This window comes from Pseudomonas sp. SK3(2021) (genome assembly GCF_016772375.1).
GTDB classification, from domain to species: Bacteria; Pseudomonadota; Gammaproteobacteria; order Pseudomonadales; family Pseudomonadaceae; genus Aquipseudomonas; species Aquipseudomonas chlororaphis_I.
This window is the reverse complement of record NZ_CP061943.1, coordinates 4,208,131-4,669,503: the sequence shown is the minus strand read 5'-3', so window position 1 is coordinate 4,669,503 and position 461,373 is coordinate 4,208,131. Positions and strand designations below refer to the sequence as shown.

The window sequence follows — 461,373 nt, the reverse complement described above, 5'->3', positions numbered from 1 at the left end:
GGTGTCCGGCGCCAGGCCGGTGCGGTTGCGCAGGTAGTTGAGCAGGATGCCGAACAACAGGCAGTAGCCGAACAGGCTGCCGTACGGGCCGGTGTAGGGTTCGCCGAGCAGAATGCCGATGGCCACGCCGGTCAGGGCCGCGTGGCCCACCGCTTCGGAGAAAAAGGCGAAGCGCTTGACCACCACCAGGGTGCCCAACCCGCCCAGCACCGGGCCGATCAACAGCCCGGCGAGCAGGGCGTTGACCACAAAACCATAGGCCAGGGCTTCCGGCAGATAACCGGAGGAGGCCCAGCCCTGGATCATCAGGCGAAAGGCTTCGTAGCTCATCAGGCAACACTCCCGTTGACGATGTCCGCGCTGCGCGGGTGGGTGGAAAACAGCGTCAGCAGGCGTTCCGGGGTCAACGCCTGCTGCGGCTGGGCGTCGAACAGCACCCGGCGATGCAGGCCGGTGACCCGGTCCGCCAGGCGGCCGACCGCTTCCAGGTCGTGTTCGATCCACAGCAGGGTGATGCCGGCCTGGCGCCAGTCGCCGAGCAGGCGTTCGAAGACCTGGATGCCGGCTTCGTCGAGGGCCGACATCGGTTCGTCCAGCACCAGCAGTTGCGGCGCCGGGATCAGCCCCTGGGCCAGCAGCACCCGCTGGCGTTCGCCGCCGGACAGGGCGCCCATGCGCCGCTTGCGTTTGTCCTGCATGCCGACCCGTTCCAGGGCTTCGCCTATGGCCGCGGCGTAATGCCGGCTGAGGCCGAGGAAGGCCGGGCGGCGCTGGCACATGGCGGCCATGAAGTCGTCGACGGTCATCGGCAGGCCGCGATCGAATTCCAGGGCTTGCGGCACATAGCCGATCACCCCCGGTTCGCCCGGCCAGTGCAGGCTCAACCGGCCCTGGTGGGGCATCTGCCCGAGCAGGGTCTTGATCAGCGAGCTCTTGCCACCGCCGTTGGGCCCGACCAGCGCATGCAGGGTGCCGGGCTGCACCTTGAAGCTGACGTTGTCGAGGATGGTGGTGCGGCCCAGGGTCAGGCTGACCTGGTCGAACTCGATGGACGGGCCGCGGGCCAGGCTGTGCAGGGCGGTCATGCGCCGGCCTCCTGGATCGCCCGGACCACGGTGTCGAGGTTGCCGGCCATTTCCTTCTCGTATTTCTCGGCGCTGTAGTCGCCGTAGGAAATGTGCGACAGCGGGTACAGCTTGACCCCGGACTCGCGCTGGATGGTGTCGACGTAGGTGGACGGGAAATCCATCTCGGAGAAGATCACCTTGACGTCCAGCTCACGCAGCTGGTCGATGGTCTTTTTCAACTGGCTCGGGCTGGGCTCGATGCCATGGGCCGGCTCGACCACGGCGGTGACTTCCAGGCCGAACTCGCGCAGCAGGTAATCGTAGGCGGCGTGCACCGTGGCCACCCGCAGGTCGGCGTTGGGCGCCTGGGTCAGCTTGGCCAGGGCGTCGGCGCGCATCTGCCGCAGGCGCTTGCCGTAGGCGCGGGCGTTCTGGGTGTAGGCCTTGGCGTTGGCCGGGTCCATCTTGCCCAGCTCGCGGGCGATGTTGTTGACCTGGGCGATGGAGGCGCTGATGGACAGGAAGGTGTGCGGGTTGACCACCTTGCCGGCGCCGCGTGCGGCGATGCCGGTGGCGGCCAGCAGCGGCACGTTCTGGTTGGCCTCGATCACCGGGATGTCCGGGCGTTCGCTGGCCTCGATCATGCGGTCGGCAAAGTCGTCGTGGCCGACGCCGTTGAGCACGATCACGTCCAGGGTGCCGATGCGCTTGATGTCTTCGGCGCGCGGCTCATAGGCGTGGGGGTTGAAGCCGGCGGGAATCAGCGGCACGACCTCGGCCTTGTCGCCGACGATGTTGGCCACGTAGCTGTAGTAGGGGTGCAGGGTGATGCCGATACGCAGGCGCTTGGCCGGGTCGGCCGTGGCGAGAGGGCTGAGCAACAGGGTGAACAGGCTGACCAGCAGCACCCGCAGGAGCGGGCGGCGTTGAGATGAAATAGGCATGGGCTAGCGGTCTTCTCTCGGGTGAATGCGTGGGTTCAGTGGCGATGCTGGCGGGTCACTCCGGCATCGAATTGCGCGACCACCTGCTGCCAGCCGGCACTGGCCAGGGCGGCGTCGCCGAGGTCGTCGGGGGCGGCGAGGGACGGACCGCGGTTGAGCCAGATGTCCGGGGCGGCGGCCGGATCGGCGGCGATGCGCATCAGCAAGGAGCCGGCCACTGCGTTGTTCCGGCTGAGGCCGACATAGGCCTGTTGCCGCAACTGCCAGACATGCCCGCCGCGGCTCACCGAGCTGGCGTCCTGGGCGAAGGGCGCGAAGCCTTCCTCGGCCAGTTGCTCGGGCGTCGGCAGGGCCTGGGCTTCTTCGCGCAGCAGGCGGATTTCGTCGAGGGTCACCCGCAGGTCGGCGTACAGGCCCTGTTCGCCGGCGGTGAGGTCGCGGCGGGCGTCCAGTTGGTGGCTGTCGACGCTCGCCACTTCACGGGTTTCGCCGCGCCACAGCACCACGGCACCGGCCACGCTGAGGATCAGCAGGCACAGCAGCAGGACGTAGAGGGTTTCATGGCCGGCGCCGGCCGGGCGCACGACTTGAGGAGTGGCGGTGCTCATGGGGCCTCGATGTCGGCTTGGTCGATCTCGACCACGTGGCCGGGGCCGGCGTCGAACAGTACATAGAACTCGGCGTCGGGTTTCTTGAAGGTCAGGGTGGAATCGGCGCCCAGCTTGCCGGGCACCAGGATGGTTTCGTCGTAGCCGATCACGTCCAGGGTCACCCCTGGGGCGCCGCTGCCGTCGGAGAAGCCGCCGGTGCAGCGGATCTGCTCGCCGTCGATCTGCTTGCATTCGCACATCGGGTTGTGGGCCAGGGCGCTGCCACTGAACACGGCGCTGGCGAGCAGGAGTACGCCGACACCGAGCAGGCGCAGGCGGGCGGTGGGTAGAGCAATCATGGTTTGCCTCCTTGTCGGTTCAGCCAGGCGAGGGTGGCCGGGGAGGCCTGGGCCAGGGGGATGGCCGCCTGGTGCAGGCTGCCGTCCCAGCCTTCCAGGGTGATCCACAGCTCGGCGTCGGCCTTGGTCTTTTCCGCAACGGGCAGGCTGGCCCCCATGCGGTACGGGGTGCCGAAGAAAATCACCCCGGCGGTGCGCAGGCTGCGGGGTTTGCCGATGCGCAGGTAGGTGGCCTTGACCTGGTCGATGCAGGCCTCGCACAACGCGGCGTTGAAGTCCTTCATATAACCGGCCGCTCCCTGGAGTTGCGGCGCTTCGTTACGCAACTCGGCCAGGCGCAGGCTCCAGGGCCCGACCTGCACCTCGCCCACCTCGCGTTCGCCCAGGCCGCTGTCGCCACGGGCCAGCGCGGCGTCGGCGAAGTACTTGGGCATGAAGCCGAGGGGGATCAGCAACAGCAGGATGTTCAGGTGGAAACGCCCTTTCAGCCAGAACTGGCGCAGGGGCGAAACCGGCATTGCGCTGTCTGTCTTGCTCACAGGTTGCCCTCCGGCGTGTCGGTGTGCAGGGCCGCAACCGGGCGTTGGGCGAGGGCGGGGCGCGGTGTCTTGTGGCTGCGCTTGAGGGCCGCGGCGGTGGCCAGGGCGGTGCGCTTGGTCCAGATCAGCAGGCCGCTGAGCACCATCATGCTCAGCAGCAGGCCGAAGAAGCACCAGATCAGCTTGATCCAGAGGCCGCCGAAGTCACCGGTGTGCAGCGGACGCATGGACTCGGTGACGAACTCCAGGGCCGAGCGATCGGACAGCAGGTGCGTGGTATCGATGGAGCCGGTGTACGGGTTGAGGTTGGCGGTCTGGTACATCAACGGGTACCCGCCGCGACCCCCGATGAACAGGTGGCTGTAGGCGTTGGCTGGCAGCCGGACGAAGCCGACCTCGAAGCCTGGAATCTTCTGGGTGGTGAGGCGGATGGCTTCATCGATACCGATCATCGGTGCCGGGCTGCCGTTGGTGGAGGTTGGCACGCTTTCGCGGGCGATCACCGGCACTATGGGTTCGCTGGACAGGGTGATCTGGTTGTCGCCGAGAATCGCCTCGATCAGGAACCAGGTGCCGGTGATGGAGATCACCGCGATGAACCAGATCGACCAGATGCCGCTCAGGCGATGGAAGTCGCCCCAGAAAATCCGCGCGCCGTGGCGCAGGCGCAGGGTCGGCTTGAGAAAACCCTTCCAGAACTTCTTGTAGACCACCAGGCCCGTGATCAGCGAGGCCAGCATCGGCAGGCCGAGTAGCGATACCAGGTACCAGCCCCAGCTGTAGCCATTGGTGAAAGGCACCAGCCACCAGCCGTGCAGGGCGCGGGTGAAGGCCTGGAAGTTGAACGGCGGGCTGACGCCCTGGATGACCCCGGTGTATGGATTGACATAGACCTCGACAGAACGGCCATCGGGGTAATTGACGCCCACGGTCAGGGCGAAATGTGCTTCGTCGGGGGTGCTGATGCTATCGACCAGGGTCTGCGGTTCGGCCTGCCTGATGGCCTTGACGATCTGGTCATGGCTCAGCGGCTGGGCGTCGTCGGAAGGTTTGCTGGCCCGGATGTCGGGGTTGGCCAGCCAGACGATTTCCTGGCTGACCACGGCCAGGGTGCCGGTGACGCAAACGATCAGCACAAAGAACCAGATGGGTAGCGCCAGCCAGCTGTGAACGAGAAACCAGATTTTCGAGCGGGACTTCTTCGACATTGAACACGCGTCTTGATTCGAGGAGTGGAGCCGCGGGGCGTCTGCCGAGCCCGGAGAGAAACCCGCGGCGTAGCCTTCGCCAACGCGACCTGCTGCATCTCATTAAGACGAATGAGAATCGTAAATCCCGAAAGACGATATGAAAGTAAATGTTTCCGCGCGACCAATGGCGCGCACAAGGCCCGCGCCGTGGGGCGTTGGGGGGCGCTATCGCGGGCCAGCCTCGCGCGCTTCTTCTGTAGGAACTGGGGGGGACGCCCAGTCCTGGCCCGCGATCAACGGTTTTCAGGCACAGCGCTTATCCCTGCTGTTTAAACATCTCCATGGCCCGCTGCTTGATCTGCTCTTCGCTCAGGTCTTCCTTGTGGGTAGCGAGAAACCACAGGTGGCCGAACGGGTCCTTGAGGGTGCCGCTGCGGTCGCCGTAGAACTGGTCCTTGACCTCGGACACCACCTGGCCGCCGGCAGCGATGGCCTGGGCGAACTGCTTGTCGACATCGTTGACGTACAGGTGCAGGCCGACGGAAGGCGATTGGTCGGGATTGCTCAATGGCCCTTGGTCGCAGGGCGTTCCCAGCATGATCGGACAGTCGCCGATGCGCAGTTCGGCATGGCCGACACTGCCGTCGGGCATGTCCAGGCGCATGACCTGGGTGGCGTCGAAGGCATTCTTGTAGAACTCGATAGCCTCGGCAGCCTGCGTGATCCCCAGGTAGGGGGTGATGCTGGGGTAACCCTCGGGGATGGGTTTGACGCTCATCTCGGTTCTCCTTTTTTGTCTGGGGGTTCGTCGAAGTGAACCTGGCCGGTCTTCCGGTCGGTTCACTATAGGCCCGGGTGGCCCGCAGGCCGGATCGGGCTGACGAGGTGTCGGCCTGGAAACAGTTCAGGGCGTTCAGCGGCCAACAGCGATCCAGCCATTGGCCCCTGGCTTCTTAACGGTCTTTTCTGTAGGGGCTGGCTTGCTGGCGATGGGTCTATCAGCACGCCATTGCGAGTTGGCGCTTATTAAGGAAGGAGGCATTGCGGAGTCAGTCGGTTTCCAGCAATTGCGCACCCGGGCCGTGTTCGCTCAACTTATCGCCCTGGTTGCGCAGCGGGCAGTCTTGCATCGACAGGCAGCCGCAGCCGATGCAGCCATTGAGGCGGTCGCGCAGCAGGGTCAGTTGCTTGATCCGCTCATCCAGCTCATGGCTCCACTGCTCGGACAGCCGCCTCCAGTCGGCGGCCGTCGGTGCGCGGTGGTCCGGCAGGCTGCGCAGGGCCTGGCCGATCTCGGCCAGGGGAATGCCCAGGCGCTGCGCCACCTTGATCAGCGCCACCCGGCGCAGCACTTCCCGCGGATAACGGCGCTGGTTGCCGGCGTTGCGGTTGCTCTTGATCAGCCCCTTGCTTTCATAGAAATGCAGGGCGGTGACCGCTACGCCGCTGCGGGCGGCCACTTGGCCGACGGTGAGTTCCTTGTGCACGGTTTCGGGGGTGAGCATGCAGCGCTCCTGCGGGTGGGGATGGGCAAAAGTCGCTTGACCTTTACTTAACTGGAGGTTTTACCCTGCAGGCTTTCGAATCACAAGATTCCGTTTATCCGTCAGTGGGGACTTGCCATGCACGCGTTTGCGCAAAACCGCAGCTTTACGCAATTGATCGAATTCGAAATCGAACCCCATCAACAATCCGGCCTGGTGTCGGCGCTGTCCGAGCAGACCGAACACCTGGCCCAGGGGTACCCGGGTTTTCTGAGTGGCAGCGTGCAGGCCAGCGAGGACGGCCGGCGGGTGCTCAACTACCTGCAATGGCAAACCCGGGAAGCCGGCGAGGCGGCCTTCCAGAGTTTCGAGAAGGGCGAACAGGACTTCTGGCAACTGATCCGCGCCTACCAGGCCAAGACCGTGACCTTCGGCTCGTTCCAGGTGGTGCGCAGCATCGAGCGCGGCCCGGACAACGCGCTGCATTGTCGCTTGGCCAGCTAGATCGACAGTTGCAGGGTGCGTTCGTGCTGGCCGGGGTTTTCCAGCGGACGGCGCTTGTTCACCGTCAGTTCGCCGATCTTGATCAGCCGGGTGCGGGTGACGTTGCGGCTCAGGCCCAGCAGGTTGGCGGTGTGCACCTGGTTGCAGTGACTGAAGCGGTAGGCCGCGCGCAGCAGCGCATCCTCGACCTTTTCATGCAGGGCACCGGCCTGTTCTTCGAAGAGTTTGTGAAAGGCCCGCTCCAGCAGGGCTTCGGCTGAGTCGTCGTGGCTGTGGTGGCTGTCGTCCTGGCGCTCGATGCGCATGTTCGACAGGCGCAGGTCGTCGCGCTCGATCACGCCGTCGCGGCAGATCAGCAGGGTGTGGTGGATGACGTTTTCCAGTTCGCGGATATTGCCCGGCCAGCTGTAGCTGCGCAGCTTGTGCTCGGCCTCGCTGCTGAGGGTCACGGCGCCGTAGCCCAGGCGCTGGCTGTAGGCTTCGATGAAGTGCCGGGTCAGCGGCAGGATGTCGCCGGGGCGTTCGCGCAGCGGGCTCAGTTCCAGGCTGACCACGTCGAGGCGGTAGTACAGGTCCTCGCGGAAATGCCCGGCGTTGATGGCTTTCTCCAGTTGCACGTTGGTCGCCGCCAGCACCCGCACATCGATGGGAATGCTTTTGCGCGAACCCAGGCGCACCACTTCGCGTTCCTGCAGCACCCGCAGCAACTTCACCTGGATCGCCATCGGCAGGTCGCCGATCTCGTCGAGGAACAGGGTCCCGCCATTGGCCTCTTCGAACCAGCCGGCCTTGGCGCTCAGGGCGCCGGTGAAGGCGCCTTTTTCATGGCCGAACAGCTCGGCCTCCACCAGCGACTCGGAGAACGCCCCGCAGTTCACCGCCACGAACGGTCGGTTGCGCCGGGCGCTGAGGTTGTGGATATGGCGCGCCACCAGCTCCTTGCCGGTACCAGTCTCGCCGATGATCAGCACGCTGGCCTCGCTCGGCGCGACCTGCTGCAGGTGCGCCAGCAAGGCCTGGGATTTCGGGTCTTCGAATACCTGGGCGGTGGCCCGGATCGAGGTGGCCAGGGCAGGCGAGGGCGGTAAGGTCAAAAGCTGCATGGACAAGCTCCGGGAACAGAAGGCTAGGAATAGAAAGTCGGGGTCGGCAGGGACTGGTTCAGGGCCCAGTCACCCAACTCATGGAGTTTGTAATCCACCGGGTCGTGCAGGGTTTGCGTGCGCAGGTTGCGCCAATGCCGGTCCAGGCGCAGGGAGGCGTGGGTGGAGCGGGCACCGGTGACCTCGAACAGGCGGCTGCACAGCTCCAGGCCCTGGCGCGTGGTGGCGACCTTGGCGGTGGCGATGGCCGCGGCCAGGTGGCCGCGTTCCTCGGCGCTCAGCTTCGATCCCTTGGCCCAGGCCTTGTCCAGCCGCTCCGCGGCGCGTTCCACCAACAGGCGCATGCCTTCCAGGGCCACCCAGAAATCGCCGTAATGGCCCAGCACGTAAGGGTCCTGATAGGCCTCCTGGGCGCTGGACTTATGCCAGGGTCGGGTTTCGGTGAGGGTGTACTGGCGGGCTTCTTCAAAGGCGCCTTCGGCGATGCCGAGGAACATGTGGGTGAAGGTCAACTGGGCAATCAGTGGGCGCAGACAGGCAAAGGGCGTGCTCAAGGGCCCCGGGTCCAGTAGCAACTCCGATTCCTCGACCCGCACCCGCTCGAAGCTGGCGCTGCCGCTGTCGGTCTGGCGCTGGCCCATGTTGTTCCAGTCGTTGTGCAGGGTGATGCCGCTGCGGCCGCTGGGGATGGCGGCGATCAGCAGCTTGCCGCCGTTGCTTTCGTCGACCGCCGAGGCAATGAGCATTTGCGAATCGCTGGCGCCGGAGCAGAAGCTTTTCTTGCCGGAGAATTCGCGCCAGCCGCCAAGGTCCTTCGCTACGGTACGGGTGTCCAGCGGGTTGAGGGCGTTGCCCCAGAACCAGTTCTTGCGCGCGGTTTGTTCGAACCAGGGTTGCCATTGTTCCGGGCGGGCGAACAGGCGCACGGTGGCCAGCATCAGGTGATGGAAGCCGAAGACGTGGGCGATGGAACTGTCGACCTTGGCGAACTCGCGGACGATGTTCAGGGTCTCGCTCCAGCTGGCGCCGAGGCCGCCGTACTGGGTGGGAATGCTCAGGGCCAGCAGGCCGCTCTGGCGCAGGGCGTCGCGCTGGGCTTTCGGGGTCCCGCCGCGTTCGTCGCGTTCGACGGCGGTCAGGGCAAACTCGGCCGCCAGCTGGCGGGCGGTCTGCAAGGGGGACAACAGGGCGCTTTGCGGCTTGGCAGTCACGCGGTGTTCCTCGTTCGGGGCCGGGTGCGCGGCCGTGAAATCGGTAGGGCTGTGGCGCGCGCGTGGGGCGCTCGATCGCGAGCTCGCTCCTACACAGGGCGCAGGTGCAATCTGTAGGCGCGAGCTTGCTCGCGATCGCGTTCTATCAGGCAATAAATACCCTCAAGCCCCAGCCGCTTTTTTGCTCGGCAACAGGTCATTGGCGATCATTTCGCCGAACGGCCCGGTGAGGTTGGTCACGCCACGTCCGGCCAGGCGGGCGTAGGGTTCCGGCAGCAGCGGGAACACCAGTTCGGCGAAGCGATAGGCTTCTTCCAGGTGCGGGTAGCCGGAGAAAATGAAGCTCTCGATCCCCAGGTCCGCGTATTCCTTGATCCGCGCTGCCACCTGCTCGGGGTTGCCCACCAGCGCGGTGCCGGCGCCGCCACGCACCAGGCCGACGCCGGCCCAGAGGTTGGGGGCGATTTCCAGGTTGTCGCGCCGCCCGTCGTGCAAGGCAGCCATGCGCCGCTGGCCCTCGGAGTCGAAACGCGAGAAGGATTGCTGCGCGGCGGCGATGGTCTCGTCGCTGATGTGTTCGATCAGCTTGTCCGCGGCCTTCCAGGCCTCTTCCGCGGTTTCGCGCACGATCACATGCAGGCGGATGCCGAACTTCACCGTGCGGCCATGGCGGGCGGCCCGCTCGCGCACATCGGCGAGTTTCACGGCGACCGCGGCCGGTGGTTCGCCCCAAGTCAGGTAGACGTCCACCTGTTCGGCGGCGAGGTCATGGGCGGCGTCCGAGGAACCGCCGAAATACAGCGGCGGATAGGGCTTCTGCACCGGTGGGTAGAGGGCCTTGGCGTTCTGTACATGCAGATGCTTGCCTTCGAAGTCCACGGCTTCGCCTTGCAGCACCCGGCGCCAGATCCTCAGGAATTCGTCGGTGACTGCGTAGCGCTCGCTGTGGCTGAGGAAACTGCCGTCGCCGCGGTTCTCGTCGGGGTCGCCGCCGGTCACCACATTGATCAGCAGGCGGCCGTTGGACAACCGGTCGAGGGTCGCGGCCATGCGCGCCGAGACGGTCGGCGAGATGACCCCCGGACGGATCGCCACCAGGTAGCGCAGGCGTTCGGTCAGCGGTACCAGCGCCGAGGCGATCACCCAGGAGTCTTCGCACGAACGCCCGGTAGGGATCAGTACGCCGTGATAACCCAGGCTGTCCGCGGCCTGGGCCACTTGCTTGAGGTAGTTGAGGGTGACCGGGCGCGCGCCCTGGGTGGTGCCCAGGTAATGGCCGTCGCCGTGAGTCGGAAGAAACCAGAAAACATCCATGACAGGTCCTTAAGCGATTTTCAGCAGATTTTGCGGATGCACGCCGAACAGGGGCGCGGCGCGTTCTGCCGCAAGGCGAATACGGGCCTTCAAGGGCTCGCTGGTTATCTGGTAATTGGCGAAGTCGGCCTCGGTGGCATAGACCCCGATCGGCAGGGTCAGGGCCTGGAAGAAACTGAACAGCGGCCGCAGTTGGTGATCCAGCATCAGGGCGTGACGCTCGCTGCCACCGGTGGCGGCCAGCAGCACGGGGGTGTCGATCAGGGCGTTGAGGTCGATCAGGTCGAACAGGTGCTTGAGCAGGCCTGGGTAGGATCCGCGATACACGGGCGCTGCGACGATCAGCAGGTCGGCGTTTTCGATGGCCTGCAACTCGGCTTCGACTTCCGCCACCAACTCCTGGCGGGACAAGGCCGCGCCCAATGGACGGGCGATGTCGCCCAGTTCAATGAGCTTGCTCTCGATCGGCAATTGCCCCGCCAGTTCGGCGAGCAGCGCCTGGGTCAGCACCAGGGTGCGCGAGGGGCGCCAGGTTCCACCGGACAGGGCAACGACTTTTAATGGACGCGACATGATCAGTTCCTTTGTTGAACAGGGCTCAACGAGCAGTGAGTAGTCCCAGGGCTTGAGCAAGAGCTGTACCAGCGAGGCAAAGCCTTGAGCGGCGTGGCTTGTGGCGCTGTTACAGGATCAGGCTGTTGTTGTGCAGACACTGTTTTGTTGATTGGCTGTTGCCTGGCGAACAGTTGCCCAGGCAACAGCAGGCGGTGTGATGGGCCTGTTATAAAGGCTTACCGATATTCCTAAAAAATACTTTATTTCCATATTTATAGGTCTTTTAGAGATAAGCGAGGGCGCTATGGGCCGCGATAGGAGTGGTCGATAGCCACTATCGAGCGTGATGATTTCTGCCCCGGGAAGGGCGACGGTAGCCTGTGTCCATTGCCTCGCAGCCCAGATCCAGGAGCCTTTGCCATGAACCGTTCGCTCGTCTTTTCCCTGCTTGTCGTCACCTCGGTCCTGGCCGGTTGTACCAGCCGGCCGGGCCCGGAATCGCGTCCTTATACCGCCGAGGAAACCCGCGAGCTGGCGCTGGAAGCCCTGAACCGGCGCGGGTTGTCCTTTGACGAATACCAGCAGAAAAAGGCCGAGTTGCTTGCCCCGCAACGGACCTTCGGTTTCGACCAGCAGGGCGAAATGAACGCCGAACACAGCGTGCCCCTGCATGGCCGTGCCAGCTGATTTGTCGATCTGCCTAAGCCTTGCTTGCAGAGGCTGACGGACTGCCGGGGACCGTCGGCAAAACCTTGTGATGATTTCCCCGCCTCTCGCCCTGTTCTTCGGCCCCATGGCCGAACCTCGCTTAACCCGGCTCCCGGAGCCTGTTAAGCTGCCCCTCGGGAGCGTTCCTACGCACTTTTAAATGAAGTTGTCCTTCTTTAACTGCATCCGATCGGGTATTGCTGACGGTCTGCCGTTTTTGCGTTGCCCAAAGGGCGCGTATCAGCGTTCGGCACCGAGCGAACCTTGATCCTGGAACAGGCTCTGCGGGTATTTTTGCGATGAATAAACGTCCTCTCTATTTCGACTACGCCGCCACCACGCCGGTGGATGAGCGAGTCATTCAGGTAATGGTGGAATGCCTGGGGTTCAACGGTAACTTCGGCAATCCGGCGTCCAGTTCCCACGCCTTCGGCCAACAGGCCCGGCGCAGCGTCGAGCTGGCGCGGCAGCAGGTCGCCCAGCTGGTGGGCGCGGCGCCCGAGCAGATCGTCTGGACCTCCGGCGCCACCGAATCCAACAACCTGGCGCTCAAGGGCGTGGCTCAGGCCCGGGGCGTATCCGGCGGGCACATCATTACCAGCCAGATCGAACACAAGGCCATTCTCGATACCGCCAGCCAGCTGCAAGCCGCCGGCGTGGCAGTGACTTACCTGGTACCGGACCGCGACGGGCTGATCACGCCAGAGGCGGTGAGCGAAGCCCTGCGCGACGACACCTTCCTGGTGTCGCTGATGCTGGTCAACAACGAGCTGGGTACGCTCAACGATATCCCGGGCATTGGCCGCGTGGTCCGCGAGCGCGGGGCGCTGCTGCATGTCGACGCGGCCCAGGGCGCGGGCAAGGTGGCGATCGACCTGGCACAGTGGCCGGTGGACCTGATGTCCTTTTCCGCCCACAAGATTTACGGCCCCAAGGGCATCGGTGCGCTCTACGTCGGCCCTCGCGCGCAGCAGCGCTTGCAGGCGCAGATCCACGGCGGCGGCCATGAAGGCGGCTTGCGCTCCGGGACGCTCGCGACCCATCAGATTGCCGCCATGGGCGCCGCCTTTGCCCTGGCCGCCGAACACTTCGACGAAGAAGCGGCGACCATCGTTCGTCTGCGCGAGCGCCTGCTCGAGCAACTGGCCGACATGCCGGGGCTGTGCCTGAACGGCAGCCCGGCCCAGCGCATTCCCCATACCTTGAGCCTCACCTTCGGTGGAGGGGCGTTCGATCCGGCGGCCCTGAGTGCCTCCATCGCGTTTTCCGCGACTTCGGCCTGCAACTCGGCGAGCAATGCGCCGTCCCATGTGTTGCTGGCGCTGGGGCTCGACGCCCGGGCGGCGGGGCGGACCATCCGCTTGAGCCTGGGCCGCTTCACCACCGAGCAGGACATCGATCAGGCCGTCCAGCTGATCAAGGCTTCATCCGCCAGTGCACCGGCGTTCTGGGCGGTTGCCCAACCCTGAGGGTCAATGCCCTCGGTATCCAATAACAATGATTCACCTGGTAGCAGGAGACACAATGAGTACGCAGCCCTTGACCAATGGAGTGGTCCCCCAGCGCCTGGCGCGCACCCGTGAGCTGATGAGCCGCGAGGGCATTCATGCCCTGCTGGTGCCGTCGGCCGACCCGCACCTGTCGGAGTACCTGCCCGGTTACTGGCAAGGCCGGCAATGGCTGTCGGGTTTTCACGGTTCGGTCGGCACCCTGATCGTGACGGCGGATTTCGCCGGGGTCTGGGCCGATAGTCGTTATTGGGAGCAGGCGACCAAGGAACTCAAGGGCAGTGGCATCGAACTGGTCAAACTGTTGCCGGGCCAGCCCGGTCCACTGGACTGGCTGGCCGAGCAGACCCCGGAAGGGGGCGTGGTCGCGGTCGACGGCGCGGTGATGGCGGTGGCCTCGGCGCGTACCCTGGGCAACAAGCTGCAGGAGCGTGGCGCTCGCCTGCGCACCGATATCGATCTGCTGAACGAAGTCTGGAGCGATCGCCCGAGCCTGCCGGATCAGCCGATCTATCAGCATTTGCCACCCCAGGCCACGGTCAGCCGGGTCGAGAAACTCGGCAAGTTGCGCGAAACCCTGAAAGAGCGAGGCGCGGACTGGCATTTCATCGCCACCCTCGACGACATCGCCTGGCTGTTCAACCTGCGCGGTGGCGACGTCTCGTTCAACCCGGTATTCGTCTCCTTCGCCCTGATCAGCCAGCAGCAGGCGACGCTGTTCGTGGCGCTGAGCAAAGTCGATGACGCCTTGCGTGCCGTGCTGGAACAGGATGGCATCACCCTGCGTGACTACAGCGAAGTGGCCGCGGCCCTGAGTGCGATCTCCGCCGGGGCCAGCCTGCTGGTGGATCCGGCGCGGGTTACCGCCGGTTTGCTGGACAACCTCGGGAGTGGCGTGAAGCTGCTGGAAGGCTTGAACCCGACGACGTTGGCCAAGTCCCGGAAAAGCCTGGCCGATGCCGAGCATATCCGCCAGGCCATGGAGCAGGATGGTGCGGCGCTCTGCGAATTCTTCGCCTGGCTGGAGTCGGCCTGGGGCCATGAGCGCATCACCGAGCTGACCATCGACGAGCACCTGACCGCGGCCCGGGCTCGTCGCCCCGGTTATGTGTCCCTGAGTTTCAACACCATCGCCGCGTTCAACGCCAATGGCGCGATGCCGCATTACCACGCCACCGAAGAAGAGCATGCGGTGATCGAAGGCGATGGCCTGCTGCTGATCGACTCTGGCGGCCAATACCTGGGCGGCACCACGGACATTACCCGCATGGTTCCGGTTGGTACCCCGAGCGCCGAGCAGAAGCGCGATTGCACGCGGGTGCTCAAGGGCGTGATCGCCTTGTCCCGGGCGCAGTTCCCGCGGGGCATCCTGTCACCGCTGCTGGACGCCATCGCCCGCGCGCCGATCTGGGCCGAAGGTGTGGACTATGGGCACGGTACCGGCCATGGCGTGGGGTACTTTCTCAATGTCCACGAAGGCCCGCAGGTGATCGCCTATCAGGCGGCGCCGGCACCGCAAACCGCGATGCAGCCAGGGATGATCACCTCGATCGAGCCGGGGACCTATCGTCCGGGTCGTTGGGGCGTGCGCATCGAAAACCTGGCGATGAACCGCGAGGCGGGCACCACCGAGTTCGGCGAGTTCCTCAAGTTCGAAACCCTGACCCTGTGCCCGATCGACAGCCGCTGCCTGGAGCCGTCGTTGCTGACCCAGGACGAGCGTGAGTGGCTCAATGCCTATCACGCCGAAGTGCGTCGGCGCTTGCGTCCGCTGTTGCAGGGCGCGGCGCTGGAATGGCTGAATACCCGTACCGCAACTCTTTGAACGTGAATCGCGCTGCCGGCTTTGGGCCGGCAGCGCGAATTGCGTTGCTTGTCGTGTCGGAGCCTTGGCTTAGCTCAGGGCTTCGAGGACAAAGTCCAGGCGATCCTGGCCGAAAAACAGCTGGTTATCGACGAACATGCTCGGCGCGCCAAACACGCCGCGCTGCAAGGCTTGTTCGGTCTTGTCCTTGAGGGTGTTCTTGACCTCTTCATCATTGGCCAGGGCCAGCACCTCCAGCGGATCGAATCCCCCCTCACTGAGTACCGCCGCCACGGTGGCCTGATCGTTCAGGTTGCGCTTCTCGACCCAGAGTGCGCGGAACAGGCAGTCGATAAAGGCAATAAAACGCTGTGGATGTCGCAGCTGCATACCGGTCACCGCGCGCATCAGCGGCAGGGTGTTGATCGGGAAGTGCGGGTTGAACGCCAGCGGCACTTCATAACGCCTGGCACAACGCGCCAGGTCCTGAAGCATGTAGCGCCCTTTGGCGGGGATGCTGATTGGCGAGGCGTTGCCAGTGACCTTGAACACGCCACCGAGCAACATGGGTTGGTAAATCAGTTGGCTGCCCGTCTGGGCACAGATCTTCGGCAGTTGGGTGTAGGCCAGGTAAGAGGTCGGGCTGCCCAGGTCGAAAAAGAACTCGACGGTTTTACTCATCGGTGCTGCTCCTTTTTTGTTGTTATGGGGGAGGGGCTACCAGCGTTCGCTCCAGGGCCGCAGATCCAGTTCGAAGGTCCAGGCATCCCGGGGCTGGCTGTGCAGATGCCAATAGTTATCGGCGATGTGTTCGGGGTTGAGGATGCCGTCTTCATCCTTGAGTGCGTATTTTTCCGGGAAGCTGTTGCGGATGAAGTCAGTGTCGATGGCGCCATCGACCACCACATGAGCCACGTGGATATTCAACGGTCCCAGCTCCCGGGCCATGCTTTGCGCCAGTGCGCGAATGCCATGCTTGGCTCCGGCAAAGGCGGCAAACCCCGCAGCGCCACGCAAGCCCGCGGTGGCGCCGGTGAACAGGATGGTTCCGCGTTTGCGAGTGACCATGCGCTTGGCCACTTCCCGCGCATTGAGGAAACCCGAGAAGCAGGCCATCTCCCAGATCTTGAAGTACTTGCGCGCTGTTTCCTCAAGGATGCTGCACGGCACGTTGGCGCCAATATTGAACACCAGGGCTTCGATCGGGCCGATTTCGCTTTCGATCTGTTCGATCAAGGCAATCACTTCTTCCTCTTTTCGAGCATCGCAGGCGAACCCGTGGGCTTCGCCTCCCGATTGCCGGATGGCCTCCACCAGTGGCTGCAACTTGTCCGCGCTGCGTCGGGTGACACAGGCCACAAGACCTTCCCGGGCAAAACGCTTGGCGATGGCACCGCCCGTGGCATCGCCAGCCCCGACGACCAATACGACTTTCTTGTTCTCTGTAGCTGTAGTCATGGTGGGATCGCTCTATTGGTAAACGTTCGTTAACTGAACGAACGTTATGCTACGATTCGCCGAGCGTCAAGGCGAAGGAAAGAGAGGAGAGTCATGCGTTATTCAGCCAGTCACAAGCAGGAAACCAGGGAGCGGTTGCTGCAGAGCAGCGCGGTGTCAGCGAAAAAAGAAGGGTTTTCGACCGTGGGGGTCGATGGCCTGATGAAAGCGATCGGACTGAGTGGTGGGGCGTTCTACAGCCACTTTTCGTCCAAGGATGAGCTGTTCGGTTCGATTGTCGAACGGGAACTGAGCCAGAGCCTTGAGCGCTTGGGCGCCGATGGTGAGCAAAGCCGGATGCGGTTTGAGCGCTGCCTCAAGCACTATTTGAGCATGGCGCACGTCGAGAGCCCGGAAACGGGCTGTGCGCTGCCGGCCTTGGGCGCGGAAATTTCACGGGCGGACGAGGTGGTTCGACAGCAGGCGGAAGACTGGATTTGCCGTTTGCAGCAGAGCTGGGCGCGCACCCTGGGCAGCGAGAGCCTGGCCTGGTCGATCCTGTCGCAATGTGTAGGGGCGTTGGTGGTGGCGCGAATGCTGGTCAGCCCGGACATTCAGCGCCAGGTCCTGAAATCGAGCCATGACGAAATTGTTCGTCAGTTGCCAGCGCAGGATATGCAGTAGGCAGCTGCTGCCTACTTGCAGATGACGATCATGCTGCGGCTGGTGTAACCCGCGGGGTTCAGGCCGAAGGGGTAATCACCCGGATCCTCCACCGTATCGCCAGACTTGGCGATCACTTTGTAGCCTTTGGGGCCACAGGAGGTAGCAGCGCTGGCGTAGCATTTGTCCCAGGAGGAGGACAGGCCGGAGCAGTTGATATGCAGGCCCTTTTTTCCGCGCTTGACCTCGGTTTTCGAAGTTGCGGCGCAACCTGCGATGGCAAGTACGGCTAACAGAATCAAAAAACGTTTCATTCCTGTCCCTATTGCTGATCCCGGATCTGCTGTCCGGGTTCGACTGCGTTAGCGTCTGTGCGGTCCTTGCCCGAAAAATCCATGACTGGCGCTGAGTTACAGCGCCTAAACATGGCCTAATTGAGCGGCAAATGCCAGAGCTATGTACAGCCGCGAATCAATCCGCCGCTACCAAAGGTTTCGATTCGCTGCGCATGGTCAGGGTCGCGCCCACTGACGCCAGGATGATGCAGGCAATTGCCAGCCACTGCGCGAGAGACAGGTACTCGTGGAGGAACAGTAGCCCGGATAGAGCCCCGAAAGCTGGCTCGATACTCATCAGCGTGCCGAAGGTTCTCGCCGGCATTCGGGTCAGGGCGACCATCTCCAGGCTATAGGGTAGGGCGGTGGACAGAATGGCCACGCCGATGGCGATGGGAATCAGGCCGGGTGTCAGCAAGGCAGCCCCGGCATGCACGATACCGATTGGGGCAACGAACAAAGCGGCGATCATTACGCCCAGTGCTGCGGTTTGGACGCCGTTATCGGCTCCGGCTTTTTGCCCGAACAGAATGTAAAGCGCCCAGCACACACCAGCCCCCAAGGCATAGCTTGCGCCGATCAGGTCGATGCCGGCGCTGGTATCGCTGGTAGGGATCAACAGTAGAAGGCCGATAACCGCCAGGAGGATCCAGAGAAAGTCGATGGCTTTTCGCGAAGCATAAATGGCCACGGCAAGTGGGCCGGTGAACTCCAGGGCCACGGCGATTCCCAGAGGAACGCTGCGTAGCGACATATAGAAGAGGAAGTTCATTCCACCCAGCGCCATGCCGTAGACGATGACGGTACGCAGGGACTTGGCGGTGAGCTTCGCGCGCCACGGGCGCAATAGCAGCAGCATGATGATGCTGGCGAAGATCAGGCGCAGTGTGGTGGTGCCTTGTGCGCCCACGATCGGGAACATGCTTTTGGCCAGTGAGGCGCCGGACTGGATGGACGCCATGGCAATAAGCAGCAGTCCCACCGGGAACAGGGTCGAGGCTAGTCTGTGGGGCTGGTCATTCATGGCAAGGCATCATCCGGATCAGAGGGCGGTAGGTTCGGTGCGCCGACATGATGCTTAACTAAGAACGCTTGAGCAATATATTGCTCATGGTGTTTCTGCTCTTCTTATATAGAGGAGAATTCATCTGTTTTTGCAGGTTATTGATAGAAAAGAAAAATTAGGGGTTGACGGCAGATTCTGGAAGTCTATAATTCGCCCCACTTCCGGCGCAGTCGAAACGGAAAACTCCTTGAGATTCAACGAGTTACGAGGTTTTCGGCAGCGGCACGCTTCAGTTCATCGAAGCCCGAAGGAGTCGGTTCGGCAGCGTGTTTTCGCCGAATTGACGGTTCGATCTTCTCGGTCGAAAGCGGAGAAAAAGAGGTGTTGACAGCAGCGTGTAACGCTGTAGAATTCGCCTCCCGCTGACGAGAGATCGGAAGCGCAAGTGGTTGAAGTTGCAAAGGAAACTTTGAAAACTTCTTAAAATAACCGCTTGACAGATGCAGAGGCTGCTGTAGAATGCGCGCCTCGGTTGAGACGAAAGACTTAACCAACCGCTCTTTAACAACTGAATCAAGCAATTCGTGTGGGTGCTTGTGGAGTCAGACTGATAGTCAGAAAGATTATCAGCATCACAAGTTGCTCCGCGAGAAATCAAAGATGTAACCAACGATTGCTGAGCCAAGTTTAGGGTTTTCTCAAAACCCAAAGATGTTTGAACTGAAGAGTTTGATCATGGCTCAGATTGAACGCTGGCGGCAGGCCTAACACATGCAAGTCGAGCGGTAGAGAGGTGCTTGCACCTCTTGAGAGCGGCGGACGGGTGAGTAATGCCTAGGAATCTGCCTGGTAGTGGGGGATAACGTCCGGAAACGGACGCTAATACCGCATACGTCCTACGGGAGAAAGCAGGGGACCTTCGGGCCTTGCGCTATCAGATGAGCCTAGGTCGGATTAGCTAGTTGGTGAGGTAATGGCTCACCAAGGCGACGATCCGTAACTGGTCTGAGAGGATGATCAGTCACACTGGAACTGAGACACGGTCCAGACTCCTACGGGAGGCAGCAGTGGGGAATATTGGACAATGGGCGAAAGCCTGATCCAGCCATGCCGCGTGTGTGAAGAAGGTCTTCGGATTGTAAAGCACTTTAAGTTGGGAGGAAGGGTACTTACCTAATACGTGAGTATTTTGACGTTACCGACAGAATAAGCACCGGCTAACTCTGTGCCAGCAGCCGCGGTAATACAGAGGGTGCAAGCGTTAATCGGAATTACTGGGCGTAAAGCGCGCGTAGGTGGTTCGTTAAGTTGGATGTGAAATCCCCGGGCTCAACCTGGGAACTGCATCCAAAACTGGCGAGCTAGAGTATGGTAGAGGGTGGTGGAATTTCCTGTGTAGCGGTGAAATGCGTAGATATAGGAAGGAACACCAGTGGCGAAGGCGACCACCTGGACTGATACTGACACTGAGGTGCGAAAGCGTGGGGAGCAAACAGGATTAGATACCCTGGTAGTCCACGCCGTAAACGATGTCAACTAGCCGTTGGGAGCCTTGAGCTCTTAGTGGCGCAGCTAACGCATTAAGTTGACCGCCTGGGGAGTACGGCCGCAAGGTTAAAACTCAAATGAATTGACGGGGGCCCGCACAAGCGGTGGAGCATGTGGTTTAATTCGAAGCAACGCGAAGAACCTTACCAGGCCTTGACATCCAATGAACTTTCCAGAGATGGATTGGTGCCTTCGGGAGCATTGAGACAGGTGCTGCATGGCTGTCGTCAGCTCGTGTCGTGAGATGTTGGGTTAAGTCCCGTAACGAGCGCAACCCTTGTCCTTAGTTACCAGCACGTTATGGTGGGCACTCTAAGGAGACTGCCGGTGACAAACCGGAGGAAGGTGGGGATGACGTCAAGTCATCATGGCCCTTACGGCCTGGGCTACACACGTGCTACAATGGTCGGTACAGAGGGTTGCCAAGCCGCGAGGTGGAGCTAATCCCACAAAACCGATCGTAGTCCGGATCGCAGTCTGCAACTCGACTGCGTGAAGTCGGAATCGCTAGTAATCGCGAATCAGAATGTCGCGGTGAATACGTTCCCGGGCCTTGTACACACCGCCCGTCACACCATGGGAGTGGGTTGCACCAGAAGTAGCTAGTCTAACCTTCGGGAGGACGGTTACCACGGTGTGATTCATGACTGGGGTGAAGTCGTAACAAGGTAGCCGTAGGGGAACCTGCGGCTGGATCACCTCCTTAATCGACGACATCAGCTGCTTCATAAGCTCCCACACGAATTGCTTGATTCATTGAAGAAGACGATTGGGTCTGTAGCTCAGTTGGTTAGAGCGCACCCCTGATAAGGGTGAGGTCGGCAGTTCGAATCTGCCCAGACCCACCAATTACTGGTGCACCCTGTAGCGATACGGGGCCATAGCTCAGCTGGGAGAGCGCCTGCCTTGCACGCAGGAGGTCAGCGGTTCGATCCCGCTTGGCTCCACCATTACAGATTGGTGTCCATCGTTTAAAGCTTAGAAATGAGCATTCCGCTGATAGGCGATGAATGTTGATTTCTGATCTTTATCAGAATCGTTCTTTAAAAATTTGGGTATGTGATAGAAAGATAGACTGAATGGCACTTTCACTGGTGTTTATTCAGGCTAAGGTAAAATTTGTGAGTTTAATCGCGAATTTTCGGCGAATGTCGTCTTCACAGTATAACCAGATTGCTTGGGGTTATATGGTCAAGTGAAGAAGCGCATACGGTGGATGCCTTGGCAGTCAGAGGCGATGAAAGACGTGGTAGCCTGCGAAAAGCTTCGGGGAGTCGGCAAACAGACTTTGATCCGGAGATGTCTGAATGGGGGAACCCAGCCATCATAAGATGGTTATCTTGTACTGAATACATAGGTGCAAGAAGCGAACCAGGGGAACTGAAACATCTAAGTACCCTGAGGAAAAGAAATCAACCGAGATTCCCTTAGTAGTGGCGAGCGAACGGGGACTAGCCCTTAAGTGGCTTTGAGATTAGCGGAACGCTCTGGAAAGTGCGGCCATAGTGGGTGATAGCCCTGTACGCGAAAGTCTCTTAGTCATGAAATCGAGTAGGACGGAGCACGAGAAACTTTGTCTGAATATGGGGGGACCATCCTCCAAGGCTAAATACTACTGACTGACCGATAGTGAACTAGTACCGTGAGGGAAAGGCGAAAAGAACCCCGGAGAGGGGAGTGAAATAGATCCTGAAACCGTATGCGTACAAGCAGTGGGAGCAGACTTTGTTCTGTGACTGCGTACCTTTTGTATAATGGGTCAGCGACTTATATTCAGTGGCGAGCTTAACCGAATAGGGGAGGCGTAGCGAAAGCGAGTCTTAATAGGGCGTTTAGTCGCTGGGTATAGACCCGAAACCGGGCGATCTATCCATGGGCAGGTTGAAGGTTAGGTAACACTGACTGGAGGACCGAACCGACTACCGTTGAAAAGTTAGCGGATGACCTGTGGATCGGAGTGAAAGGCTAATCAAGCTCGGAGATAGCTGGTTCTCCTCGAAAGCTATTTAGGTAGCGCCTCATGTATCACTGTAGGGGGTAGAGCACTGTTTCGGCTAGGGGGTCATCCCGACTTACCAAACCGATGCAAACTCCGAATACCTACAAGTGCCGAGCATGGGAGACACACGGCGGGTGCTAACGTCCGTCGTGAAAAGGGAAACAACCCAGACCGTCAGCTAAGGTCCCAAAGTTATGGTTAAGTGGGAAACGATGTGGGAAGGCTTAGACAGCTAGGAGGTTGGCTTAGAAGCAGCCACCCTTTAAAGAAAGCGTAATAGCTCACTAGTCGAGTCGGCCTGCGCGGAAGATGTAACGGGGCTCAAACCATACACCGAAGCTACGGGTATCACGTAAGTGATGCGGTAGAGGAGCGTTCTGTAAGCCTGTGAAGGTGAGTTGAGAAGCTTGCTGGAGGTATCAGAAGTGCGAATGCTGACATGAGTAACGACAATGGGTGTGAAAAACACCCACGCCGAAAGACCAAGGTTTCCTGCGCAACGTTAATCGACGCAGGGTTAGTCGGTCCCTAAGGCGAGGCTGAAAAGCGTAGTCGATGGAAAACAGGTTAATATTCCTGTACTTCTAGTTATTGCGATGGAGGGACGGAGAAGGCTAGGCCAGCTTGGCGTTGGTTGTCCAAGTTTAAGGTGGTAGGCTGGAATCTTAGGTAAATCCGGGGTTCCAAGGCCGAGAGCTGATGACGAGTTACCTTTCAGGTGACGAAGTGGTTGATGCCATGCTTCCAAGAAAAGCTTCTAAGCTTCAGATAACTAGGAACCGTACCCCAAACCGACACAGGTGGTTGGGTAGAGAATACCAAGGCGCTTGAGAGAACTCGGGTGAAGGAACTAGGCAAAATGGCACCGTAACTTCGGGAGAAGGTGCGCCGGTGAGGGTGAAGGACTTGCTCCGTAAGCCCATGCCGGTCGAAGATACCAGGCCGCTGCGACTGTTTATTAAAAACACAGCACTCTGCAAACACGAAAGTGGACGTATAGGGTGTGACGCCTGCCCGGTGCCGGAAGGTTAATTGATGGGGTTAGCTAACGCGAAGCTCTTGATCGAAGCCCCGGTAAACGGCGGCCGTAACTATAACGGTCCTAAGGTAGCGAAATTCCTTGTCGGGTAAGTTCCGACCTGCACGAATGGCGTAACGATGGCGGCGCTGTCTCCACCCGAGACTCAGTGAAATTGAAATCGCTGTGAAGATGCAGTGTATCCGCGGCTAGACGGAAAGACCCCGTGAACCTTTACTATAGCTTTGCACTGGACTTTGAATTTGCTTGTGTAGGATAGGTGGGAGGCTTTGAAGCGTGGACGCCAGTTCGCGTGGAGCCATCCTTGAAATACCACCCTGGCAACTTTGAGGTTCTAACTCAGGTCCGTCATCCGGATCGAGGACAGTGTATGGTGGGTAGTTTGACTGGGGCGGTCTCCTCCTAAAGAGTAACGGAGGAGTACGAAGGTGCGCTCAGACCGGTCGGAAATCGGTCGTAGAGTATAAAGGCAAAAGCGCGCTTGACTGCGAGACAGACACGTCGAGCAGGTACGAAAGTAGGTCTTAGTGATCCGGTGGTTCTGTATGGAAGGGCCATCGCTCAACGGATAAAAGGTACTCCGGGGATAACAGGCTGATACCGCCCAAGAGTTCATATCGACGGCGGTGTTTGGCACCTCGATGTCGGCTCATCACATCCTGGGGCTGAAGCCGGTCCCAAGGGTATGGCTGTTCGCCATTTAAAGTGGTACGCGAGCTGGGTTTAGAACGTCGTGAGACAGTTCGGTCCCTATCTGCCGTGGACGTTTGAGATTTGAGAGGGGCTGCTCCTAGTACGAGAGGACCGGAGTGGACGAACCTCTGGTGTTCCGGTTGTCACGCCAGTGGCATTGCCGGGTAGCTATGTTCGGAAAAGATAACCGCTGAAAGCATCTAAGCGGGAAACTTGCCTCAAGATGAGATCTCACTGGAACCTTGAGTTCCCTAAAGGGCCGTCGAAGACTACGACGTTGATAGGTTGGGTGTGTAAGCGCTGTGAGGCGTTGAGCTAACCAATACTAATTGCCCGTGAGGCTTGACCATATAACACCCAAGCAATTTGCTTAAACAGCGGATTGCGGTGTGTGAAGACGAAACGAACCGAAAGTTTGCACGACTCACAACAGCACCATAAAGCTATTACATACCCAATTTGCCGAAGCGTCGAAAGACGAGTTGGCACACCGAATTTCTTGACGACCATAGAGCATTGGAACCACCTGATCCCATCCCGAACTCAGAAGTGAAACGATGCATCGCCGATGGTAGTGTGGGGTTTCCCCATGTGAGAGTAGGTCATCGTCAAGATTAAATTCCGAAACCCCAATTGCGAAAGCAGTTGGGGTTTTGTCTTTTGCGCGTAGAAAAACCGGAGAGCAGCGCCCTTCGACTCAAGCACTATCTCAAGCCGAAGGCACCCTTGACCGGCGTTAACGTACCAGGCTGCTGTGTGTTAGGCGGGCTACCCACTTGCCATGCTGCTCAGCACTCTTCAATGCCCGCAGTTTCTCCGGCAATTGGTTGAAGTCGAATTCAATCAGCGGTGCAGGTTGCAGAAGACCCGACACGGTTTGGCTCATCAGTTGTTCGGCGTACTGACGTAGCTGTTGCCAGTCGGCCCGGCTGCCATAAGCGTGAATGCTGTTGAGAGCCACCTCGTGGAGTGAGATCGCGGTGCTGAACGCCGGCAATGGCGCCGTCTCCTGACGATCCTGAATGCACACCAGGTGCCCGTTATAGCCCAGCAGCGCTGCCAGGCTGCGCGCATGAGCGCCGCTGACGGTATCGAACAGCGCATGCAGGCGACGTTCCCCCAACCGTGATTGCAGTTCGGTTTGCCAAGTGTCTGCCTGATAGTCGAAGACCCCGACCGCGCCCTGCGCCAGCAAGCGCGCATGATGCTTGGCGGACGCCGTCGCCCACACTCGCAAACCGCGTTGTGCCGCCAATTGAACCAGCAGTGAACCCACTGCTCCGCCGGCCCCCACCACCAGCACATCAGAGGCACCCATGACGGGGACTTTATCCAGCGCCTGCAAGGCGGTCAGGCCGGGGCAGGGCAGGCTGGCGGCAACCGCGTCATCCAGTGAGTCAGGAATCGGCAGCGCCGCATCGGCATCGAGCAGGCAATACTCGGCGAAGCTACCATCACGGCTCAGCGACTGGTGATAAGCCACCCGCGTCCCGACCTTCAGCGTCACTGCGGCTCCCACGGCCACCACCACACCGATACCATCGACACCAGGCACCCGGCCGCTATGCCAATCGGCATGCCCCCACTCGATGATCTTCCAGTCCACCGGGTTGAGAGCGATCGCGGTATTGGCGATCAACACTTCCTTGGGCCCCGGTTGTGGCAATACCTTGCGGATCAGTTGAAGGCCTTCCAGGCCGGCCCCTGCGGTCCAGCCCCAGGCGTTGTATTCAGTTGACATGGTGAAACCTCGGCAGTACGAATTCGGCAATTTCCTCGATGACCTCGGCCACCGGGCGTTCGCTGCGCCGCAGATGCAGGCCGACATGCTGCACGCCCGCTTCTCGCAGGGCCTGCAACTCGTCGATCAGCGCCAGGCGCCCACAAAGCCCACCAAAACGCAGGCGCTGCATGGGCGCATGCGGATCGGCGGCGAGGTCCAGATGGATGAAGCTGATATAGGGCTTGTCCCCACCGACCTCCCGCCAGAGTGCGGCGCGTCGCCGGTGTTCTTCCGGGGTGCCCGGGTAGGCCAGCCAGCCGTCCATGTGCTCGCCGATCCAGGCCGGCGATTGCTGGCCCAGCCCGGCCACCAGCAGCGGTGCGGCTTCAGGACGCTGTGGCAGCAGGTGCGCGCCCTCGGGCAGCCGATCCTGCCCCTGGCTGTGCAGCAGCTCGACAGCATCGCGGAAGAGCTCCCCCCGCTGGGCGTAATCGACGCCGAACAGCGGATACTCCATCGGCCGGTCGCCACTGGCGACCCCCAGCAGCAAGCGACCATCGCTCAGCTCGTCGATGCTGTTGGCCGCCTTGAGGGTCAGCCACGGCTGACGCAGCGGTAGGACCACCGCGGCGGTCCCGAGCATGATGTTCTGCGTGATACCGGTCAGGTAGCCGAGGTAGGAAAAGGTTTCGAAGACCTGAGCGGCATCGCCGAAATTCGGGTCGTACACCGGCACGTCACGTACCCACAGCGCGCGAAAGCCGGCCTGGTCCGCCAGGCGGGCGAGGGTTGCATGGTGCTTGAGGTCTGGCACGCCGAAAGGGCGACCTTCGATCTGGCGCAGGCGCTGGCCATCGCTCGACCAGTCATTGTCCAGGGGCAGTTCCAGGCCGATGGAAAAATTGTTCCTGCCAAGCAGGCGTTGAAAACGAGGGTGCATGAAGGGCTCCAGCGTCTCGCCCGTGGCAAGACGGTCATAGGGATCACAGGGCAGCAGTATCCCCAGGCCCGGCCCACGGAAAAATGCATGAATCGGAACAACAATCTTGAGCGGGCATCACGAATCGGCCGAATTCTTCATGAAAGCGCCGGGGCGCTTTTTGGTATGGTGCAGCTCGCTTTTCAAGGGACCGACAGTCACCCGCACGGACCAGCGTTCACTATTCCACGAGAAGCTGTAGCAATGCCTGAACCGATACCGATCAAAGACCACGAAAAAGAGACGCAGCTGGTCAACAAAAGACTGTTGGCCTGTGCCCTGTTGGTGGTCGCGATCACCTGTACCCTGATCGGGCGCCTGTACTTCCTGCAGGTGGTCGAGTTCGACTATCACTCGACCATTTCCGAAAACAATCGTGTGCACGTGCTGCCCATCACCCCGACTCGCGGCCTGATCTACGATCGCAACGGCGTGCTGCTGGCCGACAACCGCCCCAGTTTCAACCTGACCCTCACCCGCGAGCGCACCACCGACCTCAAAGGCGAGCTGGACCAGGTGGTCAGCCTGCTGCACCTGCCCGCCGAAGACCGCGTCCTGTTCGACAAGGCACTGAAGCAGTCACGCCATCCATTCGTGCCGGTCACCCTGTTCTATGAACTGACCGAAGAGCAGATCGCCGTACTGGCGGTCAACGAGTACCGCTTGCCGGGGCTGGAGGTCGAGGCGCAGTTTGTGCGGCACTACCCGATGGGCGCGCACTTCGCCCATTCCATCGGCTATGTCGGGCGCATCAACGAGAAGGAAGCCAAGGTCCTGGACTCGGTGGAATACCGCGGCACCCAGTCGATCGGCAAGACCGGGATCGAGCGGTTCTACGAGTCCGAGCTGCATGGCCATGTCGGCTATGAAGAGGTGGAAACCAACGCCCAGGGCCGGGTCATGCGGGTGCTCAAGCACACCGATCCGATCCCTGGGAAAAACATCGTGCTCAGCCTCGACGTGAAGTTGCAGGAAGCGGCCGAGGCGGCCCTGGGCGACCGTCGCGGATCGGTGGTGGCCCTCGATCCGCAGACCGGCGAAGTGCTGGCCATGGTCAGCAAGCCGAGCTTCGACCCGAACCTGTTCGTCACCGGCATCAGCTTCAAGGAGTACAGCGCGTTACGCGACTCCATCGACCGGCCGCTGTTCAACCGCGTGCTGCGCGGCCTGTATGCGCCAGGCTCGACCATCAAGCCGGAAGTGGCGATCGCCGGGCTGGATTCCGGGGTGGTCAACGCCTCGACCCGGGTGTTCGATCCGGGTTACTACCAACTGCCGGACGTCGACCACAAATACCGCAACTGGAACCACAGTGGCGACGGTTGGGTAGACCTGGACGCGGCGATCATGCGTTCCAACGACACCTACTTCTACGACCTGGCGCACAAGCTCGGTATCGATCGCCTGCACGATTACCTGGCGATGTTCGGCCTGGGCGAGAAAGTCTCCCTGGACATGTTCGAGGAAGCGCCGGGACTGATGCCATCCCAGGCCTGGAAGCGCGCCACTCGGCGCCAGCCGTGGTTCCCCGGCGAGACGGTGATCCTCGGTATCGGCCAAGGCTACATGCAGGTCACGCCGCTGCAACTGGCCCAGGCGACGGCGCTGATCGCCAACAAGGGCGTGTGGAACCGTCCTCACCTGGCCAAGACCGTCGATGGCGTGGCACCGGTGGACGAACACCCGATGCCGAACATCCGGCTCAAGGATCCGGCCGACTGGGACCAGGTCAGCCACGGCATGCAGATGGTGATGCACGCGCCCCGGGGCACCGCGCGCGACGCAGCGGCCGGCGCGCAATACCGCATCGCCGGCAAGAGCGGTACGGCGCAGGTGGTGGCGATCAAGCAGGGCGAGCGTTACAACCGGCTCAAGACCCGCGAGCGTCATCGGGACAATGCCTTGTTCGTCGGTTTCGCCCCGGCCGAGCACCCACAGATCGTGGTGGCGGTGATGATCGAAAACGGCGAGGCCGGTGGTCGGGTCGCGGGCCCTGTGGTGCGTCAGGTCATGGATGCCTGGCTGCTCGATCAGCAAGGCCACCTGAAGCCGCAATACGCCAGCCCCGGCAAGGGGCCGGACGTTCCCCACGCCTGAGTCATTTGAGCATCAGGCTGTCCGGCACCTGCTCACGGATACTGAGCATGTGCTGGATGCTGTCCAGGAACAGGGTTTCGGCCTGGCTCATCTTCTGTTCCCGGTGCCACAGCAGCTGGATATCGAAATCCACCACGCCCTCGTCCGGCGGCAAACGCCAGAGCAGCCCTTGTTCGACATCTCGTTTGACCAGGTGGATCGGCAGGCAGCCGATACCGAACCCTGCGCAGACCAGGCGATAAATTTCTTCGAAACTGGTGGAGGAGGCGACGATCTTGCCGGTAAAGCCCTGCTGGTCGCGAAACAGCGTCAGCGGTGACAGGTTGCCCCCCAGCTGGTCGCTGGTGAAGCTGACGAAGTTCTCGTTGGCCAGTTGTTGCAGGCTCAGGCCCTGCTGGCCGAACAGGTGGTGACGCTGGCCGCAGAAGTAGGCATAGCGCTCGCGAAACAGCACCCGCTGTTCCAGCCTGGGTTGCGGCAGACGGCACAACCCGACCCCCAGGGTCGCGGTCTTTTGCAGCAATGAACTGATGATGTCCGAGCTGCCCATCACCTCGACTTCCAGCTCGATTTTCGGGTGGGCTTCATGGAAATCGGCGAGGAACTCGTCATAGTGCGGCGCCTGCACGCCGCTGACGGTGAGGATGCGGATCTTGCCCACCACGTCGTCGTTGCGGCTCTCCACGACGGTGCCCAGGCGGGAAATATCGCCGTAGATATCGGTGGCGATGCGCAGCACTTCTTCCCCGGTTTCCGTCAACTCGAAGCGCCGTCCGCTACGGGCGATCAACACGCAATCGAGCTGTTCCTCCAGGCGCTTGAGGGCCTGGCTGACCGCCGACTGGGTGATGTGCAGGCGCGCGGCGGCGCGGCTCATGCTGCCTTCCTGGCCGATCACCAGGTAGGTGCGCAGCAGGTTCCAGTCCAGGCGATCGTTGAGGAAACGCCGGCCGACCCAGGGGTTGGACGTGGAGAGAGGGGTGGGCATGCTGGCTCCATCTAGTAGCTGTGCTAATAGCAAGGATAAGGATTTGAAAATTGACTAATCCTGGCACGCCGGCGATAAAGCCCACAAGCGCCAAAGAGCGTCGTGATCCAAGCCTTCCGCACCTGCCCAAAACTACAAATACACAGGGTCCTTGCATGCACACCACCCCTCAACCGCGCCGAGCCGCGGCGGCGGCCTTTATTGGCACGACCATCGAGTTCTACGACTTCTACATCTACGCCACGGCGGCGGCCCTGGTCCTCGGTCAGGTGTTCTTTCCCAGCAGCGACCCGGTGATGAGCACCCTGGCAGCCTTCGGCAGCTTCGCCGTGGGCTTCATCGCCCGGCCCATGGCGGGCATGGTGTTCGGCCACCTGGGCGATCGCCTCGGGCGCAAGAAAATGCTGCTGGTGACCATGGCGCTGATGGGCCTGGCCACCACCGGCATCGGCCTGCTGCCCAGCTATGCCAGCATCGGCATCTGGGCACCCATCGGCCTGATCGTGCTACGCATCGTCCAGGGCATTTCCGTGGGCGGCGAGTGGGGCGGGGCGGTGCTGATGGCCAGCGAACATGCCCCGGCCAGGCGCAAGACCTTCTACGCCTCCTTCGCCCAACTCGGCAGCCCGGCCGGCCTGCTGCTGGCGTTGATCGCCTTCCGCCTGGTGACCGGCCTGGACCAGCGGGACTTCCTCGACTGGGGGTGGCGCCTGCCGTTCCTCGCCAGCGGCGTGCTGATGATGTTCGGCCTGATGATCCGCTCCGGCGTGCACGAGTCGCCGGAGTTCGCCAAGGCCCGGGACAATCACGAAACCGCCCAGTACCCGGTAATGGAGGTGCTGCGCAGTTGCTGGAAGCAGATCCTGTTCGCCGCCGCCGCGGTGACCATCGGCTCGGCCGGTTTCTTCTTCACCAACACCTTCATGATCACCTACGTCACCCAGTACCAGGGCATTTCCCGGGCGACCATTCTCGATTGCCTGTTCCTGGTGACGATCGTCCAGCTGCTGTCGCAGCCGATCTCCGCGCTGCTGGCCGAGCGTATCGGCGAAGGGCGTTTCCTCAAGTGGGTGGCGCTGCTGTGCATGGCCACGCCGTACCCGATGTTCCTGTTGGTCGGCACCCAGGACATTGTGCTGATGACCCTCGGCATCGCCCTGGCGGTGGTGATCCTCTCGGCGCTGTACGCGGTGATCGCCGGCTACATGACTCAGGCCTTCCCGGTGCACCTGCGCTACTCGGGGATCTCCATCGCCTATCAACTGGCCTGCGCGGTCGCCGGTGGCAGCACGCCGCTGATCGGCACCTTGCTGGCCAGCCAGTTCTCCGGGCAGTGGCTGCCGCTGGCGGTGTTCTTCAGCCTGTTGTCGGCCCTGTCATTGATCGGCGTCTGCGGCCTGGCCCGGCTGCGCGCCAACCCGACTGTCCACCACGCTGCCCAAGAGGTGTATTCGTGAGCAAACCCGAACACATGAGCCCGATTGAATGGCAGGCCCGCTGCGAGCTGGCGGCCCTGTATCGACTGGTCGCGCACTTTCGCATGACCGACCTGATCGACACCCACATCACCCTGCGCATTCCAGGGCCGGAACATCACTTTTTGATCAACCGCTACGGGGTCATCTTCGACCGCATGCGTGCCAGCGACCTGGTGCGCATCGACCCGCAAGGGCGCATCGTCGACCCGCACTACGCCGGGCATCGGGTCAACGCCGCCGGCTTCGTCATTCACTCGGCGATCCACATGGCGCGCCCGGACCTCAACTGCGTGATCCACACCCACACCGCCGCCGGCATGGCGGTGGCCGCGCAGAAGCAGGGGCTGTTGCCCATCAGCCAGCATGCGCTGAAGTTCTACGGCAAGCTGGCGTACCACACCTATGAAGGCATCGCCCTGTCCCTGGACGAGCGCGAGCGCTTGATCGCCGACCTCGGTCCGCACAAGGCGATGATCCTGCGCAACCACGGCCTGCTGGTGGGCGGTGCCAGCGTCGCCCATGCCTTCCAGGAGATCCATTTCCTCGAACGCGCCTGCCAGGCCCAGGTCCAGGCGCTGGCCGGCGGTTGCGAGCTGAACTACCCGTCGCCGGAGGTCTGCGCCCACACCGCCGAGCAGTTCGAGCGCGACGACGCCGACAACATCATCGAACTGGCCTGGGAGGCCGCCCTGACCCTGATCGAATCCCAGCGCGAGTCCTATCTGTCATGAGCATCGTGGTGCTGCTGTCCCGCGACAGCCTGTTGCTCAAGCCATTGCAGGTCGCTTTCGCCCGCTGTGCGCCACAGGTGCAGGCGGTGCTGGCCGACGATCCGCGTGCCGCCCAGGCGCAGGTCGCCGCTTGCTGGTTTCCACCCGCCGGCAGCCTGGGGCGCTTGCCCAACCTGCAAGTGATTCACTCGGTGGCCGCGGGCATCGACCACCTGGAGCACGACCCTTCATGCCCGGACCTGCCGATCTGCCGGGTGGTGGACCCGGGGCACCGCCAGGGCATGACCGAATACCTGCGCTGGGCGGTGATCCACTATCACCGCGGCTTCGACCGGGTGCTGGAGCAACAGCGCGAACGGCACTGGGAGCGACCGCTGCAACGGCCGGCGCGGCAGTTCAAGGTCGGGGTCATGGGCCTGGGTTCCCTGGGCAGCGCCATCGCCCTCGACCTGGCCGCCGCCGGCTACGATGTGCGCGGCTGGGCCCGCAGTGCCAAGAGCCTGACGGGGGTGCAGACCTTCGTCGGGCCGGGGCAACTGCAGCCCTTTCTCGATGAAGTGGAACTGCTGATCAACCTGTTGCCGCTGACTGCCGAGACCCGCGGCATTCTCGGGCGAGACAGCTTCGCCCGGCTGGCCCGCGGCGCGGCGCTGGTCAATGTCGGCCGGGGCGGCCACCTCAACCTCGGCGACTTGCGCCAGGCCCTGGCCAGCGGCCAACTGCGCGGCGCCTTGCTCGACGTGTTCGAGCAGGAACCACTGCCGGCCGATGATCCGCTGTGGACCACGCCCGGGGTCACCCTCACTCCGCACATGGCCTCGGCGGCCTCCCACGATTGCATCGCCGAGCAAGTGGCGGACAACCTGCGGCGCCTGCAAGCTGGCGAGCCGTTGCTGAACGAGGTGGACCGGGCCCAGGGTTACTGAGCGCCCAGGCAGGCCTGCAAGGCTTCGATAAAGACCGTCTCGGCGCGGCTCATGCGCTGTTCGCGGTTCCACAGCAGATGGATGTCGACGTCGGCGATGCCTTCGTCGGGCGGCAGGCGCCACAGCAGCCCGGCTTCGACGTCGGCCGCCACCACATGCTCGGGCAGGCAGCCGATGCCATAGCCGGCGATCACCAGGCGCCGCACTTCCTCCAGGCTTGGCGACGAGGCGACGATACGCCCGCTGAAGCCCTGCTGGTCGCGAAAGATGGTCAGTGGCGAGAGCATGCCGCCGATCTGGTCGCTGGTGAAACTGACGAAGTTCTCCCGCTGCAAATCCCCTTCGGCCACATTGTGCTGGCCGAACAGGGCATGGTGCTTGCCACAGAAAAACGCATAGCGCTGGCGCAGGAACAACCGCTGTTCCAGGCGTGGCTGGGGCCGGCGGTTGAGGCTCAGGCCGAGGGTCGCGGTTTTTTCCTGCAGGGCGCTGACGATGTCCGAGCTGCGCATCACCTCGATCTCCAGGTCGACCCGCGGATGCTGGCGGTGGAAGTCGGCGAGGAAGTCATCGAAACGCTCGGAAAAGATCCGGCTGATCATCAGCAGGCGCACCTTGCCGATCACCTCGTCGGCCGGCTGCTCCAGCACGCCGCTGACCTGGGACATCTGCCCGTAGATCTCGCCGGCCAGGTGGAAGATCTGCTCGCCGATTTCGGTCAGGGCAAAACGTGGCCCGCGCCGGGCAATCAACTGGCGGCCCAATTGTTCCTCCAGGCGCTTGAGGGCCTGGCTCACCGCCGGCTGGGTCAGGTGCAGGCGGGCGGCCGCGCGGCTGATGCTCAGCTCCTGGCCGATCACCCGGAAGGTGCGCAGCAGGTTCCAGTCCAGGCGGTCGTTGAGCAGGCGGTCGGGCAGGCGATTGGACATGGTACAGGGCTCTGGGTCGAAGTACAGGGCTGATAATAAGCAGCAGTAATAATCAGCATAATAAATAGAAAATTGACTAATTATAGGCCCGCGACGATAAATCCCTCCCAGACAGGCGCCGCCAGAGCGCCTCTGCCGATCCCGTTCTCTCCTGCCAGAAAAATAATCAAAGGAGCACGATCCATGAAGCCTTCCGCTTCGCCCCAGCCGCGCCGTGCGGCGGCCGCCGCCTTTATCGGCACCATGATCGAGTGGTACGACTTCTACATCTACGCCACCGCCGCGGCGCTGGTGTTCGGCGCCTTGTTCTTCCCTTCCGACGACACCCTGTTCAGCACCATGGCGGCCTTCGGCACCTTCGCCGTGGGCTTCTTCGCCCGGCCCTTGGGCGGCATCGTGTTCGGCCATATCGGCGATCGCATCGGGCGCAAGAAATCCCTGGTGATCACCCTGCTGATGATGGGCGTGGTCACGGTGTGCATCGGCCTGCTGCCGACTTATGCACAGATCGGCACGGCGGCGCCGGTGCTGTTGATCCTGCTGCGCATCGTCCAGGGCATCGCCGTCGGTGGCGAGTGGGGCGGGGCAGTGTTGATGGCCGGCGAGCATGCGCCCAAGGGCCGGCGCAACTTCTTCGCCTCCTTCGCCCAACTGGGCAGCCCGGCCGGGCTGATCCTGTCGCTGCTGGCTTTCAGCGCGGTCACCCGCCTGCCCGAAGAAGACCTGATGAGCTGGGGCTGGCGGCTGCCGTTCCTCGCCAGTGCGCTGTTGCTGGTGGTGGGCCTGGCGATTCGCCTGGGGGTCAATGAGTCGCCGGAATTCCTCGCCAGCCGCGAGCAGGCGCACCAGGCCCAGCGCAAGGAGCAGGCGCCGGTGATGGAGGTGCTGCAAGGCGCCTGGCGCCCGCTGCTGCTGTGCATCGGCGCCAATACCCTGGGCATCGCCGGGGTGTATTTCACCAACACCTTCATGATTGCCTACAGCACCCAGCAACTGGGGTTGCCGCGCTCGCTGATCCTGGAATGCCTGTTCGTGGTGGCGATCATCCAGTTCTGCATCCAGCCACTGGCGGCCTGGAGCGCCGAGAGGCTCGGCGCCACGCGTTTCCTGTGCCTGGTGTCGTTGCTGGCCATGGCATCGCCGTACCCGATGTTCGTACTGGTGAGCAGCGGCCAGGCGCCGCTGATCATCCTCGGCATCGCCCTGGCGGTGGTGTGCATGGCGTCCTTCTATGCGGTGATCGCCGGCTACGTCAGCGGCATGTTCGAGACCCGCGTGCGCTACACCGCGATCTCCCTGGCCTATCAGGTCTGCGGCGCCGTGGCCGGTGGCCTGACGCCGCTGATCGGCACCTGGCTGGCCCACCGGTTCGCCGGCCAGTGGTGGCCGATGGCGCTGTTCTACAGCCTGATCGCGACTGTCTCGCTGCTCTGCGTGCTGGCCCTGGCTCGCCGCCACGCAGCCGCCCACCGTTTGGAAATGGCTTGAGCCTTTAGCGAATCCGGAGAACCCAAGCATGTTGAAGATCAACGGCGAACGCCTGTGGGCGAGCCTGATGGCCATGGCCGAAATCGGCGCGACCGCTCGTGGCGGCAGCTGCCGCCTGGCCCTGAGCGAGGACGACCAGGCCGGGCGCGAACTGTTCGCCCGCTGGTGCCTGGAGGCCGGCATGAGCCTGAGCGTCGACCCCATCGGCAACCTGTTTGCCCGTCGTCCGGGCAGCGACCCCGACGCCGCCCCGGTGATGATGGGCAGCCACCTCGACACCCAGCCCGAAGGCGGGCGCTTCGATGGCGTGTACGGCGTGCTCGCCGGCCTGGAGGTGGTGCGCCGCCTCAACGACCTGCAAATCCAGACCCGCAAGCCGCTGGAGGTGGCGGTGTGGACCAACGAGGAAGGCGCGCGCTTCACCCCGGCCATGTTCGGCTCGGCGGTGTTCACCGGGATCATGGACCTGGAGACCGCCCTGGCGGTGCGCGACGCCGACGGCATCAGCGTCGCCGAGGCCCTGCACGCCACCGGCTACGGCGGCACGCGGCCGTTGGGCGGGGCAGTGGATGCCTATTTCGAGGCGCATATCGAACAGGGGCCGATCCTCGAAGACAACGCCAAGAGCATCGGCGTGGTCAGCGGCGGCCAGGCGATCCGCTGGCTCGACGTGCAGGTCGAAGGCATGGCCGCCCACGCCGGCACCACGCCCATGCCGCTGCGCAAGGACGCGCTCTACGGCGCCGCGCAGATGATCCTGGCGATTGAAACCCTGGCCGCGGATTTCGCCCCCGAGGGCCTGACCACCGTCGGTGAGCTGAGCATCGCCAAGTCCTCGCGCAACACCATTCCCGGCTTGTTGCAGTTCACCGTCGATTTGCGCCACCCCCGTGACAGCGCCATCGCCGCCATGGAGCAGGAGGTGCGCGCACGCCTGGCCGCCATCGCCGAGCAGCGCCAGCTGAAGGTGACCATCAACCCGCACTGGATCAGCCCGGCCACGCCCTTCGATGCCGACTGCGTGGCGGCGGTGCAGCAGGCGGTGGACGGCCTGGGCTACGCTCAACAATCGATCGTCAGCGGCGCCGGCCACGACGCGATCCATCTGGCGCGGTTCTGCCCGACGGCCATGGTCTTCATCCCTTGCGTCGGCGGCCTGAGCCACAACGAAGCCGAAGACGTCTTGCCCGAGGACGTGCGCCAGGGCACCGACGTCTTGCTCAACGCCGTGCTGGCCCGTGCCGGCCAGGTTGCCTAAGGAGAAGGTCATGCGCAGTTTTTTCCACCCCGAACAGCTGCTGCACCATCCACGCAGCTATTACTCCCGCGGCCAGATGCGCACGCCCCAGGAAGTGCCCGAGCGCGCCCAGCGCCTGGTGCAGGCCGCGCACTCCCTGGGCTTTGAAGTGCGCCAGCCGGAGGATGCCGGCCTGGAGCCGCTGCTGGCGGTGCACGGTGCGGCGTACCTGCAGTTCCTCAAGGAAGCCCACCAGCGCTGGAAGGAAATTCCCGAGGACTGGGGCGAGGAGGTGATGTCGAACATCTTCGTCCGCGAGCCCAACGCCCTGCGTGGCATCCTCGCCCAGGCCGCGCGTTACCTGGCCGATGGCAGCTGCCCGGTGGGCGAGCTGACCTGGCGTTCGGCCTACTGGTCGGCGCAAAGCGCGATTGCCGGCGCCCGGGCCCTGCTCGACGGCGAACCGGCGGCCTACGCCCTGTGCCGCCCGCCGGGCCACCACGCGCGAGCCGAAGCCGCCGGCGGTTTCTGCTACCTGAACAACGCGGCGATCGCCGCCCAGGTGCTGCGCGAGCAATTCGCCCGGGTCGCGGTGCTGGACACCGATATGCACCATGGCCAGGGGATCCAGGAAATCTTCTACGAGCGCAACGACGTGCTGTACGTCTCGGTGCACGGCGACCCGACCAACTTCTACCCGGGCGTCGCCGGGTTCGCCGACGAGCGCGGCAGCGGCGCGGGGTTGGGCTACAACCTCAACCTGCCAATGGCCCACGGCTCAAGCGAAGCCGATTTCCTTACCCAACTGGATATCGCCCTGGCGGCGGTAAAGACCTTCGACGCGCAAGTGCTGGTGCTGTCCCTGGGCTTCGACATCTACGAACTCGACCCGCAAAGCAAAGTCGCGGTGACCCGCACAGGTTTCGCCCACCTTGGCGAACGCATCCGCAGCCTCGGCCTGCCATGCCTGATTGTGCAGGAGGGCGGCTATCACCTGGAAAGCCTGGAAGACAACGCACGGGCGTTTTTTGCCGAGGCTGGGGCCTGGAAGCGCTGATCGCGGTGGCTGTGCGATTTTTCGCGAGCAAGCTCGCTACAGAATGGCGATGGCCGGGCTTCTGTAGGAGCGAGCTTGCTCGCGATGGACGTCAACGATAACGCGCCGCCTCTGGACACCCCTCATGCCAAAGCCCCCGAATCAAAAGATCCAGGGGCTTTTAATGCCTGCAACAGGCTGTCGTTGAGGAGGTCGGGAGAGGCCTCAAGCGCTTAGAGACTCTGCCTGCGCCCCGTGCATCGCCTTGCCCTGGGCAACATCCAGCAACGCCACGCCATCGCTCAGCAGCAGCGAGGCGATATCGGCGATCTGGAATAAATCGCTTTCATCCGCGGTACGCGCGGTCATGCAAGACAGGCTGTTCATCAGTTTTTGAAACGGCTTTATTTTCGGCCACGGAAAGCGGCCGAAGACAGGCTGTGGCAAATTGCCAATGCCTTGTAAGTGCCCGGGCCTGAACTTATGCGGCCCTGCTTCGTCGTACAGAGGCCCGTCGTAAAGGGGCTCGTCATAAAGGCGCATGAACAAGGAGATGTGCAGTGAAGATTTCAACGATCCTGGGAACCACCTTGCTGCTGGCGCCGTTGTTCGCCCAGGCCGCGGCGACTGCGGCCGAGCCGCAGCAGCCGGGGTACCAGAGCAGCCTGGCCAGCTACCGCTGCGAGGGTGGGGTAGAGGTGCAGGCGGCGTACCTGAACATCGATAACGGCGCCTCGTTCGCCACCCTGTATTACAAGGGCCAGCTGATACCGATGCATATCGCCCGCTCAGGCTCCGGGGCGCTGTATGTCGCCGACGACGAGCAGAATAGCTACCGCTGGCACACCAAGGGCGACAGCGGCCTGTTGAGTTTCCTGGAGGCCGACCACACCGCCAAGGAACAGCAGCTGCTCAAGGACTGCAAGGAGCAGAAGGCCGAGGCGCAGTAACGCCCGCAACCGCGATTGTCCAGCCGGCGAGGGCCCAGGCTATTGCGTTGTTCCTCCATCCGTCATCGCGAGCAAGCTCGCTCCTGCAGGCGTTGCGCATCATTCGTAGGAGCGGGCTTGCTCGCGATGGACCGGCACAAGCGCCGCAGATCTAACGGTTGAAACGCTCCACCAGCGAGTACTGGGTGGTGGCGGTCTGGGTCAATTCCTTGCTCAGTTCGGCCGAGAGATGGGCCTGCTCCGAGGTCTGGTCGGCCAGTTGCGCGATGGTGCTGATGTTGCGGCTGATTTCCTCGGCGACGGCGCTCTGCTCCTCGGTGGCGGCGGCGATCTGGGTGGTCATGTCGGTGATGTTGGCCACCGCTTCACTGATGCCCAGCAGCGCCTGGTCGGCTTCCAGCACCCGGGCCACACCTTCCTCGGCCTGGCGCTGGCCGTTTTGCATACTCTGCACGGCGTTCTGCGAGGAGCTCTGCAACTGAGTGATCAGGTCATGGATCTGCTGGGTCGATTGCGCGGTGCGCTGGGCCAGCTGGCGCACTTCGTCGGCCACCACGGCGAAACCGCGACCCATGTCCCCGGCGCGGGCCGCCTCGATGGCGGCGTTGAGCGCCAGCAGGTTGGTCTGGTCGGCGATGCCCTTGATCACATCGACCACGGTGCCGATTTCGTTGCTGTCCCTGGCCAGCTGCGCGACGTTCTGCCCGGTTTCGCCGACCACCTGGGACAGGCGTTCGATGGCCTCGCGGGTATCGCGCGCCACTTCGCGCCCACGGCCGGTCAACTGGTTGGCGGCCTGGGTGGCATCGGCGGTGCGCTGCACATGGCTGGCCACTTCCTGGGTGGTGGCGGCCATCTGGTTGACGGCGGCGGACACCTGCTCGGTTTCCACCCGCTGGCGGTCCAGGCCGCGGGAGCTGTCGCCGGCCAGGGTATCGGAGCGGCTGGCCAGGGCATTGAGCTGCTCGGCGCTGTCTTGCAGGCGGGTGAGGCAGGTTTTCAGCCGCGCATCCTGGCTGACGAAGGCGGTTTCCAGGCACGCCTGGGGGCCGTGGGCGTCGCTGTACATCTGCGCGATCAACGGGTCGCAGGTGGACGAGTCGGCCAGTTGCAGCAGGCGCCGGGCGGCATGATTCTGGCGCTGCATCGCCAGCAGCGCCAGGGGCACGGAGACCCCGGCGGCCACCGCCAGCGCCAAGGATGATGGCAGCCAGATGCCGCTCAGGCCACCGGCCAGGCCCGTGGCCAGGAAGGGTGCCCAGCCCAGCAGGGCCGGTTGCCAGCGATGCCGGCGGGGAATGGCCGGCTGCTGGCGGTTGAGGCGCTGGTAGAGGTCTTGCGCGCGACGGATCTGTTCGGCGCTGGGTTTGACCCGGACCGATTCGTAGCCGACGATCCGGCTGCCCTCGAAAATCGGCGTGACGTAGGCGTTGACCCAGTAGTGGTCGCCGTTTTTCGAGCGGTTCTTGACGATGCCCATCCACGGCTGGCCCTGTTTCAGCGCCGCCCACATATGGGCAAATACCGCAGGGGGGACATCCGGGTGCCGGACGATGTTCTGTGGAGCGCCGATCAGGTCATCGCGGTCGAAACCGCTGATGTCCACGAAGGCGTCGTTGCAGTAGCTGATGACGCCATGGGCATCGGTGGTGGAGATGAGTTTCTGGTGTGTTCCCAAAGCCACTTCACGTTGTGTAACAGGCTGATTGTTTCTCATTTCCAGATTGCTCCTTTTGTCCTACAAAAAGCATCGGCACGAGCCAGAACAATCTTAGCTAAATGTTAGAAAATTCCTTACATAACAATTAGTTGCATTACCATCTGCGAAAAATTCCGAATACCGCCGAGCGAGTTGCAGGTCGTTGAATCTGTTGAGAAAAGCCTGGCGCCAGAGCGAGCCGGTGGCGACGTTCAACGGGCAGGAACCCGCTTCAGTTGTCGTGGGCGCCGAGGGCGTATTGCAGGACTTGCAGGGCGTGGGTGAGCCGTGCCTTGCGCTTGTCGATGATGCGCGGGTCGCCATAACGCTGCGCGGCCTCGAGCTCCATCTGGCGCAATATCACCTGGTACTCGGCCTGGCGCAGGGGCGGGTTGTGCTCGAAGTGCAGGCCGTCGCAATAGCGGCTGAGGGGTTCCAGCGCCCGTTGCAGGCCACTCAGTTGGCGGTACTCAGGGTCGGGCAGGAGTTTTTCCAGGCTGTTCTTGATGGTCTCGCCGCGGGTCAGGCAACTGCTGGTGGCTTCCGGCGGGGCCGGTTCGGGGGCTTCCTGGGCATGGCTCGTGCTGACGGCAAGGCCCAGCAGGGCCAGCAGGGAGAAGGAGGTGAGGGCGTTCATGAAGGTCCTTGATACGACAGGCGTGCGGGCCGCTATCTTCAAGAGCCCATGCACGCCGGACCATCAGACACAACTGAAAAAGCCTTGGGTTATTTCTGAGTTTTCCTATCAGACCGTTGGGCGCAGCTTCAGCGCGAGCCGAGCATCCGCTCGATCACCGCCCACAATTGCGGGTCGTTGAAGTCCTCGACCACCAGATGCGCACCGGCGGCTAGCAGGGCCTCGGGGCTCTGGCTGGTGGCCAGGCCGACGGTGAAGATCCCGGCCCCGACCGCGGCGGTCAGGCCGGGGATCGAATCCTCGAAGGCCATCCCGGCCTCGGCGCTGGCACCCAGGCATTCCAGGCCGGTGAGGTAGGGCAGCGGGTCGGGCTTGGCCCGCGGCAGTTCCTCGGCCACCAGCACGGTATCGAAGCGATCGCCCAGCCCCAGCACGGCCAGCATGTGCTCGGCGTTGGCCCGTGGCGCATTGGTCACCACGCACATGCCGATGCCGCGTTCCCGGGCGAAATCCAGCAGGCGCAGCAGGCCCTGCATCGGCGTCAGCTGCGGCGACAACTGACGAAAACGCGCTTCCTTGCGATCGGCAAAGGCCTCGTGCTCGGCCACCGAGCGCTGCGGAAATAGGTAGCGGCACATGTTGGCATTGGCCTGGCCACTGACATGGGCCTCGAACTCTTGATGGGTGAACACCCGGCCATCTTCCTCCAGCAACAACTGCTGCAACGCCAGCAGGTGCAATTGGTCAGTGTCGGTCAGGGTGCCGTCGAGATCGAAAAGCAGGGCATTGAGCATGGCGCGATTCCTGTCAGGGCCGGTGGCTGAAGCGGTTAAGCCAGGCATCGTAGCAGCTGTCGGGGAGAGCGCTACAGCCATTTCTCGGGGCGATTCAGAAGGCAGTTTCGCTGCCAGCCACCTCTTCCTTTCTTTGCTGGCTCTCAAGATCCCTCTGCTTTCGCGGGGCGTGGCTGGTCTCGTCTCAGAGTGGAACAGCTGTCGCGAAATTAAACGCGACCGGCCGGCGATTGCCTGGGAGGTGCGTCCTGGAACTTCAGCAAGCCACCGTCGGCACACTGAAAGGCCCGACGCTGTCGGTCTACAGCACAATCGCCGAAGTCAAGGTCGTGCCTGAATTCTCGGTGGCGCGGGGCGGTGATGGCGGTGGTTCGACGCCGAAAGCCAGCGTCCCGGCGCCACGGCAGCTGACCATCATGCAGAGCGGCGGCGACGGCTCGCTGTATGTGGCCGGGGCGGACGTGTACAAGGTCGACGTCAAGACCGGCAAGTTCGATGTGCTGATCCCCAGCCGCCACTGGCAGCGCCCGAACTACAGTGAGTGCGCCGGACGTGCTCTCTGTGTGGAACCAGCAGTGTCGGGGAGAACCCATTCCCTGGCAGGAGCGAGGGGACGCCCAGTTCTTGCTCGCGAAAAATCTCAAGACCACCGCGACTTCAATTCCCTGGCACCGGGCAGCTCAGGTCGCCTTCCTGGCATTCGAGGTAGGTCTTGAACGCCTCGACCCGGGCCTTGGTCAGGTCGGTGGTGCAGTGGCTGTAGATCAACGGATAGACGCTGCCACCGGCAACACCCGAGGCGGCGAACCCGCACTCCGCATCCCGAAAAGCCACCCAGGCGCGCTGGGCGCTGACCAGCAGCTTCTTGCCGTCCGGGTTGTCCTTCAGGCGCTGGGTGATGCGCTGGTAGAGCGTGTTCAGTTCCTTGTCCGCGGCCTGGTGCTGCTCGGCGGCGCACTGGTTCATGGCGGTCTGGGTGGTGGCGTTGGCACAGTCGGCGGCCTGCGCCAGCGGGGTGAGCAGCAGTGGCGCCAGGGTCAGCAGAAAACGTGGGTTCATAGGGATTCTCGCAAGGGACAATTAAGGAGTACCAAGGGACGTTTTGCGGATCGCCGGGTTCCGGCAGGCGACGGGTGTTTGGCCTGCATCCTAGTCCTGGTGACGACCGCATGTCCGTCTTTGTGGAAAAATGCAACTTAAAGGTTGCTCTTCTGCGAGGGCGAGCTAGGGTTTGATCACTGGAGGTGACCCATGAACTCATCAGATCGCATCGAAAGAAAGATCCTGCTCAAGGCGCCGCGTGCTCGTGTCTGGGCCGCGCTGGCCGATGCCGAGGCGTTCGGCAGCTGGTTCGGCGTGGCGCTCGCGGGCCAGCGTTTTGTCGTCGGGCAACGCACCCGGGGGCAGATTACCTACCCCGGGTATGAACACCTGGTCTGGGATGTGCTGGTGGAGCGGCTGGAGCCCGAACACCTGTTCGCCTTCAGCTGGCACCCGTACGCGGTGGAGCCTGGAGTCGACTATTCCGGCGAGCCCTGCACCCTGGTGCAATTCGAACTCGAAGACGTGGACGGCGGCACCTTGCTGCGGGTGGTCGAGTCGGGGTTCGACGGCATTCCACCCGAGCGGCGGCTCAAGGCGTTTCGCATGAACAGCCGTGGCTGGGACGAGCAGATGACCAATATCGAGACCTACCTTGGCCCCTGATACCACTTCCCCATCCCTGTTGCCGGTGGCGGCATCGCTGGACGGCTCGGCCATGATCTTCGCGGCACTGGGCGACGAGACCCGCTTGCGGCTCGTCGCCATCCTGTGTGGCGGTGGCGCCATGTCGATCACCCGGTTGACCCTCGGCACCGACATCAGCCGCCAGGCGGTGACCAAGCACCTGCAGGTGCTGGCGCAGGCCGGGCTGGTGCGTGATGCCAAGCTGGGGCGCGAGCGCCTGTGGGCATTAGAGCCGGGCCGGCTGGCCGAAGCCCGGCGCTCGCTGGAGGTGATCAGCCAGCAGTGGGATCAGGCCCTGGGTCAATTGCAGGCCTTTGTCGAGTCATAACGGAAAACGTCACGGATGTTCGAGTTTTACCTGAAACGCTGGAACCTGCGGGTCGATGGCGAGCCTATCGTCACCCCTGGCAGCCACCTGTTGCCGGTGCGCCTGGATGACGCGCCGGCGATGCTGAAAATTGCCCGCGACGACGAGGAGAAATACGGCAACCGCCTGATGGTCTGGTGGGCCGGGGAGGGCGCCGCCCGGGTCTACGCGCACCACGGCGATGCCTTGCTGATGGAGCGGGCCATGGGCCGGCGCTCGTTGATGCAGATGGCCCTGGCCGGCGAAGACGACGAGGTCAGCTGGATCGTCTGCGCCAGCCTGGCACGCCTGCATGCACCACGCCGGGCGCCCTTGCCGCCATTGTTGACCCTGCCGGAATGGTTCAAGGCCCTGCGCCCGGCCGCCCGGCGCGAGGGCGGGATGTTCCTGCGCTGCCTGGCCACGGCCGACGAATTGCTGGCATCCCCTCGGGAGCAGGTGGTGCTGCACGGCGATATCCATCACGACAATGTGCTGGATTTCGAGGAGCGCGGCTGGTTGGTGATCGATCCCAAGCGGGTCATGGGCGAGCGCGGCTTCGACTTCGCCAACCTGATCTGCAACCCGGACCTGCCGACCAGCGGCGATCCTCGGCGTTTCACCCGCCAGGTCGAGGTCATCGCCCAGGCCGCGGGGCTGGAGCGCAAGCGCCTGCTGCAATGGGTGCTGGCCTATACCGGGCTGTCCGCGGCATGGTTCCTGGAGGATGGCGACATCACCAGCATGGAACACGAACTGCAGGTGGCGGAGTTGGCCATCCGGGCCCTGGAAGGTGCGGCCTAGGGGTTTTGGTCAGTCGTTTTATGGCGAAAGTCTTACATGCACTGGCTGCTATTTCTCCTGTTGCCGATTGGGCGGCAGGCTTAATCTTCACCTACCAACTGCAGCGCAGGACGCGCTCAGGGTCATGGATGACCGACCATGTGCAAGGATGCAGCGACAGGATGTCGTAATGGTCTTGAAAAAAACCCGCTTCGGCGGGTTTTTTTTCGCCTGTGGAAAAGCTAGAGGTGACGGATCTCCTCCGGCACATGCCCCCAGTTGTCGTGGCGACCGTCGGCATAATGCACCGGGGCCGCAAGCAGCTCCTGCAGGTCGATGTCATCCAGGGTCATCACCCGCACCGCGACATAGCCGCCGCCGATCTCCTGCACATGACCGCGCCCGAAGGGGCGCACGCCACAATGCTTGCAGAACAGGTGATGGGTATTGCCGCTGTTGAACCGATAGTCGCTCAGCGCCTGTTCGCCGCTGAGCAGGCGAAAGGCCTTGGGGGCGATGATCGCGTTCCAGTTGCGGGTCTTGCTGCAGATCGAGCCATTGCACTTGTGGGTGCCCTGGCTCCAGTCGATCTCGGCTTCATAGCGCACGGCGCCGCAATGACAACTGCCGGTGTAAGTCTTGTGCATGGCAAGGCTCCTGAGGGAAGGCCGGGCCAGGGTGTAGAGGCAGCCTGAACACTTTGTCGGTTTCGCGGGAAAACTTTTTGATTAAGGCCAGTAGCCAGTATTGAGTGTGCCCCGCTTGCATAAAAAGTTTTGATAAGAGCCTGTAAGGCCATTCGTTGGTTCGCGCGAAAGACCTACCAGAGTTGGTAGGTTTACAAGCATCCGATTGCAGATAGAGTTTCAGCCAGCAGACGGATTTTGTCTCATTACAAATACGTTTTGTCAAAAAGCAGGCAGAAAGTATTTGTAATACGGGGTGGGCGATTTCCGCGTTCAGTTCGTCACCAGGCCGCGGCTCCGGGTGTTGCTGTTTTGTCGTTCATTATGTTTTGCCATTAAGTTCGACCAGCCACAAATAAATATAGCGCGTCTCTTTGTCGTGCCCAACTTATAAAAACTGCCTTTCATGCTGAAGTTCATTTCAAGTGATCTCTGGCGTGTCTGTGTGGTTGAAAAACAAAAGGTCCCCGCACTTATGAAACATGTTCTTGTGGTTCGTTATTCGCAAAGCGGTCAGTTGAGCGAAGTGGTCGAAAGCCTGGTCTCGCCCCTGCGTTCGACACAGGAGGTCAAGGTGCATGAAGTGGTGCTCAAGCCCCGGGTCGCCTATCCGTTTCCCTGGCCGGTGGGCAAGTTTTTCGACGTGTTTCCCGAGACCGTCCAGCTCAGCCCGCCGGCCATCGAACCGGTGCATACGGATCACCCCGGGCCCTTCGACCTGGTGATCCTGGCGTATCAGGTCTGGTTCCTCTCGCCATCGCCGCTGATCACCGCTTTTCTCCAGAGCGCGGAAGGCCAGCGCCTGCTGGCCGGGCGCCCGGTGGTCACGGTGATCGCCTGCCGCAACATGTGGCTGATGGCCCAGGAGGTGGTCAAGCGTCTGCTGGACAAGGCTGGCGCGCAGTTGCGCGACAACGTGGTGCTGACCGACCGGGGCAATACCTTCGCCACCCTGATTACCACGCCGCGCTGGATGTTCACCGGCAGGCGCGAGTCATTCCTCGGCCTGCCCAAGGCCGGGATCAGCGCCGAGGATGTCCAGGGCGCCGCACGTTTCGGGCGGGCATTGAAGGTCGCCCTGTCTGCCAATAAAGAGAAAGCCGGAGGGCCGATGCTGGCCGGGCTGGGGGCGGCGCCCGTCAACCCCGGGCTGATCCTCAGCGAGCGTGCGGCCTATAAAGGCTTCAAGTTCTGGTCGGGAATAATTTGCCGTTTCGGCAAGTATGGGCAATGGCTACGGCGACTCTTGTTGTGCTTGTTCATTGTTTATCTATTGCTGGTCATCATGACTGTCCTGCCTATTTCACTGGTGTTACGTCGTTTGCTTAATCCCTTTATCCGGACGCGCCTCTATGAGTTACAGCGTTATTACGAACAGCCGTCCGGTTCGCAACTCAATATTGAATCTGAAGGGTGAAATCATCATGAGCGAATTATTTGTCTATATTACGAAAACATCCGCTTATATGCCGGGAGAGGCAGTGGATAACGATACCATGGAGAGCATTCTCGGCTATGTGGGCGGGCGACCTTCACGGTCTCGGCAAGTAGTGCTGCGTAATAACGGCATCAAGCAACGCTATTATGTGCTGGACCCGCAAACCGGTATTCCCCGCTTCACTAACGCGCAGATAACCGCCGAGGCGATCAAGGGCCTGGTGGGCGACGGTTTTACCCTGGACTCCATGGAGTGCCTGTCCACCGGCACCACCATGCCGGACCAACTGATGCCCAACCATGGCGTGATGGTGCATGGCGAGTTGGGCAACAAGCCTTGCGAAGTGGTGTCCACGGCGGGTATCTGCCTGGCGGGCCTGACCGCGTTGAAATACGCCTACCTGTCGGTGCTTTCGGGGACCAGCGGCAATGCCGTGGCCACCGCCTCCGAGGTGCCTTCGCCGGTGCTGCATGCGCGCAATTTCGATGCGGAAAACGAGGTGCTGGTGGCGCAGATGGCGGCGCGCCCGGAAATCGCTTTCGATAAAGACTTCCTGCGCTGGATGCTGTCCGACGGCGCCGGGGCCTTCCTGCTCGAGAACCGGCCACGGGCCGGCGGCCTGTCGCTGCGTATCGACTGGATCGACATCTTCTCCTATGCCAACGAATTGCCGACCTGCATGTACGCCGGCGCGGAAAAGGCCGAGGACGACAGCCTGGTCGGCTGGAAGCTGCTGACCCCGGAGGAGTGGGCCTCGCGCTCGATCTTCGCGATCAAGCAGGACGTGCGGCTGCTGAACGAGAACGTGGTGAAGTACTCCCTCGGCAAGCCGCTCAAGGAGGTGATGATCAAGCGCAACCTGTCGGCCGAGGCCATCGACTGGTTCCTGCCGCACATGTCGTCGGAGTACTTCCGCCAGCCGATTGCCGAGTGCCTGGAAAGCACCGAACTGGCGATTCCCCAGGAGCGCTGGTTCACCAACCTGTCCGAGCGCGGCAACACTGGCTCGGCGTCGATCTACATCATGATCCACGAGCTGCTGGAGTCCGGGCGCCTGCACAAGGGGCAGCGCGTGCTGTGTTTCGTCCCGGAAAGCGGGCGCTTCTCCGGTGGCTTCATGCACCTGACGGTGGTCTGACGCGCCTCGCCATGGCGCGATAACCCGGTGGCCGGCGCGGGCCGGCCACTGTTTCTCGGTACGCATCCAACTGCAAGGGAATGACGATGGAAACCCTCGAGCAACGTGTGAAAAGAGTGGTGGCGAACGAATTGGCCGTCGACCCGGCGCGGATCGGCAACCAGGACTCGTTCGTCGGGAACCTGGGAGCGGACTCGCTGGCCCGGGTGGAACTGGTGACGGCCCTGGAGACCGAGTTCGAACTCACCATCCCGGACGAGCAAGCCGATGGCCTGCAGACTGTGCAGCAGGTGATCGACTACCTCCGACAGGCCAGTGAGCAAGCAGTCCAGGCCTGATGTCGGTCAAGCGAAGAGGCGGCCAGGGCTCGGCTGGCCGATAAGGTGGCTCTGGCCTAATGCCGATCAGTTAAGGCTTTTTGTAGGAGCGGCCGGTCGACGCTCGATTGCTCGCGAAGAACTCCAGCACAGCGCGTTAAACCAGGCAGTACGCGTTATCGTTGACGTTTTTCGCGAGCAATCGAGCGTCGACCGGCCGCTCCTACAGTCGAGCCAATCGCTTAACTGATCGGCATTAGGCTCTGGCCCGCCTCTTTCTTTCCCCCGGGCGTGCGCAGGTCTCAGGCCTGCCGCCACTGCGCCACGACCCTGCCGACTATCTCGGCGCGCTGTTCGATGGAGTTCGCCGCGAGCCGCTGGGCCTCTTCCAGCACCGCTTTGGGCGCTGTCCGTGGGCTACCCGCCGCGAAAGGCGGGGCCGGGGCGTACTCCAGTTGCAACTGCACCCGCTGCGCCGTTGCCTCGCCGAACAGTTCGCCGGCCAGGGTCAGGGCAAAATCGATCCCGGCGGTAATCCCGCCACCGCTCAACAGGTTGCCGTCGCGCACCACGCGTTCCTGCACCGCGATCGCCCCCAGCGCCTCCAGCAGGGGGTGGTAGGCCCAATGGGTGGTGGCGCGCTTGCCACGCAGCAGCCCGGCCGCGCCGAGCACCAGGGAGCCGGTGCACACCGAGGTAACGTAGCGCGCCTGTGCCGCCTGCTGGCGGATGAAGTCGAGGGTCTGCGGGTCTTCCATCAACGGCCCGACACCGGCGCCACCGGGGATGCAGATCACGTCCAGCGGCGGGCAGTCGGCGAAGCGGGTGGTCGCCTGCAGCACCAGGCCGGTGCTGGCGGTGACCGGCCCGAGTGCCTTCCAGACCAGATGCAGCTGCACGTCCGGCAGCGACGCGAGCACATCGTAGGGGCCGGTCAGGTCGAGTTGCTGGACGTTGGGGAACAACAGGAAACCGATCTGCAGCGTCATGGGGTATCTCCCTGGCAAAGTTCGAAGGTGTCCGCTCTCATGCGGCTGGACGGTTCGACTCTAGCGCCCTAGGCTTTGGCGAATACGCCAACCTGCCCACGATTTACGCCAACCATGCCGCAGACCGCCAGAACCGTTCATGTACTGACCTTCGCCAATGCCCAGGTGCTCGACGTCACGGGCCCGCTGCAGGTGTTCGCTTCGGCCAACGACCTGGCGCGGCATAAAGGCCTGCCGCTGCCCTATGCGGTGAACGTGATCGCCGCGGGCGACGGGCCGGTGACCACCTCGGCCGGGCTGGCGCTGCTGGCCGAGCCCTTGCCGGCGCCGGGCACGCCTTGCGACACCCTGATCATCGCCGGCGGCTGGGGCGTGTACGCCGCGGCCGAAGACCCGGCGCTGGTCGCCTGGGTCCGCCAGCAGGCGGCGCTGGCGCGGCGGGTGGCGTCGGTGTGCACCGGGGCCTTCCTGCTGGCCGCCAGCGGCTGGCTCGACGGGCGCCGGGTGGTCACCCACTGGACCCGCTGCGAGCAGCTGGCGCGGCAATATCCACGCTTGCGGGTGGAAGCCAACCCGATCTTCATCAACGAGGGGCCGGTCTGGACCTCGGCCGGCGTCACCGCCGGCATCGACCTGGCCCTGGCGCTGGTGGAGGCGGACCTGGGGCACGCCATGGCGCTGGACGTGGCCCGGCAACTGGTGGTGTTCCTCAAGCGTCCGGGTGGCCAGTCGCAGTTCAGCGCGACCCTGGCCCTGCAAAGGCAGGGCAGCCGCTTCGACGACCTGCACGCCTGGATCGCCGAAAACCTCGGTGGCGACCTGAGCCTCCCGATCCTGGCCGAACGGGCGGGTATGAGCGAGCGCAGCTTTGTCCGCCACTACCGCGCCGACACCGGCCAGACCCCGGCCCGGGCCATCGAACAGATCCGTGTGGAAAGCGCCCGGCGCCTGCTCGGCGACAGCGGCGTACCGATCAAGCGCATCGCCGTGCAGTGCGGTTTCGGCAGCGAAGAAACCCTGCGCCGCAGCTTCCTGCGGCTCGTCGGCGTGACGCCGCAGGCCTATCGGGAGCGGTTTTCGCCGGAGGGGGCGTCAGGCTTCCAGTAGTTCCAGCAGCGCCTGCAAGGTGGCCCGCGGCGCTTCCTGCGGCACGTTGTGGCCGACCCCGGGCAAGATCCGGCGTTGGTAAGGGCCGGTGAACAGGCCGATGTCTTCATCCTCTTCGCTCGCCGGGCCGACCCCGTCAGCACCGCCGCACAGCGAGATGGTCGGTACGCGGATCGGCGGCTGTTGTGCCAGGGCCTGTTCGATGTGTTCCAGGCTCGGGTCGCCCGGCGCATACATGAAGCGATGCCGGTAGGAGTGGATCACCACCTCGACGAAGTCCGGGTTGTCGAACGACGGCGCGCTCAGGTCGTAGCGTTCACGGCCACGCTCCCAGGTCGGCGACCACAGTTGCCACAGCAGTGCGCACAGTTCGCGGCGGTTGGCGGTCAGGCCGTCGACCCCGCGCTGGGTGTGGAAATAATACTGATACCAGAGCCGGTGCTCGGTCTCGGGTGGCCGCGGTTGGGTCGAGCGGGCGATGTCCTGGATGTTGTAGCCGTCGGCGCTCACCAGGCAACGCACCCGCTCCGGCCACAGGGCCGCGACGATGCAGGCGGCGCGACCACCCCAGTCGAAACCGGCGAGGGCGGCCTGGCGGATCTCCAGGGCGTCCATCAGGTCCAGCAGGTCCTGGGCCAGCGCCGCCTGTTGCCCGGAGCGCAGGATGTCCGGGCCGGCGAAGCGGCTCGGCCCATAGCCGCGCAGGTACGGCACCAGCACCCGGTAACCACGCGCCGCCAGCTCGGGGGCGATCTCGTCGTAGCTGCGCGGGTCGTAGGGAAAGCCATGCAGCAAGATCACCGGCGCGCCGTCGGCGGGGCCGTGGTGTTCGTAGGCGAGGTGCAGGCGCGGAGTAAGCACGTGTTCGAGCGAAGGCGAATTTTTCATTCCAGGCACCATCGTTGACCAAGATTCGAACTCTAGCTCATCGGTAGCGGCCTTCTACCCGGCAAATGGCCAACCTGTGTTTTTCAGAGAGCCAGAGGAAGTTCGTATTGTCGTCGTACTGGCTGACGAGCGCGTCATAGTCCTCCAGCATCGTGCGTCCCGGCCACCAATTGAACGCATCGGCATAGTCACCGGACGCCCGCATGAGCATGGTCAGCGCGATGTCGAAGGTTTTCAGCGTGATGTAGCCCCCGTGCTCGGCAATCAGCTCGGCGATGGTGACGTCTTCGACTATCCGCACATGCGTGCCTTCATCCGACTGGACAATGAAGTAGTCGCCCAGGGGCGAGTAGGGCGCACCCTGCCGATAGTCCCTTTGCACCTTGTTGAAATCGGATAGCGTGAAGCTGCCGTGGACAAAATCCGAGAGGGGCGCGTAGGACTTCTGGTACTCGTCGCCCCAGCCGAGATTCGCGGCGGACATCATTTTTTGCACGCCAGGGCACTGTCCCTGAGAAAATCTTTCGAGGCGTTCATCGAAGTTTTCGGCAAGCCAGGAGAATCGCGTGGTCAGGTCAAGTGCGGTGCGAAGGGTCGCCAGCGCGGGCCTGATCAAGCCCTGTTTCAACACATGCTCGATGGTCTGGATCAGTTCGATCTGAAATTCCGCGGTTCTTTTGAACACCAGGTTGGCGTGCTCGTGATACCCCAGCCGCTCCGCGGTTCCTTCGGTATGTGCCGCCAGGAGCAGCATCTTGCGGGCTGCTGCGAAATAGTGGTCGAGGTCGATTTTCGGGTCCACGTTTAACGTCCCTATTGTGTGTTCATGGGGCGCGGACGATAGCCGCCCGCGCCGTGGAGGAGGTGAGTGATATCCAGGGGATGACCTGCCTTGCGCTGTTTTTTTCAGTGACCGGTCGCGCCATGCACAAGCTCGCTGCTTGTCACCAGGTGCTTGAAATGGTGCTGCCACAACCGCACTCCCAACTGCCCGCTGCGGTCCAGTGACGAACCCAGGGTCAGGTCGGTGATCAGGGTCGGTTGCAGGCCGGCGTCGAACAGGGCGAAGCCGGCGGCGAGCACACAGGTGTCGGTCTGGATGCCGCAGACCAGCACGCGTTCGGGGGCCAGGCTGCGCAGGTAGTCGATGGTCTCTGGCGTGGGGGCGTAGCCGTGCTTGATGAAGATGCGGTCGGCGGCGACCAGGCTGTGGTCATCGGCGGCGGGGCGCCAGCCGAGCTGGCGGACGAAGGGCGTGCGGCTTTCGTCATGGCGTTCGACGGTGGCCACCGAGGGCAGCTGGCCGAGCAGGGTATTGATGCCGTTCACCAGCCAGTCCGGCGGGTTGAACGTGGGTTGCACATCGATGATCAGCAGCACCTGGCGCATGGGAATCCTTGAGGAGGCCGGGCGGCCTATTCTGCCTGCAAATCGCCGTTGCCGCGAACCGCTCGCGCGGGTAAAACACGCCGCCTCTGTAGCCGCTGCCGAGCCCGCGAGGCTGCGATCGGCCCGCAGGGCCGCTAAGCCTGACACCTCGTAGGATCTGGGGAAACGCGGTGCCTGCCTGGCGAGTCCTTCGGCCTCGATCGCAGCCTCGCTGCGCTCGGTAGCGGCTACAGCGGCCGCGCGTTGCGGCAGGCACCCTGGTCTTCTTCCGTAGGAGCGCAGCTTGCGCGCGATGAAGGATAACGCGGTGGGCCTGGCATTCCGCGTCGTCCCTATCGCGGGCCAGCCTCGCTCCCGCGGGGGCAAGCTCAGCGCACCCGCAAGCCCTGCAGCAGCACCTCCAGGCCGACCAGTGCCTGCTGCAAGCGTTGCCCCGGATGCTCGTCCCGGGCGATCCACAGCGAGGCGTCGAGCAGGCTGCCGTTGATCAGCCGTGCCAGGGCTTCGCTGGGGGCGTTGACCACCAGGCCGGCCTGCATCAGCTCATCCAGCAGCGTGCTCAAGGACGCCACGCACCGTTCCTCGCTGGCCTCGGTCAGGTCCCCGAGCACCGCGCGCGCATCCTGCAGGACGATGCGCTGGATCTCCGCTTCCTGGGCCATTTCCAGGTAGGTGCGGCAGCGCTGGACGAAGGCGCCCCAGAGGTCGTCGGTGTCGCGCGAGATCGCCTCCAGGCGCTGGTCCATTTCCCCGTCGAGCTGTTCGACCACCGCCGCCAGCAGGCCTTTCTTGTCGCCGAAATGGTGATACAAGGCCCCTCGGGTCAGGCCCGCCTCGGCCGTCAGGTCGTCCATCGAGGTGTTGGCATACCCCAGGCTGCCAAAGGCCTGGCGGGCACTGGCGATGAGTTTGCTGCGGGTTTCTTCGATCATCTCGGCGCGTTGACGCGGGCTCATGGCGGGCACTCACATAGCTGACAGGTGGATTGACATACGCCGCGTATGTTCTCATGCTTTCTCACATACGCGCCGTATGTATTTTTGTCTTGCGGCGCATTTCTGGCAAGCCTCAGACAAGGTGTAATGACGATGGCAAACCCTTACCGCGAACTGTTCAAGGCCCCCGGCAGTCGCGCTTTCGTGGTGGCGGGGATGATTGCGCGGATGCCGATGTCGATGACCGGCATCGGCCTGATCACCATGCTGGCCCAGCTCAAGGGCGGTTACGCGCTGGCCGGTGCGGTGGCGGCGACCTTCGCCCTGGCCACGGCCTTCTGCGCGCCCCAGGTGTCGCGCCTGGTCGACCGTTTCGGCCAGGGCCGGGTGCTGCCGATCGCCGCCGGCCTGGGTGGCGGGGCGCTGCTGGCGTTGCTGCTGTGCAGCCGTTTGCAGGCGCCGCACTGGACGCTGTTCCTGTTCGCCACCCTGGCCGGCTGCATGCCGAGCATACCGGCGATGATCCGTGCCCGCTGGACCGAGCTGTACCGCGGCCAGCCACAGTTGCAGACCGCCTACGCCCTGGAATCGGTGCTCGATGAGGTGTGCTTTATCGTCGGCCCGCCGTTGTCGGTGGGGTTGTGCGTGGCGGCCTTCCCCGAGGCCGGGCCGCTGGCGGCGCTGTTGCTGCTGGCGATCGGCGTCAGCGTGCTGGTGGCGCAACGGGCGACCGAGCCACCGGTGCATCCCCATGAGGCCGGGCGCGACGGGTCGATCATCCGTTCGCTGGAGTTACAGTTGCTGGTGCTGCTGATGATCGCCATGGGCATGATCGTCGGCGTGGTGGATGTGGTCAGCGTGGCGTTCGCCCAGCAGCAGGGGCAACCCGCGGCGGCGAGCATCGTGCTGTCGGTGTACGCCATCGGTTCCTGCCTGGCGGGCATTGCCTTTGGTGCGCTGAAACTGAGTATCCCGCTGCCGCGCCTGTTCATGTACGGCGGCATCGCCACCGCCGTGACCACCCTGCCATTGCTGCTGGCGAGCAATATCCTCGGCCTGTCCCTGGCGGTATTCGTCTCCGGCCTGTTCTTCGCCCCGACCCTGATCGTCGCCATGGCCCTGGTGGAAAACATCGTGCCGCCGGCCAAGCTCACCGAGGGCCTGACCTGGCTGGTCACCGGGGTGAGCATCGGCGTGGCCATCGGCGCCGCCAGTTCCGGCTGGCTGGTGGATGCCTTTGGCGCGCGCAGCGGCTTCTGGGTGGCGCAGGCGGCGGGGGTCGTGGTGCTGGGGGCGGCGGTACAGAGCTGTCGCCGGCTGACCCGCGATCAGCCGGCGGTCGCCTGAGCCTTACCAGCCGCGCCCGGAGTTGACCCAGAAATTCACCGAGAGCGAGGTGGACACCGACTCCACCTGGTGGAACCAGCCCTCGGGCAGGAACAGCAGGTCGCCGGCTTCCAGGGTGAGGCGCAGGAAGGTCACGTCCCGCGAGGCCGGAAAACGCTCATAGTCCGGTGCGTCCGGGTTGACCTCGCAGCCGTCGAGCCCGCCCTCGGGGGCGGTCGACCAGGTGCCCAGGGCCTCACGGTGGTGGGGCGCGGCGAGGATGAAGGACTTCTGCCCCCAGACCTGGGCGAACAGGTTATCGGTATCGTCGCGGTGCAGCGGGGTCAGGGTGCCCTTGGGGCCGATCCAGATCCGCGGCGGGATGAACAGCGAGCGGTCGAAGTAGGGCGGGTACTGGATCTGCTCCAGCAACTGCGCCGGCAGGATGTTGTTGCCCATATAGGCGGGCGGTTCGCCGTCGGCGCTTTGCACCGTGGGGTTGTCCAGCGCGGCGATGAACCCGGCCATGGAGGTGGAGCGGAAGTCGCGCTCGGTGGAAAAGGTCTTTTTCACGTAGTCGCCGTGGCGGGTGATGCCTTGCAGCTCGGCGAAATGCACCAGCGATTCTTCGCGGCTGAGCTTGAACAGCGGCCAGTCCTGCAGGGCATCGCTGATCACCAGGGGAATGCCCTGGGGCAGGTAGCGCGTCCTGAACTCCTCTACCGACAGCCCGCTGCGCGGACGCCGCTCCACCGTGCGCTGGGTCGGCAGGCTGGCCGAGACTTGCTCGCTGTAGCGCGGCGGGGTGGGGTAGCGGGTGTTCATCGCGACTTGCTTTTCCACCGCGCCGCCATGGCGGGCATGCTCGATGATCTGCGGCAGCAGCGTCGCCAGGCCCATGTTGCCGCCGATTTTCAGGCGCCCGCTGGCGAACAGTTCCTCGACGTTGGCGCTGCCGCCCATGATCCCGAGAAAGTCGGCCTGGGCGACCTCGATGGTGACATCGGGCGCCGGATGCCGGCCGGCTTCGGTCCGGCTGTGCGCCTTGACCTCTGACCAGAATGCCAGCTGTGGAGCGAACACGAACTGAAAGGTGCCTTCGATTCCCACGGCCCCGGCATTGGCGAACAGCTTTGACAGAATGGTCTGCAAGTCCACGGCGATCTCTCTTGTTTGCGGTTTGATCTGCAACAGGGAACGAAGGCTGTGGCGGGAAATTTATGGTGATGACGGGCGGATCAACTGTAGGAGCGAAGCTTGCTCGCGATGGTCGTTAACGATGACGCGTATCGGCCAGGTAGACGCGGCGCCCTTGCGTTCATCGCGAGCAAGCTCCGCTCCTACAGGTCGGTGGCGGTGTCGCGACTAATTTGCCGGCCAGGTGGCACGTCCAGTCTTTACCATCATTTTTTTCAAGGGGAACACCGTGACCCAGTTGACGCTGCTGTGCCTGCCGTATTCCGGCGCCAGCGCCATGGTCTATAGCCGCTGGCGGCGCAAACTGCCCGACTGGCTGACGTTGCAGCCGGTGGAACTGCCGGGGCGGGGCGCGCGTTTTGGCGAAGCCTTGCAAACCGATCTGGCGGGGTTGGCGCAGCAGCTGGCCAGGGAGCATTTGCCGGCATTGCAGGCGCCCTATGCCTTGTTCGGCCACAGCCTGGGGGCGTTGCTGGCGTGCGAGATGGCCCATGCCCTGCGCCAGCTGGGCGGCCCGGAGCCGGTGGCGCTGTTCGCCTCGGGCACCGCGGCGCCGAGCGAGCGCAGCGAATACGACCGCGACCTGGCCGAGCCGAAAACCGATGCCCAGCTGATCGAACAACTGCGCACCTTCAATGGCACCAGCGAGGAGGTGCTGGCCAACCAGGAACTGATGAGCCTGACCCTGCCGGTGCTGCGCGCCGACTTCCTGCTGTGCGGCAGTTTCCGTCCGCGGCAGCGAGCCCTGCTCAAGTGCCCGGTGCATGTGCTGGGCGGCAAGGACGACCGGGCCAGCACCGAGCAACTGATGGCCTGGCGCCGGGAAACCAGCGGCAGCTTCTCCGTGGACATGCTGCCCGGTGGGCACTTCTTCATTCATGAGCACGAGCCCAAGGTGCTGCGCATGATCAAGGATCACCTTGAACCCCATCGGCGTCGGCATGCCCTGCGGGTGGCGCTGACGGGTTGAAGGGGGGCTGCGACTGTGCAGACCCAGCGCCTGGCGTTGGGTCTTTTTTTGCGGGAGGCCGAGGGGCGACCTTCATTCCAGCGAGCGGCCCAGGCGCCAGTAGCCCATCAGCGCCAGGTTGCGACGTTCCAGGCCGCGCTCGTTGATCAGGTGCCGGCGGATCTTCATGACCGTGCCCGACTCGCCGGCGATCCAGGCATAAAAGTGGTTGTCCGCAGGTTTCGCCGAATCCCAGGGGCGCAGGTCGTCGACGTTCTCCTGGGGTTTCAGGGGGCGCGGGTGCTTGCCCGGCGCGGGCAGCTCGGCCAGTTCCCGGGCGGCATGCAACAACGCCTCGCCGTGGCTGGCGCCCAGCACGTCGCGGGGCAGCCAGCTCAGGCGGGTCTGGTGGTTGTGGCGCAGCGCCAGGCAGTCGCTTTCGTGGGGCACCTCGATGAACGCCTGGACATCGGGCGGCGTCGGGTACTCCATCAGGTCTTCGAGAATCCCGGCGATGGCCGGCAGCGCGGTTTCGTCGCCGATCAGCAGGACCTTGCGGATTCCCGCCGGCGGCTGCCATTCGTAGCCGCCGGGGTCGCCGCCGAAGGCTTTGTCGGGCACGGCCATTTGCAGGCGGTCGCCGACCTTGGCGTGAGTCGCCCAGCGCGACGCCGGGCCGGTGACCCCGTGCAGCACGAAGTCCACGTCCAGCTCCGCGGGCTCGGCGCGCAGGGCGCGGATGGTGTAGGTGCGCATCGGTGGCTGTTGCGCCGCCGGCAGCTTGCGCCGGGCCGCGTGCCAGTCACCGCTGCACGGCAGCTCGGGCGGCAGGCCGTCGGCAGCGGGGAACAGCAGCTTGATGCGCTGGTCCGGCGCCAGGGTGCGGGTGTGGGCGACGTCCTCGCCGGTAAACACGAAGCGCGCCATGCAGGGGCTGAGGCTGATCCGTTGCTTGAGTTGGACATTGATCAGGCGGTAGGCGCGCGGCTGCCGGTTGCCCGCGCCGACCAGTTTGCGCAAGCCGCTCGCCAGGGAGCTGTTTGACAGGAAGTGGGCTAGAGAGGTTGCAGAGGACATGATCGCGACCTTGTGTGGAAAGTGATGGTCCTCTTTTGACGAGTCGCCATCCGTGGAATTTAACGGCGGGCCGCGGTCTGGCGCGCTGCCGCGGGGGTTAATTTTTCCTCCTGCCCATCCGTTCCGTAGGGATAGCCGAGCCTTTGCTCGATACCCAACAGCTCTCGATACCCAATACTTATGGATGAAGCCAGATGAATGCTGAAAAGTCCCTGAAACTCGCCAGTCGATTTATCGAGCTGCCGCTGGAAAAGCGGCGGGTGTTCCTCGATGGTCTGCGAGCGGAAAACATCGACTTTTCGTTGTTGCCGATTCCCGCCGGGATCGCCGCCGAGGATCGCCAGGCGCTGTCCTATGCCCAGCGGCGGATGTGGTTCCTCTGGCAGATGGACCCCCACAGCGGCGCCTATAACCTGCCGGGCGCGGTGCGCCTGCGTGGCGCCCTGAACCTGGCGGCCCTGGAGCAGGCGTTCGCCAGCCTGGTGGCGCGCCACGAAACCCTGCGCACGGTGTTCAAGCGCCATGCCGACGAGCGCCTGGAACAAGTGGCGGTCGAGACCGCGGTGCCCGTGGAGTCGCTGGACCTCAGCGCCCTGGCGCCCGACGCGCGCGAGCAGGCGGTCGCGGACCAGGCGCAGCGCCAGTCGCTGCAACCCTTCGACCTGGGCAGCGGGCCGCTGCTGCGGGTCAAGCTGCTGAAGCTGGCGGACGAGGAGCATGTGCTGCTGTTGACCTTGCACCACATCGTTGCCGACGGCTGGTCGATGAATGTGCTGATCGACGAATTCATCCGTTGCTACGACGCCCATGAGCGCCAGGAAACGCCGCAACTGCCGCCCTTGCCGATCCAGTACAGCGACTACGCCCTGTGGCAGCGCCGCTGGCTGGAAGCCGGGGAGCAGGCACGGCAACTGGAGTACTGGCGGGCACAATTGGGCGACGAGCACCCGGTGCTGGAGTTGCCCACCGACCATCCGCGCCCGGCAATGCCCAGCTATCGCGGCACCCGCTATGACTTCGCCATCGAACCGGCCCTGGCCGAGCAACTGCGCGCCACCGCCAGGCAGCACAACGTGACCCTGTTCATGCTGTTGCTCGGGGCCTTCAACGTCCTGCTGCACCGCTACACCGGGCAGGGCGACATCCGCGTCGGCGTGCCGATCGCCAACCGCAACCGCGCGGAAGTCGAAGGGCTGATCGGTTTCTTCGTCAACACCCAGGTGCTGCGTACCCGGCTGGACGGGCAGACGCCGGTCAGCCAGTTACTGCAACAGGTCAAGGAAGCGGCCCTCGGCGCCCAGGCCCATCAGGACCTGCCGTTCGAGCAACTGGTGGAAGCGCTCAAGCTGGAGCGCAGCCTGAGCCATACCCCGCTGTTCCAGGTGATGTACAACCACCAGCCGCAGGTCGCCGACATCAGCGCGGTCAGCACCGCCTCGGGCCTGGAGCTGGGCCTGGTGGAGTGGCAAAGCCGCACCACCCAGTTCGACCTCACCCTGGACACCTTCGAGCAGTCCGGCAAGCTGCAGGCCGCGCTGACCTACGCCAACGACCTGTTCGACGCCGCCACCATCGAGCGCATGGCGCAGCACTGGACCCGCCTGTTGCAGGCGATGGTCGCCGATACCGCGCAGCGGGTCGGCGAGCTGCCGATGCTGGCCGCCGCCGAACGCCAGCAACTGCTGCTGGAATGGAACCGCACCGAAGTCAGCTACCCGGTCGAGCGCTGCCTTCATCAATTGATCGAAGAACAGGTGCAACGCACGCCGCAGGCGCCGGCCCTGGTGTTCGCCGAGCGCGAACTGAGCTACGCCCAGCTCGACGCCCGCGCCAATCAGCTGGCCCGCCTGTTGCGCGAGCAGGGTGTGGGTCCGGACGTGCTGGTGGGCGTCTGCGTCGAGCGTTCGATCGAAATGGTGGTCGGCCTGCTGGCGATTCTCAAGGCTGGCGGCGCCTATGTGCCGCTGGACTCGGAGTACCCGCTGGAGCGCCTGGCCTACATGATCGAAGACAGCGGCATCGCCCTGCTGCTCACGCAGAGCGCGTTGTTGCCGCTGCTGCCGACCGAGGCGGTCAAGGTCATGATCCTCGATCAGGACCAGGACTGGCTGGACGGCTACAGCGAAGCGCCGCTGGCGTTGACCACCGGGCCGCAGAACCTGGCCTACGTGATCTACACCTCGGGTTCCACCGGCAAGCCCAAGGGCGCCGGCAACAGCCACGCCGCGCTGGTCAACCGCCTGTGCTGGATGCAGGACGCCTATGGGCTTAACGGCAGCGACTCGGTGCTGCAAAAGACCCCGTTCAGCTTCGACGTGTCGGTCTGGGAATTCTTCTGGCCGCTGCTGACCGGCGCGCGCCTGGTGGTGGCCGCGCCGGGCGCCCATCGCGAGCCGGCGCGGCTGATCGAGACCATAACCAAGCACGGCATCAGCACCCTGCATTTTGTGCCGTCGATGCTCCAGGCGTTCATCCACGAGCCGGGCGTGCAGGCCTGCGCCAGCCTCAAGCGCATTGTCTGCAGCGGCGAAGCCTTGCCCCTGGACGCCCAGCAGCAGGTGTTCGCCAAGCTGCCTGCTGCCGGCCTGTACAACCTCTATGGGCCGACGGAAGCGGCCATCGACGTCACCCACTGGACCTGTGTCGACGAAGGCGCGCAGAGCGTGCCGATCGGCCGGCCGATCGGCAACCTGCGCACCTACGTGCTGGACGCCGAGCTGTCGCCGGTGCCGGCCGGTGTCGCCGGCGAGCTGTACCTGGGCGGCGCCGGCCTGGCCCGCAGTTACCATCGCCGGCCGGGGCTGACGGCCGAGCGTTTCGTCACCAGCCCGTTCGAGGCCGGCGCGCGCCTGTATCGCACCGGCGACCGGGTGCGCCAGCGCGCCGACGGGGTCATCGAATACCTCGGTCGCCTCGATCACCAGGTCAAGTTGCGCGGGCTGCGCATCGAGCTGGGCGAAATCGAGACCCGCCTGCTGCAGCACCCGCGGGTACGCGAAGCGGTGGTGCTGGTGCAGGGCGGCAAGCAGCTGGTGGGTTACCTGGTGCTGGAAGACGCCGAGCCGGCCGCCGACTGGCAGCAGGAACTCAAGGCCTGGCTACTGGGCAGCCTGCCGGAATACATGGTGCCGGCCTGCCTGATGCCCTTGGCGAAACTGCCGGTCACCGCCAACGGCAAGCTCGACCGCAAGGCGTTGCCGCTGCCCGAGGCCGCCTCGCAGCAGGCCTTCATTGCCCCCGAGGACGCCATGCAGAAAGCCTTGGCGGCGATCTGGTGCGACGTCCTGGGCCTGGAGCAGGTCGGCCTGGAAGACAATTTCTTCGAACTGGGCGGCGATTCGATCATCTCGATCCAGGTGGTCAGCCGCGCCCGCCAGGCCGGCATCCGCCTCAGCCCGCGGGACCTGTTCCAGTACCAGACGGTGCGCAGCCTGGCGCTGGCGGCGGTGTTCGAGAGCCCGAGCGTGATCGACCAGGGGCCGGTCAGCGGCGAGGCGATCCTGACCCCGGCCCAGCAGTATTTCTTCGAGCAGGCGATTGCCGAGCGTGGCCACTGGAACCAGTCGCTGCTCCTGACCCCGCGCCAGAAGCTGCAAGCGCAGTGGCTGGAAGGCGCGCTGACGGCAGTGCTCAATCATCACGATGCCCTGCGCCTGCGTTTTCTCCAGGGCGCCGACGGCTGGCAGCAAAACCACGCGGCACCGCTGGGCGAGAGCGGCCTGTGGCAGTGCCAGGCGCAAAACACCGAAGCCCTGGCCGCACTCTGCGACGAGGCCCAGCGCAGCCTGGACCTGCAAAACGGACCGCTGCTGCGGGCCGCGCTGGTGGATCTGGCCGATGGCAGCCAGCGCCTGTTGCTGGTCATCCACCACCTGGTGGTGGACGGCGTGTCCTGGCGCATCGTGCTCGAAGACCTGCAGCAGGCCTACGGGCAACTGGCGGCGGGTAACGCCGTGGCCTTGCCGGCCAAGACCAGCGCCTACCAGGCCTGGGCCGAACAGCTGCAAAGCCATGCCCGGCAACTGCAGGCGCAACTGCCTTACTGGCAGGCGCAGCAACAGGCCGGGCTCGACCTGCCGTGCGATAACCCGCAAGGCGGCCTGCACAATCGCCTGGAGCGCAAGATCGAATCGCGGCTGGACAGCGAGCAGACCCGGCAACTGCTGCAAAGCGCGCCGGCGGCCTATCGCACCCAGGTCAACGACCTGCTGCTGACCGCGCTGGCCCGTGTGGTCTGCCGCTGGAGCGGCCAGGAGGCGGCGCTGATCCAGCTCGAAGGCCATGGCCGTGAAGAACTGTCCGCCGACCTCGACCTGAGCCGTACCGTCGGCTGGTTCACCAGCCTGTTCCCGGTCCGCCTGCAACCCCAGGACGAACTGGCGAGCGCGATCAAGGCGATCAAGGAACAACTGCGCGCCGTGCCGGGCAAAGGCCTGGGCTACGGCCTGCTGCGCTACCTGGGCGAACCGGGCAGCCGCGAGCTGCTGCAGGCGCTGCCGGCGCCGCGCATCACCTTCAACTACCTGGGGCAGTTCGACCGTCAGTTCGACGACACGGCGCTGCTGGTTCCCGCCGTGGAAAGCAGCGGCCGCGCCCAGGACCCGGATGCGCCGCTGGCCAACTGGCTGACCCTGGAAGGGCAGGTCTACGGTGGCGAGCTGGCATTGCAATGGGGCTTCAGCCACGAGATGTTCGACGACGCCACCGTGCAGCGTCTGGCCGATGCCTATGTCTTGGAACTCAAGGCGCTGATCGAGCATTGCTGCAGCGTCCCGGCCGGCCAGGCCACACCGTCGGACTTCCCGCTGGCGACCGTCAGCCAGGCTCAGCTGGATGCGCTGGCGCCGGACAGCAGCGCCATCGAAGACCTCTATCCGCTGTCGCCGATGCAGCAGGGCATGCTGTTCCATACCCTGTACGAACCCCAGGCCGAGGCCTATATCAATCAGTTGCGCCTGGATATCCGCGGCCTCGATCTGCAGGCCTTCGGTCGCGCCTGGCAAGCCGCGCTGGACCGCCACGCGATCCTGCGCAGCAGCTTCCACTGGCTGGGGCTTTCGGTCGCGCACCAGGTGGTGCACCGTCACGTCGATCTGCCATGGCAGGTCATCGAAGACGCCGCCGCGGACCCCGAAGCCCTGGCGAGCGCCGAGCGCAAGCGTGGTTTCGAGCTCGGCGGCGCGCCGCTGCTGCGCCTGCAACTGGTCCGCCGCGGCGACGATGCCTGGCACCTGATCTACACCAGCCACCACATCCTGATGGACGGCTGGAGCAACGCGCAGCTGCTCGCCGAAGTGCTGCAGGACTATGCCGGGCAGGCGCCGGGCAAGCCGTTGGGCCAATACCGGGACTACCTGGGCTGGTTGCAGCAGCAGTCGAGCGCCGCTGGCGAGCAGTTCTGGAAGGCCGCGCTGGCGCCGCTGCAAACCCCGACCTTGCTGGCCGAGGCCCTGCGCCCGCCGGTCGACGGCAGCGGCAGCGCCGAGTACCGAGTGGCGCTGGACGCAGCCGCGACCCAGCGGCTGGCGGACTTCGCCCGGCAGCACAAGGTCACCCTCAACACCCTGCTGCAAGCGGCCTGGGGCCTGCTGCTGCAACGCTATACCGGGCAGGCTTGCGTGGTCTTCGGCGCCACGGTGGCCGGGCGTTCGGCGGCCTTGCCGGGTATCGAGCAGCAACTGGGGCTGTTCATCAACACCCTGCCGCTGGTCTGCGCGGCGCCGCCGGACCAGCCGCTGAACCAATGGCTGGCCGCGCTGCAGAACCTCAACCTGAGCATGCGCGAGTACGAACATATACCGCTCTACGATATCCAGGGCTGGGCGGGGCAGCAGGGCACGGCGCTGTTCGACAGCCTGCTGGTGTTCGAGAACTTCCCGGTGGCCGAGGCCCTCAAGGGCGGCGCGCCGGCCGGACTGGCGTTCGGTGAGCTGCACAACCACGAGCGCACCCACTATCCGCTGACCCTGGGCATCGAGCTCGGCGCCGGGCTGAGCCTGGAGTTCAGCCATGACCTGGCGCGCTTCAGTCAGGCCCAGGTGGCGCAGTTGGGCGCCGACCTGGTGCACCTGCTGGAGCAGATGGTCGCCCTGCCGCAGGCGCCGCTGGGTGAACTGCGCCTGCTGGATGGCGCCGGGCAGGCCGCGGTCCTCGCCGTGAGCCAGCCCCAGGCGTTGCACCTGCACAGCGAACAGCTGGTGCACCAGCGTTTTGCCGCGCAGGCCGCCGCCACCCCGGACGCGCTGGCGCTGCAAGCCGGCGACCAGTGCCTGAGCTATGGCCAGTTGAATGCCCTGGCCAACCGCCTGGCGCACCGCCTGCTGGAACAGGGCGTGGCGCCCGGCCAGCGGATCGGCCTGGCCATGGGCCGCGGCCCGCAGTTGATCGTCAGCCTGCTGGCCGTGCTCAAAAGCGGCGCGGCCTATGTGCCGCTCGACGCGAAATACCCGGCCGAACGCCTGGCCTACATGCTCGAGGACAGCCGCCTGGACCTGCTGCTGTGCGCAGCCGGGCTGCTGGAGGACCTGGCATTGCCGGCCTCACTACAGCGGCTGAGCCTGGGCGATTTGCACGCCGACCTGGCGGCCTATGCCGACAGCGATCCGCACAACTGCGCCAGCGCCAGCGACCTGGCGTATGTGATCTACACCTCCGGTTCCACCGGCCAGCCCAAGGGCGTGGCCATCGCCCATGGCGCCCTGCGCGAGTTCTGCCAGACCGCCGCCGGATATTCGCAGTTGACTGCTGAAGATCGAGTGCTGCAGTTCGCCACCGCGAGCTTCGACGGTTTTGTCGAGCAGTGCTATCCACCGCTCTGTGTCGGCGCGGCCCTGGTGATGCGCGGCGACGAGCCGTGGGACGTGGGCCAGTTGGCGGACGAGGTGGTCCGCCATGGCGTGACCCTGGCCGACTTGCCGGCGGCTTACTGGTACCTGCTGGCCCGCGAGTGCGCGATCGACACCAAGCGTTCCCTGGGCCGCCTGCGCCAGGTGCATGTGGGCGGCGAAGCCATGTCGGTGGAGGGCCTGCGCCTGTGGCACGAGGCTGGCCTGGGGCACGTGCGCCTGCTCAATACCTACGGCCCGACCGAGGCCACGGTGGTCTCCAGCGTGCATGAGTGCCGCCTGGAAGACGCCAGCGATGCCTTTGGCGTGCCGATCGGCCGGGCCATTGGCGGACGCGCGCTTTATGTGCTCGACAGCGCCGGCCAGTTGTTGCCAGCCGGTGCTGTCGGCGAGCTGTGCATTGGCGCGTCGTCCGGCCTGGCGCAGCAGTATTTCGATCGCCCGGGCCTGACCGCCGAGCGTTTCCTGCCCGACCCCTTCGCCGCCGAGCCGGGCGCGCGGCTGTACCGCAGTGGCGACCTGGCCCGCTACCACGGCGCGGACCTGGAGTACGTCGGGCGTATCGACCATCAGGTGAAGATTCGCGGTTTCCGTATCGAGATGGGCGAGATCGAAGCCTGCCTGCAAGCCCAGGCACAGGTGCGCGAGGCGGCGGTGATCGCCCAGGACAGCCCGGCGGGCGCGCAACTGGTGGCGTATGTGGTGGCCAGCGAGCCGGCCCTGGCGACCCCGCCAGCGCAGGACGCTTACCGCGCGCAACTGATGCAGGCGCTGGCCCGTTCGTTGCCGGACTACATGCTGCCGAGCCACCTGCTGTTGCTCGACCGCCTGCCGCTGAACCACAACGGCAAGCTCGATCGCAAGGCTTTGCCCAAACCCGACCCGGCCCGGGGCGGCGAGGCTTATCAAGCGCCACAAACCCGCTTGCAGCGCCAGCTCGCGGCGATCTGGGAAGACGTCCTGCAGAGCGCGCCTGTCGGCCTGGGCGAGCACTTCTTCGAGCGCGGCGGGCACTCGCTGATGGCCACCCAGGTCATCTCTCGGGTCCGTCATGAGCTGCAGCTGGAAGTGCCGCTGCGCACCTTGTTCGAGCAGCCGACCCTGGGCGCTTTCGCCGCCGCCTGCGCCGAGGTGCAAGGGGCCGGCACGCCGCCGATGCAGGTCCTGGAACGTGGCCAGCCGCTGGCGTTGTCCTATGCCCAGGAACGCCAATGGTTCCTCTGGCAGCTGGAGCCCGCCAGCGCCGCCTACCATGTGCCCAGCGCCCTGCGCCTGAAAGGCACGCTGGACCTGGACGCCTTGCAGCGCAGTTTCGATGCCCTGGTGGCGCGTCACGAAAGCCTGCGCACCCGCCTGTTGCAGGACGGCGAACGCAGCGTGCAGGTGATCGACGCCGAAGGGGCCATCGCGATCCGCCGGGTCGATGCCGACGAAGCCCGGCTGCAAAGCCTGGTGGACGAGGAAATCGCCCGGCCGTTCGACCTGGAACAGGGCCCGCTGTTGCGGGTCAGCCTGCTGCGCTTGGCCGAGGACGAACATGTGCTGGTGCTGGTGCAGCACCATATCGTCTCCGACGGCTGGTCGATGCAGATCATGGTCGATGAGCTGGTGCAGCTGTACGCCGCTTACCGCGAGGGCCAGGACCTGCAACTGCCGGCGCTGCCGATCCAGTACGCCGACTACGCCCAGTGGCAGCGCAACTGGATGGAAGCGGGGGAGAAGGCACGCCAGCTGGATTACTGGCAAACCTTGCTGGGGGGCGAACAGCCGGTGCTGGAATTGCCCCTGGACCGTCCACGCCCGGCTGTGCAGAGCCATCGTGGCGCGCGCCTGGACCTGGCGCTGGAGCCGGAACGGGTACAGCAGCTCAAGGCCCTGGCCCAGCGCGAAGGCGTGACGATGTTCATGCTGTTGCTGGCCGCGTTCCAGACCCTGCTGTACCGCTACAGCGGCCAGGCGGATATCCGCATCGGCGTGCCGATCGCCAACCGCAACCGGGTGGAAACCGAACATCTGCTCGGCTTCTTCGTCAACACCCAGGTGCTCAAGGCCGATATCGACGCCCAGATGACCTTTGCCGGGCTGTTGCAGCAGGTCAGGCAGCGTGCGCTGCAAGCGCAGAGCCATCAGGACCTGCCGTTCGAGCAACTGGTGGAGGCGCTGCAACCCGAGCGCAGCCTGAGCCACAACCCGCTGTTCCAGGTGATGTTCAACCATCAGAGCGACGCGCGTAACGCCCGGCAACTGCCCGGCCTGCTGATGGAAGGCTTGCAGTGGAACAGCCACACCGCGCAGTTCGACCTCAACCTGGACACCCAGGAGACCGCCGAAGGGCTCTGGGCCTCCTTGACCTACGCCACCGACCTGTTCGAAGCGGCCACCGTGGAACGCCTGATGCAGCATTGGCAGAACCTGCTGCGGGCGGTGACCACCCAGGCCTCGGCGCGGCTGGACGACCTGCCGTTGCTCAGCGAAGCGCAGTGGCAGCAGATCGTGCATCAGTGGAACGCCACGGCGACCGCTTATCCACAGGACCAGGGCGTGCATCGGTTATTCGAAGCCCAGGCGCTGGCGCAACCGCAGGCCATTGCCCTGCAATTCAACGGCGAAGCGCTGAGCTATGGCGAACTGAACCGCCGCGCCAACCGCCTGGCCCATCGCCTGATGGACGCCGGGGTCGGTCCGGACGTGCTGGTGGCGGTGGCGCTGGAGCGTTCGCTGGAGATGGTGGTCGGCCTGCTGGCCACCCTCAAGGCCGGCGGCGCCTATGTGCCGCTCGATCCGCAATACCCGGCCGAGCGCCTGGCCTTCATGCTCGAAGACAGCCGCGCCCAGGTGCTGCTGACCCAGGAGCGTCTGCGCGAGCGCTTGCAACTGCCGAGCGGCCCGCGGCTGCTGCTGGTGGACGGGCAGGGCGCCGACGCCGGGTTCAGCGCCGAGAACCCGAACCGGGCGCTGTCGCCGGAGCATCTGGCGTATGTGATCTACACCTCCGGCTCCACCGGCAAGCCCAAGGGCGTGATGATCCGTCATCAGGCGCTGAGCAGCTTCACCAGCGGCATGGCCACGACCCTGGAGATCGGCCGTGACGAGCGGATGCTGTCGCTGACCACCTTCTCCTTCGACATCTTCGCCCTGGAACTCTATCTACCGCTGAGCGTAGGCGCGACCGTGGTGCTGGGCGACAAGGAGCTGGCGCTGGACCCGGAAGCGATCCTCGACCTGCTGCAGGCCCAGGCGGCCAGCGTGGTCCAGGCCACGCCATCGACCTGGCGCATGCTACTCGACAGCGAGCGGCGTTCCCTGCTGTGCGGCATCCAGTGCCTGTGCGGCGGCGAGGCGCTGCCGAGCGACCTGGCCCAGCGCATGCTCGACCTGCAAGGCACGGTGTGGAACCTCTACGGCCCGACTGAAACCACCATCTGGTCGGCGGCCTATCGGCTGTGCGACGCCCAGCCCTTTGTCGGTCGGCCGATTGCCAATACCTCGCTATTGATCCTCAGTGCCGACCTGGCGCCGTGCCCGGTGGGGGCCGCCGGCGAGCTGCTGATCGGTGGTGTCGGCCTGGCCCGCGGTTACCACGGCCGGGCGGCGCTGACCGCCGAGCGCTTCGTGCCCGATCCGTTCTCCAATCGCGGCGAGCGGCTGTACCGCACCGGCGACCTGGCGCGTTATCGCGCCGACGGCGTGGTCGAGTACATCGGCCGCGTCGACCACCAGGTGAAGGTGCGCGGTTTCCGTATCGAGCTGGGTGAAATCGAAAGCTGCCTGCGTGACCAGGCCGAGGTCCGCGAAGCGGCGGTGCTGGCCGAGAACGATCGACTGCTCGCCTACCTGGTGACCCACGACGCGACCACCGAGGCGGATCAGGCCGTGCTGCGCGAGCGCTTCAAGGCGGCCCTGCGCGAATCGTTGCCGGACTACATGGTGCCGGCCTACCTGCTGTTCCTTGAGCGCATGCCGCTGACGCCGAACGGCAAGCTGGACCGCAAGGCCCTGCCAAAACCGGACGCCAGCCTGTTGCAGAAACGCCATGTGCCGGCGGTCAGCGAGACAGAGCAACAGGTCGCGGCGATCTGGGCCGAGGTGCTGGGTGTGCAACAGGTCGGCCTGGAGGACCACTTCTTCGAACTGGGCGGCCACTCGCTGCTGGCCACCCGGGTGGTGTCGCGGGTGCGCCAGGCGCTGGGCATCGAGGTCGCGCTGAAGACCCTGTTCGAGCAACCGCTGCTGGGGGCTTTCGTCAACGCGCTGGGCAACGTGGCCAGCGAGGTTCCGGCGATCCACACGGTCAGCCGCGACCTGCCGTTGCCGCTGTCCTTCGCCCAGGAGCGCCAGTGGTTCCTCTGGCAGCTGGAGCCGCAGAGCGCGGCCTACCATATCCCGAGTGCCCTGCGCCTGAAGGGCCGGCTGGACCAGGCCGCGCTGCAGCGCAGCTTCGATACCCTGGTGGCGCGCCATGAAAGCCTGCGCACCCATCTGCAACAGGACGGCCAGCGCACGGTGCAGGTGATTCGCGCCGAGGCGACTATCAACATCGCGCTGGCGACAACTGACGAGGCCAGCCTCAAGGCCCGGGTCGTGGAGGAGATTGCCCGGCCGTTCGATTTGCAGCAGGGGCCGCTGTTGCGGGTCAAGCTGCTGCGCCTGGCCGAGGACGAACACGTGCTGGTGTTGGTGCAGCACCACATCGTCTCCGATGGCTGGTCGATGCAGCTCATGGTCGACGAGCTGGTGCAGCTGTACGGCGCCTACAGCCAAGGCCGGGACCTGCACTTGCCGGCGCTGCCGATCCAGTACGCGGACTATGCCGCATGGCAACGCCAGTGGATGGAAGCCGGCGAGAAACAGCGCCAGCTGGACTATTGGATGAAGCAGTTGGGCGGCGAACAGCCAGTGCTGGAATTGCCGTTCGATCACCCGCGTCCGGCGTTGCAGAGCCACCGTGGCGCGCGCCTGGACCTGCGGCTGGATGCACAGTTGCTGGCCGGCCTCCAGACCCTGGCCCAGGGCGAGGGCGTGACCCTGTTCATGCTGTTGCTGGCTTCGTTCCAGGCCCTGCTGCACCGTTACAGCGGCCAGGAAGATATTCGCGTCGGCGTGCCGATTGCCAACCGCAACCGGGTCGAGACCGAGCAACTGATCGGCTTCTTCGTCAACACCCAGGTGCTCAAGGCCGATATCGACGGGCAGATGACCGTTGCCCAGCTGTTGCAACAGGTCAAGCAGTGCGCGCTGCAAGCCCAGGCCCATCAGGACCTGCCGTTCGAGCAACTGGTGGAGGCGCTGCAACCCGAGCGCAGCCTGAGCCTCAGCCCGCTGTTCCAGGTGATGTTCAACCACCGGGTGACCGCGGCCGACCGCCAGTTGCAATCGCTGGCGCAGCTGGATATCGAAGTGGTGACCTGGGAGGAGGGCGTGGCCCAGTTCGACCTGGCCCTGGATATCGAGGAAGCGCCGGCCGAGCTGCGCGCGTCCCTGAGTTACGCCACCGACCTGTTCGAAGCGGCGACCATCGAGCGCATGGCGCGGCATTGGCAGAACCTGCTGGCGGCCATGGTCGCCGACCGGCAGCAGAGCATTGGCCAGGTGGTGCTGCTCGACGATGCCGAACAGCAGCAGATCCTCAGCCTGTGGGATCGCACCGATTCCGGCTTCCCGTCTCAGCGCCTGGTGCACGAGTTGGTGGCCGACCGCGCCCGGGAAAACCCCGAGGCGGTGGCGGTGATCTTCGGCGAGCGGCAACTGACCTACGGCGAGCTGGAGCGCAGCGCCAACCGCCTGGCCCGTGCGCTGATTGCCCGTGGCGTCGGCCCGGAAGTGCGGGTGGCGATTGCCATGCCGCGCAGCGCGGAAATCATGGTGGCGTTCCTGGCGGTGTTGAAGGCGGGTGGTGTGTATGTGCCGCTGGATGTGGAATACCCCCGCGACCGCCTGCTGTACATGATGCAGGACAGCCGCGCCAAGCTGCTGCTGACCCACACGGCGGTGTCGCAGCAGCTGCCGATCCCGGACGGGCTGGACAGCCTGGCCGTGGACCGCACCCAGGATTGGGCCGGTTACAGCGACACCGCGCCTGAAGTGGCACTGGACGGCGACAACCTGGCCTATGTGATCTACACCTCCGGTTCTACTGGCATGCCGAAAGGCGTGGCGGTGTCTCACGGGCCATTGGTGGCGCATATCATCGCCACCGGCGAGCGCTATGAAATGACCGCGGCGGATTGCGAACTGCATTTCATGTCTTTTGCCTTCGACGGTTCCCACGAAGGCTGGATGCACCCGCTGATCAACGGCGCCCGGGTGCTGATCCGCGACGACAGCCTGTGGCTGCCGGAATACACCTACGAGCAGATGAAGCGCCATGGCGTGACTGTCGGCGTATTCCCGCCGGTGTACCTGCAACAGCTGGCGGAGCACGCCGAGCGCGACGGCAACCCGCCGGCAGTGCGGGTGTACTGCTTCGGCGGCGACGCGGTGGCGCAGTCCAGTTATGACCTGGCCTGGCGCGCGCTGCGCCCGACCTACCTGTTCAACGGCTACGGCCCGACCGAAACCGTGGTCACCCCGCTGTTGTGGAAAGCCCGCAAAGGCGACCCGTGCGGCGCGGCCTATGCGCCGATTGGCGAACTGTTGGGCAATCGCAGCGGCTACGTGCTGGATGCGCAACTGAACCTGCAACCGATCGGTGTGGCCGGTGAGTTGTACCTCGGCGGTGAGGGCGTGGCCCGCGGTTACCTGGAGCGTCCGGCCATGACCGCCGAGCGTTTTGTCCCGGACCCGTTCGGCAAACCGGGCAGCCGCGCGTATCGCAGCGGCGACCTGACCCGTGGCCGGCCGGACGGTGTGGTGGATTACCTGGGGCGGGTCGACCATCAGGTGAAAGTCCGTGGTTTCCGTATCGAACTGGGCGAGATCGAAGCGCGCCTGCGCGAGCAGGATGCGGTACGCGAAGCGGTGGTGGTGGCCCAGGACGGACCGAGCGGCAAGCAACTGGTGGGCTACATCGTCACCCTGGACCCGACAGTGGCCGCGGATGCTGCCGCCCAGGCGACGTGCCGCGAGAACCTGCGCCGGGCGCTGAAGGCCCGCTTGCCGGACTACATGGTGCCGGCGCACCTGATGTTCCTCGAACAGATGCCGCTGACCCCCAACGGCAAGCTGGACCGCAAGGGCCTGCCGCTGCCGGATGCCAGCCTGTTGCAACAGGAATACGTGGCCCCCGAAAGCGAACTGGAACAACAGATCGCGGCCATCTGGGCCGAGGTCCTGGGCTTGCCGCGGGTCGGCCTGAACGACCACTTCTTCGAGCTGGGCGGCCATTCCCTGCTGGCGACCCAGATCACTTCGCGGGTGCAGGCCGAGCTGGGGCTTGAAGTGCCGTTGGCCGCGCTGTTCCACACCGAATCACTGCAGGCCTATGCCAGGGCCGCCGGCGATTGCCGGTCGGGCAGTGCTGCCGATTTTGATGATCTTAGAGATTTCTTGAGCGAACTTGAGGCGATTTGAACAATGCTTTCCAATGAAAATATCGATCTGGTGTCTCGCTTCGTTCGCCTGCCCCTGGAACAACGCAAGCTGTTTTACAAACGGCTGCAAAGCCGTGGCATGAGCTTCGCCCAGTTGCCGATTGCCCCGACCCGCATGGCGGTCGACCGCCTGCCGCTGTCCTATGCCCAGGAACGCCAGTGGTTCCTCTGGCAACTGGAACCGGACAGCGTCACCTACCACATCCCCAGCGCTCTGCGCCTGAAAGGCCGGCTGGACCAGGCCGCGTTGCAGCGCAGTTTCGATGCCCTGGTGGCGCGCCATGAAAGCCTGCGCACCCGTTTGCAGCAGGACACCGAGCGCACGCTGCAGGTGGTCGACGCCCAGGCCCGGGTCGAGATCGTGCGGGTCGAGGCCGAGGGCGCCGACGACGCCCGGCTCAAGGCCCTGGTGGAAGCGGAAATTGCCCGGCCCTTCGACTTGCAGCAGGGCCCGCTGCTGCGGGTCAGGCTGCTGCGCCTGGCCGAGGATGAACATGTGCTGGTGCTGGTGCAGCACCATATCGTTTCCGATGGCTGGTCGATGCAGGTGATGGTGGCCGAGCTGGTGCAGCTGTATGCCGCCTACGTCCAAGGCCAGGACCTGCACTTGCCGGCGCTGCCGATCCAGTACGCCGACTACGCGCTGTGGCAACGCAGCTGGATGGAAGCGGGGGAGAAGGAGCGCCAGCTGGAGTACTGGTGCGCCCTGCTGGGGGGCGGGCAGCCGGTGCTGGAGCTGCCCCTGGACCGTCCGCGCCCGGCGCTGCAGAGCCAGCGCGGCGCGCGTCTCGACCTGAAGCTGGAGGCGCCGCTGGCGGCGGGCCTCAAAGGCCTGGCGCAGCGCGAAGGCGTGACAATGTTCATGCTCCTGCTGGCCTCGTTCCAGGCCCTGCTGTACCGCTACAGCGGTCAGTCGGATATCCGCGTCGGCGTGCCGATCGCCAACCGCAACCGGGTCGAGACCGAGCACCTGATCGGCTTTTTCGTCAACACCCAGGTGCTCAAGGCCGATCTCGACGGGCAGATGACCGTTGCCCAATTGTTGCAACAGACCAAGCAGCGCGCGCTGGAGGCCCAGGCCCACCAGGACCTGCCGTTCGAACAACTGGTCGAAGCGCTGCAACCCGAGCGCAGCCTGAGCCACAACCCGCTGTTCCAGGTGATGTTCAACCACCAGGCCGACGCCCGTGGCGCCCGCGCCGAACAGCAGTTGCCCGGCCTGCGCGTGGAAGGCCTGGAGTGGGACAGCCACACCACCCACTTCGACCTGAGCCTGGACACCCAGGAGTCCGGCGACGACCTCTGGGCGTCCCTGACCTACGCCACCGACCTGTTCGAGGCGGCGACCGTGGAGCGCCTGGCGCAGCACTGGCAAGGGCTGCTGCGCGGCATGCTTGATAGCTCGCAGAAACTGATCGGCGAACTGCCGCTGCTGAGCGCGGACGAACAGCGGCGCAGGGTCCTGGAGTGGAATGCCGGCGCCACCGTCACGGCGCAAGAGCCGGTGCATCGGTTGTTCGAGGCGCAGGCCCGGCAGCGTCCCGATGCCGTGGCCCTGCTGCTGGACGAGCAGCGCATGAGCTATGCCGAACTGAACCGCCAGGCCAACCGCCTGGCGCATTACCTGATCGGCCAGGGCGTTGGCCCGGAAGTGCTGGTGGGGGTCGCGGTCGAGCGTTCCTTCGCCATGGTGGTCAGCCTGCTGGCGGTGCTCAAGGCCGGCGGCGCCTATGTGCCGCTGGACCCGGAATATCCCCGCGAGCGCCTGGCGCACATGCTCGAAGACAGCGCCGTGCGCCTGGTGCTGACCCAGTCCCACCTGCGCCAGCGCCTGCCCTTGCCGGCCGACCTGGCGGCCCTGGATATCGATCTGGCGGACGGGCAACTGGCGCCGTGCGCCGAGAGCGATCCAGGGCTGGCGGTCGACCCGCACAACCTGGCGTATGTGATCTACACCTCCGGTTCCACCGGCAAGCCCAAGGGCGTGGCCATCGATCACGCCGCCCTGGGCGAGTTCGCCGGGATCGCCGCGGCTTATTCGCGGCTGTCCCAGGATGACCGCGTCCTGCAATTCGCCACCCTGAACTTCGACGGTTTCGTCGAGCAGCTGTACCCGGCCCTGACCCAGGGCGCCAGCGTGGTCCTGCGCGGTCCCGAGCTGTGGGACAGCGCCCGCCTGTACCGCGAAATCATCCGCCAGGGCATTACCCTGGCCGACTTGCCGACCGCCTACTGGAACCTGTTCCTGCTCGATTGCCTGGCGGCGGGGCCGAGGTCCTATGGCGCCCTGCGGCAGATTCATATCGGTGGCGAAGCCATGCCACTGGATGGCCCGGCGCAATGGTTGCGGGCCGGCCTGGGGCATGTGCGCCTGCTCAATACCTATGGCCCGACCGAGGCCACCGTGGTCTCCAGCGTGCTGGACTGCTCCGCGGCCGACCCGGTCACGGGCGCCACGGCCAGCCCGATCGGCCGCTCGTTGCCGGGGCGCGCCCTGTATGTGCTGGACCGCGACCTCAACCTGTTGCCGGTGGGCGCCGTGGGCGAACTCTATATCGGCAGCGCCAGCGGCCTGGCACGGGCCTACTTGCAGCGTCCGGCGCTGACCGCCGAGCGCTTCCTGCCCGATCCGTTCGGCGCGGCGGGCGAGCGCCTGTACCGCACCGGCGACCTGGCGCGCTACCGCGCCGACGGGGTGATCGAGTACGTCGGCCGGGTCGACCATCAGGTGAAGATTCGTGGTTTCCGTATCGAGCTGGGGGAAATCGAAGCCTTGCTGCTGGCCCAGGCCGAGGTGCGCGAAGCCGTGCTGCTGGCGGCCGACAGCCAACTGATCGGCTATGTGGTGGCCACCCGGCCGCTGGCATCGCCAGAGCAGCAACAGGCCCTGGGCGAACAGCTCAAGGCTGTGCTGCGCGAGCAGTTGCCGGACTACATGGTGCCCGCGCACCTGCTGTGCCTCGAGCGCATGCCGCTCAACCCCAACGGCAAGCTGGACCGTCAGGCCCTGCCCAAACCCGACGCCAGCCAGGCGCAGCAGGCCTGGATCGCACCGGTGAGCGCGCTGGAGCAACAGGTGGCGGCGATCTGGGCGGATATCCTCGGCGCCGAGCGCGTCGGCCTGACCGACCACTTTTTCGAGCTGGGCGGCCACTCCCTGCTGGCCATGCAGGTGGTTTCGCGCCTGCGCCATAGCCTGGGGCTGGAAGTGCCGCTCAGGACCCTGTTCGAGCAGCCGCGCCTGGAAGGTTTCGTCCGCGCCTTGCCGGCCGGCGAGGCTGAGGGCGCCCAGGCGCCGGCCCTGTTGCCGGTCGAGCGTAGCCAGCCCCTGGCCCTGTCCTATGCCCAGGAGCGCCAGTGGTTCCTCTGGCAGCTGGAACCCGACAGCGCCGCCTACCATGTGCCCAGCGCCCTGCGCCTGAAAGGCCGGCTGGACCGCGCCGCGCTGCAACGCAGCTTCGACAGCCTGGTGGCGCGTCATGAAAGCCTGCGCACTCATTTGCAACAAGACGGCCAGCGCACGGTGCAGGTGATTCGCGCCGAGGCGTCTGTCGATATCGCGCTGGTCGATGCCGAGGGCGTCGATGAGGCCCAGCTTAAAACCCTGGTCGAAGCGGAAATCGCCCGGCCGTTCGACCTGGAACGGGGCCCGCTGTTGCGGGTCAAGCTGCTGCGCTTGAGCGAGGAGGAGCATGTGCTGGTGCTGGTGCAGCACCACATCGTCTCCGATGGCTGGTCGATGCAGATCATGGTCGACGAGCTGGTGCAGTTGTACGGCGCCTACAGCCAGGGCCAGGACCTGCAGTTGCCGGTCTTGCCGATCCAGTATGCGGACTACGCCGCATGGCAGCGCGGGTGGATGGACGCTGGCGAAAGAGAACGCCAGCTGGACTACTGGATGGGCCAGCTGGGCGGCGAGCAGCCGGTGCTGGAATTGCCATTCGATCACCCGCGCCCGGCGCTGCAAAGCCATCGCGGCGCGCGCCTGGGCATCGCCCTGGACCCGCTGCTGGCCACCCAGCTCAAGGCCATGGCCCAGCAGCAGGGCGTGACCCTGTTCATGCTGTTGCTGGCTTCGTTCCAGACCCTGTTGCACCGCTACAGCGGCCAGGAGGATGTACGCGTCGGTATCCCGATCGCCAACCGCAACCGGGTCGAGACCGAGCGCCTGATCGGCTTCTTCGTCAACACCCAGGTGCTCAAGGCCGATATCGATGGGCAAATGAGCGTCACGGCGTTGCTGGCCCAGGTCAAGCAACGCGCCCTGCAAGCGCAGAGCCATCAGGACCTGCCGTTCGAACAGTTGGTCGAGGCCTTGCAGCCCGAGCGCAGCCTGAGCCACAACCCGCTGTTCCAGGTGATGTTCAACCACCAGGCCGACGCCCGTGGCGCTCGCGCCGAGCAACAGTTGCCGGGCCTGCGGGTCGAGGGCCTGGAGTGGGACAGCCGCACCGCGCACTTCGATCTGGACCTGGATATCCAGGAAGCCGAGGAGGGCATCTGGGCCTCCCTGGGTTATGCCCTGGACCTGTTCGAGCCGGCCACCGTGGAACGCATGGCCCGGCACTGGCAGAACCTGTTGCAGGCCATGGTCGCCGATCCGCGGCAGAGCATCGGCCAGTTGAACTTGCTCGACGATGCCGAACGGCAGCAGATCCTGGCGTTGTGGGATCGCACCGACTCCGGCTTCCCGTCTCAGCGCCTGGTGCATGAATTGGTGGCCGACCGCGCCCGGGAAAACCCCGAGGCGGTGGCGGTGATCTTTGGCGAGCGGCAACTGACCTACGGCGAGCTGGAGCGCAGCGCCAACCGCCTGGCCCGTGCGCTGATTGCCCGTGGCGTCGGCCCGGAAGTGCGGGTGGCGATTGCCATGCCGCGCAGCGCCGAGATCATGGTGGCCTTCCTCGCGGTGCTAAAGGCTGGCGGCGTATATGTGCCGCTGGATGTGGAATACCCCCGCGACCGCCTGCTGTACATGATGCAGGACAGTCGCGCCAAGCTGCTGCTGACCCACAGCGCAGTGTCGCAGCAGCTGCCGATCCCGGACGGGCTGGACAGCCTGGCGGTGGACCGCTGCGAGGATTGGGCAGGGGAGGACGACAGCGCGCCGCACGTGGCGCTGGACGGCGACAACCTGGCCTACGTGATCTACACCTCCGGTTCTACTGGCATGCCGAAAGGCGTGGCGGTGTCTCACGGGCCATTGGTGGCGCATATCATCGCCACCGGCGAGCGCTATGAAATGACCCCGGCGGATTGCGAGCTGCATTTCATGTCTTTTGCCTTCGACGGCTCCCACGAAGGCTGGATGCACCCGCTGATCAACGGTGCCCGGGTGCTGATCCGCGATGACAGCCTGTGGCTGCCGGAATACACCTACGAGCAGATGAAGCGCCATGGCGTGACTGTCGGCGTATTCCCGCCGGTGTACCTGCAACAGCTGGCGGAGCACGCCGAGCGCGACGGCAACCCGCCGGCAGTGCGGGTGTACTGCTTCGGCGGCGACGCGGTGGCGCAGTCCAGTTATGACCTGGCCTGGCGCGCGCTGCGCCCGACCTACCTGTTCAACGGCTACGGCCCGACCGAAACCGTGGTCACGCCACTGTTGTGGAAGGCGCGCAAGGGCGACCCGTGTGGTGCAGCTTATGCGCCGATCGGCGAACTGCTGGGCAACCGCAGCGGCTACGTGCTGGATGCGCAACTGAACCTGCAACCGATTGGCGTGGCCGGTGAGCTGTACCTCGGCGGCGAAGGCGTGGCCCGGGGTTACCTGGAGCGTCCGGCCATGACCGCCGAGCGTTTTGTCCCGGACCCGTTCGGCAAACCGGGCAGCCGCGCCTACCGCAGCGGCGACCTGACCCGTGGCCGGCCGGATGGCGTGGTGGATTACCTGGGTCGGGTCGACCATCAGGTGAAGATCCGCGGTTTCCGTATCGAGCTGGGCGAGATCGAAGCGCGTCTGCGCGAGCAGGAATCGGTGCGCGAAGCGGTGGTGGTGGCCCAGGCCGGACCGAGCGGCAAGCAACTGGTGGGCTACATCGTCACCCTGGACCCGACAGTGGCCGCGGATGCTGCCGCCCAGGCGACGTGCCGCGAGAACCTGCGCCGGGCGCTGAAGGCCCGCTTGCCGGACTACATGGTGCCGGCGCACCTGATGTTCCTGGAAAGCATGCCGCTGACCCCCAACGGCAAGCTGGACCGCAAGGGCCTGCCACTGCCGGACGCCAGCCTGTTGCAACAGGAGTACGTGGCGCCGCAGAGCGAACTGGAACAACGGATCGCCGCGATCTGGGCCGAAGTCCTGCGCCTGCCCCAGGTCGGCCTGAACGACAACTTCTTCGAACTGGGCGGCGACTCGATCATCTCGATCCAGGTGGTCAGCCGCGCCCGTCAGGCGGGCATCCGCTTCACGCCCAAGGACCTGTTCCAGCACCAGACCGTGCACAGCCTGGCCGCGGTCGCGCGCCAGGGGGGAGAGGGGTTGTCGATCGATCAGGCCGCGCTGAGCGGCGAGCTGTTGCTGCTGCCGATCCAGCAGGCGTTCTTCGAGGACGAGATCGCCGAGCGTCATCACTGGAACCAGTCGGTGGTGCTGCAAAGCCATGAACGCCTGGACCCGGCGATCCTCACCCAGGCCCTGCAAGCGCTGATCGTGCAGCACGACGCGCTGCGTTCGCAGTTCGTCGCCGATGCCTCTGGCTGGCACGCGGCCTATCGCCCGGCCGAGCAGCATCAGGCCGACCAGGTGCTGTGGCAGAGCGCGCTGCAAGGCGTCGAGGAACTCGCCGCCCTTGGCGAAGAAGCCCAGCGCAGCCTGGACCTCGGCGCGGGCCCGCTGGTGCGCGCGGTCCTCGCCGAGCTGGCCGACGGTTCCCAGCGCTTGCTGCTGGTGATCCATCACCTGGTGGTGGACGGGGTGTCGTGGCGCATCCTGCTGGAGGACTTGCAGAGCGCCTATCGCCAGCTGGCCCGTGGCGCCGCCGTGGTGCTGCCGGCCAAGACCAGTTCGACCCGCGACTGGGCCCTGCGCCTGCAGGGTTATGCCCAGGGTGCGGCCCTGGAACGCGAGCTGGCCTGGTGGCAGGCGCAATTGCAGGGGGCCCGGGCCGAGCTGCCGTGCGCCAACCCGGACGCCAGCCTGAGCAACCGCCATGCCCTGAGCGTGACCACCCACCTGGACCAGGCCTTGACCCGCCAGCTGTTGCAGGATGCGCCGGCGGCCTATCGCACCCAGATCAACGATCTGCTGCTGACCGCCCTGGCGCGGGTCATCGGGCGCTGGAGCGGCCACGAGTCGACCCTGATCCGCCTGGAAGGCCACGGTCGCGAAGCGCTGTTCGACGACATCGACCTGACCCGCACCGTGGGCTGGTTCACCAGTCTCTATCCGGTGAAGCTGGTGCCGGCGCCGACCCTGGCCGGCTCGCTCAAGGCGATCAAGGAGCAACTGCGGGCGATTCCCGACAAGGGCATCGGTTTCGGCGCCCTGCGTTACCTGGGCAGCCCGCGGATCCGCGAAGCGCTGGGCCAGCTGCCACGGCCGCGGATCACCTTCAACTACCTCGGCCAGTTCGATGCCAGCTTCGAGGGTGGCGAGGCCGAAGGGCTGTTCGCGCCGTCCGGCGACTCCGCCGGCGCCGAGCAGAGCCCGGAGGCGGCGCTGGGCAACTGGCTGGAAATCAACGGTCAGGTCTACGGCGGCGAGCTGAACCTGAACTGGAGCTTCAGCCAGGCAATGTTCGATGAGGCGACTATCCAGCAACTGGCCGACGACTACGCCGAGGAACTCAAGGCGCTGATCGAGCATTGTTGCCAGGGCGAGAACCGTGGCGCCACGCCGTCGGACTTCCCGCTGGCCAGGCTGGGCCAGGAGCAGCTTGATGGCCTGGGGTTGCCGATGCAGCAGGTGGAGGACATCTACCCGTTGTCGCCGATGCAGCAGGGCATGCTGTTCCAGTCCCTGTACGGGCAGGGCTCGGGCGACTACATCAACCAGCTGCGGGTCGATGTGCAGGGCCTGGACGTCGGGCGCTTCCGGGCGGCCTGGCAGGCGGCCCTGGAGCACCACGATATCCTGCGCAGCGGTTTTCTCTGGCAGGCGGAGCTTACGCAGCCGCTGCAAGTGGTCTACAAGCAGCGCCCAGTGCCCCTGGTCGAACATGACTGGCAGCACCGCGCGGACCAGGCGCAAGCCCTCGACAACCTGGCCGAAGCGGCCAGGACCCGGGGCTTCGTCCTGGAGCAGGCGCCCCTGCTGAGCCTGGTGGTGGTGCGCACCGGCGCCGACAGCCATCACCTGATCTACACCAACCATCACATCCTGATGGACGGCTGGAGCGGTTCGCAGCTGTTCGGCGAGGTGTTGCAACACTATGCCGGCGAGACCCTGCGCGCGCCTGTCGGGCGTTATCGCGACTACATCGCCTGGCTGCAGGCGCAGGACCGTTCGATCAGCGAAACCTTCTGGAAAGGCCAGCTGGCCGGCCTCGAGGAGCCGACGCGGCTGGCCCGTGGCGTGGCCCAGGACGCGGCTGTCGCGCTGGTCAACGGCGCCCACCGCCTGAGCCTCGACCGTGACCAGACCGAGCGCCTCAAGGCCTTCGCCCAGGGCAGCAAGGTCACCCTCAACACCCTGGTGCAAAGTGCCTGGCTGTTGCTGCTGCAACGCCATACCGGCCAGCGCACCGTGGCCTTCGGCGCGACGGTGGCCGGGCGTCCGGCGGAATTGCAGGGGATCGAGCAACAGGTCGGCCTGTTCATCAACACCCTGCCGGTGGTGGCCACGCCAAGCCCGCAGATGTGGGTGGGCGAATGGCTGCAACAGCTGCAGGAACAGAACCTGCGCCTGCGCGAGCAGGAACATACGCCGCTGTTCGAGATCCAGCGCTGGGCCGGGCTGGGTGGCGAAGCACTGTTCGACAGCATCCTGGTGTTCGAGAACTACCCGGTGTCCGAGGCGCTGGAGCAGGGCTCGCCAGCGGGCCTGCGTTTTGGCGCGATCGAGAGCCTGGAGCAGACCCACTATCCATTGACCGTGTTGCTGGCCATCGGCGAAACCCTGGCGCTGGAATTCAACTATGACCGCCAGGCCTTCGGTGTGCAGGACATCGAGCAACTGGCCGAGCACTTCCAGCAACTGCTGCTGGCCCTGGCCACGCCTGAGCCGCAGCGCCTCGCGGACCTGCCGTCGTTGCCGGTCGCGCAGCGCCAGCGGATGGTCCATGACTGGAACGCCACGGCCCGCGATTACCCGCTGCAACGGGGCGTGCACCAGCTGATCGAGGATCAGGTGCTGCGCAGCCCGGATGCGCCGGCGCTGGCCTTCGGCGAGCAACAGCTGAGTTATACCCAGCTGAACCGCCGCGCCAACCGCCTGGCCCATCGCCTGATGGCCGCCGGTGTCGGTCCCGATGTGCTGGTGGGGCTGGCGCTGGAGCGTTCCATCGAAATGGTGGTCGGCTTGCTGGCGGTGCTCAAGGCCGGTGGCGCCTATGTGCCGCTGGACCCGGAATACCCGCGCGAACGCCTGGCCTACATGCTCGAAGACAGCGCGGTGAAGCTGCTGCTGACCCAGGATCACCTGCTGCAACGCCTGCCGATCCCGCACGGCCTGGAGTGCCTGGTGCTGGATCAGGGGCAGGTGCAAAGCAGCCTCGAAGGCTACAGCGAGGACAATCCGCAGGTGGCGCTGGATGGGGAAAACCTTGCCTATGTGATCTACACCTCCGGTTCCACCGGGCAACCCAAGGGCGCCGGCAACCGTCATTCGGCACTGACCAACCGCCTGTGCTGGATGCAGGAGGCCTATGGCCTGGACGCGCGCGACACGGTCTTGCAGAAGACCCCGTTCAGCTTCGATGTCTCGGTGTGGGAGTTCTTCTGGCCGCTGATGAGCGGCGCGCGCCTGGTGGTGGCGGCGCCGGGGGATCACCGTGATCCGGAAAAGCTGGTGCGCCTGATCAACCGGCAGCAGGTCACGACCCTGCACTTCGTGCCTTCGATGCTGCAGGCGTTTCTTCAGTTCCTTTCACAGGAGCAGGCTGTAGCCTCGTGCCACAGCCTGCAACGGATTATCTGCAGCGGCGAAGCCTTGCCGGTGGATGCCCAGCAGCAGGTCTTCGCCAAGTTGCCGGCTGCCGGCCTGTACAACCTCTACGGTCCGACCGAGGCGGCGATCGACGTCACCCACTGGACCTGCGTCGACGAGGGCCGGGACGCGGTGCCCATAGGGGTACCGATCGCCAACCTGGGCTGCTACGTGCTGGACAGCAACCTCGAACCGGTGCCGGTGGGCGTGCTGGGCGAGCTGTACCTGGGCGGGGTCGGCCTGGCCCGTGGTTACCATCGGCGCCCGAGCCTGAGCGCCGAGCGTTTCGTGGCCCATCCGTTCGTCAGCGGCGAGCGCCTGTACCGCACCGGCGACCTGGCCCGCTACCGCGCCGACGGGGTGATCGAATACGCCGGGCGTATCGACCATCAGGTCAAGCTGCGCGGCTTGCGCATCGAGCTGGGCGAGATCGAGGCGCGCCTGCTGGAACACGCCCTGGTGCGTGAGGCCGCGGTGCTGGCGGTGGACGGCAAGCATCTGCTGGGCTACCTGGTGCTGCAGGAACACCCTGACGGCTGGCGCGACACCCTGGCCGCGCACCTGGCGGACCAGCTGCCGGACTACATGGTGCCGGCGCAATGGGTGGTGCTGGAGCAGATGCCCCTGAGCCCCAACGGCAAGCTCGACCGCAAGGCGCTGCCGAAACCCGACGCGCAGCAAAGCACGCAGGACTACGAAGCGCCGCAGGGCGAGCTGGAGCAACAGCTCGCGGCGATCTGGAGCGAGGTGCTGGGCGTGGAGCGTATCGGCCGGAGCGACAACTTCTTCGAGCTGGGCGGCCACTCGCTGTTGGTGTTGATGCTCAAGGAACGGATTCGCAAGGCCAGCGGCATCGGCCTGTCGGTCAGCCAGCTGATGCTCAACCCGACCGTGCGCGGCCAGGTCAATTGCCTGCAAGGCAACGCGCGCAGCTCGTTGATCGTCAAGCTCAACAGCCAGACCCAGGGCACTCCGTTGTACCTGTTCCACCCCAGCTACGGCTCGGTGCATTGCTACAAGGCCATCGCCCTGGCGTTGCGCGAGCAGCGGCCGGTGATGGGCGTGATCTGCCGGGCCCTGGCCGAACAGGGGGCCGCAGTGCCGAGCTGGGAAGCCATGGTCGAGGACTACAGCAGGCAACTGCTGGACGCCCAGCCACAGGGCGCCTTCCGCCTGGCCGGATGGTCCCTGGGCGGCAACCTGGCGCTGGCAGTCGCCTATGCCCTGGAGCAGGCGGGCCGGCAGGTCGAGATGGTCGGCTGGATCGACTCCGCGCCGCCTTTCTGGCTCAAGCAGTACTGGGACGCGGCGGTGATCAGCGAGGAGCGCGAGGTTTCGGCCAACGAACGGCGGGTGGCCTTGCTCGGGGTGATGTTCGGCGAATTCGCCGAGCCGATCCGCCAGTCCTGGCTGGATTGCCAGGCGGGGTCGGCGGACGAGGCCGAGCAATGGAGCCGTTTCTGCGCCTGGGCCGAACAGACCCTGGGCGACGCCTTCCGCGAGATCAAGGAAGAATTGCTGCGAGGCAACGAGGCCGAAATCTCCTGGGAAGTCGACCGGACCCTGACCGAGCGCCTGGAGCAGGCCGACTTCAAGCCGATTAAGGCGCCGATCAGTTGCTGGTGGGCGGGCCTGAGCCGGGCCGGCCAGCACAAGGAACTGATCGAGTCGAGCATGCGCCAGGTCATCGGCCAGTCCTGCGTGGCACGCTCGCTGGTGATCGATACCGACCATGACCGGATCATCGACAATGCCGAGTTCGTGGAGAGCTTTGTCGCTGCGATGGAGTAAACGTCCGTCAGGATAAAAAACGCCCCCGGTCGCTGTGGTGACCGGGGGCGTTTTTGTTTGTGCGGCGGGGCAGCGGCTACGGGGGGGGTAGCCGCTGTCGAGCGCCAGCGAGGCTGCGATCGACTGCGTAGAGGTCGCCAGGGCAGGCGACAGTGCGGGTCAGGTATACCGCGTCGTCAGGTTTTACGGGGCTGCGCCCCGATCGCAGCCTCGCCAAGGCTCGGCAGCGGCTACGGGGACGGGTGTAGCCGCTGTCGAGCGCCAGCGAGGCTACGATCGACTGCGCAGCGGTCGCCAGGTCAGGCAACCGTGTGGGGCAGGCACACCGCGTCGTCAGGTTTTACGGGGCTGCGCCCCGATCGCAGCCTCGCCAGGGCTCGGCAGGGCTCGGCAGCGGCTACGGGGGACGGGGGTAGCCGCTGTCGAGCGCCAGCGAGGCTGCGATCGACTGCGTAGCGGTCGCCAGGCCAGGCGACAGTGCGGGTCAGGCATACCGCGTCGCCAGGTTTTACGGGGCTGCACCCCGATCGCAGCCTCGCCAGGGCTCGGCAGCGGTTACGGGGGGCGGGTGTAGCCGCTGTCGAGCGCCAGCGAGGCTGTGATCGACTGCGCAGCGGTCGCCAGGCTAGGCGACAGTGCGGGTCAGGCACACCGCGTCGTCAGGTTTTACGGGGCTGCGCCCCGATCGCAGCCTCGCCAGGGCTCGGCAGCGGCTACGGGGGGCGGGTGTAGCCGCTGTCGAGCGCCAGCGAGGCTGTGATCGACTGCGCAGCGGTCGCCAGGCCAGGCGACAGTGCGGGTCAGGCATACCGCGTCGTCAGGGTTTACGGGGCTGCGCCCCGGTCGCAGCCTCGCCAAGGCTCGGCAGCGGCTACGGGGGGCGGGTGTAGCCGCTGTCGAGCGCCAGCGAGGCTGCGATCGACTGCGTAGCGGTCGCCAGGCCTGGCGACAGTGCGGGTCAGGCATACCGCGTCGTCAGGTTTTACGGGGCTGCGCCCCGGTCGCAGCCTCGCCAGGGCTCGGCAGCGGCTACGGGGGGAGGAGTCCTGGGCGAATGAAAACGCCCCGGGGAGGCAGGGCCTTCCCGGGGCGTGGGGACGCGGGGGTGTCGGAGGTCAGAAGTCCCAGCGGGTGGTGACCATGACGTTGCGTGGCTCGCCGTAGATGGCCGAGTTATAGAAGCCGACGTTGGTGTAGTAGTACTTGTCGAAGATGTTGTTGACGTTGAGTGTCGCCGACAGGTTCTTGGTGAGCTGGTAGCGGGTCATCAGGTCCACCACCCAGTAGGATTCCTGGGTGATGTCTTCATTCACGCCCTTGGGGCTGTTCCAGATCTGTTGCCAGGCCTTGTTCTGCCAGCGCGCGCCGCCGCCGACGGTCATCTTGTCCAGGTCGCCGGTGAGCTTGTAGGTGGTGTAGAGGCTGAACTGGTCTTCGGGCTCGAAGGTCGAGAGCTTCACATCGTTGTCGTCGCGCACCACCTTGTGGGTGTAGCCGCCCTGCACCTGCCAGCCCGGAGCCAGTTCGCCGGACACTTCCAGCTCGTAGCCCTTGGTGGTCGCCTTGCTGCCCTTGAACGCGTAGTTGGGTGGCGTCGGCGTCTGGTTGTTGTAGGCGTCGTCCGGCACCGGACGGTTGGTTTCCTTGACTTCGAAGTAGGCCAGGCTGGCGTTCAGGCGACCGTCGAAGAATTCGCTCTTGATGCCGATTTCGTAGTTCTCGCCTTCATCCGGCTCGATCAACTTGTTGTCGCGGTCGCGGTTGAAGTTCTCCTGGGGCATGAACACGTCGGTGTAGCTGGCGTAGACCGAGAAGTTCTCGTTCAGGTCGTAGATTGCCCCGGCGTAGGGAATGAAGCGCCCGGATTCGGTGTAGGTCGGGGTCAGGCCGGTCAGGCTGTAGTTGACCACGCGCCCGCCCAGCAGGACTTTCAGGTCGTCGGTCACGTTCAGGCGGGTGGTCATGTAGACGCCGGTCTGGCGGATCACGTCGTCGGTGCGTTGCGACACCGGGCCCCAGTCGGGCTTGGGCAGGTTGCCGTGCCAGTTGTTGTAGTCCACGCGGTTGGGGACCGAGAAGGTTTCGTCCCAGTAACCCTTGCCTTTCCAGTGGGCCTTGCTGATCGAGCCACCGAGCACCAGGTCGTGGTCGCGGCCCAGCAGGCTGAACGGACCGCTGACATAGAGGTCGGCCGAGTCGCTGGTGGTGTCGCCTTTGTAGCGCTGGGCGTTGATTTCGGCGCTGCCGTCGGGCAGCGGCTGGTCGAACTGGATGGAGCCCATCTGGGCGTCGTAGCCGTTGTACTTGTGGTCCAGTTGCAGCTTGGTCACCCAGCCGTCGCCCAGGTCGTGTTCCAGGGTGGCGAAGACCGTGCGGGTGTACTGCTGCCAGCTGCTCCAGTCGGTGGCGTTGCTGAACGAGCGCTTGGCGCTGTTGCGCTCGCCCTTGGAGTTGATCAGCGGGAAGCTGCCGGACCAGGTGGAACCCTTGGGGTCGTTGTCCTGATAGTCGGCGCCCACGGTCAGCAGGGTATCGGGCGACAGGTCGAATTCGACGATGCCGTAGAACACCGAGTTCTTGGTCGAGTAGCGGTCGATGAACGAGTTCTTGTCCTGGTAGGCGGCCACGGCCCGGCCGCGGACGTTGCCGGTCTCGGTCAGCGGGCCGCTGACATCCAGTTCGCTGCGGTAGTTGTCCCAGGAACCCGCGCCCAGGGTGGCGTGGCCCTGGAAGTCGGCGGTGGGCTTCTTGCGCACCAGGTTGATGGTGCCGCCCAGGGAGCCGGCGCCGCTGAGCAGGCCGGATGCGCCCTTGAGCACTTCGATGCGGTCGTAGATCGCCATGTCGCTCAGGGTGTTGCCCGCCGAATAGGCGACGTTGCGCACGGCGGAGGGAATGCCGTCGTACTGAAAGTTGTTGATCGAGAAGCCGCGGGAGTAATAGTTGGTCCGGTCGGTGTCGAACGCCGACACGGTGATGCCCGGGGTATGGCGCATGACGGCGTCGACGCTGTTGAGGGCAAAGTCATCCATGTGCTGGCGGGTGACCACGCTGATCGACTGCGGGGTTTCGCGCAGGGTCAGCGGCAGGCGGGTGGCGGTGGCGATGGTGCCCGGGGTGTAGGAGCCGGTGCCTTCGGTCACGTTGCCCAACTGGTTGGCGGTCACTTGCGTCGGGCTCAGCTCGAGGCCCTCGGCGCCGGCACTGGTGGCGCTGAGGGTCAGCGAGCTGCCCTGCAGGCTGTAGCGGATGCCGCTGCCGGTCAGCAGGAGGGCGATGGCCCGTTGCGCGTCCATCTTGCCCTTCACCGCGGTGCTCTGTTTGCCTTGCACGTCCTGCGGGCTATAGAGCACCTGCAGGCTGGTCTGCCGCCCGAACTCCTGCAGGGCATTGCCCAGGGATTGCGCGGGAATGTCCAGCTCGATCTCCTGGGCCTGTACATAGCCGGCTACCGGCAGCGCCACCGCAAGGGCCAGTGCGCTGGGGAGAAGCTTGATGTTCAGGGCCTTGCGCATGGATAGCGCTTTACTCAGGGGACTGAGACCGAGTACTGCTGGCATGGATGCGTTCTCTTCTATGTATAGGTTGGCAGGTGCTGGTATTTGTTGCGGTTAATTCTCATTAACGATAGTGAGACGTTCCTCCCTGAACAAACCGGAAAAAAAGATTCAGGCCGGCTGCATTTCGCGCACCACCTGGCCGGCGCGCAGACGCACCAGTTGGTCGGCGATATCGAAGTAGCGATCGTCATGGCTGATGACGATGATGGTCTTGCCCAGGCGCTTGAGGTCCGGCAGCAGCTCGGTGTAGAAGATCCGCCGGAAGGCCGGGTCCTGGTCCGCCGCCCATTCGTCGAACACCAGCACCGGGCGCCCTTCGAGCCAGGCGTTGACCAGGGCCAGGCGCTTGCGCTGGCCGGTGGAGAGGTCGGTGGTGGTGAAGGCGCCGTCCTTGATGCTGACCTTGTGCGCGATTTCCAGGCGGTCCAGGTATTGGCTGGCGCTGTCCAGTGACTGCTGGCCGCCGCCCTGGACCAGGTCGTCGAACAGGTAGTAGTCGGCGAACACGGTGGTGAACAGTTGGCGGTAGTCGTCCCGGGCCGGGTCGGTCACGGCCTCGCCGTTCAGGCGTATTTCCCCGGCCTGGGGTGGGTACAGCCCCAGCAGCAGCTTGATCAGGGTGGTCTTGCCGCAGCCGTTCTCGCCGACGATGAAGACGATGTCGCCCTGCTTGATGTCCAGGTCGATCGGCCCCAGGTGGAACGGCTCGCTGCCTTCCACCGGTGGCGGGCTGTAGCTCACGCCACGCAGTTCGAGGCTGTGCACCACGGGTTTCGGCGCCTCGGTAGCATCCAGCAGCAGATGGGGTTCGGGGGAAGAGAACCGCTCGGACAACTCGCTGATACGGCCGAAGGCAATCTTCGCCTTGCCCACCACCGGCAGGTAGGCCACCAGGTTTTCCAACGGGCCCTTCATGTACAGCAGCACCAGCACGAAGCCGGTGATCACGCTCGGGTCCGGGTCCGGGTTGTAGGCCTGCATGGCCAGGGCCAGGCCGATGACCACGAAGAACAGCATCGAGCCGAAGGTCTTGGCGAGGATATAGATGTTCACCGAACGCACCTGGATCGAGGCGATGCGGTCCGCGGTTTCCTGGATGCGGTGGGTGTTCATCCGGTAGCGGCGCGGGCGGTGCATGCGCAGTTCCTTGGCGCCCGAGGCAATGGCGTTGTAGTAGCGCTGCAGCTCGTCTTCCTGGTCGCGGGCCAGGTCGAAGCCGCGGATCCCCTTGCCGCCGGCCACGTACTGCACGCTGGTGCCGATGAGGATGGCGACCACCATCATCAGGAACATCGGCACCGACAGGTACGCCAGGTAGCCCAGGCAACCCAGGGTGACGGTGGCGGCGATGGCCAGCGGGGTGAAGGCGAAGGAGAAGTCGCTGATGGTGTCGACGTCGTGGGTCAGCACCGGGATCAGGCGGTGGGAGCGGTAGCGCTCGATCTGGGTGATCGGCGCCGAGAGCACTTTCTCCCCCAGGTCCTTGCGCAGGGCGGCGATGATGCGCTGGCCCACATAATTGGTGCCGATGTCCGAGACGATCGAGCTGGTCAGCGCCAGCAGGCACAGGGCGGCGAAGGTCAGGACCACGCCCTGGGTCATGCCGGTCTGCGAGTGCAGGGCGTTGTTGATGGTGGCCAGCAGCAGGGTGATGGCCAGGCCGCCGACCATGCCCAGGGCAACGGAAATCACGACAGTGGCACGAAAGGGTCTGAGCAGGGCGAGCAGTCCGTGGAAGGCTCCGCGCTTGGGGTCGGTCATAAGGGGTTCCCGGCAGTGGATGAAGGGTCGAGGCAGAAAGACCCGTACCCATGACAGACGAACCGTTGGCGGCAGTATTTAGCGTGGCCGCGGGCGCGGATAAATTGCCCGGCGCCTGTTTCGTTCTTGTTCTGGAGGTGCACGCGTAACGACGTCGTGCCTGGCCCATTCAGCGAGAGCGAGCAAATGACGAAAAAGAATCTGGTGTATGTCTGGTCCCTGAGGAACGCGGCGGCCGACAAGGCCGGGCAGCCGGTGGCCTACAAGGATCACGAACGCTACATGAAGTCGGTGCTGGAGTTCCTGGTGGAGTCGCTGAACCAGACGCCCCTGGGCGAGGCCTACAACCTGGTCGGGGTGGTGTATGACGATGACGAGCAGTCGCCACGCGACCAGCAGCTGGTGAGCGACTACGGCTTTGCCTATCAGCCTGGCCGGCAGTGGCTGTACCCGGCGGACCTGCGCGTGCAGGGGCGCCTGGTCAACGACCTGCTGCTCAGCGTGCCGTCCACCTATCGCCGCCATCCACGGGGCTCGGCCGAGCATATCGCCGGCAAGCAGGATTTCGAGCGTCGCCTGCACGACACCCTGGTGGAGCTCAAGGCCGATATCGTGGTGCTCGACGGCCTGCTGGTGATCCTCGACGAGCTGGTGCGCCCGGGCGCGCCTTTCGCGCGGCGGATCATGAATATCCATCCGGGGATTACCCGCCTCGAGTCGCCCTACGAGCGTCGCGGTGCCTACGCCACCTGGAATGCGCTGTACGGTGCCCGTGGGCAGAAGGTGGTGGACTGGACCACGCGGGAAACCGAGCCGGTCGAGCCGCTGTACATGACCGGTGCCTCGTTCCACTACGTGGACAACGGCATCGATTCCGGCGAGGTGTTCCACGACGTGCTCAACACCACCATCGCCCCCGAGGACAGCATCCTCGAACTGCGCTGGAACAACTTCAACAACAGCCTGTTCCCGGCCTTGCATGAAGGCCTGGCGCTGTTGGCCAAGCAGGGTTGAACCCTTTAGCGGGCGCCGGAGCTGGCGCCTGTTGTCTCGCCATGCTGCTCCTGATCGATCACCCCTTGTAGCCGCTGCCGCAGGCTGCGACCGGGGCGCAGCCCCGTGAAACCTGACGACGCGGTGTGCCTGGCTTGTGGTGTTGTCTGGCCTGGCACCCGCTGCGCGGGCGATCGCAGCCTCGCTATGGCTCGACAGCGGCTACAGGGATATCGGTAGCCGCTGCCGCAGGCTGCGACCGGGGCGCAGCCCCGTGAAACCTGACGACGCGGTGTGCCTGGCTTGTGGTGGTGTCTGGCCTGGCGCCCGCTGCGCGGGCGATCGCAGCCTCGCTATGGCTCGACAGCGGCTACAGGGATATCGGTAGCCGCTGCCGCAGGCTGCGACCGGGGCGCAGCCCCGTGAAACCTGACGACGCGGTGTGCCTGGCTTGTGGTGGTGTCTGGCCTGGCACCCGCTGCGCGGGCGATCGCAGCCTCGCCCTGGCTCGGCAGCGGCTACAGGGATATTTGTAGCCGCTGCCGCAGGCTGCGATCGGGGCGCAGCCCCGCAAGCCTGACGACGCGGTGTGCCTGGCTTGTGGTGGTGTCTGGCCTGGCGCCCGCTGCGCGGGCGATCGCAGCCTCGCTATGGCTCGGCAGCGGCTACAGGGATATTGGTAGCCGCTGCCGCAGGCTGCGATCGGGGCGCAGCCCCGTGAAACCTGACGACGCGGTGTGCCTGGCTTGTGGTGTTGTCTGGCCTGGCGCCCGCTGCGCGGGCGAGCGCAGCCTCGCCCTGGCTCGGCAGCGGCTACAGGGATATCGGTAGCCGCTGCCGCAGGCTGCGACCGGGGCGCAGCCCCGTGAAACCTGACGACGCGGTGTGCCTGGCTTGTGGTGGTGTCTGGCCTGGCGCCCGCTGCGCGGGCGAGCGCAGCCTCGCTATGGCTCGGCAGCGGCTACAGGGATATTTGTAGCCGCTGCCGCAGGCTGCGACCGGGGCGCAGCCCCGCAAGCCTGACGACGCGGGTGCGGGGTTACAGTTCGCGCACGACGCGAAAGCCGATCCAGTCGCCACGGGTGCTCGGGTAGATATTGTTGCGATTGCCCGAGCGCGAGAACACCGGGGCTTCGCCCCAGTCGTTGCCACGGATCTGCAGCGATTCGCAGCCCGGCTCTACCCAGGCACTGCCATCGGTAGGCGCGCCCACATAGTTGGCGTGTTCGCAGTCGGCGATCCATTCATAGACATTGCCGTGCATGTCGTACATGCCGAAGGCATTGGGCGGGTAGCTGCCCACCGGCGAGCTGAAGCTGTAGCCATCGGCCGGGCCATAGGTGTTGGCGTGCTTGGCGATGCTGTAGCCCTTGCCTTCATCGAACGGAAACGGGAAGGGCCCCTTGGAGCCCGCGCGGGCGGCGTATTCGCGCTGGGCCTCGCTGACCATCGAATAGGTGTGCCCGGTCTTTTTCGACAGCCAGGCGACATAGGCCTTCACGTCGGCGAAGTCCATGCACACCGCCGGCTGACGCGGACCTTGCCGGTAGCGCGGCTTGCTGGCGACGCATTCGCGGCCGGGGCGGGTGTCGCCATTGGCGATGACCACGCCGGTCTGCTTGAGGTAGCTGTCCCATTCGCCGGCGGTGATCTGGAAGCGGCTCATGGCAAAGGGCTTGGCGAAGGTCACGTCATGCATCGGGCCTTCGTCGGGTTCGCGGCCGACCTCGTCGTCCGGAGTGCCCATGGTGAAGGTGCCGGCGGGCAACACGACCATTTCCGGGCAGTCCTTGCAGTCCTTGAACACCTGGCCCGGTTGCGGCGTGGCGGCTTGTGCGCCTTGGCACAGCAGGCCGCCGAACAGGGCGAGCAGGGAGGTGGTACAGAGTTTTTTCAGGGCCAGTGGTGGGGTGGCGGGGCGGGTCGGTTCAGTGGTCATGAGTCATCTCAAGGGTTGGCAGGGGGATCTGCGGCGCCGGTGGCGCGCGCTCAGAGGGCGCGTGCCAGCAGGTCCATGAAGCGGTCGATCTGTGCTTCGTCGTTGAGCAGCCCGGGCGCGGTGCGGATCACCGGGCCGACGTCGCGGTCCACGGCATCGGCCACCACGCGGTTTTTCATCAGGTAGGCGGCGATCGCGTCGCTGTCCTTGCCCTTGACCCGGAAGAAGGTGAAGCCGGCGGACAGCCCGCTGCTCAGCGGCGTCACCAGCTCGATCTGCGGATGTTGCTGCAGGCGTCGTTTCAGGTAGCTGTTGAGGCTGTGGATGCGCGCCTGGACCTCGGCCTTGCCCAGTTCCAGGTGCAGCTTGAAGGCTTCGTCCAGCGCCCAGCGGTGCTCGAAGGCGTGGTAGCCGCCGGGCGACATGGAGGTGGCGAAATTGTTGTCTTCGGAGAAGGTCGGCGTCATCGGGGTGACGTCCTTGAGCTCCTCGGAGCGGGCACAGACGATGCCCGTGCCGCGCGGGCCGAACATCCACTTGTGGGTGCCGGCGATGAAGAAGTCGCAATGCATGTCCGGAAAGCTCAGGTCTTCCACGCCGAAACCGTGCACGCCATCGATCACGTAGAGGATGCGCTCCTGCTCGGCGCGCTCGCGGTTGAGTTCCTCCACCAGCTGGCCGATCTGGCCGATCGGCAGTTTCACGCCGCTGCCGGACTGTACCCAGGTCATGCCCAGCACCCGGGTGTTGGGACGGATACTGCGCTTGATCGAGCCCAGCACTTCGTCCGCCGACACCGTATGGGCGTTCTCGAACAGCTTGATCTTGCGCACCTGGGTGCCTTGTTTTTTCGCCCGGAAGGCCAGGCTGTACTCGGTGGAATAGTGCTCGTGGACGGTGGTGAGGATCTCCTGGTCCGGGCGCACATGGAGGCCGCCGTAGATCATCGCCAGGCCTTCGCTGGTGCTGCCGGTCAGGGCGATCTGCCCGGGCTTGGCGTCCAGGTAGCGCCCGGCCCATTTGCGCACCTCGGCTTCGCGTTTCCAGGTTTCCTCCAGGTCCCAGTCCATGGCCAGGCCGGGGTTGCGGTCGAGGCTCGCGCGGTGGCGCTCGATGGCATCGCGCACCGGCTTGGGGTGGGAGGTCACCAGGAAGTTGGAGAAGTGCAGGTAGTCCGGGTCCTGGTCGAACAATTGGCGCAGTTGCAGCCATTTGTCCCCGGACGCCAGCGCGCTGTCGCGGGCTGCGTCGGCCGGGGCCAGGGCGGCGAGGGCGGCATTGCCCAGCGGCAGGCCGGCGGCGAGGACACCGGCCTGCTTGAGAAAGGTACGACGGTCAGTCATGGGTCGGTTTCACTTGTCGGCAAAAGAGGTTCAACGGTTGGCTACCGGGCGCGCGGCCTTTTGCACCTGGTCCCAGACCCGCAGGAAGTTGCCGCCCCAGAGCTTGGCGATGTCCGCCTCGGAGTAGCCGCGCGACAGCAGCTCGGCGGTGACGTTGCGGATCTCGCCGACGTTCTCCCAGCCCTTGACCCCGCCGCCCTCGTTGAAGTCCGAGCTGATGCCGACATGGTCGATGCCGATCTTGCGCACGCTGTAGTCGATGGCGTCGCCCAGGTCCTTGAGGGTCGCCTTGGGTTCTTCCTCGAGGATGGCGTACAGCTCGCTGGCGTACTGGCCGAACTTCTGTTCCGGCCAGGCCGAGATGATCGGGTCGCCCGGCATCAGGGCCATGGCCAGGTTCGGCAGCGGCGGCAGGTCGAAGCGCGCGCGCAGGGCGTTGAGCTTGTCCTGGGTGGCCTGGGTCAGCGGGCGCAGGTACTGCGAGAAGCCGACCACCTGGACCACGCCGCCGCTGTTCTTGATCAGCTGCATTTCCTTGTCGCTGAGGTTGCGCGGGATATCCACCGAGGCCCGTGGCGCCGAGTGCGAGGCCACCATCGGCGTGCGGCTTAGCTGCGCCACCTGCTCCAGGGCCTTGGTCGACATCTGCGAGACATCGATGATCACCCCCAGGTCGTTGAGGCGGTGCACCGCCTGCTTGCCGGTCTCCGACAGGCCATCGAGGGCGTCCGGCGAGTCGTTGAAGAACGGCAGCGGCCGCGAGGAGTCGGCCCAGGCGTTGTTGCCGATGTAGCTGAAGCCGAACATGCGCATGCCACGGGCGGCCCACAGGTCCAGCAGGTCCAGGTCGTTACCCAGGGGGTAGGCGTTGAGCATGCTGATGAAGATCGCGAACTTGCCTTCGCCGTGCAGGCGGCGGAAATCGTCCGGGGTGTAGGCGATACCGACCTGGTTGGGGAAGTCGCGGACCATGCCGGAGATGATCTTGTAGCGCACCTCCTGCTGGTTGCGCGCTTCCTCGACAAAGCCCTCGGTGGGGCGGTGCGGTGCGTTGGGGCCATTCCACATTTCCGGCCAGCCGAAGATGGTCAGGGCCGCGCCGGACAGGCGCCCGCGGTTGGCCTTGACCAGGTCGAACTGGCCACCGCCGTCCTTGTCGAACTCGTTGCCGGCGGCGCCGAAATCCAGCGGCAGGCTGATGTGGCTGTCGAACGACAGGATGCGCTCCTGCAATTCATCGGCCTGCTTGAGCACCTTGACCGGGTAGCCGGGGTTGCCACGCAAGCCGTAGTCCCAGGCCAGCAAGCCTGCTCCGGCGCCGATGGCCAGGGCCAGCGGCAGACCGATGTAAAGAGCCTTTTTCGAACGTGGTTTTGTCATTGCCATCTCAGTCGGGTTCGCCGTCGGGGGTAAGCATCAGGGTGCAGGCGTGCCGGTACAGGTGCAGCGCCTTTGCTATCTGGGAAGAACGAGCGAGGCCGGTGGAAAATTAGGCCCCGCGGCCGGCCTGCGCGGCGGGCGCGGGCCTTTGTTGGCGCCGCTTAAATTTCCCCACTCTGCAAACGTCCTAGCTGGGATAAAGCCTGCTTCAGGGCTGACACAGGTAGGGCAATGACGATTTCTCGACGAGGGTTTATCGCAGGCTTGGCGCTCACTGGAGCTGCGGTGCCCGCGGCCATTTATGCGCACCGTGAGCTGACGCGTGAGGAGGCGCTGGAAACCCCCGGCGAAGCGACGGTCGATCTGGCGGACACCGCCGGCCAGCAATTGGCGGACAAGCTGCGCGGGGTCTGGACCCTGCGCTTCGAGGGGGCGGACGCCGGCCTGGCGGGCCTGCCGCGCGAGGGGCTGGAACTGTTTCTCGACATTGCCCAGCGCGGGCGCGGCCTGCGCGGCTACCTGGACCGTGCCGAGGTATTGCGTGGCGAGGCCGAGCCGCGTTACCGGGTGGTCGGCGATCTGCTGGCACCCGATCCGCAGCGGCTCTACTGGCGCCTGGTAAGCGCCGATGCCCGCGACGGTGCGCCTTGTTATGAGTTCAGCGTGGTGCTCGACGAGGTCTGGGCCGATTTCGGCAACGCCGGCAGCGGCACGCTCAGCGGGCGTATCCTGCGCCTGGACCGGCCGCTGGCGCTGCCCGAGCAAGACAATCGCTTCGTTGCCACCAAGCAATTGTTCCCCGAAGCCCGCCAGCGCATCGGCCTGAATCCGACGTTGCTGGCCTGGCTGGTTTCCCCCGAGCACCGGCTGTTTCACCAGCTGTGGCACGCCTCGCGGGACAAGTGGCACACCCTGTCCGAAGACAAGCGCGACGCCCTGCGCGGCATCGGCTGGCAGCCCGGCCCGCGTGGCCAGGAGCGTGACGCCCGGGGCAAGCGCAAGGACCGCAACGGCTCGGGCATCGATTTCTTTTTCATGCACCGGCACATGCTCGGCACCGCGCGTTCCATGCAGGACCTGCCGTCCTGGCTGAACTTCCCGAGCCCGCAGCCGGAACTGGAACGCGATCGCCAGGGGTTTGCCCGTTATTTCGACAATCACGACGGCTTCGCCTTGCCGCCGACCTGGCTGGCCAGCGACGACGCCGAGTACACCCAGTGGGTCAGCGACATCAAGACCGCCGAGACCTACCACAGCAATTTCCAGGTCTGGGAATCGCGTTATCGCGACCCGCGCTACCTGTCGACGCTGACCCTGGGGCAGTTCGGTTCCGAGCTGGAACTGGGCCTGCACGACTGGCTGCACATGCGCTGGGCCTCGGTGCCGCGCGATCCCTCCAACGGCGCGCCGGTGCCGTTCGCCCGCGATCCGGCGGACTTTTCGGCGCGCTGGTACGCCGCGGAAAACGACTTCCTCGGCGATCCGTTTTCTTCCCATGTGAGCCCGGTGTTCTGGTATTTCCACGGCTGGATCGACGACCGCGTGGAAGACTGGTTCCGCGCCCACGAGCGCTTCCATCCGGGTGAAGTCAGCCGCCTTGAAGTCAATGGCGTGCCCTGGTTCGCCCCCGGGCGCTGGGTCGAGGTCGACGACCCCTGGCTGGGCCCGGACACCCACGGTTGCAGCACCACCCCCGGCCTGCAACTGGGGCGCTCGGTGGAGATGGACCCGGAAACCATGAAGCTGGCTTTGCGCATCACCTTCGCCGAGGACGACAAGCTGGCCGGGCTGTTGCGCAAAGTGCCCAGGCGGCCGTGGTATGCCCGCCACCTGAAGGTGCGCGAGCGACAGTTGTAAGCAGCAGTCGGTCGAGATTATTCGCGAAAAACGATGACGCGGTTTGACAGGTGCACCGCGTCGTCTTTATCGCGAGCAAGCTTCGCTCCTACAGAATCCGAAAGCCTTGCACCTGTCCCTGTAGGAGCGAGCTGGCTCGCGATAGCCGCGCAGCGGCGCTCCATCGGCTATCGCGCATCTGGCTTCAGAGCGCTTGCCAACCCCCACCCAACGCCTTGTACAGGGCCACGCTGGCCTGCAGCCGCGACAGACGCAGCTGCACGTTCTGGTCCTGGGCGGCGTACAGGGTGCGCTGGGTTTCCAGGACCGTGAGCAGGTCGGCGGCGCCGGCCTGGTAGCGGCTCTGGGCGATGTCGAAGGCGATCTGCGCCTGGCGCAGTTCTTCGCTCTACAGAATCCGAAAGCCTTGCACCTGTCCCTGTAGGAGCGAGCTGGCTCGCGATAGCCGCGCAGCGGCGCTCCATCGGCTATCGCGCATCTGGCTTCAGAGCGCTTGCCAACCCCCACCCAACGCCTTGTACAGGGCCACGCTGGCCTGCAGCCGCGACAGACGCAGCTGCACGTTCTGGTCCTGGGCGGCGTACAGGGTGCGCTGGGTTTCCAGGACCGTGAGCAGGTCGGCGGCGCCGGCCTGGTAGCGGCTCTGGGCGATGTCGAAGGCGATCTGCGCCTGGCGCAGTTCTTCGCTCTGCCATTGCCGCTGCTGGTCCAGGCCGCGAATGCTGTTGAGGGCCTTTTCCACATCGGCGAAGCCGTTGACGATCGCCCCGCGATAGCTTTCCAGCAGCTCTGCCTGGCGCGCCCGGGCCCGGTCGCGCTCGGCGCTCAGGCGGCCGGCGTTGAAGATCGGTGCGACCAAGGCGCTGGTCAGGTTATAGAACGGGCTGCGCAGGATATCCGAGGCGGTATCGGCGCCCGAACCGAGGCTGGCGCTCAGGGTGACGCTGGGTAGCATTGCCGCCCGCGCCACCGTGACGTCGGCCTGGGCGGCGGCGAGCCTGGCTTCGGCGCTGGCGATGTCCGGGCGGCGGATCAACAGGTCGCTGGGCACGCCGGCGTCGATGTCTGGCCAGGTCAGTTGGGCGAAAGGCTGCTGGCCGAGATCGAGGCTCTGCACCGGCTGGCCAAGCAGGGCGGCGAGGGTGATCCGCGCGTCCTCGGCCTGTTGCCGCAGCAAGGGCAACTGGCGCTGCTGGGCGGCCACCAGGCTCTTCTGCTGGGCCAGTTCCAGGGCGGTGGCCGAGCCCGAGTCGTAGCGGGTCTGCACCAGCCTGAGCACGCTTTGCGCATTGGCCAGGTTGAGTTCGGCGATGCGGCTCTGCTCGCGCAGCGACAGCACCTGGGTGTAGCTGTTGGCCACGCCGCCGAGCAGGGTCAGCTCGACGGTGGCCTGGTCGAATTCGCTGGCCCGCAGGCTTTCCACGGCGCTGTCGCGGGCTGCGCGCTTGCCGCCCCAGAAGTCGATTTCATAGCTGGCACTGAGGCTGGCGTTGAAGTAGTCCACGGCCTTGTTGCTGCTGTCGGCGTCCAGTTGGCTGTAGCCGTTGCCGCGCAGCAGCTTCTGCCGGTTGGCGTTGAGCGCGCCCTTGAGTTCCGGCAGCAACGGCGCGCCGGCGACCACCGCCGTGGCTTGCGCCTGGCGCACCCGGGCCATGGCGGCGGCCAGGTCGTGGCTGCCCAGGCGGGCCTGTTCGATCAGGCGCTGCAGTTCCGGGCTGCCGAAGCGGGTCCACCATTGCCGGTTGTCTTGCTGCGCGGCCGCGGTATGGGGCGAGTGCCAGGCGGGCGGGGCCTGCAAGCCACTGTCCGGGCGCGGCGCGGGGCCGCTGCAGGCCGCCAGCAACAGGCTGGCGGCGATAAGGCTGAGGGACGCTTTCATAGGTCGATCATTCACTGGTGAGGGCCGTGACCGGGTCGAGTCGGGCTGCTTTGCGGGCCGGCATGAAGCCGAAGACGACGCCGGTGACCAGGGCGCAGGCGAAGGCGCCCAGGACCGCCACCAGGGAGAAGGCCACCGCCACTTCGCTGAGGATCAGGATGCCGCCGATGATCAGCGCCACGCCGATCCCGGCCAGGCCGCCGACCACCGAGAGCATCACCGCCTCGGTGAGGAACTGGCGCAGGATGTCGCGCTGGCGGGCGCCGGTGGCCATGCGGATGCCGATCTCGCGGGTGCGTTCGCGCACGGTCATGAGCATGATGTTCATCACCCCGATGCCGCCCACCAGCAGCGAGATCGCGGCGATGGCGCCGAGCATCAGCGACAGGGTGTTCTGGGTCCGGGCCTCGGCCTGGATCATCGCCGCGTTGTTGGTCAGCTCGAAGTCGCGCTTGCCGCCGTGCATGCGCAGCATCAACTGGTCGATGGCCTGTTCGGCCTCCTTGACCTTGCGCGCATCGCTGGTGGCGATCGCCACGTACTCCGGGTTGTGGCTGCCGAACAGGCGGATGCTCGCGGCGGAGTAGGGGATGGCGATGCGGTCGTCGCTGTCCTGGTCGCCGGAGCTGGCGCCTTTTTCCGCCAGCACGCCGACCACCTGGAACGGCACGTTCTCGATCAGGATGTACTGGCCGATGGGGTTGGCCACGTCCTTGAGCAGCTTGTCGCGGACTTTCTTGCCGATCACCGCCACGGCCGCCGCGCCGCGCTCGTCGGCCTCGGTGAAATAGCTGCCCTCGACCACCGGCCAGTTGAAGATGGCCGGGAAGTGGGTGTCGTTGCCGCCGACGTAGCTGGTGTGGTCGACATTGCCGAAGCGCACGCCGGCCTCGGCGCCATTGACCGGCATGATGCGCTTGACCTGCGGCAGGGCGGCCAGGGCGGCGACGTCGTCGAGGGTGATGATGCCGGGCGGGGTGCGCGGGTTGGGCATGTAGCCGCTCAAGTAAATGATGTTCGAGCCAAAGGCGCCCATCTGCGCCATGACCTGGCGCTTGCTGCCTTCGCCCACCGCCAGCATCACCACCACCGAGGCCACGCCGATGACGATCCCCAAGAGGGTCAGGGCGGTGCGGAAACGGTTGATCCACATCACCCGCCAGGCCGCCTGCACGGCGTCCAGCAGTTCGCCTTTCCAGGCGCCATTGTGTTCGCTGCCGTCGGCCAGGCGCTGGCGCAGGTCCACCGCCTGCAGGGCACCGCCGCTGGCGCTGGCCTGGACCTCGGGGTGGTCGTCGGCGGTGTCGCTGACGATCTCGCCGTCGCGGATTTCGATGAGGCGCTTGGCCCGGGCCGCGACTTCGCGGTCGTGGGTGATGAGGATCACCACGTGGCCCTGGCTGGCCAGTTCGTCGAGCAGCGCCATGACCTCGGCGCCGCTGTGGCTGTCGAGGGCGCCGGTGGGTTCGTCGGCGAGGATGATGTGGCCGCCGTTCATCAGCGCGCGGGCGATCGACACCCGCTGCTGCTGGCCGCCGGACAACTGGTGCGGGCGGTTGCCGGTGCGGCTGGCCAGGCCCAGGCGCTCGAGCAGGGCGGCGGCGCGGGCGTGGCGCTCGGCCGCCGGGGTGCCGGCATAGATCGCCGGCATCTCGACGTTTTCCTGGGCCGAGCCGGACGGGATCAGGTGGTAGCCCTGGAACACGAAGCCGAAGGCTTCGCGGCGCAGCCAGGCCAGTTCGTCGCTGCCCAGCCGGGCGACGTTTTCCCCGGCGAACAGGTATTCGCCCGAGGTCGGGCGGTCGAGGCAGCCGAGGATGTTCATCAGCGTCGATTTGCCGGAGCCGGAAGCACCGACGATGGCGACGAATTCGCCGGCATGGATCGACAGGTCGATGCCACGCAGCACGTCCACTTGCGGCGTGTCACCGCCGCCGTAGGATTTGCGGATGCCCTTGAGGTCGATCAGCGGGGTCTGCATTCAGCCTCCGCTGCCTTGTGCGGGACCGATCAGCAGGTGATCGCCTTCGACGAGGCCGTCCAGGACCTGGATACGCAAGCGGTCACTGATGCCGACCCGTACCTTGCGCTCCTCGATCGAACCGTTTTTCGCCACCACCCGGGCCAGCTGCACGCCGCTGTCGGCGCCGCTTTGCAAGGCGGCAATCGGCGCGGTGAGAACGTCCTGGGCGCGGTCGGCGACAAAAAACACCTGGGCGGTCATTTCGGCCATCAACGCATTGTCGGCGTTATCCACATCCAGCAGTACGGTGTAGAGCACCACCCGGCCGCTGCCGCTCTTGCTCGAACTGTTGGGGCTGCCGCTGCCCTGGCTGCTTTCGTTCAGCGGCTTGGGCGGGATCGGCAGGATCTGCCGCACGGTGCTGGTCCAGCGCCGGGCGCCGCCGCTCAAGGTGGTGAAGTAGGCGCTCATGCCCGGTTTGACGTGGCCGATATCGGCTTCGGAGACTTCGGCCCAGACCGTCATCGGCGACAGCCGGGCGATGCGCAGGATCAACGGCGTCTGCTGCTGGGCGTTGAGGGTCTGGCCTTCGCGGGCGTCCACCGCGACCACGGTGCCGGACATCGGCGCGTAGATCCGCGTATAGCCCAGCTCGGCCTGGTCGCTGCGCAGGCTGGCCTGGGCCTGGCGGATCTGCGCCTGGATCATGTCGATCCGCGCCTGGGTGGCCTTGAGTTCGGCGCGGGCGGTCTGCACGTCTTCGTCGCGGGTCGCGCCGCCGGCGGCGAGGTTCTGCTGGCGCCGGTACTTCTGCCGGGCCAGCTCGTTCTGCGCCCGCTGCTCTTGCAGCTGGGCCTGCAGGTTCTCGATGGAGAAGCGGCTGGCGTCGAGCTTGGCCTGCTGGGTGGCGGGGTCGATCTCCACCAGCAGCTGGCCCTGCTTGACCGGGTCGCCGGCTTCGACGTGGATCTTGCGGATCTGCCCGGACGCCTGGGCGCCGACGTCGACATAACGCCGCGGTTGCAGGGTGCCCAGGGCGGTCACGCTGCTTTCGATGGTGCCGCGGCTGACCTGCACGGTGGCGAACTGGTCGCGCCCCGGCGGCAGGATCTGCCAGGCGGCGAGGGCGACGATGGGAATCAGACACAGGGTGACAAGCAGGGCGCGTCGGGGATGACGGGGACGTTTCATGCAGGGTTCCGGCCAATGGAAGTCGGCCCGTCGACCGGCCGGGCCCAGGGGCGTGGGCAGGGCAGGAGGCTGTCGATGGCGCGACAGATACGGGGAGCTGTCAGGTAGACGAGAAGCGCCGGGGGGAATTTAAGCCATGACACATGGCGTTACAGGTGCAGGGGATTACAGGTCAGGCGACGAAAATAAATCCGCCTGACCGACGCAGCACTTTAAATCTATATGAGAATTACTATAAATTACGCCACTTCTAAACTGCCATCATCGAATCGCCTGCCCAGGGGCGGGGCGCCGGTTGTGCTCAAGGACAAAGCCGCGTATCGCGGTCGGGAGTCGTGTTGGAAAACTACTATCGCGAGCTGGTGTGTTTCCTCAACGCCAAGCTGGGCAACCTGCAGGTGGCCGAAGATGTGGTGCATGACGCTTACGTGCGGGTGCTGGAGCGCTCCAGCGACACGCCGATCGAGCAACCGCGGGCCTTCCTCTATCGCACCGCGCTGAACCTGGTGATCGACGGCCATCGGCGCAACGCCTTGCGCCAGGTCGAGCCGCTGGATGTGCTCGACAATGAAGAGCGCTTCTTCAGCCCGTCGCCACAAACCAGCATCGACCACGGCCAGCGCCTGGACATGCTGCAACGGGCACTGGCGGAGCTGCCGGTGCTGTGCCGGGAAAGCTTCCTGCTGCGCAAGCTCGAAGGCCTGTCCCACCCCGAGATCGCCGAGCGCCTGGGGATTTCCCGCAGCCTGGTGGAGAAGCACATCGTCAACGCGATGAAACATTGCCGGGTGCGGGTCCGGCAGTGGGACGCCCATTGATCCTTCCTGGTTAAATTTTTTTTCACTGTCCTCGTTCCTACTCAACAGACGACCTGCTGCCTCGCCATGGGCCGATCAGGTCACCGTCGATTTCTCCCCGCGTTGAGGGATTTATCCAGAGGACACTGGAAATGACACAGGCAATTGCATCGACCATCGTTCACGACCTGATCGGTATCGGTTTCGGCCCCTCGAACCTGGCGCTGGCTATCGCGCTGGAAGAACGTGGCCAGATCCAGGGGCCGCTGGACGCGCTGTTTCTCGACAAGCAGGCCGATTACCGCTGGCACGGCAACACCCTGGTGGCCCAGAGCGACCTGCAGATTTCCTTTCTCAAGGACCTGGTGACCCTGCGCAACCCGACCAGCCCGTACTCCTTCGTCAACTACCTCAAGCACCACGGCCGCCTGGTGGACTTCATCAACCTGGGCACCTTCTATCCGTGCCGCATGGAGTTCAACGACTACCTGCGCTGGGTCGCCGGGCACTTCCAGGAGCAGAGCCGCTACGGCGAAGAAGTGCTGGCCGTCGAGCCGGTGCTGCACAACCAGCAGGTCGAGGCGCTGCGGGTGATTTCCTGTGACAGCCAGGGCCAGGAATTCGTCCGTACCAGCCGTTCGGTGGTGGTCAGCCCTGGCGGCACGCCGCTGACCCCGGATACCTTCAAGGCGCTCAAGGACGACGGCCGGGTGTTCCACCACGCGCACTACCTGGAGCGCATGGCCAACCAGCCGTGCACCCGCGGCAAGCCGATGAACGTGGCGATCATCGGTGGCGGGCAGAGCGCGGCGGAGGCCTTCATCGACCTCAACGACAGCTTCCCGTCGGTGCAGGTGGACATGCTGATGCGCGGTTCGGCGCTGAAGCCGGCGGACGACAGCCCGTTCGTCAACGAAGTGTTCTCGCCGGCCTTCACCGACCGGGTGTTCCAGAAGCCCAGGGGCGAGCGCGAGCGCCTGGTCCACGAGTACCAGAACACCAACTATTCGGTGGTGGACGTCGACCTGATCGAACGCATCTACGGGATTCTCTATCGGCAGAAAGTCTCCGGCATCGCGCGCCATGCCTTCCGCACCCTGACCACCGTGGAGAAGGCCACCGCCACTGAACAGGGCATCGAACTGCTGCTGCGCGACACTTCCACCGGCGAGCTGAGCCCCCGGCTCTACGACGCGGTGATCCTGGCCACCGGCTACGAGCGCCAGACCCACCGCGCATTGCTGGCGCCGCTGGAAGCCTACCTGGGCGATTTCGAAGTGGACCGCAACTACCGGGTCATCACCGACGAGCGCTGCAAGGCCGGCATCTACACCCAGGGCTTCAGCCAGGCCAGCCATGGCCTGAGCGACACCTTGCTGTCGGTGTTGCCAATCCGTGCCGAGGAAATCGCCGCCTCGCTGTACGAGCACGACAAGGGCCGCCACAGCCGTTCGGTGCGCGACCTGTTGCTGGCCACCGCCAGCTGATTGTCCGGGTAACGGTGTAGGAGCGAGCTTGCTCGCGAAAAAATGGTCCGGCTTGCAGGCTCCATTGGCGGGTCCGACGCTTCGCGAGCAATCGAGCGTCGACCGGCTGCTCCTACAGGTCCAACGTCTTCGATCCCCCCGTATTTCCTAGCGCTTGGCCTTCTCTGTCGGCCCCTTCCTGAACCTTCGCTGAAGAACTTTTCGATTCCCCCGCCCGGGCCTTTTCCATCGATTTACTCGGCAAAAACCGCGGCGTAAGCTGCGCGCGTTTTCCATCAAGGGCAGATCCACAGTGGGTACTTGTTCGAGTGACAGTAGTCGGCCGGTTTCGATAACCGGCGCCTTCCCGGCAAGATAACGCGCCCGCTTTTTTTGCGCCGTTGTCTCGCCATGACAGCGAGCGGCGGCTTCCCGATCGTGGCCTTCAGGGCCCGTTCCCGATGTCCTTCTCATCGACACTGCAACAGTGGGTGATGCCTGGCCTGGCGCCGCATCGCCGCGCTACGGCTGCGCCTGCTTGCGCGGTCGGCGGACCATACCCGGCTGTGAGTCTCCCGGCGCCGACCGTTAGGGGACACACCATGAACCTCACCCTGCTCAAAGAGTTTTTTGCCGGCTTCCTGCGGACCCGGCATTTCGCCCGGCACTTTCGCCGCCTGGCCTTGCTGGAAAGCTTCAGCGACGCCAGCGTCAGCCGCGACCTGCCGCCCAGCCTGGCGCAGACCCTGGTGGCCGCGGCCAACGACGAGGCCGCGCAGCTGCTGCAACGCTTCGGCAGCCACACCGATGGCCTGAGCGAGGCCGAGGCCCGGGCCCTGCGCGAACGGCATGGCCTCAACGAGGTCGAGCACGAGCAGCCGCTGCCCTGGTGGACGCACCTGTGGCATTGCTACAAGAACCCCTTCAACCTGCTGCTGACCCTGCTGGCGGTGATCTCCTGGCTGACCGAAGACATGAAGGCGGCCACGGTGATCTTGTCCATGGTGGTGCTCTCCACGTTGCTGCGTTTCTGGCAGGAGGCCAAGTCGAACAAGGCCGCCGACGCCCTCAAGGCGATGGTCGGCAACACCGCCACTGTACTGCGGCGCGATGTGGTCGATAGCGCGCCGTCGGTGTTCGCCAGGCTGCCTGGCGCGGCGGTGGCGCACCAGGGCCTGCAACGCCTGGAGCTGCCGATCCGGCTACTGGTGCCGGGCGACCTGATCCAGCTTTCGGCCGGCGACATGATCCCCGCCGATTGCCGGGTGCTCAGCGCCAAGGACCTGTTCGTCAGCCAGGCGGCGATGACCGGCGAATCGCTGCCGGTGGAGAAATTCCCGCGCCAGCAGGACGCCGCCACCCTCAACCCGCTGGAGCTGGACAACATCCTGTTCATGGGCACCAACGTGGTGTCCGGCGCGGCCACCGCGCTGGTCCTGGCCACCGGCAACGCCACCTATTTCGGCGCCCTGGCCCAGCGGGTCGGGGCCACCGACCGGGCGCCGACTTCGTTCCAGAACGGGGTGAACAAGGTCAGCTGGCTGCTGATCCGCTTCATGTTCGTCATGGCGCCGCTGGTGCTGTTCATCAACGGCTTCACCAAAGGCGACTGGATGGAGGCGCTGCTGTTCGCGCTGTCCATCGCCGTGGGCCTGACCCCGGAAATGCTGCCGATGATCGTCACCTCGACCCTGGCCAAGGGCGCGGTGTTCCTGTCGCGCAAGAAGGTCATCGTCAAGCGCCTGGACGCGATCCAGAACTTCGGCGCCATGGACGTGCTGTGCACCGACAAGACCGGCACCCTGACCCAGGACAAGATCTTCCTCGCCCGGCATGTGGATGTCTGGGGGGAAGAGTCCGAGGACGTGCTGGAAATGGCCTACCTGAACAGCTACTACCAGACGGGCCTGAAGAACCTGCTGGACGTGGCGGTGCTGGAGCATGTCGAAGTGCAGCGCGAGCTGCGGGTCGGCACGGCGTTCCAGAAGGTCGACGAGATTCCCTTCGACTTCAACCGGCGGCGCATGTCGGTGGTGGTTGCCGAGAAGGAGCATGCACACCTGCTGATCTGCAAGGGCGCGGTGGAGGAAGTGCTGGCGGTGTGCACCCGGGTGCGCCATGGCGCCGCCGAGGAAATGCTCAGCGACGAGTTGCTGGCGCGGATTCGCCAGGTCACCGCCGGGTTCAACGGCGAGGGCCTGCGGGTGGTGGCCGTGGCCGCCCGGCCGATGCCGCGGGGCCGCGACCGCTACAGCCTGGCGGACGAGCAGGGGCTGACCCTGATCGGCTACGTGGCGTTCCTCGACCCGCCCAAGGAAAGCACCGCGCCGGCGCTCCAGGCCCTGGCCGCCCATGGCGTGGCGGTGAAGGTGCTGACCGGCGACAACGAGCTGGTGACGGCGAAGATCTGTCGCGAAGTCGGCCTGGAGCAACAGGGCCTGCTGCTGGGCAACGACATCGAGCGCATGAGCGACGAACAACTGGCCAAGGCCGTGGAAACCACCAACGTCTTCGCCCGGCTCACGCCCTCGCACAAGGAGCGTATCGTCCGCCTGCTCAAGGACAATGGCCACGTGGTCGGCTTCATGGGCGACGGCATCAACGACGCACCGGCATTGCGCACCGCGGACATCGGCATTTCGGTGGACAGCGCCGTGGACATCGCCAAGGAGGCGGCGGACATCATCCTCCTGGAAAAAAGCCTGATGGTACTGGAGGAGGGCGTGCTGGAAGGGCGGCGGACCTTCGCCAACATGCTCAAGTACATCAAGATGACCGCCAGCTCGAACTTCGGCAACGTGTTCTCGGTACTGGTGGCCAGCGCCTTCATTCCATTCCTGCCGATGCTGCCGATGCACCTGCTGGTGCAGAACCTGCTGTACGACATTTCCCAGATCGCCATCCCGTTCGACAACGTCGATGACGACATGCTGGCCCGGCCCCAGCGCTGGCAACCAGCGGACGTCGGGCGCTTCATGCTGTTTTTCGGGCCGATCAGCTCGATCTTCGACATCGGCACTTTCGCCCTGATGTGGTACGTGTTCGACGCCAATACTCCGGACCACCAGGCGCTGTTCCAGTCCGGCTGGTTCGTGGTCGGGCTGCTGACCCAGACCCTGATCGTGCACATGATCCGCACGCCGAAGATCCCCTTCCTGCAAAGCCGCGCGGCCATGCCGCTGCTGGTGATGACAGGAGTGATCATGGCCATCGGCATCTTCCTGCCCATGGGCCCGCTGGCGCACTACTTCAAGCTGCAGGCGCTGCCGTCGCTGTACTTCGTGTTCCTGCCGGCGATCCTGCTGGCGTACATGGCGCTGACCCAGGCGGTGAAGGGCTTTTATATCCGCCGGTTCGGCTGGCAATGAGCGCAACGCCGCACCCAATCCTGTAGCCGCTGCCGCAGGCTGCGCCAGGACCGCAGGTCCTCCGGCGTTGGCACGATCGCCACGGCCCTGCGGGCCGATCGCAGCCTGCGGCAGCGGCTACAGGGTTAACCGGCAATCGCCATCTGCTCGTAATACCTGCCGGTGCAAGATACCCGGCACCCTGGCCGTTCTCATCGCGGGCGGTCGGGGCCCGTCTGCTCGCTCCGGCAAAGTGCACCTATCCTGTAGGGGCAGCCGACCGTCGCGTACTCAAGGACTTGATGCATGCAAGCACTCCAGAACATCAACCTGACCTCCCTGGTGGACACCCTGGTCAGCCTCAGCGCGGCCTTTATCCTCGGCGGCCTGATCGGTTTCGAGCGCCAATACCGGCAGCGCACCGCCGGCCTGCGCACCAACGTGCTGGTGGCGGTGGGCGCGGCGATTTTCGTCGACATGGCCAACCGCCTCGGCGGCGCCGAAGGCGCGGTGCGGGTGGTGGCCTACGTGGTGTCCGGCATCGGTTTTCTCGGTGCCGGGGTGATCATGCGCGAGGAGGGCAACGTGCGTGGCCTGAACACCGCGGCCACCCTCTGGGCCTCGGCGGCGGTGGGTGCCTGCGCCGGTGCCGACCTGATCCTCGAGGCCTTTCTCGGCACGCTGTTCGTGCTGGCGGCCAATACCTTGCTGCGGCCGATCGTCAACAACATCAACCGCCAGCCGCTGGACGTGGTCTCCGCCGAGGTCACCAATATCGTCTATGTCATCGCCCATCGTTCCAAGCAGAAGGCTGTGTTCGCCCTGCTCGAAGCGGAGCTGGAGCGCAGCAACTACCCGGCCAGCGATATCGACGTCCATGCCTTCGGCAACGACGACGTGGAGATCGAAGCCACCCTGGCCACCACCTCGGTGGACGGCGACGAACTCGACGCGCTGGTGGCGCGCCTGTCCACCTCGGCCCTGGTGGAGCAGGCATTCTGGAGCCCCAGTACCACCGAATAGACCGCTCAATCGCTGGGTCGAGGCGCCTGTAAACGGCAGGCCTGTGCCGAGGGGAAAAAATGTCTGTCCACAGCGATTTTTGGGAATCGTCTTAAAGAGTCGGCCCGGGGCCATCGGATAGTCTGTCGAACCTCTGTGTTCAACCGAGAGTTGCCACGCCGATGCCCGACAAACGCTTGAGAATATTGATTGCCGACGCGTCCCGGGAGCAGTGTGGGCGCATCCAGCGTTTGTTGAGTGGCCTGGGGTATTTCCGTGTCGCGGCGGTGGGGTCTTTCCGCGAACTGGTGACCCTGACTCACTATTCCTGCGAGCCCTTCGAGAACTTCGACCTGTTGCTGCTCAGCGGCGAGCTGGCGCTTGCCGCCGGGGTGGACGCCGGTGTGTTCTGCCAGGGCAACCCGCAGATCCGCCATGCCATGATCTATGGCGGTCGCAGCGAACATGCATTGCCGGTGGTCCTCGGTGCCTCTGCGCTACAGGAGGTTCTCTGGGTGCGTGGCGCAACGCAGGAGATCCTCCAGCGCTTCATTGCCCATATCAATCCTCCCGCCTCCTCGGGCAAAGACCGAGCCTTCTGAATGCCGGAATGGCCCCCGGCAGTCGAACAGGGTTTGCGTCGTGCTACTGCAGGCGCATTACTGCCCGTCCTGTGGTTTTCCGATGGCCGCTGCCGGGGCCGGGCAGGTCTTTTGTCTCCATCCGGACCGGGCAGGAAACAGGACCCAAGGCCGCCCGTCGATACCCGTTGTGTACCGCCGATGCGGGCGGATATCCCGGGGAAACGAACATTTCGGGCTCAAGAAGTAGGGGAAAGGCTAATGCCGATCAGTTAAGGCTTTTTGTAGGAGCGGCCGGTCGAGCCCATCGCTTAACTGACTGGCATTAGGGGAAAGGCGCATTTTAGTCATGCGGAGTAGGGCTTTTCAGAAATCCCTTAGAGAAAACACTCGGCTGCTCCCCTAGCCTTTGTTCGTAGGCTTGGAGCCTGTCCTCTCAGACTTTTTTCATGGTCGCAAAAATGCCGAATAAAACGTTACGAATCCTGATTGCCGATGAACAGCATTTTCATCGAATGAAGATCGAGCGGGTGCTGAACCAACTGGGCTATTACCGGATCGCACCGATCCATCGACTCATCGAGGTGTTGAACATCGTGGAATATGGCAGTGAGCCAATGGACCTGCTGATCATCAACGCCTCGCTGGGGGGGCAGGCCCGGCTCGATATCGTGGCGTTCTGCATGGATAACCCGCAGATCCGTCATGTGCTGGTCTATGACTGCGAGCTTCTTGGTGTGCCTTCGATTCCACTCGGTCCGCAGCGCAAGATGTATATCAGCAGCCTGCCGGTGCCGGACCAGGAGACCATCAGCCGTTTGATGGGCACCATCGACACCGGCCGCCGGAGCAAGACCCTGGCGGCCGGAAAGTTTCCCAGCAGTTCCAATGAGGAAGAGATCGCATCCGATGGCATCAGGTTGAATGCCGTGGTGCGCTAGGACCTCAGTCCCACGCCGGCGCAATGCCGGCGGGGCTGGTCAGGCGATGACCGCGCTCCAGACTGGCGATGCGTTGCATCTCTGCCTCGCCCAGGGTCAGGGCACAGGCCTTGAGGTTGCTTTCCAGGTTCGCGCGCCTGGTCGAGGAGGGAATCACCGCATAACCCGATTGCATGGCCCAGGCCAGGGTCACTTGAGCCGGCGTCGCCCGATGCTGCTCGGCGATCTGCTGGATGATCGGGTCCTTGAGCACTTCACCGTAGGCCAGCGTCATGTACGAGGTGATGTGAATCCCCTGGCTTTGCGCGAACTCCACGACCTTGCGGTTCTGCAGGTAAGGATGCAGTTCGATCTGGTGGGTGGCGATGTGTTCGGCGCCGACCGCGGCGATGGCCTGTTTCATCAGGTCGTTGGTGAAGTTGGAAACACCGATCTGCCGGGTCAGCCCCAGTTGCCTGGCTTCCAGCAGCGCCGCCATGAACTCTTCGACCGGCACCTGGTTATCCGGGGACGGCCAGTGGATCAGGGTCAGGTCAAGGTAGTCGGTCCGCAGCTTGCGCAGGCTGTCCTTGAGGCTGGGGATCAGCTTGTCGCGGGCGAAATTGGCGACCCAGATCTTGCTGGTGACGAACAGCTCGTCGCGGGGGATGCCGCTGTCGGCGATGGCCTGGCCGACCTCGGCTTCGTTCTCGTAGATCTGTGCGGTGTCGATCGCCCGGTAGCCCAGCTCGAGCGCGGCGCTGACCGAGTCGATGACGACCTGGCCTTGCAGGCGAAAGGTGCCGAGGCCGAAAGCAGGTACAGACATGGATGACTCCAGATGGCAGTGGAAAGGCCACGAGTATCCCGGTCCGCACCTTTGAGAAAAACCGCCGGACAGGCAAAGGAATCTTTACCGCGAATCACGAATATCCCCGGCTGCCACAGAGACGGCGCACGCCCCCTCAGGAGCCGCCGGGCGACCCCGATCGATCCCCCGACTCCACACGCGACGGGTTCAGCCACGAGCTTGGAGAATCATGCAGGTAGTTGAACCGGTGGCGTACAGGCGACCATCGACGTCGTAGATCCGACCTTCGGCCAGGGCGGTGGAGCGGCCCAGGTGGACGATCTTGCCTTCGGCGCGGATCGGCCCGCTGCTGCCGGTCAGGGCCCGTACATAGCTGATGCGCAGGTCCAGGGTGGTGTAGCCCTGGCCCTTGTCCAGCCGGGTGTGGATCGCGCAGCCCATGCAGGAGTCCAGCAAGGTCGCGGCATAACCGCCGTGCACGCTGCCCAGCGGGTTGTAATGCCGGGCATCCGGGGTGCCCTGGAACACGAAGTGCCCGGCGGACCATTCGATGGGGATGAAGTCCATCAGCGTGCCGATGGGCGGCGAGGGCAATTCGCCGTTGCCGATCCCTGCGAAGAATTCGCTGGGGGACAGGGCGCTGACTTCGGCCAGGGACAGGCTGCCTGGGCCGGCCAGGCGCGCGCGGATGGCCTGTTCCTGGGCAATCCACTGGGCCAGGGTGGCCTCGCGTGATGGGCTGTGCATGGGCGTTTCCTCGCTGGGCGGAATAAGCTGACGAGCAAAATATTATGCTCGAAATATTATCCGGGCCAGTGTCAAAAACGCCATAGGTCGGAAGATCCGGCCTGGCTTCACCTCGAGCGCATCCTCAGGTCATATCGCTACGGCTGAACTCCTCGCCGAGAAAGTCGATCAGGGTGCGCACCGACGGCAGCAGGCCACGGCGCGACGGGAAGATCGCATGGACGATCCCGCACTTGGGCGCCCAGTCCGGTACCAACTGCACCAGGCGCCCGGCGGCCACATTGTCGCGCACCACCACGCTGGGCAGGTGGACGATGCCGATCCCCGCCAGGGCCGCCTGGCGCAGGGCGATCAGGTCGTCGGTGACCATCCGCGGCTTGTAGCGAATCTGCGCCAGGGCCTCGTTCGGGCCGAACAGCTCCCACTGGTATTCGCGCTGCGCCGAGCCCCAGTGCAGGCTCGGCAGGCCGCTGAGGTCGGCGGGCGAGGCGGGGCTCGACAGCCGCGCGAGAAAGTCCGGGTGGCCGACCAGGCACTGGGTGCTGTTGCCCAGCACCTTCATCACCAGGTCGCTGCTTTCCAGCGGCGGGAAGCGCACCCGCAGGGCGATGTCGAAACCTTCGTGGATCACGTCGACCCGGCGGTTGGTGCTCTCGATGAACAGTTCCACCAGCGGGTACTTGAGCATGTAGCGGGTCAGCATCGGCCCGACCCAGGAATTGAGCAGCGCGGTCGGGCAACTGATGCGCACCAGGCCCTGGGGTTCGGAACGGTTGCGCTCGATGACCTCCGCGGCGCTTTCCGCTTCCACGCGCATCGCCAGGCAACGCTGGTAGTACTCATGGCCGATCTCGGTGAGCGAACAGTGGCGGCTGGTGCGGTGAATCAGGCGCACGCCGAGGCGTTCCTCGAGCTGGGCGATGCGCCGGCTGAGCTTGGACTTGGGCATGTCGAGGGCGCGCCCGGCGGCGGCGAAACCACGGTGTTCGACGACCTGGGTGAAGTAATAGAGGGTGTTGAGGTCTTCCACCATCGTTCTCCAGATAGAACGCTAAGGGCGATTTTTGCAGTCTAGTGCATCAAAGGTATGGGTTTTAAGGTGTATCCAACGAAATAACTCACCCATTTCGGAGACACCCACATGAAAAACATCATCGGTATCTACACCAGCCCACGGGCCCATTGGGTGGGCGACGGCTTTCCGGTACGTACGCTGTTTTCCTACGACAACCTGGGCAAGCACATCAGCCCGTTCCTGCTGCTCGACCATGCCGGCCCGGCTGAATTCACTCCGACCCAGGGGCGCCGTGGCGTGGGCCAGCATCCCCATCGCGGCTTCGAAACCGTGACCATCGTCTACAAGGGCGAAGTGGAGCACCGCGACTCCACCGGCAGCGGCGGCAAGATCGGCCCTGGCGACGTGCAATGGATGACTGCGGCCTCGGGGATTCTCCATGAGGAGTTCCACTCCGCAGCGTTCGCCAAGTCCGGCGGCACCCTGGAGATGGTCCAGCTGTGGGTCAACCTGCCGGCGCGGGACAAGATGGCCGCCCCCGGTTACCAGACCATCCTCGATGGCGACATTCCGGCCATCGCCCTGAAGGGCAAGGCCGGCACCCTGCGGCTGATCGCCGGCGAGTTCGACGGCGTCAAGGGCCCGGCGCGTACCTTCACCCCGATCGACGTCTGGGACATCCGCCTGAATGCCGGCAAGCCCCTGAGCCTCGACCTGCACCAGGGGCGCAACACCGCCCTGGTGCTGCTGCGCGGCACGGTCCAGGTCAATGGCCAGGAACTGGTGCGCGAAGGCCAGCTGGTGCTGTTCGAACGCGATGGCGACCAGCTCAGCCTGGAAGCCAACAACGACGCGGCGGTGCTGTTGCTCAGCGGCGAACCGATCGACGAGCCCATCGTCGGCCACGGCCCGTTCGTGATGAACAGCGAGGCCGAGATCCACCAGGCATTCGTCGACTTCCAGTCCGGCCGTTTCGGCCAGATGCCCGGCTGACACCGACTTGCACGGGACGCGTAGGCCGGTTCCAGGCCCGCCGGTCCCGGAAATTCACCAGGAAGCGCCTCTGACCATTGCCCGCCCGGCCCTGGCCGGGCGGTGCCGATCGGCATCATGGCTACGCTTTCCGAACTGCAGGGTTCGTGGAACCGCCCGGATGCCGAGCGGTGGGCCGCGGTCTAGGCCCAGGCCATGCCGCACTGTCAGTTGCTGATCGAGAGCTACCTCAAGGCCCGGCAAGTGGCGAATGAGCACGCAGTGCTGGCTTCCCGGCGCTGAACGAACACCCCCACGCCGACTTCCAGTCGGCATCTACCAAGAAGCGAGGACTACACCATGACCACTACCTACAAGCGTCTCGACAAAAACAACGCCGCCGTGCTGCTGGTCGACCACCAGGCCGGCCTGCTGTCCCTGGTGCGTGATATCGACCCGGACAAGTTCAAGAACAACGTGCTGGCCCTGGCCGACCTGGCCAAGTACTTCAAGTTGCCGACCGTCCTCACCACCAGCTTCGAGACCGGCCCCAACGGCCCGCTGGTGCCCGAGCTCAAGGCGCTGTTCCCGGACGCGCCGTACATCGCCCGGCCTGGGCAGATCAACGCCTGGGACAACGAAGACTTCGTCAAGGCGGTCAAGGCCACCGGCAAGAAGCAACTGATCATCGCCGGCGTGGTGACCGAGGTCTGCGTGGCGTTCCCGGCGCTGTCGGCCCTGGAAGAAGGCTTCGAGGTGTTCGTGGTGACCGATGCCTCCGGCACCTTCAATGAACTGACGCGCGATTCGGCATGGAACCGCATGTCCACCGCCGGCGCGCAGTTGATGACCTGGTTCGGCCTGGCCTGCGAGCTGCACCGCGACTGGCGCAACGACATCGAGGGCCTGGGCACCTTGTTCTCCAACCACATTCCGGACTACCGCAACCTGATCACCAGCTACACCACCCTGACCACCGGCAAATGACCTGCTGGTAGCTGTTGGCGAAGGCTGCGATCGGGGCGTAGCCCGTAAACCTGGCAACGCGATGAGCCTGGACTGCGCTGGCGTCGGGTTTGGCGACTGCTACGCAGTCGATCGCAGCCTCGCCAAGGCTCGGCAGCGGCTACACGGTGACCATACCTGTAGCCGCTGCCGAAGGCTGCGATCGCTTGCGCAGCAAGCGTGAGCCAGGGCATGCGGTCCGCCTGTCGAACCGCGTGCTCGGCCTTGACGACGGCTACGCCGCCGAACGCAGGCTGCGCCAGCGGCTACAGAGGTGAATGAAGGCGTTGCAGGCAGGGGCCTCCCATGAGGCCCCTGTTTTTGTTTTGCCGGCTATACCTGCAAGGTCGCTTCTGTGAGATTGTCGCGCCTCTGACTGTGCTGGAGTTGCTTGATGTCGATTCTGTTCGCCGACCACCCGCTGTTCGCCGCGCTGGTCCTGATCCTGCTGGACATGCTGCTGTGGCGCTTGATCGGTGCGCGGGGCGGTTACTGGAAGCTGCTGGTGCGGGTGCTGATCTTCACCCTGTACAGCGTACTGCTGTTCAACCAGGGCCTGAACCCGATGCAGGCGGCGCCCTGGCCGGAGGACGTGCCGCTGCACCTGGCCGCCACCGGGTTGCAGATCGGTTGGTGGCTGTTCGGCGCGCGGACCCTGACGGTGCTGCTCGGCACCCTGATGATGCAACGGGTCGGGCATACCGGGCGGCTGCTGCAGGACCTGATGGGCGCGGTGATTTTCCTGATCGCCATCATCGCCGCCATGGCCTATGTGCTGGAGCTGCCGGTCAAGGGCGTGCTGGCCACCTCGGGCGCGGTGGCGATCATTGTCGGCCTGGCGCTGCAAAGCACCCTCAGCGATGTGTTCTCCGGCATCGTGCTGAACACCACCAAGCCTTATCAGCTCGATGACTGGATCTCCATCGACGGCACCGAAGGCCGGGTGACCGACATCGACTGGCGCGCCACCCGGCTGCAGACCTCCCAGGGCAGCATGGCGGTGATCCCCAACTCCCTGGCGGCCAAGGCCAAGATCATCAACTTCAGCCGTCCCGCCGATATGCACGGGCTGTCCATCAGCCTCCAGGTCAGCCCCCATGCGCGGCCGCAAACGGTGATCGAGGCGCTGGAGCGGGCTATGCTCGGTTGCCGCTTCCTGCTCCCCAAGCCGGCCCCCAGCGTGGCCTTGAAAAGCTCGGGCAATGCCGGGGTGGAATATGAAATCAGCGGCTTCGTGGCCTCCATGGGCCAGAAGCGCGAAGTGCGCAACCAGTTGTTCGACCTGGCCTTCCGTCACCTGCAGGCGTCCGGCGTGAGCCTGCTGTCCACCGGTGAAAGCAGCGTGGCGGCCAACCTGTCGCGACCGCGGGCGCTGCTGGACAGCTCGAGCATCTTCTCCACCCTGCGCCAGGAGGAGAAGGAAACCTTCAGCCAGAACATGACCCTGCAAACCTTCCGCGCCGGCGAGACCATCCTGCCGGCGGGCGAGGTCAGCGATCACCTGCTGATCATCGAGTCGGGGGTGGTCTCGGTCAGCCTGATCCGCGATGGCAAGCCGTTCGAGGCCGGGCGCATGGGGCCGGGCGAAGTGATAGGCGAGGCGGGCATCGCCGATCAGGCGAACGCGGCGGACTTCTCGGCCAAGACCTTCTGCACCCTGTACCGCATCGAAAACGAGTACCTCAAGCCGTGCCTGGACGCGCGGCGCGATATCAACGAGGCGATGAAAAACCTCCTGGATTTCCGCCAGCACATCGCCCAGACCCTGACCCAGGAAACCCCGCGGCCAGTGCTGAAAAAAGGCTTCATGCAGTGGCTGCGCCGGCGCGCCTGACCCCCACCCGATCTTGTAGGAGCGCAGCTTGCTCGCGATGACGCCAGCCCAGGCACTACGGTGAATGGCCGCTGCGCGGATCGCGAGCAAGCTGCGCTCCTACAGAAGATCGTCGTTGGGCCGGGGGCGATTGGTCACCCGGTCTTCGGCGGAATTGGTCATTGGTCCGGGCCCGGCCCAAGCTTAATCTGGCTTCACATTCACTGTGACCTGGAGCCACCCCATGCAATCGCGTATCGACTTCTACACCGCTTCGCCGGACGCCCTCAAAGCCATGATCGCGCTGGAAACCGCGGTCTCGAAACTGCCCCTGGAAAAGTCGCTGATCGAGCTGGTGAAGTTGCGCGCCTCGCAGATCAACGGTTGTGCCTTCTGCGTCGACATGCACACCGCCGACGCGCGCAAGAGCGGGGAAACCGAGCGTCGCCTGTACGCGGTCTCGGTCTGGCGCGAAGCACCGTTCTTCACCGACCGCGAACGCGCCGCCCTGGCCTGGACCGAGTCGCTGACCCGGGTCAGCGAGACCCACGCCCCGGATGCCGACTACGAGCTGCTGAGCAGCCAGTTCAGCCCCAGCGAACAGGTCGACCTGAGCCTGGCCATCGCCACCATCAACAGCTGGAACCGCCTGGCCGTGGGCTTCCGCAAAATGCCCCAGGCCTGATGCCGAGGTTCAATGGCCGTCGGCTGGCGGCGCCGGCGGCGGGGTGACCTTGCGCATCAGGGGCACCATGGCCGTGGCGACGATAAAGCAGACCATGATCATCAGGAACGCATCGCCGTAGGTTTGCGTCTGCGCCTCGCGGTAGGTCAGTTGCCAGAGCTGGCGCAGGCTGGCGCTGATGCCTTCGTCACCGCTCTGGCCCAGCGCCGCGAAGTTGCCGCCGACCCGCGCCAGCCATTGGTTGAGCGCTTCGTTGCTGCTGTTGAGGTGTTCGGCCAGGCGGGTGAAGTGCAGGTTGGTGCGGTCGTTGAGAATGGTGGCACAGGCAGCGATGCCGATGGCGCCGCCGAGGTTGCGCATCAGGTTGAACAGCCCCGAGGCATGCTTGAGCCGCGCCGGCGCCAGCCCGCCCAGGGTCAGGGTCACCGCCGGCGGCACCGCCAGCTGCTGGGCGATGCCGCGCAAGGCTTGCGGCAGCAGCAGTTCCCTGGCCCCCCAGTCATGGGTGATGGGGCTGAAATCCCACATCGACAAGGCGAACAGTCCCAGGCCCGCCATCATGATCCAGCGCAGGTCGACGCGGTTGGCGAGGAACGCATACAGCGGGATCGCCAGCACCTGGAACACCCCGGTGGAAAACACCGCCATGCCGATATCCAGTGCGCTGTAGCCACGCACCCGACCGAGAAACAGCGGCGTCAGGTAGATGGTGGCGAACAGGCCGATGCCGGTGATGAAGGAGAAGAAACAGCCGAGGGCGAAATTGCGGTCCTTCAGGGCGCGCAGGTCGACGATCGGGTTGGCCACGTGCAGGGTGCGGCCGATAAAGGCCAGGCCGGCCAATCCAGAAACCCAGGCGGTGGCGAGGAGGGTGCTGTCGCTGAACCAGTTCCAGCGCGGGCCTTCTTCCAGGGTGTATTCCAGGCAGCCGAGAAACACCGCGAGCAACAGCATGCTCAGGTAGTCGGCGCCCTTGAGCAGCGCCAGTTCCGGCTGGTCGATCCGGACCAGCATAGGCACCGCCACGGCGACGAAAATTCCCGGCAGCAGGTTGATGTAGAACAGCCAGTGCCAGCTCGACACCTCGGTGATCCAGCCGCCGATCACCGGGCCCAGGGTCGGTGCCAGGGACGCCACCGCGCCGATGGTTGCCGCGGCGATCACCCGCTGCTTGCCGGTAAAGAAAAAGAACGCGGTGGTGAACACCAGGGGGATCATCGAGCCGCCGAGAAACCCCTGCAGGGCGCGGAACACGATCATGCTCTGGATGTTCCAGGCCACGCCGCACAGCAGGCTGGCCAGGGTGAAGCCGACCGCCGAGGCGCAGAACAGCCAGCGCGTGGAGAACACCCGGGACAACCAGCCCGACAGCGGGATGACGATGATTTCGGCGATCAGGTAACTGGTCTGCACCCAGGCGGTTTCATCGGTGCCGGCCGACAGCCCGCCGCCGATGTCGCGCAAAGAGGCCGAGACGATCTGGATATCCAGCAGGGCGATGAACATGCCCATGCACATAGTGGCGAAGGCGAAGACCTTGGTCGCCGTGGCCATGCTGGCCGGATTCACGGGCTGGGCCGGGGCGGCGAGGGCGCGGCTCATGGCGCGCTGGCCACGGCGGGTTCAGGCGCTGCCGGTTCGCTGCGGGTGTTGACCGCGGCCGTCACCGACAGGCCGGGGCGCAGTTGGCCGAGTACCGCGTCCTGTGGGTCGAGGATCACCCGCACCGGCACCCGCTGGACGATCTTGGTGAAGTTGCCGGTGGCGTTTTCCGGTGGCAGCACGCTGAACTGCGAGCCAGTGGCCGGCGCCAGGCTGTCGAGGTGGCCGTGGAATGTCCGGCCTGGCAGCACGTCGGCGCGGATCACCACGCGCTGGCCCGGGGTCATGTGTTGCAACTGGTCTTCCTTGAAGTTGGCGTCCACCCACAGGCCGCTGGCCGGCACCAGCGACAGCAGTTGCGCGCCGGCCTGGGTGTAGGCGCCATTGCGCGCCCGGCGGTTGCCGATCACCCCGTCCATGGGCGCGCGGATTTCCGTGTAGCCCAGGTTCAGTTGCGCCAGGTCGCGCTCGGCGCGGGCCTGGAGCAAGGCGGCCTTGGCTTGCAGTTTCTGGGTGGCGATCACTTGCAGTTGGCGCTGGGTCGCCAGCAGTTCGGCCTGGGCCCGGGTGTTGAGGGCCTGGGCGGTCTTGAAGCCGGCCTCGGCCCGCTGCGCGCTTTCCACCGACACCGCCGAGCTGCCCACCAGGCGTTTGTAGCGGGCATTGTCGTCGCGCGAGCGGGTCATTTCCGCGGCGGTGGCGTCGACCCCGGCGCGGGCCTGGCTGATCACCGCGTGCTGCAGCTGTTCGGTGGCATCCAGGTTGGCCAGCAGCGCTTCCTCGGCGGCCACCGCGCCTTCGGCCTTGGCCAGGCTGGCGCGGTAATCCCGCGAGTCGAGGCGGATCAGCAGGTCGCCGGCCTTGACCCGTTGGTTGTCGCTGACCAGCACCTGCTCGATGTAGCCGGACACCTTGGGTCCGATCACTGTCACGTCGCCGCCTATATAAGCGTCGTCGGTCTGTTCGATAAAACGCCCGCTGGTCCACCAGTGCAGGCCGTAGAACCCCAGTGCCGCCAGGGCCACCAGCGCCAGGGTGGCGAGTAGCAGGCGCTTGAGCAAAGGTGGCCTGACCGCGGCCGGGAGGGTGGCGACAGTGACAGGGTCGATGGCGGGCAGGCTGGTCATGGCAGGTACCTTGGGTGAAAATATTATGGTTGAAATATGATGTCTGTAATATTTTATTGCAACTCAATCGTTGTACCGATCGTCAGGTGCGACCTGGGGGGGGCGGATGACGCGGGCGTTTGGCGAGCCGGGGCAGGGCCCAAGCGGAAGCAGTTGGCGCAATCCGTGGCGAAGACTATTGTGGGCAGTCTGAATAACTGCCCGAAGAGAGCGATGCCATGAACACCAGTGATTTGCTTGAACAGTTGCTGCGCGCCGGCCAGGCCTCGATGACGCAGCAGGGTGGCGGGGCCTCGGCACCGCAGGGCGGCCTGGGAGGCCTGGGTGGCTTGCTGGGTGGCCTGTTGGGCGGTAACAGCGGCGGCGGTGCCCCGGCCGGTGGCCTGGGCGGGCTGGGTGGTCTGCTGGGCGGCCTGCTGGGTGGTTCCGGATTGGGCGGCGCGGCCTCCGGCGGCGTCCCTCAGGGCCGCTCCGGCGGCGGCATGAACTACGCGGCGCTGGCGTCCCTGGGGATGATGGCGTTCCAGGCTTACCAAGCCTGGCAACAACAGCAGCAATCGGCGGCCCCGCAACAGGCGTTGCGTACCGTCGACCAGTTGGCCGGCCCGGAAGTCGAGGAACACAGCCATGCGATCCTCCGTGCGCTGATCGCCGCGGCCAAGGCCGATGGCCGCATCGACGAGCAGGAAAAACAACTGATCAGCGCCGAGATCGGTCGTCACACCGATGACCCGCAATTGCAGCAATGGCTCGACGACGAAGTCGCACGTCCCCTGGACGCCGCCGATGTCGCCCAGTCGGCCGCGGGCGAACCGGGCATGGCGGCGGAAATGTACCTGGCCAGCGTGATGCTGGTGGACGACCAGCAGGACGCCGAGCGCAGTTACCTGGACGAGCTGGCGGCGGCGCTGCGGATCGACCCCGAGCTGCAACTGCACCTGGAGCAACAGGCCAAGGGCGGGGTGGCCTGACCCACAAGAGCCGGCCCCCGCAGGGGCCGGTTCATGGACCGTGCCGGGCGTTGCCATTCGACACCCGGCAATCGCGCATCCGTATCACTCCCTGTCCCTGAATCGTTTCGACAGTGCGGCCACCCAGGACCGAGGTGGATTGTCGCAGCGCGGATTTATTCGCTATCTCCTGGTGCGGGCAGGGTGATAATGCCGGCCTGTTCATCATGCGAGCGCACCGTCGCCATGTTCGAGATCCAGCCGCAGAACCCCGAGCTTTTTCGCCAGCAGACCCGTCGCAGCACTCTGTTTATCGCCCTGATCTTCCTGTCCCTGGCCATGCTGCTGTCCAGTGCCGCGGTGCTGCTGCTCGGCACGCCTGGCGGCGACAACTTCCACCTGAATGTCGCCGGCGTGCTGGCCGCTCTGGTGGTGAGCATGGTGCTGATGCGCGTGCGTTTCTGGTCGCAACCGTGGATGGCCGCTGCGGTCTACGGCTGGCAGCTCAAGCGCAGCCTGATGAGCGTGACCAACGTCATGCACCATGTCACTGCGGGCGTCGAGGCCGCAGACCCGACAGCGATGAAACTGCTGCGCTTCTACCACCTGGGCCTGACCCAGATGCACCAGCTGGACGCCAACTCCAGCGCGCTGAGCCAGGTGGTGCATGAGATCGACCGGCACAAGGAGCGGATGCAAGCCCTGGCCATGGACACCGAGCAGAACCGCCTGAATCCGGACTGGATCGAAGCGGTGAAGCGGATCCCGGTAAAAAAATGAGCGGCAAGGGGACCGCCTGGAAGGTTATCCCGGGCCGACTTTGCGCGCATTTCGACATGTATTCAGCGCATGCCATCCTAGGGCTGCATGCGCTGAATACATGGAAAAAAGGCAAAGAGTTATAACGTTAGATTTTATTTATATAAATGGACATAAGCATTAGCGCTATGCTGCCGCCAGTTTTTTACCTGGCCGCGGTTGATGCGTAGGGCTTATTGATGGATGTGGGCAATTTTGGTTTTGTAATCGCGGGCCTGTTGGTGGGGTTCATCGTGGGGATGACAGGGGTGGGGGGCGGTTCGCTGATGACCCCGATCCTGTTGTGGTTTGGGATCAACCCGGCGACCGCTGTGGGGACCGACCTGCTGTATGCCGCCATCACCAAGTCCGGTGGTGTGCTGGTCCATCAGAAAAACCGAAACATCGACTGGAAGATCACCGGCTGGCTGACCCTGGGCAGCGTGCCCGCGGTATTGGCCACCCTGTGGTTCCTCAAGAGCCTGGACACCGACCCGCAAGCGCTGAACAGCGTGATCAAGCAGGCCCTGGGATTTGTGCTGCTGCTTACCGCGCTGGCGATCCTGTTCAAGAAAAAGCTCCTGGCGTTTGCCCAGAAGCATGCCGGCGATCACTACCATCTGCAGGACTCCAGCCTTAACGGGCTGACGGTGGTCACCGGCGTGGTCCTCGGCACCATGGTCGCCCTGACCTCCATCGGCGCCGGTGCCCTGGGCACCGTGGCGCTGTTCATCCTGTACCCGTTCCTGGCCACCAAGCGCCTGGTCGGCACTGAAATCGCCCACGCCGTGCCCCTGACCCTGGTCGCCGGCCTGGGGCACGCGAGCATGGGCAACATGGACTGGCAACTGCTGGGCTTTCTGCTGATGGGCTCGCTACCGGGGATCTGGCTCGGCAGCCACATGACCGGCCGCGTCTCGGACGAACTGCTGCGGCCGTTCCTGGCGCTCATGCTGTTTTCCATCGGTTACAAGCTGGCGTTCTGAACCCGCGCTGGCGGGGCACCACCCACGAAATTGACGTTGAAGAGTCTCCCCGGCATCTAGCGCAAAGGATGCAGCGATCCCAGCGCAGAACCGTCCCGCAGGCCTTTATTGGTGATGTGCATCTCGGCGGCTTTGATGATCTGGCGAGCCTGGATCAGAAGGGCGACCTTGCCCGCATCGCGACTGTTCCAGCCGTCCTCGGCCAGCCGGCCTTTCACAATGGCAGTCTCGCGGGTGAAGGGTGGAAGCGGTTGACGGACTTCAGACATGGCGCTTGCTCCTGTTGGCGAAGGTGAGTGGGGCCGAGTTCAGGATTACCTGGCTCGGGCCACTGGCTGGCCAATGTTCGTGCGCAGCGCTCGCCACAGACTTGCCAGGCGGTTGGCCGACGTGCCGGCGCAAGGATGTTCAAGCGCCGCGGCCATCTGCGGCAGCAACAGGTTCGACTCCCACTCCATGGGCGCAGGATCCGGCGACGCGGACCTGCGCGAGTCGCTCCACAGCGGATGCCGATCCGTGTCCCAGCTGCGCACATCGGTTGTGTTCATGTCACGGCCTCCTCGTCAGAGATCAAGCACCAGGGGTAGCGGGTTGCCGTCGGCTTGCGCCGGCACGGCACAGCAGATGAGTACCTTGTCGCCCTCCGGCAACTGCGCCGGTGGATGGGGGTAATGCACGGCGCCGCTGACCAACCTGGCGGCACAGGTGCCACACGAGCCGCCACGGCAGCTGAACTCGGGCGTAAGACCGCGACTTTCGGCCAGCTCCAGCAGGCTGCCGCTCTCGGGTTTCCAGCGTGCCTCGGTGGCCGAAGCAGAGAAGTACACCGGCACGGGAGCCGTGGCCGCCGGAGGCTGCTCCAGGGTCGGCGGCTGCTCGGTCTGCGAGCGGCGCAGGGCCGAGGGACCGAAGGCCTCGGCGTGGATGCGTTGGTCGGGGATGTTGAGGCCGCGCAGGCCGTCGTACATGTCCTGGAGAAAGCCGCTGGGGCCGCACAGGTAGAAGTCATAGTCATCCAGCGGCAGCCGTGCCTTGACCTGGGCGAAACTCAGGCGACCGGCCAGCTGATAGTCGCGTTCGAGTTGCGCGTCGGCGCCGGGACTGCTCAGGGCGCGGTGGATGTGCAGCAGCCCGGCAGCCTGCCGTTGCAGCGCCGTCAGCTCCTCGCAAAAAGGCAGGTCGGCGAGGCTGCGGGCGCTGTGGAACAGATGAATAGGGCGCGCACGCCGATACTGCCGGTTCTGTGCCACCAACTCCCGGGCCATCGAGACCATCGGCGTGATGCCGACACCCGCACCGATCAATACCACCGGCCTGGCGATGTCATCGACCAGTGTGAAGCTGCCCAGCGGAGCGCGCACCTCCAGCAGGTCGCCCACCTGTACGTTTTCGTGAAGGTGGCGCGAGGCCTTGCCCTGCAGTTTTACGCTGATGCGGATGTACCCGTCGGACGGCGCGCTGGAGACGCTGTAGGTCCTGACCAGCGCTTGCGCCTCGCCGGTCACAATGCGCATCGGCAGGTGCTGGCCGGGGGCGAAAGGCACGGCAGCGCTGTCCAGTGGTTCGAGGAACAGCGAGCGGATGTCGCGGCTTTCCTGCTGGGCTCGCGCCACGCGCCATTGCTGCCATTGCCGGCGTTGCTCGTACTGGCGTACGCGCTCGTCGGTCTCCGCCCAGGTGCCGGTCGCCAGGCTGGTGGGGGCGTAGTCGTGGAACTGCCAGCGAATGCCCGCCGCCGCCGGACGCAGCACCACGTGCTCGACCTCGACCGCCCACAGCCGCTCCGCACCCTCGAAGGCCTTGATCAGGGGGCTGTCGAGCAGCAGCTCGGTGCGTCCGCTGAGTTGCAGCATGTCGCCGGTGGTGAAGTCGACGAAGAGCAGGCCGGCGATCGGGTTGCTCTGCAGGTTACCCAGGGTGTTGAAGAACAGGTTGCCGGCGTAGTCGGGAATGGTCAGGCGGTTGCCTTCGACCTTGACGAAGCCGGCACGGCCGCCGCGATGGGAGACGTCCACCGAGCGGCGGTAATCGTCATGCTCGACGTAGCTGGCCACGAAGAAGGTGTCGGCGGCGCGGATCAGGGCGCTGCTGCGCTCGTCCAGGCCGGCGAAGTCCAGGCGCGGCGCCTTGTCGATCGCCGGCTCGGTGATACGGGTGTAGGAACGTTCCTGGATGTACTTGGGGCAGTTTCCGTAGGAATGCTCGACCTCCACCGCGAAGCCCGCGGCCGAGGCCTGCTGGATCACGCCGTTGATGCGGTTGCGTCGGCGCGTATGCAGCTCGATGCCGAGCATGCCGATGGCGCTGCCGGTCTGCAGGCCGGCGGCAGCCGGGTCCTGCGGGTCGGGTTGGCTGGCGAGGAACAGGTGCTGCGGGTCGGCCGACGTGACGAAGCCTTCCGGCCCTTCGAGCAGGGTGGCCCAGGGGCGGCCGCCTGCATCCACCGCGCCGACCACCATGAACGGCAGCTGCTGATAGAACTCGCGGTGCTGATCGGGCATGTAGTCGCGGATGACCTTCTGCCCGATCACTTCCATGCGTTCGATGACATGCACGCTTTCCTGCAGTTGGCGTTCACCGGCATGCCAGGGCGATTTGCGGTGCTTGGGCAGATGGTCCATGACTGTGCTCCTTGAGAGGGCGGCCGAAGCCCGGCAGCCTGGTCGACACTCAGTTGGCTTGCAGGCCCGCGGCGGTACGTTGCATCGGCACGAAGCCAGGCAGGGCCTCGATGCGCTGCAGCCAGGCACGCATGTTCGGGTAGGCCTCCAGCGAGACGTTGCCCTCTGGGGCATGGGCGATGTAACTGTAATTGGCGACATCGGCGATGCTCGGCTCGTTGCCGGCGAGGAACGGGCTGGTCGCCAGCTCGGTCTCCATCACCTTGAGCAGGGTATGGGCCCGGGCGATGACTTCGTCGGCATTGAAGGCCGCACCGAACACCGTGATCAGCCGCGCGGCGGCCGGGCCGTAGGCGACCTGGCCAGCGGCTACCGACAACCAGCGCTGCACGCGCGCCTCGGTGAGCGGGTCGTTCAACTGCCAGTTGTCGCTGCCATATTTCTTCGCCAGGTAGACCAGGATCGCGTTGGAGTCGCTGAGCAGGGTGCCGTTGTCATCGATCACCGGCACCTGGCCGAAGGCGTTGATGGCCAGGTACTCGGCCTTTTTGTGCGCACCGTTGGCCAGGTCGACGAACACCAGCTCGGTGGGCAGGTTGAGCAGCGAGAGCATCAGCTCGACGCGGTGGGCGTGACCGGACAGCGGGTGGCGATAGAGTTTGATGGCGTTGGTCATGATCGTGGCTCCGTAACTGGGGGGGTGGCCAGCGCGGCATTCAGGGGGCTTGCGCTGTTGGAGCCATGCTGCGCCCATACAGGGGCAAGTAGAATCACCACGCCGGGCAATCCATAATTCCATCTTCTGAAAGAGTGGCGGGCGCGTCCTGATTGGTCGCACTGCATGCAGGCGGTTGCTCGACACCAATGCAAACGCATGGTCGGTAGGGATGCAATCAGGTGGTCAAGTCGGTGCAATTACGCATCTATCTGTATGGGAGATATACCCGCATGGATGAGATGCCTGGCTCGTTGGCCTGGAGCCTGGGGCAGGCGAGTGACCGACCCTCACACCCCGCTCAGCGTTGCGCCAACCAGTAATCGTGCAGCCCACGCGCTGCCTGTTCGACGCTGGCTACCGTCTGGCGATGCCGAAGCAGATCGAGGTCGGCCGGCAGTTCGAAGTTGTCCTGTTCGGCGCAGGTGACGATGGCTTGCAGTTGGGCGGCCTGGGTGGCGGGCAGTTCGGGCCAGTTGCTTACGGCCATGGCGCGCAGGTAGCCGAAACACCATTCTTCCGCCAGCATCAGCGGCTGGTCCTGATGCTCGGTCTGTTCGAAGCGTGGCTGAAAGTTCGCCGAGTCGCTCGCCAGCGTGGTGGCGAGGGCGTTCAGGTGGCGCACGCTCAGTTCGATGAAGCGCTTGCACTCCTCGGGATCCTGCCAGTCCGGGTTCTGCCCGCCCCAGATAGCCGGGAACCATTCGGCGATGTCCACCTGGGTCGGGCCGGACACCAGGGCGGTACAGAAACCGTCGAGCTCGGCCAGGTTGAGCACGGAATGGTCGTCACCGTACTTGAGCAGGGTGTCTTCGATGAATTCGAACTCGGCGGCGCTGAGCGGCGGGTTGTGCATGGACGGCTTCCTTGGAAAAACGTGCGCCCCAGGGGCGCACGGAAAAAAGACGCGGAGGATGGCGCGTTCCGCGGCTTTTATCCAGCGCCGATCATCGTCGCGCAATGGGTTGTTATGGCCGCGACGGACCCGTTAACCGACCCGGTCGCTGTTTGCCTCAGGGTTGCGCGTCATCCAGTGCCTTGAGCAGGGCATGGGCGACCTTCACCCGTTCGGCGTTGGGGTAGTTCTTGTTCGCCAGCAGCACCAGGCCGATGTCCTTGCCGGGTACGAACAGCACATAGCTGCCGAAGCCGTTGGTGGAACCGGTCTTGTTCAGCAGGGTATTGGCCCGCGGCGCCTGGGGCGGGGTCAGCCAGCGGGTCGGGTGCGGTTCGAAGGCCATCTGCGACGAGTTGCCAGCCAGCAGGGCGTCGAGGCTGAGCGGGTAGGGGTAGAGCTCCCAGCCCAGGCCCTGGGTCATGCCCTCGACCTGGTAGTAGCCGGTGTGGGTGATGGCGATTGCCTGCGGCCAGGGTTGCGGCAGCGACTCGGGCTTGAGGTTGGCCTGGACGAAGCGCAGCAGGTCGGCGGCGCTGGTCTTTACCCCGTAGGCTTCGGCAGCCAGGGCGCCGGGACCGAGTCGTACCGGCTTGCCGTCCTTGCCATAGCCCTGGGCGTAATTGCCCATCTGCGACTTCGGCACCTGGAGATAGCTGTGCTGCAGGCCCAGTTGCGGGAACAGCTTCTGCTCCATCAATTGCTCGAAGGGCTGCCCCAGGCTTTGCGCGGCCAGGTAGCCGAACAGGCCGATACTCGGGTTCGAATACAGGCGCTGGGCGCCGGGGGCAAAGGCCGGCTTCCAGTCCTGGTAGTAGCCGAGCATCTTGTCCTGGCTGTCCCACTGCGCCGGGAACTGCAACGGCAGGCCGCCGGCGCTGTAGGTCCCCAGTTGCAACAGGCTGATGTGCTCGAAAGCGCTGCCGTTCAATGCCGGCAGGTAGCGGCTGGCCGGGTCGCTCAGGGACAGTTTGCCGCTGGCCTGGGCATAGGCCCCCAGGGTCGCGGTGAAGAGTTTGCTCACCGAACCGACCTCGAACAGCGTGTCGGCGTCGACGGCTTTTTGCCCCTCTTTGGAGGCCAGGCCGTAGTTAAAGTAATGGGCCTGGCCCTTGAGGGTGATGGCCACCGCCATGCCGGCGATGTCCTGTTGTTGCATCAACGGGCGGATCGCCGCGTCGACCAGCGGCTTGAGCGTGCTGTCCGGCTGGCCGGCGGCCAGGCAGGCACTGGTGCCGGACAGCAGCAGGGAAACGGCGAAAATTCCAGATAGGGCTAGGTTTTTGTTGTGCATGATGGGCTGACATTCCATGATTTTGCAGGGTGATGGCCGCTACACTCCGAGCGGCTTTTGCCAGCGCCTGCACCTGCTGCCAGGGGGCAGGGCGCTGCGAGCCGGCTCAATGTAGGCGGCCGGCGAAGGATCGACAAACGACGATATTTCGCAGGAGCCATTAGAAAAACTAGGGAGTGGTCATGATCCGACCCCATTTGCCGCTGAATGCCCTGCGGGCCTTCGAGGCCTCGGCGCGGCATTTGAGTTTTACCCGCGCGGCTATCGAGCTGTGCGTGACCCAGGCGGCGGTCAGTCATCAGGTGAAAAGCCTCGAGGCCCAGCTCAACGTCACCCTGTTCAAGCGCCTGCCCCGCGGGCTGATGCTGACCAGCGAGGGCGAAACCCTGCTGCCGGTGCTGTGCGAGTGCTTCGACCGCATCGCCGAGACCCTCGGCCGCTTCCAAGGCGGGCACTACCGCGAAATGCTCAGCGTCGGCGCGGTCGGTACCTTTGCCGTCGGTTGGTTGCTGCCGCGCCTGGAGGACTTCCAGGCCCGCCACCCGTTTATCGACCTGCGCTTGTCGACCCACAACAACCGGGTCGATGTCGCCGCCGAAGGCCTGGACTATGCCATCCGTTTCGGCAGCGGCGCCTGGCACGGCACCGATGCCGTCCAGCTACTGCAGGCACCGCTGTCAGTGCTCTGCGTGCCGGAGCTGGCGCGACAGTTGCGCAGCCCCGCCGACCTGCTCGGCCAGACCCTGCTGCGCTCCTACCGCACCGACGAATGGCCGGAATGGTTCAGCGCCGCCGGCCTGCCGGCCAGCACCCTGCCTGCGCGCAGCATCGTCTTCGACTCGTCCCTGGGCATGATGGAAGCCGCGCAGCAGGGCATAGGCGTGGCCCTGGCGCCGCCGCTGATGTTCGCCCGGCAGTTGCACGCCGGCAGCATCGTCCAGCCGTTCGCGGTGGGCATCACCACCGGCAGTTATTGGCTGACCCGCTTGCAATCACGGGCGCAGAGCCCGGCGATGCTGGCGTTCAAGGAGTGGCTGTTGGGGAGCGTACAAGAAGGCTGAATGGCTTTAATAAACATAAAGTTGAATATTCAACTGTGTGTTGATATTTTCGCTCGATTCTTTTTGCGCGAAACCGCCATGAACCGCCCCGACAGCCGTTTATCCCCCGAGAGTGCCGCCGAGCGCCAGCTGGTGTTCAAGGTGCTGCACAGCACCCTGAACATGCTCGGCAATGTGGTTGGCCGGCACACCGAAATCGTCCTGCATGACCTGAGCCGGCCCGAATCCTCCATCGTCGCCATCGCCAATGGCCATGTCACCGGTCGCCGGGTCGGAAGCCCGGTGCTGGCCGGGCCGCGCGAGGACCTGGGCTTCATCGCCGTGCGCCGGGCCATGGAGGATCGCTCCGGCAGCGAGCCGGTGCTGGTGGAGAACTACCCGACCACCGCCCCCGACGGTCGCCCGTTGCGCAGCTCGACGGTGGTGTATCGCGACAGCAGCGGCCAGCCCTTCGCCACCCTGTGCACCAACGCCGACCTCAGCGGCATCGCCGCCGCCCATGCCTGCCTCGGCGAGTTGCTGGGCCTGGGCGCGGCCCCCGAACCGCGCCACGACGAGCCCCAGGACATGGAGCAGTTGATGGCGCAGGTCATTCAGCAAGCCTGCCCCGGCGGCCGGGCGTTGATGAAGAAAGCCCAGAAGCTCGAAGCCGTGCGCCAGATGCAGGACCGCGGGCTGTTCATCGTCAAGGGCGGTATCGAGAAGGCCGCCGCGGCCCTGGGCGTCACCCGCTACACCATCTACAACTACCTGGACCAGATCCGGGTTACCGACCACGCCAATCGACCCGAGTGAACCCAGGAATGAAGCCGATGCAGCTCGATATCTTTCAGGTGGACGCCTTTTCCTCCACGCCTTTCGGCGGCAACCCGGCGGCGGTCTGCCCGCTGGACGCGTGGTTGCCCGATGCCACGCTGCAACGGATCGCCGAAGAGAACAACCTGTCGGAAACCGCCTACTTCGTGCGCAATGGCGAGCTGTTCGAATTGCGCTGGTTCACCCCGACCGTGGAAGTCGATCTCTGCGGCCACGCCACCCTGGCGGCGGCCTGGGTGCTGTTCGAACAGTTGAACGAGCCCAGCGAACGGCTGCGCTTCAGCACCCGCAGCGGCGAGTTGCGCGTGCGCCGTGACGGCGAGCGGCTGTCCATGGACTTCCCGGCCAGGCAGCCGGCGGCCGTGGAGATTCCACCGAGCCTGCTGCACGCCCTCGGCCTGCCTCGCGCACAAGCCCTGTACCGCACCGACGACTACTTGCTGGTGGTCGAGGACGAAGCGATCGTCGCCGGCCTCAAGCCCGACTTCGCCGCCCTGGCCAGGTTCGATGTGCGCGGCATCGCCGTCACTGCGCCGGGCCAGCAGTTCGATTTCGTCTCCCGCTGGTTCGGCCCGAACGTCGGGGTCAACGAAGACCCGGTCACCGGCTCGGCCCACACCTCCCTGGCCCCGTACTGGGCCCAACGCCTGGGCAAAACCCGCTTGAGCGCGGAGCAGGGCGGGGCGCGCAAGGGCCAGCTGTGGTGCGAGGTGCTGGATAACGGACGGGTGCTGATCAGCGGCCAGGGCGCGTTGTATCTCAAGGGCACGATCTTTATCTGAGGTTATCGACAGCGCAGGCATGCTCCAGCGCCTGAGGGTCGATCTGGAGCATCGCCGTACAGGTGCAAGGCAGATCGCCGACATTTTGTCGAGCGAGCGTCATGACCGTTGTCGACCCACGCAAACATCGACGAGTAATCACCATCGGCTGGAAGCCGACGGTGGGGCTCAGTGCCGGCATGGATAACGTTACCTATACTGCTTCCGGACCTGGAAGCCGCAGGGTTTATCGTCACCCTTTTCATGCTTCCCTCCGGGCCATGTCACCCCATAACAGTCACGTAAGGAAGGCGTTCGTACCATGACCGAAGAGGCAAAAATAAAAGGGCCAGCGTCGTACTTTCCCTCAATTGAAAAAAAGTATGGGCACCCGATCACTCACTGGCTAAACCTTCTCGAAACAGTCAGCGGCAAGAAGCATATGGAGATGGTGGCCTTGCTCAAAACGGAGCACGGCATGGGCCATGGTCACGCTAACGCTTTAGTTGCGTACTATTTGGCTCCGGCTAAAAGCGACTGACGATACGGATTCGGCGCAGCACGCTCGCCCCTCGATTTACCCTCCGGCGTTCGCTGTTGCAGGATGCTCGCCGAGGGGGAGAAAGCGAATGTCGGTCGTCGCCCGGGCACTGCCGGGCAAGCCCTCCAGGGACCTGTCAATCTGCCGAGCGCCGCAAAAGCGGACCACGGCAGCCTGCGCCCCGATGGCCTGGCGGGGGATTGGCGCTGGCCAGGCCCAATCCCGCCGCCTGCTGTTTACCCGCTGATTATTTGCCGGCCACCAACTTACCTGCCACCAATGCCGGAGTCCGCGGCGGGATCAGGCGTTTGCTGCCGGTGGACTCGTAGGCCGCCGCCAGGCGCAGCAGGTTCGAGTCGTCGTAGGCGCGGCCGGCGAAGGTCAGGCCAACGGGCATGCCGATGTCCGGCATGACGCCCATCGGCACAGTGACCGTGGGCACGCCCAGGTGGCGGATGGCAAGGTTGCCGTTGGCCACCCAGACGCCGTTGCTCCAGGCGATATCCGCGGACGCCGGGTCGACATCGGCATTGGCCGGGCCGACGTCGGCCACGGTCGGGAAGATCACCGCATCGAGGCCCAGCGTGTCCATCCAGTCCTCGAGGTCGATCTTGCGGGTTCGCTCCAGGCCGCGCAGGCCGTCGGGCACGGTGGGGATCCGATCCCAGGGGGTGATGCCGCGCTCGGCCATCTTCACGTACTCGTCCATGCCGGCGGCGAGGTCGCCTTCGCGGTTGGGCAGGGTGCCGGGGTCGTGAGGGAAAATCAGCGGGCCATCGACGTCCACCAGTCGATTGAGTTTCGGGTCGCCGTTGGCCCGCAGGAAGTCATCGAAGGCCCAGGCGGTCAGGTCCCACAATTCATGGTGCAGGAACTCCTTGGACACCAGGCCACGGTTGAACACCGTCGGCGCGCCGGGGCGATCGCCCTCGCAATTGGACACCAGGGGGAAATCCACTTCGAGCACTTCGGCGCCCGCGGCTTCGAGCGCCTGGCGCGCCTGCTGCCAGAGGTCGATCACCGAAGGGCGGGTGTGGATGCGTTGTCCGGTCGGGCCACCGATCCCCGGCGCCTCGCTGGTGCCCGCCTCGGGGTCGGCATTGATGTACATGCGCGGTACGCCGAAGCGCTTGCCGGCCAGGGCGCTGCCGGTGGCGGCCAGTTCCCGATAGGACGCCGGGCGCACCGAGGCCACGCTGGGGATCGGCACCCAGGGTTGCAGGCGCCACAGATCGCCACGGGTGTCCGGGTCTTCGGCGACCACCACGTCGAGCACTTCGAGCAGGTCGGCCATGGTCCGGGCATAGGGCACTACCACGTCCATGGTCGGGGTCAGCGGCCAGTTGCCGCGCACCGAGATCACCCCGCGCGAAGGGGTGTAGGCACACAAGCCATTGTTCGAGGCCGGGCCGCGGCCGCTCGACCAGGTTTCTTCCGCCAGGCCGAAGGCGGCGAAGCTGGCGGCGGTGGCGGTACCCGCGCCGTTCGACGAGCCCGAAGCGAAGGGGGCGGTGAGGTAGTCGGCGTTGTACGGGCTTTCCGCGCGGCCATAGACCCCGCGTTGCATGCCGCCGTTGGCCATCGGCGGCATATTGGTCTTGCCCAGGCAGATCGCCCCGGCGGCGCGCAGCCGTTCGATGGTGAAGGCATCGCGATAGGCGATCAGGTTGGCGAAGGCAGGGCTGCCGGAGGCCGCGGTGAGGCCCTTGACCAGGTAGCTGTCCTTGGCCGTGTAGGGAATGCCATCGAGCGGACCCAGGGTTTCGCCCCTGGCCCGGCGGGCATCGGAGGCCTGGGCTTCCTTGAGGGCGTCGGGGTTGCGCACCACCACCGCGTTGAGGGCGGTGGGGGTGTCGGGGCCGTCGTAGGCATCGATCCTGGCCAGATAGGCCTGGACCAGTTCGACCGCGGTGGTCTGGCCAGATTCGAGCGCGGCGCGCAGTTGGGCAATGGAAACCTCGGTGACTTCGATCATGCGGTTACCGCCGGCGGCTGATGGGTGATGTGGTGAAGGTTGCCATCACACTGGCGCTGGGGTCTGGGCGGCTTGGGCACATCGCTTATCTCACAATGGGTTTTCATATCGGTTCTCGTTGCGCGGCACGACGCGACTGGGGCTGGGCTACAATCTGAGCGGGGTATTTTGCACCAAGTTGCCGGCGGGGGAATCGCTGAACGCTTCGCCGTCGTTGTTGGCTACTGATCGGCAGCTGGCGCCCGTTGTACAACGGTTGCCTGGTATCGAGCGTTTTTACCTCAGTCCTGGCCTAAAAAGTAAGTAGCTGTTTTAAAAACAAATTTATGCATTTGTGGCTTCACAGGCGACGAAAAAGTTGATAAATTTCCGCGCGTTCTTGCAGAGGTCCCCCGCGGGCCTTGCAGCAAGGGCAGGCAATATCAGAGATAGGGGCGTCGCCAAGCGGTAAGGCAGCAGGTTTTGATCCTGCCATGCGTTGGTTCGAATCCAGCCGCCCCTGCCATCTCTTACCCATCCAGGTACCCCTCAGCCGCCAGGCATGAGGCGAGTCCTCCCGAAACACCCCTTTTCTGTTTTATCAAAGGCTTCCGTCATGCCCCGCCATCCGCGTGGATGCTCGAGCGGCCGGTTTTCCTGTGCCTGGATCACTCCATCACCGCGCTCTTGCCCGACTGCTGGCGAAAGCGCTGTGGGATGGCCTCGGCATACGGGTAATGGACAAAGTAGGGCCGGGCTTCGTCGATGACCCGTTGGAACGAGGGACGCTGTATCAGCCGCTCGAAATAGGCGCTCAGGTGGCGATGGTCGTCGGTAAAGGCCACGAGCGTGCTGGCATAGAACAGGGCCGGGGCGGCGGCGCAGTCGGCCAGGCTGAAGTCCGGGCTGGCTACCCAGATTCGCGACGCCAGGCGCTGCTCGAGCACGGCGTATGCGTTCAGCAGGGCTGCGCGTTCCCGGCTCAGGTCGCCGTGGGTGCCATACAGGCGATCGGCGACTATGCGCTGCATCGGCCCCTGGACGTAGCTGTCGAAGAAACGGTCCCACAGCCGGACCTCCAGCGCACTCTCCCAATCCTTGGGAATCAACGGCTGCTGGCGGCCATGGAACCGGTCCAGGTACTCGATGATCACACTCGATTCCGGCACGTCGCGCTGCCGGGCGTGATCGCGGATGACCGGGAACTTGCCCAGCGGCCACAGGCTTTGCAGCTCGGCCCGGTCGGCGTCGTTGGCCAGATCGATGATGCGCTTTTCAAAGGCGACGCCCCGTTCGTACAGGGCGATCAGCACCTTGTGGCAGAACGACGACAGCGGATGGAAATACAGGGTCAGCGGCATTTTCCGGTTCCTCGGCGAAGTGTGGAACGCACCATTTGCCAGCAGGGAAACCCACACAGTATCGGCCTGCCTGGGTGGCCACGCGCTGGCAGGCGACGAGCCGGGCTACAGCCCCCCTGAATATTTCACCGCCGCCGCGGCCCGCGACGGTACGTTGAGGGTGCGCAGCAGCGAAGACACATGGATGCGCACGGTGAAGGGCGAGATCTCCAGTTCGCGGGCGATTTCCTTGTTGGTCTTGCCCTGGGCGATCAGGCGCAGCACTTCGAGCTGGCGCGTGGTCAGGGTGGCGCCGGTGCCCAGGGGCAGCAGCCCGGAAGGCGCGAACTTGACCAGCACCTCGCCTTCGCGAATGGCCAGGACGGCCTGGCCAATCTCGTCCGGGGCGATATTCTTGCCGATAAAACCATCGACGCCGGCGGCCATGACTTCGCCGATCAGCGCCTGGTCATCGACCATCGACACCACGATCAGGGTGGTGCGCGGCAATTGCTGGCGCAACTCGGCCAGCTGGCTGACGCAGGTCAGGCCCGGAAAGCGCAGGTCGAGGATCAGCGTGTCCAGTTCGTCGCCGGCCCGGGTCAGGGCGAGTACCCTGTCCAGGTCGCCGGCCTGCTCGATCAGCGCCTCCGGCAGCAGGCGCTGGACCGTGCGCAACATGCCCTCGCGAAACAGCGGGTGATCGTCGGCTATGATAATCCGGCATGCCATGGGGTGACTCTCCTTGGGTCGAGCTTTCCTAGGCTCTGTACGATAAGTGGCTGCGCGCTGGGCGCCTTCGGCGCTACGCAGGCTATGCTGCGTTAAAAACAGGCTTGGAATGCTCATTTAGGCCCCTAAAGTCGGATGCGACCCCAGCCGTTCCTCGCCTGTTTTGATTCGCTGCGCTCACCCTCCGGGCCAGCCTTCGGCTGTTACTCCCGTTGGTCGTTGCGCCTTGCCTGACCTTCGCTCGCCGACTTTTCGTACAGACCCTGAGGCAGCTACTTTAGCAGTGGGCCAGGCAACTGCCTGGTTCGTGCTGGATACGACGACTGCCGCACAAGGATGTTCCCCATGAAATTCGAGAAAAACACCGAGCTCGCCCAGGCCAACCTGCGCATCATCGTGGGCAGCTGCGCCCTGGCCTATATCAGCGTGCTCGGTTTCCTGCCCGGGCAGCGGGTCGATACCTACCTGCCGATCGTGATCTACATCTGCCTGTTCCTGCTGCTGTCGATTGTCCTGCGCCAGGCCATCGTGCGCTGGCCCGGGCATTATCCGGCGCGACGGGTCCTGGGCATGGTCTATGACTACACCGGGACTGCGTTCGGCCTGGTGGTCGGCGGGGAAGCGGCGCTGCCGCTGTACGCGGTGATGGTCTGGGTCAACCTGGGCAACGGCATGCGCTTCGGTTCGCGTTACCTGGCGATCGCCACGGTCCTGGCGTTGTTGGCGCTGCTGGCCATCTACCGCCTGACGCCGCTATGGCAGGCGCAACCCTTCATGGTGCTGATGCTGTTGATCACCAGCACGGTGATCCCGATCTACGCCCATATCTTGCTGGAACGCACGCGCAAGGCTTCGCAAGAGGCGATTGCCGCCAACCTGGAAAAGTCGCGTTTTCTCGCCCAGGCCAGCCATGACCTGCGCCAGCCGATCCACTCCATCGGCCTGTTCACCGCTTGCCTGCGCGAGGCGCGCCTGGGCGACGAGGAGCGGCGCCTGGTGGACAACATCGACCGCTCGCTGCTCAACGTCTCGCAGCTGTTCCGCTCGATTCTCGACCTCTACACCCTGGACAACGGACGGGTGCAACCCAGTTACCAGGCCCTGCACCTGGGGGAATTCCTCGCCGACCAGCTGCGGCAGAACGCCGAGGCCGCGCGCTGGGCCGGGGTCGAGTTGCGCCTGCGCCCCTGTTCGCACTGGGTCCGGGCGGACCCGGCGCTGCTCGCCACCATGGTCCAGAACGTGCTGTCCAACTGCTTCAAGTACGCGGCGCGGCGACCGGTGCTGATCGGCGTGCGCAAGCGCGGCGCGGGGCTGGCCATCGTCATCTATGACCAGGGCCGGGGGATTGCCGAAGAACACCTGCCGAACCTGTTCGAAGAGTTCTATCGGGTGCGCGAGCAACGGGACAAGGACGTCGAAGGCGTGGGCCTGGGCCTGTCCATCGTCAAGCGCCTGGGGCAGTTGATGGGGCTCGAGGTGGCGATCCGTTCGCGGCTTGGCCACGGCACCGCGGTGAGCCTGTACGGGTTGCCCCTGGCGCCACCGCAGCCGCAGGCGGCGAGCCTCGACGAGGCTCGGCAGGCGGGGCTGCTGACCGGCTTGAAGGTGTGCCTGGTGGAGGATGATCGCAATGTGCTGCTGGCCACCTCGGCCTTGCTCGAGCGCTGGGGCTGTGTGGTCCAGGCCGAGCTTTGCGCTAAGGACCTGGTCAGCGACTGCGACATCATCGTCGCCGACTATGACCTGGGCAACCACGCCACGGGCATCGAGTGCATCGACAGCCTGCGCCGGCAGCGCGGCTGGGCGGTGCCGGCGCTGATCCTCACCGGGCACGAAGTCGAGAAGATCCAGGCCGCGTTGCACGACCGCAATATCGCCATCCTGTCCAAGCCGGTGCGGCCGGCCGAACTGCGCGGCAGCTTGCGTGCGCTGCGTCAGCATTGCGCGCCGGCAGCGCTGGCGCGGGTCATGCCCGAGGCGTGATGGAGCCCGTTTCCTTTACCTGGACAAGGAGAGCGGCCGCAGGCGCGGGGCTTATCGCTTGCAGAGGAAGTCTTGGGTCACGGTGGTTTGCAGACAGTTGTACTGGCCCATGGTCCGGCAGACGGACTTTTCCGAGCCCGATTGTTCGGCGCGCTTGAAACCCCAGACCTGGCAACGCGCCGTGGCCACGGCCAAGCCCTGGGCGGCATCGCTTTGGCCGTTTTCGAACTGGCCCTGTTCATAGGAAATCTGCACTACGCCATCGGTTTTGCTGCCTCCGGTGGCCTCCCACTGTTTAGGGGTGGCGCAGCCCGCCAGGACTAGCGTGGCGAGGGCAAGAATCGTCATTGAAGTGAATTTCATAGGGGGCTTCCTTGGTGTTGTTCTTTTTCACGCACAACCATCCCTCGCGCCGCAAAACCGCGGCGCTGGGGGACACTGGGGGTTGCCGGGGAATATAGCCCCGGAAGAAGGAGGGGTCGATTAGCACGGATGTGCTAGGGCGGGCTGGCGTTTGCCAAATCGCTTCACTCCCCGCAGACCTCCCGCACGCAGTCGCGCAGCCAGCGATGCGCCGGGTCGCTGTTCATTCGCGGGTGCCAGAGCATGGACACGGTGATTTCCGGTATGGCCACCGGCAGGGCGAAGTTGTGCAGGCCGCTGCGCAGGTTGTGGGTATGGCGCTCGGGGACGGCGGCGATCAGGTCCGAGGCGCGGACCAGTGCCAGGGCGACAGAGAAACCGCCAACGACGGTAGCGATATCGCGCGCCAGGCCCACCGCCTGCAACGCATCGTCCACCAGCCCGCGATCCGGGCCCTGGCGCGATACCAGCACATGCTCGCCGGCGGCGTAACGGGCGGCGCCGATCGGCCCGCTGCTCAGCGGATGGCCGTTGCGCACCACACCGATAAAGCGATCGCGGAACAGCTCGCGGGTGTGGATTTCCGGGCTGGTGTTGGCGTCCACCACGCCGGTGTCGAGGTCGACCGTGCCGTCGCGCAGGAGCGTGCTGTCCTTGCCGGTTTTCTGCAGGAAATGCAGGCGCACCCCAGGGGCTTCGGCGCGCAGGCGATCTCACCACGGCAAGCGCCGGGGCCATCGCCAGCGGCATGGGTTTCACCTTTGCCCTGGCGGCGGGATGGGCGGCGATGGCGTTGCTGACCAGCAGCGTCGATGGCGGACGTTGGATTCAATGGCTTAGCACATCGCCATGGCGGGACGTGGCGGCAAGACACCCCAGCCTCTGGAGCGAGGCTTGTCCGCGATAACCTAATGTCATTCGAAGCAGGAGGTCGGGCCCTGTCGCGAGCCATCGACCGGCCGCTCCTATCGATAGGCCGTTTGATCCTGAGCGCTTTCCCCCGCCAGCAACGCACTGTAGGCCCGCAGCCGCTGCACGAACTCATTCACCGAGCCCTGGGGCGCATAGGCCTGCTTGAGGAAGAACGCGGCGTATTCGGCCATCCCCGGTTCGGCCGCCGTCAGCAGCTGCGCGTGCTCCTCCAGGGTGGTCGGCCAGCCGCGTTCCTGCTCGCCGCGCAGCAGGTTGGCCGAGCGCAGCGCCTTGCGCGCCGCGGCCCGTTGCAGGCGTTGTTGCTGCAAAGGTTCGCGGCTTTGCTCCAACTGTTGCGCGTAGCCTTCCAGCACCTGGGGGAAATCGCCATTCAGCGCCAGGGCGATGGTCCGGCTCGGGCGGAAGGGCTCGAAGCGCAGCCCCAGGTCATTGCCCCAGATGCAACGGCACTGATGCTTGAGCCAGAACCCCCAGCGGTAGCGATTGTCGGGCGCCAGCACCTCGCTGAGCACACCGATGTCGAAATCGATCTTCGACACCTCGGGGTGGCGCGCCTCCAGCGCTTGCCGAGTCTCTTCCAGCCGCTGGCGTTCCGCGGGGCTCGGCACCCAGGCCAGGACCAGGGTCACATCCAGGTCGGAAGTGCCCGGCCGCGCATCGCCACGGGCCACGCTGCCGTACAGGTACAGGCCATCGAGCAGCGCGGGAAAACGCCGCGAGAGCATCGCGCACAACTCATTCACCAGAGGGCTGAACGCCGGTTGCAACGGCTGGTCGGGCAGGGACTGGATAAAACCTTCGGCGTCGACGCCTGGGTACTGCGACATGGTGATCTCGATGGGGCAATGGCGATGAAAACAGCCCGGGCCAAGCGGGCGGTTGGCAGACAGTCTGGCTGACTTCACGGATCGCGCAAGCCGGCGCGGTTCAGCGCCACGCCGTCACGGGTCGAGGCTCGCCAGATCGTTACCGAGCGGCGTCGGCGACTCGCCGCTGATCGCGCACAGCAATGCGCTGATGGTTTGCCCCTCGACCGTGCCGCGCTCTTGCAGCAGGTCCGCCAGCGCGCCGACCGCCGGCCAGTAGCGATGCACCAGGCAGCTGGCGCGGGCCATGGCCCGGGATTCGGCGTCGAGCAGCTTGCGCGGCGGCAGCAGGCTGATCAGCTCGTGGCCGCGGCTCAGGTCGCCGCGGCCGCTGCCTTTTATCAGCCTGTCGGATCGGCCATGGCGGTAGATCGCCTCGGCCACCGGGCCGGCAAAGCAATGCAGCAGGTCGCGCTCGATGGACTCGACCATCGACGGCAGGTACTCGGCAATTCCAGGGGCATCGAAGGCGGGGCGCGGGACCAGGTAATCGGCCTCCACCAACCCCTCTACATAGCGCAGGTTGCCGCGCAGATCGAGCATCGGCCCCGCGGCGGCTTCGGCCCTGGTGCGCACGCTGACGCGGGCGATCGGCTGACCGTTCCACCAAAAGGCCAGGGCGTGGCCGGCTTCGTGGATGGCCGTGCAACGCGGGCGCTGGTTCATGCTCTTCTCCCGTGCCCGGTACGCGTCGGGCGGACGAAAAGGCGGGGCAGTCGGGAAAAAAAACGCCTGTGGCGCCCCCCCGCGGGCGCTGTCCCTGGCATCGGCTTCGGCCTTGGGGGCCGGGTAAAAGATTGTCCCTATCAACAACCAATAGTCCGGCTATTAGCGATCCGCCACAGAGGGTCTAGCCTTAATTCAGCGCTGGCGTGAGCCGGCCGGATGAGACCTGATCGAGAGATAACGAAGAACGAGTCAGAAACGTACCGGGCTTACCGTGGGCCACCGTCCTGGCAACTCGCTTGCCGCTCTGCAGCATGCCCTGTGGCCACACCCATCAGTTGAGCGAACTGTGAGCCCCGCAACCTATGTCATTGCTTTCGCCTGTCGCTATCGAGTGCCCCACCGGGCCAGATAGCTGGATGAACACGACCAAAGGTAGCTCCTCATGGCAAACGAATCGAAATGCCCGTTCAACCACGCCGCCGGCGGTGGCACGACCAACCGCGACTGGTGGCCGAACCAACTGAACCTGAAGATCCTGCACCAGCACTCGTCCCTGTCCGACCCCATGGGCGAGGACTTCAACTACGCCGAAGCCTTCAAACGCCTGGATTTCCAGGCCCTGAAACAAGACCTGCATGCGCTGATGACCGACTCCCAGGACTGGTGGCCCGCCGACTTCGGCCACTATGGGCCGCTGTTCATCCGCATGGCCTGGCACAGCGCCGGCACCTACCGCACCGGTGACGGGCGCGGCGGCGCCGGTTCCGGCCAGCAGCGTTTCGCACCGCTCAACAGCTGGCCGGACAACGTCAGCCTGGACAAGGCGCGCCGCCTGCTGTGGCCGATCAAGCAGAAGTACGGCCGCAACATCTCCTGGGCCGACTTGATCGTCCTTGCCGGCAACGTCGCCCTGGAATCCATGGGCTTCAAGACCTTCGGTTTTTCCGGTGGTCGCCCGGATGCCTGGGAGCCGGATGAAGACGTCTACTGGGGCGCCGAAAATACCTGGCTGGGGGGCGATACGCGCTATGGCAAGCCGGACAAAGCCGCCATGCAAGAGGCCGGTGAGGGCCAGTTGGTGGCCGAGCCGGGCAATGAAGAAAGCCGCACCGACCAGGGGCGCCACCTGGAGAACCCGTTGGCCGCGGTGCAGATGGGCCTGATCTATGTGAACCCGGAAGGCCCCGAGGGCAACCCGGACCCGGTCGCGGCGGCGGTGGATATCCGCGAGACCTTCGCCCGCATGGCGATGAACGATGAAGAAACCGTGGCCCTGATCGCCGGTGGCCACGCCTTCGGCAAGACCCACGGCGCCGGGCCCGCCAGCCATGTCGGCCCCGAGCCCGAAGCCGCCGGCCTGGAGCTGCAGGGCCTGGGCTGGAAGAGCAGCTTCGGCACCGGCAAGGGCGCCGACGCCATCACCAGCGGCCTGGAAGTGACCTGGACCACCACGCCCACCCGCTGGAGCAACAACTACCTGGAAAACCTGTTCGGCTACGAGTGGGAACTGACCAAGAGCCCGGCGGGGGCGCACCAGTGGACGCCAGAAAACGGCGCGGGCGCTGGCACCATCCCGGATGCCCACGACCCGTCCAAGCGGCGCAGCCCGACCATGCTGACCACCGACCTGTCGCTGCGCTTCGACCCGGTCTACGAAAAGATTTCGCGGCGCTTCCTGGAGAACCCGGACCAGCTGGCCGACGCCTTCGCCCGCGCCTGGTACAAGCTGATCCACCGCGACATGGGCCCGCTCTCGCGTTACCTCGGCCCGGAAATGCCCAACGAAGAATTGCTCTGGCAAGACCCGATCCCCGCGGTGGACCATGCCCTGGTCAATGACAGCGACATCGCGTCCCTCAAGGCCAGGCTGCTGGCCTCGGGCCTGTCGGTTGCGCAACTGGTGTCCACTGCCTGGGCAGCGGCGGCAAGCTTCCGCGGCTCCGACAAACGCGGTGGTGCCAACGGCGGGCGCCTGCGCCTGGCCCCGCAGAAGGACTGGCCGGCCAACCAGCCCGAGCAACTGGCCAAGGTGCTGGCGACCCTCGAAGGGATCCAGAAGGACTTCAACAGTGCGCAGTCCGGCGGCAAGAAAATCTCCCTGGCCGACCTGATCGTGCTGGGCGGCAGCGCTGGCATCGAACAGGCGGCGAAAAACGCCGGCCGCGACATCTCAGTGCCATTCTCCCCAGGGCGCATGGACGCGAGCCAGGAGCAGACGGACGTCCAGTCCTTCGCGCACCTCGAACCCATCGCCGATGGCTTCCGTAATTACCTCAAGGGCCGCTACCGCGTCCCCGCCGAGGCCCTGCTGGTGGACAAGGCGCAACTGCTGACCCTCACCGCGCCGGAAATGACCGTGCTGATCGGCGGCCTGCGGGTGCTCGACATCAACGTCGGCCACGCCCCCCACGGCGTCTTCACCCTGCGCCCGGGCGCACTGACCAACGACTTCTTCGTCAACCTGCTGGACATGGGCGTGGAATGGAAACCGCTGTCCGACGCCCAGCAAGAGTTCGAAGCCCGCGACCGCAAGACCGGCCAGGTCAAATGGACCGGCACCCGCGTCGACCTGGTCTTCGGCTCCAACGCCCAGTTGCGGGCCTTGGCCGAGGTCTATGCCAGCGCCGATGCGCAGGAGCAGTTTGTGCAGGACTTCGTCGCGGCCTGGGTCAAGGTGATGAATCTGGATCGGTTTGATTTGAGGTGAGGGCGGTTTTGAGGCCTAGAAATGAAACCCCGACCTGAGTGTTCAGGTTGGGGCTTCAGGCTCGGAGTAGACGCTGCATAAGCCATTCGGTGCGCCTGAAAAACCGTAATGAGCTGGTCAAGTCATTCTGGACACCGGTTCAGGTTCTACTCAGCCAGCCTCTCCATCGCGACGGGCGACCGATAGTCCTTGTAACTGTGGGGCGCGACTGTAGGAGCGAGCTCGCGATGAACTCAAGAGCACCGCGCTTACCCACCAAGTACGCACTATCGCTAACGACCATCGCGAGCAATCGAGCATCGACCGGCTGCCCCTACCGCGCGCTGACTGACCGGCATTAGGGCAAAGGGCCGCAAAAATGCTGCTCGATATTTCTACAAGACTGAAACGCCTTCCTGTGGGGAGGCGTTTTTTTGCCGGGCCGAAAGGCTATAGCGCCGTGGATGCGGGCCGAGAGGGCGCACCGACAGGGGCAGGCGAGTGGCGGGGTGTTCGAGGGGCAGGGCATGGACATAAACAGCGACGGTTTAGCGGTTGTTCCTTGGCGGCCACAGACCTAGTCTGCCCCTGTCGCTGCAAAATCAGCGATCGGGTCTGATAACCCGGTAAGATGCAGGCGCACAAGCGCCCGTTACTACGATTGCAGGCGCATTTTTGTGTCCGTCTTCTCGTGTAATGGCGGCTGTGCGTGGGAGACCTTCGGGTCTGCCGGATTCCTGTATCTCCGGTTTATCAGCCTACGCACAGCTGCCACCCTTTCGCCTGATAACGAACATGGCAGCTCTCTTTTTGATATGGGAGGTTCAACCATGTACGCCCGTAAGCTGTCTGTATTTTGCTGCCTTTCGCTTCGCCTTCATCCGCTCAATAAGACCCGCTTCCTGGCTGTCGCAGGAGGTGATCTATGAGCACTTCAACCCCCATCAAAACCCTGGGTTTCGTCACCTTCGGCAGTTGCGCCGATCCTGAGCAAACCCTGTTCCGCGTCAACGCCGATGTGCCTTTGCAGCAAGCCCTGGAACACGCCTCGACCCTGCTGTACTACGCCAAGAAGCTCGCCCTGGACGCCGCCATGGAAGAGCAGGGCGAGCGCTACGCCTGGGCGTCGCATTTTCTGGCGGAGATGGGGAAGGCGGTGATTGATGATGTTTGTTTGGGGTTGAAGGGGGGAGAAGTGCGGTGAGTTGGTTTTGATTTGAGGCTTTTTTGCGTGAACCAAGAAAAACGCCGCTTATCGTGGGTGATGAGTGGCGTTTTATTGTATGGAGGGTTGCTTTTGGCCAAAAGCCGACGTTTAGAGTAGGGAAAAATGAATCTGCGCCTTCTAAACATGATTTCGGTACTCCTTGCTGGCGGTCATTTCAGCCAGCTAAGCTCAACGTGAGTCGCTATCGGCAGAGACCTACCTCCTGCCCATCGTGGTGCAGAGGCTGGTATATTCCACTTTTGGGAAAGCTGTCTGCACCAGAGAAGCGGCACGCTTTCTCGACAGGTTTGCCTAAGCGTGCGCTTAAACTGACATAGAGCAGACTTGGAGATGATGAACATGGTCGTAGACTGCAGCAATAACAGTGTGTGAGGCTAATAGATTGTTAACCACTAGGGATGCAGCAAGGCTTTTCTCAAGCAAGCGTATTGCTGAGATTGCATCTGGAGATTTTTCCTATCTATTGGACATTGCAACACTCTACCGAGACTCGCTTAAAGACAGTTTCACGGTGGCCGAAGTTATTGACCATGCATATTCCGAGCTTTCAAGAGATTACAGAAGCGAGTATTTTTATAAAAATACCGTCGCTGAAAGGCTTTTGCTCGGGCGGCATTCCGTTAACACTGCAACAGTTTTACCAGAGTTCAGAGTTGGACGTAGCAAGGCCGATTGCGTGATATTAAATGGCAGCTCTACTTGCTACGAAATAAAGTCAGACTTCGATAATTTAGATAGATTACCAGAGCAGCTCTCCTTCTATCGAAAGGTTTTTGATAAAACATATGTTGTTGTAGGTAAAACCCACCTGGATAAAGTGCAGAATCTTTGTTGGGATGACATTGGTATAATTGAGCTAACGTCTAAAAAAAGCCTGCGCGTAATTCGAGAGGCAGAGGTGTCTAAGGATCCGGTCGATGTTCCGGTATTAATGCGATCTTTACGGGTAAACGAGTACAAGGAAATTGCTTCAAGAGTTTCCGGGGCGAACATCGACTATCCAAACACAGAAATCTTTTCCGCTTGTGAGGAAATTCTCAAAAGTTCTCCGTCTGAGGATGTTCGAGAAGCATTTTGCTCTACTTTGAAGCAGAGCAGGAAAGTTGAGAAGAGCTATGTGCTTTCACTTCCGCGTTCATTATTAATGGCAGGAATAGGATTTAAGCTGCGAACCGATCAAAGGCGTGGTCTTGTAGAGAACTTAAACAAAATCTTTAGTAAGGATGCTTTATGTACTACCCGATTCTACGAGGCAAGCAATTTGAGCTAATAGCTCTAAGAGAGCTAGCAGGGCATATTCAATCTGACGTAATTCGTCCTGTGATTGAGCCCGTGAGAGGTAATCTCACCCCCCTTATCAAGACAGTAGAAGTGCTATCCGAATCAGGAATAGTTCCTTTAGTTGTAATAAATCCAGCCATAGGTGATTTTGCCAAGGGTTCTGAGGGATTGTTTGAACTCATAAAAACCACCGCAAAATTCACTCCGTGCATAAAAGCAAAAAATGCTGAAGATCTATCTTTGTTAGCCAAGTATGGACTTTCTCTGTCTGATAGCGCGGTCTTTATAGAGAGTGGAATAGATAAAGCGTTATTAGACCAGTTACAAGAAGCGAGCTGTGTTCTTGTAAATAAAGATAGAGCCCACTCAGGTGCGATATCCCGCTTAAAGAACGTTGTGCTTTTCGGCGATTTTTTTGAAAAAAAGGTCAGAAATGCTGACTATAAAGAAAAATCTTTTTATTCCTCCCTTCATACTGAGTGGAGAACTTATAAGAACGCAATAGGGTTTGGTGACTATACTATCTTGAGTGAGGAGTATAGTGAGGCGGGTGGCCCAGCGTATGTAGTAACCATACATCTTAGTTATGTTGATGATGATGAATTTGATGCGATGTATGTTCGGCACTTTTCGTCTTTCAATGACGACTCGCCTGCAAACCCCGGGGGGAAATTCAAGTCGGCGCTTGATAAAGTCTCCGACTATATAGTTGAAAATCCGGGAGTATTTATTGAGACGCGAGGCCTTAACGAGCTATTGAGTCTTCGTGGAAATCCATTCCCTGGATTAGGGCAAGTAAAGAAATACTCAATGAAACATCACATTGAGACTACCTGCGAATTTGTTCGGGGTGAGTGATGCCTAGATGCTGCGTTCGATGCTTTCAAGACTCAGTAATTGTGGCGAAGATCATTTCCGAAGGGGAGATCAGCCGTTGCAGTTACTGCGGTTCAAATCAAGTGTCCTGTATAGACCCGGCGACTTTGACCGACAAACTCGAACTGTTTACCTACGGTTTATCTGCAGATGAAAATGGGCATAAATTTTCTCAAGTCCTAGAGTTTTACGGGCTCTTTAGCGAGCAAGTTCGTCAACCAACTGCATTAATCAACGATATCTTTGGGGAAGGCGCGGCTGATCGGCGATTCCAGTTCGAGTTTAACGTCGCTACATATACGGAGCAGTGGGAGGAATTTAAGTTTGAGCTCAAACATAAGAATCGCTTCTTCCCAAAGGCTACTATCCACTCATCACTGTTCAGTAGGTCAACTACCGACGGCACGGAGGGAGTTCTATTTCAGCTTCTGGAACAGCTAAAAACTCCTGTTAATGAGAGAGAGAGTTTCTTCAGAGCCAGAATATCGGAAGCCCCGTTGGGCGCCAACCAAATGGGCTGCCCACCACGCGAGCGAGTTACAGGCGGAAGGGCTAATCCACTGGGAATTCCTTACCTTTATGTTGCAGATACGTTACAAACTTGCATTAGTGAAGTAAGGCCTAGCAATTCAAGCTGTATATATGTATCTGAGATTACACCAGTCCGGGAGCTCTCTGTTCTAGACTTAACCTCTCCCCGAAAGCTGTGCTCCGCCTCTGCTTTCGGAGAGGAGCAGTTATCCGTTGCGTTAGGATTCCTTGGGCTACTTGAACTGTTCTCCGAAGAACTATCCAAACCCGTCAGGCCGGAAAATGGGAATCTGGACTATATCCCTACTCAGTTTCTTTGCGAATTCATCAAGAGTGAAGCAAAGTTCGATGGACTCATTTTCAACAGCTCATTCGGAAACGGGAAAAACTTCGTATTCTTTGATGGCGACACTTTAGTTCTTACGGAGCCGAAAATGTATATAGTTAACAGGACAGTTCACGAATACGAACTTGGCTAAAAAGGCTGTTTTTTTCAACCCAGGAGCAAAGGGGACAGATTTATTTTCCCTGCTCTAAAACGGCCGCTTTTGGCCGAAAACCGCCATTCACGAGAAGTCCATCGGACGACCAAAGCCCCCGCCAACCCCGCCCATCCAACCCCCGAACTATAATTAACAAGCACCCCATTTGCCCGGTGAGCACCGCCACGCCCGTCCGCTACCCATCAGGCTCACCCGCCAGGCAGGGGGCAGTCCCACCAATGGGACGGGACGCCCAACTGATTACGCGAGAGGAGGCCCGCCATGAAACTTCATTCCTTCCAGCATTACTCCCATGGCCTGGAGATGGCCGTTCACGATGCCTGGATCACCACCAAAGTTAAGTCGGCCCTGGCCTTTGCCGAACCGACCCGCGGCCTGCATATCAATGTCAAAACCCATGCGGGCATCGTTACCTTGAGCGGTCGGCTCAACACCCATAAGCAGTGTGAACAGGCCGTCAGCCTGACCCGTGCCGTGCATGGCGTCGTCGACATCGAGGCCAGCGACTTGCTGACCCATATGTTCACGCCGGGCAGCCTGCCTGAAGCGCCCAACGCTGAAGAGAGCAGCGAATACTCTTCGCCGTCGTCGACGAAGAAGGACGACAACAAATGATGAAGGTGATTGCTTGAGCGTCGTGCCAGGAACACTGGTCGGCGCGGGGTTCGATAGCCCTTTTGGCAGGAGCTCAGGAGGATCATCGGCACGCTGAAAGCCCCACCGTAAAAGACTTGTACCCTAACGGCACATAGTTATGTGAGTGGGTACAGGAGATCTAGCAGGCATAAGCTTCCGAGCATCAATGGCTTGCGATGTAAAAAGTACATCGCAAGCCATTGCAACGCCTAAGTGCCGACAGTTCAGTAACTGGCCATTCTGAATAATAGCCCAAAGACTTATTGCAATTGCGAAGCCGGTGAGGGCTATTGGCGGTGGTTTGAGAGCGTTACAAGTAATTTATAGTAAAGGTTACGGATACGTTGGCGGAGCCAGCCTCTAACTGAGTGTCGGCCAGGCGGTAATAGGCGGCAGAAAGGGGTATTTGGAAGTTTTTACCTGTTGGGTCGAACTCGTTGAACGTATAACTAGTATCCAGGGCGATAGGTTGCCCAATATCGTTCATCAGTTTCAAACCAATACCTTTAGCCGTGGATTCAGAGCTGAGCGCTACGAGCCCTTTTTCTTTATCGAGGACCTGAGAGGTGGCATGCAGGGAATAGGTGACCTTTTTTATACCGCCCTGACATTCATTGAGAGCAATGTTGAATTTTTTCACACGAGGTGCATCACCGGCGGTACCGAACTCTTCTAAACGGTAGTCGTTCCCCATCCTCACCTGAACTGATGGGGAGCGGCAAGATGCCGAATTCAAAGTTATCGGTTTGAGCAGGTTGACTTTTACCAAGGTAAGGTTGCCCCATATATGTGCTCCCAGATAGCCGGCGGGGATTGTACTTTGCGATGAAAGGTCACTGGATTTTATAATTTCAATAGTGTAAATCCTGGCGGGGTCCGTATATATATAAGCCGGCAATATTCGAGCTGCATTTAAATAGCCATTTATATCGTTCTTGATTTTAAATGAGAGGCCTGTTTTGCCCAGGGGGAAAGTATTACCTCTATCAACACTGCCTAGCTTCGGATCTAAAGAAAAAATAAAAGGTGCCGAGGCGTCGCATTGAAAGGCCTGGGCCGGGACCATTATGGTTTCCCTGTAGACCACCGTTCCAATGGGCGCATCTGCGGGAATAGACAGGGCACTGGACCTGCCGGCGTAGTTGGCTGTGAACTCCCCACCCGTCAAGAATGAGCAGTTCGCGGCCAAAGTACTCGAAGAGTGCGCAAGCGCTACTATGACTATAAAGTCAAGCAGCGAGCGTAACCGGGTTGGTTTTTTAAGGTCCATGTGGTGTCGATAGAAGTGACAGTATAGGTAAGGAGGGTGAAATATAAAGAGTAAATAGAGCGAGGAACATAGGACAAACCTTAAATTTCTTCCTGGCCTATTGTGCAGCTTGAAAGAAGAATCTCCTATGCAACTGGCGGGACATTGAAACCATTTTTTATAAGCACATCTCTCCACGCTAGTGACAGCCGGCCAAGCTCTGCTACGCGCACCCTGTAGTAGTAACCTTCTGAAGTTCCTGTGCGAGTCCAGGCAACAACGCGCCGCACAGAATTATCAACAATAATTATGCTTGCACCACAAAACATATTCTTTACCGGATACTTCGTAAACGTACCCGTTTCTTCATTGTAGTCAGCGTTTACCACATGGCTGACGTCGGGCTGATCAGCAATTATCGTGCACCCACCACTTCTGACGCAGGCGCCACTCTCGTCATAGTATGGATTAGGTTTATCTTCATCAAAAACATCAACCCCCCACTCCAACTCATTAACACTCTTGGAAAATCCTGGGATATCACTGTCCATGGTGCCTTTTTTGGGGCCTTCAAGCCACTTCATTAACTTTGACTTAAATTGAATCATGTGGGCATTTTCAGACCTGATCGTAAATTTAATTCCATCTGACAGATCTGCCTGGCTATTGCCAATGGCCATGTCACTTATATCTACATTGATTTCAACAGTAATCAGATCGTCTCGATATGCTATTGTCATAAATAAGGTTCCTTCCAATAAAAGTCCTTATAGCGTTTCGGAACAACATCTGCCTCAACAACTGAATCTCAGAATTTTTTGGGTATGGAATTAACAAAGCATAGGTTAGAAAACGCCCTAATTGTGGATTTTGCAAAAAGGACCCGATCCAGATGCGATTTTTTCATTCCGCCGAATACCATCTTCATGACGCCCGCCCCAAGCACGATGCAGTCAACTAATAGGACTTAGCCTATCTTTGTAGAGCTTGCCACCCGTGAGCCTCCTGCTTTTACCCTCCACGACTTGATCTGTAGCCCTCCACTGAGAAGGTCTTTTGCTTTAGGTCGAAGCGTTGACTACCTATAAGCCCGGCCAAGTGCCGGGCTTTTCGCATCTGGCTTAAGGCTTTTCGGCATTGGCCTTCTCAAGCAAGCCTCGGAGTGGTTCGCCCTGGGCGGACAGCAGCCCACGGCGCGCATCCAGCTCAACTACAACGATGCGATCAAGAGCCTGGTGGCCGCCGGTTATGGCGCTACCTTGCTGCCCCGCGAAGCCGCCGCGCCGCTGCCCGACCCGCGGATAGCCATGCGTCCGTTGCAGCCACCGCTGTGGCGCCAACTGGGCATTGCCCACCGGGACGGCGAGGTGGAGCGCTCGACCCAGCATGTGCTGGAGGTGTTGTGGGGCTTGAGCGCTGATTGACGCCCCGGCGTCCTAGCCCAGCAGATGCCTGGAAATGTGCTTGGAGATTTCCACCATCGAAGTCTTGCCGGTGAATTCGAACTTCACCTGGCCCAGCGATGAAAAGTAGATCTCCAGCTCGGAGTCCAGGTCGAAGGTGCCGGAGGTTTCCACCGAGTAGGCGACGATGTTTTTGTAGGGCAGGGAGGTGAAGTCCTTTTTGCTGCCGGTGATGCCCTGCACATTGACCGCGATGATGCGTTTGTTGGTAAACACCACGCCGTCGCGCATGGCTTTATAGGCATCGATCACCTGCTCGCCTTCCAGCAGCAGGGCGCTGACCCGCTCGGCGTATTCGTCGTTTTGCTTGAGCTTGAAGAAGCCTTTGTTGTTGAAGTCGATCATGGGGGAGTCCTTATTCTTGAAGTGAGCTGCCAGGGTTTTTGCCGATTGTATTGTCGGGCTTGACCTTTGGCACGGCGCTCGGAGCGGCAGGGAGCGCGAGCCTGTATCCCTTTTCTGCACACGCGTTTTTGCCGATCGGAACGCCGGCGCAATCGCCAACCGCTTGCGCGCACGCAGGAGCCAGGCTTGCCGGCGATAGCGGACGCTGGCGCCGACAAGCATTCAAAAGGGACGGGCTCAGGCGTCGGGATATTTCGCGCGCAGTTCGTCGATCATCCGCAGGCAGTGGCTGAGCCCGGCCGATACGTCGCCGACCCGGCGGCTGATGATGATCGGCGAGGTGGCGTTGGCTTCCAGCAGCGGGCTGAAGCCGATGTCGTCGCGGTGCAGCAATTGCACCGAGGCCGGCACCAGGGTGATGCCGATGCCGGCGCCTACCAGGCCGATGGCGGTCTGCAGTTCGTTGGTCCACTGCACGATGCGGATGTTCAGGCCGTGGGTGTTGAACAGCGCGATCACGTGGTCGGCGTAGCTCGGGCGCGGGTTGCCGGGGTAGAGCACGAAGGGTTCGTCGGCCAGTTGCGCCAGGCTCACCGGCTGGCCGATCAGCGGATGGCCGGCGGGCAGGGCGGCCACCAGGCGATCCTCGGCCTGTACCTTCTGCACGATGGCCGGATCGTCGATGCGGATCCGCCCGAAGCCGATGTCGATGCGCCCGGCCTTGAGGGCTTCCACCTGTTGCAGGGTGGTCATTTCCGACAGCCCCAGTTCCAGGGCCAGGGTCTCGTGGCTGCGCAGGCGGCGGATCAGTTCCGGCAGCAGGCCGTACAGGGTCGAGGGGGCAAAACCGATGCCGAGCCAGGTCTTTTCGCCGTGGCCGATGCGCCGGGTGTTGTCGCAGACCTTGGCCAGTTGCTCCAGCAGCACGCTGGAGTGCTCATAGAAAAACCGCCCGGCTTCGGTCAGGCGCAATGGCCGGCCGCGCTCCAGCAGCAACACCCCGAGTTCCTCTTCCAGTTGCTGGATCTGCCGGCTCAGGGGCGGCTGGGCGATGTGCAGGCGCTCGGCGGCCTTGGTGAAGTTGAGGGTCTGGCCCAGCACCTGGAAGTAACGCAGATGACGCAGTTCCATAAGGCCTCCGCAGGCAAAGGTTTGATACCTTCAAGGTATCGAGCCAGACCAATTCTATATTGGAACCCCGGAAAAAGCCGTACGAGAATCGGGTTCATAACTTCGAGAACCTGATGGGTATGGAAATGCTTTCAAGTGCCATTGAATCGATCGAAACGATCATTGTCGATCTGCCGACCATCCGCCCGCACAAGCTGGCGATGCACACCCTGCAGAACCAGACCCTGGTGCTGATCCGCCTGCGCAGCATCGACGGCATCGAAGGCCTGGGCGAAGCCACCACCATCGGCGGCCTGGCCTATGGCAATGAAAGCCCGGACAGCATCAAGACCAATATCGACCGCTTCTTCACGCCGCTGCTGCTTGGCCAGGACGGTGCCAATATCAATGCCGCCATGCAGCGCCTGGAACGCAGCATCCGCGGCAACACCTTCGCCAAGTCCGGTATCGAAAGCGCCTTGCTCGACGCCCAGGGCAAGCGCCTGGGGCTGCCGGTCAGCGAGCTGCTCGGTGGCCGGGTGCGCGACGCCTTGCCGGTGGCCTGGACCCTGGCCAGCGGCGACACCGCCAAGGACATCGCCGAAGCGCAAAAGATGCTCGACCTGCGTCGCCACCGCATCTTCAAGCTGAAGATCGGCGCCGACGAGGTGGACCGCGACCTGGCCCACGTGATCGCGATCAAGAAGGCCCTGGGCGACCGCGCCAGCGTGCGGGTCGACGTCAACCAGGCCTGGGACGAAGCGGTGGCGGTGCGCGCCTGCCGGGTCTTGGGCGGCAACGGCATCGACCTGATCGAACAGCCGATCTCGCGCAACAACCGCGCCGGCATGGTGCGCCTGAATGCCATCAGCCCGGCGCCGATCATGGCTGACGAATCCATCGAATGCGTGGCAGACGCCTTCAACCTGGCCCGCGAAGGCGCGGCCTCGGTGTTTGCCCTGAAGATCGCCAAGAACGGCGGCCCGCGCGCGGTATTGCGCACCGCGGCGATCGCCGAGGCGGCGGGCATCGGCCTGTATGGCGGCACCATGCTCGAAGGCGGCATCGGCACCCTGGCCTCGGCCCATGCCTTCCTGACCCTCAATACCTTGAGCTGGGACACCGAACTGTTCGGCCCGCTGCTGCTGACCGAGGACATCCTCGCCGAGCCGCCGCTGTACCGCGATTTCCAGTTGCACGTATCCCGGGCGCCGGGCCTCGGCCTGAGCCTGGACGAGGAGCGCCTGGCGTTCTTTCGCCGCGACAAAGCCTGAACTGCCATTCATCACGTCTTAAGGAGAGCACCATGCTGTTCCACGTCAAAATGACCGTGAACCTGCCGGTCGACATGAACCCCGAGCGCGCCGCCCAGCTCAAGGCCGACGAAAAGGCCCTGGCCCAGCGCCTGCAGGAGCAGGGCACGTGGCGGCACCTGTGGCGCATCGCCGGCCTGTATGCCAACTACAGCGTGTTCGACGTCGACAGCGCGCAGGAACTGCATGACCTGCTGATGCAACTGCCGCTGTACCCCTACATGGCCATCGAAGTGAACGCGTTGTGCAGGCATCCTTCGTCCATTCGTGCGGATGACCGCTGAGCCCCCGCCGGCTCGCTCCACACTCTAATAAATACAAGATGAGGAATAACCATGAACGTCCGAATTTCCCACACGGCCAGTGCCCAGAAATTTCTCGAAGAAGTCAGCGGCCAGTTCAACGACCAGGGCAACCCGCGCACCAAGGCCCTGGTGTACCGCATCCTGCGTGACACGGTGAACATCATCGAAGACCTCGACGTGACCCCGGAAGAATTCTGGAAGGCGGTCAACTACCTCAACGTGCTCGGCGCCCGCCAGGAAGCCGGGCTGCTGGTGGCCGGCCTGGGCCTGGAGCACTACCTGGACCTGCTGATGGACGCCGCCGACGAACAGGCCGGCAAGACCGGTGGCACCCCGCGCACCATCGAAGGCCCGCTGTACGTGGCCGGTGCGCCGCTGAGCCAGGGCGAGGCACGCCTCGACGATGGTCGCGATCCGGGCGTGGTGCTGTTCATGCAGGGCCAGGTGCGCAACACCGCCGGCCAGCCGCTGGCCGGGGCCATTGTCGACGTCTGGCACGCCAACACCGGCGGCACCTATTCCTACTTCGATAGCGCCCAGTCGGCGTTCAACCTGCGCCGCCGCATCGTCACCGATGCCGAAGGCCGCTACCGTTTGCGCAGCATCGTGCCTTCGGGCTACGGCTGCCCAGCGGACGGTCCGACCCAGCAGCTGCTCGACCAGCTGGGCCGCCACGGCCAGCGTCCGGCCCATATCCACTTCTTCATCTCGGCCGACGGCCACCGTCACTTGACCACCCAGATCAACCTCGATGGCGACGAATACCTGCATGACGATTTCGCCTACGCCACCCGCGACGAGCTGATCGCCAAGATCACTTTCAGCGACGATCAGCAGCGTGCGGCGCAGCATGGGGTCAGCGGGCGTTTCGCCGAGATCGACTTCGACTTCACCCTGCAGCCGTCCGCCCAGCCCGAGGAGCAGCAGCGCCTGGAGCGGGTACGAGCGCTGGAGAACTGAGGCGACGGCAGAGCCCGAATCGGGGCCACGGGATGACTTGACGGTTGTCCCGTGGTTTTTGCCGTTGTGGGGCGTGGTCGATGTTTTGCGTGATGGGCCGCGGGGACGAACGAGCACCGCCCGATACGAACGCTCCCAAGCATAAGAACCGAGAGTGACCCGCTTATGGAAACGCATCTGTTGAGTGAGCGCAGCAGGGTATTCGTCCAGGCCGATCCCTACGCTGTGTCCGGTTATGTCAACCAGCATGTGGGCAGCCACTGCATCCGTTTGCCCAGGGCCGGCAGTCCCCAGGCCAGCCTCAATCATCGGCAGTTCGCCAGCCTCGACCTGTGCTCGATCAGCTACGGCGCCAGCGTGCGCGTCACCTCGCCGGCGCTGGAAACCATCTACCACCTGCAAGTGCTGCTGCGCGGCCACTGCCTGTGGCGCGGCCATCGCCAGGAACATTACTTCGCCCCGGGCGAGCTGCTGCTGATCAACCCCGACGATCCGGTGGACCTGACCTATTCCGACGATTGCGAGAAATTCATCATCAAGGTGCCCATCCGCTTGCTGGAGTCGGTGTGCCAGGAGCAGCGCTGGCTGTATCCGGGGCAGGGCGTGCGTTTTGTCGGCAACCGCTACCAGCTCGATGAGCTGGAAGGTTTTATCAACCTGTTGAGCGTGGTCTGCCGCGAAGCCGAAGCCGTCGAGTGCATCCCCCGAGTGCAGGAGCATTACGCGCAGATCGTCGCGAGCAAGATGCTCAGCCTGATGAAGACCAACATCCGGCGCGTGGGCCTGGGTTCGTCGTCGGCGACCTTCGAGACGATTGCCGACTACATCGAGCGCAACCTCAAGCAGGACATCGGCTGCGAGGCGCTGGCGCAACAGGCGCAGATGAGCCTGCGTTCGCTCTATGCGCTGTTCGAGCGCAATGCCCGGACCACGCCCATGCGCTACATCCGGCAGAAAAAACTGGAACGGATCCATGCCTGCCTTCGCACCCCCAGCTGCAACGTGCGCAACATCACCGAACTGGCCATGGACTTCGGCTTCCTGCACCTGGGACGCTTCTCGGAAAGCTACCGCAAACAGTTCGGTGAATTGCCGTCCGATACCTTGCGGCGCCGGCATTGATCCACGCTGCCTGCTGGCGCCCTCCACGATTTCTTCTGTAGCCGTGTAGCCGTGTAGCCGTGTAGCCGTGTAGCCGTGTAGCCGCTGCCGAGCGCTAGCGAGGCTGCGATCGACTGCGCAGCAGTCGCCAAACCTGAGTACGCGGAGGACCTGAATAACCGCGTTAGTCCCGTTGCGGCCGCTTCGCGCCCGATCGCAGCCTCGCTGCGGCTCGGCAGCGGCTACAGGGCTACAGGGTTGCCCTTGCAGAAAGCGGATAGTGGTCTGCACGCAACGGATATTGCCCCTGCACACTCGGCCCTAGCATGAGCCTTGCCTAATAAAAACAACGGAGGCGGCGGCCATGACCCTGCGACCCGAATACCTTCACTCCCTGCTTGAAGAAGACCGTGACCGGGGTGTCTACCGCTGCAAGCGGGAGATGTTCACCGACCCCCGGCTGTTCGACCTGGAAATGCAGCACATCTTCGAGGGCAACTGGCTGTACCTCGCCCACGAGAGCCAGATCCCCAACAAGAACGACTACTACACCACCACCATGGGCCGGCAGTCGGTCTTCATCGTGCGTAACAAGGACGGCGAACTCAATGCCTTCCTCAATGCCTGTAGCCACCGTGGCGCCATGCTCTGCCGGCACAAGACCGGCAACAAGGCGTCCTACACCTGCCCGTTCCACGGCTGGACCTTCAACAACTCCGGCAAGCTGCTCAAGGTCAAGGACCCGGCCGCCGCGGGTTACCCCTCGAGCTTCAACTGCGAAGGCTCCCACGACCTGACCAGGGTCGCGCGCTTCGAGTCCTATCGCGGCTTCCTGTTCGGCAGCCTCAACCCCGACGTGCTGCCCCTGGTGGAGCACCTGGGCGAGTCGGCGAAGATCATCGACATGATCGTCGACCAGTCCGCCGACGGCCTGGAAGTGCTGCGCGGATCCTCGAGCTACATCTACGAAGGCAACTGGAAGCTCACCGCGGAAAACGGCGCCGACGGCTACCACGTCAGCTCAGTGCACTGGAACTACGCGGCCACCCAGAGCCAGCGCAAGCAGCGCGAGGCCGGCGAAGAGATCAAGACCATGAGCGCCGGCAGCTGGGCCAGGCAGGGCGGTGGTTTCTACTCCTTCGACAAGGGCCACATGCTGCTCTGGACCCGCTGGTCCAACCCCGAGGACCGCCCGCTCTACGAGCGCCGCTTTGATCTGGCCCGGGACTTCGGCCAGGCCCGCGCCGACTGGATGATCGAGAACTCGCGCAACCTGTGCCTGTACCCCAACGTCTACCTGATGGACCAGTTCAGCTCGCAGATCCGCATCGCCCGGCCGATCTCGGTGGACCGCACCGAGATCACCATCTACTGCATCGCGCCCAGGGGCGAGAGCGACGAAGCCCGGGCCACGCGCATCCGCCAGTACGAGGACTTCTTCAACGTCAGCGGCATGGCCACCCCGGACGACCTGGAGGAATTCCGTTCCTGCCAGATGGGCTACCAGGGCAGCCACACTGCCTGGAACGACATGTCCCGCGGCGCCGAACACTGGGTCGAGGGCGCGGACGACGCGGCCCGGGAAATCGACCTGCAACCGATCCTCAGCGGCGTGCGCACCGAAGACGAAGGCCTGTTCGTGATGCAGCACAAGTACTGGCAGCAAACCATGCTCCAGGCGGTGGCCGCCCAAGCGGCGCGAACCATTGCCGTGGAGGCTGTGCGATGAGCATTTCCCATGACACCGTGCGCGACTTTCTCTACCGCGAAGCGCGCTACCTGGACGACAAGGACTGGGACCGCTGGCTGGCGCTCTACGCTCCCGACGCGACTTTCTGGATGCCGTCCTGGGACGACAACGACGAGCTCACCGAAGACCCGCAGCGGGAAATCTCGCTGATCTGGTACGGCAGCCGCTGCGGCCTGGAAGACCGGGTGTTCCGGATCAAGACCGAGCGCTCCAGCGCGAGCATTCCCGATACCCGCACCTCGCACAACCTGAGCAACATCGAGGTGCTGGAACAGGCCGACGGCCTGTGCCAGGTGCGCTTGAACTGGCACACCCTGAGCTTTCGCTACAAGACCGTCGACAGCTACTTCGGCACCAGCTTCTACACCCTCGATGTGCGGGGCGAGAACCCGCTGATCCTGGCCAAGAAAGTCATCCTGAAGAACGATTACGTTCGTCAGGTCGTCGATGTCTACCACCTCTGAGGCGACCGCCATGACTCATCAAATCGCACTCAATTTCGAAGACGGGGTGACCCGCTTCATAGCCGCCGACGCCGGCGAAACCGTGGCCGATGCCGCCTACCGCCAGGGCATCAACATCCCCCTGGACTGCCGCGACGGCGCCTGTGGCACCTGCAAGTGTTTCGCCGAAGCCGGGCGTTACGACCTCGGCGAGGAATACGTCGACGACGCGCTGACCGCGGATGAAGCCGGGCAGGGCTTCGTGCTGACCTGCCAGATGCGCGCCTTGAGCGATTGCGTGGTGCGGGTGCCGGCCTCCTCGCAAGTCTGCCGTACCGCCCAGGCCACCTTCGATGCCACCATCAGCGCGGTGCGCCAGCTGTCCGACAGCACCATCGCCCTGTCGATCAAGGGCGAGGCCCTGGGCAAGCTGGCGTTTCTGCCGGGGCAGTACGTCAACCTCGGCGTGCCCGGCAGCGAGCAGACCCGCGCCTACTCCTTCAGCTCGCTGCAGCGCGACGGCGAGGTCAGCTTCCTGATCCGCAACGTGCCGGGCGGCCTGATGAGCAGCTTCCTCACCGGCCTGGCGAAAGCCGGCGACCCCATGAGCCTGGCCGGCCCATTGGGCAGCTTCTACCTGCGGGACATTCGCCGGCCGTTGTTGCTGCTGGCCGGTGGCACCGGGCTGGCGCCGTTCATCGCGATGCTGGAGAAAATCGCCGAGCAGGGCAGCGCGCATCCGTTGCACCTGATCTACGGGGTGACCCATGACTTCGACCTGGTGGAAATCGACCGCCTGGAAGCCTTCGCCGCGCGCATCCCCAACTTCAGCTTCAGCGCCTGCGTGGCCAACCCCGAGAGCCGCCACCCGCTCAAGGGCTACGTGACCCAGCATATCGAGCCCAGGCACCTGAACGACGGCGATGTGGACGTGTACCTGTGCGGCCCGCCGCCGATGGTCGAGGCGGTGAGCCAGTTCATCCGCGACCAGGGCATTGCCCCGGCCAATTTCTACTATGAAAAATTCGCCGCCAGCGCGGCCTGACGCGCCCCCCAAAAACGCCACCGTACCTGTAGGAGCGAAGCTTGCTCGCGATAGCGATAGTGCGTGCACCGCCGACCTTTCAGCCTATCGGCTGATCGCGAGCAAGCTCGCTCCTACAAAGGGCTGTGGTGGATCGGGCCTATCGGAATGAGGTTTTGAGATGAGCAGATTCAAGCAGAAAGTCGCCCTGGTCACCGGCGCGGCGCAGGGCATCGGCCGGCGGGTCGCCGAGCGCCTGGCCGAGGAGGGCGCGCGGCTGGTGCTGGTGGACCGCTCCGAGCGGGTGTTCGAGTTGCAGGCCGAGCTGGCCCCCGGCTTCGAGGGGCTGGCGCTGACCGCCGACCTTGAGCAGTACGCCGAATGCAGCCGGGTGATGGCCGCCGCCATCGAGCGTTTCGGGCGCATCGACGTGCTGGTCAACAACGTCGGCGGCACCCTCTGGGCCAAGCCGTTCGAGCACTATGAAGAGCGGCAGATCGAAGCCGAAGTGCGCCGCTCGCTGTTCCCCACCTTGTGGTGTTGCCACGCGGCGCTGCCGTACATGCTGGAGCAGGGCAGCGGCGCCATCGTCAACGTGTCGTCCATCGCCACCCGCAGCATCAACCGCGTGCCGTACGGCGCGGCCAAGGGCGGGGTGAATGCCCTGACCGCCTGCCTGGCGTTCGAGACTGCCGGGCGCGGGGTGCGGGTCAACGCCACTGCCCCCGGTGGCACCGAAGCGCCGCCACGACGCATTCCGCGCAACAGCGCCGAGCAGAGCGCCGAGGAAAAGGTCTGGTACCAGCAGATCGTCGACCAGACCGTCGACAGCACCCTGATGAAACGCTACGGCACCATCGACGAGCAGGCCGCGGCGATCCTGTTCCTGGCCTCCGACGAGGCGTCCTACATCACCGGCCTGGTCATGCCGGTAGGCGGTGGCGACCAGGGTTGACCCTCCCACGGCCCCGTAGGAGCGCGCTTGCTCGCGAAAAATCACCAAGGGTGACGCGCAGCGTCAGCGACACCCTGCCGGCCCTATCGCGAGCAAGCGCGCTCCAGGAAGCGTAGCGATCCCGGTGCCATCTGAGCCCGGGGGTACCCCCAAGTCCTATACTCAATCCAGGCACGGTCGGGCGGTATCCGGTTCAAGCCTGCCCGGTCGTGGGCGGGTGGCGGTGGCCGAGGCTGTGCGAGGGTTGCCATCTTGTACCTGCGTGCGCTGATCGTCGTGATGCTGCTGGTGCTGGCCGGATGCACCGCGACCCAGCGTGTCCGCGAGGCGGTGGCGCCGGTGGTGATTTCCCCCGGCACCTGGCGCCAGGTGGACCGGGAGATCGCCCAGGCTTCGCAACAGGCGGTGCTCCAGGTCAAGGTGTTTGCCCGCGGCTCCATGGAGCACTGGCGGGTGCGGGTCTATGCGGTCACCGAAGAGACCTTCATCCCCTGGTTCAGCAGTTACTGGACCCAGGAATGGATGGCCATGAAAGTCAGTTGGTACAGCCTCACCGCCGGCGACGAGAAGGACGCGGCGGCGGTGCGCCTGGCGGAGTACCTCAAGGAGCAGTATCAGGAGCAGGTGCTGGCACCGGTGGCGGTGGAGATCGACCCGGATGCGATTCTCAACCAGGCCACGGAGTTCTATGTCGAACTGCTGGACAAGCAGGTACAGGTTATCGCCCAGCGTTATCGGGTGCCGCCCAAGCAGCTCGCTCAACGGCTCAACGGCATCCAGGCGATCCGCCTGGGGCCGCCGCCGGCACGCGATGCGTCGTTGTACCAGGTGCTGCACGCCAAGCCCTTGATCTCGCTGCCGGCCTACTCGGCGCTGTACCAGCAGATCCATAGCGCCCCCGCGGGCACCGGCGAGGTGTCGTCCGAGGCCGGGATTGTCTCGGTGGCCAGGCAGGCCAGCGAAAAATTCGAAGCACAGATGGCCGGCCGTGGCATTGCCGGCGCCGCGTCGGCGGTGGCCGGCAAGGTCGCCGGCGCGGTGATCTCCCTGGGCGCCGCGGGGTTTCGCGCAATCGCCCATGAGAGCGACCGGGCCGAGACCGAGGCGCAGATTCGCCAGAGCCTGGGCAAGGCGTTCGACCAGGCCTGGTTCAAGCTGTTGAACAACACCGGCAACGGGGTGATGGCCGGGGTGTATTACCTGGCCGGGCAGGTCGAGGGCGAGTTGGGCAAGAGCGCGGTGCCGAACCCTCCGCTGGAGACCGTACCGGGCTCCGTGCATCCGCTTGCCACGCCGGGCCTGAGTGCCCCGGAAACCGGTTGGCAGCCGGAGCCATGAAGCCCGTCGGTCGGCCGCCCCGGTTTTTTCCGCGCCGGCCTGTCGATTGTCGGCGACGCGGATCGACCAGCTCACAGAGGGGCCCGACACCCGGTTCGGCCCCGGATGCTCAACCCCAATCAGCAGGAGCAGGATCATGTCTTATGTCGATGGTTGTGTCCTGGCGGTACCCACCGCCAACCTTGAAGCCTTCAAGCAGCATGCGCAGACCGCGGCGAAGGTGTTCAAGGGTTACGGCGCCCTGAGCGTCGTCGATTGCTGGGGCGACGATGTGCCCGAGGGCAAGCTGACCTCGTTTCCCATGGCGGTCAAGCTCAAGGCGGACGAGACGGTGGTGTTCAGCTGGATCATCTGGCCGTCCCGCGAAATCCGCGACGCGGGCATGCACAAGGCCATGGAAGACCCGCGGCTCAAGCCCGACGTCTGCCCGATGCCATTCGACGGCCAGCGCATGATTTATGGCGGGTTCAAGATGCTGGTGAATGCCTGAGGTATCACCAGCGAAACATCGGCAGTGGCCGCAGCGGCCTCAGTGGCAACCCTGGTCGGGTTAGTGTGCCTGGACCTTGCAGATACAGATTCAACGGCAGGAACAAGGGCGGACCAGAGGCTGGCCCGCCCTTTTTTCATTGCGCCGTTCGCTGGCGGTATTCGGTGGTGGTCAGGCCGGCGTAGCCCCAGTTGTCGGTGTCGACTTCCTCGATGACGATGTGGGTCAGTTCCGGGGCCTTGTTCAGCACCCGTTGCAGGGTTTCGGTGATCTCGCGGATCACCTGGGCTTTCTGTTCGCGGGTCACGCCGTCACGGGTGATGCGGACGTTGACGAAAGGCATGGTTGTACTCCTGGGGAAAGGGTGGGGCATGCAAGAGACGGGAGACACGCGGGCCTCTCGCCGGGTTTACCATTTGCCGCTGCTCATGCCGCCGTCCACCGGCAGCACCACGCCGGTGGTGAAGCCGGCGCCGGACAGGTAGAGCACCGCGTCGGCGATTTCCTCGATGCGTCCGACCCGTCCGGCCGGTTGCAGGCCGTCGAGGAAGGCGCGGTGCGCCGGGTCGTGCATCGGCGTGTCGATGATCCCCGGGGCCACCGCGTTGACCTGGATGTTGAACGGCGACAGCTCCAGGGCCAGGGCGCGGGTCATCTGGTTCACGCCGCCCTTGATCAGCACCGGCAACGCCGCCGGGACCGCCAGGTTCGGTTGCAGCGCGACGCTGGCGCTGATGTTGATGATGCGGCCCTGGCGCCGCTCGATCATGTGCCGCGCGGCGGCCTGGGAAGCGTAGACCACGCCCTTGAGGTTGGTCTGCAGCAGGTTTTCCAGCTCTTCGGGGCTGTAGTCGACAAACGGCTTGGGCAGGAAGAAGCCGGCGTTGTTGACCAGTACATCGACCTGGCCGAAGCGGTCGACGGCGCGCTCGACCAGTTGCGTGGCGGTGGCCGGGTCGGCGATGTCGCCCTCGACCCCGAGAAAGCGCGCGCTGTGGCCCAGGGTTTCGGCCGCCGCGGCCAGCCGCTGTGCCGAGCGGGCGTTGCCGACCACGTTGTAGCCGCGGGCCAGGTAGGCCTGGGCCAGGCCGAGGCCGATGCCGCTGGAGGCGCCGGTGATGATGACGGTGCCGTTGGGGTTCAGGTTGAGGCTCATGGGGATAGTCCTGTTCTGGGTTGAGAGAGGTTCCAGCGCTGTTGGGCAGCACTATATTTGTGTGCAGAATGCTGATAAATAGCGCTTCAGGTACTTCACTTGATACATGGTGTAATCAATGGGCCGGCAATTCGACGATGTGCTGCTGGGCAGCATCGAGCTGTTCTGCATGGCGGCGGAGATCGGCAGCTTTACCGGCGCGGCACTGGCGGCCGGGGTCACGCCGGCGGCGGTCAGCCGCTCGGTGTCGCGCCTGGAGGAGCGGCTCGGCGTCCGCCTGTTCGTGCGCACCACCCGCAGCATCCGCCTGACCGACGGCGGGCGCGACTATCACCAACAATGCCGCAGCGCGCTGAACCAGATGCTCGAAGCCGAGCGCCAGTTGACCGGGCAGCAGTTGGCGCCTTCCGGCACCTTGCGCATCAGCCTGCCGACCACCTACGGCCATCTGCGCATCCTGCCGCTGCTGCCGGAGTTTCGCCGGCGTTATCCGCAGATGCGGGTGGAGGTCAACCTGAGCAACCGCAATATCGACTTCGTCGAAGGGGGCTACGATATGGCGATCCGGGTGCGCGCGCAGCCGGATTCCGGGTTGGTCGCGCGGCTGCTGGAGGACGCCGAACTGGTGGTGTTCGCCGCCCCGGATTATCTGGCGCGGGCCGGTACGCCGCAGCGGCTCGACGACCTGGCGCAACATGAGTGCATCCAGTTCGAGTTGCCCAGCAGCGGCCGGCGCATCGCCTGGCTGTTCAACGGCGCCGACGGCCCCTGCGAAGTGCTCGCCGAGGGGGCCTACGTGTGCTCCGAGGACTTGCTGGGGGGCGTGACCCTGGCCAGGCACGGCGCCGGCCTGTTCCAGACCTACCGTTTCATGGTCGAGCGCGAGCTGGAGGTGCTGCAGCCTTACGGCGGCCGTTCGCGGCCCTTCAGCCTGCTGTATCCCCACAGCCGGCACGTGCCGTTGCGCCTGCGCGCCTTTATCGATTTCCTGCTGGAGAAACAGCAGGGCTGGCAGGCCTGAAGCGGGGGTGGGCAGCCCGGGATGGATTGGTTAGTATGGCGGCCGGGCTTCCTGGGCGCCCACCTCGCGAAAGCGCAAGCACCTTCAATTCCCGCAAGCACTACGCTTGCATACCCCCTCCGGGCCAATAGCGAGCAGGCCGATTCTCTTGGAGTTGGTATGCCTATCAACAAATCCGTTCCCCGTTCACCCGCCAGTCAGGCCGCCAGCCTGGTACTGCGCGAAGCCAAACGCCTGCATCGCACCGCCACCAGCGGTTCGCTGGCCAGTGCCTTGCCGATCCTGCGGCGCTTGCTGGCGAGCAACAGTTTGCCTGGCCTGTCGTTGCCTCAGCTGTATCGGCAGCGCGACAAGGTGCAGCGCAAACACCTGCTGCGCACCCTGGCCAGCGAGGCCGGCTTTGCCCATTGGGAGACCTATCGCCAGGTCCTCGACGAGCTGGCGCCCGAGCAGTTGCAGCACTTCGAACTGCTCTACCGCCAGGCGGGGCACCTCAACTGCTGGTTCTCGTCAGCGGCCGAAGCCGAGGGCTATGTGGCCAGCCACGGCGGGCGGCTGCTGTGCGTAGGGCAACAGGCGGTGGTGCTGGTCGATCTGCCGGCGGCGTAAGGCGCTATCCATCGTTGTACAGAAGCACGGCACCCGGGATCTTCCCGGGTGCCGTTTTTTATTGGCATGCAACATCTGAATCAACAACACGCATCCGTAGGCGCGAAGCTTGCTCGCGATGGTCGTTAACGATGACGCGTATCGACCGGGTAAGCGCGCCGCCCTCAAGTTCATCGCGAGCCAGCTTCGTTCCTACAGGACTGCGTTTTTATTTACGCGCTTCGAGAATCAGGTTGAACGGCGTCTCTGCGGCCCGGCGGAACTGGCTGAAGCCGGCTTCGCTGAAGACCTGGCGCAGGCGCGCTTCGCCGGCCTGGGCACCGAGCCCCAGGCCGACTTCCTGGGACAGCGAGTTGGGCGTGCAGATAAAGGTCGAGGCGGCATAGAACAGCCGGCCGACCGGGGTGATGTTCTGGTCCAGCTGGTCGTTGGCGAACGGCTCGACCAGCAGCACGCTGCCGTCGTCTTTCAGCGCCTGGAAGGCATGTTGTGCGGCGCCCACCGGGTCGCCCATATCGTGCAGGCAATCGAAGAAGCAGATCAGGTCGTAGCCGTTGCCGGGGTAGGTCTTGGCGCTGGCCTGGGAGAACTGCACACGACCGGTCACGCCGGCTTCCTCGGCCCGTTGTGTCGCGGTAGTGACTGAGGGCTGGTGGTAGTCGAAGCCGAAAAACCGCGAGGCGGGAAAGGCCTGGGCCATGATCACCGTCGACGCGCCATGCCCGCAGCCAACGTCCGCGACCTTGGCCCCGGCCTGCAGTTTCTCCACCACGCCGTCCAGGGCCGGCAGCCATTCGGCCACCAGGTGCGCCCGATAGCCGGGACGGAAGAAGCGCTCGGTGCCGCTGAACATGCACGGGTGGTGATCGCCCCAGGCCAGGGCGCCGTCGCCGCGCATCGCCGCCAGCAGTTTGTCCTTGTCGTGAAACAGCGCGGAGACCACCACGGCGCCACCGGCCACGTACACCGGCGAATCCTCGATGGCCAGCGCCTGGGCCTGTTCTTCCGGCAGGCGGAACTCGCCGTTCAGGTGTTCCATGTAGCCGGACGCGGCATGGGCGCTCAGCCACTCGCGCAGCAACCGCGCGTTGCAGCCGGTCTTGGCGGCCAGCGCCTCGGGGCTGACGAAGCGACTGTCGGCCATGGCCCGGTACAGGCCCAGTTCTTCGCCGAGAATCATATTGGCGAGCATGGCCGCGCCGCCCATGTCTGACACCAGTTTGCCCATGAAATCGTTGAGCTTGGCTTCGTCCATGGCCTTGTCCTCCGCTGTGAGGGGCACTGCCGCAGATGGCCCGGCAGTGGCCGGATGGAGATACGCGGCACGCGCGGGGAGGCCATGTCCCGGCACTGCCGAAGGAGCGGGCCCGGCAGGGCAGGCCCGTGCTTTGAAGCACTGACGCACGGACACCTCCGCGTGCGGCGGGGGGCGTGCCTACCGTTCAGGAAGGTCGGGCTGGCCATCGGGCCTGGGCATCGAACCCGTGGCGGCAGGCGGGGCTGCGCGCGGGTTTCGGGGACGCCCGGAACAAGCGATTCCTGGCCGGTAGAGGCGTCAGTTTAGTTCCCCGGCGGGGGCGTCGCGGGGTTGGCCGATGAGGGGGCAGGGCGTCGCCGACGACGCCCTTGGGCAAGGTCGGTCAGGCCTTCAAGGGGTGCCGAACATGGCGGTCCAGTAGATGCCGGCATCGCTTTTCGGATCGACCGCATAGGCCGCGCCCAGCTCGCGATACTGCGGGTTCATCAGGTTGGCGCAATGGCCGGGGCTGGCCAGCCAGCCATCGACCACCTTGCGTACGCTGTCCTGGCCGGCGGCGATGTTCTCGCCGATCTGCTGGCCGGCATAACCCGCCAGTTCGGCGCGGTCGCCGGGGGTGCGGCCGTCGCGGTCCTTGTGATCGAAAAAGTTGTGATTGGCCATGTCCCGGGTATGGTCCTGGGCCGCGCTGGCCAGGGTGGCGTTCCAGGCCAGCGGGGTGGCGGCGGCGAAGATCCGGTCGCCGCACTGGCGCGGCTGCGCGCGAGCGCTGTTGAGGGTTTCCAGGAGCTTCTGGCCCTCCGCCTGCCAGTCGCCGAGGCGCGCGGTCAGCAGCGGCCGGGCGAGGACGATGCGCCAATCCTGGCCGGTGCGGCTGACGCCGATATCGACGAACTGCGGGTCCAGCACCACCTGGCAGAAACTCTCCCGCACCGCCTTCATGGCCGCCTGGGCATCGCGCGGCCCGGACAGGCTGATGGCCTGCACATTGACCATCGGGTAGGCGCTGCTGGCCAGGGCCTGCTGCAGGTTGCCGATGCCGTTGGCGGGCAGCACCAGGCGCGGGTCGGCGGCCAGCGGCGGCAATTCCTGGGACACTTGGCCGGCGCAGCGCTGGACCTGGCTGCGGTAACTATTGATCGATGTCACCAGTTGCGTCTCGTCGCTCGCCACGGCGCTGGTGGCGAAGGCCATGCTCATCGACAACAGGGGGGGCGACAGCAGGGTCAGCGGCAGAGTGGAGGATAGGCGGCGCATGGAGGTCTCCCTTGAGCGAATTGCGCCCATGATGCGCGATTTCGCCCCGGTCGGCGCAAGGTCTTTTTGCCGCAAACGAGCACCGTTATCCGTCCTTCCTGTTGCCGGTACGGCGCCGGTCATGGGCGGACGGTGGCGAACTACACTCAACTCCAGCCGCCGCCGGCCGGTGGGCTGGCGGCGGCTTTCCCGTGCCCGGATCGGGCTTTTGGCGAAGGTGCGAGCATGCGCCCGACAGCGATTGCCGGCGGTCTCCTGATCCTCCTGTGCGGGGGGCTGGCGATGGCCGCGGGTGAAAGAGCGAACCCCGAAGTGGCTCAGGACAAGGCCCAGGTCCTGGAGCAGAAAGCCGCGGACCAAGAGCCGGCGCCCCGCAGCGAAACCCTTACCCCGCCCGAGGCCCAGGCGGTGGACCCGGCCGGCGCCGCGCCGCTGGACGATGCCATCACCTGCCTGGCGCGCTCCATCTACTGGGAGGCCAAGGGCGGGGCCGCCGCCGACATGGAAGCCGTGGCCAGCGTGGTGCTCAACCGGGTCGGCCACGAGGGGTTTCCGGATACGGTGTGCGCGGTGGTCAAGCAGGGTTCGCAGCAGCGTGCCTGCCAGTTTTCCTGGTGGTGCGACGGGCGTGCGGACCAGGTGAAGGAAGACGGGCCTTACATCGCGGCCAAGGAAGTCGCGCGCAAGGCGCTCAACCAGCAACTCCCGGACCGGACCCACGGCGCCCTGTATTTCCATGACCGGCGCGTGCGGCCCGATTGGGCCAGGCAATACCGCAAGACCGCCGAGACCGGCAAGTTTCTGTTCTACAAGCCGCCAGGCGACAGCGCGCGTTAGCCGGTTTTACCCAGGCCATCCGTGGGAGCGAGCTTGCTCGCGATGCGGTGTGTCAGAACGGACGCTATCGCGAGCAAGCTCGCTCCTACAGGGACTGCGTTATCATGCGCGACCAGCCGTCACCGGCGTGCCTCAACCTTTGGAGCCTCCGCGCAATGCCCACCATCAGCCACTTCCAGGCCCCGTGCCCGGAAGCCGTCAACAGCCAGATCCTGCAGATGGTGGTCGACTACCTGACCGACATCAGCGCGGCAGCGATCCCGCCCAGCAACCTGCTGTACAACCTCTACCAGTACGCCATCGGCTTTGAGGTGCATCTGTACCTGCAGGCCCTGGACGGCTCCCGGGGCATCGCCGTGGAGCTGCTGGTGGCCAGCGACGATGACGACCCAGAACAGGTGCTGGGTTTTGTGCTGTACCTGCCGGCCAAGGACGCTCCCGAGGCGTGCGGCGTGGCCTATATGGCGGTGCGTGCCAGCCATCGCCGGCAGGGGATCGCGCGGGCGCTGCTGGCACGGATGCGCGAGCGCTACCCCCACGCCGAACTGACCTGCGCGGCGGGCAAGGTGGCCTGGTTCGAAGCGCTGGGCTTCCAGGTGCTGGGCGTGCGCGGTCCGCAGGTGCTGATGAACACCCGCGATCACGCCACCGACGGCTTGATGGGCCTGCTGGACACGGCGCCGATCTATCGCTCGCTGGAGGTGCGGCAGATTCACAGCTACCTGCTGCAAAAGCATGGCAAGCGGGCGATGCTCGATGCCGAAAAACAGCGCGACCGCCACCTGGACCAGATGACCCGCAATGCCCAGGCGCTGGTCCGCGAGCGCCTGGGGCAGGGCTGAGGCCGCTCGGTCGCTCAGCCCTTGAGCCGCACGCTCAGCCCGGCTTGTGCTGGTCGGCGGCCATGATCGAGGGGGCCAGGGAAATGCCCGCCATCTGGCAGATGTCCGCCAGCGTCGCCTTCTGCTTCTGGAAGGCCTTGGCCAGGTCCAGGGCGGCTTCCTGGACGTCGAGGCCGAACTCCTTGATCACCTCGCTCTGATCGAACAGGAAGCCATAGGCCAACAGTTCCGGGGCCCGTGATTCGTCCTTGGGCACGATGACGATTTTCCAGAAGCGGGTCGGGTAATGCACCGGGCCCTTGCCGAAGTCCTGCTCGACGCAGGAGTCCCCCAGCACCGGGCCGGCAAAGATGATGGCCTGGCCACCCCCGGCCTCGATCTGTTCGGCCAGCTCGCCCTCGAAGTAACCCCAGATGCCTTTGCGATTGCGGTACTGGGCGCCGTCGGGCGATTCCTGGTTGAACAGTTCGTGCTGCGGCGTGCAGTTGGTCCAGTGGTAGGTGTCGGCGTTGGCGTACTCGGTGTCGATTCCCGGCCGGCCCCAGCAGCTGTCTTCGCGGCGCACGATATGGCCGCGATCGAAGTTGCCGGCCGGCGCGTAGATGTCGCTGTTGGTCAGCTGGTAGCGGCTCGGCACCCGGCGGTCGAGGCGCCAGCTTTCACCGCCGAAGCCCCGGCGCCCCCGCGCATCGCCACGGACTTCGGGCCGGTAGTCGGCATTGGAGGCGGCCCACATCGGCATGCGGTACTGCTTGTTCATCACCAGCGAATAGCGGTGATAGGGCAGTTCCAGCGGGGCGTCGTCGTCCAGGTTGGAGAGCCTCATGGCCGGCACATTGCGCGCCGAGGCGGCATGTTCGCGGTAGTCGCCGACGCGGTAGAGCTGGGCCAGCAGGGCGCCCTCGACGAAGGGCGGCGGGACCGGCACCCCGAGAAAGTCCGGGTCGTAGCCGGGGCGGGCCTCGTAGTCGAGGTCGAAGGTCAGGGTCTTTTCCAGGGCCGCGGCCGGCGGCGCAGGCTCGGTCGATGGCGCCGTGGCCGGCGCCACGCCCAGGCTGGAGGCAAGGCTTGCCGGACTGTCCGCGGCATGGCCGAGGATGTTGATGGTGGTGGGGCCGCAGATATGAAAGATGTTCTGCGACCTGTCGGGCAGGCCTGGGCGGTGCGGCGTAACGGTCACCGCTTCGTTGACACTGAGCGCGGCCAGCGGATCGGCGGTCTGCTCCATGAGCTGGGCCAGCAGTTCGGCCGGCCGGCCGCTCAGTTGCAGGGCCTTGAGCGCGCCGACGATGCTGCTGACCCGGGTGCCCTCGTTGGCCACCCAGTCCACCGTGCTTTCCTCGTCCCCCTCGGGGTTCCAGATGCTGTGGTCGGTCTTGAGGATGTTGCCGGCTTCGTCGGTCCGGGGAATGCCGCAGTGGTGCAGGGCGATCAGCTCCCAGTTGTCGCTGAACACCGGGGAGCCGGAGGCGCCTTCGGCGGTGTCGGTTTCGTAGTGCAGGAAGCCCTGGTCGAGAATGTCCAGCAGCCGGTTGTGGGTGGTGGCGTACTGGCGCGGGCCGCCATCGGGGTGCTGGATGATGTTCATCGGGCGGCCACGCAGGGTCTTGCCGGTGGCTTCGATCAGGCGGATGCAGCCGTAGTCCGCGAGCGCCTCGCCGCGCGTGCCCTGCGCGGAAATGGCTACCAGGCAGAAGTCCAGTGCCTCGTCGGCAAAGTAGAACTGGTCCGGCTGCAGGTTGAAGTAGGTGCCTTCGTTGATGCCACGCTCCTGCCTTTCATAGAGAAAGTTGGCGGCGCAGTCCACGGCATCCACATACCGGGGAAACACATGCTGGTTGGTCAGCAACAGGCTGGGCGAGACCAGGAAACCGGTGGCGAAACCCTCGACCACTGTGCCCGGGCGTGGCGCATTGACCAGCCGCGCCACCGGCCTTGCCGCCTGGCGGGCGGTCTCGCTGGGGGCGAAGAAGGTCGGGTCCCAGGTGCCGATCCGGCGTTCCAGCCCGGCCCGGGTCAACATGGCACGGGCGTTCTCGCGGGCGACCCATTTGGCCAATTGCTGCGGTGAGTCGCCGGCGCCCGGGCCCAGTTCGCGGATGCGCGACAGCGATGCGCTGCGGGTGCCGGCTTGCTGGTTCCAGCGTTCCAGGGCTTTGGCCATGTTGCTTCTGCGGGCAGTGGCAACGGCATCTGGCGTCTTGCTCATGGGCACCTCCTGGCGGGTACGGGATTCCTTTCGGGCTGTCGCTTTGAGCGTAGACAACAAGTGCGGCGGCAGACGGCTGGCGTCATACCTGCTCGTCGGGTCCACCGCTCTTGATGCGCCTTTTATGCGCCTTTGCCGGCGCGCTCCTGCAAGCGCTCGAGCAATACCTTGGCCACGCCCTGGGCCGAGCCCGGGTTCTGCCCGGTCACCAGCTCGCGGTCGATCACCACGTTTTCGCTCCACGGCGAGCGGTTGCTGCGGTACAGGCCGCCGGCCTGCTCCAGGGCGGTTTGCGGATAGAAGCGCATGGCGCCGCCGCCCAGCAGGCCCTTGGCCAACTCCTCTTCCTGGTTGCTGATCACCGTGAACTGGTAGCCGGCGTAGATCCAGCCCGGGGCGCTGGCCTTGCCGCCGCTGGCCAGTTGCCGAGTGAAGTCCTGCGCCTGGGGCAGGGTCGACAGCAGGGCGATCGGGCCGTGGCAGACCAGGGCAGTGGTCTTGTGGTTCTGGTGGAAGTTGTTCAGCAGCCTGCCCAGCTCGGGGCTGTGCAGCAGGTCCTGCATCGGTGCGTGGCCACCGGGTATGTACAGGGCATCGAAATGCTCGTAGCCGATCTGCTCGACCCGGGCCAGGCTGATCACCGGCGATTCGCCGGGGGAGGTGATTTTCAACTGGTCGAGCAGTGCCTGGTGCGCCTGCAGCGCGGCGGCATCGTTGTTGAAGTACATCGTGTCGGTGGAGGAGCGGTCCAGGGTCGGCGCCTTGCCCTGCGGGGTGGCGAAGGTTACCGAGTGGCCGGCGTCGAGCAGCTGTTTGACCGGTTGCATCAGTTCGTTGAGGTAGAAGCCGGTGGAAAACACCTTGCCGTCCTTGAGGTCGAGGTGGTCGGCGTCCGAGAGCACCACCAGGACGTTTCCGGCCTGGGCGTTGAAGGCGGCGGCGGTGATGCTCATGGCAAGAGCGAGGGTGCTGAGTGGGCGCATGTGGGTTTCCAGGGTGTGAGGTCAAGGAGCCGGCGGTGGCCGACGGGTGACTCACTGTATTCATGCCGCTGTGGGCGATAAACTCGCGCTACTGGAAATCACTTGTTCCCTGGAGGTTAAGGTGAGTCGCCGATTCGATTATCTGGCTGATGTCGAGGTGTTCGTCAGCGTGGTGGAGAAGGGCTCGTTGAGCGCTGGCGCGGTGGCGCTGGGCACCACCCCGTCGGTGGTCAGCCGGGCGATTTCCCGGCTGGAGGCGCGCCTGGGCGTGCAACTGCTGCGCCGCACCACAAGGCGCCTGAGCCTGACCGAGGCCGGCCTGTTGTACCTGGAACAGTCGCGGGCGGCGTTCGAGTTGATCGACGGCGCGGAGCGTAGCATCCAGGGCCAGGACGGCGAGCTGAACGGGCGGGTGCGCCTGAGCGTGCCGACCACCTACGGGCATTACCGGCTGCCGGCGCTGCTCGGCGACTTTGTCCGGCAATACCCGCAGGTGCGCATCGAGCTGAGCATCAGTAACCGCAATGTCGACCTGGTGGCCGAAGGTTACGACCTGGCGATCCGCCTCGGCCAGTTGCCAGACAGCGGCCTGATCGGGCGCAAGCTGGAGGACGCGCCGTTGTGCCTGGTGGCGTCCCCCGACTATCTGCGACGCGCCGGCACGCCACGGCGCCTGGAGGACCTGGCGACCCATGCCTGCCTGCCGTTCATCATGCCCAGCAGCGGCCGGGTCGGCGCCTGGCTGCTGCGCGAGCAGGGGCGGGACCTGGAGTGGACGCCCCAGGCGAATATCCAGGTGGCCGACGATGTGCTGGGCATCGTGTCCCTGGCCGAGCACGGCATGGGCATCTGCCAGACCTACCAATTCATCGTCCGCGAACGGATCGCCAGTGGCCGCCTGGTGGCGCTGCTGCCGGAAGCGGGCGGGCGTTCGCGACCCTTCTCGGTGATCTACCCGCCGCATCGCCAGCTGTCGGCGGCGGCGCGGGCCCTGATCGATCACCTGACCCAGGCCGTGGCGCAGTGACAGGCTGAATGACCATCAGTCCCGGCGTTGCTCGGGAGGAGGATTAAAAAAACGCCGACTCCCGCGGGCAAGGGGATTTACTGAGAATCGGGCGCTGATTACAATGATAATCATTGCTATTCATGTCCTTCCCTCCCTTGAGTGCCCACCTTGAAGCCTTCCTGTCCGCGTGCCCGTCGTAACACCCTGATCAAACGCCTGTTGCCGACACTGTCCTGCTGTCTGGTCGCCAGCCCGCTGTGGGCACAGGAGGCGGTCGAACTGCCGGCCACCGATATCCAGGCCGATCGCCTCAGCCAGGACACCGGCTACACCACCTCGCAAGCCAGCACGGCGAGCAAAAGCACTGTGCCGATCAAGGAGGAGGCGCAGTCGATCAACGTGGTGACCCAGCAGACCCTGGCCGACTATCAGGTGCGCTCGCTGAGCGACGCCATGAAGTTCGTCAGCGGTGTCAGCCAGGGCAACACCTTGGGCGGTTCCCGGGACTCGCTGGTCAAGCGCGGTTTCGGCACTAACGACGACGGCTCGATCCTGCGCGATGGCGTGCGCTCCAACCTGGGGCAGAACTTCAGCGCCACCACCGAGCGGGTCGAAGTGCTCAAGGGCCCGGCGTCGATGCTCTACGGCGCGCTGGAGCCCGGCGGCCTGGTGAACATCATCAGCAAGCAGCCGCAGTATTCCCAGAGCACCACCCTCAGCGGCTCGGCCTACAGCGAAGGCGGCGGCACCCTGGCCCTGGACACCACCGGGCCGCTGGGCGACACCGGCCTGGCCTACCGCCTGATCGCCGAGCGCGGCCATGAGGATTACTGGCGCAACTACGGGGTCAACGAGCACACCCTGGTGGCGCCGTCGCTGACCTGGACCGGCGAGCGCGCCAGCCTGACCCTGAACTACGAATACAACGACTACTCCAGCCCCTTCGACCGCGGCACCGTGTTCACCAACGGGCATCCGGCGGACATCGACTACGACAAGCGCCTGGACGAACGCTGGGCGAAAAGCGTCGGCATCCGCGAAGTGGCCAGCGCGCGCTTCGAGTACCAGCTCAGCGATGCCTGGAAAACCCGCGTCACCTACGGCTGGAACAACGACCGCTACAGCCTGTCGATCGCCCAGCCCAGCAGCCTGACCGGCAACACCCTGCGCCGGGCCGCCAACGGCGCCCACTACGACGATGAAACCCGCTACGCCAGCTGGGACTTCATCGGCCAGCAGGAGCTGTTCGGCCAGCGCCATGACCTGCTGGTGGGCGTCGACAGCGAGCACTCCGACCAGTACCGCGGCAAGACCTACCGCAACACCGCCCAGGGCGGTTTCAACATCGCCTCGCCGGTCTACGGCAAGCTGGCCGAGCCGAGCCTGGTCAGCGCCACCCAGAGCAACCTGCGCAACCAGCTGACCTCGAGCTCGGTGTATTTCAAGGACAACTGGCATTTAAGTGAACAGTGGATCCTGGTGTTCGGCGGTCGCCAGCAGCATTACGACCAGTACAGCGACCAGGGCCTGGGCCGCAGCTACAAGGTCAACCGCGACAGCAACGGCGACACCTTCGTGCCGTTCCTCGGCCTGGTGTTCAAGGCCACCGACAGCCTGTCGCTGTACGGCAACTACAGCCGTTCGTTCAAGCCCAATACCGATGTCGACGACACCGGCAAGACCTTCGATCCGGAAGAGGGCCGCAGCTACGAGGTGGGGGCCAAGTACGATCCGCTGCCGGGCCTGAACATCAACCTGGCGCTGTACGACATCGAGAAGAAGAACGTGGTGACCACTACCACCGTCAATGGCGTGAGCCTCTCGGAAGCCGCCGGCAAGGTCGGTTCCCAGGGTGTGGAGCTGGACGTCACCGGGCGTATCGCCGAGCGTTGGGACCTGATCGGCACCTACGCCTACAACCACACGGAAATCCTCGACGACCCGAGCAATGAAGGTCACCGCCTGGCCAACGCTCCCAAGCACACCGCCAGCCTGTACCTGAGCCACCACCTCAACGTGCCCGCGGAATTCGGCGCCTGGCACGCGGGCGGCGGCGCCCGTTATGTCGGCGAGCGCGCGGCCAACAACGCCAATGATTTCTGGCTCAGCAGCTACACCGTGGCCGATGCTTTCGTGCGCTGGGAATCGCCGTTGTTCGGTTATAAAACCAGTTTGCAGTTCAATGTCGACAACCTGTTCGACAAGCAGTACTACCCGTCGTCCACTGGCAGCCAGCTGCAGGTCAACGTCGGCGAACCACGCACCGCACGCCTGAGCGCCAGCGTGACCTTCTGACACCCCCCGGACCGCTACGCGTCGCCCTATAGGGTGGCGCGTCGGCGGGATCCGTCTCGCCGCTGTCGCTCCTGCCCCGCCGATTCCGCCCTTCATGGCATTCCCGCCAATCTCCCGACTGTGTCTACCCATGGCTCGATTTCCCGTGGCCATGTCGATAGTTGAAAAGGCGAACTTGGCCATTTGCCACTATCGTTGCTGACTGAACCGCCCGCCGAAGGCGGTCACCCCGTTTTGCCCTCTGCCGTTTTTCTTCCCGTCACCTACATGGAGTAAGAGTGCATGGCTTTCCCCCCGCGTTTTCTCGAGCATTACCGTAAAGCCGACCGCATCATGATGGGCCTGATCTGGCTGATGTTTGCCTATGCGCTGGGCCTGGCGTTCTGGCACGACACCTTCACCCAGGCGCTGCTGGTGGGCGGCGGCACCAGCCTGGCGCTGAGCCTGCTGTACCGCGCCATCAGCGGCACGCGCCTGATGCGCTGCTGCATCGCCATCGGCTTCATGCTGATGGCGGCGCTGCACATCAACCAGGCCAAGGGCCTGATCGAAGCGCACTTCGGCATTTTCGTGCTGCTGGCGGTGCTGACCTTCTATCGCGACTGGCTGCCGATTCTGCTGGCGGCGGTGACCATCGCCCTGCATCACGTGGTGTTTCATGTGCTGCAGCACCAGGGTTTTCCGGTCTACGTCATGGCCCATCACGGCGGTTTCGGCATGGTGGCGGTGCACGCCTTCTATGTGGTGGTGGAGACGGTGATCCTGCTGTACCTGGCGGTGCACAGCCATGCCGACGCGGTGGAGAGCCAGGACATGCTGGACAAGATGCTCGCCGCCACGTCCCAGTTGACCGTCGAGGTTCATCAGGGCGAAAGCGGCAAGGTGCATGTGTCGCTGGCCCAGCGTTTCGACCACTTCATGCAGCAGATCACTGCATTGGTGGACGGTGTGGTACGCGACACTCACGGCCTGCGCGAGCTGGGCCAGGACCTGGCGAAAACCAGCCGGACCCTGGAGCAGGGGGCCCAGCACCAGCTGACGGAAATCACCCAGATGACCGGCTCCATGCAGCGCATGGGCGATGCCATGGGCGACATCGCGGTGCACGTCGAGCAGGCGGTCGAGCGCGCCGGCCAGGCCAGCGAGCAAATCAGCCGCGGCCAGCAAAGCGTCGATCGCGCCCAGGCGGAAATCACCCAGTTGGCGTCACGCATCAACGGCACCAACGAAACCGTGCAGCGCCTGGCAGGGCAGGCGCAGCAGATCGGCAACGTGCTGGAAGTGATCGGCAGCATCGCCGCCCAGACCAACCTGCTGGCCCTCAACGCCGCCATCGAGGCCGCCCGCGCCGGCGAGCAGGGCCGCGGTTTCGCCGTGGTCGCCGATGAGGTGCGCAACCTGGCCCAGCGCACCGCGCTGTCCACCCAGGAAATCAAGACCATCATCGAAGCCCTGCAACAGGGCAGCCGCGAGGCCGCCGAAGCCATGCACGACAGCCACGAAGGCGCCCAGCGCTGCGTCGAGGACAGCCGCCAGGCCTCCGCGATGTTCCAGGCCGTCGGCGCCGACATCTCGCATATCGACCAGCTCAACGGCCGCATCGTCAGCACCACCCGCGAACAATCCAGCGCCAGCCTCGACATAGTCGGCCGCCTGCACTCGGTCCAGGCCATCGCCCAGAACACCGCCGACGACATGGGCAACCTGGCCCTGAGCAGCCAGCGCCTGCCGCCGATCGCGATCCGCCTGGAGGCGTTGGGGCAGACGTTTCATAAGTAACGGGGGAGGGGCGCCTGCTTGCCGATAGGCCGCGGGCGCCATCACTGCTGCTGGTCCGCAGGCCCTGACCGGAATCCGGACTACAGGTCATTCAGACCGGTCGACGTCAATCTCGGAGTTCTCCAGGTTTCCAGAAACCACCCGATTCGCCAACTTGGAAAGCTTGGGCGTGACACTCCACCTTGTTGAGCACCCAACAGAAACGATAAAAAGCCCCGCTCATGCGGGTAATGCCCCGGTGTAGGAGCGAGCTTGCTCGCGATGGACTCAAGAGCACCGCGTTTATCCAAGTAAAGACGCGGTATCGTTCACCACCATCGCGAGCAAGCTCGCTCCTGCAAGGGGTATTACGCACATGCGGGGCTTTTTCGTGGTCGGGAGCGGTCAGCCGGGAGGCAGGGTCGCGCGTATCTCTCCCACCCGTTGTTTCACGTGTTTCCAGGGCGCCTGGCCCGCCAGGTCCTGGCGCAGGAAGTTCAGCAGGTCGGCGATCTGCCGGTCGTCGAGGCTGTGGCGGAACGCGGGCATGTAGCCCAGTTCCGGGCTGGCCGGTTGGGCGATGCCTTCGAGGATTACGCGGATGGCGTTGTCGGGGTTGTCGGCGTAGAGGTTGCTGTTGAGGGCCAGGGAGGGGCGCACGCCAGTCAGGGTCGGGCCTTTTTCCTGGGCGTGGCAGGCCATGCAGGCCCCGGAGAACAGGCGGGCGCCGGAGGAGGCGAGGGGCTCGGTGCGTTGCTCGGCCCGCTGGTTCAGGGTGGCGGCGCTGGCTTGGGTGGCGCTGGTCGGCTGCAGGCTGGACAGGTAATGGGCGATGGCCTGCAGGTCGGCCTCCGGCAGTTGCGCCAGGCCTTGGTGGATCACCGGGGCCATGGGGCCGGCGGCGACGCCATGGCGCGGGCTGTAGCCGTGGCGCAGGAAATCCAGCAGGTCCTGTTCGGTCCAGGCCAGCGGCGCCTTGCCGCCGACCAGGGCATGGGCGCTCCAGTCTTCGGCAACGCCGCCGCTCAGGTGGCGCCGGCCGCCGCGTTCGGCAAACAGCGGGTCGCGGGGCGAGTGGCAGGCGCTGCAGTGTCCCAGCCCCTCGCTCAGGTAGGCGCCACGGTTCCACTGGGCGCTGCGCCCGGGATCGTCGGCCATGGCGCCGGGGCTGAGGTAGAGCCAGTTCCAGGCGCGGATGCCCGGGCGGATGTTGAAGGGGAAATGCAGGTCGGTCTGCGGTGGCTGGTGGCGGACCGGTGGTTGGCTCATCAGGTAGGCGTAGAGCGCCTTGAGGTCCTCGTCGCGGGTCTTGGTGAAGGCGGTGTAGGGGAACGCCGGGTACAGGTAACGCCCGCCGCGGTCGATGCCATGGCGCATGGCGCGCTCGAAGGCCGGATAGGACCAGTTGCCGATCCCGGTTTGCGGATCGGGGGTGATGTTGCTGCTGTACAGGGTGCCGAACGGGATGCGCATGGCCAGGCCGCCGGCGTTGCGCGCGCCGCCCGGCGCGGTATGGCAGACCGCGCAATCGCCCAGGGCCGCGAGTTGCTCGCCCTTGGCGACTTGCGCATGGCTGAAGTACTGGGTGTCGTGATGGTCCAGCGGAGCGATCGCCGGCTGCCAACTGAGGAACACGCCCGCGGTGACGGCCAGGCTCAAGGCGGCCAGGCTCCAGCCGGCGAGGGTCTTGAGTGTGCTCATGGGCGAGTCTCCTGGCCGGGGTGGTCGGCGTCAGGGGCTTGCTGCAAGGCGTGCAACAGCCTTTCCGGGGTGAAGGGCACGTGCCGCAGGCGCACGCCGAGCGCGTCGAAAATCGCATTGGCGATGGCCGCCGCGCTGGGTACCGAGGCCGACTCGCCGGCGCCCATGGACGGTTCTTCCGGGCGGTCGAGCAGTTGCACATCCACTTCGGGCAACTCGTCGAAGCGCAGGATCGGATAGCCGCCCCATTCCAGGGAGGTGCTGCCACAGCGGTCGAAGCTGACATATTCCTTGAGCACCCGGCTGCACGACTGGACGATATTGCCGTGCACCTGGTGACGGACGCCGGCCGGGTTGACCATGCGCCCGCAGTCGTGGCTGACGAAGACCTTGTCCAGGCGGATCTGCCCGGTGCGCCGGTTGACGCTTAGGTCGCAGACCCACGCGGCCCAGGCGGCGCCGTAGCCGGGGAACGTGCTGTGGAAATACCGGGCATAGGCAAAGCCCCGGCCCTTGACCCATTCCTGCGACGGCGGCGCTGGGTGGCGGTGGGCGCTACCGTCCTGCCAGTCGGCCTGCTTTTTCAGCGCTTCGATCAGCGCCAGGGCGCGCGGGTCGTCCAGGTAGCGCAGGCGGAAGGCGATCGGGTCCTGCTGGGCGATGTAGGCCAGCTCATCGATCCAGGATTCGTGGGCGAAGACATTGGGCAGCGCGGATACGCCGCGCATCCACGAGGCGCGGACGATCGGCGCGGCGTCCTGGCAGACGATGCGCATCTGCGGGAAGCGGTATTGCGGGATCGCCGTGCGGTCGCCCATCTGCTGGATGTCGGGGCGGTTGGCGACGCGCCCGGTGAGCAGCAGCGCCAGGGTCCGGGCGTTGTTCGAGGGGTAGCAGGTCTTCAATTCGTAGGCGGCCACGTCGCGTTTGCCGTCCAGGCCACCGCGGACCTGCATCAGCTGCGCGGTGCCCTTGGGTTCCCAGCCGGCCTCCTGCTCGCGCATCAGTTGCACCCGTACCGGCCGCCCGACCGCCTGGGAGAGCAGGGCGGCGTCGGCGGCCACATCGTCGGCACAGTTGCGTCCGTAACAGCCCGAGGCTTCCAGGCGATTGACCTGCACCTGTTGCGGTGTGCGCCCCAGCAGCAGGGCGATGTCCTTGCGCAGGTCGTGGGGGTTCTGGCTGCCGGTCCAGACCTCGGCGCGTTCGGCGTCGATCATCGCCACCGCGCAGGACGGGCCGATGGAGGCATGCAGGTGATAGGGCCAGACATAGTCGACATTGAGCGGGCTATTGAGCGTGCCCAGGCGGCTGTCGATACCGGCATCGTCGCGCAGCACGCGGTCCTGCTTGGGATGGGCCAGGAGGGTTTTGCGCAGCGCATCCGGTCGCAGGTCGGGCAGCGCGTCCCAGGTTTTCCACTGGACCTTGAGCTGGCGCATGGCGTCGATGGCCTGCTCCTCGCGTTCGGCGACGATGCCGACAAAGTCACCGATCACCACCAGTTTGACGATGCCCGGCAAATGCGCGATGGACGCCGCATCCACCGCGATCAGCGCATGGCCCAGGGGCGCGCTGGCATCGGCACCGGGGTAGGGCGGGCGTACCACGCGACCGTGGAGCATGCCGTCCAGGCGCAGGTCGTGGACATAGGTCAACTGGCCGCTGACCTTGGCCGGGATGTCCACGCGCGGGGTGGACTGGCCGACATAACGGCCGGCACCGACAGCCTTGAGTTCGACGCGCGGGTCCAGGGGCAGATGCAGGTCCTGTCCGCGGGCCAGTTCGGCGTAGCCCAGGCGCCGTCCGGGGCGAGCGCTGGCGTAGATCTGCCCGCGTTCGACCCGCAACCCGGCAAGGGGCTGGTCGAGGATTTCCGCCGCGCCTTCCAGCAGCCACTGGCGCAACTGGGCGGCGGCCTGGCGCAGGGGCAGGGCGCTGACTTGAAGGGTCGCGCTGGCGATGGTCGGGCCCTGGTCCGGGGTCCTGGCGGTATCGCCGAGAATCATCCGCACCTGCTCGAAATCGACATCCAGTTCGTCGGCGACGAGCTGCGCCAGCGCCGTGCGCACCCCGGTGCCGAGATCGACATGACCGCAGAACGCGGTGACGTGGCCGTCGGCGCCCAGGGCGATAAAACTGTCGACATGGTCCGGCGTCGGGGCCGCTGGCAATGGGCTCGTAGTACGGGGTTCGGCCATGGCCCGCAGCGGTTTGGGCAGCAGGGTGCTGATCATGACCAGGCCGCCGGCCTGGAGCAGGCGGCGACGGGTCAACGGCAGGTCGTTCATGGCCGACCCCGCTCTGCCAGCAACTGGCGGGCCCTGGCCGCGGCTTGCAGGATCTCGAAATGCGCGCCGCAGCGGCAGAGGTTGTAGGCCAGCTCGTTCTTGATCCGTTGCTCGTCGGCTTCGGGCTCGCGCTCGAACAGCGCCACCAGGGTCATGATCATGCCGTTGCTGCAATAGCCGCATTGCACAGCCTGCTCATCGATGAAGGCTTGCTGTACCGGGTGCAGGCGCTCTTCCTGCTCCAGGCCTTCCAGGGTGGTGACCTGTTTGCCCTGCACGCTGGACAGCGGCAGGGTGCAGGAGCGGGCGGCAACGCCGTCCACCAGCACCGTACAGGCGCCGCATTGGCCCAGGCCGCAGCCGTACTTGGGGCCATTGAGGTCAAAGTCGTTGCGCAGGGCATACAGCAAGGGAGTGTCCGGCGGCAGTTGATTCAGTAAAAGGCGGCGGCCGTTGAGGATAAAAGTCATGGCAGCTTGGGTCCTGTGAGTGAGTGGCATGGCGCGTGGAGAACGCGACAGCGGTCAGGGCAGGTGTGAAGTCCCGGTCAGAGACTGGACATCAAGGTTGCGCTCAGGTGCTGGGAAGATTGGCGGGGGCGAAGCATGCGGGGTTTGAGGTGGGGCGATAAATAAGATGATTCTGGTTTTTTTGTAGGCCGAAGCCAGGGAGTGATTTGGTTTTATCTTGGCCGATTTCTGAGGAAGTGATGGCTAGTAGCCATAATTGTCGCTTGTGACAGCCTTGGCCACGGCGTAGGATGCGCGCCCTGATCAGCCTGGCTGAACCGTTTTACCCGAATGCGACATGGATTGTTATGACCCACTCCCCCCGTTTTTTCTCGCCGTTGCTCATCCTGGCAATGGTGACGGTCCCGGCTTTCGCCGATCCAGGTGCCCAGCGCGCCGAACTCCTGCAGGTTTACCGCCAGGCCGTCGAGCATGACGCCCAGCTCTCCGCGGCGCGCCACGAGTACCAGGCCCAGCGCGAAAGCATCCCCCAGGCCCGGGCCGGGTTACTGCCCACGCTCAATGCCGGCAGCACCGTGGAATCGGTGCGTCTGGAACGGGACGAGCCGGGCCTGACCCGAACCCGCAGTACCACGGTGTTCCAGGCCAATCTCAACCAGCCGCTGTTCCGTGCCGATCGCTGGTTTCAACTGGAAGCCGCCCACGCCAGCACCGCCCAGGCCGAACTTGAATTGGGCGCGAAGGAGCAGGGGCTAGTGCTGACCACGGCCCAGGCCTATTTCGAAACCTTGCGTGCCCTGGACTTGCTCGCCGCCTCCAAGGCCGAGGAAGCGGCGCTCAAGCGTCAGCAGCAACAGGCCCGGGCCCGCCTGGAGAATGGCGCCTCGAGCATCACCGATGTGCTCGACGCCCAGGCCGCGCATGACAATGCCGGTGCCAATCGCAAACTCGCCGAGCGCAAGGTCGACGATGCCTTTGAGGCCTTGTCTCGCTTGACCCAGCAGGATTACTCGACGATCGAGGGCATTCAACATCAGTTGCCGGTGGAGCTGCCGGTGCCCAACGATGCCAACGAATGGGTCAGCCGCGCGGTGCGCCAGAACCTGGCGTTGCAGGCCAGCCGCTACGCGGTGATTGCCGCCGAACAAACCCATCGCCAGCGCAAGGCTGGTTATGCGCCGACCGTCGATGCGGTGGCGTCCTGGCGCAAAGGTGAAAACGACAGCTTCGGCTACAGCAACCCCACCGACTTCGGACGGGATGGCTATCGAGGCAATGTCACGCAAAACAGCATCGGCCTGGAACTGAATATTCCGCTGTACTCCGGCGGCATGACCCGTTCCCAGGTGCGCGAGGCGACCAAGCGGCTGGCCCAGAGTGAAGACGAACGCGAGGACCGCCGCCGTGAAGTGGTGCAGAACACGCGCAATTTCTACCGCGCGGTGAACTCCGATATCGAGCAGGTCATCGCCCGTCGGCAGACGATCCGTTCCGGCCAGGCTTCGGTCAAGGCCAACCAGGTCGGGCGCGACCTGGGCTCGCGTAACACCGCGGATGTGCTCAATGCCCAGCGCCAGCTGTACAGCGCGGTGCGTGAGTACAACAACGCGCGCTACGACTACATCATCGACACCCTCAAGCTCAAGCAGGCGGCGGGAACCCTGAGCCCGAAAGACCTGAGCGACCTGGCGATGTACCTGACGAAAGACTACGACGCCGACCGGGATTTCCTGCCACCGCAGGAGCGCAAGGCGCTCTGACGGGGATTCATACAATCGAGTGAAATAAATCTCAATCGATGATGTCGTATTGATACTAATTGCTTCATGTTTGATGTAACATCTTGAAATATTAGGACTTTACGGCCGCAATGCGGCATGCATGGAAGCTTATGAGCGAACAAGGAAGGGGCGCCGAGTCGCCCACACCAGACACTGGCCTGGTCTGTCTGGTGATGCTGGCCCGGTTTCATTCGGTGGCGGCATCCGCCGAGCAACTGGCCCACGAATTCGCTCCAGAGAAGCAGCCGTTCACCCAGCGCGAACTGCTGCTTGCCGCCCGCAAGCTGGGGCTCAAGGCCAAGTCGGTCAACACTTCTATCTCCCGCCTGGAGCGCACGCCATTGCCGGCAATCGCGGCCGATGGCGACGGCACATTCTTCATCATTGCCAAGCTCGACCAAGGCCAGGCGCTGATCCAGGACCCGCGTTCGGACCGGCCTGAAGTCATTCCCTTCGAGGCCCTGGCCGCGCGCTGGACCAGCGAGCTGGTGCTGCTGCGCTCCGAAGCCGGGTTGCCGGGGGAAACCTCGCGGTTCGACTTCACCTGGTTCATTCCCGCCATTGTCAAATACCGCAAGTTGCTCGGTGAAGTGTTGCTGGTGTCCTTTGCCCTGCAGCTGTTTGCCCTGGTGACGCCGCTGTTTTTCCAGGTGGTGATGGACAAGGTGCTGGTGCACCACGGGCTGACCACCCTGGATGTCATCGCCGCAGGGTTGCTGGGCATCATGCTGTTCGAATCGGCCTTGAGCGGTTTGCGCAGTTACGTGTTCGCCCATACCGCCAGCCGGATCGATGTGGAGCTGGGCTCGCGCTTGTTCCGTCATCTGATCAACCTGCCGCTGGCGTATTTCCAGGCGCGCCGGGTCGGCGATTCGGTGGCCAGGGTGCGCGAACTGGAGAACATCCGCAGCTTCCTGACCGGCAACGCCATTACCTTGTTGCTGGATGTGCTGTTCTCGCTGGTGTTCATTCTGGTGATGTTCTACTACAGCGGCTGGCTGACCCTGGTGGTGCTGTTGTCGCTGCCCCTGTACGTGCTGGTCTCGCTGTTTGTCACCCCGCTGCTGCGCGCCCGCTTGCAGGACAGTTTCACCCGCGGCGCGGAGAACCAGGCGTTCCTGGTGGAGACGGTGAACGGCATCGACACGGTGAAATCCATGGCCGTCGAGCCCCAGGCGATCCGCAAGTGGGACAACCAGATGGCGGCTTATGTGGCGGCCGGGTTCAAGACCCAGACCTTGTCCACCATCGCCAACGAGAGCGTGTCGCTGATCGGCAAGCTGGTCACGGTGGCGACCCTCTGGCTGGGCGCGCGGCTGGTGATCGACGGGCAGCTTTCGGTGGGCGAACTGATCGCCTTCAACATGCTGGCCGGCCGGGTCAGCGGCCCGATCATGCGCCTGGCGCAGTTGTGGACCAGCTTCCAGCAGACCGGCGTTTCCGTGCAGCGCCTGGGCGATATCCTCAACACCCGCACCGAGCTGTCCCAGGCCACCCGCAGCGCCTTGCCGCCCCTCAGGGGGCAGATCGAATTCGACCAGGTGCATTTCCGTTATCGCGCCGACGGCTCGGAGATCCTGCGTGGGATCAACCTGCAGATCGCCGCCGGCGAAGTGATTGGCGTGGTGGGGCGTTCCGGCTCGGGTAAAAGCACGCTGACCCGCCTGCTCCAGCGCCTGTACGTGCCCGAGCGTGGGCGGGTGCTGGTGGACGGCATGGACCTGGCGCTGGCGGACGTTTCCTCCCTGCGCCGGCAGATCGGCGTGGTGTTGCAGGACAACATGCTGTTCAACCGCAGCATCCGGGAAAACATCGCCCTGAGCGATCCGGGCGCGCCGCTGGAAACGGTGATGCATGCCGCCAGCATGGCCGGGGCCCACGAATTCATCCTGGAGCTGCCCGAAGGCTACGACACCCTGGTCGGGGAGCATGGCACCTCGCTGTCCGGCGGCCAGCGGCAACGCATCGCCATCGCCCGGGCCCTGATCGGCAACCCGCGGATCCTGATTTTCGACGAGGCCACCAGTGCGCTGGACTACGAGTCCGAACGGATCATCCAGCAGAACATGCAAAGCATCTGCGCCGGGCGCACGGTGATCATCATCGCTCACCGCTTGTCGGCGGTACGCGATGCCAATCGCATCCTGGTGGTCGACCGCGGGCAGATCGTCGAGCAGGGCAACCATGCCGAACTGCTGGCGCACCAGGCCGGCCACTATTCGCGCCTGCACCGTATGCAGCAGGGCTGAGCGCCGCCCGATTCACAGGTTATTTGTTCGGCCGCCGCCCCCGCCGCAGGGGGGCGGGGCTGGATGCCATCCGGATTCAAGGACCGATTGCCCATGAGCGCCACTCCTTCGTTATTGCAGCGCTACCGCGACGCCTGGCAACACGCCTGGCGCCAGCGCAAAAGCATGGACAGCGTGCAGCGCCTGCCCCATGAGGCGCAGTTCCTGCCCGCCGCCCTGGAGTTGCAGGACACCCCGGTACACCCGGCGCCGCGGATTTTTGTCTGGAGCATCCTCGGTTTTGCCGTGCTGGCCTTGCTGTGGGCCTGTCTCGGCAAGATCGAAGTGGTGGCGGTGGCGCCGGGCAAGATCGTGCCCAATGGCAAGACCAAGCTGATTCAATCCAGCGAAACCGCGGTGGTCAGGGCGATCCATGTCAGCGACGGCCAGGCGGTGAAAGTCGGCGAGCTGCTGGTGGAACTCGACCCGACGGCGGCGGATGCCGACGTCAGGCGGATTCAGAACGAGCTGCTGGCGGCCCGGGTCGACAGCGCCCGTGGCGCGGCGATGCTCGATGCGATCAACCAGCAACAGCCGCCGGCGTCATTGATCGGCGCGATTGCCAATGCCAACCCGGAGCAGGTGCTCGGCGCCCAGCGCTGGTTGCAGGGGCAGTATCAGGAGTACCGCAGCAACCTGGAGCTGGTGGACGCGGAAATCCTCCAGCGCAGCGCCGAAATCCAGTCGGCCCAGGCCCAGGTGGCCAGCCTGGGGCAAACCGTGCCGATCGCCACGCAATTGGCCGAGGACTACCGGCGGCTGCTGGAGCAACAGTACGTGGCGCGCCACGAGTACCTGGAAAAGGAACAGGCGCGCCTCGACCTGCTGCGCCAGTTGAGCGTGCAGCAGGCCAGTGTCTTGCAGTCCACCGCCGCCCAGGCTGAGGCGCGGCGCCGGCGCGAAGGCGTGGTCGCGCAGAACCGCCGGGCCATGCTCGACCTGCAACAGGAAGCCAACCAGAAAGCCGCGAGCCTGGTCCAGGAATTGGCCAAGGCTCGTTACCAGGAAACCCTGACCAGCCTCAAGGCCCCGGTGGACGGCACCGTCCAGCAACTGGCGATCCACACCGTTGGCGGCGTGGTCACCCCGGCCCAGCCGCTGATGGTCATAGTCCCCGCCGACCAACCAGTCGAAGTGGAAGCGATGCTGGAAAACAAGGACGTGGGCTTCGTCCGCGCCGGCCAGCCGGTCACGGTCAAGGTGGAAACCTTCACCTTCACCCAATACGGCACCGTCGACGGCGAAGTGCTCAGCGTCTCGAACGACGCCATCGAAGATGAAAAACGCGGGCTGATCTACAGCAGCCGCATTCGCCTGAAGTCCGACCACCTGATGGTCAACGGCCAACGCGTGGCGTTGTCGCCGGGCATGTCGATCACCGCGGAAGTGAAGACCGACCAGCGCCGGGTGATCGACTACTTCCTGAGCCCGTTGCAACAGCATGTGGATGAGAGTTTGCGGGAGCGCTAGGGCTGTTGAAGTGAAGTTCCCAGCGTATCGCCAGGCATCAATGATTCTTTCAACGTGGGGGGAATGACCGGTATGGCCAGATCTGTAAGCCGAAGCCTGTATTGGCTTGGGGCGGGAGCGGCACTCGTGCTGCTTGTGTACTACTTGCTGCCCACCACGCCAGACAGTCCCTATATGAAACTTCATTCAACCGGGGATGGCAGTGTTTTTACCGGGTGTGAGTTTTCACCCATCAAGCAGGACCTGCCTGCCTTTCGATTTGCCATGAGCCCGCAGGCCTGTCGCCTGGTGCGTTATGACGGCAGCAGCGGCATTGAATTCACCCTCGAGTATCCAACGGCAGAGGTGCTCAGCGACGACGCCAAGGGCAGCCGTTACCCGATAGCCTTGTTTATCGAACGCATTTCCATGGAAGGCTTCGACGCCGACAGGCACCTGCGCGGGAAGCATCCCGTGGCGCAGGCGGACGGGGTCGAGCGTTATGAGGTCGGTGGTTTTCAGGAGCGCAAGTTCACAGGGAAAGACGGTGTCTCGGTGTATGTCTCGGACTACCTGGCGACGGTCCGGGCGAACCGCCTGTATGGCAGCGGATTATGGGTTTTCTACCAATACCCAAAGGAACTTACGGATGTAAGGGCCGTGGACGATTTTGTTCTCGATGCCCTCGGTAAGGTAATAGTGAAATAAGGAAATAGAGCGTGGCACTGGTAACCTTTAATGAAGCTCAGTTACAAGAATTGCAGCGTCTTTCGGATAAGAAAGATTATCCGGGGGCCTATGGCTATATGCGCGATGTGGTCGCGGCAGAGATTGCCAAAGGCAACAGGCCCGAGGACATGGCCGACCTGCAGGCGGTGGCGACATGGTTGACGACGGCCAAGGCCATCAACTCGAATGATCGCAGCAACTTTCTGACCGACCTGGTTCGCGGGTCGATCCAGTACTCGGTGGCAAAAACCGGGCGCCCACTCAGTGATGACGCCTTCCAGGTTGTCTCCGACAAGCTTGCCATCGACACCATCAGCAATGTGCTGAAAGGCGGTGGTGTGACCTCGGCCAACATCGTCACGGTTCTTGAAACCAAAGGCATGGTCAAGGAGCTGAAGCTGGAAGCCTGGCAATGGCCCGGTGCAATTGCCGATATGCTGCCGCCACCTTTTGGCATGGGCCGCGACTTCATCGAGGTTTCGGGCCAGACCAAAACCGAAACCGCGCTGAATATCATGAGCTCCATGGTGTCCAACATGGCCGGCCTGGAGCGGGTGATCAACAGGGATTCGGTGCTCGATGCCAGCCCAACCTGGAAGCTCTGGCGTGAACTCAACAGCTTTATGGCGGATAACCGCTACCGGCTGTACGAAGGTGGCACAGGGGCAACGCCGGAAAAGGATCTGATCAATATCACGATCAACCCATCCCCCCAGCCTCAACAACACATCCAGGGCGAAAGCAAAGCCCAGCAGGACGTCGCCAACGGCTTCATTCAGAACTCGGCGACCAACAGCATTTTTGCCGTCGGCGGCATTCTCAACAAAACCGATTTTACCTCGACCCAGATGGCCAGCCTGGCCTCGGGTGGCATTCGCCCGGGCGAAATGCAGCTCGACCCCAATGCGCGTCCCAACACCTACCTGACCCAGTTCTACCAGCCGTCCAGCCCGAACAAGCCGGACTTCAGCCTGCGTAATGCGGTAACGCTGAACGGCCTGTCGGCCATGACCACCTTCAACACCTACGTTGACCCGTTGTTGCTGGACCTGACCGGCAACGGCGTGCACATGACCGACATCCGTGACGGCGTGCTGTTCGACACCGACCACAGTGGCACGCTCAAGCGCAGCGGCTGGGCGGATCGCAGCACCGGTATGCTGGTGATCGACGATGGCAGCGGCCAGATCAAGGACGTCAGCCAGATGTTCTCCGAATACTACGGCGGCAAGGCCGGGGTGAACGGCGCGGCGGGCGAGACGAAATTCAAGGACGGTTTCGCCGCCCTGGCCAGCGAGGATGGCAACAAGGATGGTGTGATCGACCAGCGCGACCCGATCTGGAGCAAGCTACGGGTCTGGGTCGACGGCACCCATGACGCGAAAGTCGATGCCGGCGAACTCAAGACCCTGGCCGAGCTGGGCATCACCCAGATCAACGTGCGGGCGGCGACGTCCACTCAAACCGAAGTGCGTGACGGCAACCGGGTGCTCGCCACCGGTTCGTTCACTATCAATGGCAAGAGCCAGGAAGCGCTGGCGGTGGATTTCCTCGGTGACCCGGTCAGCAACACCCTGACTGCCCAGGGCGCGGGTACCAAGGTGACCTCGACCACCAATGGCATCACCACCACCGCCTATGCCAGCCAGAGCACCACCGGTGAAACCCTGGATGCGGCGCAGCTGGGCGTGGGCAACCTGTACGGCGGCAACGGCAACGACACGCTGATTGCTGCGCCGGCCGGTGGTTGGCTGGTGGGTGGCGGTGGCAGCAACACCTATGTCGGCGGCAAGGGCGACGACGTCTTTGTGATCAGCGCCTCGGACGACACTAAAAACATCCACGGCAATGGCGGCCACGACACGGCGATCATCGTTGGCGACAAAGGCGTGGTGCTGAACATGGCCCAGGCCGGCCTGACCATTGCCCAGGGCGGCAGTGGCGACGACACCCTGATCAGCGGCGGCACCGGCAGCGCCTTCATCAAGGGCGGCTCCGGCAATTCGACCCTGGTGGGTGGGGCGGGCAGCGACGTGCTGGTCGGCGGCAGCGGCCACAACACCATCATCGGCGGCAGCGGCAAGGCGGTGATCTACGCCGGGCCCCAGGGCGACGTGATTTACGCCGCCGAAGGCGGCAGCATCATTCACGCCGGTGGCGGTGCCGACCGGATTTTCGGCGGTGCCGGCAATGACGTGATCGAAGTCGGCCATGGCAACGCGACCATCGACGGCGACGGCGGGATCAACCTGGTGACGCTGCATGGCAACCATGGCGATTACCGCATCACCCGCACTGCCAGCGGCTATGAAGTGGCCGACAAGGTGGCCGGGCGCGACGGCACGGTGACCCTGAAGAATATCCAGAAGCTGAATTTCTCGGATATCTCGGCGGTCGATCTGCAGACCCCCAACGCCATGCCGGTGGCCGACGTGCTGACCCTCGACAAGGACGGCAAGGCCTTCAACCGGACCCAGGCCCACCTGATTTCCGCGCAGAGCCTGCTGGCCAACGATCAACACCTCAACAGCCAGGGCGCGCTGCGCATCGCCAACGTCGGCGACGCGGTCGGCGGCACCGTCAGCCTCACGGCCCAGGGCGACGTGCTCTTTACCCCGGATGCGCGCTACACCGGCCTGCTCAGCTTCAAGTACGGCGTGGTCGATGCCGCCGGCAACCTGTCGGCTTCGGTGGTCGACCTGAGCAGCGGGCAGACCGCGCCGATGCGTGCCGGGGTGACCTTGCTGACCCCGGAAGTGCCGCTGGACCCATTGGCGGCCCAGGAGTGGTACCTGAGCGACACCAATGTGCTGCCGGTCTGGCAGGACTACACCGGCAAGGGCGTGCGTATCGGCCAGTTCGAGCCGGGCGGCCAGTTCGCTACCGCGCCCGAGATCTTCGACATCGCCCACCCGGACCTTGCCGCCAACGTCGATAAGGCCTGGCTGCAGACCCAACAGAGCAACGGCAGCTTGCCGGGCCTGGTGTCCAACCACGCCACCATGGTGGCGGGGGTGATGGTCGCCGCCAAGAATGGCACGGGCGGGGTAGGGGTGGCCTACGGCGCGACGCTGGGCGGCTACTACCTGGCCAACAGCGGCGCCGACCTCGCCGGGCTGGGGCACATGGTCAGCTTCGACATCGCCAACAACAGCTGGGGCTTCACCAACGACTTTGCCCTCAGCAGTTTCCAGGACGGCTTCGTCAACACCGCCACGGCGCTGAGCATGAATGCCCAGTACGCCGCGAGTAACGGTCGCGGTGGCCTGGGTACGATCATTGTCGCGGCCGGCGGCAACAGCCGCGCAACCGGCGGCAATGCCCAGGGCTCCTTGACCAACAACAACCGCTTCTCGGTGGAAGTCGGCGCGATCAATGCCCAGGGCGACTTGTCGACCCTGCAGATCGGCTCCTCGCCGTTCTCCAACCCGGGGGCCAGCCTGCTGGTGTCGGCGCCGGGCAGCAACGTGGTGTCCACCAGCCATATGCTGGAAACCGATCGTGGCTCGACCTTCGGCAACGACTACACCAGCATGCAGGGCACCAGCTTCGCCGCGCCAATCGTCTCCGGCATCGTGGCGCTGATGCTCGAGGCCAACCCGAACCTGGGCTATCGTGATGTGCAGCAGATCCTCGCGCTGTCCGCGCGCCAGATCAACGACCCGTCCACCCAGTGGAGCGACAACGGCGCCCACGGCTGGAACGGTGGCGGCATGCACACCAGCAACGACTACGGCTTCGGCGAAGTCGACGCGCGGGCCGCGGTACGCCTGGCCGAAGCCTGGATGACCCAGAGCACCGGGGCCAACGAGTATGTCTACAGCGCCTCCAGCGGCGCACTCGGCAAGAGCCTGGCGGCGGGGGGCACGCTGACTTCGTCCATTGCGATGAATGCCGGCCTCAATGTCGAACACGTCGAGATCGACTTCGACGCCCAGGTGGGCCGCCTTGGCGACCTGACGCTCAAGCTGATCTCGCCCGACGGCACCCAGAGCATTCTGCTCAACCGCCAGGGCAAGGTGCCGGACGGCATGACCGGCGCGAGTGCCAGCGATGTCGGTAGCACGCAGTCGGGGTCGTTCAAGTACACCTTCATGACCACCCATGACTTCGGCGAGCGCTCGGCGGGCAACTGGACCTTGCAGGTGAGCGATGCGGCTTCCGGCCAGCCGGTCACGCTCAATGCCTGGTCGCTGCGTTTGTACGGCAGCAAGAGCACCCCGGACGACACCTATTTCTACACCGACGAATACCTCAAGTCGGTGGTCGGGCATGCCAACCGCGCAGTCCTGGACGATGCGGTCAATGGTGTCGCGGGCGGGCGCAATACCCTCAACGCGGCGGCCGTTTCCGGGGATAGCTCGGTCAACCTGTTGACTGGTATCGCCAGCATTGGCGGCGCGGCGTTGACGGTGAAGAACCCGGGCAGCATTCAGAACATCGTCACCGGCGACGGCAACGATGTGCTGGTCGCCGGCAAGGCCGATGCCTTGCTCGACGGCGGGCGTGGCAACAACAGCCTGACGGGCGGGGCGGGCAAGGACTTCTTCGTGGTCCATCGCCGGGAGGGTGGCAGCGATGTCATCAGCAACTTCGAGGCTGCCCGGGGCGAGATCATCGACCTGGTGGGCTTTGCCGGGAAGAAGTTCAGCGACCTGGTGCTCAGCCAGCAAGGCGTGGACGTCAAGATCGACCTGGCCAAGGGGCAGAGCATCGTCCTGAAGAACCAGCTGCTGGCCGGGATCGGCGCGGCGAACTTCAAGTTCCAGGACACCTTTGTCGCCCCGACGGCCTACGTCAACAGCGACGCCTCGGCGGTCCAGCCGCAGGAAGGCCTGGGCACCGTGTTGCTCAACGGTGGCGGCAAGGGCGTGATGTACAGCAGCGACGCCCAGGGCAAGATGGTGGCTTCGTTGAGCGGTACGATCTACAGCCATGACAGCGCGACCTCGGATGTGTTCGTGGTGGCGGCCCAGTCGGGCGTCAAGGACTACAACAACGCCCTGCGCGGCTTCCGCCACGGGATCGACAAGATCGACCTGCGCCAGACCGGAGTGACCGATTTCAGCCAGCTGACCATCGAGCACAAGAATCGCGCCACCCTCAACGGCCTGACGCAGATTCATGGGGTGTACGTGACGCGTAACGGCGCCCAGGGCGCCGACTCGAACGTCAACCTGGTGTATCTGGATGCGCTGGATGTGGCGCAGGTCAGCGCTTCGGACTTCATCTTCGCCGAGCATGCGCCGCAGGTGGTGCCGACCGTTGGCCCGGTGCCTGTGGTGACCGAGCAGCCGACGGTGACTGTGCCGGGTACGCTGGCCCCGATTGTCGAGCGTCCTGGCGTGGACCAGCCTACGGTGCCGCCGCTGCCGTCGGTTGATCTGCACCCGACTGTCAGCGTTCCAGTGGTCGACCCGGTGTTGCGACCTACGGTCACGATTCCGGACATCACCCTGCCGGAACACAAGACGATCGATCAGATCCTCGCCGAACGCGGCGTCGACCTGAATCCGAAAGTGCCGGAACACAAGACCGTCGACCAGATCCTGGCCGAACGTGGCGGCAACCAGGGGCCGACGCTTCCCGAGCATAAGACCCTCGAGCAGATTCTCGCCGAGCGCGGCATCGGTTCGCTGGAGCCTTCGAAGGTGCCGGATATCGGGCCGGTCGGGCGTGAAGTGGGACGTACCCCGGTGGACGTACCGAGCCCAAGGCCGATCGTGATTCCCGATATCCCGATGGTCGATATCGCGCACCGCGACCTGGATATCCCGAGTCGTCCGCGGGTCACTGTGCCGGATCTCCCTGTAGCGTCGGATCCACGGCTGAAGTTCGACGATCCGCTGCCAGCGGTGACCGACACCGATGATTTCTCGTTCGCATCGATCCGCGACAGAATCCGTACGCGCCCGACACCGACCACCGTGGACCCAGTAACGAGCTCGTCACGCGACCCGCTCACGCTGAGCCCGTTGCCGACGGTCGATCCCGCGCCCGTGGCCAGCGATCCCAACACCATGACGGTCAAGGGTTTCTTCGCCAATGTCACCCTGGGCGACGAGAGCAAGACCATCAACGTCGAGGCCACAGGCGCCAAGCTGTTGGCCGGCAACGGTGACAACAAGGTCAACGTGACGGGCCGCCGGGCCGAGATCACCCTGGGCAACGGCAACAACGTGATTGCCGGCGACATCAACAAGCTCACGGTCGGCCATGGCAACAACAGCATCACCGACAGCGGCTCCTTCGCCACGGTGAAGCTGGGCGATGGCAACAACAAGGTGCTGGTCAGCGGCAGCATGCCCACCGTGGAAGTCGGGCACGGGGTCAACGACCTCGAGTTCAGCGGGAGCATGGGCCAGTTGGTGTTCGGTCAGGACATCAGCCCCGAGCGCCTGTGGTTCCAGCATGAAGGGGCGGACCTGCAGATCTCGGTGATCGGCAGCCAGCAGGAGGTCACGCTGCATAACTGGTATGCCGCAACCCCGGAGCGTCCACGGGACATCATGGCCGGCGACCGTCACCGGTTGCTGGGCAGCGATGTGGAAAACCTGGTCCAGGCCATGGCGGCGTTTGCGCCGGCAGCACCGGCGACCATGACCTTCGGCGCTGCCGAGCAGCAGGCCTTGCAACCTGTGCTGGCGGCCAACTGGACATGACCGCGCAAGCTTGATCGGTAACAGGGCCCGCGATGCTTATCGCGGGCTTGTGCCGCTCTCGTTCGGGAGCGGCACTTTTTTATCCCTCCGGATTCCTCCAATTGCCCATCGGACTGCGTCGGGTTTCCCGATATCCCCGTTGCTCAGCCGACATGGGTGGCAGGACCTGCCCGAACATTTCATGTCAGGCACAGCTGGACACAGCTTTATTGACGCCAGGATAGTGGCCATTTAGTATCGCGGCATTCCGGGTGATGTCAAAGTGCTATCTCAAGGAAGCTGAGAATTGTCTGTGCTCAAAGTCGGGCTGTTGTTGCTCGCTATCCTCCCTGCTATTTCGCTTGCCACTCCGACACCGGGTGAGCAGGACCTGTCCGCTGGCCACTTGAAGGTACTGGTGGTCGAGGGCCGGCTCGAAGGCTTGAAAGGCGCCGCCGACAGCCAGCTGTCCGCGCGTGAGCTGGCCATGGCCTTTCCCGGCCAGCTCAACCGCCTGCCGTCGAACCAGGCGCAAATGGAGCTGGCTCCCGGCAAGGAGGTCGGTGGCAGCAAGGTGCTGGTCAAGAACACCGTGCAGAAGCTCTGGCGGGCCGGGCTGTCGCGCAGCAACGACGGCCAGCGCAGCACCGGCGAGCAGCAGTGGGGCACCCCCTTCGACCGGGACAGCCCGCCCCTTGCAAGGAACTACCCGAAAACCCTTATACAAGCAGAATTAACCTCGGAGTCTTGGGAAAGCTCCCACAGACTTTCCAAAAAACGACCCATAACATCCTTTCCGACTCCAGGGTCGGGACTGTCTGGATGATGCTCTCTTGCGCCGCAGGCGTTGACCCATAGGCCCGAGCGGTACTCATTTCCGACTGTGTCTCATGTTCTCGAAGGATCGAAGATGTCTCGGCTCATTTTCTGGATGCGTTCAGGTTTGTCCCTGCTCGCAGGGTTGTTGCTACTCAGTGTATTCAGTCCGCTGTATGCCGCCCCCAGCCCCGGTGACACCGACCTGATCCGCGAACGCCAGGACCGCCTGCTCGAAGAGCAGCGCCGGCGCCTGGAAGAACTCAAGGACCTGCCCGGTAAAGAGGCTGCCCCCACGGCGCCGACGGCACCTGCCGACACCCGCTGTTTCCCGATCCAGGACATCGAACTCAAGGGCGCCGACAGCCTGTCCGCCAGCGAGCAGGCGCGCCTGCTCAAGCCCTATATCGGTCAATGCCTGGGCGTCAGCCAGCTCAACGAGCTGCTCAAGGTCATCACCGACTACTACCTGGAGAAGGGCCTGGTGACCAGCCGCGCCTACCTGCCGCAGCAGGACCTGTCCGGCGGCCACTTGAAGGTGCTGGTGGTCGAGGGCCGGCTCGAAGGCTTGAAAGGCGCCGCCGACAGCCAGCTGTCCGCGCGCGAACTGGCCATGGCCTTTCCCGGCCAGGTCGGCGCGCTGGTCAACCTGCGGGAAATCGAACAACTGGTGGACCAGCTCAACCGCCTGCCGTCGAACCAGGCGCAAATGGAGCTGGCCCCCGGCAAGGAGGTCGGTGGCAGCGAGGTGCTGGTCAAGAACAGCGCGCAGAAGCCCTGGCGGGCCGGGCTGTCGCGCAGCAACGACGGCCAGCGCAGCACCGGCGAGCAGCAGTGGGGCACCACCTTCGACTGGGACAGCCCGCTGGGGCTGGCCGACCAGCTGATGTTGCGCGGTGGCCACGATGCCATGAGCGACCACCAGCACACCTCCAACAACGCCATGCTCTCTTACAACCTGCCCTGGGGCTGGTGGAACTTCAGTTACACCTACAGCCAGAGCGAGTACCGCTCCCAGGCCCAGGCCAACGGTTTCAACTTCAAGCAGAGCGGCGACAGCCAGAACCACCAGCTGCTCGCCGAGCGGGTGATCCTGCGCGATGCGCTGAGCAAGACCTCGCTGAATGCCGGCCTGGCCTACCTGCGCACCAACAACTTCATCGAAGACAGCAAGCTGGCCCTGAGCAGCAATCGCCTCAGCGAAGCCCAGTTCGGCATCAACCACGGCCGGCGCATCGGCGGGGCCTTCGTCAACCTCGACCTCGGCCTGCAGCACGGCATCGGTGCCTTCGACGCCCAAGGCAATGGCCACCCCGGGCCCGGCGAGCCGAATGCGCGCTACCGCAAATACACCGCCACCCTCAGTTACCTGCAGCCGTTCAAGCTGTGGGGCGAGTCGTTCAGCTTCAGCAGCCTGATGACCGGCCAGCGCAGCGAAGACGTGCTGTTCAGCCCACAGCGCACCAGCCTGGGCGGGCAGTCGTCGATCCGTGGCTACAAGGACCAGTCGCTGTCCGGCGACAGCGGCGGTTACTGGCGCAACGACCTGCGCTGGAGCCGCCCGGTGACCTGGGCCTGGCTACAGCCCCTGTTTGCCGAGTACGGCAGCAGCCTGGGCTACGACCAGGGGGTGATCCGTGGCGACCGCTACAACGGCGAGCAGCACGGACGTATGTCGAGCAACTCCCTGGAACTGTTCGCCCGCGGTCAGCACCTGGCCACCAGCGTGACCTTTGCCCATTCCCTTGAGCGTCCGGATGTCCTGACCGAGCGCGAAGCGCCGATCTACTTCCGCCTGGACTTTTTCCTCTAAATCGCGTTTTTCCGAGACTTCGACATGGACGTTCGCCATTTTGCCTTCCTGGCCCGCCAGCCTTCGGCTGCCCTGAAAACCCGCGCGCACTTCTGCGGTATGCCCAAGCGCGGCCTGGCGTTCATCCTGGCCAACGCCATGTTCTGGCAACCGCTGTGGGCCCAGGCGGAAGGCATCGTGGTCAGCGCGCCGGGCACCAGCCTGGGGCAGGCGGGCAACGGCGTGCCCATCGTCAATATCGCCACGCCCAATGGCAGCGGCCTGTCGCATAACCAGTTCCACGACTACAACGTCGGCCAGCAGGGGCTGATCCTCAACAACGCCACCGACCGCACGCAAAGCACCCAACTGGGCGGGATCATCGTCGGCAACCCGAACCTCAAGGGCGCTGCGGCGCAAACCATCCTCAACGAAGTCAACGGCGGCAGCCCCAGCCAACTGCGCGGTTACACCGAGGTGGCGGGGCAGTCGGCCCATGTGATCGTCGCCAACCCCTATGGCATCAGCTGCAACGGCTGCGGCTTCATCAACACCCCGAAAGCTACCCTGACCACCGGCAAGCCGGTGATCGAAAACGGCCAGCTCAGCCGTTATCAGGTCGACCAGGGGCAGGTGAGCATCGAGGGCGCGACGCTCAACGCCAGCAACGTCGACCGCTTCGAGATCATCACCCGCAGCGCCAAGATCAACGCCGAGATCCAGGCGCAAAACCTGAGCATCGTCACCGGCCGTAACGATGTCGACGCCCGCACCCTGAACGCCACCGCCCGCGCCGACGACGGCAGCGCCAAGCCGGAACTGGCGATCGACTCTTCGGCCCTGGGCGGGATGTATGCCGGGGCGATCAAGCTGGTGGGCACCGAGGCCGGGGTCGGGGTGAAACTCGACGGCAAGCTGATCGCCAGCGGCGGCGATATCCAGCTCGATGCCAACGGGCAGTTGCGCATGGTCGACGCCTCGGCGGCCAACGGCGCGGTCAAGGTCAAGGCCGCCAGCCTCGACGCCCAAGGTCCGGTCTACGCCGGCACCGCCCTGAACGTCCAGACCCAGGGCGACCTGAACAACCGGCAAACCCTGGCCGCGCGCGACAGCATCAGCCTCAGCGCCGGTGGCCGCCTGAGCAACGGCGGCATCGTCGAAGCCGGGGTCAATGCCGATAACAGTCGCAATGCCGGCGGTGATCTCACCGTCAATGCGCAGACCCTCAATAACAATGGCAACAGCCTGGTTGCCAGCCGCAATCTGACGGTGACCGCGGCGCAAGCCCTGAACAATCAGGGCGGTACCTTGAGTGCGGGGCAGAGCGCCAACATCCGCGCCGGGATCCTGGATAACCAGAGCAAGGGCCGGGTGCTGAGCAGCGGTAGCCTGAATCTGAATGCCAACCAGTTGCTCAATAGCCAAGGCGGGCTGGTGAGCAGCAATGGTGAACTGGTCGCCAACCTGGCCGGGCTGGGTAACGCGGGTGCTGAAATTTCCAGCCTCGCCGGGCTGACCTTGAATGTTGCCTCCCTGGATAACGTGGCCGGCCTGATCGCGGCCGGTAGCGCTCTGAATATCAATGCCAGCGGTGCTTTCAACAACCAGGGCGGCCGCTTGACCGCTGGTGCCAGCCTGACAGTGAACAGTCAGGGAGCGATCGACAATGCCTCTGGTTCGATGACTGCCGGCCAAGTGTTGAAGGTACAAGGCATCAGTCTCGACAACACCGATGGCACGTTGTCCAGCGCCGGCCTGTCGAGCCTTAAAGCGACCAGTCTGAATAACGCCCAAGGTCGACTGACCGGGGATCTCGGGCTGAGCATCGAGCTGAGCGGGGCACTGAATAACCAGGGCGGGATGCTCGGTTCCGGCAAGGCACTGACGCTGAACGCTGGCAGTCTCGACAACCGCGCCGAGGGCGTGTTGCTGGCGGTCGATGGCTCCCTGACGGGCACGGTCGTTGGCGCTTTCGATAACCGTGAACTGGGAAAACTCAGGGCCGGCGGTGGTATCGAGTTGACCACCGGTAGCCTGGATAACCGTGGCGGTAGCCTGTCCGGCAAGGATCGGCTGACCCTGCGCAGCGACCTGGCGGATAACCGGGGAGGGCTGATCCAGGCCGATAAGGACCTGAAATTACTGGTCGGACAGCTGGATAACCGCGATAAGGGCGTGGTGAGCGGCAAGGCGGCGATTGACTACGAAGGCTCGCGGCTGGACAACAGCGGTGGCCTGCTCAGTGCGGTCGGCCCGGTGACGCTCAAGGCCCAGGAAGTCACCAACAGCAAAGGTCGGATTGCCAGTCAGGTCGACCTGACCGCTACTGTCGATACCCTGAACCAGCAGGGTGGTGCGCTGGTAGCCCAAGGCAGTCTGTTGCTGACGGGCAAGGCGCTCGACAACCGTAACGGCGGCCTGGTGGGCAGCACCAACGCACTGACCCTGAATGTCGATCAGGTCGACAACCGCGCCGGGGAAATCTCCAGCACCGAAAACAGCCTGAGCTACACCGGTCTGCGCCTGGACAACAGCGATGGCGGCAAGCTGCTGTCCGCAACCGACTTGCAGTTGACGGTGGCGCAGTTGATCAACCAGAGCAAAGGCCGACTGTTCGCCAAGGGCCGCGCTGGCCTGACGGGTACCCGGCTCGACAACAGCAGTGGCAGTTTTTCCGGTCTCAAGGGGCTGGATATTCGTCTCGATGGGGCTCTGCTCAATAACGCCGGGGTGCTCAGCAGCGAAGCGGGATTGACCCTCAATGTCGCCACTCTGGATAACACCCAAGGCAAGCTCGGCAGTGCCGGTGCCTTGTCGATCACCAGCCTGGGTGCGTTGCTCAACCAGGGCGGCTCGGTCCTCACCGACCAGGGGCTGACCCTGGCCAGTTCCAGTCTCGATAACAGTCAGGGCGGGGTGATCAACGGCAAGGGCGCGACCCATGTCACCACCGGCCTCTTGAACAACAGCCAGGGTGGCCACCTGACCAGCGACGATACGCTGGACCTCAGGGCAACCCAGGTCGACAACGGCGCCAGCGGCCGCATTGCCAGTGAAAAAGCCCTGACGGCCAACGTCACCGGCCTGGACCAACAAGGTGGCGAACTCTTCAGCAAAACCCAACTGAACCTGGACCTGAACAACGGCCGGCTCGACAACCGCAAGGGTCTGATCAATGGTCCGGTGCTGGTGCTCAGCAACCTCAAGGACGTCGCCAACCAGAACGGCGAAATCTCCAGCGCCCAGGCCTTCACACTCGCCGCGCAAGACCTCGACAACAGCGCTGGCAAGCTGCTGAGCAAGCAGGGCCTGACCTTGCGTATCGCTCAGGCCTTGAACAATCGGAACGGGTTGATTTCCGCAACGTCCCTCAACAGCCGAAGCGCCAGCCTGGACAACAGTCATGGCCTGATCAGCAGCCGCGGCGACGTCGACCTGGGCGTGACTCAAGCCTTCACCAATCAGAGCGGCACCCTGATCGGCGACGGGGCCGTGCTGCTGGCCGCCAACAGCCTCGACAACCGCGACGGCTCGGTCGCTGGCAAGGCCGACGTTACGGCCACCATCGGCAGCCTCGACAACCAGAACGGACAACTCATCGCCAGCGGTGCCCTGGGCCTGAGCGGCAGCGTGCTCGACAACCGCCAGAGTGGCCTGGTCGGCGCCACCAAAGCGCTGAAACTCGAGGTGGGCAGTATCGACAACCGGGGTGGCGAGCTTTCCAGCAGCGCCGGCATTGGCCTGACCGGCAAGCGCCTGGACAACAGCGACAGTGGCCAGATCATTGCGGCCATGGGCTTGACCATGACCCTGGATCAAGTGTTGAACCGCAATCAGGGCCTGATCAATGGCAAGAGCGGCCTGACCCTGGATGGCCAGACCCTGGACAACTCCGCGGGTCAATTGCGCAGTGGGCAGGATGTGCGCTTGGGCCTGGGCGGCGACCTGACGAACAGCCAGGGTTTGATCAGCAGCGAAGGCACACTCGACATCACCAGCGCCAACCTGAGCAACGCCGCTGGCAGCCTGTCGAGTGCCGGTGCGTTGAAGGTCAAGGCCAGCGCAGCGCTAGGCAACCAGGGCGGGCAGCTGGTCAGTGACAGTAGCATCGAGCTGAGCAGCGCCAGTCTCGACAACCGTCAACAAGGCGTGATCAGCAGCAAAGGCTCGATGGGGGTGACCACCGGTGCTTTTGATAACAGCCAGAACGGCCGCCTGAACAGTGGCGACAGCCTGACCCTGGCGGCCGCTCAGGTCACCAACCGCAACGGTGGCGTCATCGGCAGCACCAAGGCACTGACAGCCAGCGTCACCGGCCTCGACCAGGCGGGCGGCAAGCTGTTCAGCAACACCAGCCTCACCCTGGACCTGAACCAAGGTCAGTTGAACAACCAGACGGGCCTGATCAATGCCCCGTCGCTGCTGCTGCGTAACCTCAAGGGCATTGACAACCAGGGCGGTGAGATCTCCAGTGCCCAGGCGTTCAGCCTCACCGCTGACAGCCTCGACAACAGCAACGGCAAACTCCTCAGCAACCAGGCTGTGACCCTGCGAGTCAACCAGGCCCTGACCAACCTCAAGGGGCAGATCGCCGCGGCTGCCCTCGATGTACGGGCTGACAGCCTGGACAACGCTGAGGGTAGCGTTAGCAGCCGCAGCGATCTGCACCTGACTGTCGCGGGGCGGCTGAGCAACCAGAATAAAGGCCTGATCAACGCAACACAGAACCTGACGCTTGGCAGCGCTGACCTGAATAACCAGGGCGGTACCCTGCTCGGCGGCAGTGCCGTGACCCTGAATGCGATGGCGCTGAACAACAGCGCCAACGGTCTGATCAACAGCCAGGGCGGTCTGGCCCTGACCGCCAGCAGCCTGGACTCCAGCAACGGCGGTGAGGTCTCGGCCAAAGGCGATATCACGCTGAACCTGGGGGCGTTGACCCAGAATGGCGGGCGGCTGCTGGGCGACAGTGGCGTGCGTCTCGACCTGGCCAACGCTGACCTCGACAATCGCAATGGCCTGCTGATCGCCAAAGGTCCGCTGAGCATCAGCCGACTGCGCGACCTGAACAATCAGAATGGGGAGATTTCCAGCAGCCTGAGCACTCACCTGGTTGGTCGCGTGCTGAACAATAACGGCGGCAAGCTGATCAGCAACAATCAACTGGGGCTGACCGGCGAGACCTTGCTCAACCAGGGTGGCCTGATCTCTGGCTGGCAGGGGCTGACCGTGAGTGGCGACAGCCTCGACAACCGCAACGACGGCACGTTGTCCAGCCGCAGTGGCGACCTGAATGCAAACATCAGCGGTGCGTTGCTCAACAGCAGCGCCGGCGCACTGGTCAGCCAGAAAACGCTGAACGTCAATGCGGCCAGCCTGGATAACAGCGCCGGCATTCTGTCCAGCGGCGCTGCTCAGCAACTGATCGTTGGCGGTCTGTTGAACAATGCCCTGGGCGGCTCGATCGACAGCGGCGCTGCCTTGACGTTGCAAGCCATGGCCTTGAACAACGGCGGGACCATCAGTGCCCAACAGGCCCTGAGTGTTACCGGCACCACCCTGGATAACACCGGCGGCAGCCTGCTCGGCAACGGCGCGGTGAACCTCGACCTGCTCGGCAGCCTGACTAACACCAACGGCAAGCTCGCCAGTGGCGGGCCGCTGGTGATCAGCCGTAGCAGCCAGATCAACAACCAGGGCGGCCAACTGGTCAGCCAGGGCTTGATGAGCCTACTCACCGGCAGTCTCGACAACCGCAACCGCGGCACCCTGGCGGCCAACGGCAACCTGGCCGCCAGCGTATCCGGTGCGGTGCAGAACAATGGCGACGGTCTGATCTACAGCCAGAACGGCACCCTGCAACTGAGCGCCGCGAGCCTGGGCAATGCCAGGGGCACCCTGCAAAGCCAGGGCGCGATGGACCTGGCCGTGACGGGGGATATCGATAACCAGAGCGGTCGTCTCCTGGCCCAGAACGGTGACCTCAAGGTCAGCGCCAGCAACCTCGATAACCGCGGCGGGACCCTCGCCAGCCTCAAGGGCGCGCTGGAAGCCCGTATCGTCGGCGTGTTGAAAAACGGTTACGACCTGAACAACAACCGCCAGGGCGGCATCGCTCAGGCCGAGCGTCTGAACCTCAGCGTATGGGGTGGTATCGATAACTACGGTGGGCGTATTTCGGCCCAGAGCGGCGATGCTCTGATCACCACCGCCAACTTCGACAACCGTAACGGCGGCCTGTATGCCAAAGGCCTGGTCAAAGTCAGCGGCAACAATTTCGACAACAGCGGTGACAACGACGGCCAGATCGCCGGTAACCGGATCGACCTCAGCCTCAATGGTCATTTGAACAACCGCATGGGCATCATCGAGAGCGACAGCACCCTCAGCGTGCGCGCCGCCAGTCTCGACAACCAGACCGGCCAGCTGCGGGCCCTGGGTGCCGGTGGCAAGACCAACTTCCAGATCGGCGGTTTGTTCGACAACCGCAACGGCAAACTGGAAAGCGCCAACAGTGACCTGACCCTCAATGCCGCGAGCTTCCAGAACCAGGGCGGCAGCTTGTTGCATGTGGGCAACGGCACCTTCGATATCTCCACGGCCAACATCACCCAGGCCGGCGGCAGCCTCGTCACCCGTGGCGGGCTGACGCTCGCCGCCGACAGCTGGACCAACAGCAGCGTGATCCAGGCCGGGCGCCTGACCATCAACGTCAACAACCTGATCCAGACCGGCAGTGGGCAATTGCTGGCCTCCACCAGCCTGGTCGGCAGCGGCGGCAACTGGATCAACGATGGCCTGATTGCCAGTGACGGGACGGCCAGCCTTACGCTGGGCGGCGGTTATAGCGGTAATGGGCGCTACAGCAGCCTGGGCGGCCTGGGGCTGACGGCGGCTTCGATGAGCCTGGGCAGTGCGGGTAGTGTGGCTGGGGGTGGGGACTCGACGATCAGAATCAGCGGACCGTTGAGCAACGCTGGGCGGCTGACCTCCAATGCCGGTCTGACCGTCGAGGCTGGCAGCCTTGTCAACTCCGGGACCCTGGGGGCCGCGCAGAACCTCAATCTGCAAACCCCGTCGCTGCTCAATGATCGCGGCCTGATTTTCAGCGGCGCGGACATGGCGTTGGGTGTCGGCAATTTCACCAACCAGAACGCTGACCTGTACGGCCTCGGTAACGTAGCTATCGGTGGTTACGGCGGTGCCGCCCGGGCCGCGGGTCTCTACAACGTTTCCGGTTCCATGGAGAGCGGCGGGGCATTCGCGCTTAACGCCGATGTGTTCCAGAACCGCACCGATGGTGCGGTAGCGTCGGGCGGGCGCAAGCTGGTGTCGGGGTTTATCGCCAACATGTGTAACGACTGCAAGGGGGACAATTACACCTTCACCCTGGCGGCCCGTGAGGTCTACGAAAGTGTCGACAACGACACCAGTGCCTCGGCGCTACTGACATCCGGCAAGGATTTCACTTTCCAGGGCGGCAGCTTTCTCAATAGCAAAAGCACGGTGAGTGCCGGCGGCAATATCAATATCACCGCCGACAGCCTGCAGAACATCGGTGCGCAGAACGGGACCATCGAGCGCACGCGCCTGTACAAGGTCTACGACATGGGTGCGGGCGCTACCGGGCGCTATTTCTCCGATGTCCTGACGCCCTACAACCAGCGCAACAACCCTGATTTCCCTAATGTCTACTACCTCGACCTGGCAGACAACATCCACAAGGCCATACCTAAATCGGTTCGCGGCAGAGGGCCGGGGCGAGATGGCGAAATGAGTTCCGGGGTAGCGCTCAAAGACAGTGAAACGGGTAAAAACGTCGATACCAGCAGTGCTTATAACATCGTATTTTCCGGCCTGAAGTACGGCTTCGAAAACACGACGCTATCCCAATACGACCCGAACAACCTGCTTGAACTGCCGAGCCAGCTGGCGCAGCACACGCTGCTCAGCGACGTCGAGGTCGCCAAGGACAGCAGCGGTGCCGTCAGTACGGCAGGCAGCCGCAATGCGGTGATCCAGGCCGGTGGTAACGTCTCGATCACGGCCGCCAAGGATCTGCAGAACAGCGTCATCCATCAGGACTACAGCGCTGGCGGCGGTATGAACAAGGTTGCCGATACCCGGGCCAGCGGTACCGGCACCACCACGGTTGTAAGGCTCAACAGTCAGCTGCCTCCGGATGTGGCCCAGCAACAGGTCAACCCGCTGAGCCTGCCCGGCTTCGCATTGCCGGCAGGGCAAAACGGCCTGTTTCGCTTGAGCGGGCAAGGCGGGTCGGCTCAACAGGCGACCCAGGCCAATATCGGGCCGCAAAGCTGGACCCTGGGCAGCGCCTCGGTCAGCAGTGCTCAGCGTCAACAGAACCTGCCGGATATCCAGGCGCGCAGCTTCCAGATCGATGATGTCGCCCCAGTGGCCTCCAGCGATCGGCAGTTGGTCCGGGTCACCCGTCAGGCCACCGACAGCAACCTGAGCGCCAGCACGATCGATGTCAGCGCCCCTGTCGACAATGGCGGCACCCTGGCGTTGTCGGGGCATGAAGGCAATGCTGGCGCGATCACCCCGGTGGCCAGCCAGGCCGTGGCCCGTGTCCAAGGCCTGCCGGACAGCTCGTTCAAGCCGAACCCGCAGAAATACCTGATCGAAACCAACCCGGTGCTCACCGACCTCAAGCAGTTCATGAGTTCGGATTACCTGCTGGCGGGCCTCGGTTACGACCCGGACATCAGCGCCAAGCGCCTGGGTGATGGCTTCTACGAACAGCGTCTGGTGCAGCAAGCCATTACCGCGCGCACCGGCCAGGCGTTTCTCGCTGGGCAGACCTCCAACGAGGCCCAGTTCAAGTACCTGATGAACAACGCCATCGCCAGCAAGGAGCAACTCAACCTGTCGGTCGGGGTATCCCTTACTTCGCAACAGGTGGCTGCGCTCACCCACGACATCGTCTGGCTCGAAGAGCACGAAGTGAACGGCGAGAAAGTGTTGGTGCCGGTGCTGTACATGGCCCAGGCCAATGGTCGGCTCGGCCCGACCGGCGCACTGATCGCCGGTAACGACGTGAGCCTGATCGCCGGCCAGAACCTCAACAACGTCGGGACCTTGCGTGCCACCCACAACTTGTCGGCCGTAGCGGGCAAGGACCTGGTCAACAGCGGGCTGATCGAAGCCGGCAATCGCCTGGACCTGCTGGCGGCCAACGACATCGTCAACAAGGCGGGCGGCATCATCGCCGGGCGTGACGTGACGATGACCACGATCAGCGGCGATGTGCTCAACGAGCGCAGCGTCACCGCGGTGGACAGCGTGGCAAAGGGCTATTCGCACAAGGACTATGCCAACAGCGCCGCGCGTATCGAGGCCGCCAACGACCTGAGCCTGTCGGCCGGTCGTGACATCACTAACTCCGGCGGCGTGCTGCAAAGCGGGCGGGACACGGACCTGGATGCGGGACGCGACGTCAATCTGCTGTCCACCCAGCTCAGCAACAGCCTGGTGCTGGGCAAAAACCACTACAGCAGCGCTATCACCCAGATCGGCTCCGAAGCCAGCACCGGCCGCGACCTGAGCGTGAAGGCCGGTCGCGATATCACGGCCATCGCCAGCGAGATCGAAGCCAAACGCAACATCGCCATGGCCGCCACCGAGAACCTGACGCTGTCCTCGGCGGCGGACGAGCAGCACTCCTACGAAAAAACCAAGAAAGTCACCCGCCAGGAAGACCACGTCAGCCAGGTCGCCACGACCCTCAGCGCCGGTGGCGATGTGGACCTCAGTGCCGGCAAGGACATGGCCCTGATCTCCAGCCGCATCACCGCCGGCGATGAAGCCTACCTGGTGGCCGGCGACAAGCTCGAACTGCTGGCAGCGCAAGACAGTGACTATTCGCTGTACGACAAGAAGAAAAAGGGCAGTTGGGGCAGCAAGCAAACCAAACGTGACGAAGTCACCAAGATCACCCACGTCGGCAGCGAGATCTCGACCGGAGGCGACCTGACCCTGGTCAGTGGTGGGGACCAGAAGTACCAGGCGGCGAAGCTGGAGAGTGGCCAGGACATCACGCTGCAAAGCGGTGGGGAGATCACCTTCGAAGGGGTGAAGGACCTGCATCAGGAGAGTCACGAGAAGACTAACAACAATGCGGCCTGGGTTTCTTCCAAGGGCAAGGGTAATACCGACGAAACCCTGCGCCAGACGCAGATGCTGGCTGCCGGCGAGATCGCGATCAAAGCCGTTGATGGCCTGAAGATCGACGTCAAACAGGTGAACCAGCAAACCGTCAGCCAGAGCATCGATGCGATGGTGAAAGCCGATCCGCAACTGGCCTGGCTGAAACAGGCTGAAGCCCGTGGCGATGTGGATTGGCGGCAAGTGAAGGAGATTCACGAATCCTTCAAATACAGCAACTCCGGCCTGGGGCCTGCTTCGCAGATCATTATTGCGATTGTGATGGCGGCGGTTGTCGGGCCTATGGCGGCAGGAGCAATGGGGGGCGCTACTGGCGGGGCGGTCGCGGCTGGGACAATTTCGTCGACTACTGCGGGTGGTCTGTCAGCTGCAGCAGGGGCTGTCGCGGCAGGTGCAGCGACCAATGCCTCCGTCAGCGCTATCAATAATCGCGGCAACCTTGGTGCGGTATTCAAGGATGTAACCTCTTCCGATGCGATGAAGGGGTATGTGATTTCAGGCGTCACGGCGGGTTTGACGGCGGCTTATTTCGATGGGTGGACGGGAACCAAGACTGATGCGATCACTGGCAAGGTAACGGGGCCGGTGTTAAGTACCTGGAAGGGTGTAGGTCAGTTTGCGAGTAATCAGGTCCTCCAGGGAGGAGCATCCACCCTTTTGAGTAAAGCTCTAGGGCAGGGCGGTGGTGCGAGTGACGCTCTGAAAAATGCCTTGTTCAATACCTTGGCGGCTGCAAGTTTCAACGCGGTGGGTGATTACACCAAAGGGGTTGTTGCTGATGGTTCCCTGCCTAAGATCGCAATTCACGCGATGGTGGGTGGCTTGCTGTCCAAGGCGACTGGAGGTGATTTCAAGACGGGTGCATTGGCGGCGGGGGCGAATGAGGCTCTGGTCGTCCATTTGGACAAATTGGTGGGCGGGAATGAAAACCTGCTGACTATGAGTTCGCAAATCGTTGGGGTACTGGCGGCAGCCGCGCAGACAGATGCTGATGCGGCCAAGATGGAGAAGGGGAGTTGGATTGCGAAGAATGCGACGCAGTACAACTTCCTGAATCATCAGGATGTGAAAGACCTGGAAAAGGCCCTGAAGGATTGTCAGGCAAAAGGGAGTTGCGATCAGGTACGAGAAGAGTTCCGGCGCCGCGACGCGGCCAATAGCGCTCGGCTAGCAGCTTGCACCACTGACTGCGCGGCAATCCGGGATGAACTGGACGCGGGTTCTCCCGCCTTGAAACAACTGTGGGAAAGCGACACTACCGGTGTTACTGATGAATTCCTGCGCAACAATATCAACGAATGGTCCAGTTCGGGCCCGCGCGTTGCCAACCAAGTAGCTGAGGCTGCATGGCATGGTGACTCGACTACCCTACTGCAGCTTGGCCAGTATCTGGACCAGCAAGGGTTTAACCCGTTTGGTATCAATGCAGCCGGGCTGATTGGCTTGGGCGGCGGGGCCAAGGCTGGCGCCAATGGCGAAGCGGGCAGCACTGCGAGTACAGTTAGAGCGTTTGGCGAGGAGATTGTCGGAAAGGTTGAGGCTAAACTGCCGGAGCAGGTCAAAGCTGGGAAAGAGATTTCTGCTACCTCACCAATAGCCAAGGAGGGTTTGAGAAATGATCTTGCTGCACAGGCAGGGATTCCTCGGAATATCGCTGAATCACCTTCCAGCATGTGGGGTAAGTCGATTGATGACATTAAACAATCGCTGGTTTTGGACGGCGCAACTCTCACACCAAAGCCGCCGTTGGCTGGTACTTCAGGTAAGGCGCAAGTGTTTATAGTTGAGGGGCATCCAGCAATGAAGGAAATTGAATATCATCCAGGTGGCGGTACTCATGGCGATAATCCCTACTATAAATTTGTTAGTACCGATAAGATTGGTAATAAAAATATAGAGGTAAGGGTCATGGATCCGTCATCTGACTTCAGTCCGGGGACCATTACGCGTTATCAGAAATATTATGATACCCAAGGGAATCGATTGAAGTATGAGGGTGGTCAGTGGAAGGTTTGGGAGTGACTCATGAATAATATATTTCCTAATTTGGATTCCGAGCTTATTCCTGGCAAATCAGCTGCAGGATTTTTTATAGGTGAGTCGTTTTCCTATGTCAGTGAAAATATAGGGGAGGTTGAATGGTACGGCCCAGAAGTTCATGTTAGAGATATTCTTCTTAAGAACGATTCTTGGGTGGGGGTCAAAAGAAGAATTGGGTTTGGTGATGAGTTTGTATTGTCCTATCGTTACAAGAATGAGGTGGTTTCACTGTATTTTGAGGCGAGTGAAAAGCTCTATCGAATTGCAGTTGGGAAAGAATATCGAGGGGGGTTTCAAGGGGTCGGTGTAGGGGATGATATTCGGTGCCTAGAAAAGAACTTCAAAATTTTGTTCAATGATATGGATGATGACTTTCTTCTTGAGAGGGATGGGGAGGTATTAACGGGAATTAGTTTTGTTACAGACTATAGAGCCTCTTTGGATTACGCGCCCGAGCAAATCATTCAATTTATTTCCATACATGACTGGTCACTTCGTTAGATAGGATATTCCTGGTATTTTAGTTGGGGTGATTTAGCATTTGATAATGCGTTTGGTAATGGCGGATTTGTCTGTATTAGAGTGATTGGTTCTGAATCTTTCTTTGTCAAAGAATTATGCGTGAAGTCTTTGTCTGGTTGATATAGGTTAATTATCCTAAAAAATATTCTGCCCCTAAGCTGAGTTGCAAGAGTGATGGGGTGAGAGAGTCTCCATTCCGAGGGGGCATTCGTTTTGGTGATGACTGGGATGCACTCATAGTGTGCTCGGATCTTTCAGTTGTGCGGGCTATATTTAGAGCCTTTCAATTGTGATGATCTGCGTACAGGATTACTACATATACGTTCTCAGTGGGACCCAAAACCTTAACTATTAAATGAAATAAGTATCCCCCAGCATTGCTGGGGGATATTTGCTGTCTAGACTAAAATTATTCTTGCAACCGTCGTCCAGTCACATCCATCAAAGGCGGCAGCGCCAGTGATGCCTTGAAGAATATTTTGTTCAGCACCTTGGCTGCAGCGAGTTTCAATGCGGTGGGTGATTACACAAAAGGGGTTGTTGCTGATGGTTCCCTACCCAAGATCGCTATCCATGCGATGGTGGGTGGATTGCTGGCTAAGGCAACCGGAGGTGACTTCAAAACTGGGGCCTTGGCTGCTGGCGCCAACGAAGCGCTGGTGGTGCAGTTGGACAAGCTGGTTAAGGGGAATGGCAACCTGCTGACTATGAGTTCGCAGATCGTTGGGGGGCTGGCGGCTGCAGGCCAGAATGATGCTGATGCAGCCCAGATAGAGAAAGGGGCTTGGATTGCAAAAAATGCGAGTCAGTACAATCGTCAGTTGCATCCTGATGATAAAGAGTTAGCTAAGCGTCTAGCGGCAGTGAGTGGAAATAAATATACGGTCGAACAAATTGAGGCCCAACTCAGATTGTCCTCTGTCAATGGTACAGATATTGTTGCAGGGACTGATATCGTAGCTAGTGGGATTGGAAGGTATGATACGGGGGGGAATTGGATCGCTTTAGGGAATGGCCAATATGTGCAAAATTTTGAAGCTGCGGACAAGAATATAATTGCTTTTATTAAAGAAAATACTAGTGCGTACTCTTGGACGCTTACGGCTCAAACCGGTTTTGGGTCTATCAATGATCAGCCTGACTGGACCAAAGCATCAAGTGCTCCTGGCCTAAGAGACCGCTTAACTGGTTACCCAATGGATGATAAAGGGGGATACCGGGTCCCGGTTGCGATAGATGGGGTTGCTTATATACCTAGGTATCTTCCATGCGGAAACTCTGAGTGTTTAGCAAGTGGTGCAAATATTGACTTTGCCGATTCTGGAACTCTGAAGTGGCTTAAAGCCGCAGACGCTAAAGCAATTAATGATGTGGGTTGGTTTATGGGGGTGGCCGCCATACCAGCAAATGGCACTGCTGCTGCTCTTTTATCCAATGGCTCGACCGCAGCATCCATCTTGTCCGCTTATTTGAAAGATGATGTGCCGTCCAGTTTGGGAAGTAGTGCCTTAAGCGCTTCTTTTGAGAAGTTTGCGGTTGCGAACGGTGTTTCAGAAACAGTTGCAAGTCAAATTTCGAATGGGTTGGGTGCAGCAGGGGTCTGGGACTCTATCACTGAAAAAGCGGCAGAAATTTTTAAGGGGAATTGAATGTTGAAAATATTGAAGCCATACAGTCATGTTATTGGTTTTTTCTTGCTGGTTGTGGCCGTTGTCGGAGGGGTTGTAAGATTCGATGGTAGTTGGCATCGATTCTTCTCGATGGTATTGGCACAGTTGTGGTTTGGTCAGGCCGTTTATAATTACTTACGAGGTGGGCGGGTGACTATAGGTCCAGGAGGAATGGGGCCTGATGCAGATCCAGTTCTTAGAGGTAGTCTTGCGGCTTTTGCACTATTCGTATATGTAATTGTTTTTTTCTTTTTTAAGTGTGGCAACTTTTTCACTCAATAGAATAAATCTTGTGTGTCCAGCGATAATGTTGCAATTGTTGGAGTGGAATTGTCAGATTGCTTGGCTTGATTGTGGGGCTGTGAATGAATAGGGGTATATAACTAGCAGAATGGAGGCGGATTAATTGTAAATTGCCCTGGTAAGGCTTACATCAAAATTGAGTTGTTGCGGACATCACCCAGGTCGACAAACTGCTGCACGGCGAGGAAAACGAATGCTGCGCAGATGGTGATGCTGTTTGCCCTATCGAATCATTTGCTGGCCAGCGCAGGAGAGGTGCGCCTGTGATACGGGAAGTGGCCGCCGAGGGGGGCTCGCGACGGCTGAAAACACCGAGATGAGCGAGTGATTCGATCATGTTTGATCGGCTCGCCTCTTTCAAAGTCGGCGGTGGATGAAGTCAGCCCAAATACATGGCTACTTCAGATCATCCTTAGCAGCGGACTGATTATGCGCAAATAATCACGCAAAAACCCTCTTTATATACCAAATACCTTTGAATTTTAGAATGTTAATTCGGAAACGGAATTTGCATCGCTTTTCCAGCAGGCTAGAGTCTCTACTCTAACAAGCACATTGATGTGCCTCTTGCATGGATTGCACGAAGACTGACGGCCTCTCCCCTCGTCACAGGCAGTCCGTCTTGAAACAAGGAGTGTTATGAACAAGCCGATCAAGAATATCGTCATCGTGGGCGGTGGCACTGCGGGCTGGATGGCCGCCTCGTACCTCGTCCGGGCGCTCCAACAGCAGGCGAACATTACGCTCATCGAGTCTGCGGCGATCCCCCGGATCGGCGTGGGCGAGGCGACCATCCCGAGTTTGCAGAAGGTGTTCTTCGACTTCCTCGGGATACCGGAGCGGGAATGGATGCCCCAAGTGAACGGTGCGTTCAAGGCCGCGATCAAGTTCGTGAATTGGAGAAAGTCTCCCGAGCACTCGCGCGACGATTACTTCTACCATTTGTTCGGCAGCGTGCCGAACTGCGACGGCGTGCCGCTTACCCACTACTGGCTGCGCAAGCGCGAACAGGGTTTCCAGCAACCGATGGCGTACGCGTGCTACCCGCAGCCCGGGGCGCTCGACGGCAAGCTGGCACCGTGCCTGGCCGACGGCACTCGCCAGATGTCCCATGCGTGGCACTTCGATGCGCACCTGGTGGCCGACTTCTTGAAGCGCTGGGCCGTCGAGCGCGGGGTGAACCGAGTGGTCGACGAGGTCGTGGATGTTCGCCTGAACGACCGCGGCTACATCTCCAACCTGTTCACCAAGGAAGGGCGGACGCTGGAGGCGGACCTGTTCATCGACTGCTCCGGCATGCGGGGGCTCCTGATCAATCAGGCCCTGAAGGAACCCTTCATCGACATGTCCGACTACCTGCTGTGCGACAGCGCGGTCGCCAGCGCCGTGCCCAACGACGACGCGCGCGAGGGGGTCGAACCGTACACCTCCGCGATCGCCATGAACTCGGGGTGGACCTGGAAGATTCCAATGCTGGGCCGGTTCGGCAGCGGCTACGTCTTCTCGAGCAAGTTCACCTCGCGCGACCAGGCCACCGCCGACTTCCTCAACCTCTGGGGCCTTTCGGACAACCAGCCGCTCAACCAGATCAAGTTCCGGGTCGGGCGCAACAAGCGGGCATGGGTCAACAACTGCGTCTCGATCGGGCTGTCGTCGTGCTTTCTGGAGCCCCTGGAATCGACGGGGATCTACTTCATCTACGCGGCGCTGTACCAGCTCGTGAAGCACTTCCCCGACACCTCGTTCGACCCGCGGTTGAGCGACGCATTCAACGCCGAGATCGTCTACATGTTTGACGACTGCCGGGATTTCGTCCAGGCGCACTATTTCACCACGTCGCGCGACGACACCCCGTTCTGGCTGGCGAACCGGCACGAGCTGCGGCTCTCGGATGCCATCAAAGAGAAGGTTCAGCGCTACAAGGCGGGGCTGCCGCTGACCACCACGTCGTTCGACGATTCCACGTACTACGAGACCTTCGACTACGAATTCAAGAACTTCTGGTTGAACGGCAACTACTACTGCATCTTTGCCGGCCTGGGCATGCTGCCCGACCGGTCGCTGCCGCTCTTGCAGCACCGACCGGAGTCGATCGAGAAGGCCGAGGCGATGTTCGCCAGCATCCAGCGCGAGGCCGAGCGCCTGCGCACGAGCCTGCCGACGAACTACGACTACTTGCGGTCGCTGCGTGACGGCGACGCGGGGCTGTCTCGCAGCCAGCACGGGCCAACGCTCGCGGCGCGGGAAATCCTCTAGTGGAACGCACCTTGGACCGGGTGTCCGCATTCGCGGCCACGCACGCTGCCGTGGCGGCCTGCGATCCGCTGCAGGCGCGCTCGCTCGTTCTGCAACTGCCGGGCCTGAACCGTAACAAGGACGTGCCCGGCATCGTCGGCCTGCTGCGCGAGTTCCTCCCGGCGCGCGGCGTGCCCTCCGGTTGGGGCTTCGTCGAAGCCGCCGCCGCGATGCGGGACATCGGGTTCTTCCTGGGGTCGCTCAAGCGGCATGGACATGAGCCCGCGGAGGTGGTGCCCGGCCTTGAGCCGCTGCTGCTCGACTTGGCACGCGCGACCGACCTGCCGCCGCGCGAGACGCTCCTGCATGTGACGGTCTGGAACCCCGCGGCGGCCGACGCGCAGCGGAGCTACACCGGGCTGCGCGACGAAACGCACCTGCTCGAGAGCGTGCGCATCTCGATGGCTGCCCTCGAAGCGGCCATCGCGGTGACCGTCGAGCTGTCCGATGTGCCCCTGCGGTCGCCCGCGTTCGTGCCAGGGTGCGACGAGCTGGCAGCCTATCTGGAGAAAATGGTCGAATCGATCGTCTATGCGTACCGCCTCATCTCGCCGCAGGTCTTCTACGATGAACTCCGCCCCTTCTACGAACCGATTCGAGTCGGGGGCCAGAGTTACCTCGGCCCCGGTGCCGTAGAAATGCCCCTCTTCGTGCTGGAGCACGTCCTGTGGGGCTCGCAATCGGACGACCAGGCTTATCGAGAATTCAAAGAGACGTACCTGCCCTACGTGCTTCCCGCGTACAGGGCGGTCTACGCTCGGTTCGCCGGGGGCCCGGCGCTCCTCGACCGCGCGCTCGGCGAGGCGCGAGCGGTCGGTGCGCGGGGCGAGCCCGTCCGGGCCGGGCTGACAGCCCTCGAGCGGGTCTTCAAGGTCCTGCTGCGCTTCCGCGCGCCTCACCTCAAATTGGCGGAGCGGGCGTACGAAGTCGGGCGAAGCGGCCCCGAAATCGGCAGCGGGGGGTACGCGCCCAGCATGCTCGGCGATCTACTCACGCTCACGTGTGCCGCGCGGTCCCGCATCCGCGCCGCGCTCGACGAATCCTGACACACACAGCCAGGTGTTATCTCACAAGGAGAGTTTGCCCCCATGACTCAGAAGAGCCCCGCGAACGGGCGTGATAGCAACCACTTCGACGTGATCATCCTCGGCTCGGGCATGTCCGGCACCCAGATGGGGGCCATCCTGGCCAAACAACAGTTTCGCGTGCTGATCATCGAGGAGTCGTCGCACCCGCGGTTCACGATCGGCGAATCGTCGATCCCCGAGACGTCTCTCATGAACCGCATCATCGCCGATCGCTACGGCATTCCGGAGCTCGACCACATCACGTCGTTCTACTCGACGCAACGTTATGTCGCGTCGAGCACGGGCATCAAGCGCAACTTCGGCTTCGTGTTCCACAAGCCCGGCCAGGAGCACGACCCGAAGGAGTTCACGCAGTGCGTCATTCCCGAGCTGCCGTGGGGGCCGGAGAGCCATTATTACCGGCAAGACGTCGACGCCTACCTGTTGCAGGCCGCCATCAAATACGGCTGCACGGTCCGCCAGAAGACGAGCGTGACCGAATACCACGCCGATAAAGACGGCGTCGCGGTGACCACCGCCCAGGGTGAACGGTTCACCGGCCGGTACATGATCGACTGCGGAGGTCCGCGCGCGCCGCTCGCGACCCAGTTCAAGCTCCGCGAAGAACCGTGTCGCTTCAAGACGCACTCGCGCAGCCTCTACACGCACATGCTCGGGGTCAAGCCGTTCGACGACATCTTCAAGGTCAAGGGGCAGCGCTGGCGCTGGCACGAAGGGACCTTGCACCACATGTTCACGGGTGGCTGGCTCTGGGTGATTCCGTTCAACAACCACCCGCGGTCGACCAACAACCTGGTGAGCGTCGGCCTGCAGCTCGACCCGCGTGTCTACCCGAAAACGGACATCTCGGCGCAGCAGGAATTCGATGAGTTCCTTGCGCGGTTCCCGAGCATCGGGGCGCAGTTCCGGGACGCCGTGCCGGTGCGCGACTGGGTCAAGACCGACCGCCTGCAGTTCTCGTCGAACGCCTGCGTCGGCGACCGCTACTGCCTGATGCTGCACGCGAACGGGTTCATCGACCCGCTCTTCTCCCGGGGGCTGGAGAACACCGCGGTGACCATCCACGCGCTCGCGGCGCGCCTCATCAAGGCGCTGCGCGACGACGACTTCTCCCCCGAGCGCTTCGAGTACATCGAGCGCCTGCAGCAAAAGCTTCTGGACCACAACGACGACTTCGTCAGCTGCTGCTACACGGCGTTCTCGGACTTCCGCCTGTGGGACGCGTTCCACAGGCTGTGGGCGGTCGGCACAATCCTCGGGCAGTTCCGGCTCGTGCAGGCCCACGCGAGGTTCCGCGCGTCGCGCGACGAGGGCGACCTCGATCACCTCGACAACGACCCCCCGTACCTCGGGTACCTGTGCGCGGACATGGAGGAGTACTACCAGTTGTTCAACGACGCCAAGGCCGAGGTCGAGGCCGTGAGCGCCGGGCGCAAGCCGGCCGAGGAGGCCGCGGCGCGGATTCACGCCCTCATCGACGAACGCGACTTCGCCAAGCCGATGTTCGGCTTCGGGTACTGCATCACCGGGGCCAGGCCGCAGCTCAACAACTCGAAGTACAGCCTGCTGCCGGCGATGAAGCTGATGTACTGGACGCAAACCCGCGCGCCGGCAGAGGTGAAGAAGTACTTCGACTACAACCCGATGTTCGCGCTGCTCAAGGCGTACATCACGACCCGCATCGGCTTGGCAATGAAGAAGTAGTCGGCCGACGACGACAGAAAAGCGATGAACGACATTCAATTGGATCAAGCGAGCATCAAGAAGCGTCCCCCGGGGGCGTACGACGCGACTACGCGCCTGGCCGCGAGCTGGTACGTCGCGATGCGCTCGGACGCCCTCAAGGACAAGCCGACGGAGTTGACGCTCTTCGGCCGTCCCTGCGTGGCGTGGCGCGGAGCGACGGGGCGGGCTGTGGTGATGGACCGCCACTGCTCGCACCTGGGTGCGAACCTGGCTGACGGGCGGGTCAAGGACGGCTGCATCCAGTGCCCGTTTCACCACTGGCGGTACGACGAGCAGGGCCAGTGCGTTCACATCCCCGGCCACAACCAGGCGGTGCTCCGGCTGGAGCCCGTGCCGCGCGCGGCGCGCCAGCCGACGCTGGTCACCGTCGAGCGATACGGCTACGTGTGGGTCTGGTACGGCTCCCCGCAGCCGCTGCACCCGCTGCCCGAAATCGCCGCGGCCGACGTCGACAACGGCGACTTCATGCACCTGCACTTCGCGTTCGAGACGACGACGGCGGTCTTGCGGATCGTCGAGAACTTCTACGACGCGCAGCACGCGACCCCCGTGCACGCGCTCCCGATCTCGGCCTTCGAGCTCAAGCTCTTCGACGATTGGCGCCGGTGGCCGGAGGTTGAGTCGCTGGCCCGGGCGGGCGCGTGGTTCGGTGCGGGGATCGACTTCACCGTGAACCGGTACTTCGGCCCCCTCGGCATGCTGTCGCGCGCGCTCGGCCTGAACATGTCGCAGATGAACCTGCACTTCGATGGCTACCCCGGCGGGTGCGTCATGACCGTCGCCCTGGACGGAAACGTCAAATACAAGCTGCTCCAGTGCGTGACGCCGGTGAGCGACGGCAAGAACGTCATGCACATGCTCATCTCGATCAAGAAGGTGGGCGGTGCCCTGCGCCGCGCGACCGACTTCGTGCTGTTCGGGCTGCAGACCAGGCAGGCAGCGGGGTACGACGTCAAAATCTGGAACGGGATGAAGCCGGACGGCGGCGGCGCGTACAGCAAGTACGACAAGCTCGTGCTCAGGTACCGTGCGTTCTACCGGGGCTGGGTCGACCGCGTCGCGAGTGAGCGGTGATGCGTGAAGCCGAGCCGGTCTCGGCCGCGTCGCTCCGCCAGGCGCTCGCGAACCTGGCGAGCGGGGTCACGGTCATCACGGCGTACGGCGCGGCGGGCCCGCCTGGGCCCGCGGCCACCCGCTTCGGGTCGGCGAGGTATTCATGACTATCTGGCTGTTGCAACTCGTGCTGGTGATCGCGCTCTGCAACGTCTGCGGCCGCATTGCCGAACGGCTCGGCCAGTGCGCGGTCGTCGGCGAGATCGCGGCCGGTTTGCTCTTGGGGCCTTCGCTGTTCGGCGTGATCGCACCGGGTTTCTACGACCTGTTGTTCGGTCCACATGTGCTGTCAGCGATGGCGCAAGTCAGCGAAGTCGGCCTGATACTGCTGATGTTCCAGGTCGGTCTGCATATGGAGTTGGGCGAGACGCTGCGCGGCAAGCGCTGGCGCATGCCCGTCGCGATCGCAGCGGGCGGGCTCGTCGCACCGGCCGCGATCGGCATGATCGTCGCCATCGTCTCGAAAGACACGCTCGCCAGCGACGCGCCGGCGCTGCCCTATGTGCTCTTCTGCGGTGTCGCACTGGCGGTATCGGCGGTGCCGGTGATGGCGCGCATCATCGACGACCTGGCGCTCAGCGCCATGGTGGGCGCACGGCACGCACTGTCTGCCGCGATGCTGACGGATGCGCTCGGATGGATGCTGCTTGCAACGATTGCCTCGCTATCGAGTGGGCCTGGCTGGGCATTTGCGCGCATGCTCCTCAGCCTGCTCGCGTACCTGGTGCTGTGCGCGCTCCTGGTGCGCTTCGTGGTTCGACCGACGCTTGCGCGACTCGCAGTGACTGAGCATGCGGTGCGCGACCGCTTGGCCGTGTTGTTCTGCTTTGTAATGGTGTCGGCACTCGCGACGTCGCTGATCGGATTCCATAGCGCATTTGGCGCACTGGCGGCGGCGCTGTTCGTGCGGCGCGTGCCTGGCGTCGCGAAGGAGTGGCGCGACAACGTCGAAGGTTTCGTCAAGCTTGTGCTGATGCCGGTGTTTTTTGCCTATGCGGGGCTGCATGCGTCAATCGGCACGATCGACGACGCGGCATCATGGATGTGGTTCGGTGTATTCCTCGCGGGCGGATTCATCGGCAAGTTCGGCGGCAGCTATCTGGGCGCGCGTACCACCGGGCTTGCGCCACACGATGCGATGCTGGTGAGCTCGTTGATGAATACGCGCGGCTTGATGGAGCTGATCGTCCTGTCCATCGGCCTGCAGATGCAGATCCTTCCGCCAAAGGTCTACACGATCCTCGTGGTGTTCGCGCTGGTGACGACGGCGCTGACCGCACCGCTGGTTCGATTCACGCTGCGCATGCAATCGCGCGCAATGAGCCAACAGGCCGCCTGAGCCAGCTTGAGGGGAGAGACCGCCATGAATGCCGCCACCGAAACCAAGGCTCACGATTTGCTCGATGCCGAGGGCCGCGATGTCCGCGAACTGCGCAACTTGCTGGGGCAGTTCGCTACCGGTGTGACCGTGATCACCACGCGCATCGCTGGCGGCCGCAACGTCGGTGTGACCGTCAACTCGTTCTCCTCACTGTCGCTGTCGCCGGCGCTAGTGCTCTGGAGCCTGGCACGCACGGCACCGAGCCTGAAGGATTTTTGCTCGGCGAGCCACTTCGCCATCAACGTGCTGGGCGCGCACCAGCACCACTTGTCGGAGCAGTTCGCACGGGCAGCCGCTGACAAGTTCGCCGGTGTAGCTCATTCCTATGGCAAGGCGGGAGCCCCGGTGCTGGACGATGTGGTGGCGGTGCTGGTGTGCCGCAACGTCACCCAGTACGAGGGCGGTGACCACCTGATTTTCATTGGCGAGATCGAACAATACCGATACAGCGGCGCAGAACCGCTGGTCTTCCATGCAGGCCAGTACCGGGTTGCCGCCGCGCATCCGGCACTGGCGAGCTGACACTGCCGATCGTTTGCCGCAAAAGGGGGAGAACACCATGAAAATACGTTCGTCGGTAGCGCTGCAGGGAGCCTGCTTGTTGGCCGCACGGTTAACCCGGGTGACCAGCTTTCTGGACGGTGGCTTGCCGGCAGGGCCTGGCGGGTGCCGGCAGGAGTAATTCCAGAACACCCTTGCTCTCGATCCGAAGCATTTGCTGCCTTTAATAAGAAGCATTACTATTCACGCCTCCCCACCCCTCAGCACACTGCAATGACCCCCAAGCCTCCCGGCCGCCCAGGCTTTTTCGAGCACTACGAAGAGTTGATCGGTACCTGGACGCGTCGGCTGAAGAGCCGTTCGCAGGCGGAAGACCTGGCCCATGACACCTTTGTCCGGGTGCTGGAGTCGGATGCGGCGGTGGTGCAGCAGCCGCGGGCGTATCTGCACCAGACGGCGCGCAATATTGCGGTGGATGCCTATCGCCGTGAGGATCGGCGCGGTGCCATGGAGCTGGAGGCGGTGTATCAAGGCGCGTCGCCCAGCGGCGACCCGGAGCATTTCATGCATGCGATCCAGCTGGCTGACTCCATCGAACGGGCCCTTGGCGAGCTGCCGTTGAACTGCCGCAAGGTGTTCGTCTGGCAGAAGCTCGAAGGGCTGACCCAGGCCGAGATAGCCCAGCGCCTGGGGCTGTCAAAAAACATGGTGGAAAAGTATATGATCCGCACCCTGCGGCATCTGCGCGAGCGCGTGGACGGGCCGCGGTGATGAATGCCATGACTTTTTCACCCCCAGCCCAACAGGATGTTCCATGACGCAGACTCGTGAGTGCGCGTGCGGGCAGGCGACGGTTCGCGATGAGGCGGCGCTGTGGTTTGTGCGCCTGCAAGAACCGGCGATCGATGCCGAGGAGCGGCAGCGTTTCGACGCCTGGCTGGCGGAACACGACGCGCATCGGGATGAATTCCAACTGCTGCAAAGGCTATGGACGGCCACCGACCTGGTGCCCAAGGCGCGTTTGCAGGCGCTGTGCGAAGCCCCGAACCCGACCATCAAGCGCCGGCCGCTGTTGCGTTACGCGGTGGCGGCCAGTGTGCTGGCGGTGGCCGTGGGCCTGGGGTTGTTCAGTGGCCTGAACCAGTCCGCGCTATACAGCGCCGAGTTCGCCACGGCCCTGGGCGAGCGCCGCCATGTGGCCTTGCCCGATGGTTCCCAGGTGGACCTGAACAGCCGCAGCCGTTTGCGGGTGCGTTATGAACAAGGCCGGCGCAGCGTCCAGTTGAGCGAAGGCGAGGCGATGTTCAGTGTCGAGCACGACAGCAGCCGGCCCTTTGTGGTGGTGGCCGGGGCCGGCAAGGTCACGGTCACCGGCACCCGTTTCGATGTGCGCCGTGATGCCAGCCAGACCCGGGTCGTGGTGGAGCAGGGCACGGTGCGGGTGCAGGGGCGGGACGCCGCGGACAGTGACTTCGTCAACCTGACCGCGGGCCTGGGCACGGCGGTCGATGCCCAGGGCAAGGTGGCCGCGGCCCATGCGGTCGATCCCCAGGCGCTGACCGCCTGGCGCAGTGGCAAGCTGGTGTTCAACAACGCCAGCCTCAACGAGGTGGCCGCCGAGGTGTCGCGTTATCGCGAGCAGCCGCTGCAGGTCGGCAGCGAGGCGGTGGGCAGGCTGCGCCTGACCAGCGTGTTCAAGGCCGACGATACCGATGCGCTGCTCAAGGCCTTGCCGAGCATCCTGCCGGTGGCGGTGAAGGCCCACGCCGACGGTAGCCAGGAAATAATTGCGCGCTAGATTCAGGTTTTTTTCGAGTTCTTCGTCTTCTAGTCCAACTGCAACTGGTTTGCATTAACAGACGCATCTTCTTGCGATCAACAGGACTGCTCGAACTTGAAACGCCTCGACCTGAATAACAACAATCCTTGCTCGCCCTCCACCTGCTGGCTGCCGCTGGCCCTGGCCCTGGCGGTCAGTGCCGCGCTGCCCCAGGCCCATGCCGAGCAAGCGCCGAGCGCCATCCATATCCAGGCCCAGCCGTTGGGCCAGGCCCTGAGCCAGCTGGGGCTGCAAAGCTCGCTGCAAGTTTTTTTCAGCCCTGAGCTGGTGGCCGGCAAGCAGGCCCCGGCGGTGGACGGCAACCTGTCGCCGGAGCAGGCGCTGCGCCAGTTGCTGCAAGGCAGCGGCCTGCAATACCAGATCGAGGGCGGTTCGGTGACCCTCAGCCCGGCGCCGTCGGCGGCGGGTGACGGCCCTTTGGAACTGGGCGCCACCAGCATCAGCGTGGTGGGTGACTGGCTGGGCGATGCCAACGCGGCGGTGGTGCAGAACCACCCAGGCGCGCGCACGGTGATCCGCCGTGAAGCCATGCTCGAGCAGGGCGCGATGAACGTCGGCGACGTGCTGCGCCGGGTACCGGGCGTGCAGGTGCAGGACGCCAACGGCACCGGCGGCAGCGATATTTCCCTCAACGTCGGCGTGCGCGGCCTGACGTCGCGCCTGTCGCCACGCTCCACGGTGCTGATCGACGGCGTGCCGGCGGCCTTCGCCCCTTATGGCCAGCCACAGTTGTCGATGGCGCCGATCTCCTCGGGCAACCTCGACAGCATCGACGTGGTGCGCGGTGCCGGTTCCGTGCGTTACGGGCCACAGAACGTCGGCGGGGTGATCAACTTCGTGACCCGGGCCATCCCGGAAAAGGCCACCGGGGAAATCGGCAGCACCCTGGAGACCTCCCAGCGCGGCGGCTGGAAGCACATCGACACGGCCTTCCTCGGCGGCACCGCGGACAACGGCATCGGCGCCGCGCTGCTGTACTCCGGGGTCAACGGCAACGGTTATCGCCGCAGCAACAACGGCAACGACATCGACGACGTGATCCTCAAGACTCACTGGGCGCCCACCGACCAGGACGATTTCAGCCTCAACTTCCACTACTACGACGCCACGGCCGACATGCCCGGCGGCCTGACCCAGAAGCAGTACGACGCCGACCCCTACCAGTCGGACCGCGACTGGGACAACTTCCGCGGCCGGCGCAAGGATGTGTCGTTCAAGTACCTGCGCCAGATCGACGACCGCACCCAGTTCGAAGTGCTGACCTACTATTCCGACAGCTTCCGTGGCAGTACCATCGCCGCCCGCGACCAGAAGACCATCAGCTCTTATCCGCGCACCTACTACACCTTCGGCATCGAACCGCGGGTGTCCCATGTGTTCGACCTCGGCCCGACCACCCAGGAAGCCAGCGTCGGCATGCGCTACCTGAAAGAAGGCATGCACGAAGAGGCCAGCCGCCTGGCCCTGGTCAACAATCAGCCGGTGGTGCGCCCGGGCTCCGACGGCCATGTGTACCAGGACCGCACCGGCGGCACCGAGGCCACGGCCTTCTACATCGATGACAAGATCGATGTCGGCAACTGGACCATCACCCCGGGTATCCGCTTCGAGAATATCCGCACCGAATGGCACGACCGCCCGGTACTCGGCACCAATGGCGTGCGGGTCCAGGAGAAGCGCCGCGAGATCAACAGCAACGAGCCGCTGCCGGCGCTGAGCGTGATGTACCACCTTTCCGATGCGTGGAAGCTGTTCGCCAACTACGAGACGTCGTTCGGCAGCCTGCAGTACTTCCAGCTGGGCCAGGGCGGGGTAGGCGACCAGACCGCCAATGGCCTGAACCCGGAGAAGGCCAAGACCTACGAGATCGGTACGCGCTACAACGATGAAGTGTGGGGCGGCGAGCTGACGGCGTTCTACATCGACTTCTCGGACGAGCTGCAATACATCAGCAACGATGTCGGCTGGACCAACCTCGGCGCGACCAAGCACCAGGGGATCGAGGCGTCGGTGCACTACGACCTGGCCGCGCTGGACCCGCGCCTCGACGGCCTGACCGCCAATGCCGGTTTCACCTACACCCGCGCGACCTATGAAGGTGGCAGTTCGGCGTTCAAGGACCGTGACCTGCCGTTCTACTCACGCCAGGTGGCGACGCTCGGCCTGCGTTACGACATCAACCGCTGGACCTACAACATCGATGCCTTCGCCCAGTCCAAGCAGCGCTCGCCGGGCAGCATGGTCAACGCCGACGGCAGCTTCAACGACAACTACATCACCGAAGGCACGGCCGACGGCCAGTACGGCGACATGCCCGGCTACGTCACCTGGAACGTGCGTGGCGGTTATGGCTTCGGTTCGCAGCTGTCGAACCTCAAGCTCGGCGCCGGGGTGAAAAACCTCTTCGACAAGCAGTACTTCACCCGCTCCAGCGACAACAACTCCGGCATCTACGTCGGCGCGCCACGGACCTTCTTCGTCCAGGCCAGCGTCGGGTTCTGACCGGGCCTTTTTGCGATTGTGAACGCGCAGCAGGGTGCATGGACGTGCGCGTTGGCCGGGCGGGCTTATCGCGAGCAAGCTCGCTCCTACAGGGGGAGTGCGTGGTCTGTTGGCGATTTTATGCCTGGTATGTCGCTGCCGCAGGCTGCGCCAAGGCCCGCAGGGCCTTTTTGCGATTGTGAACGCGCAGCAGGGTGTATGGACGTGCGCGTTGGCCGGGTGGGCTTATCGCGAGCCAGCTTGCTCCCATAGAAACAAGGCCGGACAGGCTTGCCCGCGATAAGGCTCACACCTTCAACACTTTGCCGCTGGCCGCCACGCCGATCAGCATCACCGCGATCAGGCCAAAGGCGATGCTCAGGCTGCTGCCATGGGCGATAAAACCGATCAGCGCCGGGCCGGCGAGGATGCCGGCGTAACCCAGGGTGGTGATGGCCGGCACGGCGATGGCTTCGGGCATCACGGTCTGTTTGCCCACCGCGGTGTAGAGCACCGGCACGATGTTCGAGCAGCCGACCCCCACCAGCGCATAGCCCACCAGCGCCGCTTCCCAGGCCGGTGCCAGGGTCGCCAGCAGCAGGCCCGCGGCGGCCACCGAACCGCCCATGACGATCACTCGCCTGGCCCCCAGCTTGTGCACGATGGCGTCGCCGGTCAGGCGGCCGACGGTCATGGTCAGGGCGAAGGCCGCGTAACCCAGGCCGGCATAGGCGGCATCCACCCGGCGTTCGGCGCTGAGGAACACTGCGCTCCAGTCCAGCACCGCGCCTTCTGCAAGGAACACCACGAAGCACAGGCAGCCAATGAACAGCACCACGCCGTGGGGCACGGCAAAGGCCGGGCCCGAACTCTGGCTGCCGTACGGCAACATGTGCGGCGCCGCCTTGAGCAGGGCGACGACCAGCAAGGCCACCACCACCAGGGTCGCGCCCAGCGGCGACAGGCCCAGGCCGAGCATCGCGCTGACCCCGGCCGCGCCGACGATGCCGCCGAGGCTGAACAAGCCATGGAAGCCCGACATCATCGGCCGGCCGCTGGCCCGTTCGACGATCACCGCCTGCAGGTTCACCGTGGAATCCACCGTGCCCAGCCCGGCGCCGAACATGAATAGCCCGGCGATCAGCAGCGGCACCGTGCTCACCGTGGCCAGCAGCGGCAGCGCCAGGCAGATCAGCAGGCTGCCGGCAGCCATCACCCGCCGGCAACCGAAGCGCCCGGCCAAGGCCCCGGCGATCGGCATCGCCAGGATCGATCCGCCCCCCAGGCACAGCAGCAACAGGCCCAATGTGCCTTCATCGAGCCCGGCCCGGGCCTTGGCGTAGGGCACCAGCGGCGCCCAGGCGGCGATGCCGAAACCGGCGATGAAAAAGGCGATGCGCGTGGCCATCTGTTCCAGGCGGCCGGGGCTGATCTGTTGCTGCGGAGTGTGGGTGTTGAGGGCTGTCATAAAAATCCTTGGTGGTCGCCCCGGGCGCCTGTCAGGCAATGGACGCTTGGCGCCATTGCTGCTGCCGCTGGAGGACCGAGTCTGCCGTTTCACCGACCCGTTGTTGATACACCGCCGGCGACGTGGAGCCTTCGGCGTGGATAAGCAAGACGCGCAAGTCGGCGTCGAGGGGCGCGACTTTGCGCCGCGCCATCCTTGCACATCAGGCTCGGTCCCGCGAGGCCCGCGGCGCCGGATTCGCCGGCCAGCAGCGGAATGCCCCGGGGGCTACCGGCTGCCAATTGGCGCCAGCGGCGAGCGCGTGGGGGAGTGTAACCAGGCAATCGTTCGAAGGTTGCAGGAAGCACCGAGGCCAACCAGCGGCGAGTCTTCCACGCTACTGGCCTGTCCCCGGCTCGCGGCCCTGGAAATAATATTGCGTGGTTGGCGAATTTGTTTCGCATAATCGCCAGCCTTTGCACAATTTCATTTCATTGACTGCCCATCACCGATTGCCCACCACTGATAGCCCGCCCACGGATTGCCCGCATGACCACCAGCCTGGATGCCTACGACCTGAAACTACTCGCCGAACTGCAACGCGATGCGCGCACCCCGCAAAGCGAGCTGGGATTGCGGGTGAACCTGTCCACCGCGGCGGTCAACCGGCGCCTCAAGCGCTTGAGCGATGAAGGGGTGATCGAGCGCTACAGCGCGGTCATCGCCCCCGAGGCCCTGGGTTATGAGCTGAGCATCATTGTCGAGGTGGCGGTGGAGAGCGAACGCATCGATCAGCTCGATGCGCTCAAGCGCAGCTTCCAGGCCTGCCCGCAGGTGCAGCAGTGCTACTACGTGGCGGGCGAGTGCGATTTCGTGCTGATCTTCGCCGTGCGCAACATGGCCCAGTACAACGCACTGACCCGCGAGCTGTTCTTCGAGAACGACAACGTCAAGCGCTTCAAGACCCTGGTGGCCATGAGCCGGGTCAAGGTCGGGCTGGAGGTGCCGACCGCCCCTTGATACACCTTGATCCCCTGTGGGAGCGAGCTTGCTCGCGATCAGCCGCCAGGCTGAAAGACATGGCGGTGCAGGCGGGATTTTTATCGCGAGCAAGTTCGCGCCTGCAGGTGGGCAAGGGGCTCTTGTCACGAAACAAAACGACAACGCGGCGCCCGGGGGCGCCGCGTTGTCGTGGTGGTTGGGGCCAATCAACCCTGGCGACGGGCATCCAGGCTGAAGCGACCGGCGCCGAAGGCCACCACTTGCAGCAGGCCACCGGCCATGGCGATGTTCTTGAAGAAGTGGATGAACTGGTTCTGGTCGCCCAGGTTGTTGTGGAAGGCCAGGGCGGTAGCCACGCTGAACACGGCCAGGCCCAGGGCTACCAGGCGGGTGCGGTAGCCGGCGATCAGCAGCAGGCCGCCGCCCAGTTCCACGGCGATGGCGATGCCCAGGGCCAGTGGCGGGAAGGGCAGGCCGACCGATTGGATGTAACCGACCATGGCGGCCGGCGCGGCGATTTTCGAGAAGCCGGACAGGATGAAGATGGCGCTGAGCAGGACGCGCCCGATCAGGCTGATGCTGGCGTTGGTGTTCGAGGTAGCGGACAGGCTGTTGGTCAGTGTGGACATGCTGGATTCTCTCAGTGGGTTCGGCCTCACCCCCTTGGTGAGCCGTGATGGAGAGAAGTTTGCCACTGGCGTTATGAACGTAATAGCCGAATAATTTCGAGCGTCAGGTTCGATTTTTTAGAACACAGCCTTTGCGAGTACAGCACCATGTCCAGCAACCCCGGCACCCCCACCCTCGATCAATTGCGCATCTTCCTCACCATCGTCGAAGTCGGCAGCTTTGCCGGCGCGGCGCGCAAGCTGCATCGCGCCACCTCGGTGATCAGCTATTCCATGGCCAACCTGGAGCTGCAACTGGGGGTCAGCCTGTTCGACCGCAAGACCACCCGCAAACCCCAGCTGACCGAGGCCGGGCGCACGGTGCTGGCCGAGGCGCGCAGTATCTACAACGGCATCGACGGCCTGCGGGCCAAGGTCAAGGGGCTGTTGCAGGGGCTGGAGGCGGAGCTCCACCTGGTGATCGACGTGATGTTCCCGGCGGCGCGCATCGTCGACGCGCTGAAGAGCTTTCGCGCCGAATTCCCCACGGTGCAGTTGCACCTGCATATGGAGGCGCTGGGCGCGGTGACCCAGATGGTCCTGGAGGGGCGTGCAGGGGTGGGCGTCAGCGGCATGATGCATCGCAACATTCCCGGGATCGAACGGCTGGAGGCGGGGTTCGTCCAGCTGATCCCGGTGGCGGCCCCCGGGCATCCGCTGGCCCTTGGGCCCAACCTGCCGGGGGCCGGCCGCGAGCATGTGCAGCTGGTGCTGTCGGACCGTTCGCAACTGACGCGCAACCAGGATTTCGGCGTGGTCGGTACCCACAGCTGGCGCCTGGCGGACCTGGGTTCCAAGCACATGCTGCTCAGGGAAGGCATCGGCTGGGGCAACATGCCGGCGCCGATGGTCGAGGAAGACCTGGCCAGCGGGCGCCTGGTGCAACTCGATCTGCCGGGGAGCCAGGGCCTGCCTTACGGTTTCGACGCCATCTACCGCCTCGACACGCCACCGGGGCCGGCGGCGTCCTGGTTGATCGAACGGCTGGCGGCCCAGGTTCAGCCCGCCGACTCGGGCGCTGCCTGATCGGCCTCCTGGCCGGGGCCGAGGGCCTGGGCCAGGAAGTCGACGAAGAAGCGGATCTTCTGCGACACATGGCGATTGCTGGCATACAGCGCGTAGATGGTCCGGCGCGGCATGGAGTGACAAGGCAGGACCCGCTGCAACTGGCCGCTGTCGAGCAGCGGCTGGGCGATGAACGAGGGCAGGGCGCCAATGCCCAGCCCGGCCTGGAGCATGTCGCTGAGCATCAGGCTGTTGTCCACGGCGAAACGCACCGGCAGTTCCAGGCGGCTGCTGCCTTGCGGGCCTTCCAGCTGCCAGTGGCCGGGATGCTCGGCCAGGCGATAGGCCAGGCAGCTGTGGTCGCGCAGCTCATCGACGGTCTGCGGGCTGCCCTTGGCTTGCAGGTAGGCCGGGGCGGCGCAGATCACCTGCTCGATTTCCCCCAGGCGCCGGGCGATCAGCGACGAGTCGCTCAACTGCCGGCGGATCCGCAGCGACACGTCGAAACCTTCGCTCACCACATCCCGCAGGCGGTCGTCGAGGGTCAGGTCGATGTGAAACTGCGGGTAGCGCTGCATGAAGTCGGCAAGGATCGGCGACAGCACCTTGAGGCCGAACGACAGCGGCGCGTTGACTCGCAGGCGGCCACCCGGCTCACGAGTGCCGGCGCGGGTCGCGCACTCCAGGGCCGCCAGTTCGTCGAGCAGGTGGCAGCACTCGCTGAAGTAGGCCTGGCCGGCGTCCGACAGGCTCATGCGGCGGGTGGTGCGCAGCAGCAACAGGCTGCCCAGGTGTTCCTCCAGCTGGCGTACCTGTTTGCTGACGGCGGCGGTGGATTGCCCCAGGTCGTTGGCCGCCAGGCTGAAGCTGGCGCGTTCCACCACTCGGCGAAAGGTGCGCATGGCTGCCAGCACATCCATATTGTTTCTCCCGGGTTGAATATGTCTTAACGAAACACCTGATTATCGCCCAATTGTTAATCCATACCATGGGCACTTCATTTCACAGGAGTGTCGTCATGGTTGTTTCCCGTTTGTTGCGTGTCATCCCCGGCCTGGCCGCCTTGTCGCTGTTCAGTGCCCTGTCCAGTGCACAGTGCAGCGCCGCGCCCCAGGCCGAGGTGGGCGTCAGCCCCTGGGGGCCGAAGGACGAGATCGGTCGCCTGAACCTGATCACCGAGCAGTCGCGGGCGGCGATCATGGCCCGGGTCAGCGGCAGCCAGGCCTACGACCTGGCGGTCGAGTATTACGTCGGCATGCCCAGCTGGCAGGCGGCGGGCGATCCGCCTTACCAGATGTGGATGACCCACACCCCCCACGGCAACGTGATCGCCGACCCGATGCAGGTCGGCGAGCCAATGAACCGGCATGTCAGCTATACCGGCTCGGCGGTGTCGATGTACGCCCACATGGGCACCCATATCGATGCGCTCAACCACTTCGGCCTGGACGGCAAGATCTGGAACGGCTTTCGCGCCGACCAGCACCTGGGCGACCGCGGCTGGAACGTCACCGGCGCGGAAAAGCTGCCGCCGATCGTCGCCCGTGGGGTGCTGATCGATGTCGCGGCGGCCAAGGGCGTGGACATGCTGGCGGACCATTACCGGGTGACCCGGGCCGACCTGCAACAGGCGCTGAAGGCGCAGAAGGTCAGCCTGGAAAAGGGCGACGTGGTGCTGATCCGCACCGGGCGCATGCGCGACTATGAAAAGGCCCAGGCCTATATGGCCAACCCGCCGGGCATGAGCCTGGACGCGGCGAAGTTCCTGGTGGAAGAGGGCGGCGCCATGGTGGTGGGCGCCGATAACCTGAGTTTCGAGACCTTCCCGTCGGAGGTGGAAGGCAACTACCTGCCGTTGCACACCTACCTGCTGGCGATGCAGGGCGCGCCGATCCTGGAACTGGTCAACCTCGAAGGCCTGTCGCGGGACCGGGTGTACCAGTTCGCCTTTATCGGCGCGTCGCTGAAGTTCCGCGGCGCCGATGCCGCGCCGATTCGGCCGATCGCCTTGCCGATTCGCTAGGCGCTTGCCGCATGACCTGTAGCCGCTGCCGCAGGAGTCCGGCCGGGCCCGATGTTTGTGTAGCCGCTGCCGCAGGCTGCGATCGAGCGGCACGCTCGCGGGGATCTTGCGGGCGTTGAGACCCTGCGGGTCTCTCGCAGCCTCGCGGGCTCGGCAGCGGCTACAGGGAACGGTGACGCCCTCGATATTCCGGCCGGGCCCGATGTTTGTGTAGCCGCTGCCGCGGGCTGCGATCGGGCGGCACGCTCGCGGGGATCTTGCGGGCGCTGGAGACCCTGCGGGTCTATCGCAGCCTCGCGGGCTCGGCAGCGGCTACAGGGGGCTGTCGGCGTTAGTCTTGTTCGCATAACGCCCGCAGAGCCGGGTCGCGTAATTGCATCAGCTCGAACAGCCCCAGGGCCTGGAGCGCCGGCAGGGCGGCCAGCAGATCTTCCTCGGCCACGCGCCGCTGCTGCGCCGAGGTGCCCGGATCGGCCCACAGCCGGGCATTGATCAGGAACGCCCCCACCGTGCCCTTGCGCACCCGGGTGCCGTTGAAATCGCCATGGTTGAGTCGGTCGGGTAACAGGTCTTCGGCGCGCATGGAGCAATCCTCGTGTGAATGGGTGTTCAGTCTGCGGCCTGAGAGTTGGCTAAACTGCCTGATTCTTGCCATTGAATAACGTGAAATAGCCAATGTCCCAACCTTTGGTTTCCCCCTTGCTCGCTCAAGCCCAGGGCGGCCCGCTGCTGGTCGCGGCCGGGCAACACAGCCCGATCGAGCGGCAGACCGCCGCCCACAGCCACGCCCGCGGCCAACTGCTCGGCGCCCGGCGCGGCCTGCTGTCGGTGATGGCGGCCGACAGCCAGTGGGTGGTGCCGGCGACCCACGCGGTGTGGGTGCCGCCGCGCTGTGAGCACGCCCTGCGTTCCCATGGCCCGTTCGATGGCTGGAGTGTCTATATCGAGCCCGACGCCTGCCACGCACTGCCGGCGCAACCACGGATCATTGCCACCTCCGGGCTGTTGCGGGAGGCGGTGATGCGCGCGGCAGGCTGGCCACAAGGCGCGCTGGATGAGCCGCAATTGCGCATCGCCCGGGTGATTCTCGATGAGTTGGGCAGCCTGCCAGTGGAACCCTTCGGCCTGCCATTGCCTGTGGAGCCGCGGCTGCGGCGGATCTGCCAGGCGCTGGCCGATGATTTGGCGGACAACCGCGGCCTGGAAGCCTGGGCCCGGTGGGCGGGGATCTCACCGCGAACCCTGGCCCGGCGTTTTGTCGGCGAGACCGGTTTTGCCTTCAGCCAGTGGCGACAGCGGGCGCGCTTGCTGCGGGCCCTGGAGCGCCTGGCGGCGGGCGACGCGGTGACCCGGGTGGCGCTGGACCTGGGCTACGACAATGTCAGCGCCTTTATCGCCATGTTTCGCCGTCAGTTCGGGGTGACGCCGGGGCGCTACTTTGTGGGGCGGGAAAAGGGCTGATTGATTTGCAGCTTTTCCTTCGGTGCTTTCTGTACCTCGTCACGCCAGTGAAAACCGCTCCCGGTTGTTGCTCAAATGGCCAGCGCCCGGCGCATCTGCAACACGTTGTCGTGGCGGGTGCGCTGAGCTGGGCGCGGGGCTTGGCCGGGCCGCTGCATTCACAGTAATGTCAGCGGCCCGTCTGCTTTTGGAATCCCGGCAATGACCTCTTTCTACGATGCCCGCGGCAATCTTTATGGTGTGGTGGCCCCCGCTGAGGTACGCCGGTTGGGAATCGCCTTGCCGGCCAGTGCGGCCGAGGCGGCGCTGGCCCGGGCCCGTTGGAGCGAACAGGCCATCGAGGCCCTGTGCGGCTGGGCGCCCGGCACCCGGCCGGAAGGGGCCAAGGCCCATCGCAGCGACGGCTTGCTGGTCGGGCCGTTCCAGGACGCGCCGCCGTTCGACCTGCTGATCGTCAACACCGACGGCACCCTGGCCGAGCGCAGTGGCAACGGCCTGACGATCTTTTCCCAGGCCTTGACCGAGCAAGGGCTGCTGCCGGCCCAGGGGCCTGCGCAGTTGCGGGTGCATCACGACAAACCGGATGGGGTGTCGCCGGTGCCGACCCTGGTCGAGCCGGCCCGGGTGGCCGGGGTGTCCGGCTTCTGGCTGGATCTCGGGCAACCGGCGTTCGGTGCACATGCCGTGGGTGCGCAACAAGGGGTCGAGCATGACGGTTCGAGCTGCGTCGACCTGAGCCGGGTGCGCGGGCTGGCGCGGTTGCGCCCGGAATGGAGCCGCAGCCAGTTCGTGCGCATCGGCAACCCCCATTGCGTGACCCTGGTCAGCGACGCCAGTGCCTTGCCGAGCAACCGGCAGATGAGCGAGGCGCCCCTGGTCGAGGCCCTGACGCGCATTGCCTACGCTATGCCCACCGGCAGCGGCGAACCCTGCCCGGCGGGAGTGAACCTGCAATGGGCGTGGCTGGAAGGCCCGCAGCGCATTGCCGCGCGGGTGTTCGAGCGCGGCGAAGGCCCCACCGCATCCTCCGGCACCAGCGCCAGCGCGGTGGCCAGCGCGGCGTGGCGGGTCGGCTGGGTCAAGGCCGGCGAAGTCGCGGTGGTGATGCCCGGCGGCACCGCGCCACTGCGCCTGGAGGCGCGGGGTGGGGAGTTGGTGCGGGTCAGCCTGTTCGGTACGGCGCACCTGATCCCGTAGCCGCTGCCGCAGGCTGCGATCGACCGGAACGGTCGCAGCGATCTCAGGGACGCCGGAAGATCCTGCGGATCTTTGCGCAGCCTGCGGCAGCGGCTACAGGGCCCGCATTGCTTCTGTAGGAACGGCCGGTCGACGCTCGATTGCCCGCGATGGCGTCAGCGGCCGTTACACAAACCCCGCGTCGCCCGGCAGCTCGACCTGGGCCATCTGCCGTTTCATCAGCACCTTGCCGTCGCGGATCGAGTACAGCGCCAAGCCCTGGCTGCGGATCATCTCGTAGTCGCTGTCGGCCGAGAGGATCAGCAGGTTGGCCGGCCGGCCTTCCTCCAGGCCGTAGCGCTCGCCCAGGGCCAGGGCCTTGGCGCTGTTGTCGGTGACCAGGTCGAGGGCGCTCTGCAGGTTGCGGTAGCCGAGCATGTGGCAGATGTGCAGGCCGGCTTCCAGCACCCGCAGGATGTTGCCGTTACCCAGGGGGTACCAGGGATCGACGATCGAGTCCTGGCCGAAACACACGTTCATCCCGGCTTCCAGAAGCTCGTTGACCCGGGTCACGCCGCGGCGTTTCGGGAAGCTGTCGAAGCGCCCCTGCAGGTGGATACTTTCGGTAGGGCAGGAGACGAAGCTGATGCCCGAGTGGCCGAGCAGGCGGAACAGCTTGGCGCAGTAGGCGTTGTCGTAGGAGCCCATGGCGGTGGTGTGGCTGGCGGTCACTCGCGCACCCATGTCGCGGCTGCGGGCTTCCTCGGCCAGCACTTCGAGAAAGCGCGAATGCGGGTCGTCGGTCTCGTCGCAATGCACGTCCACCAGGCAGCCGGTGCGTTCGGCCAGGTCCATGAGGAACTTCACCGAGCTCACGCCCTGGTCGCGGGTGTACTCGAAGTGCGGGATGCCACCCACCACGTCGGCACCCAGGCGGATTGCCTCTTCCATCAGCTCGCGGCCGTTGCGGTAGCTTTCGATGCCTTCCTGGGGGAAGGCGACGATCTGCATGTCGACCAGGTGCGCGCTTTGCTCGCGCACTTCGAGCATGGCCTTGAGCGCGGTCAGCTCCGGGTCGGTGACGTCGACATGGGTGCGCACATGCTGGATGCCGTGGGCGGCGAGGGCGCGCAGGGTTTTCCGGGCGCGGGCCTTGGTGTCTTCCTGGGTGATGGTGACCTTGCGCTCGCCCCAGCATTCGATGCCTTCGAACAGGGTGCCGCTCATGTTCCAGCGCGGTTCGCCGGCGGTGAGGGTGGCGTCCAGGTGGATGTGCGGCTCGACGAAGGGTGGCACCACCAGGTTGCCAGCGGCGTCGAGGTCGTCGGGGCCCAGGGTCTGGGCTTCGGTCTGCCGGGCGATGCTGGCGATGCGACCGTTCTCCAGGTGCAGTTCGTGCAGGCCTTCACGGTTGCGCAGGCGGGCGTTGATGATGAGCATCGGAGCGATTCCTCTTTCAATCCAGGCGGTCAGGGTACGGCGCTCGGGCCGGCGGCCGCAACGTCGCGTGGCCCGGGCTCATGCCTGGATGTCCGCCGCGGTTGCGCTGCGTGAGCCGAACAGACTGCTCAGCAGCATGTAGCTCAGGGCGGCGGCCGCGATGCCCACCAGTGGCGCCACCCAGGGCGAGCCGAAGGCCGCCACGGTGCCGATGGCATAGGCGCCCAGGCCGGCCCAGTTGAACGCCGGCAGTTTGCTGTCGGCCAGGCGCGGGTACTGGCCACGGTGGCGATAGAAGAAGTCGGCCATGATCACCCCGCCAATCGGCGGGATCACCGTGCCGAGCAGAATCAGGTAGGGCACCAGCATGTCGTACATGCCCAGCAGCGCCAGCAGGGTGCCGATCGCCGCGCCGACCAGGGTCACGGTCTTGCGCCGGCCGGTGCGCAGCAGGTTGCAGCCGGCGACGGCGAAGTTGTAGATGGTGTTGTCCTGGGTGCTCCAGATATTCAGCAGGAGCATGGCCATGGCGGCCATGGCGAACCCCTGCAACAGCAGCACTTCGACCACATCCGGCTGTTGGTAGACGATGGCGCCGTAGGCACCGATCAGCACCATCAGGCCGTTGCCGATAAAAAAGCCGATCAGGCTGGCCAGCACCGCGACCCTGGCCGAGCGCGAAAAGCGCGTCCAGTTGGTGGCCTGGGTGGCGCCGCTGACAAAGGTGCCGAACACCAGGGTGATGGCCGTGGACAGGTCGAGACTGGCGCTCGGCACCACGGCCAGCAACCCATCGAGGCCGCCGACCTTGACCGTGGCCACCCACATCGACAGCAACAGCAGCAGGGCCATGGCCGGCACCGCGATCCAGGAGAGGATTTCCAGGCCGCGATAACCGACGTAGGCGGTGGCGCAGAACGCCAGGCCGAACAGCACCATCAGCCCCAGCACCGTGCCCTGGCCCAGTTCGAAATACTTGCCCAGCACCACCGCGGCCGTGGCGGTGCCCCAGGCGTACCAGCCGATCTGGGTGAAACCGAGGATCAGGTCGCTGAGCTTGCTGCCCACCTCGCCGAAACAGAAGCGCCCCATCAGCACCGAGTTCAGGCCGCTCTTGAAGGCGATATAGCCCAGGCCCGCCGCGTACAGGCCCAGCAGCAGATTGCCGAGGGCGATCACCCCGAGCATCTGGCCAAAGCTGAAGGCCACGCCGAGCTTGCCGCCGGCGAACATGGTGGCGGTGAAAAAGGTGAAGCCCAGCAGCACCATGGCCGTGGAGGCCAGGCCCTTGCGCGCGTGCATCGGGACTTCGCTGAGCGGGTAGTCGTTGCCTGGATCGTTTTGCGTCATGTGCCTTCCCCTGATTGGCCCAGGCCTGGCCTGGTGCGTAAGCGACGCAGGCCCATTGCAGTCGCCGTGCCAACGCCCCAAGGCTCCGGGGCGCCCCGTCGGCGTTGCGCAACCTGCAGGAGATTTATAGACAAGCAGCGGATTTTTGCTTACTGGCGTATTCGACTGGCCGGCTTAGGCGCGAAAGCGGTGCGCCGGTGAGACAAATTGGACCACTGGCGCCAGATCAATCGAACAGGGTCAGGCGGGTTTCGCCGCGGTGGAAGGCAAAGGCCGCTTCGATATCGCCTTCCACGGTGCGGCCGCGGGACAGTTCGGGCAGGGCGTCGAGGGTGAAGAAGCCGGCGTCGCTGACTTCCGAGCCGGCCACCGGGGCGCTGCGTTCGTTGCGTTCGCAGAGAAAATACAGCTTGTAGAAGTCCCGGGTGTCGGGGGTGAAGGGGCCCTTGGCCTTGTGCCGGACGCTGTAGAGAGCGTGGGCCGAGACGCTGAGCCCGGCTTCTTCGTGGATCTCCTTGACGATGTTTTCGGCGGCCGACAGGCCGATATCGGCATAACCGCCGGGCAGGGCCCAGCGCCCGTCGGTCCGCTCGCGGACCAGGAGGATGCGGTCGTCTTCGATCAAGGCGCCGCGCACATCCACCAGGGGTGTCGAGTAGCGTTTGGCGAAATCCGACACCAGGCCGGCGATGCGTTCCAGGGGCACGTCGGCCAGTTGCGCGAGCATGTCGTGGGCGATATCGGCGACTTCCTGGTAACGCTCGCGGTCGAACGGGTCCTTGCAGAAATGCAGCCCGGTGGAGGCGAGGGCCTGCAAGCGTTTGGCGTGGGTGAGCCAGGTGTTTTCCATGGTGCGTGTCCTCAAGTAATCGCTGGGGCTGAATCCGTCACTGTCGGAGCCAGCTTGCTCGCGATGAGGCCCCTGAGCATTGCATCGGCCTTGAAGACTTATCGCGAGCACGCTCGCTCCTACAGGGGGCGTGCCGGCCGTTGTTGGGCGAGGTAAGCGGCCAGGCGCGGCACGGCCTCTTCGGCGCTGCGGCTGTGGCCGGCCCAGGTGCAGGCCAGCATCAGGTTGCGCGGCAGCTTGAAGTCCTCCACCAGGAAACCTTCGGCGTCGCGGCCCTCGGCGTCATGGGGCACTTGTTCGCGCAGGGTTGCAGGGGCATCGAACCAGGCCCACACAGGTTTGCCCAGGGCGATGGCCATGCCCACCTCGAAGGCGGTGCCGGAGTCCGGCTCCAGGCCGCGAAAGGCGTTGAGGTTGGCCAGCACCGCGTCGCAGTCGCGGATCATCTGCAGGTTCTGCTGGCAGATCAGTTGGGCGCTCTGTTCCGGCGTCGGCTGGGCGGGCACCTGATGGTCGAAGGGGTAGAGGCCTTGCAGGCCCTGGGCCTGGCACAGTTTCTTGAGGTATTCGCCACGGGCGATGGCGTCGTGGCGAAACACATCGAAGCCGGCGAGGTAGATGCGTGGGTTCATGCCTTGCTCCCGGCCTGGGGTAGAAAACGCAACAGCGCGGCGATGATGGCTTCCGGTGCGTCTTCCTGCAGCAGGTGGCCGGCGTTGGGCACGGCCTGGAACCGCGAGCCGGGGATCAGCTGGTGCAGCTGGCGCCCGCGCTCGATGGGGATCCACTGGTCGTCCTCGCCCCAGAGGATCTGGGTCGGGCAACGAATGCTCGGATAGAGCCCGGCCACTTCGCTGGTATAGCACTCGTCCATCTGCGCGATCTGCCGGTAGAAGGCAGCCTGGCCGCTGGCGCCGAGCCAGGGTCGGACGTAGGGCGCCAGCTCCTGGTCGGGGATCTCGCGCTGGATCGCCCCACGGATGTAGGCCGGCACTATGGCGCGCTGGATGTAGTCCGGCACGCCGCTGAAGGCTTGTTCATGCTGGCGCACGTGCTGCACGAACGGCGAGCCCCAGGGCGACAGCGCCACCGGGTCGATCAGGGTCAGGCTGCGGTAGTCCTTGCCGTTGAGCAGGTGGGCGCGCAGGGCGGTGGCGCCGCCGAAGTCGTGTGCCACCACGTCCGGGCGCTCCAGGCCCCAGTGTTCCAGCAGTTCGGCCAGCAGTTGGTTCTGCACGCCGAGGGACACATCCTGGCCGGCGGCCTGTTCCGACTGGCCGTAGCCCAGCAGGTCGAAATAGTGCACCCGGTGGCTGGCGCTGAAGTGCGGGGCGATGCGGTGCCAGACGTAGGAAGAAAAGGGCGTGCCGTGCACCAATACCAAGGGCGGGCCGTCGCCGTGAATGGCGTAGCGCACGCGGTATCCGTTGAAGCGATATTCCTGATCCAGAAGCCAGTCGCTCATGGCGATGTTCCTCTTGGCGAGAGAGGCCAGATCATAGGGCAAAACGAGCGGTCATGCGGTATCGGCAGGGGGCGGCGTGCTGCTCTGTAGCCGCGGCCGCGGGCTGGGCGAACGCCCGCCTGCCGTGCACAGGTGGGGATTATTCGCCGCGATAGATGCAGCCGCTGGTGCAGGTCTCGTGGATGCGGATCGCACTCAGTTCGGGCAACAGGGGTTTGAGCTCGTTCCAGATCCACTTGGCCAGCACTTCGCTGGTAGGGTTTTCCAGGCCGGGGATGTCGTTCAGGTAGTTGTGGTCCAGGCGCTCGTAGAGCGGCTTGAAGATCTCCTTGATTTCGGAGAAATCACGAATCCAGCCGGTGTGCGGATCGAGGTCGCCGCTCAGGTGGATGGCCACCTTGAACGAGTGGCCGTGCAGGCGTCCGCACTTGTGGCCTTCAGGTACGTGGGGCAGGCGGTGGGCGGATTCGAAGGTAAATTCTTTGAAGATTTCCACAGTGTCGGTCAGCTCGGTCAGGTGGCTATCGCCGCGGGCGATGTAAGGCAGGCAGCGAGTTTACCAGCTTGGTTGTGCGGGTGCGGGAAAACACTGACTAAAGGGTCAACAGGCGCTCGCCGATACGCCCGCTTCCGGCCAGTTCGAGGAACTCGTCGCCCAGGCGCCGGCTTTGGTCCATCGCGCTGTGCCAGTATTTCTGGCGGCTGGCGTCGTCGCCCATGAAGCGCTTGAAGTCGTTGCGGTCCGGCAGTTTGCCGTAGGGCAGGCGTGCCAGGTACTCCTTCGACGGTGCCAGTAGCAATACGTCCTGCAGGCGGCCCGGGTTGCCGCGGCGCCAGGGCAGGGTCTTGTCGAACCAGCCGGGAATCACCCGGTCGGTGAAGTGCGGGTAGAGCACGATATCGTCGCCGCTGTAGGGCAGGTCGAGGTGGTAGTCCAGCAGGCCGCCGTCGCGGAAGGTGCCGGCCCCGGCGCCGGGCAGGTCGCGCACGCCTTGCATGACCATCGGGATCGAACCCGAGGCAAGCAGGGCTTGGCGCAGGTTGCCAAGGCCCAGTGGCACGAAGCGCGAAGGGAAGTCGTCGAGGGCACGCAGCGGTGGCGCCAGGCGCGGGTCGTGCAGTACCAGGCGTTCGAAATGCCGCGCCAGGCGCGCGCGGCCACGCAGGTTGTCGGCGATCACCGAGGACAATCCCAGGCCCAGCCGTCCGCGATGGTCATCGGCGAGCAGGCCGTGGCTTTTCACCACCATGATGTTCAGCCGGTAGTGCGGGTTGTCGAGAATGCTGGCGTCGCGGCCGTCGAGCAGCTCGTGCAGCATGCGCTGCGAGCTCTGGCTGATCTGCGCCATGGTCACGCCCTTGGCGAAAGTCTGGGCGTTGTACAACCGGCCCAGGCGGCGGATGCCTTCGGCGGCGTCCGACAGGCAGGCGCTGGCGAAGCGCCAGGAGCCCACCGAGGCACCGATCAGCGAACGCTCCCGTGGCGCCGCTGGCAGCCATTCGCCGAACAGCGCCAGGTCCAGCCCCTGGATGCCTAAGGCTTTCGGCCCGCCGGCGGCGCCGGGCAAGGTACCGACTTCGGCCGCGCTCAGGCCGTTGGCGCGGATGCGCGCCAGGGCGCGCGGGCCGGCCTTGAGGGTCAGGGCGGGAAACTTGATGTGGATAGCGGTCATACCGGCCTCAATCTCGAGCGACAGGTGAGTATAAAAGCTCAGGTCAGCGGCGCCGAATGAAACCTGTGCGCCGCCGATGATGGCCATTCAGTTTCAATTAAGTTCGACCCGCTATCGTGAGCCGCGTAGCAACACATAACGAGAAAGCCGGAGACACCCCATGAAAACCCTGACTGCCCTGTTCGCCGCGATCATCATCGGCATGACCGCCAGCCTGGCCCATGCCCGCGACCTGGGCCCCGACGAGGCCCTGAGACTGCGCGACGCTGGTACCATTGTGTCCTTTGAAAAACTCAATGCCACGGCATTGGCCAAGCACCCGGGCGCGACCATCACCGAAACCGAGCTGGAAGAGGAGTACGGCAAGTACATCTACCAGATCGAGATGCGCGACCCCCAAGGGGTTGAGTGGGACCTGGAATTGGACGCGGTGAGCGGCCAGGTGCTCAAGGATCATCAGGATACGTAATGAAGGTGAATCTACGCGCCGGCAGCAGGGTGGCCCTGGCGCTTCTGGCTTTTTGCTCGGTGGCGCCGGCCCGCGACCTGGACCAGGACGAAGCCCTGCGCCTGCGCCAGCAAGGGGTGATCCTGCCGCTGGAGCAGCTGCTGCAACAGGCCCTGGACCGTTACCCCGGGGCCAAGCTGCTGGAAGCCGAGCTGGAAGAAAAACACGACGTGTACATCTATGAAGTCGAGCTACTGACCGCCGAGGGCGTGGTCCGCGAGCTGGACCTCGAGGCCACCACCGGCCGCTTACTGAAAGACAAGGAAGATGACTGATGCGCCTGCTCCTGGTGGAAGACCACGTCTCCCTGGCCGACGAACTGCTGGCCGGGCTCAACCGCCAGGGCTATGCCGTGGACTGGCTGGCCGACGGCCGTGACGCGCTGTACCAGGGCGCCAGCGAGCCTTACGACCTGATCGTGCTCGACCTCGGCCTGCCGGGGGTTCCGGGCCTGGAGGTGCTGGCCAAGTGGCGCGCCGGCGGCCTGGCGACCCCGGTGCTGATCCTCACCGCCCGCGGTTCCTGGGCCGAGCGCATCGAAGGCCTGAAGGCCGGTGCCGACGACTACCTGACCAAACCCTTCCACCCGGAAGAATTGCATCTGCGCATCCAGGCGCTGTTGCGCCGTTCCCACGGCCAGGCCAACCAGCCGACGCTGCAGGCCGCCGGGCTGCACCTCGACGAAGGCCGCCAGTGTGTGGTGCGCGACGGCGTGGATATCCCGCTGACCGCCGCCGAGTTCCGCCTGCTGCGCTACTTCATGCTGCACCCGGAGCAGATCCTCTCGAAGAGCCATTTGGCCGAGCACCTCTACGACGGTGAGACCGAGCGCGACTCCAACGTGCTGGAAGTCCACGTCAACCACCTGCGGCGCAAGCTCGGGCGCAGCGTGATCGAAACCCGACGCGGCCAGGGCTACCTGTTCGGTGGGAACGCCCAGTGAGGTCGATCCAGCGCCGCCTGAGCCTGGGCCTGATCAGCGTGATGGTGATTGTCGGCCTGGTGCTGGCGCAGACCAGCCTGTGGCTGTTCGAGATGGGCTTGCAACGCTACCTGGAAGCCGGCCTGCGCAATGACAGCGAGAGCCTGCTGGTGGCGCTGGTGCGTGGCCCCCAGGGTTTGCAGCTGGACGAGCGGCGTCTGTCGCCGGCCTATCAGCGGCCGTTTTCCGGGCATTACTTTCGCATCGACTTCGATGACGTGCATTGGCGCTCCCGCTCATTGTGGGACCAGGACTTGCCTGCACTTGCACAGACCGGCCTGCACAGCAACCTGCAACTGGGGCCGGAAGGCCAGCGCCTGCTGGTGCTGCGCACCGATTACCGACGCCTCGGGCAGTCGATTTCCATCAGCGTGGCCCAGGACTACACCCCGGTGCGCGAGAGCTTCCTGCGCATGCAACAGGTTGGCCTGGGCCTGGGCCTGGCCGGCCTGCTGCTGATCCTGATCCTGCAGCGGCTTACCGTGCGCCGCGCCTTGCGTCCTTTGGAACAGGCCCGCGAGCAGATCGCCCAATTGCAACGCGGCCAGCGTTCGCAACTGGACGAGCAGGTGCCGCTGGAGCTGGAGCCGCTGGTGGCGCAGATCAACCATCTGCTGGCCCATACCGAAGACAGCCTGAAGCGTTCGCGCAATGCCCTGGGCAACCTCGGGCATGCGCTGAAGACCCCGTTGGCGGTGCTGCTGAGCCTGGCTTCCAACCCCAAGTTGCAGGCGCACCCGGAATTGCGCCAGTTGCTCGAGGAGCAGCTGGAACAGGTGCAGCAGCGGCTCAATCGCGAGCTGAACCGCGCGCGCCTGGCCGGCGATGCCTTGCCCGGCGCGCTGTTCGATTGCGACGCCGAACTGCCGGGGCTGCTGGCGACCCTGAACATGATCCATGGCGAGCACCTGGACCTGAGCTATCAGGCGGCCCCCGGCCTGCAACTGCCCTGGGACCGGGAAGACCTGCTGGAGCTGCTGGGCAACCTGCTGGACAACGCCTGCAAGTGGGCCGATGCCGAAGTGGTGTTGAGCGTCTGGCAGACCTCCCAGGGGTACGGCCTGGCGGTGGACGACGATGGGCCGGGGATTCCCGAGGAACAGCGCAACCAGGTGTTCAGCCGTGGCACGCGCCTGGACGAACAGACCGATGGCCACGGCCTCGGCCTGGGCATCGTGCGCGACATCGTCGAGAGCTGGGGCGGGGCGTTGCGCTTGCTGGAAAGCCCGCAGGGCGGCCTGCGGGTGTTGATCGAGTTGCCCAACCGCTAGCGCTGTAGCCGCTGCCGAGGCACGAAGCTGCGATCGGGTTGGGCGGCATTCCGACGAAGCGCCCGTCAAGCCTGTGCCTTCGGTGTATCTGACATGCCGAGTTGCCAGGGTTACGGCCGCTTCGCAGCCGTTCGCAGCCTCGTGCCTCGGCAGCGGCTACAAAACCACCCCCTCCCCATTGGGAGGGGGTTGTGAGATCAGACCCGGAACTGATCCATCAGGCTCTGTTGCTGGTTGGCCAGGCTGTTCAGCGACTGGCTGACCCGGGCCGATTCGTTGGCCTGCTCCGACAGCGACTCGGTGACGTCGCGAATGGTCGCCACGTTGTGGTTGATCTCCTCGGCCACCGCGCTTTGCTCTTCGGCGGCGCTGGCGATCTGCAGGTTCATGTCGCTGATCACCGTCACCGCATCGCCGATCTGGCGCAGGGCGGTGACCGCCTGGCCGACCTGCTCGACGCTGCCCTGGGCCTGGCGATGGCTGTTGCCCATCGAGCCGACCACTTCCTGGGTGCCGCTTTGCAGCTCCTCGATGACCTGGCGGGTTTCCTCCACCGATTCCTGGGTGCGGCGGGCGAGGTTGCGCACTTCATCGGCGACCACCGCGAAACCACGCCCGGCCTCGCCGGCGCGGGCGGCCTCGATGGCGGCATTGAGGGCCAGCAGGTTGGTCTGCTCGGCGATGGCGCGGATCACTTCCAGCACCGTACCGATCTTCTCGCTGTTGGCGGCCAGGCCTTCGACCTGGGTCATGGCGGTGCTCATGTCGGCCGCCAGGTGGTCGATGCTGGTGGTGGTGCGGTCGATCACGTTCAGCCCCTGGCGCGTGGCCTGGTCGGCATCGCGGGCGGCCTGCGCAGCCTGGGCCGCGCTGCGGGCCACGTCCTGGGCAGTGGCGCTCATCTCGTGGGAGGCGGTGGCTACCTGGTCGACCTGGCGGTACTGCTGCTCCATGCCGGCGCTGGTCTGGGTGGCGATGGCCGAGGACTGGTCGGCGGTGCCGCGGGCGTCCTGCACCGAGCGTTTCACCTCGGCGATGATCGGTTGCAGCTTGTCGAGGAAGCGGTTGAACCAGCCGGCCAACTGGCCCAGTTCATCTTTTTTGTCGTAGGCCAGGCGCCGGGTCAGGTCGCCTTCGCCGCTGGCGATGTCTTCCAGCATGTGCGCCACGCCGAGGATCGGCCGGGTCACGCTGCGCGCCATCAGCCACACCAGCAGCAGGCCGAGCACCGCGGCCAGCAGGCCCAGGCCCAGTTCGACCAGGGTGCCGGCCTTGTTGCTCCGGTCCAGCTGGTTTTTCAAGGCTTCGGCCGGGCCTACCAGGACCCGCTCCGGCACTTGCAGCAGTACGCCCCAGGGCTTGCCATCGGGAATCGGGGTGAAGGGCGCGAGCACTTTCAGTTCGTTGTCGTCGTGCAGGCTCTGGGTCTGGGGGCTGGCCGACAGCAGGCGGATCAGTTCGCCACCGTTGGCCTGGTCCAGCTGGTCCAGGCGCTGGCTGAGCTTGCTGGCGTCGGCGCTGTAGCCAGCGAGCAGGCCGACCGGGCTGATGATGCTGACCGTGGTCTGGCCGTCATAGAGCGCCTTGCTGGCTTGCTGGCTGACCGATTGCAGGCTGTTGAGGTTGATGTCCACCGACAGCGAGGCGATGACTTTGCCGTTCACCAGCAGCGGGAACACGATGCTGGTCATCAGCACGTTCTGGCCGTCGATCACATAGAAGTAGGGCTCGATCACGCAGGGCTTGAGGGTGCTGCGCGGGCAGGTGAACCAGGCATTGGCCGGCTGGCCGCTGGGGCCGGTGGTGGTGTCGCTCATGTCGCTTTCCGGCAGCGCCATGGAAGTCAGCTTGCCCGGGGTCGGCTGCGACCAGTACAGGGCGAAGCGGCCCTTGTCGTTGCTGCCCAGTTCGCCCTGGCCGCTGAAGAGCTCGTCCTTGCCGTCCAGCGCATTGGCCTCGAACACCAGCGACAGGCCAAGCAGGTCGGGGTTGGCTTGCAATGCGGACTTCACCTGGCGGGTCAGGTCCTCGCGCAGGTCGAAGGCATCGAGGAAGCGCTTCTCGGCCTGTTCGCGCAGGAACAGCACCTGGCGCGAGAAGCCGTGGCCGTATTGATAGGCGTCCATGAATTGCTGGCGGATGCCCAGCGCCTGGACCTCGCCCTGGGCCTCGATGCGGGCCTGGGCGGCTTCGTTGAGCATCTCCATGCTGGAGGCCTTCACCAGTGCGGAGCTGTGCTCCATGCGGTACAGCGAAAGCCCCACCAGCAGGGTCACGATGCCGGCCAGGCAGAGTCCGGCGAGCAAGGTGATTTTCCACTGGATGGAAAGTTGTCTGAGCGACATGGAGGCGTCCTTATTCGATATTTATCTGAGACTTTGCAGCGTATCGGCCGAAGAACGGCCTTCTTTAAACGCTCGTTCGAATTTTCCCTGGGGGCTGGCTCGCTGCGGATTCGCCCCTTGTAGCCGCTGGCGTAGCCTGCGCTCGGGCGCGGAGCGGCCGCCACTCCAGGTGCCTCGGGAGTACCAGGCATACCGCGGCGTCCGCCCTGGCCAGCGCGTTGCGCTGGATCGCAGGCTGCGCCAGCGGCTACAGGAAACGTGTTGGCAGGGGGGCGGGTTTTGACAAGCGTTGCCCGCTGCTGCAAAGTGCGCGCCCTCTAATAAGACCCTCCTTTTTCAATCCGGCGGCGGCAGCCATGCCCTCTGGCCGGACTCATTCCTTTTGCGGCGTTTTCCCGTCGCAGTGCCGTGAGGTAACGATGATTAATGCAGTAATTGCCGCGGTTGGCGTCATGCTGGTCCTCAGCCTGTCCCGCGTGCATGTGGTGATCGCGCTGATCGTAGGCGCGCTGGTGGGAGGGTTGACCGGTGGCCTGGGCATCGAGGCGACCCTCAAGGCCTTCAACAACGGCCTTGGCGGTGGGGCGACGGTGGCCCTGTCCTACGCCTTGCTCGGTGCCTTTGCGGTGGCGATCGCCAAGTCCGGCCTGGCCCACGCCCTGGCGGACAAGATCCTGCTGCTGGTGGACCGCCAGGACGCCAATGGCGGCGGCAACGTCAAATGGCTGCTGATCGGCCTGTTGTGGGGGGTGGCGATCGCTTCGCAGAACATCCTGCCGATCCATATCGCCTTCATCCCGTTGCTGGTGCCGCCACTGTTGTATGTGCTGAGCAAACTGCAACTGGACCGGCGGCTGATCGCCTGCGTCATTACCTTCGGCCTGATCACCCCGTACATGTTCCTGCCGGTGGGGTTCGGCAACATTTTCCTCAACGAGATCCTGCTGGCCAATGTCGCCCGCAGCGGTGTGGACATCAGTAACATCAACGTCACCCACGCCATGGGCATTCCGGCCCTGGGCATGGTCTTCGGCCTGCTGCTGGCCTTTGTCAGCTACCGCAAGAAGCGCGTGTATGACCTGCAGCTGATCGAGAAAGTCGAGCAGGTGACGGTGCAATACAACCCGCGCACGCTGCTGGTGGCGGGCCTGGCGATTGTCGCGGCCTTTGTCATCCAGCTGTTGCTGGATTCGATGATTATCGGCGCGCTGTCCGGCTTCCTGATCTTCTCGGTGTCGGGCATCGTGCGCTGGCGCGAGACCGACGACCTGTTCACCGAAGGCATGAAGATGATGGCGATGATCGGCTTCATCATGATCGCCGCCGCCGGTTTCGCCGAAGTGATGAAGGCCACCGGCGAGGTGCAGAGCCTGGTGCAGGCCTCGGCCAGCTGGATTGGCCACAGCAAGGGCGTCGGCGCCTTGTTGATGCTGCTGGTGGGGCTGTTGGTGACCATGGGCATCGGCTCGTCGTTCTCCACCGTGCCGATCCTGGCGACCATCTTCGTGCCGCTGTGCGTGCAACTGGGCTTCAGCCCGCTGGCGATCGTCTGCATCGTCGGCACCGCCGGCGCCCTGGGCGACGCCGGCTCGCCGGCCTCGGACTCGACCCTGGGCCCGACCTCCGGCCTGAATATCGACGGCCAGCACCACCACATCTGGGACACCGTGGTCCCGACCTTCCTGCACTACAACCTGCCGCTGCTGGCGTTCGGCTGGGTGGCGGCGATGGTGCTCTGAGCCTGCATTGCGAGCAAGCTCGCTACAGAGGCATCAGATATCTGTAGGAGCGAGCTTGCTCGCGAAAATTCTCAAGGGCGCTGCGTGGCCGCAGATTCAGCGCATCGTCCCGCGCGGCTCAACTTTTGTTCCGGCGTGCCGTTAAGGCTGTATCACGCCAACAAAATCAAGAGTGAACCTCCTATGCGCTTAAGTCTGAAGGGCAAAGTCCTGTCCCTCGCGGTCCTCCCGGTGCTGTTGTTTGCGCTGGTGATCAGCCTGACCACGGTCGTCATGCTCAAGGAGCAGGCGCAGAATGAGGTGGACGAGACCCGGCAGCGCCTGCTCGGCGAGGCCAAGACTACACTGCAGAGCTATGTGGCGGTGGCCCTGAGCACCGTCAAGCCGCTCTACGACGCGGCGGCGCCCGGCGATACCGCGACCCGCGCCGAGGTGGTGAAGCTGCTGTCGAACATCACCTACGGCAAGGACGGTTATTTCTTCGGCTACGACTCCGAGACGGTGCGCCTGTTCAAGGGCAACAGCCCGGACGGCGTCGGCAAGAGCTTCAAGGACAACCGCGACCCCAACGGCGTGTACGTCAACCGCGAGTTGGTCAAGGTCGGCAAGGATGGCACGCACTATGTGCAGTACAGCTCGACCCAGCCGGGCAGCGACGTGCTGGTGCCGAAACTGGGGTACACCGAATACCTGCCCAAGTGGGACCTGATCGTCGGTTCCTCGGTGAACCTGGACGGCATCGACGCCCAGGTGGCCGAGGTCGAAGCCAGCGTCAACCAGCGTATGCAGGGCATGGTCCTGAGCATCATCGGCATCGCCGTGGTGGTGCTGCTGGTGATCGCCGCCATCGGCATGCTGGTGGCCAATACCATCCTGCGACCGCTGAACCTGATGAAGCTCAACCTCGACGATATCGCCGCCGGCGAAGGCGACCTGACCCGCCGCCTGGCCATCACCAGCCAGGACGAGCTGGGCGACCTGGCCGGCTCCTTCAACCGCTTCGTCGACAAGATCCACGGCCTGGTGCGGCAGATCACCGAGATGACCGGCCAGCTCACCGGCCTGGTGACCCAGGTGTCCGAACAGGCCCAGCGTTCCGAGCAAGCCATGGAACGCCAGCGCCACGAGACCGATCAGGTGGCCACGGCGATCAATGAGATGTCGTCGGCGGCCCAGGAAGTGGCGCGCAGTGCCCAGGGCGCGGCGGTGGCGGCGCAGCAGACCGACGAGGAAGGCCAGGCGGCCAAGCGCGTGGTAGACGGCAGCATCCAGCAGATTCATGCGCTGGTCAGCGATATCCGCAGCAGCGGCACCTCCCTGGACAGCCTGCAGAAAGACGTGGCGTCGATTGTCAGTGTGCTCGACGTGATCCGTTCCATCGCCGAACAGACCAACCTGCTGGCCCTCAACGCGGCCATCGAGGCGGCGCGGGCCGGTGAAGCCGGGCGTGGCTTCGCGGTGGTGGCCGACGAGGTCAGGGCACTGGCCAGCCGTACCCAGCAGAGCACCCAGGAAATCCAGGGCATGATCGACCGCCTGCAACAGGGCACGCGCACCGCCGTGGAGGCCATGCGCCGCTCCAGCGACGCCGGCGACGGCACCTCGCACCAGGCCAACGAAGCGGGGGCTTCGCTGGATGCCATGGCGCAACTGATCGGCACCATCAACTCGATGAACGCGCAGATCGCCAGCGCCGCGGAAGAACAGACCGCGGTGGCCGAAGAGATCAACCGCAGCGTGCACCAGATTGCCGTGGCGGTGGACAGCGTCGCCGACGAAACCCAGCTCGGCGCCCAGACCTCACGCAGCCTGGCCGACCTCGGCCAGCGCCTGGGCAAGCTGGTGGGGCAGTTCCGTATCTAGGCAGTCATTGCGGGCAACCTCGCGCCTGCGGAGGACAACGACATCCTGCAGGGGCGGCCGGTCGACGCTCGATTGCCCGCGATGGTGTCATCGGCGACGCCACCGCAATCAGGATCACACCGCGCTGTTCGGCGTCACATCGCGCATCAGCAAGGCAAAACGCAGATCCACCGCGTCCGGGATCGGCAGGTACACCGTATGCCCATCCCCCGGCGCGACCTCGATCGGCTCGCCGCCCACGTTCTGCAACTGGTTCAGGTCGAAGTGGAAGTTGCCCTTGGGGGTCATCAGTTCCATATGGTCGCCCAGGGCAAAGCGGTTCTTCACCTTCACTTCCGCCAGCCGGTCCCGGCGTTCGCCGGTGAGTTCGCCGACGAACTGCTGGCGTTCCGATACCGAGCTGCCGTTCAGGTAGTTCTGGTATTCGTCGTGCACGTGGCGGCGCAGGAAACCTTCGGTGTAGCCACGCTGGGCCAGGGACTCCAGGTCGTTCATCAGGCTGCGGTCGAACTCGCGGCCAGCCACCGCGTCGTCGATGGCCCGGCGATAGACCTGGGTGGTACGGGCGCAATAGAAGTGCGACTTGGTGCGGCCCTCGATCTTCAACGAGTGCACGCCCATGCGCGTCAGGCGCTCGACATGCTGCACCGCGCGCAGGTCCTTGGCGTTCATGATGTAGGTGCCGTGCTCGTCCTCGAAGGCCGGCATCGCTTCGTCCGGGCGATTGGCCTCGCGCAGCAGGAACACCTGCCCGGTCGGCGCGCCCAGGCCCAGGGTCGGCTCCGGCTGGAACTGCTGGACGATCTCGCCGAGGATGTTCTGCGTAGCCTCCTGGGCCTGGTATTTCCAGCGGCAGGCATTGGTGCAGGTGCCCTGGTTGGCATCGCGCTTGTTCATGTAGCCCGACAGCAGGCAGCGCCCGGAGTAGGCCATGCACAGGGCGCCGTGGACGAATACCTCGAGTTCCATGCCAGGCACCTGCTGGCGGATTTCCTCGATCTCTTCCAGGGACAGCTCGCGGGACAGGATGATCCGGCTCAAGCCCTGTCGCTGCCAGAACTCGACGCTGGCCCAGTTCACTGTATTGGCCTGCACCGACAGGTGGATCGGCATCTGCGGGAAGTGCCGGCGTACCAGCATGATCAGCCCGGGGTCGGACATGATCAGTGCGTCCGGGGCCATGGCGATCACCGGCTCCAGGTCCTTGAGGAAGGTCTTGAGCTTGGCATTGTGCGGGGCGATGTTGACCACCACGTAGAAGCGCTTGCCCTGGGCCTGGGCCTCGCGAATGCCGAGGGCCAGGTTGGCGTGGTCGAATTCGTTGTTGCGCACCCGCAGGCTGTAGCGCGGCTGGCCGGCGTATACCGCATCGGCGCCATAGGCGAAGGCATAGCGCATGTTTTTCAGGGTGCCGGCGGGGGCGAGCAGTTCAGGGCGGGTCAGGGGCGTCATGGCGATTGTCGATGGCAAAAGGTCGCGAGGGTAGGGCCTGGGCCAACAGACTTCATTGATCTGGATCTATGCTCGATGAATAAAACGGGGACTTGGGCGAACGCCGGCGGACTAAGGTTTCAGGTGCTTTGCGGCGTCCTGGACCTTATTGACAGGGAGCGGACATGAACCAGAACCTCATGCAACACAAAAGCCTGGTGCTTCTGCTGACCCTGGTGACCGTCGCCTTCATCTGGATCCTGCTGCCCTTCTATGGCGCGGTGTTCTGGGCGGTGATTCTCGGCATCCTGTTCGACCCGCTGCAACGGCGCCTGCTAATCAAGTTCGGTTGGCCACGCAACCTGACGGCCTTTTGTACCCTGAGCATCTGCCTGGTGTGCGCCATTCTGCCGGTAGCCGTCATCAGCACCCTGTTGGTGCAGGAGGGTGCCAACCTCTACCAAAGCATCGAAAGCGGCGAGTTGGATATCGCCGGTCAGCTGGACCGGTTCAAGCACAGCCTGCCGCCGTACTTCCAGCAACTGCTGGACCGCTTCGGCCTGGGGGAGCTGGAGAGCTTGCGCGAGAAGATCGTCAAGGCTGCGCTGCAAGGCAGCCAGTTCTTCGCCACCCAGGCTTTCAGCGTCGGCCAGGGCACCTTCAAGTTCGTGGTGAGCTTTTTCGTGATGCTGTACCTGTTGTTCTTCTTTTTGCGCGATGGCGCCGAACTGGTACGCAAGGTGCGCATCGCGGTGCCGTTGGCCGATTACCAGAAGCGCCGGCTGCAGCTCAAGTTCAATCGGGTGGTGCGGGCCACGGTGAAGGGCAACGTGCTGGTGGCGGTCAGCCAGGGGCTGCTGGGCGGGCTGATTTTCTGGTTTCTGGAGATTCCCAGCCCGCTGCTGTGGGCGGTCCTGATGACCTTGCTGTCGTTGTTGCCAGCGGTGGGAGCGGGGATCGTCTGGGGGCCGGTGGCCCTGTATTTCCTGTTCAGCGGGGCGATCTGGCAAGGCGTGCTGCTGGGCTTGTACGGGGTGTTCGTGATCGGCCTGGTGGACAACGTGTTGCGCCCGATCCTGGTGGGCAAGGACACCAGGATGCCGGATTACCTGATTCTGATTTCGACCCTGGGGGGCCTGGCGATCTTCGGCCTGAACGGCTTTGTCATCGGACCCTTGATCGCCGCGCTGTTCATCTCGTGCTGGGACCTGTTCGTCGATACCCGGCCACAGCTGCCGTTGCCTTAGGCATGCAGGACGCGCTGCTCGATCTTTTGCGACAGGGCCTGGGCGGCGGTCAGCGAAGTGAGCGGGCCGCTGACCGGCTCGCCGTCGCGCACCAGGTACCAACACGCCAGCAACCCCAGCTCCCTGAGCGAGGTGGGAACGGCGCTACCGATAACGGACATGATCTGAACCTTGGGCATAAGTACCTCCATCAATCGATGGGGCTACCTTACGGACCGAGAGGTTCTACGAAAAATCACCGCGCTCGATAGTGGACATCGATACCGGCGAAAAAGCGCCAACCCGCTCAGTCGACGACCTGATCGAGCATGTAGACCACTTCCGGGTCGTGCAGCAGGCCCTTGCGCACCAGGTGCTCGGCCAGCAAGGCCAGGAACTTGGCGCTGCGGTGGCCTTCCAGGTGCTTGAGTTCGGTCAGGGCGCTGTACACCTTGCTCGCGGTGCCCAGGGTGGGGGAGTGATGGGGGTTCTGTGTCGGCATGGGCGTCGTCCTTGTTGTTATGGGGCTGTTTTGTGGACAGATCCGATCTTGCGGACCTGGCATGACATAAATATGACAGCCGTGGGCTCGTACATACGGGCTGTCTTTGGCAACACTATTGCCGGATTGAATCGCAAAAGCTGTTCCGGCTGCGACCTCTGCAAGATTTATTCAGACGTTTCAGGGCTGTTTCAAACGCAACAGGCCCCACTTGCAAAAGCGGGGCCTGTCGGTGGCTGTCTGGCTTACCAACGGCCAGGGCCGTAATAGTAGTGGCGAGGCGGGCCGTAATAGCCACGAGGCGGGCCGTAGTACACCGGGGCCGGACGGTAATAGACCGGCGGGCCTTCCACGTACACCGGTTGTGGCTGGTAGTAGACCGGCGGCGCGGCGTAGACCGGTTGCGGCTGAACGTAGACCGGCTGTTGCACGTAGACCGGGCGGCTATGGCTGGCGATCACCGAACCCACCACCGCTGCGCCGACCACCGCACCGACTACCGCCGGGCCACCCCAACCACCGCCACCGTGGGCGGACGCTTGACCGGCGACAGCAAGTGCACCAATGAGCAAGGCGATCTTGGGGACTTTACGCATCATGGCTATTCCTCGGTTCCGACCCCAGCGCTCGGTCTGCAATAGACGCGAGAACTGTCGCGGGGATACTTCTAAGACAGCTTTTTTCTGAAAAACTGCACAGCCGCCGGGTAAATTTTGTGTAAGGTCTGTACCGGCTTCTTTACCCTCGTCCATGGGCGGCAGGCCCGTCTTTCAGGCACTGTCGATATGATCGGGCAGAACCCGATGACGGGCTAATCCCGTCTATCCGAAAGTGCGTTCCAAGGAGATCAACATGCAGATGAACCCCAACAAAGACACCCAGTTGTGTATGTCGCTGTCAGGGCGTCCGGGGAATTTCGGCTTGCGCTTTCACAATCATTTGTATGAACAGCTGGGCTTGAACTTCTACTACAAGGCGTTCAGCAGCCAGGACCTGCCGGGCGCCGTCGGCGGGATCCGCGCCCTGGGCATTCGCGGCTGTGGCGTGTCCATGCCGTTCAAGGAGGCCTGCATTGCCCTGGTGGACGAACTGGACGCCTCGGCCAGCGCGATCCAGTCGATCAACACCATCGTCAATACCAACGGCCACCTCAAGGCCTACAACACCGATTACATTGCCGTCGCCCAGTTGCTCGACAGCCACCGGATCCCCAAGGACACCCGCTTTGCCCTGCGCGGCAGCGGCGGCATGGCCAAGGCGGTGGCCAGTGCCTTGCGCGATGGTGGCTACCACGATGGCGTGATAGTTGCCCGCGATGCACAAGCCGGGCAGGCCCTCGCCGATTCCCTGGGCTATGCCTGGCAGGCGGAGCTGGGCGAGTTGCGCCCGCAGATGCTGATCAACGTCACTCCGATCGGCATGAGTGGCGGGCCCGAGGCCGACCAACTGGCGTTCCCGGTCGAGGCGATCCAGGCCGCGCGCACGGTGTTCGACGTGGTGGCGGTGCCGGCGGAAACCCCGCTGATCCTGCGCGCCCGGATGGAGGGCAAGCAGGTGATCACCGGCCTGGAAGTGATCGCCATCCAGGCCCTGGAGCAATTCGTGCTGTACACCGGCGTGCGCCCCAGCACCGAGCAATTCCAGCGGGCGGTGGCCTTCGCCCGGGCCTGATCGGCGGGTGGAACGGGGCAGGTCGGTGGGGCGCGGAACCCTGCCTATACTGATCGCCAGCAAGCCAAGACTTGCCCCTGTTCCACGCCACCGTGATCGAGGACCGTCATGTCACCTGCCATTCTCAATCTGGATCAGGCGGACCTTCAGCCGCTGCCTGAAGCCCTGGCCCCCACCGGCGACACCGCCGGCCGTTATGTCCAACGCATCGCCCGTATCGGCCAGCAACTGGGCGCACAGAAGCTCGGCTACCGGCTGATTGCCCTGGGCCCGGGGATGCGCGCCAGCCCCTTCCATAACCATCGCGTCAACGAAGAGATGTTCTACATCGTGGCCGGCAAGGGCGAGATCCGCCTCGGCGCCGAGCGTTTTGCCATCCGCGCCGGCGATGTGATTGCCTGCCCGCCGGGCGACATGGACACCGCGCACCAGATCATCAACACCAGCCAGGGCGAGCTGCGCTACCTGGCGATCAGCACCCAGGAGGCGCCGGATATCTGCGAGTACCCGGATTCCGGTAAATATGTGGTGATGAAGGACTTCAAGATCGACGATCAGGGCAATGCCTCGGGGTTCGTCGCCGTGGCGCGGCATGCGGACGGGGTGGGTTACTGGGACGGGGAGTAGGGGCTTTTGTGGCCTTCGAGACATTGCACCGACTGCGGCAGCGGCTACCAGGCGCTGCCGCAGGGGCGGGGGCATCAGCCTTCGAGTTTCGCCAGGCGCTCTTCGAGGGCGGCGATGCGCGCTTCCAGCTCTTCGATGCGCTCCGCCGATACGCCGCTGCCTGAACTGCGTTCCACCGGGTTCTGCCGGGCGGCGAGGATCGCCTCGATATCCGCCGGGTCTCCCAGGGCATGCATGTAGCGATCTTCGCGCTGGCCGGCCTGGCGCGGAATCAGCAACGCCAGGCCGCGGGCGATCAGGCGCTCCAGTTGATGCACCACCTGTTCGCTGTCTTCAAAGTCGTGCATGCGGCTGCTGCGGGTCAGCAGCTCGTTGACCGTCTGTGGGCCACGCAAGAACAGCAGGCCGGCCAGTGCCACCTGCGCCGGCACCAGTTCCAGCGCCTTGTCCAGGCGATGCTCCCAGCGGTCGGCGCGGCTGCCCATCACCAGGCGGGCGAATCCACTGTTTTCCAGGGCGCGCAGGCTCTGGCCGACCTGGCCCTGGGTGAGGTTCATCACCGGTTCGCGGCTGGTTTTCTGGTTGCAGGCGATGACCAGGGCATTGAGGGTCAGCGGATAGGTTTCCGGGCTGGTTGCCTGCTTCTCGATCAGCGACCCGAGAATGCGCAGTTCGGTGCTGGTCAGTTGCAATTGCTCGCTGGAGGTTTCTTGCTCGATGCTCATCGCCCTTTCCCTATGCTGTCGAAGGCGACTAGCCTAATCCTTGCTGGATAAAAGACAAGCCGCCGGCGAGGCTCAGGCAGGTCTATAATCGCGCCACCTTTATTTCCGCTTTTTTTCCGTCAGCCTGTCGAGATCGCCATGACCATTTCCCTGTACGCCGCCTCCGTTCCTGTCTTCAAGCAAATGCTCAACGCCCTGAGCGATGTCCTGAACAAGGCCGAAGCCCACGCCACGGCGAAGAACATCGACCCGAATGCCTTCCTGCAGGCCCGCCTGTACCCGGACATGTTCCCGCTGACCCGCCAGGTACAGATCGCCGTCGATTTCGCCAAGGGCGTTTCCGCCCGCCTGGCCGAAGTCGAAGTGCCGAAGTACGACGACACTGAAACCACCTTTGCCGAGCTGCAGGCGCTGCTGGCCAAGGTCCTGGCCTTTATCGACGGCATCCAGCCGGCGCAGATCGATGGCAAGGAAGGCATCGAGATCGTTACTCGTCCGGGCACCCCGAAAGAGAAGCGCTTCAGCGGCCAGTCCTACCTGCTGACCTACGGTTTGCCGCAGTTCTTCTTCCATGTCACCACCACCTACGCGATCCTGCGCCACAACGGCGTGGAAATCGGCAAGCGCGACTACATGGGCGCTTTCTGAAATAGCCGCCTTCTGATGTAGCTGGGTGTCAAGCCCATGAAAAAGCCCGGCAAGGTGGGAGCCTTGCCGGGCTTTTTAGTGCGCGCTGTTCGTGCCGTCTCAGGCGACCTGGCGGACCTTCTCTTCCTGGGCCATGCACGCGGCGGCGGTGAAGATCACATCGGTGGAGGAGTTCAGCGCGGTTTCCGCCGAGTCCTGCAGCACGCCGATGATGAAGCCGACGGCGACCACCTGCATGGCAATCTCGCTGGGGATGCCGAACAGGCTGCAGGCCAGCGGAATCAACAGCAGCGAACCGCCGGCGACGCCGGAGGCACCGCAGGCACAGATGGCGGCGACCACGCTGAGCAGCACGGCGGTGGGCAGGTCGACGGCGATACCCAGGGTATGCACGGCGGCCAGGGTCAGCACGGTGATGGTGATGGCGGCGCCGGCCATGTTGATGGTGGCCCCCAGTGGGATCGACACCGAATAGGTATCTTCATGCAGGCCCAGGCGCTTGCTCAGCTCCAGGTTGACCGGAATGTTGGCCGCCGAACTGCGGGTGAAGAACGCGGTGATGCCGCTTTCGCGCAGGCACATGAGCACCAGCGGGAACGGGTTGCGGCGGATCTTCCAGAACACGATCAGCGGGTTCATCACCAGCGCGACGAACAGCATGCAGCCGATCAGCACCGCCAGCAGGTGCGCATAACCGAGCAGGGCGCCGAAGCCCGAGGTGGCCAGGGTCGAGGCCACCAGGCCGAAGATACCCAGCGGGGCGAAACGGATCACCACTCGGACGATCAGGGTCACGCCATTGGACAGGTCGTCCAGCACGGCGCGGGTGGTGGGCGCTGCGTGGCGGATGGCCACGCCCATGCCGATGGCCCAGGCCAGGATGCCGATGAAGTTGGCGTTCATCAGCGCGCTGACTGGGTTGTCCACCACGCTCAGCAGCAGGCTTTGCAGGACTTCGCTGATGCCGCCGGGCGCGGAGATGGCGACGTCATGGGTACTCAGCACCAGGGAGGAGGGGAACAGGCTGCTGGCGACCACCGCGACCACCGCTGCGGCAAAAGTGCCCAGCAGGTAGAGCCAGAGGATCGGGCGGATATGGGTTTCCTGGCCGTGCTTGTGGTTGGCGATGGAGGCCATCACCAGCACGAACACCAGGATCGGCGCGACGGCTTTCAGCGCCGAGACAAAGACCTTGCCGATAAAAGCGGTGGATTTCGCCAGTTCGGGGGCCAGCAGCGCCAGGGCGATACCGGCGATCAGGCCGATGACGATCTGCGTGACCAGGCTGGTGCGTTTGAGTGTTTCCAGGAGCGACGGGGGCGAAGCAGTCATAGCGGTATCTCTGATTTTTTTAATATGCCGTGCGTCAACGGGGGACGCCGTGCTGATGAGTTGCTGGAGGTACGGGGTGTTGCGGCAGGGGGCGGACTTTATCACACAGGGTTCGCCCACGGATGTGACGATCTGCCACCTGAGCCCTCTAGAGTAGCCTGCGGTTTTTTTGCCGCTACCCCGGACACGCGCGGAAACATTCTGTTAGGATTCGCCATCCTCTTCTCATCTCCAGTCAGCGGGCCCCCAGGCCATCGCTGATGTCGTCGTTTCCGGAGTTTTCCATGCTGTTGCCCATTCTGCTGTTGTCAGCCGCCGGTTTTACCGTGCTGACGACGGAGTTCATCATTGTCGGCCTGCTGCCTTCGATTGCCCGGGATCTTGCGGTCAGCGTGCCGCAGGCCGGCCTGCTGGTGACCTTGTTCGCCTTCACCGTGGCGGCATTCGGGCCGTTCCTGACGGCCTATTGCGCCCGTTTCCAGCGCAAGCGCTTGTTCATTTCGGTGCTGGTGATGTTCGGCCTGGCCAACACCCTGGCGGCGCTGGCACCGAATATCTGGGTGATGGCGGTGGCTCGCTTGATTCCAGCGTTGGGGCTGCCGGTGTTCTGGGCCCTGGCCAGCGAAACCGCGGTGGATATCGTCGGCCCCGATTATGCCGGGCGAGCCATCGCCAAGATCGGCTTCGGTATCGTTTGCGCCACGGTGTTCGGCATTCCAGTGGGTACGCTGATTTCCGATGCCTTCGGTTGGCGCAGCGCGTTCGGCATCCTGGCGCTGGTGGCCTTTGCCAAGGCGTTGCTGCTGTATGTCTACCTGCCGCAGACCCGCGTGCACAACGAGCAGGCCAGCCTGCGTGCGCAGTTCGGCATCCTGCGCAGCCCCTTGATGCAGGGGCATGTGCTGCTGTCGATCCTGGTGTTCAGCGGCATGTTCACCGCCTACACCTACCTGGCGGACATCCTTGAGCGCCTGGCCGGCTTCAACGGCACGTTGGTCGGCTGGTGCCTGATGGGCTTCGGCGCGGTAGGGCTGATCGGCAACTCGCTGGGTGGCCGTGCGGTGGACCGTCATCCGTTGCTGGCGTCCATGGGCTTCTGCGCCTTGATGATCGGCGGCATGGTGGCGTTGGTGCCGAGCATTCACTCGCCGCTGGGCCTGGCCGCGGCCATGGGTATCTGGGGCGTGACCCAGGCGGCGCTGTTCCTGGTCAGCCATGTCCGCCTGATCAAGGCCGCGCCCCAGGCGCCGGCGTTTGCCGCGTCGTTGAACATCGCCGGGGCCAATCTGGGGATCGGCCTGGGCGCGATGGTCGGCGGCCGGGTAATCGACACCCTGGGGCTGGGCAGCCTGGGGTTTGCCGCCGCCGGTTTTATCCTGGTGTCGATCCTGCTGGCCCTGCTGTTGATGACCCTCAAGCCGCAGGCCAGTTGCGCCTGATTCTCTTCAGGCTCCCATGGCGGTGAACAGCTCGCGGCGGGCGCCTTCGGTAATCGCCACGATGCCGGGGTGCTTGACCTTGCGTTCGACCGAAATGGCGTAGAACGACTCGCTGACCGCGTCGGTCTGGCCGATCAGTTGCACGCCGTATTGGCGCCGCACTTCGTCGGCGATCACGCTGGGGCTGATAAAGATCCCGCTGCCTGACTGGCCGAATGCCTGCATCAAGGCGCTGTCGTCGAACTCACCGATGATCCTGGGTTGTATCTGCTGCTCGGCCAGCCAGCGCAGCAGGCGGCTGCGCACCACGGTTTCCTGTCCGGGAATCAGCAGCGGAGCGCCATGCAGGCTATGGGGAAAGTTCGTTCCATAGCGCTCGGCCAGTTCCTCGGTGGCGAAAAAGCTGATGCCGCATTCGCCGAGTTTCTGGCTGTAGCCCTTGATGTCCAGGTGCGAGGGCATGGGGCTGTCGGAGATCACCAGGTCCAGACGCTGGATGGCCAGGTCGGCCAGCAGGCGTTCGAGCTTGTCCTCGCGGCAGGTGATGCGGATCGGTTCGTTCAGTTCCATGGTCGGGGCGATCAGGCGGTAGACGATCGATTTGGGCACCACATCGGCCACGCCGACCCGGAACAGGATCTGCTGCTCGTTGGGCTGGGCCTGGAGCATGGCTTCCAGTTCTCCGCCCAGCTGGAACATCTGCTCGGCGTAGGGCAGGGTCTGGCGCCCGGCTTCGGTCAACTCCAGTTGCCGGCCGACCCGGCGAAACAACTCGATGCCGTAGGTCTGCTCGAGCAGGGTGATCTGGCCGCTGATGGTTTGCGGGGTCAGGTTCAGTTGCTCGCAGGCCCGGACGATGCTGCCGGTCTTGGCGACGACCCAGAAATAGTGCAGTTGACGGTAATTGAGCATGACTGGCTTTTGTTCGTAAAAATCGAAGTATAGCTGTTAAAAATACGAATTTTCCTGAAGTGTCACTCTCCATAGAATGCCTCGCTATTGACGGGCCATCATCTCGGCCCGGTCCGTTCTAACGAGGAAAGCGCAATGACCTATAAAACCATCGCCGCATCGTTGCTGGCGTTGTCGTTGATCACCCTTGCCGGTTGCGAGCAGGCGGAAAAAAGCGCGCAGCAGCTATTGGGCAAGGCCGCGGAAAACGCCAAGCAGGCGATCGATGACACGCACAAGGCTGCCGAACAAGCGATCAGCGACGCGACCCAAGGCTTGATCGGCAAGCAGGAAAAGCCGGCGGACGAGGCCAAAGCAGCCACCTCGTCGTCCCAGGAAATCTGATTCCCCCATACCCCCCGACTCAGGACTGAGCCATGGAATACCTTTTACAACTCGCCGCCAGCCCCACCGCCTGGGTCGCCCTGGCAACCCTGGTGGTCATGGAAATCGTGCTCGGCATCGATAACCTGATCTTCATTTCGATCCTGACCAACAAGCTGCCCGAACAGCACCGGGCCAAGGCTCGTCGGATTGGTATCGGCATGGCCCTGATCCTGCGTCTGGCACTGCTCAGCACCATCGCCTTCATCGTGCAATTGACCGAGCCGGTGATCGATGTCTTCGGCCAGGTCTTCTCCTGGAAGGACATGATCCTGATTGCCGGCGGCCTGTTCCTGCTGTGGAAGGCCACCACGGAAATCCATCACAGCATGGACCCGGAACCGCAGGATGCAAAAAGCGAGACCGCCGGCGTGTCCCTGGGCTTTGCCGCGGCGATCGGCCAGATCCTGATGCTGGACATGGTGTTCTCCATCGACAGCATCATCACCGCCGTCGGCATGACCGAGCACTTGCCGATCATGATCATCGCGGTAGTGGTGTCGGTGCTGGTGATGCTGCTGGCGGCCGAGCCTCTGGCCAAGTTCATCAATGACAACCCGACGGTGGTCATGCTGGCCCTGGGCTTCCTGATCATGATCGGCATGACGCTGATCGCCGAAGGTTTCGGTGCCCATGTGCCAAAAGGTTATGTGTACGCGGCCATGGCCTTCTCGGCGGCTATCGAGGGGCTGAACATGTTGGCCCGTCGCGCCCGGCAGAAGCGGGTGGCGGCGGAGGCGGAAGTCGAAGCCTGATTCGCGGCAACAATCGACGGCGGCCTGTGTTCAAGGACACAGGCCGCCGTTTTTTATTGGGTAGGAGAAAAGACGCCAGTCAGTGCGCGGTGGCATGATGCCGGGCCGGTTTTGCGGTTTTCGCGGCGGGAGTCGGCAAACGCGGATGATGGTGTCGGCGAGCGATCCGCAGGACGCCCCAGAGCATGGCAGCGGCGACGGCCAACCAGCCGCCGATCAGCATCAGGATTGTCGTTGTCAGGCTCATACATGCCTCCTTTTTGCCCTGTCCGGGGCGCACACTCGTTGCAATGGACAGTCTAGTCGCGGATGTGTTTCAAGCCATTGACCAATAGTCGAGTGTCATCAAACTGTTTGCTCTATGGGGTGCAAATTACTGCGGCTTGACGCTATACCCCTGCATCGCGGCGTCCTATGATCAGCGTTTCGGCCGGGGCTCCTGGCTTGGCGTTTGCACAAGAGAGTCATGATGGAACGGATGTTTCTGCGATTTCGAACACTGTTGTTGGCGGGCGCCTGCGCCCTGACGCTGGCCGGTTGCGCCAGCAGCATGCAGCCGGAGATTCAGCGTCTGCCCGAGCGGGTGGAACTCAACGGCGTGGCGTTTTTCCGCGGCGAAACCTATCAGAGCGGCCCGGGCACCCTGGCCAGCATGCTGTCCCAGCAAGGCATCGCGATCACTCCAGGTCTGCTGGACAAGCCGCTGCACCTGCCAGGCGCCGAGGCGAAGTTGCAGCAGAACATGCTGACCCTGGCGCGTGAGTACGGGATGGTGGTCTATCCGCTGGATGACAATCTGACGGCGTTGCTGACCCAGGTTGCGGCGGGATACCCGGTGATGGTGCGTTACACCGAAGGCTCGGCGTTCTGGGCCGAACCTCGCTATGCCGTGCTGGCGGGCTATAACCGGCACAAGCAGACGGTGTTGCTGCGAGCGGGAATGAATCGTCGCCTATTGATGGACTTTGCCAAGTTCGAATCGGCCTGGAGCAGTGCGGGGCGCTGGGCGGTGCTGATTCAGGGGCCGACCCAGGTACCCGCCCAGGTCGATCGCCAGCGTTGGTTGAAGGCGGCCGACGAGTTGGCTCGGGCCGGGCAGGAGAACGCGGCAGCGCGGGCGACCAAGGCGTTGAGCGCCAACTGAGGTTGCAGAAACGCTGACGGCGCCCTGGGGCGCCGTCTTTGAACAGGGCTGCGATCGACGGATCTGCAGCCCTTTTTGTGTCTGCCCGGTTCTATTCGGCGGTCTGGGCGACGCCGTTCTGACGACTTTTCAGGTTTTTGCTGGCCTTGTAGCTCAAGGCGGCACCTGGTACCGAGCTGCTTTTGCCGGTTTCCAGCCACTGGCGGATGCGGCTGGCATCGGCGAAGTGCGTGTATTTGCCAAAGGCGTCGAGAATCACCAGGGCGACCGGGCGGTTGCTCATGCTGGTCACCAGTACCAGGCAGTGGCCTGCTTCATCGGTAAAGCCGGTCTTGGTCAGCTTGATGTCCCAGTTGGGCCTGTTGACCAGGTGATCGGTGTTGCGAAAGCCCAGGGTGTAGTTGGGTTTGCGGAACGCCACGGTCTTTTCCTTGGTGGTGCTCAGCTCGCTCAGCAGCGGGTATTTGCGCGCCGCCAGCAACAGTTTGCTCAGGTCGCGGGCGGTGGACACGTTATGGACCGACAGGCCGGTCGGCTCGACATAGTGCGTGCTGGTCATGCCCAGTGCCTTGGCCTTGGCGTTCATGGCGGCAATAAAGGCTGCGTACCCGCCCGGGTAGTGGTGGGCGAGGCTGGCGGCGGCACGGTTTTCCGACGACATCAGGGCGATCAGCAGCATCTCCTTGCGCGGCAGCTCGCTCTTGAGCTTGACCCGGGAAAACACGCCTTTCATTTCCGGGGTGTTGCTGATGTCCACGGAAATGTACTCATCCAGCGGTTGTTTGGCGTCGAGTACGATCAGGCCGGTCATCAGCTTGGTCACCGACGCGATGGGCACGACCACGTCGGGATTGCTGGAATAGATGACCTTGTTGGTCTGCAGGTCCAGCAGCAGGGCGCTGCCGGAGGCAATATGCAGTTGGGAGGGATCGCGCGGCGCTTCGGTGGTTTCGCGAGCGACGGCGCTCTGCGTGATAAGGGTGCCTGTAAATGCAAAAAATAGGCTCAGAATAGAAAGACGGATTTTCACGCGGGCGGACTCATGAAGTGGATATGCCGTTCTGCAACGGGCTGCTTTCAGAAAAACGTTACATTTTATGAGTATGTGCCAGGAAAGAGCTACACGCCCGCAGGTAAAGGGCTTCAGGTAAATTAAATTTCATCCTGTATCAGTTTTGTGTCAGTTCGATCCCCCCATTCTGATGAGTGGATCGTCACTGCAAGCGGAGGGTGTTCGCTTCAGCGTTGCGGCGAGCGGAAACAAAGAACCCCGCCAGTGGCGGGGTTCTTTGTTTCGGGCTATTTCCTGGCGTCAGTCGTGCAGTGTTTCTGCCGCATACAAGGTGTTTTCCAGCAGGCAGGCACGCGTCATCGGGCCGACGCCGCCCGGTACCGGAGTGATCCAGCTAGCGCGGGGCAGGGCGGTCTCGTAGACCACGTCGCCCACCAGCTTGCCGTCTTCCTGGCGGTTGATGCCGACGTCGATGACGATGGCGCCTTCCTTGATCCACTCACCCTTGACCAGGCCTGGCTTGCCGGCGGCCACGACCACCAGGTCGGCACGCCCGACGTGGCCGGCCAGATCCTTGGTGAAGCGGTGGGTGACGGTAACGGTGCAGCCGGCCAGTAGCAGCTCCATTGCCATCGGACGCCCAACAATGTTGGATGCGCCGACGACCACTGCATCCATGCCGTACAGATCGGCACCGGTGCTTTCCAGCAGGGTCATGATGCCTTTCGGCGTGCATGGACGCAGCAGAGGGATGCGCTGGGCCAGGCGGCCGACGTTATAAGGATGGAAACCATCCACGTCTTTATCCGGGCGGATGCGCTCCAACAGCTTGGAGGCATCGAGGTGTTCGGGCAGTGGCAGCTGCAGCAGGACGCCATCGATGTTCGGGTCATCGTTGAGGCGGTCGATCAGGCCGGCCAGTTCTTCTTGAGTGGTGCCTGTAGGCAAGTCATAGGCTTGTGAAAGAAAGCCGACCTCTTCGCAGTCTTTACGCTTGTGCGAGACATAAACCTGAGAGGCCGGGTCGCTGCCGACCAGGATCACCGCGAGGCCTGGAGTACGCAGGCCTTGCTGGCGACGCTCGGCGACACGTTTGGCGATCTGCTGGCGCAGGCTAGCGGCGATCGCTTTGCCGTCGATTAGTTGTGCAGTCATGACGCGTGATTAACCATCGAGAGGGAGAGAAAAAGAGGGGGCATTCTCGCATGCCAGGACGTGAGGGCAAAGGCGCTTGGTCAGCAAATTCCCCTAACTCCTTTAATTAAATGAATTTTTTTCAAAAAAGAGTTGACGACCTAACGGCTCGTCTATAACATTCGTCGCACTTGTCGGGCACAGCCTAGCACTGGTTAAGAAGGTCGGGCAGAGTTGATGTTTAACTCGTAACGACTGAAAGCACTTAGTTTGTAATCATTAAAGAATACAGATTAATAAGGCGCCCGTAGCTCAGCTGGATAGAGCATCCGCCTTCTAAGCGGATGGTCGCAGGTTCGAGTCCTGCCGGGTGCGCCATTAGGCAGCTTTGGCACAAGTAACGCAACAACGCAATATGGTGGGCGTAGCTCAGTTGGTAGAGCACAGGATTGTGACTCCTGTTGTCGTGGGTTCGATCCCCATCGTCCACCCCATATTCCGAAAGGCGCCAGATTAATAGTCTGGCGCCTTTGCTTTAAAAGCTTGATACGCGGACGTGGTGGAATTGGTAGACACACTGGATTTAGGTTCCAGCGCCGCAAGGTGTAAGAGTTCGAGTCTCTTCGTCCGCACCAATTAAGTAGCTATTTATATAGCAGATAACGGCGCAGCACCTGAAAAGGGCTGCGCCGTTTTCGTTTCAGAAGTCTGTATTTCCAGCGGGTCGCAGGTGGTGGGCCAGGGAAGCGACGAAACACTCGTCCTTTTGTCGCTGGAATGCTGAAGGTTAACCGGTCGGGCTGTGGTTTGGTCTGGCTATCGGGGATGTGATGCGCCGTTCCTTCTATATATAGAAGCGTTGGTGCAGAGGCCCTGGTTTGATTTGCTGTATTTGCTCTCAGGGCGAGGCTCAACCGTTGGTCCCCGCCTTTAAATCGCCAGCTGTTTTTTTACCCGTTTTCAGTAGGGTGACTTCTTGAGTTTGACCCACTAGAATGCATGCCCTTGATTCTGGGGTCGGAAACGGCCGGCTAACGTCTGTGCAACGAGGAATATCCATGCAAGTTTCTGTTGAAAATACTTCTGCTCTTGAGCGCCGCATGAGCATCACCGTGCCGGCTGAGCGCATCGAGACACAGGTCAACAAGCGTCTGCAGCAGACTGCCCAAAAGGCCAAGATTCCAGGCTTCCGTCCTGGCAAAGTCCCAATGAGCGTGATCCGCCAGCGTTATGAAGCTGATGCGCGTCAAGAGGCTGTGGGTGACGTGATCCAGGCTTCCTTCTACGAAGCTGTTGTCGAGCAGAAGCTGAACCCGGCTGGCGCTCCTTCGGTTGAACCAAAGGTTCTGGAAAAAGGCAAGGATCTGGAATACGTTGCAACGTTCGAAGTGTTCCCTGAGTTCACCGTTGCCGGTTTCGAGTCCATCGCCGTTGAGCGCCTGAGCGCTGACGTGGCTGATGCCGACCTGGACAACATGCTGGAAATCCTGCGCAAGCAGAACATTCGCTTTGAAGTGGCCGACCGTGCCGCTCAAAACGAAGACCAACTGAACATCGATTTCGTCGGCAAGGTCGACGGTGAAGTGTTCGCTGGCGGTTCCGCCAAGGGTACTCAGTTGGTGCTGGGTTCCGGCCGCATGATTCCGGGTTTCGAAGAAGGCCTGGTCGGCGCCAAGGCGGGTGAAGAGCGCGTTCTGAACCTGACTTTCCCTGAGAACTACCAGAACCTGGACCTGGCTAACAAAGCCGCCGAGTTCACCGTGACCGTCAACACCGTTTCCGAGCCTAAGCTGCCAGAACTGACCGAAGAGTTCTTCGCTCAATTCGGCATCAAGGAAGCCGGTCTGGAAGGTTTCCGCGCCGAAGTTCGCAAGAACATGGAGCGCGAACTGCGTCAGGCCATCAAGTCCAAGGTCAAGAACCAGGTAATGGACGGCCTGCTGGCTGCCAACCCGATCGAAGTGCCTAAGGCTCTGCTGGACAACGAAGTGAACCGTCTGCGCGTTCAGGCCGTTCAACAGTTCGGTGGCAACATCAAGCCTGATCAACTGCCGGCCGAGCTGTTCGAAGAACAAGCCAAGCGTCGCGTTGTCCTAGGTCTGATCGTGGCTGAAGTGGTCAAGCAATTCGACCTCAAGCCTGACGAAGCCCGCGTGCGTGAGCTGATCCAGGAAATGGCTTCTGCTTACCAAGAGCCGGAGCAGGTCGTGTCCTGGTACTACAAGAACGAGCAGCAACTGAACGAAGTCCGTTCGGTTGTGCTGGAAGAACAAGTTGTGGATACTGTTCTGCAGAAAGCTAGCGTGACCGACAAATCGGTCTCTTACGAAGAAGCGGTCAAGCCGGTAGAAGCACCACAAGCCGACTGATTTTTTACTCGTTCGAAAATACACACCATAAGCCAGCCTTCGTGCTGGCTTATGCGTATTCAAGACATGACTATTTGGGAGTGACTGCAGGACATGTCCCGCAATTCTTATTATCAGCAGAGCTCTGACATCCAGGCCGCAGGCGGCCTGGTCCCGATGGTTATCGAGCAGTCCGCCCGTGGCGAACGCGCCTATGACATCTACTCGCGCCTCCTCAAGGAGCGGGTGATCTTCCTGATTGGCCCGGTAGAAGACTACATGGCCAACCTGGTCGCGGCACAATTGCTCTTCCTTGAAGCGGAAAACCCGGACAAGGACATCCATCTCTACATCAACTCGCCAGGCGGTTCGGTGACTGCAGGCATGTCGATCTACGACACCATGCAATTCATCAAGCCGGACGTTTCCACCATCTGCATCGGCCAGGCCTGCAGCATGGGGGCCTTCCTGCTCGCCGGTGGCGCAGCGGGCAAGCGTCATTGCCTGCCTAACTCGCGGATGATGATTCACCAGCCATTGGGCGGTTTCCAGGGCCAGGCTTCGGATATCGACATCCATGCCAAGGAAATCCTGCACATCCGTTCGCGTCTGAACTCGCTGCTGGCTCATCACACCGGTCAGAGCCTCGAGACCATCGAGCGCGACACCGAGCGCGACAACTTCATGAGTGCAGAGCGTGCGGCTGAATACGGCCTGATTGACTCTGTGATCACCAAGCGTCAAATGCCCGCCTAAGCAACTCAAATGTAGGTGGTTGGTTTAACCGGCCACCTGCGGACTTGAAAAAGCCCGCAATTGCCTTCATCTTGTGTTGCAAGCCTATCGGATTTGGATCGATCGAATGACTGACACCCGCAACGGCGAGGACAACGGCAAACTGCTTTATTGCTCCTTCTGTGGCAAAAGCCAGCATGAAGTACGCAAATTGATTGCCGGCCCCTCGGTCTTTATCTGCGACGAGTGCGTCGACCTGTGCAATGACATCATCCGTGAGGAGGTGCAGGAAGCACAGGCCGAGAGCAGCGCGCATAAATTGCCTTCGCCTAAAGAAATCAGCGGCATCCTTGATCAGTATGTGATTGGTCAGGAACGTGCGAAAAAGGTTCTGGCAGTAGCGGTATACAACCACTACAAGCGCCTCAACCAGCGTGACAAAAAGAATGACGAGGTCGAACTGGGCAAGAGCAACATCTTGCTGATCGGCCCTACAGGTTCGGGCAAGACTCTGCTGGCAGAGACCCTGGCGCGCCTGTTGAATGTACCGTTCACCATTGCCGATGCCACTACCCTGACCGAAGCCGGTTATGTGGGTGAGGACGTCGAGAACATCATTCAGAAACTGCTGCAGAAGTGCGATTACGATGTAGAGAAAGCTCAAATGGGCATCGTCTATATCGATGAAATCGACAAGATTTCCCGCAAGTCTGACAACCCTTCGATTACCCGTGATGTTTCGGGCGAAGGCGTGCAGCAGGCTCTGTTGAAACTGATCGAGGGCACTGTGGCTTCCGTTCCGCCTCAAGGTGGTCGCAAGCATCCGCAGCAAGAGTTCCTGCAGGTCGATACGCGTAACATCCTGTTCATCTGCGGTGGTGCGTTCTCGGGTCTGGAAAAGGTTATTCAGAACCGTTCGACTCGTGGCGGCATCGGCTTCAATGCTGAAGTACGCAGCAAGGAAGAGGGCAAGAAGGTCGGCGAATCCCTGCGTGAAGTCGAACCGGACGATCTGGTCAAGTTCGGCCTGATTCCGGAGTTCGTGGGGCGTCTGCCGGTTCTGGCGACCCTGGACGAACTGGATGAGGCTGCGTTGATCCAGATCCTCACCGAGCCGAAGAACGCCTTGACCAAGCAGTATGCCAAGTTGTTCGAGATGGAAGGCGTCGACCTGGAATTCCGTACCGATGCCCTCAAGTCGGTCGCCAAGCGTGCGCTTGAGCGCAAGACTGGTGCTCGCGGATTGCGTTCGATTCTCGAAGGCGTGTTGCTCGACACTATGTACGAAATCCCCTCGCAGTCCGAGGTAAGTAAAGTAGTGATCGACGAAAGCGTTATAGAAGGTAAGTCCAAGCCACTGTATATCTATGAAAACAGTGAGCCGACTGCCAAGGCCGCCCCGGACGTCTAAGCGCCGGACTGCTGGTTTGACAGAAGGGGCCTTCGGGCCCCTTTGCTTTTACTGCCTTTAAAGTACTGTCTTTGAGCTTGTTTTTTTTCGAGGCAGCCCCCATCTTGGTTTCAAGCTTACTTCCATCTGTTTACGGCCTTATGGCCGCCGTAGAGGCGAAATCATGAAGACAACCATCGAATTGCCTCTCTTGCCATTGCGTGATGTCGTGGTTTATCCGCACATGGTTATCCCGCTGTTCGTGGGGCGCGAGAAGTCTATCGAAGCCCTCGAGGCCGCGATGACGGGCGACAAGCAGATTCTTCTGTTGGCTCAGAAAAATCCTGCTGATGATGATCCCGGTGAAGATGCACTCTATCGCGTAGGTACCATTGCCACTGTTCTGCAATTGCTCAAGTTGCCTGATGGCACCGTCAAAGTACTGGTCGAGGGCGAGCAGCGGGGCGCTGTGGAGCGTTTCAGCGAAGTGGATGGCCACTGCCGTGCCGAAGTCTCCCTGATTGACGAGGTGGATGCTCCTGAGCGCGAGTCGGAAGTCTTTGTCCGTAGCCTGCTGTCCCAGTTCGAGCAATACGTGCAACTGGGTAAGAAAGTTCCTGCCGAAGTGCTGTCGTCCCTCAACAGCATCGATGAGCCGAGCCGCCTGGTAGACACCATGGCCGCGCACATGGCGCTGAAAATCGAGCAGAAGCAGGAAATTCTCGAAATCATCGACCTGTCGGCGCGTGTCGAACACGTGCTGGCGTTGCTGGATGCGGAAATCGATCTGTTGCAGGTCGAGAAGCGCATTCGCGGTCGCGTGAAGAAACAAATGGAACGCAGCCAGCGCGAGTACTACCTGAATGAGCAGATGAAGGCCATTCAGAAAGAGCTGGGCGACGGTGACGAAGGTCACAACGAAGTCGAAGAGCTGAAAAAACGCATCGATGCCGCAGGCTTGCCAAAGGACGCCCTGGCCAAGGCTCAGGCCGAGCTGAACAAGCTCAAGCAAATGTCGCCGATGTCGGCCGAAGCCACAGTGGTGCGTTCGTACATCGACTGGCTGGTTCAGGTGCCGTGGAAGGCGCAAAGCAAGGTTCGCCTGGACCTGGCGCGCGCCGAGGATATCCTCGATGCCGATCACTATGGCCTGGAAGAGGTCAAAGAGCGGATTCTCGAATACCTCGCCGTGCAAAAGCGCGTGAAGAAGATTCGTGGCCCGGTACTGTGCCTGGTCGGGCCTCCTGGGGTCGGTAAAACCTCCCTGGCTGAGTCGATTGCCCACGCCACCAACCGTAAATTCGTGCGCATGGCCCTCGGTGGCGTACGCGATGAAGCGGAAATTCGTGGCCATCGTCGTACCTACATCGGTTCGATGCCGGGAAGATTGATTCAAAAGATGACGAAAGTGGGGGTTCGCAACCCGCTGTTCTTGCTCGATGAAATCGACAAGATGGGCAGCGACATGCGTGGCGATCCGGCCTCGGCATTGCTCGAAGTGCTCGACCCCGAGCAGAACCACAACTTCAACGACCACTACCTGGAAGTCGATTACGACCTCTCCGATGTGATGTTCCTTTGCACCTCCAACTCGATGAATATTCCGCCAGCGTTGCTGGACCGGATGGAGGTGATTCGTCTGCCGGGTTACACCGAGGACGAGAAGATCAACATTGCGGTCAAATACCTGTCGCCGAAGCAGATCCAGGCCAACGGCCTGAAGAAAGGCGAGTTGGAATTCGACGAAGAAGCCATTCGCGACATCATTCGCTACTACACCCGCGAAGCCGGTGTGCGTGGGCTGGAGCGCCAGATTGCCAAGGTTTGCCGCAAGGCGGTCAAGGAACATGCGCTAGAAAAACGCTTCTCGGTGAAGGTCACTTCCGATCTGCTGGAGCATTTCCTCGGCGTGCGCAAATTCCGCTACGGCCTTGCCGAGCAGCAGGATCAGATCGGTCAGGTAACGGGCCTGGCCTGGACCCAGGTCGGTGGCGAGCTACTGACCATCGAAGCCGCCGTGGTACCTGGCAAAGGTCAGTTGATCAAGACTGGCTCGCTGGGCGACGTGATGGTCGAGTCGATTACTGCGGCGCTGACGGTGGTGCGTAGCCGTGCGAAGAGCCTGGGGATCCCCCTGGACTTCCACGAGAAGCGCGACACCCATATCCATATGCCGGAAGGGGCTACCCCGAAAGACGGCCCTAGTGCTGGCGTAGGCATGTGCACGGCCTTGGTTTCGGCACTGACCGGCATCCCGGTGCGGGCTGACGTGGCGATGACCGGGGAAATTACCCTGCGTGGTCAAGTGTTGGCGATCGGAGGTTTGAAAGAGAAACTTCTTGCAGCACATCGCGGCGGAATCAAGACGGTCATCATTCCAGAAGAAAATGTGCGCGATTTGAAGGAAATTCCTGACAATATCAAGCAGGATCTGCAAATTAAGCCAGTTAAATGGATTGACGAAGTCCTCCAAATTGCGCTGCAATACGCGCCGGAGCCCTTGCCGGATGTGGCTCCCGAGATAGTTGCAAAGGATGAAAAACGCGAGTCTGACTCTAAGGAAAGAATTAGCACGCATTAGTACGCATTAGCCTGGGGGGCTTCCTTGACAGCTTTTTAGAGCCCTTGTTATAAAGCGGCTCTTAAGTGTCTGTAGGCCATTCAGCACTGGTTTTTGCTTTCACCAAAAAACTTAGAATCATACTCAAATAGATATATAAGGGGACTTAGAGTGAACAAGTCGGAACTGATTGATGCTATCGCTGCATCTGCTGATATCCCGAAAGCTGCTGCTGGCCGTGCGCTGGATGCAGTAATCGAATCCGTCACTGGCGCTCTTAAGGCTGGCGACTCCGTTGTACTGGTTGGTTTCGGTACTTTCTCTGTTACCGATCGTCCTGCTCGCATTGGTCGTAACCCACAGACCGGTAAGACGCTGGAAATCGCTGCAGCCAAAAAACCAGGTTTCAAAGCGGGTAAAGCACTGAAAGAAGCCGTTAACTAAGCTTCCTTCAAGCCTTTGCCTACCCGGGTCGGGGTCTTTCCTGACCTGGCAGCGGAGCGGTAGGGCAGCCGGTTAGAAATCCGGTTTGTCACATCGGGGATCGAAGGTTCGAACCCCTGTCCGTTCCGTCAGTTACGAGAAAGGCGCATCCTCGGATGCGCCTTTCTTCTATCCGGATTCTACCCACGCTCCACGGTTGCTTAATTTGAAGTACAACCGTTTCTGGGGGACGCATGCTGCAGAATATCAGGGACAATTCACAAGGCTGGATTGCCAAGACCATTATCGGGGTCATCGTTGCACTGATGGCGCTGACCGGTTTCGATGCCATTTTTCAAGCCACTTCCACCAGTCAGGACGCGGCCAAGGTCAATGGCGAAGAAATCACCCAGAATGAGCTGAGCCAGGCGGTAGATATGCAACGCCGTCAGCTCATGCAACAACTGGGCAAGGATTTCGACGCTTCCTTGCTCGACGAGAAGCTGCTGCGTGAAGCCGCTCTCAAAGGTCTGATCGACCGCAAGCTGCTGCTGCAAGGCGCGGAAAATTCCAAGTTCGCCTTCTCTGACGCCGCTCTGGACCAGGTGATCCTGCAAACTCCGGAATTCCTGGTGGACGGCAAGTTCAGCCCTGAGCGTTTCGACCAGGTGATCCGTCAGCTGGGCTATAGCCGGATGCAGTTCCGTCAGATGCTGGCTCAGGAAATGCTGATCGGCCAGGTGCGCGCCGGTCTGGCTGGCAGCGGTTTTGTCACCGATGCCCAGGTGCTGGCATTCGCTCGCCTGGAAAAGCAGACCCGCGATTACGCTTCCCTGACCATCAAGGCCGACCCGGCGGCAGTCAAGCTGACCGACGATGAGGTCAAGGCTTACTACGACGAACACGCCAAGGAATTCATGTCGCCGGACCAGGTGGTCATCGACTACCTGGAGTTGAAGAAGGCTTCCTTCTTCGATCAGGTCAGCGTCAAGGACGAAGATCTGCAGGCGCTGTATCAGAAAGAAACCGCCAACCTGTCCGAGCAGCGTCGTGCCGCGCACATCCTGATCGAAGTGAACGACAAGGTGAACGAAGCACAGGCCAAGGCCAAGATCGAAGAGATCCAGGCACGCCTGGCCAAGGGCGAAAGCTTCGAGGCGCTGGCCAAGGAGTTCTCCCAGGACCCGGGTTCGGCGAACAATGGTGGTGACCTCGGTTATGCCGGCCCTGGCGTCTATGACCCGGCCTTTGAGGAAGCGTTGTACGCCTTGAACAAGGATCAGGTTTCGGCGCCGGTACGCACCGGTTTCGGTTTCCACCTGATCAAGCTGCTGGGCGTCGAGGCACCTGAAGTACCGAGCTTCGCCAGCCTGAAAGACAAGCTGACCCGCGAGCTGAAAACCCAGCAGGTCGAGCAGCGTTTTGTCGAGGCGACCAAGCAATTGGAAGACTCCTCGTTCGAAGCCTCGGATCTGGCCCAGCCGGCTCAAGAGCTGAAACTGACCGTGCACACTTCCGCTCCATTCGGGCGTGAAGGAGGCGAGGGCATTGCTGCCAATCGCGCTGTGATTCAGGCTGCTTTCAGCCCTGAAGTGCTGGATGAAGGTGCCAACAGCACCGCCATCGAACTGGATCCGGAAACCGTAGTGGTCCTGCGCGCCAAAGAGCACCGCAAGCCAGAGCAGTTGCCGCTGGAAAGCGTCGCCAGCAGCATCCGCACGCAATTGGCCAAGGAACACGCCAGTGCTGCCGCCAAGGCCAAGGCCGATGCCTTGATTGCCAGCCTGCGGGAAGGCAAGACTGCGCTGAAGGCGCCTGTCGATGGCCAGAACTGGAAGGTTTCCGAAGCCGTGACCCGCGGCCAGGAAGGCGTCGATCCGATTGTGTTGCAGGCCCTGTTCCGCATGGCCAAGCCAGCGGCCAAGGACAAGCCGACCTTCAGCAGCGTGACCCTGCCGAATGGCAACCTGGTGGTCCTGCAACTCAATGGTGTGAACGAAGCCGCTGCGCCGACCGATGAAGAAAAGGCTCAATACCGCCGCTTCCTCGCCTCGCGTATGGGGCAGCAAGACTTCGCGGCCTACCGCAAGCAGTTGGAAAACCAGGCAGACATCAAGCGCTTCTGATGCCTGACTGAAGTAACAAACAGAGACCCCGGCCAGCGCGCCGGGGTTTTTGTTTTTAGCGTGCGGCGGGAAAGCCGTGATGCCGGGCATTCACGGCGACCAACAGACAAACCAGCAGCAGGCCGATGATCACCCAGGGAAACGACAGAATGCCCGGGCCTTCCAGCAGTACGCCACCCACCAGTCCGCCACCGGCGATTGCCAGGTTCCATGCAGTCACCAGCATCGACTGTGCGGCGTCGGCGGAGGAGCCGGAGGTCTTCGCCAGGGCTGTCTGCAGCAGGGTACCGAGGCCACCGTATGACAAGCCCCAGAGGACCATCGAGGCGTAGACCGCGGCAGGCGCGTCAGGGCGGAACGCCAGCAGCAGTGCGCAGAGACCGAACAAGGTGCAACTGACGAGTACCAGCCGCCGCAACCAGCGATCGATCAGCAGGCCGACGATCCAGATACTCAGCACCGCGGTCAACCCGAATACCAGCAACACCCGGTCGATCTGCCCGGTGATACCGGCCGGCTCCAGGAGCGGCGCGATATAGGTGTAGAGGATGTTGTGGCCCAGGACATAAGCGAAGGTCACGAACAGCACCGGCTTGACCCCGGGCAAGGCAAACACGCTCTTCAGCGACAGGCGCTTGTCGCTGCGCAGGCCGGGAAAGTCCGGTACCTGCCAGCGCACCCAGCCGAGCAGAACCAGAGTCAGCACCGTCATCAAGGCAAAGCTGGCCCGCCAGCCGACCAATGCACCCAGCAGTGTGCCAGCCGGAACTCCCAGGGACAGAGCCAGCGGCGCGCCAAGCATAGCGACGGCGATGGCCCGGCCCTGCAAGTGCGGTGCGACCATGCGGCTGGCATATCCGGCCAGCAGGGCCCAGAGCAGCCCGGCGAATATCCCGGCAAAAAAACGCGCGACCAGGATCAGGCTGTAGTTGGTGGAGAGGGCCGTGACGCTGTTGACCATGGCAAAACCGCCTATGGCGATCATCAGCAAGGGTCGACGGCGCCAGCCTTGGGTGAGGATCACCAAGGGAATCGCCGCCAGTAGCGAACCAATGGCATACAGCGTGACTAACTGGCCGACTAGCGCCGGGGACACCGCCAGGTCCTGGCTCATTTGTGGCAGCAGGCCGGCTGGCATGGCTTCGGTAAGGATGGTGATGAAACCGGCGGTCGCCAGCGCCAGCAGGCCGCCCAGTGGAAGTCGGTCGCGACGCCTGGACTCGATGTCCAGCAGGTCGACAGTGGCAAGAGGTTCGGTCATGGTCTCAGGCTCGCTACAGGTTTCAGGAAGTAGGGAGGCTGAGGGTAGGGCGCTGTGATAAAGAGAAAAATAGGCTAAGGTTCCGAACTTATCGGACATCCATGTCCGCAATAACGAGGTCGGCGATGGACTGGTTGAGCAATATCTCGGTCTTTCTGCATGTGGCGAAAACTCGCAGTTTTACCGAGGCGGGGCGGTTGTTGGGGGTATCGTCGTCGGCTGTCGGCAAGAGCATCGCGCGGCTCGAGGAGCGCCTGGAGACCCAGCTGTTCCATCGCAGTACCCGCAGTATCACCCTGACCGCCGAAGGCGCGAGTTTTCTCGAGCGCTGCCGCCGGATTGTCGCCGAAGTCGAGGCGGCCGAATTCGATCTGTGCAAGTCTTACAATGTTCCGCGGGGCAAGCTGCGGGTCAGCCTGCCGCAGGTTCATGCCCTGGTGATGCCGGTGTTGGTGGAGTTCATGCAGCGTTATCCGCAGATCGAGCTGGATATCGAGCTGACGGACCGCATAGTGGATGTCGTGGAGGAGGGTTTCGATGCCGTGATACGCACCGGCAGCCCCGGCGATTCACGGCTGGTGGCCCGGTCGTTGGGGCAGTTTCGCCTGGTGCTGGTGGGCACGCCTGAGTACTTTCGCGAGCATGGCGTTCCGCAGACCCCCGCCGACCTGGCGAACCACGGATGCTTGCGGCATACCTTCCACAACACGGGCAAACTCGAACACTGGCCATTGCGACGAGCGGTCGACGCCCCGGAACCGCTGCTGCCGACACGTTTTGTCAGTACCTCTATCGAAGCCGTGGACCATGCGGTACGGCGTGGCCTGGGGATCGCCTGCCTACCCGATTTCATGGTGCACGAGGCGCTCGTGCGAGGAGAGTTGCAGCCAGTGCTCGACGAGCATCTCGAATACGACGGTACCTTCTGGCTGCTCTGGCCGGCGAGCCGGCACACCGCCGCCAAGCTGCGGGTATTCATCGATCATCTGTGCGCACGACTTTTTCCGGCAAACCGTGGTCAGTAACCTTGTATTAACCTTAAGACACTAATCCGCGAGCCCTGTAGCCTCGAACTGTTGCACAATACGCCCCGGACCGTTTTCCTCAGGATTTTCGATGCATAGATCATTTCACCTGCGTGCCGCCGGGTTGACGCTGCTGCTGGCGGCCGTCGCCGGTTGTTCGTCGCAGAAGACCGCCATTTACGAGCATGAAAACTTCGATGACTCCGGCACCTTTTCGCGCAATTACCCGGTGAGTGACACGGCGTCCTGCGAGGCCGCTCGTCGCGCCTTGCTCAGCCAGGGCTACATCATCACCAGCAGCGATCCGAAACTGGTCAGTGGCCACAAGAGCTTCCAGCAGACGGGCGAAACCCACATGGAGATCAGCTTCAGCGTGGTCTGCGCCCAGGACGGCAGCACCAATCACCGCTCCACGGTGTTCGCCAACGCCCTGCAGGACCGTTATGCGCTGAAGAAGGTCAACAACTCGGCGAGCCTGGGGGTGGGTGTGCTGGGCTCGGTGTCGATGCCGATCGGCTCGACCGACGACTCGATGGTCAAGGTCGCCAGCGAGACGGTTTCCTCGGCGAAGTTCTACGAGCGTTATTTCGCCCTGGTGGAGCTGTTCCTGCCACAGGAAGCGAAAAAGGCCGCGCATATCATCGAGAAACCGAAGACCGATCTGGGTGTGCCCGAACCCAAGCCCGCCGAGCCTGCCGCAGCGCCAGCCCCGGCACCCGTCGCGCCGCCTGCTGTACCGGCTGCCGAGCCGACCCCGGCCACTCCGTTCGTTGCACCACCTGCCTCGAACCTCTCGGAACCGTTAGCGCCCCCTGCGGAAGCGGCGCCCATCGCACCGGGCACATCCGCCGAGCCTGCGCCGTCCAGCGAAAGCGTGACCCCGCCTCCTGCCAGCACCTTGCCGGCCCCGTCAGAGCCGATTCCGGCGCTGCCACAATAGGTATCTGCGGATAGCCGGGAGATCGACCCAGGTGGTGTCGATCCCACGGTTGCCGAGCCTCTCTGAAGATTTCTTTGCCAGCTCGCAGGTAAATCCATTGCCCGCTGCTACGTTCCATTTGAAGGACGGAGATTGCGCGCAGAATTTTTTCTGTCACACCGGCACTTTATGCTGGTGGCCAAGTCAGTAAGAAGACTACTCAGCAAGCAGGTTACCTACACCCCACACACAAGGAGTCCGCCATGGACGAATACCAAGAAGAACTGCTGGAATTCCAGGCCTTTGAACTGGACCCGCTGGAACCCGCAGAAGACGCCACCGAGCTGTAACGCCGGTGGCGTTTTTTTTCAGGCGGACTGCCGGTGGCTGCGACGAAACTCCCCCGGTGTCTGGCCGCTCCAGCGCTTGAAGGCGCGTTGAAAGGCCTCGGCTGAGGCAAATCCCAACAGATAGGCAATTTCCCCGAAGGCCAGTTCGGTATCGCGAATGTAGGTCATGGCCAGATCGCGGCGGGTGTCGTTGAGAATGGCGCGAAACTGCGTCCCTTCCTCGGCGAGTTTGCGGCGCAGGGTCCAGGTTGGCAGCTTCAGGCGTGCCGCCACTTCTTCCAGGTCGGGCTCCCGGCCACCATTGAGCAAAGGCCCCAGCAACTGAGTGATGCGTTCACGCAGGCTGCGGGTGCGGGTCAGTTGCTCCAGTTCCCGTTCACAGAGTTGCAGCAGATGGCGCCAGGTACTGGGGCAGTGTTCGACATTGCGCTGGGCCAGGGTGGCCTGGCTCAGGCGCAGCTGATTGTGCTCGGCGCCGAACAGGATCGGGCAATCCCCCAGGCTGTTGTAACGTTCGCGGTAGTCGGTCTGGGCAAACTCGATCTCGATGCGTTCGGCCTTGACCGGCGAGCCGAGGCTGCCCAGTTGCTGGAGCCAGCCGGCCAGGATCGAATCCACCACGAAGCGGTTGTAGGCGTTGTAGGGGCTGATGGAATAGAAGCGCAGCCAGGCGCCGTCGGCGTCTTCATGGAAGCTCGACTGGCCGCGATAGTTCGAGCCGTACAGGGCTTCGAAGCGGGTCAGGCAGCGCGCGGCCTCGCGTACGGTCGGCGCCTGGGCGGCGGTGACGCCCGCCAGCCCGGCCTGGCTCAGGCGGCTGAGCTGGCCCATGCGCAGCCCCAGCGCCGGATCGCCGGTCAGTTGAATTGCCGCGTGGCCCAGGCGCATGTAACGGGGAATCGACAACCGCGCCCCGGCCTCGGCCAGGCGCGCGGCATCCAGTCCGTATTGTTCCAGTAGCGGCTGCGGGTCGAGGCCATGGCTGCGCACGGCGTCGGCCAGGCTATGGACGAAGCCCACCGACAAGTCTCCGAGGCGCATCGGCTGGGGCTTCATGGATTTACAACCAGATATTCAACAAGCGCGCGCCACGGGCATCGCCATCGGCGAAATGCTCGCCGTTGCTGTTGATGAAGCTTTGCCCGGCGCTGCCCTGATCCCAGAACTGGCCGCGCAGAAACACGCTGACGCCGGCGCTGGCCAGGCTGCTGGGCGCGCGGCTGGTCAGGGTCAGGCGGCGCCAGGCTTCGCCTTCGCTGACTTCTTCAGGCTTGAGGCTGACCTCGCTCGGGGTCGAGAGGTTCTTGTCGCCGCGCCATGGCCTGTCCCAGGCGCCACGGCCCATGACGAAGGCCGGGACCGCCACCAGTTGCGCGCCCTGGGCGTTGAGCTTGCGGTAGTTGTCCGGGTACCAGCTGTCGCTGCCGATCAGCACGCCCAGGCGGCCGGCAGGGGTGTCGATGACCTGGACAGCCTGGTCGGCGCTGGCCTGGATAAAGCCGCGCTCGTCGAAGGTCGGGTACAGCTGGCGTTGCGGCTGGCCAATCGGCAGGCCATCGCTGCCGAAGACCAGGGTGGTGTTGTACAGCGCGCCGCTGCCGATGCGCAGGTTGCTGCCTTCGATCACCGGTTCCGGCAGGACAATGGAGCCCGCCACCAGGGTGATGCCAAATTCCTTGGCCAGGCCGCCGAACAGCCGCTGGTACTGCTCGGCCATGCTCCTGGCCTTCATCCGCAGGTGCGCGTCGTTCAGGCGATTGTCACCCTTGGCGGTGATCAGGGCGCGCAGGAAGGGCAGGGGGTTGCTCACCGCCAGCCAGTTCATCGCCTCCTTCAGGCTGGCGGCCTGGTACAGCTCGTTTTTCTCGCCGCTGACCATCAGCCAGGTGCCGATGTGCTCTGGCAGCACCACCACGGTCTTTTCGTTCAGCAACCCCTGGTCCCGGGCCTGTTGCAGGTAGGCCGCGAGCTTGCGGTGCAGGCGCTCGGGGCTCTGGTAATCGGTGGGGAACAGTTCGGGCTGGATGCCCAGCAGGTTGCCGTGGTCGGCGGGGGTGCCCTGGTCCACCGCGAGCTGGATGCGCAGGTCGGACAGGTAATGACCGATCGGCCGCTCGCGGGTCCACAGGGTGTAGCTGGTCAGGGCGGCAATCAGGGCCAGGGTGAAGGTGAAATAAAGAAGTTTGCGCATGGGAAGACAGTCGGCAGCCGTGTGCGGGATTCGCTGACTAGGGTAGGGCCCATGTCCGCGATTGCCAAGGGCGGGCTGCGCATTTGGATCAATAAGTTGTCAGTTACGGTCATTGAGCGCCTTGGGGGCTGCTCTTAGTCTGTCGAACATGACCGACGGGAGCCGCAGAGCTTCCGCATTTTTTCCGTGATCGTTCGATGTGGAGTTACCGATGGCCGCCGCTCACTACCCGCATTTGCTGGCCCCGCTGGACCTGGGCTTTACCACCCTGCGCAACCGCACCCTGATGGGCTCGATGCACACCGGCCTGGAAGAAAAGCCCAGCGGTTTCGAACGCATGGCCGCCTACTTCGCCGAGCGGGCCCGCGGTGGCGTGGGCCTGATGGTGACGGGCGGCATCGGCCCCAACGACGAAGGCGGCGTGTACTCCGGCGCGGCCAAGCTGACCACCGAGGAAGAAGCGCTCAAGCACCGTATCGTCACGCGCGCGGTCCACGAGGCGGGCGGCAAGATCTGCATGCAGATCCTCCATGCCGGGCGTTATGCCTACAGCCCGAAACAGGTGGCGCCGAGCGCGATCCAGGCGCCGATCAACCCGTTCAAGCCCAAGGAGCTGGACGAAGAGGGCATCGAGAAGCAGATCCGCGACTTCGTTACCTGCTCCACCCTGGCACAGCAGGCCGAGTACGACGGCGTCGAGATCATGGGGTCCGAGGGCTACTTCATTAACCAGTTCCTCGCCGCGCACACCAACCACCGTACCGACCGCTGGGGCGGCAGTTACGAAAACCGCATGCGCCTGCCGGTGGAAATCGTCCGCCGCGTGCGCCAAGCGGTAGGTCCGAACTTCATCATCATCTTCCGCCTGTCGATGCTCGACCTGGTGGAAGGCGGCAGCACCTGGGAAGAAATCGTGCAACTGGCCAAGGCCATCGAGCAGGCCGGCGCGACCCTCATCAACACCGGTATCGGCTGGCACGAAGCGCGGATCCCGACCATCGCCACCAAGGTGCCGCGTGCCGCCTTCAGCAAGGTCACGGCCAAGCTGCGCGGGGAGGTAGGAATCCCGCTGATCACCACCAACCGTATCAACACCCCGGAAGTGGCCGAGCAGATTCTCGCCGAAGGCGACGCCGACATGGTCTCCATGGCGCGGCCGTTCCTCGCCGACCCGGAGTTCGTCAACAAGGCGGCCGCGGGGCGTGGCGATGAAATCAACACCTGCATCGGCTGCAACCAGGCCTGCCTGGACCACACCTTCGGCGGCAAGCTCACCAGTTGCCTGGTCAACCCGCGGGCCTGCTACGAAACCGAGCTCAACTACCTGCCGGTGCAGCAGATCAAGAAGATCGCCGTGGTCGGCGCCGGCCCGGCCGGGCTGTCCGCCGCGACCGTGGCGGCCGAGCGCGGCCATCAGGTGACGCTGTTCGATTCGGCCAGCGAAATCGGCGGCCAGTTCAATGTCGCCAAACGTGTGCCGGGCAAGGAGGAGTTCTTCGAGACCCTGCGCTACTTCAAGCGCAAGCTGCAGACCACCCACGTCGAGCTGTGCCTGAACCGCCGGGTCGATGTCGAGCAACTGGTGGCCGGCGGTTATGACGAAATCATCCTGGCCACCGGTATCGCCCCGCGCACGCCGGCGATCCCGGGCGTCGACCACGCCAAGGTCCTGAGCTACCTGGACGTGCTGCTGCAACGCAAGCCGGTGGGCCAGACAGTGGCGGTGATCGGGGCCGGCGGCATCGGCTTCGACGTTTCCGAATTCCTCGTGCATCAGGGCGTGGCCACCAGCCAGGACCGTGAGGCGTTCTGGAAGGAATGGGGCATCGACACGCACCTGGAGGCCCGTGGCGGTGTCGCTGGCATCAAGCCCGAGCGTCATGCCCCGGCGCGCCAGGTGTTCCTGTTGCAGCGCAAGACCTCCAAGGTCGGCGACGGCCTGGGCAAGACCACCGGCTGGATTCACCGCACCGGCCTGAAGAACAAGCAGGTGCAGATGCTCAACAGCGTCGAGTACCTGAAGATCGACGACACCGGCTTGCATATCCGCATCGGCGAGAGCGGCGAGCCGCAGGTATTGCCGGTGGACAATATCGTGATCTGCGCCGGCCAGGACCCGCTGCGCGAACTGCACGAAGGCCTGGTGGCCGCCGGGCAGAACGTGCACCTGATCGGTGGCGCCGACGTGGCCGCCGAGCTGGACGCCAAGCGCGCGATCAACCAGGGCTCGCGTTTGGCTGCGGAACTCTGATCCACCGGTAATCGAGGCCACCGCGATTCTGCGAAGAGTCCGGTGGCTTTTTTATGCCTGTTCCGACTTGCCGCGATAGGTCCCCTGAGGCTGGTAGACTTCCCGCCTTGACCATCCAGAACCCGCCCGCGATGCATTGCCTTCCCGCTGTCGTTCCAGCCCGCCCATGAGCCTCGGACCTTTCCACTGGCTGCCGAGCGCGCCCCTGCAACCCCTGTCCCTCGACTGGCTGTCCCGCGCCGGGGTGGAGGTGGCGGTCCTGCGCCTGGACCAGATCGACCCGCTGATCTGCGGCAACAAGTGGTTCAAGCTCGCCCCGCATCTGGCGGCGGCTGGCGCAGCCGGTGCCCGGGGCATCATCAGCCTGGGCGGCGCTCACTCCAATCACCTGCATGCATTGGCGGCCGCCGGCAAACGTTTCGGTTTCGCCACCGTGGGGCTGCTGCGCGGCCATCCGCAGGACACGCCCACGGTGCTCGACCTGCAAGGCTTCGGCATGCACCTGCACTGGCTGGGTTATGGCGGTTACCGGGCGCGGCATGAGCCAGGGTTCTGGCAGCCCTGGCAGGCGCAGTACCCCGGGCTGTTCCCGGTGGCGGAGGGCGGTGGCGGCCTGCTTGGGGCGACCGGCTGCATGCCGCTGGTGAACCAGGTGCGCAGCCAGTTGAATGCCCTGGGCTGGGATGACTATCACGGCTGGTGGCTGGCCGCCGGCACCGGCACCACCCTGGCCGGGCTGGTGCTGGGGGAGGCCGGCGCGCACCCGGTGTATGGCGCCCTGGCGGTGCCGGACGATCACGGTGTCGCGCGACAGGTGGTGGCGATTGTGCGGGAGGCGGGGCAGCAGGCTACGGGTTATGAACTGCTCGACAGCAGTCGCGGCGGTTTCGCCAAGGTCGACCCGCTGCTGCTGGCGTTTATCGAGGAGACCGAGCGACACAGCGGCATCCCCCTGGAGCCGCTGTACACCGGCAAGGCCTTGCTGGCCCTCAAGCAACAGGTGGAGGCCGGGCGGTTTGCCGCCGGCAGCCGCCTGGTCTTCGTGCACACCGGCGGCTTGCAGGGCCGCCGCGGTTTCGCCGCGCCGGCGCAGCCTTAGCCGCGCTTGGGCAGCATGCGTTGCAGGGTGTTGTCGCGCATGAAGTAGTGGTGGTAAAGCCCGGCCACCGCATGCAGCCCGATCAGCCAGTAACCGACAGTGCCCAGCAGCCCGTGCCAGCCTTCGACCTGCTTGGCGAACTGTTTGTCTTCAGCCACCAGCAATGGCAAGTCGATGCCGTAGAACATCACCTGATGGCCTTCGGCGCTGGTGATCAGCCAGCCGAGGATCGGCATGGCGATCATGAATAGGTACAAGGCCCAGTGCATCAGCTTGGCCAGGAGCGTCTGCCAGCTCGGCGGCGTCGGCAGGATCTTCGGCGCCACCCCCAGGCTGCGGGCCAGCAGGCGCAGCCAGACCAGTACGAACACGGTCAGGCCGAGCATGAAGTGCGCTTCCTTGATCAGCGTCCGGCCGCCGCTGCCCTTGGGGAAAATGCCGCGTAATTCGATGCAGGCGTAGACCGCGATCAACAACACCAGCATCAGCCAATGCAATGCAATCGACACCGTGCTGTAACGGTTGTCGGAGTTCTTCCAGGGCATAGATCCTTCCTCGTTCATCAGGTCAGTAGCCTCCGTTCTTAACGACGGAGTGCTGTAACTGTAATCCTGTTTGCGAGGCTCTGCCCGGGGCAAATACGCGGTTTGCGCGAGTGCCGGTAAAAAGACGGCAGCTCCATGTCGGGCTGCCGTTCGGGGGAGGCCAATGGCCGATCAACTGCTTTGTGGCATCTCGCCGTTGGCCAGGCGCTGGTTGATGTCGGCGATCACCTGCGGCAAATCGCTGATGGTGTCGATCATGTAGTGCGGGCGCGAACCCTCGAATAGCGCGTGGATGCGCTGGCGCTCGCCGGCCAGGGTGTCGCTGCCGAGGGCGCGATAAGCCTCGTAGGTCAGGCCCAGGGCGTTGCCGGAGCAGATCAGGGCCACGGTCCACATGCCGGCGCGGCGGCCTTCGAGAATGCCCGGCACGGTGTCGTCGATCTTCACGCAGGCGGCGACATCGGCGATCCCCAGGGCGATTACGTTGGCCAGGGCCTGGGCCGGCCAAGGGCGACCGTTCGGCACTTCATCGGTGGCCACCACATGGTCGGCGACGTAGCCATGGGTCGCCGCCAGTTCCACCACCTTGTCCATGACCTGCTTCGGGTAGCCGGAGCAGGAGCCGATCCTGATGCCTTGCCGGCGCAGGTTGGCGATGGTTTCCAGGGCGCCGGGAATCAGCGCCGAATGTTCGGCGATCTTGTCGATCTGCAGCGGCATGAAGCGCTGGTAGATGGCGGTGACATCGTCGTCGGTCGGGGTGCGGCCGAACACTTGGCGATAACGCTCGGCGACCTGCGGCAGGTCGCACAGGGCGCGGATGTGGTCCCACTTGCCCATGCCCATCGGGCCGCGGGCTTCTTCGATGGAGACCTGGACATCGAACTCGGCGAAAGCCTCGACGAAGATCTGGGTCGGCGCGAAGGAGCCGAAGTCGACCACGGTGCCGGCCCAGTCGAGGATGGCGGCTTGCAACTGGTTGGGGGTGTTGTAGTTCATGTCTGGAAAACCCGTGTAGGAGCGAGCTTGCTCGCGAAAAAAGTTGGGGGGCTGCACCGTCTGTATCGCGAGCAAGCTCGCTCCTACAGGGCGGTGGTTGTGGCAATCAGATATCCAGCACTTGCATTTCCCGCAGCACATCGGCGATGGCCTGGACCGCGGCGCGCATCCCGGCCGGGTCGACATGGCCGATGCAGCCGACGCGGAAGGTTTCAACCCGGGTCAGCTTGCCGGGGTAGAGGATGAAACCCTTGGCCTTGACCCGTTCGTAGAAGTCCTTGAACCGGTAGCGCGGATCGTTCGGCGCGTGGAAGGTGACGATGATCGGCGCCTGGATCGCTGCCGGCAGGAAGCTGCGCAGGCCCAGTTGCGTCATGCCGTCGAGCAGCGCCTGGCAGTTGGCGGCATACCGCTGGTGGCGTGCCGGCAGGCCGCCTTCTTCGTGGTATTGCAGCAGGGCTTCGTGCAGGGCTGCGACGACGTGGGTCGGCGGCGTGAAGCGCCATTGCCCGGTCTTGGTCATGTAGCTGTGCTGGTCGTGCAAGTCCATGGCCAGCGAGTGCGAATTGCCGGCGGCCGCAGCCAGGGCTTCCTTGCGGGCGAAGACGAAGCCCATGCCGGGGACGCCTTCCAGGCATTTGCCGGACGCGGCGATCAGCGCGTCGAACGGCACGTGCCGGGCATCGATCGGCAGCGCGCCGAAGGAGCTCATGGCGTCGATGATCAGGTGCTTGCCATGGTCGGCCACCACCTGGGCGATGTCCGGCAGCGGATTGAGGATGCCGGTGCTGGTTTCGCAATGGATCAACGCCACATGGCTGATGGCCGCATCGGCACGCAGCAGGCGATCGACGTCGGCGGCGGTGGTCGGCTGGTCCTCGGCGGTTTCGAAGGTGCTGAAATCGCGGCCCAGCACTTCGCAGATCTTTGCCAGGCGCTTGCCGTAGGCGCCGTTGATCAGCACCAGCACCTTGCCGCCCTGTGGCACCAGGGTGCCGATGGCGGCTTCCACGGCGAAGGTGCCGCTGCCTTGCAGGGGCACGCAGTGGTGGCTGGCGGCGCCGTTGACGATGACCAGCAATTGTTCGCAGACGCTGGCGGTCAGCTGGTTGAAGCGGTCATCCCATGAACCCCAGTCCAGCAGCATCGCCTGGCGGGTACGGGCCGAAGTGGTCAGGGGGCCGGGAGTGAGCAGGATGGGCGCGGCAGTACTCAATTCGGGTGTCCTCGCAAAAGCGTTACGGGATGCGCTTGGGATAAAAACTACGGGGTTTAAATTGCAGTTTGGCTCTCTATCAATCAAATTGTTTGTTGTTATGCCAGTCATAAGTGAGACCGATAGATATGAACCTGTTCCAACTGCGCGCGTTCGATGCCGTGGCCCGTGAAGGCAGCTTCACCCGGGCCGCTGCGCGGCTGTTCATCAGCCAGCCGGCGGTCACCGGGCATATCAAGGCGCTGGAGGAGAACTACCAGATCACCCTGCTGCGGCGTACCGCGCGCCGGGTCGAACTGACGGAAGAGGGCACCAGGCTGGCGGCGATCACCCGCGCCATGTTCGGCCTGGCCGAAGAGGCCCAGGCCATGCTCGAAGCCAACCGGCAACTGCTCACCGGGCGCCTGGAGGTGGCGGCGGACGGCCCGCACTTGGTGATGCCGATGCTCGCCAGCCTGCGCGAATGCTATCCGGGGATTACCGTCAACCTGCGCCTGGGCAATGCCCAGGAAACCCTGGCGGCGCTGCTTTCGGAGCACGCCGACGTGGCGGTGCTGACCGAGGTCGAACCGCGCAAGGGCCTGCACCTGCAAAGCCTTGGCCAGTCGCGGATCTGCGCGCTGGTGCCGCAGGGCCATCCATGGCTGGCCGAACCCGAGGGCGTGCGGCTGGAGCGCCTGGACCAGGTGATCATGGTCCTGCGCGAACCCGGCTCGATTACCCGCCGCACCTTTGATGCGGCCTGCGCCGAGGCCGGGGTCAACCCCAAGGTGCTGCTGGAACTGGACAGCCGCGAGGCGGTGACCGAGGCGGTGGCGGCGCAGTTGGGGGTGGGCGTGGTGTCGTCGCTGGAACTCAGCCCCGACCCTCGGGTGCGGGCGCTGCCGATCATCGGCGAGGGGCTGCTGAACCGGCACATGCTCGGCTGCCTGGAGCGGCGTCGGGAGTTGCGCTTGATCCAGGCCTTCCTGGAGCTGGCGCCCACGAGTTGATACCCGGCTACAGGTCGCGGATCTGACTTTTTGGTCGATTGGTGCCTTCAGGCCGTATAAACTTGCCCATCGCGTCGGCCAAATCCAACTCGACGCCACAGATCAAAGAGAGTGAGTAATGGGCGCACAGTGGAAGGTTAAACACAAAGAAGCAGCAGCCAACGCCAAGGGCAAGATCTTCGGCAAGCTGGTCAAAGAGATCACCATTGCTGCCCGCAACGGCGCTGACGTCGCCACCAACGCACACCTGCGTCTGGTGGTGGAGCAGGCGAAAAAGGCCTCGATGCCCCGCGAGACCCTGGAACGTGCGATCAAGAAAGGTTCGGGCCAGCTCGGCGAGATGGTGCAATACCACCGCGTGACCTACGAGGGTTTCGCGCCGCACCAGGTGCCGCTGATCGTCGAATGCGTGACTGACAACATCAACCGTACCGTCGCGGAAATCCGCGTGGCTTTCCGCAAGGGCCAGCTGGGCGCCTCCGGTTCGGTGTCCTGGGACTTCAACCATGTCGGCATGATCGAAGCCACCCCGGACAGCCCGGACGCCGATCCGGAACTGGCGGCCATCGAAGCCGGGGCCCAGGATTTCGAGCCGGGCGAAGAGGGCGCGACCCTGTTCCTGACCGAGCCTGCGGACCTTGACGCGGTGCAGAAAGCCCTGCCCGAGCAAGGCTTCACCGTGCTCTCGGCCAAGCTGGGCTACCAGCCGAAGAACCCGGTCAGCGGCCTGTCCGACGAGCAGATGGCGGAAGTCGAAGCCTTCCTCGAAGGCCTGGACAACCATGACGACGTGCAGGACATGTTCGTCGGCCTGGCGGGTTAAGCCCGGCCCTGGAAGTCGCGTTGTCTGAGCGCTCTTTTCGCGAGCAATCGAGCGTTGACCGGCTGCTCCTGCAGGGACTGCATAATCCCTGCAGGAGCGAGCTTGCTCGCGATGCTCTTGTTCAAATCCCCTGCAACACCTCTAGCACTTCAGCAAACCCCGGCCGCGCCAGCACCTGCGGCTGACAGCAGTCGCTGACCAGCGTTTGCAGGCGTTCATGCTGCCGCGGGCCCAGGCCCGACTCGATCCTTGCCAGCAACTCCTCCAGCAGAATGCCGAAGGCCCGTACTTCGATGCGTTGCAGTGCGCGGGTTTCCTCGGTGTCGGCCAGCGCATGGAAGGACGCCGCGCCAAAATCCCCCAGCAGGCACTCGCCCTCTGGGTTCCACAGAATGTTATGGCCGTACAGGTCGCCGTGGGTGATGCCCTGGTGGTGCAGGTGCGCGCCGACCGAGGCGATGCCACGGGCCATGCGCAAGGCCGTGTCGGCGCCGAACCGGGTGCTCTCGTCGTAGATGTCGCGGGTGCAGGAGGCCAGGCTCGGCAAGGCCGCCAGGTTGCGGTAGCTCGGCTCGATCAACTGCATCACCAGGCCGTTCTGCCCTTGGGGATGATCGCTGATCCGGCCTTCGACCCGGATCAGGTTCGGGTGGCGGCCGGCGCTGATGCAGGCATTCATTTCATGCAGTGGCGAGCCGTCGCTGGTCATGCTGCCCTTGTACAGCTTGACCGCCACCTCGCTTGGCGCTTGCCCGGGGCGCTGCCAGCGGGCCTGGTGAATCACCCCGGAGGCGCCTTCGCCCAGGCGCTGCTGCACATCCAGCTCGGCCCAGGGAATCTGCGCCACCGACTCCAGCGCCACCGCGTCGGCTTCGGATTCCAGCGGGTTGCCGGCATAGGCCAGCCAAGTCAGGCGTGGCAGGCCCAGCAGGAAGGCGGGCAATGCGCTGAGACGGTTGGCGGCGATGCGGATCAGCTCCAGTTGGTGGCATTGGCCGAGGCTCTGGGGCAGCCGGGTCAGGCGGTTGCCGGAGAGCATCAGCTTTTGCAGGTGCGGGCGCCGGCCCAGCTCGTCCGGCAGTTCCTCGATGCGGTTGTCGGTGAGGATCAGCCAGCGCAACAGCGGCGGCAGGGCGGCGGCGGGCACCCGCTCGATCTGGTTGGCCTTGAAGCCGACCATGCTCAGTCGTGCGCACTGGCCGACGCAGGCCGGCATTTGCGTGAAGCGGTTATCGGAGCAGAACAGCACCCGCAGGCGGGTCAGGCGGTGCAGGTCGTCCGGCAGGCTGCTCAGGGCGTTGCCGCTGAGGTTGAGGACTTCCAGCGAGTCCGCCAGGTCGAAGATTTCCCGGGGGAATTCGGTCAGCCCGCAAGACAGGTCCAGACGCTTGAGCCCGGCCAATTGGCCGGCCCGCAGTTGGGCAAGGGTATCCATGAACAGGTTCGACACTCAGGCAGGAGGAGGGCGCACGGCCCTGGAAATGGCCGCCATGATAGCGGCGTGGAACGGTGGGTGGCGACCGTCGGTTCAGCTCGGCGGCGTATCCGCGCTGATTTCCTGCAGCTGGCCCAGGCGGCTGCGGGTGCGCGCCAGGTCGATGGCGTTGCCGCCCAGGCTTTCGCGCAGGGAGCGTTCGCCGATCAGGGTCAGGTGCTTGTCCTGGTCGTACAGCACGTCGATCAGGTTGATAAAGCGTTGCTGCACGGCGATCGGGCATTCGCCCAGTTCGGGCAGTTCGTCGATGATCCAGTGGTCGAAACGCCGGCTCAGCTCCAGATAGTCCATGACCGCGGTCGGCTGTTCGCACAGGTCACTGAAGGCAAAACCCACGCTGTGCCGTTCGCACAGCCGTGCCTGGAGCTGGCGCGCGCCGACCATCAGTGGCGAGGTCGGGCTGTTGCGTGGTGGCAGGCCCAGGCTCAGGCGCTGCTGCTCACTGCCGGGCCACAGGTAACGGCCCTGGGTGAACACCTGCTGCGAATGGCTGCGGGGCTGGCTGCGATAGTCGTGGGGGCCGCCGACCTCCATCACCTGCATGCGGCTGGCGATCAGTTCGATCACCGGTTTGAAGCGCGCATGGTAGAGCGGGTTGGGCAGCAAGCCCTGGGGGGCGTAGTTGGACGTCACCAGCAGTAGGATGCCGCGCTGGAACAGGGCCTTGAACAGCCGCGTGATCAGCATCGCGTCGCCGATGTCGTGGACGTGGAACTCGTCGAAGCACAGCACACGGCAATGGCTGAGCAGTTCGTCGAGGGTGGCCTCCAGGGCGTCGGGCTGCTCGCGGTGACGGAACATGCCCTGATGCAGCTGGGCGAAGAAGTCGTGGAAGTGCAGGCGCTGTTTTTCCGCCAGCGGGATGGCGCGGAAGAAGCCGTCCAGCAGCCAGCTCTTGCCCCGTCCCACCGCGCCATAAAGATACAGGCTGCGGCTGGCGTTTGGCCTGGCGTCTGGCTGGAGCAGGGCGTTGGCCTGCTGGGCCATGTAGTCGATCACCCGCTGCTGGCTGTGGCTCAGGGTGTAGCCCTGGTCGTGGGCCTTGTGCCGGAAATACTCGTGAATCACTCGGCCGTGGCTGGTGTTGGCGGCGGGCCGGGCGAAGGCCTTGCCGAAGAACGCGCGCAGCCTGGGCCAGCGCGATGGGCGTAGCGAGCGGTTTGGCGGTAAAGCGGCCAATGGTGTCACCCCGATGGTTCCAGGCCCGCTCCCCCCTGGAACCGGCGCGGTAATTTAACCAATCCCCGGCCCGGCATCCAGCGCTGTCCGAAGGCGCCGGTCTGTTCTACGAAAGGCTCGGGTCGGTACAGCTTTTTGCCCGTGTCACTGTGTTCGATCACGGTGCACCGGGTGCTCAAGGGGCTGTTTTATTGGCGCGCGGCTTGCCCCCGGCGCTGGCGATTTCCCCGACGCTGGCTAACCTGAGCTGTACCTATCGTTCCTCAAAAGGATTGAGGCGTTGAATGGCAAGTTGGTTTTCGCAGTCATGAGCATGTTGCTCGGCGCGACGGCATGGGCCGTGGAGCTCCAGGTGGAGGTCCGGGTCAACGTGCAGCGTGGCTGCCTGCTGGTGGGGCAGCAGCGCGATGCCGGCATCGAGCAACTGGGCGTGCTGGATTTCGGCAGCAGCCCGCGCCTCGACAACCCCACCGGCCCCCTCAGCGCGGCGTTGCTCGACGCCCGCCTGCCCAGGCTCGAATGCAACCCGGACACCCCTTATCAATTGCGCGTCGACGGCGGACAACACGGAGGCGTCGGCGAAGTGCGCTACCTGGCCGGCAGTGCCGAACACAGCAAACCCATTCCCTATCGCCTGTACCAGGATCCGGCCCGGCGCATTCCGCTGCCGGTGAATGTGCCGGTGAGCGGCCGGGTGCCGGACTCGGGGTCGGTGGACCTGCCGTTGTACGGGCGGATCGAACCGCTGGCCGAGATCCCGCGGGTCAGTCGTTATTCCGACCTGCTGAAAGTGACGGTCACCTGGTAGTGATCGTGAAGGAGCCGTCCAGTGGATCCGGGCAGTACAGGGAGGTCGCTCGCCATGAGCGGTCAAGGGAGAGATCCTGATGGATCTGGGATGGATGCGCTATGACAAGTAGACGCTGGACGCTGGCGGCCCTGGGTTCCGTGCTACTGCTGGCTGACCACGCGCAAGCGGCGATCAGCGGGCAGATCCATGCGCGGCTGACCATCATCGCCGGCTGCGAAGTGACCAATGGCGCTACCAGCACGCCCGAAAACCCGCTCAGCGACTTCGGCCTGCTGGACTTCGGCCAGCACGGCCCGACCTGGGCCAATCCCCTGAATGCCAGCCTCAGCGGCGCTGGCAATGGCCGCCTGGGAGTCGCCTGCAACCCTTCGGTGACCGGTTTCACCGTGACCATCGACGGCGGCCGCAATGGCGACGGCAGCACCCGGCGCCTGAGCAATGGCCGCCAGACCATTGCCTATCGGCTGTTCCTCGATGCCTCCGGCAGCGACAGCTACAGCATCGGTCAACAACACAATTTCGCCGTTACCAGTGGAGCCCAGGTACCGATCCCGGTGTTTGGCTCGGTGGTCGCGAATAGCCGCGCGTTGCCGGCAGGGGTCTACACCGACACCCTGACGGTGACGCTGGATTGGTAAACCCACAGAGGACGAATGTCATGCACATGTTTGTATCCCGGCTCGCCCTGGCCCTGCTTGGCTTCGCGATCTTCTCCAGCGCCCAGGCCGCGACGGTCACCGGCCAGATCACGTCCAGCCTGATTCTCACCAGCAGTTGCCAGGTCAACGGGGCGGGCGGCAGCAGTGGCCTGAACTTCGGCACCCTGAACTTCGGCACCACCGACAGCCTGTTCACCCAGGCCACGGCCCAGGTGCTCGGTGGTGGCGGCGGGGCCTTGTCGATCCTCTGTTCCAGCGGCACCAGCCCGGTGGTGAAAGTCCGCGCGGGCGCCCACGACGGCCAGTCTGCCGGCGGCACCCGGGCCCTGGCCGATGGCAGCGGCAACTTCGTGCCTTACGACTTGTACAGCGACTCTGGCCACTCGCAGCTCCTGGCCATCGACGATGTCATCAACCTGGCCACAAGCACCGGCGTGGCGCAGACCGTCAACATCTACGGCAAGGCGCTTGGCAAGGCCGGCCTGCCGGCGGGGACCTACACCGACACCGTCGCCGTCGAACTGACCTTCTGACGCCATGGCCCGTCAAGCCTGCGCGGCATTGGTGCTGCTCGCTGCCAGCAGCCTGCCGCTACCCCTGGTGGCAGTGACCAGCCAGAGCTTCCAGGTCAGCGCCACGGTGGTCGCCGGCTGCCTGGTGGTGGGCGGGGGGAGCAACTACGGCAGCCTGGACTTCGGCAGCCAGTCGGCGTTGTCCACCAGCACGCTGCAGGTCGCCCTGGCGGGCAGCGTGCAGCTGCAATGCACGCCGGGGGTGACCCTGAACATGAGTGTCGACGGCGGCCAGTACAACAGCAGTGGACGGCACATGCAGCTCGATGGCGGCAGTGCACGGGTGGCTTATCAGCTGTTTCGCGACGCGGCGTTCAGCCAGAGCCTGGGCATTGGCCAGAGCGTGGCGGTGGCCTATAGCGACGCGAACGACATCAGCCTGCCGATCTACGGCCAGGTGCAATTACCGGGCAACCAGCCTGGGGGAACGTACAGCGATGTGCTGCAGGTGCAGCTGTCGTGGTGATAGAGCAAGACCATAAGGAGTGGCGGTATGTATTCGACTTCCCGGCGGTTGCAGGTCGTTGGTTGTGCCGTGCTGGCCATGGCGTTGCTGGGGGTGGCCCAGGCCAGGGCCGCCAGCTCGGTGCTGATCTGGCCGATCGACCCGGTACTGGAGGCCGACCAACAGGCCAGCGCCTTGTGGCTGGAGAACCGCGGCACGGAAACCGCCAACTTGCAGATCCGCGTCTTTGCCTGGAGTCAGAGTGGCTTCGAGGACCAGTACCAGAACCAGCGGGAGGTGATCGGCAGCCCGCCGGTGGCGAAGATCGCGCCCGGGCAGAAGCAACTGGTGCGCCTGACCCGGACCCGCGAAGTCCCGCCCGGCCAGGAGCTGGCCTACCGGATCATCATCGATGAAATCCCCTCGGTGCAGGCGCCGATTGCCGAAGGCGAGGGCAAGACGGCGGCGGCCATCCGTTTCCAGATGCGCTATTCGGTGCCGCTGTTCGCCTACGGGGTCGGGCTCTGGAGCAAGGAAGACACTACCCGCCAGCGTGATCCGAAAAGCGCCGGCGTGCCCGAGCTGAGCTGGCGCAAGGTGGCGGTGGACGGCCGCAATTACGTGGAGGTGCGCAACCAGGGCGCGGTGCATGCGCGCCTGACCGATGTGGCGTTCAAGCAGGCGGGGCAGACCCGGCCGCTGGTGGAAGGACTGCTGGGCTACGTGCTGCCGGGGGCGATCATGCGTTGGCCGCTGCCCGCTGCGCCGACCACGGACGCGGTGCTGCAGGTGCGGGTCAATGGCGCGCCACAGGTGCAGAGCGTTGCGCCGGCCCGCTAAAGCCGCTTGCCGCCGAGGACAGGTGGGGTTGCAGAGCTGCCGCTCGGGCTGACCGGTAGCGGGTGCCACGGCTGACCATGGAAGAAAGGTCTCCATCGATGGACGAAAAGCCACAATGAGCCTCGGCGCGGCTCGTCGTTTCTGGCGCCCGGGGTGGGCGGCGAGCGGGCTGTGTTGCTGGGTGTTCGCCTCCGCCAGCTTGAGTGGCGAACTGCCGCCGCCGCCCAGCGGCATGGAAGCGATCAGCGATGCCCAGCTGTTCCTGGAACTGGTGGTCAATCAGATGAATACCGGGCGAGTGATCGCCGTCGAGCAACGTGCCGGGCGCCTGTTCGTGCCCGCCCAGGCCCTGCGGGAAAGCGGCATGAAACTGCCCGAGGGGCTCGACGCGCAGGTCGCCCTCGACAGCCTGCAAGGGCTGCACAGCGACTACGACGACCAGGGCCAGCGCCTGTTGCTGGAGGTGCCGTCGGACTGGCTGCCGGAGCAACGGATCGGCAGCCGCCAGGCCTATCCACGAACCCCGGCGCTGAGCAGTTTCGGCGCCTTGCTCAATTACGATCTGTACCTCAACGACACCGACGATGCCGGCACCTACCTGGCCGCCTGGAACGAGGTGCGGCTGTTCGACAGCTGGGGCACCCTGTCCAACACCGGCCAGTACCGGCGGACCTTTTCCGGCCTCGGCGAGGGCACGCTGAACAACGGCTACCGGCGCTACGACACGACCTGGCGTTACTCCGATGACGAACGCCTGCTGACCTACGAGGCCGGCGACCTGGTCAGCGGCGCCTTGCCCTGGAGCAACGCGGTGCGCCTGGGCGGCGTGCAACTGTCCCGCGACTTTGCCGTACGCCCGGACCTGGTGACCTACCCCTTGCCGCAGTTCGCCGGGGAGGCGGCGGTGCCGTCCTCGGTGGACCTGTTTATCAACGGCTACAAGTCCAGCAGCGCCGACCTGCGGCCGGGGCCCTACACCCTGACCAATATCCCGTTCATCAACGGTGCCGGCGAAGCGGTGGTGGTGACCACCGATGCCCTGGGGCGACAGGTGTCCACCACCGTGCCGTTCTATGTCACCAGCAGCCTGCTGCAACAAGGCCTGAGCGATTTCTCGGTGGCCGCCGGGACCCTGCGCCGCGACTACACGCTAAAGGATTTCAGCTATGGCCCAGGCGTCACTTCCGGCAGCCTGCGCTACGGCCTGAGCGATAACCTGACCCTGGAAGGCCACGCCGAAGCGGCGGAATCCCTGACCCTCGGCGGCTTCGGCGGCAACCTGCGCCTGGGCAACTTCGGTGTGCTCAACAGCGCCATCAGCCAGAGCCGCTTCGACGGCCAGGGCGGGCAGCAGATCAGCCTCGGTTACCAGTACAGCAGCCAACGCTACAGCCTGTCCTACCAGCACATGCAGCGCCGCGACGGCTATGCCGACCTGACGGTGGTGGACAGTCCCTACGCCAGCCTCAGCCAGCGCAGCGAACAGCTGACCTTGAGCCTCAACCTCGAGCGCTACGGCAGCCTCGGCGCCGGCTATTTCGATGTGCGCGCCGCGGATGACTCGCGCACCCGCCTGCTCAACCTGACCTGGAGCAAGCCGCTGTGGCGCAGCAGCAGTTTCTACCTGTCGGCCAACCGCGAGATCGGCGACAGCAACTGGGCGGTCCAGGCCCAACTGGTGATTCCGTTCGACCTCCACGGCAGCCTCAGCCTGAGCAGCGAGCGCAGCAAGGACGGGCAGAACCGGCAGCGGGTCAACTACAGCCGGGCGGTGCCCAGCGAGGGCGGCTTCGGCTTCAATCTCGGATATGCCCAGGGCGATGCACCGGCCTACCGCCAGGCCGACCTGACCTGGCGTTTGCAGTCGGTGCAATTGCAGGCCGGGGTCTATGGTTCCAGCGAGGCGCAAACCCGCTGGGCCGATGCCAGCGGTTCGCTGGTGTGGATGGACCGCCAGGTGTTCGCCGCCAACCGCATCGACGATGCCTTCGTGGTGGTCAGCACCGACGGTTACCGGGGTATTCCAGTGCGCTACGAAAACCAGCTGGTGGGGCGCACCGATAAGAACGGCCATCTGCTGGTGCCCTGGAGCAGTGCCTATTACCGCGGCAAATACGAGATCGACCCGCTGAACCTGCCGGCCAACGTGCAGAGCCCGCTGGTCGAACAGCGGGTCGCGGTGCGTCGTGGCAGCGGTTACCTGGTGGAGTTCCCCTTGACCCGCATTCTCGCCGCCAGCGTGGTCCTGGTGGACGCCCGGCACCATGAGCTGCCCCTGGGTAGCCTGGTGACCCACGAGCAGAGCGGCGCCCAGACGGTGGTGGGCTGGGACGGCCTGGTGTACCTGGAAAACCTGAAGCCGAACAACAACCTGCGGGTCAGCCTCGCCGATGGCAGCAGCTGCCAGGTGAGCTTTGCCCTGGAGCCGGAGCAGGAACAGGTGCCGTTGATTGGGCCGCTGGTGTGTCAGTTAGGATCCATGAACGGAATCGGGAGTCAGTGAACATGGACAGGTTGCGTCGTTATTGGGGGCTGGGGTTGTTGCTGTTGGCGTTGTTGCCCGGGGCGGCCCAGGCCCTGTGCTCGGTGGTCAGTACCTCGCCGGCGAGTTTCGGCACCCTCAGTTCGATCCTGGTGCGCACCACCTCGCAACCTGCTTCCAGCACCAACGCCGGCCTGGCCTGCACCGGCTCGTTGGCGACCCTGCTGGCCAGTAACGACCATTTCTACGCCACCATCACCTCCTCGCAGAGCGGGCTGCTGGGCCCCACCGGCGATGTCATCGGCTATACGATCTACGCCAACAACAGCACCAGCTATCCCATCACCCGCGGCGTGCAGTTCGACTTCGCGCGCAACTCCATCGTCGACGCCCTGGGGCTGCTAGGCAGCCCGACCGTGGCCAAGGCCATTCCGGTCTACCTGGGCAGCATCACCGGCAGCAACGTCGCCGCCGGCATCTACACCGAGACCCTGAGCATTGCCTGGAGCTGGGACTACTGCGCGGGGATCGGTGTGCTGGGCGCATGCCTGGGGCGCGATATCGGCAGCGGTGTCGCCAGCCTGACGGTCAACCTGACGGTGGCCAACGACTGCGTGATCACCGCGCCCAACATCAGCTTCGGCAGCGCGCCGGTGATCAGCGCCTTCGCCACTGTCAGCGGGCAGACCATCAACCTCGCCTGTACCAAGGGCAGTGCCTACACCGTGGGCCTGGACGATGGCCAGCAGCCCGTCAGCGTCGGCGGGCGGCGGCGAATGGTCTCGGGGGGCAACTACCTGGCCTACGACATCTTCAAAAGCGCCGGCACCACCCGCTGGGGCAGCGTGGGCGCGGAGCGGCGGGCCAGTTCCGACGCCGAGGTGAACCCCGGCAACGGCCTGGGCACCGGCAGCCAGGTGTTCAACTACAACGCCCGGATCTACACCGACCAGGCTACGCCGCCGGCGGGGACTTATATCGATAATGTGGTGCTGGATGTGGGGTTTTAAGGGGGGAGTGACCCTATTGTGCTGGTCGCAGGTGTTTGTGGTCTGGTGCAGATCCTGCGGCTGCTTCGCCGCCTATCGCAGCCTTCGGCAGCGGCTACAGGAGAAGGTGATGGACCAGATGACGGGGTCGATGTAGCCGCTGCCGCAGGCTGCGATAGGTCCGAAGGACCTCTGGCGGTCTCAAGGCTGGCCCACCGGGTGCGGGCGCTGTGGCTCAGAACTTCTGGGTGTCCTGCAGCCGCTGTGCCACCGCCGAACCGCTGGGGCTGACCATGGCGTAGTTGTAGCCGCTGTCGGACCAGTAGTCGGCCTGCAGTTCGCCATCGCTGCGGCTGCCCCGGGGCAGCAGGTAGTTCTTCGGTCCCGGCGGGCGGATATAGAAACTGATCCTGTGCCCGCCCTGGTCCTCGTACAGCACCATCGCCGCCGGTCCTTGATCGGTGCTCAGCAGGCGCCCGCTGACCGCCTGGAACCCGGCCTCGCGCAGGTCCGGCAGGCGCTCGGCCTGGGTGAAGTAGCGGTCGAGCCAGGCCTGCAGGGCGCCGTTGCCCCGGACCTCGAGGTCGGCCGGGAGGACGCCTTGCTGGGCGAACAGGCGATAGGCCTGCAGGGCGTCGGTCATTGGCAGCGGCAGAGCACCGGCCAGGGTCATTTCCCGCGCCTGCCAGCCACTCAGGCCGCCGACGCCGAGGGCGATCAACAGCAGCGCGGCGCTGGCCAAGTGGCGGCGCGACTGACGCTTGAGGCGCTGGCGAATCAGCGCCGGGTCCAGGGCGGGGTTGGCCGGTTGTTGCAAGGCGCCGCCGAGGGCCGCGCGCAGCTGCTGGGCGTCCTGTTGCCAGGCCTGGACCTGGGCGGCGAGCTGCGGGTGGCTGCTCAGGTAGCTTTCCAGCAGGCGCCGGTCGCTCTCGCTGAGCTGATGGTCGACGTAGGCGTGCAGGTCGCGTTCGCTGGGGGGCAGGCTGATCATTTGAGTATCCGCAAAGAAGGGCTGCTGATTTCGCCGTCGCTGAGCTGGCGCAGGGCCTGGCGCGCCCGGGACAGGCGGGACATCACGGTGCCGGTGGGCACGGCGAGGATAGTGGCGACTTCCTTGTAGCTCAGGCCTTCCACCGAGACCCAGAGCAGCAGCGCGCGTTGCTCGGCGGGCAGGCGGTCGAAGGCTTCCAGGGTCGATTGCGCGACCACGCTGCGTTCCACCGAAGGCTGGGCGTCGTCGTGTCCGCTGAAGAGTTCCAGCATGCGCGCATAACGCCGTGAGCGGCGGTGCGCGTCGAGAAACTGGCGGTAGAGAATGGCGAACAGCCAGGCCCGCAGATCGCCCTCGGGGCGTTTTTCGCTCCAGCTCGACAGCGCCCGTTCCAGGCACGCCTGCACCAGGTCGTCGGCGCTGCTGGGCTGACGGCTCAGGGACAGGGCGAAGCGCCGCAACCGGGGGATGATTTCACGCAGCTGTTCGTCGATATCGTTCATGGGTTCCTGCAGGTTGTTGGCCAGTCGCTACGCTTGCAACAGCACACTTCAGCCAGACGCCTGGCCGTGCAGGTTATTCCAGTGCCCGGAAAATAAATATCGGCGGCGGGAATAAAGCCTGCCGGGGTACGTCTGACCTGTCCTTTCCACCTGTGGCCCGAGGCCCTGGAGATATTCATGGTAGATCGTCCATCACCCCCTGATCGTCCGCCCTTGAGCGCGGCCAGCCTGAGCTTGCGTCTGGCCGGGATCGCCCTGGTGGTCGCGGCCCTGGCCGGCGCCATGGCTTATGTAAACGGCACTTTCGATCCGCAGCGCCTGACCCCCAAGGCCCTGGTGGATGTGCTGGAGAAAAACAACGGCGTGCATCCGGGCTTTCGCCGCAACCACGCCAAGGGCGTATGCGTGGCCGGTTATTTCGAGAGCAGCGGCGAGGCCCGCAGCTATTCCAGCGCCCAGGTGTTCAACGAAGCGCGGACCCCGGTGGTCGGGCGTTTCGCCTTGCCGGCCGGCAACCCCTATGCGCCTGACGGCAGCGTACCGATCCGCAGCCTGGCGCTGCGTTTCACCCAGGCCAACGGCCAGCAATGGCGCACCGGGATGAACAGCATGCCGGTGTTCCCGGTGGGCACTCCCGAGGCGTTTTACCAGTTGCAGCAGGCCAGTGCGCCAGACCCGGCGACCGGCAAGCCGAACCCGGCCAGCGTGCCGGCGTTTTTCGCCGCCCACCCGGAAGCCATGCCGTTCCTGCAATGGATCAAAAGCGCCAAGCCCTCGGCCAGCTATGCCACCGAAACCTACAACGGCATCAACGCGTTTTACCTGGTGAGCGCCAGCGGGCAACGCCAGGCGGTGCGCTGGGGCGTGGTGCCGCTGACCCAGGACCCGCCCGGAGCGGTAGTGCCTGAGGGTAACGACTTCCTCGAAAAAGACCTGGTGCAGCGCCTGGCCGCGGGGCCGTTGCGCTGGCGCTTGAACATCACCCTGGCCAACCCGGGCGACCCGACCGACGACGCCAGCAAGGCCTGGCCCAGCGAGCGCAAGGTGCTGAATGCCGGGACCCTGGTGCTGGAGCGCAGCCAGCCGCAGAACGAAGGCGAATGCCGCGACATCAACTACGACCCGCTGGTGCTGCCGAGCGGCATTGCCGCCTCCGACGACCCGCTGCTGGCGGCCCGTTCGGCGGCCTACGCCAGTTCCTATCTGCGCCGCACCAGTGAAGTCGATCAATTGTCCCGCGCTGCCCAGGAGTCCCGCCCATGAGCGCCCAACCGAACCACTTCGCGCCACTGGCGCGCCTGCTGCACTGGCTGATGGCGCTGATGATCATCGCCATGCTGTTTATTGGCGTCGGCATGGTGGCCTCGGTGTCCGAGCGCCATCAGTGGCTGATCCACCTGCACAAGCCGCTGGGCATTGCCATTCTGCTGCTGGTGATCGTGCGTCTGGTCGTGCGCTTTTCCACCCGGCAACCGCCCTTGCCGGCGGACCTGCCGGGCTGGCAGGCGTTGGCGGCCAAGGCCTCCCATGTGCTGCTGTACGCGCTGATGCTGATCCTGCCGCTGCTGGGCTGGGCGATGATTTCGGCGGCCGGCGACCCGGTGATGCTTGGCAGTTCGCTGCAGCTGCCGTCGATCCTGCCGGCCAATGCCCAGCTGTTCGCCTTGCTGCGCAAGGCCCACGGCTTTCTCGCCTACCTGCTGTTCCTGACGGTGCTGCTGCATCTGGCGGCGGCGCTGTTCCATGGCTGGGTGCGCCGCGACGGAGTGCTGGAAAGCATGCTGCGCGGCAAGGATTGAGCCGCATCCAATGCGAGCAGCCGGGCCTTGACCGGCTGCTCTTGCGGGAGCGAGCTTGCTCGCGATGCGCCCGTCCAGACACCACGACTCATCAGGATTGTGCGCTCCACCACCAATACACCAGCGCCACGGCATTGATCGCCGCACCCAGCAGGCACACCCCGGTCCAGCCGGCCCAGGCGTACATGGCGGTGGCGCCGATCGAGCCGCTGGCGCTGCCGATCGAATAGAACAGCATGTAGCCCGCCGCCAGGCGGCTCTGGGCCTCGGGGCGGGTGCTGTAGATCAGGCTCTGGCTGGTGACATGCACCGCCTGCAAACCCAGGTCGAAGACGATCACTCCCAGCAGCAGGGCCCAGAGCGACGACTGGGTGTAGGCGATCGGCAACCAGGAGGCCAGCATCAGGCTCAGGGCCAGGCCGCTGGTCCATTGGCCCAGGCCTCGGTCGGCCAAGCGTCCGGCGCGCGAAGCACCCAGGGCTCCGGCCGCCCCGGCGAGGCCGAACAGGCCGATCTCAGTGTGCGACAGCGACAGCGGCGGGGCGCTCAGGGGCAGCACCAGCGGGGTCCACAGCACGGTGCCGGCGCCGAAGATCAGCATCGCCAGCACCGCTCGATCGCGCAGGCGCTTTTCTTCGCGGAACAGATCGAACAGCGAGCGGATCAATTGACTGTAACCGCGCATTGCCGCCGGCTGCTCGACCTTGGGCAGCACCCGCCACAACAGCAGCGCCATCAGCAGGGTCAGCCCGGCCGACAGCAGGTACACCGAACGCCAGCCGGCCAGGTCGGCCATGGTTCCCGACACCGTGCGCGCCAGCAGGATCCCGAGCACGATGCCGCTGGTCACGCTGCCCACCACCTGGCCACGTTCGCCCGGCGCGGCCAGGTTGGCGGCATAGGCCACCAGCACCTGGGTCACCACCGCGAGCAGCCCGGTCAGGGCCATGCCCAGTAACAGCCAGGTGCTGTCCGCGGCCAATGCCACCATCAACAGGGCCGCGACCGACAAGCTCGTCTGGCCGACGATCAGGCGTCGGCGGTTCAACAGGTCGCCCAGTGGCACCAGGAACAGCAGGCCGAGGCCGTAGCCGACCTGGGTCAGGGTGATGACCAGGCCGATGGTCGCCGGCGGCATGTCCAGGCTGTGGGCCATGGCATCGAGCAGGGGTTGGGCGTAATAGACATTGCCCACCGCCAGCCCGCAGGCAATGGCGAAGAGCAGCACCACCGACGCCGGGAGGGTGGCGGATGGCAGAGGGGCGATTGCGGCTGTCATGCTCGGCTCCGTGAGTTCTGGTTGCGTTATGAAACCAGTTGTACGGTAGAGAGACGGGTTTTATATTGCAACCACTTTCCTGTCGCGAGCCTGCATCATGGTCAAACGTACAAGCCTGGAGGGCGCCGAATGCCCGGTGGCCCGTTCGCTGGACGCTATCGGCGACTGGTGGTCGCTGCTGATCATTCGTGATGCCTTCGACGGTATCCGCCGCTTCAGCGAGTTCCAGCGCAACCTGGGGATGGCCAAGAACATCCTCGCCGCCCGCCTGCGGACCCTGGTGGCCCACGGCATCTTCGAAGTGCTGCCGGCGTCGGATGGCAGTGCCTATCAGGAGTACGTGCTGACGCCGAAGGGCAACGGCCTGTTCAACCTGATCATTGGTCTGCGGCAGTGGGGCGAGGCGTATTTCTATGAGGCGGGGGAAGCGCATTCGCTGATGGTCGACCGCGAGCAGGGGCTGCCGCTGCGACCGCTGGAGTTGCGCTCGGCGGATGGGCGCTTGCTCGGGCCCGAGGATTGCCGGCGGGTGCCGGTGCAATAGGCGCTGGCCGCGGTTCGAGCCGCGGCCAGCGCAACCGGATCAGCGCAGGATGCCGACCATGTCGGCCACGGTGCTGAGGACGTCCTTGCCCAACTGCATCGAACGTTTGCCCGACCAGCCGGTGAGCGGGTTGGGGTTGTCGTCGTGGTCCTTGAACGGCATTTCCAGGGTCAGCGACAGGCAATCGAACTTCTCGCCGACGCTGTTGCAGGCCAGGGTCATGTTGGCTTCGCCGGGCTTGTCCCTGGTGTAGCCGTGGGTGGTCTGGAAGTCCCGGGTCTGGTGTTTCAGGTGGCTGCGGAAATGCTCCTCGAGCTTGGCCAGGCGTGGCGTGTAGCCCGGGTTGCCTTCGCAACCGGCAGTGAACACATGGGGGATTTCTTCGTCGCCGTGCACGTCGAGGAACAGGTCGACCCCGTACTGCTCCATCTGCTGCTGGACGAACAGCACTTCCGGGCTGAGTTCCTGGCTGGCGCTCTGCCAGGCGCGGTTCAGGTCCTGGCCCATGGCGTTGGTGCGCAAGTGGCCATGGAAGGCGCCGTCGGGGTTCATGTTCGGCACCAGGTACAGATCGGCGCTGGCCAGCAACCTGTTCAGCTCGGCATCGTCACGGTGCTGCAGGCGCTCGATCACACCCTCCATGAACCATTCGGCCATGTGCTCGCCAGGGTGCTGCTGGGCGATGATCCAGACCTTGCGCCGGCCTTCGCCGCCGCTGCCTTTGCGCAGCAGCTGGATATCGCGACCCTCGACGCTTTTGCCGGTGGCCAGCAGTTCGGCGCCGGCCTTGCTCAACGCCTGCTCGATCAACCAGTCATGCCGGCCACGGCTGTAGGGTTCGAAATAGGCGAACCAGGCGTGAGTCTGGGTGGCCTCCAGGCAGAAGCGCAGGGTATCGCCTTCAAAAATCGTCGGGATGCGGAACCAGTTGACGTGGTCGTAGGACGCCACCGCCTGATAACCGGTCCAGGCCTTGTTATACGAGGATTTGCTGGCGTTGCTCAGGCGGAACCAGTGTTCCTGGCCGACATGCAGGCCGCTGGCCTTGAAGTGAAACCACTGGAAATGCGCGCTGCGAGTGTCGGGCTTGATAGCCAGCAGGACTTGGGAAGGGTTGCTGGCATCCAGTACTTCGATATTGCCGCTGTCGAAGTTGGCAGAGATTTGAAACGAGCTTTGGGCCACGGTCATGGTCGATTCCTGAACAGGATTTTTTATGGCCGTTACTTTAGCAAGGCAGGGAAATACCGGGGGTAATTTCCGCGGGGGAGGGGGGGCGTCGTCCTTGACGCGAAAGCAGCTTAGAAGCTATGCGATTGATTCTCAAGCGCTGTTTTTGCATTTGCGAGCCGTTGCGGCGGGCGTCGGCTTGCAATGAGGCATTCTTTTGCTATCATCGCCGCCAATTTAGCGGTACCCAGTCTTCATTAGCCTGAAGCCAAGCCAGAAAAACTGGCAGAAAAAAAAGACCCGGCAAAAAGCCGGGTCAAAAACCGTGATTAGCCTGATGAGGAGATAATCCAGGAGTCCGACCTAAGGTCTCTTGGGTTATCGACTGATCTCGCGACCAGTTGCTTGCAATAATAATCATTATCATTTGCAAGTCAAATGTTTTTCCCCGCCTTTTAGAAAAAAATGTCCTGTCCCTGTTGCCAGCCCTGTTCATCGGCCGGATCAGCCGTGGGCGAATTCTGTCGTGCCGCTCATTCCTGGTGCTGGCTGTCCAGCGAGCGATCCACCAGCGCCTTGGCCATGTCGATCATGTGCACCACGGAAAACGCCAGGTCCCGTCGGGTTCCCCGCAGATGGTCGGCGGCCTCGTAGGCACTGGCCGCGGCGCAACGCAGCAGGTCGGAAGCGTGGATCATCGCTTCCTCGCTGCTGATGCTGTGTCTGACCTCGAAGAACTTCTTGTCGATCGCTGCTTCTGCAATAGCCGGTTTCAAGTAGTAGTCCATGGCCCGGCGGGCGGCCTCGCTGTCCTTGAGGGCGTTGAAGCCGACATCGGTTTCCAGTTCCGGTGCATCTTTGCTGGTTGTGCTCATGAGGGGTTCCATCCTTTGACGTGGAATAAGAGGGGCTGAGGAATGGTAATACTTAATGTATTTGTGACTTGGTTTAAAATACTACAACTTGTGTGTTGAGGGCCGGAATACACAACGTATTGTTCCGGTCCATGGACAAATGGATCGAGTTGGTTAAATCCAACATGAAGGACCGCAAGGTCACCCAAGAAAAGCTCGCGGAGCGCCTGGGCATGTCCCAAGGCGGCATCGGCCACTGGCTGAGCAAACGCCGCCAGCCGAAGATCGAAGACATGAACCGGGTGCTGGAAGAAATCGGCCTGGGTTTTCTCGAAGTCGCGCTGGTGATCCGCGAAAAACCACAGGTGGATGACGAGGGCCAGTTGCTGCTGGAAGGGCCGTCACTGGTGCAGAAGTACAACCCGTACTTCCGCTACCCGGTCAGCGACTGGCGGGGCGTTGGCGAGGTGCGCGAGGCCGGTGGCGCGGGCTACGCCGGCGAGCGTTACGAGCTCTCCGACTACCAGGCCGAGGGCTCGGCTTTCTGGCTGGTCGTGGTGGGCGACGCGATGATTGCCCCCAGCGGCCTGAGCATCGCCCAGGACATGCTGATCCTGGTGGATCCGGCGGTGGAGGCGGTTCCCGGCAAGCTGGTGATCGTGCAATGCCCGGGCAGTACCGAAGCGATTTTCCGCAAGCTGGTGGAAGAGGGTGGGCAACGTTATCTGGTGCCGCTGAATCCGACGTATCCGAAGACGCTTTACAGCGATGAGTGTCGGATTATTGGTGTGGTAGTGCAGGCTACCGCTAAATTCTGACGTAAAAATACGATCGTTCCCGCAAGGCTGCGGGAACGATCTTCTGCCTCAGGAGCTTATTCCAGCTCCACCAGGGCACTTCCCTCACTGACCATCTCACCTTCCTGGCAATACAGCGCCTTGACCACCCCGGCTTGCGGTGCGCGGATGCTGTGTTCCATCTTCATCGCTTCCAGGACCACCAGTTGCGCGCCGGCTTCGACACTCTGCCCGGCCTGCACCAGGACCCGCACGATGCTGCCGTTCATGGGGGCGGTCAGGCCGCCATGATGACTGTGGCTGGCCTCCACCGCGGCAATCGGGTCATAGGCCGTGACCCGGTGCATCTCGCCCTGCCACTGCAGGTACAGGCTGTCGCCCTGGCGAATCGCCCGGTGTTGCTGGCGCAACCCCTTGTGTTCGATCGACAGCTGTTCGCCGCGCAAGGCCATGGCCGCGTTGCCGGTGTCCAGCTTGATCGCCCGCTCCTGCCCTTCGCAGTCGAGGTGCAGCACGATTTCCCGCGGCAGGCCGATGCGCAGGCCGCTGGCCTTGGCCCAGGGGGAATGACGGTCGTCGACGCGCACCTGGTCCGGCTGGCTCTGGGCGAACGCCTGGGCGGCGGCTTGCCAGAACTCGTCGCTCAGGGCGGTGGCCGGTGGCAGCAACTGATCCTGGTAGCGCGGGATAAAGCCGGTATCCAGCTCGGCGGCGGTGAAGGCCGGATGGGCGATGATGCGCCGCAGGAACGCCAGGTTGGTTTTCAGCCCGCCGATGGCGAACTCGTCGAGCATCCCCAGCAGGCGCAAGCGGGCCTGCTCGCGGTTCTCGCCCCAGGCGATCAGCTTGCCGAGCATCGGGTCGTAGAACGGTGACACGCTGTCGCCTTCCTCGACGCCGCTGTCCACTCGCCGTCCAGGACCCGCAGCCGATTCGCGGTACAGCGCCAGGCGCCCGGTGGCCGGGAGGAAGTCGTGGCCCGGGTCCTCGGCGTACAACCGCACTTCGATCGCATGCCCGATCAGCGGCACCTGCTCCTGGGTGATCGGCAGCGCTTCGCCCTGGGCCACGCGGATTTGCCAGGCCACCAGGTCCAGCCCGGTGATGGCCTCGGTGACCGGGTGCTCCACCTGCAGGCGGGTGTTCATTTCCATGAAGAAGAATTCGCCGCGGGCATCCAGCAAGAATTCCACGGTGCCGGCGCCGACATAGCCGATGGCCTGGGCCGCACGCACCGCGGCTTCGCCCATGGCCTTGCGCTGCTCGGCGCTCAGGCCGGGGGCCGGGGCTTCTTCGACGACTTTCTGGTGGCGCCGCTGGATCGAGCAGTCGCGCTCGTTGAGGTACAGGCAGTTGCCGTGCTGGTCGGCGAACACCTGGATCTCCACGTGGCGCGGCTTGAGCACGTACTTTTCCACCAGCATCCGCGAGTCGCCGAAGGACGATTGCGCCTCCCGCTGGGCCGAGGCCAGGGCTTCGGCCAGCTGGCTGACGTCCTCCACCACTTTCATGCCCTTGCCGCCACCGCCGGCGGTGGCCTTGAGCAGCACCGGGTAGCCGATGCGTTCGGCGGCGACGCGGAAGGTTTCCAGGTCCTGGGCTTCGCCGTGGTAACCGGGGACCAGGGGCACGCCGGCGGTTTCCATCAGCGCCTTGGCCGCCGACTTGCTGCCCATGGCATCGATGGCCGACGCTGGCGGGCCGAGGAAGATCAGGCCGGCGGCTTCGATGGCGCGGGCGAAGCCGGCATTTTCCGAGAGAAAGCCGTAGCCGGGGTGAATCGCCTGGGCGCCGCTGGCCTTGGCGGCGGCGATCAGTTTGTCGATCTGCAGGTAGCTGTCGGCGGCCTTGCTGCCGCCCAGGTCGACGCGCAGGTCGGCTTCGCGGCTGTGGCGGGCGTCACGGTCGGTGGCGCTGTGCACGGCCACGGTGGTCAGGCCCAGGGCCTTGGCGGTGCGCATCACGCGGCAGGCGATCTCGCCGCGATTGGCCACCAGCAGGGTGGTCAGGACAGGGGCGCTCATCAACGCGACTCCTTGGTGGTCGGGGCGGGCTGCCAGCTGGGCGGGCGTTTTTGCAGAAAGGCGCGCAGGCCTTCCTGGCCTTCGGGGCTGACGCGGATGCGGGCAATGGCGTTCTCGCAGTAGCGACGCAGGGCCGGGGTCAGGGCGCCGTTGCCGACTTCGCGCAGCAGGTCCTTGCTGGCGCGCATGGCGCACGGGCTGTTGAGCAGCAGGTTGTCGATCCACGATGCCACCTGCTGTTCCAGCTCGGCCACCGGGTAGCTTTCCGACAGCAGGCCGATTTCCCGGGCGCGCTGGCCGCTGAAGCGCTCGGCGGTCAGGGCGTAGCGCCGTGCCGCGCGTTCGCCGATGGCCTGCACCACGAACGGGCTGATCACCGCCGGGGCCAGGCCGATGCGGACTTCCGAGAGGCAGAACTGCGCGTCGTCGGCGCCGATCGCCATGTCGCAGCAACTGATCAGGCCCAGCGCACCGCCAAAGGCCGCGCCTTGCACCACGGCCAGGGTCGGGATCTTCAGCTTGGCCAGGTTGTACATCAGCTCGGCCAGCTCGCGGGCGTCGTCGAGGTTGGTGTGGTAATCGAGTTCGGCCGACTGCTGCATCCAGGCCAGGTCGGCACCGGCGCTGAAGTGCTTGCCGCGGCCGCGCACCAGCAAGAAACGCAGGGCCGGGTCGCTTTGCACCTGATCCAGGGCGAGGATCAGCTCGCGGATCATTTCGGCGTTGAAGGCGTTGTTCTTTGCTTCACGGCTGAGCCACAGGGTGGCAAAACCACGCGGGTCCTTCAGCAGTTCCAGGGTGTTGAAGTCGTTCATGTCGGTCTCGCGCAGGGTTACATGCGGAACACGCCGAAGCGGCTCTGTTCGATAGGGGCGTTGAGGGACGCGGACAAGGCCAGCGCCAGGACGTCGCGGGTCTGCGCCGGGTCGATGACGCCGTCGTCCCACAGCCGGGCGCTGGAGTAATACGGATGGCCCTGGTGCTCGTACTGATCGAGGATCGGCTGCTTGATCTCGGCTTCCTGGGCGGCGCTGAAAGTCTGTCCGCCACGTTCGGCCTGCTCGCGCTTGACCTGCACCAGCACCCCGGCGGCCTGCTCGGCGCCCATCACGCCGATCCGCGCGTTGGGCCACATCCACAGGAAACGTGGGTCGTAGGCGCGGCCGCACATGCCGTAGTTACCGGCGCCGAAGCTGCCGCCGATGATCACCGTGAACTTCGGCACCTTGGCGCAGGCCACCGCGGTCACCAGCTTGGCGCCGTGCTTGGCGATGCCGCCGGCTTCGTATTTCTGCCCGACCATGAAGCCGGTGATGTTCTGCAGGAACAGCAGCGGGATGCCGCGCTGGCAGGCCAGTTCGATAAAGTGCGCGCCTTTCTGCGCGGCCTCGGCGAACAGGATGCCGTTGTTGGCGAGGATGGCGATCGGATAGCCGTGCAGGTGGGCGAAGCCGCACACCAGGGTGGTGCCGAACAGCGCCTTGAACTCATCGAAGACCGAACCGTCCACCAGCCGCGCAATGACTTCGCGCACATCGAAGGGCTGCTTGGCGTCCGCCGGAATTACCCCGTACAGCTCGTCGCTGGCATACAGCGGGGCGATCGGTGCGCGTTGCTGCAACTCGCCCTGCTTGCGCCAGTTGAGGTTGGCGATGCTGCGCCGGGCCAGGGCCAGGGCGTGTTCGTCGCTGTCGGCGTAATGGTCGGCGACACCGGAGATCTTGCAGTGCACATCGGCGCCGCCAAGGTCTTCGGCGCTGACCACTTCGCCGGTGGCGGCCTTCACCAACGGCGGGCCGGCGAGGAAGATGGTGGCCTGTTCGCGGACCATGATCGCTTCGTCGGCCATGGCCGGCACGTAGGCGCCGCCGGCGGTGCAGGAGCCCATGACCACGGCGATCTGCGGGATGCCCTGGGCGCTCATGTTGGCCTGGTTGAAGAAGATCCGCCCGAAGTGCTCGCGGTCGGGGAACACCTCGTCCTGGCGCGGCAGGTTGGCGCCGCCGGAGTCCACCAGGTAGATGCAGGGCAGGCGGTTCTGCTGGGCGATGGCCTGGGCGCGCAGGTGTTTTTTCACGGTCAACGGGTAGTAGGAGCCGCCTTTCACCGTGGCGTCGTTGGCCACGATCATGCATTCGACGCCTTCCACCCGGCCGATGCCGGCAATCACCCCGGCGGCCGGCACGTCTTCGCCATACACCTGGTACGCCGCCAGCTGGCTGACTTCGAGGAAGGGCGAGCCGGGGTCGAGCAGGCGGTTGATGCGCTCGCGCGGCAGCAGCTTGCCGCGCGAGGTGTGCCGTTCCTGGGCCTTGGCGCCCCCACCTTGCTGGACCTGGGCGAGCAGGGTGTGCAGGGCATCGACCTGTTTGAGCATCGCTTCACTGTTGGCGACGAACTCCGCCGAACGGGGGTTGAGCTGGGTATGCAGGATAGCCATGGACAGCTCCGTTAGCGGGTTTCGTTGAACAGTTCGCGACCGATCAGCATGCGGCGGATCTCGCTGGTGCCGGCGCCGATCTCATACAGCTTGGCGTCGCGCAGCAGGCGGCCGGCGGGGAACTCGTTGATGTAGCCGTTGCCGCCGAGGATCTGGATCGCATCCAGGGCCATCTGGGTGGCGCGTTCGGCGCTGTAGAGGATCACCCCGGCGGCGTCCTTGCGCGTGGTCTCGCCACGTTCGCAGGCCTGGGCCACGGCATACAGGTAGGCACGGCTGGCGTTGAGCTGGGTGTACATGTCGGCGACCTTGCCCTGGATCAGCTGGAACTCGCCGATGCTCTGGCCGAACTGCTTGCGGTCGTGGATGTAGGGCACCACCAGGTCCATGCAGGCCTGCATGATCCCGGTCGGGCCGCCGGAGAGCACCACGCGCTCGTAGTCCAGGCCGCTCATCAGTACCTTCACGCCGCCATTGAGGATGCCGAGGATGTTTTCTTCCGGCACTTGCACGTCATCGAAGAACAGCTCGCAAGTGTTGGAGCCGCGCATGCCCAGCTTGTCGAACTTGTTGCTGCGGCTGAAGCCTTTCCAGTCGCGCTCGACGATGAACGCGGTGATGCCGTGCGGGCCCTTTTCCAGGTCGGTCTTGGCGTAGATCACGTAGGTGTTGGCGTCGGGACCGTTGGTGATCCAGGTCTTGCTGCCGTTGAGCACGTAGTGGTCGCCGCGCTTGTCGGCGCGCAGCTTCATCGAGACCACGTCGGAGCCGGCGTTGGGTTCGCTCATGGCCAGGGCGCCGATGTGTTCGCCGCTGATCAGCTTGGGCAGGTATTGGCTCTTCTGTGCGTGGTTGCCGTTGCGGTTGATCTGGTTGACGCAGAGGTTGGAGTGGGCACCGTAGGAGAGGGCGACCGAGGCCGAGCCGCGGCTGATTTCTTCCATGGCCACCACGTGGGCCAGGTAGCCCAGGCCGGCACCGCCGTATTCTTCCGGCACGGTGATGCCCAAGAGGCCCATGTCGCCGAACTTGCGCCACATGTCGGCGGGGAACAGGTTGTCGACGTCGATCTGTGCCGCCCGTGGCGCCAGCTCGGCCTTGACGAAGGCCTGCACCTGGTCGCGGAGCATGTCGATGGTTTCGCCGAGGGCAAAGTTCAGGGTCGGATAGCTCATGGGGGCACCTTCAAACTTGTTTTTATGTAAGGGAGTCGGGCTGTGGAGAGCGGCTGATCCGGCTCTCACCTTTACGTTAACGTAAGCCTGCGGCGAGTGACTGTCAATCACCCTTTACGTAAACGTCAACTTGCGCGAATCTGTCGGCGCCGAGCTTGCTGGCGATGAAGGATAACGCGGTCGTATAGCGACACCGCGGCGCCCCAATCGCGGGAAAGCCTCGCTCCTACAATAAAGACAATAGGGGTCATCATGGATCAACCCGCATCCGCGCCGGGGCGCAGCTACACTCGCGGCACGCAGGACAAAGCCTTGCTGGCGCTGACCATCGGCCAGGCGTTCGATCGCACGGTGGCGTCATACCCTCGGGGCGAAGCCCTGGTGGTACGTCACCAGCAACTGCGCTACAGCTGGCAGCAACTGGCCGAAATCGTCGACTTGCATGCCCGGGCGCTGCTGGCCCTGGGGCTCAAGACCGGCGACCGACTAGGCATCTGGGCCCCCAACTGTGCCCAGTGGTGCATCAGCCAGTTCGCCAGCGCCAAGATCGGCGCGATCCTGGTGAACATCAACCCGGCCTATCGCAGTTCCGAGTTGGAATACGTGCTCAAGCAGTCCGGTTGCCAGTGGCTGGTGTGCGCCGGTGCGTTCAAGACCTCCGACTACCACGCCATGTTGCAGGGCCTCGCACCCGAGCTGGCGCAGCAGTCCATCGGCCAGCTACAGAGCGAACGCCTGCCGGATTTGCGCGGTGTGATCAGCCTTGACGCGCAGCCGCCGTCGGGCTTTCTGCCCTGGTCGCAGCTGGCCGACCTGGGGGCCGGCGTCAGCGTCGAAGCGCTGCGCGAACGCCAGGACAGCCTGGACCCCGACCAGGCGGTGAATATCCAGTACACCTCCGGCACCACCGGTTTCCCCAAGGGCGCGACCCTCAGCCACTACAACATCCTCAACAACGGCTATATGGTCGGCGAGAGCCTGGGCCTGGGCCACGAGGACCGCCTGGTGATCCCGGTGCCGCTGTACCACTGCTTCGGCATGGTCATGGGCAACCTGGGCTGCGTGACCCACGGCACCACCATGATCTACCCCAACGATGCCTTCGATCCGCTGCTGACCCTGAGCGCCGTGGCCGAGGAACAGGCCACCGGGCTGTACGGCGTGCCGACCATGTTCATCGCCCTGCTCGACCAGCCACGGCGGGCCGAGTTCGACCTGTCGAGCCTGCGCACCGGGATCATGGCCGGGGCCACCTGTCCGATCGAGGTGATGCGCCGGGTGATCGGCGAGATGCACATGAGCGAAGTGCAGATCGCCTACGGCATGACCGAAACCAGCCCGGTGTCGTTGCAGACCGGCCCGGCGGACGACCTCGAGCTGCGCGTGACCACGGTCGGTCGCACCCAGCCGCAGCTGGAAAGCAAGATCATCGACGAGGCGGGCAATATCGTGCCGCACGGCACCATCGGTGAGTTGTGCACCCGCGGTTACAGCGTGATGCTGGGCTACTGGAACAACCCCCAGGGCACGGCCGAAGCCATCGACCAGGCCGGCTGGATGCACACCGGCGACCTGGCGACCATGAACGAGCAGGGTTATGTGTGCATCGCCGGGCGCAACAAGGACATGATCATCCGCGGCGGCGAGAACATTTATCCGCGCGAGCTGGAGGAGTTTTTCTTCACCCATCCGGCGGTGGCCGACGTGCAGGTGATCGGCATCCCGTGCTCGAAGTACGGTGAAGAGATTGTCGCCTGGATCAAGTTCCACCCCGGCCACAGCGCCAGCGAGGAGGAGTTGCAGGCCTGGTGCAAGGAGCGCATTGCCCACTTCAAGACGCCGCGTTACTTCAAGTTCGTCGAGGAGTTCCCGATGACCGTGACCGGCAAGATCCAGAAGTTCAGGATGCGCGAGATCAGTATCGAGGAGTTGCGCGGGCGTTCCTGATGTCATCGCGAGCAAGCTGGCTCTTTGTAGGAGCGAGCTTGCTCGCGATAGCGACCTCAAGGTCGCCGCCGAACCAGGGAAGGAAACGGGAAGGCCGGAAAGCACAAAGGGGAGCCGAAGCTCCCCTTTAATTTTGTCGTTGCGTGCTCTTTTTTTATTATTAAGGGGCGGTCTGTTGTTGTTTTTGGCAACCGTTACCCTTTACCGCTGTTTTTGGCGATCCCCATCCGGGATCAAGAGCAAACGTATTTTTTTGAGCGCTGATCTATTTCCTCGCTTGAACGACCAACCAGTTCGGGAGCTACCTTGGGGTAGTTTTATTGTTCTCTGCCCGGTTGCGGATGCCTTTTGTTGTTAAGGACACCCTGGAAAACACATCCTCTCCAAAAAAATCTGTTAGCTGCGTCTCTGCCGTGTTGTTTTTGTTATGTCAGAGTCGTTTCGTTTTGTTTTTATTAGCTTTGCTGCTTTTTATTCTTGTTATGCCAGAGATATAGCAGAAGCCATGCCAACTTTTTAAAATCCTTTAAAATCAATGGTTTGATAAAAATGGCATTTCATCTGTACCGCTAGAAAATCGACAAACTGTTTCCGTGTTACCCGTTTCGAGCGTGCGCCAGAGCAGTCGGTAACACCCTGAAACAGGCAACCCCCTCAACCTGGGTAACGGGCCTTGGCGACGCGCGAGCCGGTGGGCCGCCCCAGCACGGAGCAGATCTGCTGGCCGGCGAGGATCAGGCGCTCCATGTCGATACCGGTTTCGATGCCCAGCCCATTGAGCAGGTACAGCACGTCTTCGCTGGCGACGTTACCGCTGGCGCCCTTGGCGTAGGGGCAGCCGCCGAGCCCGGCGATGGAGCTGTCGAACACCGCGATGCCTTCCAGCAGGCTGGCGTAGATATTGGCCAGGGCCTGGCCATAGGTGTCGTGGAAGTGCCCGGCGAGCTTGTCCCGCGGAACGTGGGCGGCCACCACCTCGAACATGCGACGGGTAGCGCCGGCGGTGCCGGTGCCGATGGTGTCGCCCAGGGACACTTCGTAGCAGCCCATGCTGTACAGCTCGCGGGCGACCACGGCGACCTGTTCCGGCGCCACCTCGCCTTCGTAAGGGCAGCCCAGCACGCAGGACACGTAACCGCGCACGGTAACGCCCTGCTGTTTCGCCGCCTCCATGATCGGCACGAAGCGCTCCAGGCTCTGGCTGATGGAGCAATTGATGTTGCGCTGGGAGAACGCCTCGGAGGCGGCGGCGAACACCGCGACTTCCTTGACCCCGGCGGCCAGGGCGTCTTCGAAGCCACGCAGGTTCGGGGCGAGGGCGCCGTAGGTCACCCCCGGCTTGCGCTGGATCTGCGCGAACACCTCGGCGGACCCGGCCATCTGCGGCACCCATTTGGGCGAGACGAAACTGCCGACTTCTATATAGCCGAGCCCGGCCGCGCTCAGGGCATCCACCAGTTGTACCTTGTCGGCGACGCTGATGGGTTGGGCTTCGTTCTGCAAACCGTCGCGAGGACCGACTTCGACCAGGCGCACATGGGGGGGGAGGGACATGAGAGCTTTACCTATATTAAGTGGGCACTAATGTAGCCGCTGCCGCAGGCTGCGATCGACGACGAAGTCGACGCAAAACCAGGCGCTACGGTCTGTCTGGCAGATTGTCTGTGCTGCTGGGGCGGTTACTGCACGGCGCTTTTCTGATTCTGGATGGTCTGCTCCAGCGCCTGGGTGCAGCGCTCTTCCGCGGTGTCCAGCTCCAGCTTCATCTGTTCGATGTCCAGCAGCTGCTGCTCCAGCTGTTCGCGGCGCTCGGCGATTTTCGCCAGCATGCTGTGCAATTGCTTCAGGTTGCCGCTGCTGGGGTCGTAGAGTTCGATCAACTCGCGGCACTCGGCCAGGGAGAAGCCGATGCGCTTGCCGCGCAGGATCAGCTTCAGGCTGACCTTGTCCCGTGGCGAGTAGATGCGTTCCTGGCCACGGCGTTCGGGGGCGAGCAGGCCTTGTTCTTCATAAAAACGGATGGCCCGGGTGGTGATGTCGAGCTCGCGGGCGAGGTCGGAAATGCTGTAGGTCTGGCTGCTCATGGGGGCACTCGAAAAAGGTCTTGGCGTTAAGCTAATTCGAGGTTGACGTATACGTCAAGCAGGATGCAGATCCATCCATGGATTGAGGCTTGCCGAGGAGGGCGGGAACGCAGTGGTTCAGGCGTCACGCAGCGTTCTTATCATGGGCAAGCCTCGCGCCTAGCGGTCACTTTTCGAGTTTTTTCTCATGGGCCGTCACCTGCTGGCACAGCTCGATCATCTGCTCGCGCATCCAGCGGTTGGCCGGGTCCTGGTCGGTGCTTTCGTGCCAGTAGAGGTGGGTTTCCAGTGGCGGCACGTCGTTGACCGGCAGGTTGAACGCCTGCAGGTCATGGCGTCGGGCGAAGCGCTCGGGCACGGTCATGACCATGTCGGTCTGTTGCAGCACTTGCGAGGCCATCAGGTAATGCTGGGAGCGCAGGGCGATCTTGCGCTGGATGCCCATCTTGCCCAGGGCCAGGTCGACATAACCCAGGCCGCTGCGGCGGCTGGAGATATGGATATGGGTCAGCGACAGGTAGTCGTCGAGGCTGAGTTTTTCCTTGTTCGCCAGCGGGTGGCTCTTGCGCATGGCACAGACGTAGCGGTCTTCCATCAGCTTGACGTGGCGGACCTGCGGGTCGGTGTTGAGCGGGGCATCGACGGCGAAGTCCAGGCGGCCGGCGGCCAGTTCCTTGGTGGTTTCCCGGCGCTTGGACAGGAAGCTCTCGATGATCACCGTGGGGGCCAGGCGCCGCAGGCGCTGGAACAGCGGCGGCAGGATCACCGCCTCGGTCAGGTCGGTCATGCTGATGCGGTAGGTCTTGACCGCCTGCAAGGGGTTGAAGATGCGGCTTTCCTGCACCGACACCCGCAGCAGCGAAAGGGCGTTGCGCACCGGGCCGATGATGTTCTGCGCCATGGGCGTGGGCACCATGCCCTGGGCGGTTCGCACGAACAGCGGGTCGTTGAAGGTTTCGCGCAGGCGAGCCAGGGCGTTGGAGACAGCGGGCTGAGTGATGCCGACGATCTGCCCGGCGCGGGTCAGGTTGGCTTCGGTGTAGATCGCGTCGAAGACGATGAAAAGGTTGAGGTCGACCTTGCTCAGATTCATTGCGCTGCACTCTTATTGTTAGGGTCGGGAGGGATGGACTGATGGCCTGCCCGATCAGTCAATCATATATCGGTGATGAATGTTAATACACGCCGAGAATAGGCTAGGTAAATTTTCGTAAGCTGTTCTAGCATCGGTCCCATGCCCTCAACCACCTTGCCAAGAAGGTAGCTGCCCATGGATTTCGCCTATTCACCCAAGGTTCAGGAACTGCGTGAGCGCGTGACCGCGTTCATGGACACTTATGTCTATCCGGCTGAAGCCGTGTTCGAGCGCCAGGTCGCCGAAGGCGATCGCTGGCAGCCGACGGCGATCATGGAAGAACTCAAACTCAAGGCCAAGGCCGAGGGGTTGTGGAATCTGTTCTTGCCCGAGTCGGAACTTGGCGCCGGCCTGACCAATCTCGAATATGCACCGTTGGCGGAAATCATGGGCCGCTCCCTGCTGGGGCCGGAACCCTTCAACTGCTCGGCACCGGACACCGGCAACATGGAAGTGCTGGTGCGCTACGCCAATGAAGAGCAGAAGCAACGCTGGCTGGAGCCGCTGCTGCGCGGCGAGATCCGCTCCGCCTTCGCCATGACCGAGCCGGACGTGGCGTCGTCCGACGCCACCAACATGGCCGCCCGCGCCGTGCGAGACGGCGACGAATGGGTGATCAACGGCAAGAAGTGGTGGACCTCGGGGGCCTGCGACCCGCGCTGCAAGATCCTGATCTTCATGGGCCTGAGCAACCCGGACGCGCCGCGCCACCAGCAGCACTCGATGATCCTGGTGCCGGTCGACACCCCCGGGGTGAAGATTGTCCGGCCGCTGCCGGTGTTCGGTTACGACGACGCCCCTCACGGCCATGCCGAAGTGCTGTTCGACAACGTGCGGGTGCCGTACGAGAACGTGCTGCTGGGCGAGGGTCGTGGCTTCGAGATCGCCCAGGGCCGCCTTGGCCCGGGCCGGATTCACCACTGCATGCGTTCGATCGGCATGGCCGAGCGCGCGCTGGAACTGATGTGCAAGCGTGCGGTGAGCCGCACCGCCTTCGGCAAGCCGCTGGCGCGCCTGGGCGGCAATGTCGACAAGATCGCCGATTCGCGGATGGAGATCGACATGGCGCGCCTGCTGACCCTGAAGGCGGCGTACATGATGGACACCGTCGGCAACAAGGTGGCGAAAAGCGAAATCGCCCAGATCAAGGTGGTGGCGCCGAACGTGGCCTTGAAGGTGATCGACCGGGCCATCCAGATGCATGGCGGGGCCGGGGTCTCCAACGATTTCCCGCTGGCCTACATGTACGCCATGCAACGCACCCTGCGCCTGGCCGACGGCCCGGACGAAGTGCACCGCGCGGCCATCGGCAAGTTCGAAATCGGCAAGTACGTACCCAGGGAAATGCTGCGCAGCGGGCATTAAAAGCGATCGCGGGCAAGCCTCGTTCCTGCAGAATCTTCCGTAGGCGCGAGGCTTGCCCGCGATAACGTCCCCGGTTACACCGCGAACTTCCCCTTCAATACACCCAGACTTCCACCCGCCGATTCTTGATCCGTCCCTCGTCCGCGGTATTGGCCGCGACCGGCATCTGCGCACCGAAGCCGCGAATGCCCCGCAGCACCACACCGTTTCTCACCAGTTCCCGGCGCACGGTCATGGCCCTTAGCTTGGACAGCAGCGCCGCGCGCGCCGGATCGTTCTTGGCGTCGCCGAAGCCCACCAGGGTCACGCGCTTGGCCAGCTTGTCGTGGCGCTTGAGAAAGTCCAGGACCCGCGCCAGATCCTGGCGCGCCTTGTTGTCGAGGGTGGCGCTGCCTTCTTCGAAACGAAAGTTCACGGTCAGGCGCTGCGCCTGCCGGGCGATGGCCTGGTACCCCTCGGGCATCTGCGGGGCAGGGGCGACGTTCATGGCCAGCACCGTCTGCGCGATAAAACCGTTGGCCGCGACTATGGCCTGGCCCCTGGCGCTCTGGGCGAAACGCACCAGGGCGTGGGCCCAAGGGTTTTGCTCATCGGCTGGCAGGTAGAAGTACAGGCGCCGTGACAATGGGTAGTCCTCGGTGGCGATCAGGCTATCGAGGGGCAGCATCGGTTGCGAACCGCCGTCGACGAGCGCCACGGCCTTGGCCTGGCGCACATAAGGCAGGCCGATAAAACCGATGCCCTGGGGATCGTGGCTAACCGCGTCGGAGAGCTGTTCGCTGGACTCGAAGCGTTGCGCCATAGCGCTGAGGTTCTTGCCGCGACGGGCCAGCACCAGTTCCTTGAAGGTGTCGTAGGTGCCGGATCGGTCATCGCGGGCGTACAGGTGAATGGCGCCGCCGACTCCGCCCAATTCTTCCCAGGTTTTCACCTCGCCGCTGAAGACCCGCGCCAGTTGCTCGGTGTCCAGCCGTGCGAGTGGGTTTTGCGGGTGGAGGATGATCGCCAGGCCGTCGATGGCGATCACTTGTTCGGCCTCGGGGGCCTTCATGTCGCCGAGGGCTTCCAGTCCCACCCGTTCGCTGTCCTTGATCGGTCGTGACGCGGCGGCGAGGTCGGCGCTGGCGTTCTTCAACGCGGCAAAGCCGGTACTGGAACCATGGGCGGCGATCTCGACGACAACGCGCCGGCCCTGGGCATTCTGGCCGGTCACCCGACGCTCATTGTCTGTGCCCGACGCTTCGATCCGTATGTCGAGCAACCCTTGTTCTTGCATCAGGCCCTTGACCAGGGCCGGGCCCAGCGCGGCACCGATGGTGTTGGAACCCTGGATGCGCAGTACCGGCTGGTTGTCGCCGGCCAGGGGCTGGGCGGCGAACACCGACCAGGGCAGGGCGTAGCAGACGAATCCGACCAGCAGCAGGCAGAGGGTGCGGCACCAGAGGTCCCGTTCACTGACAGTACAAACGCGTGACATGCGGCAATGGCCTTCTATGGCGGGAGCGAGTGCGGCGAGATTAAGTCAGGGAGGTGACGGGGATGTGACGGTTTGCGGGGGTAATCGGAGCCTCCCCTGGATTTTCAGAATGCTCTTAAAGACCCGGCACGGCTGGCTCAGTAGAGTTGAAAACTTTGTCTGGAGGGGAGTTGGTGCACGCCGACTCCCGTCGTCACCAGGTGTCGATGCAGCCCTGGCTGTAATTTGCTTGTGTCAAAGGAGTATGAAATGAGTGGCTGGTTCGAGCTGAAGCAATATGGCAGCGGAGGTTTCAGGTTCTTGCTGAAGTCCAAGGACACGCAGACCATGCTTCAAAGCGACCGTTACCCTTGTCGTGAGAGTGTCGAGGCAGCCATTGCGCTGTTCCGCAAGCACTGCACGTCCCCGGGGAGTTACGAAAAGAAGATCGCCCCTGGTGGCAAATCCTACTTCAATCTCAAGGCCGGCAAGGAGGTGATCCTGGTCAGCCACTTGTATGACTCGGAGCCGACCCGTGAGTCCGCCATCGAGGCCATCATGCAGGCCGGCACCAGCCCCCGGGTCGAGTTGTGTTGAGACGCTGAGGCAATAAAAAAGCCCATCTCAGGATGGGCTTTTTTGTGCCTGGCGATCAGCTCAGTTCGAGCCAGATCGGTGCGTGGTCGGAAGGTTTCTCCATGCCGCGCAGGTCGTAGTCGACCCCGGCATCCTTGATCCGTGGCAGCAGGCCGCGGGAGGCCATGATCAGGTCGATGCGCAGGCCGCGCTTGGGCTCGTCCTCGAAACCGCGGCTGCGGTAGTCGAACCAGCTGAAGCGATCGGCCACCTCGGGGTTGAGGTGGCGGAAACTGTCCACCAGGCCCCAGTTCTTCAAGCGGGCCATCCACTCGCGTTCTTCCGGCAGGAAGCTGCACTTGCCGGTTTTCAGCCAGCGCTTCATGTTGTCCGGGCCGATGCCGATGTCGCAGTCTTCCGGTGAAATGTTCACGTCGCCCATGACCACCAGCGGTTGCTCGTTGCTGAAACGGGTTTCCAGCAGGTGCTGCAGGTCGCTGTAGAAACGCTGCTTGGCCGGGAACTTGGTGGGGTGGTCGCGGCTTTCGCCCTGGGGGAAGTAGCCGTTCATGATGATCACCGGAGTGCCGTCGACATCGGCGAAGGTGCCCCAGATAAAACGCCGCTGGGCATCTTCATCGTCGCCATCGAAGCCTTTGTACAGGTCCAGCGGCGCCTGGCGCGAGAGCAGGGCGACGCCGTAGTGGCCTTTCTGCCCGTGGTAATGCACGTGATAGCCCAGCGCCTGGACTTCGGCCAGGGGGAACTGGTCGTCCGACACCTTGGTTTCCTGCAGGCCGATGATGTCCGGTTGATGCTTTTCGATCAGCGCCGCCAACTGATGGGGGCGGGCGCGCAGCCCATTGATGTTGAACGAGACGATCTTCATGGTCGGCAGTCCTGGCAAAACTGCGATGCTAGCCGACAAGTCGCGCGGCGGCCAGCGTGGCGGCGTGGCGGCTGCGCTGCTAAGGTCCATGGGCAGCGCATAGTGGAACGATCGCGGGCCTGGAAGGCTCGTAGCTATGAAGCGCACCAAGAACTGGCACATGTTTGCCGCCATTCAGCGCGACCACTTCAAGCCGGCCCCAGGGGGGAGACCCATCGCCATGCCCGAAACCTCGACTGCCATCGCCGACATTCATATGCTCGACAGCGGCTACGCGCGCGAAGCCCGTTCCCTGCTGTACCAGGCTTATCGCCACGAGCCGACCTTCGCCTATCTGTTCGAGTCCGAACGCCCGGGTTACGAGCAGCGAGTGCGAGCCACGGTGCGCGAGCTGGTCAAGCAGCACTTCATTCAGGACTTGCCGGCCATCGGCCTGCTGGTCAACGACCGGCTGATCGGCATCGCCCTGATCGCGCCACCCCAGCGTCGCCTGGGCATTACCGAGAGCTGGGCCTGGCGCTTGCGCATGGTGCTCAGTACCGGTTTCCGTTGCACCCGGCGTTACCTGGACTATCACGCGGCAGTGTTGGGTTGCCTGCCCACCGATTCGGTGCACGTCCTGCCATTGCTGGGCGTCCACCCGCAGTTCCAGGGCAAGCATTTCGGTGAGCAGTTGTTGCAGGCGGTGCACAACTGGTGCGCGGTGGACGAGCATTCCCAGGGTGTGGTGCTGGACACCGGCAACCCGCGTTACCTGGCGTTTTATGAGCGCCAGGGCTACGAAGAGATTGGCGAGATCGCCGTGGGTCCGGTCCGTGAGCACGTTTTCTTTCACGCCAACCCACAGGTTCTGCAGAACGCAACCGGCTGAACAGAACTTTCCTCACATTTGTGCGCTCTATCGGGCTCCCAGCTCGTGATAGCATTCGCGCCTATGAAGTTTTCAGGAAGATTCACCAGCGGCTTGTTGCTGCTGTTCACCAGCTGTGCGGCACTGGCGCAAAGCGAATTGGACGTCAGGGTCAAACCCTCCAACGATGAACTCAAGGCCAATGTGGAGGGCTACATTGGTGGGGTTGGCGATCGTGACGAGGAGGCGCTGCAGCGTTTCAGCCGTGGCGCCGAGGAGCAGGCCCGCAAGGCCGCCCAGGCCCTGGGCTATTACCAGCCGCAGATCAGCAGCGAAGTCAAAGGCGGCGAAAAGCCGCGTTTGGTGTTGAATATCGATCCTGGCGAGCCGGTACACCTGCGCAATGTCACCATCCGGGTCGACGGCCCGGCGGCCTCCCTCAAGGGCTTTCGGGTGCCCAGGAGCGATCAGCTGAAAAGTGGCGCGGTCCTCAATCACGGTCATTACGAAGACGCCAAGCGGCTGATCCAGAACCAGGCGTCGCGCTACGGCTTTTTCAGCGGGCGTTTCACCCGGCAGAAGCTGGCCGTGGACCCCCAGGCCGGGGTGGCGGATATCGAGCTGGTGTACGAAAGCGGTCCGCGCTACGCCCTGGGCAAGGTCAGTTTTGCCGGCGATACGCCGTTCGACGAAGACCTGCTGCAACGCATGGTGCCGTTCAAGGCCGGCACGCCCTATGATTCCGAACTGATCGCCGAACTCAACCAGGCGCTGCAATCGAGTGGCTACTTCGAAGGTGTGCGGGTCGATGCGGCGCCGACCGCGGCCGCCGCCGAGGTGATTCCGGTGGCGGTCCGGCTGGAAACCCGCAAGCCGCGCACCATGGGCCTGGGCCTGGGTTTTTCCACCGACGTCGGGCCGCGGGCCAAGGCCAACTGGACCCGGCACTGGGTCAACGCCCAAGGCCACAGTTATGGCTGGGAGGCGGAGGTCTCCGCGCCGCGGCAGAACGTCGGCCTGTTCTACGACATACCGCTGGACCCGCCGCTGACCGACAAGCTGCGTTTTGCCGGCGGCTACCAGAACGAAGAAATCTCCAATACCGACACCCTGAGTAAGCTGCTCACCCTTGGCCCCGAGTGGCACAGCAAGTTGCCCAGCGGCTGGCAGCGGGTCATCTCGCTGAAATGGCAGCGCGAGGAATACCGCCTTGGCGACGACTCGGGCCTGAGCACCCTGTTGATGCCCGGTGTCAGTTACTCCTACCTGCGCAGCGATCACCGCATCGACCCGCACAACGGCTATCGCCTGCAATTCGACAGCAAGGTGGCCAAGGAAGGGCTGGGTTCGGACACCAACCTGTTATATGGCACCGTGTTGCTCAAGGGCCTGACCACGGTGTGGGACAACCACCGGTTTCTCGGCCGGGTGCAGTTCGGTGGCAGCGCCACCAACGGTTACAAGAAGGTCCCGCCGTCGCTGCGCTTTTTCGCCGGTGGCGACCAGAGCGTGCGTGGTTACGATTACCAGAGCCTGTCGCCGGAGAATTCCGACGGCGACCGGATCGGCGGGCGCTACATGGTGGCCGGCAGTGTCGAATACCAGTACTCCATCGCGGAAAAATGGCGCCTGGCGACCTTTGTCGACCAGGGCAACTCCTTCGACAAACTTGAATTGCCGAACCTCAAGACCGGGGTCGGCGTCGGTGTGCGCTGGGTGTCCCCGGTGGGGCCGATCCGCCTCGACCTGGCCCATGCGCTGGACGATGACGGCGGCATTCGCTTGCACTTTTCCATGGGGCCAGAGCTGTGAAGCGTGGTTTGAAGATCGCAGCGCTGGCGCTGCTGGTGTTGGTGGCGGTGCTGGTACTGGCGCTGGCTTCGATGCTCGGCACCCAGGCCGGCAGTCGCTGGGCCCTGGTCCTGGTGCCGGGCCTGACGGTGGAGAACTTCGCCGGCCGCCTGGGCGGGCAGTGGAGCGCCGATCACCTGTTGTGGCAACAGGACAGCAGCCGGGTCGAACTCCTGGCGCCGAAATTCGCCTGGTCGCCGGCGTGCCTGATGCGCATGACCCTGTGCATCGAACAACTGGACGTGGAGCAGGTCAGCCTGCAATTCCCGCCGGGTGCGGAAGAACAAAGCAGCGGCCCGATCAGCCTGCCGGATTTGCAGCTGCCCCTGGCTATCGAACTGGGCCAGGTGCGGGTCGGCAGCCTGCAGTTCAACGGCGCCGAGGAACTCAAGGGCCTGCAACTGGCGGCGCAGTGGACGGCAAAGGGCTTGCAGATCGACTCGGTGAGCCTGCAACGCGACGACCTCAGCCTCAATCTTTCGGGTTTGTTGTCGCCCAGCGGCGACTGGCCATTGAGCGCGGCCGGGACCTTGACCCTGCCGGCGCCCGGCGGCGAACCCTGGGCGCTGGCGCTGAAGGTCGATGGCGACCTGTTGAAGACCCTCAAGCTTGCGGCCGACAGCAGCGGTTATCTGCAAGGCAGGTTGAGCGGCGAGCTGCAACCGCTGGCGCAGAACCTGCCGGCCGAGGTGCGGATCACCGCCGATGGCTTCAAGGCCAGCGCCGGTCTGCCCGACACCCTGATGCTCAACCAGCTGGAACTGACCGGCAAAGGTGACCTCAAGGCGGGCTACCAACTGCTGGGCAAGGCTACCTTGCCGGCCGAGCAGGGGCCGGTGGCACTGGTGCTGCAAGGCAAGGTCGACGCCAAGGGCGCGCAGATCGCCGCGCTGGACCTGACCGCCAACGACAAGCAAAACCTCAAGCTGACCGGCCAGCTGGACTGGAGCCAGGGCCTGAACGCCGAAGCCAAGCTCGACTGGCTGGATTTCCCCTGGCATCGCCTGTACCCGCTGATCGAAGAGCCCGCGGTGGCGATGCGCCGTTTCAATGCTGAAGTCGCCTACCGCGACGGCAACTACCTGGGCAACTTCAAGGGCGACCTCGATGGTCCGGCGGGGGCGTTCAGCCTCAGCAGCCCGTTCAGCGGCGACCTGACAAAAATCTTCCTGCCCCAGTTCAAGCTCGTTGCCGGCCAGGGCAAGGCCGAAGGCCACCTGAACCTGCAATTCGCCGACGGCATCGCCTGGGATACCGCCCTGGACCTGTCGGCGATCGACCCGGCGTACTGGGTCGCCGAGCTGCCGGGTACGTTAGCTGGACCGCTGCGCAGCCAGGGCGAAATGAAGAACGAGCAACTCAAGCTCAACGCCGACCTCGACCTCAAGGGCAAGTTGCGCGGCCAGCCCGCGGTGCTGCAGGCCAAGGCCGATGGCGCTGGCGAGCAGTGGAACCTGAGCGCCCTGGACATCCGCCTGGGCGACAACCGCATCAACGGTTCCGGCCGCTTGCAACAACGCCTGGCCGGGCAGCTCGATATCAAGTTGCCACGCCTCGGCCAGCTGTGGCCTGAGCTGCGTGGCCAACTCAACGGACGCCTCGACGTCGCCGGCACCCTGAAGGCGCCGCAGGGCAAGCTCGACCTGCAAGGCCAGCAGTTGGTATTCACCGACAATCGCCTGCAGAGCCTCAAGCTCGATGCCAACCTGGACAGCGCGCAACGGGCGCGGATCGACCTCAAGGGGACCGGCATCCAGGTCGGCGAAACCTCGCTGGGTACACTGACGGCCAGCGGCCAGGGCGATATCAAGAACCAGAAGTTGCAACTGGACCTGCAAGGTCCGCAGCTCAAGCTGGCGCTGGGCCTGGACGGCAGGCTGGAGCAGGGCAACTGGCGCGGACGCCTGGCCAGCGGCGATATCCAGACCGGTGGCCAGGACTGGAGGCTGCAAGCCCCGGCGAAGCTCGAATACCTGGCCGACGGCAAGCTCAACTTCGGCACCCATTGCTGGGCCAGCGGCGATGCCAGCCTGTGTGGCGAGGATCAGCGGCTGATGCCCGAACCCAAGTTGCGCTACCACCTCAAGCAGTTCCCGATCGACAGCCTCGCGCAGTGGTTGCCCAAGGATTTTGCCTGGAAGGGCCGGCTCAATGCCGATATCCAGCTGGACGTACCGGCCGGCGGCCCGCAGGGGCGGATCCTGCTGGACGCCAGCGGCGGCACCTTGCGGGTCAAGGAAAAGCAGCAGTGGCTGGACTTCCCGTACCAGACGCTGAAACTCGACACCACCCTCAACCCCAAGCGCATCGACACGCAGCTGGCGTTTAGCGGCGGCAGGCTCGGTGAGCTGATGCTGCAGGCGCAGATCAATCCGTTGCCGAAAAACAAGCCGCTGTCCGGCGAGTTTCGCCTCAGCGGCCTGGACCTGGCGGTGGCGCGACCGTTCGTGCCGATGGTCGAGAAGCTCGCCGGCAGCCTCAATGGCAGCGGGCGCATCTCCGGTGGCCTGCTGGCGCCGCAGGTCAACGGCAGCCTGGCGCTCAGCGGCGGCGAAGTTTCTGGTCCGGAATTGCCCATCAGCCTCCAGGACCTGCAATTGCAGGCGCTGATCGCCGGTGAAAACCTGCAGTTGAGCGGTGGCTGGAAGAGCGGCAAGGCCGGGCAGGGCAGCCTGAACGGCAATATCGCCTGGGGCCAGGCGCTGGTGGTGGACTTGAACCTCAAGGGTTCGCAGCTGCCGGTCACCGTCGAGCCCTATGCGGTGCTGGACGTGGCGCCGGACCTGAAGATCTCGATGAAGGACGACAGGCTGGCGATCGCCGGCAAGGTCCAGGTGCCCAAGGGCGAAATCACCATTCGCGAATTGCCGCCGTCGACGGTCAAGGTGTCGGACGATACGGTGATCGTCGGCCACCAGACCGAGGAGGGCAAAGCACCGATGGCCATGGCGATGGACATCGACGTGGTGGTCGGCGAGGACAAGCTCAGCTTCACCGGTTTCGGCCTGACCGCCAACCTGCAAGGCCACGTGCACATCGGCGACAACATGGACACCCGTGGCGAACTGTGGCTCAACGACGGTCGCTACCGTGCCTATGGCCAGCGCCTGACCGTGCGCCGGGCGCGCCTGCTGTTCGCCGGGCCGATCGACCAGCCCTACCTGGACATCGAGGCGATCCGCCAGACCGATGACGTGATCGCCGGTATCCGCCTCAGTGGCAGCGCCGAACAGCCGGCCACGCAGATCTTCTCGGAGCCGGCGATGAGCCAGGAGCAGGCGCTGTCCTACCTGGTGCTCGGGCGTCCCTTGAGCACCACCGGCGAGGACAACAACATGCTGGCGCAAGCCGCCCTGGGCCTTGGCCTGATGGGCAGCTCGAACATCACCGGCGGGCTGGCCAAGAACCTGGGGATCGAAGACTTCCAGCTCGACACCCAGGGCAGCGGCAACACCACCAGCGTGGTGGCCAGCGGCAATATCTCCGAGCGCCTCAGCCTGCGGTACGGGGTAGGGGTCTTCGAACCGGCCAACACCATCGCCCTGCGCTACAAACTGAGCAAAAAGGTCTACCTGGAAGCGGCCAGCGGCGTCGCCAGCTCGCTGGACATCTTCTACAAACGCGACTTCTGATAGCCGTCGGTAAGCCAGTCCCTTTGGCAGGGGCTGGCTTTCGCCCCCCCTCCAGGCGGTATTTCTCCCTCCGATTTTCGACGTCAAGGCTTTCCCATTAATTAGCTTGATAATAAGCATGCTAATTATTGTTTGGATATTGGCTGCCTAGGCAGTAACATCTCGACATACTTTCGCTGCCTAGGCAGCTAACAGGTGGTCAGATGAAGCACTTCACCCCAGACGATTTCCACAATTGCCACCTCGGGCTCTTGCTGGGCCGCGCGGCCCTGCTCAAGGACCGGATCATCGACAGCCACATGGAACCCCACGGCATCACCGCCGCGCAGTTCAAGGTGCTGATCATCATGGCCCAGTTCGGCGTCGATACCCCGGCCGAGCTGTGCCGCCACCTGTCCCTCGACAGCGGTTCCATGACCCGCATGCTCGATCGCCTGGAGCAGAAGGACTTCCTCGCCCGCCAACGTTCGGAGCACGACCGCCGTCAGGTGCGCCTGGTGCTCACCGAGGAGGGCCAGAAGCTCGCCGACTGCCTGCCGCACATCGGTGCCAATGCCATGAACGAACTGGCCGGCGCCATTACCCCCGAAGAGTTGAAAACCCTGGAACAGATCCTCAAGAAAATTTTGCTGGCGGCCGGTGACCCGATCACCGTGTTGCGGGTAGGTGATAAGTAAATGAGCAGTCGAACCTTGCGTACCCGTTTGAGCCTGATGCTGCTGGCCATGAGCCTGGCCGGTTGTGCCAACTACAGCGGCCTGACAACCGAAGGGGTGAGCCTCGATGCCAAATCCCTCAAGGCCGGACAATCCCTGGGTGGCGTGACCCTGTCGCCGGCGGCCTGGCCGAAGAGCGACTGGTGGAAGAGCCTGGGCGATCCACAGCTCGACGGCCTGATCCGCGAAGCCCTGCACGACAGCCCCGACATGCAGATCGCCAGCGCCCGGGCCCACCAGGCCAGCGCGGCGGCCTATGCCGCGGACGCGGCGCGCATGCCGACCCTGGATGCCAGCGGCAGTGCCAGCCGCTCGCGGCTGTCTCGCTCGCAGGACCCGAGGGGGCAGGGCGACAACTACAGCACCCTGCGCAGCCTGACGGGCAACTTCAATTACACCTTCGACCTCTGGGGCGGCCAGCGCGATACCTGGGAAGCCGCCCTGGGCCAGGCCCGCGCCGCCGAGATCGATCGCCAGGCCGCGCAACTGACCCTGGCCGCCGACGTGGCCAGGGCCTACAGCGACCTGGGCCAGGCGCATATCGTCCATGACCTGGCCACTGAAGACCTCAAGCGCACCCGGCAGATGCTCGACCTGGGCCAGAAACGCCTGAGTTCGGGTATCGACAGCCAGTATCAGTACCAGCAGACCGAAAGCCTGGAGGCCAGCTCCGAAGCCTCGCTGATCGACGCCGAGAAAAACCTGCAGAGTGCCAAGATCGCCCTCGCGGTATTGCTCGGCAAAGGCCCGGACCGGGGCAACGAAATCGCCCGGCCGAAAGTCCTGCAGGCCAGCGCGGTGGCGCTGCCGTCAGTGCTGCCGGCGGAATTGCTGGGCCGCCGCCCGGACCTGGTGGCCGCGCGCTGGCGGGTCGAGGCGGCGAGCAAGAGCATCGATGCCGGCAAGACCAACTTCTACCCCAACCTCAACCTGAGCGCCGTCGCCGGCACTCAGTCGCTGCTGGGGGATGCGATGTTCGGATCGGCCAGCCGCTTCTTCAATATCGCCCCGACCGTGTCGCTGCCGATCTTCGACGGTGGCCGCCTGCGCGCCGACCTGGATGCCCGGGACGCCGACTACGACCTGGCCGTGGCGCAGTACAACAAGAGCCTGGTGAATGCCCTGGGGGATGTCAGCGACACCCTCTCCCAGCTGCGTGACATCGGTCGGCAGATCGCCGCCCAGCAACATGCCACCGACATCGCCCAGGACTCCTACGACACCGTGGTCCAGCGCTACGGCTCGGGGATCGGCAACTACCTGGACGTGCTCAGCATCGAGCAGCAATTGCTGCAGGCCCAGCGCCAGCTGGCGACCCTGAATGCCCAGCAGATCGACCTGTCGATCCAACTGATGCAAGCCTTGGGCGGTGGTTTCCAGACCGACAATCTGGCCGCGGCCACCCCGACTCCAGCCTCGCGCAATCAATAATTCAAGGTACTCATCATGGCCACTGCCGAAACCAACAACGCTCCCGAAAACACTCCGGACACCGCCAATCCACGCAAGCGCAAGCTCATGTTGCTGGGCCTGGTGGCGCTGATCGTCCTGGGCGGGCTGGGGGTCTTTGCCTGGTATGAGCTCTACGGACGCTGGAATGAAGGCACCGACGACGCCTATGTGAACGGCAACGTGGTGGAAATCACCCCGCTGGTCACCGGCACGGTGGTCAGCATCGGCGCCGACGATGGCGACCTGGTCCACGAAGGCCAGGTGCTGATCAACTTCGACCCCAACGATGCCGAGGTCGGCCTGCAAAGCGCCGAGGCCAACCTGGCCCGCACCGTGCGCCAGGTGCGCGGGCTGTACAGCAATGTCGACGGCATGCGCGCCCAGGTGGCGGCGCAGAAGGCCGAAGTGCAGAAAGCCCAGGACAACTTCAGCCGCCGCCGGACCCTCGCCAGCAGCGGGGCGATTTCCCAGGAAGAACTGTCCCACGCACGCGATGACCTGACCTCGGCGCAGAACGCCCTGGCCAATGCCCAGCAGCAGCTCAACACCACCAACGCGTTGGTGGATGACACTGTGGTCTCCAACCATCCGGACGTGCAGGCGGCCGCCGCGCAACTGCGCCAGGCCTACCTGACCAACGCCCGCAGCACGCTGATCGCCCCGGTGACCGGTTATGTCGCCAAGCGCACCGTGCAGCTGGGCCAGCGGGTACAGCCGGGCACCGCATTGATGGCGGTGATCCCGCTCGACCAGTTGTGGATCGACGCCAACTTCAAGGAAACCCAGCTGCGTGACATGCGTATCGGCCAGCCGGTGGACATCGAGGCCGATATCTACGGCAGCGAGGTCAAATACAGCGGCACCATCGACAGCCTGGGCGCCGGTACCGGCAGTGCCTTCGCCCTGTTGCCGGCGCAGAACGCTACTGGCAACTGGATCAAGATCGTGCAGCGGGTACCGGTGCGCATCCACGTGAATGCCGAAGAGCTGGCCAAGCACCCGCTGCGGGTCGGCCTGTCGACGGTGGTCAACGTCGACCTGCACGATCAGAGCGGCCCGGTGCTGGCCCAGCAGCCGCCACAAAAGGCGTCGTTCAGTACCAGCGTCTACGACCGCCAATTGAGCGAGGCCGATGCCCTGATCGCCCGCCTGATCCACGACAACAGCGCCGCCATCGGCAAGACCGCGCAGCGCTGATTCGCCGATTCCTCTGCTGCGGCCGCTAGCGGTCGCGGCACCTGCCTCGCTTCATAGGATTCGCGATGAGCAATAACGCCTCTTTCACACCGCCCAGCCTGTTGCTCAGCACCATCGGCCTGTCGCTGGCGACCTTCATGCAGGTGCTCGACACCACCATCGCCAACGTGGCCTTGCCGACCATCTCCGGCAACCTCGGGGTGAGTTCGGAGCAGGGCACCTGGGTGATCACCTCGTTTGCCGTGAGCAACGCCATCGCCTTGCCACTGACCGGTTGGCTGAGCCGGCGCTTCGGCGAAGTGAAGCTGTTTATCTGGGCCACCCTGCTGTTCGTGCTGGCCTCGTTCCTCTGCGGGATTTCCACCTCCATGCCCGAGCTGGTGGGCTTTCGTGTGTTGCAAGGGGTGGTGGCCGGGCCGCTGTACCCGATGACCCAGACCCTGCTGATCGCGGTCTACCCGCCGGCGAAAAGGGGCATGGCCCTGGCGCTGCTGGCGATGGTCACGGTGGTGGCGCCGATTGCCGGGCCGATTCTCGGCGGTTGGATCACCGATAGTTACAGCTGGCCGTGGATCTTCTTCATCAACGTACCGATCGGCCTGTTCGCCGCCTGGGTGGTCAAGCAGCAGTTGAAGGCACGGCCGGTAGTGACCAGCCGCCAGCCGATGGACTACATCGGCCTGCTGAGCCTGATCGTCGGCGTCGGGGCCTTGCAGATTGTGCTCGACAAGGGCAACGACCTGGATTGGTTCGAATCCAGCTTCATCATCATCGGTACGCTGATTTCGCTGATTGCCCTGGCGGTGTTCGTGATCTGGGAAATGACCGACCGCCATCCGGTGGTCAACCTGCGGCTGTTCGCCCACCGCAACTTCCGCATCGGCACCATTGTGCTGGTGGGCGGTTATGCCGGTTTCTTCGGCATCAACCTGATCCTGCCGCAGTGGTTGCAGACCCAGATGGGCTATACCGCGACCTGGGCCGGCCTGGCGGTGGCGCCGATCGGCATCCTGCCGGTGTTGATGTCGCCTTTCGTCGGCAAGTACGCGCACAAGTTCGACCTGCGCTTGCTGGCCGGGCTGGCGTTCCTGGCGATCGGCCTGAGCTGCTTCATGCGCGCCGGGTTCACCAACGAGGTGGACTTCCAGCACATTGCCCTGGTGCAGCTGTTCATGGGCATCGGCGTGGCGCTGTTCTTCATGCCGACCCTGAGCATCCTGATGTCGGACCTGCCGCCGCACCAGATCGCCGATGGCGCCGGCCTGGCCACTTTCCTGCGGACCCTGGGCGGCAGCTTCGCCGCTTCGCTGACCACCTGGATCTGGATCCGCCGGGCGAACGAGCACCATGCCTACATGAGTGAACACATCAGCACCTTCGAGCCGGCCACCCGCGATGCCCTGGGCGCCCTGGGCGGTGCCAGCAACCAGGCCTACGCGCAGCTGGACCAGGTGCTGACCGGCCAGGCGTACATGATGTCCACCGTGGACTACTTCACGCTGCTGGGCTGGAGCTTCATGGGCCTGATTCTGCTGGTGTGGCTGGCCAAGCCGCCGTTCACGGCCAAGGCCGGGCCGGCGTCGGCGGGGCACTGATATCGCGCTGGGACAGAGGCGTTATCGCGAGCAGGCTCGCTCCTTATCTGTTCTAGATCTGCCAGATTGGGTGTCGAGAGTCGGCATGGACGATCGCTAGCTCCTAGATTCAAACGATCGTGCTGTAGCAAGGTCTCCATGCCGATCTCTCCTCAACTACGCCCGTACAGTTGCTCGAGCCGACACTCGAAGATAAGGCTGGGCTGCCGAGGAGAACTCTCGACGTCTCAAGACTAGAGGAGATCATCATGGGTTGCATAGGCGCCGGTATCGATGTGAGCAAGGACACTTTGGATGTGAAGGTGGACAAACATGGACCACAACTACACACCTCCAATGATTCGGCAGGATGGCAGCAGGTGATTGCTTGGCTAACGCCATTCGCTCCTCAGCAAGTGGTCCTGGAAGCAACCGGTGGCTATGAGCTGCAAGCGTTGAAGGCGCTCTATGCCGCTGGCTTGCCCATGGTCAGAGTCAATCCTCGACAGGCTCGGGACTTTGCTCGTTCAACAGGCCAGTTGGCGAAAACCGACCGCCTGGATGCTTGCGTCCTTGCCCATATGGCAAGCGTCCTCAAGCTCAATCGCTATCAGCCCCCAAACGAAGAAACTCAGTTTCTGCACGCTTGTCATCGCCGCCGCCAGCAAGTGGTGCAAATGCTGGCGGCAGAAAAGCAGCGGCGACGTCTGACTGAGCAACCGGCCATGCGTTTAATGCTTGAACGCAATATCCAGCGCCTGGAAGCCGACCGAGACGAGCTGGACATGCACATTAGCGAGCAGCTCAAGGGGTCGGTACAGGCCAAGGTGGCCTCGGCGATCAAAGGTGTTGGCCCTGTTGTTCTTTCGACTCTTGTTTGTGACATGCCTGAGCTAGGCCATTTGAATCGCAAGGCGATTGCCAAGCTCTACGGTGTAGCGCCACTTGCCAAAGATAGCGGCAGGTCCCATGGGCGACGGATTACCTGGGGTGGTCGGGCCAATCCGCGAGCGATGATCTACATGGCGGCTTTGAGTGCGGTTCGCTATGACCCGGTGCTCAAAACGTTTTACGAGGGGCTGGTTGGTCGGGGCAAACCAAAGAAGCTGGCGCTGGTCGCTGCCATGCGCAAGCTCATCACAATTCTGAACGCGCGAATGCGCGAAGCCTTCCAGGTTTCCGCGCAAGTCACGTGAGAAACACAGTTGCTACAGGGGGACGTACCTTTTTTGTAGGAGCGAGCTTGCTCGCGATAGAACGTGCAGCGTTGGCCTGGAAGGCCCCGGAAGACCCTTCGGGCCTTATCGCAGCCTGCGGCAGCGGCTACAGGCGGGGCAATGCCTGCTGCGACGGCACGAAGTCGAAAGCCGCCAGCTGGAAACCCTGTTCATCCACCTGCAAGGCCCAGCCTTGACGGTCCCAATCGCCCAGCACGATGCGCTTGGCGGCCTGGTCGCCGATCTGCAACTTGTGGATGGCCGGGCGGTGGGTGTGGCCATGAACCAGGGTCCGCACCTTGAATTCCTGCATGATCCGCGGCACTTCGTCCGGGGTCACGTCGACGATGTCATTGGCCTTCATGCGGGTTTGCGCGCGGCTTTCGTTGCGCAGCTTGCGCGCCAGCTTGTGCCGGGTGCGCAGCGGCAGGTGCCTGAGGATCCACAGCGAAACCGGGTTGCGCAGGTAACTGCGCATGCGCATATAGGCTTCGTCACGGGTGCACAGGCTGTCGCCGTGCATCAGCAGCACCGGCTCGCCGTAGAAATCGACCACGCTCGGGTCCTTGAGCAGGGTCGCGCCCGCGGCCTTGCAGAAGGCCTTGCCGAGCATGAAGTCGCGGTTGCCATGCATCAGGAAAACCTGCGTGCCGCTGTCGCTGAGCTCGCGCAGTGCCTGGCAAATGGAAAGCTGGTAGGGGGTCATGGCGTCGTCGCCGATCCAGACCTCGAAGAAATCTCCCAGGATGTACAGCGCTTGCGCCGAGCGGGCACGCCCGCCCAGTAAATCCAGAAACGCCCGGGTAATGTCCGGGCGTTCCTCTTCCAGATGCAAATCTGAAATCAGCAGTATCACTCAACGATCTCGGCTTTCTCGATGATCACGTCTTCTGCCGGTACGTCCTGGTGACCGGCCTTCATGGTAGTGGCTACGCCTTTGATCTTGTCGACCACCTCGGTGCCGGCGACCACTTTGCCGAATACCGCGTAGCCCCAGCCCTGGACGGTCTTGCCGCTGTGGTTGAGGAAGCTGTTGTCCGCGACGTTGATGAAGAACTGCGCGGAAGCCGAATGCGGCTCCATGGTGCGGGCCATGGCGACGGTGTACTTGTCGTTGGAAAGACCGTTGTCGGCTTCGTTCTGGATGCTTGGACGCTTGTCTTTCTTCTCTTTCATGCCTGGCTCGAAACCGCCGCCCTGGATCATGAAGTTACCGATGACGCGGTGGAATACGGTGTTTTCGTAATGACCGGCTTTAACGTATTCGATGAAGTTGGCCACGGTGACCGGGGCTTTCTCGGCGTTCAGTTCCAGCACGATGTCGCCGTGGTTGGTGGTCAGTTTGACTTGAGTCATGATCGGTACTCTTTATAAGGAGGAGCGTTTTCAAGGAATTCCCGGGTTCCGGGAAGCAGGCGTGGGGCCCGCGGGCCGGAACCGCGCTGGCAAAAATCCGCCAAGGTGCGCAGTTTAGCGTGCCGGGCGTGAAATTCGAGGCTGTTTTTTCATTTGCGACGGATTAATCGCGGTAGATTTAAAGCCCGCTCTGTCAGGGGCTTGACCGCATCGGCTATGATATCCGTTTTGATTTATCAGGCCGCACCGGCCGCGCACTTGTACGTTCAAGGATCCTATGAGCAAGCCCACTGTCGACCCTACCTCGAATTCCAAGACCGGACCGGCCGTGCCGGTCAACTTCCTGCGCCCGATCATCCAGGCGGACCTGGACTCGGGTAAGCACACACAGATCGTGACCCGCTTCCCGCCGGAGCCCAACGGCTACCTGCACATCGGTCACGCCAAGTCGATCTGCGTGAACTTCGGGTTGGCCCAGGAATTCGGCGGTGTCACCCACCTGCGTTTCGATGACACCAACCCGGCCAAGGAAGACCAGGAATACATCGACGCCATCGAAAGCGACGTCAAGTGGCTGGGTTTCGAGTGGGCCGGTGAAGTGCGCTATGCCTCGCAATACTTCGACCAGTTGCACGAGTGGGCGGTGGAGCTGATCAAGGCGGGCAAGGCCTATGTCGACGACCTGACCCCCGAGCAGGCCAAGGAATACCGTGGCAGCCTGACCGAACCGGGCAAGAACAGCCCGTTCCGCGACCGTTCGGTGGAAGAGAACCTGGACCTGTTCGCGCGCATGAAGGCGGGTGAATTCCCGGATGGCGCACGCGTACTGCGGGCCAAGATCGACATGGCCTCGCCGAACATGAACCTGCGCGACCCGATCATGTACCGCATCCGCCATGCGCATCACCACCAGACCGGCGACAAGTGGTGCATCTACCCGAACTACGACTTCACCCACGGCCAGTCGGACGCCATCGAAGGCATTACCCACTCGATCTGCACCCTGGAGTTCGAAAGCCATCGCCCGCTGTACGAGTGGTTCCTCGAGAACCTGCCGGTGCCGGCGCAGCCGCGCCAGTACGAGTTCAGCCGCCTGAACCTGAACTACACCATCACCAGCAAGCGCAAGCTCAAGCAACTGGTGGACGAGCAGCACGTCAACGGCTGGGACGACCCGCGCATGTCCACCCTGTCGGGCTTCCGCCGCCGTGGCTACACACCGAAATCGATCCGCAATTTCTGCGAAATGATCGGCACCAACCGTTCCGACGGCGTCGTCGACTTCGGCATGCTCGAATTCAGCATCCGTGACGACCTCGACCACAGCGCCCCGCGTGCCATGTGCGTGCTGCGTCCGCTGAAGGTGGTGATCACCAACTACCCGCAAGGCCAGGTCGAGAACCTCGAACTGCCGCGCCACCCGAAAGAAGACATGGGCGCGCGCGTCCTGCCGTTCACCCGTGAAATCTACATCGACCGCGACGACTTCATGGAAGAGCCGCCAAAGGGCTACAAGCGCCTGGAGCCTGCTGGCGAAGTGCGCCTGCGTGGCAGCTATGTGATCCGCGCCGACGAGGCGATCAAGGATGCCGACGGCAACATTGTCGAGCTGCGTTGCTCGTACGACCCGGACACCCTGGGCAAGAACCCGGAAGGGCGCAAGGTCAAGGGCGTGATCCACTGGGTGCCGGCCGCCGCTAGCGTCGAGTGCGAAGTGCGTCTGTACGATCGCCTGTTCCGTTCGCCGAACCCGGAGAAGGCCGAGGACAGCGCGAGTTTCCTGGACAACATCAACCCGAATTCACTGCAAGTGCTGACCGGTTGTCGTGCCGAACCCTCGCTGGGCAACGCACAGCCGGAAGACCGTTTCCAGTTCGAGCGCGAAGGCTACTTCGTCGCGGATATCAAGGACTCGAAACCGGGCCAGCCGGTATTCAACCGTACCGTGACCCTGCGTGATTCGTGGGGCCAGTGATTCAAGGGATTTAACGTGCTTACGATCTACAACACGCTCACCAAGAGCAAAGAAGTCTTCAAGCCGCTCGATGGCAACAAGGTGCGCATGTACGTGTGCGGCATGACCGTGTACGACTACTGCCACCTGGGCCATGGACGCAGCATGGTCGCGTTCGACCTGGTGACCCGCTGGTTGCGGTTCAGCGGTTACGACCTGACCTACGTGCGCAATATCACCGACATCGACGACAAGATCATCAATCGGGCCAACGAGAACGGCGAGTCGTTCGAGGCGCTGACCGAACGCATGATCGCGGCGATGCACGAAGACGAAGCGCGCCTGAACATCAAGAAGCCGGACATGGAGCCGCGTGCCACCGACCATATCGCCGGCATGCACGCGATGATCCAGACCCTGATCGACAAGGGCTACGCCTACGCGCCGGGCAACGGCGACGTGTACTACCGGGTCGGCAAGTTCCTTGGCTACGGTAAGCTGTCGCGCAAGAAGATCGAAGACCTGCGCATCGGCGCGCGCATCGAAGTCGACGAGTCGAAACAGGACCCGCTGGACTTCGTGCTGTGGAAAGCCGCCAAGCCGGGCGAGCCGAGCTGGGAATCGCCGTGGGGCGCCGGGCGTCCGGGCTGGCATATCGAGTGCTCGGTGATGTCGACCTGCTGCCTGGGCGAGACCTTCGACATTCATGGCGGCGGCAGCGACCTCGAGTTCCCGCACCATGAAAACGAGATCGCCCAGAGCGAGGCGGCCACCGGCAAGACCTACGCCAATGCCTGGATGCACTGCGGCATGATCCGCATCAATGGCGAGAAGATGTCCAAGTCCTTGAACAACTTCTTCACCATCCGCGACGTGCTCGACAAGTACCATCCGGAAGTCGTGCGTTACCTGCTGGTGTCGAGCCACTACCGCAGCGCGATCAACTATTCGGAAGACAACCTCAAGGACGCCAAGGGTGCCCTGGAGCGTTTCTATCACGCCCTCAAGGGCCTGCCGAGCGTGCCGGCTGCTGGCGGCGAAGCCTTCGTCGAGCGTTTCACCGAGGTGATGAACGACGATTTCGGTACGCCGGAAGCCTGTGCGGTGCTGTTCGAGATGGTGCGCGAGATCAACCGCCTGCGCGAGAGCGATCTTGACGCGGCGGCCGGTCTGGCGGCGCGCCTGCGGGAACTGGCGGATGTGCTGGGTGTGCTGCAGCTGGAAGCCGACGACTTCCTGCAGGCCGGTGCCGCCGGCCGGGTCGACGCGGCGCAGGTCGAAGCGCTGATCCAGGCGCGCCTGGCCGCCCGTGCCAACAAGGACTGGGCCGAGTCCGACCGCATCCGCGACCAGATCACCGCCATGGGCGTGGTGCTGGAAGATGGCAAGGGCGGGACGACCTGGCGCCTGGCTGACTGATCGCGGTACTGGCTACAAACAGAAACCCGCCTTGTGCGGGTTTTTGTTTGCCTGCCATTTGGGGGTGGAGGGGGCGGGGGATCAATCCTCCTGCTGACGCAATCTTTTATAGAGGGTATTGCGACTCACCCCCAGCCGCCGCGCGAGCTGGGAGATGTTGCCGCCCACGGCCTTGAGCTGGCGGTGCAGGTCGGCGCTGTCTTCCAGGGCGATGTCGCCGGGCGGTTCGTGGCTGGCGGCCGGCTCCATGTCCAGGTCGACAAAAAAGTCGTCCGGCAGGTGTTCGGCGCGGATCGGTTGTTCTTCGGCCATGGCCAGCGCCACCTGCATCACGCTGCTGACCTGGCGCAGATTGCCTGGCCAGGGGTGGCGCTCGAACAGGTCCTGGACTTCACGGCTGAGCCCGGCCCATTGGCCGGACTCGCGGTGCTGCTCCCAGATGCGCTTGAACAGCGCCTGCTTGTCGCTGCGTTCGCGCAGGGGCGGCAACTCCAGGGTCAGGCCGCCGATGCGGTAATACAGATCCTCGCGGAAGCGCCCGAGTTGCACCTGTTCGCGCAGCGAACGGTTGGTCGCGGAGATGATGCGGATGTCCACCGGGAACAGTTCGCTGCTGCCCACCGGCTGCACGCAGCGCTCCTGCAGCACCCGCAACAGGCGGGCCTGGGTCGGTAGAGGCATGTCACCGATTTCGTCGAGGAACAGCGTGCCTTTGTCGGCCTTGCGGATCAGCCCGATGCTGCCTTTCTGGTTGGCGCCGGTGAAGGCGCCTTTTTCATAGCCGAACAACTCGGACTCCACCAGCTCGGCGGGGATCGCTGCGCAGTTGACGGCGATGAACGCCTGTTTGCTCCGCGAGCTGGCCTGGTGCAGCGCCTTGACGAAGACTTCCTTGCCGACGCCGGTTTCGCCGTGGATCAACAGCGGAATGTCCTTTTCCAGCAGCCGTTCGGCCTGGCGCACGGCCTTCTCCACCCGGCTGTCGCCGAAGTGCAGGGTGTTCAGGCTGATGGCATCGGCGTTGGCGGGGGCCGGGCGGGCAGGCGACTCGGCGAAGACCCGGGCCTGGATCGGCACCTGCCTTGGACGCTTGAGCAGGCAATGGAAGCGGTTGCGTCCGGCGGCCTGCAAGGCAAAGGGCAGGCCTTCCGGTTGGTTGAGCAATTCCAGCAGGGACACCTTGAACAGGCTGTCGATGCCGACTCGCGACAGGCTGATGCCCAGCAGGTTGTCGGCGCGACGGTTGGCCGACAGCACCTGGCCGCTTTCATCGAAGATCAACAAACCGGCCCACTGGCTGTCGAGGTTGTTCAGGCCAGTGTTGAAGGTCAGCTGGAAATGCCGGCCTTCGAACAGGTTGAGGATCAGTCGGTTTTCCACCGTCTGGCTCATCATCTTGACCATGCCCAGGGTGTGGGAGGGCGGCAGGTAGCTGTCGCTGGAGACGTCCAGCACCGCGATCACCCGGCGCTCGGCATCGAAGATCGGCGCGGCCGAGCCGGTCATGAAGCGATTGGCCTTGAGGAAGTGTTCATCGTGCTCGATATGCACCGCCTGCTCGCAGGCCAGGGCGGTGCCGATGGCGTTGGTCCCGCTGCAGTGTTCCAGCCAACTGGCGCCGGCACTGAAACCATGGGCCAGGCTCGGTTCGATAAAACGCTGGGTGCCCCAGGACGTCAGCACCTGGCCCTGGTTGTCGGCGAGCATGATCAGGCAATTGGAGTTGCTGAGGATGTTCTCGTAGTAGGGCAGGACTTCCTGGTGGGTGGTCTGCACCAGGGCATGCTGGCTTTCCAGCAACTGGGCGATGCGCTCGGCGGGCAGTTGATCGAAGGCGGGCGCGCTCTGGTGGTTGAGGCCAAAGGCCCGGCAACGACTCCAGGAGTCCTTGATGATGGTCTCGTGAGACAGCGGTGAGGCAGGTGCGCTCATGGCGGTAGGTCCCTGAAAACGCTTTTATTGTTGTTATGGGTGTACGGCCCGGACCCTGTAGGGACCGCGGTGCCCATGTAGCCGCTGCCGAGCGTGCGAGGCTGCGATCGGCAACGCAGTTGCCGCAAAACCTGCCTCCGCGATCGGCCTGGAAAAACGCGTCGGCCGGTCTGCCACGGCTGTGCCACCGATCGCAGCCTGCGCCAGCGGTTACATAAAGCAGTCCTGGCCACGAAAACGTCCATCCAGTGTTGTTCACTCTTGTTCATTGTCAACCGCCGGACTGTTCAGTTGTTCAGTGCGGGTTGTTCATTTCTGTTCAGCTGTGAACCCTCGGACCGCCTGCCTTTGCATAAATACCAGGCTTATCAGTGGCTTGGTTGGCTGTCGCGGTTCTGGCACGAAAGTCGCTCTGTTGCTCCGGTCGCTTGACTCCAATAATAAAAAAGGCCGAGCCATGTCATTAACGCTGGAGCACGTCAGCCGTGTCGTCGAGGGCCAGACCTGGATCGATGACATCTCGCTGCGCTTTGAACCCGGTTCCTTCAATGTCCTGCTGGGGCGCACGCTGTCCGGCAAGACCAGCCTGATGCGCTTGATCGCCGGGCTCGACAAGCCCGCCAGCGGGCGCATCCTGATGAACGGCGTGGACGTCACCGGGCGCCCGGTGCGGCTGCGCAATGTGTCGATGGTCTATCAGCAGTTCATCAACTACCCGACCATGACCGTGTTCGAGAACATCGCCTCGCCGCTGCGCCAGGCTGGCGTTTCGGCGCAACTGATCGAGAGCAAGGTGCTGGAGACGGCGAAGATGCTGCGGATCGAGAAGTTCCTGCGGCGCCATCCGCTGGAGCTGTCCGGCGGCCAGCAGCAGCGTACGGCCATGGCCCGGGCGCTGGTCAAGGATGCCGAGCTGATCCTGTTCGACGAGCCGCTGGTCAACCTCGACTACAAGTTGCGCGAGGAACTGCGCCAGGAGATGCGCGAGCTGTTCCAGGCCCGCCACACGATCGCCATCTACGCCACCACCGAACCCAACGAGGCGCTGGCCCTGGGCGGCACCACCACCATCCTCCACGAGGGGCGCCTGGTGCAGAGCGGCAGGACCGCCGAGGTCTATCATCAGCCGCAGATGGTGCTGGCCGCCGAGCTGTTCTCCGAACCGCCGATCAACCTGATGCCGGGGCGCATCGCCGGCAATGAGGTGAGCTTCGCCAATTTCGTGCACTTTCCGCTGAACGTCGATCTGCGCCCGGTCGGCGAGGGCGAGTTCCGCTTCGGCGTGCGGCCCAGCCATATCTCCCTGGTGCCGAGCAACGACGACGACCTGGAGCTGGCGGTGACCGTCGAGGTCGCGGAAATCAGCGGCTCGGAAACCTTCCTGCATGTGCGCAACGAACAATTCCTGTTGGTGCTGCACCTGCCCGGCGTGCACGAATACGACGTCGATGCGCCGATCCGGATTTATATCCCCACCCACAAACTGTTCGTCTTCGATGCCCAGGGCCGTCTGGTCCAGGCACCGGGGCGGCGCGTCGCGAGGGTTGCCTGATGGCCGAGATCCGTTTGCACAACCTCGCCCACAGTTACACCAGCACCCCGGCCGGGCCCGAGGACTATGCGATCCGGGAGATGAACCATATCTGGGAGCAGGGCGGCGCCTATGCCTTGCTCGGGCCGTCCGGCTGCGGCAAGTCGACCTTGCTCAATATCATTTCCGGGCTGCTCAGCCCGTCCCAGGGGCAGGTGCTGTTCGATACCCAAGTGGTCAACGAGCTGACTCCCGAGAAGCGTAATATCGCCCAGGTTTTCCAGTTCCCGGTGGTCTACGACACCATGACGGTGTTCGACAACCTGGCCTTCCCGCTGCGCAACCAGGGCATGGCCGAGGCCAAGGTGCACAGCAAGGTGCAGGAGATCGCCGAGGTCCTCGACCTGCAGGCGCTGCTGAACAGGAAGGCGCGCAACCTCAGCGCCGACGAGAAGCAGAAGGTCTCCATGGGTCGCGGCCTGGTGCGCGACGACGTGTCGGCGATCCTGTTCGACGAGCCGCTGACGGTGATCGACCCGCACCTGAAGTGGAAGCTGCGGCGCAAGCTCAAGCAGATCCACGAGCAGTTCAACATCACCATGGTCTACGTTACCCACGACCAGCTCGAAGCCTCGACCTTCGCCGACAAGATCGCAGTGATGTACGGCGGCCAGATCGTCCAGTTCGGCACCCCGCGGGAGCTGTTCGAGCGGCCGAGCCATACCTTTGTCGGCTACTTCATCGGCAGCCCGGGGATGAACCTGATCGAGGTCAGGGCAGAGGCTGGCGGTGTCAGGTTCGCCGGGACCCATCTGGCCTTGCCCGAGGCCTTGCGGCAGCGGATCGCCGAGACCGATTACCAGAGCCTGAAAGTCGGCATCCGCCCGGAATTCATCCATGTCTGGGACGAGCCTTACGAGGAGGCGCTGCAGGCCGACGTGGTTCACATCGAGGACCTGGGTACCTACAAGATCATGACCCTGAACCTCGACGGCGCGATCTTGAAGGTGCGCCTGGCCGAAGACAAGCCGGTGCCGCAGGGCAGGGCCTGCATCAGCTTCCCCGCACAGTGGCTGATGGTCTATGCCGACGAATACCTGCTGGAGGCTCACGCCACGAACGAGGTGCAGCCATGAACAAAGTGCAGAACAACAAGGCCTGGTGGCTGGTACTGCCGGTGTTCCTGCTGGTGGCCTTCAGTGCGGTGATCCCGATGATGACCGTGGTCAACTATTCGGTGCAGGACATCTTCGACCAGTCCAGCCGCTATTTCGTCGGCGCCGACTGGTATCGCCAGGTGCTGCTCGACCCGCGCCTGCACGATTCGTTGCTGCGCCAGTTCATCTATTCGGCCTGCGTGCTGCTGATCGAGATTCCCCTAGGCATTGCCATCGCCCTGACCATGCCGAGCAAGGGGCGCTGGTCGTCGATGGTGCTGATCATCCTCGCCATTCCGTTGCTGATCCCGTGGAACGTGGTGGGCACCATCTGGCAGATCTTCGGCCGCGCCGACATCGGCCTGATGGGCTCGGCGCTGAATGCCCTGGGCATCGATTACAACTACGCGGCCAACACCATGGATGCCTGGGTCACGGTGCTGGTGATGGACGTGTGGCACTGGACCTCGCTGGTGGCGCTGCTCTGCTACTCGGGGCTGCGGGCGATCCCGGACGTGTACTACCAGGCGGCGCGTATCGACCGGGCATCGAACTGGGCGGTGTTCCGCCACATCCAGTTGCCGAAGATGAAAAGCGTGCTGCTGATCGCGGTGATGCTGCGCTTCATGGACAGCTTCATGATCTATACCGAGCCGTTCGTGCTCACGGGCGGCGGGCCGGGCAACGCCACGACCTTCCTCAGCCAGACCCTGACCCAGATGGCGATCGGTCAGTTCGACCTGGGCCCGGCCGCGGCGTTCTCCCTGGTGTACTTCCTGATCATCCTGCTGGTGTCCTGGCTGTTCTACACCGCCATGACCCACTCCGACGCCAATCGCTGAGGACGGCCGCCATGACCAAGCGCAAGCTGATACCGCTGCTGATCTACATCCTGTTCCTGCTGGTGCCGATCTACTGGTTGCTGAACATGTCGTTCAAGAGCAACAACGAGATTCTCGGCAGCCTGACCCTGTGGCCCCAGGACTTCACCTGGCACAACTACAAGGTGATCTTCACCGACCCCAGCTGGTACACCGGCTACCTCAACTCGTTGTATTACGTCAGCCTGAACACGGTGATTTCCCTGAGCGTGGCGTTGCCGGCGGCCTATGCGTTCTCACGCTACCGCTTCCTCGGCGACAAGCACCTGTTCTTCTGGCTGCTGACCAACCGCATGGCGCCGCCGGCGGTGTTCCTGCTGCCGTTCTTCCAGTTGTATTCGTCCATCGGCCTGTTCGATACGCACATTGCCGTGGCCCTGGCCCACTGCCTGTTCAACGTGCCGCTGGCGGTGTGGATTCTCGAAGGCTTCATGTCCGGGGTGCCGAAGGAAATCGACGAGACCGCCTACATCGACGGCTACAGCTTTCCCAAGTTCTTCGTGAAGATCTTCGTCCCGCTGATCGGCTCGGGGATCGGCGTGACGGCGTTCTTCTGCTTCATGTTTTCCTGGGTCGAGCTGCTGCTGGCGCGGACCCTGACTTCGGTGAACGCCAAGCCGATCGCCGCGGTGATGACCCGCACCGTGTCCGCCTCCGGTATCGACTGGGGCGTGCTGGCGGCAGCCGGGGTGCTGACCATTCTGCCGGGCATGCTGGTGATCTGGTTTGTTCGCAACCATGTGGCCAAGGGCTTCGCCCTGGGCCGGGTATGAGGATCCGTTGATGGAATGGATGAACTGGACCGCCCCGACGGCGGCATTCTTCGGTGTCATTGCCTTGATCCTGCTGGGCATGACCACATGGGAATTGCGTTCGCCGAGCATCCCTCGGCGCGGCTTCCTGCCGATTGCCACCACCCGTGGCGATCGTCTGTTTATCGGTCTTCTCGGCAGCGCCTACCTGCATCTGCTGGTAATCGGCGTCACCGACTGGAGCATCTGGGTGGCGTTCGTGCTGTCCCTGGTGTGGCTGTTGGCTGTGATGCGTTGGGGCTAGCCGGGCGCGTGCGCGGTGGTCCTGCTTCGAAATTCAACCGGGAGGTCTCTATGTTCGACAAAAACAATAAGCTGCGACATAGCGTTTCATTGGCGGCCATGCTGGCTCTGAGCGGCTTGAGCGCGACGGCCTGGGCCGACGCCTATGAGGACGCCGCGAAAAAATGGATCGGCAGCGAGTTCAAGCCATCCACCCTGACTGCGGAACAACAGCTGGAAGAGTTGAAGTGGTTTATCAAGGCGTCCGAGCCGTTTCGCGGCATGAAGATCAACGTGGTCTCGGAAACCATCGCCACCCATGAATACGAGTCCAAGGTGCTGGCCAAGGCCTTCAGTGAAATCACCGGGATCAAGCTGACCCACGACCTGCTGCAGGAAGGCGACGTGGTGGAAAAGCTGCAGACCCAGATGCAGTCGGACAAGAACATCTATGACGGCTGGGTCAACGACTCCGACCTGATCGGCACGCACTTTCGTTATGGCAAGACCGAATCCATCACCGACCTGATGGCCAACGAGGGCAAGGACTACACCTCGCCGACCCTGGATATCAAGGACTTCATCGGCATCTCCTTCACCACCGCGCCGGACGGCAAGATCTACCAATTGCCCGACCAGCAGTTCGCCAACCTGTACTGGTTCCGCGCCGACTGGTTCGAGCGGGCCGACCTGAAAGCCAAGTTCAAGGAGAAGTACGGCTACGAGCTGGGGGTGCCGGTGAACTGGTCGGCCTATGAGGACATCGCCAAGTTCTTCAGCGAGGACGTCAAGGAGATCGACGGCAAGCGGGTCTACGGGCATATGGACTACGGCAAGAAGGACCCGTCCCTGGGCTGGCGCTTCACCGATGCCTGGTTTTCCATGGCCGGTGGCGGCGACAAGGGCTTGCCCAACGGTTTGCCGGTGGACGAGTGGGGGATCCGCGTCGAGGATTGCCATCCGGTGGGCTCCAGCGTGACCCGCGGCGGCGATACCAACGGCCCGGCGGCGGTGTTCGCCACCACCAAGTACGTCGACTGGATGAAAAAATACGCGCCACCGGAAGCGGCGGGCATGACCTTCTCCGAATCCGGGCCGGTGCCGTCCCAGGGCAATATCGCCCAGCAGATCTTCTGGTACACCGCCTTCACCGCCGACATGACCAAGCCGGGCCTGCCGGTGATGAACGCCGACGGCACGCCGAAATGGCGCATGGCGCCGTCGCCCAAGGGACCGTACTGGGAGGAGGGCATGAAGCTGGGGTATCAGGACGCCGGCTCCTGGACCTTCCTCAAGTCCACCCCGGAGAAACAGAAACTCGCGGCCTGGCTCTATGCCCAGTTCGTGACCTCGAAAACCGTGTCGCTGAAGAAAACCATCGTCGGCCTGACACCGATCCGCGAGTCGGACATCAACTCCCAGGCGATGACCGACCTGGCGCCGAAGCTCGGTGGCTTGGTGGAGTTCTATCGCAGCCCGGCCCGTGTGCAGTGGACGCCGACCGGCACCAACGTGCCGGACTATCCACGCCTGGCGCAGTTGTGGTGGAGCCATATCGCCGAGGCGGCCAGCGGCGAGAAAACCCCGCAACAGGCACTCGATGGCCTGGCCAAGGACCAGGACGCGATCATGACCCGGCTCGAGCGCTCGAAAGCCCAGGCCACCTGCGCCCCGAAAATGAACCCCGAGCGCGACGCGCAATACTGGTTCGACCAACCGGGCGCACCGAAACCGAAACTGGCCAACGAGAAACCCCAGGGCGAGACCGTGAGCTACAACGAACTGCTCAAGTCGTGGGAGGCGGCGCGCAAGTAAGGTTGTGGATCGGTAATGCGCAACGGCACCTTCGGGTGCCGTTTTGTTTTGGGACTGATTGTTGTGGTGCCAGAGCCATCGCTGTCGCGGCCAGACCAGTTGTCGAAGGATTGGGTAACGCCCTTCTTCTGCAGGAGCGAGGCTTGCCCGCGATGACGTCCTTCGAACCAGTGCAGAGCTTCAGGCCAGTGCTGCCAGCCGCTCCACCGTATCGGGAAAACGCTGTACCAGGCGGATCAGGGTGGTGGCCTGAGCATTGGGTTTTGCCCGTCCTTGCTCCCAGTTTTCCAGGGTTCGAGTATGGGTGCGCAGGTACATGGCAAATACCGATCTGGACAGGTTCAGCTGCTCGCGCACGGCCAGTACTTCTTCGGCGGTGATTGGAAGCAATGCGTTCAGCTTGACCTTGTGGGTGCGCAGCGTGACCTTGCCTTGGCGCTCTTTGGCCAGGGCATCGAAACCTTCGACCAGTTCGGAAAAGATGTCACGTTTCATGATGGGTTCTCGCCTCGACTTCTCTGTTCAGCAGTTGCTTGAGCAGTTTTTTCTGATGGGGTGTCAGGTCGTTCTGCTCGTTCTTTGCGTAAAGGGTGAAGAGCCAGAATTGGGCGCCTCCGGACCACCAGTAATAAATCACCCGGATCCCGCCGCGTTTGCCCTTGTGCCGTCGCTCATCGACAAAGCGGATCTTGCGCAAGCCACCGGTTCCCTCGATGAGATCTCCGGCTTCGGGGGCTTTCAGCAATTCAAGCTGCAAGCTACGAAAAAGCTCGTCGTCCAGGTAGTCCTGTCGATGGCGTTGGAACGGGGGTAACTCAATAAAAAGTGCGTCCATGCTCTGTACGTAATCTGCGTATATTTTTGATTGGATGGGTCGAGAGGTCAAGACGTTGCGCATGGCGCTCGTCGCTTTTTAATGACCTTAGACTTGGCAATCAGGATGAGATGTAGGGCGCGTCTTTAAAGCCTGAAAGGCAATTCCTATCAGGTGGCAGGAGGAAGGGCAGGGCGGTTTTTCTTTGGAAAACAAAACGGCGCCCGAAGGCGCCGTCTTGTTTTACCGCGGATCGTGCTTGAGCGATCAGCCCGCCAGACCGGATTGCTGGACCAGGGTCAGCAGCGGTTGTGGGTAGACGCCGAGGAAGAACGCCAGGACCGCGATGGCCAGCAGCATCACGCCGCCGGCTTTCTGTTCCCAGTGCAGCTGGGCGTCGACGCGGCGCAGGTTCGGCTCGATCAGGTACAGGGTGACCATGACGCGCAGGTAGTAGAACACGCCGATGGCACTGCCCAGGACCAGGGAACCGACCAGCCACCATTGGTGCGCTTCGACACCGGTGGCAATGATGTAGAACTTGCCGATGAAGCCCGCGGTCAGTGGGATACCGGCCAGGGACAGCATCATCACGGTCAGTACGGCGGTCAGGTACGGACGACGCCAGAACAGGCCGCGGTACTCGTACAGGGCATCCGCGTCGCGACCCTTGTAAGGCGAGGACATCAGGGTGATCACGCCGAAGGCTCCGAGGCTGGTGATCACGTAGGTGACCAGGTAGACGCCGATGGCTTCCATCGCCAGGCCCTTGCTCGCCACCAGGGCGATCAGCAGGTAACCGAAGTGGGCGATGGACGAGTAACCCAGCAGACGCTTGAGGTTGCTCTGGGTCAGCGCCAGCAGGTTACCGAACAGGATCGAGGCAATCGCGATCAGGGTCAGCACGGTGTTCAGGACACCGCTGCTGGCCACCGGCGAGATCTGGAACAGACGCACCATCACCGCGAATACCGCCACCTTGCTCGCGGTGGCCAGGAAGGCCGCCACAGGTGCTGGAGCCCCTTCGTAGACGTCCGGAGTCCACAGGTGGAAGGGCACCAGCGACAGCTTGAACGCCAGGCCGATCAGCATCATGCCCAGGCCCAGCTGGGCCAGCGGGCTAGGCAGGCCGGTCGCGGCCAGGGCCTGACCGATGCCGTTGAAGCTCAGGCTGCCGGCTTCGGCGTAGAGCAGGGCCATGCCGAACAGCAGGAACGCGGAACCGGCGGCCGACAGCACCATGTACTTGATGCCGGCTTCCAGCGAACGCTTGTTGAAGAAGGCATAAGCCACCAGGCCGTAGACCGGTACCGAAAGCAGCTCCAGGCCGATGAACAAGCCGGCCAGGTGTTGCGCGCTGACCAGGACCAGGCCACCGGCGGCGGCCATCAGGATCAGCAGGTACAGCTCTTCGCGGTTGCCCGGGTAACCGGTGCCGCCATCGCCCAGGTAGGCATGGGCAAGGGTGACGCAGGCCAGGGTGGCCACCAGGATCAGTGCCATGTACAGGCAGGCGAATTGGTCGATCTGCAGCAATGGAGTCACCGCCAGAGGGGTGACTTTCAGGGCCGGCAGGATCGACAGCAACGCCAGGTTCAGGCCGGCGACCGACAGCAGGAAGGTTTGCGAGTGGTTGCGACGCCAGGCGATAGCCAGCATCACCACAATGATGGTGAGGCTGGTGATCAACAGCGGCGCAAGCGCGATAAAGTGTTGAATCGTAAAGTCCATAGCGCTCTTACCGGGCCGAAGCGAGTTGAGTGAAGGCGGTGCCGAGCCATTGCTGCACGCCACTCATCGTGGCGGCAGAGGTATCGAGGAACGGTTGCGGGTAGATGCCGATGTAGATCAGCAGCGCCGCCAGGCCGACCACCATGATCAGTTCGCGAGCGTCCATGCCGTGCAGGACCGCGTCCGACTTGGCCGGGCCGAAGTAGGCGCGGTGAATCATGATCAGCGAGTAGACCGAACCGAACACCAGGCCGGAAGTCGCGAGCACGGTGACCCATGGCGCGCTGGCGAAGGTACCGATCAGGATCAGGAACTCGCCGACGAAGTTACCGGTCGCCGGCAAGCCCAGCGAGGCCGCGGCGAAGAACAGGCTGATGGCTGGCAGGTAGGCGATCTTCGACCACAGGCCGCCCATTTCACGCATGTCGCGGGTGTGGGTGCGTTCGTACAGCTGGCCGCACAGGATAAAGAGTGCCGCCGCCGACAGGCCGTGCGCCAGCATCTGGATCACCGCGCCCTGCAAGGCCAGCTGGCTGCCGGAGTAGATGCCGATCAGCACGAAGCCCATGTGCGAAACGCTGGAGAATGCCACCAGGCGCTTGATGTCGGTCTGGGCGAAGGCCAGGAAGGCACCGTAGAAGATCCCGATCAGACCCAGGGTCATGGCGATCGGCGCGAACTCGGCCGAGGCGTTCGGGAACAGCGGCAGGGCAAAGCGCAGCAGGCCGTAGGCCGCGGTCTTCAGCAGGATCCCCGCCAGGTCCACGGAGCCCGCGGTCGGTGCCTGGGCGTGGGCATCGGGCAGCCAGGAGTGGAACGGCACCACTGGCAGCTTCACCGCGAAGGCGATGAAGAAGCCGAGCATCAGCACGTACTCGGTGGTGGTCGACATCTTGGTCTTCAACAGGTCGGCGTAGTTGAAGGTAATCACGCCGGTGTCGTTGAAGTTGACCAGCACCAGACCGAGGATCGCCACCAGCATGATCAGGCCGGAAGCCTGAGTGAAGATGAAGAACTTGGTCGCGGCGTAGATCCGGGTTTTCTTGCCGTCCGAAGAACTGTGACCCCAGAGCGCGATGAGGAAGTACATCGGCACCAGCATCATTTCCCAGAAGAAGAAGAACATGAACAGGTCGAGGGCGAGGAACACGCCGACGACACCGCCCAGGATCCACATCAGGTTCAGGTGGAAGAAGCCCACGTGACGCTGGATCTCTTTCCAGGAACAGAGGACAGAAAGCACGCCCAGGAGGCCGGTCAGCAGGATCATCAACAGCGACAGGCCGTCGAGGGCCAGGTGCACATTGATGCCGAAGCGCTCGATCCAGACGTGCTTGAACTCCAGGGTCCAGGTCGGATCGGCGCCAGGCGCCGGAGCGAGTGAATAGTCGCCGTGGGCCCACAGCCAGAGGCCGAGGGCGAGCAACAGGGACATGGTGATCAGCGCAATCCAGCGGGGGAGGGTGGCGCCGAAGCGCTCACCCATCCAGCACAGCAGGCCGCCGATGAAGGGGATCAGGATTAGCCAAGGCAGAATCATGACGGGCTCAATTCCTTTCGCAAGTTCGCAAGGTTCATATCAGACCGCTACCAGCACGACGGCGCCGATAACCAGCACGGCACCAGCAGCCATCGAGGCGGCGTACCAACGCAGTTGACCGGTTTCCGTACGGCTCAGGGAGTTATGGCCCCCTTTGGCCAGGCGCGGGATCAGACCGATGGTCTGGTCGAGCGGGTCTTTGCGCAGTACATGGCTGATCGCCAGATATGGCTTGACGAACAGTTTGTCGTAGATCCAGTCGAAGCCCCAGGCAGCGAACCACCAGGCCGAGAGGAGGCGGCCGATGCCGCTGTTGGCAATGGCGGTAACGAAGCGACGCTTGCCGAGGAACAGCAGCGCGGCCAGCAGGATACCGGCGATGGCGATGGCGCCGGACGCGAGTTCCAGGCTGTGCTTGGCTTCGCCGCCGGCATGGCCGACGCTGAGCGGCAGCACACCGTGCAGCGGTGGGGTGATCATGGCGCCGACGGCGGTCGACAGAATGATCAGCACCGACAGCGGCAGCCAGTGGCTGATGCCGTGGCCGGCGTGGGCTTCGGTCTTGGCTTCACCGTGGAAGGTGATGAAGATCAGGCGGAAGGTGTACAGCGAGGTCATGAAGGCGCCCACCAGGCCGGCATACAGCAGGCCATGGTTACCGCTGGCGAAGGCTTCCCAGAGGATCTCGTCCTTGGAGTAGAAACCGGCGGTGACCAGTGGCAGGGCCGCCAGGGCCGCGCCGCCAACGATGAAGCTGGCGTAGGCCAGCGGCAGTTTCTTCCACAGGCCGCCCATCTTGAAGATGTTCTGCTCGTGGTGGCAGGCAACGATCACCGCACCGGAGGCAAGGAACAGCAGGGCCTTGAAGAAGGCGTGGGTCATCAGGTGGAAGATCGCGCCGTCCCAGGCGCCAACGCCCAGGGCCAGGAACATGTAGCCGATCTGGCTCATGGTCGAGTAGGCGAGGATCCGCTTGATGTCGGTCTGTACCAGCGCGGCGAAGCCGGCCAGCACCAGGGTCACGCCACCGACGACGCCCACCAGGTGCAGGATGTCCGGCGCCAGGGCGAACAGGCCGTGGGTACGGGCGATCAGGTAGACACCGGCGGTCACCATGGTCGCGGCGTGGATCAGTGCCGAAACCGGGGTAGGACCGGCCATCGCATCCGCCAGCCAGGTCTGCAGCGGCAGCTGGGCGGATTTACCGACCGCGCCACCCAGCAGCATCAGGGTCGCCAGGACGATCCAGAAGTCGCCGGCCTGGAACTTCGCAGGCGCCGCGACCAGCAGTTGCTGGATGTTCAGCGTACCCAGTTGCTGGAACAGGATGAACAGGCCGATGGCCATGAACACGTCGCCGATGCGGGTGACGATGAAGGCCTTGAGTGCGGCGTTACCGTTGTTGCGGTTGCTGTAGTAGAAACCGATCAGCAGGTACGAACACAGGCCCACGCCTTCCCAGCCGAAGTACAGGAACAACAGGTCGTCGCCGAGCACCAGGAACAGCATGCTGGCGATGAACAGGTTGGTGTAGGCGAAGAAGCGCGAGTAACCGTCTTCACCGCGCATGTACCAGGACGCGAACAGGTGGATCAGGAAACCCACGCCGACCACCACGCCGAGCATGGTCACGGACAGGCCGTCCAGGTACAGGGCGAAGGTTGGCTTGAAGTCGCCAACAGTCATCCACTGCCACAGCACCTGGGTGTAGTGGCCACCTTCCGGCGGGGCGACATTGAATTGCCAGATCACATAAGCCGCGACAATCGCCGACAGGCCAACGGAGCCGACACCGATCAGGGCGGCGAGGTTTTCCGAGAGGCGTCCACGGGAGAACGACAGCAGCAGGAAACCGATCAGGGGGAACAGGAAAGTCAGATAGAGAAGGTTCATCCGCGCATCTCGCTGGCAGCGTCGATATCGAGAGTGTGGAAGCGGCGATACAGCTGCAACAGGATCGCCAGGCCGATACTGGCCTCGGCGGCTGCCAGGCTGATCACCAGGATGAACATGACCTGTCCATCCGGCTGCGCCCAGCGGCTACCGGCGACGATGAAGGCCAGGGCGGAGGCGTTCATCATCACCTCCAGGCTCATCAGCACGAAGAGAATGTTGCGGCGCACCATCAGGCCGACCAGGCCGAGACAGAACAGGATGCCGGCAACGGCCATGCCGTGCTCCAGAGGGATAGTTCCGATAGTAGGCATGGTCTTACTCCTTTGCCTCGTTGCGGCCCAGGTGGAACGCCGTGACGGCTGCGGCGAGCAGCAGCATCGAGGCGAGTTCGACCACCAGCAGGTAAGGACCGAACAGGCTGATGCCCACGGCCTTGGCGTCCACGGTGGTGTGGCCGATACCGGTACCGCTCTGGTGGCTGAACAGCACGTACAGCAGTTCCACCAGCAGCAGGGCGGCGAGCACCACCGGCCCGAGCCAGATCCCCGGCTTGAGCCAGATGCGTTCCTGCTGAACCGAGGCAGGCCCCAGGTTCAGCATCATCACCACGAACACGAACAGCACCATGATGGCGCCGGCATAGGCGATCACTTCCAGCACACCGGCGAACGGTGCGCCGAGGCTGAAGAAAGTCATCGCCACGGCGATCAGCGAAATGATCAGGTAGAGCAGGGCGTGCACAGGGTTGGTGTTGGTCACCACGCGTAGCGTGGAGACAACGGCGACACCTGACGCGAAATAGAAAGCGAATTCCATCTTTCTTCCTTAAGGCAGCAAGCTCTTCACGTTGATCGGCTCGGCTTCGTTTTGCGCGGAGCCTTTTGGCTTACCGGCAATGGCCATGCCTGCAACACGATAGAAGTTGTAATCAGGGTTCTTTCCGGGACCGGAGATCAGCAGATCCTCTTTCTCGTAAACCAGGTCCTGACGTTTGAACTCGGCCATCTCGAAATCCGGGGTCAGCTGGATCGCGGTGGTCGGGCAGGCTTCCTCGCAGAGGCCGCAGAAGATGCAACGCGAGAAGTTGATGCGGAAGAAGTCCGGGTACCAGCGACCGTCTTCGGTTTCAGCTTTCTGCAGCGAGATGCAACCCACCGGGCACGCCACGGCGCACAGGTTGCAAGCTACGCAACGCTCTTCGCCATCGGGGTCGCGGGTCAGTACGATGCGGCCGCGGTAGCGGGGCGGCAGGTAGACCGGCTCTTCCGGGTATTGCAGGGTGTCGCGCTTGCGAAAGCCATGGCCAAAGACCATCACCAGGCTGCGCAGTTGGGTACCAGTACCCTTAACGATGTCGCCAATATATTTGAACATGGGTCAAATCCTCACTGAACCGCGCCCGCTGGCGTGTTCAACAACACAAGCGCAGCAGTCACCAGCAAATTGATCAGGGTCAGCGGCAGGCAGAATTTCCAGCTGAAGTCCATCACCTGGTCATAACGCGGACGCGGGATGGAAGCACGCAGCAGGATGAACAGCATGATGAAGAACGCGGTCTTCAGGGCGAACCAGACGAAGGACAGTTGCGGCAGGATGCCGAACGGACCGTGCCAGCCACCGAAGAACAGGGTGACCAGCAGTGCCGAGATCAGGATGATGCCGATGTACTCGCCAACGAAGAACATGCCCCATTTCATGCCGGCGTATTCAATGTGGTAACCGTCGGCCAGTTCCTGTTCCGCTTCCGGCTGGTCGAACGGGTGACGGTGAGTCACGGCCACGCCAGCGATGAAGAAGGTACAGAAGCCGAAGAACTGCGGAATGATGAACCACAGGTTCTGCGCCTGGTAGTCGACGATGTCGCGCATGTTGAACGAACCGACCTGGGCCACGATGCCCATCAGCGCCAGGCCCATGAACACTTCATAGGACACGGTCTGGGCCGAGGCCCGCAGGCTGCCGAGCAGGGCGAACTTGTTGTTGCTCGACCAGCCGGCGAACAGCACCGCGTAGACCGACAGGCCAGCCATGGCGAAGAAGAACAGCAGGCCGATGTTCAGGTCCGCCACGCCCCAGGTCGGGGTGATCGGGATGATCGCGAACGCGATCAGCAAGGCGCTCATGGCCACGACCGGCGCCAGGGTGAAGATCACCTTGTCGGCAAACGGCGGGGTCCAGTCTTCCTTGAAGAACATCTTCAGCATGTCGGCGGCGATCTGGAACATGCCGAACGGGCCAACGCGGTTCGGACCGTAACGGTCCTGCCACCAGCCCAGCAGGCGACGCTCGACAAAGCTGAGCAAGGCACCTGCGACCACCACGGCCAGCATGATGACCAGGGCTTTGACGACCGCCAGGATCACATCGATCACTTCAGGGGTGAACCAGGTCATTGCGCTGCCTCCTGCAGACCGTCAACGGATTTGCCAAAGAACGCCGGTGGAATGCCCGCCAGGCCGGCCGGCAGGGCCACCAGGCCAGCGCCCAGCTCGTCGTTGATGCGCAGCGGCAGGCGCAGGGTCTGGCCCGCCACGTTCACGGCGAGCAGCGCGCCATCGTTGACACCCAGGCGGTCGGCTTCGGACTTGGCCAGGGAAACGTAGGCGGCCGGGATGCGTTCCTGGACCGGAGCGGCTTTCGAAGAGTTCTCTTCGCTGCCGAACAGGTGGTAGAACGGCACCGCCTGCCAGGTGCCCTGGGCCGGGGAGAAGGCGCGTGGCACGCTGGCGAACCAGCCGAGGCTGTCGCCCTGGCTTTCGATCAGACGGGTGCCCGGATCGCCAGCACGCAGGTGACCACCGACTTCGTCCTGGAACTTGTTCCAGGCTTGCGGCGAGTTCCAGCCCGGCGACCAGGCGAACGGCACCTGGGAGCGCGGCTCCACGGAGCCCGAGTAACCTTCCATGGAGAAGGAAAACGCAGTGTCCTGGTCCTGCGGGGTACGTGGCTCGTGCACGCTGATGTCGGCGCGCATGGCGGTACGGCCGCTGTAGCGCAGCGGTTCGCGGGCCAGCTTCAGGCCCTTGATGCGGAACGACGCCGATGGCGCGGCATCGACGATGCGCGCCAGTTGCGGGTTGCTCTGGGCGCAGGCGGCGGTCACGTGGTCCAGCTGGGTCCAGTCCACCGGCTTGTTCAGCAGGGTAGAGCGCAAGGCATGCAGCCAGCGCCAGCCTTCGTGAACCAGGATGCTGGCATCCATATAGGTTGGATCGAACACCTGGAAGAAGCGCTGGGCACGGCCTTCCTGGCTGATCAGGGTGCCGTCGCCCTCGGCGAAGCTGGCCGCTGGCAGGACCAGGTGCGCGCGATCGCTGGTGGCGGTCTTCTGGTGGTCGGCGACGATCAGCACTTTCGCGGTGTTCAGCGCGGCATCGACCTTGGCGGCGTCGGTGCGGGTGTACAGATCGTTTTCCAGCACGACCAGGGCGTCGGCCTTACCGTCGATCACCGCTTGCAGGGCGGCGTCCACCGATTCGCCACCGAGCATGGCCAGGCCGAGGCTGTTGGCTTCAGGCACGATCAGGCTGATGGAGCCGTTCTTCTCGCGCAGCTTCAGGGCCTTGGCGATGTTCGCCGCGGCTTCGATCAGCGCCTTGGAACCCAGGGAGGTACCGGCAATGATCAGTGGGCGCTTGGCCGCGAGGAGGGCGTCGGCGATGCGCTTGGCCAGCTCCTGGGCTTCGGTGTCCAGGCCTTCGACGGCCGGGGCACTGGCGTCCAGGGCATGGGCCACGGCGAAACCGATGCGCGCCAGGTCGTCGGGAGCGGCGTGTACACACTCCTCGGCAACGTCGTCGAGCTTGGTTTCCGCCAGGCTGGCGATGAACAGCGGGTTCAGCGCGTGCTGGCCGATGTTTTTCACCGCGGCGTCGAGCCATGGCTGGACGCGCATGGCGTCGGCCATTTCTTCGGCCTTGCCCTTGACCGACTGGCGCAGGGCCAGGGCCATGCGGGCGGCGGTCTGGGTCAGGTCTTCGCCGAGGACGAATACCGCATCGTGGTCTTCGATGTCGCGCATGGTCGGCACGGGCAGCGGGCTGCTTCTCAGCACTTGCAGGGCCAGGCGGATGCGCTCCAGTTCGGCGGCTTCGATACCGCTGTAGAAGTGCTCGGCGCCTACCAGCTCACGCAGGGCGTAGTTGCTTTCCAGACTGGCGCGAGGCGAACCGATACCGACGATATTGCGGCCGCGCAGCAGGTCGGCGGCCTTGTCCAGCGCCTGGTCCAGGTTCAGCTTGGTGCCGTCGTTCAGCTGCGGCTGGCGTGGACGGTCTTCGCGGTTGACGTAGCCATAGCCGAAACGGCCGCGGTCGCACAGGAAGTACTGGTTCACCGAACCGTTGTAGCGGTTCTCGATGCGCCGCAGTTCGCCGTAGCGCTCGCCGGGGGAGATGTTGCAACCGCTGGAGCAGCCATGGCAGATGCTCGGCGAGAACTGCATGTCCCATTTGCGGTTGTAGCGCTCGGAGTGAGTCTTGTCGGTGAACACACCGGTCGGGCAGACCTCGGTGAGGTTGCCGGAGAACTCGCTTTCCAGGGTGCCGTCTTCAACGCGACCGAAGTACACGTTGTCGTGGGCGCCGAACACGCCAAGGTCGGTGCCGCCGGCATAGTCCTTGTAGAAACGCACGCAACGGTAGCAGGCGATGCAGCGGTTCATCTCGTGAGCGATGAACGGGCCGAGTTCCTGGTTCTGGTGGGTACGCTTGGTGAAGCGATAACGGCGCTCGTTGTGGCCGGTCATCACGGTCATGTCTTGCAGGTGGCAGTGACCGCCTTCCTCGCAGACCGGGCAGTCGTGCGGGTGGTTGGTCATCAGCCATTCGACGACACTGGCGCGGAACGCCTTGGATTCTTCATCGTCGATGGAGATCCAGGTGTTGTCGGTGGCGGGTGTCATGCAGGACATGACGATGCGACCACGGGTGTCGTTCTCGTCGGTGTACTGCTTGACCGCGCACTGGCGACAGGCACCGACGCTGCCGAGAGCGGGGTGCCAGCAGAAATAAGGGATGTCGAGGCCTAGTGACAGACATGCCTGTAACAGGTTGTCCGCCCCATCGACTTCGAGCGCTTTGCCGTCTACGTGGATAGTGGCCATGGTTCAAAGTTCTTCGTTGGCCCGGTGTCAGCGGGCGTGGCTAATGGAATCTTGGTGCTCGCCTGGCGCGTCGCGGCGTCTTCAGGCGATACGAGGGCGGCACGGACCCCCCTCGTTCGATACGTTTACGCGCCGACTACGATCGGCCGGGCCAGGGGCGGGACGACGGCAGCACGGGTGGTTGCGATGCCGGCCTCGAACTCTGGACGGAAATACTTGATGGCACTGCCCAATGGCTCCACGGCACCCGGTGCGTGAGCGCAGAAGGTCTTGCCTGGGCCGAGGAAACCGACCAGCCCCAGCAGGGTCTCGATATCGCCGGCTTGCCCTTCGCCTTTCTCGAGGGCGCGCAGCAGCTTGACGCTCCACGGCAGGCCATCGCGGCAAGGGGTGCAGAAGCCGCAGGATTCGCGGGCAAAGAACTCTTCCATGTTGCGCAGCAGCGACACCATGTTGATGCTGTCGTCGACCGCCATGGCCAGGCCGGTCCCCATGCGGGTGCCTACCTTGGCGATGCCGCCGGCGTACATCTGCGCATCCAGGTGCTCGGGCAGCAGGAAACCGGTGCCGGCGCCGCCTGGCTGCCAGCACTTGAGCTTGAAGCCGTCGCGCATGCCGCCGGCGTAGTCTTCGAACAGCTCGCGCGCGGTCACGCCGAACGGCAGTTCCCACAGGCCAGGGTTCTTCACTTTGCCGGAGAAGCCCATCAGCTTGGTGCCATGGTCTTCACTGCCTTCGCGCGCGAGGGATTTGTACCATTCCACGCCGTCGCCGATGATCGCCGGCACGTTGCACAGGGTCTCGACGTTGTTCACGCAGGTCGGCTTGCCCCAGACGCCGACGGCGGCAGGGAAGGGCGGCTTGGAGCGCGGGTTGGCGCGGCGGCCTTCGAGGGAGTTGATCAGCGCGGTCTCTTCACCGCAGATGTAGCGCCCGGCGCCGGTGTGGACGAACAGCTCGAAGTCGAAGCCGCTGCCCAGGATGTTCTTGCCCAGCAGGCCCGCGGCCTTGGCTTCTTCCACGGCACGGTTGAGGTGCCTGGCGGCGGTGGTGTACTCGCCCCGCAGGAAGATGTAGCCACGGTAGGTTTTCAGCGCGCGGGCGCTGATCAGCATGCCTTCGATCAGCAGATGGGGCAGTTGCTCCATCAGCATGCGGTCTTTCCAGGTATTGGGCTCCATTTCATCCGCGTTGCACAGCAGGTAGCGGATGTTCATGGATTCGTCTTTGGGCATCAGGCCCCACTTCACGCCAGTGGGGAAGCCCGCGCCGCCACGACCCTTGAGGCCGGCGTCCTTGACGGTCTGGACGATGTCGTCCTGGGACAGGTCGGCGAAAGCCTTGCGCGCAGCGGCGTAGCCGTTCTTGGCCTGGTATTCGTCGAGCCATACCGGCTCGCCGTCGTCGCGCAGGCGCCAGGTCAGCGGATGGGTTTGCGGGCTGCGCTGGATGCGGTTGGCAGGGCCGAAGGATGTCAGGGTCATACGTAGCCCTCCAACAGTTTGGCCACGCCAGCAGGCTGCACGTCGCCGAAAGTGTCGTCGTCGATCATCAGTGCCGGGGCCTTGTCGCAGTTGCCCAGGCAGCACACCGGCAGCAGGGTGAAGCGGCCGTCGGCGGTGGTCTGGCCGAGGCCGATGCCCAGCTCGCTCTGGATCTGGCTGACCACGGACTCGTGGCCGCCGATGTAGCAGACCATGCTGTCGCAGACACGGATGATGTGACGGCCGACCGGCTGACGGAAGATCTGGCTGTAGAACGTCGCCACGCCTTCTACGTCGCTGGCCGGGATGCCGAGGATCTCGCCGATGGCGTAGAGGGCGCCATCAGGCACCCAGCCACGTTCCTTCTGGACGATCTTCAGGGCTTCGATAGACGCCGCGCGCGGGTCTTCGTAATGATGCAGCTCGTGCTCGATGGCCGAGCGCTCGGTTTCGCTCAGGGCGAAACGGTCTGTCTGGATAAGCGGGCTGTTCATGCTTAGCGGTCCACGTCGGCCATAACGAAGTCGATACTACCCAGGTACGCGATCAAGTCCGCGACCATGCTGCCGCGGATCACCGAAGGGATCTGCTGCAGGTGGGCGAAGCTCGGGGTGCGGATCCGGGTGCGGTAGCTCATGGTGCCGCCATCGCTCGTCAGGTAATAACTGTTGATGCCCTTGGTCGCTTCGATCATCTGGAAGGACTCGTTGGCCGGCATGACCGGGCCCCACGAAACCTGCAGGAAGTGCGTGATCAGGGTCTCGATGTGCTGCAGCGTGCGCTCTTTCGGCGGCGGCGTGGTCAGCGGGTGGTCCGCTTTGTACGGGCCTTCCGGCATGTTGCGCAGGCACTGGTCGATGATCTTGATGCTCTGGCGCATTTCTTCGACGCGGACCATGCAGCGGTCGTAGGCATCGCCGTTGGCCGCCAGCGGGACTTCGAATTCGAAGTTCTCGTAGCCGGAGTAGGGGCGCGCTTTACGCAGGTCGAAATCGCAACCGGTGGAACGCAGGCCGGCACCGGTGACGCCCCATTCCAGGGCCTGCTTGGTGTTGTAGGCGGCGACGCCGATGGTGCGACCCTTGAGGATGCTGTTCTGCAGGGCGGCCTTGGTGTATTCGTCGAGGCGCTTGGGCAGCCAGTCGACGAAGTCTTTCACCAGTTTTTCCCAGCCGCGTGGCAGGTCGTGGGCGACGCCGCCGATGCGGTACCAGGCCGGGTGCAGGCGGAAACCGGTGATGGCTTCGATCACGGTGTAGGCGCGCTGACGGTCGGTAAAGGTAAAGAACACCGGGGTCATGGCGCCGACGTCCTGGATGTAGGTACCCAGGAACAGCAGGTGGCTGGTGATCCGGAAGAACTCGGCCAGCATGATGCGGATGACGTCGACCTTCTCCGGCACCTTGATCCCGGCCAGCTTCTCGACCGAGAGCACGTACGGCAGGTTGTTCATCACGCCGCCGAGGTAGTCGATACGGTCGGTGTACGGAATGAAGCTGTGCCAGGACTGACGCTCGGCCATTTTCTCGGCACCACGGTGGTGGTAGCCGATGTCCGGTACGCAGTCGACGATCTCTTCGCCGTCCAGCTGCAGGATGATACGGAAGGCACCGTGGGCCGAAGGGTGGTTCGGGCCCAGGTTGAGGAACATGTAGTCCTCGTTGGCGCCGGAACGCTTCATGCCCCAGTCTTCCGGCTTGAAGCGCGCGGCTTCTTCTTCCAGCTGTTGCTTGGCCAGGGTCAGGCTGAACGGATCGAATTCGGTGGCGCGCGCCGGGAAGTCCTTGCGCAGCGGGTGACCTTCCCAGGTCGGCGGCATCATGATGCGCGACAGGTGAGGGTGGCCGGCGAAGTCGATGCCGAACATGTCCCAGACTTCACGCTCGTACCAGTTGGCGTTCGGCCAGATACCGGTCACGGTCGGCAAGCTGAGGTCGCTCTCGGACAAGGCGACCTTGATCATCACGTCACTATTACGTTCGATCGACAGCAGGTGGTAGAACACGCTGAAGTCGGCGCCTGGCAGCCCTTGGCGCTTGGTGCGCAGACGCTCGTCCACGCCGTGCAGGTCATAGAGCATGACGTACGGCTTGGGCAGGTTGCGCAGGAAGGTCAGGACTTCGACGAGTTTGGCACGGGTAACCCACAGCACCGGCATGCCGGTGCGGGTGGCCTGGGCGGTGAACGCCTCAGGGCCAAAACGGTTATTGAGTTCGACGACCACATCCTGGTCGTCTGCCTTATAAGGCGGGATGTACAGAGCACTGCCTGTAGTCATGGTTTTTTATCGCTTTCGGTCAACGTAAAGAATGAAGCCAGTTTTTCGTTCTTTGTAAGAAGCGCTCTGGAATCAGACTTCGTCGGGGCTGCGCAGGTTGGTTACCTGAATACGCTGTTCGCGGCGCGCATCCTTTTGCGACGGCATTTCGGCGCGATACACGCCTTGGTCACCGACGACCCAGGAAAGTGGGCGACGCTCCTGGCCAATCGACTCCTGCAAGAGCATCAGGCCTTGCAGAAAAGCTTCAGGGCGGGGCGGGCAGCCAGGCACGTAGACGTCCACGGGCAGGAACTTGTCCACCCCTTGAACGACGGAATAGATGTCGTACATGCCACCGGAGTTGGCGCACGAACCCATGGAGATGACCCACTTCGGTTCGAGCATTTGCTCGTAGAGACGCTGAATGATCGGCGCCATCTTGATGAAGCAGGTTCCGGCAATAACCATGAAATCCGCCTGGCGCGGTGATGCCCGGATGACTTCGGCGCCGAAGCGCGCGATGTCGTGGGGCGCCGTGAAGGCGGTGGTCATTTCCACGTAGCAGCAGGACAGGCCGAAGTTGTACGGCCACAGGGAGTTCTTGCGCCCCCAGTTGACCGCGCCGCTCAGCACGTCTTCCAGCTTGCCCATGAAGATGTTTTTGTGGACTTGATCTTCTAACGGATCGGAAACGGTTTCCCGTTCGCCGATCGGGTACTGCTCGTTAGGAGCATCGGGGTCGATCCTGGTGAGATTGTATTGCATCGCCAAAGCCTCATTGTTTTAGCTTCGCCTGCCGCTTACGGCGACCTTCCGGAGCCCAATCAAGAGCCCCCACCCGCCAAAGGTAGACAAGACCTGCCAACAGAATTGCTATGAAAACGAGAGCTTCGACGAATCCGGTCCAGCCGCTTTCGCGGACGGACACAGACCAGGCAAAGAGAAAGAGGGCTTCGATATCGAAGATCACGAAGAGCATCGCGACCAGATAGAATTTGGCTGAGAGCCGCAAGCGGGCGCCACCGGTAGGTAGCATGCCGGACTCGAACGGTTCGTTTTTGCTGCGGCCCCAGGCTTTTGACCCGAGGAGGCTGGAGACGCCGAGCATGAAGGCGCAGAGGCCGCCTACACCCAGAAGGAAAATGGCAAAGCCCCAGTTGTGGGCCATGAGTCCTGTCGCTTCGGGCATGCTGGTAATCCTTAACAGAGAGCAAAGGTCTCTGAGCTTGATAAAGAAATAAAGCAGTGACGATATGTCGCAGTGCAATCAATCGCCGTGATTTTATGGCTAAACACCGGGCAAGTAAATTTTCATGGCGAAATTATTTGGCGGAATAAGGACATGGCTCCCCTTGCAAGCGCCGTAAGCCACGGCCTGTGGGCATTAGCGGGTGTTTTGTTAATTATGTTTTGTCCTTGCTGTAACGAATACCGTCGCCAATGAATGATAATCAATATTATTTGGCGTCGCTTTTAAACAATGGCTGCCATGAGGAGCCGCTAAGTTGTCTTTTATATGCTCGTTACTGCAAGTTGCGAGCGAGCCCCTTTTACCCGCTTTTTTCTCCACGCATACCGCTCTGGATCAATATCTTGCTTGATTGGTAGGGGGGCGGGCGACGTCATTGCGAGCTGGCTCGTTCCTGCTGGAGCTTGGGGTTTGCCGGTGGCGCTTGCAAAAGTTGCAGGCAAAAAAACGCCCCGAACCAGTCGGGGCGTCAGATGTGCGGCACTGCAGTTAGCTTTTACCGGGTCTGCAATGGCCGTTTTTCAGCGCGAAGTCGAATCAGTGGAACTGTTCTTCTTCGGTGGAGCCGGTCAGTGCGGTGACCGAAGACGAGCCACCCTGGATCACGGTGGTCATGTCGTCGAAGTAGCCGGTGCCCACTTCCTGCTGGTGAGCCACGAAGGTGTAGCCCTTGGCGGCGTCAGCGAATTCCTGCTCCTGCAGCTTCACGTAGGCGGTCATGTCGTTGCGGGCGTAGTCGTGCGCCAGGTTGAACATGCTGTGCCACATGTTGTGAATGCCGGCCAGGGTGATGAATTGGTGCTTGTAGCCCATGGCGGACAGTTCACGCTGGAACTTGGCGATGGTCGCGTCGTCCAGGTTCTTCTTCCAGTTGAAGGAAGGCGAGCAGTTGTACGACAGGATCTGGTCCGGGTATTCCTTCTTGATCGCTTCGGCGAAGCGGCGGGCTTCGTCCAGGTCCGGCTTGGCGGTTTCGCACCAGATCAGGTCGGCATACGGCGCGTAGGCCAGGCCGCGAGCGATGGCCTGGTCGAGGCCGGCGCGCACTTTATAGAAGCCTTCCTGGGTGCGGGTGCCAGTCACGAACGGCTGGTCGTACGGGTCGCAGTCGGAAGTCAGCAGGTCGGCTGCGTTGGCGTCGGTACGGGCCAGGATGATGGTCGGTACGCCGGCAACGTCGGCTGCCAGGCGGGCAGCGGTCAGCTTCTGTACGGCTTCCTGGGTCGGAACCAGTACCTTGCCGCCCATGTGGCCGCATTTCTTCACGGAAGCCAGCTGGTCTTCGAAGTGAACGCCGGCAGCGCCTGCTTCGATCATGCTCTTCATCAGCTCGTAGGCGTTCAGCACGCCGCCGAAACCGGCTTCGGCGTCAGCCACGATCGGCGCGAAGTAATCGATGTAGCCTTCGTCGCCCGGGTTCTTGCCGGATTTCCACTGGATCTGATCGGCACGACGGAACGAGTTGTTGATGCGCTTGACCACGGTCGGCACCGAGTCCACCGGATACAGCGACTGGTCCGGGTACATCGATTCGGCGGAGTTGTTGTCCGCGGCAACCTGCCAGCCCGACAGGTAGATCGCCTGGATGCCGGCTTTGACTTGCTGTACCGCCTGGCCGCCGGTCAGGGCGCCCATGCAGTTGACGAAATCTTTCTCAGGGCGGAAGGACGGTTTGGCACCCTGGGTCACCAGGTTCCAGAGCTTCTCGGCGCCCATGCGTGCCAGGGTGTGCTCAGGTTGAACCGAGCCACGCAGACGGACAACGTCGGCAGCGGAATAAGTGCGAGTCACGCCTTTCCAGCGCGGGTTTTCAGCCCAGTCTTTTTCAAGGGCTGCAATTTGCTGTTCGCGTGTCAGTGCCATGGAGATAAACCTCGTCGCATCTTGTGTGAAAAGTCGTTCTGGGGTGGAAAATCTCGCTCCACCAGATACGCAGGATCAAAAGTGCGTAATTGGCTGCTCGCTGACCAGAAGTCTAGGCGGTCAAGTCGGCTATGGCGCAGATGGCGACGGGTGAACGATGGGCTCAAGGGGAAAGTGAGCAGGTGAGGGCCATCTGTCGGGCGCATTCGGGCGTCGTGGGCCTTCATACGAACCATCAGTGTGTTGCCGATCTACCTAATTAGCTTCCGTCCCTCGGGACAACCTCGTTCCAGTCGCAATCTCGTCAAACACACCTTGTGGGCGGTACAGACACGAATCGGCTCAGGTGGGTAGGTTAGAGCGGCGATCCGAAGGCCCTTGCCAGGGCCCCTGATTAGCGGGAGCGAGGCCATCATGCCTTCGGTTTTTTGCCCCGTCAAACGTTTTGTAGTGCTTTTTTTCTATCACTACATCTTTGGTCTAATACGACTAATCAGTCAGTTTTCGGTGCTTTAGTCCAAGGCGTCGACTTTCACTCGCAAGGTCATGTCATCCCGGCCCTGAGTCGAGTAGCTGCGGGTTCCAGCCTGTTTGTCAGACTGGTTCTGGCGATTGACGCCGGCCAGGGTGATCCACTCGCCAAGACGGCCGCTGACAGTTGTGTCGGTACTTTGCACGTTCACTACATCGGGACGTTCCTGGCTCATGCGGTCACGGTTGGTACTGATGCTCAGGTGGACGGTTTCGCCGGTGACGCTGGCCGTGACGTAGAAGCCCTGGGTGACATTGCGATACTGGGTCTGGTTCTGCAGGCGTCCGTAAGGGTCGGTCTGGGTGGTGGTCAGCGGTACGCTCTGGCCGACCTGGATCAGGGCCGGTATGCCTTCGCTGGCCTGGATCTGCTGTATGCCGCCATCGCGGCTGACGGTGCTGCGGGTGATGGTGCGGGTCTGTGGCGCGCCGTTGGCCGAATAACCCTGGTTGTTCTGGGTGTTGTTTTCGTTGGTGTCGACCGTGATCAGCAGGCGTTTGGCGGCGGTATCCAGTTGCGCGATGAAGGCGCGCAGTTCCTCGATCTTCTCCGGTTCAGCGTTGACGATCAGTTGGTTGCCGTAGGCGCTGACCCGGCCTTCCTTGCCGAGGAAGTTCTGCGCGACGGGCAGCAGGTCGGCGCTGGTGCGGTTGTTCAGGGGCACGATCTCGGTCGCGGCCGTGACTGCAAAGCTCGCAGTCAGCAGCAGCGTCGTGAGCAGGGTGCGTAGGGACATGTCCGTTATCTCCGCTAGGGGTGGAAGCCTTGAGTTTGACAGTTTGTCGGCTTGCGGTGGGGCAAGTTGAATCGCCGATGGCAAAACGCCCCGGCCTCCAGGGAGCCAGCTTAGCTTGCTGGATCCGGGGAGGGCGGGGCGTTTTGTGACGGCTGGCAGGATATTGCCAGCAGGCTCGCTGTTGCGCAGGGCTCGCTCAGGCGCTGCCGCGGACCATGTCGACGTGAGGAATACCTGCTTCCAGGAACTCCTCGCTGACGATGCTGAAGCCCAGGCGCTCATAGAAGGCAGTTGCCTGAACCTGGGCGCTGAGCATCAGTTGCTTGAGGCCGCGTTTCTCAGCCTCGCCGATCACTGCCTGCATCAGCGCGTCGCCGACCTTCAGGCCGCGCCAGTCCTTGAGGACCGATACCCGGCCAACCTGCCCGTCGGGCAGCAGGCGGGCGGTGCCGATCGGAAAGTCGCCTTCGAGCGCGAGGAAATGCACCGCGCTGTCGTCGTCGGCGTCCCACTCCAGTTCGGGCGGGACGGATTGCTCGATGATGAACACCGCTTCACGAATGCGCCGGATCTCGGCGTTATCCTTTTGCCAGTCTGCGACACGTACGCGAATCTTATTCATCGGCAAATCCCAGGCTTCCTTGCTTGACCAGTTCGCACAGCAGGCCGCGCCCATCGTCGTCCGCCAGCCATGGGCCGAGGTTGTCGAGGTGCAGCGCGTCGGCGGCGCAAATCATCTTCAGCAGTTCGCGCAGCTTGCCCGGCAGGTAGCGGCTCTGGCCGCTGGCGAACAGCAGCAGGTCGTCGTCGACCTCGGACCAGGCCAGGCGCGCGCTCGGGTTGCGGATCAGTATGGCGCCCTGTTCGAGGCTGCCGAGCAGGTCTTCTTCTTCCAGCTCGGGGCCGACCACCAGTTCCGGGTAGCGCGGCTCGGTCATGAACTGGCCGAACCAGGTCAGCAGCATGCGCTCGTCGCTCATGTGCTCGGCCAGCAGGCCCTTGAGGCGATCGAGGGCGTCGTGCTGGATCTGGTGCGGATCGCTGACAGGTTGCACGTCGGCGTCGGTATAGCGCTCTTCATCCGGCAGGTACTGACTGAGGAAGTCGGTGAAGTGGGTCAGCACTTCGGCGGCGCTCGGGGCGCGGAAGCCCACCGAGTAGGTCATGCAGTCGTTCACCGCGACGCCGTAGTGGGCCAGGCGCGGCGGCAGGTAGAGCATGTCGCCGGGTTCCAGGACCCAGCTCTCGGTTTCTTCGAACTCGGCGAGGATGCGCAGGTCCGCATGCTGCAGCAGTGGGCTCTCGGCGTCGCACATCTGGCCGATCTTCCAGTTGCGCTTGCCGTGGCCTTGCAGCAGGAACACATCGTAGTTGTCGAAGTGCGGACCGACATTGCCGCCGGGAGCGGCGAAGCTGATCATCACGTCATCGATGCGCCAGCTCGGCAGGAAGCGGAAATGCTCCAGCAGTTCGGCGACTTCCGGCACGAACTGGTCGACGGCCTGGACCAGCAGGGTCCAGTCACGCTCCGGCAGCTTGCTGAACTCGTCTTCGGCGAACGGGCCGCGGCGCAGTTCCCAAGGGCGTTCGCCGTGCTCGATGACCAGGCGCGACTCGACCTCTTCTTCCAGCGCCAGGCCGGCCAGTTCGTCGGCGTCGATCGGGCTTTCGAAGTCGGGCAGGGCCTGACGGATCAGCAGGGGCTTTTTCTGCCAGTAGTCACGCAGGAATTCCCGTGCGCTGATGCCGCCCAGAAGTTGAAGAGGAATGTCAGGATTCATGTGTAACCTATTGAAAAAATGCACTTTTCATACGGGAATAAAAACGCCCGGCGCTGCCGGGCGTCAAAGGTCTTGCTATCGATCAGATGCGTTTGGCTTGGGCCGCGGCATTGCCGATGTAGCTGGCCGGGGTGAGCTTTTTCAGCTCGGCCTTGGCGGCTTCGGGCATTTCCAGCGCGTCGATGAAGGTCTGCAGCGCTTCAGGGCTGATGCCCTTGCCGCGAGTCAGTTCCTTGAGTTTTTCGTACGGGTTTTCGATGTTGTAGCGACGCATCACGGTCTGGATCGGTTCGGCCAGGACTTCCCAGCAGGCGTCCAGGTCTTCGGCGATCTTCTGGGCGTTGAGTTCCAGTTTGCTGATGCCTTTGAGGCTGGCTTCGTAAGCGATCACGCTGTGGGCGAAACCGACACCCAGGTTGCGCAGGACGGTGGAGTCGGTCAGGTCGCGCTGCCAGCGGGAGATCGGCAGTTTGCTCGCCAGGTGCTGGAACAGCGCGTTGGCGATGCCCAGGTTGCCTTCGGAGTTTTCGAAGTCGATCGGGTTGACCTTGTGCGGCATGGTCGAGGAACCGATTTCGCCGGCGATGGTGCGCTGCTTGAAGTAGCCCAGGGAGATATAGCCCCAGATATCGCGATCGAAGTCGATCAGGATGGTGTTGAAGCGGGCGATGGCGTCGAACAGCTCGGCGATGTAGTCGTGCGGCTCGATCTGCGTGGTGTACGGGTTGAAGCTCAGGCCCAGCTCGTCTTCGATGAAGGCGCGGGCGTTGGCTTCCCAGTCGATTTCCGGGTAGGCCGACAGGTGTGCGTTGTAGTTGCCCACGGCGCCATTGATCTTGCCCAGCAGCGGCACGGCGGCGACCTGGGCGATCTGGCGCTCCAGGCGGTACACCACGTTAGCCAGCTCTTTGCCCAGGGTGGTCGGCGAGGCCGGCTGACCGTGGGTGCGCGACAGCATTGGCACGTCGGCGAAGCGCAGCGCCAGCTCGCGGATAGCCCCGGCGGTCTGGCGCATCAGTGGCAGCATCACCGCGTCGCGGCCTTCGCGCAGCATCAGGGCGTGGGACAGGTTGTTGATGTCCTCGCTGGTGCAGGCGAAGTGGATGAATTCGCTGACGTTGGCCAGTTCAGGCAGCTTGGCGGCCTGTTCCTTGAGCAGGTACTCGATCGCCTTGACGTCGTGGTTGGTGGTGCGTTCGATCTCTTTGACACGCTCGGCGTGTTCCAGAGAGAAGTTTTCCGCCAGGGCGTTCAGTACGGCGTTGGCCTCGGCGGAGAACGCCGGTACTTCGCTGATGGCGGAATGGGCGGCCAGGCGCTGGAGCCAGCGCACTTCGACCAGGACGCGAGCACGGATCAGGCCGTATTCGCTGAAAATGGGGCGCAGGGCCTGGGTTTTGCCGGCGTAGCGGCCGTCAACAGGGGAAACCGCAGTGAGCGAAGAGAGCTGCATGGGGTGTTCTCGGACAGTCGGGCAACGAAATGGGGCGCGTATCATACATGAAAATATCCGCCGGTCCGTTGCCAACTGACCAGCGTCTTACGCGTTACTGACTACAAAAGGTCTTGCGGGCGCAGTTCAGCTGCTGCGCATCAGCGGATAAAGCTCTTTGAGCAGTTTGCGGCGGCTGATCACCAGCTGCCAGCGATGGCCACCCAACTGGCGCCACAGGCGCGCCGAACGGATGCCGGCCAACAACAGGGCGCGGATCTTCGAGGCGTTGCTCGGCTGCTGCAGGTTGCGCATGTCGCCATGCACCTGGATCCGCTGGCGCAGGGTGCTCAGGGTGTCCTGGTACAGCGAGCCGCAGGCGGCAATCACGTTTTCGTGGGCCGGGCCGAAATGTTCGACCTGGGATTGAATCTGCGGCAGGCGCTTGCCGATGACTTCCAGCAGGTCGTCGCGCTTGGCCAGTTGGCGCTCGAGCCCGAGCATCGACAGGGCGTAGCGCAACGGTTCGCGCTGCAGGGTGCTGGGGTCGCGTTCCAGGGCGCCGATCAGGGCGCGATAACCTTCACGCAGGTTGATGTCGTCGCCACCGTAGACTTCCAGGGTGTCTTTCGGGTCGCGGATCAGCAGGCTGCCGAGCATGCAACTCAAGGCCGCTTCGCTGACCTGGCCGGTCTTGGCGATCTTGTCCACCAGGACGGCGGCGAGAAACACGCCGCCCAATGCCGTCAGTTGTTCCTGAATCGGGCTCATGCCTTGCTGCTCCAGGGCTCTGCGACTTCGATCACGCCGCCGCCCAGGCAGATTTCGCCGTCATAGAACACCACCGATTGACCGGGAGTGACTGCGCGTTGCGGGTCATCGAAGGTGGCGCGGTAGCCGCTGGCGGTCTTTTCCAGGGTGCAAGGCTGGTCGCTCTGGCGATAACGCACTTTCGCGGTGAGGCGGCGCGGTTCGCTCAGGTCGATCGGGTTGACCCAATAGATGTCGGAGGCGAGCAGGGCGCGGGAGAACAGCCATGGGTGATCGTTGCCCTGGCCGACGATCAGCTCGTTGTGTTCCAGGTCCTTGATCAGTACGTACCACGGCTCATCGCCGGCGTCCTTGAGGCCACCGATGCCCAGGCCCTGGCGCTGGCCGATGGTGTGGTACATCAGGCCATGGTGGCGTCCGATCACTTCACCTGAGGGGGTCTTGATCTCGCCGGGCTGGGCCGGCAGGTACTGCTTGAGGAAGTCGCTGAAGCGTCGTTCACCGATAAAACAGATGCCAGTGGAGTCCTTCTTCTTGGCGGTGGCCAGGTCGTGTTTCTCGGCGATCGCACGGACTTCGGGCTTTTCCAGCTCGCCGACCGGGAACAGGGTCTTGGCGATCTGCTCACCGCCGACGGCGTGCAGGAAGTAACTCTGGTCCTTGTTCGGGTCCAGGCCCTTGAGCAGCTCGGTGCGCCCGTCGATGTCGCGGCGGCGCACATAGTGGCCAGTGGCGATCAGGTCGGCGCCGAGCATCATGGCGTAGTCGAGGAACGCCTTGAACTTGATTTCACGGTTGCACAGGATGTCCGGGTTCGGCGTGCGGCCGGCCTTGTATTCGGCCAGAAAGTGCTCGAACACGTTGTCCCAGTACTCGGCGGCGAAGTTGGCGGTGTGCAGCTTGATGCCAATCTTGTCGCACACGGCCTGGGCGTCCGCGAGGTCGTCCATGGCGGTGCAGTACTCGGTTCCGTCGTCTTCCTCCCAGTTCTTCATGAACAGGCCTTCCACCTGGTAACCCTGCTCCATCAGCAGGAGGGCGGAAACGGAAGAGTCCACGCCGCCGGACATGCCGACGATGACGCGCTTCTTTTGGGTGTCAGAAGGGGCTGGATCACGCATAGGAATTCAACGGGTGTCTTGAAAAAGGACGCGATTCTAACAGGCTGAGGCCTGCAAGGCTAAAACTGCGGTTAAAGCGACGGACGGATCAGCTCGAGGCTGTGCAGTTGTCCGGCCAGATAGTCGTCAACGCAGCGGATGATCAGCTCGCTGCGCCATTGTGGGCGCAAGGCCAGCAGTTCGTCGCGGCTCAACCAGCGCGGGCCGATGATGCCGTCGTCCAGTGGGTAATCGGGGTGGTGCCTGAGCGGTTTGCCGGCAAAGCAGACACGCTGGTAGGTCACGCCATTGCTGGGGGCGGTGTACAGGTAGATGCCGACCACGCCGGTCAGCTCGATGTCCCAGCCGGTTTCTTCCAGGGTTTCGCGAATGGCGGCCTGGAGCAGGCTTTCGTCCGGGTCCAGGTGCCCGGCCGGCTGGTTGAATACCGCCTGGTCGCCCTGGAGTTCCTCGACGAACAGAAAACGTCCCTGGTCCTCAACGATGGTGGCGACGGTGATGTGGGGCTGCCATTCCATATATAAAGCTCTGTCTTGAGTGGGTGGTCATCATAAGGTGAACGCTGGTCCTGTAGGAGCGAGCTTGCTCGCGATAGGTGGGTGCGGTCAGTCAGTCCAGCCGCATCGTTTTTATCGCGAGCACGCTCGTTCCTGCCGAAGGCGCATGCTGCAAAAAGAACAAACCCCGGCACCTGGCCGGGGTTTGTATTACAGCGGTATTGCTTAAACCAGCGCAGCGATAGCCGCGTTGAGGGTGGCGCTTGGGCGCATGGCCTTGCTCACCAGCTCAGGGTTGGCGCTGTAGTAGCCACCGATGTCCACTGGCTTGCCTTGAACGCCGTTGAGCTCGGCGACGATGGTCGCTTCGTTCTCGGCCAGGGTCTTGGCCAGGGTGCTGAACTGCGCTTGCAGGGCGGTATCTTCGGTCTGGGCGGCCAGGGCCTGGGCCCAGTACAGCGCCAGGTAGAAGTGGCTGCCGCGGTTGTCGATGTTGCCGACTTTGCGCGATGGCGACTTGTTGTTGTCCAGGAACTGACCGGTTGCCTGGTCGAGGGTCTTGGCCAATACCAGCGCTTTCGGGTTGTTGTAGGTGTTACCCAGGTGCTCCAGGGAAGCGGCCAGGGCCAGGAACTCACCCAGGGAGTCCCAGCGCAGGAAGTTTTCTTCCAGCAGTTGCTGCACGTGCTTCGGCGCCGAGCCACCGGCGCCGGTTTCGAACAGGCCGCCACCGTTCATCAGCGGCACGATCGATAGCATCTTGGCGCTGGTGCCCAGTTCCATGATCGGGAACAGGTCGGTCAGGTAGTCGCGCAGCACGTTACCGGTGACGGAGATGGTGTCCTTGCCTTCGCGGGTACGGGCCAGGGTGAACTTCATGGCATCGACTGGCGACATCACGCGGATGTCCAGGCCGGCGGTGTCGTGATCCTTCAGGTACGCCTGGACCTTCTCGATCATCACGCCATCGTGGGCGCGCATCGGGTCCAGCCAGAAAATCGCTGGAGTGCTGCTTGCGCGAGCACGGTTGACAGCCAGTTTGACCCAGTCCTGGATCGGCGCGTCCTTGGTCTGGCACATGCGGAAGATGTCGCCGGCCTCGACGGCTTGTTCCAGCAGCAGGTTGCCCTTGCTGTCGGTGACGCGTACGACGCCGTCAGCCTTGATCTGGAAGGTCTTGTCGTGGGAACCGTACTCTTCGGCTTTCTTCGCCATCAGGCCAACGTTCGGCACGCTGCCCATGGTGGTCGGGTCGAAGGCGCCGTTGGCCTTGCAGTCTTCGATCACTGCCTGGTAGATGGTGGCGTAGCAGCGATCCGGGATCAGCGCCTTGGTGTCGTGCAGCTGGCCGTCGGTGCCCCACATCTTGCCGGAGTCACGGATCATGGCCGGCATCGAGGCGTCGACGATCACGTCGCTCGGTACGTGCAGGTTGGTGATGCCTTTGTCGGAGTTGACCATGGCCAGGGCAGGGCGCACGGCGTAGACGGCCTGGATGTCGGCTTCGATCGCAGCTTGCTGCTCCGCAGGCAGAGCCTTGATGCGGGCGTACAGGTCGCCGATGCCGTTGTTCAGGTTGAAGCCGATCTGGCTCAGCACGTCAGCGTGCTTGCTCAGGGCGTCCTGATAGAACTCGGCAACGATCTGGCCGAACATGATCGGGTCGGAAACCTTCATCATGGTGGCTTTCAGGTGTACCGACAGCAGTACGCCTTGCTTCTTGGCGTCTTCGATCTCGGCGGCAACGAACGCGCGCAGGGCCTTCTTGCTCATGACTGCGCAATCGAGGATCTCGCCGGCTTGTACGGCGGTTTTTTCCTTCAGGACAGTAGCGCTACCGTCTTGAGCGATCAGCTCGATCTTCACGTTGTCCTGGGCGTCGATCAGGGCGGCTTTTTCGCTGCCGTAGAAATCGCCCTGGTTCATGTGAGCAACGTGGGACTTGGAGTCTTTGGCCCAGGCGCCCATTTTGTGCGGGTGCTTGCGCGCGTAGTTCTTGACTGACAGCGGAGCGCGGCGGTCGGAGTTGCCTTCGCGCAGGACCGGGTTCACGGCGCTGCCCTTGACCTTGTCATAGCGCGCCTTGGCGTCTTTGTCGGCGTCGCTGGTCACGGTTTCCGGGTAGTCCGGCAGGGCGTAGCCCTTGGCTTGCAGCTCTTTGATCGCGGCCTGAAGCTGCGGTACCGAAGCACTGATGTTCGGCAGCTTGATGATGTTGGCTTCAGGGGTTACAGCCAGGTCGCCGAGTTCGGCCAGGTGGTCCGGTACGGCTTTGTCGCCCAGCAGCTCCGGGAAGCTGGCAAGAATACGCCCTGCGAGAGAGATATCGCGGGTTTCCACGGCAATATCAGCGAAAGCGGTGAAGGCTTCGACAATAGGGAGCAGCGAGTAGGTGGCGAGGGCGGGGGCTTCGTCGGTGAAGGTATAGATGATCTTCGAGCGGGTGGGCATATTCGGATTAACTCTCTTCTTTGCTAAAGCGTGCGCAGAAACTCGAGGGGCGCCGGGTAAGCGCGTTCGTTCAAAGTCATCCATGAACCGAATATCGAGGTTTCTTCGCGGTGATGTTGGGTGCATCAGTCGAGCGTCAAGCGGGTGGGTTGCGGTAACAACCCGGTTTTGGGCGGAAAGTCTCGGCTCCTTTTTCCAGTAGCAGAGCGCTCAGCCGTCGTGACTCTGTGGTCAGCGGCGGCATTATACATAGGTGGCTGGCAAAACGCCGACGGTTCATATGCAACCGCTCTCGTCCATTGGTCTAAAGGTCGCAGGCGGGGCGGCGGCGTAGAGTCCTGCGCAGTGCTCAAGTTTGGCGCTTTTCCCTTTGCTTTCAGGCTTGTAGGCCACGAACTGCGCAGCCTTCACGGCATATGCGTGGAACATGAGGTTCCCGTCCAGATTCAACTGGGGTACGCTCGAACGCAGCCAGATGTTCAATCCACACAACGGAGTTCAGCATGGGATACAAGAAGATTCAGGTTCCAGCAGTCGGCGACAAAATCACCGTCAACGCAGACCATTCTCTCAATGTTCCTAACAACCCGATTATCCCTTTCATCGAAGGCGATGGTATTGGCGTTGATATCAGCCCGGTCATGATCAAGGTTGTCGATGCTGCTGTTAAGAAGGCCTACGGCGGCGAGCGCAAAATCTCCTGGATGGAAGTCTATGCCGGCGAGAAAGCAACTCAAGTGTACGACCAGGACACCTGGCTCCCTCAGGAAACCCTGGACGCAGTCAAGGATTACGTGGTTTCCATCAAGGGCCCGCTGACCACTCCGGTAGGTGGCGGTATCCGTTCCCTGAACGTGGCCCTGCGTCAGCAGCTTGACCTGTATGTGTGCCTGCGCCCGGTGCGCTGGTTCGAAGGCGTGCCGAGCCCGGTGAAGAAGCCTGGCGATGTCGACATGACCATTTTCCGTGAGAACTCGGAAGACATTTACGCCGGTATCGAATGGAAGGCCGGCTCCGCCGAAGCCACCAAGGTCATCAAGTTCCTCAAGGAAGAAATGGGCGTCACCAAGATCCGTTTCGACGAAAACTGCGGTATCGGCGTCAAGCCGGTTTCCCTGCAGGGCACCAAGCGTCTGGCGCGCAAGGCGCTGCAATATGTGGTCGACAACGATCGCGATTCGCTGACCATCGTGCATAAAGGCAACATCATGAAGTTCACCGAAGGTGCCTTCAAAGAGTGGGCCTATGAAGTGGCCGCGGAGGAATTCGGCGCGACGCTGCTCGATGGCGGCCCGTGGATGCAGTTCAAGAACCCGAAAACTGGCAAGAACGTGATCGTCAAGGACGCCATCGCCGATGCGATGCTCCAGCAGATCCTGCTGCGTCCGGCCGAATATGACGTGATCGCGACCCTCAACCTGAACGGCGACTACCTGTCTGATGCTCTGGCGGCTGAAGTGGGCGGGATCGGTATCGCTCCGGGTGCCAACCTGTCCGACACCGTGGCCATGTTCGAGGCGACCCACGGTACGGCGCCGAAATACGCGGGCAAGGACCAGGTGAACCCGGGTTCGCTGATCCTCTCCGCGGAAATGATGCTGCGTCACATGGGTTGGACCGAGGCGGCCGACCTGATCATCAAGGGCACCAACGGCGCCATTGGTGCCAAGACCGTGACCTACGACTTCGAGCGCCTGATGGAAGGTGCCACGTTGTTGTCGTCTTCGGCCTTTGGCGATGCGCTGATCTCCCATATGTGAATTGACATGCGGTAAATGAAGCGGCCGGTTCAATTGATTGAACCGGCCGTTTTTTTATGACTGTTTTTTATGACTGGATGCTGAAGATTTTCAGCTCAGGGCCGTTTCCTGGTAGGAAGGGGCTACGACGGGGGCGTTCTGGGTCTTGATGGAATGGATTTTCACAGCGTGCAGGCCCTTGGGGCCTTGAGTGATCTCAAAGCTCACGGCCTGACCGGCTTTCAAGGTTTTGTAGCCTTCCATCTCGATGGCCGAGTAGTGGGCGAAAAGGTCGTCGCTTTTGCCCTCCTCATTAATGAAGCCATAACCCTTGGCGTTGTTGAACCACTTGACCTTGCCGCTTGCCATGCTCATATCCCTCTGCAACAGACTCCATCACTGGAGTATCATCCAGTTCATCCGTACCGGAATCCGAAAATATAGGATTGGCGGTACGGACCTTTATTACCCAACGTGGGCTCTATTGGTTGTAACACCGTTTTGCCGATAGTCAAGGTGACCCGGCGGTCGGAGTTGAAATCCCCCCGGAGCGCCCCCACCACTGTATTTGCTCAACTAACGAACCTTTCTTTCCATGCATGCAATCAGCCAGATTCGACTAACATTCAATCAGGATCGCCCGGATTTCCAAGACGACGATTCCGCTGGCTTGGCTGTACAGGAAGCTAAGCCGACGTTGCAGGCTCCGCCGATGTACAAGGTGGTTTTGTTCAATGATGACTACACACCGATGGATTTCGTCGTCGAAGTGCTCGAGGTGTTTTTTAACCTGAATCGCGAGCTGGCGACCAAGGTAATGCTGGCCGTCCATACAGAAGGACGGGCAGTATGTGGATTGTTTACCCGCGACATCGCCGAGACCAAGGCCATGCAGGTCAACCAGTACGCCAGGGAAAGCCAGCATCCGCTACTCTGTGAAATCGAGAAGGACGGTTAATCGCCGACCACTTGGGTATGAGGTGAAGCTATGTTAAACCGCGAGCTCGAAGTCACCCTCAATCTCGCCTTCAAAGAGGCTCGTTCGAAGCGTCATGAGTTCATGACCGTCGAGCACCTCTTGTTGGCTCTTTTGGATAATGAGGCCGCCGCCACCGTTTTGCGTGCCTGCGGAGCAAACCTCGACAAACTCAAGCACGACCTGCAGGAGTTCATCGACTCCACCACGCCGCTGATTCCCGTGCACGACGAGGATCGCGAAACCCAGCCAACCCTGGGCTTCCAGCGTGTACTGCAACGTGCTGTCTTCCATGTGCAGAGCTCGGGCAAGCGCGAAGTGACCGGCGCCAATGTGCTGGTTGCAATCTTCAGTGAGCAAGAGAGTCAGGCAGTGTTCCTGCTGAAACAGCAGAGCGTTGCCCGCATCGATGTCGTCAACTACATCGCCCATGGCATCTCCAAGGTGCCGGGGCATGGCGATCATTCCGAAGGTGAGCAGGATATGCAGGACGATGAAGGCGGTGAGTCTTCCTCTTCAGGTAATCCGCTGGATGCTTATGCCAGCAATCTCAATGAGTTGGCACGCCAGGGGCGTATCGACCCGTTGGTCGGTCGTGAGCAGGAAGTCGAGCGTGTAGCGCAGATTCTTGCGCGCCGGCGCAAGAACAACCCGCTGCTGGTGGGCGAGGCCGGTGTAGGTAAAACCGCCATCGCCGAAGGTCTGGCCAAGCGCATCGTCGACAGTCAGGTGCCTGACCTGCTGGCCAGCAGCGTGGTGTATTCCCTGGATCTCGGCGCGTTGCTGGCGGGTACCAAATACCGCGGCGATTTCGAGAAGCGCTTCAAGGCGTTGCTGGGCGAGTTGAAAAAACGTCCGCAGGCAATCCTGTTCATCGACGAGATTCACACCATCATTGGCGCCGGCGCGGCGTCCGGTGGGGTGATGGATGCCTCGAACCTGCTCAAGCCGCTGCTTTCTTCGGGCGACATCCGTTGCATCGGTTCGACCACCTTCCAGGAGTTCCGTGGGATTTTCGAGAAGGACCGGGCGTTGGCCCGCCGTTTCCAGAAGGTCGATGTATCCGAGCCTTCGGTAGAGGACACCATTGGCATTCTGCGCGGTCTCAAGGGGCGTTTCGAGCTGCATCACAGCATCGAGTACAGCGATGAGGCGTTGCGCGCCGCCGCCGAACTGGCCTCGCGTTATATCAACGACCGGCATATGCCCGACAAGGCGATCGATGTGATCGACGAGGCGGGCGCCTATCAGCGTCTGCAGCCGTCCGACAAGCGCGTCAAGCGCATCGAGGTGGCTCAGGTCGAGGATATCGTGGCGAAAATCGCACGGATTCCGCCGAAACATGTCACCAGTTCCGACAAGGAGCTGTTGCGTAACCTCGAGCGCGACCTGAAGCTGACAGTATTCGGCCAGGATGCGGCGATCGACTCGCTGTCGACTGCGATCAAGCTGTCCCGTGCCGGCCTGAAGTCGCCAGACAAGCCTGTCGGTTCGTTCCTGTTCGCCGGGCCTACCGGTGTCGGTAAGACCGAGGCTGCGCGGCAGTTAGCCAAGGCGCTGGGTATCGAGCTGGTGCGTTTCGACATGTCCGAGTACATGGAGCGCCACACTGTATCGCGTCTGATCGGTGCGCCTCCGGGTTATGTCGGTTTCGACCAGGGTGGTTTGCTGACCGAGGCGATTACCAAGCAGCCTCATTGCGTACTGCTGCTCGATGAAATCGAAAAGGCGCACCCGGAAGTCTTCAACCTGCTGCTGCAGGTGATGGACCACGGTACCTTGACCGATAACAACGGGCGCAAGGCGGATTTCCGCAACGTGATCGTGATCATGACCACCAACGCGGGTGCCGAAACCGCGGCGCGGGCTTCCATCGGCTTCACTCATCAGGATCACTCTTCCGATGCCATGGAAGTGATCAAGAAGAGCTTCACGCCGGAATTCCGTAACCGTCTGGACACCATTATCCAGTTTGGTCGCCTCAGTCATGAGGTCATCAAGAGTGTGGTGGACAAGTTCCTTACCGAACTGCAGGCGCAGCTGGAGGACAAGCGCGTTCAGCTGGAAGTCACCGATGCGGCCCGCAGTTGGCTGGCGGCAGGTGGTTACGATGTGACCATGGGCGCTCGCCCTATGGCGCGCCTGATCCAGGACAAGATCAAGCGTCCGCTGGCGGAGGAGATACTCTTTGGCGAACTGGCCGAACATGGCGGTGTGGTGCACATCGACATCAAGGATGGCGAGCTGACCTTCGAGTTCGAGACCACCGCAGAAATGGCCTGACCGGCCGTAATGAAAAAGGCGCCGCAAGGCTAATGCCAGTCAGTTAAGCTGACTGGCATTTTTATTTTTGATCGGATACTTCGGCGATTTGAGCCGGATGGCCCGTGGATAAGCACGCTCTTCCCGGCGATGTGGCAAGACATAGTGCGGGGTCGAGGCATGCAATTCGGCGAGATATTTGGGGATGTTCCCTGAGCGATCCGCAGAAACCCCGTTGATAAACCCCAGGATCGCCCAGGTGCAGGCGGTGAAGCTCAGTTCGCACGGATGGATGCCCGGACAATGGCGGCTCATTTCCACCATCTGATAACGCAACAGGTTGTAGCCCAGCAACACACCCCACAACTCTTGTTCGATCATCTCGGGCGTCTTGCTACGCAGCGTGTAGCTGCTGTTGAGCAGTGTCTGTTTCATCTCCCTGAACCCTAATTCGATCTCCCAGCGATGGCTGTACAGGTCGACGATTTCATCGGATGGGAAGCGCAGCGGGTCGGCCATTGACGTCAAAATCTGACAGACCTTGCCCTTGACGGTTTTGCTCAGGAGCCTTGCAGTCAGGCGCTCCGGCAATCCCGGCCATTGCTTGCGGGCCTGCGGCGAAGTGTTTAACGAGACCACCGCATCCTGACGGCCCAACCGCTGAATCACTTCGTACTGCGCCCCTTTGCGTAACGGCATCAGCCAATGCCGCTCGGTGCCGGCCTGTTGCCACTGATGCAGCAACCCCAGGGAGTAAAAACCGCGATCGAACAGCGTCAGCGAGTGATCCGGCGTGGTGTCGATCAGTTGCTCTGCCAGCTTCATTTCGTTGCTGCGATAGCCGTCAAAGGCACTGCCGATCAACAAATGACTGGTCAGCTCCATTTGGCAAACCATGCGTACCTGAGGAAAACCGGTATCGCCATGTTGATTGCTGGCGGAGTCGTAACGCGCACGGTTTTCGGGTGTATCGGGCGTTCGCCAGACGACGCCATCGACCCCCAGCAAACGCAACCCGGCCCAGGTCGGATGGCCGGCCGCTTCATGCCAGCTTTTCTGTGTCAGATCGAAGACTTGTCGTACGGCCTCGCTGCCCAATCGCCGACGGGCCTGGACTACGGCGCTGGGCGCGACCAGCGGACGTTGCCCAGGCAGCATGATGTTCATGCGACTGACCACATCCCACGCCGACATGCGCCGAAAAAACGCCATGGAGATGACGCACCAAAGCATCATCTCCAAGGGCAAACGGCGCTTGCGCAGAGTGGCCACACCAGCCTGTTCCAGGGCCTGCTCGACCAGAGAGGGGTCAAGCAACGAGTCCAATCCCTCAAGCGAATTGGGGGTTGAGACGATGTTGTGGGTCAGTTCCAGTGCCCGAGCCAGACGCATAAAAAAATCCGATGCCTATTCAGGCATCGGATTTTGATTTCTTGCGGCCAAAGGTCAAGCAGAAGGGCTTAACTGATCGGCATTAGCCGCAAGGCGCCTTTTTTATATCTGTTTTGTAGGCAGCAAGAGCAAATCGCAGGCAAACAAAAACGCCCGGTATGAGCCGGGCGTCTTGTATTGACTTGTTTAGCGAGCGCGGTAAGTGATGCGCCCTTTGCTCAAGTCATAGGGCGTCAGTTCGACGCGCACTTTGTCACCGGTAAGAATACGAATGTAGTTCTTGCGCATCTTGCCGGAGATATGCGCGGTTACGACGTGCCCATTTTCCAACTCCACACGAAACATGGTGTTGGGCAGGGTGTCGACGACAGTGCCTTCCATTTCGAAGCTGTCTTCTTTCGACATGCAGTAAAGCCCTCGGTGTCCAGTGAATGGCCCGGTGCAACTGCGCCAGGCAAAAGCGGCGTGCATTGTGCCCGAAAAGTGGGGTTCAAGCCAAGGGCTTCTAGTTCAGGATGACCCATCTCTGGTTGATCAGCAGCTCGATGGGCCGATATTGGGTCTTGTAGTTCATCTTTTTGCAGTTCTTGATCCAGTATCCGAGGTAGACCGCGTCCAGGCTCAGGCGCAAGGCTTCGCCGATTTGCCACAGAATGGCGTAGCGACCGAGGCTGCGGCGCTCTTCATCGGGCTCGTAGAAGGTGTAGACCGCGGACAGGCCATTGGGCAACAGGTCGGTGACGGCCACGGCAAGCAGGCGCTCATCGAGACGGAACTCGTAGAACCTGGAGAAGGGCAAGTCGCGAACCAGAAAGGTCGAGAACTGATCGCGGCTGGGCGGGTACATGTCGCCATCGGCGTGGCGTTGCTCGATGTAGCGCTGGTAAAGGTCGAAATACTCTTCGCTGAACCCCGGTTTGACAGGCTGGACCTTCAGGTCGGCATTGCGTTTGAGAATGCGCTTTTGCTGACGATTGGGTACAAACTGCGCTGCAGGAATACGTGCCGGAACACAGGCATTGCAGTTCTGGCAATGCGGCCGGTACAGGTGGTCGCCACTGCGACGAAAGCCCATTTCTGACAGATCTGCGTAGACATGCACATCCATGGGCTGACTAGGGTCGAGGAACAGCGTGGTCGCCTGTTCTTCGGGCAGGTAGCTGCAAGAGTGGGGCTGAGTGGCATAGAACTTCAAACGCGCCAACTCGGTCATGAATCAACCCTCGGGATTAGCTTTGAATTAAGTGTAAGCCACACCGGCAAAACCCGCCTAGGAAACCCATATGGCGCGGCTGGGCTGGTCCAGGTGGTGCTGCAGATAGCCGGCGAACTCCTGGCGTGGGATGGCGCGGGCGCCCAGGCTGTGCAGGTGGTCGGTGGGCATCTGGCAGTCGATCAGGGCGAAGCCCCATGCCTGTAAATGTTGGACCAGCGTGACGAAGCCGAATTTCGACGCATTGTCGGCCCGGCTGAACATCGACTCGCCGAAAAACAGCTGGCCCATTGCTAGTCCATACAGTCCACCCACAAGCAAGCCCTGATCCCAGACCTCGACCGAATGGGCATGGCCGCGCCTGTGCAACTCGAGGTAGGCATTCTGCATCGATTCGGTGATCCAGGTGCCGTCGGCATAAGGGCGTGGCGCCGCACAAGCGCTGATGACCGCGGCAAAATCCTGATCGAAGGTGACCTGGTAGCGTTGCTGGCGCAGCAGCTTGCCCAGGCTGCGGGATACATGCAGTTCGTCTGGAAATAACACTGTACGCGGGTCGGGCGACCACCAGAGGATGGGCTGGCCTTCGGAAAACCAGGGAAAGCAGCCGTGGCGATAGGCCTGGATCAACCGGTCGGCCGACAGGTCGCCGCCGGCGGCCAGCAGGCCGTTGGGGTCGCGTAGGGCCTTTTCCAGCGGAGGGAAGTCGAAGTTGTTGCGTTGTAACCAGGTCAGCATGGCATTCAGACTTGCGGAAGGGGAGGGCGGTGGCGGGCCCTGCAAGGCCCGCCGCAAGCGTAGGTCGGGAGGTCAGTTGTCGTCGAGGAATTTCTCCGCATCCAGGGCCGCCATGCAGCCCGCGCCCGCGGAAGTGACGGCCTGGCGATACACAGGGTCGGCCACATCGCCCGCGGCGAACACGCCCGGGATGCCGGTGGCCGTGGCGTCGCCTTCGCTGCCGCCCTTGACCAGCAGATAGCCGTCGCGCATTTCCAGCTGGCCCTTGAACAGGTCCGTATTGGGCTTGTGGCCGATGGCGATGAATACGCCGGTCAGCGCCAATTCCCGGGTTTCTCCGCTGAGGCTATCGCGCAGGCGGGCACCGGTGACGCCGCTGGCGTCGCCCAGCACTTCATCGAGGTTCTGGTTCCAGTGCAGGCGGATATTGCCCTTGGCGGCTTTCTCGAACAGCTTGTCCTGGAGGATTTTTTCTGCGCGCAGCTTGTCGCGCCGGTGCACCAGGTGCACCTCTTTGGCGATGTTGGAGAGGTACAGGGCTTCCTCCACGGCGGTATTGCCACCACCGACCACGGCAACCACTTGATCGCGATAGAAGAAGCCGTCGCAGGTGGCGCAGGCCGACACACCCTTGCCGGCGAAGGTTTCTTCGGAGGGCAGGCCCAGGTATTGGGCCGATGCGCCGGTGGCGATGATCAGTGCATCGCAGCTGTAGACGCCGCTGTCACCCTTGAGGACAAAGGGGCGCTGCTGCAACTCCGCGGTATGGATGTGGTCGTAGACGATCTCGGTGTCGAAGCGTTCAGCGTGTTTTTGCATGCGTTCCATCAGCACCGGGCCGGTCAGGCCCTCGACATCGCCAGGCCAGTTGTCGACTTCGACGGTGGTGGTCAACTGGCCGCCGGCTTGCAGGCCGGTGATGACGGTCGGTTTGAGGTTGGCGCGGGCGGCATAAACGGCAGCGCTGTAACCGGCGGGGCCGGAGCCCAGAATGATCAGGCGTGAATGCTTCGCTTCTGTCATAAAAACACCTCATAAGCCTTTGTCACAAAAGAGAATGCGTGCTCAAATTGAATACTGCGTGAAGTGTTCCTGGCTTATGCTACACCCAGTATTGAGCAGCGTGGCACGGCGCTTACAAACCCGTACAATGCGGGTTTGCAGGCCTATATGGAATACATCGGCATTGCACGCGGCAGCTCTTACAGTTTCGCAATGCGTGGGCAGAATGTTAAAAGTAGCCCCAGTTATGCTCGTCAACTTTTTTACCTGCCTGGATTGGGCAGTATTTTTTAGTCGATCAACAGTTGGACGCGCCCATGGCGCAGGAAAAGACGCGTTTTGAAGAAATCCACCGCAGCACCTAAAACAGTAGTCCCACTCTGGCGCCAGCAATTGCACTACCGCCTCAAGGAAGGTGCGTTGATCGCCATTGGGGCCTTGTGCCTGTTCCTGATGATGGCATTGCTGACATATGGCAAAGACGATCCGGGCTGGAGCCATAACAGCAAGATCGAAGATGTGCAGAACTTCGGCGGTCCTGCCGGTTCTTACAGCGCCGATATCCTGTTTATGGTGTTGGGTTACTTCGCCTATATCTTCCCGTTGTTATTGGCGATCAAGACTTATCAGATCTTCCGTCAACGCCATGAGCCATGGCAGTGGAGCGGCTGGCTGTTTTCCTGGCGCCTGATCGGCCTGGTATTCCTGGTGCTGTCCGGTGCCGCGTTGGCGCATATCCATTTTCATGCGGCGACCGGCCTGCCGGCCGGCGCGGGCGGGGCGCTGGGTGAAAGCCTGGGCGACCTGGCCAAGAATGCGCTGAACATCCAGGGCAGTACGCTGATGTTTATCGCGCTGTTCCTGTTCGGCCTGACCGTGTTTACCGATCTTTCCTGGTTCAAGGTCATGGATGTGACCGGCAAGATCACCCTCGACCTGTTCGAACTGTTCCAGGGCGCCGCCAACCGCTGGTGGGCGGCCCGTACCGAGCGCAAGCAACTGGTCGCCCAGTTGCGTGAAGTGGATGCCCGGGTCGACGAAGTGGTCGCTCCGACCGTGACCGACAAACGTGAGCAGGCCAAGGTCAAGGAGCGCCTGATCGAGCGCGAGCAGGCCCTGAGCAAGCACATGTCCGATCGTGAGAAGCAGGTCCCGCCGGTGATCGCCCCGGTCCCGGCAAAGGCGCCCGAGCCAAGCAAGCGCGTGCAGAAAGAGAAACAGGTCCCGCTGTTCATCGACAGCGCGGTCGAAGGCACATTGCCGCCTATCTCGATTCTCGATCCGGCGGAAAAGAAACAGCTCAACTATTCCCCCGAATCGCTGGCCGCCGTCGGCCATTTGCTGGAAATCAAGCTCAAGGAGTTCGGGGTCGAGGTATCGGTGGACTCCATCCACCCGGGCCCAGTGATTACCCGTTACGAAATCCAGCCGGCCGCCGGTGTGAAAGTCAGTCGCATCGCCAACCTGGCCAAGGACCTGGCGCGTTCGCTGGCGGTGACCAGCGTGCGGGTGGTGGAAGTGATTCCCGGCAAGACCACCGTGGGTATCGAGATTCCCAACGAAGACCGGCAGATCGTGCGCTTCTCCGAAGTGCTGTCGACCCCGGAATACGATAACTTCAAATCCCCGGTCACCCTGGCCCTGGGCCACGATATCGGCGGCAAGCCGATCATCACCGACCTGGCCAAGATGCCTCACCTGCTGGTGGCCGGTACCACCGGTTCCGGTAAGTCGGTGGGGGTGAACGCGATGATCCTGTCGATCCTGTTCAAGTCCGGCCCGGAAGACGCCAAGCTGATCATGATCGACCCGAAAATGCTCGAGCTGTCGATCTACGAAGGCATCCCGCACTTGCTGTGCCCGGTGGTGACCGACATGAAGGACGCCGCCAACGCCCTGCGCTGGAGCGTGGCCGAGATGGAGCGGCGCTACAAGCTGATGGCCAAGATGGGCGTGCGTAACCTGTCGGGCTTCAACGCCAAGGTCAAGGAAGCCATCGAAGCCGGTACGCCGCTGACCGACCCGCTGTACAACCGCGAAAGCATCCACGACGAAGCGCCGCTGCTGACCAAGCTGCCGACCATCGTCGTGGTGGTCGACGAATTCGCCGACATGATGATGATCGTCGGCAAGAAGGTCGAAGAACTGATCGCGCGGATCGCCCAGAAAGCCCGTGCCGCGGGGATCCACCTGATCCTGGCGACCCAGCGACCGTCGGTGGACGTGATCACCGGCCTGATCAAGGCCAACATCCCGACCCGCATGGCGTTCCAGGTATCGAGCAAGATCGACTCGCGGACCATCATCGACCAGGGCGGCGCCGAACAACTGCTGGGCCACGGTGACATGCTCTACATGCCGCCGGGCACCAGCCTGCCGATCCGCGTCCATGGCGCCTTCGTCTCCGACGATGAAGTGCACCGTGTGGTGGAAGCCTGGAAGCTGCGTGGCGCACCGGAGTACAACGACGACATCCTCAACGGTGTCGAAGAAGCCGGCAGCGGCTTCGACGGTGGCAGCGGCGGTGGCGACGGTGACGACGCCGAGACCGACGCGCTGTACGACGAAGCGGTGCAGTTCGTCCTCGAGAGTCGCCGGGCGTCGATCTCCGCGGTTCAGCGCAAGCTCAAGATCGGCTACAACCGCGCGGCCCGCATGATCGAAGCCATGGAAATGGCCGGTGTGGTGACCGCCATGAACACCAACGGCTCCCGCGAAGTGATAGCGCCGGGTCCGATGCGCGACTGACAATGACCCGATACAGGCGGCGTGACCCTGCGCCGCCGGTTTTTTCCACGAATCTAATGAGGACTCCCATGCGTCTTATCCGCATGTTGCTGGTACCGGTACTGGCTTTAACGACGCTGTCGGCCCATGCCGATCAGAAAGACGTGGCGCGCCTGACCCAGTTGCTCGAAAAGTCCCAGACCCTGACCGCACGGTTTTCGCAACTGACCCTCGACGGCAGCGGCACCCAGCTGCAGGAAACCGCTGGGGACATGGCGCTGAAGCGCCCGGGCCTGTTCTATTGGCACACCGATGCGCCGCAGGAGCAACTGATGGTCTCCGACGGCAAGAAGGTTTCCCTGTGGGACCCGGACCTGGAGCAGGTCACCATCAAGACCCTGGACCAGCGCCTGACCCAGACCCCGGCCTTGTTGTTGTCGGGCGATGTGTCGAAAATCAGCGAAAGCTTCGACATCAGCGCCAAGGAAGCCGGTGGCGTGGTCGACTTCATCCTCAAGCCGAAAACCAAGGACACCCTGTTCGACAGCCTGCGCCTGTCGTTCCGCAATGGCCTGGTGAATGACATGCAACTGATCGACAGCGTTGGCCAGCGCACCAATATCCTGTTCACCGGGGTCAAGGCCAACGAGCCGATCGCCGCTTCCAAGTTCAAGTTCGACATCCCCAAGGGTGCCGACGTGATTCAAGAATAAGTCGACGCCAAGAGGTTTCAATCGTCCGCCATGGATCTGTTTCGCAGTGACCCGATCGCCCAACCCCTGGCCGCGCGCTTGCGCCCGGCCAACCTGGACGAGTACGTCGGTCAGGAGCATGTGCTCGCCCGCGGCAAGCCTCTGCGCGAAGCGCTGGAGCAGGGGGCCTTGCACTCGATGATCTTCTGGGGGCCGCCGGGCGTGGGCAAGACCACCCTGGCTCGGCTCCTGGCGAAGGTCTCGGATGCGCACTTCGAAACGGTCTCGGCGGTGTTGGCCGGGGTCAAGGAGATCCGCCAGGCGGTGGAAATCGCCAAGCAGCAGGCGGCCCAGTACGGGCGCCGGACCATCCTGTTCGTCGACGAAGTGCACCGCTTCAACAAGTCCCAGCAGGATGCCTTCCTGCCTTACGTTGAAGACGGCACCCTGATTTTCATCGGCGCGACCACCGAGAACCCATCCTTCGAGCTGAACAACGCACTGTTGTCCCGGGCTCGGGTTTATGTGCTCAAGAGCCTCGACGAGGCGGCGCTGCACAAGCTGGTGCAGCGGGCGCTGACTGAAGAGCGCGGGCTGGGCAAACGCCAGCTGAGCCTCAGTGAGGAAGGCTTCCAGATGCTCCTGGCGGCGGCGGATGGCGATGGCCGGCGCCTGCTCAACCTGCTGGAGAACGCCTCCGATCTTGCCGAAGACGGCACGCAAATCGGTGTCGAGCTGTTGCAAAGCCTGCTGGGCGATACCCGTCGGCGTTTCGACAAGGGCGGCGAAGCCTTCTACGACCAGATATCGGCGCTGCACAAGTCGGTCCGTGGTTCCAGCCCGGACGGTGCCCTGTACTGGTTCGCGCGGATGCTCGACGGTGGTTGCGACCCGCTGTACCTGGCGCGCCGCGTGGTGCGCATGGCCAGCGAAGACATCGGTAATGCTGATCCGCGGGCATTGAGCCTGTGCCTGGCCGCCTGGGATGTGCAGGAGCGCCTGGGCAGCCCCGAAGGCGAGCTGGCGGTGGCCCAGGCCATCACCTACCTGGCCTGCGCGCCGAAAAGCAACGCCGTGTACATGGGTTTCAAGGCCGCCATGCGCAGCGCCGCCGAACATGGTTCGCTGGAAGTGCCGCTGCACCTGCGCAATGCGCCGACCAAACTGATGAAGCAACTGGGCTACGGCGACGAGTACCGTTATGCCCACGATGAGCCGGATGCCTACGCGGCCGGTGAAGACTATTTTCCCGAGGCGCTGGAGCCGCAGCCGTTCTATCAGCCCGTGCCCCGTGGCCTGGAACTGAAGATCGGCGAGAAGCTCAAGCATCTGGCGGAGCTTGACCGGACCAGCCCCAAGCAGCGGAGAAAACCGTGATCCCGTTGATCGTTGCCGTCTCGCTGGGCGGTGTTGCCGGAACCCTGTTGCGCTTTGCCACCGGCAACTGGATCAGCGCCAATTGGCCACGGCACTTCTATACCGCGACGCTGGCCGTTAATATCGTGGGCTGCCTGCTGATCGGCGTGCTGTACGGCCTGTTTCTGATACGCCCGGAGGTGCCCATCGAGGTGCGCGCCGGGTTGATGGTGGGCTTCCTTGGCGGCCTGACGACTTTTTCATCCTTTTCACTGGATACGGTGCGTCTGCTGGAAAGCGGACAGATACCGCTGGCCCTGGGCTATGCGGCCATCAGCGTATTCGGCGGGCTGCTCGCGACCTGGGCCGGCCTGTCCCTGACCAAACTTTGATAAACGAGAGACCGACATGCTCGATTCCAAACTGTTACGTAGCAACCTTCAGGACGTAGCGGACCGCCTGGCATCCCGTGGCTTTGTCCTGGATGTAGCACGCATCGAAGCGCTGGAAGAACAGCGCAAGACCGTCCAGACCCGCACCGAACAACTGCAGGCCGAACGTAACGCGCGCTCCAAGTCCATCGGTCAGGCCAAGCAGCGCGGCGAAGACATCGCGCCGCTGATGGCTGATGTCGAGCGCATGGCGGGCGAGTTGGCGGCCGGCAAGGTCGAGCTGGATGCCATTCAAACCGAGCTGGACTCGATCCTGCAGGGCATCCCGAACCTGCCTCACGAATCGGTGCCGGTTGGCGACGACGAAGACGGCAACGTCGAAGTACGCCGCTGGGGCACGCCGACGGCGTTCGATTTCCCGATCCTGGACCACGTCGCCCTGGGCGAAAAGCACGGCTGGCTGGACTTCGAGACCGCGGCCAAGCTGTCGGGCGCGCGTTTTGCCCTGCTGCGCGGGCCGATCGCCCGCCTGCACCGCGCCCTGGCGCAGTTCATGATCAACCTGCACACCAGCGAACACGGTTACGAAGAGGCCTACACCCCTTACCTGGTGCAGGCACCGGCGTTGGTGGGGACCGGCCAGTTGCCGAAGTTCGAAGAAGACCTGTTCAAGATCAGCCGTGAAAACGAAGCCGATCTGTACCTGATCCCGACCGCCGAAGTGTCGCTGACCAATATCGTGGCCGGCGAGATCCTCGATTCGAAGCAACTGCCGATCAAGTTCGTCGCCCACACCCCGTGCTTCCGCAGCGAAGCCGGTTCGTCGGGCCGCGACACCCGCGGCATGATCCGCCAGCACCAGTTCGACAAGGTCGAGATGGTCCAGGTCGTCGAGCCATCGACCTCCATGGACGCCCTGGAAGGCCTGACCGCCAACGCCGAGAAAGTCCTGCAACTGCTGGAGTTGCCTTACCGCACCCTGGCGTTGTGCACCGGCGACATGGGCTTCAGCGCGGTCAAGACCTACGACCTGGAAGTGTGGATCCCGAGCCAGGACAAGTACCGCGAAATTTCGTCGTGCTCCAACTGTGGCGACTTCCAGGCCCGCCGCATGCAGGCGCGCTTCCGCAACCCGGAAACCGGCAAGCCGGAACTGGTGCACACCCTGAACGGTTCCGGCCTGGCGGTCGGTCGTACCCTGGTGGCGGTGCTGGAGAACTACCAGCAGGCCGACGGTTCGATCCGTGTGCCTGAGGTGCTCAAGCCTTACATGGGCGGCCTCGAGGTCATCGGCTAAATGGAATTTCTGCCGCTGTTTCATAACCTGCGCGGCAGTCGTGTGTTGGTGGTCGGCGGCGGGGAGATTGCCTTGCGCAAATCCCGCCTGCTGGCCGATGCCGGTGCGCTGCTGCGGGTAGTTGCACCTGAAGTGGAACCCCAGTTGCGCGAGCTGGTCACGGCCAGCGGCGGCGAATGCCGGTTGCGCGGTTATGTCGAGGCGGACCTGGACGGCTGCGTGCTGATCATCGCCGCCACCGACGACGAACCGCTCAATGCCCAGGTCTCCGCCGACGCCCATCGGCGTTGCGTGCCGGTCAATGTGGTGGATGCGCCAGCCTTGTGCAGCGTGATCTTCCCGGCGATCGTCGACCGTTCGCCACTGGTGATTGCCGTCTCCAGCGGCGGCGATGCGCCGGTGCTGGCGCGCCTGATCCGGGCCAAGCTGGAAACCTGGATTCCCTCGACCTACGGTCAACTGGCCGGCCTGGCCGCGCGTTTTCGCAATCAGGTCAAGGGCCTGTTTCCGGACGTGCAGCAGCGTCGTGCCTTTTGGGAAGACGTGTTCCAGGGACCGATCGCCGACCGACAACTGGCCGGGCAGGGCGAGGAGGCCGAGCGGTTGCTACAAGCCAAGATCGCCGGCGAAGCGCCCCATGCGCCGGGCGAGGTGTATCTGGTGGGGGCGGGGCCGGGCGATCCGGACTTGCTGACCTTCCGCGCTTTGCGCCTGATGCAACAAGCCGACGTGGTGCTCTATGACCGTCTGGTGGCACCGGCGATTCTCGAGCTGTGCCGGCGCGATGCCGAGCGGGTGTATGTCGGCAAGCGCCGTGCCGATCATGCCTTGCCCCAGGAACAGATCAACCAGCAGCTGGTGGACCTGGCCAAGCAGGGCAAGCGCGTGCTGCGCCTGAAGGGCGGTGATCCGTTCATCTTCGGCCGTGGCGGCGAAGAGATCGAAGAGCTGGCGGCCCAGGGCATTCCGTTCCAGGTGGTGCCGGGGATTACCGCCGCTAGCGGCTGTGCCGCCTATGCCGGGATTCCGCTGACCCATCGTGACTATGCGCAGTCCGTGCGTTTCGTCACCGGGCACCTGAAGGATGGCACCACCGATCTGCCTTGGGCCGACCTGGTCGCGCCTGCACAGACCCTGGTGTTCTACATGGGCCTGGTGGGCTTGCCGGTGATCTGCGAACAACTGATCCAGCATGGCCGTTCGGCGGATACGCCGGCCGCCTTGATCCAGCAGGGCACGACCTCCAACCAGCGGGTGTTCACCGGCACCCTGGCGGATCTGCCGAAGCTGGTGGCGGAGCATGAAGTGCATGCGCCGACCCTGGTGATCGTCGGCGAAGTGGTGCAGCTTCGCGAGAAGCTGGCCTGGTTCGAAGGCGCGCAGTCGCAGGTCTGAACAGCATCGCGGGCGATCTCACTCCTGCACAGAAGCCTGTTCTGCAGGAGCGAGATTACCCGCGATAGCGCTTGGCCACTTGCCTCAATTCTTCCGCCAAACCCCACGCCCGCTCAGACGCTTGCGATCATGCGCTGCATCGAAGTCCTGCGCCGGCCCTTTCGGCACGACGCCAGTCGGGTTGATGGTGCGGTGGCTGGCGTAGTAGTGCCCCTTGATATGGGTGAAGTCCACGGTTTCGGCGATCCCCGGCCACTGATACAGCTCTCGTAGCCAGTTCGACAGGTTCGGATAGTCGGCGATCCGCCGCAGGTTGCACTTGAAGTGACCGTAATACACCGCGTCGAAGCGAATCAGCGTGGTGAACAGGCGGATGTCCGCTTCCGTCAGGTATTCGCCGGCCAGGTAGCGTTGGCCGCCCAGGCGCTGTTCCAGCCAATCGAGTTCGCTGAACAGATCGTCGAAGGCCGCTTCATAGGCCTTCTGCGAAGTGGCGAAGCCGGCGCGATACACGCCGTTGTTCACCGCGGGATAGATGCGTGCGTTCAGTTCGTCGATTTCGCGGCGTAGCGGTTCCGGGTAGAAGTCCAGGCCGTTGCCGCTCAAGTCATCGAAAGCGCTGTTGAACATGCGGATGATTTCCGCCGACTCGTTGCTGACGATGCGTTTCTGCTGGGTGTCCCAGAGCACGGGCACGGTGACGCGGCCGGTGTAGTCGCGGGTATCGGCGGTGTAGCGCTGGTGCAGGAAATCCAGGTGATCCAGCTTGTCGCCGCTGGAGCCCAGGGCCCGGTCGAAAGTCCAGCCCTGTTCCAGCATCAGCCAGCTGACCACCGACACATCGATCAGGCTTTCCAGGCCCTTGAGCTTGCGCAGGATCAGGGTGCGGTGCGCCCAGGGGCAGGCGAGGGAAACGTACAGGTGATAACGGCCGGCTTCCGCGCGGAAGCCACCTTCGCCGCTTGGGCCTGGCTTGCCGTCGGCGGTCACCCAGTTGCGGCGTTGCGCCTGTTCGCGCTGGAAGGCGCCGTCTTTGCTGCTTTCGTACCACTGGTCGTGCCAGCGTCCCTCAATCAGCAGGCCCATAAAAAACTCCTCGGTCAGTGTGCATTGGTGTGCAGTTTAATCCGAGGAGTTCGAACGAATTACGCAAAAGTCGGGCGATTATGATCGGCTAAATCGATTTGTCGCGGGCGTCCCAGTATTGCTGAGCCTGCTCGAAAGCCCGTTCCCGGGGCATGCCAAGCCCGCGCAGGGCCAGGGCCATGGTGGCGATCAGCGCCAGTTGCGGGTAGCTGTCCTGCACATCGCCGCGCCAGACGGCTTTCAGGTGCTCGGGATCGAGGGCGGCCGGTTTGACATGGCGCTGCCCGGACAGCGCCGGCCACTCCTCATCCCAGCTGACACCACCGGTGCTGCCGTACAGATGGCTGGCGCTGTCCGGGTTGATCTCGATTTCGCCGCCGTCCCCCTTGATCACAATGACGTTGTCCCCCAGCAGGCCGCTGGCATCGCGATGCACGCCCTGATAACCGGGATGGAAGATGCTTTGCAGGCCGCAACGCGCGCCCAGCGGGTTGAGGATGCGCGCCAGGGAGTGGATCGGCGAGCGCAGGCCCAGGGTGTTGCGCAGGTCGATCATGCGCTGCAGCTGGGGCGCCCAGTCACCCAGGGGGATAAAGGCCAGGTTGCCCTGGTCCAGTGCGCTACCGACGGCCTGCCAGTCGCGGCACAGCGGTATCTGCAACCGCTCCAGCAATTGCTCAGTGTACAGCCGGCCGGCGGTGTGGGCGCCACCGCCGTGCAGCAGGATGCGCACGCCGTTTTGCGCCAGGCACTTGGCGGCCAGCAGGAACCAGGGCAGGTGGCGCTTTTTGCCGGCGTAGCTGGGCCAGTCCAGGTCGACCTTGATCGGTGGCGCCTGCAGTCGCTCGCGCAGGGCTTCGGTAAAGCCGGCCAGTTCCTCGGGGCTTTCTTCCTTGTGCCGCAACAGCATCAGGAAGGCGCCGAGCTGGGTGTCCTCGACCTTGTCGTCGAGCAGCATGCCCATGGCTTCACGGGCCTCTTCACGGGTGAGGCTGCGAGCGCCGCGTTTGCCTTTGCCGAGAATGCGCACGAACTGTGCGAAAGGATGCTCGGCGGGCGTTTCGGTGGTCAGCGGGGCGAAATCGGTCATAGGCAATTGGTCGGCTTGGGCAGGCCCGCCAGCTTGGCGGCAAGTTTGGCGGGAGTGCCTTTGAACAGTCGGTTCAGGTGCAGGCTGTTGCCCTTGTCCGGGCCCAGCTTCAAGGCGGTGTATTTGATCAGTGGGCGGGTTGCGGGCGACAGTTGGAACTCTTGATAGAAACCGCGCAGCAGCTCGAGGATTTCCCAGTGCTCGGGCGTCAGTTCGATCTGTTCCGCCGCGGCCAGGGCATTGGCCACCTCGCTGGACCAGTCGTCCAGTTCCACCAGGTAGCCGTCCTTGTCCAGGGCGATGGCGCGTTCGCCGACAGTCAATGCATTCATAACCAGCTGTTGACCTTGTCGTAGTGGATCGACAGCGCGACGAACGCCGGGTAGTCGATGCTCGTGGCCCAGGCCGGAACTTCCAGGCCTCGGGCCTGCTGGTCTTCCGCCAGGACGTAGAGTGCCAGCGCCTCGCCGCGTGCCTGCAGGGCCGCCAGCGGCGCGCTGCCAGGCTGCAGGGCGTACACCGCGTCGCCACACAGGAGAAGGGCATCCTGCGGGCCGAGCAGGCGCAGGCAACTGGTCAGCCGGGAATCGGTGAAGGGCGAGTGGGAGAGCACGTGCAAGGTCGACATCAGAGGGTGATCACCTGGTCAAAACGGTCAATAAGTGCGCCGAGTTCGGCCGGGGCCAGGACCTGCACCTCGTCCAGGTTCAGTGCGGCCGGGTCGAGACCACGTTCCGCCACGCTGGCGCCACAGGCGAACACCTGCTCGACCCCGAACAGCGACAGGGCCTGCAGATTGGCGCTGAGGTCCTTTTGCTGCACGGCGACGGCTTGCTGCCCGGGGGCCAGCTGAAACACACCGTCGTCGAGAAACAGCAGGCCGATCGGCAAGTCGAAGGCGCCACCCGCCAGCACGATATCCAGTGCCTCGCGAGCGCCGGGGCCGGACCAGGGCGCCTGGCGGCTGATAATCAACAGGGATTGCGCCATGTTTCATGGCCCTCCGAAACAGATCAGGCGGTCGGCCGCCTGTATGGCGTCGTGCAACTGGCCGAGCCCGGAAAGCTCCCAGGGCGCGCTCAGGTTGACGGCCGGGCGCTGGTAGCGCGCGGCTTCCTCCTGGTTCAACACTCCCCGGCGCAGGGCCGCGGCAATACACACCACGCCATCGAGCTGGTGCTCGCTGACGAAGGTTCGCCATTGCGCGGGCAGGTCCAGTTCGTCCTGCGGGGTGACGATGTTGTCCGATGCGCTGTGCACGCCATCCTGATAGAAAAACAGCCGCACGATCTCGTGGCCACCGGCCAGCGCTGCCTGGGCGAATGCCAGGGCGCGGCGCGAGGAGGGCGCGTGAGCGGCGGAGAAAAGGGCAATGGCGAACTTCATGAAGAACTCTGTCTGCAAACCTGGGGCCATGATAAAGCTTTATGCCGGGCCCGGCGAAGTGGCTTTAGCGCGGCATATAGCCCAGTTGCCAGCGGTGGGGGATCTTCAGCGACAGCAGCCCCAGCAGTGCCGACAGCAGGCCGCTGACGAACAGTGCCGCCAGGCCGAGATGCTGCTCCAGAACGGCGCCCAGCACGGCACCGGCGAACATGCCGCTCCAGGGCACCAGTTGCACGCGCCAGCCATTGCGCCGCTCGCCGAGCATCCAGCGGCCCAGGCCGCGGCCAAAGCGCGACAGGGCGCCGGTGACATAGGTCAGGCCCACGGGAAGCCCGTTCACTTCCTCGACAGCGGCATTGAGCATGCCCATGGAGATGATCGCGGCCAGCACGGCCGGTAGCCGTTGTTCAAACGGCCAGGCGGCTGCCGCGCACAGCAGCGTGGCAATGCACAGCAGCAGCGGCAAGGCCCGGCGTCCGCCAAAGCGGCTGACGACTATGCCCAGGGCGTTGCCGGCGATGAAGGTGGCGACCAGCAGTACCAGATGCAGGCTCAGGGCCAGGTCGGCATCGCTGATGGCGACGGCCAGGCGCGTGGTGTTGCCGCTCATGAAGGAGACGAAGTCCCCGGTGGCCATGAAGCCGATAGCGTCGGTCATGCCGGCCAGGACAGACAGGCTGGCGACCAGGCACAGGCCTATGCGGCCGCGCCATTTCTGGCGCCGCAACAGGTCCGGGTTACTACTAAGGCTGGTGGAAGAGGGCAGCATCAGCGTTGACTCATGGTGACAGTGATCCTTTATCGAAGGCCCGAGCGGCACTCAATCGCGTGGCAGGCCGTGTAGCTGGCAATACTCGCTCCAGGGCATGCCGGCCATTTCCGCCACTTCCCGGTGCACGTCGAGCCGCCGCGCGGCATACTCCTCCGCGCTCTGCGCGGTCAGTTGCAGGCTCAGTTCCCAGGCAAACAGGCCCTGGCGTTCCGCCTCGGCCTCGAAGGCTTCGTGCAGGCGCTCCGCGCGGTATTGCTCCTGGGTTTCGCCCCTGGCCTGGGCAGCCAAGGGGTTGAGGTGATCGAGTGCTTCACGAAGCTCCGGGCGCGCCGCGAGAAACTTCTGCAGGGCCACTTCATGCGGGTGTTCGGGTACGGCCATCGGCGATCCTGGATGGGGTTGGAGGAAGTCGTTTCGGGTTGGGAAGGTGCGAAAGCCCAGCGACCATAACGCCTGGCCGGTCCAGCGTCAAAATGCTCCCGGGCGGAGCTGCCGCGACGGACGGTCGGAGCCCTGTGCGCACCGTGCCACTGAGCGGATTGGCCAGGTAAAAATGCGTGCTGGATAACACTTTCCAGTGAATGCCTTGGTATGAGTCCCGTTCTTGTGACCTATTCTCAACGGGCACTCTCTCCAAGTGGCGCCGCCAAGGAGGAATTCCCATGCTCTCGATGGATGAGCTTTGCCGGATCCTGGAGTCCGGTTTCCTGCCGCTTTCCTGCACCTGCACCGTCAACCCCGACGGCTCCCTGGCGATCGAGGTTTTCGAGCCGCAAAGCGGACGGATCGATCTGTTCATTACCGGGGTCTCGACCGAGCAGCTCACCAGTGTTCGCGCGGTGGCCAATCTTGTCGGTGAGTTGCGGACTGAAATCAGGGCGGGGCGCCGGGCATTTGCCGGCGGTTTCTAGTCGTTGTGCACGTTGAGTATCGGGCAGGTTGAGCGCGCTTCCTTGCGCGAATGCCGCAGGTGACGTCTGAACGGTTGCGGGGAGGCAGGGCTAGGTCTTTTCAGACAGCTCTCTCCAGTTAGCCAGCGTGACGCCACTGCGCTCGGCGAATGTCTGCATGGTGCGGTAAGTCCCGCCGCAGGGGGTGTCGTGGGTAATCAGGCACCCGGAATGCAGAAAGGCCAGATACCAGGTGTCGCTGTCGCTCAATCGCGCGCCCTGGTAAGTGAAGGTCCTTTGCGAACCTGCGAAACAGTAGCGGATTTCGAAAGTCTTGATGCTGTTCATCGCCGCGTCCTTTGGGCTGTGTTTGGGTGTTGGCGATTCAAGATATTCCCAAAAGGACGCGTTGGCTTGCGCCACTCATCCGAACTGTATGAACAGTCACAGTTCGTTCCTCAAATACCTCGCAGCATTGTCCGGCCTCCCAGACGCCCCTGGCTGAAACCGCCTTCAATAGGTGTCATGTTGCGCCAGGTCATCGGTGATGGTGAACCAGGGCGCCTTGCTCCCGACAAAGACATGGCGGCTCGCGCTGACTTGAGGATCGCTGTCCAGGGTCCCCAAGGGGAATCCGAGTACATGTGGGTCGGCATCAAAACGGGTGAACAGGCTGGAGCCACAGACGGAGCAGAAGCTTTTCCATTCCCCGGGGGAGGATTGGTAAAAGGACAGCAACTGCTCCCCACACAGGGTTTTCCAATCCTGGCTCCTGACCTTGGCGCGGGTCCGAAAGGCAGCTGCATGCAGCTTTCTGCACATGGAGCAGTGGCAGTTCAGCACATCTGTCAGTTCTCCGTTTATTTCGTAGCGTATGCCGCCGCACAGGCAGCTTCCTTGATGAGTCATGGCTATTTTCCGAAGGCTGGGCTGGTGGCTCAAACTAGCCGGCGGACCCAGGGCGCAGGAAGGTGCGCAGGCGACAGGCAGCGGGAATTTTCCGCCAATCGGGTCCGCTGCGGACAAACTGTCATTTGCCTGTTCGGGAGCGTGATGGGGTTAACGTTTTTTTTAACGGATATCGGGTGATGATCGCCGGGTGGGATACCGTTCGGCGAAAGAGGCAGGTGTTGCTAACGGTCGGCGCGGGCAAATGATACATTTCTCGATTTTTTAGGGTTGAGGAAGACATATGCGAGTTTGGCTAGGGGCGTCGCTGATGGGATTGTTGGCAGGGTGTTCGTTACCCACGGCTTTGGCACCGGGCAAACCGAATGTCAGTGAGCTGACTGGCAAAACGCCAAAAGACTATGCGCAGTGTGTTCTGCCGGCCTGGCAGCGTGAGACGCCCAGGAGCACCCAGGCCGATATCTCCAACGGTTATCGGATCACCGCCCCTGGCAGCCTGGCATCGGATGAGGTCGTGGAAGTGGTGAAGTCGAAGAACGGCAGCCTGGTCTCGCTCTACCAGGGAACCCCCTGGGCCAAGTCCGCCGTGCTGAAAAAGGCCGTGCAGGATTGCCTGTAAGGCCGCTTCATGCCTTGCGTGAAGGGCCTGTCAAAGTGACAGCCTGCTCCGCGGAACTGCAGGACCTCACCCACAAAAAAGCCCTGAGTGTTCAGGGCTTTTTTGCGCCTGGTATTCGCCGGGTCTTGTCCGGAGGGCTCAGTTGCTCGCACTCAGGCAAGTTCTTGAATCATCAAGGTGCTTTTCTGCATAAAAACAGGATAAATCTGACAGTTTTTTTGACGGCTTTATCCGTCCGGTAGACAATGACGCGTTAGCCACCACCCATGATGGCCATTATGTCCGTTTTCAGCAGGAGGGCTGCCAGGGTTGGGGGCGATCCCTGTAGCTATCCCCGTGGTCTTGTCGCTGTCAGGCGGTGATCGAGGGCATCGGCAGCAGGCCGATCGTAATACCGGGTGTTGTTGATTCACTCCTTTGGTTACACCCGACTAGTCTCTCTGTGGGAATGTGGTTTTAGCGGGCGTTTCGGACCGTCGATCGATGCTGTCCGAAGGCGTTCCAACAAAATAGTGTCACTCAAGTAGCTGAAGCCAATAGCGAATAAGAAGTCAGCGCAGGAGCGACATATAAACTGAGGTCGATAGTGTCATGTCGGCCTTGTGTGCCCACCCTTCAGTTCTTCTGAGTGCGGGAACCCATGGCGGTGCCGGGGCGACTGATGATCGAGAATGGGGGGGCGGATGGCGTTCTATCGTAGGAACTACTGTATGTTGAAAAAAGTGAACACGGCCCTGCTGGGCTTGGCGATGACGATGGGGCTCAGCTCCGCGTACGCCGCCGAGACCAAGAAAGTGGATGTGCTGCTCATCGGTGGCGGCATCATGAGTTCGACCCTGGGTGTCTGGCTCAATGAGCTGGAGCCGGGCTGGTCGATGGAAATGGTCGAGCGTCTCGACGGCGTTGCCGAAGAAAGCTCGAACGGCTGGAACAACGCCGGTACCGGTCACTCTGCCCTGGCGGAACTGAACTACACCCCGGAAAACAAGGACGGCAAGGTCGAGATCGCCAAGGCCATCGAGATCAACGAAGCGTTCCAGGTTTCCCGCCAGTTCTGGTCGTGGCAAGTCAAGAACAATGTCCTGAAGGACCCGCGTTCGTTCATCAACTCCACTCCGCACATGAGCTTCGTGTGGGGCGATGACAACATCAAGTTCCTGAAGAAACGCTACGAAGCGCTCCAGGCGAGCCCGCTGTTCGCCGGCATGCAGTACTCCGAAGACCCGGAACAGATCAAGAAGTGGGTCCCGCTGATGATGGAAGGGCGCGATCCGAAGCAGAAGATCGCCGCCACCTGGTCGCCGCTCGGCACCGACGTGAACTTCGGCGAGATCACCCGCCAGTTCGTCGGCCACCTGAAAGCCCAGCCGAACTTCTCGCTGAAGCTGTCGAGCGAAGTGGAAGACATCAAGCGTAACGAAGATGGCTCCTGGCGCGTGGTGTACAAGAACCTGAAAGACGGTACTGAAACCCAGACCGACGCCAAGTTCGTGTTCATCGGCGCGGGCGGCGGTGCCCTGCACCTGCTGCAAAAGTCGGGCATCCCTGAAGCCAAGGAATATGCCGGTTTCCCTGTGGGCGGCTCGTTCCTGGTGACCGAGAACCCGGCGATCGCCGAGCAGCACCTGGCGAAGGCCTACGGCAAGGCGTCGGTCGGCGCTCCACCGATGTCGGTTCCGCACCTGGACACCCGCGTGCTGGACGGCAAGCGCGTGATCCTGTTTGGCCCGTTCGCGACCTTCTCTACCAAGTTCCTCAAGGAAGGTTCGTACCTCGACCTGCTGACCACTACCACCACTCACAACATCTGGCCTATGACCAAGGTCGGCATCAAGGAGTACCCGCTGGTCGAGTACCTCGCCGGCCAACTGATGCTGTCGGATGAAGATCGCCTGAATGCCCTGAAAGAGTACTTCCCCAACGCCAAGGCTGAAGACTGGCGTCTGTGGCAGGCCGGCCAGCGCGTGCAGATCATCAAGCGTGACGAGCAGCAGGGTGGCGTGCTGAAGCTGGGTACCGAGATCGTCAGCGCCAAGGACGGCAGCATTGCCGGCCTGCTGGGGGCCTCGCCAGGTGCTTCGACCGCTGCGCCGATCATGCTCAGCGTGCTGGAGAAGGTCTTCAAGGACAAAGTCGCGACTCCTGCCTGGCAGGCGAAGCTGCACCAGATCGTGCCGAGCTACGGTACCCAGCTCAACGGCAGTCCTGAGCGTGTCGTTCAAGAGTGGGCCTACACCAGCCAAGTGCTGCAGTTGACTCCGCCACCGGCCATCGGTCAGACCGCCGCTCCTCAGCAGCCGGCTGGCGCCAAGCCGAAAGCGCAAGAGAGCAACCCGTCGGCTGACATGGCTCTGTAATACCCGGCTGCGCCCGACCTTGTCGGGTGTGGCCAATACCTGGCACCCGCTGTCCGTTCCAGGTAAAAAAAACGCCGCTCCCAGGAGCGGCGTTTTTGTTTGTGCGGCGGGCTCAAGCGCCTTTGCCCTCGCGTCCTGCGACCCTGCCTTGCGCCCATGGCGCCTTGCTGACCGAAACATCCAGGTCACGCCTGCCCGGGAACTATTGCCGGGAAATCCCTTTCCATAAGCTCGACGCAATGATGCCTGGAGAAGGCGATGTTCAGAGCTGGCTGTTTAATCTCGATCGTCTCGATTCTGCTGTCGATCCCGCTGGATGCCGACGCTGCGCCCGGCGCGCAGGCGAACGCCCGGTACTCCAACGATCATGCGAATTGGGAGCGTCTTCCCGTGGTCAACTACTACCAGGTGAAAACGCTGTTGCAGGCTTCTAGGCGGGACTGGAGCCCGACCGCGGCCCTGCCGGCGGACGCCAGGCAGAACCTGCGCCGGGGCAGGACGTTGCCTGTGCAGCAAGCGCGACGCTTGAACTCCAGGCTGGTCCAGCAGTTGCCACGTTATGACGGCTACCAGTGGTGGCGCGCGGGTTCCGATCTGCTACTGGTCAGGGCGTCGAATCGGATGATCTTCGACGTCCTGGTCGACGCCTTCCAGTAGGGCTGGCCTCGATCAGAAGTTGATCGAGGCGCTCAACCGCGCGGTCAGGGGCGCGCCCTGGAACAGGTAGCCATCGCCCATGTATTCACCGGCGTCACGCCAGTAGCGCTTGTCGAACAGGTTGTCCACGGTCAGCCGGAACACGGTGTCGTAACCGTCGATGCGGGTGCTGTAGCGGCTGCCGATGTTGAACACGGCATAGCTGCCGGTCTGCACCTCACCTTCGCGGTTGGCGTACTTGCGACCGCTGTACTGCACCCCGCCGAGCAGCGCCAGGCCATCGAGCCAGGGCAGGGCGTAGTCGCCGTAGAGGTTGGCGCGCAGGGTCGGCACGTTGAGCGCCTGGTGACCTTCATACTCCGGAGTGTCGCTGCCAGTGACCCGGGCGCGGATCGCCGCGACACTGGCCGAGACCTGCAAGCGCTGGGTGGCCCAGCCATTGGCCGAGAGTTCCAGCCCGGTGTTCTTCTGTTCGCCCTGCTGGGTGAAGGTGAAGGTGCCGTCGCCATTCGGCCGGGAATACTGGTAGGCCTGGCGGATCTGGAACAGCGCCGCGGCCAGGCTGATGCGCTGCCAGTCGTATTTGATACCGGCTTCGATCTGCCGCGACACGGTGGGCGCGAGGATCTCGAAGGCATTGCTGGCGAACCACGGTGCTTCACCGCCCAGGGACAGGCCCTTGCTGTAGCGGGTGTACAACGCCAGGTTCTGCACCGGCTTGTAGATCAGCGCGGCCTGGGGCAGGAACACATAACGCTGGGTGTGGCGGGTGGTGTCGCCTTGGCTGTCGAAGGTTTCCTCGTTCAGGCGTACTTCGCGCCCGCCGAGCACGGTCTGCCAGTGTTCGTTGAAGCTGATCCGGTCGTTGAAGAACAACCCGTACTGGCGGCTGTCCAGGCGGCGATAGGCATCGTTGAGCGGTCCGTCGTAACGGGCGAAATCCGCTGGCTCACCATTGATGTTGGCACTGCCGATCATCTGGTTGATCGGGTCGCGCTTGTCCACCACGCGGCGCAAAGCGCTGGTCCCGACGCTGAGTTCGTGACCCAGGCCGGCGGTGTCGAAGTTGCCGCTGAGGACGGCCTGCACCTCATCGTTGCGCCGGGTATCGTCGGGGCTGCGGAAGTCGTAGAGGTCGTAGTCGCCCTCGGGGCTGAAGTGATTGGGTACCGCTGTGCCGGCGCAACTGGCGGCGCCATAGCAGCCCCAGGCGAACGCGCTGTAGTCGTCGATCACCACCCGGCTGCGCGAGGCGCTGAGGTTGCCCTTCCACTGATCGTTGAAGCGGTATTCGAAGTTACCGTTGAGGTTCAACGCGTCGGTGCTGACCGGCTTCGAGCCGCTCTGGTGCGCCAGGAGTTTTTTCGGCGAGGCGTGGTGCGGCAGGCTGGAGCCGCCGAGCAACTGATAGCCCGGGGCCGAGCGCTGCTCCTTGGTCTGGTACTCGACATCCAGTTGCAGCAGGGCATCCGGGCTGATGTTCCAATCGAAGGCCAGGGACGCGAAGTCGCGCTGGCCATTGGTGTGTTCGACGTAGGAGTGGATGTCCTCGTGGGCCAGGTTGGCGCGCAGCCCGAACTGCTGCTCGCTGCCGAACCAGCCACCGACATCGGTGGCCACATAGCCGCTGCCGCGATCGTCGGTGGAGACCGTGACCGAGCGCACGTCGGTGGGGCGCTTGGTCACGTAGTTGATCAGCCCGCCGGGTTCGCTGACGCCGCCCTGCAGGCCGTTCAGCCCCTTGAGCAATTCCACCTGCTGCTTGTTTTCCAGGCCGACGTTCTGCTCGCCGGTGATGCTGCGGCCGTTGATCCGGTAGCTGCTGGCGGCGTTCAGGGAGAAGCCGCGTACCGTGAAGTTCTCGTAGTAGCCGACCGGCGCGTAGCTTTCGCCGACCGAGGCGTCGTTCTTCAGCACCTCGCTGAGCAGGCGGGCCTGCTGGTCCTTGATCAGGTCCTCGTTGATCACCGCAATCGAGGCTGGCGTGTCGAGCAGGGGAGCGGCCTCGAAACCACCGGCCGCGGCGCTGCTGGCCTGATAACCGGAGCGGTCTTCGCCGGTCACGGTCAGCGCCGGCAGTTCGGTTTCGGCGGCCTGGGTCACGGGGGCGGCACCGGCCAGCAGCAGGCCCAGCAGATTGCGCGCGAACCGCGGGGCGGGCAGCCCCTGGCGGGAGGCCCGGTAAAGCATATCCATGAAAAGCTCCTCGACGATGGCGATCCCGGCCCCGGCGAATACCAGGCACGGAGGCCCAGGCGCGCTCGGGAAAGCATCGTGCTGTTTAAGACGGGGGAAGCGCTGTGTGCCCTGAAGGCGTCAGGCCGGATTTGCTCCGGTGGTCATTGGCAAGACGAAATCCGCGACCCCTTCTTGAAGCGCGCCATCATACAAGAGATCGGGCCCGCGGCACGCACGGTCCCTGTAGGTGCGAGGCTTGCCCGCGATAGCGGCTTGCCTGACCCACCGTGCTAGAGGCGGTCGCGCGCGGGTCGTTCAGCCGGCCTTTCTGCTCTGGTGCACCGGAAGCTCGACGCGGAAGGTGGTGCCGACACCGACCTCGCTGTGCACCGAGATGTCGCCGCGGTGTTTCTTGACGATGCCGTAGGACAGCGACAGCCCCAGCCCCGTGCCCTGGCCCACGGGCTTGGTGGTGAAGAACGGGTCGAAGATCTTCTGCAGGTTGTCCGGCGGGATGCCCGAGCCGTTGTCGGCCACTTCGATCCACACGTTCTCGCCCTCGACACCGTTGCGCAGGGTAATGGTGCCCCGTTCGTTGCCCATGGCCTGGGCGGCGTTGACGATCAGGTTCATCACCACCTGGTTGATCTGCGAAGGCAGGCACTCGACCTCCGGCAGTTCGGCGTACTCCTTGATCACGTCGGCCTTGTACTTGATCTCGGCAGCGACGATGTTCAGGGTCGAGTCGATGCCCTGTTGCAGGTTCGCCCATTGCCACTCCTGCGTCGAATCGACCCGGGAAAAGTCCTTGAGGTCCTTGACGATCTGGCTGACCCGGCCGATACCGTCCTTGGACTCCTTGATCAGCAGCGGAATGTCCTCGAGGAGGAAATCCAGCTCGATGTCCGTGCGCAGCTGTTTCAACTGATCGCGCAACTCGCTGGCACCGATCCCGGTTTCGGCATTGCCGTAAGCCTCGAGCATTTCCCGCAGGCGCTTGAAGTAGTTGTCCAGGGCGCCGAGGTTGGAGGAAATGAAGCCGATCGGGTTGTTGATTTCATGGGCGACCCCGGCAGCCAACTGGCCCAGGGAGGCGAGCTTTTCCGATTGCACCAGCTGGCTTTCCAGCAGCTTGCGCTCATCGATTTCCCGTTGCAGCGCGGCGCTGGCCTGCTTGAACGCCAGGGTGCGTTGCTCCACCCGTTCTTCCAGCTCGCTCATCTGCAGCTGCGCCCGCAAGGTCATCTCCCATTTAGTGGTGAGGGTGTTGGCCATTTGCTGGACTTCGATATTGTCGAAGGGCTTTTTCAGGATCAGCAGGCGGTCATGACCGTTCAGGCGATCGAGCAACTCGTCCCAGGAATAGTCGGAATAGGCGGTGCACACCACCACCTGCAGCAGTGGGTCGTGTTTCCACAACTCTTCGATGGTTTGCGCGCCATCCCAGCCATCGGGCATGCGCATGTCGACGAAGGCCAGGGCATAGGGCTGCCCCTTGCTCGCCGCCTCCAGCAGTTTGCCCAGGCCTTCCTGGCCACCGTAGGCCGAGTCCAGTTCGAACACCGTGGCGGCGGTTTTCGGCGCACTGCCGAACAGCGCGCTTTCCATCGCATCGAGGTCGGCGCTGTCGCCGGTCTTGGGGGTGAGGATCTTGCGGAAGTCGTCGTGGATCGCAGGGGTGTCGTCGATCAGCAGGACGCGCCGGTTTATCGGGTTGTTCATGACTCACCTTCGGCGGGTATCAGGGGGATCTGCAGGACGAACAGCGCACCTTTGCCCGGACCGTCGCTGTGGGCGGTCAGGTGGCCATTCATCTCGATGGCCGCCAGCGCACAACTGTGCAGGCCGAACCCGTGGCCTTCCTTACGGGTGGTGAAGCCGTGGGCGAAGATGCGGGTCATGTTTTCCGGGGCGATGCCTTCGCCTTCGTCGCGCACGCTGATCTGCAGGGCCTCGCCGTCGACCACCGCCACGCCCAGGGTCATGTTGCGTTCCTGATTGGACAGGTCGGACATGGCGTACTTGGCGTTGCTGATCAGGTTGATCAGGATCAGCAGCAGGCGGTGCTTGTCGCCCATGATCCGTGGCACATCGGCGTAATTCTTGTGCACGGTCACATGGTGGCGGGTGAGGGCGCCGGAATTCATGCGCAGCGCGTCTTCGAGCAGTTCGCTGACCGACAGGGGTTCCAGCAGGCTGCTGGCGCCCGCGTAGGATTGCTGGGTGGCGACGATGTCCTTGATGTGATCGACGCTTTTGCTCAGTTGGGTCAGCTCCTCGGTCATGCCTTGCTGTTCCAGGTCGATGGCCTCGACCAGCTGGTTCAGGTAGCCGGGCAGCAACTTGCCCTTTTCGTCCTCGGTGAGAAAGCTGCCCAGGTCCCCTTTGTGCTCGTTGATCAGTTGCATCGCCTTGCCCAACCCCTGGGCCTTGCTGTTGCGCAGTTTGCGGCTGACCAGTTCGGCGGAGATGTTCACGCTATTGAGCACGTTGCCGACGTTGTGCAGGACGTTGGTCGCGATTTCCGCCATGCCGGCCTGGCGGGCGGTGTCGAGCAGCTCGCTCTGGGTGTCCTTGAGCTGGCGCGTGCGCTCTTCGACCCTTTGCTCGAGTTCGTCGTTGGCGGCCACCAGGGCCCGGTTCATCTGGTTGATCTCGGCAAAGCTGCGGATCAGGCGGATGCCCAGCCAGATCAGCAGCAGCACCAGCAGCGAGGAAAACAGCAGCAGGTAGAAATGGTACTGCTGGTCAACGACCTCGGCCTGCTGCTGGTCGCGGTTGAGCAGGACGGTGATGTCGTCCAGGCGTTCGTCGACCGGCACTGCTTCTATTTCCTCGAGCAGGCGGTTGACCTTGGGTTGCTCGCGCAGGATCAACGAAATGTGATTACTGAGATTATCGATGGGGTCATGAAATTCCGCCGGCAGCCGTTCCTTGTTTACCTGCAGTTTGTTCAGCCCCACCAGAATGTCCGCGGCCTTGTCGTCGGAGGTAACCTGGGCGAACTCCAGGCTGCTGAGCAACAGGTCGTAGGTATCGGTGGCGATGTTCTGCAGCTGCAGTTTGTCCGCGTCGTGGAGTTGGGTCAGCTCCTGCTGGATGTCGTCCTCGGCGGTCGGCAGGAAGGCCAGGGAGTTGCGCAGCACGGAGTTGTGCGACTTGAACTGCTCCACCAGCCGGGTCTTTTCCTTTATGGCGTTCAGGTAGCCGTCATGGGCGTTGCGCCACAGCGGCGAGTCGTTGCGCCGGTTCTGTGCCTCCATCGAGTCGAATTTCTGCCACAGGCGCGTCATTTTGCCCAGCGGTGAAACCAGCGGATCGTAGTTGTGGGTGATGGCCACCCTGGCCTTGAGTATTTCGTTCTCCCACAGCGAATCCTGCTGCTTGATCTGGCGGATCAGGTCGCGGGATTCGGTATAGGTCACGGTCTGGTCGGACCTGGACTTGAGGTAGAGAAACAACAGGATCGAAGCCAGCAGGACCGCGAGGGCGGATAGCAGCAGGATGCTCACGCGACGGGATACTTTCATAAGGGTTTGCCTTCCCACTCGCCGGTCAGGGTCTTGAGGAACTTGACGATCAGGCGTTTGTCTTCCTCGGACGGCGTACGCCCCAACTGGTACTTGAACATCACTGCCACCGCATCTTCGAGGGTGGCTTGCGAACCATCGTGGAAGTACGGCGCGGTGACCGCGACGTTACGCAGGCTCGGCACCTTGAACACATTGCGGTCTTCTTCTTCGCCCGTGACGTTGAACCGCCCCAGGTCGACCTCGGTCGGATTGCCCCGGGCCGCGAAGTAGTCGCCGAGCACACCGAATTTCTGGAACATGTTGCCGCCGATATTCACCCCCTGGTGACAGGCGATGCAGCCGTATTCCTGAAAGCGTTGGTAGCCATACTTTTCCTCGATGTCGAGGATCTCGGTGTTGCCCGCCAGGTACTGGTCGAAGCGCGAGTTGGTACTGAGCAGGGTGCGCTCGTAGTCGGCCAGGGCGCCCTGGATATTGCTCTGGGTCACGGCGTCCGGGTAGGCGTCGGCGAAGGCGGTGCGATAGGCCGGATCGTCGGCAATGCGCTGCACCACGACTTTCCAGTCGCTGCCCATTTCACTGGGGCTCTGCACCACGATATGCACCTGGTCTTCCAGGGTTTCGACCCGACCGTCCCAGAACTGGTGGAAGTTCAGGCTGGCGTTGAACACGCTCGGGGTATTGACCGCCACGGGCTTGCCATCGAAACCCAGGGAGTGCGAGACGGTGTCGGCACCGCCTTTGTCGAGGCGATGGCAACTGGCGCACGACAGGCTGTTGTTCACCGACAGGCGCGGGTCGTTGAACAATCGCCGCCCCAGTTCGACCCGCTTGCTGTCCAGCGCCGGTGCTGGGGGGAGGGGTTTGAGCGGTCCTTCCAATGGTGCGGCCCCGGCGCCTGGAGCGAGCAGCAGGCTGGCCGAAAGGAGCAATGCGAGTGACGACATGGTCGGTATCCTTACCAGGCGCAACTTCATGGATGGGGCAGGTGAGGCCGCTGGGAGTCGATCAGGAATCGGGCGAAAGCGTCGGGTTCCACGGCTTTGCTGAAGTAGAAGCCCTGGCCTTCCTCGCAATGGTGGCGCTTGAGGAAGTCCAGCTGTTCGAGGGTCTCGACCCCTTCGGCGATGATGCTCAGGTTCAGGCTCCTGCCCAGGTCGATGATGCTGCCGACCAGTTTCGCGTCGTTGCTGTCGGTACCCAGGTCGCGCACGAACGACTGGTCGATCTTCAACACGTCGACCGGGAATTTTTGCAGGTAACTCAAGCTCGAGTAGCCAGTGCCAAAGTCGTCGATGGCCAGGCGCACGCCCAGCTGCTTGATGGCGCGGAGCGTGGCGATGGTGGCGTCGACGTTCTGCATCAGCACGCTTTCGGTGATTTCCAGTTCCAGCAGACTCGGGTCGAGCCCAGTCTCGGCCAGTGTACGGCTGAGGCGCTCGACGTAGTCGCGCTGGCGAAAATCGATGGCCGACACGTTCACCGACATGCAGATGGGCGGCAAGCCCTGCTTTTGCCAGGCCTGGGATTGCAGGCAGGCTTGGCGCAATACCCATTGGCTGAGGGCGACGATCAGCCCGCTGTCTTCGGCCACCGGGATGAAGTCCGAGGGGAACACCCAGCCATGGCCGGGCCGGTTCCAGCGGACCAGCGCCTCGGCGCCGACCACCGTGCCCCGGGCCAGGTCCAGCTTGGGCTGGTAGTGCAGGACGAATTCTTCGCGCTGCAACGCCAGGCGCAGGCCGGTTTCCAGGGTCTGCTGCTGGCGCGCGCGCAGGTTCATGTCGTCGATGAAAAAGCTGAAGTCGTTGGGGCCGCTGTCCTTGACGTTGCGCATGGCGGTCTCGGCCTTCTTGATCAGCGTTACGGCATCGGCGCCGTCGTCGGGGTAGAGGCTGATGCCCAGGCTGGCGGTGACCGTCAGGTCGTGGCCCGCTACGGAATGGGGGGTGTTGATGGCGGCCAGGAGTTTTTCGGCCACCCCTCGGGTTTGCTGCGGGTGCAGGATGTCACCAATAATCACCACGAACTCGTCCGAACCGTAGCGAAACACCGAGTCGGTTTTGCGCACCGTAGTCGCCAGGCTCTGGGCGACGAGTTTGAGCATCTCGTCTCCCGCCGGGTGCCCGAGCGCATTGTTGATGCGTTTGAAGCGGTCCAGGCCGATGAACATCACCGCCAGCTTTCGCTCATGACGGCGCGACTGGGACAGATGCTGGGTCAGGCGGTCGCCCAGCAAGGTGCTGTTGGGCAGCCCGGTGAGCACATCGTAATGCAGCAGCTGCGACACGCTCAGCAGTTCCTGGACCCGTTCCTCGATGGTCTGTTCCAGGTTGCGCATCTTGCTCGCCGCATCCTGCGCCAGTTGCCACTTCCAGGTCAGGGCACTGGCCATCTGGCGGATCTCCAGGCTGTCGAACGGTTTTTTCAGGATCAACAGCTGGTCGCCGAATTCGATGCGTTCGGCCATGGCTTCCCATGAGTAATCGGAGAACGCGGTGCATAAGGCGATCTGCAACTGCGGGTCGGTTTTCCACAGATGTTCGATGGTCTGCAGGCCATCCCAGCCCGGTGGCATGCGCATGTCGATGAAGGCCAGGGCATACGGCCGGCCTTCGGCCTGGGCGCGCTTGACCAGTTCCACCGCTTCTTCGCCCTGGTAGGCGGAGTCGAGCTGGAAGTGCTGATGGGGCTTGCTGTTGACGCCGAACAGCAAGGCTTCGGTGCTGCCCAGCAGCCCGTCGTCCTCGGGGCTGAGAATCTTGCGAAAGTCCTGATGGATCGCCGGGGTGTCGTCGATGATCAGAATCCGCCGATTGGGCGCCACGGATAAAGGGTTCACCTGGAATTCTCCGACGTCGGGTCCGCCGACCAGGCGCTGCCATCCACGGCGGCAGACCTGGCCTTGAGCAGTTCGCCAGCCTGGTCGCTGTCGACTGCCGTACCGGGCGAGTGCCCCAGTGGCGTGCCGCTGGATATCAGGGTAGTGCGCTGCTCCTGGGTTTCCACCCCTTCAGCGGTAACCCCGATACCCACCTCGCGGGCAAAGTTGAGGATGGCTCGCAGGGTCATGGCGTTGTCCGGATCGTTGCTGGCGCTGTCGAGAAAACGCTGGGCGAGCTTGAGGTGGTTGACCCTGTAGGTCTTGAGGTAGTCGAACGAGGAGTACTCGGTGCCGAAATCGTCGATGGCGATCTTCACGCCCAGCTCGCACAGCCTGGGCAGGATGTCGTTGTGAGTCCACTTGGTCTGGGCCAGGGTGCCCTCGGTCACGTCGAATCTCAGGTCCCACGGGCACAGGTTCCAGCGCGCGGTGGTGCGCAATACGTCGTAGATCAGTTCCGGGCCTGTCTTGAGCTGGACCAGGGACAAATGGATCGCAATCAGCGGCGGCGCCACGTTCTGGTCGCGCCAGGCGCGCATCTGCCGACAGGCCCGGTCCAGCAGCCAATGACCGAGGGCGATGACGATGCCGGTCTTCTCGGCCGCGGGCATGAAATCCTCGGCCTCGAGCCAGCCGCGCCGGGGGTGGAGCCAACGGACCTGGGCCGCCATGCCGAGGATCCTGCCGGTACCGAGATCGACCTCCGGCAGGTAGTGCAGGTGCAGTTCGTCGCGTTCCAGGGCCAGTTTCAGGTCATTGGCCAGGGTCACCCGCTCCGTGACTTCCCGGGTGATTTCCTCGCTGTGGAAATGGAACTGGTTGCGGCCCTTGTCCTTGGAGCGATACAGCGCCATGTCCGACTGCGCCATCAGGCTGTCGGCGCTCAGGGTCTGCGGGCTGTAGAGGCTGATACCGATGCTCACCGAGATGCGCACCTCGTTGCCTTCCAGGGAGTAGGGGAGCACCAGGGTGTCGCGGATCTTCGTCGCCAGCGCGGCGCAATGCGTGGCCTCGTCGATGTCCAGTTGCAGGATCGCGAATTCGTCGCCACCCAGGCGCGCCACCACATCGTTTTCCCGGGTGCAGGCCTTGATGCGTCGGGCCACTTCCTGCAACAACAGGTCGCCGATGGGGTGGCCGAGGGTATCGTTGATGCGCTTGAAGTGGTCCAGGTCCAGGTAGAACATCGCGAAGGGCGAGGCTCCCCGTCGGGCGGCGGCGAATGCCTGGTGCAGTCGCTCGATCAGGGTGGCCCGGTTGGCCAGCCCGGTCAGGCTGTCGGTGCGGGCCATCAGGGCCATTTTTTCTTCGGCCAGCTTGCGTTCGGTGATGTCGAGGATGATCCCTTCCACTTCGACCAATTGGCCCTGGTCGTTGCGCACCGGGATGTAGCGGTTTTCCACCCAGCGGAAGATGCCATTGCCGGTGCGCATGCGGAACTCGATGGACGCTCCCGCCACATCCCGGTCGAGGACCCGGAGCATGGCGCTCTCGACCTTGGCCTGGTCGTCGGGGTGGATCAGGGTCTGGGCCCAATTGTCCGAGGCCACCAGTTGCGCCGCCACATGGCCGAACTTGGTGATGTTGTGGGAGATGTATATCAACCTGAACGACGGTTCGCCGCGCAGGCGATAGAGAATGGTGGGGCTGTTCTGCACGATGATGTTGGCGTCGGCCAGTTCGCGGGTGCGTTCCTCGACCGCCTGTTCCAGCTGATCCATTTTCAGCTCGGCGTCTTCGGTCATCTGCCATTTGACGGTCAGGGCGCTGGCCATCTGGCGGATCTCGATGGCGTCGAAGGGCTTTTTCAGGATCAGCAGGCGGTCGCCCAGTTGCAGGCGCTCGGCGATGTCTTCCCAAGAGTAGTCGGAGTAGGCAGTGCACAGGGCGATTTGCAGCTTGGGGTCGACCTGCCACAGCCGCTCGATGGTTTCCAGGCCGTCCCAGCCGGGCGGCATGCGCATGTCGATGAACGCCATGGCATAGGGGGCATCGCGGTCCAGTGCGGCTTGCACCATGCTCAGCGCTTCGCGGCCCTGAAACGCCGAGTCGAGGAAAAAATGCTCCAGCGAGGCACTGACGGGCGCACCGAACAGGGCGGCCTCGGTGTCGCTGAGGCGGTCTTCGGGGGGATTCGTGGACGCGAGGATCTTGCGAAAGTCCTCGTGGATCGACGCCGTATCGTCAACGATCAGAATTCGCCGGTTGATCCGGGTTGCCGACGCCATCATCGTCGTGCTCCAACCCAGTGCGGGGACCTTGTATATAGGCTCATCGGGCTTCCCTTCCTGCACTCTGAACATGCAGTCCATTTTCGCCTTGAGCATAGTCAGGCTCTCTTGCATGCGCTAATTGGCCGGCGTCAAATTCATGCCGAAACGCTACAAGTCATCTAGCCTGTCCCAGAAGGCAGGTCTGATCGAGGGCAAAGGGGAGGGGGAGCATGGAAGAACATACCGCGGGCGGAGCCCAGAACAGACCGACGGTACTGCTGGTCGACGATGAAGAATCGATTCTCAATAGCCTTCGCCGGCTGTTACGCAGCCAGCCTTACGACATCCTGTTGGCCGACAGCGGTACCAGGGCCCTGGAAATCCTCGAACAACAGCCGGTCGACGTGGTCATGAGTGATGCCCGCATGCCGGGCATGGACGGTGCGACCTTGCTGGCCCATATCCATCAGCGTTATCCATCGACGCTGCGCATCCTGCTCACGGGTTATGCCGACATGACCTTGATCGCCAAGGCCATCAATGAAGGGCAGATCCATCGTTATATCAGCAAGCCCTGGAACGACGAGGACATGCTGGTGACACTGCGCCAGGCCCTGGCCCATCACCATTCCGAAAGCGAGCGCCAGCGTCTGGAAGCACTGACCCGGCAGCAGAACGAGCAGTTGAAAACCCTCAACTCGACCCTGGAAAAGCATGTCGCGGCGCGCACTGCCGAGCTGCAACAGACCGCCGACATGCTCGATCTGGCCTATGAAGAGCTCAAGCGCAGCTATGTGACCGGCACCGAGGTATTTTCGCTGCTGGCGAACCTGCGCTTGCCCAAGGCCAAGCAGACCAACCGGCAGATCATCGAACTGATTCGCGTCTACTGCATCACCCATGGCCTGGATGAAACCGAAAGCCGCGACATGACCATGGCCGCCGCGCTGTACAACATTGGCAAGCTGAGCTGGACCGACAGCATGATGACCGCGCCGGCGGACCTGCTGCACCATACCGAGCGCGAGCTGTATCGGGCCTACCCGAAACAGAGCGAGTCGCTGTTGATGACCCTGGAGCCGATGAAGGACGCGGCGCGCATCATCCTGCATCACCAGGAGCGTTGGGATGGCAGCGGTTTTCCCGATCATCTCAAGGGCGAGGCCATTCCGCTGGGCTCACGCTGGCTCAAGCTGGCCGTGGACTTCATCGAGCTGCAACGCGGTTTGATACTCGAACGGCAGATGAACAGCGATGAGGCGCTGCTGTTCATTCGCAGATATGCCGGCAAACTCTACGACCCGGACCTGGTGGAGGACTTCGTCAATGTCTGCGCGGCCTATCAGAACGATGTCACCCTGGCCGATCCGACAGTCAGGGTCCTGACCACCCGAGACCTGGCGGCCGGCATGACCCTGGCGCGCAACCTGAATGCCGACAATGGCATGCTGCTGCTCAATGCCGGCAAGGTGCTGAGCGGCCCGCTGGTGGACAAGCTCATTGCCTTCGAAGCGATGGAAGGGGCGAAATACAGCATCTTCGTCAAAATACCCGAAGAGCCGGAAACGGCGGCCTCAGCCGCCGGTTGAGGGGCGAACGGGTTAGCCGCCGCTGGCGGCGACAATGCTGGCCACCTGGCGTGGCTGGCAGTTGAGATAGGGCGAGGATTTCAGCCATTGCTGGTCGGGGTACCAGGAAAACATGAACTGGCCGTCCTTGAGGCGATCGATCACCTGGCGCGCCACCTGTGGCCGCACGGCCGGGCAACCCAGGCTGCGGCCGATGCGCCCTTGGCGTTGGCTCCACAGGGGGCTCACATAGTCGGCCGCATGAATCACGATATCCCGATCGCGGGCGAGGTCGTTGAAGCCCGGCTCCAGGCCGTCCATGCGCAGCGAATAGCCGTGGCTGCCTTCATAACTTTCCTGGGTGCGAAACAGGCCGAGGCTGGACTGGAAGCTGCCCATGCGATTGGAAAACTGGGTGGCGAAGTTTTCCCCGGATTTCTGCCCATGGGCGACCAGGTCGCGCAGCACCAGGGTTCTTTTATTCAGGTCGAAGATCCACAGGCGGCGGGCGGTGGAAGGTTGCGAATAGTCGATGACTGCCAGGTGCCGGGCCTGCCTGGCGCCGCTGTTGACTGCGCATTGCATGGCGCTCAAGGCACTTTTCAGCACTTGGGGATTGAGTTCTGGAGCGGCGTGGGCGAGGCTGTTGTAAAGCCGCGGAGTCGTGTTGTTGGCGGCGAGCGCGGGGCTGCAGATCGCGCCTAGGGTGGTCATTGCCAGGCAGAACCGGCACAGGAAGGTCAGCATTCTAGAATGTCCCCACAGTCACTTTGGCTCCTGACGTCCTGTCGCTCTCCTGGCAGTTCTGGTTACAGGTGGTTGGATGATATTTCGCAGCCACTGCCGAGGTTGACCATCACCATGATGGCCATGATTGGAGTAAAGCAGTTGTTCAAAAAACACGCATGTTACTTGAGCCTTTTCCTGCTCGCTGCGCCGTTGGTCGCGACTGCTCAGGATGTACCGGTCGATCATGAGAACCCTGTGCAACTGGTATTCACTCGATTGTCCGCTGCCTGTCCAGGGTTGGCGGCACACCTGGACATTCCCTCCCAGAGCCTGCTACAGGCCTTTTACCAACAGCAGGGCGACCAGCCGATCTGGTCGTCCCGCGCGCGTTTGGAGGCGTTGCAGGCACAGTTGCAGCAACTGGCCGACGACGGCCTGGACCCGGCCGACTACCGTTCACCGGCCAGCGCGCTCGCGGGCGACGCGCTGTGCGCCGACCTGAGCTTCAGCCAGCATTACCTGCAAGCCCTGCATGACCTGCATTACGGCCGTCTGTTGCAGGCCCGTTTCGAGCCGATGTGGCACGCCCATCCCTTGCCCCTGGATCGCCAGGCGCAGGTGCTCGCCATCGCCGGGCCCGGCTTGCAGGACATCCCGGCGGCTTTCACGCTGGCGCGGCCAAGCCTCGAGCACTATCAGAACCTGCGCCAGCTGTATGCCCAGCAGCGTCAGCTGGAGTTGCCCCATTGGCAACCGCTGCCCAGCGGGCCGCTGCTACGTCCGCAGATGCGGGACGCGCGGGTGCCGGAGTTGGCGCAACGGCTGTTCAAGGAGGGGTACCTGAGTACCCTCGCCAACGAGGGCGATACCCTTTACAGCGGCGACCTGGTGAACGCGGTGAAAAGCTTCCAGCTCAGCCATTCGTTGCAAGCCGACGGAGTGGTCGGCGCGGGGACCTTGAATGAACTGAACATCAGCCCGCAGATGCGCCGCGAACAGCTGCGCATCAACCTCGAACGTTTTCGCTGGCTGGCGCAGGACATGGAGCCCGACAGCCTGCTGGTGAACCTGGCCGCGGCGCAGTTGATCGTCTATCAGGGCGGCGTGCCGGTGTGGCAGACCCGGACCCAGGTGGGGCGTGCCGAGCGCCAGACGCCCTTGCTGAAATCCCAGGTCACGCGCCTGACCCTGAACCCGACCTGGACGGTGCCGCCGACCATCTTCCGTGAAGACAAACTGCCGGAAATTCGCCGTGACCTGTCCTTCCTCAATCGACAGAACCTGCAGGTGCTCGATAGTGAGGGGCACCCCTTGTCCGTGGAGAATATCGACTGGGACAACCCCGGCAATATCCTCCTGCGCCAGGACGCAGGGCCGAGAAACCCGCTGGGGCAGATGGCGATCCGGTTCCCCAACCCGTTCTCGGTGTACCTGCACGACACGCCCAGCCAGGCGCTGTTCAACAAGGGACCAAGGGCCTTCAGTTCGGGCTGCGTGCGGGTCGAGCATGCGTTGCAGTTGCGCGATCTGCTGGTGAGCCCGGCGGAACGGGTGCGCACCGACGAGTTGCTGAGCACCGGGCTCACTTATGAGTTCAGGCTGTCGACGCCGGTACCCATCCTGCTCGCGTACTGGACGGCGCAAGCCGACAGCCATGGCCGGCTGTCCTATGCCCCGGACATCTACGGACGGGACGCGGCCTTGCTGGTGGCACTGGACCGCAAGCCTTGAGGGCCTGGTCATTGGCATGAGGGGCTGTGCCTTTGGTCAGGAACTGCTGAACATCTGCCGGCACGTAACGATCTGAATAAGTAAGAGGGCCATAAAGGAGAACCGAAATGGTTCAGCGTCGCCGCCACCACATCTCGCAGCTGTCCCTTCGTATCGAAGGCCTGCGGGCCAATATCCTGCAATTCAAGCAGGATGAGTTCCAGATCCAGCAAGCCCTGTGCGGCGCTTCGGCGCCAGCGAAGGTGCGCGATCTGGAGGATGCCTTCGATGAGATCCGGGAGTCGATCAACCACACCGAGGCCTTGCTGGAAGCCCTGGTCCAGGTCGCAGGCGGAGTGGGGGAAGAGGGCGCAGGAGCCTGCCAGGCCCCTGGACGATAAAGACGGCTGGCACTGGGACCGCCCACCGGCACCGCTACACGATTGATGAAAACCCGGCCACTGCGCCTAATGCCGATCAGTTAAGGCTTTTTGTAGGAGCGAGCTTGCTCGCGATGGACTCAAGAGCACCGCGTTTACTCAAGTAAAGACGCGGTATCGTTCACCATCATCGCGAGCAATCGAGCGTCGACCGGCTGCTCCTACAGTCGAGCCAATCGCTTAACTGATTGGCATTAGCCACTGCGCCGGTTTTTTATGGTGACGCGAATGGCTATCATCGCTCGGTGATTTTTCAGCGTAGGGCGCCATGGCCTTTTTTGAGTTATTCGATCAATTCATGAGAAGTATGCTGGCAGCCTGGTTCTTTGTCGGTATCTGCCAGTTGGCCCGGTTCGTCTTCTCGCAGACCCCGTCCATGTTGTCCGGATGGATAACCCTCGCCGGGCTGGCCTTCTTGATGGTGTACCCCTGTGGATGGGACTGGGCTTCCGGCTTCATGGAAAACGCCTGGGTGGCGATGTGCAGGGCCTACCAGCATTCGGCCTCTCAACTGGCGCTGTTTCTGGCCGATGCAGTTGGCGCGGCGCTGGGCGGCCTGGTCGCCTACCTGATGTCCCGCTATGTCATGGCCGCCCCGGCGCCACTGAAACCTGCCGGGTGAAACGCCTATAGATACAAAAACGGCCTCGCCACTGTGCGGGGCTTTTTATTGCCTTCGGAAAAATCTGGCCGGTTGTTTCCGACCCTCGATGGGGGCCACCGACTGGCGTGAATGAACGGGTTGTGCCTTACTCGAACTTCATTAACTGAGGGATGCAGCCATGACTGAGCGTCATTTGAATCACAGTGAAACTCTTTCGAATGGGTGCAGGATCAAGGTGCGATCAGAGATCCTCAGAGATGGCTCGCTCAAGATGTTCATCGGCATCTACAAGCCCGACGGCAGCGTTATTGTCGAAGACCATGACCTGGCCCCGGATGGCCTGGATATGGAAGATGCGTTTGAATGGGGGATCGAAAGGGCCAAGAAGATTGGCAACGACCAGAAGGTTCAATGATCGGTGATGCCGGGCGCCAAATAAGCCAGCAATGACAGATAACCAGGGTAAATTGGCCGGCCAAGGAACTGAATGGATACAAGAGTATGTTCAAGTTGAACGCCCTGGTGCCGGAACTGATTGTTTCGGATCTGAAACAGAGTCTGCATTTCTACTGTGATGTGTTGGGTTTCAGGGTCGAGTACGACCGCCCCGAAGACAAGTTTGCTTTTCTCTCCTTTGGCAACAGCCAGATCATGCTGGAGCAGGACTGGCATGACGATTCGCCCTGGCGTGTGGGCCCCCTGGAGCCTCCCTGCGGCCGAGGCATGAACCTTTCCATCGAATGTCCGGATGCCTTTGCCTTGGTTTGCGCACTGGAGAAGGCCGGATGCGCGATCAGGAGACCTGTCGAAGAACATTGGTACCGCAGCAATGATCGGCAATTCGGGCAGAGGAACTTCCTGGTCCTGGACCCTGATGGTTATCTGCTTCGTTTTGCAGAAGATATTGGCGTGAAATAGCGGCCAAACAGCACCGGAAGCTCGAACGGTTCGACGGGTATCACGCCATTTGCCGGCTATCCGTTACGGCAGGGGCTGCCCGCGATTCAGGCGTAAAATGGCGGTGCTACCTCGTCAAAAGGAGCCGCATATGATCGCCGACCAAGTGGTTAAACAGGCGTCGGAGCAAAGGGTCTGGGATCAATACTTCTGTGCTGCGCTGATTGCGGAAAGCCATCTGACGGCACCGATTGTAGGAGAGACCACTCACGCAGACCGGCAGAACCTGTTGATCGAAAGAGCCAAGACGCTCGCCGATAAAATGATGGCATGCAGAAAATAATCGAAGCCCAGCCAGAGTGCTGGGCTCTTTGTATCTGGATCTCGTTCTCAAGCCGCTCTGCGTGCTGTGCTGCTATTCAGAGAGGCGGGGATACCCAGTCTGTCGTCTGTCTCGTCGATGTGCGCTGCCGGTCTCTGCCTCTCACGACGGGCAGCAATAGAATGTGCCCGCTGCGAGGGGCTGGCTCTGCCGGCAGTTCTCGATGATTCCAATGAGTGGCAAGCGATACCGCTACGTGAGTTGAATACGGAGCCGGTCCGCTCATTTCAGTGGATCAACTCCTTTGTTCGTCATGGAATCGCATAAACCTTGAACAGACTTCTGCTTATATCGCTTATGCCTCCCAAGTATTTTTCGTAAGCCTGTTCAATTTCGCCAGAACGGTACATCTCGCTGAGTGCTGTATCGACTAGCAGGCGGAAGTTTTCGTCATCTCGGTCGAGAGCCATCGCGGTGGGCGCGTATTCAAATATACGGTCGAGTAACATCAGATTTTCTACGGCGCTCCGGGAGCTGAGGACGTTGCTCAGTAGCATGCGTTCAGCAAAGAACACATCGGCTTTGCCGTCGGCGACCAGTTTCAAGCCTGCTTCGGTATTTTCTACAGTGACCAGCCTTGACATTATCCCCAGGGATTGCATTTGCTGACGAATCCATGATTCGGTGACTCCACCGGCAGTTGTGGCGAAGGTCGCGTTCGCCAACCCACCGTTGATTGTCGCCCGCCAAATTGGGCCGGTATGTGCAACCTTGCCATTGAGCACATTGAGCAATCCTTCAGGTGCATCCTGGCGAACCACTGACGAGAGTCCTGCCGTATAAATCGGTATCGAGTAACTGACGGACTTGCGTCGCACCAGCGTAGGGGGCGTCGGTGTACACAGCATGTCGACTTTGCCCGAGCTGACGGCCTCTATTTCTTCATTAGTTTTTACGGGCAGATAGCGCACGTTTAACTCTGGCAACCTTAACTGGGTTTTAAGTTTCTCGGCGATTTTCAAACATAGATCAATCGCGTAGCCATTGACCTTGTCCCCGGTCTGGCTGCTGAAGGGGGCAAAGTCCGGCCGGTAGCCGAGGGTGAGGCTATTGCTCGCCTGAACGCGTTCGAGGGTGTTTGCAACAGCGAGTGGCGCTACCACAATCAGAAGGCTTGCTAACAGTAGTTGAGTGGTGTGGCCGGTCTTGATATTCATGTCCTGATGCCCCCAGATTCAATTACCTACGCCACTCTGAGATGACTCTTACGCGTTATCGGTTCTGTCATTTACGGCGGGCACTTCCTGGACAAAACGTTTGGCGAGGAAGCCGTAGAGTAGGAAGCCGAACGCAAGGACGATGGCGCCACCGAACACTGCGTCCTTACCGCAGGCGAAGAGGGCGTAAAGCGAATAAGCCACGGCGATCAGTAACAACAGCGTATTGCGTGCATATATGCCAGCGCTGACACGGGCTTTGTACATCATGACCAGCAGACCGGTGGCAGCCGTCACGTAAGGGATCAGGTTGGTCACGGCTGCCAGGCTGACGAGCTTCGAAAATTGGGCGCTGGCATTGGGCGAAATGGTCGACAGTGCCATCAGGCTCTGCAGCACCGCGCAAACAATCATGCCGACAATGGGCGCGTTACGTTCGCTGATCTTGCTGAAGACTGCTGGAAACATACGCTCATCCGCAGTCATCTTTGCAGTTTGCGCCAAGGTGAACTGCCAGCCCAGCAGCGAACCGACACAGGCCACCACCGCCAGCACCATAATGATATTGCCGACAACGGGATTGAACATTCGCGCGTAGACGAGTGCAAAGGGGGCTGAGGCGTTGGCCAGTTCCGTATTTGGGATGATGCCCTGAATGACAGTGGTCGACAGTACATAGACAATGGCAGCGCCCAACGTACCGAGCAGACAGGCCAACGGCACGGTGTGTTTGGGATTTTCCACGGTATCGGAAGCCTGGGCCGCCGATTCCATGCCTAGAAACGCCCACAGGGTCAAGGGTATGGCCTTGCTGATGGCGTCTTGGATCGGCAAGTTGTTTGGGTTCCAGGCGGTTACAAATACATCAGGTTTGAACCAGAACCAGCCGATGATGCTCAAGCCGGCGACCGGGATGATGACACCCCAGACGGTTATTGCACCGATCCTGCCGGTAATGCCGGGCCCACCAAAGTTAGCCACGGTAGTCAACCAGAGCAGGCTCGTCGTACCGACGAAAAGTGGAACGGCGCCACTGCCCAGCCAGGGCAGAAAAGTCGTCATGTAGCCTACCGCAGAAATCGCGACGGCCACGTTGGCAATCGCCAGGGAAAGAAAGTACAGGTACGAACAAAGGAAAAATCCGGATTTGGCGTGCGCCTCTTCGGTGTAGGCGGACAATCCTCCCGGCCGCGGGCAGAAGATACCGCACTGGGAAAAGCAGTAGGCGATCGCCATGGAACCGATAGCGGTCACGATCCATGACAGCAACGACACAGCGCCAAGTTGGGCCATGTTCGTTGGCAACAAGATGATGCCTGACCCCATCATGTTCACCGTCACCAGTGTCGTCAGTCCCATGAGGCTCATTTTTTTGCTCGAGTTGGCCATCGCACTCCCTGATCCGCTCAAAGTCAGCTGGCAATGCTCATCTGTTCAGCACGCTAACCTTAGTAACGAGCGGTCCATCTGACAATTGTCAATGATTGCGACTGGCCAGCCGTGCAACCCAGGGATTGGCGCTCAAACCATGTAGCGCAACACTGAGTAAAACCGTACATGCGGCCGTAGCAACCAGCGAGTGTCCCGCGTTTAACGGGTAATCGAGGACCATGACGGCAAAGACGATAGTGGCCAGGCCTCGTGGGCCGAACCAACCAATAAAAAGACGGGTTTCAAAGTTGAAGCGGGTTCCGGTCAGGCTGATCAGCACGGGCAGTACGCGAATTGCGGTAAGGCTGAGCACTGAATAGATCCAGATGTTCAGAGTGAGACTGCTCCAGGCCCAGGGGATCACCATTGCGCCGAATACGACCCAAGTAATGACTGATAACAGGCTGGCGAATTCTTCTCCAGCCTTGAGCAAATGATGCTTTTGTCCGCTGAACAAGTGACTTGCAAGCAACCCTCCGGTGAACGCAGCGATAAAACCGCTGCCGCCTACTGTTTGCGCTGCAGCGAAGCAGAGAATCGCTAGACCGGGAAGGGTCAACTGTGACCACATCGGCGTTAGCCAACGGCGTCTCCCTGAATAGCGCTGCAACAGCCAGGCGAGATACGTCAGGCCGAGTCCCACCAACGCGCCAATGCCCAACTCTTCAAAAAACAATTCCAGTGCCAGTGAAAGGGGAGACTGAGTTTGTTCTTCCACCAGCAGTGCCAGGAGCATCAACAGTACCGGAACGCAAATGCCGTCATTCAACCCACTCTCGACATTCAGCCCTTCGCGTACGGGCGCTGGAACCTTCAGGTTGCTCACGACAGCCTTGCCCAGTGCAGCGTCGGTGGGTGCCAGAAGAGTTGCCAGAATTGCCAGTTCCAATAGCGGGATCTGTGGCAACAACCAGATGCCGACCAGCCAGCCACCTAGCACGGTCAACGGGAGCCCTATCATCAGCAAACGCAATGGTAAGCCTTCGTGCGCACGTAACACTCTCAAGTTGGCATTCGCCGCATCGCTGAACAGCACAATCGCCAAAGTCAGTTCAGCCAGGAGCCTGAGTCCATTTCTGTCGATCCGCGGTTGCAGAACGGCCAAAAATGATGGGCCCAGAAGCAGTCCCGCCAGCATGAACATGAGTGGACCATTGAGCAGGCGGGACTCGAAACGCCCCGCAAAAAGGCTGTAAATCAGGAGAAAAGCGGCGAAGAACGCCAGATTCTGATACATCGAAGGTCTGCCTGCTCAGTGAATGACCCATTCAATGTTTTGAGGAAGCTTCCCGATAACATGATAATTCCCGCCGGAGCGTTGCCAGTCTGTGGCGCCCGGCATTTCTCGGTATTGTCGATCAATACAAAGATGCTTTATTGAGCAATACCCACTGGATTCGGTGTTGATGTAGATCAAGCCGCAAGGATATGCGGTTTGCAAAACCGACCCGTGATCCCCCTGCAAGGATCGCCATGAAGCACTTATTCAAGGTGAATATCGGGGGCCAAGGCACCTTGCTGCCCAAGGGCCTCGACGTAAATTGATCAGCGCTGGTTTATCGTCCCGATCAATTGCCGGGTGAGTACATACTGGTTAACCGAGTGTTCAACCTGCTCGAAATGCATCGCACGGTGGCGCAATCGCTGGGCCGACACCACGTGATGATCTTCTGTTTCGCATCTGGTTAGTGGCGAAGCCGAAGTGCTAGGTACAAGCCTGTTGACGTATGTCAACGATATAAGTGAGGGGGCTTGGCCTGCGCACACGCGGCGGTTTTGGCAGGGCAGGGTTGCGGAAATGACCGAAAAGATGCGGAAACGATCCAGGAAGACCGGAGCGCCAATTGCGAACCCCAGAAACGAAAAAGCCCCGAATAATCGGGGCTTTAGCGTGACGAATATGGCGGAGGCGATGGGATTCGAACTCATGGACCTGTTACAGTCGACGGTTTTCAAGACCGTTGCCTTAAACCACTCGGCCACACCTCCGTTTTTGTTGCGGGCGCCATAATACCTGAATGAAACACACTGTCAAACTCTGCACATAGCTTGTTGCAGAGCGTCTGTTATGATCTTTGCCACTGAACGTTTCAAACCAACAGGAGTGTCGCCATGCGCGAACAGGATTACGCAGTTAATAACAGCGTGCAGGTCGAGCAGCTAGAAGTTAGCCGCGTCCTGCGCAACACCTACGGCCTACTCGCTCTCACTCTTGCCTTCAGTGGCGTGATGGCTTACGTGGCCCAGCAGATGCGGGTTGGCTATCCGAACATTTTCGTGGTGCTGATCGGTTTCTACGGTCTGTTCTTCCTCACCAACAAACTTCGTGATTCGGCCTGGGGCCTGGTGTCGGCGTTTGCCCTGACCGGTTTCATGGGCTTTCTGCTCGGCCCGATCCTCAACCGTTACCTGGGCATGCAGGGCGGTGCGGAAGTGGTCAGCTCGGCCTTTGCGATGACCGCGCTGGTCTTCGGTGGCCTGTCGGCCTATGTGCTGATTTCCCGCAAGGACATGAGCTTCCTCGGTGGTTTCATCACCGCCGGCTTCTTCGTCCTGCTGGGCGCGACGCTGGCCAGCCTGTTCTTCCAGATCAGTGGCCTGCAACTGGCGATCAGCGCGGGCTTCGTGCTGTTCTCGTCGGTGTGCATCCTGTACCAGACCAGCGCCATCATCCATGGCGGCGAGCGTAACTACATCATGGCGACCATCAGCCTGTATGTATCGATCTACAACCTGTTCGTCAGCCTGTTGCAGCTGTTCGGCATCATGGGCCGCGACGACTGATCGCCAGCCCTGGAACAAAAAAGCCCGCTTCGGCGGGCTTTTTGTTGTCTGCGATCCGACGCCCGGCCAGCGTCAAGCCGGGTCGTGGCAGCACACGCAGAGTTTGTTGCCGTCCGGGTCGCGGAAATAGGCGCCGTAATAGTCCGGGTGGTAATGCGGGCGCAGGCCGGGCGGGCCTTCGCAGGTACCGCCGTTGGCCAGGGCGAGGGCATGAGCCTGATCGACCGTGGCGTGATCGGGGGCGAGCAGGGCAATCATCTGGCCATTGCCGCTGGTGGCTGGCTGGCCGTCGAAGGGGGCGCCAATCACCAACAGCGGGCGTGGAGCCTTTTTGCTGACCCAGGCGGCCCAGGGTTTGGCCGGATCGCGGAAGCGAACCTGCAAACCCAGCTTGCCCATGATCGGTGCATAGAAGTTCCAGGCTCGCTCGAAATCGGTAATGCCGATGTAGACATGGGACAACATTACAAGACCTCACTATTGGGCAATGATCAGGCTGCCGTCGGTTTGTTGCTGATAGAGGGTGTAAGGCAGCAGCAAGGTGTCGAGCACGCCTGAAGCGGCCATGTCGAGCAGCATGCCTTGGGTCGAGGCAGGGCCGGTGGGAATTCTTCCGTTTTCTGGCACAGGGGCGTGCATGCTGCAGAAGTCATAAGTCACGCCACTGTAAATGCGCGGGACTCCACCACAGTAGGATTTTCGCTCCTTGAGTTTCTCGCTGGCCACCGCATCCTCCCTGAAGACGGTATCGATGGTTCCACAACCTGAGAGCATCAATGCCGCCAGCAACAAAATAGAGGTCTTCACGGGGCGGATCCTTCGTCGATGAGGTCCTGAGTCTAGCCAGTTTTTAGGCACCAGGGGCAAGCGTTATGTGTGAGCTCACGCATTACGCCATCGGCGGCAATCGCCGTTTCACCGGGCTTTTCTTGACGATTGCGGTATTGGTTTCCGCGCAGCTGTTGAGGTGGTCGAGCAGGCTGTCCAGTTGTTCCATGTCGCGCACATGCAGGCGGGCGATAAAGCAGTCCTCGCCTGTGACCTTGTCGCATTCGGTGAACTCGGGGATGGCCAGGATCTGTCGCTCGACTTCCTGCAGTTTCCCCGGCAGTGGCCGGATACGCACGATGGCCTGCAACTGATAGCCGAAGAACCTGGGGTCGACTTCGACGGTATAGGCCTTGAGCACGCCACGCTCTTCCAGGCGTCGCAGGCGTTCGGCGACGCTGGGGGACGACAGCCCGCTGATCTGTGCCAGGGCCTTGAGCGAACGGCGTGAATCTTCCATCAGGGCGCTGATCAGCGCCTGGTCAATTTCGTCGATCATGTCAGCCTCATTAGGTAAAACCTAAGAAATACCTTGATAAAAAAGGTGTAAGCCGATTTTAGCCTGCCGTTGAGTCTTGAGCGGGGCAGGAGCCGATTGTCATACTTTTGGCTCTTGTTGAGGAGAGTGATCATGGACAAATTGTTACGCCGCGGCTCACTGGAAATGACCGCCGCCATGTTGATTTCCGGCACCATCGGCTGGTTCGTGCTGGTGTCCGGGCAGCCGGTGCTGGATGTAGTGTTCTGGCGCTGCGTGTTCGGCGCCGCGACCCTGTTGTTGATCTGTGCCGGCTTCGGCTTTCTGCGCCCCGGCATCCTGACGCGCACCACCTTTCTCCTCGCTGTGCTCAGCGGTGTCGCCATCGTCGGCAACTGGGTGCTGCTGTTCGCTTCCTACTCCCGGGCCTCGATTGCCATCGGCACCGCGGTCTACAACGTCCAGCCATTCATGCTGGTGGGGCTGGCGGCACTGTTTCTCGGCGAAAAAATCACTGCGCAGAAACTGTTCTGGCTGAGTATTTCCTTTGCCGGGATGCTGGCCATCGTCAGTGCCCATGGCGAGCAAGGGGCAGGGGGCAATGACTATCTGCTGGGGATCGCCCTGGCGCTGGGCGCGGCCTTGCTGTACGCCTTCGCCGCGCTCTTGATCAAGCGCCTGACCGGCACGCCGCCGCACCTGATTGCGCTGATCCAGGTCTGCACCGGGGTGTTGCTGCTGGCACCCTGGGCCAACCTCTCTGCGCTGCCCACGGCGCCGGGCGCCTGGGCCAGCCTGCTGACCCTGGGCATCGTGCACACCGGGGTGATGTACGTGCTGTTGTACGGCGCGATCCAGAAACTGCCGACCGCGCTGACCGGCGCACTGTCGTTCATCTACCCGATCGCGGCGATCTTCGTCGACTGGTTCGCCTTCGGCCATCGCCTGGAGTTGCTGCAATGGATCGGCGTGATCGCCATCCTGCTGGCGGCGGCCGGGATGCAGCAGGGCTGGAGCCTGGGGTTGCGCCGTCGGGTGGCGGCGCAGTAAGCGCTGCGGTCCACTCAGGAGCCGTGGCTGGACGATTATTTGCTACTCTGCGGTCCATCCATCCCGTTCCGCCGAGTACAGAACATGCCAATATCCGACGCCAGTCCCGAACCGCAATCCGTCTGCAACCCGATTACCAGCAGCGCGATCTTTATCGTCGCCACCCTGGCCCCCGGCAATGAGGCTGCCGCCAAGGTGCGGGGTTGGTGCGAGGACGTGGCGGGCCTCACCCGTTCGGTTGGCAAGCGGGTGCCCGCGGGTAACCTGTCGTGTGTCTGCGGTTTTGCTTCGGCGGCCTGGGACCGGCTCTTTGGCGGCCCGCGCCCGGCGTCCCTGCACGCCTTTCGCGAGTTCGGCCCGCAAGAGCGCCGGGCCGTGGCGACCCCCGGCGACATCCTGCTGCACATTCGCGCGGACCAGATGGACCTGTGTTTCGAGCTGGCGACGCAACTGATCGCGGCGCTGGGCGATGCGGTCTCGGTGGTCGACGAGGTGCAGGGTTTCCGCTATTTCGACATGCGCAGCATCATCGGTTTTGTCGACGGCACGGAAAACCCGGTCGGGCGCAAGGCCATCGAGTTCACCCTGGTCGGCGATGAAGATCCGGCGTTCAGCGGCGGCAGTTATGTGCTGGTGCAGAAGTACCTGCATAACATGAACGCCTGGAACGAGCTGTCGGTCGAGGAGCAGGAACGCATTATCGGGCGCAAGAAACTGTCCGATATCGAACTCGACGACTCGGTCAAGCCGAGCTCTTCCCACAGTGCCTTGACCACCATCACCAAGGATGGCGAAGAGGTGAAGATCCTGCGCGACAACATGCCGTTCGGCCGGCCGGGGGCGGGGGAGTTCGGCACCTATTTCATCGGCTACGCGCGTTCGCCGGAGCCCATCGAGCAGATGCTGGAAAACATGTTTGTCGGCCGGCCGGCGGGTAACTATGACCGCCTGCTGGACTTCAGCACGGCGGTGACCGGCGGGTTGTTCTTCGTGCCTTCGGCCGATCTGCTGGAGGCGTTGGCCGAACGCCAGCCCTGATCCGAATGCAACGAGCCCGCGAGGCGGGGGCCGCGCGGGCTCTTTGTATCTGGCTGATTGAAGCCACAAACCGGGAAAGGTGCCGGCGCCTAACAATGTGCCGAGCCTTTACCGATGCAGCCAGCAATCAGTGAGGGCTCATCCCGGCCAGCTGCATCATCAGCCGCAGCAGCCCGGCCACCGCACCCAAGGCCAGCACACTGCCAAACCAGATGCCCACCAGCCACGCCAGCCGCCGATACCAGGGGGCGGTCGGGCCGCCCGTGGTCGATACCTCAGAGCCTTCCATAAGCCAACTCCATCATCAGTGCGGTGGCGGCTGCCAGCATGACCAGCCCGCCGAGGAACAGCAGGCTCAGCTGCGCCACCTGCTGGTAGAAAGGCCTCAGCCTGGCATTGGTTTGAAGGTTGTCGCGGTCAATGGTAACCATCGCCGATCCTCACTTTGCCGCGGAACACGTAGTAGCTCCAGCAGGTGTACATCAGGATGATCGGCAGGATGAACAGGGTGCCGATCAGGATGAACAGCTGGCTGGAAGGGGGCGATGCCGCCTGCCACAGGCTGATGGAAGGCGGCACGATGTTCGGCCAGATGCTGAAGGCCAGGCCGATGTAGCCGAGGAACACCAGCGCCAGGGTGAACACGAACGGCCAGTGCGAGTGATGCTGGCGCAAGGTGCGCAGCAGTCCGAACAGCGCCAGCAACCCGAGGACCACCAGGGCGCCGAAGACCACGATATGCGCGTGGGTGAACCAGCGGCTGGCGATCTCCGGATGCAGCACAGGCGTCCACACGCAGAGCACCGCGACCACCGCCATCAGCACGAACGCCAGCGGCCGGCTGTAGTGGCGCATCCGCGATTCGAGCATGCCTTCGGTTTTGACCAGCAGCCAAGTGCTGCCCAGCAATGCATAGGCGACAATCAGGCCCAGGCCGCAGAACAGTGGGAACGGTGCCAGCCAATCGAGGTTGCCGCCGGCGAACTGGCGATTGACCACCGGGATCCCGGCGATGTAACTGCCGATCACGATACCCTGGCAAAAGGTCGCCAGCAGCGAGCCGCCAATGAACGCCATGTCCCAGATATGGCGTTTTTCCGGGCTGGCCTTGAAGCGGAACTCAAAGGCCACGCCGCGGAAGATCAAGCCGGCCAGCATGAAAATCAGCGGCAGGTACAAGGCCTCCAGAATCACCGAATAGGCCAGCGGAAAGGCCCCGTACAGCGCCGCGCCGCCGAGGATCAGCCAGGTCTCGTTACCGTCCCAGACCGGCGCCACGGTGTTCATCATCACATCGCGCTCCTGCGCGTCCGGGATCAGCGGGAAGAGGATCCCCAGTCCCAGGTCGAAGCCATCCATGATGACGTACATCATCACCCCGAAGGCGATGATCACGCCCCAGATCAACGACAGATCTATACCTTGAATGCCCATGGGCAAGCTCCTTGTTCAGTTGGCGGGGTTGCCGGACGCGAAGGTCTCGGGAACGGCGGACAGCGGCCGACGCGGCGTGCGGTCCTGGCCGGGGCCGCCTTGTGGCGGATGATCGTGATGGGGCTGCGGGCCCTTGCGGACCAGCTTCATCATGTAGGCGATGCCCACGGTGAACACCGAGAAGTAGATCAACACGAACAGCGCCAGCGAGATGCTCAGTTGGCTGACCGAGTGGTTCGACGCCGCGTCGGCGGTGCGCTGCAGCCCGTACACCACCCACGGCTGGCGGCCGACCTCGGTGGTGATCCAGCCGGCGAGCATGGCGATCAGCCCGGTCGGGCCCATGCACAGCACCAGGCGCAGGAACAGCCGGTTGCGGTACAGCGCGCCGTTGCGGCGCAGGGCCAGGCCGAGCAGGCCGGTGAGGATCATCAACATGCCCAGCCCGGCCATGATCCGGAAGCTGAAGAAAATGATGGTCGCGTTTGGTCGGTCCTCTTTCGGGAAGCTCTTGAGCGCCGGGATCTGCTTGTCCAGGCTGTGGGTCAGGATCAGGCTGCCCAGGTAAGGCACTTCGATTGCGTAGCCGGTCTTCTCGGCGTCCATGTCGGGGATGCCGAACAGCACCAGCGGCGTCGGTTCGTCGCCGATGTTTTCCCAGTGGCCTTCGATGGCGGCGATTTTCGCCGGCTGATGTTCCAGGGTGTTCAGGCCGTGGGCATCCCCGACCACCGCCTGGATCGGTGCGACGATCAAGGCCATCCACATCGCCATCGACAGCATCTTGCGCACTTGCGGCGTGTCGTTCTTGCGCAGCAGGTGCCAGGCCGCGGACGAGCCGACAAAAAACGCCGTGGCGACAAACGCGGCGATCGCCATGTGCGCCAGGCGGAACGGGAACGACGGGTTGAACACGATGGCCAGCCAGTCCATCGGCACGATCCGCCCATCGACGATGGAGAAGCCCTGCGGCGTCTGCATCCAGCTGTTGGAGGCGAGGATCCAGAAGGTCGAGATCAGCGTGCCGATCGCCACCATGACCGTGGAGAAAAAGTGCAGCCCACGGCCGACCCGGTTCCAGCCGAACAGCATCACCCCGAGGAAACCGGCCTCGAGGAAAAACGCGGTCAGCACTTCATAGGTCAGCAGGGGCCCGGTAATGCTCCCGGCGAAGTCCGAGAAACGGCTCCAGTTGGTGCCGAACTCGTAGGCCATGACCAGCCCGGAGACCACCCCCATGCCGAAGTTGACGGCAAAGATTTTCGACCAGAAGTGATACAGGTCCTTGTAGACCGGATTATGGCTTTTCAGCCACAGGCCTTCGAGCACTGCCAGGAAGCTGGCCAGCCCGATGGTGATGGCGGGAAAGATGATATGGAACGAGACCGTGAACGCGAATTGGATTCGCGCCAGGTCGAGCGCTTCCAGGTTTGGCATGACGATACCCTCAGAGTGGCTCGATACCTGTGCACCGCCCGGCCGACCGCGGAGCCTTGCGGCTCGCGGTCAACGGCAATGCAGGTTTCGAAAGGGCCGGGGCGACGCGCGCCGCCCCGGGCAGGTTCAATCGACGGAGGACTGGATCAGGTTGCTGGCCGGCGCCGGTTCAAGGCGGATCGCGATGAACTTCGAGGTCGGGGTGAAGGTGCGGTCGCCGTAGCTTTCCAGTGGCACCAGAGGGTTGGTTTCCGGGTAGTAGGCCGCGGCCTGGCCGGCTGGAATGTCGTAGGCGATCAGGGTGAAGCCGCTCACCCGGCGCTCGCGGCCGTCGCCCCACAGCGAGATCATGTCGACCTTCTGCCCAGGCTCGTAGCCCAGCTGGCGAATGTCCTGCTCGTTGACGAACACCACGTCGCGCATGCCGTAGACCCCGCGATAGCGATCGTCCAGGCCATACAGGGTGGTGTTGTACTGGTCGTGGGAACGCATGGTCTGCAGGATCAGCTCAGGTTTCACTCCCAGGTCGCGCACGCCCTGGCTCACCAGGTGTTCCGGCAAGACGCCGGGGGTGAACTGGGCCTTGCCGGTGGCGGTTTTCCAGATGCGCTGGGCGGCGTCGTTACCCAGGTGGAAACCACCGGGGTGCAGCAGCTTCTTGTTGAAGTCCTTGAAGCCGGGAATGGTGTCGGCGATCAGGTTGCGGATCCGGCTGTAGTCCTCGATCACCCACAGCCAGTCGATGGGGTGGCTGCCGAGGGTGGCGTTGGCGATCCCGGCGATGATCGCCGGTTCCGAGCGCATCAGCGGCGACTTGGGTTTCAGCTGGCCGTGGGAAATGTGCACCATGCTGAAGGTGTCTTCCACAGTGACGCCTTGCGGGCCCTGGGCTTGCAGGTCGATATCGGTGCGCCCCAGGCACGGCAGGATCAGCGCCTCGCGGCCGGTGACCAGGTGGCTGCGATTGAGCTTGGTGGCGATGTGCACGGTCAGCTCGCAGTTGCGCAGGGCGGCGTGGGTGCGCGGGCTGTCGGGGGTGGCCTGGGCGAAGTTGCCGCCCAGGCCGATGAACACCTTGGCGCGACCTTCTTCCATGGCAGCGATCGCCATCACCGTGTTGTGGCCGTGCTTGCGCGGCGCCTTGAAGGCAAAACGCGCCTCCAGGGCATCGAGCAATTCGGCGGGGGCCAGTTCGTTGATGCCCATGGTGCGGTCGCCCTGCACGTTACTGTGGCCGCGCACCGGCGACAGCCCGGCGCCCGGGCGGCCGATATTGCCGCGCAGCAATTGCACGTTGACCACTTCCTGCACGGTCAGCACCGAGTGGGTGTGCTGGGTCACGCCCATGGCCCAGCACATGATCACCCGCTTGGCCTTGCGGTACATGCGCGCGGCCAGCTCGATGTCCTGCAGGGACAGGCCGGACTGTTCGAGGATGTGCTCCCAGCTGGTGGCGTCGACCTCGGCCAGGTAAGCGTCCAGGCCCGAGGTGTGCTCGGCGATGAAGGCGCGGTCGAATACCGCCTCGCCGTTGTTCGCCAGGGCTTCGCGTTCCCACTGCCAGAGGAACTTGGCGATGCCGCGCATGGCCGCCATGTCGCCGCCCAGGGCCGGACGGAAGTAAGCGGAGGAGGTGGGTTCCGAGCCGTTGGTGAGCATTTCCAGCGGGTGCTGCGGGTGCTGGAAACGTTCCAGGCCACGCTCTTTCAGCGGGTTGAAACAGATTACCTGGGCGCCACGCTTCACCGCTTCGCGCAGCGGTTCGAGCATCCGCGGATGGTTGGTGCCGGGGTTCTGGCCGATGACAAAAATGGCGTCGGCTTCCTCCAGGTCATCGAAGGTCACCGTGCCTTTGCCCACGCCAACGCTGTCGTCCATGCCCAGGCCGCTGGCCTCGTGGCACATGTTCGAGCAGTCGGGGAAGTTGTTGGTGCCATAGGCACGCACGAACAGCTGGTAGAGGTAGGCGGCCTCGTTGCTGGCCCGGCCCGAGGTGTAGAACTCGGCCTGGTCGGGCGACTCCAGTCCGTTCAGGTGCTTGGCAATCAGGGCGAAGGCATCGTCCCAGCTGGTTTCGACGTAGCGGTCAAGGCTGGCGTCGTAACGCATCGGGTGGGTCAGGCGGCCCTGGTATTCGAGCCAGTAATCGCTTTGCGCCGCCAGTGCCGACACGGTGTATTTATTGAAGAAGGCCGGGTTGACCAGGCGCCCGGTGGCTTCCCAGTTGACCGCCTTGGCGCCGTTTTCGCAGAACTTGACCATGCCGTTTTCCGGCGATTCGCCCCAGGCGCAACCCGGGCAGTCGAAACCGCCGTTCTGGTTGGTCTTGAGCATGGTGCGAATGTTCTTGAAAGCGTTTTCGCTGCCCAACCAGTTCCTGGTCACGGCAATCAGCGCGCCCCAACCGGCGGCGGCTCCCTTGTAGGGTTTGTAGCGTTCAACTTCGCTCATGGTTCTTCTCCAGGACATCGCACGTAGGCTGTGCCTAATGCCGAGTCATTGTTCATGACTGTTTTGTTGTGCGGTCAAATGCGCTTTTATTTGCAGCCAGTTACACGGCATGCGCATTTATTCACTTCACGGGTGCCGCTCAAGTACTACGGGAACAAGCCTATGTTGGCCGTGAAGTGCCTGTCTAATCGCTATTAATGACCAGTTGATCGAGATCCTCTATCAAGGAAAAAGTCGAAATAAATCAATAAATTATTTATTTAAGGCGAGGTCATTTCAGGTGCTTTTTTGCTTGATAGATCCTATTGATCAACCGGTTGTTAATAGCGATTAGACGGCGCTTTTAATTGAACTTAGTCTTGCCGCAACAAGGCCCCTCTATAACGGCGGCCTTCCAATAACAACCTTCTGGACAATGCACCTGAAGTGTTGATGGAGGCGGTAATGTCAGATCGAATCCTGCAGGATGGTTTTTCCCGGCGAGTCGACTATCTGCGGATGTCGGTGACCGACCGCTGCGACTTTCGCTGTGTGTATTGCATGGCCGAAAACATGCAGTTCCTGCCGCGGCAACACATCCTGACCCTGGAGGAGCTCTATCGGCTGGCGCAAAGCTTCGTCGCCCTGGGCACCCGGAAAATCCGCCTGACTGGGGGCGAACCCCTGGTCCGCCAGGGCGTCGTCGAGCTGTGCCGGCGCATCGCCGCGCTGCCGGGGCTGCGCGAGCTGTGCATGACCACCAATGGCTCGCAGCTGGGCAAGCTGGCGGCGCCCTTGTTCGAGGCCGGGCTCAAGCGTCTGAACATCAGCCTCGACAGCCTCGATGCCAGGCGTTTTCGCGAGCTGACCCGCACCGGCGACCTGGCCCGGGTGATTGCCGGTATCGACGCGGCGAATGCCGCCGGTTTCCAGCACACCAAGCTCAACTGCGTGGTGATGAAAGGCCGCAACGAGCATGAGATCAACGACCTGGTGGGTTTTGCCATCGACCGTGGGCTGGATATCTCCTTTATCGAAGAGATGCCCCTGGGAGTGATCAGCGAACACAGCCGCGCCGATGCGTTTTTTTCCAGCGCCCAGGTGCGCGAGCGCATCGCCGAGCGCTACACCCTGATCGACTCCACCGAATCGACCCAGGGGCCGTCGCGTTACTGGCGCCTGGCCGAAGCGCCGGAGATTCGCCTGGGGTTCATCTCGCCCCACAGCCACAACTTCTGCGCCACCTGCAACCGGGTGCGGCTGACCGTCGAGGGCCGGCTCCTGCTGTGCCTGGGCAACGAGCATGCGGTCGACCTGAAGCAGGTGCTGCGCAGCCATCCGGGCGAGTCGGGACGCCTGGAGCGGGCCATCGTCGAGGCGATGAAAATCAAGCCGTACCGCCACAACTTCGCACTCAATGACGAGGTGCAAGTGGTGCGGTTCATGAACATGACCGGCGGCTAACCCGCGCGGTTTTCCCCTCTGCAAAAAGGCTGTCTTGCGATGATCGTCAGATCCAAACCCAACCTGATCAATGTGCTGATTTCGCTCAAGGGCTCGATCGCCAAGCGCATCGCCCTGCGCAGCCTGCTGGTGACCCTCCTGGCCTCGGCCATCGTGCTGATCGAGACCCTGTATCCGGCCTATTTCTCCAGGGTCAATGCCACGCCGTTCACCTTGTTGGGCCTGTCGCTGTCGATCTTCATGAGCTTTCGCAACAACGCCTGCTACGACCGCTGGTATGAGGCGCGCAAGGCCCTGGGCACGCTGGTGACGGAGGTGCGTTCGATGATCCGCGAAACCCAGGCGATCAAGGACTCGCGGCAGCGCGGCCAGATCCTGCGCGACCTCTGCGGCTTCGCCCATGCCCTCAACGCCAGGCTGCGCGAGGAAGACGAGCCGAGCGCGGCGGGCACCTGGCTGAGCCGGTTGCCGTCGACCCAGGCGCCCAACGTGCCGGACAGCATCCTGCGCCACGTCGGCCAACAGTGTTCGACCCTGGCCGAATCCGGGGCGATCAGCGAATGGCGCTACACGCTGCTGGCCAATCACCTGAGCAGCCTGACCTGCGCCCAGACCATCTGCGAGCGGATCAAGAGCACGCCATTGCCCTTTCCCTACACCCTGTTGCTGCACCGCACCAGCTACATCTTCTGCATCCTGCTGCCCTTTGCCATGGCCGAGCCCCTGGGCTGGCTGACGCCGATCTTCACGGCCATCGTCAGTTATACGTTCTTCGGCCTGGATGCCATTGGCGACGAGCTGGAAGACCCCTTCGGCCGGGACGAGAACGACCTGCCGACCAATGCCCTGGTGCGCACCATCGAGCGCGAGGTGCTGGATGCCCTGGGGGCGACGCAGCTACCGCCAGTGCTGCAGCCGGTGGACTTCGTGCTGAGCTGATCGGCGCCCATGCGTTCGCCCTGGCTCCCCCGGGCGACATCAAATACTCAACCCAGCCAGCCGGCTGCGAGGATAACCATGCCCCACGACTCCACCACCCTGACTCACCTGGACGCCGAAGGCCGCGCCAACATGGTCGATGTCAGCGACAAGCTGCCCACCGACCGCGAAGCCCAGGCCCAGGCCTGGGTGCGCATGCGGCCCGCCACCTTGCAGATGATCCAGCAGAACGGCCACCCCAAGGGCGACGTGTTCGCGGTCGCGCGCATCGCGGGCATCATGGCGGCGAAGAAAACCCATGAACTCATCCCGCTTTGCCATCCGCTGATGCTCAGCTCGATTCACCTCGGGCTGAAGGCCGTCGAGCCCGACAGCGTCAGGATCGTCGCCACCTGCCGGCTGAACGGCCGCACCGGGGTCGAGCTGGAGGCCCTCACCGCGGCCAGCGTGGCCGCGCTGACTATCTACGACATGTGCAAGGCGGTCGACCGCGGCATGGTCATCGACAGCATCCAGCTCTTGAAGAAACAGGGCGGGCGATCCGGCACCTTCGAAGCGGGAGTCACCGCATGATTCTGATCAACTACTTTGCCCGTTATCGCGAGCAGCTCGGTATCGGCGGCGAGAAGATCGCGCTGGACGATTCGTTGCGCAGCGTCGGCGATGTGAGGACATTGCTGATGGCCAGGGGCGAGACCTGGCAGGCGGTGCTCGGCGAAAACAGCCTGATGTGCGCGCTGAACCAGGACCTGTGCAACCTCGACGCACCCATCGAGGACTTCGACGAGATCGCGTTTTTCCCACAAGTCACCGGGGGTTGAGCCATGACCGTGCATGTCCAGGCCGAGGCCCTCGACCTCGACCGACTGCACCGCGAGGTGCATGGCGAGGACCCGAGCGTTGGCGCGGTGGTGACTTTCGTCGGCTATGTGCGGGACCTGAATCTGGAGGAAAAGGTCGGCAGCCTGTTCCTCGAACATTACCCGGGCATGACCGAGCGCGCGTTGCGGCGCATCGTCGATGAGGCCAATCAGCGCTGGCTGCTGCAACGGGTCAGGGTCGTGCATCGGGTGGGACTGTTGCAGGTGGCTGAGCCTATCGTGTTTGTCGGCGTCGCCAGCGCCCATCGACAAGCGGCCTTCGAGGCTTGCGCCTTCCTGATGGACTACCTGAAGACCCGCGCGCCGTTCTGGAAGCGCGAACAGACGCCGTCCGGCGAGCGCTGGGTGGAGGGCCGGGAGAGCGACCAACTGGCCGCCAGTCGCTGGTAGGGCAGGGATGCGCCCTGCGGCGCAGCAGCTTTAGTCGGCCGTTGGCTCTTGGCCGGCAAACAGCTTCCTGGCTTCGGCAAAGCACTTTTCGGCGATGGCCGAGCGCGGTTCGGTCTTGCGCATCACCAGGCCCAGGGGCGCCAGCACGCTGGCATCCGGCAGGTTGATGAACGCCAGGTTCTCGATCGGGTTTTCCAGGCCGCTGGACAGCGGCATGATCGAGCAGCAGAAGCCTTCGTGAATCGCCTGGAACAGCTGGTAGGTGGAATCGCTTTCGAGGATCGGCTGCGGGTCGAGGCCACGGCTGCGGAAGCTCAGGTCGATGGATTTACGGTAGTGCATGCCATTGCTGATCATCCCCAGGGGCAGCTCGGCGGCTTCTTCCCAGCTCATTTCGCTGCCTTCGAAATGGAAGTGACGGGTGTCGTACAGCAGGCCGACACGGGTTTCGCCGATCTCGAAAAACTCGAAGTAGTTCGGGTTCACGTGGTCCAGATAACACACCCCCAGGTCCAGCTGGTTGTTGCCCAGGCCTTCGATGATCTGGTCCGAGCTCATGGACGACAGGGCGAACTTGAGTTCCGGGAAGCTCCGGGAAAGCCCCTGGACGTAGCCGATCGGATTGAAGCTGCTCAGCGGCACCAGGCCCAGGCGCAGGCTGCCGACCAACTGGCCACGGCACGCGGCGGCCTCGGCGAACAGCCCGTCATGGGCGGCGAGCAGGGTCCGCGCCCAGGCCAATACCCGTTCGCCGGCCTCGGTGAACCCTTCGAAACGCTGGCCGCGCTTGACCAGCACCAGGTCCAGTTCGTCCTCCAGATTGCGCAAGCGCATGGACAGGGTCGGCTGGGTAATGTGGCAGCGCGCCGCGGCCTGGCCGAAGTGCCGGGTCTGGTCCAGGGCGATAAGGAACTTGAGTTGTTTGATGTCCACGATGGCACCTGCTGAGCAAGGGGGTTGATATCAGGGGCAAGGTCGGTGTCCAGGACGCACGCGCGCTTGGAAATCCCGGACCGACCTTTTGCAGGAAAAAACTGTGCACCCGTTCGGTGGCACGCGGAGTCGCTAAAAAATGCCGTTAAAAAAATGCCGTTAAAAAAGTAGTTCAGGGCTGTTGAAGTTACTCAGGCGCGGGTCGTCCTCGGCGCAGACCAAGGCCTGCGGCCGGTGCTTCGACAAGGCGCGCTGCAGGCTGCGTTCGCCGGCGTCCCAGTCTTGTTGCAGGCTCGCCAGCAAGGCCTTGGGGATCAGGCTGAACATGGGTTGCCAGTGGCCGGACTGCTGCACCATCAGCACCGAGTCCACGGCGGGGCGCGCCGCCAGCATGGCGCTGACCAGCGCGGCATCGATTTTCGGCGCGTCGCAGGCGAACACCAGCAACCACGGATGACGCGCCACCGCCAGGCCGGCGAGCACGCCCGCCAGTGGGCCCGGGAAGCCCTTCTGCGAGTCCTCCACCAGCTGGTCGGCATAGGCCCGATACTGCTCGGCGTTGCGGTTGCAGGAGATGATCAGGTCGTCGCTGAAGGGCCGGACCGCCGCCTGCACATGGGCGATCAGCGGCTTGCCCTGCCAGGGCAGCAAGCCCTTGTCCCGTCCGCCCATGCGCGCGCCACGGCCGCCGGCCAGCAGCAGTACCGAGCAGGGGGTGGACAAAGGGGAAGCGGGGCAGGTCGGGGTCATGGTTCAAGGCACGCGGGTTGGGTATCGGGACGATCTCATTGTCGCCGCTGCGAGTCCAATCGCAAGTATCGAATGTCCGATCAAAAGGCTCTATCGACCGCGGATCTCACCAGGGCCGACCCGTACTTTGCGCAGAAAAAAGCCTTGATAGATGGGCTCGATAAAGTGGTCGGCCAGAGTGATTAGACACTCACGGTTGCAGCGCTTTAGCCTCTGGCAATGGTTTTTATGACTGCCTGCCGGAGAAAGACATGAGCGTGAAATCGGATGCATTGTTTGTCCCCCTGAATATTGCCGTGCTGACCGTCAGCGACACCCGCGAATACGCCACCGATACCTCCGGGCAGTTGCTCGTCAGCCGCCTGCTGGAAGCCGGCCACACCCTGAGCGAGCGCAACCTGCTCAAGGATGACCTGTACAAGATTCGCGCCCAGGTCGCGCTGTGGATCGCCGATGAAAATATCCAGGTGGTGCTGATTACCGGCGGCACCGGCTTCACCGGACGCGACAGCACGCCCGAGGCGGTGAGCTGCCTGCTGGACAAGCAGATCGACGGTTTCGGCGAACTGTTCCGGGCGATCTCCATCCTCGATATCGGCACCTCCACCGTGCAGAGCCGGGCCCTGGCCGGGCTGTCCAACGGCACCCTGGTGTGCTGCCTGCCGGGCTCCACGGGCGCTTGCCGGACGGCGTGGGAAGGCATCCTCGCCGAGCAACTGGACGCCCGCCACCGGCCGTGCAATTTCGTGCCGCACCTCAAACAGGTGCAAGCCTGCGGGACCCGCGGATGAGCCCCTCACCGCTGATGCCGATGGAGGAAGCCATTGCCCGCTTGCTGGCCATGGCCGAGGCGCAACGCCTGCAGGACAGCGAGCCGGTGGCGCTGGGCGAGGCGCGGCAACGAGTGCTGGCCAGCGACCTGGTGGCGACCCTGGACCTGCCGCCCTGGCCGAACAGCGCCATGGACGGTTATGCCTTGAACCTCGATGGCTGGGACGGGCAGCCGCTGGCAGTGTCGCAACGCATCTATGCCGGCCAGGCCCCCGAGCCGTTGCTGCCGGGCACCTGCGCGCGAATCTTCACCGGCGCGCCGCTGCCCGAGGGCGCCAACAGCGTCGAGATGCAGGAGAACGTCGAGGTGCGGGACGACGGCCGCGTCTGCTTCAAGCAGCCGCTGAAGGCCGGCCAGAACATCCGCGCGCAAGGCCAGGAGAACCGTGCCGGGCAGGTGCTGCTGCACGCCGGCAAACGCCTCGGGCCTTTCGAACTGGCGATCGCCGCCGCCCAGGGTTGTACCCATCTGCCGTTGGTGAGGCGGCCACGGGTGGCGCTGTTGTCAACCGGCGACGAACTGGTCGAGCCGGGCGCCCCCTTGCGCCCCGGCTGCATCTACAACAGCAATCGCACCCTGCTCAGCCACTGGCTGAGTGCCCTGGGCTGCGAGGTGATCGATGCCGGGATTCTCCCCGACCAGCCGCAGCAGACCCGGCTGCGCCTGGAGCAGTTGCAGTGCGCGGCGGACCTGATCCTGACCACCGGCGGCGTGTCTGCCGGCGACGCCGATTGCCTCGGCCAGGTGCTGCGCGAGTGCGCCACCCCGGTGTTCTGGAAGCTTGCGATAAAACCCGGCAAGCCGCTGACCGTGGGGCGCTTCGGCAGCGTGCCGGTGATCGGCCTGCCCGGCAACCCGACCTCGGCCCTGGTGACCTTTGGCCTGCTGGCCCGGCCATATCTGTTGCGCATCCAGGGCGTCGAGGAGGTCATGCCATTGAGCTTCCCGGTCAGCGTCGGTTTCGACTGGCCGAAAGCGGGCAGCCGCCGCGAGTACCTGCGGGCCAGGCTGGAGGGGGGGCGTGCCGTGCTGTATCCGAACCAGAGTTCCGGCGTATTGCTGGGCGCTTCCTGGGCTGATGGGTTGGTGGAGGTTCTCGAGGGCCGTACCTTGCAGATCGGCGAACCGGCGCGGTTCATTCCGTTCAGCGAATTGTTCTAGCGGGCGCTGCTTGGGGCGGCAGGCGCAGGGCATTCAGATCTTCCAGTGCTCCGCGCTTTTCGCCAGGCGCTGGCGCATCTCGTTGAGGTTGGCCACCAGTTGCCGGGTCAGCAGGCGGTAGCCGTCCAGCGCAGTATAGACCGAGGTGTCGAGGGGCGAGGAGGGCGGGCCCTCCAGGGGCCGCCCCAGGCGTCTGGTGGCGCCGGATTGCAGGGCGCGGGCCATGCCCACCAGCTGTATGCGCACCTGCCGGTGCTCGTGTTTGAGCACCTGTTGCAGCTGCTCGCGAGCCTGTGGGTCGCTGAGGTTCGGCCGAGTATTGCCGAGGATTTCCAGGGTGCTGAAGCACATGCGCAGGTTGCGCTGGAGGGCGTCCAGTTCGGTCATGGAGATCCGCACTTCCTTGGACACCGAGGGCATCAGCGAGCGCAGTTGCAGCAAGGTGCCGTTGAGGCGCCCGAGCAACTTCAGGTGTTCATCGTCGGTCACCGACTGGCCGCCGATGATGCGTCCGTAAAGGGTGGCGCAGTCGCGCAAGGCGCTGGCCAGGTTGTAGCGCCAGGAATACACCGCGTACAACGGAATGGCGAAGGAGAAGGCCAGGGCCAGGGCGATGCCGATCAGGATGTCCACCGTGCGCCACAGGCCGTCGCTGACGGGGTTGTCGCCATGGCCGGCGACGATGAACACGGTGATCGCCGCCAGCAGCGCGGTGTAACCGCCCTTGCCGATGGCGTGATAGGAGAAATACCCGCACACCACCGACATCCCCAGGTAGGTCAGCCAGGACATGCCCAGGTAAGCCTGCTGCACCACCAGCACCAGGCCGACGCCCGCGCCGATCAGGGTACCGATGGCCCGTTCCACGGCCTTCTTGCCGATATTGCCGTGGTGCTGCAAGCCGCCGATCACCACCAGCATGGTCACCGACGCCCATTCGCCGTGGGGCAGGTTGAGGCCGGTGGTCAGCGCGATGGTGGCCAGCAACCCCAGGGCCACGCGCACCGCATGGATCAGCTTGGCGTAGCGGTAGCGCCGATACGGGTCCAGTACCGGGAGCAGGAATCGGCGCAACAGCGGTGGCAGGCGCAAGGAGCGCCAGGTGTTCAGCAGGCCCAGAGGGTGTTCTCCATTTCTAGAAAATGTAATCGGTGGTCAGGAAGCCCGACTCGCGGTTACGGATGATGTCGCTGATCAACGCCTTGTTGCTCTCCTGGAACTTGGTGGCCACCAGGGTGCGGATCGAGAAGGTGCGCAACGCGTCATGCACCGACAGCGTACCTTCGGCGGAGTTCTTGCGCCCGTTGAACGGGTAGGTGTCGGGCCCGCGCTGGCACTGGGCGTTGAGGTTGATCCGCCCGACCTGGTTGGCGAAGGCATCCACCAGCCGTCCGACTTGTGCCGGTTGGGTGCCGAAGATACTCAGCTGCTGGCCGAAGTCCGATTCCAGGACGTAATCGATCACCGTTTCCAGGTCGCGATACGGCACGATCGGCACCACCGGTCCGAACTGCTCTTCCTGGTACACGCGCATCTGGCTGTTCACCGGGTACAGCACCGCCGGGTAGAAGAACGAGGCCCGCGCTTCGCCACCGCCGGGGTTGACCACCTTGGCGCCCTTGTCGATGGCGTCGGCCACCAGGGCGTGCAGGTAATCGACCTTGCCCGACTCCGGCAGCGGCGTCAGCGCCACCCCCGGTTCCCACGGCATGCCGGGCTTGAGGCTGAGCAGCTTGGCGTTGAATTTCTCGATGAAGGCATCGACCACGGTTTCATGGACGAAGAGGATTTTCAGCGCGGTGCAGCGTTGGCCGTTGAACGACAACGAGCCGGTGATTGCCTCGTTAACCGCGTTATCCAGGTCCACCTCCGGCAGGACGATGCCGGGGTTTTTCGCGTCCAGGCCCAGGGCGGCGCGCAGGCGGTGCGGCTTGGGGTGCAGTTTCTTCAGGTCGCTGGCGGCCTTGTTGGTGCCGATGAAGGCGAAGATATCGATCTTGCCGCTGGCCATCAGCGCGCTGACGGTTTCCCGGCCGCTGCCGTAGATCACGTTGATCACCCCGGCCGGGAAGCTGTCGCGGAAGGCTTCCAGCAATGGACGGACCAGCAGCACGCCGAACTTGGCCGGCTTGAACACCACGGTGTTGCCCATGATCAACGCCGGGATCAGGGTGGTGAAGGTCTCGTTCAGCGGGTAGTTGTACGGACCCATGCACAGGGTCACGCCCAGCGGCACGCGACGGATCTGGCCGAGGGTGTCCTGTTCCAGCTCGAAGCGGCTGGAGCGGCGGTCGAGTTCCTTGAGGGCGTTGATGGTGTCGACGATGTAGTCGCAGGTGCGGTCGAACTCTTTTTCCGAGTCCTTGAGGTTCTTGCCGATTTCCCACATCAGCAGCTTGACCACCGCCGAACGCTGTTCGCGCATGCGCCCGAGGAAGGCTTCGACGTGCTGGATGCGTTCGGCCACGCGCATCGTCGGCCACGCGCCCTGGCCACGGTCATAGGCGCGCACGGCGGCGTCGAGGGCGGTCAGCGCGGTGTCGGCGTCGAGCAGCGGGGTACTGCCGAGAATCACTTGCTCGTCGCCATTGGCGGTGTCCAGGTACACCGGGCTGCGCACCAGGGCCAGGGGCCCGTTCCAGGTCTGCAACTGACCGTCGACCAGGTACTCGCGTTGCTCGACCTGGCCGTCCAGGCGGTACTGCTCGGGGATGTCGGCGGCGACGGGAAACAGCGTGTTCAACAGATGGGCTGTGGTCATGACTCTATTCCGTAATGGCAATGGGCAATGCACCGACGGGCTGGATAGCGCGCCGGTGCTGACGGGCGAGACGGGTCTTCAAGGTTTGTTTCTACGGGTATACGCCTTGATGTCTCGGGTCTTTAGCAAAAAGCTGGGCCAAAATGGCGGAAAGTCGTGCAGCAGAGGTGTGATGGTGTGGTTCTTTGGGCCAAGAGTAGCCGCTTTTTCCCATGGAAAAACAGCCTTTGTTTCAACCGGCGCTGAAGCGCTGGCTGCGTCGTCGCCATCGCGAGCAAGCTCGCGCCTACAAGGGGCCGCGTAATCCTGTGGGAGCGAGCTTGCTCGCGATAGCCGCATAGCGGCGGTTTCGCCAATCCATCGCAGCCACAGGCCTGGCCGCAGATGCCCCCCTCGCTGGCCCGCAATGCCCTCAGGTCCTGGCCGCGCCTGCCTTAGTGTTTGCTCTGGGTCGATCCCGACCGTCACCCGAGAGGAACACCATGCCGGCACCGACTGCCTCGCTGCGGTTTTCATCCATCGTCCCACTGTATCGCCTGGGGCGCGTTGCGCTGTGGCTGGCTCTGGGCGGGCTGCTGGTTGCCTGTGGCGACCAGCCCGCGCCGCCATCGGCGGCCGCGGTGCAACAGCTGCCCGACGATTCGGCGCTGGCGCGGATCTACGACAGCAGCTGCAAGCTCTGCCACACCAACCCGGCGTCCGGTGCGCCGCTGACCGGCGATGTCCAGGCCTGGCGCCCGCGCATCGCCCAGGGCGCCGACACCCTGCTGGACCACAGCATCAACGGCTATAACGGCATGCCGCCGATGGGCCTGTGCATGCAGTGTTCCGAGGAGCAATTCCTCGCCCTGATCCGCTTCATGTCCGCACAAGACTTCCAATAACCCGGCACAGGGACACAGGCATGACCATGCACCTCACACGACGTCAGTTGCTGCAACGCACTGCGCTGGCCGGAGCGTTCAGCGCCCTGGCCAGCAACCCGCTGCTGGCCGACCTGGCGCGGGCACCACGGCTGATTCCCTGGCGCAACTGGTCCGGCGCGCAAAGCTGCCTGCCCCTGGCGCGGCTGGCGCCCAAGGATCTGGACGAGCTGGTGCAGGTGATTCGCCAGGCCCCGGGCAAGATCCGCCCGGTGGGTTCGGGGCATTCCTTCAGCGCCCTGGTGCCCACTGACGGCACGCTGCTGTCGCTGAGTTTCTTCAGCGGCCTGCTCAGCCACGATGCGGCGACCTTGCAGGCCGAGTTCGCCGCCGGCACGCCGATGTCGCGCATGGGCGCGCCACTCAAGGACATCGGCCAGGCCCTGCCGAACATGGCCGACATCGATTACCAGACCCTGGCCGGGGCCATCGCTACCTCGACCCACGGCACCGGCGTCGGCTTCAAGTCCTATTCGGCCCAGGTCTGTGGCCTGCAACTGGTGACCGCCAGCGGCGAGGTACTGGACTGCGACAGCCGCCGCCATGCCGAGGTCTTCAGTGCCGCGCGGGTGTCCCTCGGCGCGTTGGGCGTGGCCACCCGGGTGCGTTTGCAGAATCGCCCGGCCTATCGCCTGCGGGAAAAACAGTGGATCGCCAAGACCGAGGAGTTGCTCGAAGACTTGGCGAAAAACACCCGCGACAACCAGCACTGGGAAATGCTGGTGGTCACCCATTCCGACTACGCGCTGTCGATTGCCCTGAATGAAACCGAGGACCCGGCGACACCGCCCGTGGACCCGGCACAAGAGGGGGGCAACGAGTTCGTCAGCCTGATCGAGAACCTCGACAAATACCTCAGCGATTTTCCCGAGACCCGCCGCACCCTGCTCAACAGCCTGCGGCATTTCGCCCGTTTCGATGAGCGGGTCGGCGACTCCTACGAGGTCTACGCCAATGTGCGCAACGTGCGCTTCAACGAAATGGAGTACTCGGTGCCGGCCGAGCACGGCCCGGCGTGCCTGCGGGAAATCCTCAGGCTGATCCGCGACAAGGACCTGCGCACCTGGTTTCCCATCGAGTACCGCTACGTCCAGGCCGACGACATTCCCCTGAGCATGTTCGAGGGCCGCGACAGCTGTTCGATCTCGGTGCACCAGCACTACGGCATGGACCACCACAACTTCTTCGCCGCCATCGAGCCGATTTTCTGGAAGTACGCCGGCCGCCCGCACTGGGGCAAGTTGCACAGCCTCAACGCCCGGCAGTTGCAGGCGCTGTACCCGCGTTGGCAAGAGTTCACCCGGGTGCGCGAGGCGCTGGACCCCAACGGCAAGTTTCTCAATGCCCACCTGTCGTCCATCCTGGGCGTGGTCTGAAGGGAGAAAGAACATGAATAGACGCAACTTCCTGCTTGGCACCGCGGGTGTCGGCGCCTTGTTGGCGGGCGTGGGCGCCTGGCTGCGGCCCGCCGACCGAGGCGGGCCCTACAGCGACTATTTCCGCGCGCTGAACCAGGAGCTCAAGGCCCACGGCCCGATGCGCCCGGTGATGCTGATCGACCTCGACCGCCTGGACCACAACATCGATGTGGTGCTGCAGTCGGTCAAGCGCGGCGGCAAGCAGTTGCGGCTGGTGGAGAAATCCCTGCCGTCGCCGGGGCTGCTGGCCTACATCGGCCAGCGCGCCGGCACCCAGCGCCTGATGTCGTTCCACCAGCCGTTCCTCAACCACGATGCCCAGCGCTTTCCCGAGGCCGATATCCTGCTGGGCAAGCCGCTGCCGGTGCGTTCGGCGGAGCTGTTCTACCAGGGCCACAAAGGCCCGTTCGACCCGGCCCGGCAGTTGCAGTGGCTGATCGATACCCCGGAACACCTGCAGCAATACCTGGCCCTGGCCCGAGGTCTGGGCACCCGGTTGCGGATCAATATCGAACTGGACGTCGGCCTGCACCGCGGTGGCGTGAAGGACAGCGCCGGACTGGGGCCGCTGCTGACCCTGATCGCCGCCAACCCCCAGCACCTGGCGTTCGCCGGCTTCATGGGCTACGACCCCTTTGTCGGCATGGGCGTGCCGGGCATTCTCGGCTCGCCCGAAGCGCTGTTCGCCAAGGTCATGCAGCGCTACCAGAGCGCCGTGGACTTCACCCGGCAACGCCATCCGGCGCTCTGGCAGCCGGGGTTGACCCTGAACACCGCCGGCAGCCCCAGCTACCGCATGCATGAGCAGGAACAGTTGAGCAGCGAAGTGTCGGTGGGCACGGCGATGCTCAAGCCGAGCCATTACGACCTGCCGTCCCTCAGCGAACATCGGCCCGCGGCCTACATCGCCACGCCGGTGCTGAAAAGCACCGGCCCGGTGCGTATCCCGGCGCTGGACGACAGGTCGAAGCTGTTTGCCTGGTGGGACCCGAACCAGCGCGAGACATTCTTCATCTACGGCGGCAACTGGCAGGCCGAGTTCGAGTCGCCTTCAGGGCTGCAAAGCAACGGCTTGTTCGGCCGCAGTTCCAACCAGGAGATGGTCAACGGCTCGCCCGCCGTGGGCCTGGGGCCGGACGACCAGGTGTTCCTGCGGCCGCTGCAGAGCGAAGCGGTGCTGTTGCAATTCGGCGACCTGCTGGCGGTGCGCGGCGGGCGGATCGTCGACAGCTGGCCGGTCTATAGCTAGGTTTTTGCGCTGTCCTTGAGGTCTTCGCGAGCAAGCTCGCTCCTACAGGGTTGCACGGCCCCTTGTAGGAGCGAGCTTGCTCGCGATGAACGATAACGCGCAGTGCCAGACATTTCGATCACAAGCTGAACGGAATGGTCAGCTTGGCCCACAGCATCTCGCCTTCGGGCCGGTTCTCCACGTCGAACTCCTTGGCCCAGCGGATCTCCGCGCTGGCGTACTTGAGGAAGGTCAGGTACAGCGCCGGGCCGATGGCGAACACCTGGCCGCGCACGCCGTCGTCCACGTCCTCGCCGAGAAACTGCACGGTGCGGCCGTACTGTTTGTCGTCGGTGGTCTGCTTCAGGTAATAGCCGTTGAGCCCCAGGCTCAGGTTGTCGGTCACCTTGTAGCTGGCGGAATAGTCGAAGTGGAAGATCTGCCCGGACTTGTAGTCGGTGGCGTGGTTTTCCTCGTTGAAGCTGTAGGTGGTCTTCAGCGACAGCTCGGTGCGCGGGGTGGGTAGCCAGGTCAGCGAAACCAGCGGTTTGTAGGTGTAGAAGTTGTTGCTGGTATTGGCCAGGCGCGTCGCGTCGTACTTGCTGGTGGGGATAGTGATTTCCACGGCGGCGCCCAGGGTCAGGTGCTTGCCCATGTCCCACAGGATAATCGGCGCGATGGTGGTGTCGCCCATGCTTTCGCGCTGGTCCTTGAGGCCGAAGACCCCCACCTGCTGGCGCAGATAAGGCTGCGCCACGTAGCCGCCGAGGCGCCCGCCGAACAGCCGCAGCGGGCTCAGGTAGTCGAGGCGGGGAATGATCGCGTCCGAGACGATCCGCACGTCCGGCACCTTGCCGCCCAGGGAGCTGATATTCAGCTTTCGCGCTTCGTAGTGGTTGTAATAGAGGTTGAAGGCGAACATGTGGTCCGGCAGGCCGTTGACGTCCAGCGGCAGGATGAAAAAGCCGTCGGTGCCGGGGCCGATATTGTCGACCCCGGATTCGGTGGCCGGTGCCAGGGCGGGCAGGGCGGCGATGCAGGCCAGGCTGGCGGCGAGGCGTTGGGGAAGACGGGTGCGGGTCGAATTCATGTTCGGGCTCTTATTATTGTCAGTGGGCGCGCAGTTGGCCGGTTTCCGGTCGCCCCATAGGAATAAGCCTTCGGCGCCTGGCCAGGCAGGGTATTGGCGGCCATTGAGGGGGACTTTCGCGGCCAGCCTGCAATGACTTGTTACATCCTTCCGTGAACGCGAGCGGAAAACGCTATGCTGAGCGGGCGCTCGCCTCGCCCTGGCAATGATGGGAGCGGGGCGCATAACCAGAATAAGAATTGCAGCCGAACCGGCTCGGGACCCGATGCCCATGCAGACGAAAGCCGTCGATCCACAGTACCAACTGGCCCTGGTTTCACCCTTCCTGTTGCAGACCCTGGCCGAAGTCGCCGGCAGCCATGGCGTCGACCCGCACACCCTGTGCCGCGGCCTGGGCTTTACCCTCGAGGACCTGCAGGACCCCGCGCAACGCATTTCCTACCGCCAGGCGGTGGCGATGATCCAGCGCGCGCTCAAGGCCTTGCCGCGGCAGGGCCTGGGCCTGTGGGTCGGGCACCAGAACGTGCTCGGCACCCTGGGCCTGCTGGGGCATGTGCTGTCGCTGTGCAAGACCCTGCGCGATGCCTTCGACATCGGCATCCGCCACCAGCACACCTCGGGCGGCATCGTCAGCTGCAGCGTCCAGCAGCAGGGCGACGAATTTTTCGTCGAGGCCGAATGCCGCTTGCCTTACAGCGAGGTGCAGATCTTTGCCGTCGAAGAATTCTTCGCCAGCCTGCCGGTCTACGGCCGCGCCCTGGTCGGTGCGGATTTCAAGGCGCTGCGGGTCGAGTTCATGCACGCCGCCCCGGCTTACCGGGACGAGTACCTGCGCCTGCTGGGGCCGGATGTGCACTTCGGCTGCCTGCACAACCGCATGGTCATCGCCGGCCACTGGCTGGACACGCGCCTGCCCAACCACCACGCCGTGGCCCTGCGCCAGGCGCTCAAGCTGCTGGAACTGGAAAGCGCCCAGGTGCACCGCAAGCTGGACTTGATCCAGGCGGTGGAGCGGGCCATTTCCCGCGACCTGACCCAGGGCAGCCATATCGAGCAGGTCGCCAGCGACCTGAACATGAGCGGGCGCACCCTGCGTCGGCGCCTGAGCGAGCATGAGCTGACCTTCGAAGCGCTGCTGGAACAGGTACGCCGGGCGAGGACCCTGAGCCTGCTGGCCAACCCGCAGCTGTCCATCGAGCGCATCACCGAGGCAGTCGGCTACAGCGACGTGCGCAGTTTTCGCCGGGCGTTCAAGCGCTGGACCGGCCTGAGCCCCAGTGCCTACCGGGAGGAGGGCGGCCCGTTGCAGGGCACGGCCTGCGGTGGCGTGACGATTCACCACCTAGGCCCATGAGCGTCTAAACCCCCACAAATTGTGGTGCGCCGGGTAAACTCCGGGCTTTCTTCAAGGAGTCGTCATGAGTTACTACCAGCCGGGCATTCTTGCCACCCCCGTTCCGACCCAGGCTCGTCACCTGTTTTTCGCCCTCGAATCCGTCGAGGCACTGCCGGCGGCGCTCGATCGCTTGCTGACGCTGGTGGACGGGAAAACGGCGGTAGCGGGTTTTGGCGCGTCGCTGGTCAAGGCCCTGGGCGCCCGCGTGCAGGGGCTCAAGGCTTTCCCGGCGCTGACCGGGGTCGGCGTCGACAACCCTTCGACCCAGCATGCGCTGTGGGTCTGGCTGCATGGCGAAGACCGCGGCGAGCTGCTGCACCGCAGCAACGCCCTGGAGGCCGCCCTGGCCCCGGCGCTGCGCCTGGTGCAGATGAACGAAGCCTTCCGCCACAAGACTGGCCACGACCTGACCGGTTACGAGGACGGCACCGAAAACCCCCACGATGAAGCAGCCATCGCCGCGGCCCTGGCCGCAGGCGCCGATGGCCTGCGCGGTGGCAGCTTCGCCGCGATCCAGCAGTGGCAGCATGACTTCAAGGGTTTTGCCGCGATGCATCAGGAGGAGCGCGACAACATCATCGGCCGCCGCCTGAGCGACAACGAAGAGCTGGACGACGCGCCGGACTCGGCCCACGTCAAGCGCACCGCCCAGGAGAGCTTCACCCCCGAGGCCTTCATGGTGCGTCGCTCGATGCCATGGATCGAAGGCGACAAGGGCGGCCTGATGTTCCTCGCCTTCGGCCACAGCCTCCAGGCCTTCGAAGTCCAGTTGCGGCGCATGAGCGGCCTGGAAGACGGCATAGTCGACGGCCTGTACCGCATGAGCCGGCCGATCACCGGCGGCTATTACTGGTGCCCGCCACTGCAGGACGGCCGCCTCGACCTGCGTGCCCTGCAAGCGGTCTGACCGGCCAATGGGCACAGCAGGAGAGGGCATGCGGCCCGTGCGCTGGGGCATGATCGGTTGCGGCAGCGTCACTGAACGCAAGAGTGGCCCGGCCTTCTACAAGGCGCCGGGCTCGGCCCTGGTGGCGGTGATGGGCCGGCGCCTGGAAGCGGTGCGGGACTATGCGGCACGCCACGGCATCGCGCGTTTCTACACCGATGCCCAGGCGCTGATCGACGACCCCGAAGTGGACGCGGTGTACATCGCCACGCCCCCCGACAGCCACCACGCCTACAGCGTGCGGGTGGCCGCCGCCGGCAAGCACTGCTGCGTGGAAAAACCGATGGCGTTGAACGCCGGGCAAAGCCTGGAGATGCAGCAGGTTTTCCAGCGGGCCGGATTGCACCTGTTCGTGTCCTACTACCGCCGTTCCCTGCCGCGCTTCCAGCACGTGCGGCAGTGGCTGCGGGACGGGCGCATCGGTGAGGTGCGCCACCTGAGCTGGACCCTGACCAAGGCGCCGTCCGAGGCCGATCGCAATGGCGGCCGCAACTGGCGCACCGACCCGCGGATCGCCGGCGGCGGCTACTTCGCCGACCTGGCGAGCCACGGCCTGGACCTGTTCCAGTACCTGCTGGGGGACATCACCGAGGTCGCCGGTATCACCGCGCGGCAGGCCGGGTTGTACAGCGCCGAGGATGCGGTGAGCGCCAGCTGGCGCTTCGCGTGCGGCGCCCTGGGCACGGGGGCCTGGAACTTCGTCGCGGACCGTCGAGTGGACCGGGTGGAGATCATCGGCAGCCAGGGGCGTATCGGCTTCTCGGTGTTCGACGAGCATCCGCTGCAATTGGACGCCGATGAACAGTTGAGCCTCTTCATCGACAACCCCGAACCTATCCAGTGGCACCACGTGCTCGGCATGAACGCTCATATCCGTGGCGAGGCGCAGCATCCGGCGCTGGCCGCCGAGGCGCTGAAGACCGACCGGGTCATGGACCTGATCCTCAAGCGCGGTTAGGCCAAACCTTCACACCCCTGTAGGCGGGGCGACGTCTGGTTCCTGCTCTCGATCGGTGCTGTCAGTTTCGGCGCCCATCGCGGCAAGTCGGATCGCCGCCCGCTCGCTCCTACAGAGGCGAGGCTGTATCCGGCGGCGCTAGTGCGCCGCGGTCATGTTCGGCCGGCACGAATGGAAGATGTCCAGCCGCGGCTGGTACAGGCTGGTCCTGACCTCGAACAGCCCGAGCACCGAGTGGAACAGGTTGTCGTGGCTCAGGTCCGGCTCGCCGCGCTTGCCTTGCAGGCAGTCGCGCTGGATGCCCAGGTCGGCCAGGGCCTGCTGGCCGAACCACATCAGCATCGGCACATGGGTCTGTGCCTGTGGGGCCAGGGCGTAGGGCGCGGCATGCAGGTACAGGCCGTTTTCGCCGAGGGACTCGCCATGGTCGGAGACGTACAGCATCGAGGTGTCGAAGCGTTCCTGGTTGTGCTTGAGCAGCTCGATGACCCGGGCCAGGAAGTGGTCGGTGTAGAGGATGGTGTTGTCGTAGACGTTCACCAGTTCCTCGCTGCTGCAACTGCCCAGCTGGTTGGTGTGGCAGATCGGGGTGAAGCGCTCCAGGCTCTTCGGATAGCGGTCGTAGTACTCCGGGCCGTGGCTGCCGTCGGCGTGCAGGACGATGATCGCGTTGTCGCCGAGGCGGTCGATGTACTGCTGCAGGTCCACCAGCAGGGCTTCGTCCAGGCAGTTCTTGCCGTCGCAGAAGGGGCTCGGCTGGGTCTTGGGAATGTCGCGGTTCGGTACCCGTAGGCAGGTGCCCTTGCAGTCGCTGTTGTTGTCCAGCCACAGCACCTGCACGCCGGCCCGTTGCAGTACGTCCAGCAGGCCTTCGTAGGTCTTGCCCTTCTTGTCGCTGTAGTCCTCGCGGGGAAACATCGAGAACATGCATGGCACCGAGACCGCGGTCGAGGTGCCGCAGGAATGCACCTGGGTGAAGTTGAGAATGTCCAGCCTGGCCAGTTCCGGGTTGGTCTCGCGGGCATAGCCATTGAGGGAGAAGTGGTCGGCGCGGGCGGTTTCGCCGACCACCAGGATCATCAGCGACTTCTTCTCCCGGGCGCTGGCCTGGGCGCTCATCGCCGCGTCCTGGCCGATTGGCTGGATCACCAGGTGTTGCTTGATCCCCAGGCTCTGCCTGGCGTATTTGCCGAGGGCATAGATGTAGTTGGTCGGGTTGATGAAGTGGGTCAGCTTGTCTTCTTCGCGAAAGATCGGCGCGTAGGTGGAATAGAAGGCGCCGACCGAGACCGCGATCACCAGCACGCAGGCGGCAATCACCAATAGTTTGTTCAGCAGGCCGCGAAAGAACGGCCGGTAGCGCACCGGGGTGCGCCAGATCAGCACCACCGGCAACGCGCCCAGCACCAGCAGGTAGCCCAGCAGCTTGAGGTTGAACAGCGCGGCGGCTTCGCCCGGGTTGGTCTCGAACACGTTCTGCACCATCACCGTGTCGATGGCGATGCCGTACTGGTTCATGAAATACGCGGCAGCGGCCGAGGTCAGGGCCACCAGGGTCAGCGCCGGCTTCAGGGTCCAGCGGAAGGACACCAGGGTCAGCAGCAGGGTGATGGCGGCCCACAGGAACAGCCCGAAGGAGGCGAAGAACGCTACCTTGTGCAGGCCTTGCAGACTGATCAGGTGGCCCAGGGCGCGCCAGGTGGCGAAGTTGTAGAGCGCCACCAGGGCCAGGGAAAACAGCAGTACCAGGCGGGTCGATGTGATTGACGCGGATCGCCGTCCTTTGCCCAAGACCATTTCAGTTCGTTCCTCTACCTATGATGAAAGCACCCGCAGTTGCACTGCCGACTGTAGAGAGGGATTGGTCAAAAAAATGTCGAAAGGGCGCGGGTCTTGGTGTCGATTCACGCCCGCCGGGTTCAGAAGGTTTTCCTGGCACTGGCGACCCAGGTCGCGCCACACAGGTCGCTGAACCCGTAATTGCTGGTGCACTGGTTTTTCGACAGGTCGGTATCGATATAGCTCAGGCCCAGCACCACGCCTGCCACTTCACGGGTCAATCTGGCCTCCCATTCATGGTAGGCATCCTCGCCCTGGCCCGAGGCCGAGATCAACCGTGGATCCTTGAAGTCCATCTCGCCGTAACGCAGCTTCAGCCCCAGGCCCAGGGGGAGCTCGGTTTCGTAGCCCACGTAGCGGTACAGGGTGTTTTGCTGGCTGTCGATGCCCGCGGCGTCGCTGGAGTAATAGGCAGCCAGGCTGGCCCCATAGGCACTGAAAATCCCGTAGACCTCGCTCTGGTTGAATTGCCCTTCCCTGGGGTAGCTGTACTTGAGGTAGCCCAAGTCGAGGCTGATCGCATCGCTGGCCTGCCACAGCCAGCCGGCGTAGTAGTCGACTTCCTGGCGGGTCTTCAGGCCGCCGCCGAAATCCACGTTGGAGGTCCACGCACCCAGGTAGAGGCCGCTGCTGTGCAGCAGGGTCGCGGCGGCCTGCGCGGCGGGGTCGTTCTGGGTCTGGGAAATGCCGCGGGTGCGGTAGTCGCTGGCCAGGGTCAGTTCCAGTTCTACGGCAAAGTCATCGTTCAAGGGCAGGGCGTGGCTGCCCAAGGGCAACAGGCTCAAGGCACCGATGGCGAATAGGCTGAGGGTCTTCATAGGGGCGTCCCCTGTTGTTGTGATTGTTATGGGCAGGTTTCAGGCAAGGCTGCGCCGGCCCCACGCACACAAGGACGCGGGGGCGGGCAGTGGGGCTGTTTCTAGAGGAATCAGCCAGGAGGGATCGGCGGGCTAGAGAGGCCGGGCGTAGACTTGGCGGCCAGCGAACCAGGTCTGCAGCACCTGGGTTTCATGCAGGGCCTTTTCGTCGACGCGGAACACGTCGCGGTCCAGCACGATGAAGTCGGCCTGTTTGCCGGCGCTCAGCGAGCCGATCTGCTGCTCCAGGCCGATGGCGCGGGCGGCGTTGAGGGTATAGGCGTAGAACATGGTCTCGCGGTCCAGGCGCTCGTCGGCGTTGAGCACCCCCAGCGGCCCCTTGCGAGTGATGGCCTGGGCGATGGCGTTCCACGGGTTGGGCGAGGACACCGGCCAGTCGCTGGCCCCGGCGAGGGTCGCGCCCTGCTTGAGCAGGGAGTGCGCCGGGTACTGGTAACGGAAGGCCAGGGCGCTGACGTAGGGCTTGATCATGTCCAGGGTGTAGTCGTCGGCCGAGGCCCACAGCAGTTGCATCGAGGCGATGACCCCCAGCGGCCTGAAGCGGGCGAACTCTTTCGGGTTGACCATCTGCAGGTGGGTGATGGAGTGGGCGATGCCGCTCTGGCGGTCCTTGCGCGCCTGGGCGATGCCATTGAGGGATTCGCGCACCGCGCGGTCGCCGATGGCGTGGATGTGCACCCGCCAGCCGCGCTGGTCGATGGCGCTGACCAGCTCGCCGAAATGCTCGGGATCGATCAGCAGTTCGCCCTGTTTGCGCGAGTTGCGGTAGGGATCGATCATCGCCGCGCTCTGGGCCGGGTACTCGATCACCCCGTCGGCGAAAATCTTGACGCCGGGCAGGGTCAGGTTGGGGATGCCCTGGAATTGCTGGCGCACCTGCTCCAGCACGTCGAGGTCGGCAGGACGGCTTTTCGGGTTGGCCACCAGCAGCGCGGCGACATGGGCGCTCAGGCCGCCGCTTTCGGCGAGCGCCTTGTAGGCCGGCAGCACGCCGACTGTCTGGGCGGTGGGCTTGAGGGCGAACACCGCTTCGCCGGGGGCGGCGTTGGCCGCCGGGTCCATCCAGGCGGTGATGCCCAGGCTGTTGTTGTAGCGCACCGCCGATTGCGCCGCGTTGAGCAGGGCGGCGCTGTTGGGCACCGGCATTTTCGCCGCGACCCGGTCCCAGCCGGCGTCCACCAGGAAACCGTTGGGGCGGCCGTCGGCGAGTTGGCCGATGGTGTCGCGCTCGGCCTCTGGCAGGGTCTTGAGCAGGGCGGCGTCGATGCCGGCGCGCTCCAGCATTGCGTCATTGGCCCAGGCGGTATGGTGATCGCTGCCGGTGAACACCACGGGCACCCTGGCCCATTCGCCGGCGTTGAAGCGCTGGTGCAGGGCTTCGGCCTGGGCCCAGTAGGCCGAACTCATGCCGGCGATGCTGAGGACGTCGCCGTGCCTGGCCTTGCCATCGTCGCGCCAGGCGCGCAGTTTTTGTTCCAGCTGGTCGAGGCTGACCACCTTGTCCTGCATATTGGCCGAGGTCATTTCCAGGCCGCCGAAGATCGCATGGGAATGGCTGTCGATCAGGCCGGGCATCAGGGTCTTGCCACCGAGGTCGATGACCCGGGTGCCGGTTTCGATCAGGGCCTTGATCTGCGCGTCGCTGCCTGCCTGCAGCACCTTGCCGTCGGCCACCGCCAGGGCCTGGACCTTGGGCTGGGCGCGATCGGCGGTGAACACCTGGCCGTTGAACAGCACCAGGTCGGTGGCGGCCATGGCTTCCATTGAGGCAAAACTTACTGCAATCGTCAGCAGATTCGGGATGAATCTTTTCATTGAGTATTTCCTTGTTATTGCGTCTGATGCCCAGATTAGTGGCTTGCCAGAACCGACAGAACGCCTCGCTGACGAAAAACGTTTTTGCCTGAGTGGAAAAAGCATGGACAAGTTGGGTGCATTGAAGATGTTCGTGGTCACCGCGCAGCTGGGCAGTTTCAGCCGCGCCGCCGAGCAGTTGGGCAAGACTCCCTCGGCGCTGACCAAGGCGGTCAATCACCTGGAAGTCGAGCTGGGCGCGCGCTTGTTCGAGCGCAGTACCCGCCGGATCCTGCTGACGGAAGTGGGGCGGCTCTACCTGGAAACCGCGCGCCAGGTCCTGCATCGGCTGGAGGAGGCCGGCGAGGAAATCGAGCAGTTGCAGCATGGCCTGCGCGGCAACCTGAAGATCACCGCGCCGCTGGCCTATGGGCAGGCCTTTCTCGACCAGGTGTGTGGCGGTTTCCTCGAGCAGTATCCGCAGATCGACCTGCAGGTGGACCTGTGCGACGAGTTCGTCAACCTGCTGGAAAGCGGCTACGACCTGGCCCTGCGCGAAGGCCATGACGACCTGCCGGGGCTGATCGCCCGGGTGGTCGGCAGCAACTGCCTGGCCTTGTGCGCCAGCCCGGCCTACCTGGCGCGCAAGGGCGTGGCGGTGACGCCGCAGACCCTCGACGAACACGAATGGCTGCTCTATCGCCATCCCTTGCTCAGCCGCGAGTTCTGGTGGGTCGAACGGGACGGGCAGCGCCTGAGCCTGCCGCAACCCCGGGCGCCACGCTTGCGCAGCGACAATTACGACCTGCTGCTGGCCAATGCCCTGGCCGGGCGCGGGCTGCTGCACACCCCGTTGTGGAGCGCCGCGCCTTACCTGGCCGACGGCCGCCTGGTGCGGGTGATGGCCGACTACGCCATCGACCCGGACTGCTTCGGGCCGCACATCCTCGCGGTCTACCCCAGCCACCGGCGGGCCACGGCCAAGGTGCTGGCGTTCATCGATTACATCAGCGCGTTCCTGGCGAGCCGTGGCCTGGGCTGACTGACGGTGCTTGTCAGGAAAACCCGGGAAGAGTACAAATGTACTCCATGACCACTTTATCTCCCCGCCGCAGTGCCATCCTGACCTTTATCCGCGAGCGCATCGCCGAACATGGCCAGCCCCCGAGCCTCGCTGAAATCAGCGAGGCCTTCGGCTTCGCCTCGCGCAGCGTGGCGCGCAAGCATGTCGTGGCCCTGAGCGAGGCCGGCTTCATCGAGGTCAACCCCCATCAGGCCCGGGGCATCCGCCTGCTCAACCAGCCGCCGCGCCCCGAGTTGCTGGAGATCCCGGTGCTTGGCCGGGTCGCCGCCGGCCTGCCGATCGGCGCCGATGCCGAGGTGCACAGCCGCTTGCTGCTCGACCCGGCGCTGTTTTCCCGTACCCCCGACTACCTGCTGCGGGTCCAGGGCGACTCGATGATCGAGGACGGCATCCTCGACGGCGACCTGGTGGCGGTGCGTCGCGACAGCGAGGTGCGCAACGGCCAGATCGTGGTGGCGCGGCTGGATGGCGAAGTCACCATCAAGCGTTTCGAACGCCTGGCCGATGGCGTGCGCCTGGTGCCGCGCAACCCGGCCTATGCACCGATCCTGGTCGGCGAGGACCGGGACCTGGCCATCGAGGGGGTGTTCTGTGGCCTGGTGAGGCAAGGCTGATGGGCGCCGTGGTTGCACTGGAGACGCTGTTCAATGCCGGCCGGGTGTGGAAGGGCCGCCCGACGGCGCCCGCTGCCAGCCCGCAACCCACCGGCCATGCCATGCTGGACGCGGCCTTGCCCAGCGGCGGTTGGCCGGAAGCGGCGCTGACGGAAATCCTCATCGCCGCCCAGGGCGTCGGCGAACTGCAACTGGTGTGGCCGATCCTGGCCCGGCTCTCGGCCGCCGGCGAACGCATCGTGCTGGTGGCGCCGCCCCATGTGCCGTACCCCCAGGCCTGGCAGAGCGCCGGGGTCGACCTGCGCCAGCTGTCGGTGATCCAGGCCGGCGAACGGGATGCCTTGTGGGCCGCCGAACAATGCCTGCGCTCAGGCAGTTGCGGGGCCGTGCTGTGCTGGCCGCAACAGGCCGACGACCGCGCCTTGCGGCGTTTGCAGGTAGCGGCCGAGACCGGCCAGACCCTGGCCTTTGCCTACCGTCCGCTCAAGGAGGCCATCAACCCTTCGCCGGCGGCCCTGCGCCTTGCCGTGGAGGCCCGGCCGGCGCAGCTGCGGATACTCAAGTGCCGCGGCGGCCTGGCCCATTCGGCGCCGATCGCCTTCGCCCCGGGGCACTGAGCTTGCCATGCGCTGGGTCTGCATTCTGTTCCCGCAATTGGCGCTGGACGCGGCGCTGCGCCAGCGCCCCGAGCCGGAGGCCGCGCTGGCTCTGCTCAGCGGGACGCCGCAGCGCCGGGTGATCCAGGCGGTGAATGCCGCCGCCCGCGAGCTGGGGTTGCGGCCCGGGCAGTCGTTGACCGCCGCCCAGGCCCTGAGCAAGCACTTCGCCAGCGCCGAATACGACGCCGCTGAAATCGCCCATTGGCAACAGTTTCTCGCGGCCTGGGCCTACCGTTTCAGTTCCCAGGTCAGCCTTCATTACCCGCGCACCCTGGTGTTCGAGATCGAGTCGAGCCTGGGCCTGTTCGGCCCCTGGCCACAGCTGGAGGCGCGCCTGCGCCAGGAGCTGAACGAGCTGGGTTTTCGCCACCGCATCGTCAGCGCGCCGAATCCGGCGGCGGCCCGGGTGCTGGCCAATGCCTACGACGGGCTGGCGGTGTCCGGCCTGGAACCGTTGCGCCAGGCCCTGGGGCGCATGCCCGTCGAGCGTCTGGGCCTGCCGCCGGGCGCGGCCACAGCCCTGTCGCGCATGGGCCTGCGCACCTTCGCCCAGGTGCGCGGGCTGCCCCGGGACACCCTGGCCCGGCGTTTCGACGCGGGCCTGCTCAAGCACCTGGATACGCTTTTGGGCGAGCGTTCCCTGGCGCTGGGGTTCTATCAGCCGCCGGACCGTTTCGATCTGCGCATCGAATTGCATTTCGATGTGCTGTCCCACCAGGCCCTGCTGTTTCCCCTGCGCCGCTTGGCCTGCGACCTGGCGGCGTTTCTCTGTGGCCGTGACAGCGGGGTGCAGCGCTTCGACCTGCACCTGGAGCATGTCGAGCTGCCCGACACCCTGATCAAGGTCGGCCTGCTCAGTGCCGAGCGCGAACCGGGGATGCTGTTCGAACTGGCGCGCGGGCGCCTGGAGCAGGTCCAGGTGCCGGCGCCGGTGCGTGGCGTGCGCCTGGTGGCCGAGGATCTGCCGCGCTTCGTGCCGCAGCACCGCGAGCTGTTCGACGAGCGCCCGCAGCAATCCCTGCCCTGGGAGCAGTTGCGCGAACGCCTGCGCGCCCGCCTGGGAGACGAGGCGGTGCATGGCTTGCGTTTCCACGCTGACCACCGTCCCGAATGCAGCTGGCAACCGGTCGGCGACAGCCAGGCCGGCCCGCTGCTGCCCGGGCCCCGGCGCCCGGGCTGGCTGTTGCGCGAGCCGCTGGCGTTGCAGGAGGGGGCGGCGCGCATCCTCATGGGGCCGGAGCGCATCGAGTCCGGCTGGTGGGACGGCGGCGACGTGCGCCGCGACTACTACCTGATCGAAACCCGCGGCGGCCAGCAGGGCTGGGCCTATCGCCCGGTGGGCGAGGCGGGGCCCTTGCTGTTGCAGGGCTGGTTCGCATGAAGGGCTACGCCGAACTGCACTGCCTGTCGAACTTCAGTTTCCAGCGCGGTGCCTCCAGTGCCCGCGAGCTGTTCGAGCGGGCGGCGGCCCAGGGCTACCAGGCCCTGGCGATTACCGACGAGTGTAGCCTGGCCGGCATCGTCCGGGCCTGGCAGGCCTCGAAGGACTGCACTCTACCGCTGATCGTCGGCAGCGAAATGCGCCTCGACGACGGCCCCAGGCTGGTGCTGCTGGTGGAGAACCTGGAGGGTTACCAGGGCCTGTGCCGGCTGATCACCTGTGGCCGGCGCCGGGCCCAGAAGGGCCAGTACCAGCTGCTGCGCGAAGACTTCGAGCAGCCCTTGCCGGGGCTGCTGGCCCTGTGGCTGGCGGGCGCTCAGCCAGAGGGTGAGCAGCAAGAAGCGGGGCGCTGGTTGCAGCAGGTGTTCGCCGACCGGCTGTGGCTGGCCGTGGAGCTGCACTGTGGCCAGGACGACCAGCAGCGCCTGGGTGAATTGCTGGCGCTGTCCCGGGAGCTGGGCATTGCCGCCGTGGCCTGCGGCGATGTGCATATGCATGTGCGCGGGCGCCGGGCCTTGCAGGACACCATGACCGCGATCCGCCATCACGTGCGGGTGGCCGAGGCCGGCCAGCGCCTGCACCCCAATGGCGAGCGGCATTTGCGCAGCCTCGAGGCACTGCGCAACCTTTATCCGCCTGCCCTGCTGGAAGAGTCGCTGAAGATCGCCGGGCGCTGTCATTTCGACCTCGGGCAACTGCATTATCAGTACCCCCGGGAGCTGGTGCCCCAAGGGCAGACGCCCACCAGTTGGCTGCGCGAGCTGACCGAGCGCGGCATCGTCAAGCGCTGGCCCGGGGGCGCCAAGCCCAAGGTGCTCAAACAGATCGACGCTGAGCTGGCGCTGATCGCCGAGCTGGGGTACGAGAGCTATTTCCTCACGGTGCACGACATCGTCAGCTTTGCCCGCAGCCAGTCGATCCTCTGCCAGGGCCGGGGCTCGGCGGCCAACTCGGTGGTGTGTTTCGCCCTGGGCATCACCGAGATCGACCCGGACCGTTCGACCCTGCTGTTCGAGCGTTTTCTCTCCCGAGAGCGCAATGAGCCGCCGGATATCGACGTGGACTTCGAGCATGAGCGCCGCGAGGAGGTCCTGCAGTACGTGTTCCAGCGTTACGGTCGCCACCGCGCCGCGCTGACCGCGGTGGTCAGCACCTACCACGGCGCCGGCGCGGTGCGCGATGTGGCCAAGGCCCTGGGCCTGCCGCCGGACCAGGTCAACGCCCTGGCCGACTGCTGCGGCCATTGGAGCGATACGCCGCCGGCCGTCGAGCGCCTGCTGGAGGCCGGTTTCGACCCGGACAGCCCGGTGCTGCGCCGGGTCCTGAGCCTGACCGGGCAACTGATCGGCTTTCCCCGGCACCTGTCCCAGCACCCCGGCGGCTTCGTGATTTCCGAACAGCCGCTGGACACCCTGGTACCGGTGGAAAACGCGGCGATGGCCGAGCGCACCATCATCCAGTGGGACAAGGACGACCTGGACGCGGTCGGGCTGCTCAAGGTGGACGTGCTGGCGCTGGGCATGCTCAGTGCGATTCGCCGCTGTTTCGACCTGATCCATGGCTATCGGGGCCAGCGGCCAAGCCTGGCCAGCATCCCCGCCGAGGACCCGGCCACCTACGAGATGATCGGCCGCGCCGACACCATCGGCGTGTTCCAGATCGAGTCGCGGGCGCAGATGTCGATGCTGCCCCGGCTCAAGCCCAAGGATTTCTACGACCTGGTGATCGAGGTGGCCATTGTCCGGCCGGGGCCGATCCAGGGCGGCATGGTCCATCCGTACCTGCGTCGGCGGGACAAAAAGGAGGCGGTGACCTATCCCTCGGCGGAGCTGAAAGAAGTGCTGCAGCGAACCCTGGGCGTGCCGCTGTTCCAGGAGCAGGTGATGCAGATCGCCATTGTCGCCGCCGACTACACCCCCGGCGAGGCCGACCAGTTGCGCCGCTCCATGGCTGCCTGGAAACGCCATGGTGGCCTGGAACCCCACCGCCTGCGCCTGCGCGACGGCATGCGCGCCAATGGCTACAGCGACGAATTCGCCGCGCAGATCTTCGAGCAGATCAAAGGTTTCGGCAGCTATGGTTTTCCCGAATCCCACGCCGCCAGTTTCGCCTTGCTGACCTATGCCAGTTGCTGGCTCAAGTGCCACGAGCCGGCGGCCTTCGCCTGCGCCCTGATCAACAGCTGGCCCATGGGGTTCTACAGCCCCGACCAGATTCTCCAGGACGCGCGCCGGCATCATCTGGCGATTCGCCCGGTGGACGTGCGCGCCAGCGCCTGGGATTGCAGCCTGGAACCGTTGCCCGGCGCGCAGCCGGCGTTGCGCCTGGGGCTGCGGATGATCAAGGGCTTTCGCGAGGACGACGCGCGGCGCATCGAGGCGGCGCGCCAGGGCGCGCCGTTTGTCGACATTGCCGACCTCGGGCAACGGGCGCGCCTGGACAGCCGCGCCCAGGAACTGCTGGCCGACGCCGGCGCCCTGCGTGGGCTGGCCGGGCACCGGCATCGGGCGCGCTGGGAAGTGGCGGGGGTGCAGCAACAGCTCGGCCTGTTCGCCGGTTTGCCACGCCAGGAAGAAGCCCCCGTGGCCTTGCCGCGGCCGACGGTCGGCGAAGACCTGCAGGCCGACTACCTGAGCGTCGGCACCACCCTCGGGCCCCATCCGCTGGCCTTGCTGCGGGACGAACTCAAGGCCCGGCGCTGCCGCAGTTCCCGCGAGCTGCTGGAGGTCGAGCACGGGCGCCCGGTGAGCATCGCCGGGCTGGTCACCGGGCGCCAGCGGCCGGGCACCGCCAGCGGCGTGACCTTCGTCACCCTGGAAGACGAGTTCGGCAACGTCAACGTGGTGGTCTGGCGCGACCTGGCCGAGCGCCAGCGCAAGGTCCTGGTCGGCGCGCAGTTGCTCAAGGTCGATGGCACCCTGGAAACCGAAGGCGAGGTCCGCCACCTGATCGCCGGCCGCCTGAGCGACCTCAGCGACCTGCTGAGCGGCATTACCATTCGCAGCCGGGATTTCCGCTGATCCAGGCTGCCTGCCCGGCATGATGGCCATTTGTCCTGCAATCGCGAAAATGCGCTGAAACCATCCGCGTGGCCTGTGCTCCAAACCTTGAGTCCCTGTCCGTGGCGTTCGAGTCGCGGGCCGAGAGTGTCGTCATTCAATCGTGTTCACTGGGTCAAGCGATGTCGTTCTTATCCGATCCACATGGCTGCCAGGGCTGGAAAGGCGAGATGGCTGCCCGCATCCAGGCGTTCGACTGGTCCGTCACCGAACTGGGGGCGCTGGACCGCTGGTCATCGAGCCTGCGCAGCGCGGTGCAACTGCTGCTGGCCTCGCCGGTGCCGCTGGTCATGCTCTGGGGGCGCTCGGGCTACATGATCTACAACGATGCCTACGCCGAATTCGCCGGCGGCCGGCATCCGTACCTGCTCGGCTGCCAGGTGGAGCAGGGCTGGCCGGAGGTGGCGGATTTCAACCGGCATGTGCTCGATACCTGCCTGGCGGGCGGAACCCTGTCGTACCGCGACAAGGAGCTGGTCCTGCTGCGCAACGGCCAGCCGGAACATGTCTGGATGGACCTCTACTACAGCCCGGTGGCCGGTGACGACCAGGCGCCGGCCGGGGTCATGGCGATCGTGGTCGAGACCACCGCCCATGTGCTGTCCGAGCAACGCCGCCAGGAAGTCGAGAACGCCTACCGCGCGGAAAACGAGCGGGTGCAACTGGCGCTCAATGCCGGGGCCTTGCTGGGCTCCTTTGTCTGGGACATCAAGGCCGATCGACTGTCGGGCGACGAGCGTTTTGCCCGGACCTTTTCCTATCCGCCGGAGCAGCCGCTGGACGACCTGTCGATCGAGGTCGCCGACAGTCGCGTGCACCCCGACGATCTGCCACGGATCAAGGAACAGGTGGCCTACAGCGTGCAAAAGGGTGTGCCCTACAACACCGAATACCGCATCCGCCGTCCGGACGGCAGTTACCTGTGGGTCATGGGCTGTGGCCGTTGCGAGTTCGACGAGGCGGGGCAGGCCTTGCGTTTCCCCGGCGTGCTGATCGATATCCACGAACGCAAGATGGCCGAAGATTCCCTGCTGCAACTGACGCGCAACCTCGAGCAGCGGGTGGCCGAGGAGGTCAACGCGCGGGTCTCGGCCGAGGAGCAACTGCGCCAGGCGCAGAAGCTCGAAGCCATTGGCGGCATGACCGGTGGCGTGGCCCACGACTTCAACAACCTGCTGCAAGTGATCGCCGGCAACCTGCACCTGCTGGCGCGCCATGAGCCGGGCAATGCCAATGTGCAGCGCCGGGTCGGCGCGGCCATTACCGCGGTCGAGCGCGGCGCCAAGCTGTCCGCGCAACTGCTCGCGTTCGCCCGGCGCCAGCCGCTGTCGCCCGAGGTCTACAACCCGTGCCGGATCCCCGACAGCCTGAGCGAGCTGCTGCAACGGGCCCTTGGCGAAAACATCGATATCGATGTGCAACTGCCCGCGGCTCCCTGGTGCATCAAGGTCGATCGCAGCCAGCTGGAAAACGCCTTGCTCAACCTGGCGATCAACGCCCGCGATGCCATGAAGGGCGAGGGCACCATCGGCATCCGGGCCGAAAATGTGCTGCTCGACGGCGATTTCTGTGCCGGCAAGGGCATCACCGCTGGCGAGTACCTGTGCCTGTCGGTGGCCGATACCGGCGATGGCATGCCGCCCGAGGTGCTCAAGCAGGCGTTCGAGCCGTTTTTCACGACCAAGCACGAGCGCCAGGGCACCGGGTTGGGATTGAGCATGGTGTTCGGTTTCGTCAAGCAGAGCGGCGGCCATATCGAGATGCTCAGCACGCCGGGGCAGGGCACCACGGTGCGCTTGTATTTTGTCCGCAGCACCGAACCGGAGCCGGGTGCGGTGCCCCGGCGGGAGCCGCGGCCTGGCCATGGCCAGGAAACCATCCTGGTGGTGGAGGACAACGAGGACGTCCGCGCGGCGGCGGTCGAGCTGCTGGAGCACGCCGGCTACAAGGTGCTGGTGGCGGCCAATGGCGATGCGGCCATGCAACTGTTGCTGAACGGCGCCCATGTCGAGTTGATCTTCACCGATGTGGTGATGCCCGGCCTGATCAAAAGCACCGACCTGGCGCTCTGGGCCAAGGCCCAGTCGCCGGCCGTGGCGGTGCTGTTCACCTCGGGGCATACCCGCGACA

General features: G+C 63.5%; 372 protein-coding genes, 7 tRNA genes, 3 rRNA genes and 11 pseudogenes (2 of these 393 cut by a window edge). 203 read left to right on the top strand and 190 right to left on the bottom strand.

What is annotated here, in order from left to right; genetic code table 11:
* The 9 genes from IF690_RS20325 to soxR form a co-directional block, all read right to left on the bottom strand.
* A protein-coding gene (locus tag IF690_RS20325; RefSeq protein WP_009044895.1) for a metal ABC transporter permease crosses the window boundary here: on the bottom strand, positions 1-330 show its 5' portion. The gene continues 570 nt to the left of window position 1, outside the view; only the first 330 of its 900 coding nucleotides appear in the window; the start codon lies at positions 328-330; its stop codon lies beyond the left edge, outside the window.
* Positions 330-1,085, bottom strand: coding sequence for a metal ABC transporter ATP-binding protein (locus IF690_RS20320; RefSeq protein WP_202697129.1), 756 nt, complete (start codon positions 1,083-1,085; stop codon positions 330-332). Before IF690_RS20320 ends, IF690_RS20325 begins: the two co-directional genes overlap by 1 nt.
* Positions 1,082-2,011, bottom strand: coding sequence for a metal ABC transporter substrate-binding protein (locus IF690_RS20315; RefSeq protein ID WP_202697128.1), 930 nt, complete (start codon positions 2,009-2,011; stop codon positions 1,082-1,084). The genes IF690_RS20320 and IF690_RS20315 overlap by 4 nt, the downstream gene beginning before the upstream one ends.
* A 35-nt stretch (positions 2,012-2,046) precedes the next feature.
* Positions 2,047-2,619, bottom strand: coding sequence for a DUF6162 family protein (locus IF690_RS20310; protein ID WP_202697127.1), 573 nt, complete (start codon positions 2,617-2,619; stop codon positions 2,047-2,049).
* Entirely contained in the window at positions 2,616-2,960 is a 345-nt protein-coding gene (locus tag IF690_RS20305; RefSeq protein WP_252189502.1) for a hypothetical protein, read from the bottom strand. Before IF690_RS20305 ends, IF690_RS20310 begins: the two co-directional genes overlap by 4 nt.
* Entirely contained in the window at positions 2,957-3,499 is a 543-nt protein-coding gene (locus tag IF690_RS20300) for a PA2404 family protein (protein ID WP_202697126.1), read from the bottom strand. The genes IF690_RS20305 and IF690_RS20300 overlap by 4 nt, the downstream gene beginning before the upstream one ends.
* Positions 3,496-4,707, bottom strand: coding sequence for a PepSY-associated TM helix domain-containing protein (locus tag IF690_RS20295; RefSeq protein WP_202697125.1), 1,212 nt, complete (start codon positions 4,705-4,707; stop codon positions 3,496-3,498). The genes IF690_RS20300 and IF690_RS20295 overlap by 4 nt, the downstream gene beginning before the upstream one ends.
* Before the next feature lie 298 nt (positions 4,708-5,005).
* Positions 5,006-5,467 (bottom strand): VOC family protein, encoded by a 462-nt coding sequence (locus tag IF690_RS20290; RefSeq protein WP_202697124.1) that lies wholly within the window; start codon positions 5,465-5,467, stop codon positions 5,006-5,008.
* Positions 5,468-5,738: 271 nt separating this feature from the next.
* Positions 5,739-6,194, bottom strand: coding sequence for a redox-sensitive transcriptional activator SoxR (gene soxR / locus IF690_RS20285; RefSeq protein ID WP_202697123.1), 456 nt, complete (start codon positions 6,192-6,194; stop codon positions 5,739-5,741).
* 117 nt (positions 6,195-6,311) lie between these two features.
* Here soxR and IF690_RS20280 point away from each other — a divergent pair, with 117 nt between their 5' ends.
* Complete coding sequence (locus IF690_RS20280) at positions 6,312-6,677, top strand: antibiotic biosynthesis monooxygenase (protein ID WP_202697122.1); 366 nt, start codon at positions 6,312-6,314, stop codon at positions 6,675-6,677.
* On the opposite strand, the gene IF690_RS20275 is transcribed toward IF690_RS20280, so the two are convergent.
* The 4 genes from IF690_RS20275 to msuE form a co-directional block, all read right to left on the bottom strand.
* Positions 6,674-7,780 (bottom strand): sigma-54 interaction domain-containing protein, encoded by a 1,107-nt coding sequence (locus tag IF690_RS20275; protein ID WP_202697121.1) that lies wholly within the window; start codon positions 7,778-7,780, stop codon positions 6,674-6,676. The genes IF690_RS20280 and IF690_RS20275 overlap by 4 nt on opposite strands.
* A 23-nt stretch (positions 7,781-7,803) precedes the next feature.
* Complete coding sequence (locus tag IF690_RS20270; protein ID WP_202697120.1) at positions 7,804-8,991, bottom strand: acyl-CoA dehydrogenase family protein; 1,188 nt, start codon at positions 8,989-8,991, stop codon at positions 7,804-7,806.
* A gap of 162 nt (positions 8,992-9,153) precedes the next feature.
* On the bottom strand, positions 9,154-10,305 hold the full coding sequence (ssuD, locus tag IF690_RS20265) for an FMNH2-dependent alkanesulfonate monooxygenase (protein WP_202697119.1): 1,152 nt from the start codon (positions 10,303-10,305) through the stop codon (positions 9,154-9,156).
* Positions 10,306-10,314: 9 nt separating this feature from the next.
* Positions 10,315-10,878: an FMN reductase gene (gene msuE / locus IF690_RS20260; protein ID WP_202697118.1), complete on the bottom strand. Its 564-nt coding sequence runs from the start codon at positions 10,876-10,878 to the stop codon at positions 10,315-10,317.
* A gap of 402 nt (positions 10,879-11,280) precedes the next feature.
* Between msuE and IF690_RS20255 the strand changes: the two genes are divergently transcribed.
* The 3 genes from IF690_RS20255 (at position 11,281) to IF690_RS20245 (ending at position 14,901) form a co-directional block, all read left to right on the top strand.
* Positions 11,281-11,547 (top strand): hypothetical protein, encoded by a 267-nt coding sequence (locus IF690_RS20255; RefSeq protein ID WP_202697117.1) that lies wholly within the window; start codon positions 11,281-11,283, stop codon positions 11,545-11,547.
* A 320-nt stretch (positions 11,548-11,867) separates the two neighbouring features.
* The gene (locus IF690_RS20250) at positions 11,868-13,037 is read left to right on the top strand and encodes a cysteine desulfurase family protein (RefSeq protein WP_202697116.1); all 1,170 of its coding nucleotides are present in this window, start codon (positions 11,868-11,870) and stop codon (positions 13,035-13,037) included.
* A gap of 55 nt (positions 13,038-13,092) precedes the next feature.
* Positions 13,093-14,901 (top strand): aminopeptidase P family protein, encoded by a 1,809-nt coding sequence (locus IF690_RS20245; RefSeq protein ID WP_202697115.1) that lies wholly within the window; start codon positions 13,093-13,095, stop codon positions 14,899-14,901.
* A gap of 69 nt (positions 14,902-14,970) precedes the next feature.
* On the opposite strand, the gene IF690_RS20240 is transcribed toward IF690_RS20245, so the two are convergent.
* Both IF690_RS20240 and IF690_RS20235 read right to left on the bottom strand, forming a co-directional pair.
* The gene (locus IF690_RS20240; protein ID WP_202697114.1) at positions 14,971-15,561 is read right to left on the bottom strand and encodes a 2-hydroxychromene-2-carboxylate isomerase; all 591 of its coding nucleotides are present in this window, start codon (positions 15,559-15,561) and stop codon (positions 14,971-14,973) included.
* A 36-nt stretch (positions 15,562-15,597) separates the two neighbouring features.
* Complete coding sequence (locus tag IF690_RS20235; protein WP_202697113.1) at positions 15,598-16,338, bottom strand: SDR family oxidoreductase; 741 nt, start codon at positions 16,336-16,338, stop codon at positions 15,598-15,600.
* Between the two features lie 93 nt (positions 16,339-16,431).
* Between IF690_RS20235 and IF690_RS20230 the strand changes: the two genes are divergently transcribed.
* A complete protein-coding gene (locus IF690_RS20230; RefSeq protein ID WP_202697112.1) occupies positions 16,432-17,001 on the top strand; it encodes a TetR/AcrR family transcriptional regulator in 570 nt (189 codons plus the stop codon).
* An 11-nt stretch (positions 17,002-17,012) separates the two neighbouring features.
* Here IF690_RS20230 and IF690_RS20225 read toward each other — a convergent pair whose 3' ends face one another.
* Both IF690_RS20225 and rhtA read right to left on the bottom strand, forming a co-directional pair.
* On the bottom strand, positions 17,013-17,294 hold the full coding sequence (locus tag IF690_RS20225) for a hypothetical protein (RefSeq protein WP_009050041.1): 282 nt from the start codon (positions 17,292-17,294) through the stop codon (positions 17,013-17,015).
* 157 nt (positions 17,295-17,451) lie between these two features.
* A complete protein-coding gene (rhtA, locus tag IF690_RS20220; protein ID WP_202697111.1) occupies positions 17,452-18,339 on the bottom strand; it encodes a threonine/homoserine exporter RhtA in 888 nt (295 codons plus the stop codon).
* A 699-nt stretch (positions 18,340-19,038) separates the two neighbouring features.
* Between rhtA and IF690_RS20215 the strand changes: the two genes are divergently transcribed.
* The 5 genes from IF690_RS20215 (at position 19,039) to rrf (ending at position 24,214) form a co-directional block, all read left to right on the top strand.
* Positions 19,039-20,575, top strand: a 16S ribosomal RNA gene (locus IF690_RS20215).
* A 65-nt stretch (positions 20,576-20,640) separates the two neighbouring features.
* Positions 20,641-20,717 (top strand) — tRNA-Ile (locus IF690_RS20210).
* 26 nt (positions 20,718-20,743) lie between these two features.
* Positions 20,744-20,819: transfer RNA gene (locus IF690_RS20205), tRNA-Ala, on the top strand.
* Between the two features lie 239 nt (positions 20,820-21,058).
* A 23S ribosomal RNA gene (locus IF690_RS20200) occupies positions 21,059-23,950 on the top strand.
* 148 nt (positions 23,951-24,098) lie between these two features.
* A 5S ribosomal RNA gene (rrf, locus tag IF690_RS20195) occupies positions 24,099-24,214 on the top strand.
* The 16S, 23S and 5S rRNA genes sit together here with 2 tRNA genes alongside, the layout of an rRNA operon.
* A gap of 122 nt (positions 24,215-24,336) precedes the next feature.
* Here rrf and IF690_RS20190 read toward each other — a convergent pair.
* Complete coding sequence (locus tag IF690_RS20190; protein ID WP_202697110.1) at positions 24,337-25,341, bottom strand: zinc-binding dehydrogenase; 1,005 nt, start codon at positions 25,339-25,341, stop codon at positions 24,337-24,339.
* Complete coding sequence (locus IF690_RS20185; RefSeq protein WP_202697109.1) at positions 25,331-26,263, bottom strand: TIGR03571 family LLM class oxidoreductase; 933 nt, start codon at positions 26,261-26,263, stop codon at positions 25,331-25,333. The genes IF690_RS20190 and IF690_RS20185 overlap by 11 nt, the downstream gene beginning before the upstream one ends.
* Positions 26,264-26,506: 243 nt before the next feature.
* Here IF690_RS20185 and mrdA point away from each other — a divergent pair, with 243 nt between their 5' ends.
* A complete protein-coding gene (gene mrdA, locus IF690_RS20180) occupies positions 26,507-28,399 on the top strand; it encodes a penicillin-binding protein 2 (protein WP_202697108.1) in 1,893 nt (630 codons plus the stop codon).
* A gap of 1 nt (position 28,400) precedes the next feature.
* Here the strand turns inward: mrdA and IF690_RS20175 are convergent, their stop codons facing one another.
* Positions 28,401-29,387 (bottom strand): LysR family transcriptional regulator, encoded by a 987-nt coding sequence (locus IF690_RS20175; RefSeq protein WP_202697107.1) that lies wholly within the window; start codon positions 29,385-29,387, stop codon positions 28,401-28,403.
* Between the two features lie 155 nt (positions 29,388-29,542).
* Between IF690_RS20175 and IF690_RS20170 the strand changes: the two genes are divergently transcribed.
* The 3 genes from IF690_RS20170 to IF690_RS20160 are packed head-to-tail and all read left to right on the top strand — an operon-like array spanning position 29,543 to position 32,522.
* Positions 29,543-30,844, top strand: a complete 1,302-nt coding sequence (locus IF690_RS20170) for an MFS transporter (protein ID WP_202697106.1) — start codon at positions 29,543-29,545, stop codon at positions 30,842-30,844.
* Entirely contained in the window at positions 30,841-31,596 is a 756-nt protein-coding gene (locus IF690_RS20165) for a class II aldolase/adducin family protein (protein WP_023970507.1), read from the top strand. The genes IF690_RS20170 and IF690_RS20165 overlap by 4 nt, the downstream gene beginning before the upstream one ends.
* Positions 31,593-32,522: a 2-hydroxyacid dehydrogenase gene (locus tag IF690_RS20160; protein ID WP_202697105.1), complete on the top strand. Its 930-nt coding sequence runs from the start codon at positions 31,593-31,595 to the stop codon at positions 32,520-32,522. Before IF690_RS20165 ends, IF690_RS20160 begins: the two co-directional genes overlap by 4 nt.
* On the opposite strand, the gene IF690_RS20155 is transcribed toward IF690_RS20160, so the two are convergent.
* Positions 32,516-33,451 (bottom strand): LysR family transcriptional regulator, encoded by a 936-nt coding sequence (locus tag IF690_RS20155; protein ID WP_202697104.1) that lies wholly within the window; start codon positions 33,449-33,451, stop codon positions 32,516-32,518. The genes IF690_RS20160 and IF690_RS20155 overlap by 7 nt on opposite strands.
* A 183-nt stretch (positions 33,452-33,634) precedes the next feature.
* On the opposite strand from IF690_RS20155, the gene IF690_RS20150 reads away from it, so the two are divergent.
* The 3 genes from IF690_RS20150 to IF690_RS20140 are packed head-to-tail and all read left to right on the top strand — an operon-like array spanning position 33,635 to position 37,233.
* Positions 33,635-34,939 carry an MFS transporter gene (locus tag IF690_RS20150; protein WP_202697103.1) on the top strand — a complete coding sequence of 435 codons (1,305 nt, stop codon included), beginning with the start codon at positions 33,635-33,637 and terminating at the stop codon, positions 34,937-34,939.
* 28 nt (positions 34,940-34,967) lie between these two features.
* Positions 34,968-36,197: a Zn-dependent hydrolase gene (locus tag IF690_RS20145; protein ID WP_202697102.1), complete on the top strand. Its 1,230-nt coding sequence runs from the start codon at positions 34,968-34,970 to the stop codon at positions 36,195-36,197.
* A gap of 10 nt (positions 36,198-36,207) precedes the next feature.
* The gene (locus IF690_RS20140) at positions 36,208-37,233 is read left to right on the top strand and encodes a histone deacetylase family protein (protein WP_202697101.1); all 1,026 of its coding nucleotides are present in this window, start codon (positions 36,208-36,210) and stop codon (positions 37,231-37,233) included.
* Between the two features lie 204 nt (positions 37,234-37,437).
* Here IF690_RS20140 and IF690_RS20135 read toward each other — a convergent pair whose 3' ends face one another.
* A complete protein-coding gene (locus IF690_RS20135) occupies positions 37,438-37,785 on the bottom strand; it encodes a hypothetical protein (protein WP_202701774.1) in 348 nt (115 codons plus the stop codon).
* Here IF690_RS20135 and IF690_RS20130 point away from each other — a divergent pair.
* Positions 37,773-38,162: an MliC family protein gene (locus tag IF690_RS20130; RefSeq protein WP_202697100.1), complete on the top strand. Its 390-nt coding sequence runs from the start codon at positions 37,773-37,775 to the stop codon at positions 38,160-38,162. The genes IF690_RS20135 and IF690_RS20130 overlap by 13 nt on opposite strands.
* A gap of 151 nt (positions 38,163-38,313) precedes the next feature.
* Here the strand turns inward: IF690_RS20130 and IF690_RS20125 are convergent, their stop codons facing one another.
* The 4 genes and pseudogenes from IF690_RS20125 to IF690_RS20115 all read right to left on the bottom strand — a co-directional run bounded on the left by IF690_RS20125 (position 38,314) and on the right by IF690_RS20115 (position 41,292).
* Positions 38,314-39,372: a methyl-accepting chemotaxis protein gene (locus IF690_RS20125; protein WP_502710187.1), complete on the bottom strand. Its 1,059-nt coding sequence runs from the start codon at positions 39,370-39,372 to the stop codon at positions 38,314-38,316.
* Positions 39,373-39,564: 192 nt separating this feature from the next.
* Positions 39,565-39,879 (bottom strand): annotated as a pseudogene (locus IF690_RS29355) (PAS domain-containing protein); the annotation flags it as partial.
* Positions 39,880-40,093: 214 nt separating this feature from the next.
* On the bottom strand, positions 40,094-40,498 hold the full coding sequence (locus tag IF690_RS20120) for a DUF1090 family protein (RefSeq protein WP_202697098.1): 405 nt from the start codon (positions 40,496-40,498) through the stop codon (positions 40,094-40,096).
* 128 nt (positions 40,499-40,626) lie between these two features.
* The gene (locus tag IF690_RS20115; RefSeq protein ID WP_202697097.1) at positions 40,627-41,292 is read right to left on the bottom strand and encodes an HAD family hydrolase; all 666 of its coding nucleotides are present in this window, start codon (positions 41,290-41,292) and stop codon (positions 40,627-40,629) included.
* Between the two features lie 383 nt (positions 41,293-41,675).
* Here IF690_RS20115 and IF690_RS29070 point away from each other — a divergent pair.
* Positions 41,676-41,868 (top strand): annotated as a pseudogene (locus IF690_RS29070) (quinohemoprotein amine dehydrogenase subunit beta); the annotation flags it as partial.
* Between the two features lie 81 nt (positions 41,869-41,949).
* On the opposite strand, the gene IF690_RS20110 reads toward IF690_RS29070, so the two are convergent.
* Complete coding sequence (locus IF690_RS20110) at positions 41,950-42,351, bottom strand: lysozyme inhibitor LprI family protein (protein WP_202697096.1); 402 nt, start codon at positions 42,349-42,351, stop codon at positions 41,950-41,952.
* A gap of 192 nt (positions 42,352-42,543) precedes the next feature.
* Between IF690_RS20110 and IF690_RS20105 the strand changes: the two genes are divergently transcribed.
* The 3 genes from IF690_RS20105 to IF690_RS20095 are packed head-to-tail and all read left to right on the top strand — an operon-like array spanning position 42,544 to position 44,170.
* Positions 42,544-42,999, top strand: coding sequence for an SRPBCC family protein (locus tag IF690_RS20105; protein WP_202697095.1), 456 nt, complete (start codon positions 42,544-42,546; stop codon positions 42,997-42,999).
* Positions 42,989-43,348, top strand: a complete 360-nt coding sequence (locus IF690_RS20100; RefSeq protein ID WP_202697094.1) for an ArsR/SmtB family transcription factor — start codon at positions 42,989-42,991, stop codon at positions 43,346-43,348. The genes IF690_RS20105 and IF690_RS20100 overlap by 11 nt, the downstream gene beginning before the upstream one ends.
* 15 nt (positions 43,349-43,363) lie before the next feature.
* Positions 43,364-44,170 (top strand): aminoglycoside phosphotransferase family protein, encoded by an 807-nt coding sequence (locus IF690_RS20095; protein ID WP_202697093.1) that lies wholly within the window; start codon positions 43,364-43,366, stop codon positions 44,168-44,170.
* 221 nt (positions 44,171-44,391) lie between these two features.
* Here the strand turns inward: IF690_RS20095 and IF690_RS20090 are convergent, their stop codons facing one another.
* Positions 44,392-44,796 carry a GFA family protein gene (locus tag IF690_RS20090; protein ID WP_202697092.1) on the bottom strand — a complete coding sequence of 135 codons (405 nt, stop codon included), beginning with the start codon at positions 44,794-44,796 and terminating at the stop codon, positions 44,392-44,394.
* 514 nt (positions 44,797-45,310) lie between these two features.
* Between IF690_RS20090 and darA the strand changes: the two genes are divergently transcribed.
* From darA to darC, 3 genes are all read left to right on the top strand, one after another.
* Positions 45,311-46,252 carry a 2-hexyl, 5-propylresorcinol biosynthesis aromatase DarA gene (gene darA, locus IF690_RS20085; RefSeq protein ID WP_202697091.1) on the top strand — a complete coding sequence of 314 codons (942 nt, stop codon included), beginning with the start codon at positions 45,311-45,313 and terminating at the stop codon, positions 46,250-46,252.
* Between the two features lie 7 nt (positions 46,253-46,259).
* A complete protein-coding gene (gene darB, locus IF690_RS20080; protein ID WP_202697090.1) occupies positions 46,260-47,411 on the top strand; it encodes a beta-ketoacyl synthase DarB in 1,152 nt (383 codons plus the stop codon).
* An 86-nt stretch (positions 47,412-47,497) separates the two neighbouring features.
* The gene (darC, locus tag IF690_RS20075) at positions 47,498-47,749 is read left to right on the top strand and encodes a 2-hexyl-5-propylresorcinol biosynthesis acyl carrier protein DarC (protein WP_286673831.1); all 252 of its coding nucleotides are present in this window, start codon (positions 47,498-47,500) and stop codon (positions 47,747-47,749) included.
* 281 nt (positions 47,750-48,030) lie between these two features.
* On the opposite strand, the gene inhA is transcribed toward darC, so the two are convergent.
* A complete protein-coding gene (inhA, locus tag IF690_RS20070; protein ID WP_202697088.1) occupies positions 48,031-48,717 on the bottom strand; it encodes an isonitrile hydratase in 687 nt (228 codons plus the stop codon).
* Positions 48,718-48,831: 114 nt separating this feature from the next.
* Between inhA and IF690_RS20065 the strand changes: the two genes are divergently transcribed.
* Positions 48,832-49,824: a GlxA family transcriptional regulator gene (locus tag IF690_RS20065; RefSeq protein WP_202697087.1), complete on the top strand. Its 993-nt coding sequence runs from the start codon at positions 48,832-48,834 to the stop codon at positions 49,822-49,824.
* Here IF690_RS20065 and IF690_RS20060 read toward each other — a convergent pair.
* From IF690_RS20060 to IF690_RS20045, 4 genes are all read right to left on the bottom strand, one after another.
* Entirely contained in the window at positions 49,810-50,712 is a 903-nt protein-coding gene (locus tag IF690_RS20060) for an alpha/beta fold hydrolase (RefSeq protein ID WP_202697086.1), read from the bottom strand. The genes IF690_RS20065 and IF690_RS20060 overlap by 15 nt on opposite strands.
* Positions 50,713-50,749: 37 nt before the next feature.
* Positions 50,750-51,514 (bottom strand): hypothetical protein, encoded by a 765-nt coding sequence (locus tag IF690_RS20055; protein ID WP_202697085.1) that lies wholly within the window; start codon positions 51,512-51,514, stop codon positions 50,750-50,752.
* Between the two features lie 104 nt (positions 51,515-51,618).
* Positions 51,619-52,101 carry a cysteine hydrolase family protein gene (locus IF690_RS20050; RefSeq protein WP_202697084.1) on the bottom strand — a complete coding sequence of 161 codons (483 nt, stop codon included), beginning with the start codon at positions 52,099-52,101 and terminating at the stop codon, positions 51,619-51,621.
* A gap of 368 nt (positions 52,102-52,469) precedes the next feature.
* Positions 52,470-53,057 carry a TetR/AcrR family transcriptional regulator gene (locus IF690_RS20045; protein ID WP_202697083.1) on the bottom strand — a complete coding sequence of 196 codons (588 nt, stop codon included), beginning with the start codon at positions 53,055-53,057 and terminating at the stop codon, positions 52,470-52,472.
* Between the two features lie 132 nt (positions 53,058-53,189).
* On the opposite strand from IF690_RS20045, the gene IF690_RS20040 reads away from it, so the two are divergent.
* Positions 53,190-54,383: an MFS transporter gene (locus IF690_RS20040; RefSeq protein ID WP_202697082.1), complete on the top strand. Its 1,194-nt coding sequence runs from the start codon at positions 53,190-53,192 to the stop codon at positions 54,381-54,383.
* Between the two features lie 3 nt (positions 54,384-54,386).
* On the opposite strand, the gene IF690_RS20035 is transcribed toward IF690_RS20040, so the two are convergent.
* Positions 54,387-55,520, bottom strand: coding sequence for a cupin-like domain-containing protein (locus IF690_RS20035; protein WP_202697081.1), 1,134 nt, complete (start codon positions 55,518-55,520; stop codon positions 54,387-54,389).
* 268 nt (positions 55,521-55,788) lie between these two features.
* Here IF690_RS20035 and IF690_RS20030 point away from each other — a divergent pair, with 268 nt between their 5' ends.
* A complete protein-coding gene (locus tag IF690_RS20030) occupies positions 55,789-56,529 on the top strand; it encodes a thioesterase II family protein (RefSeq protein WP_202697080.1) in 741 nt (246 codons plus the stop codon).
* A 72-nt stretch (positions 56,530-56,601) separates the two neighbouring features.
* Here the strand turns inward: IF690_RS20030 and IF690_RS20025 are convergent, their stop codons facing one another.
* The gene (locus IF690_RS20025; RefSeq protein ID WP_202697079.1) at positions 56,602-57,585 is read right to left on the bottom strand and encodes a siderophore-interacting protein; all 984 of its coding nucleotides are present in this window, start codon (positions 57,583-57,585) and stop codon (positions 56,602-56,604) included.
* 194 nt (positions 57,586-57,779) lie between these two features.
* Here IF690_RS20025 and IF690_RS20020 point away from each other — a divergent pair, with 194 nt between their 5' ends.
* Positions 57,780-71,939, top strand: a complete 14,160-nt coding sequence (locus IF690_RS20020; protein ID WP_202697078.1) for a non-ribosomal peptide synthase/polyketide synthase — start codon at positions 57,780-57,782, stop codon at positions 71,937-71,939.
* 3 nt (positions 71,940-71,942) lie between these two features.
* On the top strand, positions 71,943-83,837 hold the full coding sequence (locus tag IF690_RS20015) for a non-ribosomal peptide synthase/polyketide synthase (protein ID WP_202697077.1): 11,895 nt from the start codon (positions 71,943-71,945) through the stop codon (positions 83,835-83,837).
* 1,115 nt (positions 83,838-84,952) lie between these two features.
* Here the strand turns inward: IF690_RS20015 and IF690_RS20010 are convergent.
* Both IF690_RS20010 and IF690_RS20005 read right to left on the bottom strand, forming a co-directional pair.
* A complete protein-coding gene (locus IF690_RS20010) occupies positions 84,953-87,352 on the bottom strand; it encodes a TonB-dependent siderophore receptor (protein ID WP_502710150.1) in 2,400 nt (799 codons plus the stop codon).
* A gap of 153 nt (positions 87,353-87,505) precedes the next feature.
* On the bottom strand, positions 87,506-89,158 hold the full coding sequence (locus IF690_RS20005) for a cyclic peptide export ABC transporter (RefSeq protein WP_202697075.1): 1,653 nt from the start codon (positions 89,156-89,158) through the stop codon (positions 87,506-87,508).
* Between the two features lie 186 nt (positions 89,159-89,344).
* On the opposite strand from IF690_RS20005, the gene IF690_RS20000 reads away from it, so the two are divergent.
* The gene (locus tag IF690_RS20000; protein WP_202697074.1) at positions 89,345-90,172 is read left to right on the top strand and encodes a formyl transferase; all 828 of its coding nucleotides are present in this window, start codon (positions 89,345-89,347) and stop codon (positions 90,170-90,172) included.
* A 1,018-nt stretch (positions 90,173-91,190) separates the two neighbouring features.
* Here IF690_RS20000 and pvdO read toward each other — a convergent pair.
* From pvdO to pvdM, 3 genes are read right to left on the bottom strand one after another with little or no spacing between them, the layout of a single operon-like run.
* Entirely contained in the window at positions 91,191-92,090 is a 900-nt protein-coding gene (gene pvdO / locus IF690_RS19995; protein ID WP_202697073.1) for a dihydropyoverdine dehydrogenase, read from the bottom strand.
* Positions 92,091-92,140: 50 nt separating this feature from the next.
* Complete coding sequence (gene pvdN / locus IF690_RS19990; RefSeq protein WP_202697072.1) at positions 92,141-93,433, bottom strand: pyoverdine-tailoring periplasmic protein PvdN; 1,293 nt, start codon at positions 93,431-93,433, stop codon at positions 92,141-92,143.
* Between the two features lie 30 nt (positions 93,434-93,463).
* Positions 93,464-94,813, bottom strand: coding sequence for a pyoverdine-tailoring dipeptidase-like protein PvdM (pvdM, locus tag IF690_RS19985; RefSeq protein WP_202697071.1), 1,350 nt, complete (start codon positions 94,811-94,813; stop codon positions 93,464-93,466).
* A gap of 231 nt (positions 94,814-95,044) precedes the next feature.
* Between pvdM and pvdP the strand changes: the two genes are divergently transcribed.
* The gene (gene pvdP, locus IF690_RS19980; protein WP_202697070.1) at positions 95,045-96,670 is read left to right on the top strand and encodes a pyoverdine maturation tyrosinase PvdP; all 1,626 of its coding nucleotides are present in this window, start codon (positions 95,045-95,047) and stop codon (positions 96,668-96,670) included.
* A gap of 184 nt (positions 96,671-96,854) precedes the next feature.
* Here the strand turns inward: pvdP and IF690_RS19975 are convergent.
* The 4 genes and pseudogenes from IF690_RS19975 to IF690_RS19960 all read right to left on the bottom strand — a co-directional run.
* A pseudogene (locus IF690_RS19975) lies at positions 96,855-97,055 on the bottom strand (TolC family protein); the annotation flags it as partial.
* Between the two features lie 99 nt (positions 97,056-97,154).
* On the bottom strand, positions 97,155-98,549 hold the full coding sequence (locus tag IF690_RS19970; protein WP_202697069.1) for an efflux transporter outer membrane subunit: 1,395 nt from the start codon (positions 98,547-98,549) through the stop codon (positions 97,155-97,157).
* Positions 98,550-98,556: 7 nt separating this feature from the next.
* Positions 98,557-100,530: a MacB family efflux pump subunit gene (locus IF690_RS19965; RefSeq protein WP_202697068.1), complete on the bottom strand. Its 1,974-nt coding sequence runs from the start codon at positions 100,528-100,530 to the stop codon at positions 98,557-98,559.
* Complete coding sequence (locus IF690_RS19960) at positions 100,531-101,703, bottom strand: efflux RND transporter periplasmic adaptor subunit (RefSeq protein ID WP_202697067.1); 1,173 nt, start codon at positions 101,701-101,703, stop codon at positions 100,531-100,533.
* 335 nt (positions 101,704-102,038) lie between these two features.
* On the opposite strand from IF690_RS19960, the gene IF690_RS19955 reads away from it, so the two are divergent.
* The 6 genes from IF690_RS19955 (at position 102,039) to IF690_RS19930 (ending at position 109,837) form a co-directional block, all read left to right on the top strand.
* Complete coding sequence (locus IF690_RS19955) at positions 102,039-102,521, top strand: sigma-70 family RNA polymerase sigma factor (RefSeq protein WP_286673830.1); 483 nt, start codon at positions 102,039-102,041, stop codon at positions 102,519-102,521.
* 131 nt (positions 102,522-102,652) lie between these two features.
* The gene (locus IF690_RS19950; protein WP_202697065.1) at positions 102,653-103,987 is read left to right on the top strand and encodes a lysine N(6)-hydroxylase/L-ornithine N(5)-oxygenase family protein; all 1,335 of its coding nucleotides are present in this window, start codon (positions 102,653-102,655) and stop codon (positions 103,985-103,987) included.
* 581 nt (positions 103,988-104,568) lie between these two features.
* Positions 104,569-107,334, top strand: coding sequence for a magnesium-translocating P-type ATPase (mgtA, locus tag IF690_RS19945; protein ID WP_202697064.1), 2,766 nt, complete (start codon positions 104,569-104,571; stop codon positions 107,332-107,334).
* 285 nt (positions 107,335-107,619) lie between these two features.
* Positions 107,620-108,336: an MgtC/SapB family protein gene (locus IF690_RS19940; protein ID WP_202697063.1), complete on the top strand. Its 717-nt coding sequence runs from the start codon at positions 107,620-107,622 to the stop codon at positions 108,334-108,336.
* Positions 108,337-108,497: 161 nt separating this feature from the next.
* Positions 108,498-108,917, top strand: a complete 420-nt coding sequence (locus tag IF690_RS19935) for a hypothetical protein (RefSeq protein WP_202697062.1) — start codon at positions 108,498-108,500, stop codon at positions 108,915-108,917.
* 440 nt (positions 108,918-109,357) lie between these two features.
* Positions 109,358-109,837, top strand: coding sequence for an ANTAR domain-containing protein (locus IF690_RS19930; protein WP_202701648.1), 480 nt, complete (start codon positions 109,358-109,360; stop codon positions 109,835-109,837).
* 4 nt (positions 109,838-109,841) lie between these two features.
* Here IF690_RS19930 and dkgB read toward each other — a convergent pair whose 3' ends face one another.
* The 3 genes from dkgB to IF690_RS19915 all read right to left on the bottom strand — a co-directional run bounded on the left by dkgB (position 109,842) and on the right by IF690_RS19915 (position 112,407).
* On the bottom strand, positions 109,842-110,645 hold the full coding sequence (dkgB, locus tag IF690_RS19925) for a 2,5-didehydrogluconate reductase DkgB (protein ID WP_202697061.1): 804 nt from the start codon (positions 110,643-110,645) through the stop codon (positions 109,842-109,844).
* A 189-nt stretch (positions 110,646-110,834) separates the two neighbouring features.
* Positions 110,835-111,374 (bottom strand): PaaI family thioesterase, encoded by a 540-nt coding sequence (locus tag IF690_RS19920; RefSeq protein ID WP_202697060.1) that lies wholly within the window; start codon positions 111,372-111,374, stop codon positions 110,835-110,837.
* A 124-nt stretch (positions 111,375-111,498) separates the two neighbouring features.
* A complete protein-coding gene (locus tag IF690_RS19915; protein WP_202697059.1) occupies positions 111,499-112,407 on the bottom strand; it encodes a LysR family transcriptional regulator in 909 nt (302 codons plus the stop codon).
* A 108-nt stretch (positions 112,408-112,515) separates the two neighbouring features.
* On the opposite strand from IF690_RS19915, the gene IF690_RS19910 reads away from it, so the two are divergent.
* The 5 genes and pseudogenes from IF690_RS19910 (at position 112,516) to IF690_RS19890 (ending at position 116,864) form a co-directional block, all read left to right on the top strand.
* Positions 112,516-113,382, top strand: coding sequence for a pirin family protein (locus IF690_RS19910; RefSeq protein WP_202697058.1), 867 nt, complete (start codon positions 112,516-112,518; stop codon positions 113,380-113,382).
* Positions 113,383-113,452: 70 nt separating this feature from the next.
* A pseudogene (locus IF690_RS19905) lies at positions 113,453-113,664 on the top strand (hydrolase); the annotation flags it as partial.
* 57 nt (positions 113,665-113,721) lie between these two features.
* Positions 113,722-114,348: an isochorismate family cysteine hydrolase YcaC gene (ycaC, locus tag IF690_RS19900; protein ID WP_202697057.1), complete on the top strand. Its 627-nt coding sequence runs from the start codon at positions 113,722-113,724 to the stop codon at positions 114,346-114,348.
* A 412-nt stretch (positions 114,349-114,760) separates the two neighbouring features.
* The gene (locus IF690_RS19895; protein ID WP_096374947.1) at positions 114,761-116,200 is read left to right on the top strand and encodes a mechanosensitive ion channel family protein; all 1,440 of its coding nucleotides are present in this window, start codon (positions 114,761-114,763) and stop codon (positions 116,198-116,200) included.
* Between the two features lie 223 nt (positions 116,201-116,423).
* On the top strand, positions 116,424-116,864 hold the full coding sequence (locus IF690_RS19890) for a carboxymuconolactone decarboxylase family protein (RefSeq protein WP_202697056.1): 441 nt from the start codon (positions 116,424-116,426) through the stop codon (positions 116,862-116,864).
* Between the two features lie 9 nt (positions 116,865-116,873).
* On the opposite strand, the gene IF690_RS19885 is transcribed toward IF690_RS19890, so the two are convergent.
* Both IF690_RS19885 and IF690_RS19880 read right to left on the bottom strand, forming a co-directional pair.
* Positions 116,874-118,466, bottom strand: a complete 1,593-nt coding sequence (locus tag IF690_RS19885) for a DHA2 family efflux MFS transporter permease subunit (protein WP_202697055.1) — start codon at positions 118,464-118,466, stop codon at positions 116,874-116,876.
* Positions 118,463-119,593 (bottom strand): HlyD family secretion protein, encoded by a 1,131-nt coding sequence (locus IF690_RS19880; RefSeq protein WP_202697054.1) that lies wholly within the window; start codon positions 119,591-119,593, stop codon positions 118,463-118,465. The genes IF690_RS19885 and IF690_RS19880 overlap by 4 nt, the downstream gene beginning before the upstream one ends.
* Positions 119,594-119,811: 218 nt before the next feature.
* On the opposite strand from IF690_RS19880, the gene IF690_RS19875 reads away from it, so the two are divergent.
* From IF690_RS19875 to IF690_RS29185, 4 genes and pseudogenes are all read left to right on the top strand, one after another.
* Positions 119,812-120,564, top strand: a complete 753-nt coding sequence (locus IF690_RS19875) for a DUF533 domain-containing protein (protein ID WP_202697053.1) — start codon at positions 119,812-119,814, stop codon at positions 120,562-120,564.
* Positions 120,565-120,789: 225 nt separating this feature from the next.
* Positions 120,790-121,323 carry a DUF3087 family protein gene (locus IF690_RS19870; RefSeq protein WP_202697052.1) on the top strand — a complete coding sequence of 178 codons (534 nt, stop codon included), beginning with the start codon at positions 120,790-120,792 and terminating at the stop codon, positions 121,321-121,323.
* Between the two features lie 218 nt (positions 121,324-121,541).
* Positions 121,542-122,327: a sulfite exporter TauE/SafE family protein gene (locus IF690_RS19865; RefSeq protein WP_038577522.1), complete on the top strand. Its 786-nt coding sequence runs from the start codon at positions 121,542-121,544 to the stop codon at positions 122,325-122,327.
* Positions 122,324-122,497 (top strand): annotated as a pseudogene (locus IF690_RS29185) (glutaredoxin domain-containing protein); the annotation flags it as partial. The gene IF690_RS19865 and the pseudogene IF690_RS29185, both read left to right, overlap by 4 nt.
* Here IF690_RS29185 and IF690_RS19860 read toward each other — a convergent pair.
* The 6 genes and pseudogenes from IF690_RS19860 to ampC form a co-directional block, all read right to left on the bottom strand.
* Positions 122,486-122,596 (bottom strand): annotated as a pseudogene (locus IF690_RS19860) (DUF1348 family protein); the annotation flags it as partial. The pseudogenes IF690_RS29185 and IF690_RS19860 sit on opposite strands and share 12 nt — an antisense overlap.
* 45 nt (positions 122,597-122,641) lie before the next feature.
* Positions 122,642-122,875, bottom strand: coding sequence for a hypothetical protein (locus IF690_RS19855; protein ID WP_202697051.1), 234 nt, complete (start codon positions 122,873-122,875; stop codon positions 122,642-122,644).
* Positions 122,876-122,890: 15 nt separating this feature from the next.
* A complete protein-coding gene (locus IF690_RS19850) occupies positions 122,891-124,948 on the bottom strand; it encodes a pyridoxamine 5'-phosphate oxidase family protein (protein ID WP_202697050.1) in 2,058 nt (685 codons plus the stop codon).
* 49 nt (positions 124,949-124,997) lie between these two features.
* Entirely contained in the window at positions 124,998-125,624 is a 627-nt protein-coding gene (locus IF690_RS19845; protein ID WP_202697049.1) for a glutathione S-transferase family protein, read from the bottom strand.
* A gap of 340 nt (positions 125,625-125,964) precedes the next feature.
* Positions 125,965-126,519, bottom strand: a complete 555-nt coding sequence (locus IF690_RS19840; RefSeq protein WP_202697048.1) for a UPF0149 family protein — start codon at positions 126,517-126,519, stop codon at positions 125,965-125,967.
* Positions 126,520-126,676: 157 nt separating this feature from the next.
* Entirely contained in the window at positions 126,677-127,852 is a 1,176-nt protein-coding gene (gene ampC, locus IF690_RS19835) for a class C beta-lactamase (protein WP_202697047.1), read from the bottom strand.
* A 182-nt stretch (positions 127,853-128,034) separates the two neighbouring features.
* Between ampC and IF690_RS19830 the strand changes: the two genes are divergently transcribed.
* The 4 genes from IF690_RS19830 (at position 128,035) to IF690_RS19815 (ending at position 131,031) form a co-directional block, all read left to right on the top strand.
* Positions 128,035-128,913: a LysR family transcriptional regulator gene (locus IF690_RS19830; protein ID WP_202697046.1), complete on the top strand. Its 879-nt coding sequence runs from the start codon at positions 128,035-128,037 to the stop codon at positions 128,911-128,913.
* Positions 128,914-128,991: 78 nt separating this feature from the next.
* Positions 128,992-129,708: a helix-turn-helix transcriptional regulator gene (locus IF690_RS19825; RefSeq protein ID WP_202697045.1), complete on the top strand. Its 717-nt coding sequence runs from the start codon at positions 128,992-128,994 to the stop codon at positions 129,706-129,708.
* A 17-nt stretch (positions 129,709-129,725) separates the two neighbouring features.
* Positions 129,726-130,511 (top strand): PhzF family phenazine biosynthesis protein, encoded by a 786-nt coding sequence (locus tag IF690_RS19820; protein WP_202697044.1) that lies wholly within the window; start codon positions 129,726-129,728, stop codon positions 130,509-130,511.
* Between the two features lie 301 nt (positions 130,512-130,812).
* Positions 130,813-131,031 (top strand): DUF4287 domain-containing protein, encoded by a 219-nt coding sequence (locus IF690_RS19815; RefSeq protein WP_202697043.1) that lies wholly within the window; start codon positions 130,813-130,815, stop codon positions 131,029-131,031.
* A 247-nt stretch (positions 131,032-131,278) separates the two neighbouring features.
* Here the strand turns inward: IF690_RS19815 and IF690_RS19810 are convergent, their stop codons facing one another.
* On the bottom strand, positions 131,279-133,006 hold the full coding sequence (locus tag IF690_RS19810) for an amidase (RefSeq protein ID WP_202697042.1): 1,728 nt from the start codon (positions 133,004-133,006) through the stop codon (positions 131,279-131,281).
* 430 nt (positions 133,007-133,436) lie between these two features.
* Here IF690_RS19810 and IF690_RS19805 point away from each other — a divergent pair.
* Positions 133,437-133,511, top strand: a tRNA-Gln gene (locus tag IF690_RS19805).
* Between the two features lie 142 nt (positions 133,512-133,653).
* Here the strand turns inward: IF690_RS19805 and IF690_RS19800 are convergent.
* Both IF690_RS19800 and IF690_RS19795 read right to left on the bottom strand, forming a co-directional pair.
* Complete coding sequence (locus IF690_RS19800) at positions 133,654-134,346, bottom strand: glutathione S-transferase family protein (protein WP_202697041.1); 693 nt, start codon at positions 134,344-134,346, stop codon at positions 133,654-133,656.
* A 105-nt stretch (positions 134,347-134,451) separates the two neighbouring features.
* On the bottom strand, positions 134,452-135,057 hold the full coding sequence (locus IF690_RS19795; protein ID WP_202697040.1) for a LuxR C-terminal-related transcriptional regulator: 606 nt from the start codon (positions 135,055-135,057) through the stop codon (positions 134,452-134,454).
* A gap of 345 nt (positions 135,058-135,402) precedes the next feature.
* Here IF690_RS19795 and IF690_RS19790 point away from each other — a divergent pair, with 345 nt between their 5' ends.
* The gene (locus tag IF690_RS19790) at positions 135,403-137,043 is read left to right on the top strand and encodes an ATP-binding response regulator (protein WP_202697039.1); all 1,641 of its coding nucleotides are present in this window, start codon (positions 135,403-135,405) and stop codon (positions 137,041-137,043) included.
* 51 nt (positions 137,044-137,094) lie between these two features.
* Here the strand turns inward: IF690_RS19790 and yecR are convergent, their stop codons facing one another.
* From yecR to IF690_RS19770, 4 genes and pseudogenes are all read right to left on the bottom strand, one after another.
* Entirely contained in the window at positions 137,095-137,406 is a 312-nt protein-coding gene (gene yecR / locus IF690_RS19785) for a YecR family lipoprotein (RefSeq protein ID WP_202697038.1), read from the bottom strand.
* Between the two features lie 164 nt (positions 137,407-137,570).
* Positions 137,571-138,116: pseudogene (locus IF690_RS19780) on the bottom strand (LysR substrate-binding domain-containing protein); the annotation flags it as partial.
* 255 nt (positions 138,117-138,371) lie between these two features.
* Complete coding sequence (locus tag IF690_RS19775) at positions 138,372-139,166, bottom strand: nucleotidyltransferase domain-containing protein (protein ID WP_202697037.1); 795 nt, start codon at positions 139,164-139,166, stop codon at positions 138,372-138,374.
* Positions 139,167-139,280: 114 nt separating this feature from the next.
* A complete protein-coding gene (locus tag IF690_RS19770) occupies positions 139,281-139,871 on the bottom strand; it encodes a hypothetical protein (protein ID WP_202697036.1) in 591 nt (196 codons plus the stop codon).
* Between the two features lie 445 nt (positions 139,872-140,316).
* Here IF690_RS19770 and katG point away from each other — a divergent pair, with 445 nt between their 5' ends.
* From katG to IF690_RS19740, 6 genes are all read left to right on the top strand, one after another.
* The gene (katG, locus tag IF690_RS19765; RefSeq protein WP_202697035.1) at positions 140,317-142,581 is read left to right on the top strand and encodes a catalase/peroxidase HPI; all 2,265 of its coding nucleotides are present in this window, start codon (positions 140,317-140,319) and stop codon (positions 142,579-142,581) included.
* A 904-nt stretch (positions 142,582-143,485) separates the two neighbouring features.
* On the top strand, positions 143,486-143,764 hold the full coding sequence (locus IF690_RS19760; RefSeq protein ID WP_202697034.1) for a DUF3077 domain-containing protein: 279 nt from the start codon (positions 143,486-143,488) through the stop codon (positions 143,762-143,764).
* A 535-nt stretch (positions 143,765-144,299) separates the two neighbouring features.
* Positions 144,300-145,058 (top strand): sce7726 family protein, encoded by a 759-nt coding sequence (locus IF690_RS19755; RefSeq protein WP_215729799.1) that lies wholly within the window; start codon positions 144,300-144,302, stop codon positions 145,056-145,058.
* Positions 145,019-145,927 (top strand): sce7725 family protein, encoded by a 909-nt coding sequence (locus IF690_RS19750; protein WP_202697032.1) that lies wholly within the window; start codon positions 145,019-145,021, stop codon positions 145,925-145,927. The genes IF690_RS19755 and IF690_RS19750 overlap by 40 nt, the downstream gene beginning before the upstream one ends.
* A gap of 41 nt (positions 145,928-145,968) precedes the next feature.
* The gene (locus IF690_RS19745) at positions 145,969-146,955 is read left to right on the top strand and encodes an RES family NAD+ phosphorylase (RefSeq protein WP_202697031.1); all 987 of its coding nucleotides are present in this window, start codon (positions 145,969-145,971) and stop codon (positions 146,953-146,955) included.
* Positions 146,956-147,240: 285 nt separating this feature from the next.
* Positions 147,241-147,594 carry a BON domain-containing protein gene (locus IF690_RS19740; protein WP_202697030.1) on the top strand — a complete coding sequence of 118 codons (354 nt, stop codon included), beginning with the start codon at positions 147,241-147,243 and terminating at the stop codon, positions 147,592-147,594.
* Between the two features lie 331 nt (positions 147,595-147,925).
* Here the strand turns inward: IF690_RS19740 and IF690_RS29065 are convergent, their stop codons facing one another.
* The gene (locus IF690_RS29065) at positions 147,926-148,885 is read right to left on the bottom strand and encodes a fimbrial protein (RefSeq protein WP_252189501.1); all 960 of its coding nucleotides are present in this window, start codon (positions 148,883-148,885) and stop codon (positions 147,926-147,928) included.
* A 125-nt stretch (positions 148,886-149,010) separates the two neighbouring features.
* Positions 149,011-149,604: a hypothetical protein gene (locus IF690_RS19730; protein ID WP_202697029.1), complete on the bottom strand. Its 594-nt coding sequence runs from the start codon at positions 149,602-149,604 to the stop codon at positions 149,011-149,013.
* Between the two features lie 402 nt (positions 149,605-150,006).
* On the opposite strand from IF690_RS19730, the pseudogene IF690_RS19725 reads away from it, so the two are divergent.
* Positions 150,007-150,288, top strand: a pseudogene (locus tag IF690_RS19725) (LysR family transcriptional regulator substrate-binding protein); the annotation flags it as partial.
* A 12-nt stretch (positions 150,289-150,300) separates the two neighbouring features.
* On the opposite strand, the gene IF690_RS19720 reads toward IF690_RS19725, so the two are convergent.
* A complete protein-coding gene (locus tag IF690_RS19720; protein WP_041988250.1) occupies positions 150,301-150,672 on the bottom strand; it encodes a PH domain-containing protein in 372 nt (123 codons plus the stop codon).
* 237 nt (positions 150,673-150,909) lie between these two features.
* Positions 150,910-151,803 carry a LysR family transcriptional regulator gene (locus IF690_RS19715; RefSeq protein WP_202697028.1) on the bottom strand — a complete coding sequence of 298 codons (894 nt, stop codon included), beginning with the start codon at positions 151,801-151,803 and terminating at the stop codon, positions 150,910-150,912.
* 125 nt (positions 151,804-151,928) lie between these two features.
* On the opposite strand from IF690_RS19715, the gene IF690_RS19710 reads away from it, so the two are divergent.
* The 10 genes from IF690_RS19710 (at position 151,929) to IF690_RS19665 (ending at position 161,461) form a co-directional block, all read left to right on the top strand.
* Complete coding sequence (locus IF690_RS19710) at positions 151,929-153,056, top strand: muconate cycloisomerase family protein (protein WP_202701645.1); 1,128 nt, start codon at positions 151,929-151,931, stop codon at positions 153,054-153,056.
* Positions 153,057-153,088: 32 nt separating this feature from the next.
* Complete coding sequence (gene catC, locus IF690_RS19705) at positions 153,089-153,379, top strand: muconolactone Delta-isomerase (protein WP_202697027.1); 291 nt, start codon at positions 153,089-153,091, stop codon at positions 153,377-153,379.
* Between the two features lie 51 nt (positions 153,380-153,430).
* Entirely contained in the window at positions 153,431-154,360 is a 930-nt protein-coding gene (catA, locus tag IF690_RS19700) for a catechol 1,2-dioxygenase (protein WP_202697026.1), read from the top strand.
* Positions 154,361-154,525: 165 nt separating this feature from the next.
* Complete coding sequence (locus IF690_RS19695) at positions 154,526-155,482, top strand: AraC family transcriptional regulator (protein ID WP_202697025.1); 957 nt, start codon at positions 154,526-154,528, stop codon at positions 155,480-155,482.
* Positions 155,483-155,825: 343 nt separating this feature from the next.
* Positions 155,826-157,190: a benzoate 1,2-dioxygenase large subunit gene (gene benA, locus IF690_RS19690; protein ID WP_202697024.1), complete on the top strand. Its 1,365-nt coding sequence runs from the start codon at positions 155,826-155,828 to the stop codon at positions 157,188-157,190.
* The gene (gene benB, locus IF690_RS19685) at positions 157,187-157,675 is read left to right on the top strand and encodes a benzoate 1,2-dioxygenase small subunit (protein ID WP_202697023.1); all 489 of its coding nucleotides are present in this window, start codon (positions 157,187-157,189) and stop codon (positions 157,673-157,675) included. The genes benA and benB overlap by 4 nt, the downstream gene beginning before the upstream one ends.
* Positions 157,676-157,685: 10 nt before the next feature.
* Positions 157,686-158,699, top strand: coding sequence for a benzoate 1,2-dioxygenase electron transfer component BenC (benC, locus tag IF690_RS19680; RefSeq protein WP_202697022.1), 1,014 nt, complete (start codon positions 157,686-157,688; stop codon positions 158,697-158,699).
* Between the two features lie 160 nt (positions 158,700-158,859).
* Positions 158,860-159,633: a 1,6-dihydroxycyclohexa-2,4-diene-1-carboxylate dehydrogenase gene (locus IF690_RS19675; protein ID WP_202697021.1), complete on the top strand. Its 774-nt coding sequence runs from the start codon at positions 158,860-158,862 to the stop codon at positions 159,631-159,633.
* Positions 159,634-159,885: 252 nt separating this feature from the next.
* Positions 159,886-160,971, top strand: a complete 1,086-nt coding sequence (locus IF690_RS19670) for a hypothetical protein (RefSeq protein WP_202697020.1) — start codon at positions 159,886-159,888, stop codon at positions 160,969-160,971.
* 136 nt (positions 160,972-161,107) lie between these two features.
* Complete coding sequence (locus tag IF690_RS19665; RefSeq protein WP_202697019.1) at positions 161,108-161,461, top strand: DUF1428 domain-containing protein; 354 nt, start codon at positions 161,108-161,110, stop codon at positions 161,459-161,461.
* A 136-nt stretch (positions 161,462-161,597) separates the two neighbouring features.
* On the opposite strand, the gene IF690_RS19660 is transcribed toward IF690_RS19665, so the two are convergent.
* Positions 161,598-161,804, bottom strand: a complete 207-nt coding sequence (locus IF690_RS19660; protein ID WP_023964167.1) for a tautomerase family protein — start codon at positions 161,802-161,804, stop codon at positions 161,598-161,600.
* 66 nt (positions 161,805-161,870) lie between these two features.
* Positions 161,871-162,617 (bottom strand): SDR family NAD(P)-dependent oxidoreductase, encoded by a 747-nt coding sequence (locus IF690_RS19655; RefSeq protein ID WP_252189500.1) that lies wholly within the window; start codon positions 162,615-162,617, stop codon positions 161,871-161,873.
* A gap of 118 nt (positions 162,618-162,735) precedes the next feature.
* Here IF690_RS19655 and IF690_RS19650 point away from each other — a divergent pair, with 118 nt between their 5' ends.
* Both IF690_RS19650 and IF690_RS19645 read left to right on the top strand, forming a co-directional pair.
* Positions 162,736-163,638, top strand: a complete 903-nt coding sequence (locus IF690_RS19650; protein ID WP_202697018.1) for a LysR family transcriptional regulator — start codon at positions 162,736-162,738, stop codon at positions 163,636-163,638.
* A 159-nt stretch (positions 163,639-163,797) separates the two neighbouring features.
* Positions 163,798-164,247 (top strand): hypothetical protein, encoded by a 450-nt coding sequence (locus tag IF690_RS19645; RefSeq protein WP_202697017.1) that lies wholly within the window; start codon positions 163,798-163,800, stop codon positions 164,245-164,247.
* Between the two features lie 208 nt (positions 164,248-164,455).
* Here IF690_RS19645 and IF690_RS19640 read toward each other — a convergent pair whose 3' ends face one another.
* Together IF690_RS19640 and IF690_RS19635 are read right to left on the bottom strand one after the other, a co-directional pair.
* A complete protein-coding gene (locus IF690_RS19640; protein WP_202697016.1) occupies positions 164,456-165,502 on the bottom strand; it encodes a class I SAM-dependent methyltransferase in 1,047 nt (348 codons plus the stop codon).
* A gap of 393 nt (positions 165,503-165,895) precedes the next feature.
* Positions 165,896-166,705 carry a CAP domain-containing protein gene (locus tag IF690_RS19635; protein WP_502710186.1) on the bottom strand — a complete coding sequence of 270 codons (810 nt, stop codon included), beginning with the start codon at positions 166,703-166,705 and terminating at the stop codon, positions 165,896-165,898.
* 282 nt (positions 166,706-166,987) lie between these two features.
* On the opposite strand from IF690_RS19635, the gene IF690_RS19630 reads away from it, so the two are divergent.
* Positions 166,988-167,599 carry a cell wall hydrolase gene (locus IF690_RS19630; protein ID WP_202697014.1) on the top strand — a complete coding sequence of 204 codons (612 nt, stop codon included), beginning with the start codon at positions 166,988-166,990 and terminating at the stop codon, positions 167,597-167,599.
* Positions 167,600-167,754: 155 nt separating this feature from the next.
* On the top strand, positions 167,755-168,441 hold the full coding sequence (locus IF690_RS19625; RefSeq protein ID WP_202697013.1) for a GNAT family N-acetyltransferase: 687 nt from the start codon (positions 167,755-167,757) through the stop codon (positions 168,439-168,441).
* Positions 168,442-168,475: 34 nt separating this feature from the next.
* Here IF690_RS19625 and IF690_RS19620 read toward each other — a convergent pair whose 3' ends face one another.
* Positions 168,476-170,650 (bottom strand): DNA/RNA non-specific endonuclease, encoded by a 2,175-nt coding sequence (locus IF690_RS19620; protein WP_202697012.1) that lies wholly within the window; start codon positions 170,648-170,650, stop codon positions 168,476-168,478.
* Positions 170,651-170,772: 122 nt separating this feature from the next.
* Positions 170,773-171,633, bottom strand: coding sequence for a type 1 glutamine amidotransferase domain-containing protein (locus IF690_RS19615; RefSeq protein ID WP_202697011.1), 861 nt, complete (start codon positions 171,631-171,633; stop codon positions 170,773-170,775).
* 121 nt (positions 171,634-171,754) lie between these two features.
* On the opposite strand from IF690_RS19615, the gene IF690_RS19610 reads away from it, so the two are divergent.
* The 3 genes from IF690_RS19610 (at position 171,755) to IF690_RS29150 (ending at position 176,716) form a co-directional block, all read left to right on the top strand.
* Positions 171,755-172,660, top strand: coding sequence for a LysR family transcriptional regulator (locus IF690_RS19610; RefSeq protein ID WP_202697010.1), 906 nt, complete (start codon positions 171,755-171,757; stop codon positions 172,658-172,660).
* A gap of 150 nt (positions 172,661-172,810) precedes the next feature.
* Positions 172,811-174,937 carry a TonB-dependent siderophore receptor gene (locus IF690_RS19605; protein WP_202697009.1) on the top strand — a complete coding sequence of 709 codons (2,127 nt, stop codon included), beginning with the start codon at positions 172,811-172,813 and terminating at the stop codon, positions 174,935-174,937.
* A gap of 282 nt (positions 174,938-175,219) precedes the next feature.
* Complete coding sequence (locus IF690_RS29150; protein ID WP_202697008.1) at positions 175,220-176,716, top strand: methyl-accepting chemotaxis protein; 1,497 nt, start codon at positions 175,220-175,222, stop codon at positions 176,714-176,716.
* Positions 176,717-177,100: 384 nt separating this feature from the next.
* On the opposite strand, the gene IF690_RS19595 is transcribed toward IF690_RS29150, so the two are convergent.
* Genes IF690_RS19595 through IF690_RS19585 form a run of 3 tightly spaced genes read right to left on the bottom strand, consistent with a single transcriptional unit; the run spans position 177,101 to position 181,157 of the window.
* A complete protein-coding gene (locus IF690_RS19595; RefSeq protein WP_202697007.1) occupies positions 177,101-178,396 on the bottom strand; it encodes a cytochrome c in 1,296 nt (431 codons plus the stop codon).
* Entirely contained in the window at positions 178,393-180,687 is a 2,295-nt protein-coding gene (locus IF690_RS19590) for a xanthine dehydrogenase family protein molybdopterin-binding subunit (RefSeq protein ID WP_202697006.1), read from the bottom strand. Before IF690_RS19590 ends, IF690_RS19595 begins: the two co-directional genes overlap by 4 nt.
* Entirely contained in the window at positions 180,684-181,157 is a 474-nt protein-coding gene (locus IF690_RS19585; RefSeq protein ID WP_202697005.1) for a (2Fe-2S)-binding protein, read from the bottom strand. The genes IF690_RS19590 and IF690_RS19585 overlap by 4 nt, the downstream gene beginning before the upstream one ends.
* Positions 181,158-181,504: 347 nt before the next feature.
* On the opposite strand from IF690_RS19585, the gene IF690_RS19580 reads away from it, so the two are divergent.
* From IF690_RS19580 to IF690_RS19485, 20 genes and pseudogenes are all read left to right on the top strand, one after another.
* Positions 181,505-182,917 carry a TolC family outer membrane protein gene (locus IF690_RS19580; RefSeq protein ID WP_202697004.1) on the top strand — a complete coding sequence of 471 codons (1,413 nt, stop codon included), beginning with the start codon at positions 181,505-181,507 and terminating at the stop codon, positions 182,915-182,917.
* A gap of 131 nt (positions 182,918-183,048) precedes the next feature.
* On the top strand, positions 183,049-185,187 hold the full coding sequence (locus tag IF690_RS19575; RefSeq protein WP_202697003.1) for a type I secretion system permease/ATPase: 2,139 nt from the start codon (positions 183,049-183,051) through the stop codon (positions 185,185-185,187).
* Positions 185,188-185,280: 93 nt separating this feature from the next.
* Positions 185,281-186,696 (top strand): HlyD family type I secretion periplasmic adaptor subunit, encoded by a 1,416-nt coding sequence (locus tag IF690_RS19570; protein ID WP_023964209.1) that lies wholly within the window; start codon positions 185,281-185,283, stop codon positions 186,694-186,696.
* A 126-nt stretch (positions 186,697-186,822) separates the two neighbouring features.
* Complete coding sequence (locus IF690_RS19565; protein ID WP_252189499.1) at positions 186,823-187,383, top strand: hypothetical protein; 561 nt, start codon at positions 186,823-186,825, stop codon at positions 187,381-187,383.
* 11 nt (positions 187,384-187,394) lie between these two features.
* The gene (locus tag IF690_RS19560) at positions 187,395-194,066 is read left to right on the top strand and encodes an SPM autocatalytic domain-containing protein (RefSeq protein WP_502710149.1); all 6,672 of its coding nucleotides are present in this window, start codon (positions 187,395-187,397) and stop codon (positions 194,064-194,066) included.
* A gap of 361 nt (positions 194,067-194,427) precedes the next feature.
* A pseudogene (locus tag IF690_RS19555) lies at positions 194,428-194,736 on the top strand (ShlB/FhaC/HecB family hemolysin secretion/activation protein); the annotation flags it as partial.
* 240 nt (positions 194,737-194,976) lie between these two features.
* On the top strand, positions 194,977-196,674 hold the full coding sequence (locus tag IF690_RS19550) for a ShlB/FhaC/HecB family hemolysin secretion/activation protein (protein ID WP_202701637.1): 1,698 nt from the start codon (positions 194,977-194,979) through the stop codon (positions 196,672-196,674).
* A gap of 24 nt (positions 196,675-196,698) precedes the next feature.
* Positions 196,699-208,863 carry a two-partner secretion domain-containing protein gene (locus IF690_RS19545; protein WP_252189498.1) on the top strand — a complete coding sequence of 4,055 codons (12,165 nt, stop codon included), beginning with the start codon at positions 196,699-196,701 and terminating at the stop codon, positions 208,861-208,863.
* A 3-nt stretch (positions 208,864-208,866) separates the two neighbouring features.
* Complete coding sequence (locus IF690_RS19540) at positions 208,867-209,382, top strand: SH2 domain-containing protein (protein ID WP_202697002.1); 516 nt, start codon at positions 208,867-208,869, stop codon at positions 209,380-209,382.
* Positions 209,383-209,846: 464 nt separating this feature from the next.
* Positions 209,847-210,245 (top strand): annotated as a pseudogene (locus IF690_RS29350) (DUF637 domain-containing protein); the annotation flags it as partial.
* A gap of 807 nt (positions 210,246-211,052) precedes the next feature.
* The gene (locus tag IF690_RS19530; RefSeq protein WP_202697001.1) at positions 211,053-211,355 is read left to right on the top strand and encodes a hypothetical protein; all 303 of its coding nucleotides are present in this window, start codon (positions 211,053-211,055) and stop codon (positions 211,353-211,355) included.
* Positions 211,356-212,015: 660 nt separating this feature from the next.
* Positions 212,016-213,632 (top strand): tryptophan 7-halogenase PrnA, encoded by a 1,617-nt coding sequence (prnA, locus tag IF690_RS19525; RefSeq protein ID WP_202697000.1) that lies wholly within the window; start codon positions 212,016-212,018, stop codon positions 213,630-213,632.
* Positions 213,632-214,717 carry a monodechloroaminopyrrolnitrin synthase PrnB gene (gene prnB / locus IF690_RS19520; protein WP_202696999.1) on the top strand — a complete coding sequence of 362 codons (1,086 nt, stop codon included), beginning with the start codon at positions 213,632-213,634 and terminating at the stop codon, positions 214,715-214,717. Before prnA ends, prnB begins: the two co-directional genes overlap by 1 nt.
* A gap of 42 nt (positions 214,718-214,759) precedes the next feature.
* A complete protein-coding gene (gene prnC, locus IF690_RS19515; protein ID WP_202696998.1) occupies positions 214,760-216,463 on the top strand; it encodes a monodechloroaminopyrrolnitrin halogenase PrnC in 1,704 nt (567 codons plus the stop codon).
* 24 nt (positions 216,464-216,487) lie between these two features.
* Positions 216,488-217,579: an aminopyrrolnitrin oxygenase PrnD gene (gene prnD, locus IF690_RS19510; protein ID WP_202696997.1), complete on the top strand. Its 1,092-nt coding sequence runs from the start codon at positions 216,488-216,490 to the stop codon at positions 217,577-217,579.
* Positions 217,580-217,721: 142 nt separating this feature from the next.
* On the top strand, positions 217,722-218,957 hold the full coding sequence (locus tag IF690_RS19505; RefSeq protein WP_202696996.1) for a cation:proton antiporter: 1,236 nt from the start codon (positions 217,722-217,724) through the stop codon (positions 218,955-218,957).
* A gap of 24 nt (positions 218,958-218,981) precedes the next feature.
* Positions 218,982-219,521, top strand: a complete 540-nt coding sequence (locus tag IF690_RS19500) for a flavin reductase family protein (RefSeq protein ID WP_202696995.1) — start codon at positions 218,982-218,984, stop codon at positions 219,519-219,521.
* A 252-nt stretch (positions 219,522-219,773) separates the two neighbouring features.
* The gene (locus tag IF690_RS19495) at positions 219,774-220,271 is read left to right on the top strand and encodes a sigma-70 family RNA polymerase sigma factor (RefSeq protein WP_202696994.1); all 498 of its coding nucleotides are present in this window, start codon (positions 219,774-219,776) and stop codon (positions 220,269-220,271) included.
* A 43-nt stretch (positions 220,272-220,314) separates the two neighbouring features.
* On the top strand, positions 220,315-221,298 hold the full coding sequence (locus IF690_RS19490) for a FecR family protein (RefSeq protein ID WP_202696993.1): 984 nt from the start codon (positions 220,315-220,317) through the stop codon (positions 221,296-221,298).
* A 96-nt stretch (positions 221,299-221,394) separates the two neighbouring features.
* Positions 221,395-223,842 (top strand): TonB-dependent siderophore receptor, encoded by a 2,448-nt coding sequence (locus IF690_RS19485; protein ID WP_202696992.1) that lies wholly within the window; start codon positions 221,395-221,397, stop codon positions 223,840-223,842.
* Positions 223,843-224,128: 286 nt separating this feature from the next.
* On the opposite strand, the gene IF690_RS19480 is transcribed toward IF690_RS19485, so the two are convergent.
* Positions 224,129-225,289 carry an MFS transporter gene (locus tag IF690_RS19480; RefSeq protein ID WP_202696991.1) on the bottom strand — a complete coding sequence of 387 codons (1,161 nt, stop codon included), beginning with the start codon at positions 225,287-225,289 and terminating at the stop codon, positions 224,129-224,131.
* Between the two features lie 528 nt (positions 225,290-225,817).
* Between IF690_RS19480 and IF690_RS19475 the strand changes: the two genes are divergently transcribed.
* A complete protein-coding gene (locus IF690_RS19475; RefSeq protein WP_202696990.1) occupies positions 225,818-226,288 on the top strand; it encodes an Lrp/AsnC family transcriptional regulator in 471 nt (156 codons plus the stop codon).
* 188 nt (positions 226,289-226,476) lie between these two features.
* On the opposite strand, the gene IF690_RS19470 is transcribed toward IF690_RS19475, so the two are convergent.
* Complete coding sequence (locus IF690_RS19470) at positions 226,477-226,899, bottom strand: DoxX family protein (protein ID WP_202696989.1); 423 nt, start codon at positions 226,897-226,899, stop codon at positions 226,477-226,479.
* A gap of 147 nt (positions 226,900-227,046) precedes the next feature.
* On the opposite strand from IF690_RS19470, the gene IF690_RS19465 reads away from it, so the two are divergent.
* Entirely contained in the window at positions 227,047-227,964 is a 918-nt protein-coding gene (locus IF690_RS19465) for a LysR family transcriptional regulator (protein WP_202696988.1), read from the top strand.
* On the opposite strand, the gene IF690_RS19460 is transcribed toward IF690_RS19465, so the two are convergent.
* Positions 227,937-228,863 carry a LysR family transcriptional regulator gene (locus IF690_RS19460; protein WP_202696987.1) on the bottom strand — a complete coding sequence of 309 codons (927 nt, stop codon included), beginning with the start codon at positions 228,861-228,863 and terminating at the stop codon, positions 227,937-227,939. The genes IF690_RS19465 and IF690_RS19460 overlap by 28 nt on opposite strands.
* Positions 228,864-228,961: 98 nt before the next feature.
* On the opposite strand from IF690_RS19460, the gene IF690_RS19455 reads away from it, so the two are divergent.
* Positions 228,962-229,966: a cyclase family protein gene (locus IF690_RS19455; protein WP_202696986.1), complete on the top strand. Its 1,005-nt coding sequence runs from the start codon at positions 228,962-228,964 to the stop codon at positions 229,964-229,966.
* A gap of 331 nt (positions 229,967-230,297) precedes the next feature.
* Here IF690_RS19455 and IF690_RS19450 read toward each other — a convergent pair whose 3' ends face one another.
* The gene (locus IF690_RS19450) at positions 230,298-230,549 is read right to left on the bottom strand and encodes a hypothetical protein (protein WP_202696985.1); all 252 of its coding nucleotides are present in this window, start codon (positions 230,547-230,549) and stop codon (positions 230,298-230,300) included.
* A gap of 92 nt (positions 230,550-230,641) precedes the next feature.
* Between IF690_RS19450 and IF690_RS19445 the strand changes: the two genes are divergently transcribed.
* Together IF690_RS19445 and IF690_RS19440 are read left to right on the top strand one after the other, a co-directional pair.
* Positions 230,642-231,427 (top strand): AraC family transcriptional regulator, encoded by a 786-nt coding sequence (locus IF690_RS19445; protein WP_202696984.1) that lies wholly within the window; start codon positions 230,642-230,644, stop codon positions 231,425-231,427.
* A 201-nt stretch (positions 231,428-231,628) separates the two neighbouring features.
* Entirely contained in the window at positions 231,629-232,624 is a 996-nt protein-coding gene (locus IF690_RS19440; RefSeq protein WP_202696983.1) for a diaminopimelate epimerase, read from the top strand.
* 165 nt (positions 232,625-232,789) lie between these two features.
* Here the strand turns inward: IF690_RS19440 and codA are convergent, their stop codons facing one another.
* From codA to IF690_RS19405, 7 genes are all read right to left on the bottom strand, one after another.
* The gene (gene codA, locus IF690_RS19435; protein WP_202696982.1) at positions 232,790-234,043 is read right to left on the bottom strand and encodes a cytosine deaminase; all 1,254 of its coding nucleotides are present in this window, start codon (positions 234,041-234,043) and stop codon (positions 232,790-232,792) included.
* Positions 234,044-234,121: 78 nt separating this feature from the next.
* Positions 234,122-235,393 carry a cytosine permease gene (gene codB, locus IF690_RS19430; protein ID WP_202696981.1) on the bottom strand — a complete coding sequence of 424 codons (1,272 nt, stop codon included), beginning with the start codon at positions 235,391-235,393 and terminating at the stop codon, positions 234,122-234,124.
* Positions 235,394-235,619: 226 nt separating this feature from the next.
* Positions 235,620-236,243, bottom strand: a complete 624-nt coding sequence (locus IF690_RS19425; RefSeq protein ID WP_202696980.1) for an NUDIX hydrolase — start codon at positions 236,241-236,243, stop codon at positions 235,620-235,622.
* A gap of 119 nt (positions 236,244-236,362) precedes the next feature.
* Positions 236,363-236,875, bottom strand: a complete 513-nt coding sequence (locus tag IF690_RS19420) for a nucleoside 2-deoxyribosyltransferase (RefSeq protein WP_202696979.1) — start codon at positions 236,873-236,875, stop codon at positions 236,363-236,365.
* Positions 236,872-237,708 (bottom strand): alpha/beta fold hydrolase, encoded by an 837-nt coding sequence (locus tag IF690_RS19415; protein WP_202696978.1) that lies wholly within the window; start codon positions 237,706-237,708, stop codon positions 236,872-236,874. The genes IF690_RS19420 and IF690_RS19415 overlap by 4 nt, the downstream gene beginning before the upstream one ends.
* 139 nt (positions 237,709-237,847) lie before the next feature.
* Entirely contained in the window at positions 237,848-238,204 is a 357-nt protein-coding gene (queD, locus tag IF690_RS19410) for a 6-carboxytetrahydropterin synthase QueD (RefSeq protein ID WP_025804812.1), read from the bottom strand.
* A 97-nt stretch (positions 238,205-238,301) separates the two neighbouring features.
* A complete protein-coding gene (locus IF690_RS19405) occupies positions 238,302-239,381 on the bottom strand; it encodes a patatin-like phospholipase family protein (protein ID WP_202696977.1) in 1,080 nt (359 codons plus the stop codon).
* A gap of 160 nt (positions 239,382-239,541) precedes the next feature.
* Here IF690_RS19405 and IF690_RS19400 point away from each other — a divergent pair, with 160 nt between their 5' ends.
* Genes IF690_RS19400 through IF690_RS19385 form a run of 4 tightly spaced genes read left to right on the top strand, consistent with a single transcriptional unit; the run spans position 239,542 to position 242,142 of the window.
* Positions 239,542-239,850 carry a PepSY domain-containing protein gene (locus IF690_RS19400; protein WP_202696976.1) on the top strand — a complete coding sequence of 103 codons (309 nt, stop codon included), beginning with the start codon at positions 239,542-239,544 and terminating at the stop codon, positions 239,848-239,850.
* Positions 239,850-240,164 carry a PepSY domain-containing protein gene (locus IF690_RS19395; RefSeq protein ID WP_202696975.1) on the top strand — a complete coding sequence of 105 codons (315 nt, stop codon included), beginning with the start codon at positions 239,850-239,852 and terminating at the stop codon, positions 240,162-240,164. Before IF690_RS19400 ends, IF690_RS19395 begins: the two co-directional genes overlap by 1 nt.
* Positions 240,164-240,832 carry a response regulator transcription factor gene (locus IF690_RS19390; RefSeq protein ID WP_124355666.1) on the top strand — a complete coding sequence of 223 codons (669 nt, stop codon included), beginning with the start codon at positions 240,164-240,166 and terminating at the stop codon, positions 240,830-240,832. The genes IF690_RS19395 and IF690_RS19390 overlap by 1 nt, the downstream gene beginning before the upstream one ends.
* The gene (locus IF690_RS19385; RefSeq protein ID WP_202696974.1) at positions 240,829-242,142 is read left to right on the top strand and encodes a sensor histidine kinase; all 1,314 of its coding nucleotides are present in this window, start codon (positions 240,829-240,831) and stop codon (positions 242,140-242,142) included. Before IF690_RS19390 ends, IF690_RS19385 begins: the two co-directional genes overlap by 4 nt.
* Before the next feature lie 197 nt (positions 242,143-242,339).
* Here IF690_RS19385 and IF690_RS29345 read toward each other — a convergent pair whose 3' ends face one another.
* Both IF690_RS29345 and IF690_RS29340 read right to left on the bottom strand, forming a co-directional pair.
* On the bottom strand, positions 242,340-243,095 hold the full coding sequence (locus tag IF690_RS29345) for a methyl-accepting chemotaxis protein (RefSeq protein WP_502710185.1): 756 nt from the start codon (positions 243,093-243,095) through the stop codon (positions 242,340-242,342).
* A gap of 102 nt (positions 243,096-243,197) precedes the next feature.
* Positions 243,198-243,344: pseudogene (locus IF690_RS29340) on the bottom strand (HAMP domain-containing protein); the annotation flags it as partial.
* 1,565 nt (positions 243,345-244,909) lie between these two features.
* Between IF690_RS29340 and IF690_RS19375 the strand changes: the two are divergent.
* A complete protein-coding gene (locus IF690_RS19375) occupies positions 244,910-246,226 on the top strand; it encodes a Na+/H+ antiporter family protein (RefSeq protein ID WP_202701633.1) in 1,317 nt (438 codons plus the stop codon).
* Positions 246,227-246,409: 183 nt separating this feature from the next.
* Positions 246,410-248,089, top strand: a complete 1,680-nt coding sequence (ctpM, locus tag IF690_RS19370; protein ID WP_202696972.1) for a methyl-accepting chemotaxis protein CtpM — start codon at positions 246,410-246,412, stop codon at positions 248,087-248,089.
* 114 nt (positions 248,090-248,203) lie between these two features.
* Here ctpM and trhP read toward each other — a convergent pair whose 3' ends face one another.
* A complete protein-coding gene (trhP, locus tag IF690_RS19365) occupies positions 248,204-249,541 on the bottom strand; it encodes a prephenate-dependent tRNA uridine(34) hydroxylase TrhP (protein WP_202696971.1) in 1,338 nt (445 codons plus the stop codon).
* Between the two features lie 164 nt (positions 249,542-249,705).
* Here trhP and IF690_RS19360 point away from each other — a divergent pair, with 164 nt between their 5' ends.
* A complete protein-coding gene (locus tag IF690_RS19360) occupies positions 249,706-250,767 on the top strand; it encodes an AI-2E family transporter (protein ID WP_202696970.1) in 1,062 nt (353 codons plus the stop codon).
* On the opposite strand, the gene IF690_RS19355 is transcribed toward IF690_RS19360, so the two are convergent.
* The 3 genes from IF690_RS19355 to IF690_RS19345 form a co-directional block, all read right to left on the bottom strand.
* On the bottom strand, positions 250,764-250,946 hold the full coding sequence (locus IF690_RS19355) for a hypothetical protein (protein ID WP_007927236.1): 183 nt from the start codon (positions 250,944-250,946) through the stop codon (positions 250,764-250,766). The two genes, IF690_RS19360 and IF690_RS19355, sit on opposite strands and share 4 nt — an antisense overlap.
* 107 nt (positions 250,947-251,053) lie before the next feature.
* A complete protein-coding gene (locus IF690_RS19350) occupies positions 251,054-251,248 on the bottom strand; it encodes a hypothetical protein (RefSeq protein WP_007927235.1) in 195 nt (64 codons plus the stop codon).
* Positions 251,249-251,493: 245 nt separating this feature from the next.
* Entirely contained in the window at positions 251,494-251,847 is a 354-nt protein-coding gene (locus tag IF690_RS19345) for a hypothetical protein (protein WP_202696969.1), read from the bottom strand.
* A 253-nt stretch (positions 251,848-252,100) separates the two neighbouring features.
* On the opposite strand from IF690_RS19345, the gene IF690_RS19340 reads away from it, so the two are divergent.
* Both IF690_RS19340 and IF690_RS19335 read left to right on the top strand, forming a co-directional pair.
* Positions 252,101-252,919, top strand: coding sequence for a shikimate 5-dehydrogenase (locus IF690_RS19340; protein WP_202696968.1), 819 nt, complete (start codon positions 252,101-252,103; stop codon positions 252,917-252,919).
* Between the two features lie 108 nt (positions 252,920-253,027).
* A complete protein-coding gene (locus IF690_RS19335) occupies positions 253,028-253,546 on the top strand; it encodes a cupin domain-containing protein (protein ID WP_202696967.1) in 519 nt (172 codons plus the stop codon).
* 74 nt (positions 253,547-253,620) lie between these two features.
* Here the strand turns inward: IF690_RS19335 and IF690_RS19330 are convergent, their stop codons facing one another.
* On the bottom strand, positions 253,621-254,271 hold the full coding sequence (locus tag IF690_RS19330; protein WP_202696966.1) for a YceH family protein: 651 nt from the start codon (positions 254,269-254,271) through the stop codon (positions 253,621-253,623).
* Between the two features lie 138 nt (positions 254,272-254,409).
* Here IF690_RS19330 and IF690_RS19325 point away from each other — a divergent pair, with 138 nt between their 5' ends.
* Positions 254,410-254,919, top strand: coding sequence for a DUF1993 domain-containing protein (locus IF690_RS19325; RefSeq protein WP_202696965.1), 510 nt, complete (start codon positions 254,410-254,412; stop codon positions 254,917-254,919).
* Between the two features lie 99 nt (positions 254,920-255,018).
* On the opposite strand, the gene sstT is transcribed toward IF690_RS19325, so the two are convergent.
* Positions 255,019-256,251 carry a serine/threonine transporter SstT gene (gene sstT, locus IF690_RS19320; RefSeq protein ID WP_202696964.1) on the bottom strand — a complete coding sequence of 411 codons (1,233 nt, stop codon included), beginning with the start codon at positions 256,249-256,251 and terminating at the stop codon, positions 255,019-255,021.
* 284 nt (positions 256,252-256,535) lie between these two features.
* Here sstT and IF690_RS19315 point away from each other — a divergent pair, with 284 nt between their 5' ends.
* Positions 256,536-257,690, top strand: coding sequence for an MFS transporter (locus tag IF690_RS19315; RefSeq protein WP_202696963.1), 1,155 nt, complete (start codon positions 256,536-256,538; stop codon positions 257,688-257,690).
* A gap of 6 nt (positions 257,691-257,696) precedes the next feature.
* On the opposite strand, the gene nhaR is transcribed toward IF690_RS19315, so the two are convergent.
* A complete protein-coding gene (gene nhaR / locus IF690_RS19310) occupies positions 257,697-258,602 on the bottom strand; it encodes a transcriptional activator NhaR (protein ID WP_007927225.1) in 906 nt (301 codons plus the stop codon).
* Between the two features lie 135 nt (positions 258,603-258,737).
* Between nhaR and IF690_RS19305 the strand changes: the two genes are divergently transcribed.
* Together IF690_RS19305 and IF690_RS19300 are read left to right on the top strand one after the other, a co-directional pair.
* Entirely contained in the window at positions 258,738-258,986 is a 249-nt protein-coding gene (locus IF690_RS19305; protein WP_202696962.1) for a hypothetical protein, read from the top strand.
* A 32-nt stretch (positions 258,987-259,018) separates the two neighbouring features.
* Positions 259,019-259,780 (top strand): TerC family protein, encoded by a 762-nt coding sequence (locus tag IF690_RS19300; protein ID WP_202696961.1) that lies wholly within the window; start codon positions 259,019-259,021, stop codon positions 259,778-259,780.
* A 79-nt stretch (positions 259,781-259,859) separates the two neighbouring features.
* On the opposite strand, the gene IF690_RS19295 is transcribed toward IF690_RS19300, so the two are convergent.
* Positions 259,860-260,027, bottom strand: coding sequence for a hypothetical protein (locus tag IF690_RS19295; protein WP_009049855.1), 168 nt, complete (start codon positions 260,025-260,027; stop codon positions 259,860-259,862).
* 222 nt (positions 260,028-260,249) lie between these two features.
* Between IF690_RS19295 and IF690_RS19290 the strand changes: the two genes are divergently transcribed.
* A complete protein-coding gene (locus tag IF690_RS19290) occupies positions 260,250-260,924 on the top strand; it encodes a PA2778 family cysteine peptidase (RefSeq protein WP_202696960.1) in 675 nt (224 codons plus the stop codon).
* A 91-nt stretch (positions 260,925-261,015) separates the two neighbouring features.
* Here IF690_RS19290 and pbpG read toward each other — a convergent pair whose 3' ends face one another.
* Together pbpG and folD are read right to left on the bottom strand one after the other, a co-directional pair.
* The gene (gene pbpG, locus IF690_RS19285; protein ID WP_202696959.1) at positions 261,016-261,954 is read right to left on the bottom strand and encodes a D-alanyl-D-alanine endopeptidase; all 939 of its coding nucleotides are present in this window, start codon (positions 261,952-261,954) and stop codon (positions 261,016-261,018) included.
* A 282-nt stretch (positions 261,955-262,236) separates the two neighbouring features.
* Complete coding sequence (folD, locus tag IF690_RS19280) at positions 262,237-263,091, bottom strand: bifunctional methylenetetrahydrofolate dehydrogenase/methenyltetrahydrofolate cyclohydrolase FolD (RefSeq protein WP_202696958.1); 855 nt, start codon at positions 263,089-263,091, stop codon at positions 262,237-262,239.
* A 280-nt stretch (positions 263,092-263,371) separates the two neighbouring features.
* Between folD and IF690_RS19275 the strand changes: the two genes are divergently transcribed.
* From IF690_RS19275 to IF690_RS19235, 9 genes are all read left to right on the top strand, one after another.
* Positions 263,372-263,448: transfer RNA gene (locus IF690_RS19275), tRNA-Arg, on the top strand.
* 40 nt (positions 263,449-263,488) lie between these two features.
* Positions 263,489-263,564: transfer RNA gene (locus IF690_RS19270), tRNA-His, on the top strand.
* 56 nt (positions 263,565-263,620) lie between these two features.
* Positions 263,621-263,705, top strand: a tRNA-Leu gene (locus tag IF690_RS19265).
* A 423-nt stretch (positions 263,706-264,128) separates the two neighbouring features.
* The gene (tig, locus tag IF690_RS19260; RefSeq protein ID WP_009044653.1) at positions 264,129-265,439 is read left to right on the top strand and encodes a trigger factor; all 1,311 of its coding nucleotides are present in this window, start codon (positions 264,129-264,131) and stop codon (positions 265,437-265,439) included.
* A gap of 93 nt (positions 265,440-265,532) precedes the next feature.
* Complete coding sequence (gene clpP / locus IF690_RS19255) at positions 265,533-266,174, top strand: ATP-dependent Clp endopeptidase proteolytic subunit ClpP (protein ID WP_007927205.1); 642 nt, start codon at positions 265,533-265,535, stop codon at positions 266,172-266,174.
* 106 nt (positions 266,175-266,280) lie between these two features.
* Positions 266,281-267,564, top strand: coding sequence for an ATP-dependent Clp protease ATP-binding subunit ClpX (clpX, locus tag IF690_RS19250; protein WP_202701631.1), 1,284 nt, complete (start codon positions 266,281-266,283; stop codon positions 267,562-267,564).
* Between the two features lie 163 nt (positions 267,565-267,727).
* Complete coding sequence (gene lon, locus IF690_RS19245; RefSeq protein WP_009044652.1) at positions 267,728-270,124, top strand: endopeptidase La; 2,397 nt, start codon at positions 267,728-267,730, stop codon at positions 270,122-270,124.
* Positions 270,125-270,217: 93 nt separating this feature from the next.
* Positions 270,218-270,547: an HU family DNA-binding protein gene (locus IF690_RS19240; protein WP_020296819.1), complete on the top strand. Its 330-nt coding sequence runs from the start codon at positions 270,218-270,220 to the stop codon at positions 270,545-270,547.
* Positions 270,548-270,780: 233 nt separating this feature from the next.
* Complete coding sequence (locus IF690_RS19235) at positions 270,781-272,652, top strand: SurA N-terminal domain-containing protein (protein WP_202696957.1); 1,872 nt, start codon at positions 270,781-270,783, stop codon at positions 272,650-272,652.
* Positions 272,653-272,707: 55 nt separating this feature from the next.
* Here IF690_RS19235 and IF690_RS19230 read toward each other — a convergent pair whose 3' ends face one another.
* Positions 272,708-273,913, bottom strand: coding sequence for an MFS transporter (locus IF690_RS19230; RefSeq protein WP_202696956.1), 1,206 nt, complete (start codon positions 273,911-273,913; stop codon positions 272,708-272,710).
* A gap of 125 nt (positions 273,914-274,038) precedes the next feature.
* Here IF690_RS19230 and IF690_RS19225 point away from each other — a divergent pair, with 125 nt between their 5' ends.
* Both IF690_RS19225 and IF690_RS19220 read left to right on the top strand, forming a co-directional pair.
* On the top strand, positions 274,039-274,938 hold the full coding sequence (locus tag IF690_RS19225) for a LysR family transcriptional regulator (protein WP_202696955.1): 900 nt from the start codon (positions 274,039-274,041) through the stop codon (positions 274,936-274,938).
* 91 nt (positions 274,939-275,029) lie between these two features.
* Positions 275,030-275,878, top strand: coding sequence for a DUF2242 domain-containing protein (locus IF690_RS19220; RefSeq protein WP_202696954.1), 849 nt, complete (start codon positions 275,030-275,032; stop codon positions 275,876-275,878).
* Between the two features lie 347 nt (positions 275,879-276,225).
* Here IF690_RS19220 and IF690_RS19215 read toward each other — a convergent pair whose 3' ends face one another.
* Both IF690_RS19215 and IF690_RS19210 read right to left on the bottom strand, forming a co-directional pair.
* On the bottom strand, positions 276,226-277,263 hold the full coding sequence (locus IF690_RS19215) for an AraC family transcriptional regulator (protein ID WP_202696953.1): 1,038 nt from the start codon (positions 277,261-277,263) through the stop codon (positions 276,226-276,228).
* A 4-nt stretch (positions 277,264-277,267) separates the two neighbouring features.
* Positions 277,268-278,398, bottom strand: a complete 1,131-nt coding sequence (locus tag IF690_RS19210) for a carbon-nitrogen hydrolase family protein (protein ID WP_202696952.1) — start codon at positions 278,396-278,398, stop codon at positions 277,268-277,270.
* Between the two features lie 211 nt (positions 278,399-278,609).
* Between IF690_RS19210 and IF690_RS19205 the strand changes: the two genes are divergently transcribed.
* Together IF690_RS19205 and IF690_RS19200 are read left to right on the top strand one after the other, a co-directional pair.
* Entirely contained in the window at positions 278,610-280,649 is a 2,040-nt protein-coding gene (locus tag IF690_RS19205; RefSeq protein ID WP_202696951.1) for an NADPH-dependent 2,4-dienoyl-CoA reductase, read from the top strand.
* 166 nt (positions 280,650-280,815) lie between these two features.
* Positions 280,816-281,748 (top strand): 1-aminocyclopropane-1-carboxylate deaminase/D-cysteine desulfhydrase, encoded by a 933-nt coding sequence (locus IF690_RS19200; protein ID WP_202696950.1) that lies wholly within the window; start codon positions 280,816-280,818, stop codon positions 281,746-281,748.
* On the opposite strand, the gene IF690_RS19195 is transcribed toward IF690_RS19200, so the two are convergent.
* From IF690_RS19195 to IF690_RS19185, 3 genes are all read right to left on the bottom strand, one after another.
* A complete protein-coding gene (locus IF690_RS19195) occupies positions 281,745-282,293 on the bottom strand; it encodes a cytochrome b (protein ID WP_202696949.1) in 549 nt (182 codons plus the stop codon). The genes IF690_RS19200 and IF690_RS19195 overlap by 4 nt on opposite strands.
* 171 nt (positions 282,294-282,464) lie before the next feature.
* Positions 282,465-283,292: a phosphonoacetaldehyde hydrolase gene (phnX, locus tag IF690_RS19190; protein WP_202696948.1), complete on the bottom strand. Its 828-nt coding sequence runs from the start codon at positions 283,290-283,292 to the stop codon at positions 282,465-282,467.
* Between the two features lie 106 nt (positions 283,293-283,398).
* Positions 283,399-284,508 (bottom strand): 2-aminoethylphosphonate--pyruvate transaminase, encoded by a 1,110-nt coding sequence (locus IF690_RS19185; protein WP_202696947.1) that lies wholly within the window; start codon positions 284,506-284,508, stop codon positions 283,399-283,401.
* Between the two features lie 128 nt (positions 284,509-284,636).
* Here IF690_RS19185 and IF690_RS19180 point away from each other — a divergent pair, with 128 nt between their 5' ends.
* Positions 284,637-285,500, top strand: a complete 864-nt coding sequence (locus tag IF690_RS19180; RefSeq protein ID WP_202696946.1) for a LysR substrate-binding domain-containing protein — start codon at positions 284,637-284,639, stop codon at positions 285,498-285,500.
* Between the two features lie 118 nt (positions 285,501-285,618).
* Positions 285,619-286,323, top strand: coding sequence for a YebC/PmpR family DNA-binding transcriptional regulator (locus IF690_RS19175; RefSeq protein ID WP_023964318.1), 705 nt, complete (start codon positions 285,619-285,621; stop codon positions 286,321-286,323).
* 121 nt (positions 286,324-286,444) lie between these two features.
* On the opposite strand, the gene IF690_RS19170 is transcribed toward IF690_RS19175, so the two are convergent.
* Both IF690_RS19170 and zapE read right to left on the bottom strand, forming a co-directional pair.
* On the bottom strand, positions 286,445-287,758 hold the full coding sequence (locus tag IF690_RS19170) for a leucine-rich repeat-containing protein kinase family protein (protein WP_202696945.1): 1,314 nt from the start codon (positions 287,756-287,758) through the stop codon (positions 286,445-286,447).
* A gap of 93 nt (positions 287,759-287,851) precedes the next feature.
* Positions 287,852-288,997 carry a cell division protein ZapE gene (gene zapE / locus IF690_RS19165; protein ID WP_202701571.1) on the bottom strand — a complete coding sequence of 382 codons (1,146 nt, stop codon included), beginning with the start codon at positions 288,995-288,997 and terminating at the stop codon, positions 287,852-287,854.
* Positions 288,998-289,304: 307 nt separating this feature from the next.
* Here zapE and IF690_RS19160 point away from each other — a divergent pair, with 307 nt between their 5' ends.
* From IF690_RS19160 to IF690_RS19130, 7 genes are all read left to right on the top strand, one after another.
* Positions 289,305-289,805 (top strand): Csu type fimbrial protein, encoded by a 501-nt coding sequence (locus IF690_RS19160; RefSeq protein WP_502710148.1) that lies wholly within the window; start codon positions 289,305-289,307, stop codon positions 289,803-289,805.
* A gap of 101 nt (positions 289,806-289,906) precedes the next feature.
* The gene (locus tag IF690_RS19155) at positions 289,907-290,446 is read left to right on the top strand and encodes a Csu type fimbrial protein (protein WP_202696943.1); all 540 of its coding nucleotides are present in this window, start codon (positions 289,907-289,909) and stop codon (positions 290,444-290,446) included.
* A gap of 20 nt (positions 290,447-290,466) precedes the next feature.
* Positions 290,467-291,000 carry a Csu type fimbrial protein gene (locus tag IF690_RS19150; RefSeq protein ID WP_202696942.1) on the top strand — a complete coding sequence of 178 codons (534 nt, stop codon included), beginning with the start codon at positions 290,467-290,469 and terminating at the stop codon, positions 290,998-291,000.
* A gap of 4 nt (positions 291,001-291,004) precedes the next feature.
* Positions 291,005-291,505, top strand: a complete 501-nt coding sequence (locus IF690_RS19145) for a Csu type fimbrial protein (protein ID WP_202696941.1) — start codon at positions 291,005-291,007, stop codon at positions 291,503-291,505.
* A gap of 27 nt (positions 291,506-291,532) precedes the next feature.
* Positions 291,533-292,324 (top strand): fimbrial biogenesis chaperone, encoded by a 792-nt coding sequence (locus IF690_RS19140; RefSeq protein WP_202696940.1) that lies wholly within the window; start codon positions 291,533-291,535, stop codon positions 292,322-292,324.
* 115 nt (positions 292,325-292,439) lie between these two features.
* A complete protein-coding gene (locus tag IF690_RS19135; protein WP_202696939.1) occupies positions 292,440-294,827 on the top strand; it encodes a fimbria/pilus outer membrane usher protein in 2,388 nt (795 codons plus the stop codon).
* Between the two features lie 2 nt (positions 294,828-294,829).
* The gene (locus IF690_RS19130) at positions 294,830-295,816 is read left to right on the top strand and encodes a Csu type fimbrial protein (RefSeq protein ID WP_202696938.1); all 987 of its coding nucleotides are present in this window, start codon (positions 294,830-294,832) and stop codon (positions 295,814-295,816) included.
* A 214-nt stretch (positions 295,817-296,030) separates the two neighbouring features.
* On the opposite strand, the gene IF690_RS19125 is transcribed toward IF690_RS19130, so the two are convergent.
* On the bottom strand, positions 296,031-296,786 hold the full coding sequence (locus tag IF690_RS19125; protein ID WP_202696937.1) for an anti-sigma factor family protein: 756 nt from the start codon (positions 296,784-296,786) through the stop codon (positions 296,031-296,033).
* Positions 296,783-297,289, bottom strand: a complete 507-nt coding sequence (locus tag IF690_RS19120; protein ID WP_202696936.1) for an RNA polymerase sigma factor — start codon at positions 297,287-297,289, stop codon at positions 296,783-296,785. The genes IF690_RS19125 and IF690_RS19120 overlap by 4 nt, the downstream gene beginning before the upstream one ends.
* Positions 297,290-297,466: 177 nt before the next feature.
* Here IF690_RS19120 and IF690_RS19115 point away from each other — a divergent pair, with 177 nt between their 5' ends.
* Together IF690_RS19115 and IF690_RS19110 are read left to right on the top strand one after the other, a co-directional pair.
* Complete coding sequence (locus IF690_RS19115) at positions 297,467-298,552, top strand: catalase family peroxidase (protein WP_202696935.1); 1,086 nt, start codon at positions 297,467-297,469, stop codon at positions 298,550-298,552.
* Positions 298,549-299,088: a cytochrome b gene (locus IF690_RS19110; protein ID WP_202696934.1), complete on the top strand. Its 540-nt coding sequence runs from the start codon at positions 298,549-298,551 to the stop codon at positions 299,086-299,088. Before IF690_RS19115 ends, IF690_RS19110 begins: the two co-directional genes overlap by 4 nt.
* Before the next feature lie 91 nt (positions 299,089-299,179).
* Here the strand turns inward: IF690_RS19110 and IF690_RS19105 are convergent, their stop codons facing one another.
* Entirely contained in the window at positions 299,180-300,367 is a 1,188-nt protein-coding gene (locus tag IF690_RS19105) for an MFS transporter (RefSeq protein WP_202696933.1), read from the bottom strand.
* 97 nt (positions 300,368-300,464) lie between these two features.
* On the opposite strand from IF690_RS19105, the gene IF690_RS19100 reads away from it, so the two are divergent.
* Positions 300,465-300,911 carry a winged helix-turn-helix transcriptional regulator gene (locus IF690_RS19100; protein WP_102676977.1) on the top strand — a complete coding sequence of 149 codons (447 nt, stop codon included), beginning with the start codon at positions 300,465-300,467 and terminating at the stop codon, positions 300,909-300,911.
* 39 nt (positions 300,912-300,950) lie between these two features.
* Here the strand turns inward: IF690_RS19100 and IF690_RS19095 are convergent, their stop codons facing one another.
* Both IF690_RS19095 and IF690_RS19090 read right to left on the bottom strand, forming a co-directional pair.
* Positions 300,951-302,102: a M14 family metallopeptidase gene (locus IF690_RS19095; protein WP_202696932.1), complete on the bottom strand. Its 1,152-nt coding sequence runs from the start codon at positions 302,100-302,102 to the stop codon at positions 300,951-300,953.
* A 512-nt stretch (positions 302,103-302,614) separates the two neighbouring features.
* Positions 302,615-302,956, bottom strand: a complete 342-nt coding sequence (locus IF690_RS19090) for a DUF6124 family protein (protein WP_202696931.1) — start codon at positions 302,954-302,956, stop codon at positions 302,615-302,617.
* A 131-nt stretch (positions 302,957-303,087) separates the two neighbouring features.
* On the opposite strand from IF690_RS19090, the gene IF690_RS19085 reads away from it, so the two are divergent.
* Complete coding sequence (locus IF690_RS19085) at positions 303,088-303,753, top strand: LexA family protein (protein WP_202696930.1); 666 nt, start codon at positions 303,088-303,090, stop codon at positions 303,751-303,753.
* A 56-nt stretch (positions 303,754-303,809) separates the two neighbouring features.
* Here the strand turns inward: IF690_RS19085 and IF690_RS19080 are convergent, their stop codons facing one another.
* From IF690_RS19080 to IF690_RS19065, 4 genes are read right to left on the bottom strand one after another with little or no spacing between them, the layout of a single operon-like run.
* Complete coding sequence (locus IF690_RS19080; RefSeq protein ID WP_202696929.1) at positions 303,810-305,756, bottom strand: acetyl/propionyl/methylcrotonyl-CoA carboxylase subunit alpha; 1,947 nt, start codon at positions 305,754-305,756, stop codon at positions 303,810-303,812.
* A complete protein-coding gene (locus IF690_RS19075) occupies positions 305,756-306,571 on the bottom strand; it encodes a gamma-carboxygeranoyl-CoA hydratase (RefSeq protein ID WP_202696928.1) in 816 nt (271 codons plus the stop codon). The genes IF690_RS19080 and IF690_RS19075 overlap by 1 nt, the downstream gene beginning before the upstream one ends.
* A gap of 17 nt (positions 306,572-306,588) precedes the next feature.
* Complete coding sequence (locus tag IF690_RS19070; protein ID WP_202696927.1) at positions 306,589-308,196, bottom strand: carboxyl transferase domain-containing protein; 1,608 nt, start codon at positions 308,194-308,196, stop codon at positions 306,589-306,591.
* Positions 308,197-308,207: 11 nt separating this feature from the next.
* Entirely contained in the window at positions 308,208-309,371 is a 1,164-nt protein-coding gene (locus IF690_RS19065; RefSeq protein WP_202696926.1) for an isovaleryl-CoA dehydrogenase, read from the bottom strand.
* Positions 309,372-309,623: 252 nt separating this feature from the next.
* Between IF690_RS19065 and IF690_RS19060 the strand changes: the two genes are divergently transcribed.
* Positions 309,624-311,318, top strand: a complete 1,695-nt coding sequence (locus tag IF690_RS19060) for an AMP-binding protein (protein ID WP_202696925.1) — start codon at positions 309,624-309,626, stop codon at positions 311,316-311,318.
* Between the two features lie 654 nt (positions 311,319-311,972).
* On the opposite strand, the gene IF690_RS19055 is transcribed toward IF690_RS19060, so the two are convergent.
* From IF690_RS19055 to IF690_RS19045, 3 genes are all read right to left on the bottom strand, one after another.
* Positions 311,973-312,872: a hydroxymethylglutaryl-CoA lyase gene (locus IF690_RS19055; protein WP_202696924.1), complete on the bottom strand. Its 900-nt coding sequence runs from the start codon at positions 312,870-312,872 to the stop codon at positions 311,973-311,975.
* Between the two features lie 125 nt (positions 312,873-312,997).
* A complete protein-coding gene (locus IF690_RS19050) occupies positions 312,998-313,402 on the bottom strand; it encodes a MerR family transcriptional regulator (protein ID WP_007929654.1) in 405 nt (134 codons plus the stop codon).
* Between the two features lie 166 nt (positions 313,403-313,568).
* Entirely contained in the window at positions 313,569-314,495 is a 927-nt protein-coding gene (locus tag IF690_RS19045; RefSeq protein ID WP_009044615.1) for a LysR family transcriptional regulator, read from the bottom strand.
* A 177-nt stretch (positions 314,496-314,672) separates the two neighbouring features.
* Between IF690_RS19045 and IF690_RS19040 the strand changes: the two genes are divergently transcribed.
* Entirely contained in the window at positions 314,673-315,902 is a 1,230-nt protein-coding gene (locus IF690_RS19040; protein ID WP_202696923.1) for an acyl-CoA dehydrogenase, read from the top strand.
* Positions 315,903-315,996: 94 nt separating this feature from the next.
* Here the strand turns inward: IF690_RS19040 and IF690_RS19035 are convergent, their stop codons facing one another.
* Positions 315,997-317,379 (bottom strand): substrate-binding domain-containing protein, encoded by a 1,383-nt coding sequence (locus IF690_RS19035; RefSeq protein ID WP_202696922.1) that lies wholly within the window; start codon positions 317,377-317,379, stop codon positions 315,997-315,999.
* Between the two features lie 249 nt (positions 317,380-317,628).
* Here IF690_RS19035 and IF690_RS19030 point away from each other — a divergent pair, with 249 nt between their 5' ends.
* Entirely contained in the window at positions 317,629-317,955 is a 327-nt protein-coding gene (locus IF690_RS19030) for a YegP family protein (protein ID WP_202696921.1), read from the top strand.
* 55 nt (positions 317,956-318,010) lie between these two features.
* Here IF690_RS19030 and xthA read toward each other — a convergent pair whose 3' ends face one another.
* On the bottom strand, positions 318,011-318,823 hold the full coding sequence (gene xthA / locus IF690_RS19025) for an exodeoxyribonuclease III (RefSeq protein ID WP_202696920.1): 813 nt from the start codon (positions 318,821-318,823) through the stop codon (positions 318,011-318,013).
* A gap of 220 nt (positions 318,824-319,043) precedes the next feature.
* Between xthA and IF690_RS19020 the strand changes: the two genes are divergently transcribed.
* From IF690_RS19020 to IF690_RS18985, 8 genes are all read left to right on the top strand, one after another.
* Positions 319,044-319,694, top strand: coding sequence for a GNAT family N-acetyltransferase (locus tag IF690_RS19020; RefSeq protein ID WP_202701562.1), 651 nt, complete (start codon positions 319,044-319,046; stop codon positions 319,692-319,694).
* Between the two features lie 63 nt (positions 319,695-319,757).
* A complete protein-coding gene (locus tag IF690_RS19015) occupies positions 319,758-321,485 on the top strand; it encodes an autotransporter assembly complex protein TamA (protein WP_202696919.1) in 1,728 nt (575 codons plus the stop codon).
* Positions 321,482-325,156, top strand: a complete 3,675-nt coding sequence (locus IF690_RS19010) for a translocation/assembly module TamB domain-containing protein (protein ID WP_202696918.1) — start codon at positions 321,482-321,484, stop codon at positions 325,154-325,156. The genes IF690_RS19015 and IF690_RS19010 overlap by 4 nt, the downstream gene beginning before the upstream one ends.
* 203 nt (positions 325,157-325,359) lie before the next feature.
* On the top strand, positions 325,360-325,833 hold the full coding sequence (locus IF690_RS19005; RefSeq protein ID WP_023964357.1) for a MarR family winged helix-turn-helix transcriptional regulator: 474 nt from the start codon (positions 325,360-325,362) through the stop codon (positions 325,831-325,833).
* Positions 325,834-327,303: an efflux transporter outer membrane subunit gene (locus IF690_RS19000; protein ID WP_202696917.1), complete on the top strand. Its 1,470-nt coding sequence runs from the start codon at positions 325,834-325,836 to the stop codon at positions 327,301-327,303. It abuts the gene before it with no gap.
* Positions 327,304-327,318: 15 nt separating this feature from the next.
* A complete protein-coding gene (locus tag IF690_RS18995; RefSeq protein ID WP_202696916.1) occupies positions 327,319-328,521 on the top strand; it encodes an HlyD family secretion protein in 1,203 nt (400 codons plus the stop codon).
* Between the two features lie 65 nt (positions 328,522-328,586).
* Entirely contained in the window at positions 328,587-330,116 is a 1,530-nt protein-coding gene (locus tag IF690_RS18990) for a DHA2 family efflux MFS transporter permease subunit (RefSeq protein ID WP_202696915.1), read from the top strand.
* Positions 330,117-330,364: 248 nt separating this feature from the next.
* Positions 330,365-331,291 (top strand): IS110 family RNA-guided transposase, encoded by a 927-nt coding sequence (locus IF690_RS18985; protein ID WP_202696914.1) that lies wholly within the window; start codon positions 330,365-330,367, stop codon positions 331,289-331,291.
* A gap of 127 nt (positions 331,292-331,418) precedes the next feature.
* Here IF690_RS18985 and lpxH read toward each other — a convergent pair whose 3' ends face one another.
* Positions 331,419-332,168: a UDP-2,3-diacylglucosamine diphosphatase gene (lpxH, locus tag IF690_RS18980; protein WP_202696913.1), complete on the bottom strand. Its 750-nt coding sequence runs from the start codon at positions 332,166-332,168 to the stop codon at positions 331,419-331,421.
* Positions 332,165-332,668, bottom strand: coding sequence for a peptidylprolyl isomerase (locus tag IF690_RS18975; RefSeq protein ID WP_009044603.1), 504 nt, complete (start codon positions 332,666-332,668; stop codon positions 332,165-332,167). The genes lpxH and IF690_RS18975 overlap by 4 nt, the downstream gene beginning before the upstream one ends.
* 277 nt (positions 332,669-332,945) lie before the next feature.
* On the opposite strand from IF690_RS18975, the gene IF690_RS18970 reads away from it, so the two are divergent.
* Both IF690_RS18970 and cysS read left to right on the top strand, forming a co-directional pair.
* A complete protein-coding gene (locus IF690_RS18970; protein ID WP_202696912.1) occupies positions 332,946-334,643 on the top strand; it encodes a glutamine--tRNA ligase/YqeY domain fusion protein in 1,698 nt (565 codons plus the stop codon).
* A 15-nt stretch (positions 334,644-334,658) separates the two neighbouring features.
* On the top strand, positions 334,659-336,041 hold the full coding sequence (gene cysS / locus IF690_RS18965) for a cysteine--tRNA ligase (RefSeq protein ID WP_023964366.1): 1,383 nt from the start codon (positions 334,659-334,661) through the stop codon (positions 336,039-336,041).
* A gap of 81 nt (positions 336,042-336,122) precedes the next feature.
* Here the strand turns inward: cysS and IF690_RS18960 are convergent, their stop codons facing one another.
* Positions 336,123-337,973, bottom strand: a complete 1,851-nt coding sequence (locus IF690_RS18960) for a sigma-54-dependent Fis family transcriptional regulator (protein ID WP_202696911.1) — start codon at positions 337,971-337,973, stop codon at positions 336,123-336,125.
* 457 nt (positions 337,974-338,430) lie between these two features.
* Between IF690_RS18960 and IF690_RS18955 the strand changes: the two genes are divergently transcribed.
* Genes IF690_RS18955 through IF690_RS18930 form a run of 6 tightly spaced genes read left to right on the top strand, consistent with a single transcriptional unit; the run spans position 338,431 to position 344,391 of the window.
* A complete protein-coding gene (locus tag IF690_RS18955; RefSeq protein WP_202696910.1) occupies positions 338,431-339,525 on the top strand; it encodes an ABC transporter ATP-binding protein in 1,095 nt (364 codons plus the stop codon).
* Positions 339,525-340,640: an ABC transporter ATP-binding protein gene (locus IF690_RS18950; protein ID WP_202696909.1), complete on the top strand. Its 1,116-nt coding sequence runs from the start codon at positions 339,525-339,527 to the stop codon at positions 340,638-340,640. The genes IF690_RS18955 and IF690_RS18950 overlap by 1 nt, the downstream gene beginning before the upstream one ends.
* Positions 340,637-341,503, top strand: coding sequence for a carbohydrate ABC transporter permease (locus IF690_RS18945; RefSeq protein WP_202696908.1), 867 nt, complete (start codon positions 340,637-340,639; stop codon positions 341,501-341,503). Before IF690_RS18950 ends, IF690_RS18945 begins: the two co-directional genes overlap by 4 nt.
* 11 nt (positions 341,504-341,514) lie before the next feature.
* Positions 341,515-342,315, top strand: a complete 801-nt coding sequence (locus tag IF690_RS18940) for a carbohydrate ABC transporter permease (protein ID WP_007929618.1) — start codon at positions 341,515-341,517, stop codon at positions 342,313-342,315.
* Between the two features lie 10 nt (positions 342,316-342,325).
* Positions 342,326-342,598, top strand: coding sequence for a DUF2160 domain-containing protein (locus IF690_RS18935; protein ID WP_009049795.1), 273 nt, complete (start codon positions 342,326-342,328; stop codon positions 342,596-342,598).
* A 50-nt stretch (positions 342,599-342,648) separates the two neighbouring features.
* Positions 342,649-344,391, top strand: coding sequence for an ABC transporter substrate-binding protein (locus IF690_RS18930; RefSeq protein ID WP_023964376.1), 1,743 nt, complete (start codon positions 342,649-342,651; stop codon positions 344,389-344,391).
* A gap of 180 nt (positions 344,392-344,571) precedes the next feature.
* Here the strand turns inward: IF690_RS18930 and IF690_RS18925 are convergent, their stop codons facing one another.
* From IF690_RS18925 to IF690_RS18810, 24 genes are all read right to left on the bottom strand, one after another.
* Positions 344,572-344,886, bottom strand: coding sequence for a helix-turn-helix domain-containing protein (locus IF690_RS18925; protein ID WP_202696907.1), 315 nt, complete (start codon positions 344,884-344,886; stop codon positions 344,572-344,574).
* Entirely contained in the window at positions 344,876-345,226 is a 351-nt protein-coding gene (locus tag IF690_RS18920; RefSeq protein ID WP_096376050.1) for a type II toxin-antitoxin system RelE/ParE family toxin, read from the bottom strand. Before IF690_RS18920 ends, IF690_RS18925 begins: the two co-directional genes overlap by 11 nt.
* Positions 345,227-345,472: 246 nt before the next feature.
* On the bottom strand, positions 345,473-346,936 hold the full coding sequence (gene nuoN, locus IF690_RS18915) for an NADH-quinone oxidoreductase subunit NuoN (protein WP_009044594.1): 1,464 nt from the start codon (positions 346,934-346,936) through the stop codon (positions 345,473-345,475).
* A gap of 7 nt (positions 346,937-346,943) precedes the next feature.
* Positions 346,944-348,476, bottom strand: a complete 1,533-nt coding sequence (gene nuoM, locus IF690_RS18910) for an NADH-quinone oxidoreductase subunit M (protein WP_202696906.1) — start codon at positions 348,474-348,476, stop codon at positions 346,944-346,946.
* A 39-nt stretch (positions 348,477-348,515) separates the two neighbouring features.
* Positions 348,516-350,369 carry an NADH-quinone oxidoreductase subunit L gene (nuoL, locus tag IF690_RS18905; RefSeq protein WP_124321368.1) on the bottom strand — a complete coding sequence of 618 codons (1,854 nt, stop codon included), beginning with the start codon at positions 350,367-350,369 and terminating at the stop codon, positions 348,516-348,518.
* Complete coding sequence (nuoK, locus tag IF690_RS18900) at positions 350,366-350,674, bottom strand: NADH-quinone oxidoreductase subunit NuoK (protein ID WP_023964387.1); 309 nt, start codon at positions 350,672-350,674, stop codon at positions 350,366-350,368. Before nuoK ends, nuoL begins: the two co-directional genes overlap by 4 nt.
* A 13-nt stretch (positions 350,675-350,687) precedes the next feature.
* Positions 350,688-351,188, bottom strand: a complete 501-nt coding sequence (gene nuoJ, locus IF690_RS18895) for an NADH-quinone oxidoreductase subunit J (protein WP_009049787.1) — start codon at positions 351,186-351,188, stop codon at positions 350,688-350,690.
* Between the two features lie 9 nt (positions 351,189-351,197).
* The gene (gene nuoI, locus IF690_RS18890) at positions 351,198-351,746 is read right to left on the bottom strand and encodes an NADH-quinone oxidoreductase subunit NuoI (RefSeq protein WP_003223795.1); all 549 of its coding nucleotides are present in this window, start codon (positions 351,744-351,746) and stop codon (positions 351,198-351,200) included.
* 11 nt (positions 351,747-351,757) lie between these two features.
* A complete protein-coding gene (gene nuoH / locus IF690_RS18885; protein WP_007929607.1) occupies positions 351,758-352,765 on the bottom strand; it encodes an NADH-quinone oxidoreductase subunit NuoH in 1,008 nt (335 codons plus the stop codon).
* Complete coding sequence (gene nuoG / locus IF690_RS18880) at positions 352,762-355,476, bottom strand: NADH-quinone oxidoreductase subunit NuoG (RefSeq protein WP_202696905.1); 2,715 nt, start codon at positions 355,474-355,476, stop codon at positions 352,762-352,764. The genes nuoH and nuoG overlap by 4 nt, the downstream gene beginning before the upstream one ends.
* A gap of 125 nt (positions 355,477-355,601) precedes the next feature.
* On the bottom strand, positions 355,602-356,960 hold the full coding sequence (gene nuoF, locus IF690_RS18875; RefSeq protein ID WP_202696904.1) for an NADH-quinone oxidoreductase subunit NuoF: 1,359 nt from the start codon (positions 356,958-356,960) through the stop codon (positions 355,602-355,604).
* On the bottom strand, positions 356,957-357,454 hold the full coding sequence (gene nuoE, locus IF690_RS18870) for an NADH-quinone oxidoreductase subunit NuoE (RefSeq protein WP_009044589.1): 498 nt from the start codon (positions 357,452-357,454) through the stop codon (positions 356,957-356,959). The genes nuoF and nuoE overlap by 4 nt, the downstream gene beginning before the upstream one ends.
* Before the next feature lie 2 nt (positions 357,455-357,456).
* Positions 357,457-359,238, bottom strand: coding sequence for an NADH-quinone oxidoreductase subunit C/D (gene nuoC, locus IF690_RS18865; protein ID WP_009049783.1), 1,782 nt, complete (start codon positions 359,236-359,238; stop codon positions 357,457-357,459).
* A 72-nt stretch (positions 359,239-359,310) separates the two neighbouring features.
* On the bottom strand, positions 359,311-359,985 hold the full coding sequence (locus tag IF690_RS18860; protein ID WP_023964397.1) for a NuoB/complex I 20 kDa subunit family protein: 675 nt from the start codon (positions 359,983-359,985) through the stop codon (positions 359,311-359,313).
* 10 nt (positions 359,986-359,995) lie between these two features.
* On the bottom strand, positions 359,996-360,409 hold the full coding sequence (locus IF690_RS18855; protein ID WP_007929187.1) for an NADH-quinone oxidoreductase subunit A: 414 nt from the start codon (positions 360,407-360,409) through the stop codon (positions 359,996-359,998).
* A gap of 597 nt (positions 360,410-361,006) precedes the next feature.
* A complete protein-coding gene (gene aceA, locus IF690_RS18850; protein ID WP_007929188.1) occupies positions 361,007-362,332 on the bottom strand; it encodes an isocitrate lyase in 1,326 nt (441 codons plus the stop codon).
* A gap of 512 nt (positions 362,333-362,844) precedes the next feature.
* Entirely contained in the window at positions 362,845-363,600 is a 756-nt protein-coding gene (locus IF690_RS18845; RefSeq protein ID WP_202696903.1) for a secretin N-terminal domain-containing protein, read from the bottom strand.
* Between the two features lie 196 nt (positions 363,601-363,796).
* Entirely contained in the window at positions 363,797-364,222 is a 426-nt protein-coding gene (locus IF690_RS18840) for a GNAT family N-acetyltransferase (RefSeq protein ID WP_023964403.1), read from the bottom strand.
* The gene (locus tag IF690_RS18835; protein ID WP_202696902.1) at positions 364,215-365,381 is read right to left on the bottom strand and encodes a ribosomal protein uL16 3-hydroxylase; all 1,167 of its coding nucleotides are present in this window, start codon (positions 365,379-365,381) and stop codon (positions 364,215-364,217) included. Before IF690_RS18835 ends, IF690_RS18840 begins: the two co-directional genes overlap by 8 nt.
* 82 nt (positions 365,382-365,463) lie before the next feature.
* Positions 365,464-366,834 carry an adenylosuccinate lyase gene (gene purB, locus IF690_RS18830; RefSeq protein ID WP_202696901.1) on the bottom strand — a complete coding sequence of 457 codons (1,371 nt, stop codon included), beginning with the start codon at positions 366,832-366,834 and terminating at the stop codon, positions 365,464-365,466.
* Positions 366,835-366,960: 126 nt separating this feature from the next.
* On the bottom strand, positions 366,961-367,584 hold the full coding sequence (hflD, locus tag IF690_RS18825) for a high frequency lysogenization protein HflD (protein WP_202696900.1): 624 nt from the start codon (positions 367,582-367,584) through the stop codon (positions 366,961-366,963).
* Positions 367,581-368,705 carry a tRNA 2-thiouridine(34) synthase MnmA gene (gene mnmA / locus IF690_RS18820; RefSeq protein WP_202696899.1) on the bottom strand — a complete coding sequence of 375 codons (1,125 nt, stop codon included), beginning with the start codon at positions 368,703-368,705 and terminating at the stop codon, positions 367,581-367,583. The genes hflD and mnmA overlap by 4 nt, the downstream gene beginning before the upstream one ends.
* Before the next feature lie 71 nt (positions 368,706-368,776).
* Complete coding sequence (locus IF690_RS18815; protein WP_202696898.1) at positions 368,777-369,223, bottom strand: NUDIX hydrolase; 447 nt, start codon at positions 369,221-369,223, stop codon at positions 368,777-368,779.
* Between the two features lie 204 nt (positions 369,224-369,427).
* Positions 369,428-371,653 carry an NADP-dependent isocitrate dehydrogenase gene (locus IF690_RS18810; protein WP_202696897.1) on the bottom strand — a complete coding sequence of 742 codons (2,226 nt, stop codon included), beginning with the start codon at positions 371,651-371,653 and terminating at the stop codon, positions 369,428-369,430.
* 503 nt (positions 371,654-372,156) lie between these two features.
* On the opposite strand from IF690_RS18810, the gene icd reads away from it, so the two are divergent.
* Entirely contained in the window at positions 372,157-373,413 is a 1,257-nt protein-coding gene (icd, locus tag IF690_RS18805) for an NADP-dependent isocitrate dehydrogenase (RefSeq protein ID WP_007929208.1), read from the top strand.
* 90 nt (positions 373,414-373,503) lie between these two features.
* Here the strand turns inward: icd and cspD are convergent, their stop codons facing one another.
* A complete protein-coding gene (cspD, locus tag IF690_RS18800; protein WP_202696896.1) occupies positions 373,504-373,761 on the bottom strand; it encodes a cold shock domain-containing protein CspD in 258 nt (85 codons plus the stop codon).
* A gap of 226 nt (positions 373,762-373,987) precedes the next feature.
* On the opposite strand from cspD, the gene clpS reads away from it, so the two are divergent.
* On the top strand, positions 373,988-374,350 hold the full coding sequence (gene clpS, locus IF690_RS18795) for an ATP-dependent Clp protease adapter ClpS (protein WP_009044582.1): 363 nt from the start codon (positions 373,988-373,990) through the stop codon (positions 374,348-374,350).
* Between the two features lie 30 nt (positions 374,351-374,380).
* A complete protein-coding gene (clpA, locus tag IF690_RS18790; protein ID WP_016701885.1) occupies positions 374,381-376,651 on the top strand; it encodes an ATP-dependent Clp protease ATP-binding subunit ClpA in 2,271 nt (756 codons plus the stop codon).
* Between the two features lie 39 nt (positions 376,652-376,690).
* Here clpA and IF690_RS18785 read toward each other — a convergent pair whose 3' ends face one another.
* The 5 genes from IF690_RS18785 to trxB all read right to left on the bottom strand — a co-directional run bounded on the left by IF690_RS18785 (position 376,691) and on the right by trxB (position 380,996).
* Entirely contained in the window at positions 376,691-378,022 is a 1,332-nt protein-coding gene (locus IF690_RS18785; RefSeq protein WP_202696895.1) for an IS4 family transposase, read from the bottom strand.
* A gap of 186 nt (positions 378,023-378,208) precedes the next feature.
* Positions 378,209-378,427 carry a translation initiation factor IF-1 gene (infA, locus tag IF690_RS18780; RefSeq protein WP_002553999.1) on the bottom strand — a complete coding sequence of 73 codons (219 nt, stop codon included), beginning with the start codon at positions 378,425-378,427 and terminating at the stop codon, positions 378,209-378,211.
* Positions 378,428-378,527: 100 nt separating this feature from the next.
* A complete protein-coding gene (locus IF690_RS18775; RefSeq protein WP_202696894.1) occupies positions 378,528-379,235 on the bottom strand; it encodes an arginyltransferase in 708 nt (235 codons plus the stop codon).
* 57 nt (positions 379,236-379,292) lie between these two features.
* Positions 379,293-379,973 carry a leucyl/phenylalanyl-tRNA--protein transferase gene (gene aat / locus IF690_RS18770; RefSeq protein WP_202696893.1) on the bottom strand — a complete coding sequence of 227 codons (681 nt, stop codon included), beginning with the start codon at positions 379,971-379,973 and terminating at the stop codon, positions 379,293-379,295.
* A 72-nt stretch (positions 379,974-380,045) separates the two neighbouring features.
* On the bottom strand, positions 380,046-380,996 hold the full coding sequence (trxB, locus tag IF690_RS18765) for a thioredoxin-disulfide reductase (protein ID WP_202696892.1): 951 nt from the start codon (positions 380,994-380,996) through the stop codon (positions 380,046-380,048).
* Between the two features lie 318 nt (positions 380,997-381,314).
* On the opposite strand from trxB, the gene ftsK reads away from it, so the two are divergent.
* From ftsK to cysG, 6 genes are all read left to right on the top strand, one after another.
* The gene (gene ftsK / locus IF690_RS18760) at positions 381,315-383,723 is read left to right on the top strand and encodes a DNA translocase FtsK (protein WP_202696891.1); all 2,409 of its coding nucleotides are present in this window, start codon (positions 381,315-381,317) and stop codon (positions 383,721-383,723) included.
* A 68-nt stretch (positions 383,724-383,791) separates the two neighbouring features.
* Positions 383,792-384,415, top strand: a complete 624-nt coding sequence (lolA, locus tag IF690_RS18755; RefSeq protein WP_007929220.1) for an outer membrane lipoprotein periplasmic chaperone LolA — start codon at positions 383,792-383,794, stop codon at positions 384,413-384,415.
* Between the two features lie 30 nt (positions 384,416-384,445).
* On the top strand, positions 384,446-385,771 hold the full coding sequence (locus IF690_RS18750) for a replication-associated recombination protein A (RefSeq protein ID WP_202696890.1): 1,326 nt from the start codon (positions 384,446-384,448) through the stop codon (positions 385,769-385,771).
* Positions 385,768-386,142, top strand: coding sequence for a fluoride efflux transporter CrcB (gene crcB, locus IF690_RS18745; protein WP_023964430.1), 375 nt, complete (start codon positions 385,768-385,770; stop codon positions 386,140-386,142). Before IF690_RS18750 ends, crcB begins: the two co-directional genes overlap by 4 nt.
* A 16-nt stretch (positions 386,143-386,158) precedes the next feature.
* Positions 386,159-387,439, top strand: coding sequence for a serine--tRNA ligase (gene serS, locus IF690_RS18740; RefSeq protein ID WP_202696889.1), 1,281 nt, complete (start codon positions 386,159-386,161; stop codon positions 387,437-387,439).
* Positions 387,440-388,834, top strand: coding sequence for a siroheme synthase CysG (gene cysG, locus IF690_RS18735; RefSeq protein WP_202696888.1), 1,395 nt, complete (start codon positions 387,440-387,442; stop codon positions 388,832-388,834).
* An 84-nt stretch (positions 388,835-388,918) separates the two neighbouring features.
* Here the strand turns inward: cysG and IF690_RS18730 are convergent, their stop codons facing one another.
* From IF690_RS18730 to IF690_RS18695, 8 genes are all read right to left on the bottom strand, one after another.
* Positions 388,919-389,920 carry a glutathione S-transferase family protein gene (locus tag IF690_RS18730; protein ID WP_202696887.1) on the bottom strand — a complete coding sequence of 334 codons (1,002 nt, stop codon included), beginning with the start codon at positions 389,918-389,920 and terminating at the stop codon, positions 388,919-388,921.
* 88 nt (positions 389,921-390,008) lie between these two features.
* Positions 390,009-391,010, bottom strand: a complete 1,002-nt coding sequence (locus IF690_RS18725) for a glycosyl transferase family protein (RefSeq protein ID WP_202696886.1) — start codon at positions 391,008-391,010, stop codon at positions 390,009-390,011.
* Positions 391,007-391,342, bottom strand: coding sequence for a TusE/DsrC/DsvC family sulfur relay protein (locus IF690_RS18720; protein ID WP_202696885.1), 336 nt, complete (start codon positions 391,340-391,342; stop codon positions 391,007-391,009). Before IF690_RS18720 ends, IF690_RS18725 begins: the two co-directional genes overlap by 4 nt.
* Positions 391,339-391,638: a sulfurtransferase complex subunit TusB gene (gene tusB, locus IF690_RS18715; protein ID WP_202696884.1), complete on the bottom strand. Its 300-nt coding sequence runs from the start codon at positions 391,636-391,638 to the stop codon at positions 391,339-391,341. Before tusB ends, IF690_RS18720 begins: the two co-directional genes overlap by 4 nt.
* A complete protein-coding gene (gene tusC / locus IF690_RS18710) occupies positions 391,638-392,000 on the bottom strand; it encodes a sulfurtransferase complex subunit TusC (protein ID WP_202696883.1) in 363 nt (120 codons plus the stop codon). The genes tusB and tusC overlap by 1 nt, the downstream gene beginning before the upstream one ends.
* A 3-nt stretch (positions 392,001-392,003) precedes the next feature.
* A complete protein-coding gene (tusD, locus tag IF690_RS18705) occupies positions 392,004-392,396 on the bottom strand; it encodes a sulfurtransferase complex subunit TusD (protein ID WP_202696882.1) in 393 nt (130 codons plus the stop codon).
* Between the two features lie 64 nt (positions 392,397-392,460).
* A complete protein-coding gene (locus tag IF690_RS18700; RefSeq protein WP_202696881.1) occupies positions 392,461-393,165 on the bottom strand; it encodes a YoaK family protein in 705 nt (234 codons plus the stop codon).
* A gap of 51 nt (positions 393,166-393,216) precedes the next feature.
* Positions 393,217-393,549: a DUF6388 family protein gene (locus tag IF690_RS18695; protein WP_202696880.1), complete on the bottom strand. Its 333-nt coding sequence runs from the start codon at positions 393,547-393,549 to the stop codon at positions 393,217-393,219.
* A gap of 281 nt (positions 393,550-393,830) precedes the next feature.
* On the opposite strand from IF690_RS18695, the gene IF690_RS18690 reads away from it, so the two are divergent.
* Entirely contained in the window at positions 393,831-394,079 is a 249-nt protein-coding gene (locus IF690_RS18690; RefSeq protein WP_202696879.1) for a DUF1652 domain-containing protein, read from the top strand.
* A 90-nt stretch (positions 394,080-394,169) separates the two neighbouring features.
* Here IF690_RS18690 and IF690_RS18685 read toward each other — a convergent pair whose 3' ends face one another.
* Together IF690_RS18685 and IF690_RS18680 are read right to left on the bottom strand one after the other, a co-directional pair.
* Entirely contained in the window at positions 394,170-394,406 is a 237-nt protein-coding gene (locus IF690_RS18685) for a DUF6555 family protein (RefSeq protein ID WP_202696878.1), read from the bottom strand.
* A 165-nt stretch (positions 394,407-394,571) separates the two neighbouring features.
* The gene (locus tag IF690_RS18680; RefSeq protein ID WP_202696877.1) at positions 394,572-394,967 is read right to left on the bottom strand and encodes a GFA family protein; all 396 of its coding nucleotides are present in this window, start codon (positions 394,965-394,967) and stop codon (positions 394,572-394,574) included.
* A gap of 283 nt (positions 394,968-395,250) precedes the next feature.
* Here IF690_RS18680 and IF690_RS18675 point away from each other — a divergent pair, with 283 nt between their 5' ends.
* The 3 genes from IF690_RS18675 (at position 395,251) to IF690_RS18665 (ending at position 398,600) form a co-directional block, all read left to right on the top strand.
* Complete coding sequence (locus tag IF690_RS18675) at positions 395,251-395,586, top strand: hypothetical protein (protein WP_202696876.1); 336 nt, start codon at positions 395,251-395,253, stop codon at positions 395,584-395,586.
* Between the two features lie 710 nt (positions 395,587-396,296).
* Positions 396,297-397,943 carry a malate dehydrogenase (quinone) gene (mqo, locus tag IF690_RS18670; RefSeq protein ID WP_202696875.1) on the top strand — a complete coding sequence of 549 codons (1,647 nt, stop codon included), beginning with the start codon at positions 396,297-396,299 and terminating at the stop codon, positions 397,941-397,943.
* 258 nt (positions 397,944-398,201) lie between these two features.
* On the top strand, positions 398,202-398,600 hold the full coding sequence (locus IF690_RS18665) for a hypothetical protein (RefSeq protein ID WP_202696874.1): 399 nt from the start codon (positions 398,202-398,204) through the stop codon (positions 398,598-398,600).
* A 12-nt stretch (positions 398,601-398,612) separates the two neighbouring features.
* Here the strand turns inward: IF690_RS18665 and IF690_RS18660 are convergent, their stop codons facing one another.
* The 6 genes from IF690_RS18660 to IF690_RS18635 form a co-directional block, all read right to left on the bottom strand.
* Complete coding sequence (locus IF690_RS18660; protein WP_202696873.1) at positions 398,613-400,796, bottom strand: TonB-dependent siderophore receptor; 2,184 nt, start codon at positions 400,794-400,796, stop codon at positions 398,613-398,615.
* Positions 400,797-401,093: 297 nt separating this feature from the next.
* Complete coding sequence (locus tag IF690_RS18655) at positions 401,094-402,500, bottom strand: ATP-binding protein (protein ID WP_202696872.1); 1,407 nt, start codon at positions 402,498-402,500, stop codon at positions 401,094-401,096.
* A complete protein-coding gene (locus IF690_RS18650; RefSeq protein ID WP_202696871.1) occupies positions 402,497-404,308 on the bottom strand; it encodes a DAHL domain-containing sensor histidine kinase in 1,812 nt (603 codons plus the stop codon). Before IF690_RS18650 ends, IF690_RS18655 begins: the two co-directional genes overlap by 4 nt.
* Positions 404,305-405,258, bottom strand: a complete 954-nt coding sequence (locus IF690_RS18645; RefSeq protein WP_202696870.1) for a cytochrome-c peroxidase — start codon at positions 405,256-405,258, stop codon at positions 404,305-404,307. The genes IF690_RS18650 and IF690_RS18645 overlap by 4 nt, the downstream gene beginning before the upstream one ends.
* 26 nt (positions 405,259-405,284) lie before the next feature.
* Positions 405,285-407,153, bottom strand: a complete 1,869-nt coding sequence (locus tag IF690_RS18640) for a GGDEF and EAL domain-containing protein (protein WP_202696869.1) — start codon at positions 407,151-407,153, stop codon at positions 405,285-405,287.
* Complete coding sequence (locus tag IF690_RS18635; RefSeq protein WP_202696868.1) at positions 407,150-409,426, bottom strand: GGDEF/EAL domain-containing response regulator; 2,277 nt, start codon at positions 409,424-409,426, stop codon at positions 407,150-407,152. The genes IF690_RS18640 and IF690_RS18635 overlap by 4 nt, the downstream gene beginning before the upstream one ends.
* Positions 409,427-409,638: 212 nt before the next feature.
* On the opposite strand from IF690_RS18635, the gene nosR reads away from it, so the two are divergent.
* Positions 409,639-410,997 (top strand): response regulator c-di-GMP phosphodiesterase, NosR family, encoded by a 1,359-nt coding sequence (gene nosR / locus IF690_RS18630; RefSeq protein WP_202696867.1) that lies wholly within the window; start codon positions 409,639-409,641, stop codon positions 410,995-410,997.
* A 12-nt stretch (positions 410,998-411,009) separates the two neighbouring features.
* On the opposite strand, the gene IF690_RS18625 is transcribed toward nosR, so the two are convergent.
* Complete coding sequence (locus IF690_RS18625; RefSeq protein WP_202696866.1) at positions 411,010-411,723, bottom strand: murein L,D-transpeptidase catalytic domain family protein; 714 nt, start codon at positions 411,721-411,723, stop codon at positions 411,010-411,012.
* A gap of 141 nt (positions 411,724-411,864) precedes the next feature.
* Here IF690_RS18625 and IF690_RS18620 point away from each other — a divergent pair, with 141 nt between their 5' ends.
* The 6 genes from IF690_RS18620 (at position 411,865) to IF690_RS18595 (ending at position 415,699) form a co-directional block, all read left to right on the top strand.
* Positions 411,865-413,436 carry a L,D-transpeptidase family protein gene (locus IF690_RS18620; RefSeq protein WP_202696865.1) on the top strand — a complete coding sequence of 524 codons (1,572 nt, stop codon included), beginning with the start codon at positions 411,865-411,867 and terminating at the stop codon, positions 413,434-413,436.
* A 107-nt stretch (positions 413,437-413,543) separates the two neighbouring features.
* Positions 413,544-413,816: a hypothetical protein gene (locus tag IF690_RS18615; RefSeq protein ID WP_202696864.1), complete on the top strand. Its 273-nt coding sequence runs from the start codon at positions 413,544-413,546 to the stop codon at positions 413,814-413,816.
* Positions 413,817-414,153: 337 nt separating this feature from the next.
* On the top strand, positions 414,154-414,477 hold the full coding sequence (locus IF690_RS18610; protein ID WP_202696863.1) for a hypothetical protein: 324 nt from the start codon (positions 414,154-414,156) through the stop codon (positions 414,475-414,477).
* A 160-nt stretch (positions 414,478-414,637) separates the two neighbouring features.
* Entirely contained in the window at positions 414,638-414,874 is a 237-nt protein-coding gene (locus IF690_RS18605; RefSeq protein WP_202696862.1) for a hypothetical protein, read from the top strand.
* A gap of 86 nt (positions 414,875-414,960) precedes the next feature.
* The gene (locus tag IF690_RS18600; RefSeq protein WP_202696861.1) at positions 414,961-415,377 is read left to right on the top strand and encodes a bleomycin resistance protein; all 417 of its coding nucleotides are present in this window, start codon (positions 414,961-414,963) and stop codon (positions 415,375-415,377) included.
* Positions 415,378-415,507: 130 nt separating this feature from the next.
* Positions 415,508-415,699, top strand: a complete 192-nt coding sequence (locus IF690_RS18595; protein ID WP_202696860.1) for a hypothetical protein — start codon at positions 415,508-415,510, stop codon at positions 415,697-415,699.
* Positions 415,700-415,989: 290 nt separating this feature from the next.
* On the opposite strand, the gene IF690_RS18590 is transcribed toward IF690_RS18595, so the two are convergent.
* The 4 genes from IF690_RS18590 to IF690_RS18575 all read right to left on the bottom strand — a co-directional run bounded on the left by IF690_RS18590 (position 415,990) and on the right by IF690_RS18575 (position 420,315).
* Complete coding sequence (locus tag IF690_RS18590) at positions 415,990-416,895, bottom strand: amino acid ABC transporter substrate-binding protein (protein WP_202696859.1); 906 nt, start codon at positions 416,893-416,895, stop codon at positions 415,990-415,992.
* Positions 416,896-416,943: 48 nt separating this feature from the next.
* Positions 416,944-418,284, bottom strand: coding sequence for a putrescine-ornithine antiporter (gene potE / locus IF690_RS18585; protein WP_202696858.1), 1,341 nt, complete (start codon positions 418,282-418,284; stop codon positions 416,944-416,946).
* 88 nt (positions 418,285-418,372) lie between these two features.
* Positions 418,373-419,563, bottom strand: coding sequence for a cation:proton antiporter (locus IF690_RS18580; RefSeq protein WP_202696857.1), 1,191 nt, complete (start codon positions 419,561-419,563; stop codon positions 418,373-418,375).
* Positions 419,564-420,227: 664 nt separating this feature from the next.
* Positions 420,228-420,315 (bottom strand) — tRNA-Ser (locus tag IF690_RS18575).
* A 123-nt stretch (positions 420,316-420,438) separates the two neighbouring features.
* On the opposite strand from IF690_RS18575, the gene IF690_RS18570 reads away from it, so the two are divergent.
* Positions 420,439-421,110 carry a Bax inhibitor-1/YccA family protein gene (locus IF690_RS18570; protein ID WP_023964507.1) on the top strand — a complete coding sequence of 224 codons (672 nt, stop codon included), beginning with the start codon at positions 420,439-420,441 and terminating at the stop codon, positions 421,108-421,110.
* A gap of 72 nt (positions 421,111-421,182) precedes the next feature.
* Here the strand turns inward: IF690_RS18570 and IF690_RS18565 are convergent, their stop codons facing one another.
* The 3 genes from IF690_RS18565 to IF690_RS18555 all read right to left on the bottom strand — a co-directional run bounded on the left by IF690_RS18565 (position 421,183) and on the right by IF690_RS18555 (position 422,437).
* Entirely contained in the window at positions 421,183-421,575 is a 393-nt protein-coding gene (locus tag IF690_RS18565) for a VOC family protein (RefSeq protein WP_202696856.1), read from the bottom strand.
* Positions 421,576-421,587: 12 nt separating this feature from the next.
* Positions 421,588-421,917 carry a YceK/YidQ family lipoprotein gene (locus tag IF690_RS18560; protein WP_202696855.1) on the bottom strand — a complete coding sequence of 110 codons (330 nt, stop codon included), beginning with the start codon at positions 421,915-421,917 and terminating at the stop codon, positions 421,588-421,590.
* An 82-nt stretch (positions 421,918-421,999) separates the two neighbouring features.
* A complete protein-coding gene (locus tag IF690_RS18555; protein WP_023964513.1) occupies positions 422,000-422,437 on the bottom strand; it encodes an Lrp/AsnC family transcriptional regulator in 438 nt (145 codons plus the stop codon).
* Positions 422,438-422,569: 132 nt separating this feature from the next.
* Between IF690_RS18555 and IF690_RS18550 the strand changes: the two genes are divergently transcribed.
* Both IF690_RS18550 and IF690_RS18545 read left to right on the top strand, forming a co-directional pair.
* Entirely contained in the window at positions 422,570-423,466 is an 897-nt protein-coding gene (locus IF690_RS18550; protein WP_009049735.1) for a DMT family transporter, read from the top strand.
* Between the two features lie 84 nt (positions 423,467-423,550).
* Positions 423,551-424,504, top strand: a complete 954-nt coding sequence (locus IF690_RS18545; RefSeq protein WP_202696854.1) for a Dyp-type peroxidase — start codon at positions 423,551-423,553, stop codon at positions 424,502-424,504.
* 127 nt (positions 424,505-424,631) lie between these two features.
* On the opposite strand, the gene IF690_RS18540 is transcribed toward IF690_RS18545, so the two are convergent.
* The 5 genes from IF690_RS18540 to IF690_RS18520 form a co-directional block, all read right to left on the bottom strand.
* A complete protein-coding gene (locus IF690_RS18540; RefSeq protein WP_202696853.1) occupies positions 424,632-424,793 on the bottom strand; it encodes a DUF2474 domain-containing protein in 162 nt (53 codons plus the stop codon).
* Complete coding sequence (locus tag IF690_RS18535) at positions 424,780-424,935, bottom strand: hypothetical protein (RefSeq protein WP_202696852.1); 156 nt, start codon at positions 424,933-424,935, stop codon at positions 424,780-424,782. The genes IF690_RS18540 and IF690_RS18535 overlap by 14 nt, the downstream gene beginning before the upstream one ends.
* Positions 424,922-425,938, bottom strand: coding sequence for a cytochrome d ubiquinol oxidase subunit II (gene cydB / locus IF690_RS18530; RefSeq protein WP_202696851.1), 1,017 nt, complete (start codon positions 425,936-425,938; stop codon positions 424,922-424,924). The genes IF690_RS18535 and cydB overlap by 14 nt, the downstream gene beginning before the upstream one ends.
* A gap of 15 nt (positions 425,939-425,953) precedes the next feature.
* Positions 425,954-427,375 (bottom strand): cytochrome ubiquinol oxidase subunit I, encoded by a 1,422-nt coding sequence (locus tag IF690_RS18525; RefSeq protein WP_202696850.1) that lies wholly within the window; start codon positions 427,373-427,375, stop codon positions 425,954-425,956.
* A gap of 126 nt (positions 427,376-427,501) precedes the next feature.
* Complete coding sequence (locus IF690_RS18520) at positions 427,502-429,826, bottom strand: FdhF/YdeP family oxidoreductase (RefSeq protein ID WP_202696849.1); 2,325 nt, start codon at positions 429,824-429,826, stop codon at positions 427,502-427,504.
* A 444-nt stretch (positions 429,827-430,270) separates the two neighbouring features.
* On the opposite strand from IF690_RS18520, the gene moaA reads away from it, so the two are divergent.
* From moaA to moaE, 5 genes are all read left to right on the top strand, one after another.
* On the top strand, positions 430,271-431,269 hold the full coding sequence (gene moaA / locus IF690_RS18515) for a GTP 3',8-cyclase MoaA (protein WP_202696848.1): 999 nt from the start codon (positions 430,271-430,273) through the stop codon (positions 431,267-431,269).
* A gap of 39 nt (positions 431,270-431,308) precedes the next feature.
* The gene (locus tag IF690_RS18510) at positions 431,309-432,208 is read left to right on the top strand and encodes a bestrophin family protein (protein ID WP_202696847.1); all 900 of its coding nucleotides are present in this window, start codon (positions 431,309-431,311) and stop codon (positions 432,206-432,208) included.
* 78 nt (positions 432,209-432,286) lie between these two features.
* Positions 432,287-432,781 carry a cyclic pyranopterin monophosphate synthase MoaC gene (gene moaC, locus IF690_RS18505; protein ID WP_202696846.1) on the top strand — a complete coding sequence of 165 codons (495 nt, stop codon included), beginning with the start codon at positions 432,287-432,289 and terminating at the stop codon, positions 432,779-432,781.
* Positions 432,778-433,029, top strand: coding sequence for a MoaD/ThiS family protein (locus tag IF690_RS18500; RefSeq protein WP_009049725.1), 252 nt, complete (start codon positions 432,778-432,780; stop codon positions 433,027-433,029). The genes moaC and IF690_RS18500 overlap by 4 nt, the downstream gene beginning before the upstream one ends.
* 3 nt (positions 433,030-433,032) lie before the next feature.
* Positions 433,033-433,479 (top strand): molybdopterin synthase catalytic subunit MoaE, encoded by a 447-nt coding sequence (moaE, locus tag IF690_RS18495; RefSeq protein ID WP_202696845.1) that lies wholly within the window; start codon positions 433,033-433,035, stop codon positions 433,477-433,479.
* A 30-nt stretch (positions 433,480-433,509) separates the two neighbouring features.
* Here moaE and IF690_RS18490 read toward each other — a convergent pair whose 3' ends face one another.
* Positions 433,510-434,412, bottom strand: coding sequence for a LysR family transcriptional regulator (locus IF690_RS18490; RefSeq protein ID WP_202696844.1), 903 nt, complete (start codon positions 434,410-434,412; stop codon positions 433,510-433,512).
* Positions 434,413-434,571: 159 nt separating this feature from the next.
* Positions 434,572-435,162 carry a molybdenum cofactor guanylyltransferase MobA gene (gene mobA, locus IF690_RS18485; protein WP_202696843.1) on the bottom strand — a complete coding sequence of 197 codons (591 nt, stop codon included), beginning with the start codon at positions 435,160-435,162 and terminating at the stop codon, positions 434,572-434,574.
* A 251-nt stretch (positions 435,163-435,413) separates the two neighbouring features.
* Here mobA and moaB point away from each other — a divergent pair, with 251 nt between their 5' ends.
* Both moaB and IF690_RS18475 read left to right on the top strand, forming a co-directional pair.
* Positions 435,414-435,953, top strand: coding sequence for a molybdenum cofactor biosynthesis protein B (gene moaB / locus IF690_RS18480; RefSeq protein ID WP_038577944.1), 540 nt, complete (start codon positions 435,414-435,416; stop codon positions 435,951-435,953).
* Positions 435,950-437,155, top strand: coding sequence for a molybdopterin molybdotransferase MoeA (locus tag IF690_RS18475; RefSeq protein ID WP_202696842.1), 1,206 nt, complete (start codon positions 435,950-435,952; stop codon positions 437,153-437,155). Before moaB ends, IF690_RS18475 begins: the two co-directional genes overlap by 4 nt.
* 33 nt (positions 437,156-437,188) lie before the next feature.
* Here IF690_RS18475 and IF690_RS18470 read toward each other — a convergent pair whose 3' ends face one another.
* Positions 437,189-438,229 carry an FUSC family protein gene (locus IF690_RS18470; protein ID WP_202701560.1) on the bottom strand — a complete coding sequence of 347 codons (1,041 nt, stop codon included), beginning with the start codon at positions 438,227-438,229 and terminating at the stop codon, positions 437,189-437,191.
* Between the two features lie 61 nt (positions 438,230-438,290).
* On the bottom strand, positions 438,291-439,916 hold the full coding sequence (locus tag IF690_RS18465) for an NADP-dependent glyceraldehyde-3-phosphate dehydrogenase (RefSeq protein ID WP_202696841.1): 1,626 nt from the start codon (positions 439,914-439,916) through the stop codon (positions 438,291-438,293).
* Positions 439,917-440,398: 482 nt separating this feature from the next.
* On the opposite strand from IF690_RS18465, the gene IF690_RS18460 reads away from it, so the two are divergent.
* The 3 genes from IF690_RS18460 (at position 440,399) to IF690_RS18450 (ending at position 443,506) form a co-directional block, all read left to right on the top strand.
* A complete protein-coding gene (locus tag IF690_RS18460; protein ID WP_202696840.1) occupies positions 440,399-440,800 on the top strand; it encodes a c-type cytochrome in 402 nt (133 codons plus the stop codon).
* A gap of 86 nt (positions 440,801-440,886) precedes the next feature.
* A complete protein-coding gene (locus tag IF690_RS18455; protein WP_202701558.1) occupies positions 440,887-442,215 on the top strand; it encodes a D-arabinono-1,4-lactone oxidase in 1,329 nt (442 codons plus the stop codon).
* A gap of 82 nt (positions 442,216-442,297) precedes the next feature.
* Positions 442,298-443,506: a DSD1 family PLP-dependent enzyme gene (locus IF690_RS18450; protein WP_202701552.1), complete on the top strand. Its 1,209-nt coding sequence runs from the start codon at positions 442,298-442,300 to the stop codon at positions 443,504-443,506.
* Between the two features lie 118 nt (positions 443,507-443,624).
* On the opposite strand, the gene IF690_RS18445 is transcribed toward IF690_RS18450, so the two are convergent.
* Complete coding sequence (locus tag IF690_RS18445) at positions 443,625-444,575, bottom strand: SphA family protein (RefSeq protein ID WP_202696839.1); 951 nt, start codon at positions 444,573-444,575, stop codon at positions 443,625-443,627.
* Positions 444,576-444,846: 271 nt separating this feature from the next.
* Between IF690_RS18445 and IF690_RS18440 the strand changes: the two genes are divergently transcribed.
* The 3 genes from IF690_RS18440 to IF690_RS18430 all read left to right on the top strand — a co-directional run bounded on the left by IF690_RS18440 (position 444,847) and on the right by IF690_RS18430 (position 447,875).
* Entirely contained in the window at positions 444,847-445,929 is a 1,083-nt protein-coding gene (locus IF690_RS18440; protein ID WP_202696838.1) for an AraC family transcriptional regulator, read from the top strand.
* A gap of 64 nt (positions 445,930-445,993) precedes the next feature.
* Positions 445,994-446,878 carry a Dyp-type peroxidase gene (locus IF690_RS18435; RefSeq protein ID WP_202696837.1) on the top strand — a complete coding sequence of 295 codons (885 nt, stop codon included), beginning with the start codon at positions 445,994-445,996 and terminating at the stop codon, positions 446,876-446,878.
* Positions 446,879-446,906: 28 nt separating this feature from the next.
* Complete coding sequence (locus IF690_RS18430) at positions 446,907-447,875, top strand: Gfo/Idh/MocA family protein (protein WP_202696836.1); 969 nt, start codon at positions 446,907-446,909, stop codon at positions 447,873-447,875.
* A gap of 138 nt (positions 447,876-448,013) precedes the next feature.
* On the opposite strand, the gene IF690_RS18425 is transcribed toward IF690_RS18430, so the two are convergent.
* The 3 genes from IF690_RS18425 to IF690_RS18415 all read right to left on the bottom strand — a co-directional run bounded on the left by IF690_RS18425 (position 448,014) and on the right by IF690_RS18415 (position 452,407).
* Positions 448,014-449,672, bottom strand: coding sequence for a phosphoethanolamine transferase (locus tag IF690_RS18425; protein ID WP_202696835.1), 1,659 nt, complete (start codon positions 449,670-449,672; stop codon positions 448,014-448,016).
* Positions 449,673-449,794: 122 nt separating this feature from the next.
* Complete coding sequence (locus tag IF690_RS18420; protein ID WP_202696834.1) at positions 449,795-450,532, bottom strand: TorF family putative porin; 738 nt, start codon at positions 450,530-450,532, stop codon at positions 449,795-449,797.
* Between the two features lie 132 nt (positions 450,533-450,664).
* On the bottom strand, positions 450,665-452,407 hold the full coding sequence (locus IF690_RS18415; protein ID WP_202696833.1) for an amidohydrolase: 1,743 nt from the start codon (positions 452,405-452,407) through the stop codon (positions 450,665-450,667).
* A 103-nt stretch (positions 452,408-452,510) separates the two neighbouring features.
* Between IF690_RS18415 and IF690_RS18410 the strand changes: the two genes are divergently transcribed.
* The 6 genes from IF690_RS18410 to IF690_RS18385 form a co-directional block, all read left to right on the top strand.
* Complete coding sequence (locus IF690_RS18410) at positions 452,511-453,428, top strand: LysR family transcriptional regulator (protein ID WP_202696832.1); 918 nt, start codon at positions 452,511-452,513, stop codon at positions 453,426-453,428.
* 38 nt (positions 453,429-453,466) lie between these two features.
* Entirely contained in the window at positions 453,467-454,084 is a 618-nt protein-coding gene (lexA, locus tag IF690_RS18405; RefSeq protein ID WP_202696831.1) for a transcriptional repressor LexA, read from the top strand.
* Entirely contained in the window at positions 454,084-454,701 is a 618-nt protein-coding gene (imuA, locus tag IF690_RS18400) for a translesion DNA synthesis-associated protein ImuA (RefSeq protein WP_202696830.1), read from the top strand. Before lexA ends, imuA begins: the two co-directional genes overlap by 1 nt.
* A 7-nt stretch (positions 454,702-454,708) precedes the next feature.
* On the top strand, positions 454,709-456,124 hold the full coding sequence (locus IF690_RS18395) for a Y-family DNA polymerase (protein ID WP_202696829.1): 1,416 nt from the start codon (positions 454,709-454,711) through the stop codon (positions 456,122-456,124).
* A complete protein-coding gene (locus tag IF690_RS18390) occupies positions 456,121-459,204 on the top strand; it encodes an error-prone DNA polymerase (protein WP_202696828.1) in 3,084 nt (1,027 codons plus the stop codon). Before IF690_RS18395 ends, IF690_RS18390 begins: the two co-directional genes overlap by 4 nt.
* 161 nt (positions 459,205-459,365) lie before the next feature.
* Positions 459,366-461,373: the 5' portion of a hybrid sensor histidine kinase/response regulator gene (locus IF690_RS18385; RefSeq protein ID WP_202696827.1), read on the top strand. Its footprint extends 104 nt past the window's final position; the window shows 2,008 of its 2,112 coding nt (coding positions 1-2,008); the start codon lies at positions 459,366-459,368; its stop codon lies off the right edge, out of view.

Coding starts and splice junctions, on each gene's coding strand:
- IF690_RS20320 (WP_202697129.1), bottom strand. CDS start 1,085: ATGACCGCCCTGCACAGCCTGGCCCGCGGCCCGTCCATCGAGTTCGAC.
- IF690_RS20315 (WP_202697128.1), bottom strand. CDS start 2,011: ATGCCTATTTCATCTCAACGCCGCCCGCTCCTGCGGGTGCTGCTGGTC.
- IF690_RS20310 (WP_202697127.1), bottom strand. CDS start 2,619: ATGAGCACCGCCACTCCTCAAGTCGTGCGCCCGGCCGGCGCCGGCCAT.
- IF690_RS20305 (WP_252189502.1), bottom strand. CDS start 2,960: ATGATTGCTCTACCCACCGCCCGCCTGCGCCTGCTCGGTGTCGGCGTA.
- IF690_RS20295 (WP_202697125.1), bottom strand. CDS start 4,707: ATGTCGAAGAAGTCCCGCTCGAAAATCTGGTTTCTCGTTCACAGCTGG.
- IF690_RS20290 (WP_202697124.1), bottom strand. CDS start 5,467: ATGAGCGTCAAACCCATCCCCGAGGGTTACCCCAGCATCACCCCCTAC.
- soxR (WP_202697123.1), bottom strand. CDS start 6,194: ATGCTCACCCCCGAAACCGTGCACAAGGAACTCACCGTCGGCCAAGTG.
- IF690_RS20280 (WP_202697122.1), top strand. CDS start 6,312: ATGCACGCGTTTGCGCAAAACCGCAGCTTTACGCAATTGATCGAATTC.
- IF690_RS20275 (WP_202697121.1), bottom strand. CDS start 7,780: ATGCAGCTTTTGACCTTACCGCCCTCGCCTGCCCTGGCCACCTCGATC.
- ssuD (WP_202697119.1), bottom strand. CDS start 10,305: ATGGATGTTTTCTGGTTTCTTCCGACTCACGGCGACGGCCATTACCTG.
- msuE (WP_202697118.1), bottom strand. CDS start 10,878: ATGTCGCGTCCATTAAAAGTCGTTGCCCTGTCCGGTGGAACCTGGCGC.
- IF690_RS20255 (WP_202697117.1), top strand. CDS start 11,281: ATGAACCGTTCGCTCGTCTTTTCCCTGCTTGTCGTCACCTCGGTCCTG.
- IF690_RS20250 (WP_202697116.1), top strand. CDS start 11,868: ATGAATAAACGTCCTCTCTATTTCGACTACGCCGCCACCACGCCGGTG.
- IF690_RS20245 (WP_202697115.1), top strand. CDS start 13,093: ATGAGTACGCAGCCCTTGACCAATGGAGTGGTCCCCCAGCGCCTGGCG.
- IF690_RS20240 (WP_202697114.1), bottom strand. CDS start 15,561: ATGAGTAAAACCGTCGAGTTCTTTTTCGACCTGGGCAGCCCGACCTCT.
- IF690_RS20235 (WP_202697113.1), bottom strand. CDS start 16,338: ATGACTACAGCTACAGAGAACAAGAAAGTCGTATTGGTCGTCGGGGCT.
- IF690_RS20230 (WP_202697112.1), top strand. CDS start 16,432: ATGCGTTATTCAGCCAGTCACAAGCAGGAAACCAGGGAGCGGTTGCTG.
- IF690_RS20225 (WP_009050041.1), bottom strand. CDS start 17,294: ATGAAACGTTTTTTGATTCTGTTAGCCGTACTTGCCATCGCAGGTTGC.
- rhtA (WP_202697111.1), bottom strand. CDS start 18,339: ATGAATGACCAGCCCCACAGACTAGCCTCGACCCTGTTCCCGGTGGGA.
- IF690_RS20190 (WP_202697110.1), bottom strand. CDS start 25,341: ATGTCAACTGAATACAACGCCTGGGGCTGGACCGCAGGGGCCGGCCTG.
- IF690_RS20185 (WP_202697109.1), bottom strand. CDS start 26,263: ATGCACCCTCGTTTTCAACGCCTGCTTGGCAGGAACAATTTTTCCATC.
- mrdA (WP_202697108.1), top strand. CDS start 26,507: ATGCCTGAACCGATACCGATCAAAGACCACGAAAAAGAGACGCAGCTG.
- IF690_RS20175 (WP_202697107.1), bottom strand. CDS start 29,387: ATGCCCACCCCTCTCTCCACGTCCAACCCCTGGGTCGGCCGGCGTTTC.
- IF690_RS20170 (WP_202697106.1), top strand. CDS start 29,543: ATGCACACCACCCCTCAACCGCGCCGAGCCGCGGCGGCGGCCTTTATT.
- IF690_RS20160 (WP_202697105.1), top strand. CDS start 31,593: ATGAGCATCGTGGTGCTGCTGTCCCGCGACAGCCTGTTGCTCAAGCCA.
- IF690_RS20155 (WP_202697104.1), bottom strand. CDS start 33,451: ATGTCCAATCGCCTGCCCGACCGCCTGCTCAACGACCGCCTGGACTGG.
- IF690_RS20150 (WP_202697103.1), top strand. CDS start 33,635: ATGAAGCCTTCCGCTTCGCCCCAGCCGCGCCGTGCGGCGGCCGCCGCC.
- IF690_RS20145 (WP_202697102.1), top strand. CDS start 34,968: ATGTTGAAGATCAACGGCGAACGCCTGTGGGCGAGCCTGATGGCCATG.
- IF690_RS20140 (WP_202697101.1), top strand. CDS start 36,208: ATGCGCAGTTTTTTCCACCCCGAACAGCTGCTGCACCATCCACGCAGC.
- IF690_RS20120 (WP_202697098.1), bottom strand. CDS start 40,498: ATGAACGCCCTCACCTCCTTCTCCCTGCTGGCCCTGCTGGGCCTTGCC.
- IF690_RS20115 (WP_202697097.1), bottom strand. CDS start 41,292: ATGCTCAATGCCCTGCTTTTCGATCTCGACGGCACCCTGACCGACACT.
- IF690_RS20110 (WP_202697096.1), bottom strand. CDS start 42,351: ATGAACCCACGTTTTCTGCTGACCCTGGCGCCACTGCTGCTCACCCCG.
- IF690_RS20105 (WP_202697095.1), top strand. CDS start 42,544: ATGAACTCATCAGATCGCATCGAAAGAAAGATCCTGCTCAAGGCGCCG.
- IF690_RS20095 (WP_202697093.1), top strand. CDS start 43,364: ATGTTCGAGTTTTACCTGAAACGCTGGAACCTGCGGGTCGATGGCGAG.
- IF690_RS20090 (WP_202697092.1), bottom strand. CDS start 44,796: ATGCACAAGACTTACACCGGCAGTTGTCATTGCGGCGCCGTGCGCTAT.
- darA (WP_202697091.1), top strand. CDS start 45,311: ATGAAACATGTTCTTGTGGTTCGTTATTCGCAAAGCGGTCAGTTGAGC.
- darB (WP_202697090.1), top strand. CDS start 46,260: ATGAGCGAATTATTTGTCTATATTACGAAAACATCCGCTTATATGCCG.
- darC (WP_286673831.1), top strand. CDS start 47,498: ATGGAAACCCTCGAGCAACGTGTGAAAAGAGTGGTGGCGAACGAATTG.
- inhA (WP_202697088.1), bottom strand. CDS start 48,717: ATGACGCTGCAGATCGGTTTCCTGTTGTTCCCCAACGTCCAGCAACTC.
- IF690_RS20065 (WP_202697087.1), top strand. CDS start 48,832: ATGCCGCAGACCGCCAGAACCGTTCATGTACTGACCTTCGCCAATGCC.
- IF690_RS20060 (WP_202697086.1), bottom strand. CDS start 50,712: ATGAAAAATTCGCCTTCGCTCGAACACGTGCTTACTCCGCGCCTGCAC.
- IF690_RS20050 (WP_202697084.1), bottom strand. CDS start 52,101: ATGCGCCAGGTGCTGCTGATCATCGATGTGCAACCCACGTTCAACCCG.
- IF690_RS20045 (WP_202697083.1), bottom strand. CDS start 53,057: ATGAGCCCGCGTCAACGCGCCGAGATGATCGAAGAAACCCGCAGCAAA.
- IF690_RS20040 (WP_202697082.1), top strand. CDS start 53,190: ATGGCAAACCCTTACCGCGAACTGTTCAAGGCCCCCGGCAGTCGCGCT.
- IF690_RS20025 (WP_202697079.1), bottom strand. CDS start 57,585: ATGTCCTCTGCAACCTCTCTAGCCCACTTCCTGTCAAACAGCTCCCTG.
- IF690_RS20020 (WP_202697078.1), top strand. CDS start 57,780: ATGAATGCTGAAAAGTCCCTGAAACTCGCCAGTCGATTTATCGAGCTG.
- IF690_RS20015 (WP_202697077.1), top strand. CDS start 71,943: ATGCTTTCCAATGAAAATATCGATCTGGTGTCTCGCTTCGTTCGCCTG.
- IF690_RS20010 (WP_502710150.1), bottom strand. CDS start 87,352: ATGCGCAAGGCCCTGAACATCAAGCTTCTCCCCAGCGCACTGGCCCTT.
- IF690_RS20005 (WP_202697075.1), bottom strand. CDS start 89,158: ATGACCGACCCCAAGCGCGGAGCCTTCCACGGACTGCTCGCCCTGCTC.
- IF690_RS20000 (WP_202697074.1), top strand. CDS start 89,345: ATGACGAAAAAGAATCTGGTGTATGTCTGGTCCCTGAGGAACGCGGCG.
- pvdO (WP_202697073.1), bottom strand. CDS start 92,090: ATGACCACTGAACCGACCCGCCCCGCCACCCCACCACTGGCCCTGAAA.
- pvdN (WP_202697072.1), bottom strand. CDS start 93,433: ATGACTGACCGTCGTACCTTTCTCAAGCAGGCCGGTGTCCTCGCCGCC.
- pvdM (WP_202697071.1), bottom strand. CDS start 94,813: ATGACAAAACCACGTTCGAAAAAGGCTCTTTACATCGGTCTGCCGCTG.
- pvdP (WP_202697070.1), top strand. CDS start 95,045: ATGACGATTTCTCGACGAGGGTTTATCGCAGGCTTGGCGCTCACTGGA.
- IF690_RS19970 (WP_202697069.1), bottom strand. CDS start 98,549: ATGAAAGCGTCCCTCAGCCTTATCGCCGCCAGCCTGTTGCTGGCGGCC.
- IF690_RS19965 (WP_202697068.1), bottom strand. CDS start 100,530: ATGCAGACCCCGCTGATCGACCTCAAGGGCATCCGCAAATCCTACGGC.
- IF690_RS19960 (WP_202697067.1), bottom strand. CDS start 101,703: ATGAAACGTCCCCGTCATCCCCGACGCGCCCTGCTTGTCACCCTGTGT.
- IF690_RS19950 (WP_202697065.1), top strand. CDS start 102,653: ATGACACAGGCAATTGCATCGACCATCGTTCACGACCTGATCGGTATC.
- mgtA (WP_202697064.1), top strand. CDS start 104,569: ATGAACCTCACCCTGCTCAAAGAGTTTTTTGCCGGCTTCCTGCGGACC.
- IF690_RS19940 (WP_202697063.1), top strand. CDS start 107,620: ATGCAAGCACTCCAGAACATCAACCTGACCTCCCTGGTGGACACCCTG.
- IF690_RS19935 (WP_202697062.1), top strand. CDS start 108,498: ATGCCCGACAAACGCTTGAGAATATTGATTGCCGACGCGTCCCGGGAG.
- IF690_RS19930 (WP_202701648.1), top strand. CDS start 109,358: ATGCCGAATAAAACGTTACGAATCCTGATTGCCGATGAACAGCATTTT.
- dkgB (WP_202697061.1), bottom strand. CDS start 110,645: ATGTCTGTACCTGCTTTCGGCCTCGGCACCTTTCGCCTGCAAGGCCAG.
- IF690_RS19920 (WP_202697060.1), bottom strand. CDS start 111,374: ATGCACAGCCCATCACGCGAGGCCACCCTGGCCCAGTGGATTGCCCAG.
- IF690_RS19915 (WP_202697059.1), bottom strand. CDS start 112,407: ATGGTGGAAGACCTCAACACCCTCTATTACTTCACCCAGGTCGTCGAA.
- IF690_RS19910 (WP_202697058.1), top strand. CDS start 112,516: ATGAAAAACATCATCGGTATCTACACCAGCCCACGGGCCCATTGGGTG.
- ycaC (WP_202697057.1), top strand. CDS start 113,722: ATGACCACTACCTACAAGCGTCTCGACAAAAACAACGCCGCCGTGCTG.
- IF690_RS19895 (WP_096374947.1), top strand. CDS start 114,761: ATGTCGATTCTGTTCGCCGACCACCCGCTGTTCGCCGCGCTGGTCCTG.
- IF690_RS19890 (WP_202697056.1), top strand. CDS start 116,424: ATGCAATCGCGTATCGACTTCTACACCGCTTCGCCGGACGCCCTCAAA.
- IF690_RS19885 (WP_202697055.1), bottom strand. CDS start 118,466: ATGAGCCGCGCCCTCGCCGCCCCGGCCCAGCCCGTGAATCCGGCCAGC.
- IF690_RS19880 (WP_202697054.1), bottom strand. CDS start 119,593: ATGACCAGCCTGCCCGCCATCGACCCTGTCACTGTCGCCACCCTCCCG.
- IF690_RS19875 (WP_202697053.1), top strand. CDS start 119,812: ATGAACACCAGTGATTTGCTTGAACAGTTGCTGCGCGCCGGCCAGGCC.
- IF690_RS19870 (WP_202697052.1), top strand. CDS start 120,790: ATGTTCGAGATCCAGCCGCAGAACCCCGAGCTTTTTCGCCAGCAGACC.
- IF690_RS19865 (WP_038577522.1), top strand. CDS start 121,542: ATGGATGTGGGCAATTTTGGTTTTGTAATCGCGGGCCTGTTGGTGGGG.
- IF690_RS19855 (WP_202697051.1), bottom strand. CDS start 122,875: ATGAACACAACCGATGTGCGCAGCTGGGACACGGATCGGCATCCGCTG.
- IF690_RS19850 (WP_202697050.1), bottom strand. CDS start 124,948: ATGGACCATCTGCCCAAGCACCGCAAATCGCCCTGGCATGCCGGTGAA.
- IF690_RS19845 (WP_202697049.1), bottom strand. CDS start 125,624: ATGACCAACGCCATCAAACTCTATCGCCACCCGCTGTCCGGTCACGCC.
- IF690_RS19840 (WP_202697048.1), bottom strand. CDS start 126,519: ATGCACAACCCGCCGCTCAGCGCCGCCGAGTTCGAATTCATCGAAGAC.
- ampC (WP_202697047.1), bottom strand. CDS start 127,852: ATGCACAACAAAAACCTAGCCCTATCTGGAATTTTCGCCGTTTCCCTG.
- IF690_RS19830 (WP_202697046.1), top strand. CDS start 128,035: ATGATCCGACCCCATTTGCCGCTGAATGCCCTGCGGGCCTTCGAGGCC.
- IF690_RS19825 (WP_202697045.1), top strand. CDS start 128,992: ATGAACCGCCCCGACAGCCGTTTATCCCCCGAGAGTGCCGCCGAGCGC.
- IF690_RS19820 (WP_202697044.1), top strand. CDS start 129,726: ATGCAGCTCGATATCTTTCAGGTGGACGCCTTTTCCTCCACGCCTTTC.
- IF690_RS19815 (WP_202697043.1), top strand. CDS start 130,813: ATGACCGAAGAGGCAAAAATAAAAGGGCCAGCGTCGTACTTTCCCTCA.
- IF690_RS19810 (WP_202697042.1), bottom strand. CDS start 133,006: ATGATCGAAGTCACCGAGGTTTCCATTGCCCAACTGCGCGCCGCGCTC.
- IF690_RS19800 (WP_202697041.1), bottom strand. CDS start 134,346: ATGCCGCTGACCCTGTATTTCCATCCGCTGTCGTCGTTCTGCCACAAG.
- IF690_RS19795 (WP_202697040.1), bottom strand. CDS start 135,057: ATGGCATGCCGGATTATCATAGCCGACGATCACCCGCTGTTTCGCGAG.
- IF690_RS19790 (WP_202697039.1), top strand. CDS start 135,403: ATGAAATTCGAGAAAAACACCGAGCTCGCCCAGGCCAACCTGCGCATC.
- yecR (WP_202697038.1), bottom strand. CDS start 137,406: ATGAAATTCACTTCAATGACGATTCTTGCCCTCGCCACGCTAGTCCTG.
- IF690_RS19775 (WP_202697037.1), bottom strand. CDS start 139,166: ATGTCGCAGTACCCAGGCGTCGACGCCGAAGGTTTTATCCAGTCCCTG.
- IF690_RS19770 (WP_202697036.1), bottom strand. CDS start 139,871: ATGAACCAGCGCCCGCGTTGCACGGCCATCCACGAAGCCGGCCACGCC.
- katG (WP_202697035.1), top strand. CDS start 140,317: ATGGCAAACGAATCGAAATGCCCGTTCAACCACGCCGCCGGCGGTGGC.
- IF690_RS19760 (WP_202697034.1), top strand. CDS start 143,486: ATGAGCACTTCAACCCCCATCAAAACCCTGGGTTTCGTCACCTTCGGC.
- IF690_RS19750 (WP_202697032.1), top strand. CDS start 145,019: ATGTACTACCCGATTCTACGAGGCAAGCAATTTGAGCTAATAGCTCTA.
- IF690_RS19740 (WP_202697030.1), top strand. CDS start 147,241: ATGAAACTTCATTCCTTCCAGCATTACTCCCATGGCCTGGAGATGGCC.
- IF690_RS29065 (WP_252189501.1), bottom strand. CDS start 148,885: ATGGACCTTAAAAAACCAACCCGGTTACGCTCGCTGCTTGACTTTATA.
- IF690_RS19730 (WP_202697029.1), bottom strand. CDS start 149,604: ATGACAATAGCATATCGAGACGATCTGATTACTGTTGAAATCAATGTA.
- IF690_RS19720 (WP_041988250.1), bottom strand. CDS start 150,672: ATGATCGACTTCAACAACAAAGGCTTCTTCAAGCTCAAGCAAAACGAC.
- IF690_RS19715 (WP_202697028.1), bottom strand. CDS start 151,803: ATGGAACTGCGTCATCTGCGTTACTTCCAGGTGCTGGGCCAGACCCTC.
- IF690_RS19710 (WP_202701645.1), top strand. CDS start 151,929: ATGCTTTCAAGTGCCATTGAATCGATCGAAACGATCATTGTCGATCTG.
- catC (WP_202697027.1), top strand. CDS start 153,089: ATGCTGTTCCACGTCAAAATGACCGTGAACCTGCCGGTCGACATGAAC.
- catA (WP_202697026.1), top strand. CDS start 153,431: ATGAACGTCCGAATTTCCCACACGGCCAGTGCCCAGAAATTTCTCGAA.
- IF690_RS19695 (WP_202697025.1), top strand. CDS start 154,526: ATGGAAACGCATCTGTTGAGTGAGCGCAGCAGGGTATTCGTCCAGGCC.
- benA (WP_202697024.1), top strand. CDS start 155,826: ATGACCCTGCGACCCGAATACCTTCACTCCCTGCTTGAAGAAGACCGT.
- benB (WP_202697023.1), top strand. CDS start 157,187: ATGAGCATTTCCCATGACACCGTGCGCGACTTTCTCTACCGCGAAGCG.
- benC (WP_202697022.1), top strand. CDS start 157,686: ATGACTCATCAAATCGCACTCAATTTCGAAGACGGGGTGACCCGCTTC.
- IF690_RS19675 (WP_202697021.1), top strand. CDS start 158,860: ATGAGCAGATTCAAGCAGAAAGTCGCCCTGGTCACCGGCGCGGCGCAG.
- IF690_RS19665 (WP_202697019.1), top strand. CDS start 161,108: ATGTCTTATGTCGATGGTTGTGTCCTGGCGGTACCCACCGCCAACCTT.
- IF690_RS19660 (WP_023964167.1), bottom strand. CDS start 161,804: ATGCCTTTCGTCAACGTCCGCATCACCCGTGACGGCGTGACCCGCGAA.
- IF690_RS19655 (WP_252189500.1), bottom strand. CDS start 162,617: ATGAGCCTCAACCTGAACCCCAACGGCACCGTCATCATCACCGGCGCC.
- IF690_RS19650 (WP_202697018.1), top strand. CDS start 162,736: ATGGGCCGGCAATTCGACGATGTGCTGCTGGGCAGCATCGAGCTGTTC.
- IF690_RS19645 (WP_202697017.1), top strand. CDS start 163,798: ATGCCTATCAACAAATCCGTTCCCCGTTCACCCGCCAGTCAGGCCGCC.
- IF690_RS19640 (WP_202697016.1), bottom strand. CDS start 165,502: ATGGACGAAGCCAAGCTCAACGATTTCATGGGCAAACTGGTGTCAGAC.
- IF690_RS19635 (WP_502710186.1), bottom strand. CDS start 166,705: ATGAGCATGGCCTTCGCCACCAGCGCCGTGGCGAGCGACGAGACGCAA.
- IF690_RS19630 (WP_202697014.1), top strand. CDS start 166,988: ATGCGCCCGACAGCGATTGCCGGCGGTCTCCTGATCCTCCTGTGCGGG.
- IF690_RS19625 (WP_202697013.1), top strand. CDS start 167,755: ATGCCCACCATCAGCCACTTCCAGGCCCCGTGCCCGGAAGCCGTCAAC.
- IF690_RS19620 (WP_202697012.1), bottom strand. CDS start 170,650: ATGAGCAAGACGCCAGATGCCGTTGCCACTGCCCGCAGAAGCAACATG.
- IF690_RS19615 (WP_202697011.1), bottom strand. CDS start 171,633: ATGCGCCCACTCAGCACCCTCGCTCTTGCCATGAGCATCACCGCCGCC.
- IF690_RS29150 (WP_202697008.1), top strand. CDS start 175,220: ATGGCTTTCCCCCCGCGTTTTCTCGAGCATTACCGTAAAGCCGACCGC.
- IF690_RS19595 (WP_202697007.1), bottom strand. CDS start 178,396: ATGAGCACACTCAAGACCCTCGCCGGCTGGAGCCTGGCCGCCTTGAGC.
- IF690_RS19590 (WP_202697006.1), bottom strand. CDS start 180,687: ATGAACGACCTGCCGTTGACCCGTCGCCGCCTGCTCCAGGCCGGCGGC.
- IF690_RS19585 (WP_202697005.1), bottom strand. CDS start 181,157: ATGACTTTTATCCTCAACGGCCGCCGCCTTTTACTGAATCAACTGCCG.
- IF690_RS19580 (WP_202697004.1), top strand. CDS start 181,505: ATGACCCACTCCCCCCGTTTTTTCTCGCCGTTGCTCATCCTGGCAATG.
- IF690_RS19575 (WP_202697003.1), top strand. CDS start 183,049: ATGAGCGAACAAGGAAGGGGCGCCGAGTCGCCCACACCAGACACTGGC.
- IF690_RS19570 (WP_023964209.1), top strand. CDS start 185,281: ATGAGCGCCACTCCTTCGTTATTGCAGCGCTACCGCGACGCCTGGCAA.
- IF690_RS19550 (WP_202701637.1), top strand. CDS start 194,977: ATGCGTTCAGGTTTGTCCCTGCTCGCAGGGTTGTTGCTACTCAGTGTA.
- IF690_RS19545 (WP_252189498.1), top strand. CDS start 196,699: ATGGACGTTCGCCATTTTGCCTTCCTGGCCCGCCAGCCTTCGGCTGCC.
- IF690_RS19540 (WP_202697002.1), top strand. CDS start 208,867: ATGAATAATATATTTCCTAATTTGGATTCCGAGCTTATTCCTGGCAAA.
- IF690_RS19530 (WP_202697001.1), top strand. CDS start 211,053: ATGTTGAAAATATTGAAGCCATACAGTCATGTTATTGGTTTTTTCTTG.
- prnA (WP_202697000.1), top strand. CDS start 212,016: ATGAACAAGCCGATCAAGAATATCGTCATCGTGGGCGGTGGCACTGCG.
- prnC (WP_202696998.1), top strand. CDS start 214,760: ATGACTCAGAAGAGCCCCGCGAACGGGCGTGATAGCAACCACTTCGAC.
- prnD (WP_202696997.1), top strand. CDS start 216,488: ATGAACGACATTCAATTGGATCAAGCGAGCATCAAGAAGCGTCCCCCG.
- IF690_RS19505 (WP_202696996.1), top strand. CDS start 217,722: ATGACTATCTGGCTGTTGCAACTCGTGCTGGTGATCGCGCTCTGCAAC.
- IF690_RS19500 (WP_202696995.1), top strand. CDS start 218,982: ATGAATGCCGCCACCGAAACCAAGGCTCACGATTTGCTCGATGCCGAG.
- IF690_RS19495 (WP_202696994.1), top strand. CDS start 219,774: ATGACCCCCAAGCCTCCCGGCCGCCCAGGCTTTTTCGAGCACTACGAA.
- IF690_RS19490 (WP_202696993.1), top strand. CDS start 220,315: ATGACGCAGACTCGTGAGTGCGCGTGCGGGCAGGCGACGGTTCGCGAT.
- IF690_RS19480 (WP_202696991.1), bottom strand. CDS start 225,289: ATGACAGCCCTCAACACCCACACTCCGCAGCAACAGATCAGCCCCGGC.
- IF690_RS19475 (WP_202696990.1), top strand. CDS start 225,818: ATGACCACCAGCCTGGATGCCTACGACCTGAAACTACTCGCCGAACTG.
- IF690_RS19470 (WP_202696989.1), bottom strand. CDS start 226,899: ATGTCCACACTGACCAACAGCCTGTCCGCTACCTCGAACACCAACGCC.
- IF690_RS19465 (WP_202696988.1), top strand. CDS start 227,047: ATGTCCAGCAACCCCGGCACCCCCACCCTCGATCAATTGCGCATCTTC.
- IF690_RS19460 (WP_202696987.1), bottom strand. CDS start 228,863: ATGGATGTGCTGGCAGCCATGCGCACCTTTCGCCGAGTGGTGGAACGC.
- IF690_RS19455 (WP_202696986.1), top strand. CDS start 228,962: ATGGTTGTTTCCCGTTTGTTGCGTGTCATCCCCGGCCTGGCCGCCTTG.
- IF690_RS19450 (WP_202696985.1), bottom strand. CDS start 230,549: ATGCGCGCCGAAGACCTGTTACCCGACCGACTCAACCATGGCGATTTC.
- IF690_RS19445 (WP_202696984.1), top strand. CDS start 230,642: ATGTCCCAACCTTTGGTTTCCCCCTTGCTCGCTCAAGCCCAGGGCGGC.
- IF690_RS19440 (WP_202696983.1), top strand. CDS start 231,629: ATGACCTCTTTCTACGATGCCCGCGGCAATCTTTATGGTGTGGTGGCC.
- codA (WP_202696982.1), bottom strand. CDS start 234,043: ATGCTCATCATCAACGCCCGCCTGCGCAACCGTGAAGGCCTGCACGAA.
- codB (WP_202696981.1), bottom strand. CDS start 235,393: ATGACGCAAAACGATCCAGGCAACGACTACCCGCTCAGCGAAGTCCCG.
- IF690_RS19425 (WP_202696980.1), bottom strand. CDS start 236,243: ATGGAAAACACCTGGCTCACCCACGCCAAACGCTTGCAGGCCCTCGCC.
- IF690_RS19420 (WP_202696979.1), bottom strand. CDS start 236,875: ATGAACCCACGCATCTACCTCGCCGGCTTCGATGTGTTTCGCCACGAC.
- IF690_RS19415 (WP_202696978.1), bottom strand. CDS start 237,708: ATGAGCGACTGGCTTCTGGATCAGGAATATCGCTTCAACGGATACCGC.
- IF690_RS19405 (WP_202696977.1), bottom strand. CDS start 239,381: ATGACCGCTATCCACATCAAGTTTCCCGCCCTGACCCTCAAGGCCGGC.
- IF690_RS19400 (WP_202696976.1), top strand. CDS start 239,542: ATGAAAACCCTGACTGCCCTGTTCGCCGCGATCATCATCGGCATGACC.
- IF690_RS19395 (WP_202696975.1), top strand. CDS start 239,850: ATGAAGGTGAATCTACGCGCCGGCAGCAGGGTGGCCCTGGCGCTTCTG.
- IF690_RS19390 (WP_124355666.1), top strand. CDS start 240,164: ATGCGCCTGCTCCTGGTGGAAGACCACGTCTCCCTGGCCGACGAACTG.
- IF690_RS29345 (WP_502710185.1), bottom strand. CDS start 243,095: ATGGAGCAGCAGTACCGCCAGGTCGACCAGGTAGCCACCGCCTCCCAC.
- ctpM (WP_202696972.1), top strand. CDS start 246,410: ATGCGCTTAAGTCTGAAGGGCAAAGTCCTGTCCCTCGCGGTCCTCCCG.
- trhP (WP_202696971.1), bottom strand. CDS start 249,541: ATGACGCCCCTGACCCGCCCTGAACTGCTCGCCCCCGCCGGCACCCTG.
- IF690_RS19360 (WP_202696970.1), top strand. CDS start 249,706: ATGAACCAGAACCTCATGCAACACAAAAGCCTGGTGCTTCTGCTGACC.
- IF690_RS19355 (WP_007927236.1), bottom strand. CDS start 250,946: ATGCCCAAGGTTCAGATCATGTCCGTTATCGGTAGCGCCGTTCCCACC.
- IF690_RS19350 (WP_007927235.1), bottom strand. CDS start 251,248: ATGCCGACACAGAACCCCCATCACTCCCCCACCCTGGGCACCGCGAGC.
- IF690_RS19345 (WP_202696969.1), bottom strand. CDS start 251,847: ATGATGCGTAAAGTCCCCAAGATCGCCTTGCTCATTGGTGCACTTGCT.
- IF690_RS19340 (WP_202696968.1), top strand. CDS start 252,101: ATGCAGATGAACCCCAACAAAGACACCCAGTTGTGTATGTCGCTGTCA.
- IF690_RS19335 (WP_202696967.1), top strand. CDS start 253,028: ATGTCACCTGCCATTCTCAATCTGGATCAGGCGGACCTTCAGCCGCTG.
- IF690_RS19330 (WP_202696966.1), bottom strand. CDS start 254,271: ATGAGCATCGAGCAAGAAACCTCCAGCGAGCAATTGCAACTGACCAGC.
- IF690_RS19325 (WP_202696965.1), top strand. CDS start 254,410: ATGACCATTTCCCTGTACGCCGCCTCCGTTCCTGTCTTCAAGCAAATG.
- sstT (WP_202696964.1), bottom strand. CDS start 256,251: ATGACTGCTTCGCCCCCGTCGCTCCTGGAAACACTCAAACGCACCAGC.
- IF690_RS19315 (WP_202696963.1), top strand. CDS start 256,536: ATGCTGTTGCCCATTCTGCTGTTGTCAGCCGCCGGTTTTACCGTGCTG.
- nhaR (WP_007927225.1), bottom strand. CDS start 258,602: ATGCTCAATTACCGTCAACTGCACTATTTCTGGGTCGTCGCCAAGACC.
- IF690_RS19305 (WP_202696962.1), top strand. CDS start 258,738: ATGACCTATAAAACCATCGCCGCATCGTTGCTGGCGTTGTCGTTGATC.
- IF690_RS19300 (WP_202696961.1), top strand. CDS start 259,019: ATGGAATACCTTTTACAACTCGCCGCCAGCCCCACCGCCTGGGTCGCC.
- IF690_RS19295 (WP_009049855.1), bottom strand. CDS start 260,027: ATGAGCCTGACAACGACAATCCTGATGCTGATCGGCGGCTGGTTGGCC.
- IF690_RS19290 (WP_202696960.1), top strand. CDS start 260,250: ATGGAACGGATGTTTCTGCGATTTCGAACACTGTTGTTGGCGGGCGCC.
- folD (WP_202696958.1), bottom strand. CDS start 263,091: ATGACTGCACAACTAATCGACGGCAAAGCGATCGCCGCTAGCCTGCGC.
- tig (WP_009044653.1), top strand. CDS start 264,129: ATGCAAGTTTCTGTTGAAAATACTTCTGCTCTTGAGCGCCGCATGAGC.
- clpP (WP_007927205.1), top strand. CDS start 265,533: ATGTCCCGCAATTCTTATTATCAGCAGAGCTCTGACATCCAGGCCGCA.
- clpX (WP_202701631.1), top strand. CDS start 266,281: ATGACTGACACCCGCAACGGCGAGGACAACGGCAAACTGCTTTATTGC.
- lon (WP_009044652.1), top strand. CDS start 267,728: ATGAAGACAACCATCGAATTGCCTCTCTTGCCATTGCGTGATGTCGTG.
- IF690_RS19235 (WP_202696957.1), top strand. CDS start 270,781: ATGCTGCAGAATATCAGGGACAATTCACAAGGCTGGATTGCCAAGACC.
- IF690_RS19230 (WP_202696956.1), bottom strand. CDS start 273,913: ATGACCGAACCTCTTGCCACTGTCGACCTGCTGGACATCGAGTCCAGG.
- IF690_RS19225 (WP_202696955.1), top strand. CDS start 274,039: ATGGACTGGTTGAGCAATATCTCGGTCTTTCTGCATGTGGCGAAAACT.
- IF690_RS19220 (WP_202696954.1), top strand. CDS start 275,030: ATGCATAGATCATTTCACCTGCGTGCCGCCGGGTTGACGCTGCTGCTG.
- IF690_RS19215 (WP_202696953.1), bottom strand. CDS start 277,263: ATGAAGCCCCAGCCGATGCGCCTCGGAGACTTGTCGGTGGGCTTCGTC.
- IF690_RS19210 (WP_202696952.1), bottom strand. CDS start 278,398: ATGCGCAAACTTCTTTATTTCACCTTCACCCTGGCCCTGATTGCCGCC.
- IF690_RS19205 (WP_202696951.1), top strand. CDS start 278,610: ATGGCCGCCGCTCACTACCCGCATTTGCTGGCCCCGCTGGACCTGGGC.
- IF690_RS19200 (WP_202696950.1), top strand. CDS start 280,816: ATGAGCCTCGGACCTTTCCACTGGCTGCCGAGCGCGCCCCTGCAACCC.
- IF690_RS19195 (WP_202696949.1), bottom strand. CDS start 282,293: ATGCCCTGGAAGAACTCCGACAACCGTTACAGCACGGTGTCGATTGCA.
- phnX (WP_202696948.1), bottom strand. CDS start 283,292: ATGAACTACAACACCCCCAACCAGTTGCAAGCCGCCATCCTCGACTGG.
- IF690_RS19180 (WP_202696946.1), top strand. CDS start 284,637: ATGAACCTGTTCCAACTGCGCGCGTTCGATGCCGTGGCCCGTGAAGGC.
- IF690_RS19175 (WP_023964318.1), top strand. CDS start 285,619: ATGGGCGCACAGTGGAAGGTTAAACACAAAGAAGCAGCAGCCAACGCC.
- IF690_RS19170 (WP_202696945.1), bottom strand. CDS start 287,758: ATGGATACCCTTGCCCAACTGCGGGCCGGCCAATTGGCCGGGCTCAAG.
- IF690_RS19160 (WP_502710148.1), top strand. CDS start 289,305: ATGAGCATGTTGCTCGGCGCGACGGCATGGGCCGTGGAGCTCCAGGTG.
- IF690_RS19155 (WP_202696943.1), top strand. CDS start 289,907: ATGACAAGTAGACGCTGGACGCTGGCGGCCCTGGGTTCCGTGCTACTG.
- IF690_RS19150 (WP_202696942.1), top strand. CDS start 290,467: ATGCACATGTTTGTATCCCGGCTCGCCCTGGCCCTGCTTGGCTTCGCG.
- IF690_RS19145 (WP_202696941.1), top strand. CDS start 291,005: ATGGCCCGTCAAGCCTGCGCGGCATTGGTGCTGCTCGCTGCCAGCAGC.
- IF690_RS19140 (WP_202696940.1), top strand. CDS start 291,533: ATGTATTCGACTTCCCGGCGGTTGCAGGTCGTTGGTTGTGCCGTGCTG.
- IF690_RS19135 (WP_202696939.1), top strand. CDS start 292,440: ATGAGCCTCGGCGCGGCTCGTCGTTTCTGGCGCCCGGGGTGGGCGGCG.
- IF690_RS19130 (WP_202696938.1), top strand. CDS start 294,830: ATGGACAGGTTGCGTCGTTATTGGGGGCTGGGGTTGTTGCTGTTGGCG.
- IF690_RS19125 (WP_202696937.1), bottom strand. CDS start 296,786: ATGATCAGCCTGCCCCCCAGCGAACGCGACCTGCACGCCTACGTCGAC.
- IF690_RS19120 (WP_202696936.1), bottom strand. CDS start 297,289: ATGAACGATATCGACGAACAGCTGCGTGAAATCATCCCCCGGTTGCGG.
- IF690_RS19115 (WP_202696935.1), top strand. CDS start 297,467: ATGGTAGATCGTCCATCACCCCCTGATCGTCCGCCCTTGAGCGCGGCC.
- IF690_RS19110 (WP_202696934.1), top strand. CDS start 298,549: ATGAGCGCCCAACCGAACCACTTCGCGCCACTGGCGCGCCTGCTGCAC.
- IF690_RS19105 (WP_202696933.1), bottom strand. CDS start 300,367: ATGACAGCCGCAATCGCCCCTCTGCCATCCGCCACCCTCCCGGCGTCG.
- IF690_RS19100 (WP_102676977.1), top strand. CDS start 300,465: ATGGTCAAACGTACAAGCCTGGAGGGCGCCGAATGCCCGGTGGCCCGT.
- IF690_RS19095 (WP_202696932.1), bottom strand. CDS start 302,102: ATGACCGTGGCCCAAAGCTCGTTTCAAATCTCTGCCAACTTCGACAGC.
- IF690_RS19090 (WP_202696931.1), bottom strand. CDS start 302,956: ATGAGCACAACCAGCAAAGATGCACCGGAACTGGAAACCGATGTCGGC.
- IF690_RS19085 (WP_202696930.1), top strand. CDS start 303,088: ATGGACAAATGGATCGAGTTGGTTAAATCCAACATGAAGGACCGCAAG.
- IF690_RS19080 (WP_202696929.1), bottom strand. CDS start 305,756: ATGAGCGCCCCTGTCCTGACCACCCTGCTGGTGGCCAATCGCGGCGAG.
- IF690_RS19075 (WP_202696928.1), bottom strand. CDS start 306,571: ATGAACGACTTCAACACCCTGGAACTGCTGAAGGACCCGCGTGGTTTT.
- IF690_RS19070 (WP_202696927.1), bottom strand. CDS start 308,196: ATGGCTATCCTGCATACCCAGCTCAACCCCCGTTCGGCGGAGTTCGTC.
- IF690_RS19065 (WP_202696926.1), bottom strand. CDS start 309,371: ATGAGCTATCCGACCCTGAACTTTGCCCTCGGCGAAACCATCGACATG.
- IF690_RS19060 (WP_202696925.1), top strand. CDS start 309,624: ATGGATCAACCCGCATCCGCGCCGGGGCGCAGCTACACTCGCGGCACG.
- IF690_RS19055 (WP_202696924.1), bottom strand. CDS start 312,872: ATGTCCCTCCCCCCCCATGTGCGCCTGGTCGAAGTCGGTCCTCGCGAC.
- IF690_RS19050 (WP_007929654.1), bottom strand. CDS start 313,402: ATGAGCAGCCAGACCTACAGCATTTCCGACCTCGCCCGCGAGCTCGAC.
- IF690_RS19045 (WP_009044615.1), bottom strand. CDS start 314,495: ATGAATCTGAGCAAGGTCGACCTCAACCTTTTCATCGTCTTCGACGCG.
- IF690_RS19040 (WP_202696923.1), top strand. CDS start 314,673: ATGGATTTCGCCTATTCACCCAAGGTTCAGGAACTGCGTGAGCGCGTG.
- IF690_RS19035 (WP_202696922.1), bottom strand. CDS start 317,379: ATGTCACGCGTTTGTACTGTCAGTGAACGGGACCTCTGGTGCCGCACC.
- IF690_RS19030 (WP_202696921.1), top strand. CDS start 317,629: ATGAGTGGCTGGTTCGAGCTGAAGCAATATGGCAGCGGAGGTTTCAGG.
- xthA (WP_202696920.1), bottom strand. CDS start 318,823: ATGAAGATCGTCTCGTTCAACATCAATGGGCTGCGCGCCCGCCCCCAT.
- IF690_RS19020 (WP_202701562.1), top strand. CDS start 319,044: ATGCCCGAAACCTCGACTGCCATCGCCGACATTCATATGCTCGACAGC.
- IF690_RS19015 (WP_202696919.1), top strand. CDS start 319,758: ATGAAGTTTTCAGGAAGATTCACCAGCGGCTTGTTGCTGCTGTTCACC.
- IF690_RS19005 (WP_023964357.1), top strand. CDS start 325,360: ATGAAGCACTTCACCCCAGACGATTTCCACAATTGCCACCTCGGGCTC.
- IF690_RS19000 (WP_202696917.1), top strand. CDS start 325,834: ATGAGCAGTCGAACCTTGCGTACCCGTTTGAGCCTGATGCTGCTGGCC.
- IF690_RS18995 (WP_202696916.1), top strand. CDS start 327,319: ATGGCCACTGCCGAAACCAACAACGCTCCCGAAAACACTCCGGACACC.
- IF690_RS18990 (WP_202696915.1), top strand. CDS start 328,587: ATGAGCAATAACGCCTCTTTCACACCGCCCAGCCTGTTGCTCAGCACC.
- IF690_RS18985 (WP_202696914.1), top strand. CDS start 330,365: ATGGGTTGCATAGGCGCCGGTATCGATGTGAGCAAGGACACTTTGGAT.
- IF690_RS18975 (WP_009044603.1), bottom strand. CDS start 332,668: ATGACTCAAGTCAAACTGACCACCAACCACGGCGACATCGTGCTGGAA.
- IF690_RS18970 (WP_202696912.1), top strand. CDS start 332,946: ATGAGCAAGCCCACTGTCGACCCTACCTCGAATTCCAAGACCGGACCG.
- IF690_RS18960 (WP_202696911.1), bottom strand. CDS start 337,973: ATGAGCGCACCTGCCTCACCGCTGTCTCACGAGACCATCATCAAGGAC.
- IF690_RS18955 (WP_202696910.1), top strand. CDS start 338,431: ATGTCATTAACGCTGGAGCACGTCAGCCGTGTCGTCGAGGGCCAGACC.
- IF690_RS18950 (WP_202696909.1), top strand. CDS start 339,525: ATGGCCGAGATCCGTTTGCACAACCTCGCCCACAGTTACACCAGCACC.
- IF690_RS18945 (WP_202696908.1), top strand. CDS start 340,637: ATGAACAAAGTGCAGAACAACAAGGCCTGGTGGCTGGTACTGCCGGTG.
- IF690_RS18940 (WP_007929618.1), top strand. CDS start 341,515: ATGACCAAGCGCAAGCTGATACCGCTGCTGATCTACATCCTGTTCCTG.
- IF690_RS18935 (WP_009049795.1), top strand. CDS start 342,326: ATGGAATGGATGAACTGGACCGCCCCGACGGCGGCATTCTTCGGTGTC.
- IF690_RS18930 (WP_023964376.1), top strand. CDS start 342,649: ATGTTCGACAAAAACAATAAGCTGCGACATAGCGTTTCATTGGCGGCC.
- IF690_RS18925 (WP_202696907.1), bottom strand. CDS start 344,886: ATGAAACGTGACATCTTTTCCGAACTGGTCGAAGGTTTCGATGCCCTG.
- IF690_RS18920 (WP_096376050.1), bottom strand. CDS start 345,226: ATGGACGCACTTTTTATTGAGTTACCCCCGTTCCAACGCCATCGACAG.
- nuoN (WP_009044594.1), bottom strand. CDS start 346,936: ATGGACTTTACGATTCAACACTTTATCGCGCTTGCGCCGCTGTTGATC.
- nuoM (WP_202696906.1), bottom strand. CDS start 348,476: ATGATTCTGCCTTGGCTAATCCTGATCCCCTTCATCGGCGGCCTGCTG.
- nuoL (WP_124321368.1), bottom strand. CDS start 350,369: ATGAACCTTCTCTATCTGACTTTCCTGTTCCCCCTGATCGGTTTCCTG.
- nuoJ (WP_009049787.1), bottom strand. CDS start 351,188: ATGGAATTCGCTTTCTATTTCGCGTCAGGTGTCGCCGTTGTCTCCACG.
- nuoI (WP_003223795.1), bottom strand. CDS start 351,746: ATGTTCAAATATATTGGCGACATCGTTAAGGGTACTGGTACCCAACTG.
- nuoH (WP_007929607.1), bottom strand. CDS start 352,765: ATGACCTGGTTCACCCCTGAAGTGATCGATGTGATCCTGGCGGTCGTC.
- nuoG (WP_202696905.1), bottom strand. CDS start 355,476: ATGGCCACTATCCACGTAGACGGCAAAGCGCTCGAAGTCGATGGGGCG.
- nuoF (WP_202696904.1), bottom strand. CDS start 356,960: ATGACCCTGACATCCTTCGGCCCTGCCAACCGCATCCAGCGCAGCCCG.
- nuoE (WP_009044589.1), bottom strand. CDS start 357,454: ATGAACAGCCCGCTTATCCAGACAGACCGTTTCGCCCTGAGCGAAACC.
- nuoC (WP_009049783.1), bottom strand. CDS start 359,238: ATGACTACAGGCAGTGCTCTGTACATCCCGCCTTATAAGGCAGACGAC.
- IF690_RS18860 (WP_023964397.1), bottom strand. CDS start 359,985: ATGCAATACAATCTCACCAGGATCGACCCCGATGCTCCTAACGAGCAG.
- IF690_RS18855 (WP_007929187.1), bottom strand. CDS start 360,409: ATGCCCGAAGCGACAGGACTCATGGCCCACAACTGGGGCTTTGCCATT.
- aceA (WP_007929188.1), bottom strand. CDS start 362,332: ATGGCACTGACACGCGAACAGCAAATTGCAGCCCTTGAAAAAGACTGG.
- IF690_RS18845 (WP_202696903.1), bottom strand. CDS start 363,600: ATGTCCCTACGCACCCTGCTCACGACGCTGCTGCTGACTGCGAGCTTT.
- IF690_RS18840 (WP_023964403.1), bottom strand. CDS start 364,222: ATGAATAAGATTCGCGTACGTGTCGCAGACTGGCAAAAGGATAACGCC.
- IF690_RS18835 (WP_202696902.1), bottom strand. CDS start 365,381: ATGAATCCTGACATTCCTCTTCAACTTCTGGGCGGCATCAGCGCACGG.
- purB (WP_202696901.1), bottom strand. CDS start 366,834: ATGCAGCTCTCTTCGCTCACTGCGGTTTCCCCTGTTGACGGCCGCTAC.
- hflD (WP_202696900.1), bottom strand. CDS start 367,584: ATGAGCCCGATTCAGGAACAACTGACGGCATTGGGCGGCGTGTTTCTC.
- mnmA (WP_202696899.1), bottom strand. CDS start 368,705: ATGCGTGATCCAGCCCCTTCTGACACCCAAAAGAAGCGCGTCATCGTC.
- IF690_RS18815 (WP_202696898.1), bottom strand. CDS start 369,223: ATGGAATGGCAGCCCCACATCACCGTCGCCACCATCGTTGAGGACCAG.
- IF690_RS18810 (WP_202696897.1), bottom strand. CDS start 371,653: ATGCCCACCCGCTCGAAGATCATCTATACCTTCACCGACGAAGCCCCC.
- icd (WP_007929208.1), top strand. CDS start 372,157: ATGGGATACAAGAAGATTCAGGTTCCAGCAGTCGGCGACAAAATCACC.
- cspD (WP_202696896.1), bottom strand. CDS start 373,761: ATGGCAAGCGGCAAGGTCAAGTGGTTCAACAACGCCAAGGGTTATGGC.
- clpS (WP_009044582.1), top strand. CDS start 373,988: ATGCATGCAATCAGCCAGATTCGACTAACATTCAATCAGGATCGCCCG.
- clpA (WP_016701885.1), top strand. CDS start 374,381: ATGTTAAACCGCGAGCTCGAAGTCACCCTCAATCTCGCCTTCAAAGAG.
- IF690_RS18785 (WP_202696895.1), bottom strand. CDS start 378,022: ATGCGTCTGGCTCGGGCACTGGAACTGACCCACAACATCGTCTCAACC.
- infA (WP_002553999.1), bottom strand. CDS start 378,427: ATGTCGAAAGAAGACAGCTTCGAAATGGAAGGCACTGTCGTCGACACC.
- IF690_RS18775 (WP_202696894.1), bottom strand. CDS start 379,235: ATGACCGAGTTGGCGCGTTTGAAGTTCTATGCCACTCAGCCCCACTCT.
- aat (WP_202696893.1), bottom strand. CDS start 379,973: ATGCTGACCTGGTTACAACGCAACAACTTCGACTTCCCTCCGCTGGAA.
- trxB (WP_202696892.1), bottom strand. CDS start 380,996: ATGACAGAAGCGAAGCATTCACGCCTGATCATTCTGGGCTCCGGCCCC.
- lolA (WP_007929220.1), top strand. CDS start 383,792: ATGCGTCTTATCCGCATGTTGCTGGTACCGGTACTGGCTTTAACGACG.
- IF690_RS18750 (WP_202696890.1), top strand. CDS start 384,446: ATGGATCTGTTTCGCAGTGACCCGATCGCCCAACCCCTGGCCGCGCGC.
- serS (WP_202696889.1), top strand. CDS start 386,159: ATGCTCGATTCCAAACTGTTACGTAGCAACCTTCAGGACGTAGCGGAC.
- cysG (WP_202696888.1), top strand. CDS start 387,440: ATGGAATTTCTGCCGCTGTTTCATAACCTGCGCGGCAGTCGTGTGTTG.
- IF690_RS18730 (WP_202696887.1), bottom strand. CDS start 389,920: ATGGGCCTGCTGATTGAGGGACGCTGGCACGACCAGTGGTACGAAAGC.
- IF690_RS18725 (WP_202696886.1), bottom strand. CDS start 391,010: ATGACCGATTTCGCCCCGCTGACCACCGAAACGCCCGCCGAGCATCCT.
- IF690_RS18720 (WP_202696885.1), bottom strand. CDS start 391,342: ATGAATGCATTGACTGTCGGCGAACGCGCCATCGCCCTGGACAAGGAC.
- tusB (WP_202696884.1), bottom strand. CDS start 391,638: ATGTCGACCTTGCACGTGCTCTCCCACTCGCCCTTCACCGATTCCCGG.
- tusC (WP_202696883.1), bottom strand. CDS start 392,000: ATGGCGCAATCCCTGTTGATTATCAGCCGCCAGGCGCCCTGGTCCGGC.
- tusD (WP_202696882.1), bottom strand. CDS start 392,396: ATGAAGTTCGCCATTGCCCTTTTCTCCGCCGCTCACGCGCCCTCCTCG.
- IF690_RS18700 (WP_202696881.1), bottom strand. CDS start 393,165: ATGCTGCCCTCTTCCACCAGCCTTAGTAGTAACCCGGACCTGTTGCGG.
- IF690_RS18695 (WP_202696880.1), bottom strand. CDS start 393,549: ATGGCCGTACCCGAACACCCGCATGAAGTGGCCCTGCAGAAGTTTCTC.
- IF690_RS18690 (WP_202696879.1), top strand. CDS start 393,831: ATGCTCTCGATGGATGAGCTTTGCCGGATCCTGGAGTCCGGTTTCCTG.
- IF690_RS18685 (WP_202696878.1), bottom strand. CDS start 394,406: ATGAACAGCATCAAGACTTTCGAAATCCGCTACTGTTTCGCAGGTTCG.
- IF690_RS18680 (WP_202696877.1), bottom strand. CDS start 394,967: ATGACTCATCAAGGAAGCTGCCTGTGCGGCGGCATACGCTACGAAATA.
- IF690_RS18675 (WP_202696876.1), top strand. CDS start 395,251: ATGCGAGTTTGGCTAGGGGCGTCGCTGATGGGATTGTTGGCAGGGTGT.
- mqo (WP_202696875.1), top strand. CDS start 396,297: ATGTTGAAAAAAGTGAACACGGCCCTGCTGGGCTTGGCGATGACGATG.
- IF690_RS18665 (WP_202696874.1), top strand. CDS start 398,202: ATGTTCAGAGCTGGCTGTTTAATCTCGATCGTCTCGATTCTGCTGTCG.
- IF690_RS18660 (WP_202696873.1), bottom strand. CDS start 400,796: ATGGATATGCTTTACCGGGCCTCCCGCCAGGGGCTGCCCGCCCCGCGG.
- IF690_RS18655 (WP_202696872.1), bottom strand. CDS start 402,500: ATGAACAACCCGATAAACCGGCGCGTCCTGCTGATCGACGACACCCCT.
- IF690_RS18650 (WP_202696871.1), bottom strand. CDS start 404,308: ATGAAAGTATCCCGTCGCGTGAGCATCCTGCTGCTATCCGCCCTCGCG.
- IF690_RS18645 (WP_202696870.1), bottom strand. CDS start 405,258: ATGTCGTCACTCGCATTGCTCCTTTCGGCCAGCCTGCTGCTCGCTCCA.
- IF690_RS18635 (WP_202696868.1), bottom strand. CDS start 409,426: ATGATGGCGTCGGCAACCCGGATCAACCGGCGAATTCTGATCGTTGAC.
- nosR (WP_202696867.1), top strand. CDS start 409,639: ATGGAAGAACATACCGCGGGCGGAGCCCAGAACAGACCGACGGTACTG.
- IF690_RS18625 (WP_202696866.1), bottom strand. CDS start 411,723: ATGCTGACCTTCCTGTGCCGGTTCTGCCTGGCAATGACCACCCTAGGC.
- IF690_RS18615 (WP_202696864.1), top strand. CDS start 413,544: ATGGTTCAGCGTCGCCGCCACCACATCTCGCAGCTGTCCCTTCGTATC.
- IF690_RS18610 (WP_202696863.1), top strand. CDS start 414,154: ATGAGAAGTATGCTGGCAGCCTGGTTCTTTGTCGGTATCTGCCAGTTG.
- IF690_RS18605 (WP_202696862.1), top strand. CDS start 414,638: ATGACTGAGCGTCATTTGAATCACAGTGAAACTCTTTCGAATGGGTGC.
- IF690_RS18600 (WP_202696861.1), top strand. CDS start 414,961: ATGTTCAAGTTGAACGCCCTGGTGCCGGAACTGATTGTTTCGGATCTG.
- IF690_RS18595 (WP_202696860.1), top strand. CDS start 415,508: ATGATCGCCGACCAAGTGGTTAAACAGGCGTCGGAGCAAAGGGTCTGG.
- IF690_RS18590 (WP_202696859.1), bottom strand. CDS start 416,895: ATGAATATCAAGACCGGCCACACCACTCAACTACTGTTAGCAAGCCTT.
- potE (WP_202696858.1), bottom strand. CDS start 418,284: ATGGCCAACTCGAGCAAAAAAATGAGCCTCATGGGACTGACGACACTG.
- IF690_RS18580 (WP_202696857.1), bottom strand. CDS start 419,563: ATGTATCAGAATCTGGCGTTCTTCGCCGCTTTTCTCCTGATTTACAGC.
- IF690_RS18570 (WP_023964507.1), top strand. CDS start 420,439: ATGCGCGAACAGGATTACGCAGTTAATAACAGCGTGCAGGTCGAGCAG.
- IF690_RS18565 (WP_202696856.1), bottom strand. CDS start 421,575: ATGTTGTCCCATGTCTACATCGGCATTACCGATTTCGAGCGAGCCTGG.
- IF690_RS18555 (WP_023964513.1), bottom strand. CDS start 422,437: ATGATCGACGAAATTGACCAGGCGCTGATCAGCGCCCTGATGGAAGAT.
- IF690_RS18550 (WP_009049735.1), top strand. CDS start 422,570: ATGGACAAATTGTTACGCCGCGGCTCACTGGAAATGACCGCCGCCATG.
- IF690_RS18545 (WP_202696854.1), top strand. CDS start 423,551: ATGCCAATATCCGACGCCAGTCCCGAACCGCAATCCGTCTGCAACCCG.
- IF690_RS18540 (WP_202696853.1), bottom strand. CDS start 424,793: ATGGAAGGCTCTGAGGTATCGACCACGGGCGGCCCGACCGCCCCCTGG.
- IF690_RS18535 (WP_202696852.1), bottom strand. CDS start 424,935: ATGGTTACCATTGACCGCGACAACCTTCAAACCAATGCCAGGCTGAGG.
- cydB (WP_202696851.1), bottom strand. CDS start 425,938: ATGGGCATTCAAGGTATAGATCTGTCGTTGATCTGGGGCGTGATCATC.
- IF690_RS18525 (WP_202696850.1), bottom strand. CDS start 427,375: ATGCCAAACCTGGAAGCGCTCGACCTGGCGCGAATCCAATTCGCGTTC.
- IF690_RS18520 (WP_202696849.1), bottom strand. CDS start 429,826: ATGAGCGAAGTTGAACGCTACAAACCCTACAAGGGAGCCGCCGCCGGT.
- moaA (WP_202696848.1), top strand. CDS start 430,271: ATGTCAGATCGAATCCTGCAGGATGGTTTTTCCCGGCGAGTCGACTAT.
- IF690_RS18510 (WP_202696847.1), top strand. CDS start 431,309: ATGATCGTCAGATCCAAACCCAACCTGATCAATGTGCTGATTTCGCTC.
- moaC (WP_202696846.1), top strand. CDS start 432,287: ATGCCCCACGACTCCACCACCCTGACTCACCTGGACGCCGAAGGCCGC.
- IF690_RS18500 (WP_009049725.1), top strand. CDS start 432,778: ATGATTCTGATCAACTACTTTGCCCGTTATCGCGAGCAGCTCGGTATC.
- moaE (WP_202696845.1), top strand. CDS start 433,033: ATGACCGTGCATGTCCAGGCCGAGGCCCTCGACCTCGACCGACTGCAC.
- mobA (WP_202696843.1), bottom strand. CDS start 435,162: ATGACCCCGACCTGCCCCGCTTCCCCTTTGTCCACCCCCTGCTCGGTA.
- moaB (WP_038577944.1), top strand. CDS start 435,414: ATGAGCGTGAAATCGGATGCATTGTTTGTCCCCCTGAATATTGCCGTG.
- IF690_RS18475 (WP_202696842.1), top strand. CDS start 435,950: ATGAGCCCCTCACCGCTGATGCCGATGGAGGAAGCCATTGCCCGCTTG.
- IF690_RS18465 (WP_202696841.1), bottom strand. CDS start 439,916: ATGACCACAGCCCATCTGTTGAACACGCTGTTTCCCGTCGCCGCCGAC.
- IF690_RS18460 (WP_202696840.1), top strand. CDS start 440,399: ATGCCGGCACCGACTGCCTCGCTGCGGTTTTCATCCATCGTCCCACTG.
- IF690_RS18445 (WP_202696839.1), bottom strand. CDS start 444,575: ATGAATTCGACCCGCACCCGTCTTCCCCAACGCCTCGCCGCCAGCCTG.
- IF690_RS18440 (WP_202696838.1), top strand. CDS start 444,847: ATGCAGACGAAAGCCGTCGATCCACAGTACCAACTGGCCCTGGTTTCA.
- IF690_RS18435 (WP_202696837.1), top strand. CDS start 445,994: ATGAGTTACTACCAGCCGGGCATTCTTGCCACCCCCGTTCCGACCCAG.
- IF690_RS18430 (WP_202696836.1), top strand. CDS start 446,907: ATGCGGCCCGTGCGCTGGGGCATGATCGGTTGCGGCAGCGTCACTGAA.
- IF690_RS18425 (WP_202696835.1), bottom strand. CDS start 449,672: ATGGTCTTGGGCAAAGGACGGCGATCCGCGTCAATCACATCGACCCGC.
- IF690_RS18420 (WP_202696834.1), bottom strand. CDS start 450,532: ATGAAGACCCTCAGCCTATTCGCCATCGGTGCCTTGAGCCTGTTGCCC.
- IF690_RS18415 (WP_202696833.1), bottom strand. CDS start 452,407: ATGAAAAGATTCATCCCGAATCTGCTGACGATTGCAGTAAGTTTTGCC.
- IF690_RS18410 (WP_202696832.1), top strand. CDS start 452,511: ATGGACAAGTTGGGTGCATTGAAGATGTTCGTGGTCACCGCGCAGCTG.
- lexA (WP_202696831.1), top strand. CDS start 453,467: ATGTACTCCATGACCACTTTATCTCCCCGCCGCAGTGCCATCCTGACC.
- imuA (WP_202696830.1), top strand. CDS start 454,084: ATGGGCGCCGTGGTTGCACTGGAGACGCTGTTCAATGCCGGCCGGGTG.
- IF690_RS18395 (WP_202696829.1), top strand. CDS start 454,709: ATGCGCTGGGTCTGCATTCTGTTCCCGCAATTGGCGCTGGACGCGGCG.
- IF690_RS18390 (WP_202696828.1), top strand. CDS start 456,121: ATGAAGGGCTACGCCGAACTGCACTGCCTGTCGAACTTCAGTTTCCAG.